412 protein-coding genes, 16 tRNA genes, 16 rRNA genes, 1 other RNA gene, 7 pseudogenes and 2 riboswitches (1 of these 454 running past the window's edge) are annotated in these 458,149 nt (G+C 44.6%); of the genes and pseudogenes, 174 read left to right on the forward strand and 278 right to left on the reverse strand.

Annotation, left to right across the window (positions count from 1 at the left end; translation table 11 throughout):
- A protein-coding gene (nadB, locus tag OCV11_RS14395; RefSeq protein WP_261893686.1) for an L-aspartate oxidase crosses the window boundary here: on the forward strand, positions 1-1,223 show its 3' portion. It extends 382 nt beyond the left edge of the window; only the last 1,223 of its 1,605 coding nucleotides appear in the window; the start codon falls outside the window, past its left edge; its stop codon occupies positions 1,221-1,223.
- Between the two features lie 420 nt (positions 1,224-1,643).
- On the opposite strand, the gene OCV11_RS14400 is transcribed toward nadB, so the two are convergent.
- A complete protein-coding gene (locus OCV11_RS14400; protein ID WP_261893687.1) occupies positions 1,644-1,904 on the reverse strand; it encodes an FAD assembly factor SdhE in 261 nt (86 codons plus the stop codon).
- Positions 1,905-2,052: 148 nt separating this feature from the next.
- Between OCV11_RS14400 and ygfZ the strand changes: the two genes are divergently transcribed.
- From ygfZ to OCV11_RS14415, 3 genes are all read left to right on the forward strand, one after another.
- Positions 2,053-3,024, forward strand: coding sequence for a tRNA-modifying protein YgfZ (gene ygfZ / locus OCV11_RS14405; protein WP_261893688.1), 972 nt, complete (start codon positions 2,053-2,055; stop codon positions 3,022-3,024).
- A complete protein-coding gene (locus tag OCV11_RS14410; protein ID WP_261893689.1) occupies positions 3,017-3,493 on the forward strand; it encodes an aminoacyl-tRNA deacylase in 477 nt (158 codons plus the stop codon). Before ygfZ ends, OCV11_RS14410 begins: the two co-directional genes overlap by 8 nt.
- Before the next feature lie 562 nt (positions 3,494-4,055).
- Positions 4,056-4,262 carry a DUF1107 domain-containing protein gene (locus tag OCV11_RS14415; RefSeq protein WP_261893690.1) on the forward strand — a complete coding sequence of 69 codons (207 nt, stop codon included), beginning with the start codon at positions 4,056-4,058 and terminating at the stop codon, positions 4,260-4,262.
- Positions 4,263-4,336: 74 nt separating this feature from the next.
- Here OCV11_RS14415 and OCV11_RS14420 read toward each other — a convergent pair whose 3' ends face one another.
- The 3 genes from OCV11_RS14420 to OCV11_RS14430 are packed head-to-tail and all read right to left on the reverse strand — an operon-like array spanning position 4,337 to position 7,352.
- Positions 4,337-5,566: an FAD-dependent 2-octaprenylphenol hydroxylase gene (locus OCV11_RS14420; RefSeq protein ID WP_261893692.1), complete on the reverse strand. Its 1,230-nt coding sequence runs from the start codon at positions 5,564-5,566 to the stop codon at positions 4,337-4,339.
- A gap of 13 nt (positions 5,567-5,579) precedes the next feature.
- Positions 5,580-6,755 carry a 2-octaprenyl-6-methoxyphenyl hydroxylase gene (gene ubiH, locus OCV11_RS14425; protein WP_261893694.1) on the reverse strand — a complete coding sequence of 392 codons (1,176 nt, stop codon included), beginning with the start codon at positions 6,753-6,755 and terminating at the stop codon, positions 5,580-5,582.
- Between the two features lie 21 nt (positions 6,756-6,776).
- Positions 6,777-7,352 (reverse strand): YecA/YgfB family protein, encoded by a 576-nt coding sequence (locus tag OCV11_RS14430; RefSeq protein ID WP_261893695.1) that lies wholly within the window; start codon positions 7,350-7,352, stop codon positions 6,777-6,779.
- Positions 7,353-7,593: 241 nt separating this feature from the next.
- Here OCV11_RS14430 and zapA point away from each other — a divergent pair, with 241 nt between their 5' ends.
- From zapA to serA, 5 genes are all read left to right on the forward strand, one after another.
- Positions 7,594-7,899 carry a cell division protein ZapA gene (gene zapA / locus OCV11_RS14435; RefSeq protein WP_261893697.1) on the forward strand — a complete coding sequence of 102 codons (306 nt, stop codon included), beginning with the start codon at positions 7,594-7,596 and terminating at the stop codon, positions 7,897-7,899.
- A gap of 16 nt (positions 7,900-7,915) precedes the next feature.
- Positions 7,916-8,099: non-coding RNA, 6S RNA (gene ssrS, locus OCV11_RS14440), on the forward strand.
- A 1-nt stretch (position 8,100) separates the two neighbouring features.
- Entirely contained in the window at positions 8,101-8,688 is a 588-nt protein-coding gene (locus OCV11_RS14445; protein ID WP_261893698.1) for a 5-formyltetrahydrofolate cyclo-ligase, read from the forward strand.
- A gap of 175 nt (positions 8,689-8,863) precedes the next feature.
- Positions 8,864-9,520 (forward strand): ribose-5-phosphate isomerase RpiA, encoded by a 657-nt coding sequence (rpiA, locus tag OCV11_RS14450; protein WP_261893699.1) that lies wholly within the window; start codon positions 8,864-8,866, stop codon positions 9,518-9,520.
- A gap of 232 nt (positions 9,521-9,752) precedes the next feature.
- Complete coding sequence (serA, locus tag OCV11_RS14455; RefSeq protein ID WP_261893700.1) at positions 9,753-10,982, forward strand: phosphoglycerate dehydrogenase; 1,230 nt, start codon at positions 9,753-9,755, stop codon at positions 10,980-10,982.
- A gap of 90 nt (positions 10,983-11,072) precedes the next feature.
- On the opposite strand, the gene ilvN is transcribed toward serA, so the two are convergent.
- From ilvN to OCV11_RS14485, 6 genes are all read right to left on the reverse strand, one after another.
- On the reverse strand, positions 11,073-11,567 hold the full coding sequence (gene ilvN / locus OCV11_RS14460) for an acetolactate synthase small subunit (RefSeq protein WP_261893701.1): 495 nt from the start codon (positions 11,565-11,567) through the stop codon (positions 11,073-11,075).
- Position 11,568: 1 nt separating this feature from the next.
- Entirely contained in the window at positions 11,569-13,290 is a 1,722-nt protein-coding gene (locus OCV11_RS14465) for an acetolactate synthase 3 large subunit (RefSeq protein WP_261893702.1), read from the reverse strand.
- Positions 13,291-13,669: 379 nt separating this feature from the next.
- Positions 13,670-15,463: an AMP-dependent synthetase/ligase gene (locus OCV11_RS14470; protein ID WP_261893704.1), complete on the reverse strand. Its 1,794-nt coding sequence runs from the start codon at positions 15,461-15,463 to the stop codon at positions 13,670-13,672.
- 173 nt (positions 15,464-15,636) lie between these two features.
- Entirely contained in the window at positions 15,637-16,605 is a 969-nt protein-coding gene (gene leuO / locus OCV11_RS14475) for a transcriptional regulator LeuO (RefSeq protein WP_261893705.1), read from the reverse strand.
- A 389-nt stretch (positions 16,606-16,994) separates the two neighbouring features.
- Positions 16,995-18,041 carry an MJ1255/VC2487 family glycosyltransferase gene (locus tag OCV11_RS14480; protein ID WP_261893706.1) on the reverse strand — a complete coding sequence of 349 codons (1,047 nt, stop codon included), beginning with the start codon at positions 18,039-18,041 and terminating at the stop codon, positions 16,995-16,997.
- On the reverse strand, positions 18,038-18,571 hold the full coding sequence (locus OCV11_RS14485) for a phosphatase PAP2 family protein (RefSeq protein ID WP_261893707.1): 534 nt from the start codon (positions 18,569-18,571) through the stop codon (positions 18,038-18,040). Before OCV11_RS14485 ends, OCV11_RS14480 begins: the two co-directional genes overlap by 4 nt.
- Positions 18,572-19,066: 495 nt before the next feature.
- On the opposite strand from OCV11_RS14485, the gene leuA reads away from it, so the two are divergent.
- The 4 genes from leuA to leuD are packed head-to-tail and all read left to right on the forward strand — an operon-like array spanning position 19,067 to position 23,844.
- Positions 19,067-20,620: a 2-isopropylmalate synthase gene (leuA, locus tag OCV11_RS14490; RefSeq protein ID WP_261893708.1), complete on the forward strand. Its 1,554-nt coding sequence runs from the start codon at positions 19,067-19,069 to the stop codon at positions 20,618-20,620.
- A 49-nt stretch (positions 20,621-20,669) separates the two neighbouring features.
- Complete coding sequence (gene leuB / locus OCV11_RS14495; RefSeq protein WP_261893710.1) at positions 20,670-21,761, forward strand: 3-isopropylmalate dehydrogenase; 1,092 nt, start codon at positions 20,670-20,672, stop codon at positions 21,759-21,761.
- 56 nt (positions 21,762-21,817) lie between these two features.
- A complete protein-coding gene (leuC, locus tag OCV11_RS14500; RefSeq protein ID WP_261893711.1) occupies positions 21,818-23,224 on the forward strand; it encodes a 3-isopropylmalate dehydratase large subunit in 1,407 nt (468 codons plus the stop codon).
- A 17-nt stretch (positions 23,225-23,241) separates the two neighbouring features.
- Positions 23,242-23,844, forward strand: coding sequence for a 3-isopropylmalate dehydratase small subunit (gene leuD / locus OCV11_RS14505; protein ID WP_261893713.1), 603 nt, complete (start codon positions 23,242-23,244; stop codon positions 23,842-23,844).
- A gap of 482 nt (positions 23,845-24,326) precedes the next feature.
- Here the strand turns inward: leuD and rrf (OCV11_RS14510) are convergent.
- The 10 genes from rrf (OCV11_RS14510) to OCV11_RS14555 all read right to left on the reverse strand — a co-directional run bounded on the left by rrf (OCV11_RS14510) (position 24,327) and on the right by OCV11_RS14555 (position 32,248).
- Positions 24,327-24,442: ribosomal RNA gene (rrf, locus tag OCV11_RS14510) — 5S ribosomal RNA — on the reverse strand.
- A gap of 43 nt (positions 24,443-24,485) precedes the next feature.
- Positions 24,486-24,561 (reverse strand) — tRNA-Thr (locus OCV11_RS14515).
- A 62-nt stretch (positions 24,562-24,623) separates the two neighbouring features.
- Positions 24,624-24,739: ribosomal RNA gene (gene rrf, locus OCV11_RS14520) — 5S ribosomal RNA — on the reverse strand.
- A gap of 86 nt (positions 24,740-24,825) precedes the next feature.
- A 23S ribosomal RNA gene (locus tag OCV11_RS14525) occupies positions 24,826-27,712 on the reverse strand.
- A gap of 342 nt (positions 27,713-28,054) precedes the next feature.
- Positions 28,055-28,130: transfer RNA gene (locus tag OCV11_RS14530), tRNA-Ala, on the reverse strand.
- Between the two features lie 25 nt (positions 28,131-28,155).
- Positions 28,156-28,232: transfer RNA gene (locus OCV11_RS14535), tRNA-Ile, on the reverse strand.
- 61 nt (positions 28,233-28,293) lie between these two features.
- Positions 28,294-29,836, reverse strand: a 16S ribosomal RNA gene (locus tag OCV11_RS14540).
- The 16S, 23S and 5S rRNA genes sit together here with 3 tRNA genes alongside, the layout of an rRNA operon.
- A gap of 461 nt (positions 29,837-30,297) precedes the next feature.
- A complete protein-coding gene (locus OCV11_RS14545) occupies positions 30,298-31,566 on the reverse strand; it encodes an HD-GYP domain-containing protein (RefSeq protein ID WP_261893714.1) in 1,269 nt (422 codons plus the stop codon).
- A 99-nt stretch (positions 31,567-31,665) separates the two neighbouring features.
- Complete coding sequence (locus OCV11_RS14550; protein ID WP_261893715.1) at positions 31,666-32,193, reverse strand: hypothetical protein; 528 nt, start codon at positions 32,191-32,193, stop codon at positions 31,666-31,668.
- Positions 32,164-32,248: transfer RNA gene (locus OCV11_RS14555), tRNA-Leu, on the reverse strand. Before OCV11_RS14555 ends, OCV11_RS14550 begins: the two co-directional genes overlap by 30 nt.
- A 329-nt stretch (positions 32,249-32,577) precedes the next feature.
- Between OCV11_RS14555 and OCV11_RS14560 the strand changes: the two genes are divergently transcribed.
- The 3 genes from OCV11_RS14560 to OCV11_RS14570 are packed head-to-tail and all read left to right on the forward strand — an operon-like array spanning position 32,578 to position 35,697.
- Complete coding sequence (locus OCV11_RS14560) at positions 32,578-33,312, forward strand: glycosyltransferase family 2 protein (protein WP_261893716.1); 735 nt, start codon at positions 32,578-32,580, stop codon at positions 33,310-33,312.
- Positions 33,309-33,983 (forward strand): TVP38/TMEM64 family protein, encoded by a 675-nt coding sequence (locus OCV11_RS14565; RefSeq protein WP_261893717.1) that lies wholly within the window; start codon positions 33,309-33,311, stop codon positions 33,981-33,983. Before OCV11_RS14560 ends, OCV11_RS14565 begins: the two co-directional genes overlap by 4 nt.
- Positions 33,976-35,697 (forward strand): ArnT family glycosyltransferase, encoded by a 1,722-nt coding sequence (locus OCV11_RS14570; protein ID WP_261893724.1) that lies wholly within the window; start codon positions 33,976-33,978, stop codon positions 35,695-35,697. Before OCV11_RS14565 ends, OCV11_RS14570 begins: the two co-directional genes overlap by 8 nt.
- Positions 35,698-35,784: 87 nt before the next feature.
- Here the strand turns inward: OCV11_RS14570 and OCV11_RS14575 are convergent, their stop codons facing one another.
- From OCV11_RS14575 to lptF, 3 genes are all read right to left on the reverse strand, one after another.
- Entirely contained in the window at positions 35,785-36,897 is a 1,113-nt protein-coding gene (locus OCV11_RS14575; RefSeq protein WP_261893725.1) for a glycerol dehydrogenase, read from the reverse strand.
- A gap of 223 nt (positions 36,898-37,120) precedes the next feature.
- A complete protein-coding gene (gene lptG, locus OCV11_RS14580; protein ID WP_261893726.1) occupies positions 37,121-38,191 on the reverse strand; it encodes an LPS export ABC transporter permease LptG in 1,071 nt (356 codons plus the stop codon).
- Between the two features lie 3 nt (positions 38,192-38,194).
- Positions 38,195-39,298 carry an LPS export ABC transporter permease LptF gene (lptF, locus tag OCV11_RS14585; RefSeq protein ID WP_261893727.1) on the reverse strand — a complete coding sequence of 368 codons (1,104 nt, stop codon included), beginning with the start codon at positions 39,296-39,298 and terminating at the stop codon, positions 38,195-38,197.
- A gap of 191 nt (positions 39,299-39,489) precedes the next feature.
- Between lptF and pepA the strand changes: the two genes are divergently transcribed.
- The 3 genes from pepA to OCV11_RS14600 all read left to right on the forward strand — a co-directional run bounded on the left by pepA (position 39,490) and on the right by OCV11_RS14600 (position 44,472).
- Entirely contained in the window at positions 39,490-40,998 is a 1,509-nt protein-coding gene (gene pepA, locus OCV11_RS14590; protein ID WP_261893728.1) for a leucyl aminopeptidase, read from the forward strand.
- A gap of 70 nt (positions 40,999-41,068) precedes the next feature.
- A complete protein-coding gene (locus OCV11_RS14595) occupies positions 41,069-41,518 on the forward strand; it encodes a DNA polymerase III subunit chi (RefSeq protein ID WP_261893729.1) in 450 nt (149 codons plus the stop codon).
- 92 nt (positions 41,519-41,610) lie between these two features.
- On the forward strand, positions 41,611-44,472 hold the full coding sequence (locus OCV11_RS14600) for a valine--tRNA ligase (protein ID WP_261893731.1): 2,862 nt from the start codon (positions 41,611-41,613) through the stop codon (positions 44,470-44,472).
- 63 nt (positions 44,473-44,535) lie between these two features.
- Here OCV11_RS14600 and OCV11_RS14605 read toward each other — a convergent pair whose 3' ends face one another.
- Both OCV11_RS14605 and rluA read right to left on the reverse strand, forming a co-directional pair.
- The gene (locus OCV11_RS14605; protein WP_261893733.1) at positions 44,536-45,498 is read right to left on the reverse strand and encodes a D-2-hydroxyacid dehydrogenase; all 963 of its coding nucleotides are present in this window, start codon (positions 45,496-45,498) and stop codon (positions 44,536-44,538) included.
- Between the two features lie 30 nt (positions 45,499-45,528).
- Positions 45,529-46,266, reverse strand: a complete 738-nt coding sequence (rluA, locus tag OCV11_RS14610) for a bifunctional tRNA pseudouridine(32) synthase/23S rRNA pseudouridine(746) synthase RluA (RefSeq protein WP_261896313.1) — start codon at positions 46,264-46,266, stop codon at positions 45,529-45,531.
- 354 nt (positions 46,267-46,620) lie between these two features.
- Between rluA and OCV11_RS14615 the strand changes: the two genes are divergently transcribed.
- Complete coding sequence (locus OCV11_RS14615; RefSeq protein ID WP_261893734.1) at positions 46,621-47,895, forward strand: Nramp family divalent metal transporter; 1,275 nt, start codon at positions 46,621-46,623, stop codon at positions 47,893-47,895.
- A gap of 63 nt (positions 47,896-47,958) precedes the next feature.
- On the opposite strand, the gene rapA is transcribed toward OCV11_RS14615, so the two are convergent.
- Complete coding sequence (rapA, locus tag OCV11_RS14620; RefSeq protein ID WP_261893736.1) at positions 47,959-50,868, reverse strand: RNA polymerase-associated protein RapA; 2,910 nt, start codon at positions 50,866-50,868, stop codon at positions 47,959-47,961.
- A 438-nt stretch (positions 50,869-51,306) separates the two neighbouring features.
- Between rapA and OCV11_RS14625 the strand changes: the two genes are divergently transcribed.
- The 5 genes from OCV11_RS14625 to OCV11_RS14645 all read left to right on the forward strand — a co-directional run bounded on the left by OCV11_RS14625 (position 51,307) and on the right by OCV11_RS14645 (position 55,985).
- Positions 51,307-52,683: a PhoH family protein gene (locus OCV11_RS14625; protein WP_261893737.1), complete on the forward strand. Its 1,377-nt coding sequence runs from the start codon at positions 51,307-51,309 to the stop codon at positions 52,681-52,683.
- Between the two features lie 120 nt (positions 52,684-52,803).
- Complete coding sequence (gene argF / locus OCV11_RS14630) at positions 52,804-53,808, forward strand: ornithine carbamoyltransferase (protein WP_261893739.1); 1,005 nt, start codon at positions 52,804-52,806, stop codon at positions 53,806-53,808.
- Between the two features lie 264 nt (positions 53,809-54,072).
- Positions 54,073-55,002 carry an aspartate carbamoyltransferase gene (pyrB, locus tag OCV11_RS14635; RefSeq protein WP_261893741.1) on the forward strand — a complete coding sequence of 310 codons (930 nt, stop codon included), beginning with the start codon at positions 54,073-54,075 and terminating at the stop codon, positions 55,000-55,002.
- Positions 55,003-55,020: 18 nt separating this feature from the next.
- Complete coding sequence (gene pyrI, locus OCV11_RS14640; protein WP_261893742.1) at positions 55,021-55,488, forward strand: aspartate carbamoyltransferase regulatory subunit; 468 nt, start codon at positions 55,021-55,023, stop codon at positions 55,486-55,488.
- 107 nt (positions 55,489-55,595) lie between these two features.
- Positions 55,596-55,985 (forward strand): RidA family protein, encoded by a 390-nt coding sequence (locus OCV11_RS14645; RefSeq protein WP_261893743.1) that lies wholly within the window; start codon positions 55,596-55,598, stop codon positions 55,983-55,985.
- 64 nt (positions 55,986-56,049) lie between these two features.
- Here OCV11_RS14645 and OCV11_RS14650 read toward each other — a convergent pair whose 3' ends face one another.
- The 8 genes from OCV11_RS14650 to mlaF all read right to left on the reverse strand — a co-directional run bounded on the left by OCV11_RS14650 (position 56,050) and on the right by mlaF (position 61,424).
- The gene (locus OCV11_RS14650) at positions 56,050-56,775 is read right to left on the reverse strand and encodes a 1-acylglycerol-3-phosphate O-acyltransferase (RefSeq protein WP_261893745.1); all 726 of its coding nucleotides are present in this window, start codon (positions 56,773-56,775) and stop codon (positions 56,050-56,052) included.
- Between the two features lie 69 nt (positions 56,776-56,844).
- The gene (gene murA / locus OCV11_RS14655; protein WP_261893746.1) at positions 56,845-58,110 is read right to left on the reverse strand and encodes a UDP-N-acetylglucosamine 1-carboxyvinyltransferase; all 1,266 of its coding nucleotides are present in this window, start codon (positions 58,108-58,110) and stop codon (positions 56,845-56,847) included.
- 9 nt (positions 58,111-58,119) lie between these two features.
- Entirely contained in the window at positions 58,120-58,374 is a 255-nt protein-coding gene (gene ibaG / locus OCV11_RS14660; RefSeq protein ID WP_261893747.1) for a BolA family iron metabolism protein IbaG, read from the reverse strand.
- Entirely contained in the window at positions 58,367-58,696 is a 330-nt protein-coding gene (locus OCV11_RS14665) for an STAS domain-containing protein (RefSeq protein ID WP_261893749.1), read from the reverse strand. Before OCV11_RS14665 ends, ibaG begins: the two co-directional genes overlap by 8 nt.
- Entirely contained in the window at positions 58,693-59,331 is a 639-nt protein-coding gene (gene mlaC / locus OCV11_RS14670; RefSeq protein ID WP_261893750.1) for a phospholipid-binding protein MlaC, read from the reverse strand. The genes OCV11_RS14665 and mlaC overlap by 4 nt, the downstream gene beginning before the upstream one ends.
- The gene (gene mlaD, locus OCV11_RS14675; RefSeq protein ID WP_261893752.1) at positions 59,331-59,837 is read right to left on the reverse strand and encodes an outer membrane lipid asymmetry maintenance protein MlaD; all 507 of its coding nucleotides are present in this window, start codon (positions 59,835-59,837) and stop codon (positions 59,331-59,333) included. Before mlaD ends, mlaC begins: the two co-directional genes overlap by 1 nt.
- A 2-nt stretch (positions 59,838-59,839) precedes the next feature.
- On the reverse strand, positions 59,840-60,631 hold the full coding sequence (gene mlaE, locus OCV11_RS14680; RefSeq protein ID WP_261893754.1) for a lipid asymmetry maintenance ABC transporter permease subunit MlaE: 792 nt from the start codon (positions 60,629-60,631) through the stop codon (positions 59,840-59,842).
- Complete coding sequence (gene mlaF, locus OCV11_RS14685; RefSeq protein ID WP_261893755.1) at positions 60,615-61,424, reverse strand: phospholipid ABC transporter ATP-binding protein MlaF; 810 nt, start codon at positions 61,422-61,424, stop codon at positions 60,615-60,617. The genes mlaE and mlaF overlap by 17 nt, the downstream gene beginning before the upstream one ends.
- Positions 61,425-61,759: 335 nt before the next feature.
- Here mlaF and OCV11_RS14690 point away from each other — a divergent pair, with 335 nt between their 5' ends.
- The 12 genes from OCV11_RS14690 (at position 61,760) to mgtE (ending at position 70,974) form a co-directional block, all read left to right on the forward strand.
- Entirely contained in the window at positions 61,760-62,725 is a 966-nt protein-coding gene (locus OCV11_RS14690; RefSeq protein ID WP_261893756.1) for a calcium/sodium antiporter, read from the forward strand.
- A gap of 13 nt (positions 62,726-62,738) precedes the next feature.
- On the forward strand, positions 62,739-63,713 hold the full coding sequence (gene kdsD / locus OCV11_RS14695; RefSeq protein ID WP_261893757.1) for an arabinose-5-phosphate isomerase KdsD: 975 nt from the start codon (positions 62,739-62,741) through the stop codon (positions 63,711-63,713).
- Positions 63,713-64,270 (forward strand): 3-deoxy-manno-octulosonate-8-phosphatase KdsC, encoded by a 558-nt coding sequence (gene kdsC / locus OCV11_RS14700; RefSeq protein WP_261893758.1) that lies wholly within the window; start codon positions 63,713-63,715, stop codon positions 64,268-64,270. Before kdsD ends, kdsC begins: the two co-directional genes overlap by 1 nt.
- The gene (gene lptC / locus OCV11_RS14705; protein WP_261893759.1) at positions 64,267-64,830 is read left to right on the forward strand and encodes an LPS export ABC transporter periplasmic protein LptC; all 564 of its coding nucleotides are present in this window, start codon (positions 64,267-64,269) and stop codon (positions 64,828-64,830) included. The genes kdsC and lptC overlap by 4 nt, the downstream gene beginning before the upstream one ends.
- Positions 64,811-65,308, forward strand: a complete 498-nt coding sequence (gene lptA / locus OCV11_RS14710; RefSeq protein WP_261893761.1) for a lipopolysaccharide transport periplasmic protein LptA — start codon at positions 64,811-64,813, stop codon at positions 65,306-65,308. The genes lptC and lptA overlap by 20 nt, the downstream gene beginning before the upstream one ends.
- 7 nt (positions 65,309-65,315) lie before the next feature.
- Positions 65,316-66,041 (forward strand): LPS export ABC transporter ATP-binding protein, encoded by a 726-nt coding sequence (gene lptB / locus OCV11_RS14715; protein WP_261893763.1) that lies wholly within the window; start codon positions 65,316-65,318, stop codon positions 66,039-66,041.
- Positions 66,042-66,087: 46 nt separating this feature from the next.
- Positions 66,088-67,563 carry an RNA polymerase factor sigma-54 gene (locus tag OCV11_RS14720; protein ID WP_261893764.1) on the forward strand — a complete coding sequence of 492 codons (1,476 nt, stop codon included), beginning with the start codon at positions 66,088-66,090 and terminating at the stop codon, positions 67,561-67,563.
- 23 nt (positions 67,564-67,586) lie between these two features.
- On the forward strand, positions 67,587-67,874 hold the full coding sequence (gene hpf, locus OCV11_RS14725; RefSeq protein ID WP_261893766.1) for a ribosome hibernation promoting factor: 288 nt from the start codon (positions 67,587-67,589) through the stop codon (positions 67,872-67,874).
- 2 nt (positions 67,875-67,876) lie between these two features.
- Positions 67,877-68,329, forward strand: coding sequence for a PTS IIA-like nitrogen regulatory protein PtsN (gene ptsN, locus OCV11_RS14730; protein ID WP_261893767.1), 453 nt, complete (start codon positions 67,877-67,879; stop codon positions 68,327-68,329).
- A gap of 14 nt (positions 68,330-68,343) precedes the next feature.
- The gene (gene rapZ, locus OCV11_RS14735; RefSeq protein WP_261893769.1) at positions 68,344-69,204 is read left to right on the forward strand and encodes an RNase adapter RapZ; all 861 of its coding nucleotides are present in this window, start codon (positions 68,344-68,346) and stop codon (positions 69,202-69,204) included.
- A gap of 15 nt (positions 69,205-69,219) precedes the next feature.
- A complete protein-coding gene (locus OCV11_RS14740; protein WP_261893770.1) occupies positions 69,220-69,498 on the forward strand; it encodes an HPr family phosphocarrier protein in 279 nt (92 codons plus the stop codon).
- 117 nt (positions 69,499-69,615) lie between these two features.
- Entirely contained in the window at positions 69,616-70,974 is a 1,359-nt protein-coding gene (gene mgtE, locus OCV11_RS14745) for a magnesium transporter (RefSeq protein ID WP_261893771.1), read from the forward strand.
- An 81-nt stretch (positions 70,975-71,055) separates the two neighbouring features.
- Here mgtE and pmbA read toward each other — a convergent pair whose 3' ends face one another.
- Entirely contained in the window at positions 71,056-72,399 is a 1,344-nt protein-coding gene (gene pmbA, locus OCV11_RS14750) for a metalloprotease PmbA (protein ID WP_261893772.1), read from the reverse strand.
- A gap of 108 nt (positions 72,400-72,507) precedes the next feature.
- Here pmbA and yjgA point away from each other — a divergent pair, with 108 nt between their 5' ends.
- Positions 72,508-73,035: a ribosome biogenesis factor YjgA gene (gene yjgA, locus OCV11_RS14755; protein ID WP_261893773.1), complete on the forward strand. Its 528-nt coding sequence runs from the start codon at positions 72,508-72,510 to the stop codon at positions 73,033-73,035.
- A 102-nt stretch (positions 73,036-73,137) separates the two neighbouring features.
- Here the strand turns inward: yjgA and thiQ are convergent, their stop codons facing one another.
- The 5 genes from thiQ to mpl all read right to left on the reverse strand — a co-directional run bounded on the left by thiQ (position 73,138) and on the right by mpl (position 78,695).
- Entirely contained in the window at positions 73,138-73,842 is a 705-nt protein-coding gene (gene thiQ, locus OCV11_RS14760; RefSeq protein ID WP_261896314.1) for a thiamine ABC transporter ATP-binding protein, read from the reverse strand.
- Positions 73,836-75,431 carry a thiamine/thiamine pyrophosphate ABC transporter permease ThiP gene (gene thiP, locus OCV11_RS14765; protein ID WP_261893774.1) on the reverse strand — a complete coding sequence of 532 codons (1,596 nt, stop codon included), beginning with the start codon at positions 75,429-75,431 and terminating at the stop codon, positions 73,836-73,838. Before thiP ends, thiQ begins: the two co-directional genes overlap by 7 nt.
- Positions 75,432-75,440: 9 nt before the next feature.
- Positions 75,441-76,433, reverse strand: coding sequence for a thiamine ABC transporter substrate binding subunit (gene thiB / locus OCV11_RS14770; RefSeq protein ID WP_373332830.1), 993 nt, complete (start codon positions 76,431-76,433; stop codon positions 75,441-75,443).
- Between the two features lie 258 nt (positions 76,434-76,691).
- Positions 76,692-77,327, reverse strand: a complete 636-nt coding sequence (locus tag OCV11_RS14775) for a flavin prenyltransferase UbiX (protein ID WP_261893777.1) — start codon at positions 77,325-77,327, stop codon at positions 76,692-76,694.
- A 3-nt stretch (positions 77,328-77,330) separates the two neighbouring features.
- Positions 77,331-78,695: a UDP-N-acetylmuramate:L-alanyl-gamma-D-glutamyl-meso-diaminopimelate ligase gene (gene mpl / locus OCV11_RS14780; protein WP_261893778.1), complete on the reverse strand. Its 1,365-nt coding sequence runs from the start codon at positions 78,693-78,695 to the stop codon at positions 77,331-77,333.
- A gap of 256 nt (positions 78,696-78,951) precedes the next feature.
- Between mpl and fbp the strand changes: the two genes are divergently transcribed.
- Positions 78,952-79,968, forward strand: coding sequence for a class 1 fructose-bisphosphatase (gene fbp, locus OCV11_RS14785; RefSeq protein WP_261893779.1), 1,017 nt, complete (start codon positions 78,952-78,954; stop codon positions 79,966-79,968).
- A 70-nt stretch (positions 79,969-80,038) separates the two neighbouring features.
- On the opposite strand, the gene OCV11_RS14790 is transcribed toward fbp, so the two are convergent.
- From OCV11_RS14790 to tamA, 4 genes are all read right to left on the reverse strand, one after another.
- The gene (locus OCV11_RS14790) at positions 80,039-80,395 is read right to left on the reverse strand and encodes a DUF2799 domain-containing protein (protein ID WP_261893780.1); all 357 of its coding nucleotides are present in this window, start codon (positions 80,393-80,395) and stop codon (positions 80,039-80,041) included.
- A 97-nt stretch (positions 80,396-80,492) separates the two neighbouring features.
- Positions 80,493-80,840 carry a gamma-glutamylcyclotransferase family protein gene (locus OCV11_RS14795; protein ID WP_261893781.1) on the reverse strand — a complete coding sequence of 116 codons (348 nt, stop codon included), beginning with the start codon at positions 80,838-80,840 and terminating at the stop codon, positions 80,493-80,495.
- Positions 80,841-80,850: 10 nt separating this feature from the next.
- Positions 80,851-84,612: an autotransporter assembly complex protein TamB gene (gene tamB, locus OCV11_RS14800; protein WP_261893782.1), complete on the reverse strand. Its 3,762-nt coding sequence runs from the start codon at positions 84,610-84,612 to the stop codon at positions 80,851-80,853.
- A complete protein-coding gene (gene tamA, locus OCV11_RS14805) occupies positions 84,609-86,324 on the reverse strand; it encodes an autotransporter assembly complex protein TamA (RefSeq protein ID WP_261893784.1) in 1,716 nt (571 codons plus the stop codon). The genes tamB and tamA overlap by 4 nt, the downstream gene beginning before the upstream one ends.
- A 172-nt stretch (positions 86,325-86,496) precedes the next feature.
- On the opposite strand from tamA, the gene msrA reads away from it, so the two are divergent.
- From msrA to OCV11_RS14840, 8 genes are all read left to right on the forward strand, one after another.
- Positions 86,497-87,135, forward strand: coding sequence for a peptide-methionine (S)-S-oxide reductase MsrA (gene msrA, locus OCV11_RS14810; protein ID WP_261893785.1), 639 nt, complete (start codon positions 86,497-86,499; stop codon positions 87,133-87,135).
- Positions 87,136-87,224: 89 nt separating this feature from the next.
- The gene (locus OCV11_RS14815) at positions 87,225-87,779 is read left to right on the forward strand and encodes a YtfJ family protein (protein ID WP_261893786.1); all 555 of its coding nucleotides are present in this window, start codon (positions 87,225-87,227) and stop codon (positions 87,777-87,779) included.
- 192 nt (positions 87,780-87,971) lie between these two features.
- Positions 87,972-88,253, forward strand: coding sequence for a DUF2607 family protein (locus tag OCV11_RS25075; RefSeq protein ID WP_373332796.1), 282 nt, complete (start codon positions 87,972-87,974; stop codon positions 88,251-88,253).
- 28 nt (positions 88,254-88,281) lie between these two features.
- Complete coding sequence (zrgA, locus tag OCV11_RS14820) at positions 88,282-88,923, forward strand: zinc uptake protein ZrgA (RefSeq protein ID WP_261893787.1); 642 nt, start codon at positions 88,282-88,284, stop codon at positions 88,921-88,923.
- Between the two features lie 50 nt (positions 88,924-88,973).
- Complete coding sequence (locus OCV11_RS14825) at positions 88,974-89,696, forward strand: ABC transporter ATP-binding protein (protein ID WP_261893788.1); 723 nt, start codon at positions 88,974-88,976, stop codon at positions 89,694-89,696.
- The gene (locus OCV11_RS14830; protein ID WP_261893789.1) at positions 89,680-90,939 is read left to right on the forward strand and encodes an ABC transporter permease; all 1,260 of its coding nucleotides are present in this window, start codon (positions 89,680-89,682) and stop codon (positions 90,937-90,939) included. Before OCV11_RS14825 ends, OCV11_RS14830 begins: the two co-directional genes overlap by 17 nt.
- A 9-nt stretch (positions 90,940-90,948) precedes the next feature.
- The gene (locus OCV11_RS14835; RefSeq protein WP_261893790.1) at positions 90,949-91,458 is read left to right on the forward strand and encodes a DUF3299 domain-containing protein; all 510 of its coding nucleotides are present in this window, start codon (positions 90,949-90,951) and stop codon (positions 91,456-91,458) included.
- A 294-nt stretch (positions 91,459-91,752) separates the two neighbouring features.
- A complete protein-coding gene (locus OCV11_RS14840; protein ID WP_261893791.1) occupies positions 91,753-92,658 on the forward strand; it encodes a TIGR03899 family protein in 906 nt (301 codons plus the stop codon).
- A 58-nt stretch (positions 92,659-92,716) separates the two neighbouring features.
- Here OCV11_RS14840 and cysC read toward each other — a convergent pair whose 3' ends face one another.
- From cysC to cobA, 5 genes are read right to left on the reverse strand one after another with little or no spacing between them, the layout of a single operon-like run.
- Positions 92,717-93,337, reverse strand: coding sequence for an adenylyl-sulfate kinase (gene cysC / locus OCV11_RS14845; protein WP_261893792.1), 621 nt, complete (start codon positions 93,335-93,337; stop codon positions 92,717-92,719).
- A 19-nt stretch (positions 93,338-93,356) separates the two neighbouring features.
- A complete protein-coding gene (locus OCV11_RS14850; RefSeq protein WP_261893793.1) occupies positions 93,357-95,081 on the reverse strand; it encodes an SLC13 family permease in 1,725 nt (574 codons plus the stop codon).
- A gap of 43 nt (positions 95,082-95,124) precedes the next feature.
- Positions 95,125-96,552 (reverse strand): sulfate adenylyltransferase subunit CysN, encoded by a 1,428-nt coding sequence (cysN, locus tag OCV11_RS14855; RefSeq protein ID WP_261893794.1) that lies wholly within the window; start codon positions 96,550-96,552, stop codon positions 95,125-95,127.
- 18 nt (positions 96,553-96,570) lie between these two features.
- A complete protein-coding gene (cysD, locus tag OCV11_RS14860) occupies positions 96,571-97,503 on the reverse strand; it encodes a sulfate adenylyltransferase subunit CysD (RefSeq protein WP_261896315.1) in 933 nt (310 codons plus the stop codon).
- A gap of 39 nt (positions 97,504-97,542) precedes the next feature.
- The gene (gene cobA / locus OCV11_RS14865; protein WP_261893795.1) at positions 97,543-98,421 is read right to left on the reverse strand and encodes a uroporphyrinogen-III C-methyltransferase; all 879 of its coding nucleotides are present in this window, start codon (positions 98,419-98,421) and stop codon (positions 97,543-97,545) included.
- A 281-nt stretch (positions 98,422-98,702) separates the two neighbouring features.
- Between cobA and cpdB the strand changes: the two genes are divergently transcribed.
- From cpdB to OCV11_RS14880, 3 genes are all read left to right on the forward strand, one after another.
- Positions 98,703-100,667 carry a 2',3'-cyclic-nucleotide 2'-phosphodiesterase gene (gene cpdB, locus OCV11_RS14870; RefSeq protein ID WP_261893797.1) on the forward strand — a complete coding sequence of 655 codons (1,965 nt, stop codon included), beginning with the start codon at positions 98,703-98,705 and terminating at the stop codon, positions 100,665-100,667.
- 70 nt (positions 100,668-100,737) lie between these two features.
- A complete protein-coding gene (locus OCV11_RS14875) occupies positions 100,738-101,259 on the forward strand; it encodes a Crp/Fnr family transcriptional regulator (protein WP_261893799.1) in 522 nt (173 codons plus the stop codon).
- 96 nt (positions 101,260-101,355) lie between these two features.
- Positions 101,356-101,826 carry a GNAT family N-acetyltransferase gene (locus OCV11_RS14880; protein WP_261893800.1) on the forward strand — a complete coding sequence of 157 codons (471 nt, stop codon included), beginning with the start codon at positions 101,356-101,358 and terminating at the stop codon, positions 101,824-101,826.
- A 36-nt stretch (positions 101,827-101,862) separates the two neighbouring features.
- On the opposite strand, the gene OCV11_RS14885 is transcribed toward OCV11_RS14880, so the two are convergent.
- On the reverse strand, positions 101,863-102,420 hold the full coding sequence (locus OCV11_RS14885) for a LysM-like peptidoglycan-binding domain-containing protein (RefSeq protein WP_261893801.1): 558 nt from the start codon (positions 102,418-102,420) through the stop codon (positions 101,863-101,865).
- Positions 102,421-102,651: 231 nt separating this feature from the next.
- On the opposite strand from OCV11_RS14885, the gene OCV11_RS14890 reads away from it, so the two are divergent.
- Positions 102,652-103,272, forward strand: a complete 621-nt coding sequence (locus OCV11_RS14890; RefSeq protein WP_261893803.1) for an FKBP-type peptidyl-prolyl cis-trans isomerase — start codon at positions 102,652-102,654, stop codon at positions 103,270-103,272.
- 232 nt (positions 103,273-103,504) lie between these two features.
- Here the strand turns inward: OCV11_RS14890 and rplQ are convergent, their stop codons facing one another.
- The 30 genes from rplQ to rnr all read right to left on the reverse strand — a co-directional run bounded on the left by rplQ (position 103,505) and on the right by rnr (position 120,762).
- On the reverse strand, positions 103,505-103,885 hold the full coding sequence (gene rplQ / locus OCV11_RS14895) for a 50S ribosomal protein L17 (protein ID WP_261893804.1): 381 nt from the start codon (positions 103,883-103,885) through the stop codon (positions 103,505-103,507).
- A gap of 26 nt (positions 103,886-103,911) precedes the next feature.
- The gene (locus OCV11_RS14900) at positions 103,912-104,904 is read right to left on the reverse strand and encodes a DNA-directed RNA polymerase subunit alpha (RefSeq protein WP_068715280.1); all 993 of its coding nucleotides are present in this window, start codon (positions 104,902-104,904) and stop codon (positions 103,912-103,914) included.
- Positions 104,905-104,928: 24 nt separating this feature from the next.
- Positions 104,929-105,549, reverse strand: a complete 621-nt coding sequence (gene rpsD / locus OCV11_RS14905; RefSeq protein ID WP_261893806.1) for a 30S ribosomal protein S4 — start codon at positions 105,547-105,549, stop codon at positions 104,929-104,931.
- A 27-nt stretch (positions 105,550-105,576) separates the two neighbouring features.
- Entirely contained in the window at positions 105,577-105,966 is a 390-nt protein-coding gene (gene rpsK / locus OCV11_RS14910) for a 30S ribosomal protein S11 (protein ID WP_001118870.1), read from the reverse strand.
- 19 nt (positions 105,967-105,985) lie between these two features.
- Positions 105,986-106,342 (reverse strand): 30S ribosomal protein S13, encoded by a 357-nt coding sequence (gene rpsM, locus OCV11_RS14915; protein WP_261893807.1) that lies wholly within the window; start codon positions 106,340-106,342, stop codon positions 105,986-105,988.
- Between the two features lie 148 nt (positions 106,343-106,490).
- A complete protein-coding gene (rpmJ, locus tag OCV11_RS14920; RefSeq protein ID WP_039969906.1) occupies positions 106,491-106,604 on the reverse strand; it encodes a 50S ribosomal protein L36 in 114 nt (37 codons plus the stop codon).
- Positions 106,605-106,644: 40 nt separating this feature from the next.
- A complete protein-coding gene (gene secY / locus OCV11_RS14925) occupies positions 106,645-107,976 on the reverse strand; it encodes a preprotein translocase subunit SecY (protein ID WP_261893808.1) in 1,332 nt (443 codons plus the stop codon).
- 20 nt (positions 107,977-107,996) lie between these two features.
- Entirely contained in the window at positions 107,997-108,431 is a 435-nt protein-coding gene (rplO, locus tag OCV11_RS14930) for a 50S ribosomal protein L15 (protein ID WP_261893809.1), read from the reverse strand.
- 5 nt (positions 108,432-108,436) lie between these two features.
- Positions 108,437-108,613 (reverse strand): 50S ribosomal protein L30, encoded by a 177-nt coding sequence (gene rpmD, locus OCV11_RS14935; RefSeq protein ID WP_068715288.1) that lies wholly within the window; start codon positions 108,611-108,613, stop codon positions 108,437-108,439.
- A gap of 7 nt (positions 108,614-108,620) precedes the next feature.
- Positions 108,621-109,124, reverse strand: coding sequence for a 30S ribosomal protein S5 (gene rpsE, locus OCV11_RS14940; RefSeq protein ID WP_005597103.1), 504 nt, complete (start codon positions 109,122-109,124; stop codon positions 108,621-108,623).
- A gap of 14 nt (positions 109,125-109,138) precedes the next feature.
- Positions 109,139-109,492 (reverse strand): 50S ribosomal protein L18, encoded by a 354-nt coding sequence (gene rplR, locus OCV11_RS14945; RefSeq protein ID WP_261893810.1) that lies wholly within the window; start codon positions 109,490-109,492, stop codon positions 109,139-109,141.
- Positions 109,493-109,501: 9 nt separating this feature from the next.
- Positions 109,502-110,035 carry a 50S ribosomal protein L6 gene (gene rplF / locus OCV11_RS14950; protein ID WP_261893811.1) on the reverse strand — a complete coding sequence of 178 codons (534 nt, stop codon included), beginning with the start codon at positions 110,033-110,035 and terminating at the stop codon, positions 109,502-109,504.
- A gap of 14 nt (positions 110,036-110,049) precedes the next feature.
- Entirely contained in the window at positions 110,050-110,442 is a 393-nt protein-coding gene (rpsH, locus tag OCV11_RS14955; protein WP_068715293.1) for a 30S ribosomal protein S8, read from the reverse strand.
- Between the two features lie 29 nt (positions 110,443-110,471).
- The gene (rpsN, locus tag OCV11_RS14960; protein ID WP_261893812.1) at positions 110,472-110,777 is read right to left on the reverse strand and encodes a 30S ribosomal protein S14; all 306 of its coding nucleotides are present in this window, start codon (positions 110,775-110,777) and stop codon (positions 110,472-110,474) included.
- 17 nt (positions 110,778-110,794) lie between these two features.
- The gene (gene rplE, locus OCV11_RS14965; protein ID WP_261893814.1) at positions 110,795-111,334 is read right to left on the reverse strand and encodes a 50S ribosomal protein L5; all 540 of its coding nucleotides are present in this window, start codon (positions 111,332-111,334) and stop codon (positions 110,795-110,797) included.
- A gap of 14 nt (positions 111,335-111,348) precedes the next feature.
- Complete coding sequence (gene rplX / locus OCV11_RS14970) at positions 111,349-111,663, reverse strand: 50S ribosomal protein L24 (RefSeq protein ID WP_261893815.1); 315 nt, start codon at positions 111,661-111,663, stop codon at positions 111,349-111,351.
- 13 nt (positions 111,664-111,676) lie between these two features.
- Entirely contained in the window at positions 111,677-112,048 is a 372-nt protein-coding gene (gene rplN / locus OCV11_RS14975; RefSeq protein WP_261893816.1) for a 50S ribosomal protein L14, read from the reverse strand.
- 163 nt (positions 112,049-112,211) lie between these two features.
- Positions 112,212-112,466, reverse strand: a complete 255-nt coding sequence (gene rpsQ, locus OCV11_RS14980) for a 30S ribosomal protein S17 (RefSeq protein ID WP_261893818.1) — start codon at positions 112,464-112,466, stop codon at positions 112,212-112,214.
- Positions 112,466-112,657, reverse strand: a complete 192-nt coding sequence (rpmC, locus tag OCV11_RS14985) for a 50S ribosomal protein L29 (RefSeq protein WP_004728606.1) — start codon at positions 112,655-112,657, stop codon at positions 112,466-112,468. Before rpmC ends, rpsQ begins: the two co-directional genes overlap by 1 nt.
- On the reverse strand, positions 112,657-113,067 hold the full coding sequence (gene rplP / locus OCV11_RS14990; protein ID WP_000941218.1) for a 50S ribosomal protein L16: 411 nt from the start codon (positions 113,065-113,067) through the stop codon (positions 112,657-112,659). The genes rpmC and rplP overlap by 1 nt, the downstream gene beginning before the upstream one ends.
- 11 nt (positions 113,068-113,078) lie before the next feature.
- Positions 113,079-113,774, reverse strand: a complete 696-nt coding sequence (gene rpsC / locus OCV11_RS14995) for a 30S ribosomal protein S3 (protein ID WP_261893819.1) — start codon at positions 113,772-113,774, stop codon at positions 113,079-113,081.
- A 19-nt stretch (positions 113,775-113,793) separates the two neighbouring features.
- The gene (gene rplV / locus OCV11_RS15000; RefSeq protein WP_261896316.1) at positions 113,794-114,126 is read right to left on the reverse strand and encodes a 50S ribosomal protein L22; all 333 of its coding nucleotides are present in this window, start codon (positions 114,124-114,126) and stop codon (positions 113,794-113,796) included.
- A gap of 10 nt (positions 114,127-114,136) precedes the next feature.
- Positions 114,137-114,415 (reverse strand): 30S ribosomal protein S19, encoded by a 279-nt coding sequence (gene rpsS / locus OCV11_RS15005; RefSeq protein ID WP_001138114.1) that lies wholly within the window; start codon positions 114,413-114,415, stop codon positions 114,137-114,139.
- 20 nt (positions 114,416-114,435) lie between these two features.
- Positions 114,436-115,260 carry a 50S ribosomal protein L2 gene (rplB, locus tag OCV11_RS15010; RefSeq protein WP_261893821.1) on the reverse strand — a complete coding sequence of 275 codons (825 nt, stop codon included), beginning with the start codon at positions 115,258-115,260 and terminating at the stop codon, positions 114,436-114,438.
- Between the two features lie 16 nt (positions 115,261-115,276).
- Positions 115,277-115,579: a 50S ribosomal protein L23 gene (gene rplW / locus OCV11_RS15015; protein ID WP_261893822.1), complete on the reverse strand. Its 303-nt coding sequence runs from the start codon at positions 115,577-115,579 to the stop codon at positions 115,277-115,279.
- On the reverse strand, positions 115,576-116,178 hold the full coding sequence (rplD, locus tag OCV11_RS15020; protein ID WP_261893823.1) for a 50S ribosomal protein L4: 603 nt from the start codon (positions 116,176-116,178) through the stop codon (positions 115,576-115,578). Before rplD ends, rplW begins: the two co-directional genes overlap by 4 nt.
- A gap of 16 nt (positions 116,179-116,194) precedes the next feature.
- Entirely contained in the window at positions 116,195-116,824 is a 630-nt protein-coding gene (rplC, locus tag OCV11_RS15025; RefSeq protein ID WP_261893824.1) for a 50S ribosomal protein L3, read from the reverse strand.
- A gap of 14 nt (positions 116,825-116,838) precedes the next feature.
- On the reverse strand, positions 116,839-117,150 hold the full coding sequence (gene rpsJ / locus OCV11_RS15030) for a 30S ribosomal protein S10 (RefSeq protein ID WP_001181007.1): 312 nt from the start codon (positions 117,148-117,150) through the stop codon (positions 116,839-116,841).
- 401 nt (positions 117,151-117,551) lie between these two features.
- Positions 117,552-118,292, reverse strand: a complete 741-nt coding sequence (rlmB, locus tag OCV11_RS15035; protein ID WP_261893826.1) for a 23S rRNA (guanosine(2251)-2'-O)-methyltransferase RlmB — start codon at positions 118,290-118,292, stop codon at positions 117,552-117,554.
- 7 nt (positions 118,293-118,299) lie between these two features.
- Positions 118,300-120,762 carry a ribonuclease R gene (rnr, locus tag OCV11_RS15040; RefSeq protein ID WP_261893828.1) on the reverse strand — a complete coding sequence of 821 codons (2,463 nt, stop codon included), beginning with the start codon at positions 120,760-120,762 and terminating at the stop codon, positions 118,300-118,302.
- 262 nt (positions 120,763-121,024) lie between these two features.
- Between rnr and OCV11_RS15045 the strand changes: the two genes are divergently transcribed.
- The 3 genes from OCV11_RS15045 (at position 121,025) to OCV11_RS15055 (ending at position 126,075) form a co-directional block, all read left to right on the forward strand.
- Positions 121,025-122,395 carry an amidohydrolase gene (locus OCV11_RS15045; protein WP_261896317.1) on the forward strand — a complete coding sequence of 457 codons (1,371 nt, stop codon included), beginning with the start codon at positions 121,025-121,027 and terminating at the stop codon, positions 122,393-122,395.
- A gap of 157 nt (positions 122,396-122,552) precedes the next feature.
- A complete protein-coding gene (locus OCV11_RS15050; protein WP_261893829.1) occupies positions 122,553-124,295 on the forward strand; it encodes an ABC transporter ATP-binding protein in 1,743 nt (580 codons plus the stop codon).
- Complete coding sequence (locus OCV11_RS15055) at positions 124,288-126,075, forward strand: ABC transporter ATP-binding protein (protein ID WP_261893831.1); 1,788 nt, start codon at positions 124,288-124,290, stop codon at positions 126,073-126,075. The genes OCV11_RS15050 and OCV11_RS15055 overlap by 8 nt, the downstream gene beginning before the upstream one ends.
- A gap of 50 nt (positions 126,076-126,125) precedes the next feature.
- On the opposite strand, the gene motX is transcribed toward OCV11_RS15055, so the two are convergent.
- The 7 genes from motX to kefG form a co-directional block, all read right to left on the reverse strand.
- Positions 126,126-126,770, reverse strand: coding sequence for a flagellar protein MotX (motX, locus tag OCV11_RS15060; protein WP_261893832.1), 645 nt, complete (start codon positions 126,768-126,770; stop codon positions 126,126-126,128).
- A 313-nt stretch (positions 126,771-127,083) separates the two neighbouring features.
- Entirely contained in the window at positions 127,084-128,382 is a 1,299-nt protein-coding gene (locus tag OCV11_RS15065; RefSeq protein ID WP_261893833.1) for an adenylosuccinate synthase, read from the reverse strand.
- Positions 128,383-128,510: 128 nt separating this feature from the next.
- A complete protein-coding gene (locus OCV11_RS15070) occupies positions 128,511-129,452 on the reverse strand; it encodes an isoaspartyl peptidase/L-asparaginase family protein (RefSeq protein WP_261893835.1) in 942 nt (313 codons plus the stop codon).
- A gap of 139 nt (positions 129,453-129,591) precedes the next feature.
- Positions 129,592-130,173: a peptidylprolyl isomerase gene (gene slyD, locus OCV11_RS15075; protein ID WP_261893836.1), complete on the reverse strand. Its 582-nt coding sequence runs from the start codon at positions 130,171-130,173 to the stop codon at positions 129,592-129,594.
- 96 nt (positions 130,174-130,269) lie between these two features.
- On the reverse strand, positions 130,270-130,470 hold the full coding sequence (locus OCV11_RS15080; protein WP_261893838.1) for a YheV family putative zinc ribbon protein: 201 nt from the start codon (positions 130,468-130,470) through the stop codon (positions 130,270-130,272).
- A gap of 8 nt (positions 130,471-130,478) precedes the next feature.
- Positions 130,479-132,284 (reverse strand): glutathione-regulated potassium-efflux system protein KefB, encoded by a 1,806-nt coding sequence (kefB, locus tag OCV11_RS15085; RefSeq protein WP_261893839.1) that lies wholly within the window; start codon positions 132,282-132,284, stop codon positions 130,479-130,481.
- 9 nt (positions 132,285-132,293) lie between these two features.
- Positions 132,294-132,854 carry a glutathione-regulated potassium-efflux system ancillary protein KefG gene (kefG, locus tag OCV11_RS15090; protein WP_261893840.1) on the reverse strand — a complete coding sequence of 187 codons (561 nt, stop codon included), beginning with the start codon at positions 132,852-132,854 and terminating at the stop codon, positions 132,294-132,296.
- A 125-nt stretch (positions 132,855-132,979) separates the two neighbouring features.
- Between kefG and OCV11_RS15095 the strand changes: the two genes are divergently transcribed.
- The 6 genes from OCV11_RS15095 (at position 132,980) to crp (ending at position 138,510) form a co-directional block, all read left to right on the forward strand.
- Positions 132,980-134,902, forward strand: coding sequence for an ABC transporter ATP-binding protein (locus OCV11_RS15095; protein WP_261893841.1), 1,923 nt, complete (start codon positions 132,980-132,982; stop codon positions 134,900-134,902).
- A complete protein-coding gene (locus OCV11_RS15100; protein WP_261893843.1) occupies positions 134,902-135,384 on the forward strand; it encodes a TIGR02444 family protein in 483 nt (160 codons plus the stop codon). Before OCV11_RS15095 ends, OCV11_RS15100 begins: the two co-directional genes overlap by 1 nt.
- Positions 135,385-135,429: 45 nt before the next feature.
- On the forward strand, positions 135,430-136,410 hold the full coding sequence (locus OCV11_RS15105; RefSeq protein ID WP_261893844.1) for a hydrolase: 981 nt from the start codon (positions 135,430-135,432) through the stop codon (positions 136,408-136,410).
- 54 nt (positions 136,411-136,464) lie between these two features.
- Positions 136,465-136,674 (forward strand): YheU family protein, encoded by a 210-nt coding sequence (locus OCV11_RS15110; protein WP_261893845.1) that lies wholly within the window; start codon positions 136,465-136,467, stop codon positions 136,672-136,674.
- A 92-nt stretch (positions 136,675-136,766) separates the two neighbouring features.
- Positions 136,767-137,636, forward strand: a complete 870-nt coding sequence (locus OCV11_RS15115; protein WP_261893847.1) for a phosphoribulokinase — start codon at positions 136,767-136,769, stop codon at positions 137,634-137,636.
- A gap of 241 nt (positions 137,637-137,877) precedes the next feature.
- Positions 137,878-138,510: a cAMP-activated global transcriptional regulator CRP gene (gene crp / locus OCV11_RS15120; RefSeq protein WP_068715351.1), complete on the forward strand. Its 633-nt coding sequence runs from the start codon at positions 137,878-137,880 to the stop codon at positions 138,508-138,510.
- A 77-nt stretch (positions 138,511-138,587) separates the two neighbouring features.
- Here the strand turns inward: crp and OCV11_RS15125 are convergent, their stop codons facing one another.
- From OCV11_RS15125 to pilM, 17 genes and pseudogenes are all read right to left on the reverse strand, one after another.
- Positions 138,588-139,376, reverse strand: coding sequence for a DUF1338 domain-containing protein (locus OCV11_RS15125; RefSeq protein ID WP_261893848.1), 789 nt, complete (start codon positions 139,374-139,376; stop codon positions 138,588-138,590).
- A gap of 74 nt (positions 139,377-139,450) precedes the next feature.
- Positions 139,451-140,908 carry a succinylglutamate-semialdehyde dehydrogenase gene (gene astD / locus OCV11_RS15130; protein WP_261893849.1) on the reverse strand — a complete coding sequence of 486 codons (1,458 nt, stop codon included), beginning with the start codon at positions 140,906-140,908 and terminating at the stop codon, positions 139,451-139,453.
- Positions 140,909-140,926: 18 nt separating this feature from the next.
- A complete protein-coding gene (gene astA, locus OCV11_RS15135) occupies positions 140,927-141,946 on the reverse strand; it encodes an arginine N-succinyltransferase (protein WP_261893850.1) in 1,020 nt (339 codons plus the stop codon).
- A gap of 99 nt (positions 141,947-142,045) precedes the next feature.
- Positions 142,046-143,257: an aspartate aminotransferase family protein gene (locus tag OCV11_RS15140; RefSeq protein WP_261893851.1), complete on the reverse strand. Its 1,212-nt coding sequence runs from the start codon at positions 143,255-143,257 to the stop codon at positions 142,046-142,048.
- Between the two features lie 404 nt (positions 143,258-143,661).
- Positions 143,662-144,240 carry an aminodeoxychorismate/anthranilate synthase component II gene (locus OCV11_RS15145; RefSeq protein ID WP_261893852.1) on the reverse strand — a complete coding sequence of 193 codons (579 nt, stop codon included), beginning with the start codon at positions 144,238-144,240 and terminating at the stop codon, positions 143,662-143,664.
- Positions 144,241-144,360: 120 nt separating this feature from the next.
- On the reverse strand, positions 144,361-145,377 hold the full coding sequence (trpS, locus tag OCV11_RS15150) for a tryptophan--tRNA ligase (RefSeq protein ID WP_261893853.1): 1,017 nt from the start codon (positions 145,375-145,377) through the stop codon (positions 144,361-144,363).
- 210 nt (positions 145,378-145,587) lie between these two features.
- Positions 145,588-146,268 (reverse strand): phosphoglycolate phosphatase, encoded by a 681-nt coding sequence (locus tag OCV11_RS15155; RefSeq protein ID WP_261893854.1) that lies wholly within the window; start codon positions 146,266-146,268, stop codon positions 145,588-145,590.
- 27 nt (positions 146,269-146,295) lie between these two features.
- Complete coding sequence (rpe, locus tag OCV11_RS15160; RefSeq protein WP_261893856.1) at positions 146,296-147,000, reverse strand: ribulose-phosphate 3-epimerase; 705 nt, start codon at positions 146,998-147,000, stop codon at positions 146,296-146,298.
- Between the two features lie 131 nt (positions 147,001-147,131).
- A complete protein-coding gene (locus tag OCV11_RS15165; protein ID WP_261893858.1) occupies positions 147,132-147,953 on the reverse strand; it encodes a Dam family site-specific DNA-(adenine-N6)-methyltransferase in 822 nt (273 codons plus the stop codon).
- 70 nt (positions 147,954-148,023) lie between these two features.
- Positions 148,024-149,535 carry an SPOR domain-containing protein gene (locus tag OCV11_RS15170; RefSeq protein WP_261893859.1) on the reverse strand — a complete coding sequence of 504 codons (1,512 nt, stop codon included), beginning with the start codon at positions 149,533-149,535 and terminating at the stop codon, positions 148,024-148,026.
- Between the two features lie 49 nt (positions 149,536-149,584).
- Positions 149,585-150,664 carry a 3-dehydroquinate synthase gene (aroB, locus tag OCV11_RS15175; RefSeq protein ID WP_261893860.1) on the reverse strand — a complete coding sequence of 360 codons (1,080 nt, stop codon included), beginning with the start codon at positions 150,662-150,664 and terminating at the stop codon, positions 149,585-149,587.
- A 26-nt stretch (positions 150,665-150,690) separates the two neighbouring features.
- On the reverse strand, positions 150,691-151,209 hold the full coding sequence (aroK, locus tag OCV11_RS15180; protein WP_261893861.1) for a shikimate kinase AroK: 519 nt from the start codon (positions 151,207-151,209) through the stop codon (positions 150,691-150,693).
- A gap of 186 nt (positions 151,210-151,395) precedes the next feature.
- Positions 151,396-152,598, reverse strand: a pseudogene (locus OCV11_RS15185) (type IV pilus secretin PilQ); the annotation flags it as partial.
- Positions 152,599-152,711: 113 nt separating this feature from the next.
- A complete protein-coding gene (locus tag OCV11_RS15190) occupies positions 152,712-153,167 on the reverse strand; it encodes a hypothetical protein (RefSeq protein ID WP_261893863.1) in 456 nt (151 codons plus the stop codon).
- A 2-nt stretch (positions 153,168-153,169) separates the two neighbouring features.
- Positions 153,170-153,724, reverse strand: coding sequence for a type 4a pilus biogenesis protein PilO (gene pilO / locus OCV11_RS15195; protein ID WP_261893864.1), 555 nt, complete (start codon positions 153,722-153,724; stop codon positions 153,170-153,172).
- Complete coding sequence (locus OCV11_RS15200; RefSeq protein ID WP_261893865.1) at positions 153,724-154,278, reverse strand: PilN domain-containing protein; 555 nt, start codon at positions 154,276-154,278, stop codon at positions 153,724-153,726. Before OCV11_RS15200 ends, pilO begins: the two co-directional genes overlap by 1 nt.
- Entirely contained in the window at positions 154,262-155,206 is a 945-nt protein-coding gene (pilM, locus tag OCV11_RS15205) for a type IV pilus assembly protein PilM (protein WP_261893867.1), read from the reverse strand. The genes OCV11_RS15200 and pilM overlap by 17 nt, the downstream gene beginning before the upstream one ends.
- A gap of 141 nt (positions 155,207-155,347) precedes the next feature.
- On the opposite strand from pilM, the gene OCV11_RS15210 reads away from it, so the two are divergent.
- Positions 155,348-157,909 carry a penicillin-binding protein 1A gene (locus OCV11_RS15210; protein ID WP_261893869.1) on the forward strand — a complete coding sequence of 854 codons (2,562 nt, stop codon included), beginning with the start codon at positions 155,348-155,350 and terminating at the stop codon, positions 157,907-157,909.
- 97 nt (positions 157,910-158,006) lie between these two features.
- On the opposite strand, the gene oxyR is transcribed toward OCV11_RS15210, so the two are convergent.
- On the reverse strand, positions 158,007-158,903 hold the full coding sequence (gene oxyR, locus OCV11_RS15215) for a DNA-binding transcriptional regulator OxyR (protein WP_261893870.1): 897 nt from the start codon (positions 158,901-158,903) through the stop codon (positions 158,007-158,009).
- Positions 158,904-159,062: 159 nt separating this feature from the next.
- On the opposite strand from oxyR, the gene OCV11_RS15220 reads away from it, so the two are divergent.
- The 3 genes from OCV11_RS15220 to OCV11_RS15230 all read left to right on the forward strand — a co-directional run bounded on the left by OCV11_RS15220 (position 159,063) and on the right by OCV11_RS15230 (position 161,830).
- The gene (locus OCV11_RS15220; protein WP_261893872.1) at positions 159,063-159,794 is read left to right on the forward strand and encodes a glutathione peroxidase; all 732 of its coding nucleotides are present in this window, start codon (positions 159,063-159,065) and stop codon (positions 159,792-159,794) included.
- Between the two features lie 129 nt (positions 159,795-159,923).
- Positions 159,924-161,381 (forward strand): dihydrolipoyl dehydrogenase, encoded by a 1,458-nt coding sequence (locus OCV11_RS15225; protein WP_261893873.1) that lies wholly within the window; start codon positions 159,924-159,926, stop codon positions 161,379-161,381.
- Positions 161,382-161,572: 191 nt separating this feature from the next.
- Complete coding sequence (locus tag OCV11_RS15230) at positions 161,573-161,830, forward strand: DUF3624 domain-containing protein (RefSeq protein WP_261893874.1); 258 nt, start codon at positions 161,573-161,575, stop codon at positions 161,828-161,830.
- A gap of 235 nt (positions 161,831-162,065) precedes the next feature.
- Here the strand turns inward: OCV11_RS15230 and argH are convergent, their stop codons facing one another.
- The 4 genes from argH to argC all read right to left on the reverse strand — a co-directional run bounded on the left by argH (position 162,066) and on the right by argC (position 167,226).
- Positions 162,066-163,940 (reverse strand): argininosuccinate lyase, encoded by a 1,875-nt coding sequence (gene argH / locus OCV11_RS15235; RefSeq protein WP_261893875.1) that lies wholly within the window; start codon positions 163,938-163,940, stop codon positions 162,066-162,068.
- A gap of 176 nt (positions 163,941-164,116) precedes the next feature.
- Complete coding sequence (locus OCV11_RS15240) at positions 164,117-165,331, reverse strand: argininosuccinate synthase (RefSeq protein ID WP_261893877.1); 1,215 nt, start codon at positions 165,329-165,331, stop codon at positions 164,117-164,119.
- Between the two features lie 72 nt (positions 165,332-165,403).
- Entirely contained in the window at positions 165,404-166,195 is a 792-nt protein-coding gene (gene argB, locus OCV11_RS15245; RefSeq protein ID WP_261893879.1) for an acetylglutamate kinase, read from the reverse strand.
- A 26-nt stretch (positions 166,196-166,221) separates the two neighbouring features.
- Positions 166,222-167,226, reverse strand: coding sequence for an N-acetyl-gamma-glutamyl-phosphate reductase (gene argC / locus OCV11_RS15250; protein ID WP_261893881.1), 1,005 nt, complete (start codon positions 167,224-167,226; stop codon positions 166,222-166,224).
- Between the two features lie 155 nt (positions 167,227-167,381).
- Here argC and argE point away from each other — a divergent pair, with 155 nt between their 5' ends.
- The 3 genes from argE (at position 167,382) to OCV11_RS15265 (ending at position 172,272) form a co-directional block, all read left to right on the forward strand.
- Complete coding sequence (gene argE, locus OCV11_RS15255; protein WP_261893883.1) at positions 167,382-168,521, forward strand: acetylornithine deacetylase; 1,140 nt, start codon at positions 167,382-167,384, stop codon at positions 168,519-168,521.
- A 238-nt stretch (positions 168,522-168,759) separates the two neighbouring features.
- Positions 168,760-171,393, forward strand: coding sequence for a phosphoenolpyruvate carboxylase (ppc, locus tag OCV11_RS15260; protein WP_261893885.1), 2,634 nt, complete (start codon positions 168,760-168,762; stop codon positions 171,391-171,393).
- Between the two features lie 339 nt (positions 171,394-171,732).
- On the forward strand, positions 171,733-172,272 hold the full coding sequence (locus OCV11_RS15265) for a PadR family transcriptional regulator (RefSeq protein ID WP_261893886.1): 540 nt from the start codon (positions 171,733-171,735) through the stop codon (positions 172,270-172,272).
- A 107-nt stretch (positions 172,273-172,379) separates the two neighbouring features.
- On the opposite strand, the gene cysE is transcribed toward OCV11_RS15265, so the two are convergent.
- The 5 genes from cysE to epmA all read right to left on the reverse strand — a co-directional run bounded on the left by cysE (position 172,380) and on the right by epmA (position 176,621).
- The gene (gene cysE / locus OCV11_RS15270) at positions 172,380-173,201 is read right to left on the reverse strand and encodes a serine O-acetyltransferase (protein WP_261893887.1); all 822 of its coding nucleotides are present in this window, start codon (positions 173,199-173,201) and stop codon (positions 172,380-172,382) included.
- Positions 173,202-173,284: 83 nt separating this feature from the next.
- Complete coding sequence (gpsA, locus tag OCV11_RS15275) at positions 173,285-174,319, reverse strand: NAD(P)H-dependent glycerol-3-phosphate dehydrogenase (RefSeq protein WP_261893888.1); 1,035 nt, start codon at positions 174,317-174,319, stop codon at positions 173,285-173,287.
- A gap of 122 nt (positions 174,320-174,441) precedes the next feature.
- Positions 174,442-174,903 carry a protein-export chaperone SecB gene (gene secB, locus OCV11_RS15280; RefSeq protein WP_261893890.1) on the reverse strand — a complete coding sequence of 154 codons (462 nt, stop codon included), beginning with the start codon at positions 174,901-174,903 and terminating at the stop codon, positions 174,442-174,444.
- A 166-nt stretch (positions 174,904-175,069) separates the two neighbouring features.
- Positions 175,070-175,507, reverse strand: coding sequence for a rhodanese-like domain-containing protein (locus OCV11_RS15285; protein WP_261893892.1), 438 nt, complete (start codon positions 175,505-175,507; stop codon positions 175,070-175,072).
- 130 nt (positions 175,508-175,637) lie between these two features.
- Positions 175,638-176,621 (reverse strand): elongation factor P--(R)-beta-lysine ligase, encoded by a 984-nt coding sequence (epmA, locus tag OCV11_RS15290; RefSeq protein ID WP_261893893.1) that lies wholly within the window; start codon positions 176,619-176,621, stop codon positions 175,638-175,640.
- A 314-nt stretch (positions 176,622-176,935) separates the two neighbouring features.
- Here epmA and frdA point away from each other — a divergent pair, with 314 nt between their 5' ends.
- The 5 genes from frdA to OCV11_RS15315 all read left to right on the forward strand — a co-directional run bounded on the left by frdA (position 176,936) and on the right by OCV11_RS15315 (position 181,843).
- Positions 176,936-178,738 carry a fumarate reductase (quinol) flavoprotein subunit gene (frdA, locus tag OCV11_RS15295; RefSeq protein WP_261893894.1) on the forward strand — a complete coding sequence of 601 codons (1,803 nt, stop codon included), beginning with the start codon at positions 176,936-176,938 and terminating at the stop codon, positions 178,736-178,738.
- Positions 178,738-179,478, forward strand: a complete 741-nt coding sequence (locus OCV11_RS15300) for a succinate dehydrogenase/fumarate reductase iron-sulfur subunit (protein ID WP_261893895.1) — start codon at positions 178,738-178,740, stop codon at positions 179,476-179,478. Before frdA ends, OCV11_RS15300 begins: the two co-directional genes overlap by 1 nt.
- A gap of 2 nt (positions 179,479-179,480) precedes the next feature.
- Entirely contained in the window at positions 179,481-179,864 is a 384-nt protein-coding gene (gene frdC / locus OCV11_RS15305; protein WP_261893896.1) for a fumarate reductase subunit FrdC, read from the forward strand.
- A gap of 10 nt (positions 179,865-179,874) precedes the next feature.
- Entirely contained in the window at positions 179,875-180,240 is a 366-nt protein-coding gene (gene frdD / locus OCV11_RS15310; protein ID WP_261893898.1) for a fumarate reductase subunit FrdD, read from the forward strand.
- A 154-nt stretch (positions 180,241-180,394) separates the two neighbouring features.
- The gene (locus OCV11_RS15315; protein ID WP_261893900.1) at positions 180,395-181,843 is read left to right on the forward strand and encodes an anion permease; all 1,449 of its coding nucleotides are present in this window, start codon (positions 180,395-180,397) and stop codon (positions 181,841-181,843) included.
- A gap of 125 nt (positions 181,844-181,968) precedes the next feature.
- On the opposite strand, the gene efp is transcribed toward OCV11_RS15315, so the two are convergent.
- Complete coding sequence (gene efp, locus OCV11_RS15320; RefSeq protein WP_261893901.1) at positions 181,969-182,535, reverse strand: elongation factor P; 567 nt, start codon at positions 182,533-182,535, stop codon at positions 181,969-181,971.
- Positions 182,536-182,568: 33 nt separating this feature from the next.
- On the opposite strand from efp, the gene epmB reads away from it, so the two are divergent.
- Both epmB and OCV11_RS15330 read left to right on the forward strand, forming a co-directional pair.
- On the forward strand, positions 182,569-183,591 hold the full coding sequence (epmB, locus tag OCV11_RS15325; protein ID WP_261893902.1) for an EF-P beta-lysylation protein EpmB: 1,023 nt from the start codon (positions 182,569-182,571) through the stop codon (positions 183,589-183,591).
- A 136-nt stretch (positions 183,592-183,727) separates the two neighbouring features.
- Complete coding sequence (locus OCV11_RS15330) at positions 183,728-184,300, forward strand: MgtC/SapB family protein (RefSeq protein WP_261893903.1); 573 nt, start codon at positions 183,728-183,730, stop codon at positions 184,298-184,300.
- A 22-nt stretch (positions 184,301-184,322) separates the two neighbouring features.
- Here OCV11_RS15330 and modF read toward each other — a convergent pair whose 3' ends face one another.
- Positions 184,323-185,774 carry a molybdate ABC transporter ATP-binding protein ModF gene (modF, locus tag OCV11_RS15335; protein ID WP_261893904.1) on the reverse strand — a complete coding sequence of 484 codons (1,452 nt, stop codon included), beginning with the start codon at positions 185,772-185,774 and terminating at the stop codon, positions 184,323-184,325.
- A 216-nt stretch (positions 185,775-185,990) separates the two neighbouring features.
- Here modF and OCV11_RS15340 point away from each other — a divergent pair, with 216 nt between their 5' ends.
- On the forward strand, positions 185,991-186,554 hold the full coding sequence (locus tag OCV11_RS15340) for an MSMEG_1061 family FMN-dependent PPOX-type flavoprotein (protein WP_261893905.1): 564 nt from the start codon (positions 185,991-185,993) through the stop codon (positions 186,552-186,554).
- Between the two features lie 137 nt (positions 186,555-186,691).
- Here the strand turns inward: OCV11_RS15340 and groL are convergent, their stop codons facing one another.
- Together groL and OCV11_RS15350 are read right to left on the reverse strand one after the other, a co-directional pair.
- A complete protein-coding gene (gene groL, locus OCV11_RS15345; protein ID WP_261893906.1) occupies positions 186,692-188,329 on the reverse strand; it encodes a chaperonin GroEL in 1,638 nt (545 codons plus the stop codon).
- A gap of 52 nt (positions 188,330-188,381) precedes the next feature.
- Complete coding sequence (locus OCV11_RS15350; RefSeq protein WP_261893907.1) at positions 188,382-188,672, reverse strand: co-chaperone GroES; 291 nt, start codon at positions 188,670-188,672, stop codon at positions 188,382-188,384.
- A gap of 290 nt (positions 188,673-188,962) precedes the next feature.
- Here OCV11_RS15350 and OCV11_RS15355 point away from each other — a divergent pair, with 290 nt between their 5' ends.
- Positions 188,963-189,586 (forward strand): helix-turn-helix transcriptional regulator, encoded by a 624-nt coding sequence (locus tag OCV11_RS15355; RefSeq protein WP_261893908.1) that lies wholly within the window; start codon positions 188,963-188,965, stop codon positions 189,584-189,586.
- 112 nt (positions 189,587-189,698) lie between these two features.
- Positions 189,699-190,037, forward strand: coding sequence for a DUF3135 domain-containing protein (locus OCV11_RS15360; RefSeq protein ID WP_261893909.1), 339 nt, complete (start codon positions 189,699-189,701; stop codon positions 190,035-190,037).
- A 107-nt stretch (positions 190,038-190,144) separates the two neighbouring features.
- Here the strand turns inward: OCV11_RS15360 and OCV11_RS15365 are convergent, their stop codons facing one another.
- A complete protein-coding gene (locus OCV11_RS15365; RefSeq protein WP_261893910.1) occupies positions 190,145-190,603 on the reverse strand; it encodes a DUF805 domain-containing protein in 459 nt (152 codons plus the stop codon).
- Positions 190,604-190,632: 29 nt separating this feature from the next.
- Positions 190,633-190,980 carry a 5-carboxymethyl-2-hydroxymuconate Delta-isomerase gene (locus OCV11_RS15370; RefSeq protein WP_261893911.1) on the reverse strand — a complete coding sequence of 116 codons (348 nt, stop codon included), beginning with the start codon at positions 190,978-190,980 and terminating at the stop codon, positions 190,633-190,635.
- A 226-nt stretch (positions 190,981-191,206) separates the two neighbouring features.
- Between OCV11_RS15370 and tpiA the strand changes: the two genes are divergently transcribed.
- Positions 191,207-191,980, forward strand: a complete 774-nt coding sequence (gene tpiA, locus OCV11_RS15375; RefSeq protein ID WP_261893912.1) for a triose-phosphate isomerase — start codon at positions 191,207-191,209, stop codon at positions 191,978-191,980.
- A 145-nt stretch (positions 191,981-192,125) separates the two neighbouring features.
- Positions 192,126-193,484, forward strand: a complete 1,359-nt coding sequence (locus OCV11_RS15380) for an MATE family efflux transporter (protein WP_261893913.1) — start codon at positions 192,126-192,128, stop codon at positions 193,482-193,484.
- Positions 193,485-193,511: 27 nt separating this feature from the next.
- On the opposite strand, the gene rraA is transcribed toward OCV11_RS15380, so the two are convergent.
- The 7 genes from rraA to priA all read right to left on the reverse strand — a co-directional run bounded on the left by rraA (position 193,512) and on the right by priA (position 201,405).
- Positions 193,512-194,039 (reverse strand): ribonuclease E activity regulator RraA, encoded by a 528-nt coding sequence (gene rraA, locus OCV11_RS15385; RefSeq protein WP_261893914.1) that lies wholly within the window; start codon positions 194,037-194,039, stop codon positions 193,512-193,514.
- Between the two features lie 74 nt (positions 194,040-194,113).
- Entirely contained in the window at positions 194,114-195,031 is a 918-nt protein-coding gene (locus OCV11_RS15390) for a 1,4-dihydroxy-2-naphthoate polyprenyltransferase (RefSeq protein WP_261893915.1), read from the reverse strand.
- Between the two features lie 105 nt (positions 195,032-195,136).
- Positions 195,137-196,468 carry an HslU--HslV peptidase ATPase subunit gene (gene hslU, locus OCV11_RS15395; RefSeq protein WP_261893916.1) on the reverse strand — a complete coding sequence of 444 codons (1,332 nt, stop codon included), beginning with the start codon at positions 196,466-196,468 and terminating at the stop codon, positions 195,137-195,139.
- 41 nt (positions 196,469-196,509) lie between these two features.
- A complete protein-coding gene (gene hslV / locus OCV11_RS15400; protein ID WP_261893917.1) occupies positions 196,510-197,076 on the reverse strand; it encodes an ATP-dependent protease subunit HslV in 567 nt (188 codons plus the stop codon).
- 142 nt (positions 197,077-197,218) lie between these two features.
- A complete protein-coding gene (locus OCV11_RS15405; RefSeq protein ID WP_261893918.1) occupies positions 197,219-197,764 on the reverse strand; it encodes an SPOR domain-containing protein in 546 nt (181 codons plus the stop codon).
- A 118-nt stretch (positions 197,765-197,882) separates the two neighbouring features.
- A complete protein-coding gene (cytR, locus tag OCV11_RS15410; RefSeq protein ID WP_261893919.1) occupies positions 197,883-198,890 on the reverse strand; it encodes a DNA-binding transcriptional regulator CytR in 1,008 nt (335 codons plus the stop codon).
- 310 nt (positions 198,891-199,200) lie between these two features.
- Positions 199,201-201,405 (reverse strand): primosomal protein N', encoded by a 2,205-nt coding sequence (gene priA / locus OCV11_RS15415; protein ID WP_261893920.1) that lies wholly within the window; start codon positions 201,403-201,405, stop codon positions 199,201-199,203.
- Positions 201,406-201,710: 305 nt separating this feature from the next.
- Between priA and rpmE the strand changes: the two genes are divergently transcribed.
- Positions 201,711-201,929, forward strand: a complete 219-nt coding sequence (rpmE, locus tag OCV11_RS15420; RefSeq protein ID WP_261893921.1) for a 50S ribosomal protein L31 — start codon at positions 201,711-201,713, stop codon at positions 201,927-201,929.
- Between the two features lie 276 nt (positions 201,930-202,205).
- Positions 202,206-203,483, forward strand: a complete 1,278-nt coding sequence (locus OCV11_RS15425; protein ID WP_261893922.1) for a malic enzyme-like NAD(P)-binding protein — start codon at positions 202,206-202,208, stop codon at positions 203,481-203,483.
- 168 nt (positions 203,484-203,651) lie between these two features.
- Here the strand turns inward: OCV11_RS15425 and metJ are convergent, their stop codons facing one another.
- Positions 203,652-203,969: a met regulon transcriptional regulator MetJ gene (gene metJ / locus OCV11_RS15430; protein ID WP_068715473.1), complete on the reverse strand. Its 318-nt coding sequence runs from the start codon at positions 203,967-203,969 to the stop codon at positions 203,652-203,654.
- A 223-nt stretch (positions 203,970-204,192) separates the two neighbouring features.
- Here metJ and OCV11_RS15435 point away from each other — a divergent pair, with 223 nt between their 5' ends.
- From OCV11_RS15435 to metF, 3 genes are all read left to right on the forward strand, one after another.
- Complete coding sequence (locus OCV11_RS15435; protein WP_261893923.1) at positions 204,193-205,359, forward strand: O-succinylhomoserine (thiol)-lyase; 1,167 nt, start codon at positions 204,193-204,195, stop codon at positions 205,357-205,359.
- Complete coding sequence (locus OCV11_RS15440) at positions 205,359-207,770, forward strand: bifunctional aspartate kinase/homoserine dehydrogenase II (RefSeq protein ID WP_261893924.1); 2,412 nt, start codon at positions 205,359-205,361, stop codon at positions 207,768-207,770. The genes OCV11_RS15435 and OCV11_RS15440 overlap by 1 nt, the downstream gene beginning before the upstream one ends.
- 289 nt (positions 207,771-208,059) lie before the next feature.
- Complete coding sequence (gene metF / locus OCV11_RS15445) at positions 208,060-208,953, forward strand: methylenetetrahydrofolate reductase (RefSeq protein WP_261893925.1); 894 nt, start codon at positions 208,060-208,062, stop codon at positions 208,951-208,953.
- A gap of 79 nt (positions 208,954-209,032) precedes the next feature.
- Here metF and zapB read toward each other — a convergent pair whose 3' ends face one another.
- Entirely contained in the window at positions 209,033-209,275 is a 243-nt protein-coding gene (gene zapB, locus OCV11_RS15450) for a cell division protein ZapB (RefSeq protein ID WP_261896318.1), read from the reverse strand.
- 319 nt (positions 209,276-209,594) lie between these two features.
- On the opposite strand from zapB, the gene glpX reads away from it, so the two are divergent.
- A complete protein-coding gene (gene glpX / locus OCV11_RS15455) occupies positions 209,595-210,602 on the forward strand; it encodes a class II fructose-bisphosphatase (RefSeq protein WP_261893926.1) in 1,008 nt (335 codons plus the stop codon).
- A gap of 57 nt (positions 210,603-210,659) precedes the next feature.
- Here glpX and pfkA read toward each other — a convergent pair whose 3' ends face one another.
- The 3 genes from pfkA to OCV11_RS15470 form a co-directional block, all read right to left on the reverse strand.
- Complete coding sequence (pfkA, locus tag OCV11_RS15460; protein ID WP_261893927.1) at positions 210,660-211,622, reverse strand: 6-phosphofructokinase; 963 nt, start codon at positions 211,620-211,622, stop codon at positions 210,660-210,662.
- 234 nt (positions 211,623-211,856) lie between these two features.
- Positions 211,857-212,774: a CDF family cation-efflux transporter FieF gene (fieF, locus tag OCV11_RS15465; RefSeq protein WP_261896319.1), complete on the reverse strand. Its 918-nt coding sequence runs from the start codon at positions 212,772-212,774 to the stop codon at positions 211,857-211,859.
- 167 nt (positions 212,775-212,941) lie between these two features.
- Entirely contained in the window at positions 212,942-213,478 is a 537-nt protein-coding gene (locus OCV11_RS15470) for a CpxP family protein (protein ID WP_261893928.1), read from the reverse strand.
- Between the two features lie 183 nt (positions 213,479-213,661).
- On the opposite strand from OCV11_RS15470, the gene OCV11_RS15475 reads away from it, so the two are divergent.
- The 4 genes from OCV11_RS15475 to trmL all read left to right on the forward strand — a co-directional run bounded on the left by OCV11_RS15475 (position 213,662) and on the right by trmL (position 217,065).
- A complete protein-coding gene (locus OCV11_RS15475) occupies positions 213,662-214,348 on the forward strand; it encodes a response regulator (protein ID WP_261893929.1) in 687 nt (228 codons plus the stop codon).
- Positions 214,348-215,736, forward strand: coding sequence for an envelope stress sensor histidine kinase CpxA (gene cpxA, locus OCV11_RS15480; RefSeq protein ID WP_261893930.1), 1,389 nt, complete (start codon positions 214,348-214,350; stop codon positions 215,734-215,736). The genes OCV11_RS15475 and cpxA overlap by 1 nt, the downstream gene beginning before the upstream one ends.
- A gap of 74 nt (positions 215,737-215,810) precedes the next feature.
- On the forward strand, positions 215,811-216,422 hold the full coding sequence (locus tag OCV11_RS15485) for a superoxide dismutase (RefSeq protein WP_261893931.1): 612 nt from the start codon (positions 215,811-215,813) through the stop codon (positions 216,420-216,422).
- A 166-nt stretch (positions 216,423-216,588) separates the two neighbouring features.
- Positions 216,589-217,065, forward strand: coding sequence for a tRNA (uridine(34)/cytosine(34)/5-carboxymethylaminomethyluridine(34)-2'-O)-methyltransferase TrmL (gene trmL, locus OCV11_RS15490; RefSeq protein ID WP_261893932.1), 477 nt, complete (start codon positions 216,589-216,591; stop codon positions 217,063-217,065).
- A 61-nt stretch (positions 217,066-217,126) separates the two neighbouring features.
- Here the strand turns inward: trmL and OCV11_RS15495 are convergent, their stop codons facing one another.
- Entirely contained in the window at positions 217,127-217,600 is a 474-nt protein-coding gene (locus OCV11_RS15495) for an FxsA family protein (RefSeq protein WP_261893933.1), read from the reverse strand.
- A gap of 201 nt (positions 217,601-217,801) precedes the next feature.
- On the opposite strand from OCV11_RS15495, the gene OCV11_RS15500 reads away from it, so the two are divergent.
- From OCV11_RS15500 to OCV11_RS15515, 4 genes are all read left to right on the forward strand, one after another.
- Positions 217,802-219,715 (forward strand): sensor domain-containing diguanylate cyclase, encoded by a 1,914-nt coding sequence (locus OCV11_RS15500; protein WP_261893934.1) that lies wholly within the window; start codon positions 217,802-217,804, stop codon positions 219,713-219,715.
- A 175-nt stretch (positions 219,716-219,890) separates the two neighbouring features.
- Positions 219,891-221,342, forward strand: coding sequence for an aspartate ammonia-lyase (gene aspA, locus OCV11_RS15505; protein ID WP_261893935.1), 1,452 nt, complete (start codon positions 219,891-219,893; stop codon positions 221,340-221,342).
- Positions 221,343-221,504: 162 nt separating this feature from the next.
- Positions 221,505-223,301 carry a protein-disulfide reductase DsbD gene (locus OCV11_RS15510; protein WP_261893936.1) on the forward strand — a complete coding sequence of 599 codons (1,797 nt, stop codon included), beginning with the start codon at positions 221,505-221,507 and terminating at the stop codon, positions 223,299-223,301.
- 153 nt (positions 223,302-223,454) lie between these two features.
- Positions 223,455-224,084 (forward strand): response regulator transcription factor, encoded by a 630-nt coding sequence (locus tag OCV11_RS15515; RefSeq protein WP_261896320.1) that lies wholly within the window; start codon positions 223,455-223,457, stop codon positions 224,082-224,084.
- Here OCV11_RS15515 and OCV11_RS15520 read toward each other — a convergent pair.
- Positions 224,081-225,850, reverse strand: a complete 1,770-nt coding sequence (locus OCV11_RS15520) for a potassium/proton antiporter (RefSeq protein ID WP_261893937.1) — start codon at positions 225,848-225,850, stop codon at positions 224,081-224,083. The genes OCV11_RS15515 and OCV11_RS15520 overlap by 4 nt on opposite strands.
- A 552-nt stretch (positions 225,851-226,402) precedes the next feature.
- Between OCV11_RS15520 and OCV11_RS15525 the strand changes: the two genes are divergently transcribed.
- Both OCV11_RS15525 and OCV11_RS15530 read left to right on the forward strand, forming a co-directional pair.
- Positions 226,403-226,669 carry a DUF4212 domain-containing protein gene (locus OCV11_RS15525; protein WP_261893938.1) on the forward strand — a complete coding sequence of 89 codons (267 nt, stop codon included), beginning with the start codon at positions 226,403-226,405 and terminating at the stop codon, positions 226,667-226,669.
- A 12-nt stretch (positions 226,670-226,681) separates the two neighbouring features.
- Complete coding sequence (locus OCV11_RS15530; RefSeq protein WP_261893939.1) at positions 226,682-228,385, forward strand: sodium:solute symporter family protein; 1,704 nt, start codon at positions 226,682-226,684, stop codon at positions 228,383-228,385.
- Positions 228,386-228,471: 86 nt separating this feature from the next.
- Here the strand turns inward: OCV11_RS15530 and OCV11_RS15535 are convergent, their stop codons facing one another.
- Positions 228,472-229,146, reverse strand: coding sequence for a 7-cyano-7-deazaguanine/7-aminomethyl-7-deazaguanine transporter (locus OCV11_RS15535; protein ID WP_261893940.1), 675 nt, complete (start codon positions 229,144-229,146; stop codon positions 228,472-228,474).
- Between the two features lie 390 nt (positions 229,147-229,536).
- Here OCV11_RS15535 and gmk point away from each other — a divergent pair, with 390 nt between their 5' ends.
- From gmk to OCV11_RS15565, 6 genes are all read left to right on the forward strand, one after another.
- Positions 229,537-230,160, forward strand: coding sequence for a guanylate kinase (gmk, locus tag OCV11_RS15540; RefSeq protein WP_261893941.1), 624 nt, complete (start codon positions 229,537-229,539; stop codon positions 230,158-230,160).
- A 113-nt stretch (positions 230,161-230,273) separates the two neighbouring features.
- Positions 230,274-230,546 (forward strand): DNA-directed RNA polymerase subunit omega, encoded by a 273-nt coding sequence (gene rpoZ, locus OCV11_RS15545; protein WP_261893942.1) that lies wholly within the window; start codon positions 230,274-230,276, stop codon positions 230,544-230,546.
- A 38-nt stretch (positions 230,547-230,584) separates the two neighbouring features.
- Positions 230,585-232,711, forward strand: coding sequence for a bifunctional GTP diphosphokinase/guanosine-3',5'-bis pyrophosphate 3'-pyrophosphohydrolase (spoT, locus tag OCV11_RS15550; protein WP_261893943.1), 2,127 nt, complete (start codon positions 230,585-230,587; stop codon positions 232,709-232,711).
- Between the two features lie 63 nt (positions 232,712-232,774).
- A complete protein-coding gene (gene trmH, locus OCV11_RS15555; protein WP_261893945.1) occupies positions 232,775-233,461 on the forward strand; it encodes a tRNA (guanosine(18)-2'-O)-methyltransferase TrmH in 687 nt (228 codons plus the stop codon).
- 152 nt (positions 233,462-233,613) lie between these two features.
- Entirely contained in the window at positions 233,614-235,692 is a 2,079-nt protein-coding gene (recG, locus tag OCV11_RS15560) for an ATP-dependent DNA helicase RecG (RefSeq protein WP_261893946.1), read from the forward strand.
- Between the two features lie 370 nt (positions 235,693-236,062).
- Positions 236,063-237,442 carry a uracil-xanthine permease family protein gene (locus OCV11_RS15565; RefSeq protein WP_261893947.1) on the forward strand — a complete coding sequence of 460 codons (1,380 nt, stop codon included), beginning with the start codon at positions 236,063-236,065 and terminating at the stop codon, positions 237,440-237,442.
- A 33-nt stretch (positions 237,443-237,475) separates the two neighbouring features.
- Here the strand turns inward: OCV11_RS15565 and envZ are convergent, their stop codons facing one another.
- The 3 genes and pseudogenes from envZ to OCV11_RS15580 all read right to left on the reverse strand — a co-directional run.
- Positions 237,476-238,795, reverse strand: coding sequence for a two-component system sensor histidine kinase EnvZ (envZ, locus tag OCV11_RS15570; protein ID WP_261896322.1), 1,320 nt, complete (start codon positions 238,793-238,795; stop codon positions 237,476-237,478).
- An 80-nt stretch (positions 238,796-238,875) separates the two neighbouring features.
- Entirely contained in the window at positions 238,876-239,595 is a 720-nt protein-coding gene (gene ompR / locus OCV11_RS15575; RefSeq protein WP_261893948.1) for an osmolarity response regulator transcription factor OmpR, read from the reverse strand.
- Positions 239,596-239,738: 143 nt separating this feature from the next.
- A pseudogene (locus OCV11_RS15580) lies at positions 239,739-240,080 on the reverse strand (GreA/GreB family elongation factor); the annotation flags it as partial.
- A 183-nt stretch (positions 240,081-240,263) separates the two neighbouring features.
- On the opposite strand from OCV11_RS15580, the gene OCV11_RS15585 reads away from it, so the two are divergent.
- Genes OCV11_RS15585 through greB form a run of 5 tightly spaced genes read left to right on the forward strand, consistent with a single transcriptional unit; the run spans position 240,264 to position 246,808 of the window.
- A complete protein-coding gene (locus OCV11_RS15585; protein ID WP_261893949.1) occupies positions 240,264-240,413 on the forward strand; it encodes a hypothetical protein in 150 nt (49 codons plus the stop codon).
- Positions 240,414-240,415: 2 nt separating this feature from the next.
- On the forward strand, positions 240,416-241,711 hold the full coding sequence (gene gmtY, locus OCV11_RS15590; protein ID WP_261893950.1) for a gamma-mobile-trio recombinase GmtY: 1,296 nt from the start codon (positions 240,416-240,418) through the stop codon (positions 241,709-241,711).
- Complete coding sequence (gene gmtZ, locus OCV11_RS15595; protein ID WP_261893951.1) at positions 241,711-245,688, forward strand: gamma-mobile-trio integrase GmtZ; 3,978 nt, start codon at positions 241,711-241,713, stop codon at positions 245,686-245,688. The genes gmtY and gmtZ overlap by 1 nt, the downstream gene beginning before the upstream one ends.
- A 1-nt stretch (position 245,689) precedes the next feature.
- The gene (gmtX, locus tag OCV11_RS15600; RefSeq protein ID WP_261893952.1) at positions 245,690-246,313 is read left to right on the forward strand and encodes a gamma-mobile-trio protein GmtX; all 624 of its coding nucleotides are present in this window, start codon (positions 245,690-245,692) and stop codon (positions 246,311-246,313) included.
- An 18-nt stretch (positions 246,314-246,331) separates the two neighbouring features.
- Complete coding sequence (greB, locus tag OCV11_RS15605) at positions 246,332-246,808, forward strand: transcription elongation factor GreB (RefSeq protein WP_261893954.1); 477 nt, start codon at positions 246,332-246,334, stop codon at positions 246,806-246,808.
- Between the two features lie 59 nt (positions 246,809-246,867).
- Here the strand turns inward: greB and OCV11_RS15610 are convergent, their stop codons facing one another.
- Positions 246,868-247,074, reverse strand: coding sequence for a helix-turn-helix domain-containing protein (locus OCV11_RS15610; RefSeq protein ID WP_261893956.1), 207 nt, complete (start codon positions 247,072-247,074; stop codon positions 246,868-246,870).
- A 92-nt stretch (positions 247,075-247,166) separates the two neighbouring features.
- Between OCV11_RS15610 and OCV11_RS15615 the strand changes: the two genes are divergently transcribed.
- From OCV11_RS15615 to OCV11_RS15635, 5 genes and pseudogenes are all read left to right on the forward strand, one after another.
- Positions 247,167-247,709: a phage tail tape measure protein gene (locus tag OCV11_RS15615; protein WP_261893957.1), complete on the forward strand. Its 543-nt coding sequence runs from the start codon at positions 247,167-247,169 to the stop codon at positions 247,707-247,709.
- Positions 247,703-248,173: pseudogene (locus OCV11_RS15620) on the forward strand (DEAD/DEAH box helicase); the annotation flags it as partial. The gene OCV11_RS15615 and the pseudogene OCV11_RS15620, both read left to right, overlap by 7 nt.
- Positions 248,174-249,438: 1,265 nt before the next feature.
- Complete coding sequence (locus OCV11_RS15625; protein WP_261893958.1) at positions 249,439-250,215, forward strand: hypothetical protein; 777 nt, start codon at positions 249,439-249,441, stop codon at positions 250,213-250,215.
- Between the two features lie 12 nt (positions 250,216-250,227).
- A complete protein-coding gene (locus tag OCV11_RS15630; RefSeq protein ID WP_261893959.1) occupies positions 250,228-250,725 on the forward strand; it encodes an ImmA/IrrE family metallo-endopeptidase in 498 nt (165 codons plus the stop codon).
- Positions 250,726-250,732: 7 nt separating this feature from the next.
- On the forward strand, positions 250,733-251,857 hold the full coding sequence (locus OCV11_RS15635; protein ID WP_261893960.1) for a beta family protein: 1,125 nt from the start codon (positions 250,733-250,735) through the stop codon (positions 251,855-251,857).
- A 24-nt stretch (positions 251,858-251,881) separates the two neighbouring features.
- Here OCV11_RS15635 and OCV11_RS15640 read toward each other — a convergent pair whose 3' ends face one another.
- Positions 251,882-252,577 (reverse strand): sce7726 family protein, encoded by a 696-nt coding sequence (locus OCV11_RS15640; RefSeq protein ID WP_261893961.1) that lies wholly within the window; start codon positions 252,575-252,577, stop codon positions 251,882-251,884.
- A gap of 392 nt (positions 252,578-252,969) precedes the next feature.
- Here OCV11_RS15640 and OCV11_RS15645 point away from each other — a divergent pair, with 392 nt between their 5' ends.
- The 6 genes from OCV11_RS15645 (at position 252,970) to OCV11_RS15670 (ending at position 257,067) form a co-directional block, all read left to right on the forward strand.
- Entirely contained in the window at positions 252,970-253,992 is a 1,023-nt protein-coding gene (locus OCV11_RS15645; RefSeq protein WP_261893962.1) for a hypothetical protein, read from the forward strand.
- Positions 253,993-253,996: 4 nt separating this feature from the next.
- Positions 253,997-254,461: a hypothetical protein gene (locus tag OCV11_RS15650; protein ID WP_261893963.1), complete on the forward strand. Its 465-nt coding sequence runs from the start codon at positions 253,997-253,999 to the stop codon at positions 254,459-254,461.
- A 421-nt stretch (positions 254,462-254,882) separates the two neighbouring features.
- A complete protein-coding gene (locus OCV11_RS15655; protein WP_261893965.1) occupies positions 254,883-255,215 on the forward strand; it encodes a hypothetical protein in 333 nt (110 codons plus the stop codon).
- Positions 255,212-255,478 (forward strand): hypothetical protein, encoded by a 267-nt coding sequence (locus OCV11_RS15660; protein ID WP_261893966.1) that lies wholly within the window; start codon positions 255,212-255,214, stop codon positions 255,476-255,478. Before OCV11_RS15655 ends, OCV11_RS15660 begins: the two co-directional genes overlap by 4 nt.
- Before the next feature lie 106 nt (positions 255,479-255,584).
- Positions 255,585-255,998 (forward strand): hypothetical protein, encoded by a 414-nt coding sequence (locus OCV11_RS15665; RefSeq protein ID WP_261893967.1) that lies wholly within the window; start codon positions 255,585-255,587, stop codon positions 255,996-255,998.
- A 127-nt stretch (positions 255,999-256,125) separates the two neighbouring features.
- The gene (locus tag OCV11_RS15670) at positions 256,126-257,067 is read left to right on the forward strand and encodes a DUF6414 family protein (RefSeq protein WP_261893968.1); all 942 of its coding nucleotides are present in this window, start codon (positions 256,126-256,128) and stop codon (positions 257,065-257,067) included.
- 275 nt (positions 257,068-257,342) lie between these two features.
- Here OCV11_RS15670 and OCV11_RS15675 read toward each other — a convergent pair.
- Positions 257,343-257,483: pseudogene (locus tag OCV11_RS15675) on the reverse strand (transcription elongation factor GreB); the annotation flags it as partial.
- Positions 257,484-257,551: 68 nt separating this feature from the next.
- Entirely contained in the window at positions 257,552-258,637 is a 1,086-nt protein-coding gene (locus OCV11_RS15680) for a GGDEF domain-containing protein (protein WP_261893969.1), read from the reverse strand.
- A 304-nt stretch (positions 258,638-258,941) separates the two neighbouring features.
- Between OCV11_RS15680 and OCV11_RS15685 the strand changes: the two genes are divergently transcribed.
- Positions 258,942-261,263 (forward strand): Tex family protein, encoded by a 2,322-nt coding sequence (locus tag OCV11_RS15685; RefSeq protein ID WP_261893970.1) that lies wholly within the window; start codon positions 258,942-258,944, stop codon positions 261,261-261,263.
- A gap of 111 nt (positions 261,264-261,374) precedes the next feature.
- On the opposite strand, the gene OCV11_RS15690 is transcribed toward OCV11_RS15685, so the two are convergent.
- On the reverse strand, positions 261,375-261,845 hold the full coding sequence (locus tag OCV11_RS15690; protein WP_261893971.1) for an ATP-dependent Lon protease: 471 nt from the start codon (positions 261,843-261,845) through the stop codon (positions 261,375-261,377).
- 136 nt (positions 261,846-261,981) lie between these two features.
- A complete protein-coding gene (gene bioH, locus OCV11_RS15695) occupies positions 261,982-262,752 on the reverse strand; it encodes a pimeloyl-ACP methyl ester esterase BioH (protein ID WP_261893972.1) in 771 nt (256 codons plus the stop codon).
- An 83-nt stretch (positions 262,753-262,835) separates the two neighbouring features.
- On the opposite strand from bioH, the gene OCV11_RS15700 reads away from it, so the two are divergent.
- From OCV11_RS15700 to cysQ, 4 genes are all read left to right on the forward strand, one after another.
- Positions 262,836-263,543, forward strand: a complete 708-nt coding sequence (locus OCV11_RS15700; protein WP_261893974.1) for a phosphoribosyltransferase family protein — start codon at positions 262,836-262,838, stop codon at positions 263,541-263,543.
- Positions 263,544-263,637: 94 nt separating this feature from the next.
- Positions 263,638-264,225 (forward strand): Fe-S biogenesis protein NfuA, encoded by a 588-nt coding sequence (nfuA, locus tag OCV11_RS15705; RefSeq protein ID WP_225250368.1) that lies wholly within the window; start codon positions 263,638-263,640, stop codon positions 264,223-264,225.
- A gap of 120 nt (positions 264,226-264,345) precedes the next feature.
- A complete protein-coding gene (nudE, locus tag OCV11_RS15710; RefSeq protein ID WP_261893975.1) occupies positions 264,346-264,927 on the forward strand; it encodes an ADP compounds hydrolase NudE in 582 nt (193 codons plus the stop codon).
- Positions 264,928-264,931: 4 nt separating this feature from the next.
- On the forward strand, positions 264,932-265,759 hold the full coding sequence (gene cysQ / locus OCV11_RS15715; RefSeq protein ID WP_261893976.1) for a 3'(2'),5'-bisphosphate nucleotidase CysQ: 828 nt from the start codon (positions 264,932-264,934) through the stop codon (positions 265,757-265,759).
- Positions 265,760-265,820: 61 nt separating this feature from the next.
- On the opposite strand, the gene OCV11_RS15720 is transcribed toward cysQ, so the two are convergent.
- From OCV11_RS15720 to gspC, 12 genes are read right to left on the reverse strand one after another with little or no spacing between them, the layout of a single operon-like run.
- Entirely contained in the window at positions 265,821-266,573 is a 753-nt protein-coding gene (locus OCV11_RS15720; RefSeq protein ID WP_261893977.1) for a type II secretion system protein N, read from the reverse strand.
- A 1-nt stretch (position 266,574) separates the two neighbouring features.
- A complete protein-coding gene (locus OCV11_RS15725; RefSeq protein ID WP_261893979.1) occupies positions 266,575-267,084 on the reverse strand; it encodes a type II secretion system protein M in 510 nt (169 codons plus the stop codon).
- 12 nt (positions 267,085-267,096) lie between these two features.
- Positions 267,097-268,311 carry a type II secretion system protein GspL gene (gene gspL / locus OCV11_RS15730; protein WP_261893981.1) on the reverse strand — a complete coding sequence of 405 codons (1,215 nt, stop codon included), beginning with the start codon at positions 268,309-268,311 and terminating at the stop codon, positions 267,097-267,099.
- Positions 268,280-269,299, reverse strand: coding sequence for a type II secretion system minor pseudopilin GspK (gene gspK, locus OCV11_RS15735; RefSeq protein WP_261893982.1), 1,020 nt, complete (start codon positions 269,297-269,299; stop codon positions 268,280-268,282). The genes gspL and gspK overlap by 32 nt, the downstream gene beginning before the upstream one ends.
- Entirely contained in the window at positions 269,286-269,945 is a 660-nt protein-coding gene (gene gspJ / locus OCV11_RS15740) for a type II secretion system minor pseudopilin GspJ (protein WP_261893983.1), read from the reverse strand. Before gspJ ends, gspK begins: the two co-directional genes overlap by 14 nt.
- Positions 269,932-270,291, reverse strand: coding sequence for a type II secretion system minor pseudopilin GspI (gspI, locus tag OCV11_RS15745; RefSeq protein ID WP_261893984.1), 360 nt, complete (start codon positions 270,289-270,291; stop codon positions 269,932-269,934). The genes gspJ and gspI overlap by 14 nt, the downstream gene beginning before the upstream one ends.
- Positions 270,288-270,866: a type II secretion system minor pseudopilin GspH gene (gspH, locus tag OCV11_RS15750; protein ID WP_261893985.1), complete on the reverse strand. Its 579-nt coding sequence runs from the start codon at positions 270,864-270,866 to the stop codon at positions 270,288-270,290. The genes gspI and gspH overlap by 4 nt, the downstream gene beginning before the upstream one ends.
- Positions 270,867-270,903: 37 nt before the next feature.
- Positions 270,904-271,350, reverse strand: coding sequence for a type II secretion system major pseudopilin GspG (gspG, locus tag OCV11_RS15755; RefSeq protein WP_261893986.1), 447 nt, complete (start codon positions 271,348-271,350; stop codon positions 270,904-270,906).
- Positions 271,351-271,391: 41 nt separating this feature from the next.
- Positions 271,392-272,615 carry a type II secretion system inner membrane protein GspF gene (gspF, locus tag OCV11_RS15760; RefSeq protein WP_261893987.1) on the reverse strand — a complete coding sequence of 408 codons (1,224 nt, stop codon included), beginning with the start codon at positions 272,613-272,615 and terminating at the stop codon, positions 271,392-271,394.
- Positions 272,615-274,126 carry a type II secretion system ATPase GspE gene (gene gspE / locus OCV11_RS15765; protein ID WP_261893988.1) on the reverse strand — a complete coding sequence of 504 codons (1,512 nt, stop codon included), beginning with the start codon at positions 274,124-274,126 and terminating at the stop codon, positions 272,615-272,617. The genes gspF and gspE overlap by 1 nt, the downstream gene beginning before the upstream one ends.
- Positions 274,123-276,153: a type II secretion system secretin GspD gene (gene gspD / locus OCV11_RS15770; RefSeq protein ID WP_261893989.1), complete on the reverse strand. Its 2,031-nt coding sequence runs from the start codon at positions 276,151-276,153 to the stop codon at positions 274,123-274,125. Before gspD ends, gspE begins: the two co-directional genes overlap by 4 nt.
- Before the next feature lie 29 nt (positions 276,154-276,182).
- Positions 276,183-277,106 (reverse strand): type II secretion system protein GspC, encoded by a 924-nt coding sequence (gene gspC / locus OCV11_RS15775; protein WP_261893990.1) that lies wholly within the window; start codon positions 277,104-277,106, stop codon positions 276,183-276,185.
- Positions 277,107-277,319: 213 nt separating this feature from the next.
- Here gspC and hslR point away from each other — a divergent pair, with 213 nt between their 5' ends.
- From hslR to OCV11_RS15795, 4 genes are all read left to right on the forward strand, one after another.
- Positions 277,320-277,706, forward strand: a complete 387-nt coding sequence (gene hslR / locus OCV11_RS15780) for a ribosome-associated heat shock protein Hsp15 (protein WP_261893991.1) — start codon at positions 277,320-277,322, stop codon at positions 277,704-277,706.
- Positions 277,707-277,727: 21 nt separating this feature from the next.
- Entirely contained in the window at positions 277,728-278,606 is an 879-nt protein-coding gene (gene hslO, locus OCV11_RS15785) for an Hsp33 family molecular chaperone HslO (protein WP_261893992.1), read from the forward strand.
- Positions 278,607-278,937: 331 nt separating this feature from the next.
- Complete coding sequence (gene pckA / locus OCV11_RS15790) at positions 278,938-280,566, forward strand: phosphoenolpyruvate carboxykinase (ATP) (protein WP_261893993.1); 1,629 nt, start codon at positions 278,938-278,940, stop codon at positions 280,564-280,566.
- A 116-nt stretch (positions 280,567-280,682) separates the two neighbouring features.
- On the forward strand, positions 280,683-282,557 hold the full coding sequence (locus tag OCV11_RS15795) for an AsmA family protein (protein WP_261893994.1): 1,875 nt from the start codon (positions 280,683-280,685) through the stop codon (positions 282,555-282,557).
- Positions 282,558-282,570: 13 nt separating this feature from the next.
- On the opposite strand, the gene OCV11_RS15800 is transcribed toward OCV11_RS15795, so the two are convergent.
- The 4 genes from OCV11_RS15800 to typA form a co-directional block, all read right to left on the reverse strand.
- Positions 282,571-283,497, reverse strand: a complete 927-nt coding sequence (locus OCV11_RS15800) for a bifunctional GNAT family N-acetyltransferase/hotdog fold thioesterase (RefSeq protein WP_261893995.1) — start codon at positions 283,495-283,497, stop codon at positions 282,571-282,573.
- Positions 283,498-283,563: 66 nt separating this feature from the next.
- Positions 283,564-283,998, reverse strand: coding sequence for a D-aminoacyl-tRNA deacylase (gene dtd / locus OCV11_RS15805; protein ID WP_261893996.1), 435 nt, complete (start codon positions 283,996-283,998; stop codon positions 283,564-283,566).
- The gene (locus OCV11_RS15810) at positions 283,970-284,881 is read right to left on the reverse strand and encodes a virulence factor BrkB family protein (protein WP_261893997.1); all 912 of its coding nucleotides are present in this window, start codon (positions 284,879-284,881) and stop codon (positions 283,970-283,972) included. Before OCV11_RS15810 ends, dtd begins: the two co-directional genes overlap by 29 nt.
- Before the next feature lie 150 nt (positions 284,882-285,031).
- A complete protein-coding gene (typA, locus tag OCV11_RS15815; RefSeq protein WP_261893998.1) occupies positions 285,032-286,861 on the reverse strand; it encodes a translational GTPase TypA in 1,830 nt (609 codons plus the stop codon).
- A 511-nt stretch (positions 286,862-287,372) separates the two neighbouring features.
- Between typA and glnA the strand changes: the two genes are divergently transcribed.
- From glnA to OCV11_RS15835, 4 genes are all read left to right on the forward strand, one after another.
- Complete coding sequence (gene glnA, locus OCV11_RS15820) at positions 287,373-288,782, forward strand: glutamate--ammonia ligase (RefSeq protein WP_261894000.1); 1,410 nt, start codon at positions 287,373-287,375, stop codon at positions 288,780-288,782.
- 359 nt (positions 288,783-289,141) lie between these two features.
- Positions 289,142-290,191, forward strand: a complete 1,050-nt coding sequence (gene glnL, locus OCV11_RS15825; RefSeq protein ID WP_261894002.1) for a nitrogen regulation protein NR(II) — start codon at positions 289,142-289,144, stop codon at positions 290,189-290,191.
- A gap of 36 nt (positions 290,192-290,227) precedes the next feature.
- On the forward strand, positions 290,228-291,631 hold the full coding sequence (glnG, locus tag OCV11_RS15830) for a nitrogen regulation protein NR(I) (RefSeq protein WP_261894003.1): 1,404 nt from the start codon (positions 290,228-290,230) through the stop codon (positions 291,629-291,631).
- A 193-nt stretch (positions 291,632-291,824) separates the two neighbouring features.
- Entirely contained in the window at positions 291,825-292,358 is a 534-nt protein-coding gene (locus tag OCV11_RS15835; protein ID WP_261896323.1) for an IS630 family transposase, read from the forward strand.
- 211 nt (positions 292,359-292,569) lie between these two features.
- On the opposite strand, the gene OCV11_RS15840 is transcribed toward OCV11_RS15835, so the two are convergent.
- The 10 genes from OCV11_RS15840 to OCV11_RS15885 form a co-directional block, all read right to left on the reverse strand.
- Positions 292,570-292,646, reverse strand: a tRNA-Asp gene (locus OCV11_RS15840).
- A 47-nt stretch (positions 292,647-292,693) separates the two neighbouring features.
- Positions 292,694-292,809 (reverse strand): 5S ribosomal RNA (rrf, locus tag OCV11_RS15845).
- Positions 292,810-292,895: 86 nt separating this feature from the next.
- Positions 292,896-295,782, reverse strand: a 23S ribosomal RNA gene (locus tag OCV11_RS15850).
- A gap of 314 nt (positions 295,783-296,096) precedes the next feature.
- Positions 296,097-297,639, reverse strand: a 16S ribosomal RNA gene (locus tag OCV11_RS15855).
- Positions 297,640-297,934: 295 nt separating this feature from the next.
- Positions 297,935-298,050: ribosomal RNA gene (rrf, locus tag OCV11_RS15860) — 5S ribosomal RNA — on the reverse strand.
- Positions 298,051-298,136: 86 nt separating this feature from the next.
- Positions 298,137-301,023: ribosomal RNA gene (locus tag OCV11_RS15865) — 23S ribosomal RNA — on the reverse strand.
- A 350-nt stretch (positions 301,024-301,373) separates the two neighbouring features.
- Positions 301,374-301,449 (reverse strand) — tRNA-Val (locus OCV11_RS15870).
- 28 nt (positions 301,450-301,477) lie between these two features.
- Positions 301,478-301,553 (reverse strand) — tRNA-Lys (locus OCV11_RS15875).
- A gap of 3 nt (positions 301,554-301,556) precedes the next feature.
- Positions 301,557-301,632 (reverse strand) — tRNA-Glu (locus tag OCV11_RS15880).
- Between the two features lie 68 nt (positions 301,633-301,700).
- A 16S ribosomal RNA gene (locus OCV11_RS15885) occupies positions 301,701-303,243 on the reverse strand.
- Positions 303,244-303,780: 537 nt separating this feature from the next.
- On the opposite strand from OCV11_RS15885, the gene OCV11_RS15890 reads away from it, so the two are divergent.
- Positions 303,781-304,233 (forward strand): RNA recognition motif domain-containing protein, encoded by a 453-nt coding sequence (locus OCV11_RS15890; RefSeq protein ID WP_261894004.1) that lies wholly within the window; start codon positions 303,781-303,783, stop codon positions 304,231-304,233.
- Here the strand turns inward: OCV11_RS15890 and murI are convergent.
- Both murI and OCV11_RS15900 read right to left on the reverse strand, forming a co-directional pair.
- The gene (gene murI, locus OCV11_RS15895; protein ID WP_261894006.1) at positions 304,199-305,017 is read right to left on the reverse strand and encodes a glutamate racemase; all 819 of its coding nucleotides are present in this window, start codon (positions 305,015-305,017) and stop codon (positions 304,199-304,201) included. The two genes, OCV11_RS15890 and murI, sit on opposite strands and share 35 nt — an antisense overlap.
- 113 nt (positions 305,018-305,130) lie before the next feature.
- Positions 305,131-306,897: a TonB-dependent receptor domain-containing protein gene (locus OCV11_RS15900; protein WP_261894007.1), complete on the reverse strand. Its 1,767-nt coding sequence runs from the start codon at positions 306,895-306,897 to the stop codon at positions 305,131-305,133.
- Between the two features lie 49 nt (positions 306,898-306,946).
- Positions 306,947-307,148: riboswitch (cobalamin riboswitch) on the reverse strand.
- A gap of 151 nt (positions 307,149-307,299) precedes the next feature.
- On the opposite strand from OCV11_RS15900, the gene trmA reads away from it, so the two are divergent.
- Positions 307,300-308,406 carry a tRNA (uridine(54)-C5)-methyltransferase TrmA gene (gene trmA / locus OCV11_RS15905; RefSeq protein WP_261894009.1) on the forward strand — a complete coding sequence of 369 codons (1,107 nt, stop codon included), beginning with the start codon at positions 307,300-307,302 and terminating at the stop codon, positions 308,404-308,406.
- Positions 308,407-308,448: 42 nt separating this feature from the next.
- Here the strand turns inward: trmA and OCV11_RS15910 are convergent, their stop codons facing one another.
- Positions 308,449-308,826 (reverse strand): YijD family membrane protein, encoded by a 378-nt coding sequence (locus OCV11_RS15910; protein WP_261894010.1) that lies wholly within the window; start codon positions 308,824-308,826, stop codon positions 308,449-308,451.
- 1 nt (position 308,827) lies between these two features.
- Positions 308,828-309,463, reverse strand: coding sequence for an HTH-type transcriptional repressor FabR (gene fabR / locus OCV11_RS15915; RefSeq protein WP_261894012.1), 636 nt, complete (start codon positions 309,461-309,463; stop codon positions 308,828-308,830).
- Positions 309,464-309,796: 333 nt separating this feature from the next.
- On the opposite strand from fabR, the gene sthA reads away from it, so the two are divergent.
- Entirely contained in the window at positions 309,797-311,197 is a 1,401-nt protein-coding gene (gene sthA, locus OCV11_RS15920; RefSeq protein ID WP_261894013.1) for a Si-specific NAD(P)(+) transhydrogenase, read from the forward strand.
- A gap of 62 nt (positions 311,198-311,259) precedes the next feature.
- Here sthA and dinF read toward each other — a convergent pair whose 3' ends face one another.
- The 4 genes from dinF to OCV11_RS15940 form a co-directional block, all read right to left on the reverse strand.
- On the reverse strand, positions 311,260-312,600 hold the full coding sequence (gene dinF / locus OCV11_RS15925; protein WP_261894015.1) for an MATE family efflux transporter DinF: 1,341 nt from the start codon (positions 312,598-312,600) through the stop codon (positions 311,260-311,262).
- Between the two features lie 63 nt (positions 312,601-312,663).
- Positions 312,664-313,482 carry a class I SAM-dependent methyltransferase gene (locus tag OCV11_RS15930; RefSeq protein WP_373332797.1) on the reverse strand — a complete coding sequence of 273 codons (819 nt, stop codon included), beginning with the start codon at positions 313,480-313,482 and terminating at the stop codon, positions 312,664-312,666.
- Positions 313,483-313,562: 80 nt separating this feature from the next.
- Entirely contained in the window at positions 313,563-314,192 is a 630-nt protein-coding gene (lexA, locus tag OCV11_RS15935; RefSeq protein ID WP_261894018.1) for a transcriptional repressor LexA, read from the reverse strand.
- Between the two features lie 90 nt (positions 314,193-314,282).
- Positions 314,283-314,645 (reverse strand): diacylglycerol kinase, encoded by a 363-nt coding sequence (locus OCV11_RS15940; protein WP_261894020.1) that lies wholly within the window; start codon positions 314,643-314,645, stop codon positions 314,283-314,285.
- A 211-nt stretch (positions 314,646-314,856) separates the two neighbouring features.
- Between OCV11_RS15940 and plsB the strand changes: the two genes are divergently transcribed.
- Complete coding sequence (gene plsB, locus OCV11_RS15945; RefSeq protein WP_261894022.1) at positions 314,857-317,286, forward strand: glycerol-3-phosphate 1-O-acyltransferase PlsB; 2,430 nt, start codon at positions 314,857-314,859, stop codon at positions 317,284-317,286.
- A 56-nt stretch (positions 317,287-317,342) separates the two neighbouring features.
- Here the strand turns inward: plsB and ubiA are convergent, their stop codons facing one another.
- A complete protein-coding gene (gene ubiA, locus OCV11_RS15950; protein WP_261894024.1) occupies positions 317,343-318,197 on the reverse strand; it encodes a 4-hydroxybenzoate octaprenyltransferase in 855 nt (284 codons plus the stop codon).
- Positions 318,197-318,736 carry a chorismate lyase gene (locus OCV11_RS15955; protein WP_261894026.1) on the reverse strand — a complete coding sequence of 180 codons (540 nt, stop codon included), beginning with the start codon at positions 318,734-318,736 and terminating at the stop codon, positions 318,197-318,199. The genes ubiA and OCV11_RS15955 overlap by 1 nt, the downstream gene beginning before the upstream one ends.
- 162 nt (positions 318,737-318,898) lie before the next feature.
- Between OCV11_RS15955 and OCV11_RS15960 the strand changes: the two genes are divergently transcribed.
- Positions 318,899-319,309, forward strand: coding sequence for a flagellar basal body-associated protein FliL (locus OCV11_RS15960; protein ID WP_261896324.1), 411 nt, complete (start codon positions 318,899-318,901; stop codon positions 319,307-319,309).
- Positions 319,310-319,333: 24 nt separating this feature from the next.
- Here OCV11_RS15960 and glpG read toward each other — a convergent pair whose 3' ends face one another.
- The 6 genes from glpG to ftsY form a co-directional block, all read right to left on the reverse strand.
- Entirely contained in the window at positions 319,334-320,176 is an 843-nt protein-coding gene (gene glpG, locus OCV11_RS15965; RefSeq protein WP_261894028.1) for a rhomboid family intramembrane serine protease GlpG, read from the reverse strand.
- 6 nt (positions 320,177-320,182) lie between these two features.
- Entirely contained in the window at positions 320,183-320,506 is a 324-nt protein-coding gene (gene glpE, locus OCV11_RS15970) for a thiosulfate sulfurtransferase GlpE (RefSeq protein ID WP_261894029.1), read from the reverse strand.
- Between the two features lie 399 nt (positions 320,507-320,905).
- Positions 320,906-321,760, reverse strand: a complete 855-nt coding sequence (rpoH, locus tag OCV11_RS15975; RefSeq protein WP_261894030.1) for an RNA polymerase sigma factor RpoH — start codon at positions 321,758-321,760, stop codon at positions 320,906-320,908.
- A gap of 167 nt (positions 321,761-321,927) precedes the next feature.
- The gene (gene ftsX, locus OCV11_RS15980) at positions 321,928-322,896 is read right to left on the reverse strand and encodes a permease-like cell division protein FtsX (protein WP_261894032.1); all 969 of its coding nucleotides are present in this window, start codon (positions 322,894-322,896) and stop codon (positions 321,928-321,930) included.
- Positions 322,886-323,560 (reverse strand): cell division ATP-binding protein FtsE, encoded by a 675-nt coding sequence (gene ftsE / locus OCV11_RS15985; RefSeq protein WP_261894033.1) that lies wholly within the window; start codon positions 323,558-323,560, stop codon positions 322,886-322,888. The genes ftsX and ftsE overlap by 11 nt, the downstream gene beginning before the upstream one ends.
- A 41-nt stretch (positions 323,561-323,601) precedes the next feature.
- On the reverse strand, positions 323,602-324,774 hold the full coding sequence (gene ftsY, locus OCV11_RS15990; RefSeq protein ID WP_261894034.1) for a signal recognition particle-docking protein FtsY: 1,173 nt from the start codon (positions 324,772-324,774) through the stop codon (positions 323,602-323,604).
- A 205-nt stretch (positions 324,775-324,979) separates the two neighbouring features.
- On the opposite strand from ftsY, the gene rsmD reads away from it, so the two are divergent.
- Positions 324,980-325,579 carry a 16S rRNA (guanine(966)-N(2))-methyltransferase RsmD gene (rsmD, locus tag OCV11_RS15995; protein ID WP_261894036.1) on the forward strand — a complete coding sequence of 200 codons (600 nt, stop codon included), beginning with the start codon at positions 324,980-324,982 and terminating at the stop codon, positions 325,577-325,579.
- On the forward strand, positions 325,576-325,842 hold the full coding sequence (locus tag OCV11_RS16000) for a DUF1145 domain-containing protein (protein WP_261894037.1): 267 nt from the start codon (positions 325,576-325,578) through the stop codon (positions 325,840-325,842). Before rsmD ends, OCV11_RS16000 begins: the two co-directional genes overlap by 4 nt.
- A gap of 39 nt (positions 325,843-325,881) precedes the next feature.
- Here the strand turns inward: OCV11_RS16000 and OCV11_RS16005 are convergent, their stop codons facing one another.
- From OCV11_RS16005 to OCV11_RS16025, 5 genes are all read right to left on the reverse strand, one after another.
- Positions 325,882-326,469, reverse strand: coding sequence for a YhgN family NAAT transporter (locus OCV11_RS16005; protein ID WP_261894038.1), 588 nt, complete (start codon positions 326,467-326,469; stop codon positions 325,882-325,884).
- Between the two features lie 77 nt (positions 326,470-326,546).
- Entirely contained in the window at positions 326,547-326,783 is a 237-nt protein-coding gene (locus tag OCV11_RS16010; protein ID WP_261894039.1) for a YecH family metal-binding protein, read from the reverse strand.
- A 98-nt stretch (positions 326,784-326,881) separates the two neighbouring features.
- On the reverse strand, positions 326,882-327,511 hold the full coding sequence (locus tag OCV11_RS16015) for a lysoplasmalogenase (protein WP_261894040.1): 630 nt from the start codon (positions 327,509-327,511) through the stop codon (positions 326,882-326,884).
- Positions 327,512-328,426: 915 nt separating this feature from the next.
- Positions 328,427-328,798, reverse strand: coding sequence for a DUF4145 domain-containing protein (locus tag OCV11_RS16020; RefSeq protein ID WP_261894041.1), 372 nt, complete (start codon positions 328,796-328,798; stop codon positions 328,427-328,429).
- 206 nt (positions 328,799-329,004) lie between these two features.
- The gene (locus OCV11_RS16025) at positions 329,005-330,036 is read right to left on the reverse strand and encodes an acyltransferase (protein WP_261894042.1); all 1,032 of its coding nucleotides are present in this window, start codon (positions 330,034-330,036) and stop codon (positions 329,005-329,007) included.
- 211 nt (positions 330,037-330,247) lie between these two features.
- On the opposite strand from OCV11_RS16025, the gene OCV11_RS16030 reads away from it, so the two are divergent.
- A complete protein-coding gene (locus tag OCV11_RS16030) occupies positions 330,248-330,718 on the forward strand; it encodes a Dps family protein (protein ID WP_261894043.1) in 471 nt (156 codons plus the stop codon).
- A gap of 63 nt (positions 330,719-330,781) precedes the next feature.
- On the opposite strand, the gene OCV11_RS16035 is transcribed toward OCV11_RS16030, so the two are convergent.
- Positions 330,782-332,008, reverse strand: a complete 1,227-nt coding sequence (locus OCV11_RS16035) for an EAL and HDOD domain-containing protein (protein ID WP_261894044.1) — start codon at positions 332,006-332,008, stop codon at positions 330,782-330,784.
- 259 nt (positions 332,009-332,267) lie between these two features.
- Here OCV11_RS16035 and OCV11_RS16040 point away from each other — a divergent pair, with 259 nt between their 5' ends.
- From OCV11_RS16040 to OCV11_RS16055, 4 genes are all read left to right on the forward strand, one after another.
- Positions 332,268-333,260: an alpha/beta fold hydrolase gene (locus tag OCV11_RS16040; protein ID WP_261894045.1), complete on the forward strand. Its 993-nt coding sequence runs from the start codon at positions 332,268-332,270 to the stop codon at positions 333,258-333,260.
- Between the two features lie 110 nt (positions 333,261-333,370).
- On the forward strand, positions 333,371-334,198 hold the full coding sequence (locus OCV11_RS16045; RefSeq protein ID WP_261894046.1) for a Cof-type HAD-IIB family hydrolase: 828 nt from the start codon (positions 333,371-333,373) through the stop codon (positions 334,196-334,198).
- A gap of 201 nt (positions 334,199-334,399) precedes the next feature.
- A complete protein-coding gene (locus tag OCV11_RS16050; protein ID WP_261894047.1) occupies positions 334,400-335,914 on the forward strand; it encodes a hypothetical protein in 1,515 nt (504 codons plus the stop codon).
- On the forward strand, positions 335,914-336,513 hold the full coding sequence (locus OCV11_RS16055) for a tRNA-uridine aminocarboxypropyltransferase (protein ID WP_261894048.1): 600 nt from the start codon (positions 335,914-335,916) through the stop codon (positions 336,511-336,513). Before OCV11_RS16050 ends, OCV11_RS16055 begins: the two co-directional genes overlap by 1 nt.
- A gap of 23 nt (positions 336,514-336,536) precedes the next feature.
- On the opposite strand, the gene OCV11_RS16060 is transcribed toward OCV11_RS16055, so the two are convergent.
- From OCV11_RS16060 to lptM, 7 genes are all read right to left on the reverse strand, one after another.
- Positions 336,537-339,029: a bifunctional diguanylate cyclase/phosphodiesterase gene (locus tag OCV11_RS16060; protein ID WP_261894049.1), complete on the reverse strand. Its 2,493-nt coding sequence runs from the start codon at positions 339,027-339,029 to the stop codon at positions 336,537-336,539.
- A gap of 74 nt (positions 339,030-339,103) precedes the next feature.
- Entirely contained in the window at positions 339,104-339,823 is a 720-nt protein-coding gene (gene yigB / locus OCV11_RS16065; RefSeq protein WP_261894050.1) for a 5-amino-6-(5-phospho-D-ribitylamino)uracil phosphatase YigB, read from the reverse strand.
- A complete protein-coding gene (gene xerC, locus OCV11_RS16070; protein ID WP_261894051.1) occupies positions 339,823-340,758 on the reverse strand; it encodes a tyrosine recombinase XerC in 936 nt (311 codons plus the stop codon). The genes yigB and xerC overlap by 1 nt, the downstream gene beginning before the upstream one ends.
- Complete coding sequence (locus OCV11_RS16075; protein ID WP_261894052.1) at positions 340,727-341,431, reverse strand: DUF484 family protein; 705 nt, start codon at positions 341,429-341,431, stop codon at positions 340,727-340,729. The genes xerC and OCV11_RS16075 overlap by 32 nt, the downstream gene beginning before the upstream one ends.
- 12 nt (positions 341,432-341,443) lie before the next feature.
- A complete protein-coding gene (gene dapF / locus OCV11_RS16080) occupies positions 341,444-342,274 on the reverse strand; it encodes a diaminopimelate epimerase (protein WP_261894053.1) in 831 nt (276 codons plus the stop codon).
- A 3-nt stretch (positions 342,275-342,277) separates the two neighbouring features.
- Positions 342,278-343,531 carry a diaminopimelate decarboxylase gene (lysA, locus tag OCV11_RS16085; protein ID WP_261894054.1) on the reverse strand — a complete coding sequence of 418 codons (1,254 nt, stop codon included), beginning with the start codon at positions 343,529-343,531 and terminating at the stop codon, positions 342,278-342,280.
- A 29-nt stretch (positions 343,532-343,560) separates the two neighbouring features.
- The gene (lptM, locus tag OCV11_RS16090; RefSeq protein ID WP_261894055.1) at positions 343,561-343,686 is read right to left on the reverse strand and encodes an LPS translocon maturation chaperone LptM; all 126 of its coding nucleotides are present in this window, start codon (positions 343,684-343,686) and stop codon (positions 343,561-343,563) included.
- Between the two features lie 75 nt (positions 343,687-343,761).
- Between lptM and cyaY the strand changes: the two genes are divergently transcribed.
- A complete protein-coding gene (gene cyaY / locus OCV11_RS16095; protein WP_261894056.1) occupies positions 343,762-344,076 on the forward strand; it encodes an iron donor protein CyaY in 315 nt (104 codons plus the stop codon).
- Positions 344,077-344,134: 58 nt separating this feature from the next.
- On the opposite strand, the gene OCV11_RS16100 is transcribed toward cyaY, so the two are convergent.
- Complete coding sequence (locus OCV11_RS16100; RefSeq protein WP_261894057.1) at positions 344,135-346,663, reverse strand: class I adenylate cyclase; 2,529 nt, start codon at positions 346,661-346,663, stop codon at positions 344,135-344,137.
- Between the two features lie 358 nt (positions 346,664-347,021).
- On the opposite strand from OCV11_RS16100, the gene hemC reads away from it, so the two are divergent.
- From hemC to OCV11_RS16120, 4 genes are read left to right on the forward strand one after another with little or no spacing between them, the layout of a single operon-like run.
- Positions 347,022-347,960 carry a hydroxymethylbilane synthase gene (hemC, locus tag OCV11_RS16105; RefSeq protein WP_261894058.1) on the forward strand — a complete coding sequence of 313 codons (939 nt, stop codon included), beginning with the start codon at positions 347,022-347,024 and terminating at the stop codon, positions 347,958-347,960.
- A gap of 2 nt (positions 347,961-347,962) precedes the next feature.
- Positions 347,963-348,694: a uroporphyrinogen-III synthase gene (locus OCV11_RS16110; protein ID WP_261894059.1), complete on the forward strand. Its 732-nt coding sequence runs from the start codon at positions 347,963-347,965 to the stop codon at positions 348,692-348,694.
- A gap of 17 nt (positions 348,695-348,711) precedes the next feature.
- Entirely contained in the window at positions 348,712-349,851 is a 1,140-nt protein-coding gene (locus OCV11_RS16115) for a uroporphyrinogen-III C-methyltransferase (protein WP_261894060.1), read from the forward strand.
- Positions 349,851-351,026, forward strand: coding sequence for a heme biosynthesis protein HemY (locus OCV11_RS16120; RefSeq protein ID WP_261894061.1), 1,176 nt, complete (start codon positions 349,851-349,853; stop codon positions 351,024-351,026). The genes OCV11_RS16115 and OCV11_RS16120 overlap by 1 nt, the downstream gene beginning before the upstream one ends.
- 62 nt (positions 351,027-351,088) lie before the next feature.
- Here OCV11_RS16120 and hemN read toward each other — a convergent pair whose 3' ends face one another.
- The 4 genes and pseudogenes from hemN to OCV11_RS16140 all read right to left on the reverse strand — a co-directional run bounded on the left by hemN (position 351,089) and on the right by OCV11_RS16140 (position 354,340).
- Positions 351,089-352,477 carry an oxygen-independent coproporphyrinogen III oxidase gene (gene hemN, locus OCV11_RS16125; protein WP_261894062.1) on the reverse strand — a complete coding sequence of 463 codons (1,389 nt, stop codon included), beginning with the start codon at positions 352,475-352,477 and terminating at the stop codon, positions 351,089-351,091.
- A 139-nt stretch (positions 352,478-352,616) separates the two neighbouring features.
- Positions 352,617-353,108 (reverse strand): DUF2489 domain-containing protein, encoded by a 492-nt coding sequence (locus tag OCV11_RS16130; protein WP_261894063.1) that lies wholly within the window; start codon positions 353,106-353,108, stop codon positions 352,617-352,619.
- 165 nt (positions 353,109-353,273) lie between these two features.
- A pseudogene (gene yihI / locus OCV11_RS16135) lies at positions 353,274-353,702 on the reverse strand (Der GTPase-activating protein YihI); the annotation flags it as partial.
- On the reverse strand, positions 353,702-354,340 hold the full coding sequence (locus OCV11_RS16140; protein WP_261894065.1) for a class I SAM-dependent methyltransferase: 639 nt from the start codon (positions 354,338-354,340) through the stop codon (positions 353,702-353,704). The gene OCV11_RS16140 and the pseudogene yihI, both read right to left, overlap by 1 nt.
- 394 nt (positions 354,341-354,734) lie before the next feature.
- Between OCV11_RS16140 and yihA the strand changes: the two genes are divergently transcribed.
- A complete protein-coding gene (yihA, locus tag OCV11_RS16145) occupies positions 354,735-355,406 on the forward strand; it encodes a ribosome biogenesis GTP-binding protein YihA/YsxC (RefSeq protein ID WP_261894066.1) in 672 nt (223 codons plus the stop codon).
- A 524-nt stretch (positions 355,407-355,930) separates the two neighbouring features.
- Here the strand turns inward: yihA and OCV11_RS25125 are convergent.
- The 3 genes from OCV11_RS25125 to hemB form a co-directional block, all read right to left on the reverse strand.
- Positions 355,931-355,978: a hypothetical protein gene (locus OCV11_RS25125; RefSeq protein ID WP_438356636.1), complete on the reverse strand. Its 48-nt coding sequence runs from the start codon at positions 355,976-355,978 to the stop codon at positions 355,931-355,933.
- 193 nt (positions 355,979-356,171) lie between these two features.
- Positions 356,172-358,964 (reverse strand): DNA polymerase I, encoded by a 2,793-nt coding sequence (gene polA / locus OCV11_RS16150; RefSeq protein WP_261894067.1) that lies wholly within the window; start codon positions 358,962-358,964, stop codon positions 356,172-356,174.
- 793 nt (positions 358,965-359,757) lie between these two features.
- Positions 359,758-360,801 (reverse strand): porphobilinogen synthase, encoded by a 1,044-nt coding sequence (gene hemB, locus OCV11_RS16155; RefSeq protein ID WP_261894068.1) that lies wholly within the window; start codon positions 360,799-360,801, stop codon positions 359,758-359,760.
- Positions 360,802-360,994: 193 nt separating this feature from the next.
- Between hemB and OCV11_RS16160 the strand changes: the two genes are divergently transcribed.
- On the forward strand, positions 360,995-361,756 hold the full coding sequence (locus tag OCV11_RS16160) for a TatD family hydrolase (RefSeq protein WP_261894069.1): 762 nt from the start codon (positions 360,995-360,997) through the stop codon (positions 361,754-361,756).
- Between the two features lie 341 nt (positions 361,757-362,097).
- Here the strand turns inward: OCV11_RS16160 and tatC are convergent, their stop codons facing one another.
- The 7 genes from tatC to rmuC all read right to left on the reverse strand — a co-directional run bounded on the left by tatC (position 362,098) and on the right by rmuC (position 368,205).
- Positions 362,098-362,859 (reverse strand): twin-arginine translocase subunit TatC, encoded by a 762-nt coding sequence (tatC, locus tag OCV11_RS16165; RefSeq protein ID WP_261894070.1) that lies wholly within the window; start codon positions 362,857-362,859, stop codon positions 362,098-362,100.
- Positions 362,860-362,920: 61 nt separating this feature from the next.
- Positions 362,921-363,307: a Sec-independent protein translocase protein TatB gene (gene tatB, locus OCV11_RS16170; protein ID WP_261894071.1), complete on the reverse strand. Its 387-nt coding sequence runs from the start codon at positions 363,305-363,307 to the stop codon at positions 362,921-362,923.
- A 3-nt stretch (positions 363,308-363,310) separates the two neighbouring features.
- Positions 363,311-363,559: a Sec-independent protein translocase subunit TatA gene (gene tatA / locus OCV11_RS16175; RefSeq protein WP_261894072.1), complete on the reverse strand. Its 249-nt coding sequence runs from the start codon at positions 363,557-363,559 to the stop codon at positions 363,311-363,313.
- 42 nt (positions 363,560-363,601) lie between these two features.
- Complete coding sequence (gene ubiB, locus OCV11_RS16180; protein ID WP_261894073.1) at positions 363,602-365,236, reverse strand: ubiquinone biosynthesis regulatory protein kinase UbiB; 1,635 nt, start codon at positions 365,234-365,236, stop codon at positions 363,602-363,604.
- On the reverse strand, positions 365,233-365,838 hold the full coding sequence (locus OCV11_RS16185; protein WP_261894074.1) for a ubiquinone biosynthesis accessory factor UbiJ: 606 nt from the start codon (positions 365,836-365,838) through the stop codon (positions 365,233-365,235). The genes ubiB and OCV11_RS16185 overlap by 4 nt, the downstream gene beginning before the upstream one ends.
- 9 nt (positions 365,839-365,847) lie before the next feature.
- The gene (gene ubiE / locus OCV11_RS16190; RefSeq protein WP_261894075.1) at positions 365,848-366,627 is read right to left on the reverse strand and encodes a bifunctional demethylmenaquinone methyltransferase/2-methoxy-6-polyprenyl-1,4-benzoquinol methylase UbiE; all 780 of its coding nucleotides are present in this window, start codon (positions 366,625-366,627) and stop codon (positions 365,848-365,850) included.
- 48 nt (positions 366,628-366,675) lie between these two features.
- A complete protein-coding gene (gene rmuC, locus OCV11_RS16195) occupies positions 366,676-368,205 on the reverse strand; it encodes a DNA recombination protein RmuC (protein ID WP_261894077.1) in 1,530 nt (509 codons plus the stop codon).
- Between the two features lie 127 nt (positions 368,206-368,332).
- Here rmuC and OCV11_RS16200 point away from each other — a divergent pair, with 127 nt between their 5' ends.
- Complete coding sequence (locus OCV11_RS16200) at positions 368,333-369,238, forward strand: DMT family transporter (RefSeq protein ID WP_261894078.1); 906 nt, start codon at positions 368,333-368,335, stop codon at positions 369,236-369,238.
- 12 nt (positions 369,239-369,250) lie between these two features.
- On the opposite strand, the gene araC is transcribed toward OCV11_RS16200, so the two are convergent.
- The 5 genes from araC to OCV11_RS16225 all read right to left on the reverse strand — a co-directional run bounded on the left by araC (position 369,251) and on the right by OCV11_RS16225 (position 374,713).
- A complete protein-coding gene (araC, locus tag OCV11_RS16205; RefSeq protein WP_261894079.1) occupies positions 369,251-370,090 on the reverse strand; it encodes an arabinose operon transcriptional regulator AraC in 840 nt (279 codons plus the stop codon).
- A gap of 66 nt (positions 370,091-370,156) precedes the next feature.
- Complete coding sequence (locus tag OCV11_RS16210; protein ID WP_261894081.1) at positions 370,157-370,672, reverse strand: hypothetical protein; 516 nt, start codon at positions 370,670-370,672, stop codon at positions 370,157-370,159.
- A gap of 72 nt (positions 370,673-370,744) precedes the next feature.
- Positions 370,745-372,247, reverse strand: a complete 1,503-nt coding sequence (gene araA / locus OCV11_RS16215; protein ID WP_261894083.1) for an L-arabinose isomerase — start codon at positions 372,245-372,247, stop codon at positions 370,745-370,747.
- A 17-nt stretch (positions 372,248-372,264) separates the two neighbouring features.
- Positions 372,265-373,017 carry an L-ribulose-5-phosphate 4-epimerase gene (locus OCV11_RS16220; RefSeq protein ID WP_315972738.1) on the reverse strand — a complete coding sequence of 251 codons (753 nt, stop codon included), beginning with the start codon at positions 373,015-373,017 and terminating at the stop codon, positions 372,265-372,267.
- On the reverse strand, positions 373,010-374,713 hold the full coding sequence (locus tag OCV11_RS16225) for a ribulokinase (protein WP_261894084.1): 1,704 nt from the start codon (positions 374,711-374,713) through the stop codon (positions 373,010-373,012). Before OCV11_RS16225 ends, OCV11_RS16220 begins: the two co-directional genes overlap by 8 nt.
- A 364-nt stretch (positions 374,714-375,077) precedes the next feature.
- On the opposite strand from OCV11_RS16225, the gene OCV11_RS16230 reads away from it, so the two are divergent.
- From OCV11_RS16230 to yjfF, 7 genes are all read left to right on the forward strand, one after another.
- Positions 375,078-376,085, forward strand: a complete 1,008-nt coding sequence (locus OCV11_RS16230; RefSeq protein WP_261894086.1) for an arabinose ABC transporter substrate-binding protein — start codon at positions 375,078-375,080, stop codon at positions 376,083-376,085.
- Positions 376,086-376,158: 73 nt separating this feature from the next.
- Positions 376,159-377,673 (forward strand): L-arabinose ABC transporter ATP-binding protein AraG, encoded by a 1,515-nt coding sequence (gene araG, locus OCV11_RS16235; RefSeq protein ID WP_261894088.1) that lies wholly within the window; start codon positions 376,159-376,161, stop codon positions 377,671-377,673.
- Positions 377,674-377,689: 16 nt separating this feature from the next.
- Positions 377,690-378,676 carry an L-arabinose ABC transporter permease AraH gene (gene araH, locus OCV11_RS16240; protein WP_315972739.1) on the forward strand — a complete coding sequence of 329 codons (987 nt, stop codon included), beginning with the start codon at positions 377,690-377,692 and terminating at the stop codon, positions 378,674-378,676.
- A gap of 285 nt (positions 378,677-378,961) precedes the next feature.
- A complete protein-coding gene (ytfQ, locus tag OCV11_RS16245; protein WP_261894090.1) occupies positions 378,962-379,924 on the forward strand; it encodes a galactofuranose ABC transporter, galactofuranose-binding protein YtfQ in 963 nt (320 codons plus the stop codon).
- Positions 379,925-380,002: 78 nt separating this feature from the next.
- Complete coding sequence (ytfR, locus tag OCV11_RS16250; RefSeq protein ID WP_261894091.1) at positions 380,003-381,499, forward strand: galactofuranose ABC transporter, ATP-binding protein YtfR; 1,497 nt, start codon at positions 380,003-380,005, stop codon at positions 381,497-381,499.
- Positions 381,500-381,507: 8 nt separating this feature from the next.
- Positions 381,508-382,536: a galactofuranose ABC transporter, ATP-binding protein YtfT gene (gene ytfT / locus OCV11_RS16255; protein ID WP_261894092.1), complete on the forward strand. Its 1,029-nt coding sequence runs from the start codon at positions 381,508-381,510 to the stop codon at positions 382,534-382,536.
- Positions 382,529-383,515 (forward strand): galactofuranose ABC transporter, permease protein YjfF, encoded by a 987-nt coding sequence (yjfF, locus tag OCV11_RS16260; RefSeq protein WP_261894094.1) that lies wholly within the window; start codon positions 382,529-382,531, stop codon positions 383,513-383,515. Before ytfT ends, yjfF begins: the two co-directional genes overlap by 8 nt.
- Before the next feature lie 50 nt (positions 383,516-383,565).
- Here yjfF and OCV11_RS16265 read toward each other — a convergent pair whose 3' ends face one another.
- Together OCV11_RS16265 and OCV11_RS16270 are read right to left on the reverse strand one after the other, a co-directional pair.
- Positions 383,566-383,967, reverse strand: a complete 402-nt coding sequence (locus OCV11_RS16265; protein ID WP_261894095.1) for a YbaN family protein — start codon at positions 383,965-383,967, stop codon at positions 383,566-383,568.
- A gap of 90 nt (positions 383,968-384,057) precedes the next feature.
- Positions 384,058-384,579 (reverse strand): gluconokinase, encoded by a 522-nt coding sequence (locus OCV11_RS16270; protein ID WP_261896327.1) that lies wholly within the window; start codon positions 384,577-384,579, stop codon positions 384,058-384,060.
- Positions 384,580-384,704: 125 nt separating this feature from the next.
- On the opposite strand from OCV11_RS16270, the gene gntU reads away from it, so the two are divergent.
- Positions 384,705-386,048 (forward strand): gluconate transporter, encoded by a 1,344-nt coding sequence (gntU, locus tag OCV11_RS16275; RefSeq protein WP_261894096.1) that lies wholly within the window; start codon positions 384,705-384,707, stop codon positions 386,046-386,048.
- A 53-nt stretch (positions 386,049-386,101) separates the two neighbouring features.
- Here the strand turns inward: gntU and gntR are convergent, their stop codons facing one another.
- The 4 genes from gntR to ftnA all read right to left on the reverse strand — a co-directional run bounded on the left by gntR (position 386,102) and on the right by ftnA (position 389,452).
- Entirely contained in the window at positions 386,102-387,103 is a 1,002-nt protein-coding gene (gene gntR, locus OCV11_RS16280; RefSeq protein ID WP_261894097.1) for a gluconate operon transcriptional repressor GntR, read from the reverse strand.
- Positions 387,104-387,231: 128 nt separating this feature from the next.
- Positions 387,232-388,419 (reverse strand): BaiN/RdsA family NAD(P)/FAD-dependent oxidoreductase, encoded by a 1,188-nt coding sequence (locus OCV11_RS16285; protein WP_261894099.1) that lies wholly within the window; start codon positions 388,417-388,419, stop codon positions 387,232-387,234.
- A 104-nt stretch (positions 388,420-388,523) separates the two neighbouring features.
- The gene (gene uspB, locus OCV11_RS16290) at positions 388,524-388,847 is read right to left on the reverse strand and encodes a universal stress protein UspB (RefSeq protein ID WP_261894100.1); all 324 of its coding nucleotides are present in this window, start codon (positions 388,845-388,847) and stop codon (positions 388,524-388,526) included.
- Positions 388,848-388,921: 74 nt separating this feature from the next.
- Positions 388,922-389,452: a non-heme ferritin gene (gene ftnA, locus OCV11_RS16295; RefSeq protein ID WP_261894101.1), complete on the reverse strand. Its 531-nt coding sequence runs from the start codon at positions 389,450-389,452 to the stop codon at positions 388,922-388,924.
- A gap of 166 nt (positions 389,453-389,618) precedes the next feature.
- Here ftnA and OCV11_RS16300 point away from each other — a divergent pair, with 166 nt between their 5' ends.
- The gene (locus OCV11_RS16300) at positions 389,619-390,044 is read left to right on the forward strand and encodes a universal stress protein (RefSeq protein ID WP_261894102.1); all 426 of its coding nucleotides are present in this window, start codon (positions 389,619-389,621) and stop codon (positions 390,042-390,044) included.
- 55 nt (positions 390,045-390,099) lie between these two features.
- On the forward strand, positions 390,100-390,981 hold the full coding sequence (locus OCV11_RS16305) for a carboxylate/amino acid/amine transporter (protein WP_261894104.1): 882 nt from the start codon (positions 390,100-390,102) through the stop codon (positions 390,979-390,981).
- A gap of 49 nt (positions 390,982-391,030) precedes the next feature.
- On the opposite strand, the gene OCV11_RS16310 is transcribed toward OCV11_RS16305, so the two are convergent.
- Both OCV11_RS16310 and OCV11_RS16315 read right to left on the reverse strand, forming a co-directional pair.
- The gene (locus tag OCV11_RS16310) at positions 391,031-391,441 is read right to left on the reverse strand and encodes a hypothetical protein (RefSeq protein WP_261894105.1); all 411 of its coding nucleotides are present in this window, start codon (positions 391,439-391,441) and stop codon (positions 391,031-391,033) included.
- Between the two features lie 42 nt (positions 391,442-391,483).
- Complete coding sequence (locus tag OCV11_RS16315; RefSeq protein WP_261894107.1) at positions 391,484-392,269, reverse strand: class I SAM-dependent methyltransferase; 786 nt, start codon at positions 392,267-392,269, stop codon at positions 391,484-391,486.
- 208 nt (positions 392,270-392,477) lie between these two features.
- Between OCV11_RS16315 and asnC the strand changes: the two genes are divergently transcribed.
- Positions 392,478-392,948 carry a transcriptional regulator AsnC gene (gene asnC / locus OCV11_RS16320; protein ID WP_261894108.1) on the forward strand — a complete coding sequence of 157 codons (471 nt, stop codon included), beginning with the start codon at positions 392,478-392,480 and terminating at the stop codon, positions 392,946-392,948.
- A 51-nt stretch (positions 392,949-392,999) separates the two neighbouring features.
- Here the strand turns inward: asnC and tsrA are convergent, their stop codons facing one another.
- The gene (gene tsrA, locus OCV11_RS16325) at positions 393,000-393,281 is read right to left on the reverse strand and encodes an H-NS-like global regulator TsrA (protein ID WP_261894109.1); all 282 of its coding nucleotides are present in this window, start codon (positions 393,279-393,281) and stop codon (positions 393,000-393,002) included.
- A gap of 108 nt (positions 393,282-393,389) precedes the next feature.
- The gene (locus OCV11_RS16330) at positions 393,390-394,661 is read right to left on the reverse strand and encodes a multidrug effflux MFS transporter (protein WP_444546120.1); all 1,272 of its coding nucleotides are present in this window, start codon (positions 394,659-394,661) and stop codon (positions 393,390-393,392) included.
- Between the two features lie 35 nt (positions 394,662-394,696).
- Between OCV11_RS16330 and OCV11_RS16335 the strand changes: the two genes are divergently transcribed.
- The 8 genes from OCV11_RS16335 (at position 394,697) to choV (ending at position 404,683) form a co-directional block, all read left to right on the forward strand.
- Positions 394,697-395,638 (forward strand): LysR substrate-binding domain-containing protein, encoded by a 942-nt coding sequence (locus OCV11_RS16335; protein ID WP_261894112.1) that lies wholly within the window; start codon positions 394,697-394,699, stop codon positions 395,636-395,638.
- A gap of 113 nt (positions 395,639-395,751) precedes the next feature.
- On the forward strand, positions 395,752-397,542 hold the full coding sequence (locus OCV11_RS16340; protein WP_261894114.1) for an aminopeptidase P family protein: 1,791 nt from the start codon (positions 395,752-395,754) through the stop codon (positions 397,540-397,542).
- A gap of 262 nt (positions 397,543-397,804) precedes the next feature.
- On the forward strand, positions 397,805-398,404 hold the full coding sequence (gene betI / locus OCV11_RS16345) for a transcriptional regulator BetI (protein WP_261894116.1): 600 nt from the start codon (positions 397,805-397,807) through the stop codon (positions 398,402-398,404).
- Between the two features lie 15 nt (positions 398,405-398,419).
- The gene (betB, locus tag OCV11_RS16350; protein ID WP_261894119.1) at positions 398,420-399,880 is read left to right on the forward strand and encodes a betaine-aldehyde dehydrogenase; all 1,461 of its coding nucleotides are present in this window, start codon (positions 398,420-398,422) and stop codon (positions 399,878-399,880) included.
- Positions 399,881-399,889: 9 nt separating this feature from the next.
- Positions 399,890-401,635: a choline dehydrogenase gene (betA, locus tag OCV11_RS16355; protein WP_261894120.1), complete on the forward strand. Its 1,746-nt coding sequence runs from the start codon at positions 399,890-399,892 to the stop codon at positions 401,633-401,635.
- Positions 401,628-402,551, forward strand: a complete 924-nt coding sequence (locus tag OCV11_RS16360; RefSeq protein WP_261894121.1) for a choline ABC transporter substrate-binding protein — start codon at positions 401,628-401,630, stop codon at positions 402,549-402,551. The genes betA and OCV11_RS16360 overlap by 8 nt, the downstream gene beginning before the upstream one ends.
- A 60-nt stretch (positions 402,552-402,611) precedes the next feature.
- The gene (gene choW / locus OCV11_RS16365) at positions 402,612-403,457 is read left to right on the forward strand and encodes a choline ABC transporter permease subunit (protein WP_261894123.1); all 846 of its coding nucleotides are present in this window, start codon (positions 402,612-402,614) and stop codon (positions 403,455-403,457) included.
- Complete coding sequence (choV, locus tag OCV11_RS16370; RefSeq protein WP_261894125.1) at positions 403,457-404,683, forward strand: choline ABC transporter ATP-binding protein; 1,227 nt, start codon at positions 403,457-403,459, stop codon at positions 404,681-404,683. The genes choW and choV overlap by 1 nt, the downstream gene beginning before the upstream one ends.
- 193 nt (positions 404,684-404,876) lie before the next feature.
- Here choV and thiH read toward each other — a convergent pair whose 3' ends face one another.
- From thiH to OCV11_RS16435, 13 genes are all read right to left on the reverse strand, one after another.
- A complete protein-coding gene (gene thiH / locus OCV11_RS16375; RefSeq protein WP_261894126.1) occupies positions 404,877-406,043 on the reverse strand; it encodes a 2-iminoacetate synthase ThiH in 1,167 nt (388 codons plus the stop codon).
- 2 nt (positions 406,044-406,045) lie between these two features.
- Positions 406,046-406,837, reverse strand: coding sequence for a thiazole synthase (locus OCV11_RS16380; protein ID WP_261894128.1), 792 nt, complete (start codon positions 406,835-406,837; stop codon positions 406,046-406,048).
- Positions 406,838-406,842: 5 nt separating this feature from the next.
- Positions 406,843-407,046 carry a sulfur carrier protein ThiS gene (gene thiS / locus OCV11_RS16385; RefSeq protein WP_261894129.1) on the reverse strand — a complete coding sequence of 68 codons (204 nt, stop codon included), beginning with the start codon at positions 407,044-407,046 and terminating at the stop codon, positions 406,843-406,845.
- Positions 407,043-407,873, reverse strand: a complete 831-nt coding sequence (locus tag OCV11_RS16390) for a HesA/MoeB/ThiF family protein (RefSeq protein WP_261894131.1) — start codon at positions 407,871-407,873, stop codon at positions 407,043-407,045. The genes thiS and OCV11_RS16390 overlap by 4 nt, the downstream gene beginning before the upstream one ends.
- On the reverse strand, positions 407,866-409,173 hold the full coding sequence (locus OCV11_RS16395; RefSeq protein ID WP_261894133.1) for a thiamine phosphate synthase: 1,308 nt from the start codon (positions 409,171-409,173) through the stop codon (positions 407,866-407,868). The genes OCV11_RS16390 and OCV11_RS16395 overlap by 8 nt, the downstream gene beginning before the upstream one ends.
- The gene (gene thiC / locus OCV11_RS16400; RefSeq protein ID WP_261894135.1) at positions 409,170-411,104 is read right to left on the reverse strand and encodes a phosphomethylpyrimidine synthase ThiC; all 1,935 of its coding nucleotides are present in this window, start codon (positions 411,102-411,104) and stop codon (positions 409,170-409,172) included. The genes OCV11_RS16395 and thiC overlap by 4 nt, the downstream gene beginning before the upstream one ends.
- Before the next feature lie 138 nt (positions 411,105-411,242).
- A riboswitch (TPP riboswitch) is annotated at positions 411,243-411,341 on the reverse strand.
- A 100-nt stretch (positions 411,342-411,441) separates the two neighbouring features.
- Positions 411,442-411,825 (reverse strand): fluoride efflux transporter CrcB, encoded by a 384-nt coding sequence (gene crcB, locus OCV11_RS16405; RefSeq protein ID WP_261894136.1) that lies wholly within the window; start codon positions 411,823-411,825, stop codon positions 411,442-411,444.
- Positions 411,826-413,212: 1,387 nt separating this feature from the next.
- Positions 413,213-414,262, reverse strand: coding sequence for a Kiwa anti-phage protein KwaB-like domain-containing protein (locus OCV11_RS16410; RefSeq protein WP_140291877.1), 1,050 nt, complete (start codon positions 414,260-414,262; stop codon positions 413,213-413,215).
- A 3-nt stretch (positions 414,263-414,265) separates the two neighbouring features.
- Positions 414,266-414,961: a hypothetical protein gene (locus OCV11_RS16415; protein WP_140291875.1), complete on the reverse strand. Its 696-nt coding sequence runs from the start codon at positions 414,959-414,961 to the stop codon at positions 414,266-414,268.
- A 312-nt stretch (positions 414,962-415,273) separates the two neighbouring features.
- Positions 415,274-418,057 carry a DNA polymerase gene (locus tag OCV11_RS16420; RefSeq protein WP_261894139.1) on the reverse strand — a complete coding sequence of 928 codons (2,784 nt, stop codon included), beginning with the start codon at positions 418,055-418,057 and terminating at the stop codon, positions 415,274-415,276.
- 301 nt (positions 418,058-418,358) lie between these two features.
- Positions 418,359-418,652, reverse strand: coding sequence for a hypothetical protein (locus OCV11_RS16425; RefSeq protein WP_261894140.1), 294 nt, complete (start codon positions 418,650-418,652; stop codon positions 418,359-418,361).
- 20 nt (positions 418,653-418,672) lie between these two features.
- On the reverse strand, positions 418,673-419,134 hold the full coding sequence (locus OCV11_RS16430) for a hypothetical protein (protein WP_202652089.1): 462 nt from the start codon (positions 419,132-419,134) through the stop codon (positions 418,673-418,675).
- Positions 419,135-419,861: 727 nt separating this feature from the next.
- Positions 419,862-420,107: a hypothetical protein gene (locus OCV11_RS16435; RefSeq protein ID WP_261894141.1), complete on the reverse strand. Its 246-nt coding sequence runs from the start codon at positions 420,105-420,107 to the stop codon at positions 419,862-419,864.
- Positions 420,108-420,376: 269 nt separating this feature from the next.
- On the opposite strand from OCV11_RS16435, the gene OCV11_RS16440 reads away from it, so the two are divergent.
- Entirely contained in the window at positions 420,377-421,258 is an 882-nt protein-coding gene (locus OCV11_RS16440) for a helix-turn-helix transcriptional regulator (protein WP_261894142.1), read from the forward strand.
- A 602-nt stretch (positions 421,259-421,860) separates the two neighbouring features.
- Here OCV11_RS16440 and OCV11_RS25080 read toward each other — a convergent pair.
- The 5 genes and pseudogenes from OCV11_RS25080 to OCV11_RS16460 form a co-directional block, all read right to left on the reverse strand.
- Positions 421,861-421,960 (reverse strand): annotated as a pseudogene (locus tag OCV11_RS25080) (DUF2787 domain-containing protein); the annotation flags it as partial.
- 17 nt (positions 421,961-421,977) lie between these two features.
- The gene (locus OCV11_RS16445) at positions 421,978-422,406 is read right to left on the reverse strand and encodes a hypothetical protein (RefSeq protein WP_258636848.1); all 429 of its coding nucleotides are present in this window, start codon (positions 422,404-422,406) and stop codon (positions 421,978-421,980) included.
- A gap of 12 nt (positions 422,407-422,418) precedes the next feature.
- Entirely contained in the window at positions 422,419-422,802 is a 384-nt protein-coding gene (locus OCV11_RS16450; protein ID WP_261894143.1) for a hypothetical protein, read from the reverse strand.
- 82 nt (positions 422,803-422,884) lie between these two features.
- Positions 422,885-424,120, reverse strand: a complete 1,236-nt coding sequence (locus tag OCV11_RS16455; RefSeq protein ID WP_261894145.1) for an integrase family protein — start codon at positions 424,118-424,120, stop codon at positions 422,885-422,887.
- A gap of 58 nt (positions 424,121-424,178) precedes the next feature.
- Positions 424,179-424,943, reverse strand: a complete 765-nt coding sequence (locus OCV11_RS16460; RefSeq protein ID WP_104975710.1) for a hypothetical protein — start codon at positions 424,941-424,943, stop codon at positions 424,179-424,181.
- Between the two features lie 364 nt (positions 424,944-425,307).
- On the opposite strand from OCV11_RS16460, the gene OCV11_RS16465 reads away from it, so the two are divergent.
- On the forward strand, positions 425,308-425,751 hold the full coding sequence (locus OCV11_RS16465; RefSeq protein ID WP_261894147.1) for a hypothetical protein: 444 nt from the start codon (positions 425,308-425,310) through the stop codon (positions 425,749-425,751).
- A gap of 313 nt (positions 425,752-426,064) precedes the next feature.
- Here the strand turns inward: OCV11_RS16465 and OCV11_RS16470 are convergent.
- From OCV11_RS16470 to OCV11_RS16500, 7 genes are all read right to left on the reverse strand, one after another.
- A tRNA-Trp gene (locus tag OCV11_RS16470) sits at positions 426,065-426,141 on the reverse strand.
- A gap of 53 nt (positions 426,142-426,194) precedes the next feature.
- A tRNA-Asp gene (locus tag OCV11_RS16475) sits at positions 426,195-426,271 on the reverse strand.
- A gap of 47 nt (positions 426,272-426,318) precedes the next feature.
- Positions 426,319-426,434: ribosomal RNA gene (gene rrf, locus OCV11_RS16480) — 5S ribosomal RNA — on the reverse strand.
- A 123-nt stretch (positions 426,435-426,557) separates the two neighbouring features.
- Positions 426,558-429,444: ribosomal RNA gene (locus tag OCV11_RS16485) — 23S ribosomal RNA — on the reverse strand.
- Positions 429,445-429,742: 298 nt separating this feature from the next.
- Positions 429,743-429,818, reverse strand: a tRNA-Ala gene (locus tag OCV11_RS16490).
- 27 nt (positions 429,819-429,845) lie between these two features.
- Positions 429,846-429,922, reverse strand: a tRNA-Ile gene (locus OCV11_RS16495).
- Positions 429,923-429,982: 60 nt separating this feature from the next.
- Positions 429,983-431,525, reverse strand: a 16S ribosomal RNA gene (locus OCV11_RS16500).
- Between the two features lie 899 nt (positions 431,526-432,424).
- Between OCV11_RS16500 and OCV11_RS16505 the strand changes: the two are divergent.
- Positions 432,425-433,090: pseudogene (locus tag OCV11_RS16505) on the forward strand (transposase).
- Positions 433,091-433,185: 95 nt separating this feature from the next.
- Here the strand turns inward: OCV11_RS16505 and rrf (OCV11_RS16510) are convergent.
- The 10 genes from rrf (OCV11_RS16510) to OCV11_RS16555 form a co-directional block, all read right to left on the reverse strand.
- Positions 433,186-433,301, reverse strand: a 5S ribosomal RNA gene (rrf, locus tag OCV11_RS16510).
- Positions 433,302-433,389: 88 nt separating this feature from the next.
- Positions 433,390-436,276: ribosomal RNA gene (locus OCV11_RS16515) — 23S ribosomal RNA — on the reverse strand.
- 298 nt (positions 436,277-436,574) lie between these two features.
- A tRNA-Ala gene (locus OCV11_RS16520) sits at positions 436,575-436,650 on the reverse strand.
- A 5-nt stretch (positions 436,651-436,655) separates the two neighbouring features.
- Positions 436,656-436,731 (reverse strand) — tRNA-Val (locus tag OCV11_RS16525).
- 28 nt (positions 436,732-436,759) lie between these two features.
- Positions 436,760-436,835: transfer RNA gene (locus tag OCV11_RS16530), tRNA-Lys, on the reverse strand.
- Between the two features lie 3 nt (positions 436,836-436,838).
- Positions 436,839-436,914: transfer RNA gene (locus tag OCV11_RS16535), tRNA-Glu, on the reverse strand.
- A 68-nt stretch (positions 436,915-436,982) separates the two neighbouring features.
- Positions 436,983-438,525 (reverse strand): 16S ribosomal RNA (locus OCV11_RS16540).
- A gap of 423 nt (positions 438,526-438,948) precedes the next feature.
- Positions 438,949-439,470 (reverse strand): menaquinone-dependent protoporphyrinogen IX dehydrogenase, encoded by a 522-nt coding sequence (gene hemG / locus OCV11_RS16545; RefSeq protein ID WP_261894148.1) that lies wholly within the window; start codon positions 439,468-439,470, stop codon positions 438,949-438,951.
- Between the two features lie 10 nt (positions 439,471-439,480).
- On the reverse strand, positions 439,481-440,938 hold the full coding sequence (locus tag OCV11_RS16550) for a TrkH family potassium uptake protein (RefSeq protein ID WP_261894149.1): 1,458 nt from the start codon (positions 440,936-440,938) through the stop codon (positions 439,481-439,483).
- 34 nt (positions 440,939-440,972) lie between these two features.
- Entirely contained in the window at positions 440,973-441,596 is a 624-nt protein-coding gene (locus tag OCV11_RS16555) for a YigZ family protein (RefSeq protein ID WP_261894151.1), read from the reverse strand.
- Between the two features lie 203 nt (positions 441,597-441,799).
- Here OCV11_RS16555 and fadB point away from each other — a divergent pair, with 203 nt between their 5' ends.
- Both fadB and fadA read left to right on the forward strand, forming a co-directional pair.
- Positions 441,800-444,007 carry a fatty acid oxidation complex subunit alpha FadB gene (fadB, locus tag OCV11_RS16560; RefSeq protein ID WP_261894152.1) on the forward strand — a complete coding sequence of 736 codons (2,208 nt, stop codon included), beginning with the start codon at positions 441,800-441,802 and terminating at the stop codon, positions 444,005-444,007.
- Positions 444,007-445,167, forward strand: coding sequence for an acetyl-CoA C-acyltransferase FadA (gene fadA, locus OCV11_RS16565; RefSeq protein ID WP_261894153.1), 1,161 nt, complete (start codon positions 444,007-444,009; stop codon positions 445,165-445,167). Before fadB ends, fadA begins: the two co-directional genes overlap by 1 nt.
- 47 nt (positions 445,168-445,214) lie before the next feature.
- On the opposite strand, the gene glmU is transcribed toward fadA, so the two are convergent.
- The 14 genes from glmU to mnmG form a co-directional block, all read right to left on the reverse strand.
- Positions 445,215-446,579 (reverse strand): bifunctional UDP-N-acetylglucosamine diphosphorylase/glucosamine-1-phosphate N-acetyltransferase GlmU, encoded by a 1,365-nt coding sequence (glmU, locus tag OCV11_RS16570; RefSeq protein WP_261894154.1) that lies wholly within the window; start codon positions 446,577-446,579, stop codon positions 445,215-445,217.
- A 155-nt stretch (positions 446,580-446,734) separates the two neighbouring features.
- Positions 446,735-447,157: a F0F1 ATP synthase subunit epsilon gene (locus OCV11_RS16575; RefSeq protein WP_261894155.1), complete on the reverse strand. Its 423-nt coding sequence runs from the start codon at positions 447,155-447,157 to the stop codon at positions 446,735-446,737.
- An 18-nt stretch (positions 447,158-447,175) separates the two neighbouring features.
- Positions 447,176-448,579: a F0F1 ATP synthase subunit beta gene (atpD, locus tag OCV11_RS16580; protein ID WP_261894156.1), complete on the reverse strand. Its 1,404-nt coding sequence runs from the start codon at positions 448,577-448,579 to the stop codon at positions 447,176-447,178.
- Positions 448,580-448,612: 33 nt separating this feature from the next.
- Positions 448,613-449,479 (reverse strand): F0F1 ATP synthase subunit gamma, encoded by an 867-nt coding sequence (atpG, locus tag OCV11_RS16585; RefSeq protein ID WP_261894157.1) that lies wholly within the window; start codon positions 449,477-449,479, stop codon positions 448,613-448,615.
- A gap of 43 nt (positions 449,480-449,522) precedes the next feature.
- Positions 449,523-451,064, reverse strand: coding sequence for a F0F1 ATP synthase subunit alpha (gene atpA / locus OCV11_RS16590; protein WP_261894158.1), 1,542 nt, complete (start codon positions 451,062-451,064; stop codon positions 449,523-449,525).
- Between the two features lie 13 nt (positions 451,065-451,077).
- Entirely contained in the window at positions 451,078-451,611 is a 534-nt protein-coding gene (gene atpH / locus OCV11_RS16595; protein WP_261894159.1) for a F0F1 ATP synthase subunit delta, read from the reverse strand.
- A 15-nt stretch (positions 451,612-451,626) separates the two neighbouring features.
- Positions 451,627-452,097 (reverse strand): F0F1 ATP synthase subunit B, encoded by a 471-nt coding sequence (gene atpF, locus OCV11_RS16600; protein ID WP_261894161.1) that lies wholly within the window; start codon positions 452,095-452,097, stop codon positions 451,627-451,629.
- 82 nt (positions 452,098-452,179) lie between these two features.
- Positions 452,180-452,434: a F0F1 ATP synthase subunit C gene (gene atpE, locus OCV11_RS16605; RefSeq protein WP_002540812.1), complete on the reverse strand. Its 255-nt coding sequence runs from the start codon at positions 452,432-452,434 to the stop codon at positions 452,180-452,182.
- 65 nt (positions 452,435-452,499) lie between these two features.
- Positions 452,500-453,330 (reverse strand): F0F1 ATP synthase subunit A, encoded by an 831-nt coding sequence (gene atpB, locus OCV11_RS16610; RefSeq protein WP_261894162.1) that lies wholly within the window; start codon positions 453,328-453,330, stop codon positions 452,500-452,502.
- A 3-nt stretch (positions 453,331-453,333) separates the two neighbouring features.
- The gene (locus OCV11_RS16615; RefSeq protein ID WP_261894163.1) at positions 453,334-453,729 is read right to left on the reverse strand and encodes a F0F1 ATP synthase subunit I; all 396 of its coding nucleotides are present in this window, start codon (positions 453,727-453,729) and stop codon (positions 453,334-453,336) included.
- Between the two features lie 190 nt (positions 453,730-453,919).
- Entirely contained in the window at positions 453,920-454,807 is an 888-nt protein-coding gene (locus OCV11_RS16620) for a ParB/RepB/Spo0J family partition protein (RefSeq protein ID WP_261894165.1), read from the reverse strand.
- 26 nt (positions 454,808-454,833) lie between these two features.
- Positions 454,834-455,607 carry a ParA family protein gene (locus OCV11_RS16625; RefSeq protein ID WP_261894166.1) on the reverse strand — a complete coding sequence of 258 codons (774 nt, stop codon included), beginning with the start codon at positions 455,605-455,607 and terminating at the stop codon, positions 454,834-454,836.
- A 14-nt stretch (positions 455,608-455,621) separates the two neighbouring features.
- Positions 455,622-456,254: a 16S rRNA (guanine(527)-N(7))-methyltransferase RsmG gene (gene rsmG / locus OCV11_RS16630; protein WP_261894167.1), complete on the reverse strand. Its 633-nt coding sequence runs from the start codon at positions 456,252-456,254 to the stop codon at positions 455,622-455,624.
- Positions 456,254-458,149 (reverse strand): tRNA uridine-5-carboxymethylaminomethyl(34) synthesis enzyme MnmG, encoded by a 1,896-nt coding sequence (mnmG, locus tag OCV11_RS16635; protein ID WP_261894168.1) that lies wholly within the window; start codon positions 458,147-458,149, stop codon positions 456,254-456,256. The genes rsmG and mnmG overlap by 1 nt, the downstream gene beginning before the upstream one ends.

Raw genomic sequence — 458,149 nt, forward strand, 5'->3', positions numbered from 1 at the left:
GCAGGATACTGCATGCAGCCGATGCCACCGGTATGGCAATGCAAACATCACTTCAAGAAAACATCAAAAATCAACCTAATATACAGATACTGGAACGGCATAATGCGCTCGATCTCATTACAGTGAACGATGAGACAAGCGCTAAAAGACGTGTCATTGGCGCTTATGTTTGGAACCGTAATGATGAACACGTTGAGACGATTCGAGCCAAATTTGTTGTCTTAGCCACTGGTGGAGCTTCCAAGGTCTATCAATACACGTCTAACCCAGATATTTCTTCTGGTGATGGCATAGCCATGGCATGGCGAGCGGGCTGCAAGGTCGCTAACCTCGAATTTAACCAGTTCCACCCTACTTGTTTGTATCATCCAGAGGCCCGTAATTTTTTACTGACGGAGGCACTGCGCGGCGAAGGTGCATATTTAAGACGCCCAGACGGTTCTCGCTTTATGCCTGATTTTGATGAGCGTGGCGAGTTAGCGCCTAGAGACATAGTGGCGAGGGCAATCGACTTTGAGATGAAACGGCTCGGTGCAGACTGTATGTATCTGGATATTACCCATAAGCCTGCAGACTTTATCATCAAACATTTCCCGACCATTTATGCACGGTTGATGGATTTGGGTATCGATATGACCAAAGAGTCCATTCCTATCGTTCCAGCGGCGCATTACACCTGTGGTGGCGTAGTCGTCGATCAGCAAGGACGTACCGATGTTGACCATCTATACGCCATAGGTGAAGTCAGTTACACAGGTCTACATGGTGCCAACCGTATGGCATCCAATTCTCTGTTGGAATGCGTCGTGTATGCCTGGTCAGCAGCTAAACATATTCTGAGTAAAAACAAATCAGTAGCTATGCCACCTACGCTTCCTAGTTGGGATGAAAGCCAAGTCACCTGCTCCGATGAAGAGGTAGTACTGCAACATAACTGGCATGAATTGAGGCTATTTATGTGGGATTACATGGGCATCGTGCGCACTGATAAACGGCTTGAACGAGCGTTGCGCCGTATCCAACTTCTCCAACAAGAGACTCACGAGTACTACAGTAACTTTCGAGTATCCAATAATTTAATTGAGCTTAGAAACTTACTGCAAGTAGCAGAGCTGATGGTTCGTTGCGCTATGCTGCGCAAAGAGAGTCGCGGTTTGCACTATACGTTAGATTACCCAGAACAATTAGAGCACAGTGGCCCAACGGTTTTAACTCCCGAATAAATCCACTTTAATACCAATTGACGTATTGAAGACCAATTAACTTAGTCGTGGGAGCCTTGTTGCTCCCGCTTTAATTGCATGACCAATTGCCGATAAGCAAACTCATCACAACTGTCTCTCCATAATAGCCATCGTCTACCGTGACCATAAAATACAATAAAGCAGCTTGAATAGATTAAGGAAAATTGATGGTAGCTTTCTCGAGAAGACGAGATGATTTCCTGCGCTTGGGTATCAATATCAACATAGCCGATTAACACTTTGGGCATAACACCAAAAACCGAATAATATCGATACAGCACAACCAATAAAGGCCAACTCAGAACAAGGGGAATATCAGAAACAACGATCCCCCATAACACCAGCTGCACGATACATTGTGATGTTATGAGGGCGAAAATGGAGATTTTAAGGGTAAGCCTAACGAGACTTGCTGAGGTTATAGGCGACAATCTTATCAACCATAGCCGCATGGTTTAGATTTTCTGAACGACCATGACGCATCACCCACTTAAACAGGTCTGGATCATCGCATTCAAGCAAAGAGACAAAACTTTGTTGCTCTATTTCACTCAGGCTATCAAAACATTCTTCAAAAAACGGCATGATGACAACGTCGAGCTCAAGCATGCCACGGCGACATGCCCATTTAATGCGAGCTTTTTCTTCTGTGGAATACATGGTTTCCCTCACTTAATCATTATTCTTTATGACGAGTTTACCAACTCATCTACGTCACAACCATTAACTAAATCAAAGAGTCTGTTCAGGCTGACAAAAAACTTCAACCAGATTACCATATAGGAAATTCGTCACTTAGGTGAATAACATGGATTGGAAAAATCAATTTTCTCCGCTCGACGTCACAACGAGCGATACATTGCCTGATTTAATGCTCTCATATTTGGGATCTTGGAGCGCTATCAATATGATAGGCCCAGACAAAAAGAGCTATCTGCAAGGGCAAGTGACTTGTAATGTGGTGACGCTGACCAATGAACAATCCACACTCGGTGCACACTGTGATGCCAAAGGTAAGGTTTGGTCGGTTTTTCGTCTATTTCATCACAATGACGGCTATGCACTATTCCAACCAGCATCCGCGATCGATGTTGAGTTAGCTGAACTGAAAAAGTATGCCATCTTCTCCAAAGTAGAGATCACTGCCAGCCAAGATGTGGCTTTAGGTGTTATGGGGAATGAGGCGCAAAATTGGGTCGATTCACTAACCGATAGTCGTGCCGATGTAAGGCCTATCACTGGTGGTAGTGCAGTCAAAATTTCTGAAAAGCGCTGGTTACTTTTAGTCAATCAAGATCAAGCTGAAATCATTATTAACGAGTTCAGCTCAAGTAAAGTCACTGAAGCGACTTGGACTCGTTTTGATATTGAAGAAGCATTACCTGTCGTCACAGCACAAGTGCAAAATGAATACATTCCACAAGCACTGAATCTACAGGCAATTGGTGGAATCTGCTTTACCAAAGGGTGTTACACCGGACAGGAAACCGTTGCTCGTGCCAAATATCGTGGCATTAACAAACGTATGATGGCTGTTGTAAAAGGTAACCTTGCTGAAGAACTGCCATCAGCAGAGCCTATCGTATTAGAGCGTTCTGTCGGTGAAAACTGGCGTACCGCTGGAGAGTTACTAACGCACTACACATTTAAAGATAACGTAGCGATAGGTCTAGTCGTTCTACCCAACGATTTGGAAGACGGCACTCAGTTACGCCTAGCAATTCAACCCGATACCCGCTGGACAATTGAACCGTTACCTTACTCTCTTGCAGATGAATAACGAACTTAATACCCCACTGATTCAATTCTTACAAACGCAGCAAGTGAGCTATCGCTTGCTGCCTCATCAACATCCCGCAACAACCATCGAAGAAGCCGCGGCGCAACGTGGCATATCACCGAAACAGATGGTGAAGTGTATCTTGCTCAGAGATATGTCGGATCGCTATGCGTTGGCTTGTACCTCGGGTGACACTCAAATCGATCCTAAAAAAGTACGTGCTGTATTGCAGTGGCGCAGAATGACCTGCGTAAACAGTATCAATGTGAAAGAAATCACTGGCTATGAAATAGGCACAGTGACGCCAATAAATCTTAAAACTGAAATGCCTATCTTATTCGATAACAGCATATTAAATCAAAATGAGATAACTATTAGCAGTGGGTCGAGAATGGCCGGTATCGCGTTAAAGACATCAGATTTATTAACACTAGTTAACCCTTTGATTAATAATATTCAAAGACCATAGAACAATTAATGTAATCCATTACAAATAAGCATGATAAAGATCACATTTTCAGATATTTTTCAATGAATACCTAATCATAATGAAAACATAAATAGTCACAATGTACTTTTTAGGATAATCTGCACTCGTTGGTTAATGTTCAGGCAACATTGTCTGACAAATTAACTGACGAAAAAGTGAATCCACTGATTTTCAGTACATCCACTTTTTGTGTAATGCATCTGTGACTATTGGCCCGCATATTTGCGGGCTTTTTTTTAGAAGTTTTACGGCAGCATTACATTTTAACTAAAACATCCACTATTCTTACGAACGTCATAAACCTTTGTTTCAATGACCCACCCAAACGTCTAAGAACAAAAATATAAATAAGTTGGCAACAATCTTGCATAGGTAACAATGTCTCCAGACGCAATAAGGAATTGTGAAAAGTGTCTATGGCAGCACATTTTGCTAATAAATAGATTTTTCACCGGAGATATATCTGCACTTGTCACACAAAAAATCACTCAGTTCAGATATGCTTACCTCGCAAATAAAAACAGAAGGACTCAGAACAGAGATGAGACTGTTTAAGCGCTATACACCAAACATGATCGCTAAGCACGTAAGTCGCCTATTTAAAGGGCGTATCTATATCTATGGCATTGGTACATTTGAGTTTGATAATGGCAAATTGATTTTGCCAGAGAAGGCTGAGCCACGGCATTTCCAGACCGTCAAAGAAGTGAACCAAGAGATCATGCGCCTACGTTGCGCTCACGCTTAAGCAGTTGAAATAAAAAGGGTTGGTATAAAACCAACCCTAGAAGTATCGTTAGTTAATCGCTCGTTAGATAACGGCTACGACTGATGCACTTGACCTGTCATTTTAGCGAGTTCTGGCAGTTCACCTTTTAGACCCAATGCACGTTTCATGATCTCATCTTTAGCACCTGGTAGATGACCTACTAATTGCATTCCGATACCACGAATCAGTTTCTTCGCAGGGTTATTTCCCTCAAACAGATCTTTAAAGCCTTGCATCGCAGCAATCATTTTTGCAGCTTCCGCTTTGCGCCACCGTTCATAATGACGAAGACTACGTTTTGCACCAATATCTTCCCCATTTTGCCACAGAGCGATCACTTCTTGTGCAAGGCTCGCAGCATCGAGCAATCCTAAGTTAACCCCTTGACCTGCTAATGGATGAATCGTATGCGCGGCATCGCCAACCAAAGCAACTCTATCGAGCACAAAATCTCGGGCATAACGCATTCTTAGAGGAAATGCTTGTCGCTCACCAACCACCTGACAAACACCCAATCGAGCATCAAATTCAGTCGTCAATGCTTGGCTAAATTTCTCATCACTCAGTTCCAACAAACGCTCGGCACGTACAGGGTCTGTAGACCAAACTATCGAGCACATATGAGGATCTGACATGGGTAAGAATGCCAAAGGTCCCATTGGGGTGAAAATTTGCCGCGCGACACCATCATGAGACTCAACAGTGCGTACATTAGCAACGATGGCACTATGTCCATAATCCCAATGAGTTAGCGGAATATCCATCTGCTTACGTACCCAAGAATTGGCCCCATCGGCAGCAACCACCAGCTTAGCGGTGATAGATTGCCCATCATTAAGGGTCAACCAGGCTTCACTCTCCCCAATGGCCATACTTTGTACAGTCTGAGGAATGTGCAAAGAAACATTCATCTGCTTCTTCACTTGCTCTAGCAGAGCCAGTTGAATCACTCGGTTTTCAACAATGTGGCCAAGGTTAGGTTGAGTCATTTGATTGGCGCTGAATTCGATGCGCGAAAAGCTATCTTGTTCCCACACTTCCATCGCCATATAAGGGGAAGCTCTGCGAGCCAAAATTCCATCCCAAGCATTGAGATTACGCAGAATCATTTCAGTAGAACGACTTAAGGCAGACACTCTAACATCGGGTAACTCGGCGAGGTTTTCATCAGGGAGACGCCCTTCGATAACTGCAATACGTAGATCGGTGTTTTTCAATGCAGCAGCCATTGCTAAACCCACCATTCCACCACCTACAATCGCAATATCCACACTTTGCATCATAATTGATTACCTTTTATCGGTTCACGATTCCCAACGTTCGTTTGAGCAATGGGGCTTTGAGCAACGCACAGTTATCCATCAATGCAAGTCCCACATTTCGTCCGACGCTAAGCGTTGGGAGATCATTTGAAAACAGGTGAACAAGTGAAGAAGTTAATCCAATCGTCATTTGACGATCATGTTCACGTCGAGTTTTATAACGCGCCAATTGTTGATAGCTCCCTAGGGCATCACCTCTAGTTAACTCTTCCGCTAAGCTGGCAACATCGCGAATGCCAAGATTAAATCCTTGTCCAGCTATGGGATGCAAGGTTTGTGCAGCATTACCCACAATAGCAAAACGATGGGATACCACTTGTGAACGAGTACGAAGCACCAATGGATATGAAGCACGCTGCCCCACTCGAATCAATTTACCTAGTCGCCAGCCAAAAGCCTGCTGCAACTGCTCAAGAAACTGTTCGTTACTGCAAGTAAGTAGTGCTTCAACTTTGTCAGGTGGCTGGCACCAAACCAACGACATTCGTTGGTCACTCATCGGTAATAAGGCAACGGGGCCGCAAGGAGTAAAGCGTTCAAATGCTCTTCCTTGATGAGGTTCGCTGATTTCCACATTCGCAATGATGGCATATTGTTCAAAATCATGCTCTTTGAGTTCTAGACCAAGCTGCTCACTGCAAGTCGATAACGCGCCATCGGCTGCAACCAACATCTTACCTTGTAACTGTTCGCCATCCGATAAAGTGACCGTAACAGACTCTTGCGAGCGTTTAACATCAGTCACGCTTAATGGGCAATACTGACTGATTTTTCCATGCTGGCTAATCTTAGTTTGGTAGATCCGGCCAACATCTGCCAATTCAATTACATATCCAAGCGCTTCTAAGTTGGCTTCTGCATGATCAATCTCTGTCATACCAAAGTGAGAACGATCAGAAACATGAATGTGTGTGATGGGGGTTGCAACTGGGCGTAAGTCGTCCCATAAGCCAAATTGCTTAAGCGTATTGACGGTACCATAAGATAGAGCAATCGCCCGAGAGTCAAAACCAGGATGAGAGATCCCTTCTTGTTGATAGGCTTCAATTACCGCAATCGACAAAGATTGCTGGCTTAACTGATTTAATGCCAATGCTAGTGTGCCACCAGCCATTGCTCCACCAGCAATAATTACATCAAATGACTTCACGCGTTTGCTCTCCTTAGCTGTTTAGTGCAACGTTGGCTTTTTTTCCTGTGTTGGTCGAACACCAAACTCAGCATGCAACGTAAGAACACACGCTTTTACGTGTTCAATCACTTGTTCGAGCAATTCAGCTTGCTCTTCCAAGTCATCATCTTCATCAATACCTAACTTGGCCATCTCTTCAAGATCTTCTAACGCTTCGCGAGCTGCAGGCGATGCTTTTTTAGTATCAGCCCCTGCCAATCCTAAACCAGAGATAAAGTGGTTAATCCACTCAGCTACGCTATCAGCCAATTCAAACACAGCATTTTCACCGGACACGTTTGGTAGGTTAATTGTCAGCTCCATGCTCAATTGGCTTAGTTGATTAAATGTTGCCTCTAACATGTTTTTTGCCTGAGTCAGCAAGAAAACAGGCCATCCCATCCCATCATTAGTGTAATCAAACAACAGAGGTTGCCATGCCGAACCTTCGAGACTTAATCCACCAGCAGCAAATCCTGTTAACAAACCATGCAGTTCTGCAGGTGTCATATCTAAGCTAGCTTTTTTGAGTTCGTTGGTCAGGTCAGCATATTCAGGAAAAATGTTATCGCTCATAAATGGGGCTCTGTTGTATTAAATAATGCCCATCCTATCACTTCAGCGATCTTGCGAAAACGTCCAAATAGTTATCCTGCACACCTTTTAATCAAATTGCCCAATAACTGAGTTTTTGCTTCGTGTTTTATGACTTAAGCGAGTGAAAAGCTTGAATCTTACAGCGGCTTTTCCTATAGTTGGCGCTCGATACCAAATAACGGTATGGTATCTTTAGTTACGCTAACAGAGTTCACTAATCATGAGTAATCAAGCGGTTGACGTTGAAATTTTAGGTAAAATCACTCGAGTCAATTGTCCCCCAGGACAAGAAGAGTCATTGATTGGTGTAGCCAAAGATCTTGATCAGCGATTGAAAGATATGGCCGAGCGTACTAAGGTAACCAATGAGGTTAAACTCCTCACCATCGCCGCGTTGAACATCTGTTATGAGCTTCACGAAGCTAAACAGCAACAAAGTGATAAAGCTAAGATGCAGGAACGTATGGAAAAGCTGACCGCATCATTAGAAGAAGCATTAAGCAAGGTCAAGCCCGGACAGCTTTAACCTAGTGCATCAAGAATTTACCCTGGAGTGTTCGTGTCGGGATTGAAGTCCCTGAGCCGATAAGCAACGAAACAGGGTTGGTACTTGGAAGCTATTGAGCAGGCTCGGCTTGTACCGAGAAGCCTACGGTTACCATTGCTAGCCCGCCTTGAACCAGCTGGTTCAAGGGTCCTAATCCCAAACGGCACTCCGGGGTTCCCTATGCCAAATCATCGTGATGAAATACGTCAGCTGATTCGCCAGCGTCGTCGACAACTCAGTCAAGATCAGCAACATCAATCCGCATTAAAGCTCGTTGAACAATGTATGCAACAAGAGCTTTTTCATGCGAGTCAGCATATTGCTCTTTATCTTTCCACCGACGGCGAACTCAATACTCAACCTCTTATCAATGCACTCTGGCAAGCAGGGAAATCCGTGTATCTCCCGGTATTGCATCCTTTTTCTAAAGGGCATCTGCTCTTTTTGCACTACCAAGCCAACACGCCTATGACGCTAAATAAGTTTGGTATTTCTGAACCGAAACTGGATCAACGCTTGATCATTCCGACAGACCAACTCGATGTCATTTGTACCCCTTTGGTTGCTTTTGATGACTCATGCCAGAGACTCGGAATGGGGGGCGGTTATTACGATCGCACTCTTGCCCCTTGGTTTCATACCCAAGTTGGCGCAACGCCCATCGGCTTAGCCCACGACTGCCAACAAGTCGATAAGATCCCAACCGAGAAATGGGACATTCCCCTGCCGATGATCATCACGCCTAGCCAACGATTTTCGGCCAGCTAACCTCTAAAAACGGTTAACTGTTTTTCACTATGTAGTTCAGTTTGGTGAAGTGATGAGAATAGCTATGCCCTACTCATTTAGACTCAAGTGCAAGGGTTCAGCTTCAAGTCATTTGGGTAACGGTATATAATCCCGCTCGTATCTGACCCCATTTAATTGCTATCAGGAGATTGGCATGACTCAAGATGAAATGAAAAAGGCCGCAGGTTGGGCTGCTTTAAAATACGTTGAAAAAGGCAGCATTGTCGGTGTTGGTACAGGTTCCACTGTTAATCACTTCATCGATGCATTGGGTTCAGTGAAAGACGATATCAAAGGTGCAGTTTCAAGCTCTATCGCATCAACTGAGAAGCTAAAAGCATTAGGCATTGAAGTTTACGATTGTAATGATGTAGCTCTGCTAGATATCTATGTTGATGGTGCTGATGAAATCAACCCACAACGTGAAATGATTAAAGGTGGCGGTGCTGCACTCACTCGCGAAAAAATTGTTGCAGCCATCGCTAAGAAATTCATCTGTATCGTGGATAGCTCTAAAGCAGTCGATGTTCTTGGCAAATTTCCATTACCAGTTGAAGTGATTCCAATGGCGCGCTCTTTTGTTGCTCGTGAATTGGTTAAGTTAGGTGGTGACCCTGTATATCGTGAAGGTGTTATTACCGATAACGGCAACGTGATTTTGGACGTGCATAATATGCACATTAGCCAAGCGAAAGACATGGAAGATAAGATCAACGGCTTGCCAGGTGTGGTAACGGTAGGTCTATTTGCCCACCGCGGTGCTGATGTGGTGATCACAGGAACACCTGAAGGTGCTCGAGTAGAAGAATAAGTTATTCTTTATATAGAATTTTATGAACGGCACTGAAAAGTGCCGTTTTTTTTAGAGCAAAAATTTATTATCTCTTATTCCGTAAATTTCTTACCCAAAGCACAAAAAGTTTGTTAATTTAGTGGGCAGAAGATGCCCAACGAAAACGTTTGCTTTTCATAACAAGACTCAATAACCTATTTGAGCTCAGGTGTATCTTAGCTTCCCCCTTCCATATTTAAGGACGAGAATAATGGCCAAAGTTTCATTGGAAAAAGACAAGATCAAGATTTTGCTACTCGAAGGTGTTCACCCATCAGCTGTTGAAGTACTTCAATACGCTGGCTATACCAACATTGAATACCACAAAGGCTCCTTACCTGAAGAAGAGCTAATCGAAGCAATCAAAGATGTGCATTTTGTCGGTCTTCGCTCGCGTACTCACCTAACAGAAAAAGTGATTAACGCTGCTGAAAAACTTGTGGCTATTGGTTGTTTCTGTATCGGTACAAACCAAGTTGATCTAGAAGCAGCCGCGGTACGCGGGATCCCTGTATTTAACGCACCATTCTCAAACACTCGTAGTGTGGCAGAATTGGTTCTAGCGGAAATGATCATTCTATTCCGTGGTGTAGCAGAGAAAAACGCTCTAGCACACCGTGGTATTTGGAAAAAAAGTGCAGACCACTCATTTGAAGCACGTGGTAAAAAATTGGGTATCATCGGTTACGGACACATCGGTACTCAACTTAGTATCCTTGCTGAAAGCCTAGGTATGTATGTTTACTTTTATGATATTGAAAATAAACTGACTCTAGGTAATGCCACTCAAGTTCACACCATGAGTGAACTGCTTAATATGTGTGATGTTGTGACTCTGCATGTTCCAGAAACACATGACACCATGAACATGATGGGTAAAGAAGAATTTGCTCGTATGAAACCGGGCTCAATCTTCATCAACGCTGCTCGTGGTACTGTTGTTGATATTCCTGCACTGTGTGATGCTCTTGAATCTGGCCATCTTGCAGGTGCGGCTGTTGACGTATTCCCAACCGAACCCGGTTCAAATACTCAACCTTTTGAATCTCCACTGATGAAATTCGATAACGTTATCTTGACTCCACACGTAGGTGGTTCGACTCAAGAAGCGCAAGAAAACATCGGTATTGAAGTTGCTGGTAAACTGGCTAAATACTCAGACAACGGCTCAACACTATCTAGTGTGAACTTCCCTGAAGTATCTCTACCAGAGCAACGTGACTGCTCACGTTTACTGCATATTCACGAAAACCGCCCAGGTATTCTGAATCAGATCAACACCATCTTCGCTCAAGAAGGGATCAACATTGCAGCTCAATACCTACAAACATCACCAAAAATTGGTTATGTAGTAGTTGATGTACAAGCAGCTCGCTCTGAAGAAGCTTTGGAAAAACTAAAACAAATCCCTGGCACTATTCGTGCTCGTATTTTGTTCTAACCACCAGCGCTTTTGTTAGATATAAAAAAACCAGCCTCGGCTGGTTTTTTATTAATTTTTTCTTAGGGTTAACTGCGGACTTTCTTAGGCTTAACTGCGTAATGCACGTTCACCACGAGAAATACCGACAATACCACTTCTCGCTACTTCAACGACTTCAGTAAATTGAGCCACAGATTTAACGAACGCATCAAGCTTGTCACTTGTACCTGCCATCTGCACTGTGTAGTGCGTTGGCGTGACATCGACAATCTGACCACGAAAAATATCTGCCATGCTCTTCACTTCTTCGCGAGCTGAACCCGTAGCCTTTAATTTCACTAACATCAGTTCGCGTTCGATATGCTCGAACTCACTGACATCTTGCACTTTGAGCACATCGATAAGCTTGTGCAGCTGTTTCTGAATTTGCTCTAACTGCATGTTGTCTGAATTAGTGGTGATGTTTAGACGAGATAAAGTTTCATCATCCGTAGGCGATACGTTTAAGCTTTCGATGTTGTAGCCGCGTTGAGAAAATAGACCAACAACACGAGACAAAGCACCAGGTTGGTTTTCCAATAGCAACGAAATAATATGTCTCATGTTAGGTTCTCTCCGTTTTGCTCAGCCACATTTTATCCATTCCTTCACCCTTGATTTGCATAGGGTAAACGTGCTCAGTTTCATCAACACTAATGTCAACAAACACTAAGCGATCTTTCATTGCGAGTGCTTTTTTCAAGCCTTCCTCTAGTTCATCTGGATGAGAAATTCTCACACCAGCGTGACCGTAGGCCTCTGCTATCGCAACAAAATTAGGAACAGAACTCATGTATGAGTTGGAGTGACGACCATGATAAATAATGTCTTGCCACTGTTTAACCATACCTAAGAATCGGTTATTTAAGTTAATGATTTTAACTGGAATATCATATTGCAGTGCTGTAGATAGCTCCTGAATATTCATCTGGATACTACCATCCCCAGTCACCACAACAACTTCTTCTTCAGGATGAGCAAACTTAACTCCCATCCCTGCTGGTAAACCAAAGCCCATCGTGCCAAGGCCACCTGAGTTAATCCACTGTCTCGGCTTAGAAAATGGATAATATAAGGCTGCAAACATCTGGTGTTGACCCACATCAGATGCAACATACGCTTTACCTTCCGTTAGACGATACAAGGTTTCAATAACTTGTTGAGGTTTAATACGCTCAGAACTTTTGTCATAGGCCAAACATTGACGCTCGCGCCAACCATTGATCTCGCTCCACCACTGACCAATCGCTTTTTGATCGTTTTGGCGCTCTTTTTCACCCAATACTTTTAGCATGGTGTCCAAGACTTTGTCGGCAGAGCCTACAATCGGTAGATCCACATGCACGTTTTTCGAGATAGAAGAAGGATCAATATCGATGTGCATGATCTTGGCATTTGGACAGTACTTTTCCAAATTATTGGTAGTGCGATCATCAAAGCGAACCCCAATACCAAAGATCAAATCAGAGTTGTGCATCGCCATGTTGGCTTCATACACACCATGCATACCAAGCATACCAAGGAAGTTGGGATGTGTGCCTGGGAAAGCACCAAGTCCCATCAACGTACTGACAACTGGCAGATTGAGTGACTCAGCCAATTTTAGGATCTGTTGATGAGCTTCAGAAATAATTGCCCCACCACCGATGTACAATACAGGGCGCTTAGCTTCAAGTAACGCACTAAGTGCTTTCTTAATTTGCCCTTTATGCCCAGCAGTCGTTGGGTTATAGGAACGCATTGTAATCGTTTCAGGGTAAGTGTAAGGCAGCTTGATTTGCGGGTTCATGACATCTTTAGGTACATCAATAACCACAGGACCAGGACGACCGGTTGATGCGATATAAAATGCTTTTTTGATGGTTTCAGGAATGTCTTCTGCTTTTTTAACGAGAAAGCTGTGCTTTACAATCGGACGCGATACACCAACGATGTCACACTCTTGGAATGCATCGTTACCAATCAAATTGGTCGCAACGTTACCAGAGATAACAATCATTGGAACCGAATCCATGTAAGCAGTCGCAATACCAGTGACAGTATTGGTTGCTCCAGGACCAGAGCAGACAAGCACGACACCTGGTTTACCTGTAGAGCGGGCATAACCATCTGCCATGTGAGTAGCAGCTTGCTCGTGACGAACTAATACGTGCTTAATTTTATCGGTTTTTTCATGAAGGGCATCATAAATATCAAGTACTGAGCCACCTGGATAACCAAAGATCTGCTCAACACCTTCTTCGATCAGAGATTGCACGATCATCTCTGCGCCGGATAACATCGCCATTTTTTCTCCTTAAACAATCACTAGTTACGAGGTCGGTCACTAGGATTGAATTACATAGTCTAGGGCTTATTCGTAGCCTAATTCGAAAACATTCCGCTTTCAGCTATGTCCCACACTTGTCATAACAAGTGGCGGGGAATCGGAGATACTTTAACCGCTAAATTGCCTGAGATCTAACGTGTTCTTGAGCACACTTTTAATAAGATATGGTAAAAATGTAAAAATAAAGATAACAACACTAGTTTATTTGTTAAAGACAGCATAATCACAAGATTATCTAGTGAAATAAGAAGAATATTTCACATAAAAAACCGCTCATATGCAACAAAAAAGGGCAACATAGTCATGCCGCCCTTCCCTTAGATACTCTCGTATTAAGTTATTCCCGATACATCTCTTCGATTTCATCTTCATACTTAGTATGGATGATTTTGCGTCGCAATTTTAACGTTGGGGTTAACTCACCGTCGTCCATCGAAAATGCTTTAGGTAGTAGCTTGAATCGCTTCACTTGCTCAAAACTTGGTAGTTCTTGCTGCAACTCATTGATACGTTTTTCAAACATCTCAACAATTTGGCTATCTTTAAGTAGCTCTAAGCGGTCATGATACTTAATGTTTAACTGTCGAGCGTAGCTTTCTAACGTGTCGTAGCAAGGAACAATTAATGCGGAGACAAATTTACGAGTATCCGCGATGACAGCAATCTGTTCGATAAAGTGATCTTTCCCTATCGTACCTTCAATCACCTGAGGAGCGATATATTTGCCGCCAGAGGTTTTCATTAATTCCTTAATGCGATCGGTAATAAAAAGATGCCCATGTTCATCTAAATAGCCTGCATCACCGGTTTTTAAATAACCTTCAGCATCGAACGCTTGCTCAGTTTCGCGCTCTAGCTTGTAGTACCCTTTCATCACCATCGGACCTTTCACGAGAATTTCATTCTCATCACCGATACGAACCTCAACACCAGGCATCAGTTGACCAATCGAATTGGGATCAAAAGTGAAGTCTTCCCAGCAAGAAACGGTTGCCGTCGTCTCAGTCATGCCGTAACCGACTTTAACGTTGATTCCTAATGAATGAAAGAAACGACCAATAGTCGGGTCTAATTTAGCACCACCACATGGCATGAGCGTTAAACGTCCACCAAGCAGATCACGTAACTTCTTCAATACCAGTTTATCGGCCCAGTGATAGCTCAGATTCAAAATAGCGGATGGAGATTTGCTTTCAGCTCGACATTGCGCTCGCTTGGCTCCCATATTCACAGCCCATGTGAACAGTATTTTTTTCATGACACTGGCGGAAGCCACTTTCTCATGTACTGCGGCAAAAATCTTTTCATAGAAGCGCGGCACAGCACACATCAAGGTTGGACGAACTTGCTGCAATGCTTCTCTAACCATTTTTACATCGTGTAAATAGCAGTTTGTTGCGCCTTTATAGAGCACGTAAAAACTCCATGCCCGTTCAAAAACATGAGATAAGGGTAAAAAGCATAGCGACACATCAGCCTGAGTAACATTCAATCGCTGATCATGACTCGACATTTGCGCTGCTAAATTGGCATGAGTCAGCATGACTCCTTTTGGCTGTCCCGTTGTTCCAGATGTATAAATTAGGGTAAACAGATCATCAACGTTAGCTTCGTTAATTCGCTTGGTCAGTTCTTCAGAATGGTCATGATTAGCGTTAGCGATAAATGATCGCCAACTCATCACATAAGGTAAGGCAGATTGCACGTCACACGTTCCCATTACCACAATCAGTTCTAAAGTCTCACACTGATTAAATAACTCAGTAGCGATACTCAACTGCTTTTCTCCAGCAACAAACAGCACACGCATATCCGCGTTATTCACGATAAAACGGGTTTGCTCAAGAGTATTGGTTGGATAAATGGGTACAGTAACTGCGCGCACTTGCAAGGTGGCAAGATCAGCGATCGTCCATTCAGGCATGTTAGACGCGAAGATGCCAACTTTGTCCTGAGTAGCAATACCAAGTTTAAGTAAAGCTAGAGAAACAAGATCAACCTCTTTGCCAAATGCCTGCCAAGAGATATCTTGCCATTGAGCATCAGCATAATATTTTAAAGCGGTACCAGTACCAGCTTGAGAAATACGTTCGCGTAATTTTTTAACAATATGAAAGTCTAATTCTGCCATCTTTTCTACCTTTAGCTTACAACTGTAAGCCTTACGAGGCCGCACAGTTTACAGGCAGAGTTCGAAAAGGCAACTGACAAACATCAAAGTTAAGCTGGCAAAGTGTAACGAAACAGCAGAAAAAAGCCCCAAATCACAAAATATGATTTGGGGCTAAATGAGGCGAAAATAATTTATTTGGTGGCGACGACTTCACCACAAATCATCATCAATTGGTCGCGCAACCAGATGTGACCTTTGTCTTTTTCACTCGATTCATGCCAGCTTAGGTAGCCATGAATTTTCACATTATCGAATGGGCAGGAAATGATCTGTAGTTGATCTTTATTCGCTGCGTTTTCTACCATCCAACGTGGAGCAATAGTCACTAATTCAGATTGTCCAACAACATAAAGTACATTGCTTAAGCTGGTTCCTTCATAGCTTGAATGGCAATCGAGTTCACGATAGGCCTGTTCAGAGAAGCTACGTTGACCATGGATTCTAGACAACTTAGCGTGCTGTTCGCGTATCAATGTTTCGCGTGAAACCGAGCCTTGAATACGTGGGTGAGTTTTTGCCGCTACAACCACTAATTCATCTTGGAAAATTTCGGTGCTTGAGAAACCCTGTTCATCAAAACGTGCATAATCGATAACAAAGTCGATCTCTTGATAACGCATGCGTTCAGCGAGCATACGGTCAAATTCTGCATCCAAATGTAATTTTACACTTGGAGCGATATCTTGAATCGACTGCATAATCTTCGGTGCAAAACGAATATCACATGGGCTGCAAATAGCCAGTTTGAATAAACGAGTTGACGTCTCTGGAGAAAATACAGAACTTGGCAATTCATTACGAATTAACTGTAACGCTTGACGAATTGGACCAAATAATTGACGAGCGCGTTGTGTCGGTTGAATACCGCGACCTTGACGCATAAACAGTTCGTCATTAAACATCACTTTCAAACGAGCAACGGCATTACTTACTGCCGGCTGAGACATTCCCAAATTGTGTGCAGCGCGAGTAATATTTTGTTCTTGCATAACGGCGTCAAAAACGGTGAGCAAGTTTAAGTCAACGCCGCGTAGAGTACTTTCCATTCGATAGCTGGCGATGGCACTCATCGCATCTTTTCTTTCTACTTTGTCTAACATACTGATCTTTGCCTCGGTATTGATTTTTTATAGTGTCTTTCGAGTGATCGTTTGGATAGTTATTCCAAACGTTTTACAGCAATAAATAAGCGGGGCTTCTAATATTTATCACTCGGATAATTTAAGCATGACAACTACTATCAACTAATTCGTACACGAATGGCAACTGGATTGATAAAAAGTCACTTATTTTTATAAGTGAACTAACACACGCCTTCATAAATCAAGTAATTAGATATTTATAAAAAAAGGTAAAAGCGTGACATTGTGCAAATTTCGAGCTAAATGGCAAACTGGCTTATTGTCCTATAGGGCAGTAAAATTCCATTCACCTAGTAAATAACAAACCACTTGTCATCTTTTGCAACCGATTTCTTACTGCATTTAGATTATAAAAATGTCGCATAACTAGGGAAAGAAACATCTTTCCAAAGCGCATGGCAAAGCTCGCTAGAGTCATTCCATTCACCTTGTAAAAGCCAATGAGCTATCTCCTTAGCAACGTCAGGATAGATAACTTTTTCAGCTGGCTGTTCAAATGCCCACTCGCGAATTGCAGTCAAATCCACCCGTTCCATCATGGAGGCTAATCCTAAACACTCCAAGGTTGCGACATTACTCATCTGTTCAAATTGACCATTCAGTGGTTTGAGTAATAGCTTTTTACCCAGAGAGAGAGCCTCTGAGGGTAATTCAAATCCACCGTTAGCGATCACTCCATTACACTGACGTAAATGCGTTTGAAAGTTCACATGAGAGAGTGATTTCACCTCAACGTTAGCCATTTCTATATCTGTGGTGACATCTGGGTGGTAACAAATGAAATGATGCTCGGGAATGGCCTGCAAAATGCTCAAAGTATTATCGAGATTTTCAAAAGGTAGGTAGACAAGAAAAAAATTGCCCATTCGTGTTTCACAATCTGTTTTGTGAATAATGGGAGGCAAAATAGGCTGATCAAAATGGTACCAATGTAAGCCGATGTAGTGCTCAGCTGGAGCAAATTTGTGCATAATTACTTTATCTAACCATGAAGCCCCTTTTAACGGCACCTCATAACGAAACGCATTTTGGTGACTGATACTGACTGAAGGCTTACCTTGTTTACGAGCAGCCCACGCAGATATTGGCTCAAAATCGTTCACAACAAGGTCGTAATCACTGAGATCAAGCTGATCAATATCTCTGAACAATTGAAAGACGTTATTCTTGGTCGCTGTATCCCGATAGTCTACTTTGCCATTCTTACTTACGAAGGTTAATCCGGATCGAGTTTGGTAGTCGCCAAACGCATCCATCGAAAAATATTTGTTTTCCTCGCGTCCAGAAAAAAGGAAGTCAACTTGAACTCCCTTATTCTTTAGTGCATTGGCCATTTCTCTTGCTCGAGCAATATGTCCATTTCCAGTACCTTGAACACCATAAAATATTTTCACAAACGACTCTCCAGCAGAATCAGCGACAACGTAGCACAACCATTTCCAAGTAAAGCACCGATCAGAACATCACTTAAAAAGTGAACACCAAGCATTATGCGGGCACTGCCGATAAGTGCAGCCCACACAAACGCCATTCCAGCAACATCGGGGTACCAATGACTCATTAATGTCGCCATAACAAAAGCAGCAGCAGTGTGCCCAGAAGGTAAACTGTAACGATCAGAAGGGGTAATAAAGGCGGGTAACAAAGGTGACAGTTCTTGTGGGCGACGACGCTGAAAGCTGTTTTTTAATACCCAGTACATGGGCAATTCGAATAAAAAGGCCAACAATCCAGTAATGACAAAACCTTTGCCGCTAACACCGTCAATCCCCCACGCTAGGCAAGCAAAAATCACATACAAATGCCCATCTCCCGTATGTGATACTGCTTTGCTTATTCGCGCTAATGGATGACTATAGCGATGCTGTAAGCAATAAAAGGAGAAGGCAAAATCCAATTTGGCTATAGGTTGAATCGCTTTCATACCCATGTTCCCTCTTGAAGTATTAAGACAAATCCCTAAGTTATCTGTTAATAAAACTAGAGGTGGCATATGACAAATGAGTGATCTTTTTTTTGAAAGCTGATGACACGTAAAGAAGAAAGGAACAAACGTAACAAATCCGTTAAAGTGTCCAATAAACTGTGGTGAATACATAGACAACAACAAAATCAATAAACCATATACTTATCATTGCGTTAATTTAGCCATGTCATTTATTTGCATAAAAAATCAACTTAATGGTTGACGTTGTCACTCGAGTGCGGTACTAATTTGTTAATTTAATTTTGTGGATGTTAGCAATGACAATTCGTTTTTCTCTTCTCCTCAACCTCCTCCTTATCGTGAAACAATCGCGCGGGTAGGCTGTGGACGAAAAACACCACAACGAAGAATTACAAAAACCCGCTTAAAGCGGGTTTTTTTATAACTAAATCCAGGAAGTAAACGATTAACACCCGACATGAGGAAGTAAACATGAGTGACCAGGTCATTATATTCGACACAACATTACGTGATGGTGAACAAGCATTATCAGCCAGTCTTACCGTAAAAGAGAAACTGCAAATTGCTTATGCACTAGAACGTCTTGGCGTTGATGTGATCGAAGCAGGTTTTCCAGTTTCTTCTCCGGGCGATTTCGAATCTGTTCAAACTATTGCAAAACACATAAAAAATAGCCGTGTCTGTGCTCTTTCTCGTGCCGTTGAGAAAGACATTGATGCCGCAGCAGAAGCATTGAAAGTCGCAGAAGCATTCCGTATCCATACGTTTATTTCCACTTCAACAGTTCATGTTCAAGACAAACTACGCAGAAGTTATGACGATGTCGTAGAAATGGGGGTACGAGCGGTAAAACATGCTCGTAACTACACCGATGACGTTGAATTTTCTTGTGAAGATGCAGGTCGCACACCAATCGACAACCTATGCCGTATGGTTGAGGCTGCGATTAATGCTGGTGCCCGCACTATCAATATCCCAGATACAGTAGGCTATACCGTACCAAGCGAATTTGGCGGCATCATCCAATCACTATTTAACCGCGTACCTAACATTGATAAAGCCATTATCTCAGTGCACTGCCACGATGACCTAGGTATGTCTGTAGCAAACTCAATTGCCGCAGTCCAAGCTGGTGCTCGCCAGATCGAAGGAACAATCAACGGGATTGGTGAACGTGCTGGTAATACAGCATTAGAAGAAATCGCGATGATTCTAAAAACTCGCCAAGAGTTGCTAGGTGGCGTGACAACCAACATTAAACATGAAGAAATCAGCCGCACGAGTAAATTGGTGAGTCAACTATGCAACATGCCAATTCAAAGCAACAAAGCGATTGTTGGTGCGAACGCATTTAGTCACTCTTCAGGCATTCACCAAGATGGCATGCTAAAGAACAAGAACACGTACGAGATCATCACACCAGAATCTATCGGTTTGAAAAATCAAGGTCTTAACTTAACCAGCCGTAGTGGTCGTGCTGCTGTTAAAAGCCATATGGAATCACTAGGATACAGCGAAAATCAGTACAATTTGGATATCTTGTACGAAAACTTCTTAAAACTGGCCGATAAGAAAGGACAAGTTTTCGATTACGATCTAGAAGCGTTGATGTACTTCTCTAATCTACGTGATGAAGATGATTTCTTTAAATTGAACTATTTAAGCGTGCAATCTGGTAGTGTAATGGCCACCACGAGCATCAAGTTGCAGTGCGGCGATGAAGAGAAATGCGAAGCTGCAGTCGGTAATGGCCCCGTAGACGCTTTATATCAATGTATCTACCGTGTCACTGGCTACGAGATCGTATTGGATAAATTCGATCTAACTGCAAAAGGTGAAGGTGAAGATGGCCTTGGTCAAGCGGATATTATTGCCAACTACAAAGGCCGTAAATACCACGGTACGGGTGTTTCAACCGATATCGTTGAAGCATCAGGACAAGCTCTATTGCATGTAATTAATAGCATTCACCGTGCAAACGAAATCGAGCAAATCAAACAGAACAAAAAAATTGCTACTGTTTAAAAATGAATAGCAAAAAATATTGAACATAATTGAGACGAATAGGATTCGCATGACAAACACAACATACAAAATTGCCGTTTTACCAGGTGATGGCATCGGACCAGAAGTAATGCAACAAGCACACAAAGTGCTAGATGCAATTGAAGCAAAATATAACGTCACTTTCGCACGTGAAGAACATGACATTGGTGGTATCGCAATAGACAACCACGGTAAACCACTACCGGATAGCACACTTGCTGCTTGTGAAGAGTCTGATGCGATTCTGTTCGGTTCTGTCGGTGGTCCAAAATGGGAACATCTGCCAGCTAATGAACAACCTGAACGTGGTGCACTTTTGCCGCTACGCAAACATTTTCAATTGTTTTGTAACCTTCGCCCAGCTCAAATCCATCAGGGATTAGAAAACTTCTCCCCTCTTCGTGCTGACATATCAGCACGCGGTTTTGACATCGTGGTTGTGCGTGAATTAACTGGTGGTATTTACTTCGGTCAACCTAAAGGCCGTGAAGGCGAAGGAGCAAATGAAAAAGCATTTGATACCGAAGTTTATCATCGCTACGAAATTGAACGTATCGCAAAAATCGCTTTTGAATCAGCTCGTTTACGTCGTAAGAAAGTATGTTCCATCGATAAAGCAAACGTTCTACAGAGCTCCATTTTATGGCGCGAAATCGTAACTCAAATTGCCAAAGACTACCCAGATGTCGAGTTATCACACATGTACATCGACAACGCGACCATGCAGCTAATCAAAGATCCTTCGCAATTTGATGTACTACTTTGCTCAAATATCTTTGGTGACATTCTGTCTGATGAATGCGCCATGATTACTGGCTCTATGGGCATGCTACCTTCAGCAAGTATGAATGAAAGTAAATTTGGTTTATACGAGCCAGCTGGCGGTAGTGCTCCAGACATTGCTGGAAAAAATATCGCTAACCCAGTAGCTCAAATCTTATCAGCAGCGCTAATGCTACGTTATAGCCTTGGTGAAGAAGCTGCAGCTCAAGATATTGAAGCTGCTGTAAGTAAAGCACTAGCTGCCGGTCAACTAACTGGCGACTTGGCAGGTAATAAACCTGCGTTATCTACTAGTGAAATGGGCGATATCATCGCTGCTTACATCTCTAACTCATAATAAGTGAGGCCAAACAATGGCCTCCTTTTGCTCTGAGAGCGGAAAGGATACAAGCAATGTCAAAAGCAAAAACCTTATACGAAAAAATTTATGATGCACATATTGCCGTAGCAGCTGAAGGTGAAAACCCGATTCTGTATATCGACCGACATTTGGTGCATGAAGTAACTTCACCTCAAGCCTTTGATGGCTTACGTGAAAAAGGACGCCCAGTCCGCCAAGTTAGCAAAACATTTGCGACCATGGACCACAACGTATCGACTACCACCAAAGATATTAATGCCTCAGGTGAAATGGCTCGAATTCAGATGGAAACGCTTTCTCAAAACTGTAAAGAGTTTGGCGTCACTCTGTTCGACATTAACCATAAATACCAAGGTATCGTTCATGTAATGGGGCCTGAGCTAGGTATTACTCTACCAGGTATGACCATTGTATGTGGTGACTCTCACACAGCGACACATGGAGCCTTCGGTTCATTAGCATTTGGTATCGGTACTTCAGAGGTTGAACATGTTTTGGCAACACAAACGCTAAAGCAAGCTCGTGCTAAAACAATGAAGATCGAAGTCAAAGGCAAAGTTGCTGCAGGTATTACGGCTAAAGATATCGTGTTAGCTATTATCGGCAAAACAACTGCTGCCGGCGGTACTGGTCACGTTGTTGAATTCTGTGGAGAAGCTATTCGCGATCTAACCATGGAAGGTCGTATGACTGTATGTAACATGGCGATTGAGCTAGGTGCTAAAGCTGGCCTTATTGCACCTGACCAAACCACTTTCGATTACATCAAAGGTCGTCGTTATGCACCATCTGAAGCAGATTGGGAAGCAGCAGTTAGCTACTGGTCATCGCTAAAAACGGATGACGGCGCAGAATTCGATTCAGTAGTAACACTAAACGCAGCGGATATTCGCCCACAAGTTACATGGGGTACAAACCCAGGCCAAGTGATGGCAGTTGACGGTATTATTCCATCTCCAGAAGACTTTACTGATCCTGTTGAAAAAGCGTCGGCAGCTAAGGCGTTAGCTTATATGGGATTAGAAGCGGGTAAAAAACTGTCTGATTACAAAGTGGATAAAGTATTTGTTGGCTCATGTACCAACTCTCGTATTGAAGATATGCGCGCTGCAGCTGTTGTAGCCAAAGGTAAAAAAGTAGCTGCACATGTACAAGCGTTGATCGTTCCAGGGTCTGAACAAGTGAAAGCTCAAGCTGAAGCAGAAGGCTTAGACAAAATCTTTATTGAAGCGGGCTTTGAATGGCGTTTACCTGGCTGCTCTATGTGTCTTGCGATGAACAACGATCGCTTAGGCCCTCAGGAGCGCTGTGCATCCACCTCTAACCGTAACTTTGAAGGTCGCCAAGGCCGTGATGGCCGTACTCACCTAGTCAGCCCAGCTATGGCTGCTGCTGCTGCAATCGCTGGACACTTTGTTGATATTCGCGAATTTCACTAAACTTAGAGGACATTGTCATGACAGGATTTAAACAACATACTGGTTTGGTTGTGCCTCTTGATGCGGCTAACGTAGATACCGATGCAATCATTCCAAAACAGTTTCTACAGAAAGTAAACCGTATCGGTTTTGGTAAACACCTTTTCCATGATTGGCGTTTCCTTGATGACGCTGGTGAGCAGCCAAATCCAGAGTTTGTATTGAATAAACCTCAGTACAAAGGTGCAAGCATTCTATTAGCACGCGAAAACTTTGGTTGTGGATCTTCACGTGAACATGCGCCTTGGGCATTAGCGGACTATGGCATCAGAGTTATGATTGCACCAAGTTTTGCCGATATCTTCTATGGTAACTCCATCAATAACCAAATGGTTCCAGTGCGCCTAACCGAAGCAGAAGTCGATGAAATTTTCCAATTCGTGCAAGCGACTGAAGGCGCTCAAGTGACCGTTAATTTGGAAACAATGACAGTCACTGCCAATGGTAAAGAGTACCACTTTGAAATCGATGCTTTCCGTCGTCACTGTTTATTAAATGGTCTAGATAACATTGGCCTAACTCTACAACATGCCGACAAAATTGCTGAATATGAGGCTAACATCCCTAGCTTCCTGCAATAAATACTATTGAATGTTTAACCTAAAGCTGCCTCTCAGGCAGCTTTTTTTATCTATAAGAAGATCTTTATCTGCCTATTCCTGTTTTTTCTGGGACACCAGAGGGAAAACATTCAGCTAGTGTGAAGTATCAAGCAAGCTAGTATCCACGTTATCTTGTTAAAAAGTATTCAACCCTAGTGATTATCCATATTCCACCCTATTCACCCGAACTGAACTCAGTAGAACAAGTATGGCGTTGGTGAAGGCAAAATGAATTGGCTAACCAATGTTTTGCTAACTATGAAGCGATTGGTGATAGTGTTTGTGGGGTGCTTGGAATCGTTTTTCAGAGGACAAAAGTAGAGTCGTATCACTCTCCTTTAGGAGTTGGATAAAATTGACCACTTAATTAATGTCATAGGTATAGATAGGGAGAGATAGGTCCAAGCTGTGATAGCTATAAACGAGAAAACCCCAGCCGGTGGCTGGGGTTTTAAAATAAAGCCTAGCGATGTCCTACTCTCACATGGGGAAACCCCACACTACCATTGGCGCTAATTTGTTTCACTTCTGAGTTCGGCATGGAATCAGGTGGGTCCAAATCGCTATGGTCGCTAAGCAAATTCTTTATTACTGAAGAATATTCAATAATATTTAATAAGTGGTGCTGATACCCAGAATCGAACTGGGGACCTCATCCTTACCAAGGATGCGCTCTACCGACTGAGCCATATCAGCACTCAAATTCTTTAATTCGATTAAAAAAGCCCGCGTAAACACGGGCTTTTTTAGAAATTAAAGCCTGGCGATGTCCTACTCTCACATGGGGAAACCCCACACTACCATCGGCGCTAATTCGTTTCACTTCTGAGTTCGGCATGGAATCAGGTGGGTCCAAATCGCTATGGTCGCCAAGCAAATTCTTTAATTTAGAAAGCTGTTTCAAGTCTCAACACAATTCAAGTGTCTTAATCGAGTCCTACAAAACCCTTTTGGTGTTGTATGGTTAAGTCTCACGGGCAATTAGTACAGGTTAGCTCAACGCCTCACAACGCTTACACACCCTGCCTATCAACGTTCTAGTCTCGAACAACCCTTTAGGACGCTTATAGCGCCAGGGAGAACTCATCTCAAGGCTCGCTTCCCGCTTAGATGCTTTCAGCGGTTATCGATTCCGAACTTAGCTACCGGGCAATGCGTCTGGCGACACAACCCGAACACCAGAGGTTCGTCCACTCCGGTCCTCTCGTACTAGGAGCAGCCCCTTTCAATTCTCCAACGCCCACGGCAGATAGGGACCGAACTGTCTCACGACGTTCTAAACCCAGCTCGCGTACCACTTTAAATGGCGAACAGCCATACCCTTGGGACCGACTTCAGCCCCAGGATGTGATGAGCCGACATCGAGGTGCCAAACACCGCCGTCGATATGAACTCTTGGGCGGTATCAGCCTGTTATCCCCGGAGTACCTTTTATCCGTTGAGCGATGGCCCTTCCATTCAGAACCACCGGATCACTATGACCTGCTTTCGCACCTGCTCGAACCGTCATTCTCGCAGTTAAGCGGGCTTATGCCATTGCACTAACCTCACGATGTCCAACCGTGATTAGCCCACCTTCGTGCTCCTCCGTTACTCTTTGGGAGGAGACCGCCCCAGTCAAACTACCCACCAGGCACTGTCCTTGTCCCAGATAATGGGACTAAGTTAGAACATCAAACATACAAGGGTGGTATTTCAAGGTCGACTCCACGAAAACTGGCGTCTTCGCTTCATAGCCTCCCACCTATCCTACACATGTAGGCTCAATGTTCAGTGCCAAGCTGTAGTAAAGGTTCACGGGGTCTTTCCGTCTAGCCGCGGGTACACTGCATCTTCACAGCGATTTCAATTTCACTGAGTCTCGGGTGGAGACAGCGTGGCCATCATTACGCCATTCGTGCAGGTCGGAACTTACCCGACAAGGAATTTCGCTACCTTAGGACCGTTATAGTTACGGCCGCCGTTTACCGGGGCTTCGATCAAGAGCTTCGCTTGCGCTAACCCCATCAATTAACCTTCCGGCACCGGGCAGGCGTCACACCGTATACGTCATCTTACGATTTTGCACAGTGCTGTGTTTTTAATAAACAGTTGCAGCCACCTGGTATCTGCGACTCTCAATAGCTCCATCCGCAAGGGACTTCACCGTCGAGAGCGTACCTTCTCCCGAAGTTACGGTACCATTTTGCCTAGTTCCTTCACCCGAGTTCTCTCAAGCGCCTTGGTATTCTCTACCCGACCACCTGTGTCGGTTTGGGGTACGATTCCTTACAATCTGAAGCTTAGAGGCTTTTCCTGGAAGCATGGCATCAATGACTTCACACCCTTGGGTGCTCGACATCGTGTCTCAGTCTTAGGTGTCCGGATTTGCCTAAACACCCAACCTACGCACTTGAACTTGGACGACCGTCGCCAAGCCCACCTAGCCTTCTCCGTCCCCCCATCGCAATTGTAAGAAGTACGGGAATATTAACCCGTTTCCCATCGACTACGCATTTCTGCCTCGCCTTAGGGGTCGACTTACCCTGCCCCGATTAACGTTGGACAGGAACCCTTGGTCTTCCGGCGTGGAGGTTTTTCACCCCCATTATCGTTACTCATGTCAGCATTCGCACTTCTGATACCTCCAGCAAGCTTTACAACTCACCTTCAACGGCTTACAGAACGCTCCCCTACCCAATACAATAAATTGCATTGCCGCAGCTTCGGTTTATAGCTTAGCCCCGTTACATCTTCCGCGCAGGCCGACTCGACTAGTGAGCTATTACGCTTTCTTTAAATGATGGCTGCTTCTAAGCCAACATCCTAGCTGTCTAAGCCTTCCCACATCGTTTCCCACTTAGCTATAATTTGGGACCTTAGCTGGCGGTCTGGGTTGTTTCCCTCTTCACGACGGACGTTAGCACCCGCCGTGTGTCTCCCGGATAGTACTTACTGGTATTCGGAGTTTGCAAAGGGTTGGTAAGTCGGGATGACCCCCTAGCCTTAACAGTGCTCTACCCCCAGTAGTATTCGTCCGAGGCGCTACCTAAATAGCTTTCGGGGAGAACCAGCTATCTCCGAGTTTGATTGGCCTTTCACCCCTAGCCACAAGTCATCCGCTAATTTTTCAACATTAGTCGGTTCGGTCCTCCAGTTGATGTTACTCAACCTTCAACCTGCCCATGGCTAGATCACTCGGTTTCGGGTCTATATCCAGAGACTGTGCGCCCAGTTAAGACTCGGTTTCCCTACGGCTCCCCTAAACGGTTAACCTTGCCACTGAATATAAGTCGCTGACCCATTATACAAAAGGTACGCAGTCACCCCACAAAGGAGGCTCCTACTGCTTGTACGTACACGGTTTCAGGTTCTATTTCACTCCCCTCACAGGGGTTCTTTTCGCCTTTCCCTCACGGTACTGGTTCACTATCGGTCAGTCAGGAGTATTTAGCCTTGGAGGATGGTCCCCCCATGTTCAGACAGGATAACACGTGTCCCGCCTTACTCGTTTTCACTTACTATGCGTTATCAGCTACGGGGCTATCACCCTGTATCGCGGCCCTTTCCAGAGCCTTCGCCTGACGCATAATAAACTTAAGGGCTAATCCAATTTCGCTCGCCGCTACTTTCGGAATCTCGGTTGATTTCTTTTCCTCGGGGTACTTAGATGTTTCAGTTCTCCCGGTTCGCTTCTTTAACCTATGTATTCAGTTAAAGATAACTGCTTATGCAGTTGGGTTTCCCCATTCGGAAATCGTAGACTCAAGTGGCTCTTACTGCCTCATCTACGCTTATCGCAAGTTAGTACGTCCTTCATCGCCTCTGACTGCCAAGGCATCCACCGTGTACGCTTAGTCACTTAACCATACAACCCAAAAAAGTTTCGAGTTGAACTATTTGTCTCCACTTTTAAAAAGTGAAATCAAAGGTTAGTCACCAAGGTTGTCTGCATTTTTATACATGTTGCAGACTCGATATTGCCGGACTCAATTTTGAATATTCACTGTAAAAGTGAATCCAAGAACACTTGAATGTGTTTTTGTTTGTCTTCTTAACGAAGACAATTGAGAACTTTACAAACAATGTTTTATTTCATTGAAATAAAACATTGTTTTGTCAGCTTTCCAAATTGTTAAAGAGCAAAGATTTTCTTTCATAAAGAAAGTAAAACCATTTTTAAGAACACTGTCGCAAATGCGCTTAAAGATGGTGGAGCTATGCGGGATCGAACCGCAGACCTCCTGCGTGCAAGGCAGGCGCTCTCCCAGCTGAGCTATAACCCCATCGGTGTTTTCCTTACGGAAATATTGGTGGGTCTGAGTGGACTTGAACCACCGACCTCTCGCTTATCAGGCGAACGCTCTAACCACCTGAGCTACAGACCCACTAGGTGCTCTATTAAACCGTATCAATCTGTGTGAACACTCATCGCAATAATCTTCGTATTAAGGAGGTGATCCAGCGCCAGGTTCCCCTAGCGCTACCTTGTTACGACTTCACCCCAGTCATGAACCACAAAGTGGCAAGCGTCCTCCCGAAGGTTAAACTACCTGCTTCTTTTGCAGCCCACTCCCATGGTGTGACGGGCGGTGTGTACAAGGCCCGGGAACGTATTCACCGTGGCATTCTGATCCACGATTACTAGCGATTCCGACTTCATGGAGTCGAGTTGCAGACTCCAATCCGGACTACGACATACTTTTTGGGATTCGCACACTTTCGCAAGTTAGCCGCCCTCTGTATATGCCATTGTAGCACGTGTGTAGCCCTACTCGTAAGGGCCATGATGACTTGACGTCGTCCCCACCTTCCTCCGGTTTATCACCGGCAGTCTCCCTGGAGTTCCCGACATTACTCGCTGGCAAACAAGGATAAGGGTTGCGCTCGTTGCGGGACTTAACCCAACATTTCACAACACGAGCTGACGACAGCCATGCAGCACCTGTCTCAGAGTTCCCGAAGGCACCAAAGCATCTCTGCTAAGTTCTCTGGATGTCAAGAGTAGGTAAGGTTCTTCGCGTTGCATCGAATTAAACCACATGCTCCACCGCTTGTGCGGGCCCCCGTCAATTCATTTGAGTTTTAATCTTGCGACCGTACTCCCCAGGCGGTCTACTTAACGCGTTAGCTCCGAAAGCCACGGCTCAAGGCCACAACCTCCAAGTAGACATCGTTTACGGCGTGGACTACCAGGGTATCTAATCCTGTTTGCTCCCCACGCTTTCGCATCTGAGTGTCAGTGTCTGTCCAGGGGGCCGCCTTCGCCACCGGTATTCCTCCAGATCTCTACGCATTTCACCGCTACACCTGGAATTCTACCCCCCTCTACAGCACTCTAGCCTGCCAGTTTCAAATGCGATTCCGAGGTTAAGCCCCGGGCTTTCACATCTGACTTAACAGACCACCTGCATGCGCTTTACGCCCAGTAATTCCGATTAACGCTCGCACCCTCCGTATTACCGCGGCTGCTGGCACGGAGTTAGCCGGTGCTTCTTCTGCAGCTAACGTCAAATGATGAGAGTATTAATCTCACCATCTTCCTCACTGCTGAAAGTACTTTACAACCCGAAGGCCTTCTTCATACACGCGGCATGGCTGCATCAGGCTTGCGCCCATTGTGCAATATTCCCCACTGCTGCCTCCCGTAGGAGTCTGGACCGTGTCTCAGTTCCAGTGTGGCTGATCATCCTCTCAGACCAGCTAGGGATCGTCGCCTTGGTGAGCCCTTACCTCACCAACTAGCTAATCCCATCTGGGCGTATCCGATAGCGAAAGGTCCGAAGATCCCCTTCTTTGCTCTTGCGAGGTTATGCGGTATTAGCCATCGTTTCCAATGGTTATCCCCCTCTATCGGGCAACTTCCCAGACATTACTCACCCGTCCGCCGCTCGCCACCCAAGGAACAAGTTCCTCTGTGCTGCCGCTCGACTTGCATGTGTTAGGCCTGCCGCCAGCGTTCAATCTGAGCCATGATCAAACTCTTCAATTAAAAGTTTTTTCGGCTCAATGAATACTGAATAAATTGACTGTGCTAAGTCCGAAGACTTAATTGGTCACTCAGTTCATTGAAACCATTGTGCTTCCTAAGAAGCTATGATTATCATCAACGAGTGCCCACACAGATTGATAGGTTTAAATTGTTAAAGAGCTTGCTTTTCAAGAACTTTTCTTTCGAAGCGGAGGTGCATTCTAGCGATTTCGTTGTCAGTGTCAAACACTTTTTTCAACTTTCTCATTCGAGCGTCTTATCCTCTTACTGATACCGCTGAAGCCTTGTGGCGTCTGCCGTGTCAGTGGGGCGCATTATAGGGAGTTATAAAATGTTGGCAAGCAGAATAATGCGTTTTTTTACTGAAAAACGTTCGTTTGAACAAACTTACAGCAACCTATTTTTTATACCCAAACAGCCCTCAGAATGGTAACAAGTTACACACAGAATCCTGTGGATAACTATTCATTACCATCAAAGAAATAGGATACTCGAGCTCTTGGATTTAGATACTCGCGAATTTTGTCCGGTAGTTTATTAGGAAGGATTGCATTCACTATCTTTATGTCTTTATCTGCCAAGTCAATAATTGGGGCTTGGTTACGTGGAACGCTGGGGTCATAGATGAGTACATTGGGGAACAGCAGATTGTTAATGTTGACTGAGATGACTAACCCGACCATCTCATTAGAAAGCTGAACGACAGTGCCTGGAGGGAACACCCCCATGAACTTAACCAGAATACTTAAGTTCTCTTGGTCATAAAGATGTTTGCAGTTTTTAAATAGATGCGACAGAGCAATGTATGGAATCTTTTGTTCACTTGGAATGTTGGGATGGCAAAGGTTATCAAATGCATTTGCTACAGCGACCACTTTCGCCAACTCATCGATAGCATCACCTTTTAACCCCTGAGGATACCCAGAACCATCATTGAGTTCATGATGCTGTTCAATCACCTTACGTGCTGTCTCGGGAAAGTCCTCTATATTACCTGCTATCTCTAAACCATATTTGGTATGCAGCTTAAGATAGTTGAGTTCCGGCTCGCTTAGCTGAGTCTGTTTACGAACAATGGCCGTCGGCACTCTTACTTTGCCCATATCATGAAAGAGTGCAGCAAACGCCAACTCTTTTATCTTTTCTGGCGCATACTCTTTTGCTCGGCCGATCATCATCGCAATAACAGCTACGTTAAGAGAGTGAAAATAGATATCTTCAAATTCACTCTTACTGTTCATGAGATGCAAAGTCACATTATCGTCGCTTAACAGTTTATCGACGACATCCTCTACTAGTTGACTCGCTTCATTTACCGCATCCATTGGTCTATTGCGAATTTTGTTCATCACTGCACGCATACGTGAAAGCGATCGTTCAAACTCTTTTTCAACGGCACTCACTCTTCTTCTATAAGTGTTGAGTTTTTCAATGCGCTTTTGCTTCTCTTGCCACAGTTTATCGACTTCTTGATCAAATTCAGATTGAGCCTCAGCTTCAGTGGAATCTGGTTGGCTATCTTGTTCACTTTTAGGAGGGAGAGGTTCAGTATCACTCTGATTAGTATTCAGGAAGACATGTTGAATACCTAAATGACGAATAAGATTGATCTGCTCTTGAGATTTAATTTTGAAGCTATTAAATAGAAAGGGGTGATCATTCCACTTCACAGGAAGTCGAATATGTAAACCAGGTTTCAGACGATCGACAGTAATCTTGATACTCGCCACTCTTTTACCCCATACCAATTTACGACAATTCTTTAAGTCTAGGATAAGGTATAAAAGTATGACTAGTGATAAAGATAACGTTTTTGTGAAATGGATGAGTTATTGATAGTAGTGCAAACCACCAGCTGAGGTTTCTTGTATATCAAAAGCAAACAAGAACCGCACCGAAGGTAACGTTATCAGCTCCCAAATTTCAGACGCAAAAAAGCCGCTAATAAATAGCGGCTTCTTCGAATTTGGTACCACTGGGCGGACTGATTGGACTGGCATTCCAGCCGCCGCACCGAAGGCAACGTTTTTAATTTGCCAAACGTCAGACGAAAAAAAGCCGCTAATAAATAGCGGCTTCTTTGAATTTGGTACCACTCGGCGGACTGATTGGACTGGCATTCCAGCCGCCGCACCGAAGGCAACGTTTTTAATTTGCCAAACGTCAGACGAAAAAAAGCCGCTAATAAATAGCGGCTTCTTTGAATTTGGTACCACTCGGCGGACTGATTGGACTGGCATTCCAGCCGCCGCACCGAAGGCAACGTTTTTAATTTCCCAAACCTCAGACGAAAAAAAGCCGCTAATAAATAGCGGCTTCTTCGAATTTGGTACCACTGGGCGGACTTGAACCGCCACGCCCGAAGGCAACGGATTTTGAATCCGTCATGTCTACCAATTCCATCACAGTGGCATTGCATCTCAAGGGATTTGCCCTTTCGATGTGACGCATTATACGTAAGAAATGCAGGCGCGCAATAGTAAATTTTTGAATTTTAAATCGTTTGCTGATATTTTCACCAAACGATCGATTTAATAGTCAAATTTGCCAACTATTAGGCAACTTTTCAGCAGAATTAGTGTTCAACATATCCTGATAACAGCTTATATTGTCGTCTTTATATTACCAGTATTACTAATTTAGCTTTTCAGTCCAACACATGAGTGCTTAGCTTTCATACTATCGTCATTGATTTAAGCATATTATGCTGCTCTGATAAGCGACAACACCGGCTTACTATTATGATAAAACTCTCTGTGGTGTTACCAGCGAAGAACGAAGAAGGTAACATCGGTCCTCTTATTGAAGAAATACATAACGCATTAAACTCTCATATCACCTTTGAGGTAGTACTCACAGATGATGGGAGTACTGATAACACTGGGAAAGAAGCTGTAGAGACAGCTGCCCGTCTCGGTTGCTCGCTCACTCTACTACATCATCCTCAAAGTTGTGGTCAAAGTACCGCGGTTCATAGTGCTGTTCGTCATGCAAAAGGTAAATGGATTGCGACTCTCGATGCTGATGGCCAGAATGATCCAGCAGACCTACTCGGTATGATTGAGAAAGCCGAAAACCTTTCTGTTGAACATTTTTGTATTGCAGGCTTTCGTAACAAACGTAAAGACACCGCATGGGTACACTTTCAATCCCGCGTAGCTAATGCTGTACGCCAATTTTTCCTCGCCGATGGAGTTCCAGACTCAGGATGTGGATTAAAAGTTTTTCCCCGCGAGACTTTTTTACTTCTTCCATACTTTGATCATATGCATCGATTCCTACCTGCCTTAATTCGCAGAATGAATGGTGAAATCATCGTTTATCCAGTCAACCATCGCGAACGTACTGTTGGGGTTTCTAAATACAACGTATGGAACCGACTCTGGGTTGGGATTGTCGATATGTTTGGTGTAATGTGGCTTCGCAAACGCACCATGTGGCCAACTATTGAAATTAGACACACAGACCAAGAATGAAACTGCTCAAGATCATCTTCTTATGTGCGTTATGTATCCTGATCTATTCAGAATCTGATAGTGATATTTGGATTCATATTGCAGATAAAAACTGGATTGCAAATTACGTTGCCAACGATGGTGTTCGTGGGTTAAGCATTCTATTGGTATTTGGTGCCGTATTTACCGCATGTGGTGGGCCCAGACAACTGATCGCATTCACATTTGGCTTCACGTTTGGTGGAGTGCTAGGCACTCTACTCTGTCTACTTAGTGCGATCACTGGTGCTATCTGCACCTATGCGCTAGCTGCTTGGATTTTTCGAGAAAGCTTAACGCGCAAATTGGGTAAGCGTTACCGTAAATTCAAAGGTTTTGTGGATACTCAACCCTTTTCCAAAGTGTTGCTACTACGTATTTTTCCTCTTGGTAGCAACCTCATCACCAACCTATTATCAGGAATCACAGGAGTTCCTGTGCTTTCTTTTATTGGTGCCTCCTTGCTTGGTTATCTGCCTCAAACCATCATTTTTGCTCTTGCAGGTTCAGGAGTAGGTTCTGCAAGTCAATGGCAGTTAATTGTCAGCATCATTCTAGGTATAGTGAGTTTGGTTCTTACCCATTACTTATATCAACGATATAAGCAATCTCTTCATTCAGAAGAACAGCTAGGGGAACATTCGAATGTTTAAGTCTCTCTCCGACCGCTTTTATAGTGACGATTACTATAAGGTACTCTCTTTATTACTTTTCTTTGCCTTTATTATTATCGCGATGGGGATTGGTTTACGTGGTCCTTGGCCAGCAGACGAACCCCGCTTTGCTGAAGCAGCAAAAGAAATGGTGGTTTCTGGGAATTGGTTTTTCCCATTGCGTGGTGGAGAACTGTATCCAGATAAACCCCCCATTTTTATGTGGGCGATCGCCATTTTCTATAGCTTAACCAACAGTATTTACTGGTCTTTTTTAATTCCCAATACCATTGCAGGTCTTGTCACTCTCGTATGTGTTTATGACATATCGGCAAAACTGTGGAGTGTAAAAGTCGCCCGCAACGCATTTTTGCTATTGATGCTCATCCCGCAGTTTGTGCTACAAGCCAAAACAGCCCAAATTGACGCGATGGTTACCTGCTGGATTACAATTGCGATGTATGGCTTTATTCGCCACTACTTCATTAAGCAGAGTTGGCTTTGGTATGGACTGAGCTGGGCATTTATGGGATTGGGTATCATCACCAAAGGTGTCGGCTTCTTACCTATCCTCTTCTTAATTCCAGCCCTCACCTATCGCATTCGTTCTGGAGAGACATCCGTTAAACGAGCGATTGGCGAGATTGTATTTGGGTTGATTTGCATGCTGCTGGTTTTATCTGCTTGGTTCTTCCCGATGTTGCATTGGGTTGATGTCAGCGGTAATCCAGATTACATGGCGTATCGAGATAACATCCTATTCAAACAAACAGCAAAGCGCTATGCAGATTCTTGGACTCATTTACAGCCTTGGTATCACTTTGTGTTACAAGTTATTCCAGGTTTTTGGTTTCCAGCATCACTTTTCCTATTCAGCCGTAGCTTCTGGAAAAACTATCACCAAGACCGTGTCATTCGCTCGCTTCTGATTTGGGTTGCTCTCGTCGTGTTTTTCTTTAGCCTAAGTCCTGGTAAACGTGGGGTCTACATACTACCTGCAGTTCCGATGCTGGTTGTCTGCTTCTCGCATTGGTTGACTCATAAAACTATGGAGCGGTGGATGAGCGTCCTCATCAAATGGGTGACTTGGGTACTTAACTTAGCCTTGTTTGTGGTTGCCATCCTACTGTTTACCCATAATAAAGGGCTGATTAAAAACCTAGGTGAAGATCCAGATGTGATTGGCTTTGCCATTTTCTTTACTGTAACCGCACTGATATGGCTCGCCATCAACATCAAAATGCATCGTTCGCAAATACTATGCAAATTTGGTGTTTTGATGTCGATAACCTGGATTCTCTATAGCTCCTGGGGATATGTTTTGCTTGATCCGGTAAGAACCCCCGCAAAAGAGGTCATGACCGAAGCGGCTGAAGCCATTGGCCCTAACGGACACTTAGCCATCGTTGACTATCGTGAACAATTTTTACTTTATTCACCCGTAGAGCTGACCCAATTTAGCTATCTTGCCGATATTGACGATCAATACCGCAACGCTTGGCTGTGGATTCAACAAGGGGAAAACCGCTTTGTGATTGGCCGCGATAATGACAATCTCGTTTGCTTCAACGCAGATAAAGCAAAATTCATTGGTAAAGCGCATCGTAGGGGCTGGTATCTCTTCGATATCAATTCCATTTTGCCAAACTGCGAACCACCAACCAAAGTTAAGCAGTATGTGATGCCGTTCGCTAAGCATGCGGTGACTGACTAGTTATTACTTCGCAGTGACTATAAAAAAAGCGCCGACCACGGCGCTTTTTTTGCGTTAGTAGAAAACTCATTTTGTATCTATGGCAAACTAAGCTTTAGCTTTATAACGGTGAGCCATATTATTAGCGGCAACCATTGCGCTATAAACTTCTTCTTCCGTAACGGCTTTAGGCATGTTGCTCATGGTATCACCTTCTGCACAGGCAATTTGAGCCACTTTACGCCATTCAGATTCAACAAACTTGGTCAGCCCCATATCTTCAAGTGTCAAAGGTAAACCAACGGTTTTCACAATCCGAATTACTTCATCGATTTCTGCTTTAGGTGCATTTTCTAACACTAGCTGAGTGAGCAAGCCAAATACCACTTTTTCACCATGCTGAGCTTTATGTAAATCAGGTACAGCTGACATACCATTGTTAACCGCGTGAGCTGCGGCCAAACCACCTGCTTCAGCGCCAACACCACTTAGGTAAATGGTCGCTTCAATAGTTTGTTCCAAAGCTGGAGTCGTGATTTTATTTTTCAACGCATCCATAGCGGCTTCAACGTTTTCACTGAGTAGTTCATAACACAGTCGTGCTAAGCCCAAACCAGTACGAGAAGGTTTTTTCAAAACAAGGTTGACACCATCACATGCATAGCAAGCTCTTGCTTCAAAATAGGTAGCCAAAGCATCACCCACACCAGCTGCGAAGAAACGTGCAGGTGCACCAGAGATAATGTCTGTATCTGCAATCACTGCATCAGGGTTTTGAGGTAGGAATAGATAATGGTCAAATTCACCATTAGATTTATAGATAACCGCTAGAGCGGTACATGGTGCATCAGTTGATGCGATAGTTGGGTAAAGAATAACAGGCAGTTTTTCTTGATAACCGACAGCTTTAGCACAGTCCAATGTTTTACCACCACCAACGCCAACGATAACATTTGCGTGGGTTTTCACTGCCAATTTTGCATTACGATCGATCTCTTCTTGAGTACATTCGTAATTAAATTTTTCAGCCGTTGCGGTCAGGTTGCTGTCTTTTTCAATGGCAGCAATCGCTTCTTCTTTGACTTTGGTAAGAATGAATTCATCACAGATGATAAACGCATTGTTGCCAAAATCTTTCACATAATCTGGAAGTTGAGCGAGCAAACCAGTACCGATAATAAATTTTTTAGGTGACGTTACTGTCCGTGGTGTTTTATTCACAACTTGCTCCTTTGTAATAGTATTAAACCACGCACATATCCTAGCAAAGTGTGCTGTGGATTCTTTGACCTCAGGCACGTTAATTACGTTAGGCGAACTAAACTCGGGATTTTTTCCTATCACAGACAAACATTGCTTGCGCCGCAACTCCATTTTGCCCAATAAAAAAGGAAGCTAGCGCTTCCTTTTAATCATCAAATAAGCTGTCTTACTTATTCATTTATTATGCTTTGCGCCCCATAAGGACTAACGCAATCGTTAGAAACACAAGACTTGGCGCTATTGCTCCAATAAATGGAGGGAAACCATACACTAAGCTTAGTGGGCCAAAAAACTCGCTCGAAATATAGAAAGTAAAGCCAGCGATCACCCCAGACAAAATACGAGCGCCCATGGTCACACTACGCAGTGGACCAAAAATAAACGACAACGCCATTAACATCATGACCGCAATAGAGAAAGGTTGAGTAATCTTACGCCAAAACGCTAGGTCATATCGCGAAGCATCTTGCTCTGAGGCTTTAAGATAATGTACATAGCTGTACAAACCACTCAGTGACAATTCTTCAGGTTTTACCGTAACAACCTGCAGTTTGTCTGGCTCTAAAGACGTTTTCCACTGATAGGTTGGCAAATTGGTTTTCTTAATCACTATGTTGTCACGCATATCGGTCAAGGTCGCGTTTTTCAATAACCAATGTTTACCTTTGATGTAATCTGCTTCTTTAGCAAACAATACTTCAGTTAACTTTTTATCATCGTTAAAACGCCACATATTAATGCCATACAGCTTATCGTCATCGATCTTAGTGATGAAAATAAAGTCACTGGCATCTTTAGCCCAAACTCCTGTTTGTACTGATAAAATATTACCGTTAGAGGTGGCAAATGCGCGCATATCTCGAGCCAATTTCTGCGCTTGTGGTGCACCCCATTCACCTAGCAAGGTGATGATGATCATCAAGGGAACAGCGGTTTTCAACACAGACAAACCGATTTGTAACTTCGAATACCCCGCAGCTTGCATCACCACTAGCTCAGAACTCGAAGCCAACATACCCAAACCGATCAGAGCGCCCAAAAGTGCCGCCATAGGGAAAAACATTTCGATATCACGAGGCACGCTCAAAATAACGAAATAGAGCGCATGCAACAAATCGTATGATCCTTTGCCCACTTTACGCAGCTGATCGACGTATTTGATGATTCCAGACAAACCAACAAAGGTCACCAAAACCAAAGTCGACGTGGCAATAATCGTTCGGCCAATATACCAATCAAGAATTTTAAACACGACTTACGCCACCTTTCTTTTTTGTCTGAGCTTATCTTTAAATCTTCTCACAGGAAGACTATCTAACGAGTTCACAATAATGGCAGCCACTAAAAGACCCGCGTTAATTGGCCACATCCCTAACGCAGCAGGAATCGCTCCATCTTCTAACGCTGACTTAGTCGCACTGATGGCTAAGAAATACGCCAAATAGATCAAAATCGCCGGCCCCATTTTGGCAAAACGACCTTGTCTTGGGTTCACCGCAGATAATGGGACAACCAACATAGTTAGTAATGGAATACACACCACTAAGGAAATACGCCACTGCAGCTCTGCCTGCGCTTTCGGATTCGAGTTTTTCATCAATTGCATGGTCGGGATGGCTTCCCAATCGCGATCTTCATGTTCAACTTCACGCTGACCAATTAAGCCTTGATATTGCTCGAAGGTGGTAATCATGTAATTCACTTGTGTGGGTACACCTTCATAACGTGTACCGTCATACATAGTGATCACTTGGCGACCATCGCTTAACTCTTTTACATCTCCTGAATTGGAGAACATAACACTGGGCAGTACCGATTCTCTTGGCGTTAACTGAGCCACAAAAACATTCGACAGTTTTTTGTTTTCGATGTCATCAATAAATACCACTGAAGATCCATCTGGAGAACGTTGAAACTGACCTTTTTGCAGCAAGTCGACACTGTTATCAGCAGAAAGCTGCTCCATCAATTGAGCCACTTTGTCTTGGCTCCATGGCGATAACCACCACGAGTTAAAGGCCGCAGCAGCTGACGTAATTAACGCCAGATACAATGCAGCCCGCACTAAAAATTTGTTGCCAATGCCGGTGGCATTCATCACGGTGATTTCGCTTTCCGCATAAAGTCGACCAAAGGTAAGCAAAATACCTATATACAAACTCAATGGCAGCATCAAAAGCCCCATTGATGGCATATTCAATCCTACGACAGATAAAATCATTCGTGCAGGAATTTCGCCATCAGAAGCATCAGCTAAAACCCGGATAAACTTCTGGCTCAGAAACACTAAAAAAAGTACAAAAAAGATGGCAAATTGACTCTTTAGTGTTTCGCGGATCAAATATCGGACAATAATCACGCTGAAATTACCTATACAAAACTTGTTTTTTTGATTGAATCACTATAATTTCTCGTTGAACCTTTTATTTTTGAAATTTTCACTATTTGTTAGCACTCAACTTTAAAAGGTAGCTCCCTTTAGGGATTCAACAAGTAAGAGTGCATTATCCAACATTTAGTTCTATTTGTCTTTAGGATGTAGGAGTACGCATGGAGTTCAGTGTTAAAAGTGGTAGCCCAGAGAAACAACGTAGCGCTTGTATCGTTGTGGGCGTATTCGAACCACGCCGCCTTTCTCCAGTGGCAGAACAACTCGATAAGATCAGCGATGGTTATATCAGCTCACTGCTTCGTCGCGGTGATCTAGAAGGTAAACCTGGGCAGATGCTACTGCTGCATCAAGTACCGGGAGTTCTGTCTGAACGCGTTTTACTCGTAGGTTGTGGTAAAGAACGCGAACTGGGTGAACGTCAGTACAAAGAAATTATTCAAAAAACCATCAGCACATTGAACGAAACAGGTTCAATGGAAGCGGTATGTTTTCTTACAGAATTGCACGTAAAAGGCCGTGATACTTATTGGAAAGTTCGTCAAGCGGTTGAAGCCACCAAAGATGGCCTTTACACGTTCGATCAATTTAAATCCGTTAAGCCAGAGACTCGCCGTCCATTACGTAAATTGGTATTCAACGTACCAACACGTCGCGAACTCAGCTTAGGTGAAAAAGCAATCGCTCATGGTCTGGCGATCGCCTCTGGTGTGAAAGCATGTAAAGACTTAGGCAACATGCCACCTAACATTGCTAACCCAGCTTATTTAGCCTCTCAAGCTCGCCGTCTTGCTGATGACTTCGACACTGTCACCACAAAAATCATTGGCGAAGAAGAGATGGAAAAATTGGGTATGTATTCATACCTCGCTGTTGGTCGTGGTTCGAAAAACGAATCCATGATGTCGGTTATCGAATACAAAGGTAACCCAGATGAAACGGCTAAACCTATCGTTCTCGTGGGCAAAGGCCTAACCTTTGACTCAGGCGGCATTTCACTCAAACCAGGCGAAGGCATGGATGAGATGAAATACGATATGTGTGGCGCAGCCTCCGTGTTTGGAGCGATGAAAGCACTGGCGCAAATGAATTTGCCAATCAATGTTATTGGTGTGCTTGCTGGTTGTGAAAACATGCCTGGCAGTAACGCTTACCGTCCAGGTGATATCCTGACTACCATGTCAGGCCAAACAGTTGAAGTGCTTAACACGGATGCTGAAGGTCGTTTGGTTCTTTGTGATGCACTGACTTACGTAGAACGCTTCGAACCAGAATGTGTTATTGATGTAGCAACCTTGACTGGCGCTTGTGTGATTGCACTTGGTCATCACATCAGCGGTGTTATGGCAAACCATAACCCACTTGCTCATGAAATTGTTAACGCGTCAGAGCAAGCAAGTGATCGCGCATGGCGACTGCCTCTTGCTGACGAATACCATGAGCAGCTTAGAAGCCCATTTGCTGATATGGCAAACATTGGTGGCCGTCCTGGTGGTGCTATTACTGCTGGTTGTTTCTTGTCGAAGTTTGCCAAGAAATACAACTGGGCACACATTGACATCGCAGGTACTGCATGGAAATCTGGAGCAGCTAAAGGATCGACGGGTCGCCCTGTCTCTTTACTTGTCCAATTCTTGCTAAACCGCAGTGGCCTAGAGACTGAAGAGTAATTTGAATAAAGGGCCGTAAGGCCCTTTTTACTTCGCACCTTATTTTCATTTGCAGTAAAGGTATCGCGTTATGCCAATGGCCACTTTCTACATTGTGAGCGAGTCATCTCCTCAAGCTGAACCCTCCGGGTTTGAACAATACGTGGTATTTTTGACACAACACTTTGCTCAGCAAGGTGCCAAGGTTTACTTACAGTGCCAAGACAAGCTCCACGCCGAACACTTTGCTGAGCTGTTTTGGCAGGTCGATGCGCACCAATTTATTGCGCATAACCTAGTGGGAGAAGGACCTAAATATGGCACTCACATTGAGATAGGAGACCAAGGAATAAAAGCGTCATATCATCGCCAATTAGCAATAAATTTGGCGGATAATCAGACAACCTTTGCGCAGAACTTCGCTGAAGTGATAGACTTCGTTCCTTGTGAAGAAAATGCGAAGCAACGAGCTCGAGAACGATATAAACTCTATCGGCAAGCAGGGTATCAACTGCAGACTATCGAGATTCAATATCCGTAACAGTTCATCCTTATAGTTAAGCTCTCTTTGCCAGAGAACTCACTTATGAAGATTGACTGAATTAACCATCAAAGTATCCATTTAAGAGCACTATGGAAAAGACATACAACCCAACATCTATCGAACAAGATCTGTATAAGACTTGGGAAGAACAAGGCTACTTTAAGCCTCACGGTGACACAACTAAGCCTGCTTACAGCATCGTGATTCCGCCACCAAACGTCACTGGTAGCCTACATATGGGTCACGCCTTCCAAGACACCATCATGGATACTCTGATCCGTTGTCAGCGTATGAAAGGCAACAACACTTTGTGGCAAGTGGGTACTGACCACGCGGGTATCGCAACCCAAATGGTGGTAGAACGTAAAATTGCTGCTGAAGAAGAAAAAACCAAACACGACTACGGTCGCGATGCTTTCATCGACAAAATTTGGGAATGGAAAGCAGAGTCAGGCGGTAACATCACTCGTCAGCTTCGTCGTCTAGGCGCATCTGTTGACTGGGATCGCGAACGCTTCACTATGGATGAAGGTTTCTCAAACGCAGTTCAAGAAGTCTTCGTACGTCTATTCAAAGAAGACCTGATCTACCGTGGTAAACGTCTAGTTAACTGGGATCCAAAACTGCACACTGCGATCTCTGACCTAGAAGTTGAAAACAAAGAATCTAAAGGCCATATGTGGCACTTCCGCTACCCACTAGCGGATGGCGTAAAAACAGCTGATGGCAAAGACTACATCGTTGTTGCAACCACTCGTCCAGAAACCATGCTTGGCGATACTGGTGTTGCAGTTAACCCAGAAGATCCACGTTACAAAGATCTGATTGGTAAAGAAATTCTTCTGCCTATCATTGATCGTCGCATTCCAATCTTGGGTGACGAACACGCAGATATGGATAAAGGTACTGGTTGTGTAAAAATCACTCCAGCACACGACTTTAACGACTACGAAGTAGGTAAACGTCACAACCTACCGATGATCAACATCTTTACTCTAGATGCGAACATTCGTAACGCTGCAGAAGTCTTCACGACTAAAGGTGAGCCAAGCGACGTTTACGCAACTGACATCCCAGAGCGTTTCCAAGGTATGGAACGTTTTGCAGCACGTAAAGCGATCGTAGCGGAATTTGAACAACTGGGTCTTCTAGTTGAAATCAAAGATCACGATTTAACTATCCCTTACGGCGACCGTGGTGGCGTAGTTATCGAACCAATGCTAACTGACCAATGGTATGTACGTACTGCAACTCTTGCAGAACCTGCAATCAAAGCGGTTGAAGATGGCGATATCCAATTCGTACCACAACAATACGAAAACATGTACTTCTCTTGGATGCGTGACATTCAAGACTGGTGTATCTCTCGTCAACTTTGGTGGGGTCACCGCATCCCTGCATGGTACGACGCAGAAGGTAATGTTTACGTAGGTCGTAGCGAAGAAGAAGTTCGTCAAGAAAACGACCTGTCAGCAGACGTTGCACTACGTCAAGACGACGACGTTCTTGATACTTGGTTCTCTTCTGCACTGTGGACTTTCGGTACTCAAGGCTGGCCAGAACAGACACCTGATCTTGCAACCTTCCACCCAACTGACGTGTTGGTAACAGGTTTCGACATCATCTTCTTCTGGGTTGCTCGTATGATCATGATGACCATGCACTTCATCAAAGATGAAGACGGCAAACCACAAGTTCCTTTCAAAACCGTTTACGTAACCGGTCTAATCCGTGATGAAAACGGCGACAAAATGTCGAAATCGAAAGGTAACGTACTTGACCCAATCGACATGATTGACGGTATCGATCTTGAGTCTCTAGTGACTAAACGTACTGGCAACATGATGCAGCCACAGTTGGCAGCGAAGATTGAGAAGAACACCCGTAAAACGTTTGAAAACGGTATCGAAGCCTACGGTACAGACGCACTACGTTTCACTCTTGCAGCAATGGCATCAACTGGTCGTGATATCAACTGGGATATGAAACGTCTAGAAGGTTACCGTAACTTCTGTAACAAACTATGGAACGCTAGCCGTTACGTACTAATGAACACAGAAGAGCAAGATTGTGGCTTTGCTGCAGGTGCTGAACTTGAGTACTCACTAGCCGACAAATGGATTGAATCTCAGTTTGAATTGGCAGCAAAAACGTTCAACGAACATATCGACAACTTCCGTCTAGATATGGCTGCGAACACGCTATACGAATTCATCTGGAACCAATTCTGTGACTGGTACCTAGAGCTAACTAAACCGGTTCTATGGAAAGGTACAGAAGCTCAGCAACGTGCTACTCGCCGTACACTGATCACTGTTCTAGAGAAAACACTTCGCCTAGCACACCCAGTGATCCCATACATCACTGAAACTATCTGGCAAAGCATCAAGCCACTAGTAGACGGTGTGTCTGGTGAAACCATCATGCTGCAAGCACTGCCTCAATTCGATGCATCTAACGTTCATCAAGATGCACTAGACGATATCGAGTGGGTGAAAGCGTTCATTACATGTATTCGTAACCTACGTGCTGAGTACGACATTAACCCTGGTAAACCACTAGAAGTGATGTTGAAAGCGGCTAATGATGTTGACGCAAACCGTCTAGAAACCTGTAAGCAAGTACTTGTTTCTCTGGCAAAACTAGAAAGCGTACGCGTCATTACTGATGGCGAAACTCTACCAGCATGTGCAACAGCACTTGTAGCGAAATCTGAACTGCTTATCCCAATGGCAGGCTTGATCGACAAAGATGCTGAACTTGACCGTCTAGCGAAAGAGATCACCAAAACTCAAGGTGAAATCAAACGTATCGAAGGCAAACTAGGTAACGAAGGTTTCGTGGCAAAAGCACCTGAAGCGGTTATCGCAAAAGAACGCGATAAGCTAGCTGGTTACCAAGACGCATTGGTGAAACTAGAAGAGCAAAAAGTGACTATCGCAGCGCTTTAATTCTCTTACTTAGAATGATAAAAGGCAGCCGAGGCTGCCTTTTTTATTCGCTAGTATTTTGTGTTACACCACGCGGTTTTGCTCTTTGCCTTGCAAAAAGGCATCGATATTATCGATAAGGATTTCAGCCAAACGGGTAATGGCGGAATCACTGCCCCATGCCACATGGGGTGTTAAAATCAAATTCGGCAAATCTGCATTAGCAATCAATGGATTACTTTTATCAGCAGGCTCTTGAGTGAACACGTCTACACCGGCCCCTGCAATCTCTCCGCTTTTCAGAGCATCCACTAACGCGGACTCTTCCACCAAGCCACCACGCCCAGCATTGATTAAAATCGCTGAGGATTTCATGAGAGCCAACTCATGCTTATCAATCAGATTGCGGGTTTGTTCACTTAAAGGGCAGTTTAGTGAAACCACATCAGCTTCAGCCAACACTTGCTCAAATGGCACATAGCCAGAACGACACTCCGTCTTACCCTTATGTTCAGCAAACAAGACGTTCATTCCCAATGCTTTTGCTACTAACGCCAATGATTGCCCCAGCACACCACCACCGATAATACCCAACGTTGAGCCAGCAATATCACCAATGGGATGAGTAAAGAAACAGAACTGATTATTGCGCTGCCACTCCCCTGCCATTATGTCTTGGTGATAACCACGCAAATTACGGCGCAAGGCAAACATCATAGCAATAACATGCTCTGGTACAGACTTAGTGGCGTAACCTTGAATATTGGCAACCGCAATTCCATGCTCACGACAGTAGTCAATATCCACATTATTAAAGCCTGTGGCAGAAACAGCGATCAATTTGAGATCAGGAAGTTGAGACAAAATAGTCTTGTCGAGTACGACCTTATTCGTAATCAGCACTTGAGCGTCTTGGCTACGAGCTAAGGTTTGATCTGGGCGAGTAAAATCATACTCGCGCCAGTTATGTTCACAAGAAATGGAAGGAACAACGATCTGTTCAGGAATCGTTGCTCGATCTAAAAAGACTACGGTGGGTTTCGCCATACTTATCTCCTTGTATGCCACCCACTGTCACTAAGGTCGGGGTAGCTTTTTATAATCCGGTAGCTTACGTTCAGGATCGAAATGCTCAAAAATCTCTTCCTTGGCTTCAGGATAAAAATCGCAAGGAACAAATACTGAACGCAGCCAGTTACTGCGTGGATGATAGAAACTCAATTCTGCAGCATGCAGTTGTAGACGATCAGAAAAGTCGATGGCCTCCTGATGAGCATAAAACTCATCGCCCACGATAGGGTGACCAATTGCTAGCATGTGAACACGCAATTGATGAGAACGTCCCGTTACCGGCAGTAGGCGCACTACTGATGTCTTTTCTTCTCTTTTCACTACTTGATAAAGCGTTTTAGATGGTTTGCCATCTTCAAAACACACTTTCTGTTTCGGGCGATTTGGCCAATCACAAATCAAAGGCAGATCAATCTCTCCCTCATCTTGCTCTGGATGTCCCCAAACACGCGCGTAATAAATCTTATGAGTTAAGCGATATTGAAACTGCTTTTTTAATGCTGCTTCCGTGTATTTGTCTTTCGCCAAAATCATCAATCCCGATGTCGACATGTCCAAACGGTGGACAACTTGCACATCAGGATAACGCTCAGCTAAACGACTCCACATGCTGTCATGGTGTTCTTCCAGACGGCCAGGGACAGACAATAACCCTGACGGCTTATTGACTGCAACAATGTAATTATCTTCGTACACCACCTCGATCCAAGGGTCAACTGGTGGATGGTACTCCGTCATCGCCATGATTATTTCGCTCTTATCACTCAAAAACGCGGCATTATATACCGAAATCACTTGCCTGGGCAGAGGCATGATTATCGCCGTTACGGACACTCTTCACTTGCTGGCTTTGAACCACTAGTGCCTTTGTTTTTCATAAACTCTTGCCTAAAAGCAGCTATTCATATTGCCTTTCATTACTCCATAAGCATAAAACACCAACAGTAAATTATTTTTAGCACGTGCGTAAATAATGATTGACACTTTTACACCTTATGATATCAATCGTAACTCTTGACAAGAAAAAGAAGCCAATAAATTGGCCATTTTTATTCATTTATCACTGCATAGCAAAGTACAACGCTGAAAGGAATTACCATGGAAAATGCCGTTCCATACTCAGAGCAAAATACACGCTCTCTTAGCCAATTAGTAAAATCATTAGGTCCAGGAATCATGATGGCGGCAGCAGCTGTCGGTGGTTCACACCTTGTGGCATCAACACAGGCTGGGGCCATTTACGGTTGGCAACTAGCTTCCCTAATACTGTTAGTTAACCTACTGAAATATCCATTTTTTCGATGCGGTGTTCAATACACGCTAGGTACTGGTGAAAGCTTAGTTGAAGGGTATTCCAAACTTGGCAGGCCTTATCTGTGGCTATTCTTTGCTCTAACCTCTATCTCGGCAGTGGTCAGTACCGCCGCTCTATTACTTTTTAGTGCTAGCCTACTTAGCTATTTCATTCCCTTTCAGTTATCAATACATGTACTGAGTGTAGTAACACTGATTACCTGTTTGGCCATTTTATTTGCTGGTCAGTACAAGGCGTTAGATGCCTTATCTAAGATCATTATGGCGCTACTCACCATCTCCACTTTATTGGCATTGGCTTTCGCTGTTTTTGGAAGTACTCCAACGCCATCCAATGCTATCAGCACAGATTCCCCTTGGACTCTCGCAGCCATTGGTTTTATCGTTGTGACCATGGGATGGATGCCTGCACCAATTGAAGTCACTAGCCTGAGCTCAATGTGGCTAAAAAGCCAAAGCAAGCACACTTCAGTCACCGCTCAATCGGCGCTATTCGATTTCAACGTGGGCTATATTGGCACTGCACTTCTCGCTGTTGTTTTCTTGGCTCTTGGTGCGTTAGTACTGCATGGAACAGGCACAAAAGTAGCGATGTCTGGCGCGGGCTTTACTGATCAGTTAATCGGCATTTACGCATCTACTATTGGGGAATGGTCTCGCTACCTGATTGCTATCATCGCTTTCTTCTGTATTTTTGGCAGTACCATTACCGTTCTTGATGGATACTGCCGAGTGATCGCTGAGTCACAACGCTTACTTAAAAATCAGTCAGAACAAAGTTCCAAAGTCTTCCTTAATTGGATGATTATTGTGTCGGTGCTCTCTTTAGGGATTATTTTCTTCTGGGCATCTGCTTTGCTACCCATGCTAAACTTTGCAATGATCATGGCATTTGTTACGACGCCTATTTATGCCTTGCTCAACTACATATTGGTGACACGAACACCTTTACCTAGTGCGCTGAAAATGGGGCCTAAACTCAAAGCTCTATCGATCGTCGGATTGATCTACCTTTTTGGTTTCCTAGCCCTATTCATTTGGTGGAAATGGTTGATGTAACCAACATTCTGCACATAAAAAAGGCTTTCCAATGGAAAGCCTTTTTTCATCTATTTCAGTTTGTTAGTTATGAGAAACTACGATAAGACGTAGAGAATCTAACTGACACTGAGCGCGACCAATAAAGTCTGTTAATTCAGAAATCTGCTCTTGCAACACTGAGATTTCCTCGTCACGAATGTTCGGGTTCACTGCTTTCAGTGCCAACATGCGTTCCAATTCACCGTTAAGTTGCTGCTCCATCTCTTGTTGCGCTTTAGCACGGATGCCTGCAATTTGCGCTTCAACAATAGGTGTTCCAGCTTCAATCAAATCATGTACTTGAGTCTGCACCGAACTCACCAATTTACTTGCCAAGTGACGGTTTACAGGGCTGAGCTGACGGTTAAATCCTTCAAATTCAACCTGAGCTGAGAGATCGTTTCCTTTACCATCAAGCAGGATACGGATTGGTGTTGGCGGTAGGAAGCGACTGATGCCACTACGTTTTGGTGCTTGCGCATCCACGACGTAAACCAGTTCAATTAACATGGTTCCTACAGGTAACGCTTTGTTTTTAAGTAGAGACACAGCAGACGTGCCCACGCCTTCACTCATTAACAAATCGATACCACCTTGGATCATTGGGTGTTCCCAAGTGATCAACTGAACATCTTCGCGTGCTAAAGCGGTGTCACGATCAAAGGTAACGGTCGAACCTTCATGACCTAAACCAGGATAACTTGCCACCATCATATGTTCTGAAGGAGTCAATACAATCGCATTGTCACCACGATCATCTTGGTTTAAACCGACTGTATCAAATAGGCTGATTGCGAAGGTAACAAGATTGGTATCACCATCGGTTGCCGCAATCTGCTGAGCTATCTCTTGCGCTTTGTCGCCGCCATTGGAATGCATTTCTAACAAGCGGTCACGACCTTGCTCCATTTGAGCTTTCAAAACTTGGTTTAATTGCTGAGATTCTTTAATGATCTCGTCCAAACCTTCTTCTGAAACGCTCGCAAGAAGCGCAATTAAGCTTTCAGCACAGCGGTCATAAATGGTACGACCGGCAGGGCATGTCTCTGCAAAAGCATTCAAACCTTCATGGAACCAACGCGCCAAAATCTCTTGCGCCGTACCTTTTAGGTAAGGAACATGGATATCAATATCTTGGGTTTGACCAATACGATCCAAACGACCAATACGTTGCTCCAGCAAATCTGGGTTGAATGGCAAATCAAACATCACCAGTTGGTTAGCAAACTGGAAGTTACGACCTTCAGAACCGATTTCACTACAGATCAGAACCTGAGCACCACCCTCTTCCTGCGCAAAATAAGCTGCGGCTTTATCGCGTTCAAGAATGGACATGCCTTCATGGAATACGGTCGCGCGAATACCTTCACGCTCACGTAGCGCTTGCTCTAATTGCAGAGCGGTACTTGCGCGCGAGGCGATCACTAGAATTTTTTCACCCCGTTTTTCTTTGATCTTGTCTAATAACCAGTTAACACGCGAGTCAAATTGCCACCAGCTTGATTCTTCCCCTTCGAATTCTTGGAAAATCTCTTCAGGGTAAAGCATCTTCATTGCGCGAGCTTCAGGACTCAGCTTGCCACCGATCATACCGGCAACACGCATTGACGTTTCATACTGAGATGGAATATCCATCGGCAGTAAATGAACGTGACGTACAGGAAATCCTTTCACACCAGCACGAGTGTTACGGAACAATACGCGACCAGTGCCATGGCGATCCATCAAGTTAGTGATCAGCTCTTGGCGCGCGGATGCTTTTTCTTCATCACTTGCCTTGCTTTCAAGCACCTTAAAGATAGGTTCAACATCTTGCTCACCTAACAGATCAGCGATGTCATTTTTCTCTTCATCAGTCAAAGGATGACCAGACAGTAAACTTGTCACCGCATTGGCGACGGGGGCGTACTTATCTTCTTCTTCAACGAAGGCTTCGTAATCATAAAAACGGTCTGAATCGAGCAAACGCAGACGAGCAAAGTGGCTTTCACGACCTAGCTGCTCAGGCGTTGCCGTGAGCAGTAACACACCCGGAGTTTGCTCAGCTAACGCTTCTACCACTTGGTATTCACGGCTCGGTTTTTCTTGGCTCCACTCGAGGTGGTGTGCTTCGTCGACAACCAGCAGATCCCAGTCAGCCTCAAGCGCCTGATCAAGGCGACGGCGACTTTTACGTAAGAAATCGAGAGAACAAAGAACAAATTGTTGGGTATCAAATGGGTTGTCTGCTTCAGCAAAGGCTTCGACACAACGCTCTTCATCAAAGATAGAGAAGTGCAAATTGAAACGACGCAGCATTTCAACTAGCCATTGATGTTGAAGCGTTTCTGGTACCACAATCAAAATGCGCTCAGCACGGCCAGATAACACTTGCTGGTGAATGATCATGCCAGCTTCAATGGTTTTACCTAAACCAACTTCATCGGCAAGCAAAACTCGAGGGGCGTGACGACGTCCTACTTCATGAGCGATGTACAATTGGTGAGGAATCAATCCTGCGCGCATACCACACAGGCCGCGCATTGGGCTCTTTTGTTGCTGAAACTGGTTTTTCAGCGCGCGATAACGCAACACAAAGTTATCCATGCGGTCGATTTGACCAGCAAACAACTTGTCTTGCGGCTTGTTAAAACGGATTTGATGGCTCAAAAAGATTTCACGTAAAGCAATACCTTGCTCTTGAGTATCCTGACGAGAACCTTGATAAGTCAGAACACCCTGTTCTTCAATGACTTCTTCAACTTTTAAAGACCAACCTTCCTGGCTATCTACTACATCTCCAACATTAAAGGCAACTCGTGTAACAGGAGCATCATGTCGTGCATACACACGATTTTCCTCTGATGCGGCAAACATCAAAGTCACTGTGCGTGCATCGAGTGCTACCACTGTACCTAAACCTAAATCGCTTTCTGTATCGCTTATCCAGCGTTGCCCCAAAGCAAAAGTCATGAATCGACTACCTCTTTAATTTGGATTGGATATAAATTTGCGTCATTGAACTACGGCTGCGAGGACTAATTATGACGTGTCCTGAACCGCTGTGCAGAAAAGGTCGATAATCTTACTCGAAGGCGTGATATAGGTCACGAGCAAACACCGAGAATTCCTGCCTTTTTTCTCCTTTTTAACGATTCGTTACTCGCTTGACATAAAACGGTAAAACAGCAGTGGCATTTCTATCATGGTTGCTATACTGATCTTGTACAAGCATGCATCTTTACTTAACAAAGTTGGCATAGAGCCTGCTTGTCAGACAGTGAAGTATCAAAATGAGTTTGCAGACCGTCGACCAGTGATCGAACGCCTGCCAAAAGCGTAAGAACACTCTAGACAAATATGCAAACTTCCTTTGCATAGCAAGCTACTCACCGTAGCAAGGAGACGCTTATGGGCGATACCGATCGCAAACTGTTTGTACTGGACACTAATATCCTGCTTCATGAACCTCAAGCCATCTACTCCTTCAAAGAACATGATGTAGTCATCCCCATGACTGTCCTAGAAGAACTTGACCGAATCAAAGACAGTAAACGCGACGTCGCCAGAGACGCACGAGTCGCCATCCGAGCACTCGAAAATATCTTCCATGATGCCACTCCAGACGAGATAACTGAGGGCATTCCATTTAGCCAAAACATCAACGCAACCGGCTCAATTTCGATACTTGCGGACTACGAACTGGTCGATACTTTCCGCGCCTTTACCGACAAGGAAGGCGATAACCGCATCCTGAACGCGGTTCTGTATTTGCAAAACAAACGCGCACCTCGCGCCGTGGTTCTCGTCACCAAAGACATCAATATGCGTTTAAGAGCCAAAGGAGCTGGCGTCTTATACGTAGAAGACTATCGCACTGACCAGTTAATTGATGATGTGCAATACCTAACCAAAGGTTTTCAATTGCGACCGGGAGCGTTTTGGGATTCAGTTGACGAAGTTGAAAGTCACACCGCCGATGGCAAAACCTTCCATACCTTAGCTCGCGAACCGTTTGAACCTACCTACCTAAACCAATACGTCATTGATGAAGACAGCGATTTTGCTGCCCGCGTAGAGCGCATTAATGGCGATAGCATCACCCTCCGAGACTTAAGTCGAGAACGAATGATGCATCGTAAAGCATGGGACGTGACACCAAAGAACATCTATCAAGCGATGGCCTTTGATGCCCTGCTTGACCCCAATATTGACCTCGTCATTCTGACAGGTGCAGCTGGTAGCGGTAAGACCTTATTGGCCATGGCGGCGGCGTTAGAATTAACGGTAGAGAAAAACATGTTCGATAAGATCATTGTGACTCGTAATACGCCAGATATTGGCGAGTCCATCGGTTTTCTACCAGGTACTGAAGAAGAGAAAATGATGCCTTGGCTCGCTGCGGTGACAGATACGCTTGAAGCACTGCATAAACATGACCACTGTACCGAAGGTTCACTCAAATACATTTGTGATAAAGCCAATATCCAGTTCAAATCGATCAACTTTATGCGTGGTCGTTCCATTCAAAATGCCTTTGTACTACTGGACGAATGCCAGAACTTAACGGCATCACAAATCAAAACCATCATTACCCGTTGTGGTGAAGGCACCAAAATCGTGTGCTCTGGTAACCTAGCGCAAATCGACTCCCACTATCTCACCCCTGTTACATCAGGGCTAACTTACATGGTGGAACGTTTTAAAAACTTCGAAGGCAGCGCCAATATTCACCTCAATGGCGTGGTACGTAGTCGCTTAGCTGAATACGCCGAAGAGAATTTATAAGCAAAAAGAGCGAGATATTATCTACATATCTCGCTTTATTTTAAAATAACTATTCACTTTTGTAGCATTTGTATGTTTAACTAGCCATATCAGTTATCGAGCTTTCATTAGGACCGAGATATGGCATTCAACTTACGTAACCGCAACTTTTTAAAACTGCTGGATTTCACCCCAAAAGAAATCCACTTTTTACTCGATCTCTCTGCTCAGTTAAAAAAAGCCAAATACACTGGCACTGAACAGAAAACCTTATTGGGTAAAAACATCGCGTTGATTTTTGAGAAATCCTCCACTCGTACTCGATGTGCATTTGAAGTAGCGGCTCACGATCAAGGTGCTCATGTCTCTTACATTGGTCCATCAGGTTCACAAATCGGCCATAAGGAATCGATGAAAGATACCGCCCGCGTACTCGGTCGTATGTACGACGGCATTCAATATCGCGGCTACGGTCAAGAGATTGTCGAAGAGTTGGGTAAATATGCAGGTGTACCCGTGTGGAACGGCTTAACTGACGAATTTCACCCAACCCAAATCCTCGCCGATTTTCTCACTATGCTTGAGCATGGTCGTGGTAAACAACTGAATGAAATCTCGTTTGCTTACCTTGGCGATGCACGCAATAACATGGGGAACTCTCTCATGGTCGGCGCAGCACAAATGGGGATGGACATCCGTCTGGTTGCACCAAAAGCATTCTGGCCAGCACCTGAGTTGGTGCAAGAGTGCCAAGAGATCGCCGTAAAAAGTGGTGCAAAAATCACTCTGACAGAAAATGTGAGTGAGGGTGTCAAAGGTTGTGATTTCCTTTATACCGATGTGTGGGTTTCCATGGGTGAAGCTCCTGAAGCTTGGGATGAGCGTGTTGCACTGATGAAACCCTATCAAGTGAATATGGATGTGATTAAAGCAACGCAAAATCCGAACGTCAAATTCATGCACTGCTTACCTGCATTTCATGATGACGAAACCGTCGTAGGTAAACAAATTGCTGAAAAATATGGCATGAAAGGTTTAGAGGTCACTGACGAAGTGTTTGAATCTGACTACTCGATTGTCTTTGATGAAGCCGAAAACCGTATGCATACAATTAAAGCGGTCATGGTGGCGACGTTAGGCCTATAATTGCTTGTGCGCCAAACAGCATAAAATCCCTAAAATCATGTGATGTAATCGCTTGCACTCACCAACTTTAGGGGTATAATGCCGAGCAATTTGTCTAAGGGGTAGCCAATGAAATTCACGCTCTCTGCACTCAGTGCACCAGTTAATTTCGGTAAGTATCATTGCTTACGTGGCATTATTTTTCCCCTTAATGATCACTAATTTTGAAGCCTCCCAGATCGGGGGGCTTTTTTATGGCTGTTAGAAAAGATAGGGATAAAGATCATGGCGAACTCGCTGTACAAAAAACACATCATCTCCATTTCTGAATTGTCACGTGCAGAGTTGGAATTGATTGTTGAAACTGCTGGCCAATTAAAAGCTCAGCCAAATCCTGACCTGATTAAGAACAAGGTTGTGGCAAGTTGTTTCTTTGAACCATCAACGCGTACTCGTTTGTCATTTGAAACAGCGATTCAGCGCATTGGTGGCAGTGTGATCGGTTTTGATAACGGTGGTAATACTTCTTTAGCGAAAAAAGGCGAAACCTTATCAGACTCAGTACAAGTTATCTCCAACTATGTTGATGCATTTGTTATGCGTCACCCTCAAGATGGTGCCGCTCGTCTAGCTTCTGAATTCTCACATGGTGTACCTGTGATTAACGCTGGTGATGGCTCAAACCAACACCCATCACAAACCTTGCTTGATCTGTTTACCATCTACGAAACCCAAGGTCGCTTAGACAACATCAATATCGCCTTTGTCGGGGATTTGAAATACGGTCGTACCGTACACTCTCTTACTCAAGCACTGTCTAAATTCAATAACATCCGCTTCTTCTTCGTTGCTCCAGATGCACTTGCGATGCCTGACTATATCTGCGAAGAACTTGATGATGCTGGTATTGAATACAGCCTGCACAGTGATATGGAAAGTGTGATTCCTGAATTGGATATTCTCTATATGACTCGCGTACAAAAAGAACGTTTCGACGAATCTGAATACGCTCACTTGAAATCAGCTTACATCTTAACGGCTGCTCACCTAGAAAATGCTCGTGAAAACATGAAAGTGTTACACCCACTTCCTCGCGTTGATGAGATCACGACTGACGTCGACAAAACACCACACGCTTACTTTTTCCAACAAGCAGGTAACGGTGTTTACGCTCGTGAAGCACTACTAGCGCTCGTTTTGAACGAGTCATTATAAGAAGAGGAGATGTGAACCATGATTAAAGAAAACAAACTGCAAGTAGAAGCAATTAAAAACGGTACAGTGATTGACCACATCCCAGCCAAAGTGGGCATTAAAGTTCTTAAACTGTTTGATATGCATAATTCAAATCAAAAAGTGACCATAGGTTTGAATCTTCCCTCTTCTGCTCTCGGTTCAAAAGATTTGCTCAAGATCGAAAACGTGTTTATCACTGAAGAGCAAGCAAGTAAATTGGCACTCTACGCACCACATGCCACAGTGAACCGCATCGAAAACTACGAAGTGGTGAAAAAGCTACCGCTTGAGTTACCACATAAAATCAACAATGTGTTCTCTTGCCCAAACAGCAACTGTATTTCTCACTCAGAACCGGTCGAAAGCAGTTTCACCATCAGTGAAAAAGGCCAAGATATTCGTTTGAAATGTAAATACTGCGAAAAAGTCTTTTCACGCGACATCGTTACTGAACGCGACGCATAAAAATTAAAGAGCCAATCACGGTAAATGTCGCGGTTGAGCTCTTTACCTTAGATGACTTTGAAGGCACACTGAATGCTTGTATTTCAGTAACTAATGGAACAGTAACAATGACTAAAGTTTTACACACGGACTCAGCTCCAGCAGCAATTGGCCCATATGTTCAAGGTGTTGATCTTGGCAACATGGTAATGACTTCAGGACAAATCCCAGTTAACCCAGCAACAGGTGAAGTACCTGCAGAGATCGCAGCTCAAGCTCGTCAATCTCTAGACAACGTAAAAGCCGTTGTCGAAGCCTCTGGCCTAAGTGTAAGCGACATTGTGAAAATGACCGTATTCGTGAAAGACCTAAATGATTTCGCGACAGTGAACGAAGTGTACGGAAAATTCTTTGATGAACACAAAGTGGCTAATTACCCAGCTCGCTCTTGTGTTGAAGTAGCTCGTCTACCAAAAGATGTTGGCATCGAAATCGAAGCGATTGCAGTACGCAAATAAGCATCTGATATTCATTAAAAAAGGGTTGCGCATGCAACCCTTTTTATCGACTAAATCTTAGTGATTAGCGTTTATTCAATTCCTGAACTTCCGCATCCAATTCTGCTAATTTATCTTTCATCAAGTCATGGCACTGAGAAGCCAACTGACGAACATTTTCTTTACCGTAACCTTCAGTGCTGATCATAGGTAAGATCTCAACAATCACATGCCCGTTATTCCAGCGGTTTAATTTAAGTTTATCGGTAGAGCTACATACGATCGGTGCAACAGGAACGCCCGCACTGATGGCAGCATGAAAAGCACCTGTTTTAAAAGGCAACAAACCACGACCACGTGAACGAGTCCCTTCAGGGAACATCCATACCGAGACTTTGCTGTTCTTAATGCTTTTAACAACCTGATCAATCGTACCTTTTGCTTTCGCTTTATTAGCACGGTCAATCAGAATATTGCCCGATAGCCAGTAAAGCTGACCAAACAGCGGCAACCATGCCAAGCTCTTCTTACCAACAGTAACCACATTCGGTGTGACTGCTTTTGATACAGTAAACATATCCCAGTTGCTTTGGTGGTTAGCAATATAGATAGCTTGACCACGTTGATAGACATCTTCCGGTACACGAAATACCAGTTTGATACCGAAAATCGGTGCCATCGCAGCGAACAAACGACCAAAGGTAAATACATGTTTTGGGTTACGAGGTGATAACAGACAGTAAGCACAACCAAAGACAAACATGACGATAGCAAATAACGCCACAACAATTACACGAACAAGTGCGATCATCGAATTCTCCAAAGGAGCTAGAATAAAAAAGCCGAAACGCTCCGTTTCGGCCAGTTAATGAGAGAGAGTTTAACTTGCTTCTCTTATACGCTCAATATTTGCGCCGAGTGCAGACAGTTTATCTTCTATCTTTTCATAGCCTCGGTCGATATGGTAGATGCGATCAACGATGGTTTCACCTTTCGCAATGCAGCCAGCAATCACCAAACTTGCCGAAGCACGTAAGTCGGTTGCCATAACTTGAGCACCACTTAAACGCTCTACATCACCACAAATAACGGTGTTACCTTCAATCTCCGCTTTTGCTCCCATACGCATCAGTTCAGGAACGTGCATAAAACGGTTTTCAAAAATGGTTTCAGTGATAACACCACTGCCTTTCGCAATCATATTCAGCAAAGTGAATTGAGCTTGCATGTCGGTAGGAAAACCTGGGTGAGGCGCAGTACGCACAGAAACCGCTTTAAGTTCACGACCTGTCATATCCAAACTGATCCAATCTGGACCTGTCTCGATTTTAGCCCCCGCTTCTTCAAGCTTCGCCAATACGGCTTCGAGTAGATGCGAGTCGGTTTTACGACACACAATCTTACCTTTAGACACAGCAGCAGCCACTAAGAACGTACCGGTTTCAATACGATCGGGAACCACGGCGTGTTTACCACCACCAAGACGTTCAACGCCTTCAATAGTAATAGTATCCGTACCCGCACCTGTAATCTTGGCACCAAGCTCATTAAGAAATGCAGCAGTATCAACGATTTCAGGCTCACGAGCCGCGTTATCCAACACGGTTTTGCCTTCAGCTAACGTGGCAGCACACATGATAGTAATGGTCGCGCCAACAGACACTTTATCCATCACAATGTGAGCACCTTGCAAACGACCGTTCACTTCTGCTTTCACATAGCCATCTTCTAGAGTAATGGTTGCGCCCAGTTGCTCTAAACCATGGATATGTAAATCAACTGGTCGCGCACCGATAGCACAGCCACCAGGTAGCGATACCTGACCTTGACCAAAACGTGCTACCAATGGACCTAAAGCCCAAATCGATGCACGCATGGTTTTCACCAAATCGTACGGCGCACAATATTGGTTAATCTGGCTAGGATCAACGTGAACAGAACCATTACGCTCTACTTTTGCGCCAAGACGTTTAAGCAGCTCCATCGTTGTATCGATGTCACGTAGATGAGGAACGTTCGCAACTTCAACAGCCTCTTCAGCCAAAATTGAGGCAAACAAAATAGGCAGTGCAGCATTTTTTGCACCGGAGATCGTCACTTCACCTTGAAGAGGTGTGGTGGAACCAATAACTCGAAACTTTTCCATTAACAAACCTTACAGCGACATCAGTTTCTTATCGCGAGCCCACTCATCCGGGGTGTATGCCTTAATGGACAGAGCGTGAATATCATTGCGCTGAATGTACTCCATTAATGGAGCGTAAATCAGTTGCTGTTTTTTCACGCGGCTCATTCCATCAAAACACATATCGACGGCAATCACTTCATAGTGACTCCCCTCGCCCTTCACGTGAATCTCCTGAAGATTGAGTGCTTGTTCTAATATCTGTTTTACTTGTGAGCTATCCACAAATCACCCCTGCTGAATTCTCGATGTGTTGAGCCATCATTTGATCAATGTTGCTCAGTTGAAACAGTGTGCGCAGTTGTTCTGGCACAGAATCCAGCATTATATGACAGTTTTGTCGTTTTGCATGCTCAATTAAGTGAATTAACATCACCATTCCTGCCGAATCGATGCGTTCAACCTCGGCTAAAGAGACGTTTAGCTTAGTCTCTTCGGGATGCCACTGGCTTAAATAACGCCACAACTCAGGAACAGTATCTCTATCAAGAGCACCGCTCAACTTAGCTTGTTGAGCGGATACGTTTTGCCATTGGGGATGACTCATTTGGACTGACTCTCAAAATGAATCGGTTGGTTAGCCAAGTCTTGTAGATCTTTCGCCACAGCAAGAATACCCTCGCGACGAATTTTTCCACTCCACTCAGACTGCTTACTCGACAGCAGGCTTACACCCTCTGCGACCATATCGTAAGCACGCCATTCACCGGTTTTTTCTTTACGTAATTTAAATTCTAAATGGATATCGGGACGTGGTGCATCCACGATATTCACTTTGACACTTGTGATGCGACGGTCTGCATCGAGATCCGTTTCTGGTGCAAACGAAAGCTGTTGATCGGTATATTGAGTCAACACTTGCGCGTAGTTTGTCACAAGATATTCACGAAACGCCTTAATAAACGCTTCAACATCTTCATGTTTTGCACCGCGTAGGTTAGGACCAAGCAGTTTCAATGCAGCATATTTATCATTCACATACGGCATCAACTCTTCTTCTACGATTTGACGTAGATATTGAGGATCCTTATGAATTTTGGGTTGCTCGTTTTTAAGGCGATTAAAGGCCTGTTCCGCAACCTGCTTCATCATACTATAAGGCTGAGTTTGATCTATTTCCTGAGAATAAACCGCCCAAGAGAGCACTAAACTCAATACGAGAACGAAGTACCGCTTAAACATTATTTCTCCTCAGTTTTACTAGTATCTTTGTCGCCTTTATCACCAACGCCATATAGGAATTGACCAATCAAATCCTCAAGCACTAAAGCCGACTTAGTATCTTCAATGCGATCGCCATTTTTCAGCATAGTCCCTTCATCTTCATAAACAAAACCAGGGACTAAACCAATGTACTGCTCGCCAATCAGACCAGAAGTCAAAATCTGTGCACTAGAAGTATCTGGGAATTGGTTGTATTGCTCATCAATTTCCAAGGTAACCAGTGGCAACATGTTTTGTTTATCTAGTGAGATAGCAGACACACGACCGATAACCACACCACCCACTTTTACTGGTGAGCGTACTTTCAAGGTGCCAATGTTATCGAACTCAGCAGTCAGAGTGTAAGTATCGTTGGATCCAATGCTTTTCACGTCAGCGACTTGAAAAATCATCACTAGGATTGCGCAAATTCCTGCCAAAACAAAACAGCCAACCCCTAATTCTAATTTTTTCGTTTGTTGCATGATTAATTCCCAAACATCAATGCAGTAAGTACAAAATCCAACCCTAAAACAGCAAGAGAAGAATGCACTACAGTTTTCGTTGTGGCTCGGCTAATCCCTTCCGAAGTAGGAATCGCGTCATAACCATTAAACAGCGCAATCCAAGTGACGGTAATCGCGAAGATCACACATTTAATTACACTGTTACCAATATCTTTACCTAATTCAACTGAAGCTTGCATAGTTGACCAGAAACTACCTTGGTCGATGCCTTTCCAGTCAACACCCACAAGTTGACCGCCCCAAATACCCACGGCCATGAAAATCATCGCGAGTACAGGAAGGGAAATCAAACCAGCATAAAAACGTGGGGCAACGACTCGTTTAAGTGGGTCCACCGCCATCATTTCTAAGCTGGAGATCTGTTCAGTCGCTTTCATCAAGCCGATTTCAGCAGTCAACGCAGAGCCCGCACGACCAGCAAACAGCAGCGCTGTTACTACCGGACCAAGCTCACGCAACAAAGAAAGCGCCACCATTTGGCCTAAACTCGCTTCTGCGCCGTAATCAACCAAAATGACGTAACCTTGTAGGCTAAGTACCATGCCAATAAACAGGCCAGAAACAACGATGATGGCAAGCGATTGGACACCAACGCTATAAAGCTGTTTGAGTAGCAAAGGAAAATGTTTAATCGGCTGAGGTCGACCGCTAAGCGCGCCAATCAGCATCAAAGTGGATCGGCCAAGTGACTCACAGACGGATAAAGCTCGCCGTCCTAGATTACTGACCCATTGCTCAATGTTCGTTAACATCAAATAAGTCCTTCTCTATCGGCTGAGCTGGGAAACGAAATGGCACTGGGCCATCGGCTTTACCCTGTAAGAATTGCTGAACACGAGGATCAGATTGCAGTGATAACTGTTTTGGTGTGCCCTGGGCAATGACTTTGCCATCAGCCAGTAAGTAAACCCAGTCAGCGATACTCATCACTTCAGGTACATCGTGAGAGACAACAACCGAAGTTAAACCTAACGCTTGATTCAAATTATGAATCAACTGCACCAACACCCCCATGGTGATTGGGTCTTGACCAACAAAAGGTTCATCGTACAAAACGAGTTCAGGGTCGAGAGCAATCGCCCGAGCTAGTGCAGCGCGGCGCGCCATCCCCCCGGACAATTCACTAGGCATCAGTGATGCTGCACCACGCAGCCCAACCGCTTCCAGTTTCAATAGTACTAGTGTGCGAATCAAAGATTCATCTAGTTGAGTATGTTCCCGAAGCGGAAAAGCAACGTTGTCAAAAACGTTAAGATCAGTAAACAAAGCACCAGATTGAAATAGCATGCTCATTTTCTTACGAGCTTGATATAGCTGGCTTCGCTTTAACGCTGGGATATTCTCGCCATCAAACCAAATTTCTCCACTTTCAGGGAGCAGTTGTCCACCGATCAAGCGCAAAAGTGTCGTCTTACCAATTCCTGAAGGTCCCATAATGGCGGTAACCTTCCCTTTAGGTACTTGTAAACTGACGTTATCAAAAATTTTGCGTCCAGAACGGGAAAAACTCAGATTTTTGATGGTGACTAAGTCATTATCAGACATGTTCGTAGTTCGCCCTTTGGCTTCCTCATCCAGAAGAATGAGCAATCATAAGCAGATTAGTGTAAAATATAAAGCGCCGTACAATTACAACAGAGATAGAAGCTTTTTTTGTCAAAAGGTTCAAAAATTATTGCACATTCTGTTGTAACAGGGCTGGTTATATGAACCATGATGACACGTTAAAATTTTCAACACCAAGCATAAATTGATCCAGCTAAGAGAATTGTCTCTTAAAATGGAACAATAAATGAGATAATCGTCTTCCCTTTTAGTGACCTAAGCGTCAAAATTACCCATTTTATGTTCCACGATTATCAACAAAGTCAGGATTATTCATGTTTGAAGCAGTTGGATTGCTCGTTATCGGTCTTATCCTACTCGTATGGAGTGCCGATAAACTAGTCTATGGGTCTGCGGCTATTGCCCGAAATTTTGGAATCTCACCACTGGTCATAGGCATGACCATTTTGGCGATGGGATCGTCCGCGCCAGAAATGATGGTCTCTGCCACTGCGGCATTGAGTGATAAAACCGATACAGCTGTCGGTAACGTCCTCGGTTCAAATATCGCTAACATTGCTTTAATTCTTGGGATTACCGCCTTAATTAAACCACTGTCAATCAGTTCTGCCGTACTGCGTCGTGAATTGCCATTGATGATCGCAGTGACCGTACTAGCAGGCTTTCTTCTACGAGATAATCATCTGGGCTTTGGCGAAGGCGTACTGCTTTTCGCTCTTTTCGGCGTTTTTATTCTTGGCATGCTGCATATCAGTCGCATGGAGAAAAAACGTGGCGATAACCTTTTAGATGAACACGAATCGGAAATTCCTGATGATGTGCCCAATCGTAACGCACTATTTTGGCTGGTATTTGGCTTAGTTCTTCTACCGGTTTCAGCAGATTTGCTGGTTGATAACGCAGTGATCATCGCGAAGTACTTCGGCATGAGTGATTTGGTTATCGGCTTAACCATTATCGCGATTGGCACTAGTCTACCTGAATTGGCTGCCTCTCTTGCCGGTGCCTTGAAAGGTGAAGATGATATGGCTGTCGGCAATATCATCGGTTCCAACGTATTTAATATTTTGGCTGTGATGGGCATTCCGGGCATCTTAAATCCATCTTATTTGAGCGAACACGCCATGAGTCGCGATTTTTGGGTGCTATTAGGTGTATCACTGCTGCTCGTGGTGATGGCATTAGGCAAATCACGTAGCATTAATCGAATTGAAGGCGCGATTCTATTTATCGTTTTTCTTGCCTATCAAAGTTATCTGTTCATGAACATGAGTGCGTAGTGGGGAGTGAACCATGTTGTCTGGCTTTAACTATCAAAAAGCAGCAAAACAAGTATTAGCCACCGAAATCGAAGGCTTACAACAATTAGACCAGTACTTTAACGACGACTTTACTCAAGCGTGTGACCTTATTTTGAATAACACCACAGGGAAAGTGATTGTAATGGGGATGGGCAAATCCGGCCATATTGGTCGTAAAATTGCTGCCACATTAGCCAGTACAGGGACTTCTGCTTTTTTTGTTCATCCAGGCGAAGCCGCTCATGGTGATCTTGGCATGATCACCTCTCAAGACATTGTATTGGCCATTTCTAACTCTGGTGAATCATCGGAAATCGTATCGCTCTTTCCGGTGATGAAACGCCTCAACATTCGCATCATTAGTATGACAGGTAAACCTGAGTCAACTATGGCAAAACTCGCTGACGTGCATCTGCAAATCAGTGTTCCCCAAGAAGCATGCCCGCTTGGTTTAGCACCGACGTCCAGCACGACTGCAACATTGGTCATGGGAGATGCCATCGCAATTGCTCTACTTCAAGCGCGCGGTTTTACTTCTGAAGATTTTGCCCTTTCTCACCCTGGCGGTGCTTTAGGACGAAAGTTGTTGCTTAAGCTGAGCGATATCATGCATTGCAAAGATGAGCTGCCAATGGTCAAACCCAGTGCTTTGATTCGTGATGCGCTGCTTGAAATCAGCCAAAAAGGTCTAGGCATGACCGCTATTGTGGATGACAAACGTAATTTAATCGGTATCTTTACCGATGGCGATTTACGTCGCATCCTCGACAAACGAATTGATATTCACACCGCATCTATTGATACGGTGATGACGAAAAACCCAACAGTTGCCTCACCCAAAATGCTTGCGGTTGAAGGCGTCAACTTGATGCAAGCCAAACGAATTAATGGTCTGATGTTAGTTGATGATGGGAAATTGGTAGGTGCATTAAACATGCATGATTTATTAAAAGCGGGAGTGATGTAATGACTCAGCAAGTAGACACATTGTACGGCTCAGTCGACGCCCGTATTTTGGAAATCGCGAAAAATATTAAATTGCTTATCTGCGATGTAGATGGCGTATTTTCCGATGGCCTTGTATACATGGGCAATAACGGTGAAGAATTAAAAACTTTCCATACTCGTGACGGTTACGGGGTGAAAAGTTTAATGAATGCAGGCATTGAGATTGCCATCATCACAGGTCGCCAATCGCAAATCGTCACAAATCGAATGAACGCTTTGGGTATAAAACTTGTCTACCAAGGACAAGATGACAAAGTAAAAGCTTATCAGGATATTTGCCAAAAATTGGCGATTGACCCGGAGCACACTGGTTATATTGGTGATGATTTAATTGATTGGCCTGTGATGGAAAAAGTGGGATTACAAGTTTGCGTAGCAGATGGACACCCTTTACTTGCGCGTCGCGCTAACTATGTTACCCAAACCAAAGGGGGTCATGGTGCAGTACGCGAAGTGTGCGATTTGATCCTCCAGGCACGAGATGAACTCGATGTGCATAAAGGCCTGAGTATATGAGTGTTTCCCGAATCATATACGTGATTCTGTTTTTTATTGCTTCTTGGTCCCTTTACTACTTAATGGACAAAGAAAACAAACCTGATATTCAAGTAGCTCCGAATACTGAGTTACCTATGTTTAGCGGCAATAACCTCAATAATGTTTCTTATAACAATTTAGGGGTGCGCAGCTACGTTATTGAATCGAGCCATTTGGAGTATTACGCCCAAAGTGGCGATACCCACTTCCAAAGTCCGATTTTGAAAGTGTATCAGGATGGAACAACCCAAGAGTGGGAAATTACCGCCGATAGAGCTGTTTTATCGAAGAAGCAAGTACTTACCTTGTACGATAACGTCACGGCAAAAAACTTGTTCAAAGATTCAGGTTTTAGCAAAATGACAACCAAACAACTCAGTATCAAGTTGGATTCCCGTGATTTTTGGGCAGATACACCAGTGGATCTATACGGTCCTCAGTTTGAAACACACGGTCAGGCGATGAAAGGTAATTTTGCTGACAACTCGGCTGTCCTTTATAAACACGTTCAAGGTAGATATGAGAATTTCACACCTTAGTCTATTGGCTTGCCTACTGGTAAGTGGACAAACATTGGCCCTATCGACAGATAGTCAGCAGCCAGTGTACATTGACTCAGATAGTCAACAACTGGATATGAAGAGCAACCGCGTAACCTTTTTGGGCGATGTAAAACTCAAACAAGGCAGCATCAATATCAATGCAGATAAGCTGATTGTGATACGTAATGAAGCTACTGGAAAAATTCAGGATATTGAAGGCTTTGGTAAATTAGCGACTTTCTCCCAGTTGACGGATGAGGGTAAGACCCTTTACGGTGAAGCAGAACAACTGTTTTACAAAATGGCCGATGATGAGCTAATCATGATCGATAAAGCCATGCTGGCACAGGATGACAGTGAGATCCGCGGTAAGAAGATCCGCTATAAGATCTCTTTGCAAAAACTGATCGCAGACAGTAATGGTGAAGGACGAGTATCTACCGTTCTACAACCTCAAACGATACAGCAGAAGTAACTAAATTATGTCGGTACTAAAAGCGGAACACCTAGCGAAAAGCTACAAAAAACGCAAAGTTGTCTCTGATGTGAGCCTTGAGGTGAAATCAGGTCAAATCGTAGGTCTGCTTGGCCCAAACGGCGCAGGAAAAACCACTTCATTTTATATGATCGTGGGTCTTGTTGCTCGTGACGATGGCAAAATCTCGATAGACGACAAGGACATAAGTGTGTTACCAATGCACAGTCGCTCGCGAATGGGGATTGGTTATTTGCCTCAGGAAGCGTCGATTTTCCGTAAGTTGTCGGTTGAAGATAACATTATGGCTGTGCTACAAACTCGTGAAGAAATGACTCGAGAGCAGCGCCAAGATAAATTGGAAGACTTGTTAGAAGAGTTTCACATCCAACACATTCGCAAAAGTGCTGGGATGGCACTGTCAGGGGGCGAACGTCGCCGAGTAGAAATTGCTCGCGCGTTAGCGGCAAACCCTCAATTCATCTTGTTGGATGAACCTTTTGCTGGCGTTGACCCGATATCGGTCATTGATATTAAAAAGATAATTGAACACCTGCGAGATCGCGGTCTTGGCGTCTTGATCACTGACCATAACGTACGCGAAACACTCGATGTGTGTGAAAAAGCGTACATAGTCAGTCAAGGACGACTGATCGCAGAAGGTACACCTCAAGAGGTGTTAAACCATGAGCAGGTTAAACAAGTTTATCTCGGTGAACAATTCCGTCTATGATTGACGGTGGTGAACCAGATAACGAATTAAGGTAGTTGGATACTGAATGAAACCTTCGTTACAGCTCAAACTAGGTCAACAATTAGCAATGACACCTCAGCTTCAACAGGCGATTCGTCTGTTGCAGCTGTCTACGCTCGATTTACAGCAAGAGATTCAAGAGGCTTTGGATTCCAACCCTCTTCTTGATGTGGAAGAGGGTCCAGACGAAGTCATAGCCCATGACGACAACAAACCAGCTGCTAGCGAACACGAAGAGAGAGAGCCGAGCGCAGAAGTCACTTCCGAGCCAGAACCTCAAGACAGTTCAGATATTTTTGAAAAATCAGAAATCAGCTCAGAACTTGAAATGGATACCACTTGGGATGACGTGTATAGCGCCAACACAGGTAGTACCGGGCTCGCTTTGGATGAAGACACCCCTGTCTACCAAGGTGAAACCACGCAAACTCTCCAAGACTACCTACTCTGGCAATTAGACTTAACCCCTTTTAGTGAGACAGACAGAACCATCGCTTACGCTCTTATCGACGCTATCGATGATTACGGTTATCTCACTCTGTCATTGGAAGAGATTCTCGAAAACTTTGAAAATGACGACATTGAGATTGAGGAAATCGAGGCGGTTCGCAAGCGCATTCAGCAATTTGATCCCCTTGGCGCCGCTTCCCTTAATCTGCAAGACTGCCTTTTGCTTCAACTAGCTACCTATCCTAGTGATACCCCATGGCTAGAAGAGGCCAAGCTACTCCTTTCTCAGTATATTGATCAACTTGGAAACCGCGATTACAAACTCATTTTAAAAGAGGCTAAACTCAAAGAAGAGGAATTGCGTGAAGCGCTTCAACTGATACAACAGTTGGATCCAAGACCCGGTAGCCGTATTGCTGAAGATCACGCGGAATATGTGATTCCAGATGTCTCAGTGTACAAAGAACACGGCAAATGGATTGTGGCCATCAATCCAGATAGCGTTCCGAAACTGAAGGTGAATCAACAGTATGCGGATCTCGTGCGCGGTAATAGCAGCGAGAGCAACTATATCCGGACCAACTTGCAAGAAGCAAAATGGTTGATCAAGAGCTTAGAAAGCCGAAATGAGACTTTACTCAAAGTTGCCAAATGCATCGTTGAACATCAGCGCGATTTCTTCGAGTATGGTGAAGAAGCCATGAAGCCAATGGTGCTAAATGACGTCGCCCTTGCAGTGGACATGCATGAATCCACTATTTCTCGAGTCACCACTCAGAAATATATGCATACGCCGCGAGGCATATTCGAATTGAAGTACTTTTTCTCTAGTCACGTTAGTACCGATAACGGTGGAGAGTGTTCATCAACTGCGATTCGCGCACTGATTAAGAAATTGGTTTCTGCTGAAAACACAGCAAAACCACTCAGTGATAGCAAAATCGCGGCCCTACTTGCTGACCAAGGAATTCAAGTCGCAAGACGGACGATAGCTAAGTACCGAGAGTCGTTGGGAATAGCTCCTTCAAGTCAGCGTAAACGCCTGCTATAAGGCCTAACCGAAAAGGAAAGTCTATGCAAATCAACATTAATGGCCACCACATTGATCTTACAGATTCAATGCAAGACTACGTAAATTCGAAATTTGATAAACTTGAACGCTTTTTTGATCAAATAAACAACGTTCAAGTGATATTACGTGTTGAAAAATTACGCCAGATCGCAGAAGCTACGCTCCATGTGAGTCAAGCTGAGCTCCATGCGACAGCGGAAAGCGATAACATGTATGCCGCTATCGACGAGCTGGTGGATAAACTCGTACGACAACTTAACAAGCATAAAGAAAAGCTAAGTAGCCATTAATCATGCAATTAAGCGAAGTGTTGACACTGGACTGCACCAAGAGTGCGGTCCAATGTTCAAGTAAAAAAAGAGCCCTTGAAATCATTAGTGAGATCGCTGCCGAGCATACTGGTCAAAATGCCACAGAGCTATTTGAAAGTATGTTGAGCAGAGAAAAGATGGGCAGTACAGGTATTGGTAACGGGATTGCTATTCCTCATGCGCGTATGCCAGAGTGTGAACAAGCTGTCGCGATATTAGTGCAATGTGAAGAACCAATCGAATTCGACGCGATTGATAATCGCCCAGTCGACTTACTTTTTGCGCTTCTCGTTCCTGAGTCACAGTGCAAAGAGCACCTCAAAACCTTGTCCTGCATGGCAGAACGTTTGAATGACAAACAGACGCTCAAACAGCTTCGTGGCGCAACCAGCGATCAAGAGCTGTACGACATCATGGTTAGCCAACCACAATAAAACAGGACACCACCATGCGTTTGATAGTGGTCAGCGGTCAATCAGGAGCCGGGAAAAGTGTCGCGTTACGCGTGCTTGAAGATTTAGGTTATTACTGTGTTGATAACCTACCGGTTAACTTGCTTAATGCGTTTATCAAATCGGTACAAGGCAGCAACCAAAACGTTGCTGTGAGTATTGATATTCGTAACTTGCCGAAAGATCCTGGCTTGATTGAGCCTGTTTTGGAGCAGCTAAAACGACACAATGAAGTGAGTGTACTGTTTCTGGATGCTTCAGCAGAGACCCTACTCAAACGCTATAGTGAAACACGTCGTCTTCATCCCCTATCGCTGTCCGACACCAAAACGTCGTTAGCCAATGCGATAGAGATCGAAAAGCAGATTCTGGGTCCGCTCAAAGAGCAGTCAGACCATGTCATTGATAGTAGCAATAAATCCATTCATGAATTGAGTGAGTTGGTGCGCACCTATGTCGAAGGTCGCGAACGTAAAAAACTCGTGATGGTGTTTCAATCATTTGGATTTAAATATGGTATTCCTAGTGATGCCGACTATGTTTTTGATGTGCGCTTTCTGCCCAATCCACATTGGGAACCCGATTTACGTCCTTTAACGGGGTTAGATGCACCGATCAAATCGTTTCTCGAAAGTTATCCAGAAGTGATTGAACTCAAACTGCAGATTCAAAAATTTATTGAATATTGGCTACCTATGCTAGAAAAAAGTAACCGCAGTTATTTGACTGTCGCAATTGGCTGTACTGGTGGGAAACACCGTTCAGTCTACATCGCGCAGCAGCTAGCGGATTATTTTGCTCAGTTAGGAAATCAAGTTCAGCTTCATCACAATACGTTAGAAAAAGAGACACCTTAAGCCAAGGAAAGCGCTATGCCACAACTGAGTCGTACCGTATTAATTCAAAATAAGCTGGGGCTACACGCTCGCGCCGCCGTAAAATTGGTGGAACTCGCACAAGCATTTGATGCAGTGTTAACGATTCAGGGGCAAGATGGTAAAGAAGCTACCGCAGATAGCGTGATTGGTCTGTTGATGCTGGAATCCGCTCAAGGTCAGCCGATTACAATTTCTGCTGAAGGCTCACAAGCTGAACAAGCACTGGAAGCCGCTTGTCATCTTATCGAAGATAAATTTGAGGAAGAAGAATAATCCTCACACCATACTGATTAAAATATTTCCTACCTCTACTAAGATAATATTAAACATAATAAAAATTTCAGTTACTATTCTCGCACTATCTCATCACCAGCGAATTAGGGGGCATCAATGGCAGAGCAAATAGAATTCGATCAAGCTCACCAAACCCTCCATGAAATCACCCAGGCGTTAGAAAACGGTCGCTTTGTGCATGTCCGCAGACAATTGCAGGACATGGAACCTGAAGATATCGCGATTCTATTAGAAGCCTCCCCGCGCAAAGCGCGTGAAGTACTTTGGCAACTGACCGACCCAGAAGATTACGGTGAAATCCTCGACGAACTGGCAGAGGATGTCAAAGATGCTCTGGTGTCAAAAATGGCGCCCGAGAAACTCGCTGAAGTTACCGAAGGTATGGATACCGATGACGTAGCTTATGTCTTGCGTAGCTTGCCAGATGACCTTTCCCGAGAAGTCCTGTCACAAATGGACAGCTCAGACCGGTTGCGTGTCGAAATGGCGCTCTCTTATCCAGAGGATACAGCCGGCGGTATCATGAATACCGACGTTATCACTATCCGCAGTGATGTAGATGTTGACGTGGTATTGCGCTATCTGCGTATGAAGGGAGAGTTGCCAGAGCTAACCGATGCACTTTATGTGGTGGATAGCTCCAATAAACTGATTGGTCATCTTTCTCTTGCAGTGCTTCTCACTACGCAACCGGACATTCCGGTCGCAGAAGTGATGGAAGATGCCGATGAAGCAATTCGTGTTGATACTAAAGATTCCGATGTCGCTAGCCTGTTTGAACGTCGTAACTGGATTTCTGCCCCGGTGGTCGATGAAAACCAAGTGCTGGTTGGTCGTATCACCATCGATGACGTGGTGGACATCATCCGTGAAGATGCCGAACACTCAATGATGAGTATGGCAGGTATGGATGATGATGAAGATACCTTTGCGCCAGTCTTTAAATCCGCCCGTAAACGCAGTATTTGGCTCGGAGCCAACGTATTAGCCGCATTAGCAGCAGCCTCTGTTTCCAACATGTTCGAATCCACTTTAGAACAGATGGCTTCCGTTGCGGTTCTGATGACCATTGTCCCTTCTATGGGCGGGGTTGCTGGTAACCAAACCGTGGCACTGGTGATTCGTGGCCTTGCACTTGGTCATATCGGTAACAGTAACAAACAAGAATTACTGTACAAAGAAGCCGCTATCGGTCTGTTGAACGGTATTCTATGGGCACTGTTAATTGGTGCGATAGTGGTGGTTTGGAAAGGCAGCTTTATGCTCGGTGGCATTATTTCCGCCGCGATGTTAACCAACTTATTTGTTGCCGGTATCGCAGGGGTAACCATTCCTATCATTCTGAAGAAGATGAATATTGACCCCGCATTAGCCGGAGGAATGGCGCTGACCACGGTAACCGATGTGGTGGGATTATCAGCCTTCTTAGGGCTCGCTACCCTGCTGATCCGTTGAATGTTATCCGTCTAGATAGACACTAAATACAAAAAGCCGAACAATCATGTTCGGCTTTCTTTTTATCTAACGAGATCGCGATTATTCACCCGCTACTTTCATCTTATCGAGCAAGATAGAACCTGTTTGAATTTGTGAGCGTGTCTCTACATCAGAGCCTACCGCTACAATCTGTTCAAACATCTGCTTCAGGTTACTTGCTACGGTAAAGCCTGATACTGGGTATTGAATCTCACCGTTTTCAACCCAGAAGCCAGCCGCGCCACGAGAGTAATCACCCGTTACGATATTCACACCTTGGCCCATAACTTCAGTCACCAACAAACCAGTGCCTAGCTCTTTAAGCATCTGTTCATAGTTTTGACCAGTCGACTTCACAAACCAGTTATGAATACCACCCGCATGACCCGTTGGCGTCATTTTCATTTTACGCGCCGCATAACTGGTTAATAGGTAAGTGGCTAAAGTACCGTCAGTGATGATCTCGAGATCTTTGGTTGCAACGCCTTCGCTATCAAACGGTGTTGAAGCCAATCCACGCAAGATGTGTGGACGTTCACTGACATTAAACCACTCCGGCAAAATACGCTTACCTAAGTGGTCAACTAAGAATGACGATTTACGATAAAGGTTACCACCGCTGATAGCCATCACTAGATGCCCCATCAAGCCCGTTGCCACATCGGCAGCAAACATGATTGGGTAGTGGCCCGTTTTTACTTTACGTGCATCAAGGCGGCTAACTGTATTTTCTGCCGCCTTTAAACCCACCACTTCAGGTGACCATAAATCATCTTTATTACGAGCAACGGTATAACTGTAATCGCGCTCCATTTCACCATTAGCACCTTCACCAATCACACAACAGCTGATGCTGTGACGGCTTGAGGCAAAACTGGCAAGCAAACCATGGCTATTACCATAGACGCGCACACCATAGTGACTGTCGTAACTGCCACCATCACTTTGTTTGATCTTATTACTGTAAGCTAAAGCGATACGCTCAGCTTCAATCGCAATTTCTGCGGCTTTATCCGGATCAGGGACATCTGGGTGGAAAAGGTCCAAATCAGGGATCTCTTTCACCATTAACTCTTTTGGCGCTGGTCCAGCGTAAGGGTCTTCAGAGGTATAGTTAGCGATATCAAGAGCGGCTTGCACTGTCTGTTGAATGGCTTTTTCACTGAGATCAGAAGTAGAAGCGCTACCCTTACGTTGACCACGATAGACAGTAATACCCAAGGCACCGTCACTATTAAATTCGACGTTTTCTACCTCACACATACGGGTAGAAACACTCAGACCTGTACTTTTTGTAATGGCGACTTCAGCGGCATCAGCACTGTGTGAAGCCATCTCTAACGCTTTTGCGACAGCGGCTTCTAGCTCGACCCGCTGCGCAGCGACTTGCTGTTTTACATCCATATTTCATCCAAACTCTAAGGCATCGTATTCCTAGGATAACAAGAATTTCGCATTCTCCCCACGATTCTTGCTAAAATAGCTGACATAAATAACTCACTAGTGAAGAAAATGGCTCGTAAAAACCAAAAAGCTCCTTGGGAAGAGGAAGAAGAGATCATCTGGGTTAGTAAAACCGAGATGAAGAACGACATGACCGTACTGCAGAAATTAGGTGAAGAGCTTGTTGAGCTTAAGCCATCTGCACTGGAAAAGTTTCCTTTACCTGAAGACCTTGCAGAAGCAATTAAAGACGCTCAACGCTTTAAGAACGAAGCTCGCCGTCGTCAGCTTCAATACATTGGTCGATTGATGCGTAATATTGATCCAGAGCCTCTTCAAGCTGCTCTAGACAAATTACGTAACAAACACTCTCAATCCACCGCAATGCTTCATAAATTGGAAGAGTTGCGTAACCGCATCGTTGATGAAGGCGATAGTGCGATTGAAACTGTATTGGAACTTTACCCAGAAGCTGACCGTCAACGTCTGCGTCTACTTGCTCGCCAAGCTCGTAAAGAAAAAGAAGGTTCTAAGCCGCCGAAAGCGTCTCGTGAAATCTTCCAATTGCTTAAAGACCTGTACTTACAAGAAAAGTAAGTCGCAAGTTTGGTTGCAATACCAACCCAAGCTCAACAAAAAGGCCAGAATTCAATTCTGGCCTTTTTCTTTGTGCGATAAGCGTTCGCCGACAAGCTTGAATTAACTCCCAGCCTGAACAAACTGCGCCAAAGGAAGATAGGCATTATCGCTACTTAGAGCATCGATACTATCCACGACTTGTACTCGTCCATGGGACATAAACGCAAAGTCCGTTGCGATAGCACGTGCATCTGAAAGATGATGCGTCACCATCAACACACTCGCTTCCCTTTCCCGTGCCAAACGTTGCACCAAAGCTAACATCTCCTCGCGCAAAATAGGATCTAGAGCGGAAAACGGCTCATCAAGCAACCAAACAGGATGAGATTGCACAAAGCAACGGGCTAAAGCGACGCGTTGTCTTTGGCCACCAGAGAGCTGCTCGGGCAAACGCTCTAAAACGTGATCTAACCCAACTTGCACCGCCGCTTGTGCCACTTGTTGCCACTGCTGATCGGTTAACTTCATGCCTGGGTGTAATCCCAAGGCGATGTTTTGCTTTACGGTTAAATGAGCAAAAAGATTATGCTCTTGAAACAGCATGGCAAACGGGCGTTGATAAGGTGCTTTGCCGTTTAATCGCTCGCCATAAAAACAAATTTCGCCAAAGTTGGGCTCAATAAATCCAGCCACCAGACTGAGCAGTGTCGATTTTCCTGACCCACTAGGCCCCATCAACGCTAGAATACTGTCCTTAGTCATGGTTAAGTCAAACTCAAACCACTCTTGCTGGTACTCATACCGTACCCCGTCGAGCACTAGCATTGGCGACTCCGACTTTTCCACTGACATAACATCTCCACTAGATAGAACACACCAACGCTAAAGAGTAACAAAGTAAATGAAACAACGGCGGCAGCATCCATCTGATAAGAGCCAAGTAGTTGATACAAATAAAGCGGTAGCGTTAAAAAATCATCACTGCCAAACAGTGCCACAGCACTTAAATCTCCTAGAGACAGCAGAAAACTTAAACTCATAGCTTGAGCTATTGGAGCTTGTAAGGCACGAAATTCAACAATGCTTAGCCGTTGCCAACCTGTCATGCCCAAGCTAGCACAGAGAAACTGATACTGCTGCTGGATCTGCAATAGCGGTTGGCTCAGGGTTTTGATCACATAAGGTAGCGCCATTAAAGCATTAACCAACATCACGACCCAGTAGGCGTGACTAAACACATCCACACGATCACGCAGTAGAAGGAACAGCCCTGTGCTAATAACCAAACCTGGAGTGACCAAGATAATCGTACCAATCAACTCAATTCCCGTAGCTTGAGCGCTGCGCTCACGTAAACGTAATGCACGGCTGGTCAAAAGAATCCCAACACCAACGACACAAGCAAGCAGGCTAGCACCAAAGGCAACGCGAACAGAAGTCCACAACGCTTGCCAATATTCACTGCGGCTCAGTACCGACCAAAGCTGGTGATTTATTCCGCTAGATACAACCATCACCAGCGGTGGAACGACGAGTAACAGTACAAAACCGAGCCAGAATCCATCCCATAGCCGCAGCGCATTGGTCATTCGTAACCCGAAATTACCCGCATTACCGGCTTGATTGCTCACGGGTATCACTCGCGAAAACGAGTGCAACCCCCAATACAGCAAAGAACAAAGAACCATTTGCCAGATAGCGAGTAACGCGCCAGTCGGCAAATCAAAGTCGTACTTGATCGCCTGATAAATCGCAAGTTCAATGGTGGTTGATTTAGGTCCACCACCGAGCGCCATAACCGTGGCAAAACTGGTAAAACAAAGCATGAAGACCAATCCAGCGATATGCGGAATTTGCTCTCGTAACCGAGGCCATTCAACCCACTTAAATTTTTGCCAATAACTCATGCCTAAATGGGCACAGAGTTTATGCTGATCTTGCGGAATACCTTGTAAATTCTGCAGCATCAAGCGACTAGCATAAGGGAGATTAAAGAACACGTGTGCCAGTAGAATACCGCCCAAGCCATAAATATTGAAAGGCAAAGCACTGTCGAATATTGAGAATAGCCAAGCTAACCAACCACTTCGTCCATAAATCGCCAGCAAACCAAACACTGCCACCAGCGAAGGCAAAACCAAGGTCATCCCAAACAGTTTGAGCAACAATCCTCGCCCCGGGAAAGTGCGGCGATAACACACATGGGCAACCGGAATCGCCAACACGATACTGATTAAGGTAGAGAGTGAAGCTTGATAAAAACTAAACCAAGTCACGTGCAGATAATAAGAGTCCTGCACTATGGTGATTAATGAGAATGCAGACGTTTGCTGCAGCAGTGAAAACACCGCTGCAGCCACAAAGCAAACAACCAAGGCCGACAGCCATAGGCCAGTTTTAGGAATGGTATTCAAGTGAAGTTCCTAGCGCGAAACCGCTTGTTGCCACTCACGAATCCACGCTTTGCGATGGGTTGCCACCGTCTGAGGGTCAATACTAAGTGCCGCCTTTGGTTTGTCGAGCGTATCGAAACCTTTGGGCAGTTCAACCTGAGTCACCGGATACATCCAGTTTGTCGTAGGAATCACTTTTTGGAAGGCATCGGTTAGCATGAACTGCAAAAACTCATCCGCCAGTTTGGCGTGCTGGGTACTTTTCACCTTAGCTGCTACTTCCACTTGCATATAGTTGCCTTCAGCAAAATGCGCTGTCGCGTAATGGTCATTGTTTTCAGCAATAAGATGATAAGCCGGAGAGGTAGTATAGGAGAGCACCATATCAGACTCGCCTTTTAAAAACATGGAGTAAGCTTCAGACCACCCTTTTGTCACTGTGACCGTTTTCTTCGCTAACTGTTGCCAAGCTTTAGGAGCGCTATCGCCATAAACCTCCTTCATCCACAGCAGTAAACCTTGCCCAGGAGTCGACGTACGTGGGTCTTGGTAGATAACTTTGAGATCAGCACGTTTTTCGACTAATTCACGTAACGATTTTGGTGGCGTTGCCAGTTTGGTTTTGTCGTAAACAAATGCAAAATAGCCATAATCATAAGGAATGAAGGTACTGTCTTGCCAACCGTTAGGCAGGGTCAATCCGCTAAGGTCAACCGATGTCGAGGCAAAGAGACCGGTTTTGTTTGCTTCTGCAATCAGGTTGTTATCTAACCCAAGTACAACATCCGCTTTGCTGTGCTGACCTTCTAAACGTAGGCGATTTAAAATCGACACACCATCTTCTAGCGGTACCCATTTCAACTCACAACCACATTGGGCTTCAAAGGCGGTTTTGATGGCAGGTCCAGGCCCCCAATCGGAAGTAAAGGAATCATAGGTATACACTGTCAGCGTTTCTGGCTGGGCCAATGCAGCAGTGGAAAAGGCAATACAACTTAAGGTAGTAAAACTTAGGGTTGAAATAATAGAGGTTTTCAAGGCTCGCTCTCCTTTAATGTGAGCGGCACAGGCTTGAGGGTGGGTGCAATCAATTCGAAGTTCGATTTTAACAACCGCACTCAATTCCTACGCCAGCATTATCTGGTTCAGGTGTTTAATCACCTAATGAGTCATCTCACTGAAGTGATTAACGGGTCCCGGATATCGTCCGATCTCAGCCTCGCGTAAACGCGTAGCCCCCCGATGAGTGCCAAGGATTGTAAAGCGAAATAAAATAATTCGCTACTGTGTTGTTTGGGAATTGTAACCCCAACGTTCCATTAATTGCTGATCGATGCCGAGATGATCTAACACTCGAGCCACCATGAAATTGATCATGTCATCAATGGTCTGCGGCTGATGATAAAAAGCGGGAGCCGCAGGCATGATAGTGACGCCCATTTGTGATAACTGGTACATGTTACCAAGATGAATGGTGGAAAATGGCGTTTCCCTTACCACTAAGAGTAACTGCCCCTTCTCTTTAATCACCACATCAGCGGCCCGTTCAATCAGGTTATCTGACATGCCATGGGCGATAGCTGCGACACTGCCAGCAGAACATGGGCATACCACCATCTGTTTGGGAGCAGCAGAGCCAGAAGCCACAGGAGAGAACCAGTCTTCTTTACCACACACCACCAACAGATCAGGATTGCAGCCTAACTTTTTAACTAATGCGCGTTGCGCAGCGTCTGGCGCCGCTGGAAGTTTTATACCATGCTCCGTCGCCAGTACGACTCGCGCCGCCGATGAAATCAAAAGATAGACTTGGTACTGAGCTTCAATCAGACACTCTAACAAGCGCATGCCATAAGGCGCACCTGAGGCTCCAGTCCAAGCGAGAGTAATACGTTTTTGCGCTACTGAATCAGCCATGAATCATGCCCTCTCTTTTGCCTGCAATGCCGCCAGTAATTTGCCATGAATACCACCGAAACCACCGTTACTCATAACCAAAATCTGATCGCCAGACTTAGCTTCTGCCGCTATCATTGACACTAACTGGTCAATATCAGCGCTCACCATAGCCGTTTGTTCACAATGGTCAGCCACTTCTTGTACCGACCATGGAATAGAATTAGGTTGGAATAAAAAGACTTCATCAGCACAATGCAGTGATTGAGCTAACGTGGCTTTGTGCACACCTAACTTCATTGTTGCTGAACGAGGTTCGAGTACCGCCAAAATACGCTTTTCCCCCACTTTATTACGCAGACCTTGAAGCGTGGTTTCAATTGCAGTTGGGTGATGAGCAAAATCATCGTAAACCGTTACACCAAATGCCTCACCTTTGCATTCCAAGCGACGCTTAGTATTCACAAAAGTAGCCAACGCCTCACAGGCTAAATCTGGCGTCACACCCACATGGCGCGCCGCGCCGATTGCCATTAGCGCATTTTGCATGTTGTGATCGCCGACCAGATCCCATTTCACCGTGCCGACGATTTCATTTTGAAACAGCACATCAAATTCGCTGGCATCAAGGCTACGTTTTTGCGCTTTCCATGCACCTTCAGCACCAGAAAACTCAGTTTCACTCCAACATCCACGACGTAAAACATCCGCTAATGCTTTATCTTCACTCGGTGCAAAGATACGACCATTACCCGGAACCGTTCGCACTAAATGGTGAAATTGGCGCTTAATCGCTTCAAGATCATCGAAAATATCAGCATGATCGAATTCAAGGTTATTCATCACCAAGGTTCTTGGATGGTAATGAACGAACTTAGAACGCTTATCGAAAAAAGCACTGTCATATTCGTCTGCTTCAACGACAAAAAACATGCTTTCGCCAAGCCTTGCAGAGATACCAAAGTTGCCAAGAACGCCGCCGACCAAAAATCCCGGCTGATATCCACAAAAATCGAGAATCCAAGTAAGCATACTTGAAGTCGTTGTTTTTCCGTGAGTCCCCGAAACGGCCAAAACCCAACGGTCATACAATAGATGTTCTTGTAGCCATTGCGGCCCCGAGGTGTAACGTAAGTTGTGGTTAAGCACATATTCTACGCACGGATTACCGCGACTCATTGCATTACCGATAACCACTAAATCTGGCTGAGGTTCAAGCTGAGACGGATCAAATCCTTCAATAATTTCAATACCCTGCGCTTCTAACATTGTACTCATCGGTGGATAAACATTGGCGTCACATCCCGTGACTTTATAGCCCATCTGACGAGCTAAGGTTGCCAATCCACCCATAAAAGTTCCACAGATGCCCAAGATATGAATATGCATAAAAATCAGCCTCACAAGCCGTATTGGTGTTTGTGCCTCAATTATCCTCATTCACTTAGTAAAAGCGAGCAATGCTTTATCAGGGAAATGTCATTTCAGAAAAAAGGATACAGATTTTGAGATCTCGGTCAGTTACTTCAGTACCCGTAAAAAGTTCTGCGCTCTAAAATCTCGCTATGCTTTGGTGTTACTAGGTTGTTAACAACCATATCAACATCAAGCTAAAGCCCCCATATAATATAAATAAGGAAAAGACATGTCTGAGTTGCGTACACTCGGGGAATTCATTGTTGAGAAACAACACGATTTTCCCCACGCAAGTGGAGAATTGTCCTCACTACTAGCGTCAATTCGATTGGCCGCCAAAATCGTTAACCGCGAGATTAATAAAGCTGGTCTAGTCGATATTACTGGTGCTACCGGTGTGGATAACATCCAAGGCGAAGAGCAACAAAAGCTGGATGCTTATGCGAATGACAAGTTCAAAGCTGCGCTGGAAGCACGAGACCAAGTGTGTGGTGTCGCTAGCGAAGAAGAAGATGAAGCAGTCGCGTTCAACAAAGAACTCAACAAAAACGCAAAATACGTGGTATTAATGGACCCTCTCGACGGGTCAACCAATATCGACGTCAACGTCTCTGTCGGTACTATCTTCTCTATTTACCGTCGCGTTTCAGAAGTGGGTACACCACCAACCCAAGAGGATTTCCTTCAACCAGGTAATAAGCAGGTAGCGGCTGGTTATGTCATTTACGGCTCGTCTACCATGTTGGTTTACACCACAGGCAATGGCGTTAATGGCTTTACCTACGACCCATCGCTGGGCACGTTCTGCCTGTCTCATGAAAATATGACGATTCCACAAGATGGCCGTATCTACTCAATTAACGAAGGTAACTATGTGCGCTTCCCACTGGGTGTGAAGAAGTACATCAAGTTCTGCCAAGAGAACGTGCCTGAAGATAATCGTCCTTACACTTCACGTTATATTGGCTCCCTTGTGGCAGACTTTCATCGTAACTTGCTAAAAGGTGGTATCTACCTTTATCCAAGAACAGAAAGCCATCCTAAAGGGAAACTGCGTTTGCTGTACGAATGCAATCCAATGGCGTTTCTGATTGAACAAGCTGGCGGTGTGGCGACAGATGGCAAACAGCGCATCATGGATATCAAACCAACCGAGCTACATCAACGTGTGCCACTTTTCATTGGTTCAACCAACATGGTGAAAACCGTGCATCGTTTTCTTGAAGAGTACCCAGACGAGGAATAATCACTCTCGTTACTCGCTTAAGAACAAAGAAAGCCAGCAAATCTGCTGGCTTTTTTGTATGGGAAAGAGGTTAGTCTAAGCTAGCTCCATCATCCCAAGAATCGCCCTGACGATATAGGTCACCAAACTGTGGGTGAGTCGAATCACAAACTCCGCGATATGGTCTGTGATGAATGCCTAATACGTAAGGGTCCTGTGCGCAGTATTGAGTAACACCAGCTAAATAGCCTGCGCTATAAGACGAGTACAATGCATCCGTCAGGGACGCATCACTTTGCTGCTGCAACTCGGTTTGTGACATCTTGACGTGACCGAGTTCACCTTGTTGGAACCCGTATCCTTGCCATGCGTCGGTGCTTGTAGTGGAAGGCGTAGGCTGTGCACTACATCCAGCTAAAAATACTGCTAACACTAACAGCTTCTTCATCAGCGTTCTCCTCTCTGAATCGCCAGATTCAGTATAGAAACTGATTCGTATATTTGTGTGGTGAATAAGTAAAATAGTGCAAACTTTAATCAAAATTTTAAACGCGCTGGCACCAATCCCCTGATTCTATTATGGTATCTAGATGATCACTTTCTTGATAAACATAAATCCAAGCACGACCAAATGTGGTCTCGATGCTTTCACGACGGTACTCCACGGGAACATCTTCTAACTCATCCAGTTTGGCGAGTGTCTCTTCATCGACCAAATAGACTTCACCGGAAATGACATTACGCCCTTCCACCAATGCAGGGTAAGGTCCTAAATCGTAAAGCGTATATTCAGGTGGTGTATCAAAATGTCCGAGCAATTGGCTATTGACCAAGTAGTGATGATTACACTCACCTTGGCGTAAGGTGCCATAAACAAAAACCAGATGTTGCATAACCTTCTCCTTAGTCAAATTCAAATTGGTATAGGATATCGACCGCACTGGTTAATCCTGATACCGCCTCTACATATAAATCCTTCATTAAACGATAGCGCACGGTAAACTCGCCGACGGAGTTAAAAATACCCACACCATATTTAACTTGCAAGCCTGGTAAGATATATCCGCTCACTGTCACTTGAGAGTCATCACCAGAACCCGCAGTATCTAGCTGTAAGTCTTGCACTCCGACAGCCTGCCCGATTTCACCAACCACTTTGCCGCTTTGCGCCAAACTCAAACCGATTAATGCTGTGGTCATCGAGTTGCCACCCGCTTCACCATCAATATCTTGACCACGCAATAGATACGACAGTGCATTCGCTTGCGGCATACTTGGATCAGAAAAGACCGTCACTTGTGGTTCATCGACTGAGCCAGTCACTTTGATACCAGCCGTTACATCATCCTCGATGTTGTCTGGATTTCGTATCGCCGTAATCGACAAATTTGGTTGATCGACCGCTCCATTCATCACAATTTTACCTTCTTGGATGATGAGGTCTTGCCCAAACGAGCGATAGGTCCCGTCAATCAAGTTAATCTCGCCGGTTACAAATGGGCCTTTATCTTTCTGTGACACGTTAAGATGCCCAGTCAAACCAGCCTGTAAACCAAAGGCTTTCAGTTTAAAGTCGTTGCCGATATCAATGGAAACTGCTGTTTCGATATCAAATGGGAAGCGATTCTCTTCAGTCACTGGCTTAAAGTGTTTATCTAAAATGATTTGGTCTTTAGAAACACTCACGGCACTTTTCGGCAGTTCTTCAACGACTACGCGTCCCCAAGGTAGCGAAATTTTACCTGAGACAGACGCCAACTTCGGCTGCATAGCCAATGATAAGTCCGGCACCACTTTGGCTTTCACCATTGGCGGCATATCGATCATGAGAGAATCAGCACCGACATGAGCGTTCACACGCCAGTCCTCTAAATCTGCCCAATTTGCATCGCCTGTCACAGCTAACACGCCCTCTTGAGTCGTGATAGAGGAGCTAAGCTGCGCCGTATAATCTTTAAATTCGATGTTCACCTTACCAGAGTTAACATCGACTGGTGAGATATCACCATGGACACCGATATTATCGACCGTGAGATGACCATTCACTTTCGGGTGCAACATATCACCACTGAAATCTAAATCGGTCGCGATATTCGAGGTTACCTTGCTGTACTCACCGAATTGATTAGCCAGAAAATCGAGATTCAGTGGCGTTAAGGTCAAATGTCCTTGCATCTCCTTCTGCGCCTGTGTCACGTCTTTGATCGCCACCTGACCGGTTAAACTGCCATTTTTAGTGAGATCGATTTGCCACTGCGCTTTTAAACTGTTCTCTTCAAGATGAGCGTTCAGTTTCGCGTTATCCCATGCCACGGTAAGAGGCGCATTCAATTGCTGCACCACCTGACCTTTGCCAAGGGTAAGGCTGACATCGACCAACGGCGCTTTATGCTCTGCCCACGTTGCGGCAACCGTCGCATCCACTGCCCCATTCAACTCAGTATCTTGCGGAAGGAACATGGCAATTTGTTGAAAATCCATCTGATGAGCAGAGAGTGCAACAGAGCCCGATTTTCCTACCGTAGTCGGCTTATCTAAACAGATGGCCGCTTTACCATCATTCCAGCAATGCGCCCCAATGCTCACCTCTTGTTTATCGGCATCGATAGCCAAAGAGGTCTTGTCATGCAATCGCCACATACCTAAGTCTGAGCCTATCGACCAATGGTCAATATTGCCTTGCCAAAGGATCGATGGTTTCAACACCAATTTTCCGTCAAACGCCACTTCGGTTTGTAGCTTAGGCTCAGGAGCTTGTACGTTAAGTTCGATACGGTGTTGATCTTCTGTGCCTTTCACCGCCACTTGTACCGACGTTACTTTATGCTGTTGGTAAACAATATTGCTGGCCTTTAGCGCCAAATCAAGTGTGGGTTTAACCAAAGGAGAAACACTTCCCTGCACATTGAGCTGGTGAATCGATAACTGTTTCTGCCACGCAATCTTCTCACCGTTAATGGCGAGATGAATATCCGGTTGCTCCGCTTTGCCACGAAATTTAAGCGTGCCTTGTAATTGACCTTGGGTATCCGGTAGAGACTTCGCCAGATCGGGAATACGTAGTTGCACATCCATATTCCACTGTTTAGCTAGGCTACCTTGAACTTCAACATGGTTGTCACCATGTGCCAACGTTAAACCTTTCGTAACAACGTCAAACTGCCCTTTTCCTTGTTCATCACCAGCACTCACTTCACCGGCTAAATGCAGTGGGTAATCTCGGATATCCCCATCAAAAGAGAGAACCGGAAGCTCAACTTTCCATCCACCAGCTGCCGTTAAATGGCCAGCAGTTTCAACATGCCCACTAAGATGACCTTCGGCTTGTGGCCAATAACGCTGCGGCTGAATGTCATCTAAATCGAGTTTCGCCTGCCAATTGGCAAGCGATTTCCAATCTGCGCTGGCTTGGCCACGGATCTGTCCGCCTAAAGCATCGACTTTAAGCTCGGAGAGCTCGATTGACGTCAAACTGCCAATACCTTGCACGCCCAAACTTATCGGCGGAATTTGTTGACCTTTCACTGCACCATCAAGAGCTAACTGATACTGATTAAGATCGCCAGAGGCCGTTAAATTGGCTTTATCCACTTGATACTGAGCATCCCCCGTCAAAGGCCATTGTGTACTCAACTGCTGCACTTTAAGTGAGAAAGGCAGTTGCGGTTCAAGTGCCTGAAGAGTGGCCTTGGCTTCTGTGGTCACCGGACCTTGCAGGCTAGCACTTACGGTAAGCTTCGCTAAGCTGCCAGAGACGTTAGCCGCTACCGATTGCCCATTGATAGGGTCCATTTTTAACTGAGAGGTTAACGCCAGATTCAGTGGGTAATTTTGATCTAACTGAATATGCCCGGTGAGATGAGCACTCCCTTGCGGCGCAACAACTGAGAGCGAAGAGATAGAAATATCATGCTGATAGGCTTCACCACTTAAATTCAGTGAGTTGACTACCATTGGGGTCGTTTGCTCGAAACGAAAATCTTGCACGCGAAAATGCGGCAGCGAAACACGCAACGGAATTTGTACGCTAGGCAGCGTTATTGCGGTTTCTGAATCGTGAGTTGACGTGCTCTTTGGCGAAGCTTCATCTGCTTTACTCAGCGCCAAACGAATCTGCTGCCAATCGGTTTGCCCTAGCTGCAGATGATTACCACGCATGGTGGCACTGGTTGATAAATGCTTCCAGCTCAGTTGAGTACCTTGCAAGTTTAGCTGGATATCATCAAGGTCTAAGCGACTGACATACAGAGGTATGGGTGTCGCAATAGCAGTGACAGCCTCAGAATCTTGCTTATCAATAGTAGTCTTTGGCTCTTGAGGATCACTGAGCGTTACCTTAAGCCCTTTCATGCCAACGTTGCGCAGGCAGACGGCAGGCTCTAACAAGCAGTGACCTTTGATACCTAACGTCAGCTTATCGGCACTGACATCCACGCCAAGAGATTTATCTTTATAGGTGACGTCCTTGAGCGAAAACTCAGGATAAAGCGCCCCTTCAGACGATCCAATTGAAAGCTGAGGCACTAGATTTTGCACCCCAATTAACAACACCTTAAGACCAGAATTGCTAAACAGTAAGCTGCCGATGAACACCGCAACCACTAAAATGAGAGCGACACAAAATACCGACGCCAAGCGAGTCCATTTCAACGCCAAATGGATCATAGTTCAGGCCCCAGAGTAAAGTGAATGCGGAATTGATCGCCCGGATCCTGTTGTAAGCCCCAAGCGAAATCAAGACGTAATGGCCCCACTGGCGAGATCCAACGGATCCCAAAGCCTGTACCGGTTTTCCAGTCTGGCAGAGTATCGAATGCATCCCCGGAATCGACAAAGACCGCGCCCCACCAATTTCCGGTGATACGATACTGGTATTCTAAACTGCCTGTGGCAATGTATTTCGCACCTGCTAATGCACCAGACGAATCGGTAGGAGAGATCGATTCATAGCCGTAACCACGAATACTGTTATCACCACCAGCGAAAAAGCGCAGAGAGGGTGAAATCCGGTCAAAGTTTTGCACTAGGTTGGCACCACCATCGAGACGGATGATACCGCGATGGTTCTCTCCATAACTGCGAATCCATGAGGTTCCAGCCAAAACCCGAAGTACCTGAGTTTCAGAGAAAAAGGACGGATCACCGTATTCAAGGGTAATGGTTTCTTTATCACCCCAAGTTAACAAGGTTCCTTTAGCGCGCGTGCGAGTTCGGGTATAAGTCACCCCAGGCAAGACGAATTGACCAATGTCGTCCAATTCACCTTGTTCATAGTTTTCAATTAGGTAGCGAGCAAAAATGGTGCGATGCCAACCATCATCCATCAGCCAGTGGCGTTCAATAGCCAAGTTGGATTCCAGGCTTTGGGTATCGCGACTGTCGACATGCTTCATCCCATAAGAAAATCGGTAGTACTGATGCAACACATCTTCTAGCGGAATTTTGTAGCCAAGGGTAATGACTTGCTCAGGCTCAGAAATAGAAAAACTGCTATCAAAACTGTGCCCCTGTTCATTCACCCACGGTTTTTTCCAAGTTAAGGTTCCCTTGATACCCACGTCGGTTGAATAACCCAAACCGGTTTCTAACTGGTTGCGAGATTGAGGAGCCAACGTCACTTTCATCGGCAATTGACGCTCAGTATCAATATGACTTAGATCCGGCTCAACCAGAACCGATGAGAACCATTCAGTATTGGAAAGTGCTTGGTTAAAACGAGCAACGTCAGAAACGTCGTATGAGTCACCTTGCTTATAAGGCTGGAGAGAAGCCACGCGATCCATCTCAATTTGGCTACCGGTAATGGTTGTTTCACCAAATTGATAGCGAATACCACTGTCAAAATGCAGGGTAACCATGGCTTCATTTAATTCAGGAGAGACACCAATCTGGTTTTGCGTAAACTTCCCGTTGAAATAGCCTTTTTTCAGAGCCAAGTTACCTAGTGCACTTTTTAAAGAATCGTACTTACCGTGATTAAGTGGCTCACCAACTTTCAAACCGCTTTGGGCGACCAACTGAATAAAATCTTTGTCGTGCTCAGCTTCACCGGTAATTTGAATGTCAACTTTGACAAGCTTAGTGACCTCTCCGGGAATGACTTGCACGATGAGCTTCTCTTCACCTTCTGGTACAGAAAAACTGATGTCAGGATGGTAATAGCCTAACGCGTTGAGCGCTTCAGTAATCTTCTGTTCGAGCTGCGATTGAAAACGCAGCTTGACGGAGTAATCGTCTGGCGAGATCGAAGACAGATAGGCTTGTACATTGCTCTCCAATGCACCATCCAAACCTTGAATATCAAGGTCAACTTTGGCGAAAGATGAAGCAGAAAACAGGATCGCGCAGATAAACGCTGGAAAAGATGTTCGTCTCATGCTTAATTAAGGGGCATCGTTGTTCAGCAGATTCTAATCATTAATAGCTGAATCATACAGCGAAACACCGATTTCGTCTGTACGAAAACGGTCAATTATCGAACCCAACTCAAAGAGCTCGTCTCGATTGGCATAGAAACCACTCCATCAGCGCACGAATAAAGGAAATAGTATGCTCGATAAACAAGTGATGATCACCGCTGAGAATGCATTGCCGGGTCGCTCAACCCCAATGACCATCGATGACACCCATTTCGTCAACCAAACTAGCATGACGGCAGCACCTAAAGAGGGGGAAGAACACATCCTCATTGGTATGGGCTGTTTCTGGGGCGTTGAGCGCCTGTTCTGGAAATTGGATGGTGTTGTATCCACCTCTGTCGGTTACGCCGGAGGCTTTACTCCAAATCCAACTTACGAAGAAGTGTGTACTGGGCAAACTGGTCACACCGAAGTGGTTCATATTATTTATGATCCAAAGAAACTATCATTTAAACAATTGCTTAATTATTTCTGGGAAAACCACAATCCAACTCAAGGCATGCGCCAAGGTAACGATTTAGGTACTCAGTATCGTTCAGCGATTTACTATTACACTGAAGCACAAAAAGTAGCAGCTCAAGAAAGCTTAGCCGCTTATCAAGCACTATTGTCTGACAGCGAATTTGACCGTATTACTACGGAAATCTTGCCGGCCAAAGAGTACTACTTTGCTGAAACTTACCACCAACAGTATCTTGCGAAAAATCCAAATGGTTACTGCGGATTAGGTGGTACAGGGATCTGCTTCCCACCAAGTCTGCAAGGCTAATTGAACTTGGCCATGAGAGCCAATCTCGTGGCCTTTGCCTACTTTTCCCGACGACTAAGGAGAGTTGTCCGACTCAATCTGGAGCTACCATGACCTATCGTCTCTCTTGCACCCTTCTCTTAGCCGCTCTCCCTTTGTTTGCCAGCGCCCACACTCTCTCCATTGGCAAACCACTTCCTCCAGTACAAGTGAATCAATTGGGAGAAATCGTGTTAAAGCAAACTAACGCGTCATTTCAAACCTGGTCAACGGAGGAAATGAAAGGCAAAGTGCATATCATTCAAGCCATTGCAGGCCGCAGTGGTGCTAAAGCGATGAACCAACCACTAATGAAAGCCATTACTCGCGCAGAGTTCGATCCCAACCAATATCAAACCACGACCATCATCAATCAAGATGACGCCATTTGGGGGACGGGATCGTTTGTGAAATCCTCAGCAATCAGTGGTAAAGAGGAATTCCCTTGGTCTTCAGTCGTGTTAGATGAGCAAGGTAAAGTTGCCCACCAATGGCAACTCAAACCAGAGAGCTCTGCAATCATAGTGCAAGATAAACAAGGTAACGTCTTGTTTGTGAAAGAAGGTGCTTTAAGTGAGCATGAGATTGAAGTGGTAATTCACTTAGTGAGTACTCACCTCGAATAACCACTCCTCCCAAACGACAATCAAACTCTTGTGCGGTTAGCACGTCTGGGATGACATAGGTATATTTAGCAACAAATTAATTCGCAAAATCAATTGTTCACTACTTGCCTCATCACACATTTGTTATACCATAACATTTCTCTAACTTGATGAATCGGGTAAAAGATGGGGCAATCTTTGCATACATGGCGAATGCATTCTCGGATCGTGTCTTGGTGCGCGCTCCTGATCATGCTATGCCTGTGTGTTGCGTTTGTTCAGCATGAAACGGATTATGACGCCGACCATCATCACCATCATGTTTGCCAGCACTATTCAAGTGCCCATAATGCCTTACCTCCCCACGTGCCTGATGTTCCAGTTTGGAGCTCGCACGCCGTTTGGCATTCATACTCGATACTGCCAGCTCTGGTAGTACAACTCGTACCAAGTATTGCGCGCGCTCCCCCTACATCACTTCTGAAACAGAACTAACATTTAATTTATTTTTCAGGAGTACAACATGTTTACTAAATCGCTTATCGCGATCACTCTGTCTAGCGCACTGACAGCAACCGCTTTCGCCCAAGAAGAATTTCGTCAACACGAAGCCCATGTTCATGGTCACGTAGAAATGAACATTGCCCAAGATGGCAACGACCTTTTAATTGAAATTGATGCCCCTGGTGTTGATGTCGTCGGTTTTGAACACGCACCTCAATCTGATGCAGATAAAGCAGCCGTAAAAAAAGCACTCGACCTGCTAAACGATCCAACTCAGCTGTTTTCTCTCTCAACTACAGCAAAATGTCACATTGAAGACGTATTGGTCAGTAATACTGTTGAAGACCATGATGAAGATGCGGATGAGCATGAACACCATCACGACGATGCTGACGAACATGAACACCACGATGACGATGAACATGAACATGAACATCACGAGGGTGACGAGCATGAGCACGAAGGTGAACACCACCATGAACACGGTGCATTCAACATTCAATACCAATTCCATTGTGATGAGATTGGCCAACTTACGCAGTTAGACAGCCATTGGTTCACTCACTTCCACAATACCAAAGAGTTGGATGTGAACTTACTCACCGATAAGCAACAAACAGCACTAGAGCTTTCTCCTGGTCACAGTACTATCTCTCTGTAATAGCATGTATGGAGTGAGTAGTTACTCACTCCTAATTTCAAGGAAGGGTAATGGATTCAGTTTCAAACTCAAGTGCAGTCATGGTGTTAGAGCATGTGACCTATCGGTGGCCAAAAGCTTCACAAGCTACTATCGACATCCCTGAGCTCATCGTAAAGTCAGGCGAGCACTTATTTATAAAAGGCCCGAGTGGTTGCGGGAAATCGACATTATTGAGTTTATTAACGGGGATTAACGTTGCGACGTCAGGTCAAGTTACCGTGCTTAATCAATCACTCAACCAGTTAAGTGGCAGTGAACGAGATCGCTTTCGTGCGGACCATATCGGATATATTTTTCAGCAGTTTAATCTACTGCCCTATCTATCTGTACTTGATAACGTGATGCTGCCGTGTCAGTTTTCATTGTTACGACGCACGAATGTCGCGGGTCAAGCCAAGCAAAAGGCAAAAGCACTGTTAGAACGTCTGCACCTCCCCCAAGAGCTACTGCATAAACCTGTTACTGAACTCAGTATTGGTCAGCAACAGCGCGTTGCCGCAGCTCGTGCGCTGATTGGTGAACCCAGCATTATCATCGCCGATGAACCCACTTCAGCCTTGGATTTTGATACTCGTACGCTCTTTATTGAACTGCTGTTAGAAGAAGCGGATCGGGTTGGCTCAACGTTAGTGTTTGTCAGTCATGACCCAACACTAGAACCTATGTTTAAGCGAAGTGTTTACTTACCTGAATTAAATAAAGCGGGAGGCAAACATGAAAGTGATCGCTAACCTAGCTTGGAAAAGCTTACTCAATCGTAAAACCACCGCACTGCTGGTAGTGCTAACCGTGGCTATTTCTGTCGTGTTGTTATTGGGGGTAGAACGAATTCGCACCCAAGCTAAAAGCAGCTTTGCTAACACCATTTCAGGCACAGACTTGATCATTGGCGCTCGCTCTGGGCAAGTTAACTTGCTGCTCTATTCGGTATTTCGCATCGGCAATGCCACTAACAATATCGACTGGAAAAGCTTTGAAGAGTTTTCTCATCACCGCGCAGTAAAATGGGCGATACCAATTTCATTGGGCGACTCCCATAAAGGGTTTCGTGTTATGGGGACTAACCAAGCTTACTTTGACCATTACCAATATGGACGTAAGCAACCACTGACTTTTGCCGCGGGTCAACCATTTCACGGGCTATTTGATACGGTCATCGGTTCCGATGTTGCTGAGCAACTCGGTTATAAAGTGGGAAGCAAAATCATCATTGCGCACGGTATCAGCGATGTTGGCTTTAGTCGCCACGATAATTTGCCTTTTACCGTAGTAGGAATCTTAGCGCCAACGGGAACTCCGGTGGATAAAACCGTCCATGTGTCACTTGGTGCTATCGAAGCGATTCATGTGGGATGGGAATCCGGAGCGCACATCGGCGCGACGCCTGATGCTCAAATCCTTGAACAGCAACAATTCCAGCCAAAGCAAATTACCGCGATGTTGGTGGGTTTGAAATCCAAAATTCAAACCTTCGCTCTCCAGAGGCAGATTAATGAATATCGCTATGAACCACTTAGCGCCATCATGCCCGGCGTTGCCTTGCATGAACTATGGGGAATGATGTCCGTTGCCGAACAAGCGTTAATGGCAGTCTCCATATTTGTGGTGATTGCTGGTTTGCTTGGCATGCTCAGTAGCCTGTTAACAAGTCTACAGGAGCGCCGCCGTGAAATGTCGATTTTGCGTGCTATGGGCGCTCGTCCACACCATGTATTTACTCTGCTCGTAAGCGAAGCCAGCGTTCTGACTCTGGTCGGAATCGTAACTGGCGTAGCGGTACTTTATGCCTTGTTGGGTGTCGCAGCACCATTAATCGAGACCCACTACGGCATCTTAATTGATTTTACCGCTCTGACTTTACATGAATGGACCTTGATTGCTTATGTGCAAATTGCAGGCATGGTGATCGGAATTATTCCGGCCATCCGTGCGTATCGCCAATCGTTAAGCGATGGCATGACCATTCGTTTATAGGAATTTATCATGAGAAAACGTTATATAACGTTAGGATTAATCTGGCTATTGAGCGCAATATCATTCGGCGCTTGGGCCAATTCAGACCCAGTAACCTTGGATTGGCTGGATTTAATTCCTCAATCGGAACGAGCTCAGTTTGACCAACAGGGAATGCCACTGTTAGATCATTCAGGCAATGCACAAGCCAATCAATCGAAGATTGGTCATGTACGACCTGAATTAAATGGCAAGCTGGTTAAAATCCCAGGATTCGTCATCCCCCTTGAAGGCGACGAAAATAAAATTACCGAGTTTCTTCTCGTTCCTTACTTTGGTGCTTGTATCCACGTTCCACCGCCACCACCCAACCAAATTATCTATGTACGTTTCCCAGAGGGAGCACCCGTACAAGAGCTATGGGATGTGATTTACGTTACGGGTAAGTTAAAAACCGAGACGATGAGCTTGGATTTGGCTGAAACCGCATATTCTCTCGAAGGGATGGCTATCTCTGCATATGAGGATGAAGAGGGCTAAAACAGACTAAGCACCTACAATGTTACTAAATTGTTATGCTATGAATGTGGATAAATAAACCAAGACAACCACATAGGCTGCCACAAGAATACCAACAGATAGGTGCTTTCTCATTCTGAGAGCTTTGACATTTTTCATTTTAACCACCTCAGACAATGAAACAATTTTAACAAATCATTATCATTTTGGATAGTGCAATTTTGTGCACTCTACTCCAGACTTTCACTAGCTCCCTCCTGCATAAACAGGTACATTTTACTCTATGGATAAAATGTCATCGTTTTTAGGGAAACCATGTCAGCACCTAAGCAACCGGTTGTGATTGAGCACGATGCCGATACCGACCATGCCAATAATCACGAAAAGAAAAGTACCTACGTTAAAGACAGTGCCAGCCGTATTTTGACTATTGCTCAGCAGCAAGGACTCGACGCGTTATTGCAGGCTGAAACGCCAAAGCATAATCCCTATGAACGAGCGCTTAAACGTGAACGCTCGCGACGTGAAGTGCGCCAAAAAAACTTAGAGCAAATCATTAAACTGGCTCATGTTTCTTGCCACGACGAAACCGCTGGTGATCCAGACCAAGATTGGCTCTATCGGTTTTTCGATATGGCGCAAGATATCCATAACTCATCCATGCAGCGTTTATGGGCACAAGTACTGAAAAGAGAAGTGACCAATCCGGGATTCACCTCAATGAAAGCGCTCAAAGTTCTGCAGGATATGACCCCCAAAGAGGCGCAGATTCTGCAACGTGCAGCGGCATTGTCATGCAGCTTTGGCAGTGACCATAGCCTAAAGTTGCTGTTTGGTCTTAAAGCGCAAAATGGCAGTTTGTTTCGTTTAGGCAAACGCGACAGCACCACAGCCATTAATATCGGCAATTTTAATCTGCCCTACTCAAGCCTATTAGTGCTCATTGAATTGGGCTTATTGCACGCGACTGAATTGGAATCAGGGGAAATAGAACTCGATCCACCATTAGCCTTAAGCTATCAAGGGAAAAATCTCTCTTTGCAGACAACGTCCAAAGGCGTGCGCCTACTCTATTATCGCTTTAGTCCGACCGGAAATGAGTTGTGTCGGCTACTGGGGAATAAACTCAACAACGCCTACTACGATCAACTGATTGCGTTATTGAGCATCAAGTTTACGGTGCAAAGTGATGCCAACTCCACGTTCCACCACACGGTATAAACCATAAAAAAACCACCAGCTCAAACTGGTGGTTTTTTATATTGATTTCACTCGATAGTTATTGACGAATAATGCCTCGTTCATTGAGTGCCGTCAGACATTGAGCGACCAATTCATCAATACTTGCATCACCTGCTGGCAGATCAATCTCAGGCGAGAGCGGCGCCTCGTACGCAGAATCGATACCAGTAAAATTGGCAATTTCCCCTGCACGCGCTTTTTTGTACAAGCCTTTAGGGTCGCGTGATTCACAGACATCAAGTGATGTGTTCACGTACACTTCAATAAATTCGCCTTCAGGCATCATGTCACGAACTTGCTGACGTTCAGCTCGGTGCGGAGAAATAAACGCAGTCAGCACAATCAGCCCCGCATCCGCCATAAGCTTCGAAAGCTCACCAATACGACGAATGTTTTCGCGACGATCTTGCTCTGAGAAACCGAGATCACTGCACAATCCATGACGAACATTATCGCCATCAAGCAAATAAGTATGATATCCCAGCTGAGCCAAACGCGTTTCTAACGCCCCGGCAATAGTTGATTTGCCAGCCCCTGACAGTCCGGTAAACCATAAAACCGCGGGCTTTTGGTGTTTCAACTCTGCTCGTAAGTGTTTATCTACCGCATGCTGATGCCACACGATGTTCTCATCTTTCACACTTGGTGCGGAGCTCATAATGTCATCCTTCTTCAGATTAAAATGGGAAAAAGACCGGAATCAGTGCAATAACCAAGGTGGAATACACCAGTGAAATCGGAATACCGATACGCACGTAATCTCGAAGTTTGTAATTCCCTACGTTATAAACCAATAAGTTAGTCTGATATCCGTAAGGAGAAATAAAGCTAGCGCTTGCGCCAAATAACACAGCCATGATGAATGGCATAGGATCAACCCCATAGCCTACCGCCATACTGTAGCCAATCGGGAACGCTAAAGCCGCAGCCGCATTATTGGTGATAAGTTCGGTAAGCACTAAAGTGATCAAGTAAGTTGCCACCATCGCCCCAAACGCTCCCCAGCCATTAAATGCGTGAATGAAAAGATCACCCATGCGCTGCGATAAGCCGGTTGAAATCATCAATTGTGCCATCGACAACGCCGATCCTACGATCACCACAATATCGATCGGGAAACGGCGGCGAACTTCGCCGATATGCAAAATGCCCGTTGCCAGTAACACGATCAAATAGATAGCTAAGCCTTTGATGATCGGTAAAACATGCAGCAACCCAGCGATGATCACTGCTAAAAATCCAGCCAGCACACACAGTGACTTTACGCTATCAAGGCGCGCACTGGTGTCGAGATCGTTAATCAGAACAAATTCACGGCTGTTCTTATCTCTTTGTTCCTCAAAGCGTTTACCAGGAACAAGAACTAACGTGTCGCCTGCCGTTAAAACGATATTACCTAAACCACCATCTAAACGTTCATGACCACGGCGAATAGCCACCACCACCGCATCAAACTTTTCACGGAAGTGACTCGACTTTAAAGTTTTATCGCAAATGCTCGCCGATGAGCCGATCACAACTTCAACAAAGTTTTGACCATTCAAAGCCTGTTGCCCAAACAGCGTTAATCCAGGAATTTCTTGTAAGGTTGAAACGCTTTCCACGTCGCCACAGAACAGCAGCCGATCATTGGCTTGCAGTACAAAATCTGGCTTAACAGAAGGAAGACTTTCTCCGTCACGAATCACTTCAGCCAAATAGAGTTTACGGAGTGCACGCAGGTTGTTCTCAGCCACGCTGCGCCCCACCAATATAGAGCTCTCTTCTACAATGGCTTCGAGAAAATAAGGCAAATCGTCTTGGGTTTGCTCATCGGTATTAGGCAGAAAATAACTCAATGGAATCATTATCAGGACACAAGCCACCATCACCGCCAAACCAATCATGGTTGGAGCAAAAAAGTTAAGCCCTGGTAGACCAGCATTTTCAACAAAGCTGTTAATAATCAAATTAGTAGACGTACCAATGAGCGTTAACGTGCCACCAAAAATCGCTGCATAAGAGAGCGGAATTAATAACTTAGATGGTGCATGTTGCTGATTGCGTTTTACCGCCCCAATCAAAGAGACGACCACAGCCGTATTGTTAGTAAACGATGATAAAAATGCCGTTGATAAACCTAATTTGGCGATAACTGTCCCTAACTGACCCTTTGAGATACTGCGACTTACCCAACTGATAAGACGCGTCTTTTCTAACGCCGCTGAAACTAACATCAAAAGAACTAACGTCACCAGTGATGAGTTAGTAAAGTTCGCAGCTAACGCAGTAACATCCATCAGACCAGAGAGGTAAGCAACAAATGCAGCACCAGCAAAAATAATGCTAGGTTTAATACGCGTCAGTAATAAGCACGCGATAATCATAATCAGAATAGCTAAAACCAGACCCTGTTCCCACATACCGCGTCCTTATGAGAGGGGAGCGGACGCTCCCCTCAGATGGTTACTTAATCAATTGACTAAGATCTTTTGCACCCCAATGAGGGAAATGCTTACGAACCAAGGCGTTTAGTTCCAACTCAAAAGCACTAAACTGACCTGCATCTACCGCTACTTTATGCAGACTTTCACGCACCATACCTGCACCAACAGTGACATTGGTTAAACGGTCAATGATGATAAAGCCACCGGTATCAGCACAATCTAAGTACTGGTCGAGTGCGACGGTTTCATTAAATGCCCATTCACAAAGACCAATGCCATTAAGCGGTAATGAACTGGCTGAGAATGTATCTAATGTATTGATATCGTACTGGTAACGTACAGATTCGATATGACCTACTGTCTTCTTACCTGCAATCTTAATGTCGTAATCACGGTTCGCTTCCAGTGGTTTATCCGTCATCCACACCACATCCGCAAGCAGGTGGTTAGTCTGAGCCACTTCGGCATTCTGATGGACAATTAAGTCACCGCGACTGATATCAATTTCGTCGGCCAATGTCAGAGTGATAGCTAATCCGGCTTGAGCACTTGGCAAGTCACCATCAAAGGTCACAATACGGGCAACGGTTGATTCTTTACCTGATGGAAGCACTTTGATCTTGTCGCCAACCGCAACTGTGCCTGACGAGATAGTGCCAGCAAAACCACGAAAATCGAGGTTAGGACGATTCACATATTGGACAGGGAAGCGGAATTCTTCATTGCCTTTTGGTTCATCGACATTCACATCTTCAAGGAGTTCAAGCAGTGTAGGACCTTCGTACCAACTCATATGGGCACTGCGATCTACAACGTTGTCCCCTTCTAATGCAGAAATCGGAATGATCTTAATATCAGTCGATCCACGGAGATGCTCTGAGAACTCAAGGTACTGTTGTTTGATCTCTTCAAAACGGTTTTGTGCATAATCGACAAGATCCATCTTATTGACCGCAACCACGAAGTGCTTGATCCCAAGAAGATTAGAGATAAATGAGTGACGACGAGTCTGATCCAAAACGCCTTTACGACCATCGATCAAAATAACAGCGACATCACACGTTGATGCACCTGTTGCCATGTTGCGAGTGTATTGCTCGTGTCCTGGGGTATCCGCAATGATGAACTTACGTTTTTTAGTTGAGAAGTAACGGTAAGCCACATCAATCGTAATGCCCTGCTCACGTTCAGCTTGTAGACCATCCACCAGCAAAGCAAGGTCAGGACGATCGCCGGTAGTCCCGACACGTTGGCTATCTGAACGCACTGCGGCAAGTTGATCTTCATAAATCTGTTTTGAGTCATGAAGCAAACGACCAATCAGTGTACTTTTACCATCATCTACGGATCCGCAGGTTAGGAAGCGCAGTAATGATTTGTGTTGGTGTTGATTGAGGTAACCTTCAATACCTAGCTCAGCAAGTTGAGCTTGAACTGCATTATTCATTCTCTATTCCTTAGATCCTTAGAAGTAACCTTGACGTTTTTTCAATTCCATCGATCCTGACTGATCGTGATCGATCGCTCGACCTTGACGTTCACTTGAGGTCGTAACCAGCATCTCTTCGATGATTTCTGGCAGAGTTTGCGCTTTCGACTCAACCGCACCAGTCAATGGGTAACAACCTAAGGTACGGAAACGAATACTCTTATGTTGTAACTCTTCACCAGGAAGTAGCTCTAAACGATCATCATCTTTCATGATGAGCATGCCATCACGCTCAACCACTGGACGAACAGCAGAGTAGTAAAGAGGAACGATTTCAATCCCTTCTAGATAGATGTATTGCCAGATATCCAGTTCGGTCCAGTTAGACAAAGGGAAAACGCGAATGCTTTCGCCTTTGTTAATTTGGCCGTTATACGTGTGCCAAAGCTCTGGACGTTGGTTCTTTGGATCCCAGGTATGGTTTTTGTCGCGGAAAGAGTAAACACGCTCTTTCGCACGCGATTTTTCTTCGTCACGACGAGCACCACCGAATGCTGCATCAAAACCGTATTTGTTGAGTGCTTGCTTAAGGCCTTGAGTCTTCATCACGTCAGTGTGTTTAGAACCGTTTTCGAATGGGCTAATGTTCATAGCCAAGCCTTCTGGGTTCTTATGCACGATCAAATCTAAGTCGTATTTCTTCGCCGTTTCATCACGAAACTTGATCATCTCTTGGAATTTCCAGTTGGTATCCACATGCAGAAGTGGAAATGGAAGCTTCCCTGGATAGAATGCTTTACGTGCTAGGTGCAACATGACAGAAGAATCTTTACCAATCGAATACATCATCACTGGATTGGAAAATTCCGCTGCCACTTCACGGATGATATGGATGCTTTCAGCCTCAAGTTTTTTCAAATGAGTTAAGCGTTGTTGATCCATCTTATTGCTTCCTTTTAGTTTGCCGATGGGCTTGGCCCTTTGACCCTTGCAATATGAGTAATGTCTTTAAGCGTATTGGAATTGAGCTTCTGTCTGAGTGTTTTGCCCGAACCACTGCAGCTTATCTGCCAGAGAAACCACCTCACCGACTACAATTAACGCTGGCGATTCTGCCTGCTTTGCTAATTGCGCCAATTGAGCGAGCTCTCCGCGATACACCTTCTGCGCAGCTTGTGTGCCGCGCTCAATGATCGCTATCGGTGTTGATGCCTTACGACCATGGTGAACCAGTTGCTCTGCTATCTCTTGTGACTTCATCAACCCCATGTAAATCACTAAGGTTTGGTTGCCACGAGCTAAGGTTGACCAATCCACGTCTTGTGACTCTAACTTGCTGTGTCCAGTCACAAATAAAGCGGATTGAGCAAAGTCTCTGTGAGTGAGTGGAATCCCAGCATAAGCCGTTGCGCCTGCTGCTGCGGTGATGCCAGGAACGACATGGAAGCGGACTCCCGCGTCGACCAAAACTTCTAGCTCTTCTCCACCGCGACCAAACATAAAGGGATCGCCACCTTTAATACGCACCACTCGATGTCCTTGTTTGGCAAAATCCACCAAGAGCTGGTTGGTTTTGTCTTGAGGAACACTATGATGACCAGCACGTTTACCAACGCACACTAAGATGACATCGTTCGGTATCAAGGACATGATCTCGTCTGATACTAGGTAGTCGTACAACACCACATCTGCCTGCTGCAAAAAGTTGAGCGCTTTTACAGTGAGCAATTCTGGGTCACCAGGTCCTGCACCCACTAATGCCACTTCGCCAGAACGTAATTGGCTTGGTGATAATCGACTTATCGCTTGGCTTAATGCCCCCGTTTCAATCGAAACTAGTCTTGGTGCCTGTTTTACTGATGAAGACACGTCTACAACGTCTGCCATCTTTGTCATCCCTTACTCAATTCATGCTGAGCATTATGCTGAGTCGAATTTATTACTTGAAATTCTATAATTTCATTTTTTATTCGAAAAATTGATAAGAGATTGGCACAGTTGAAGCATTAGAGAGGAAAAATTGACGACAAGTCATTGTTGCACAAGGGTTACAGACTAAGCATTGAGGTGCGTAACATCACAATTTGCTGTGCGCTTAACTCTTTGTTTCCGGCAAATTTGTTATGGTAATAGTGTTTTTACTCTCATAAATATGGATGGAATAGGAAATGACAGTGGCACCAAAACCTCTTTCGATTGCAGTGCTGTGTGGACTTTTGTCTCTCTCTAGTGCTGCGATGGCTGAAACTCTGAAACTTCGCATCATCGAAACCACTGATATCCATGCAAACGTAATGGATTACGATTATTACAAAGATAAACCTTCGGAAAAAATTGGCCTTGATCGTGCAGCAACTGTAGCGAAACAAGCAAAAAGTGAAGTGAAAAATGCCTTGTTTATCGATAATGGCGATCTCATTCAAGGGAGCCCGATGGGCGACTATATGGCAGCGAAAGGGATTAAACCGGGTGAAGTTCATCCTGTTTATAAAGCGATGAATACGCTTCCTTATGAAGTCGGCAATTTTGGTAACCACGAATTTAACTACGGTATCGATTTTCTAAAAGAGAGCATCAATGATGCTAAATTCCCCTACATTAATGCCAATATTTACGATGCAAAAACAGGTGAGCACTTTTTTACTCCCTATCTGATTCGCACCTACCGTTTGCAAGATACCGATGGCCATATGCAGACACTTAAAATCGGGTATATCGGATTTGCTCCACCACAAATATTGGTTTGGGATAAGAAAAATCTCGCTGGAAAAGTGGTGGTCAAAGATATTAAAGAGACCGCTGAAAAATTAGTACCAGAAATGAAGTCGCAAGGTGCGGATGTGATCGTCGCCATTCCTCACTCTGGTCTTTCTACCGATCCCTACAAAGTGGGGGCTGAAAACTCGGTTTATTATCTTTCTACCGTAAAAGGGATTGATGCGATCGCGTTTGGTCACGCGCACGCCGTATTCCCGGGTAAGGGTTTTGAACATTTACCTAATGTCGATGATGTGAAAGGGACAATTAATGGTGTGGCATCAGTGATGCCGGGTCGCTGGGGTAGCCATGTCGGTGTGATTGATCTGACCTTGTCAAAGCAACAAGGAAAATGGCAAGTAACCACAGGGCAATCCGAAGCAAGACCTATCTTTGATAGCGCAACTAGCCGTTCTCTCGCTAAAGCCGATCCCACGATTGTCAAAGCACTTGCAGCAGACCATGCCGCGACTCGCCAATTTGTTAACCAACCAATCGGTAAAGCAAATGATGTGATGTACAGCTATTTAGCACTAGTACAAGATGATCCTACCATTCAGATCGTTAACTTGGCACAAACCGATTATGTGAAACAGTTTATTCAAGGTGATCCAGATCTGGACGGTTTACCAGTACTCTCTGCCGCCGCTCCTTTTAAAGCGGGCGGGCGTAAAAATGATCCATCCAATTACACAGAAGTCGAAGCCGGTCAGCTGTCGTTTCGTAATGCAGCGGATCTTTACCTCTATCCCAATACCCTTGTTGCTTTAAAAGTCACTGGCCAACAAGTCAAAGATTGGCTCGAATGCTCGGCTGGTCAGTTTAATCAAATTGATCCCACCACCACTAAGGCGCAACCATTGATCAACTGGGATGGATTTAGAACGTATAACTTTGATGTGATTGACGGGATCAAATATCAGATCGATGTTACTCAACCTGCAAAATTTGATGGTGAATGTCAGCCATTACATCCCAATTCATCTCGAATCGTTAACCTGACCTATCAAGGTAAACCACTTAATCCGAAGCAAAATTTCATCGTCGCTACGAATAACTATCGTGCTTATGGTGAAAAATTTGCCGGTACCGGCGCTCAATACGTTGCCTTTGATGCACCAGATGAAAACCGTACCGTGGTTGCCAATTACATCTCCCGAGTCAGTAAAGAGCAAGGAGAAGTCACGCCTAGTGCAGACAATAACTGGTCATTTGCGCCAATAGTGAGCCACACTAAACTGGATATCCGCTTTGAAACATCGCCAAGTGACAAAGCTGCACAATTTATCCAACTGAAAAAACAGTATCCTATGACCAAAGTTGGACTCGATGATACTGGGTTTGCGGTCTATCGTATCGGACTACAAAAAGAGTGATCGTTCATTCTTAACCGATTAGTATGTGCCGTTACCTAATCCGTAACGGCATTTTTATGAGGATTTTCTGATGCTTGAACAGCCATTTTTTGATTACTTAACCCAGCATGGATTTTCTAAGTCTGATGCAACGTCGTTATGTGATATCGGGAAAATCATAGAGCTACCCACCAGGCACATTATTTATCATCAAGGGGAACATCCTGATTCGCTTTATTGGCTCAATTCCGGTCTATGCCATTCCAGTTATCTCACGGATGATAGACAAGAGATCACCAAAGAGCTTATCTACGAGCAGGAATGGATTATTCCATGCGAAAGCCTTGTGTTGGATGAACCGAGCGACTGTTTGGTTGAGTCATTAACGGAGGTGAGTTTAATCGAGTTACCACTGGATACGCTTTTAGCTTGGCGCCAAAGCCAACCTCAGCTCTATATTCGTTTATTTGAATTATATGCGTTGCAATACACTCAAAAGCTTCGCTTTAACTGTCTATTTAGTGCAGAGGAGCGTTGGCAGCTCTTTCAGCAACACTTTTCCCATCTGTGTGATAAAGTGCCCCATGAGCTTTTACGCCGTTACCTCAGTTAATTAACAACTGTTAAGTAACAATAGTTAAGTAACGACAGTAAACCCATACCAATACCCAGATTCGAATGGGGTATGACTGAAAGAGATGGAAACACCATGGACGCCACGAACGATACAATACAATGGCAGTGTTTAAACTTTGAACAACTGACCACCAACCAGCTTTACGACATACTCCGTTTACGAGTCGATGTGTTTATTGTCGAACAAAACTGTCCCTACCATGAATTAGATAACAAAGACCGACTCAATGGCGTTAAGCATTTATTGGCAACTCGCTCTGGAGAACTCATTGCTTACTGCCGTTTATTAGCACCGGGAGTCAGCTTTAGATCACCGAGTATTGGTCGCGTCATTACACTGGAAAGTGCTCGTGGAAATGGCTTGGGTCACCAATTACTCGAGCAAGCGATCGCGTTTGCTAGTGAATTATGGCCTCAGCAGCCAATTGAGATTGAAGCTCAGGCTCATCTACAAGGATATTACGAGAGACACGGTTTTGTTAAAGCATCAGAACCTTTTCTACTCGATAACATCCCACACATAGAAATGATAAGAGCAGCATAGAGATAAAAATAGAGAGTAAGTGCACTTGCTCTCTATTTAGTGGCTACGACCAAATGAGCCATCAGACATACGTAAGAACATCACTGACTGCCCACCTTTTTCCAACTGTAAGATGTCAAGATCGCCCTTAGTGTTCATCTTGTACCGAACTAACTGCCCTGCCTTTATTTGACTTAAAGGCTTATCACTTCCTTCGATACTCACCAATGCATTTAAATCAGCCATCGAGAGCGAATTCGCCCGAAACACTTCCGCCAATGTGTCGCCACTTTTCACTGTGTATTGGTGCCACATTTTGGATTGAGGCGTTTGGTTGGCTTCACTTAGTTGATCACTTAATCCAACGCGATTCACATTGACAGGAACCCGTTGATCTGTGGGTTGTTCTACATCGACAAACGTCGGCATGGGCACAACCAGCAGCAGCAATTCTAAGGGAATCAGAACATACAAAAGCTTACGATGTAATTTGGGTAGACCCATCCAAAGGCTTTTGGTGCTGTGCAATAGGCCACGCCAATCGACTTGGGCGGCTCGCTCTTTTACGAGTAACAAATAATCCGTATCTTGTTTCTTTTTCTTGCGACGATTCATGGTAAGTATCCACTGCTCAAACAGGTACAGTATAAAAATTCACATGCCTAGAGTATAGAGGTCGACCACAGTAAAACGTAACCTTGACAATATCTTGTATTTTTCTCAACGAGATAAAGAGGTTGGTCACACCTTAACACCTTTTCAAACGGATTTCCTGCCAGCCGTTTCATCCTTAGCGTGAACCTGCTATGCTTTCGCCTTTATCCAACTAAGACAAGAGTGACTTTTATGTCTGAAGTGAAATTTGAAACTGTAGAGCAAAAAGCAAGCTACGGTATTGGTCTACAAATGGGCCAACAACTTGCAGGTAGTGGTCTAGAAGGCCTAAACGTTGACGCCATCGCAGCAGGTATTGCTACTGCATTGGTTGGTGACATGCCAGCAATCGAAATCGATGAAATCAACAACGCACTACAAGCTCTTCACCAACGTGCTGAAGAAGCGCGTCATGAAGCAGCAAAAGTAGCTGCATCAGAAGGCGAAAGCTTCCTAAAAGACAACGCTCTTCGTTCAGAAGTAACTGTTTTGGAATCTGGCCTACAGTACGAAGTACTAACTGAAGGTACTGGTGCAATTCCTACTGCAGACAAATCTGTTCGCGTTCATTACCACGGTGAACTAGTTGACGGTACTGTATTTGATAGTTCAGTACGCCGCGGTCAACCAGCAGAATTCCCAGTAACAGGCGTAATCAAGGGTTGGGTGGAAGCACTACAACTTATGCCTGTTGGCTCTAAATGGAAATTGTACATTCCGCACAACCTAGCTTACGGTGAACGTGGCGCAGGTGCAGCAATTCCTCCATTTGCAGCGCTAGTATTCGAAGTAGAACTACTGGATATCCTATAATTCATCTTTGATAACTAATAGAAAAACGGTGCTTTTGAGCGCCGTTTTTTTCGCCTAGATTTGCCGCTGATTATTTTGAACGTCTGTTGAACGTATTTATTATCGCCCACAGAGTAGACCTAATGCGGTCAACTAGAGGTGAAATTATGCATGAACAAATTAGAGAAACAGGAAACCTACAGGCAAAAAAAAACCGAGCATAAATGCTCGGTTTTTTTATTTCTCGAACTGATTACTCAGCAGCAACTTCTGCTTCTGGGCGATCAACAAGCTCAATGTATGCCATTGGAGCTTTATCACCAGCACGGAAACCACACTTAAGAATACGAGTGTAGCCACCTTGACGTGCTGCGAAACGTGGACCTAGTTCGTTAAATAGTTTTGCTACAACTTCGTTATCACGAGTGCGAGCAAATGCTAGACGACGGTTTGCAACGCTGTCAGTCTTAGCTAGTGTAATCAAAGGCTCAACTACGCGACGTAGCTCTTTTGCTTTTGGTAAAGTTGTCTTGATAACTTCATGACGTACCAGAGAGCTAGCCATGTTGCTAAACATCGCTTTGCGATGTGAGCTGTTGCGGTTGAGTTGACGACCACTCTTACGATGGCGCATGACCTAATCCTTCTAACTAGTATCGATTAATCTTCTGCAATTGACGCTGGTGGCCAGTTTTCTAGGCGCATACCCAGAGACAAACCACGCGATGCAAGAACGTCTTTAATCTCTGTAAGAGATTTTTTACCCAAGTTTGGCGTTTTCAGAAGCTCAACTTCAGTACGTTGCACCAGATCACCGATGTAGTGAATCGCTTCTGCTTTCAGACAGTTTGCAGAGCGAACTGTTAGTTCAAGATCGTCTACAGGACGCAGTAGGATAGGATCGAATTCTGGTTTCTCTTCTTTCTCCTCAGGAACACGTACATCACGAAGATCTACGAATGCATCCAATTGTTCAGCAAGAATAGTTGCTGCACGACGGATAGCTTCCTCAGGTTCTAGAGTGCCATTCGTTTCCATATCGATAACTAGCTTGTCCAGGTCTGTACGCTGTTCAACACGCGCTGCAGCAACTGAGTAGGCAATTTTGTCTACAGGGCTGAAGGTTGCATCGACTAGCAAACGGCCGATAGGACGCTCGTCTTCTTCGGTATGGATACGGGCAGACGCCGGAACATAACCACGACCACGTTGAACTTTGATACGCATTGCGATCTCAGCGTTATCATCGGTTAGATGACAAATAACGTGCTCAGGGTTTACGATCTCTACATCACCATCATGGGTGATGTCACCTGCAACCACAGGGCCCGAGCCTGATTTGTTTAGTGTAATGAACACTTCATCTTTGCCGTCAGCAACGCGAACAGCTAAACCCTTCAGGTTCAGTAGAATCTCAAGGATATCTTCCTGAACACCTTCTTTGGTGCTGTATTCGTGAAGTACGCCTTCAATCTCCGCTTCCGTGACTGCACAGCCAGGCATAGAAGATAGAAGAATTCGGCGAAGTGCATTACCCAGAGTATGGCCGAAACCACGCTCTAACGGCTCAAGAGTTACTTTTGCGTGTGTCGCGCTGATCTGTTCGATATCAACAAGACGTGGCTTAAGAAATTCTGTTACAGAACCCTGCATTGTGTCCTCTCTTTAGTTTAAACCTTACTTAGAGTAAAGCTCGACGATCAATTGTTCGTTGATGTCAGCTGATAGATCAGAACGTTCAGGCATACGCTTGAATGTACCTTCCATCTTGCCACCATCTACTTCAATCCAAGTTGGTTTTTCGCGTTGTTCAGCAACTTCTAGAGCTGCTTTAATACGAGTCTGCTGTTTAGCTTTCTCGCGGATAGCAACAACGTCGTTAGCCGCAACTTTGAAAGAAGGAACGTTAACAACTTTACCGTTAACTAGGATAGCTTTGTGGCTAACTAGCTGACGTGCTTCTGCGCGAGTTGCGCCAAAGCCCATGCGGTAAACTACGTTATCTAGACGACCTTCTAGAAGCTGAAGTAGGTTCTCACCAGTGTTACCTTTAAGGCGAGCTGCTTCTTTGTAGTAGTTACGGAATTGCTTCTCAAGCACGCCGTACATACGACGAACTTTTTGCTTCTCACGAAGCTGAACGCCATACTCAGATAGACGACCGCGACGAGCGCCGTGTACACCTGGTGCGTTATCGATTTTACACTTGGTATCAATCGCACGAACGCCTGACTTAAGGAACAAGTCAGTACCTTCGCGGCGGCTAAGCTTAAGCTTAGGACCCAAATATCTTGCCATGATCTTTCTCCAATGTTCCTAGAAACGTTATACGCGGCGTTTCTTAGGTGGACGACAACCGTTATGAGGGATTGGTGTCGCATCAACGATGTTAGTGATACGGAAACCAGCGGCGTTCAGTGCACGAACAGTTGATTCGCGACCTGGACCAGGACCCTTAACCATAACTTCCAAGTTCTTTAGGCCGTATTCTTTAGCCATTTCAGCACAACGTTCAGCAGCAACCTGTGCAGCGAACGGTGTTGATTTACGAGAACCACGGAAACCTGAACCACCAGCAGTTGCCCATGCAAGAGCGTTACCTTGACGGTCAGTAATGGTTACGATTGTGTTGTTGAAAGATGCGTGGATATGCGCTACGCCATCAGCAACTTGTTTGCGTACGCGTTTACGTGCGCGAGTTGGTTGTTTTGCCATTGTACTCTACCCTTCCCGACTATTTCTTGATCGGCTTGCGCGGACCCTTACGAGTACGAGCGTTGGTTTTAGTACGCTGTCCACGTAGTGGTAGACTGCGACGATGACGAAGACCACGGTAACAGCCAAGGTCCATAAGACGCTTGATGTTCATGGAAACTTCACGACGTAGATCACCCTCTACAGTGTACTTAGCTACACCATCACGCAGTAGATTGATCTGCTCTTCAGTTAGTTCACTGATCTTAACATCTTCAGCAATACCGACTTCAGCTAGGATAGCTTTAGAGCGGGTTTTGCCAATACCGTAGATTGAAGTTAATGCAATTACAGCATGTTTTTGATCAGGAATGTTAATGCCTGCTATACGGGCCACTATTCACTCCTAGGTACTCTATTAAAGAATTATCCGCAGCAGAGCCCGTTGAGGATACGCTGCGGTATACTACTTCTTTTGCACGCAAAAGGTAGGCCGAGGAATATACTCGACACTACCTTCTTTTTCAAGTAAAAATTTCTGCTAATTAGCCTTGGCGCTGCTTGTGCTTAGGCTCACTGCAAATAACGCGAACGACACCGTTACGTTTGATAATTTTGCAGTTACGGCAGATTTTTTTAACGGAAGCACGAACTTTCATTGCTAAACTCCGTAAATGTAATCAGAACTGTCTGACCGGATTAACGGCCATAACCTTTCAGATTAGCCTTTTTCAACACAGACTCATATTGATGAGACATCATATGTGTCTGTACCTGTGCCATGAAGTCCATGATCACAACCACTACGATAAGCAGTGATGTACCGCCAAAGTAGAAACGTACGTTCCACGCTGACATCATGAACTGAGGGATCAGACAGATAAAGGTAATGTATAACGCGCCAGCCAATGTCAGGCGGGTCATTACTTTATCAATATATTTGGCTGTCTGTTCACCTGGGCGGATACCGGGTACGAACGCACCTGACTTCTTAAGATTATCGGCTGTTTCTCTAGGGTTGAATACCAACGCTGTGTAGAAGAAACAGAAGAAGATAATCGCTACTGCATAAAGTATATCGTAAAGAGGCTGCCCCGGGCTTAACGCCAATGAGACATCAGTTAACCAGCTAAACGCTGAGTTACCGCTCTTACCAAACCACTGTGCCAGAGTACCTGGAAACAGGATGATACTTGATGCGAAGATAGCAGGAATAACACCGGCCATATTAATTTTTAACGGCAAGTGAGTGCTTTGCGCAGCAAACACCTTACGACCTTGTTGACGCTTAGCGTAGTTAACGACGATACGGCGTTGACCACGTTCCATGAAAACAACGAAGTAAATTACTGCAAAAGCAATTACTGCAATCAATAGTAGCAGAAGTACATGCAGTTCACCTTGACGCGCTTGCTCGATAGTTTGTCCGATTGCTTTTGGCAATCCAGCAACAATACCTGCAAAAATAAGCAACGAAATACCGTTACCAATTCCTCGCTCTGTAATTTGTTCACCTAACCACATTAGGAACATGGTGCCGGTTACTAAACTTACGGTTGCAATCAGCGTAAACATGGTTTGATCGATAACGACCAGATTAGGGACCATGTTTGGTAGGCCAGTTGCGATACCAACCGCTTGGAATATTGCAAGCACAAGCGTGCCATAACGCGTATATTGGCTGATCTTACGACGCCCTGCTTCACCCTCTTTTTTGAGTTCAGCTAACGCAGGATGAACTACAGTCAACAATTGGACAACAATTGAAGCCGAAATATACGGCATGATGCCCAATGCGAGTATAGATGCACGCGAAAGTGCACCACCAGAGAACATGTTAAACATCTCAATGATGGTGCCTTTTTGCTGTTCGAACAAATCGGCGAGTACAGCAGCATCAATACCAGGGATCGGCACAAAAGAGCCTGCTCGGAATACTAAAAGTGCACCAATTACGAATAATAAGCGCGACTTTAGCTCACTTAAGCCGCTCTGAGCACTACGAAAATCTTGTCCTGGTTTCTTAGCCATCTGTACCTCAATCCTCGAGATTACGCCTCGATTTTACCGCCTGCAGCTTCGATAGCAGCTTTAGCGCCTTTAGTCACGCGTAGACCTTTAACAGTCACTGCTTTGTTGATCTCGCCAGAAAGAACAACTTTAACGTTCTCGATGTTCTTAGCAACAATGTTTGCTGCTTTTAGGCTGTTTAGATCAACTACGTCACCAGTTACTTTCGCTAGCTCAGCTAGGCGAACTTCAGATGACACTAGGCTCTTACGAGAAGTGAAACCGAATTTTGGTAGACGTTGTTTTAGAGGCATTTGACCGCCTTCAAAACCTGGACGTACTTTGCCGCCAGAACGTGACTTTTGACCTTTATGGCCACGGCCACCAGTTTTACCAAGGCCTGAACCGATACCGCGACCTAAACGCTTCTTAGAAGGTTTAGAACCAGCAGCCGGTGATAGAGTATTCAAGTGCATGCTGATTACTCCTCAACTTTAACCATGTATTGAACTTGATTGATCATACCACGTACACATGGGGTATCTTCTAGTTCAACAGTATGGCGGATACGACGAAGGCCTAGACCACGCAAAGTAGCTTTATGCTTTGGTAGGCGACCAATTGAGCTTTTAGTTTGAGTTACTTTAATAGTTGCCATGGTGTTCTTACTCCGAAATAGATTCAACAGTCAGACCACGTTTAGCAGCAACCATTTCAGGTGACTTCACACTACCCAGTGCATCGATCGTTGCACGAACGATGTTGATTGGGTTAGTAGAACCGTACGCCTTAGACAATACGTTGTGTACACCAGCAACTTCTAGTACTGCACGCATCGCACCACCTGCGATAACACCAGTACCTTCTGCAGCAGGCTGCATGTAAACTTTAGAGCCCGAATGGCGACCTTTCACTGGGTGGTGAAGTGTGCCTTCGTTTAGCGCGATAGTAGTCATGTTACGACGCGCTTTTTCCATTGCTTTTTGAATCGCAGCAGGTACTTCACGAGCTTTGCCGTAACCGAAACCTACACGACCATTACCGTCACCAACTACTGTTAGCGCGGTGAAGCTCATGATTCGACCACCTTTAACCGTTTTAGAAACACGGTTAACAGCGATTAATTTTTCTTGCAAATCATTCGCTTGAACTTGTTGTTCTTTAGCCATCTTCCAACCCTACCTTAGAATTTCAGACCAGCTTCGCGAGCAGAATCTGCTAGCGCCGCTACTCGACCGTGGTATTGGAAACCAGAACGATCAAATGCAACTGCAGTTACGCCTTTTTCAAGCGCACGCTCAGCAATAGCTTTACCTACTGCTTTTGCAGCATCGATGTTACCGGTGTATTTAACCTGCTCACGGATCGCTTTTTCTACAGTAGAAGCTGCTGCGATAACCTCAGAGCCGTTAGCTGCAATCACCTGTGCGTACACGTGACGAGGAGTACGGTGTACTACTAGGCGAGTTGCACCCAGTTCTGCAATCTTACGACGTGCACGAGTGGCACGACGGATGCGAGATGCTTTCTTATCCATAGCGTTACCTTACTTCTTCTTAGCTTCTTTAGTACGCACATTTTCATCTGCGTAACGAACACCTTTACCTTTATAAGGTTCAGGTTGACGGTAAGAACGAATATCTGCCGCAACTTGACCAACTAGTTGTTTGTCACAACCAGTAAGAATAATGTCAGTTTGAGTCGGACATTCAGCCTTAATACCTGCAGGCAGTTCATGCTCAACAGGATGCGAGAAGCCAAGAGTAAGAGCTACAGCATTGCCTTTGATAGCAGCACGGTAACCAACGCCTTTCAGAGCAAGCTTCTTAGTGAAGCCTTCTGTAACGCCTACAACCATGTTGTTAACTAGTGCACGTGCAGTACCTGCTTGTGCCCAAGCGTTAACAACACCTTCGCGTGGACCGAAAGTTAGGTGGTTTTCTTCTTGTGCGATAACAACAGCGTTGTTAAATACACGAGTAAGTTCACCTTTTGCACCTTTAATGGTGATCTCTTGGCCGTTTAATTTCACCTCTACGCCAGCTGGAATAGCGACAGGTGCTTTAGCAACACGAGACATATCTACTCCTTAAATTACGCTACGTAACAGATGATTTCACCGCCAAGACCCGCTTTACGAGCAGCGCGGTCTGACATCAGACCCTTGGAAGTGGAAACAACAGCAACACCCAAACCGCCCATCACTGATGGTAGCGAGTCTTTGTTTTTGTAGACACGCAGACCAGGACGTGAAACACGTTGGATTTGCTCAATTACTGGTTTAGCTTGGAAGTACTTAAGAGTAACTTCTAGCTCAGGTTTTGCTTCGCCTTCAACAGCGAAGTCAACGATGTAACCTTCAGCTTTAAGTAGTGCAGCAATTGCAACTTTAAGCTTTGAAGAAGGCATTTTAACAGCAACTTTGTTTGCTGCCTGACCGTTACGAATACGGGTCAGCATATCCGAAATCGGATCTTGCATGCTCATAAACTTTACTCCAAATGATTAAGTGGCAATTACCAGCTAGCCTTACGAAGTCCAGGAATCTCGCCTTTCATGCAAGCTTCACGAACTTTAATACGGCTTAGACCGAATTTACGTAGGTAACCGTGTGGGCGACCAGTTTGGTTGCAACGGTTGCGCTGACGTGATGCACTTGAATCACGTGGAAGTGATTGCAGTTTAAGAACTGCGTTCCAACGATCTTCTTCAGATGCGTTTACATCGCTGATGATAGCTTTAAGCGCTGAACGCTTTTCTGCGAACTGAGCTGCAAGCTTCGCACGTTTTACTTCACGTGCTTTCATTGATTGTTTAGCCATAACAGTAACCCGTCACCTTACTTACGGAATGGGAAGTTAAAGGCAGCCAGCAGAGCACGGCCTTCCTCATCGGTACCAGCAGTCGTAGTGATAGTAATATCAAGACCGCGTACACGATCGACTTTATCGTAGTCGATTTCCGGGAAAATGATTTGCTCGCGAACGCCCATACTGTAGTTACCACGTCCATCAAAAGATTTAGCGCTAACACCACGGAAGTCACGTACACGTGGAAGAGCGATAGAGATTAAACGCTCTAAAAATTCCCACATGCGTTCGCCACGCAAGGTTACTTTACAACCAATTGGGTAGCCTTCACGAATTTTGAAACCTGCAACAGATTTACGAGCTTTAGTAATCAATGGTTTTTGACCAGAGATTGTAGCCATATCAGATGCTGCGTTTTCTAGTAGTTTCTTATCGTTGATTGCTTCACCAACGCCCATATTGAGGGTGATTTTCTCAATTCTAGGGACTTGCATGACGCTTGTGTAGCTGAACTGTTTGGTCAGATCAGCGACTACAGACGACTTGTAGTAATCATGCAGTTTCGCCATAGTAGAACTCCAAATTACTTAATTGTTTCGCCGTTAGACTTGAAGAAACGCACTTTTTTGCCTTCTTCAAAACGGAAACCTACACGGTCCGCTTTACCAGTTGTTGCGTTGAATACCGCCACGTTAGATGCATCAATTGCTGCTTCTTGCTCAACGATACCACCTTGGGTGCCTAGAGCTGGAACAGGTTTTTGATGTTTCTTAACTAGGTTGATACCTTCAACGATAACTTTACCAGTTGTCAGAACCTTAGTTACTTTACCTTTCTTGCCTTTATCTTTACCAGCAAGAACGATTACTTCGTCGTTACGACGGATTTTAGCTGCCATTATTTGCCGCTCCTTACAGAACTTCTGGAGCCAGTGATACAATCTTCATGAATTTCGCATTACGAAGTTCACGAGTCACTGGACCAAAGATACGTGTACCGATAGGTTGCTCACTGTTGTTGTTTAACAGTACGCAAGCATTACGGTCGAAGCGAATGACAGAACCGTCTGGACGACGTACGCCTTTACGGGTGCGAACTACCACTGCCTTAAGAACATCACCTTTCTTAACTTTACCGCGTGGAATTGCTTCTTTAACGGTAACTTTGATGATGTCGCCCACTTGAGCGTAACGGCGGTGAGAGCCACCCAGAACCTTAATACACATTACGCTGCGAGCGCCTGAGTTATCAGCTGCGTCCAGCATACTTTGCATTTGGATCATGTTAGTGCTCCGCTAAATATAAAAAAACTAGACCCATCTCGGGTCGGGCTGCCTCTTTAAAAGGGACGCGAATTGTACCACCCTTTTTTTCGAAAGGGTAGTCAAAAAACAAGCGGCCCCAAAAAATTCTTGGAGCCGCTTGTCGTTTATAGAGAAAGGAAAATTAGATCTTCGCTTTTTCTAAAACTTTTACCAAAGTCCAAGACTTAGTCTTAGACAGTGGACGACACTCTTGAATCTCAACTAAGTCGCCTTGGCCACATTCGTTGTTTTCGTCGTGTGCATGTACTTTAGTGGTGCGTTTAACGAACTTACCGTAAATTGGGTGCTTTACGAAACGTTCGATAGCAACAACAACAGATTTGTCCATTTTGTTGCTAAGTACGCGACCTTGTTGGGTACGAATCTTGTCGCTCATTATGCGCCTGCCTTCTCAGTCAAAACAGTTTTCACACGTGCGATATCACGGCGGACAGCTTTCAGAGTATGAGTTTGCTGTAGTTGACCAGTTGCAGCTTGCATGCGCAAGTTGAACTGTTCTTTCAACAAATTCAAAAGCTCAGCATTTAGCTCTTCAACGCTTTTTTCGCGTAGATCAAGTGCTTTCATCACATCACCTGCTTAGTTACAAATGTAGTCTTGAATGGCAGTTTACGAGCCGCTAGGCGGAACGCTTCACGTGCCAATTCTTCAGGTACACCATCAACTTCGTACATAACCTTACCAGGTTGGATTTGGGCTACCCAGTACTCAACGTTACCTTTACCCTTACCTTGACGAACTTCAAGTGGTTTTTCTGTGATAGGTTTGTCTGGGAACACACGGATCCAGATTTTACCTTGACGCTTAATGTGACGTGTCATTGCACGACGAGCCGCTTCGATTTGACGAGCAGTTAGACGACCACGGCCAACAGCTTTTAGACCAAAGCTACCGAATGATACTTCAGTACCTTTAGCTAGACCACGGTTACGACCAGTCTGAACCTTACGGAATTTAGTACGTTTAGGTTGTAGCATCTGTCGACTCCTTACTTACGGCCTTTACGCTGCTTCTTAGGCTTATCACTCTTAGGCTCTACGGTTTCAGTTGGCATACCACCAAGGATTTCACCTTTGAAGATCCAAACTTTAACGCCGATAACGCCGTATTGAGTGTGAGCAGAAGAAGTTGCGTAATCAATGTCTGCACGTAGAGTGTGTAGAGGCACACGGCCTTCACGGTACCACTCAGTACGTGCGATTTCAGCGCCGCCAAGACGACCACTTACTTCAACTTTGATACCTTTAGCGCCTAGACGCATAGCGTTTTGTACCGCACGTTTCATTGCACGACGGAACATAACACGGCGTTCTAGTTGAGACGCGATGCTATCAGCCACTAGTTGACCATCTAGCTCAGGTTTACGTACTTCAGCGATGTTGATTTGCGCTGGTACACCTGAAATTTTAGCTACAGCTGCGCGTAGCTTCTCAACGTCTTCACCTTTCTTACCGATTACAACGCCTGGGCGAGCAGTGTGAATAGTCACACGGATGCTTTTCGCAGGACGTTCGATAACGATGCGTGATACTGACGCTTTAGACAATTCCTTAGTTAGGAATTGACGTACCTTGAAGTCGCCGTCTAGGTTGTCAGCGAAATCTTTGGTGTTAGCAAACCATGTAGCATTCCAAGGCTTAACGATGCCTAGACGAATACCATTAGGATGTACTTTCTGACCCATTGCTTACTCTCCTAGTCTCTTAGCGATCTGCGACAACCACAGTAATGTGGCTTGAACGCTTCAAGATACGATCCGCACGGCCTTTAGCACGAGGCATAATACGCTTCATGACTGGGCCCTCATCTACGAAGATTTTAGCGACACGTAGATCGTCAATGTCAGCACCTTCGTTATGTTCCGCGTTAGCGATAGCTGACTCAAGAACTTTCTTAACTAGCTCAGCAGCTTTTTTGTTGCTGAAAGTTAGTACTTCAAGAGCTTGGTCTACTTTCTTACCACGGATAAGATCTGCAACTAAGCGAGCTTTCTGAGGAGAAATGCGAGCAAAGTTATGTTTAGCAATAGCTTCCATCATCTACTCCTTATTTCTTCTTAGCTTTCTTATCCGCAGCATGACCGCGGTAAGTACGTGTAGGCGCGAATTCGCCCAGTTTGTGACCGATCATCTCGTCAGTTACGAAAACTGGAACGTGTTGACGACCATTATGGACAGCGATGGTCAAACCGATCATTGTAGGAATGATCATTGAACGACGGGACCAAGTCTTAATAGGCTTTTTGTCTCCGCTTTCCACCGCTTTCTCTACCTTCTTCAGCAAGTGTAGGTCAATGAATGGACCTTTCTTGAGAGAACGTGGCATGGCTTATCCTCTTTAATAGATTACTTATTACGACGACGTACAATGTACTTGTCAGTGCGTTTATTACTACGAGTTTTGTAACCTTTAGTTGGTACGCCCCATGGAGATACAGGGTGACGACCACCAGAAGTACGACCCTCACCACCACCGTGTGGGTGATCAACCGGGTTCATTACAACACCACGTACAGTTGGGCGAACACCGCGCCAACGGCTTGCACCAGCTTTACCTAGTTCACGCAACATGTGCTCGTGGTTGCCCACTTCACCGATTGTTGCACGACCTTCAGCAAGAACTTTACGCATTTCGCCTGAACGTAGACGGATAGTAACGTATGCGCCATCGCGAGCGATGATTTGAACGTAAGCACCAGCAGAACGTGCAATTTGAGCACCTTTGCCAGGTTTTAGTTCAACGTTGTGTACAGTTGAACCTACAGGGATGTTACGCATTGGCAAAGCGTTACCCGCTTTGATTGGTGCGTTAACACCAGACTGGATTGAATCACCAGCTTGGATGCCTTTAGGTGCAATGATGTAACGACGTTCGCCGTCTGCGTATAGTACTAGAGCGATGTTTGCGCTGCGGTTTGGATCGTATTCGATACGTTCAACTTTCGCAGGGATACCATCTTTAGTACGTTTGAAGTCAATCACACGGTAGTGTTGCTTATGACCGCCACCGATGTGACGAACAGTAATACGACCGTTGTTGTTACGACCACCGTTCTTAGAGTTTTTCTCTAGAAGAGGTGCGTAAGGCTTACCTTTGTATAGGTCAGCGTTAACGATTTTAACAACGTGACGACGACCAGCCGAAGTCGGCTTACATTTAACAATAGCCATTTTTCAACTACTCCTGTTATTCCGCGCCGCCAACGAAGTCAAGATCTTGACCGTCTTTCAAAGTAACGTACGCTTTTTTAACATCGCTACGGCGACCTTGGCGTACACCTTGACGTTTGGTCTTACCCTTAGTGATAAGAGTGTTTACAGACTTAACTTCAACTTCAAATAGCTTTTCTACAGCTGCTTTGATCTCTTTCTTAGTTGCATCAATTGCTACTTTGAAAACGATAGTGTTCGCTTTCTCTGCAGCCATAGTTGCTTTTTCAGAGATGTGCGGAGCACGTAGAACTTTTAGTAGACGCTCTTCACGGATCATGCCAGCATCTCCTCAACTTGCTTAACTGCTGATGCAGTCATTAGAACCTTGTTAAATGCGATTAGGCTTACAGGGTCGAGACCTGATGCGTCACGCACGTCAACTTTGTATAGGTTACGAGCAGCTAAGAATAGGTTCTCGTCTACTTCGCCAGTAACGATAAGAACATCGTTAAGCTCAAGTTCTTTAAGCTTAGCTACTAGCTCTTTAGTCTTTGGTGCTTCGATTGAGAAGTCTTCAACAACGATTAGACGCTCTTGACGAACTAGCTCAGAAAGAATTGCTTTCATTGCACCGCGGTACATTTTTTTGTTTACTTTTTGGCTGTGATCTTGTGGTTTCGCAGCAAAAGTAACACCACCGGTACGCCACAATGGGCTACGGATTGTACCAGCACGAGCACGGCCAGTACCTTTTTGACGCCATGGCTTAGCGCCACCGCCAGAAACTTCTGAACGTGTCTTTTGAGCACGAGTACCTTGACGAGCACCTGCTGCGTATGCAACAACTACTTGGTGTACAAGAGCTTCGTTGAACTCACGTCCGAAAGTAGTTTCGGAAACAGTTAGTGCGTTAGCACCTTTAACCATCAATTCCATTACTTACTCCTAGACGTTATGCTTTAACAGCTGGTTTGACGATCACGTTACCGCCAGTTGAACCTGGGACTGCACCTTTGATAAGAAGCAGATTGCGCTCAGCGTCAACACGTACGATCTCTAGGTTTTGAGTCGTTACACGCTCAGCACCCATGTGACCTGCCATTTTCTTGCCTTTGAACACGCGACCTGGAGTCTGACATTGACCGATAGAACCAGGAGCACGGTGAGACAAAGAGTTACCGTGAGTCATATCTTGGGTACGGAAGTTCCAACGCTTAACAGCGCCTTGGAAACCTTTACCTTTAGATGTACCAGTAACGTCTACTTTTTTAACTTCGTTGAAAAGTTCTACAGTTAGTTCAGTACCAACAGTGAACTCTTCGCCGTTTTCTAAACGGAATTCCCAAAGACCGCGACCAGCTTCTACACCAGCTTTAGCATAGTGACCAGCTTCTGGTTTAGTAACGCGGTTAGCTTTCTTAGCACCAGCAGTGATCTGGATTGCTGAGTAACCGTCTGTATCAAGTGTTTTAACTTGAGTGATACGGTTCGCTTCAACTTCCACAACTGTTACTGGGATAGAAACGCCTTCTTCAGTAAATACGCGGGTCATACCCACTTTACGTCCGACTAGACCAATCATTCTTCTAATCTCCCTTAACCTAGGCTGATTTGAACATCAACACCAGCAGCAAGATCTAGACGCATCAGTGCATCAACAGTCTTGTCAGTTGGTTCAACGATGTCGATCAGACGCTTGTGAGTACGGATTTCGTACTGGTCACGTGCATCTTTGTTTACGTGCGGAGAGATAAGAACAGTGAAACGCTCTTTACGAGTAGGTAGTGGAATAGGACCACGAACCTGTGCGCCGGTACGTTTAGCTGTTTCAACGATTTCCGCTGTTGAAGCGTCGATTAGTTTGTAATCGAATGCTTTTAGGCGGATACGGATGCGTTGGTTCTGCATGAGACAGAGCTCCAATAATTAAAAATTACACAAACAATATCGCCACTCAGACTCGCACAAGGCGAGAGAATGCCGATTGATTTATGTGAAACCGTAGTATCCTGATTGGACACATTGTCAGCTAATTAAAATCGACCTTATCGGTCAACAATTATTAACTGCGAACATAAGCAGAGTATACATTACCTAGTAATTCCTTGGAGTCACTAGCTCCTCGCCGCTCATTGGTTCACAACTGACTTAAGTCAGTGGGGCGCATTATACAGTTTGCTGAGAGACATGCAAGTGCTGTTCGAAAATTAAACCATAAACAGCTAAGCCGATGAGATGTATAAAGAGAAATTAAAGGCTTCGTTAAAACTAACGAAGCCTTTGTTTAACTTACTAGGTGAACGAATGACTTATTTCGCGATACGCTGACGCACTGCTTCAAACAGGCAAATACCCGTTGCAACCGAAACGTTCAAGCTCGATACAGACCCCGCCATTGGGATTTTAATTAAGTCATCACAAGTTTCGCGCGTGAGACGACGCATGCCATCCCCTTCTGCGCCCATGACAATCGCCAAAGGTCCAGTCAATTTACTTTGATAAATGTCGTGTGTCGCTTCGCCAGCAGTACCTACAAACCAAATCCCTTTTTCTTGCAGATCTCGCATGGTACGAGATAGGTTAGTTACGCGAATAAGAGGTACGGTTTCTGCAGCGCCACATGCCACTTTACTTACTGTAGGCGTCATCGGTGCTGATTTATCTTTTGGTACGATAACAGCAGCAACACCAGCAGCATCGGCGTTACGTAGACAAGCACCTAGGTTATGAGGGTCAGTAACACCATCAAGTACCAACAGTAGCGGTTGATCATGTTGAGCTAGAATGCCATCAATATCATGCTCGTTAAGTACTTTTGCTGGTTTAACCCGAGCAATAACACCTTGGTGATTAGCACCTTGTGCTTTGTCATCAAGTGCTTTACGACTCATTTCTTGGATGGAAATACCAATACGAGTCAGATTGTTTAATACTGGTAACAGACGGTCATCCTGACGGCCTTTCAACACATACGCTTCAATAAAGCGCGCAGGATCACGCTCAAGAACAGCGTTCACCGCGTGGATACCATAAATCAGTTCATTACTCATCGTTTACCTATTTCTTCTGTTTTTCTTTGCTCACTTTTTTACGAGCTTTATCTTTGCGAGATTTTTGCGCTTTAGTTTTGTTGCGCTTGCGAGCTGGTTTTCCTTCTTCAGGTCCTTTGCTTGGTTCAACCAAAGGAATAGCGCCCTTACTTTGCGCTGCAGGTGCTTTTTTACCAGTCGCGTTCGATTTTTTATCTCGTGCTTTAGTACGAGCTTCTTCTGCACGTTTTTTAGCAGTTTTACCTCGGCCGCGTACTTTACGACTTGTTTCGACTAATGCAAAGTCAATTTGGCGATCATCAAGATTCACCGCTTGGACTTTGACTTTCACCACATCGCCTAAGCGATAGATAGCGCCAAAAGATTCGCCGATAAGACGTTGACCTAGAGGATCAAATTGGTAGTAGTCATTATCTAGTGTAGAAATATGCACCAAACCATCGATGTGCAGTTCGGTTAAGCGAACGAAGAAACCAAAGCCAGTGACATTCGCAATCACCCCTTCAAGAATCTCACCAACGTGGTCTTGCATGTATTCACATTTCAACCAGTCAGACACTTCACGGGTCGCATCATCGGCACGACGTTCGGTCATTGAGCACTGCTCACCATAGAAGTCCATATCATCAAAGGAGTAATGATAACCACCGGTTGGAGTCCAGCGATCCTGATGCTTACCATGTTCTTTGGCGATTAAATACTTAATCGCACGATGCAACAACAAGTCAGGATAACGACGAATTGGTGAAGTAAAGTGCGCATAGCGTTTCAAGGCCAAGCCAAAGTGACCGCAGTTATCCGCACTATAAACCGCTTGCTTCATTGAACGCAGCAACATGGTCTGAATTAGCTCTTTGTCCGGACGTTCAACCACTTGTTGCATCAATAAAACGTAGTCGGTTGGAGAAGGCTCAAGCCCACCACCCAAGTTCAGACCGAGTTCGCCGAGGAAGTCACGAAAGCCCATCAGACGTTCTTCTCCAGGAGTTTCGTGAATACGATACAACGATGGCTCTTTCGCTTTTTCAACTAATGATGCTGACGCGATGTTAGCCAAGATCATACACTCTTCAATGATCTTGTGAGCATCGTTACGCACCAATGGTTCAATGCGTTCAATCTTACGATTAGCATTGAAGATAAATTTGGTTTCAACAGTTTCAAATTCAATGGCACCACGGACTTCACGAGCCTGTTTCAACACGTGATACATCTTGTACAACTCTTCTAGATGCGGCACTAATGGAGCATAACGCTCACGCAGCTCTTCATCACCATTAAGAACATCAGCAACTTTGTTATACGTCAGACGAGCATGTGAGTTCATCACTGCTTCGTAGTGCTTGTAACCTGAAAGTTTACCTGTAGACGATATGGTCATTTCACACACCATACACAAGCGATCCACTTGTGGGTTCAATGAACATAAGCCGTTAGATAATACTTCCGGTAGCATAGGAACAACTTGTGATGGGAAGTACACTGAGTTACCACGGACGATGGCTTCTTTATCTAAAGCAGAATCAGGACGCACGTAGTAGCTCACATCAGCAATGGCAACCCATAAGCGCCAGCCGCCACCTTTCTTCGCTTCACAGTAAACAGCATCGTCAAAATCGCGCGCATCTTCACCATCGATGGTCACTAGCGGCAAAGCACGCAAATCAATGCGCCCTTTCTTCGCTTCTTCAGGCACTTCTTCACTAAAATTCTTGATCTGTTTTTCCACATCATGAGGCCATTCATGTGGAATTTGATGAGTGCGAATCGCGATTTGAGTTTCCATCCCAGGAGCCATGTTTTCACCTAGAACTTCAACAACTTTCCCCATCATGCCGCGGTTGCGTGTACCACGATCAGTGATTTCGATGACCACAACGTTACCCATACGAGCGCCGCCACGCAGTTCGTTAGGGATGAGAATATCTTGATGAATACGAGAATCATCAGGCACGACGTATGAATAGCCTTGTTCAAAGAAGAAACGACCGACAATTTGTGTTTTTCTCTCTTCGAGAATACGGACCAATCTTCCCTCTTTTCTTCCTCTTTTGTCCGTACCTGCTGGCTGCACCAATACGTAATCACCGTGAATAATGGTACGCATCTGGTGATGAGGTAACAGAATATCAGCATCTTTGCCTAGACTACCTTCAGGGCGAACCCATCCGTGACCATCGCGGTGACCAATGACATATCCTTTAATTAGCTCAAGCTTTTCTGGCAACGCGTAGCATTGGCGGCGGGTGAATACCAACTGACCATCACGTTCCATCGCACGCAAACGGCGACGTAAACCTTCGTACTGGTCTTCGCCCTTGAGTTGTAATGCTTCAAACAGATCATTACGGTTCATCGGGACATTGGCTTGTTTTAGAAAATCTAAGATAAATTCCCGGCTGGGAATGGGATTTTCATAATTCTGCGATTCGCGCTCGGCAAAAGGATCGTTATTGATATTCTCTGACATTAAAAGGCCTAATTGTGATCATAAAGGGAAGAATCTGACCTAAGTATATCTAAGTCCATGACTAAGCTACAGCGAAGAGGGGAAAAAGCTTTAAGTATCGGGTAAATCTTGCGTAAAGTTCCCATTACTTTTCACCGAATTCACTTTCGTCTTGCACAATGATTGCAACTTCATGTTGCTGCTCTATGATGACTCCTCTGTATTTTTTCGCACGATAGGAAATCACCATATGCGCTTTTCACCTGCGGTACTGCTTGCCGCAATGTCGGGAATAATCTCCACCAGTTGTTGGTCTGCAGCCAATGCCGATTTAGTACTCACCAACGGCTATGTGTTGACAATGAATCAAGATAAGACCGTCTATCCACACGGCACCGTTGTGATTAAAGGAAATAAAATCATCGCGGTTGGCGATAAAAGCTTAGCAACGCAATATCAAGCCAAACAAACCATGGATGTTGATGGTGACATCATCATGCCAGGGCTCATCAATACCCATACTCACGTTTCTATGACCGTGTTTCGCTCCCTAGCCGATGATGTACCAGATCGACTGCACCGTTATATCTTTCCCCTAGAAGCCAAATTGGTTTCCCGCGATATGGTGCGAATTGGCGCTAACTTAGGTAACGTTGAGATGGTGAAAGGCGGTGTTACTACTTATGCCGACATGTATTATTTCGAAGATGAAGTGGCCAAAACCGTCGACAAAATTGGTATGCGTGCAGTCCTAGGTGAAAGCGTCATTAAATTCCCGGTCGCAGATGCAAAAAATGCCGATGAAGGCATTAACTATGCGCTGAAGTTTATTAACGAATATCGTAACCATCCTCGTATTACGCCAGCTTTTGCTCCGCATGCGCCTTATACCAATACCACTGAAACGCTGCAAAAGGTCGCTAAGCTATCCGAGCAAGAGAACGTTCCAGTTCTGATTCACTTGGCAGAAACGGACCGAGAACAGCAAGTCATCGCAGAACGCTCTAACGGCCTAAGTCCAGTGCAATATATGAAATCGATCGGTGCTCTAAATTCACATGTTGTCGCTGCTCATATGATTTTGGTCGATGACAAAGATATCGAAACAGCCAAACAAGCGGATATTGGTGTTGCCCATAACATGAGCGCAAACATCAAAGCAGCTAAAGGCGTTGCACCAGCCCTAAAAATGTATGACCAAGGGTTGCGTATTGGTTTAGGTACCGACGGGCCAATGTCTGGCAATACGTTAAGCATTATTGATGAACTGAACCAAGTCGCCAAAGTGCACAAGTTGGTCAATCACGACCGTGCTGCGATGCCACCTATCAAAGTCGTTGATATGGCGACAATGGGCGGTGCACGAGCCCTGCACATGGAAGATAAAATTGGTTCTTTGGAAATTGGAAAATTAGCAGACCTCATTGTTATTGATACTAAAGCACCCAATATGGTGCCTATGTACAATCCTTATTCTGCTCTGGTCTATTCCGCCAATTCTGCCAACGTAAAAGATTCGATTGTCGACGGCAAACTGATTATGAAAGATCGCGTCATGCTAACAGTCGATGAGGATCAAATCCGTAAAGAAGCGTTAGACTACACTGAGATCGTTAAAGACACCGTGATTAAATCCGGCGAAAAAGTGTTGTAATACCCTTTTATTCAAGCGCTTGACGTAACATCCAGGCGCTTGAATCTTCAACTCATCATCTGTCTTCATAACTTCTAGCATTTTTTGATGGCGCCGAGTGCCTAGCTGCTTTTTCAATCACAAGATAGAATAAGGGCTCATCAACGGGAAACTTTTCATGCAATTATTTTATCGTTTAGGCTGGTTCTTCCGCCGCTATTGGTACACCTACAGTTTGGCGTTACTGATGCTATTCTCTGTGGGCCTAATTAATATGGCCATTCCTTGGATCATCGGCCAATCCATCGACCAGATGCTGACGACCAAAAGCATGGAGAATGCAGAGCAATTTCTATGGCTATTAGTGATAGGCGCAATTGCTGTCTATCTATTACGTTATGGTTGGCGTCGTATGCTGTTTGGTACCTCTTATCGCCTAGGCAACCAACTTCGTGAGCAGTATTACCAACGCCTCACCAAACAAGGTCAAGCGTTTTACAGTCAGCACTCCACTGGCGATCTCATGGCTCGCGCCACCAACGATATCGATGCGGTTGAAACTGCTGCCGGTGAAGGGATTTTGTCGGGTTTCGATGGCATGCTGACCTTTATTCTCGTGCTGATCATGATGTTTGTGTTTATCGATTGGCGATTAGCAGCCCTAGCTCTGCTGCCTTTTCCTTTTATGGGTTATAGCTTCTATCGCTTATCAGGAACCATTCATCGTCAATTTAAAGACACGCTCGATAAGTTCTCTACTTTAAATGATCAAACCCAGCAGGCGATGGTTGGGATGCGGATGATCAAATCAATGGGACGAGAAACCATTGAAGTTCAGCAATTTAACGCAATTGCTGAACAAGCAGCAGAAAGTAATTATCATGTAAACCGCTCAGAAGCGAAGTTCGACCCGATCATTCAAATCAGCTTAGGCGCAGCTATGCTAATTACCTTGCTTGTTGGTGGTTGGCAAATTCATGAAGGTATGCTCACTGTTGGTCAACTCACCAGTTTTACCCTCTACCTATCAGAACTGATTTGGCCAATGTTTGCCTTTGGTTGGCTAATGAATATTTTACAGCGTGGTAATGCGGCTATTGGACGTTTACACGAGTTAATTAGCCTCCCCGACTCCATCCAAGATACGGGAACAGAGCTTCCTCAAGGATATGCAATTCACATTGATGGGCTCACATTTCATTACCCACAGAGCACTCAACCAAGCTTAAAAGAGGTTCATCTTTCGATACCAGAGCATCATGTGATGGGGATTGCTGGTGTTACCGGTTCAGGGAAAAGTACGCTGCTACAGCTACTCATGCGCTATTGGGAAACTGATAATGAGTGCATTCAACTTGGAGGTTACCCGATTAACCAGTTACGTCTAACGGAACTACGCGCTCAATTTGCTTATGTTCCCCAAGATTCGTTTTTGTTCAGTACCTCAATTTTGGAAAACATTCGCATGGGAAAATCGCACGCGAGTGATGAAGAGGTATATCAAGCTGCGCGATTAGCCGCTATTCATGATGACATTCTACAGTTCCCTGAAGGGTATCAAACCCTTGTCGGTGAGCGTGGTGTTACCCTATCTGGCGGTCAGCGACAACGTGTTGCAATAGCGCGCGCGCTGATCAGTGAAGCTCCGATTTTAATCTTGGATGACGCACTATCTGCCGTAGATGTTCAGACGGAAAAAACCATATTGCAGCACCTGCGCGAGCGCCGTTCACAAACCGTACTGATCGTCAGCCATCGTCTTTCTGCGATTGAGCATGCCGATCAGATCATCGTGCTCTCCCATGGAGCGATTAGTGAACGCGGTACTCATCAACAACTGATTCAACAAGACGGCTGGTATGCAAGAATGGCCGCCTATCAACAAATGGAACAAGCGCTGGAAGAGAACGAGCATGAGTAATTCCCCTACACCTGAAAGCAAAGTGAGCAATGCGGGTTCTTTTAAAATGCTGATGGGCTACGTGTTTGCAGATCGTCCTCGCTTAATTAAGGCATTGTTATTGGTCGTCTTTGCTACGGCACTTGATGTGATTGGCCCAATGCTAGGTAAGGTGTTCATCGACCGCTTTATCATGCCAGACCATTATCCACTGTGGCCAATTGTTGGCATAGTCGCGCTTTACGCGACCGCTATTTTGCTTGGTACTTACCTCAAGTATCAACAGACGATGAAATTTGTCGATATTGCCCTGAATGCGGTTTTAGATATTCGTAAACGTATCTTTGCGCATGTATTGCGCTTACCAATGGCCTTTTTTGATTACGCACGAACAGGGCAACTGGTCAGTCGTATCACCAACGATACTGAATCGATCAAAGACATCTACGTCCAATTTTTATCCAAGGTCCTCTCGAGCATCATTATGTTGATCGGGATCCTCACTGCGATGGCGATCTTAGATGTGCATTTGATGTTGATCGCGCTAGCGCTGATCCCAGCGATTGTCGTGATGATCTATCTCTACCAACGCTTTAGTGGTCAGATCGTGGCCGATAGTCGCCAATACCGTTCCGATATAAACGCAACGATCAGTGAATCGATTGGGGGGATGGCGGTTATCCAAGCCACCAATCAACAGCAGGCAAAACTCGCCCAATTTGACTCGGTTAATGCGGGTTACTACAAAACTCGTTTGCAAACCGTCACTATCGGCTCTTTCCTGCTGCGCCCTGCGATTAACCTGCTCAGTATCCTAGTGTTGGCCGGCGTAGTATGGTTTTTTGGCCTCAAGGTGGTTAATGGTTTTACTGAAATCGGGGTGTTGTATGCTTATCTTAACTATTTGGGTCGTTTCACCGAGCCTTTAGTGGAAATAACTCAGCGTTTCAGTCTCTATCAACAGGCGATGGTTGCGGGCGATCGCGTCTTTCAACTGTTTCAAGAGCCGACCATGGCATCGGAACATGGTACTCAGAATCGTATTGAGCAAGGCCAGCTATCTTTGCGTGATGTGAACTTCCATTACCAAGCAGATAAACCCATTCTCAAAGGGATTAATGTTGATATTGCAGCTGGGCAGTTTTTTGCCGTCGTTGGACATACAGGTAGTGGTAAAAGCACCTTGTTAAGCCTGCTGCTTAACTTCTATCAACCACAATCTGGGTCAATTACTATCGATGGTCATCAGCTCGATGAGTATCACCACGATGTGCTACGCCAAGGGGTAGGATTCATTCCGCAAGAGCCGTTTATTCTCGCTTCAACCCTATTTGATAACATTGACATGGGACGAGGTCTATCCATGGATGCGGTGCAAGATGCCGCTCGTAAAGCGCACTTACATGAAGTGATCATGGAGATGAGCGAGGGCTATCAAACCCAACTTGGTGAAGGTGGGATGCGTCTTTCCACAGGTCAAAGGCAGCAGCTGATCATCGCTCGCGCTTTAGCTGGCTCACCGAAGATCTTGTTACTTGATGAGGCGACCGCCAACGTCGATAGTGAGACAGAACAAGTGGTGCAAAAAGCGCTCAGTCAATTACAGGGAAAAGTGACGATGATTGTCGTCGCGCACCGTCTATCGACGATCCGACAAGCAGATCAAATATTGGTACTGGATAAAGGGAAGTTGATTGAACAGGGCAATCACGAGCAGCTAATGGCAATCGACCATGGCCGCTATAAAGCGATGTATCTATTACAGCAACAAGAGCAGAAGGTAGTTCAAGCTCAAGAGTAATCGGTTTTCAATACGGTGAGCTTAACTTTGGTAGCCAGAGAATACTTTGGCTACCAGTAGGTCTCTTTACGTTTGGCGCGAGCAATAATGTTTTCCGGCATGCGCTGCGCTAACCCTTCTCGTAATAAGGCAATGCGTTTGTGTTGGCGCTGATCTGCCGTAACTGAGTTATAAAGCCAGCGATAAGCATCTTCATAATCCAACGGGCTACCGTAGTCTCTTAACAATAGCTCGGCTAACTGAATGCGAGCATTGAGATCGCCCATTCCCGCCGCTTCACGTAGATAAGGAATCGCTCGTTCTCGATCCTGCTGCACAAAAGTACCATGAGCATAGTAAGAACCAATGCGCTCTAAAGCCGATGGCAACCCCTGATGAGCCGCACTTTCAATATAGTAAAGCCCCAGCTCCACATCCTGATTGACGCACACACCCCAAGTCAGCATGTCACCGTAGAGAAACTCATAAGAAGGCAAATTAACACGAGTCGCGCGCGCAACGATATCTTCCACTAACTGGCATTTATCCGCTTTGACACGTTCCAAATGTTTGTTTTGCTCAATCAGTTTAATGAGCTCAGATTCGCTGTAAATCGGCACTGGCTCTCCGACATCTGTCACCTCCTCCGCTTTAGCAAAAGACACAGATGCATGAAGAATCAATAACAGCGACGCTGCGATCGTTCGTAGCTTCATTGCTGTACTCTTATCTAACACTTAGCCGTCATTTTCTAGCATGCAATGGCACACTGGCTAAACTTGATATTTGTATCGACCATTATGCCTATCTCTTTAGGCAAAAGTTGTCGTCACGCGGCAAAACTTTGCCTCCAGATCACACTTATACGCCAGCCTGATTGGAATTAATCGCTTAGATTATGCAACTAAGCACAACAAGAATCCCAACCACATTACGTCATCAGCTATGCTATCAATGCGTTTATCTACGAAGTATAGAATAAAAAAAAGCCAGCAATCATGCTGGCTTTTTTTAAGAGAATAGACTCAATTAAGCTTCAAATGGGTGAACCTTAATGATGGTCTCACGACGGTCAGGACCAGTAGAAATAATGTCTACAGGAACGCCAGTCAGCTCTTCGATACGTTTGATGTAGTCAAGTGCAGCTTGAGGAAGTGCCTCAATTGTTTTCGCACCAAAAGTAGTTTCCGACCAACCTGGCAGAGTTTCAAAAATCGGAGTAATACCTTCGTATGCGTCAGCAGCAAGAGGAGAAACTTCTAGTACAGTACCATCAGCAAGTTGGTAACCAGTACAGATCTTCACTTCTTTAAGACCATCAAGAACGTCAAGTTTAGTTAGGCAGAAGCCTGTCACTGAGTTGATTTGTACTGCGCGGCGAAGAGCCACTGCATCGAACCAACCACAACGACGTTTACGACCAGTTGTTGCGCCAAATTCCGCACCTTTAATACCAAGGTGTTCACCGTTCTCATCGAACAGTTCAGTTGGGAATGGACCAGCACCAACACGTGTACAGTAAGCTTTCACGATACCGCAAATGTAGCCTAGGTGACGAGGACCAAAGCCTGAACCTGCAGCAACACCACCAGCGGTTGTGTTAGAAGAAGTTACGTATGGGTAAGTACCGTGGTCGATGTCTAGAAGTGTGCCTTGTGCACCTTCAAACATGATTTTGTCGCCGCGTTTACGCGCTGCGTCTAGTTCATCAGTTACGTCGATAACCATAGAAGTCAGTAGCTCAGCATAGCCTTTAGCTTGCTCAAGCACGTCTTCGTAGCTTACAGGTTCTACTTTGTAGAAGTGTTCTAGTTGGAAGTTATGGAATTCCATTACTTCTTTCAACTTAACTGCGAACTCTTCTAGGTTAGCCAAATCGCCAACACGTAGACCACGACGAGCCACTTTGTCTTCGTAAGCTGGACCGATACCACGACCAGTTGTACCGATTGCTTTCTTACCACGAGCCGCTTCACGAGCCTGATCAAGAGCTACGTGGTATGGCAGAATTAGCGGACATGCTTCAGAAATGAATAGGTTTTTACGAACAACAGCGCCACGAGATTCCAATTCATCCATTTCACGGATCAATGCGTCAGGAGACAGTACAACACCGTTACCGATAATGCATTTAACGTTTTTGTGAAGGATACCTGATGGAATTAGGTGTAGAACGGTTTTTTCACCGTCGATGACGAGTGTGTGACCAGCGTTGTGACCGCCTTGATAGCGAACCACGTATTTTGCATCTTCAGTAAGAAGATCAACAATTTTTCCTTTGCCTTCGTCACCCCATTGAGTGCCGAGGACGACTACGTTATTTCCCATTTTTCCAGTCTGATTGCTAGTTAAAAATGGATTCTAGCACTGATCGATTTTTGATGCAGTTATTTTTTAAGCAAGAAAAAATTATAAGATCAGTGCTATTGATACTTTTTGGTTATTTGAGCAAGATCTTACTCATCTGAGTAGATTTTAACGCTCAATTTACCATCGCAATCGATTGCGGCGCGATACATACCAGAACTGTTCATCGCAAAATGAATCTCACCACGCCCATCAAGCGCGATCAAACCACCTTCACCACCGATCGTTTTTAGATCCCCGTGGATGATCGTTTCACATGCAGTATGCACATCTTCTTTGAGATATTTCATACGCGCAGCGACGTCTCCAGCGACCATTTTACGAATGAAGAATTCCCCCATTCCGGTACAAGAAACCGCCACATTGCCATTTTCAGCAATCGTACCAGCCCCAATGATCGGTGAGTCGCCAATGCGGCCATATTTTTTATTGGTAATACCGCCAGTACTGGTTGCCGCCGCCAAGTTACCCTGTTGATCTAATGCAACCGCACCCACTGTTCCATGTTTGCGATCATCTGGGTATTTCGCTTCCGATAGCGCAAAACCATTTTTCTCTTTCATCGCCTGCAATTGCTCATAACGACGTTCAGTGAAAAAGTAATCTTGCTCGGTGAACTCATAGCCACGAGAAAAAGCAAACTCTTCAGCGCCCTCGCCCATTAAGAACACATGATCGCTATGCAGCATCACATCTCTTGCCAGCTCAATCGGGTTACGAATATGACGAACACCCGCAATGGCACCAGCGTTGCTATCACGACCATCCATCACCGAAGCATCCATCTCTACCATTTCTTTATTGGTCAGAACTGCGCCTTTACCTGCGTTAAACAGAGGCGAATCTTCCATTACTTTGACTGCAGCAACAACTGCGTCAACAGCAGTACCGCCTTGAGCTAAGATTTGATGACCTGCTTTGACTGATTTCTCTAAATCACTAAGGATAGCGACTTTGAGCTCTTCACTCATTTTTTCCCGCAGGATGGTTCCCGCGCCACCATGGATGGCGATGGAGAATGGTTGCGACATGTTAACTCCCAGTATTATTGTGTTTTGTATGAGTTTGTCGAAAATTTCTCCAGAGTCAACAAAAAAACGCTGACTGGTTTCCCTAGTCAGCGTTTTCTAAATTACTATTCCCTAAAGGAATTTTTAAACGTAATTTCTATTAGTGTGAGCAACCACAACCGCCGTTGCCACCGCAGCAACCTTCGTCACCGTGACCATGGTCGTGACCGTGGCCACCACAACAACCTTCGTGGTCATGGTCGTGGTGATGATCATGTGCGCCATGCACGTGGCCATGTGCCAATTCTTCTTCTGTTGCCGCACGTACAGCTACAACTTCAACATCAAACGTTAAAGTGTGGCCAGCAAGCATGTGGTTACCATCAACCACCACTTCGTCACCGTCAACTTCAGTAATTTCTACAGGGATAGGACCTTGGTCAGTATCCGCTAGAAAACGCATACCCACTTCTAGTTCGTCTACGCCTTGGAATACTTCAGCAGGAACACGTTGAACTAGGTCATCGCTGTGCTCACCGTAAGCGTCTTCTGGAGCGATAGTTGCAGTGAATTTGTCACCAGCTACTTTGCCTTCCAATTCACGCTCTAATCCAATGATTAGGTTGTCGTTACCGTGTAGGTACTCAAGAGGTGCATCTGTTGTTGATTGGTCTACAACTACGCCATCTTCAAGTTTTACTTGATAAGCCAGAGCGACTACCACGTTCTTTTCAATTTTCATAAAAGCTCCAAGGAGTGTATTGCTCTCAGATCCTCATCTGGATCCGAGCATAAAATGAGATGGCCGTTATTATGAAGATCATCGCCAGAAACACAATTACTCTGGCTTAAAAATTCCGATCATCTGTTCACTGGCTCGACCCGCTTCTTCCATCGATTTAGGTTTGCGCTGTTCAGAATAGCCACATTCGACACATTCAACCAGTTCGATATTATTTTCGATCCACCAGCGAAGTGTATCCTGTGAATGGCAGGTAGGACAACTCGCCCCGGCAATAAAGCGCTTTTTTTGTTTCACTGTTTGATTTACTCCTGATCCCAATGCTCGCGAGAATTGCGCTCATTCTCCATCTCTTGGCCAAAAATCTCTTCTAACTCTTGGCGTGCTTCTTTCGCTCGTAAAGTGAGTTTTTTATCTTCCATATGGTATGGCAAGAGCTGAGTCAGCATAGCAGTATCTAAGCGGCGAAAATGTGCTTCGGCTCGTTTTGCTTTATATGGATGCATTCCAAGAGCCACTAATGTTTTACGCCCAAGGTCGAGTGCCCCTAAAAACGTCTCTCGCGAATAGCCAGCCACTTCATGATTGATCAACTGATACGCTTCAACTCGGCTTCGCGCTCGTGCCAAGATTTTTAACTGTGGGAAATGCTGCTGACACAACTCTACAATTTTCATTACTTCATCTGGGGCATCAGTACAAATCACAATTGCTTCTGCTTTTTCAGCCCCGGCAGCACGCAGTAATTCCAAATTCGCCGCATCACCATAAAACACCTGATAGCCAAACTTCCGCAGTAAGCGGATTTGGCTGGCATCACTCTCAAGCACTGTCACATCGATTTTGTTAGCAAACATTAACCGACCAACAATTTGACCAAAGCGTCCAAAGCCAGCGATGATGACACGCGGCTCTTTATCTTCTACATCAGACGTTAAGTTATCTTCTTTGTATTGATTAAGTTCACGAGCAAACCAACGCCGTTGACCCGCTAACAGCAAAGGTGTGGTCACCATTGATAAGCTGACGATCACTAACATCAACGATACTTGATCGCCAGTCAGCAGTTGATTGGATCGCGCAGCCGTGAAAATCACGAAAGCGAACTCACCGCCTTGGCTCAAAATGGCCGCCATATTGCTACGCGCTTTCGACCCCGTTCCGACAATGCGAGCCAAGATGTAGAGAATAAGTCCTTTAAGTACCACTAACGAGACGACGGAACCTAAAATAAACCAAGGCTCGATAACCAAAAGCCCCAAATCAACAGACATGCCCACTGCGATAAAAAACAGCCCTAATAGCAATCCTTTAAACGGTTCAACGGCAATTTCCAGCTCATGACGAAATTCACTTTCTGCCAAGAGCACTCCGGCAATGAATGCCCCCAGCGCCATTGATAGACCCAAATGTTCCATCATCAACGCAATACCAATCACCAACAGCAAAGCAGCGATAGTAAAAAGCTCACGCACACCACTTAAAATGATGTAGCGAAAAATCGGGTTGAGTAGATAATGCCCCCCCACCATCAGGCCAACGATGCCAGCTAACATCCAGATGCCATCAAGCCAAGTCATCGCTGAGTTACCGGCTAACAGAGGCATCAACGCGAGAACAGGAATCACCGCAATATCTTGAAATAGCAAAACTGAAAAAGCCGTTTGCCCAGTTTCACTATGAGAGAGATCATGTTCTTCAAGTAGGCGTAGGGCAATCGCGGTCGAGGACATCGCCAGTCCAACCCCAATCACTAAGCTAGTGCGCCAATCGATACCACACAATGAAATGATGCTGGCTAACATCGACGTAGTGACAATAACTTGAGCTCCACCAAGTCCCAGTATCGGGATGCGCATTTGCCACAGCTTTTTCGGGTTGAGTTCAAGACCAATTAAAAAGAGCAGCAGTACCACACCAAACTCAGCGAAATGCAAAATGGCATCAACATCGTTAATCAGCCCAAGTCCCCATGGACCAATCGCCACCCCTGCCAATAAATAGCCAATAACCGACCCAAGCCCTGCTCGCTGAGCTAAGGGAACCGTCAATACGGCAGCAGCAAGAAACACGGCGCCACTTTGTAATAAATCACTTGTCGTTGATGCCATCGCTCATCCTTAATCCTTCAACGGGTCCTTTAGCCACAAACGGTATAACTCTGCATGTTGATAACGCTCTACGTCTGTTACGTTGCGTGCCCAGTAGAGCACCAATGGCTCAATCCAATGCATTTGGCATAATGCTGCGGTCATTTCAAACGGGCGTAACAGTTCACTCAGCGAGTAGCGGTTATACCCCAAAGGTTCGAATGCTTCTTTTCTCCCCCCTGCAGTAATCACACTGCGCCAATATTTCCCCTTCAATGCACTGGAGTCGCCAAAAGCGAAATCCTTGCCCAATACGGTATCTATCCACTCTTTTAATAAAGCGGGGCACGAATACATATACAGTGGGTGCTGAAAGACAATCACATCATGAGCAAGTAACCGTTGGTGCTCGGCATGAATATCAATAAAAAAATCGGGATACGTGGCGTAGAGATCCACCACTGTCACATGTTCTAACTCGCGAACTTTCTTAAGCAAAATACGGTTAGCGATCGACTGTTCAGGATCGGGGTGAGCGTACAAAATCAGTACTCTTGGGAGCCTATTTTCTTGAGCAAACGGCGTTGTCATCCTTGAATCCATCTCCATGATGTTATCCATTTGTTACTAGCATCATAACGCAAAATGCATAATGATCGACATTTATCCTTATTACCCCTACTATTCCTCGCGCAAACCTGAGGAAAGCAAAGTTTATGATTATCTTCTCTGACATTCAGTTACTCCGTGGCGGAAAACCACTACTTGATGGTGCATCGGCAACGATTCATCCGGGCGATAAAGTTGGCCTAGTCGGTAAAAACGGCTGTGGCAAATCAACCCTATTCGCTTTGCTGAAAGATGAACTCTCTATCGACGCTGGTTCACTGAACTTCCCATCAAACTGGGAATTGGCTTGGGTGGCACAAGAAACCCCAGCACTAGAACGCTCTGCATTAGATTATGTGATCGACGGAGATCGAGAATATCGTGAACTAGAACGCCAGCTTCTGCAGGCTGAAGCCGACGACAATGGCAACTTGGTGGCTGAACTGCACGGAAAAATTGAAACCGTAGGCGGCTACAGTATTCAGGCGCGCGCAGCAGAACTGCTTAATGGCCTCGGTTTTAGCCAAGAACAGATGCAGTGGAATCTGACTCAATTTTCCGGTGGTTGGCGTATGCGCCTTAACTTGGCTCAAGCGCTACTTTGTCGTTCAGACTTGCTGCTCCTCGACGAACCAACCAACCACTTAGACCTCGACGCGGTAATGTGGCTAGAACGTTGGTTACAAAGCTATCCAGGCACACTGGTCGTTATTTCCCACGACCGTGATTTTCTTGATCCCATCGTTGGACGCATTATCCATATCGAAAACCAAAAGATGAATGAGTACACCGGTAACTACTCCTCTTTTGAAGGCCAACGCGCGCAAAAAATGATGCAACAGCAGGCATCGTTTGAGAAACAACAGAAACAGATGGCGCACATGCAAAGCTACATCGATCGTTTCCGTTACAAAGCTTCCAAAGCGCGCCAAGCACAAAGCCGTATTAAAGCACTCGAAAAACTCGAGAAAGTATTACCAGCTCAGTTTGATAACCCATTTAGCTTTGAGTTTAGAGTGCCAGATGCGCTACCAAACCCAATTTTGATGATGGATCAAGTCAGCGCGGGTTATGGTGATCATCTGATTCTCGATAAGATCCGCCTTAACCTAGTTCCTGGCAGCCGAATCGGTTTGCTCGGGCGTAACGGTGCGGGTAAATCAACGCTGATCAAACTGCTGTCTGGTGATTTAAAACCGCAAGGTGGCGACCTAACTTATTCACAAGGTGTGAAAATTGGTTACTTTGCTCAGCATCAGTTGGAAACGCTTCATCCAGAAGAGACGCCTCTGCAACACATGATGCAAATCGCGCCAGACCAAACCGAGCAACAATTGCGTGATTACCTAGGTAGTTTTGGTTTCCAAGGTGATAAAGCCTTAGATCCTGTTGGACCTTTCTCGGGCGGTGAAAAAGCGCGTCTCGTGTTAGCTTTATTGGTATGGCAAAAACCAAACCTATTGCTGCTTGATGAACCAACCAACCACCTTGATCTCGACATGCGTCAAGCGCTGACTTTAGCACTACAAAGTTACGAAGGTGCCATGGTAATCGTCAGCCACGACCGCTACTTATTGCGCGCAACCACCGATGATCTTTACCTAGTCCATGATCACCAGGTTGCTCCTTTTGATGGTGATTTATTAGATTACTACAAGTGGTTAACTGATCATCAAAAGGCCCTACGCAAAGAAGTAGCGACCCAAAGTAATCCTAATAAGGACAACAGTAATAGCGCGGCAGCGAAAAAAGAACAGAAACGTCGTGACGCTGAATTTCGTACGTTAACGGCTCCAATACGTAAAAAGATCACTCAGTTAGAAACCAAATTGGAAAAACTCAATGCGGTTATTTCTGATGTCGAAAACCAGTTAGCTGAATCCAGTCTGTATGAAGCGGCAAATAAAGCTAAACTAACAGAACTACTTGCTCTTCAAGCCAGCAGCAAATCTCAGCTAGAAGATGTTGAAATGGAATGGATGGCAGAACAGGAAACGCTCGAAGCTATGGAACAGGAATTTAATAGTTAATGACCCAAGAGCATGCACGAACTTCACTGACATTGGAAAGATTGTGGCAATTCAGTCTGCAATACTACAGTGTGCGAGAAGTAAAAGAGGCATGCTTAAGTCTACAAAACCAGTTCCATGGTAACGTCAATTTGCTCTTACTGCTGAAATGGCTGGATGAAGAGCAATTGACTTTCACGACCGAACAATGGCCAATCGTCTCCGATTGCCTTGGACGGTCGGAAGCGTTATTGCACCAGTTTCGCGAGTTGCGCCGTAAGCTCAAAGGGCATGTAACCGATCCTTTGTATCGCGAAGCCTTGCAATTTGAGCTGCACCTAGAAAAACAGCAACAATCGGATTTGGTCGAGTGTATTACTCAGCTAACGTTAACCCCAACTCAGCAACCTGAACTTTGCCAGCGATATTGCCGACAATTGGGCGCAGATAAACTCACCGCCATTTTTGCTAAACCAGCGCACTCACAACAGAAAAATCCTTAGCCATTTTGTATCCTAGTCAACGATTCGACTAAGTTAGGAATTCGCATGTCTGACTTTTTGCCACCTTTTGGGCTAACCAATCCCCATCTTCAAACGCTACTACCCAGAGCACTGCGTCGACATCCGTTGTTTGAGCCAACTTGGCAAACATTGGATACGCCGGATGGTGATTTTCTCGATTTAGCTTGGAGTGAAACACCAGAGCAAGTGCGTAACAATGACAAACCCATTTTTGTTTTGTTTCATGGTCTAGAAGGCAGCTTTTCCAGCCCATACGCTAATGGGTTGATGCACGCATTTGCCACACAAGGTTGGAACTCGGTACTGATGCATTTTAGAGGTTGTAGTGGTCGCCCAAACCGCCTCGCTCGCGCTTATCATTCGGGTGAAACCTCCGATGCGCGCTGGGTGCTCGAGTATATTCGCCAACACTACCCTAATCGAATCGTTATTGCAGCGGGTGTCTCATTAGGCGGCAACATGCTAGTGAACTACTTAGCTGAATATGCTGACGATCCGATAGTGCAAGCAGCGACAATTATCTCTGCACCGTTAGACTTGGCATCATGCTCCGATCGTATCGAAATAGGCTTTTCCAAGGTCTATCGCGATTACTTAATGCGCTCGTTAAAAAGTAATGCGTTACTGAAAATCGAACTGCTGCACCAGCAACTGGGTATTGATGCTGAACAAATCAAGCAGCTGCGCCGTTTACGTGACTTTGATGATTTAATTACAGCTCCGCTCCATGGTTTTTCTGATGCCCAAGATTACTATCAGCGCTGTTCTGGTTTGGCTAAATTACCCCAGATTTCGGTTCCAACACTATTGCTGCAAGCCAAAGATGATCCCTTTATGACCGATAAGGTGATACCCACTTTTCCACTTCCTGCGCATGTGGAATATCGTCTGCTTGCTCATGGTGGTCATGTGGGTTTTGTCAGTGGTTCATTATTCAAACCACAATATTGGCTTGAAGAGTACTTACCAAAGCACTTTCAACATTGGGTTAGTCACGCTAATTAGACATCTATTTTTACAGACAAGAGTGGCATTACACCGCTCATGTTAGAGGTATTTATGAACATCCCTTGGCAACAAATTGCCCCAGAAACACTCGATAACTTGATTCGCGAATTTGTTCTGCGTGAAGGCACCGATTACGGTACCCACGAAGTCTCTCTCGACACTAAGGTCGAGCAGGTAAAAAAACAAATACAAGCAGGTGAAGCAATCATTGTTTACTCAGAATTACATGAAACAGTAGACATAAAACTACGCCACGCATAATTGCCAGATGAGGGAAGAAAAAACCATGCTATAGTGAATCCACTTAGGTTTGGAATTCCCTTAAACAAGGACAACAAGAGACAAGGTTTGTCATGTCAGCGAAACATCCTATTATTGCCGTTACAGGTTCTTCCGGTGCTGGAACAACGACGACATCTGAAGCGTTCCGCAAAATGTTTAACATGATGTCAGTAAGACCTGCTTGGGTTGAAGGTGATAGTTTTCACCGATTTACGCGCCCAGAAATGGACGTTGAAATTCGAAAAGCACGCGAGCAAGGTCGTCATATCAGTTATTTTGGCCCACAAGCCAATGACTTTCCCACGTTAGAAGAGTTCTTTCGTCAATACGGGAAAGATGGCACCGGCCAAATTCGCCGTTATCTCCATACGTTTGATGAAGCTGTACCTTACAACCAAATGCCAGGTACCTTTACACCTTGGCAAGATTTACCCGAAAACACCGATGTGCTGTTTTACGAAGGGTTGCATGGTGGCGTAGTCGATGGAGAGGTAAACGTGGCGCAACATGTTGATTTTTTGATCGGCATGGTACCCATCGTTAACCTTGAATGGATTCAAAAGTATGTCCGAGATACACGCGATAGAGGTCATTCTCGTGAAGCCGTGATGGATTCTATTGTTCGCTCGATGGATGATTACCTCAATTACATCACGCCACAGTTTTCTCGTACGCACATCAACTTTCAACGTGTTCCGACGGTCGACACATCCAACCCACTAAATGCGAAAGGCATTCCAAGTTTAGACGAAAGTTTTGTTGTTATACGCCTTCGCGGCATAAAAAACGTCGATTTCCCCTATCTGCTCGCTATGATAGATGGATCATTTATGTCACGGCATAACACCATTGTCGTTCCTGGCGGGAAAATGGGGTTTGCGATGGAATTGATTGTGCGTCCGATACTGCAACAACTGATAGACAGCGGCAAAATTGGTTAATTCATCACATGTAAATTTCGCTTACTTTTCATACCGTGATCATAAGCACGTTTTTGCGCAATAAAACGGCCAAACGACACGATTAAAGTCAAGAAATTCGCAGTGAAAAAGGATACTATTCTTTAACGGAAACAAGATAACTTGCAGTGAATCCAAACTCTTCTTATTCTAGTAAGCCTGAATAAGGCTTCGCTAAATTATGGATAGCGGCAAGCGTACCCTGCAGAGGAAGTGAGATATTATGGTTCTAGGTAAACCTCAAACAGACCCAACATTAGAGTGGTTTCTTTCACACTGTCATATTCACAAATACCCATCAAAAAGCACTTTGATTCATGCGGGTGAGAAGGCAGAAACGCTGTATTACATCGTAAAAGGTTCTGTTGCGGTATTAATTAAAGATGAAGAAGGCAAGGAGATGATCCTTTCCTATCTGAATCAGGGTGATTTTATCGGTGAACTTGGTCTTTTCGAAGAAGGTCAAGAACGTAGCGCCTGGGTTCGCGCGAAATCTCCATGTGAAGTAGCTGAAATTTCATTTAAGAAATTCCGTCAGCTAATTCAAGTTAACCCAGACATTCTAATGCGTCTTTCTGGTCAAATGGCACGTCGCCTACAAGTGACCAGCCAAAAAGTGGGCGATTTAGCCTTCCTTGATGTGACTGGCCGTATTGCTCAGACTCTTTTGAATCTAGCAAAACAACCTGATGCAATGACCCACCCAGATGGTATGCAAATTAAAATTACCCGTCAGGAAATTGGTCAAATCGTTGGTTGTTCACGTGAAACGGTTGGTCGTATTCTCAAGATGCTTGAAGAACAAAACCTTATTTCTGCACACGGCAAAACTATCGTCGTGTACGGCACCCGTTAATTCGTACTCACAAGCAACGAATGAGAAAAACCACCCTTGGGGTGGTTTTTTTTGTTCGCGAAACAGTAGGTAATATTTTACTGTCGGTGAGTACTTTCAAAGATTTTATCTGCTGACGCTTCAACAAACCCTTGATATAAGTTGCCGTCACTCATGACATAGCGCTTAGCAAACTCATAAAAGCCACCGGGAATCATGGCCGTGACATCATCAAAGCTCACTTCAACCTTGTCGGCCAAGGTAGAGGATTGCTCAAGCAACACCTCAGGAGAACCTTTGACCTCTCCCCCAGCTTCATTAATGGCAAAACCGTGACTGCGTAAATGCGCATTAACCTGCGTCACCTCTTCAAACGCTCTCAGTTGATTAACACTCACGGTGAAGTGATTCGCTCCATAGCCGTGCGCCGCTAACCAACCCGCGTATTCGCTTTCTGCAGCCAAAATTTGGTAATCGGTGTAAGTTAAAGACCAAGGTCTTCCTTGCCACAAAAACGATGGCACAGTGACTTGAGGAACCGAATCAAGCAATTGATGAATCAGCTTTTGTGCTGGCATACTCAGTTCACCCACTAGCAGTTCACTGATAAAGACTTTAGGTAACTTGGGATCTGGATGTTGTAAATGACGGGCATATAGCTTTTTGGCAACAAAACGATATTCGCCGCCAACTTGATAACCTTCGGCAAGAAAAGGCTGCATCAGCACCTCTAAACCGAGTTGTGGACTGCGAAACGTGCGTAAGGCAATGTGGTCATTGATTAATGGTTCGTTTTCTTGCAGCAATTGGTGAACTTTGTCCGCCGATGGACACAAACGGGTAATGTAATCTTGCCACAAATGATCAAACAGTTGGACAGCACTCATAGCTTCTCCTTATCTGTGAAATAGCGACCATCTTCCCCTAAGTTCGCCGCCACACGTAAACTGCGTTCGCGTATTCATAACTCAATACCTGGACTTAACTGCGCGGGTAATTCAGCGCACTCCCCTTCCATTGATGCCATCGGATAAGCACAATAATCCGCGGCATAATAGGCACTTGGGCGCAAATTACCGGATGCCCCCGGACCACCAAATGGTGCATCACTGCTCGCCCCCGTCAGCTGTCGATTGCGGTTAACAATGCCGGCGCGAATGTGGTCAATGAAATACTGCCACTCATCATCTTGAGTCGAAATAAGCCCCGCAGAAAGTCCAAAGCGAGTATTGTTGGCTTCCGTCACCGCCTGCTTTAAATCTTGATAACGAATCACTTGCAGTAATGGTCCGAAATACTCTTCATCAGGTAACTCTTCAATAGAGGAAACATCGATAATCCCTGGGGTCACAAACGCCGCATGAGTGTTCTTCGCCTCAAGTAAAATCTCACCGCCTAAGGTTTCAAGATGCGCCTGCGCAGCCACAATACTTTGCGCAGCATGAACAGAAATTAAGGTTCCCATAAACGGTTCGGGGTGGGCAAAAGGCTGATCGATGCGCAGTTTCTGAGTTGCTGAAACTAATCGCACCAAAAGCTCATCACCTTTATCACCAATAGGTACAAATAACCTACGAGCGCAGGTACAACGTTGCCCCGCACTGATAAATGCCGATTGAATAATCGTATAAATGGCAGCGTCTAACTCACCAAACGCTTCGGAGATCACGAGTGGATTATTGCCACCCATCTCTAGCGCCAGCATCTTTCCTGGTTGCCCTGCAAACTGACGATGCAGTAACTGCCCAGTTGCCGCGCTACCAGTGAACAGCAAACCATCAATCCCTTTAGATTGAGCTAAGGCAATGCCCGTCTCTTTTGCTCCTTGAACCAAGTTCAATACCCCATCAGGTAAGCCAGCTTTCTGCCACAGTCTTACCATCAACTCTCCGCTTAAGGGCGTTTGCTCTGAGGGTTTAAACACCACAGTATTACCTGCAAGCAAAGCGGGAATAATATGACCGTTGGGCAAATGACAAGGAAAGTTATAAGGTCCAAATACTGCCATGACACCAATAGGCCTATGACGCAGCACGACCTGATTACCATTCACCTCTTTGGCGCGCTCGCCGGTTCTCTCTTGATAAGCGCGAATCGAGATGGCGGCCTTACCTGCCATAGCAGCAGCTTCAGTACGTGTCTCCCACAGCGGCTTACCCGTTTCTTGAGCAATGGTCTGAGCAATCAGCTCACTGTTATCCTTGACGGTATCCGCAAACTTAAGCACCAATGTTTCTCGCTCAGAAAACGAAAGCGCCTTCCACGCCACCAAAGCTTCGCGCGCCGCTTGTACCGCTAACTCAACTTGAGACAAGGTGGCACCAAACCCCTGCCACAACACATCCCCTTGATAAGGACTGATGGACGCAAATGCTTCGCCTTGACCTTCAATCCACTGTCCTGCAATCCACTGAGTCATTATCTGCTCCTTCTTCCGTTATTGCGCTAGCACTCGGACGTAGTCGCCACTTTCCACCCCTAAGGCCTGAGCGACATCAGGTGCCAAAATTGCACTGTGGTTCTCCCAGCTCACCGCCGCTTTTGCCGCAGTTGCACGAAAATGTCGAAATGAGGTATTCGCGATAAGGTAATTTTGTGAACTGGTATGCTCTGCCACTTTCACTTTCAAACGCTGTGAATGTTGTACTGATTCGATATGATCGCGATCGCACTCAACAGTTGGACCCGCATCAAAGATGTCGACATAGTTACGGCAGACAAAACCTTCTTTTTCCAACAAACGTAAAGCAGGTTTCGTGTTCTCGTGAACCTGACCGATAACCGCTTGAGCTTCTTTACTTAACAAGTTGATATAAATAGGCAATTTAGGCATCAAATCGGCAATAAACCCTTTATTACCAATCCCAGTCAAATAGTCCGCCATCGTGAAATCGATGGAGAAAAAGTGCTGTTGTAGCCATTGCCAAAATGGAGAATTACCCTCTTCATCAGAGACACCACGCATCTCAGCAAAAATGGTTTTAGAAAAACGTTCAGGATGTTCTGCCAACATTAAAAAGCGACATTTAGACATCAAGCGACCATTGAGGCCTTGGCGAAATTGAGGACGTAAGAAGAGCGTGCAGATTTCGCTGCACCCGGTGTAGTTATTACCAAGAGTCAGTAGCTTAACTACGTTTTTGACTTTGAGTCGACGTGAAGAATGAACGATAGTGCTGATGTGATAAGAGTAACAAGGAACATCCCATCCGACCGCCGCTTCGATACCTGTCGTTCCAGCGATTTCTCCAGTTTCACTGTCGAAACCGACCATCAAGTAACCTTCGTCTCCCGGTTCAGTGACTTCCGGTTTGGCAAAACTGTATTCGGAATGTTGGATGCGAGTTTTTAACATTTCCTCATTAACAGGAAGCGAAGTAAACCCATAACCGGACTCCACCGCACAAATGTGGAGAGCATCATAATCGGACATTGCGATAGGGCGAACAACTAGCATCACTAATCCCTCCAGATGCTAAGGGCCCGATGTCCGGGCCCTACCTAGTCTATCGCCATGAGCGCTAACTTCTCATGCAGCGAGATGGCGATACCCAGCTCACACTAGTGTTGCAATTGCAGAATCTAGGCGAGCTAAACCTTCTGCGATATCTTGTTCTGGAATGATCAACGATGGGGTAAAACGCAATACATTTGGACCTGCTACCAGCATCATCAAGCCTGCTTGACCAGCAGCCACTAACACATCGCGTGCGCGACCTTCCCATTTCTCATTCAATGCAGCACCGATAAGCAAACCTTTACCACGTACTTCACTGAAGATATCGTATTTTTGATTAATTTTTTCTAGTCCAGCACGGAATAGCGCTTCACGTGCTTTAACCCCAGCAAGGGTTTCTGGCTGACTAATAATATTCACAGCCGCTTCAGCAACAGCACACGCTAGTGGGTTACCGCCATAAGTCGAACCATGAACACCGACTTTAAAGTGCGAGGCAATCTCGGTTGTCGTCAAAATTGCACCAATCGGGAAACCAGCACCAAGTGATTTAGCGGTACTCAGAATATCGGGAGTCACACCTAAACCTTGGTAAGCATAGAAATCACCAGTACGGCCATTACCAGTTTGTACTTCATCGAAAATCAGTAGTGCATTGTGTTTATCACACAGTTCACGAACCGTTTGTACAAACTCGTCGCTTGGAGAAACGATACCGCCCTCACCTTGCAAAGGTTCCATCATTACAGCACAAGTTTTATCGGAAATATGTGCTTTAAGTGCTTCAATATCGTTGTAAGGGATGTGAGTAATGTCAGAAGGCTTAGGGCCAAATCCATCAGAATAATGAGACTGACCACCGACAGTTACCGTAAAGAAAGTACGGCCATGGAAACCTTGTACAAAGGCGATAATTTCTGATTTTTCAGGACCAAACTTATCTACTGCGTAACGACGCGCCAATTTCAGTGCGGCTTCGTTAGCTTCTGCCCCTGAGTTTGCGAAAAACACTTTCTCAGCAAACGTGATTTCAGTGAGTTTTTTCGCTAAACGCAAGGCAGGCTCGTTAGTCATGACATTACTTAAGTGCCAAACCTTATTAGCTTGCTCAGTCAGAGCCTTAACCGCTGCAGGGTGGCAATGACCAAGACAGCTCACTGCAATACCACCAGCGAAGTCGATATACTCTTTACCTTCTTGATCCCATAGACGTGAACCTTCCCCTTTGACTGGGATAAAGTTCATAGGGCTATAACAAGGCACCATAACCTCGTCAAATAAACTGCGTTCTACTTTCTGTTCTACTGTCATTGCACATCCCCTCTCAATACACATGCTGTGCTAATGAGCAACTACTTATATATTAGTCGAGATATAAGATTTTATATTGCGATTAAGCGCCATCAGCATTGTATTAACAAAATATTAACCAATTCAATAGTGGTATATTCTGTAAGCAAATTACCATTGCATTCACCCACCACCACACATGACTATTTATGCACTAATAATAAGATTTTATGAAGCACTTTTCGATGCTTTAACAAAAATTTATTTAAATACTCATGGTTAAAGAGGTTATCAAGAGGACAGCAGAATCTATTACGAATAAAATTTCAATTCAGCAAAGAGCAGCAATAGCGCAGAAAAATTAGTCAAAAAGGTGACCCCCTTCTTATTTTCGCGCCCAATACTGCTTTGAAAGATAGGGGGTTTTAACGACGCAGAAAATTAGCAAGCAGTTCATGTCCTTGCTCAGTTTTAATCGACTCAGGATGAAACTGCACTGCATCAATCGGTAATGTACGATGTTGATAACCCATGATTTCATCAATTTCACCAGCCGCATTTTCAGTCCAAGCGGTGATTTCAAAACAATCTGGTAAAGATTCAGCCTCGACGATCAAAGAGTGATAACGAGTCACCGTCAGTGGCATATTCAAACCAACAAACACACTCTTGTTGTTGTGGCGAATCTGCGATGTTTTACCGTGCATGACTTGCTTTGCGCGTATGACGTTACCACCAAATGCTTGTGCGATGGCTTGATGACCTAAACACACTCCAAGCAACGGCAGTTTCCCGGCAAAGTGACGAATTGCCTCTAACGAGATGCCCGCCTCATTAGGTGTACAAGGCCCAGGTGAAATCACGAGATGACTTGGAGACAAAGCTTCAATCTCTTCGAGAGTAATTTCATCATTGCGAACCACTTTTACCTCAGTCCCCAATTCACAAAAATACTGGTAGAGGTTGTAAGTAAACGAGTCGTAGTTATCAATAATCAGCAGCACGATTAAATCCAGTTTATAGAGATGCGTTTTGATGGCCGCTATTTTGCAGCATAGAGAGGATAAGACAAGTAATAAAAAAACCTCAGCAAGCTGAGGTTTTTTATCGCAACTAAGCTGGGCTTATGGACGCGCCACAAAACCTACCGCTTCATACACTTTTTTCAATGTAGGCAGAGCTTGTGCTGATGCTTTTTCTGCGCCTTCACGCATGATAGCGTGCAGATAATCTAGGTCGCCACGAACTCGTTGGTATTCAGCTTGTACTGGTTCAAGCATAGCAACAATCGCTTCACCCACATCTTTCTTAAATGGGCCGTACATTTCAACGCCAGCGTATTGAGCTTCGATCTCTTCGAATGTTTTACCAGTGGCTGCCGAGTAAAGGCTCATCAAGTTTGCAATGCCCGCTTTATTTTCCACATCGTAAGCAATACGCGGTGGAGTTTCAGCGTCAGTTTGTGCTTTGTTGATTTTCTTGATGATCGATTTTGGATCTTCAAGCAATGTAATTACGTTCTTACGGTTATCATCCGATTTTGACATCTTCTTAGTCGCATCCTGCAAGCTCATCACACGAGCGTTAACCGTTGGAATATAAGGTTCAGGAATGGTGAAAATCGGATTTTCTGGGCAGTAGATGTTGTTAAAACGCATCGCGATATCGCGCGCCAACTCTAGGTGTTGCTTCTGGTCACTACCAACAGGAACTTGGTGTGCGCCATACAGCAAAATATCCGCAGCCATCAGTACAGGGTAATCATATAGACCCACGTTTACGTCGTTAGCATAACGAGCCGCTTTGTCCTTGAACTGCGTCATGCGGTTTAACTCGCCCATTTGGGTATAACAGTTGAGAAGCCATCCTAACTGAGCATGTTCCGGCACATGAGATTGAACAAATAAGGTGCTCTTCTTCGGATCGACACCAACAGCAATACATACCGCTAATGCATCTAATGTCGCCTCGTGTAGTGCTTTTGGATCTTGGCGAACCGTAATCGCATGCAAGTCCACAACACAATAATGACAATCGTAGTCATCTTGCATCTGTTGCCATTGACGTAGAGCACCCAGGTAGTTACCGATACTTAGTTCACCTGAAGGTTGAACACCACTCAATACGATGGGTTTGCTCATGAGAATGATTTCCTTGTTATATAAATAAGAAGTAAAACGGATACTGAAATAAAAAGTGAATACTTAGATAAACAGCTTGTGTATTAACTACGGTGTAGCAACGCTTACCTAAAAAATCTTATCTAACCAATAAAGCCGCGTTAGTTGAATGAAAACGCGGCTTTGCCAGTGTACTCATTGACGAGTATTTTACTAGTGCCAAAATGAATTTTAAGCGCAAATTCCCGGCACATTCAGAAGGTCACCGATATTATCGGCAACAAAGTCTGGATGAGAGTCAGAGATAGGCTCACCATGGTTATAACCATAAGTCAGGCCAAAGGAACGACAACCCGCATTTTTGGCCGCCAAAATATCGTTCTTTGAATCACCAACCATCAACATTTGCTCAGAAGAGATGTGATGTTTTTCCATCAACCACTTAAGGGCGATAGGATCTGGTTTTTTCTTCTCGAAAGCATCACCGCCTAATACATCAACGAAATATTCCGCGATACCATGCTGTTCCAAAATAGCTGGCACAAACTTTGACGGTTTATTGGTGATGATCGCGAGTGTCAGACCTTGCTGTGCTAGATGACTTAATGTCGACTTAACATTGCTGTACAGATTGCTGTTTTGATGCCCAGTTTGTGCATAGAAATCATCAAACAAGGTCCGTGCTTTTTGGCGAACGTCATCACTCAGCTCTGCAGAGATATGCAAGCTTTGACTCAATGCTCGGCCGATTAAGATGTCAGCACCATTGCCTACATAGTCACGAACTTGTGCTTCACTTACGCTTGGGTATCCCAAGGCTTGCACTGCTTGGTCCGCAGCAATAGCCAAATCAGGTACGCTATCGAGCAGCGTACCATCCAAATCAAAGGCAATCAGTTTAATTGGTGTCAACGTTCCTATCCTATTGTCGAGTGGGATTTACGAGCGTTCTGGTAAAATATCGCACTTGGACTTAGTCACCAAATCAAGCTCTGCACGCATTGCGTCAATCACAGCTTTGTAATCAGGTTGTCCAAAAATAGCGGAACCAGCAACGAACATATCGGCACCAGCTTCCGCAATTTGGCGGATGTTGTCAATTTTTACTCCGCCATCGATCTCGAGGCGAATATCATGACCACTGTGGATAATACGTTGGCGCACTGCGCGCAATTTTTCTAACGTATTGGGAATAAACGATTGTCCGCCAAAACCTGGGTTTACCGACATCAACAAAATCATATCGATTTTATCCATGATGTAATCAAGGTGGTGCAGTGGCGTGGCGGGATTTAACACCACACCAGCTTTACAGCCATTCTCTTTGATCAGTTGCAAAGTACGATCGACGTGCTCTGATGCTTCAACGTGGAAGGTAATCATGGAGGCGCCCGCTTTCGCGAAATCAGGAATAATGCGATCGACAGGTTTCACCATCAAATGCACGTCGATAGGTGCGGTAATACCGTAGTCACGCAGTGCTTTACAGATAGGTGCACCAAACGTCAAATTAGGTACGTAGTGGTTATCCATTACATCGAAGTGAATCACATCCGCTCCCGCTGCAAGAACGTTTTGAACATCCTCACCTAAACGAGCTAAATCTGCAGATAAAATGGATGGTGCGATAATAAAATCTTTCATTCCTGACCTCTTACGGTAATCAATGCAACCTGAACACTCTGTGTTCGCCATTTTACCTAAGGGGCAAGTCAGATCCTAGCACTACGCAGCCACTGCCCAAATTCTGTGATATTGGGCGTGTCACTTAGTCGCTACTTTTTCGCGTGAAATAGAGCGAGCAATTCATCGACTTTGTTACGACCAGCCCCATTACGGCTAATGGTACGCTTCACTTTCACCACATTAAGCTGTGCACCGGTATAGAGTCGGCGGGTCAACAAAGTATCGTGGTTGGAAATTAACACTGGAATACCACGTTCAAAGGCGGTGCGCTCTGCAATGACCGCCAATTTAGCTTGATCATCCAGGGTGAAACCGTTACCTGAGTAAGAGGTAAAGTTAGCCGTATTAGACAGTGGAGCGTATGGTGGATCGCAATAGACAACGCTACTCTCTTGAGCCAATTCAAAACTCTCTTCATACCCAGTACAGACGAAAGTCGCTTTCTTTGCTTTTTCAGCAAAGAAAATGAGCTCAGCTTCAGGGAAGTAAGGCTTTTTGTAAGAACCAAATGGCACATTGAAACCGCCCTTTTTGTTGTAACGACACAAGCCGTTAAAACCAAAGCGATTCATGTAGAGGAACGCTAAAGAGCGATAGAAAATATCATCCGTAGCATTAAACTGCTTACGTACGGCGAGATACGCTTCTTTGCGATTGTTTTCAGGAACGAACCAGCGCTTTGCTTCCGCAATGTAGTGCTCTGGATCGTTCTTGAGAAGATTATAGAGGTTAATCAAATCCGGATTGATATCCGCAAGCACATAGTGCTCAAAATCAGTATTGAGAAATATTGAGCCGGCGCCCACAAAAGGTTCAACTAACTCATCAGCCTCGGGAAGATGACGTTGTATGTCTTCAACAAGGCCAAATTTACCGCCAGCCCATTTTAAAAAGGCACGCTGCTTTTTCATCTACTGCTCTAATTCAATCACCACCAAATAAGGCTGCGGAATGTAACATATTTTTGGCTTAAGCTCAGGATTATTTCACCCGATCTATCTCGCGCTGTACTTGGCTTAACGATTTTGCCCAAGGACCAAGGGCTTGCAAACGCCCAGGCAGAGTTTCCACTGCATCACGAGCCAACTGAATGGTTGGGTAATTTTCATAAGTAATGATGTACCACTGCGCGCCATTACGCAAAGTTGGGTAGACATTCACTTTACCCTCTAAACGATATTGGCCAAGAAATGTCTGAACTTCAGGTAACGACTTCACGGCAGCAAGCTGTAATGTATAGCTTCTTGGTGACATTGCTTTGAGCTCTTTTTCCGCCATGGCAAATGAGCCTGTCGCAGGCACGACGGGCGTATTATCCACTTGAGCTGGAGCGGCAGTTTGCGCTTGCTGTACCACAGAATCAATGGCTGCAGTGTCTGCTGGCTTGCTGTTGTTTTCCATTAAAGCATCAACGACATTGGAATCAATCACGACGCGTTGTTGGTCATCTTCACTCTGGCCAACACCAACGGAATTCTCTTTAACATCAGGCGGAAGCGCAGCTGAATCATCAACCGAACCATCCAGTGATGGTTTAGCGCGCATGGCAGCAGTTGATCCTTTTTGCGTCATGTTCATTGCCTGAGATTGAGACGATGAATCAGAGCCTGAAGCTGAAGTAGCAGACGAGGCCGTGTTTAGAGTCGGTATAGCTGTTTGCTCTTGTTGCGGCGGAGCAATAGTATCAGCCAAAGGTGCTGCTGTTCGATTTATCGGCGTTGATTGGGATAACATCCACCAGTAACCACCGCCAATTAACAGTAATAGAACCAACACCACTAAAGTAATGTTCAGCGGTGAAGCGATAATAGAACGGATGATGATTTTCTTTTCCGTTTTTTGCTCAGACAAAGCCATGATATCTCCCGGAATGCGTTTTGCCTTTTTATAGGCTTGTCGGGTACGCCGTTCCATGGAGTCATCAATAAAACGCATCACCCGACTTTCAAATAATCGATCCGCTTCTTCCTCACTCAACGCTTCAATTTCTAAATCGATAGGCTTCAGTTCTTGCCCGTAACTGAGTCGAGTCAAAAGCGGCTCCAGACTATTGGACTGAACAAACAGCACAACGTTCACTGTCCACAGAGGATTCGCCTGACTTTCCAAAATCCACATCCACAGTTCGGAGACGATGGTTTCAGATAACAGATGGGCATCATCGATAACCACAACAATATCGCACCCAGAATCGGCGTAAAGACGAGAAAAGCTATCGGCTAATGAATCTTTGGGATTGAAGAGTGGCTCTGAGACGAGCTGAGAAAGAATGGTCGTACGGTGCTGTTCATCGTTTTGATTAGGGTGACACATGAGCAGCGCTTGGTTCTTATCATCAGCCCAACGTTCTAGGTAACGTTGAGCCAACCAAGATTTACCGGCACCTTGAACACCATAAACGTTAACGAGGTTAGAACCAAATCGCGTCAATAACTGCAATCGTTCCAACAACTCAGTTTGAGAATCTAACTCGAGTTCATGTGCCAAATTCATGTGAACACCCTTTATAAACAGTACCTTACTGATAATGAAAGGTTTAAGCTTAACGGCAAAGATTAATCGCTTGTTCGATCTTCTCTTCTGGAACGCCTTTCACAACTTCGGCAGTGCCAATGCTTGTTGGCAATACCAGTCGTAGCTCACCCGCTAACACTTTCTTGTCACGCATCATGTGTTTCATAAAATCATCAAACGACATGCTCTCTGGTGTATGTACTGGCAATTTAGCACGTTTAAACAGAGCAATGATGCGTTCGGCTTGCTGTTGAGTAATCATACCCTGCAACTGAGCAGTGCGAGCTGCCATTGCAGTGCCTGATGAAACAGCTTCACCATGGAGCCAGTTACCGTAGCCCAGTTCCGCTTCAATTGCATGACCAAAGGTGTGGCCTAAGTTAAGCAATGCACGGATGCCAGACTCTTTTTCGTCCATAGCGACCACTTCTGCTTTGATAGAACAGCAACGAGCAATCGCATACGTCAATGCTTTCACATCTAAAGCATATAAAGCATCAAGGTTTTCTTCTAACCAAACAAAGAAATCCTGATCATAAATCACACCGTATTTGATCACTTCCGCCATACCTGCCGCGAATTCACGCTCAGGCAGTGTGGCTAAACAATCAGTGTCGATCAGAACAGACTTAGGTTGGTAAAACGCACCAATCATGTTTTTGCCAAGGGGATGGTTTACTGCGGTTTTACCACCGACAGAAGAATCCACTTGAGAAAGTAAGGTGGTTGGGATTTGGATAAAATCGACACCACGTTGATAACATGCTGAGGCAAAACCGACTAAATCACCAATCACTCCCCCACCCAACGCAATCACAACCACATCGCGGCTGTAATTATGTTCGATCAGGTAGGTCATTACGGTGTTAAACGTCTCAAGACTTTTGTATTTCTCACCGTCTGGTAATTCAAGAACCGCAGATTGACAACCAATCTGGTCGAGCATGGCAGTAATTTTATCGGCATACAGAGGAGCAACCGTGACGTTGGAAATCACTAATACTTTCTGTTTAGCAGATAAAGAGAGAAGAGCCGGATCATTAAATAATCCGGCACCAATTGAGATTGGGTAACTACGTTCACCTAGGTTGACCGTAATCCGCTCCATGGTATGCACTCCTAAAGCAAGAACAATTAATGTTCTTCTAGCATTTTTACGATCTGGTTGGCTACCACTTTTGCACTTTGATCGTCTGTACGAACAGTAATATCTGCAATTTCTTCGTACAGTGGATTACGTTCTTCAGCTAGAGCTTCCAAGACTTCTCTTGGTTGATCTACCTGTAATAAAGGACGTTTTTTATCGCGGTTGGTTCGCGCCAATTGTTTTTCGATGGTCGTTTCAAGGTAGACGACAACGCCGCGAGCAGACAAACGATTACGGCTTTCACGGCTCTTAATAGAACCACCGCCAGTAGCGAGAACAATACCTTGCTGCTCGGTAAGATCGTTAATAACAGCCTCTTCGCGTTTACGGAAGCCTTCTTCACCTTCTACATCAAATACCCAAGCGATATCCGCGCCAGTGCGCTCTTCGATAACGGTATCAGAATCAACAAACTCCATATGAAGTTGTTGCGCGAGGTGTCTACCAATTGTGCTTTTGCCAGCACCCATAGGGCCAACAAGGAAAATATTGCGTTTTTCAGCCATGTTTAGCATTAATTTACAACGTTAATTCAATGACATCGCCACAAGATTCGCTGGACATAGATCAACGATAGGAATGCTTGCGGCACCTATTCCTCACAGATAATTCGTGATAAGACCCGAAATTATCTAGATCTGACTCCACTAATGCAACTTTAATTTCACTTCTAGACTGAGAATTTACCTAAGTCATTGAATGAACACTTTAGGAGTCACGAATATAAGCAGCTCATTTTTGCCACTTTGTTGGTAAGTTCTGCGAAATAATGAACCAATCCATGGTAAATCGCCTAGCAGTGGAACTTTATCAACATGATGGACGGTACTGTATTGATAAATCCCGCCTAACACCACTGTTTCCCCATCATTAACCAGCACTTGCGTGCCAATTCTTTGTGTTTGAATCGTGACAGCATCCCCTGTTCCTGAACTAACTGCATCACCGGGCCGATCTTGGGTGACATTGAGATCAAGTATCAGACGATTATCTGGAGTGATTTGTGGTGTCACTTTTAAACTTAGTACCGCTTTGCGAAATGTTACCGAGGTAGCTCCACTTGATGCAGCTTCCAAATAGGGAATTTCAGTCCCTTGCTCAATATAGGCAGGTTTCTTATTAGTTGTGACCAAACGAGGACTGGAAATAATTTCCGCCTTCGACTCACTTTGCAGCGCCGAAAGCTCCAAATCCAGCAAAGTATCAGTCCCTAACTTAGCCACTTGAAATGCGATACTACTAGCTCGAACAGATGCCGAAGGAAGACGAACATTAAGTTGCCCGATAATGTCATCGGTTTCACCACCTTGCAGACCTTCAAGTGAGCCACTTAATTTAGTTTGATTATCTTGGAATATTCCCCAACGAACCCCCAATTCATCAAGGTTACCTTGGCTCATAGTAACAATGCGCGCTTCAATCAACACTTGCTTCATGGGGACGTCCAGCGAAGCAATAAACCCTTGTAGCTCTTTTAATCCCTCGCTAGTTTCCTTAATCAATAAAGCGTTAGTACGTTTATCAATTTGCAGCGAGCCTCGCTTTGATAGCAGGCCGCTATTGCTGACCATCTCTGCAATATCATTGGCTTGCGCATAATGTATTGGCACTCGTAAATAGCTCAGCGGCTGCTTGGCTAAACGACTTTGCTGCTGCTCGAGTTCCATACCTTGCAGTTCTTCTCGCGGAGCAATCCACAACACTTCGCCCTCTTCTTTATAAGCCAGGCCTTTCATTTTGAGAATGACATGCAGTGCTTTGGACCAACTGACATTGTCTAAACTCACCGATACGTTACCAGTGACGCTATCTGACATGACCAAATTCATTTTACGTTGCTGAGCTAACAACACTAACAAACGCCGCACTTCTGCATCTTGTAACTGTAAAGAAATACGCTCATCAGCCCCCTGCGCTGCCAATGTCAATGAAGCAGTGGTTATGCCCCAAAGAGGCAAGCTGATTAAGATAAACTTGGATAAAAAATAAAATAGAACGTTAAGCTTCATCAGTCAGCCTCCTTAAATGTTAAATGAATCGATGTTGCCAAATCGGCTTCTGACGAAAGGTCAACGCCATCACGATCGATCCTTATGACCTGAAGAGATGACATAGGTAATGTATCGCCCTCTTTCACCATCAGCAGTTGATGATTCTCGATAGAGACTATGGCTAAAGGGAGCTGACTGGTCATTATCACCCCGACCAAGGCCACACCAACCGCATGGTCATGTAGAGATTCATCGGTTGGATTTAACGCGTCACTGCTGGGTGTTTGGAAGCGAGATTGAAGCGCAAATGGATTACGTGTCACAAGGTCGTCAAAGAGTATGTTATTGGGCAACTCCCATTTCGATATCGATTCTTGTTCTCTCGGTAAAGGAAATACTGCAGTCTCTTCGGCATAGCTAAAAGAACCAACACCAAGATGGATTAAGCAGACCAAAATACGCCATCGCATCATCTTCATAGTTCCTTTATCAACAAGGTACTTTGTACTTGAACAAGATTGGGATAAACACTGGCTCGCCATTGCACATCATTTAGTTGTAACGAGTGGCTCAAATTCACTAGGTGAGCATAGAAATGCCCTAACGCCGAGTAAGAGCCACTGACTTGTAAGCTCAACTGTTGCGCAGTTTGGCTTTGCGTATCGCGCTCAACCCAAGCTAACTGCTGAATCTGCACTTGATGGATTTTCGCTATCCCAGAGATCACACTCAGCCAATCTTTGCCCATCAGCAATTGTTGCTGAGCTTGGATAGGAAGCATGACTCGATCTAACTCTTGCAAAGACGATGCATTTTGCTGCCAAAGGCTTAGACTCGTTTGCAGAGCTTGCTGCTGAGTTTTCTGCTGCTCCATCTCTTTCTTAAGTTCAATGAGTTGGGCTTGCAAAGGAGCAATAAAAAAGTGATCAGCAATGCCATTAGCCAGCCCAATCAGCACACACCAGGTAAGCAACAGCTTTTGCCAAGAGAGTGAATCAAACATTCTGAATGAGAAAAAGTGCATCGGCATTACGGCTGCTCCTGCTGAGATAACGTCGTCAGGCGAAATTTCACCGTAAAACTTGATTGGCCATCATGAGAACTGGTTAACGACCCGATTTCTACATCGTGAAATTGGATAACCGCACTCAACTCTTCCACCATTACCTGCAATGATTGTGCATCCGACACTCGGCCACTTAAATTCACCCACGGTGGCTGCCAACTTAAGTCATCTAAAACAACATCCGTAGGTAGAACAGGCGGCAAAATGTTCATCAATAAGATGGGTTGATTGTTACGTTCAATTCGCTCCCTCAAGGTAACAAACTGAGCTTTTTCCAATTCAAAGCGCTGCTGCTCCGACGAAGCTATTTTCTGCTGATCATCTAGCTGCAATCGTAACTGGTGAAGAGTAGCCAACTCGCTCTCAATAACACGCTGCTGTTCATGGAATTTCTGCCAATGAATCATATGGATAGTTAAGCTAATTAGGAGCACTAGACCACCGATGATCCAAATGCTTTTTTTGCGTTGTTTGAAGCGCTGTTCGCGCCAAGGATAAAGATTAACGAGAGGATACACGCTGTTCCTCCAACCAATCTAACCCGTTGAAAGCAAGACCTAATGCACTAGAAAAAGCAGCATTAGGAATTGAGCATTTTGGGGTAGGACCTGTCAGCAACAGGTTTAAATTGATTCCCTCACAAGGTAACAAAAGAGATTGTTCCAGTTGCTGTGCGACACCAAGACTAAGAGCACCGCCACCACTTAGCCATATCCCTTCGACAGGCTCGACAGCGGCAAGTGATTGATAAAGATGTAACTGCTGACGCAATGACATCATCCAATCATCGGTAACCGTGTTAGGCACACAACTCGCTTTATCGAACACCTTACACAGAGGAGCTTCACCACCTCGGCACAAGGTGATTTGAGTCACTCCAATATCCACCAGCAACCAATTTTTGCGTTGTGTGGCGATCTGTAATTGCGACCATATCGCCAGCAAACTCTGTCCATGAGGAGAGATAAAAAAGGGGTTAATACCAGAATCTCTTAACACTGTGATGCGATGCTCAAGCAATGAATGTCGCGCCGCATACACTCGGTAGGTTGGTCCTAATTCAGTTGAGGAACCCACATTTCGCAGTAAAGCATAATCAAAAGCGAGATCATCAATGAGAAATGGGACTTGATCACACAATAAGTTAGCTAACGCGGTTTCGGGTGATTGATAGCTATCTAATTGTAATTCTTTAGTTATTACTGTCGAGTCCGGTATGGCGATAGCAACTTTACGACTAAATAGAGGTAAACCCTTTTTTAGTTCTTTGAGTTTCTTTACAATTTTCTGATAATCCAGCATGTGGTTATCAGCGAAAATATCATCGGGTACGAGTAATTCTGCGCAAGACACCACTGAATAGGTGTTGCGCCATTTAGTTAAAGTTACGGCTTTAATACTGTGATGACCAATGTCGACACCCGTTACTCGTGATGATATACCCATGCGGCTCAGCTCCGTGATTTACTCAGCACCTTATGCCTCATTGTTGACTTGAGGCGGCAATCTAATTTGCACCAGGCTGAGAGGAACACTAGAGTACAAGGGTTTGCTCAATGGCAGCCTATACTAAACAGGGATTCTCCGGTGAAGTTCATAAAGCGTTTATTTATTTTTTCACTTATTTGCATTTTTCTTGGAGTCACTACAATTTTTGGTTTCTATCTTTACGTGAAACCAGAACTACCCGATGTAGCGACACTGAAAGACGTCAAATTACAAACTCCGATGCAGGTGTACAGCCAAGATGGCAAATTAATTGCCCAATTTGGTGAGAAACGTCGCATCCCACTGCGGTTGGATCAGATGCCTAAAGAGCTGGTCGACGCCTTTATTGCCACTGAAGACTCCCGTTTCTACGAACACTACGGCTTTGACCCAATTGGTATTGCTCGTGCTGCTGTCGCGGTGCTGGTATCAGGCAGTGCAAGTCAAGGGGCAAGTACCATTACTCAACAGCTGGCGCGTAACTTCTTCCTCTCTAATGAGAAGAAAGTCATGCGCAAAGTGAAAGAGATCTTTATCGCAGTACACATCGAGCAGTTACTAACCAAAGACGAAATTCTCGAACTCTACCTCAACAAAATCTATTTGGGTTACCGCTCTTATGGTGTTGGTGCTGCAGCTCAAGTTTATTTCGGTAAAGAGGTTAAAGATCTAACCCTTGGGGAAATGGCGATGATTGCGGGCTTGCCAAAAGCACCATCAACCATGAACCCAATCTACTCGCTAAAACGTGCGACCAAACGTCGTAACGTCGTATTGGCACGTATGCTGGATGAGAAGTACATCAGCCAAGAGCAGTATGAAGAAGCCAAAGATGAGCCACTTATCGCTCAATATCATGGTGCAGAAGTCGAGCTCAATGCGCCGTATGTAGCAGAGCTAGCACGCGCTTGGATGGTACAAAAATATGGTGAAGACGTTTATACCTCAGGTATGAAGGTATACACCACCGTTGACTCCAATCTTCAAGAAGCGGCAAACCATGCTTCAGTCACCAACCTACTCGACTATGACCAACGCCACGGCTATCGTGGAACGGTCAAACAAGTTTGGAAAGAGACTGATACACCTTGGGATGCTGAAAAAATTGATGATTATCTGACGGATCAACCAACCTATGGTGACCTCTACCCCGCCATCGTGACTCAAGTGGATGATCAAACGGCAACGGTTGAGATCAAAGGTCAGGGGTCACATATCATCGCTTGGGATAATATGAACTGGGCACGCCGCTTTATCACTGACGATAAACAGGGTCCACTGCCAACCTCAGCAAAAGATATTATGCATTCCGGTGATCAAATTTGGGTACAACCAATCACCGATGGCAAAGAACAACCTGTGATTGATGAATCCAGTGAGGAAGATGCCACGTACGCTAGTAGAACCCAGTATGAGAATTGGAAACTGAGCCAAGTGCCAAACGCCAATACCGCTTTTGTTGCCATGAATCCAGAAAATGGGGCGATAAAAGCATTGGTTGGTGGTTTCAACTTCGTGCATAACAAGTTCAACCGTGCAACTCAATCGGTACGTCAGGTAGGTTCAAGTATCAAACCGTTTATCTACTCAGCTGCGATTGATAGCGGCATGACGTTAGCAACCCTGATTAACGATGCACCGATTAACCAGTGGGATGAGAGTCAAGGCACAGCATGGCGTCCGCAGAACTCACCACCAACGTATGGCGGTCCTACACGTATTCGTATTGGTTTAGCTCAGTCGAAAAACGTCATGGCTGTTCGCGTGTTGCGTGCGATTGGTTTAGATAAAACTCGCCATTACCTAACTCGTTTTGGCTTTGATCTAGATAAGTTGCCACGTTCAGAAACCATCGCTCTTGGTGCAGGAAGCTTAACGCCGGTCAAACTAGCACAAGGTTACTCGGTATTTGCTAACGGTGGTTACTATGTTGAGCACTTCTACATCGACCATATAGAAGGCCCATTTGGCAACATAGAGTATCAAGCGCATCCCAAAGTCATTTGCCGCACTGATTGTCAGCAAAATCAAGATAATAACGGTGGGTTTAACGAACAAGATGCTACTGATGTGAATGCCCCTGTTACTGAATATGCGCCACAAGTGATCTCTGAACAGAATGCGTTCATCGTTAGAGAGATGATGAACAGCAACATTTGGGGTGGTGGTGATTGGAGTCATGGTACCGGCTGGAACGGTACGGGTTGGCGTGCTCAAGTACTGCATCGTCGTGATATCGGTGGTAAAACCGGTACCACCAACGATTCAAAGGATGCTTGGTACAACGGCTTTGGTCCTGATATCGTCGCAACCGCTTGGGTCGGCTTTGATGATCATAACCGTAATCTTGGCCATACCGCACCTAACCCAAATATTGAAGATGATACGTCAGGTGCTGAAGCTGGGGCGAAAACCGCACAACCTGCTTGGATTGACTTTATGAAGCAAGCGCTTGCCAATGTCGCGCCGCAAAGTAAACAAATCCCTGATGGCATTGTCCGTGTGCGTATCGACCGAGCAACAGGTCTGCTCACCAACAAGTTAGATTACACCTCTATGTTTGAGTACTTTATTAATGGCACTCAACCAAAAGAGTACGTCACCGATGGCGTGAGTGACAACATGTACACCACCCCAACTGGTGGAGATGGCTTGTTCTAACAGATCAATTAGATCAAATGAAAAGAGGCTGATATGTTCAGCCTCTTTTTTTTCATCTCACATAAGAGAGTTACGCAACGTTAACTCATCTCTTACGTTATTTTTGCAGTTGATAAAGACGCTGCTCCATCACTTCTGCCAATTTTTCAAAGCGTTCACGCAGTGGCGAACCCGGCCGATACACCACCACTAAACGGCGTGAAGGAATCGGATTGACCGCTTTGATATAGCACACACCATCTTTTTGACGTTCTGCAGGCAACGAAAGCTGCGGCAACAAAGTAATACCGGCACCCGCTGCAACCATGTTTCTTAACGTTTCTAGGCTGGTTGCTTTAAAGCTTTCATCATCTTTTGCACCAGCAGCAAAGCAGTATCCTAAAGCTTGATCTCTTAAACAGTGACCATCACCTAAAGCCAGAACAGTTCGCCCTTTAAGCTCATGCAAATCCACTTCTTCACGATCATGCCATTCATGATCACATGGAACCGCAAGGCTCATTGGTTCTTGATAAAACTCAATCTCTTTAAAAGGTTCGGTCTCTTCAACTGAAGCAAGCACCAAGCAATCCATCTTGCCCTCTTCGAGTAAGCGAACTAACTGATGGGTCTGTGCTTCATGAAGATACAGTTCCAACTCAGGGAAATGTTCTTTCAACGTAGGCACGATGCGTGGCAGCAAATAAGGCCCTAACGTTGGAATAAAACCGATGTGCATTGGGCCACTCATCGAGCCGCCATGTTCATTGGCCATATCTTTAAACATTTTTACTTCGCTGAGAATTCGCTTAGCCTGTTCCACCAGCTTCAAACCCGCATCCGTAAACAGCACGCGCCGACTACTGCGTTCAAGCAGTACCGTGCCGAGCTCATCTTCCAATTTGCGTATCTGTCCGCTCAACGTCGGTTGACTGACAAAACACGCTTCAGCCGCTTTACGAAAATGCTTATGTTCCGCTAGTGCGACCAGATATTCAAAGTCTCGAATATTCATTTATTCGCTCCAGATAGAAGTTACCTATCAAAACCATAGCATTAAACGATTAGAACTATCAAAGTATTTCTTTTAACTTAGTCACATCAAAACGAACCAAGATGTTTATGCTCTTAATCAGAATCAACTAAACGATTTAAACCGAAAAGGAAAACCAATATGACTATCGCTAAAGAAGGCCAAGCAGTACCTCAAGTTACTTTCCCTACTCGCCAAGGCGATGCATGGGTTAACGTCACCACGGAAGAACTATTCAAAGGTAAAACAGTTATCGTATTTAGCCTACCAGGTGCATTCACTCCGACTTGTTCATCAAGCCACCTACCTCGCTATAACGAACTGTTCCCAGTATTCAAACAGCACGGCGTAGATTCTATTCTATGTGTTTCTGTGAACGATACTTTCGTGATGAACGCTTGGAAAGCTGACCAAGAAGCGAACAACATTACTTTCATTCCAGATGGTAACGGTGAATTCACTGACGGCATGGGTATGCTTGTTGACAAAAACGACCTAGGTTTTGGTAAACGTTCATGGCGTTACAGCATGCTGGTTAAAGACGGCATCGTAGAAAAAATGTTCATCGAAGCAAACGAACCAGGCGACCCGTTCAAAGTATCTGATGCAGACACTATGTTGAAATACATCGCTCCTGATTACAAAACTCAAGAGTCTATTACTGTCTTCACTAAACCAGGTTGCCCATTCTGTGCCCGCGCTAAACAAGCGCTACAAGACGCACACCTACAATACGAAGAAGTGGTACTAGGTAAAGATGCAACCACAGTGAGTCTACGCGCAGTATCTGGCCGTACGACAGTTCCTCAAGTGTTTATCGGCGGTAAACACATCGGTGGTAGCGACGAACTAGCAGCTTACCTGGCTAAATAAGCCATAGAGACTGGCTCCTTACGAGGAGCCAGACCTCAGACTCATTCACCGGGACCCAATCTCGAGGGTCCAAATCTCGTAATTCACTTGATGATTCAGTGATGACCTTGTCATCGCTAAGGACCCTTTATGCAAAAAATTCGTGTTGATGTCGCAGTCATTGGTGGCGGTACCGCTGGTTTAGGTGCTTACCGTGCAGCGAAGGCGCACACTTCTAGCGTTGTTATGATTGAAGGCGGCCCATATGGCACCACTTGTGCTCGTGTTGGTTGTATGCCATCTAAGCTACTGATTGCTGCCGCAGAAAGCGTACATCACATTCAAAAAGCTCCTGGTTTTGGTGTTCACCCTCAAGGTGAGATCGTGATTAACGGTCGTGAAGTCATGGACCGAGTGAAACGTGAACGCGACCGTTTCGTTGGTTTCGTGCTTGAAGGTGTGGATGAAATCCCTGCGGAAGACAAAATCTCAGGCTACGCAAAATTCAAAGATGATCATACCCTAATTGTGGATGATCATACGGAAATCACTGCAGATCGCATCGTCATTGCGACCGGTTCACGCCCTGCTTATCCGGGTGTTTGGAATGAATTAGGTGATCGCTTAGTCGTAAACGACGACGTATTTAACTGGGATGACCTACCAGAAGCTGTTGCCGTATTTGGTCCAGGCGTGATCGGTCTAGAACTGGGTCAGTCACTACATCGCCTTGGCGTAAAAGTGAAAGTGTTTGGCTTAGGTGGTCAAGTGGGTCCGCTTACCGATCCGGCCATCATGTCTTACGCCACCAAAGCCTTTCAAGATGAGTTTTACTTAGACCCAGATGTCAAAGTAGAAAGCATGAAACGCATCGAAGGTACAGACAAAGTTGAAATTCAATTCATCAACCATAGCGGTGAATTGGAAAAATTCGTTGTCGATTATGTACTGGCAGCCACTGGCCGTCGTCCTAATGTAGATAACTTAAATCTTGAATCAACCAGCTTAGAAGTCGATGCGCGTGGTGTACCCACCGCGGATCACTTCACATTGCAAACCTCCGTTAGCCATATTTTTATTGCCGGAGATGCAAGTAACCAGATTCCGCTACTACACGAAGCGGCAGACCAAGCGCGTATCGCGGGTGACAACGCAGGACGCTTCCCTGAACTTCGTGCAGGCCTGCGCCGCTCACCAATTTCTGCGGTGTTCTCTGATCCGCAGATTGCAATGGTTGGCGAAACGTTTAAACAGCTTTCAGCACGTTTAGGTAACTGCGGCTGCTTCGCCACTGGCGAAGTATCGTTTGAAAACCAAGGTCGTTCTCGCGTAATGCTACGTAATAAGGGCTTATTGCACGTCTATGCAGAACAAGGCACTGGCCGTTTCTTAGGTGCTGAAATGATGGGACCTAACGCAGAGCACTTAGCGCACCTGTTGGCTTGGGCTCACCAAAATCAGATGACGATTTCCCAGATGTTGGATATGCCGTTCTATCATCCGGTGATTGAAGAAGGCGTGCGTACTGCCCTACGTGACGTCAACGCAAAACTGCATCTAGGTCCAGATATTATTAAACACTGCCTAGATTGTGGTCCGGGTTGTTAAGCGAATAACCCTCCTATTCTAATAACAACAAAAGACATTCATTGCCCTGCACTGCCCGACTTCCCCAAGTCGGGCCTTTTTATTGCTTGGATCGCTCATTCATTCTCATGCCGACCCTAGCGTCAGTTCACTTCTCTTCTCGCTTATCGACGATATAATGACGACTCAATAGCATTGAAATGAGAACACCTATGGCATGCAACTCATGTGAAGAGAACTGGTTTTGGAAGAAAATTGGCCGCTGCCAACGCTGTATGGATCAGCTGACTACGCTATCGGTGGTGTGTTGGGTGATTTGGTATTTTGGTTTTCGTGATGACCCTCGTAGTGTCGGGTCGATTGCACTGCTGTTTGCTGGCTTCGCTTTTAACGCCTTGCTGTTTCTACACCTGTGGATGAAGTTTGTGATCCTGCCGTGGCGCGATCGTCAGAAACGATCCAAACATTGATCCCAGCAACTCAAAACGGATCTTTGTGCGGTTATCTCACTGAATTTCAGGCATAAAAAAAGCCTCAGAACTAGCAGTTATCCTGAGGCCCTCTTAGATTCTTCTAAGAAAAAGCAGTGGTACTTTAATAGACACTGCTTTTCTTTATAGGTTCCAAGAAAAATGATCTTTTTTTATTTTTCTTGTCTATCAATGCAAAATCATTACGTTACGTTTGTATTCAACTTGACCAATATTACGCCACGCTCGATTTTACAATCAAGTTTTCAACTAGGTTCACTTCTAATGCCACTTCATCGCAAGCATGTTGACGTGGACACTGTTCGCAATCTTTCAGCACTTTCTCTGGTAGCAAGGTTTTTGATGTCGGGATAAAGTCCTGTTTCATGAAGAATTCAGGCGTGCGAGTTAACACAAACACTTTCTTAATCGCCATCTTACGCGCTTTATTCACTAAATAATGAACAATCGCGGTACCTTGACCTTGGTTTTGCCAGCCAGCTTCAACACCTAAAGAACGAATTTCAGCCAATCCTGAGTCATACACGTAGAGCGATGCACAACCGGTGATTTCGCCATTGTGTTCAGCGACCGCAAAAGAACCAATATCACGCACGATTTCATTACGTGAGCGAGGAAGATTCTCCCCCATGTTTGCCCAGTAGGTTACCATGCCTTCCAGCGCTTCAACATCGGTCAAACGAGCAGGACGAACTTGTACAGAGGCACTATCGCGCTTTGCTAAACGCTTTTGTGCTTCTTCAACGGCGTGAGCGACTTGATGAGGCGCTACACCACCTTTTGCACTGCGTTTTTCAAGGCAAGATTCAATGGTTAGGATGGCATACACATCGTTATCGATAACCGGTGAAAACTCTTTTAACTCTTCAAGAGAAAGCTCTTCAAGTGCAGCACCTTTCGCAATCGCTCCAACTACCGCCACACCTACAATATGGTGAGCTTCACGGAAAGGAATACCTTTCGCTACTAGGTAATCAGCAAGTTCAGTTGCGTTTGCGTAGCCTTGTTTTGCAGCTTCTAGCGTACGTTTGTCGTTCACCTTAATGCCATCAAAACACAGTGACGCCATTTCCATACAATCATTCCAAGAATCCAGAGCGTCAAATAGACCTTCTTTGTCTTCTTGCATATCTTTGTTGTACGCAAGCGGTAATGCTTTCACCGTCATCATCATGCCAGCAAGAGCACCATACACACGGCCAGTCTTACCACGAATCAGCTCAAGTGCATCTGGGTTTTTCTTCTGTGGCATCAGAGATGAACCTGAAGTCACCGTATCAGACAGTTCAATAAAACCTGATTCGCCTGAGTTGTAGAAAATCATATCTTCAGCAAGACGAGACAAGTGAATCATCGAGATAGAAGCAACCGACATCAGCTCCATCACGTGGTCACGGTCAGAGACTGAATCAAGAGAGTTACGCGTCGCACGACGGAAACCCAAGTTATAAGCCAGCTTTTCACGATCGATTGGATAAGCAGTACCCGCTAGCGCACCTGAACCCAATGGACAAGTGTCTAAACGTCTGATCGCATCTTCAAGACGTGAATAGTCACGACCAAACATTTCTACGTACGCCAAACACCAGTGAGCAAATGTCACAGGCTGAGCACGTTGTAAGTGGGTGTAACCCGGCAATACTGTATCGTGATGTTCGCTCGCCACTTTCACCAATTTATTTTGCAGGCGATCGACGGTCATCAGTAGTTGACGACCTTGTTGACGACACCACAATTTAAGGTCAGTTGCGACTTGGTCGTTACGTGAACGGCCAGTATGTAATTTTTTACCCAGATCACCCACTTTGTTGATCAGTTGCTGCTCAACCCAAGAGTGAATGTCTTCTGCATCTGATGCTAAGATCTGCTCAGGATCTTCCATCACTTCCATTTTCAATTCGTTTAGAGCTAACTCTAGACGCTGCTGTTCTTCTTCAGTCAAAACATTAACTGAAACAAGTGCTTTAGACCAAGCAACAGAACCGACAATATCTTGCTCAGCCAATCGGTAATCGAAGCGCAATGAATCATTAAACTGTTTAAATCTTGTATCTGCTGCTTGGGTAAATCTTCCGCCCCATAATGCCATTGCGTTTCTCCTGCTACTTTAGTGCCTAATCACTAAGGAGGTGACTAGAATTGCTTCATTATTGCCAGTGTTTGTTATACCGAAGTAACCTTAAGAAAAGTCACTTGGGTATCTAATTTGATAAATGGGGAGCGCCCAATAGACGCTCCCTCATTGTTATCTATTCGTGTTTTGAATTACTTTTTAGCAGCATTCAAAGAACGGATACGACTTGCTAGCGAGTATAGACGGATGAAGCCGCCTGCATGGCTTTGGTCGTAAACTTCGTCTGCGCCGAAGGTTGCAAATTCTTCAGAGTACAAGCTGTTTGGTGAACGTTTTTGCGTTGCCGTTGCTTGACCTTTGTACAGTTTGATAACCACTTCACCGTTCACATCATCGGCTAGAGATTGTGCTGCTGCCATAACAGATTTGCATAGTGGAGTGAACCAACGACCATCGTACACAAGGTGAGATGCTTTGATACCCAATTCTTGACGGAATTCAAAAGACGCTTTGTCGAGAACAAGCTGTTCAACTGAACGTAGCGCTTCCATCATGATGGTGCCTCCAGGGGTTTCGTAACAACCACGAGACTTCATACCAACAAGACGGTTTTCAACGATGTCGATACGACCAACGCCGTGTTTCGCACCTTTTTCGTTAAGAACAACAAGCGCTTGGTAAGGAGACAGTTTTTTACCATCAACACCAACCACTTCGCCTTTTTCAACTTGTAGAGTCACATATTCAGGTTCGTTTGGTGCTTTTTCTGGATCAGTAGTCCATACCCAGCAGTCATCGTTTGGTGCATTCCAAGTACTTTCTAGCACGCCGCCTTCAGTAGAGATGTGCCATGCGTTTGCGTCACGAGAGTAAATTTTAGTTAGTGATGCAGCACATGGAATGTTGCGTGCAGCTAGATAATCTAGACATTGTTCACGGCTAACAAGATCCCATTCACGCCAAGGAGCGATCACTTTTAGATCTGGTGCAAGCGCAGCAAACGCGCCTTCAAAACGCACTTGGTCGTTACCTTTACCAGTACAACCGTGAGCTAGTGCGTCAGCACCCACTTTACGTGCGATTTCAACTTGAGCTTTAGCGATAACAGGGCGAGCCATTGAAGTACCTAGAAGGTATTTACCTTCGTAGTATGCGCCTGTTTTTAGAGTTGGGTAGATGTAGTCTTTAACCAATTCATCTTTTAGGTCAACGACGTAACATTCTGATGCACCAGAAGCGATTGCTTTCTCTTCGATACCAACCAATTCGTGAGCGTCTTGGCCGACATCAGCAACAAACGCAACCACTTCACAACCGTAGTTTTCTTTTAGCCATGGAATGATTACTGAGGTATCAAGACCGCCAGAATAAGCCACAACTACTTTTTTCACATCTAATTTGCTCATTATTCTATTCTCCACGTTCCTGGCTCTGCGCTTGGCGGTCAGTGCTCAGGTAATGTATCAATCTGTTCGTTATTATTGAGGTAAAAACTGGGTACCGATGCTTTCACCGGCAAATAATTTGGTTAGCTTCTCAGGGTAACGCCAGCTCGCCACTTCCACAGGACGACCGAGCTCTTGAGCCGCATCAAGCGCTGCTTTTACTTTAACGATCATGCCGTCGGTAATCACTTTTGCTTCAATCAACTCATCGGCTTTTTGTCCATCTAAGTGATGAATCAAATGGCCTTTACCATCCAAAACACCGCTAACATCAGATAGAAGAGCAAGCTCTGCATCTAATGCTTCAGCAACGGCAACCGCTGCTTGGTCAGCGTTGACGTTCATCATTTGGCCATCATTGGTTAAACCAATTGAGCTGATGATTGGTAGAGTATTGGCATTGAGCAATGCGTTGATCACGCTAGCATCACCAGCCGAAGCTTTACCTACTGCGCCTAATTCTGGGTCCAACTCTTCAACGTGGCACAAACCGCCATCCGCTAGACATAGACCAACAGCGTTTAAACCGTTTTTCAAAGCCTGACCTTGCAGCATCTTGTTTGCAGTACCAGCTAGAGCACCGGCAATGACACCGATTTGATCATAAGGAGTCACACGTAGGCCGTTTTTCTTCACTGTTGGCAGGTTGAGTTTACTCATCAACTCATCCACCAAGTAGCCGCCACCATGAACGATGACAATGCGTCGATGCGCTTGGTTTTGATAATTGGCAATAGCGCTAAACAACTTGCTGAGCGTCTCTGTACTATCCAGAGCTGCACCACCTAACTTAATCACTAATGGACTTTGTGTTGTATCCGACATGTTGAACCCTTAAACCTATCTATTGATTAGACTAATGCGGTTAGCTCATCAAAACCGTAATGGATGTTGAGACATTGCATCGCTTGAGCCGATGCGCCTTTTAATAAGTTATCAATCGCAGAAACTACGATGACGTGCTCGCCCTGCACTTTCCAACCGATATCGCAGAACGGCGTAAATTCGACATTTTGAATGCTTGGCAATGAACCATGGTATAAACGAACCGCAGGTTTATTGGCATAAGCTTGTTCAAATGCTTGTGATACTTGCTCAGCAGTCACACCACTTGCCAGTTTCATTGTTACTGTTGCAAGAATGCCACGTTTGAAATTGCCAAGGTGTGGAGTAAAAATCACATCACAACCCAAATGGTTAGCAATCTCTGGTTGGTGACGATGAGTAAACACCCCGTAAGGCTGCAAGCTCACTTCACAAAAACTGTTGGTCATAGTCGCTTTACGACCTGCACCAGATACACCACTTACGGCATTGATTACTGGCCATTGGTGAGTATCAAGCAGTTGATTCACTAGTAATGGTTTCACTGCTAATTGAGATGCCGTTGGGTAACAACCCGCAACTGCGATAAGTGGACTCGCTTTAATCGCATCACTGTTCCACTCTGCTAAACCGTAAACCGCTTTTTCAAGCCAGTTCACATGTTCGTGCTCAAAACCGTAGTAGGTTGGGTAAAACTCAGCGCTGTTGACACGAAACGCACCAGACAAATCAAATACCTGACAACCATGCTCTAAAAACACAGGAGCCAAGTCATGACTTACTTGATGAGCCGTTGCCAGAAAAACCACATCACATGACTGCGCCACTGCAGCCACATCTTCAAGTGGTTGAACCGGGAAATCCATCAGACTAGCCAGTTTACCGTGAAGCTGAGAAATAGATTTTCCAGCATCAACACTGTTGGCTGAAACATATAAACCTGATAGCGTGAGCTCTGGGTGTTTTTGCACCATGAGAGCGAGCTCTGCCCCTGTGTAACCGCTTGCACCGATGATCGTGGTTTTTAGCATCTCAATTACCCAAATTAGCCGATAAAAACCGATATTTAAAACTGCGTATTAATTATTGAAATAAAGCTTAATTCGGTTTTTTATTCATTAAAAGTGATTTAATATGTGTTTTACCTTTTCAGCGTATTTCTGTCAATAGTAGGAGCAAAGTTTCTATGCAATTACCTAGTTTCCTAGAGGTTTATGAAGGTCTTATTTCGACCTCTTCAATTAGTGCTTCCGATCCAAGTATGGACGAGGGCAACGCGCAAGTGTGTGCCAAAATGGCGACATGGCTAACCTCATTTGGCTTTAAGGTAGAGCTAGAAGAAGTGGAGCCAGGCAAGGTCAACTTGATGGCACAAAAAGGTGAAGGTGAAGGCGGCTTGCTCTTTTCTGGACATACCGACACCGTTCCTTACGATGAAGGTCGCTGGAATTTCAATCCTCACAAACTGACTCAAGCCAATAACCGTTTTTACGGTTTAGGTACCGCAGACATGAAAGGCTTCTTTGCCTTTGTGATGGAAGCTGTGAAAAAAATCGACGATTGGGATAAACAGAAGAAACCAGTGTACATTCTGGCCACCTGTGATGAAGAGACCACCATGCTCGGTGCGCGCCACTTCTCTAGCAATGCCCCATTCAAACCCGATTACTGCATCATCGGTGAACCCACCAGCTTGGTGCCGGTTTATGCACACAAAGGTCATATGGCGAATGTGGTGCGAGTCACCGGTAAATCGGGTCACTCTTCCAATCCCGCTTTTGGTATTAACGCTATCGAGATCATGCATGAAGTGCTTTACGCCATCATGAAACTACGTGATACCTTAGCCAAAACCTACCATCACCCAGGTTTTGAAATTCCTAGCCCAACATTGAACTTGGGTCATATCCATGGTGGCGATAGCGCCAACCGCATTTGTGGCTGCTGCGAGCTGCACTACGATGTACGTCCTTTGCCAGGCATGAGCCTTGATGGCCTCAATAACCTCTTAAAAGACGCATTGAAAGAAGTGGAAGCAAAATGGCCTGGACGTATCGAAGTCAAACCTTTGCATGATTCCATCCCGGGTTACGAATGTGACCACAACCATCACTTCGTTCAAGAGGTTGGTCATCTTTGCGGTAAAGAACCAGAAACCGTCAACTACTGTACTGAAGCGCCTTATCTTCAAGAAATTTGTCCAACGCTCGTAATGGGGCCAGGGTCAATTGAGCAAGCGCACCAACCAGATGAATTTCTTGCCTTTGAATTCATCGACCCAACTATCTCTATTCTGTCAAAAGCAATGTACAAGTACTGTTTTTGATTCATTGAGTACGAAGATCGTGCGTCTATAGCACGATCTTTTTACGATTAGTTTGATTTATGAAAGAAAATTTCACCGCTGACGAGATTAAGCAACACAATGTTCATTAATCTGTACGATTTTTGATACAACGCAAGCTGTGAACCTTTATTTGACGACACTATACAAACTGTAGTTAGATTGTGTAGCTAACAAAAAAACATTGGATGTAATTTTATTTCAAAGCAGGACGACGACAATGAACGAGAAATACGCTGCTCTCAAAAGCAACGTTAGCATGCTGGGACGACTATTGGGTAAAACTATCCAAGACTCAGATGGTGACGTCATTTTGAAGAAAGTGGAGACGATAAGGAAACTCTCTAAATCAGCTCGAGCGGGCAACCAAGAAGACAGACAACGTTTGATAGAGGTCATTGAAGCTCTACCAGACAATCAAATGACTCCGGTAGCCCAAGCGTTTAACCAATTTCTAAATCTCACCAACATTGCCGATCAGTATCACTCCATCTCTCGCCACTGCGACGAGTATGTGTGTGAACCAGACCCTCTTCATACTCTTTTCACCAAACTCAATGAGAACCACATCAGTAAACTTGATAGTGCTCAGGCGATCAGAGAATTGAATATCGAACTCGTGCTCACCGCCCACCCAACTGAAATCGCTCGTCGCACCATGATCAACAAATTGGTGAAAATCAACGAATGCCTTTCTGAATTGGAATTGAGCGAGCTTTCTGCAAAAGAACGAAAACGCACCGAGCTACGTCTGGAACAGTTGATCGCACAATCTTGGCACTCTGATGCCATTCGTAAACAGCGCCCTACGCCATTGGATGAGGCAAAATGGGGCTTTGCTGTTGTGGAAAACTCGCTATGGAAAGCGGTGCCAGATTTCCTTCGTGATCTCAGCGAACGTGTTGTAGAGCATTATGGTGAACCACTACCTATCGATGCTCGCCCAGTGCACTTCTCCTCTTGGATGGGGGGAGACCGTGACGGCAACCCATTTGTGACCCATACCATTACTCGTGAAGTACTGCGTCTGTCGCGTTGGAAAGCAGCCGACCTTTATCTCGCGAACATCAATGAGCTCATCAGCGAATTGTCGATGGTGAAATGTAACGATAAAGTACGTGAACTCGCTGGCCCAGAAGCTCACGAACCTTACCGTGAAATCTTAAAAGGTTTGCGTGTATTACTTCAAGAAACCAAAGATGTTCTTGATGCGAAAATGAGCGGCAAAATCTTAGCTGTCAAAGCCCCTCTTCGTAACAGCAACCAACTTTGGGATCCACTTGAAGCCATCTACAAATCACTACACGAATGTGGCATGGGTGTCATTGCTGATGGTCTACTACTTGATACATTGCGCCGCGTAAAAGCCTTTGGTGTCTATTTAGTTCAATTGGATATTCGTCAAGAAAGCACTCGTCACTCTGACGTTCTGTCTGAACTAACTCGTTATCTTGGTATCGGTGATTACGACCAATGGACAGAACAAGATAAAATTTCGTTCTTAACCAATGAATTGGCTTCAAAACGCCCTCTCTTACCATTAGATTGGAAACCATCTCCTGAAGTACAAGAAGTGATTGATACTTGCCGTATCATCGCCGCTCAACCACGTGAAGCTTTCGGTGCTTATGTCATTTCTATGGCACGAACCGCTTCTGACGTATTAGCGGTTCACCTGCTACTGCAAGAAGTGGGCTGCCCATATCGCATCGATGTTTGTCCTTTGTTTGAAACTCTCGATGACTTAAACAACGCTGAGCGAGTAATGACTCAGTTGTTAGGTATCGATTTATATCGTGGTTTCATCAACAACCATCAGATGATCATGATTGGTTATTCCGATTCAGCGAAAGATGCGGGTGGTATGGCTGCTGGTTGGGCACAGTATCACGCGATGGAATCTCTGGTTCGCGTTTGTGAAAACGTAAGCGTTAATCTGACTTTGTTCCATGGTCGCGGCGGCACTATCGGTCGTGGCGGTGCGCCAGCACATGCGGCTTTACTCTCTCAGCCACCAAAAACATTAAAAGGTGGTCTACGCGTTACTGAACAAGGGGAAATGATTCGCTTCAAACTCGGTTTACCTGAAGTTGCCGTAAACAGCTTTAACATGTACGCCAGTGCGATTCTTGAAGCGAACTTACTGCCACCTCCAGAGCCAAAACAAGAGTGGCGCGACTTAATGGAAGTGCTTTCAGAAGTGTCATGCGAAGCTTACCGTAAAGTGGTGCGTGGCCAACCTGAATTTGTTCCTTACTTCCGCCAAGCGACACCTGAGTTAGAGCTAGGTAAACTGCCTTTGGGTTCTCGTCCATCAAAACGTAATCCAAAAGGTGGCGTAGAAAGTTTACGTGCGATTCCTTGGATCTTCTCTTGGAGTCAAAACCGTCTCGTTCTTCCTGCATGGCTCGGTGCTGGTGAAGCAATTCAATATTCTATTGATAAAGGACACCAAGCTTTATTGGAAGAAATGTGTCGTGAATGGCCGTTTTTCTCAACTCGCTTAGGTATGCTAGAAATGGTTTATACCAAGTGTAATGCTGAAGTATCCAAACATTACGATGACCGTTTGGTCGATGCAGAGCTTCGCCCACTGGGTGAGATGTTACGTAAACAGTTAGAGAAAGACATTCAAGCTGTTCTTCATGTTGAAAACAATGACAACTTGATGCAAAGTGACCCATGGGGTCTTGAGTCATTCCGCCTACGTAATATCTATGTAGAACCGTTGAATATGCTGCAAGCTGAACTCTTATATCGCACCCGTAAAAGTGAGACACCTTCCCCAGAACTGGAAGAAGCTTTGATGGTTACGATAGCAGGTATAGCGGCAGGTATGCGAAATACAGGCTAACGTTCAGTATATTATTCTGTAAAAGCCCCAAAAGGTCGCGTTTGTGCGGCCTTTTATTTTGTGTAAAGTTTATTATTGAGGATAATATCAGTTTTTTCTGACTATTCTTATTGCTGTTCCACTTTATGCGTATTATTTAGATATACTACGTTTCCTTTGCGATAGACCTTTAATAATTATAAGTCGCAGTTCTAGGTGATTAACGGCTTTAAAGGTGGCAAAAATAGCACAGATTGTATCGTGCTCGAGGCTGCTTAAACTTGAATAATCGTGCCAATTAGAAGCACAACTGGAGTTTGAGCTGAACATTTAAAGTTGATTAACACTTGGATTAAACACATGTCATTACCACACGTAATCCTTACTGTTCTTAGTACACGCGATGCTACGGGATACGACATCACTAAAGAATTCTCGGCAAGCATTGGTTATTTTTGGAAAGCAAGTCACCAACAAGTTTACCGCGAGCTCAACAAAATGGGTCTACAAGGCCTAGTTACTTGTGTGCTTGAACCACAAGAAGGTAAACCTGATCGTAAAGTCTACTCCATCACTGATGCAGGCCGTAGTGCACTTGGTGAATGGTTTGATCAACCAACAGCACACCCAACCGTTCGTGATGAATTCAGCGCGAAATTGATGGCTTGTGCAGTACAACCTTCAGCACCTTTCCGCTTACAACTTTCTGGATTGATTGAAGAATCTAAAAAACTGGTTCATCACTATCAAGAAATTGAAGCTGCGTATTACTCTAATCCAGCAGACCTTGACACAACACAACGTCTAGAGCGTTTGACTCTGCGTCGTAATCTACTGGTTCGTAAAGCTTGGATTGAATGGGCACAAGAAGTGCTTACTGAGCTAGACGCAATGGCATAATTGCCAAATTATGATTATTAAAAAAGGATGATGGGAAACCATCATCCTTTTTTGTTATCTGATTTACATAGTATGTACACCGATGAGCTTGGCCATCGGCAGTAACACTAGATGCCATCACCAAACATAAACGTTTGTGAGCGACCATTAAACTGTTGGTCCATATCCAAAGAAGGTTTCGCTGATTTTGGTCGGCCAACAATTTTGGCTGGAACACCAGCCACTGTCGTGTGAGGAGGTACGTTTTGCAACACCACTGAGCATGAGCCAATTTTCGCCCCTTCACCCACTTCGATGTTACCCAAGATTTTTGCACCAGCGCCAATCATCACGCCTTCACGGATCTTAGGATGGCGATCGCCACTTTCTTTACCCGTACCACCGAGAGTCACATCCTGGAGGATAGACACATCATCTTCAACAACCGCGGTTTCACCAATTACAATACCGGTGGCGTGGTCGAGCATGATGCCACGACCAATGCGCGCAGCAGGGTGAATATCGACTTGGCAAGCAACAGAAATTTGGTTTTGGAAATAGGTCGCCAAAGCTACTCGTCCTTGTTTCCATAGCCAGTTACCTACACGATAGCCTTGTAGCGCGTGGTAACCTTTAAGGTATAAAAGAGGGATGGAATACATAGAAACCGCAGGGTCACGACTGACCGTTGCACAAATATCACAAGCCGCCGATTCAGCAATCAAACCATCAGAAGCAAACGCTTCTTCAATCACTTCACGTACTGCCATTGCTGGCATGGATGCGGTAGCTAGTCGGTTTGCCAGAATATAGCTCAGTGCCGATCGCAAACTGTCATGCTTAATAATAGTGGCATGATAAAAACTCGCCAACATAGGCTCTTGTTCTGCTTGCTCTCGGGCTTCCTTTACTATGGTCTGCCAGACTTTTGTTTGTGCACACTGCTTCATTCTGATTCACTCTGTCTTCGGCTATATGGGCGATACCGCCCTTATTATGATCCTTATTGAGATAGGTGGATGCTTAAGCTCAACTATCTTTCCGCTTTCTTGTCGCGCGCGAGAAGGTCTTGCGCGGCCATGTGAGCGTCTTTGCCTTGGTACAATACCTGATAAATTTGGTCAACGATAGGCATCTCTACGCCCATATGCTGTGCTAAAAGCCAAACTTCTTTAGTATTGCGGTACCCTTCGACCACTTGACCTATCTCTTGCTGAGCGGTCTCTACATCTTTACCCTGGCCTAGCGCCAAACCAAAACGACGGTTACGTGATTGGTTATCGGTACAAGTAAGTACTAAGTCCCCTAAACCGGCCATTCCCATAAAGGTTTCGGCTTTGGCACCAAGGGCTGCGCCCAAGCGAGACATCTCGGCTAAACCGCGGGTAATCAGTGCGGTACGTGCATTCGCTCCGAAGCCTATACCATCGGACATTCCGGCACCGATCGCAATCACATTTTTTACCGCACCGCCAAGTTGAATACCAATAAAATCATCATTGGCATACACACGAAATGTTTTACTGCAGTGAATTTTCTCTTGTAGATCTTTCACAAATTGAGCGTCAGGAGAAGCAACAGAAATAGCGGTAGGCATTCCCATCGCGAGCTCTTTAGCAAATGTAGGACCAGATAAAACCGCTAAAGAGTGGTCTTTACCCAACACGTCGAACACCACTTCTTGCAGCAGACGTCCAGTATTCGGTTCTAAACCTTTTGTCGCCCAGCAGATACGAGTATCAGGACGCAAATGCGGCTGAATATCCTTTAGCACTAGGCCAAACACATGACTTGGAATGACCAATAGGAGATCTTGGCTCGCTTGTACCGCTTTAGCTAAGTCAGACTCAATAATTAAGCTGTCAGGGAAAACAATGTTGGGAAGGAACTCATGATTAGCTCGATCCGCTTCTAGACGCGCCATATGGTCTACTTGATGGCCCCAAAGCACGACATTGGCGCCATTTCTCGCTAAAGAAATTGCCAGCGCAGTCCCGTAAGAACCCGCCCCGATGACCGTCATCGCGATCGGCTTACCGTAGGGATTATTTACTTGTGCATCTTTCATGTTATTGCCTGATAGATAAGAGAGTCTGTGATGTTATTCTAAACAAAAAAATGCACATCGCATCGGGTTTATTCGACAGCTTTGTGCATCTAAAAGGAATTGCTTAATCAAGGCAGTGACGATTACGCGTCAGCTTCTACTTGACCTTGTTGCTGCGCTTGTTGTTGAAGGTAGTTCATGAACAATGCGTCAAAGTTAACTGGCGCTAGGTTCAGTTGAGGGAAAGTACCTTTAACAACTAGGCTAGAAATTGTTTCACGTGCATATGGGAAAAGGATGTTAGGGCAGAATGCGCCTAGGCAATGAGCCAATTGACCTGCTTCCATATTTTCTGCAGTGAAGATACCTGCTTGTTGAACTTCACACAGGAATGCAGTTTCGTCTGCATTTTTCACTGTTACAGTTAAACGCAACACAACTTCAAACGTTGCTTCACCTAGCTCACGGCTTTGAGTATCTAGATCCAGTTTAACATCTGGATTCCACTCTTTTTGGAAGATTACTGGAGAGTTAGGAGCTTCAAAAGAAACGTCTTTTAGGTAAATACGTTGAATAGTGAAGTTTTGTTGTGCTTCTTCAGCCATGGTTTTGTCCTTAATACTGATGAATTGGTTTCAAAGTCTTTGGTCCTGAGACTATCGAAGAGTCGATTAAATCACTAGGTATCAATACGAATACGTGGGAAATATCACAACTCTGATCACTAACTGCTTTCTTTTTCAACAGTTACGCTCAAAACTCTACTAACGATTACTTTTTACCACGAACAAGTGGCAGATTTGCTTCATTCCAAGAAATTAAGCCGCTTTTCAGTACAAATACTTTCTCAAAGCCAGCTTTAGCTAACAATTCAGCAGATTCTTGGGCTGTTTGCCCTGTTTTACATACCACAATAATTGGGGCAGCTTTGTGACTTTCAAGGCCAGCAAAATTACCTGCTTTGATATCAGAAGGTAATACGTTGCGTGATTCAGTAATGTGTCCACGTTTGAACTCGTCTTGGCTACGCACATCAACAACGATGCCGTTTTCGCGGTTAACAAGATGAGTCACTTCTGCAGCAGAAATAGTCTTCGCAACAGATTTATAGGATTTGAAGAAATTAATGATCAACGCAACCACAAGACCGATCCAAACGATGGAAAGGATCATATGTTGTTGGAAAAACTGAATGTACTCGTTTTGCATATCCTGTGCTCTTGCAGTGGGGTTCAAAAACAGACAAGGAGTATAACGAGGTTACCTGCTCGACGCGAGCGCTTACCACACATAAACCTTGTCTATTAGCATGTTTCTGATCTCAAACTGAGATTTCAACTTATGCGCGAGGAAATGGGAAGGCGGTGACCTTATCGATATGATCCTCACCTAATGCCAACATGATTAAGCGATCAATCCCCAAAGCGACTCCAGCACAATGAGGAAGACCCGCCTCGAGTGCACCAATCAAATGGTAATCAATCGGTTGTGGCGCAAGCCCCATCTCCAGACGTTTCTCGTTATCATGTTCAAAACGCGCTAACTGCTCTGCCGGATTATCCAGCTCATGGAAGCCATTCGCCAATTCAATCCCTTTGAAGTACACCTCAAAGCGGTCAGCCACACGCGAATCTTGCGCATTGATCTTAGCTAATGCGGCTTGTGAAGCTGGGAAGTCGTAAACGAACGCTGGCACTTGTTGGCCAATTTTCGCTTCAACACCAATGCTAAAGAGCAATTGCAACAAAGTATCACGGTCCTCTTCTGGATCAGCGATATCACTTAACCCCAGTTGAGCTGCAGCCTGTTTTAGCTCTTCCATGCTGCCTTCAAGCGGACACACACCCAACACTTGCAAGAAAGCTTCTTGATAAGTCAAACGCTGCGCGGGACCACATTTTAGGACGAGCTGCAATAAGTCATCCATTTCATCCATCAACGCATGGTGATCAAAGTCGATGCGATACCACTCTAACATCGTAAATTCAGGGTTATGGTAGCGACCATTCTCCTCATTACGAAAAGCTTTGTTGATTTGAAAAATTGAACCACTGCCAGCAGCCAGTAATCTTTTCATGTGAAATTCGGGACTGGTCATCAAATGCAAAGAGCTTCCCTGCGCATAGCCTGGACCCACAAACTGAGTTTGGAATGTCTGCAGATGGACATCGGTCACGGTTGCGTGGCTCATCGCTGGGGTATCGACTTCTAGCACATCCCTCGCGTAGAAGAACAGTCGAATCGACTGTAAAAGTTGCGCTCTTTGGCGCAATTGCTCAATGGAAGCCGTCGGTTTCCAGTCTGCTTTATTGATTTGATGCATTTTTCACCGCCATTAGCCTAAATATCAGCATAAATAATATCTCGAACTCGCATTTTATCGATTTTATATGTGATCTAAATCATGTAGAACGTAAATTTAATGCACCTAATTCATCAACTGCATTAAATACCCTACAGAATCAATTTTTCATTTTATGATCTTTTTTACACTAGGCGTACCACATAAATTTTGCGTTAGTGGATGTGCCTCAGCCCTGAATTTCTCGACATCTTTCGCTGAGAGTACAACTTAAAATGGCACTGGCAACGAGAAGCTGGGCCCACAAATTACAATAATCACACTGGAGGATAACTGTGCAAACGATCACCACAGATATCGCAGTCATCGGCGCCGGCGGCGCTGGTCTTCGCACGGCAATTGCAGCAGCAGAAGCAAACCCAGATCTAGAAGTAGCTCTGATTTCAAAAGTTTATCCTATGCGTTCACACACTGTAGCTGCCGAAGGTGGCTCTGCTGCAGTGATCAAGGAAGAAGATAGCCTTGATAACCACTTTAACGACACCGTTGGCGGTGGCGACTGGTTATGTGATCAGGATGTGGTTGATTATTTCGTTTCTCACTCAACTAACGAAATGATCCAAATGGAACAATGGGGTTGTCCATGGAGCCGTAAAGAAAACGGTGAAGTGAACGTTCGCCGTTTCGGTGGTATGAAAGTTGAACGTACTTGGTTCGCTGCGGATAAAACCGGCTTCCATATGCTTCATACCCTGTTCCAAACTTCAATGAAATACCCACAAATCAAACGCTTCGACGAATACTTCGTAGTCGACCTGATCGAAAACGATGGCCAAATCCAAGGTCTAGTATGTATTCACATGTCTGAAGGCGAATTGGTTGTTATCAAAGCGAAATCTGTTGTTCTAGCAACAGGTGGTGCAGGTCGTGTTTACCACTGTAACACCAACGGCGGTATCGTTACTGGCGACGGTATGGCACTGGCTTATCGTCACGGCGTTCCTCTACGCGACATGGAATTCGTACAATACCACCCAACTGGTCTACCAGGTACTGGTATTTTGATGACTGAAGGTTGTCGTGGTGAAGGCGGTATTATCGTTAACAAAAACGGCTACCGTTACCTACAAGACTACGGTCTAGGACCAGAAACTCCAGTGGGTCACCCTAAGAACAAATACATGGAACTCGGTCCTCGTGACAAAGTTTCACAAGCGTTCTGGCATGAACAACAAAAAGGCAACACTATCAAGCACCCACTAGGTGACGTAGTAATGCTTGACCTTCGCCACCTAGGTGAAGAGTACCTACAAGAACGTCTACCATTCATCTGTGAACTTGCGAAAGCATACGTGAACGTGGATCCAGCTAAAGAGCCGATTCCAATTCGTCCAACTGTTCACTACACCATGGGTGGTATCGAAGCAGACATCAACTGTGAGACTCGCATTAAAGGTCTATACGCTGTGGGTGAATGTGCTTCTTCTGGTCTGCACGGTGCAAACCGTCTAGGTTCTAACTCTCTAGCTGAATTCGTAGTATTCGGTCGCGTAGCTGGTGAAAACGCAGTGAAACACGCTGAAGAATTCTCTGGTTGGAACGAAGAGTCAATCAAGGCTCAAGTGAAAGCTGTAGAAGATCGCATCAATACATTGCTAAGCCAAGAAGGTGATGAAAACTGGGCGGATATCCGTACCGAAATGGGTCACTCAATGGAAGCAGGTTGTGGTATCTACCGCGAAGAACACTTGATGCAAGAAACCATCGATAAACTTGCTGAGCTGAAAGAACGTTACAAACGCATCAGCATTAAAGACAAAGGCAAAGTATTCAACACTGACTTGCTTTACGCAATCGAAGTGGGTTACGGCCTAGATGTTGCTCAAGCGATGGTTCACTCTGCAATTCTACGTAAAGAGTCACGTGGTGCACACCAACGTCTAGACGAAGGTTGTACTGAACGTGATGACGTGAACTACCTAAGACACTCACTAGCATTCTTCCAAGAAGGCTCTGCACCTAGCATCGATTACAGCCCAGTAACGATTACTAAGTCTCAACCTAAAGCTCGTCTGTACGGTGACGCTGCAGAACAAGCAGCAGCGGCAGAAAAAGCAGCACAAGAGGAGCAAAAATAATGGCAGCTCAACGCATTCAAAAAGTAAAAATCCTTCGCTACGACCCAGCGACTGATACAGAACCACATCATCAAACATTTGATGTGCCATGTGATGACACCACTTCTGTGCTTGATGCTCTTGGCTACATCAAAGATCACCTAGACAAAGACCTTTCTTTCCGTTGGTCTTGCCGTATGGCGATCTGTGGCTCTTGCGGCATGATGGTTGACAATGTGCCTAAGCTAGCTTGTAAAGCGTTCCTACGTGACTATCCAAATGGTCTTACTATCGAACCTTTAGCAAACTTCCCAATTGAGAAAGACTTGATTGTTGATATGACTCCGTTCATCGAACGTCTAGAAGCAATCAAACCTTACATCATTGGTAACGATCGCAAAGTGTCTGATGGCCCTAACCTTCAAACTCCTGAAGAGATGGCTCGCTACAAACAGTTCGCTGGTTGTATCAACTGTGGTCTTTGCTACGCAGCATGTCCTCAATTCGGTTTGAACCCTGAGTTCATCGGTCCAGCTGCACTAACGCTAGCTCACCGTTACAACCTAGATACACGTGACCACGGTAAAGCAGAACGTATGAAACTGATCAACGGTGAAAACGGCGCATGGGGCTGTACTTTCGTTGGTTACTGTTCTGAAGTATGTCCTAAACACGTTGACCCAGCAGCAGCTGTTAACCAAGGCAAAGTGGAGTCTACTAAAGACTTCGTTATCGCTATGCTGAAACCTCAGGAGGCCTAAGGATGAGTAACCGTAAACCGTATGTTCGTGAAATGAAACGCACTTGGTGGCAAAGCTCTCCTTTCTACCGCTTCTACATGGTGCGTGAAGCAACTGTACTACCTTTGATTCTATTTACCCTATTCATCACTATTGGTTTGGGTGCATTAGTTAAAGGTGCTGACGCTTGGGCAAGTTGGCTACAATTTATGGCTAACCCAGTGGTTATCGCAATCAACATCGTTGCACTTGCTGGTAGCCTGTTCCACGCGTTTACTTACTTCAACATGATGCCTCAAGTTGTGCCAATCCGCGTTGGTGGCAAACTATTGGACAAGAAAATTATTGTTCTTAGCCAATGGCTGATTGTGGCTGTTATTTCTCTTATCGTTCTGTATTTCGTGTAAGGAGTTCATCATGATCAATTCTAATCCTAGACGTTCTGATGAGCCAATTTGGTGGAGTCTGTTTGGTGCAGGCGGTACTTGGTTCGCAATGATTACTCCAATTACTGTTCTTGTTCTGGGCATTCTAGCTCCGCTAGGTTTCCTTGACGCAGATGCATTGAGCTACGACCGCGTGGTGGCTTTCGCTACCAATATCATTGGTGCACTGTTCATCATCGCAAGTATTGCTCTACCAATGTGGCATGCGATGCACCGTGTTCACCACGGTATGCACGACCTTAAATTCCATACCGGAACTTTTGGTAAAGTGATTTGCTACGCGATTGCTGCACTGTTTACCATTTTGAGCATTGTATTTGTCGTAATGCTATTTTAAGTTGTCGAGCGCCGATGTGGTAAAACGCATCGGCGCTTTCTTTTACCCTATAAAAAACAAGGTGCATAAAAACATCAATTATATTAAGCACCTTTATTGATAAACATCCCTCTTGCGTTCGGTTTTTATTATTTCAAGCTGAGGTATAAGCTTAATGAGTGACAACAAATCAGGGCAATGGCTCGCGGCCAAACCCCTTCCACTATTTTCCATAGTGGCAGTATCAGCTATCGCTTGGCAGTTCGCTCCTCCTGCAGGACTTTCTGCTGCGGCATACCATAGTGCCATTGTGTTCATCGCAACGATTGCCGGTATCATCGCCAACGTAATGCCAACAGGTGCGCTAGCTATCGTTAGCTTGGCCTGCTTTGCCGTATTACGTGCAGGTGGCGAAGCAACTGGTAAAGCAGCGATCACAGATGCCATGAGCAACTTTAATAACGCGCTCATCTGGCTGGTTATTATTGCGTTCACCATTGCGCGTGCGTTTACAAAAACTGGTCTTGGCCGTCGTATCGCATTGCTACTGTTGAGCAAATTTGGTCAATCGACTCTGCGTGTCGCCTACTGCCTAGGCGTAGCGGACTTTTTGATTGCCCCTGCAACACCAAGTAACACCGCACGTTCTGCGATTGTTTCACCGATTGCGAACTCACTAGCGAAAACCATCAAAGCCGATGACCGTAAATTAGGCCAATTCCTAATTTCTTCTTCTGCTGCGATGAACGATGCATCAGCGGTGGGTTTCCAAACCGGTTTCTCTGGTAACTTGGCTTTGATTGGTATCGCGTCAAGCGTTGCTGGCGTTGAACTGAACTTTGGTAACTGGGCAATGTACCTGCTTGTACCAGCGTTTGTATTACTGTTCATCATGCCGTTCATCCTTTACAAAGTAATCAATCCAGCGACAAAAGAGACACCAGAAGCCACTCAATTTGCTAAAGACGAACTGCACAAAATGGGCAAAGTCAGCGGCATGGAATGGAAACTGATCGCCATCTTCCTTGGCTTGGTTGTGCTTTGGGTGGGTGGTCCTACTTTAGGCCTGCACGCAACGACCTCAGCATTCATTGGTCTTGCCGTGATCTTGCTGCTTGGCGTACTAAGCTGGGATGACATCAAAAGCGAGAAAGGCGCATGGGATACCCTTGTGTGGTTCGCGGTATTGATGGGCATGGCAGACAACCTGAAGAAACTCGGCTTTACTGATTGGGTTGGTCATCAGATCTCTGGTTTCCTAACTACCTACCTAGGTGGTGCAAGCCCAATGATTTTCCTTATCGCCATGATGGCTTTCTACTTGTTCCTATCTTACTTCTTCGCGTCTGCTATCGCGAAAGTAGTCGCGATTGGTCCAGTATTTATGGGAGCACTGATTTCTCTACACGTTAGTCCTATGCTAGCGGTATTGGCTATCGCTGGTATCAGTAGTATCGGTTGTAACTTGGCAACCTATAGTCACGCACGTAACCCTCTACTTATGGGCTACGGCTACCACACCGATGGTGAATGGATGCGTTACGGCCTAGTGATTGGTATCTGTGGGGCAGTAATCTTTATGGTATCAGGCATTCTATGGTGGGAAGTTCTCGGCATCATCTAATGATTCCAAGTACTCACATTAAATATAAAGGCAGCCTCGGCTGCCTTTGTTGTCTCGATGGGCTGGTATTCCAGCGCCAATAAAAAAGGAGCCATCGGCTCCTTTTTCTTTTCGAGACAGTGAAATTATTTCACACGGCTCACGTATTCTGCGCTACGAGTGTCAACTTTGATCACTTCACCGATTTGGATGAATAGAGGAACACGTACAACTGCGCCAGTAGATAGCGTTGCTGGTTTACCGCCAGTACCTTGAGTATCACCTTTCAAGCCTGGGTCAGTTTCGACAACTTCTAGCTCAACGAAGTTTTGTGGAGTGACCGCAATTGGGTTACCATTCCACAAAGTCAGCATACAAGTGTTGTTTTCTACCAACCATTTTGCATTGTCACCCACTGCTGCTGCATCAGCGGCAATTTGTTCGAATGTTTCATTGTTCATGAAGTGGTAGAATTCGCCATCGTTGTATAGGTAATCAAGGTCGATATCCATAACGTCAGCAGTGTCGACGGTATCGCCTGATTTAAAAGTCTTTTCAAGGACTTTACCACTCAGCAGTTTACGGATTTTAACACGGTTAAATGCCTGACCTTTACCTGGTTTCACATACTCGTTTTCGAGAATGGTACAAGGCTCATTATCAAGCATAATCTTGAGGCCGCCTTTAAATTCATTCGTGCTAACAGTAGCCATTATTTCCTCTTACATTGTTCGAGTTAAAAGTTAATGCCGCACATAATAACCCGAAAAATCGAATCTGTTGAGCAAAACTGGCTCAAACAGCTTGCGAATGCGATCTCCGATCCTGCTTTATTGCTAAAAAATCTCGATATTGACCCAGCACCATGGCAAGAAGGCTTTGCGGCACGTAAATTATTCCCTTTACGGGTACCTGTTAGTTTTGTTGAGCGAATGGAAAAAGGCAATCCATTTGACCCGTTATTACGCCAAGTGTTGCCTCTAACTGAAGAATTTGAGGTCCATGAAGGCTACTCGACTGACCCTCTCGATGAACAGCACAATGAGGTTCCGGGGTTACTACACAAATACAAAAATCGCGCTCTGATGATCGTCAAAGGTGGCTGTGCGGTAAACTGTCGTTACTGTTTTCGCCGTCATTTTCCTTATGAAGATAACAAAGGCTCGAAAGCAGTTTGGCAACAGAGTTTAGATTATATCGCCAGCAAACCAGAGCTTAATGAAGTCATCTTATCTGGCGGCGATCCACTGATGGCAAAAGATCAAGAACTGGCATGGCTTATTGATGGCATTGCAGCCATTGCTCATATCAAACGCGTGCGTATTCATTCTCGCTTGCCCGTCGTGCTACCAGCACGCATTACCGATGAATTATGCCAATTGCTAGCCAACACGCGCCTACAAGTGATTTTGGTCACGCATATCAACCACGCTCAAGAGATCAACCAAGAGCTTACTGAGCAACTTGCGAAACTGAAACACTCTGGAGTGACCTTGCTCAACCAAGGGGTGATGCTAAAAGGTGTGAATAATTCCGCCAGTGCACAAGTTGCCTTAAGCGAGGCTTTATTTGATGCGGGCATTCTTCCCTACTACATGCATGTACTGGATAAGGTTCAGGGCGCAGCACATTTCTTTGTCAGTGATGCGGAAGCGAAAGCAATTATGGCCGAAATGATCACTCAAGTTTCTGGCTATTTAGTTCCTAAATTGACACGAGAAATTGGCGGTCGACCAAGTAAGACACCACTGGATCTCCATCTAGAATAGTGAATCAGTAATACCTATTTGGCTTAAGAAACTTGATCGATAAACAAACCTTATCTATACCAACAAAAGATACATTAGCGTGCCGCAGCCAAAGGCGGCATACTGGCAGACTTTTCGTTTTCTAGGATTTTTTCCTATGCCTCTTCTGGATATGGTTCTTAACCTTGGACCTTTCAAATGGTCATCACTATTTTGCTGTGCTCTTAATGGACTACTCATCGGTATTGAACGCCAAACTCGCGGTAAACCTGTCGGGATTCGTACGTCGATCCTTATCATTTCAGGCACTTATTTCTTTATCGCGATGGGGGTTTCTTTATCAACCAACACCCTCGACCAAGCGCGAGTTTTAGGTCAAATCATCACCGGCGTCGGTTTCTTGGGTGCCGGGGTTATGATGACTCAAGACGGCAAAATTCATGGCGTAACATCCGCTGCAGTAATCTGGGTGCTGGCCTCTTTAGGCTTAATGATTGGTCTAGGTTATTTAGTTCAGTCAGTAGTGATAACCCTGCTCACTCTCAGCATTTTGCTTGGTGTCGACTGGGTAGAGAACTCATTCCAAAGCTTACGTCGTGGTGTCCATCAAAAATTACGTCGTAATCTTACTGAACGACGCACTATTACAGAGAATACCGAGACAACAACGGAACCCGTTGTTGAATCGACAGTGGTTGAATCGACAGAAGAGACGCAAAAGCCGCAATAGGACAATTGCGGCTCTTAATCCATTACGCTTGATAAATATTGACCTGATAGCCAGCTGTCGGGTCATCTTGCGCGACAAAATCAACAAAGTGATCAATCGCTTCAAGTGCATCTTCCTCATAGTGAGTGACATACAACAGTTGAGTGAGATGCGTTGATGCAATGCGATTTAATGCGTGATACACCAACTTGCGGTTAATAAAATCTAACCCCTGATAAGGTTCATCCAGAATCAGCAACGCAGGTTGCTTAATCAGTGCACGCCCAATCAACAACAAACGCTGGCGACCATAATCTAAGCTGCGAAATCCGGCGCGTTCTAACTCACTCATCTCCAACAGAGCCAGCCACTGTTTCGCTAGCTTAACTTCCTTCGCGCTGGGTTGTTGATACAAACCAATCGAATCGTAGAATCCTGAACAGAGTACATCTAACGCCGAACAATCAACGCGGTATTGCAAATGCAAGGCTGAAGAGACTACACCAATGTGTTTTTTGACATCCCAAATGGTTTCACCACTGCCACGCTTCATACCCAACACCGTAATGTCGTTACTGTAGCACTGAGGGTGATCGCCCATGATCAAACCGAGCAAAGTACTTTTACCACAGCCATTTGGACCACGTACTTGCCAGTGCTGCCCAGCCTCAATACTCCAATTCACCCCGGTAAAAATATTAGCATCCACATATTCAACCGAGACATCTTTCATCTCCACACGTGGATTCGGGTATTGATCAGTTTTCTGCTCCGCAGCCATTAACTCGACGAGAGCTTCACTGCGAGCTTCAGACAGTGCTTTCATCTGCTCAAGCAGTGGATGGTTTAGCCATTCATCACGGGTCATGGTTTGAGACAACGAGCTTTCATCAAACAGCGCAATATGAGTAATGAATTCGGGTAGTTCATCTTCTCGTGAGGTCACAATCACCAAGCGAATTTTCTGTGCTAATTCATTGAGTAACTCAGATAAGTGTTGGCGATGCTTAATATCAAGTCCGGTATAAGGCTCATCCAAAATCAGCATTTCAGGCTTAGTTGCTAATGCTCTGGCGAGCATCAAACGGCGCGTTTCCCCAGTGGATAGTTGGCGAAAGCCGCGCAAACGCAAGGCTTGCAGATCCGTCTTATCCAATAGCACTTCGAGCTCATCACGGTCACAACCAGCCTCAACAATCAAGGCTTCAACGGTCGTACCGTAATCAATGTGATCCATAAAGTCGGTATCTTCCTTGGCTAGCTCAATATCCAAAAGCTTTTGCTGTTCTTGTAAAGAGACGCAACCAATACGCTCAGGAGATTCGCAAATCACACCAGCTTGTGGCGCCAAATTACCTGAAAGAAGTTGAACCAAAAGAGAAGAACCATGGCTATGAGTTGAAAAAACACCCCAATGCTGATGAGGAAGAAGATGCCATTCGTCAATTTGGAGAGAAACGGAGGATGTTGTGTGAGTTAACTGCTGAATTTTCATGATACCTGTCCTTAGTAACGCTCCTTTCATACTGCATAAAAATAAATCGGATTCCCAGAGAATATTTGTATAAGAACCAACATATTTGATATAAACGAAATAAGATCGATTACCACTTTCATCTGTTAATCATTGTCACTAAATACTGTGGTTATTCGAGTGATGTAAAGACCAGCAGTGACTAAGAGTCACTCTCGCCCTAGTTAGGAAACATATATGAGCCACATTGACTCAATAGAAAAACTCGCGGAACTGTATCCAGAACCTCATCCATTAGCAGTGCAAAAAGCGATAGACCATATCGATCCTCATACCAAAACCTTTATCGAACACAGCCCTCTTTGCATTATTGCTACCCGCGATAACGAAGGTTTCTTAGATACATCACCCCGTGGCGGTGTACCTGGTTTTGTCAAAGTACTCGATGAAAACACCATCGCGTTTCCAGACAGCGCGGGCAACAACCGTATCGATAGCTTAAAGAACTTGGTTAACGATCCACACATCGGCCTGATCTTTTTGATCCCAGGAATTAAAGAAGTGGTGCGCGTAAAAGGCAGTGCGACACTACACACTGATGAAGATCTAAAAAATCTCTGCTTAGACGGGAACAAACCGGGCAAGCTTGTGGTCAAAATCAATGTCCACAAAACGTACTTTCACTGCCCGAAAGCACTGTTACTCGCCAAAGTCTGGGAAGCGGATGCCCAGATTGAGCGAGATTTCCTACCTAACATGCTACAAATCATCAAAGACCAACTGCACATGAACGATGAATAGTTCAATGTTGCCCTAGAGACTTCTCACGCTTAAACACCCATATTGAACGCAGTACCTAAGTAAGTGAATCTCCAAAAGTAAAAAGCCCCGTAGATTGCTCTACGGGGCTCAATTTTAGCGTGTCGCTAGGGGGATGATCACATCATACCGCCCATGCCACCCATACCGCCCATATCAGGCATTGATGGTGCATCTTTCTTAGGTAATTCAGTTACCATCGCTTCAGTTGTGATCATTAGACCAGCAACAGAGGCTGCAAATTGCAGTGCGCTACGAGTTACTTTAGTTGGGTCTAGGATACCCATTGCAATCATGTCGCCGTATTCGCCAGTTGCTGCGTTGTAACCGTAGTTACCTTCGCCCGCTTTCACGTTGTTAGCAACAACAGATTCTTCGTCACCAGCGTTTTTCACGATTTGACGTAGAGGTGCTTCCATTGCACGTAGTGCAACACGGATACCTACGTTTTGTTCTTCGTTATCGCCAGTTAGAGCAGTTAGTTGAGAAGCAACACGTACAAGTGCCACACCACCACCAGCAACCACACCTTCTTCAACTGCAGCGCGAGTTGCATGAAGTGCGTCTTCTACGCGGTCTTTCTTCTCTTTCATTTCAACTTCAGTTGCAGCACCAACTTTGATAACAGCTACACCGCCAGCCAGTTTAGCTACGCGTTCTTGTAGTTTTTCTTTATCGTAGTCAGATGTTGCTTCTTCGATTTGTTGACGAATTTGAGTAACACGACCTTGAATAGCTTCTTGTTGACCTGCGCCATCAATGATGGTGCTGTTTTCTTTAGTGATCGTCACGCGTTTTGCTTGACCAAGATCTTCTAGAGTTGCTTTTTCAAGCTCTAGACCGATCTCTTCAGAGATCACTGCACCACCAGTTAGGATAGCGATGTCTTGCAGCATAGCTTTACGACGGTCACCAAAACCAGGAGCTTTAACAGCAGCTACTTTCACGATACCGCGCATGTTGTTCACAACAAGAGTCGCTAGTGCTTCACCTTCTACGTCTTCAGCAATAATCAATAGAGGACGAGAAGCTTTTGCAACGGCTTCTAGTACAGGAAGCAATTCACGGATGTTAGAGATTTTCTTGTCAACCAATAGGATAAATGGACTGTCTAGATCCACTGAACCTGCTTCTTGGTTGTTGATGAAGTAAGGTGATAGGTAACCACGGTCGAATTGCATACCTTCAACAACATCTAGTTCGTCTTGAAGTGCTTGACCTTCTTCAACAGTGATAACACCGTCGCGACCTACTTTGTCCATTGCTTCAGCAATGATAGTACCTACAGTTGCATCAGAGTTTGCAGAGATAGTACCTACTTGAGCAATCGCTTTAGAATCTGAACATGGTACAGACAGTTTTTTCAGCTCTTCAACAGCAGCGATAACAGTTTTATCGATACCGCGTTTTAGGTCCATTGGGTTCATACCCGCAGCAACCGCTTTAAGACCTTCGTTTACAATCGCTTGTGCAAGAACAGTTGCGGTTGTTGTACCGTCACCAGCAGCATCGTTTGCTTGAGATGCTACTTCTTTCACCATTTGTGCGCCCATGTTTTGGAATTTGTCTTCCAATTCAATTTCGCGAGCAACAGAGACACCATCTTTAGTGATGGTTGGTGCGCCAAATGCTTTATCTAAAACTACGTTACGGCCTTTAGGGCCAAGGGTCACTTTAACCGCATCCGCTAGAACGTTCACACCTTCTAGCATTTTAACTCGAGCGTCATTGCCAAATTTTACGTCTTTAGCAGCCATTTTGTATTTCCTCTCTATAATTCGTTTTTGTTGTTCGTTTTACTTGGAGCAATTACTCAACGATTGCCAGAATGTCGTTCTCTGACAGGATAAGCACTTCTTTGCCATCGATTTTTTCTGATTTAGTGCCGTAGCCTTCACTGAAAATAACTGTATCGCCCACTTTAACATCAAGAGGCTGAACAGAACCGTTTTCTAGGATACGACCCTTACCCACAGCTAGTACGGTAGCGCGAGTAGATTTTGCTGCTGCAGAACCAGTGAGAACAATTCCACCAGCAGATTTAGATTCAACTTCTTGGCGTTCAACGATAACTCGGTCATGTAATGGACGAATATTCATCGGTCGTCTCTCCTGATTAAAAATTCCGTTATGAGATTAATGAAACGCTGATCGCTCAGCTTGTGATTGATATGTTGGGGATAATTTCCATGAACCCAAGGGGGAAGGTTAAAAAAAATGTGATGAATTTAACGAATTGGGGGTTATTTCGACCACATACCTGCTTACATTAGATTGCCCTAACAAAATAGTAAATGATTTGCTTTATTAACCTAATGCTCCATAATGAGCCTTGTAGCCCGATATTTCTCGGCAACTCATATCCCCAACTCGGTACGTAGAGGAGCAGAATGAAAACCGTTGACAGGATATTGCATACCATAAAGCGTGAAGGTGCCGTCACAGCCAAACAACTGGCTGAAGACTTAAACATCACCACTATGGGTGCGCGTCAGCATCTGCAAAGCCTCGAAGACGATGGCATTTTGGCGTTTCATGACGTTAAGGTAAAAGTTGGCCGCCCAACAAGGCATTGGTCATTAACTCAGCTAGGTCATGATCGTTTCACCGATCGTCACGGTGAACTCACTATTCAGGTCATTGAAGCCGTTGAGCATCTCTTTGGTAAAGAGGGGTTAGCGAAAGTAACCGCCGAGCGTGAAGCTCGCACCTATGCGCAATATCAGCAGGCACTGCAAGATTGCCAAACCGTCCATGAAAAACTCGAAGCGCTGGTCGCTTTACGTGAAAGCGAAGGTTATATGGCCGAGTTTGAAGCGGTTGAGAATGGCTTTGTCTTGTACGAAAACCACTGTCCTATCTGTAAAGCAGCTAAACGCTGCCCGAATCTATGTGATTCAGAACTCACCATTTTTCGTAAATTGTTAGGCCCAACGTGCCAAGTCACTCGAGAAGAACACATCATCGAGGGACAGCGACGTTGCAGCTACACGATTTCAACAGTTGCAGAATAAACGTATCACCACTGAGAAAAACGATTATTTTTTCATCACACCTCTACAAACTCGCATAAGCTTAGACTGATAGCAGTGTGGCTGTCAGAACGGTTATGTAGAGGAATATGCTATGGCAACTTATCAATGCCACCAAACTCTCCCTCCTTTCGAGGAGTTAGTAGATTTGGCTCAAAAGGATCCTGAAGCATTCGCTCAATTCAAGCGTGATATGTGTGAAGAGATGATCCAATCTGCATCAGAAAAAATGCAGCAAAGACTCTGGGCGCAACAAAGCCACATTGATTTAGTGGTGAGTAAATGCAAAAACCCCGACCATGCCAACGTCACCTTGATGAGAGAACTGAGCCAACAAATGGTGAAGTTTCGTGATGCATTAGATGGTGAGCTTGAACCGCAAGCTCCCGCCAAAGTCCTCCCCTTTGTGAGCCGTTCTGGTTCATGGAGTTAGTGTTGGGGTTTTAACCGCAGCCACCTCACTTCCATATTGATGAATAAACAGAAAAAGGAGACCTAGTCTCCTTTTTGATTTTCACTCATATTAATCGAGTAAGCCGTTCAAACGGTCGAACTGCTGCTTTTCGATACTGGTGCAGAACCAAATAGATTCTCATCTTCACTGCCTTTTAGAAAACCACATTCGATAAAGATCCACGCCCCACACACAATGCCCACTAATGACAGCACTGAGCTAAACAGTGAAGGTTCCAGCGAGACAGGATCCATCATTTTTTGGCTCATCGGAAAGGAAATACGCCCAAGTACCAAAGGGACATTGAGCAACAACCAAGCACAGCTCTTATCACGGTCGTGCCAGCGTTTCGCAGTAACTGCCAGATCGGGCACTAGGATAATCAACAAAAACACCGGTAACACAAATGCTGACCACTGTGGCACCATTCGAGTAATGGTTCCTGCCACAAACAGCATGAGAAAATAGTAACAAATATTCCATTGCCAGAAGGTTTGACGCCCTATCCTTCCGTCAAAAGAAAACAGTAACCACTTAATAGACATGACTCTCCTGCCTTGTACTACAAAGAAAGTTAATTAGTGACCTTTAAGAAACTCTCACGGTCCATATCGCGAACATTGATGGTCAAGCTACGCACCGGACCGACTTGTTCCTTTAACACCTGCATGAGTTGATTGGCCAATTCTTTCTTTTGCTCAAGAGTTCGTCCAGAAAGGAGTTCAAAAGTGATATGGATAAAATCTTGGCTATCGGCTTCTTCTCCAATCAACCAATCATGGCAACTGATCGCGCGCGATTTCACTGAACTCACCTCAAATAATCCAGACTCGATAGCGACCTGATGTAAATCTTCTAATAGCTTTTGGATATTGACTCGTTCATCTACAGAGTGGGAATACTCCATCATGAGATTGGGCATATTGACATCCTGTTTGTCTAGTTTCGTGATGCGACAACTGAATATAAGTTATAAACGCAATAAAAACCGAGAGCTTGGCGTTTATTCTGCGCACTGCAACATTTCTCCTGTCCAGTCGCAAACTTAGATCCCAGAAAGTCATGACCCTAGTCATGATCTGTCAGATTTTATCTGTTATATTCTTGGTCGTTTATTTTTTTACATTAATTAAATCGGAGATATTCCTATGCGTCGTCCTGTTGTGATGGGTAACTGGAAACTGAACGGTAGCAAAGCTATGGTTACTGAGCTACTAAATGGACTTAACGCTGCTGTAGCAGACATCGAAGGTGTTGATATCGTTGTTGCTCCACCAGCACTGTACCTAGACCAAGCTGAACGCCTAATCAAAGAAGGCGGTAACAAACTTATCCTTGGTGCACAAAACACTGACATCCACAACAGTGGTGCATTCACTGGTGACGTTTCTCCAGAGATGTTGAAAGATTTCGGTGCAACTCACATCATCATCGGTCACTCAGAACGTCGTGAATACCACGCAGAATCTGATGAATTCGTTGCTAAAAAATTCGCTTTCCTAAAAGAAAACGGCCTAACTCCAGTTCTATGTATCGGTGAAACTGAAGCTCAAAACGAAGCTGGTGAAACTGAAGCAGTATGTGCTCGTCAAATCAACGCTGTTATCAAAACTCAAGGTGTTGAAGCTCTACGTGGCGCTATCATCGCTTACGAACCAATCTGGGCAATCGGTACTGGTAAAGCAGCAACTGCTGAAGATGCACAACGCATCCACGCTTCTATCCGTGCTCTAATCGCAGCAGAAAGCGCAGAGATCGCAGAACAAGTTATCATCCAATACGGCGGTTCTGTTAAACCAGAAAACGCTGCAACTTACTTCACTCAACCAGACATCGACGGTGCTCTAGTGGGTGGTGCATCTCTACAAGCAGCTGGCTTTGCCGCTATTGCTAAAGCAGCAGCAGACGCTAAAAACGCATAATTGTGCGTGATGCTCTCGTTGAAAAGCCAGCTTCTTGCTGGCTTTTTTATATCTGCATTATCTCTGTGGTCTAACGACTTATCGGTAAAATTCAAGTATCCTAACCACCTGCTTTATCCGACCTATCCCGCGAAATAAGTGACTTATGCAAGATAAACATGGGCTGTTAACGGCTCCTATCGGCACCGTTTTACGCAATATGACCATTCCAATGACACTCGGAATGATATCGGTGTTGATGTTCAATCTTGTCGATACGTTTTTTATTTCTTTACTGGGTACACAAGCCTTAGCGGCCGTCAGTTTTACCTTCCCAGTGACCTTCGCTTTGAACTGTATCACCATGGGTATCGGTGTAGGTCTATCGACCAGCATTGGACGCTTGCTTGGTCAGGGTAAATCGACTGACGCAGCGCGTTTATCCAGTCATGGCTTACTGTTAGCTGTGATGTTAGTGTGCATAGCCTCGCTTTTAGGAGCAACCACCATCACCCCACTGTTTCAGCTTCTTGGGGCACAGCACGACCTACTACCATTGATCAAACAGTACATGTTCATCTGGTATCTTGCCGTCCCTTTGCTTGTCATCCCAATGGCTGGCAACAGCGCTATTCGAGCCACTGGTGATACCAAAACTCCCGCCAAAATCATGATTCTCTCTGGTGCTATCAATGGTGGTTTAGATCCCCTGCTCATTTTTGGTTATGGCCCCTTCCCAGAGCTTGGCATTCAAGGGGCGGCGATTGCGAGCGGTATCTCTTGGTTAGTTGCATTAATATGCACTTTCTATGTGCTATTACGACGAGATCAATTGCTCGGCAAACCTCAGTTAGCATCGATAAAAGGCGATTGGCAGCAAATCTTAAAAATTGGTACGCCTGCAGCACTCTCTACAGCAATGAATCCGATTGCTGGTGCCTTACTAATGAAGTTACTCTCTCAGCACGGCACAGCCGCGATTGCAGGCTATGGGGCCGCACAGCGAATTGAATCGATTCTTATCTTAGTCATGATGTCGCTCACTTCAGCCCTAACGCCATTTATGGCCCAAAACCTTGGGGCCAAAAATCCCCAGCGCAGCTTCGCTGGTCTATTTCTTAGCATGCGTTTTGCGGTGCTCTTTCAAATCATGATTTTCTTGATGATGGTACCGCTGAGTATTCCTTTTACTGCACTCTTCTCTCAAGACCCAGAAGTGAAAAATATTCTTTGGCATTACTTACTTATTGTCCCGATTGGCTATGGCTTTCAAGGTATGGTCATGATGTTGATTTCTGCACTCAATGCGCTGCACAAACCGAATCATGCCTTAGGATGGAGCTTTCTGCGCCTATTTCTATTTACGCTGCCAGGGGCATGGATTGGCTCAACGCAGTTTGGCGTCAACGGGATGTTTATTGGTATTGCGGCAGGCAATGTGCTTGGTGGGATCTTAAGTTATCTGTACGCGCTAAAACTGCGCCAACAGCAGTGCCTTAATATTGAAAAAGCCGCTAACGAGTAGCGGCTTTTGCTTATTTAAACTGAGTGATTACAACACTTCATCTTCGTCGAGCTCTTCATCCTCTTCTTCAAAATCCGCATTCAGCGGCTCTTGCGATAAGATGATGCCGGTGTTGTCAGCGTAAAGATAATCTTCAGGGAGGAATGTCACTCCACCGAAGTTAACTGGGATATCGACTTCACCAATGCCCTGAGTTGCCGCACCGACTGGAATAGCCGCTAGTGCTTGAATACCGATGTTCATGTCTTCCAGTTCGTCAACTTCACGAACGCAGCCATAAACTACGATACCTTCCCACTCATTTTCTTCCGCTAACGCAGCAAGTTCTGCATCAACGAGTGCACGGCGCAGTGAACCGCCTCCATCCACTAACAGTATGCGGCCTAAACCGTCCTGTTCGAGTGTTTCACGGATAAGACCGTTATCCTCAAAACATTTTACCGTCGTGATCTGCCCAGCAAATGATGCACTGCCACCAAAATTACTGAACATTGGTTCTACTACATCGACTTGATCGAGATAGATGTCACATAGCGCAGAAGTGTTGTATTCCATAGCCCTGTTCTCTTTACGAAAGCCTAACAACGAGTATATCGACTCAATAAGTCATTGCAATGACTCTATGCAAATTAACTTGTCAGAGTTTGTGCAATAACCACACCGACAAACAACAAGTTAGTAATGATAGAACATTTCACAATGACTGGCAGCATAGGCGCAATCTCTGCAGGCTGTTGCGTAGCCCATAGCTCACGACTGTGCTTAGTCACTGAAATTAAACTCAGTAGGAATGGGACACTAATCCACATTGGCTTGCCTTGAATCAGCAGATACCAAGCGAAAGCAACCACAGCCCCTGCTAAAAGGATAAAGTGATACCCTTTTGCCATGTCCTGACCAAGACGCACCGCCACGGTACGTTTGCCACATACTGCATCGTTTTCGATATCACGCATGTTATTGACGTTTAACACGGCAACAGCCAAAAGGCCGCAACCTAGTGCTGGCAAAAATAATGCGCTATCGATATGTCCGGTATGTAAAAAGTAGGTGCCGGACACGCCAAGCAAACCAAAAAAGATGAATACCGACAGATCACCCAGGCCAACATAACCATAAGGTTTGTTACCCACGGTATAAGCAATAGCAGCCGCCATAGCTAAAACGCCCAAGCCAATGAAAGCCATAATGCTTTCAAAGCTATCAAGCGCATAAAGTACGAGGACAAGGCCTGAAACAATAGTTAACACGATATTAATATAAATCGCGTTTTTCATATCTTTGAGGGTCACTTTACCCGATTGAAGCGCACGCATTGGACCAATACGCTTTTCGTTATCAGTGCCTTTCACTGCATCGCCATAATCGTTAGCCAGATTGGATAAGATCTGTAGCAAGGTCGCAGTAACCAAAGATAATAGAGCCACAGGCAGCGAGAACTGGCCTGCAGAGAACGCTAGCGCGCTACCGGTTAAGATAGAAACCAAGGCTAATGGCAAGGTTTTTGGCCGGGCTGCGTCGAGCCAAATATGCAATGAGTTATTCATGATTACGAGAGATTGATCAACATATTGCCAGTATATGCGCAATTGTGAACAGAAAAAAGCCCACCATGAATGGCGGGCTACTCTGTTTTGTTTTTGATCAATTTATCAAAGAATAAAGCGGCTTAAATCTTCATCTTCGACCAATTCACCAAGGCGAGCTTTCACATAAGCCGCATTAATTTCAAATTGCTGTCCTGATTTTTCAGTCGCTTCGAAAGAAATTTCATCCATCAAACGCTCCATCACTGTATGTAAGCGACGAGCACCGATGTTTTCGGTGGTTTCGTTCACGCGCCATGCAGCTTCAGCAATCTGTTTGATACCATCCGCAGTGAAGCTGACATCAACATTTTCTGTTTTCATCAATGCAACGTATTGCTCGGTTAAAGATGCTTTTGGCTCAGTCAAAATACGTTCAAAATCATGGCTAGTTAACGCGCCCAATTCCACACGAATTGGCAAACGACCTTGCAGCTCAGGAATCAAATCGGATGGCTTCGCCACTTGGAATGCACCTGATGTGATAAACAGAATATGGTCCGTTTTCACCATGCCGTGTTTGGTCGTGATAGTGCTACCTTCAATCAAAGGCAGTAGGTCACGTTGTACCCCTTCACGAGACACATCAGGGCCTGATGACTCTCCACGTTTACAAATCTTATCCACTTCATCGATAAACACGATACCGTGGTTTTCAACATTGAAAATCGCTTGGTCTTTTAGCTCTTCCATGTTGACCAGTTTTGCTGCTTCTTCTTCAGAAAGCGCTTTAAACGCATCTTTGATTTTAAGCTTACGTTTTTTCTTGGTGTCGCCACCAAGGTTTTGGAACAGACCTTGAAGTTGATTGGTCATCTCTTCCATACCAGGAGGAGCCATGATTTCCACCCCCATTTGAGGTGCAGCAACATCAACTTCAATCTCTTTATCGTCTAACTGGCCTTCACGCAATTTTTTACGAAATGACTGACGAGTTGAAGAGTTCGTGTCGCCTGCTTCCGCTTGACCCCACGCATCTCGTGCAGGAGGCAGTAACGCATCCAAAATACGCTCTTCAGCTAATTCTTCCGCGCGGAATTTCACTTTTTCCATCGCTTGCTGACGTGTCATTTTTACTGCCACTTCAGTTAGGTCGCGAATAATGGAATCCACTTCTTTACCAACGTAGCCCACTTCAGTGAACTTAGTCGCTTCCACTTTAATAAACGGAGCATTAGCCAGTTTAGCAAGACGGCGAGCAATTTCAGTTTTACCCACACCGGTTGGGCCAATCATCAGAATATTTTTGGGTGTAACTTCAGCTCGTAAATGTTCATCAAGCTGCATGCGACGCCAGCGGTTACGCAAAGCCAAAGCAACTGCACGTTTTGCGTTGTCTTGACCAATGATATGGCGATTGAGTTCATCGACTATTTCGCGAGGAGTCATTTCAGACATAAAACCATCCTTCAAATTCGGTTATCAGTTACTATCTTTGCTTATTCGCCTTGAGGAAGCGCTGCCACAGCTTGGCTGCTCTCAGGAATTTCTAGTTCTTCGATAGTATGGAAGTGGTTGGTGAACACACAAATATCACCCGCAATATTTAGCGCTTTTTCGCAAATAGTTCGAGCATCTAATTCGGTATTTTCTAGCATCGCAATCGCTGCTGCTTGGGCGTAGTTACCGCCAGAGCCAATCGCAATCAAATCACGTTCAGGCTGTAGTACATCGCCATTGCCCGTGATGATCAGTGATGCGGTTTCATCGGCAACAGCCAGAATCGCTTCAAGCTTACGTAACGCACGATCACTGCGCCAATCTTTCGCTAATTCGACTGCTGCTTTGGTCAGATGGCCTTGGTGCATTTGCAGTTTGCTTTCAAAACGTTCAAACAGAGTAAACGCATCAGCAGTACCACCAGCGAATCCAGCAAGAACTTTATTGTTGTACAGACGGCGAACTTTTTTAGCGTTGCCTTTCATCACTGTATTACCTAGTGATACTTGTCCGTCACCTGCAATAACAACTTTATTATTTCGACGTACAGAAACGATGGTAGTCACGTGAGGGCCTCTTATCTTTTTTCACTATGGAGATAGAGGATATATATGGATAGCGAAGCGAAAATTCAAGGGAACAAAGAGAATGCAGTTTCAAGATAGTGTCAAATCTGCATTCTCTAGGATAACAACGACCGAAAGATAACTACGGCTGATCTTTCATAATCAAGCATGGTTCGATTTTGGCGCGATACAATTTATGCTTATCTCGCTCGGCATCACGCTTAAATTTATAAGGGCCTAACACCACTCTAAACCAGCTACTGCCTTCGGTTTTGCGGATTTTGCTGTTCAAACCAAGAAAGGCAATATTCACTTTACGCTCCTGCGCTTGATGCATGGTTTTATACGCACCACACTGCATTACGTATGGAATCTTAGACACCTGCAACTCTTTAGGAACCACTTCAATCTCGCGACTAGGCAGAGTATCGACATAATCCCACTTTTCAGTTGGTGGTGGTGGTAACTTCTCTTTGGGTTGGGTGACAACGGGAGTCACGGGAACCACATTGGCTTTTTCAGTTTCTTTTGGTTTGGGACTTTGGTTTAAAAAATAGAGTCCATAGCCAAACGCTCCCACCAAAATCAGTGCGAGTAAAATTTTAAACCACGGTTTACGTTGAGAAGCTGTTTTTTTGGTCGGCTTTTTTGGACTACGACCTCGTCTTACATAATCTTTATTAGCCACAGGATTTCAGATGTTGACAATTTGCTCTACATGTTAAAGCAGTTTGACTCTTGAGAACAGACTCGCACAACAAGTAGCGCATAAAAATGCGCTACTGATTCATGCATCGAGACAAGAATTAACGTACCCGAGGTGGCGCGGCACTCTCACGAATGACCAGCTTGGTTTCTAGCAAACGCGAACCCGCTTGGACATCGTGCCCACGAAGCAACTCAAGCATCATTAGCATCGCCTGACGGCCAATTTCATAACGTGGCTGAGAGATAGTCGTCAATGGTGGATCGCTATATTCAGCAAACTGAATATCATCGAAGCCGACCACGGAAAGATCTTGTGGTACACGTAAGCCAAGACGTTTTGCTTGCTGAATTGCCCCAATCGCCATCGTGTCGTTATGACAGAAAATAGCGGTTGGTGGCTCAGGTAACGCCAACAACTGTTTGACTAACTTAGCACCTGCCGCAAAGGAGAAATCGCCAGATACGCAATACGTTGGATTCATGGTGATCCCAGCACGACGCAGCGCCTGCTGATACCCCTGATGACGGAAAGAGCACAATGCCGCACTTTCAGGACCAGAAATTTCAGCCACTCGTTTGTGCCCCATTTGTGTCAGATAATTCACCGCTTCAAAGGCAGAGGTCAAGTTATCAATGTGCACCGTTGGCAGTTCAAGCTCAGGTGCGAACTCACACGCCATTACCATAGGTGGTAGATTCTTCTGCTCTGGCTTACTCACATCAAATGGGAGATCTGTACCCAACAGCAACATGCCGTCTGCCTGCTTGGTAAAGACGAGATTGACGAATGAATTTTCCCGCTTTTTCTGCTGGCCGCTATCCCCTAACAGCACTAAGTAACCGTGCTCCATCGCAGCATCTTCGATACCGCGAATGATCTCTGTAAAATAGGGGTCACAGATATCAGGAACGATCGCAACGATCGTTTTAGACTCATTACGGCGCAGATTTCTCGCTAAAGAGTTGGGAGAATAGCCCGCTTCTAAAACCGCATCCTCAACACGCTTACGAGTGGAAGACGAGACTTTTTCTGGATTCATCAAAGCACGGGAAACCGTCGCTGTTGAGACTCCAGCAAGCTGGGCAACATCCTTCATTGTCGCCATATAAATAACCCTCTTTATCTAATCCTGGACAGTGCAAACGCACTTTTCTTATCGTTATCGTTTACCCACATCGTCCCAAGCGAGGCTAAAAATGAGGCATAGCAATATAGTAAACCTTGCTTACAATGCGAATTCATGGGCTCTAAAATCACCGCTTCGAAGCGAAGTCAGTGAACAGTTGACTCGGTAAGTCTATTCATTTAATGGTGAGTTGGTTACGCTTAGATTAACAAATTTTACATCACTAGCGTGAAACCCATCACGTTTAATTACATTTACCTCTTTAAGCCTAGCAAATAATCTTGATATTTCATGAAAGATCTTGAGGTTCAATATCCAAAGACCATCTCACTTTGCTTGAGAGGGGCAGCATACTGATAGCTGGTCGGGCACTGGTCAATAATTTTTGCATCAAAGATCGAGACTGAGCCTGAATTAATAGCTGCCAACGGAATTTTCCAGCCCGTTTTGCCAATGGCGCTGGTGTTGGTCCTAAAACCAAACATTCTTGATTAAATAATGGGTGACTTTCTAAAGTGTGACGAACTTGGCGTAAAAAGTCCTCCACCGTTTGCGATTGATTCGCTTCAGCGCGCATCAAGGTCAAGTAACTGTATGGCGGTAACATCGCTATTTTTCGCTCCGCTAATGCTGTCTGAGCAAAAGAGTTGTAATCCTTAGTGATGAGCGCTTGTAATAAACTGTGTTCTGGATGGTGAGTTTGCAAATACACTTCACCAGGTTTACTTGCTCGTCCTGCTCGCCCCGCCACTTGAATAAAGAGCTGAGCAAAACGCTCCGCGGCACGAAAATCGCTACTATACAAAGAGCCATCAACATCCAGTAGAGCCACCATAGTGACATCAGGGAAATGATGCCCCTTTGCTAACATTTGGGTGCCAATCAAAATTTGGTATTCGCCCTTTTTAATCGCCTGCAGCGCATTCTCCAGGCTGCCTTTGCGCCTTGTGCTGTCACGGTCAATACGAATCGCTTTAAATTCAGGAAAGAGTTCTGCGAGCTGTTTCTCCAACTGCTCTGTACCTACCCCAACCGTCACTAAATGTGTTGAGCCGCAGCTCTGACAATGATGAACAACCGGACGCTGAGAACCACAATGGTGGCAACGCATTTCGCTGCTGTTTTGATGATAGGTGTAATACGCATCACAGCGTTGACACTCCGCAATCCAACCACATTCATGGCACATCAATGCTGGAGAAAAACCGCGACGGTTCAAAAACAGCAACACCTGATTACCATCTTCAAGATGGCGGCGCATCTGTGCGATAAGAGCAGCGGACAAACCACTTTCCAAATATTGGCCTTTTACATCCAACACATGATTGATGGTGGGAACCGATACTCCGGCTCTTTGCGTTAATTGTAAATGGTGATATTTGCCAGTTAACGCATTATGTAAGGTTTCTAGTGCAGGCGTTGCCGACCCCAACACAATAGGAATATTCTCTTTTGCAGCACGCATCACCGCCACATCACGTGCGTGATAACGCAAACTGTCTTGCTGCTTATAGGAAGCATCGTGCTCTTCATCAACAATGATGATGCCTAAATCGGCAAACGGCGTTAATAGTGCAGAACGAGTACCAATCACAATGCCCGCCACTTTATCACGCGCACTTAACCACGCATTAAGGCGTTCAGTATCATTAAGACCAGAGTGCATTACTTCAATAGGCACATTGAAACGACGGCGAAAACGGTTGATGGTTTGGGGAGTTAAACCAATCTCCGGCACCAAAACTAAGGCTTGCTGACCCCGTTCCAATACCGGCTTAATCATATTCAAGTAGACTTCGGTCTTCCCCGACCCCGTCACTCCTTGTAGGAGATAACACGCATAACCTTGTTCACTATTGACCGTAGCAATCGCAATCGCCTGCTCTTGATTCAAGCGCGGTTTATCCACTTGCGCTTCAATCTCTTTTGGCCAAGCGAGCACTTTGGGCTGGTTTTCACGCATTTCCACCCAGCCTTTTTGCTCAAGTGCTTTCAGAGTGGTCGATGAAAAATCTTCGCTGAGTAACTGTTGATGAGAAACAGCACCATTTTCTAGACGATACATGACACGGACTTGCTGGACAGCACGTTTATCCAAACCTACCATCAGTTGGTTGCGGCCAGCTTCAGTCATTACCCATTCACGTACACTTGCAAAATCCGCATTATTACCTTTACGTAATGCACTGGGCATCGCGTTAGCTAACGTATCTCCGAGGGGATGTTGGTAAAACTGACTACACCATTGCAGTAGTGCATAGAGGTTATCTGGCCAAACCGGCTGGTTATCCAAAACCGCGAGAATTTCTTTAAGCTGTGTCAGCGGAAAATCGGATTCGCTCACCAACGCTGTCACAATACCAATCAGTTTCTGCCGCCCAAAAGGAACCGAAACACGCCCGCCAATAATAGGAAACAGGTGCGCAGGTACCAGATAATCAAATTGTTTATCTAACGGAACAGGCAGAGCAACACGGGCAATGGAAGGGCGCATAATTTATCGTCAAAAACCAAATATCAGCCCACAGTCTACTGGATGAAAGAGACAAATTCGACTCTATATCTAAGACTTCATTAGAGATTACCGATATTGAGCCACGATAGGACATTTAATCGTTTTCTATATGGTGAAATTTGCGGCAAAAGCAGTTGATCCCAGACTAATGATTCTTTATCATATCGCGCCTTACAAGATGGCGATGTCTTAAGCAACGTATCTTGTAAATTACTATTAACTATACGTGTGGTGTTCGGCAAATAGATTCGAATAGCGACACGGCCCCAAATTGAGGTTATCCCATGAAAGCTGGTATCCACCCAGAATACAAAGAAGTGACTGCTAACTGCTCTTGCGGCAACACTTTCGTTTTCAAATCTACTCTAGGTCAAGACTCTCTTCACCTAGACGTATGTGACAAATGTCACCCATTCTACACTGGTAAACAACGTATCGTTGATACCGGTGGTCGTGTTGATCGCTTCAACAAACGTTTCGGTACTCTATCAAGCAAGAAATAATTTCTGCTTTATAGTTGTACAAAAAAAGGACGCGAATGCGTCCTTTTTTATATGCATAAAAATGCACTCATACTCACTTTTTATTATCAGTCATAAGCAGAAATTATAAGAAAGTATTTTCTGTTACCCGCGCAAACCTTTGCTTTATTTTATCTGGTCTTATCAGATCAGTTTTGACAAAAAATAACCACTTTTCCCCAAGTAACTAACTATGCAGCAGCAAAATCCTGCTTTAGAATGGTCGGCTTTTCTACAATCAATAACTGAGAACAGCCCATGTCCGACGACAATAAAAAAGAACTGACAAAAGAAGAACAGTTCCGCCAGAAGGCTCTTGATTACCATGCGATCCCTACAGCAGGGAAGATTGCTATCGCTCTGACCAAGCCTGCGGATTCGGCTCAAGACTTAGCATTGGCATACAGCCCAGGTGTTGCAGAGCCAGTACGCGAAATCGCAAAAGATCCAGCAAACGCTTACAAATACACAGGTAAAGGTAACACTGTTGCCGTTATCTCTAACGGTACAGCGATTCTTGGTCTTGGTAACCTAGGCCCTCTTGCATCAAAACCTGTAATGGAAGGCAAAGCACTTCTGTTTAAACGTTTTGCTGGCATCGACTCAATCGATATCGAAGTAAAACACAATACTGTCGACGAATTCGTTAACACTGTAGCGGCAATCGCAGATACTTTCGGCGGTATCAACCTAGAAGACATCAAAGCACCTGAGTGTTTTGAAATCGAACGTCGCCTTATTGAACTTTGCGACATCCCAGTATTCCACGATGACCAACACGGTACTGCTATCGTAACTGCAGCCGGCATGCTAAACGCTATCGAACTGCAAGGTAAGAAAATTGAAGAGTGTACTATCGTCTGCCTAGGCGCTGGTGCAGCAGCATGTGCATGTATGGAACTGCTGATTCAATGTGGCGCGCAACGTGAAAACATCTATATGTTGGACCGTAATGGCGTGATCAGCACTCAACGTGACGATCTGAACGTTTACAAACAACGCTTTGCCAACAACACAGACAAACGCACTCTAACCGATGCGATTGAAGGTGCTGATCTATTCCTAGGTGTATCAGGTCCTAACCTGATGACTGAAGAGCAAATCAAACTGATGGCTGATAAGCCTGTCGTCTTTGCGTGTTCAAACCCAGATCCAGAGATCACTCCAGAGCTAGCACACAGTGCTCGTCAAGATTTGATCATGGGTACAGGCCGCAGTGACTACCCTAACCAAGTTAACAACGTATTGTGCTTCCCATTCATCTTCCGCGGTGCTTTAGACGTACGCGCTAAAGAGATCAACATCGAGATGAAACTGGCTGCAGTAGAAGCGATCCGCTCTATTGCTAAAGAAGCAGTACCTGAAGAAGTGTTGAAAGCAGCAGGTGTTGAAGAACTGAGCTTTGGCCCACACTACATCATTCCAAAACCAATGGACCCACGCCTACTACCTCGCGTAGCAAAAGCAGTGGCTCAAGCGGCTGTGGATTCAGGTGTAGCGCGCATTGCACTACCTGATGGTTACATGGATAACTAATTCTGTTATTCATCACCGCAATTAGGTGAAATATAAAAAGCCCCTGACCTCAATGGCAGGGGCTTTTTGTTTGGATCTCGTTCATGCTGAAACGGTGCGATGTAACCCAACTAGCGGTGTGAATGTGCAACCACCGCTTAACCAACGGCATTAAGTTTGCCGTGAGGATTAGTCGTCGTAAGCTTCAAACTCGATGCCCATCGCGGTCATCAGCTCTTTCGCTTCAACAGGAATATCATCTGGGCGGTCTTTACGTAGGTCTTCATCCGTTGGCAGAGGTTGACCTGTGTACGCGTGTAAAAAGGCCTCACACAGCAACTCACTGTTGGTTGCATGTCGTAAGTTATTAATTTGGCGACGAGTACGTTCATCAGTCAGTACTTTAAGTACTTTAAGAGGAATAGAAACTGTAATCTTTTTTACTAACTCACTCTTCTTGCCATGCTCTGCATAAGGGCTGATATATTCGCCGTTCCAGTCTGCCATTGCGCACCTTCGTTAAAATTATTTCGGTAAGGAATATCAAAGACCCCAATTTTAGCGGGATTTACTGCCATAAGCAAAGACATATAGACGTCTAGAAGTGTTGACGTCTTCTTTTTTGATAAGTAAAGTGTGATGTTATGCATCACTCATCAGTCCCAGAGACATTTTGTCGGGGCTACAATGGATGCCCAAAATTCAGAGTCACACAGGAAAGGAAACACTTATGACCACGCGCAAACCAGCGACCATTGCGGTTCGTACCGGTATTGAATCAGACACTCAATATCATGCTGTTGTTCCACCCATTTACCTCTCAACCAACTATGGTTTTCCTGCGTTTGGTGAAGTGCCAAAATATGACTACACCCGCTCTGGTAACCCTAACCGTAACTTGCTTGAACAAGCGCTGTCTGATCTAGAGTGTGGCGTTGGTGCAACCATTACAAACTGCGGTACATCCGCTCTGAACCTTTGGGTCTCTGCACTAATTGGTCCACAAGACCTTATTATTGCTCCTCATGACTGCTACGGTGGTACGTATCGCCTCTTCAACACTCGCTCACAAAAAGGCGATTTCAAAGTGTTGTTTGTCGATCAATCTAACGAAGCTGAGTTTGCTAAAGCACTTGCACAAAAACCAAAATTAATTTTGCTAGAAACTCCATCTAACCCATTAGTCCGCGTAGTTGATATTGCTAAGGTATGTGAACAAGCCCATGCTATTGGTGCTCTAGTTGCCGTTGATAACACATTCCTGACTCCTGTTTATCAAAAACCTCTGACTCTTGGTGCTGATTTTGTTATCCACTCAACCACCAAATACATCAATGGTCACTCAGATGTCATCGGTGGCGTAGTCATCAGTAAAGAGAAAGAACACGCTGAAAAAATTGCATGGTGGGGCAACTGTATTGGTGCGACCGGTACACCATTTGATAGCTACATGACTCTGCGTGGTCTGCGCACTCTTCCTGCACGTATGCGTCAACACGAAGAGAGCTCAAAACAGATTCTTGCTTACCTTCTAACTCAAGAATTGGTCAAAGTTGTCTACCACCCTAGCCTACCAAACCACCCAGGTCACGATATTGCGAAGAAACAGCAGTCGGGCTTTGGTTCTATGCTAAGTTTTGAGCTAAATGGCAGCTACGAACAACTTAAAGTCTTCGTGAGCTCACTACAACTGTTCTCGCTTGCCGAATCTTTAGGTGGTGTAGAAAGCCTTATCTGTCACCCTGCGACCATGACTCACCGCGCTATGGGTGAAAAAGCACTGGCTGAAGCGGGTGTTTCTCAACTGTTACTGCGCGTTTCAGTGGGTTTGGAAGATGCGGAAGACTTGATCGCCGATTTAGACCAAGCCTTTAGCAAAGCTAAGGAGATTCGTTAATGACTACACAACGCCAGTTGCATAAATTTGGTGGTAGTAGCCTGGCGAACGCTGAGTGTTATCAGCGCGTTGCTCATATATTGAAGGAATATTCCAAGGACAACGACTTAGTCGTTGTCTCTGCGGCAGGGAAAACCACAAACCGTCTGATTACCTTTGTTGATGCATTGAGTAAAGACGGCCGTGTGGCTCACGAAACATTACAGTCACTGCGTCAGTATCAAGCTGACCTTATCACCGGACTCTTAGAAGGTGAACAAGCGGATACTCTGCTCACTCAGCTTGCAGCAGAAATTAGCGATCTGGGAGAAATCGCTGCCCCTATTAGCGTCGCTCAACGAGCTGCTATTCTAGGACATGGTGAAGTGTGGTCGTCTCGCCTTCTTGCTGCCCTATTGAATCAGCATCGCATGCCTGCGATGGCGATTGATGCGCGAACTTTCCTACGCGCAGAATCAGGAACGCAACCAGAAGTCGATCGCGCAGCATCATACCCATTGTTGCAAACGGTATTGACTCAGCACGCTCAACAGCGTCTCATCATTACCGGCTTCATGGCGCAAAATAACGCGGGCGATACTGTGTTGCTCGGACGTAATGGTTCTGACTATTCAGCAACCATTATCGGTGCCCTGTCGGATGTGGCGAAAGTGACTATCTGGAGTGACGTTGCTGGGGTCTACAGCGCTGACCCACGAATCGTCTCCGATGCCTGCTTATTACCACTGCTTCGTCTCGATGAAGCCAATGAATTGGCTCGCCTTGCAGCTCCTGTGTTACACAGTCGTACATTGCAACCGGTCGCCCAGAGCACTACCGAACTGCACTTACGCTGTAGCTATCAACCAGAAGCTGGCTCAACTCGCATTGAACGTATCTTAGCTTCTGGGCGTGGGGCCAAAATCATCACCTCGCTTGATGATGTGATGCTAATTGAGCTGACTTTTTCGCAAAATCATCCATTTGATCGCATCAAAAATGAAGTGTTAGAACGTCTCAAACGCGTTCAATTGGAACCATTAGCTTTCGAAGCGCAAGCGGATCAATTCCTGTTGCGTCTGGCTTACACAAGTGAAATCGTTACTGGTGCTTTAGCTTATCTGCAAGATAGCGCTATTGAAGCTGAACTGAGACTCAAAGAGGGTTATTGCCTAGTTGCGGCGGTCGGCGCTGGGGCATCGATTAACGCCAACCATTGCTTTGGTTTCTATCAACAAATCAAAGGTGAACCCGTTGAGTTCATCTCAGAAACCGATTCAGGGTTAAGTTTGGTAGCTGTTCTACGTCAAACCGATCTCAACTCACTCGTGATAGGTCTTCATACCCAATTATTCCAAGCTCATAAGCGCATTGCTTTAGCACTTTGCGGTAAGGGCAACATTGGCTCTAGCTGGTTAAAACTGTTTGCCAAAGAGAAAGAAGAGCTAGAAAAACGCCGCGGAATGGCCTTTGAGTTAGTCGCGGTAGTGGACAGTCAAACCTATCTGTTTAATGAGCAGGGTCTTGATGCCAATACCGTACTCAAAAATTACGCCAATGAAGCTGTCGCCAATAATGGTAACGAATGGGTAAAACGTCTCAGCAATCTCGAAGATTACGATGATGTGATTATCCTTGATGTCACCGCTAGCGAAACTTTAGCACTGCAATATCTAGAGTTTGCTGAACTGGGGATGCACCTCATCTCGGCAAACAAGGTGGCAGGTTCTGCACCAAGTGAGTACTACAATCAGGTGCAAGAAGCCTTCTCGAAAATCAGTCGCCACTGGCTGTACAACGCCACGGTAGGCGCAGGCTTGCCAATTAACCACACAGTGCGTGATTTGCGTGAAAGTGGTGATGAGATCGTGGCTCTATCGGGGATTTTCTCCGGCACACTTTCTTGGCTATTCCAGCAATACGATGGCACGGTTCCGTTTAGTGAACTGGTTGACCTAGCGTGGCAACAAGGACTTACTGAACCTGACCCTCGCAATGATCTGGATGGCTCGGATGTCATGCGTAAATTGGTGATTTTGGCTCGTGAATCTGGACTCGATATTGAACCAGAAAGCGTGAAAGTTGAATCATTGGTTCCTGAAGAGTTAGCAGATCTCTCTTTGGATGACTTCCTCGATCAAAGTGACCTACTCAATAAACGTTTAGCTGAACGTCTCGCAAAAGCGCAACGCGAAGGCAAAGTACTGCGTTATGTGGCAAGACTAGAAAAAAATGGCAAAGCAACTGTAGGTGTAGAGGCGCTTGAGAAAGAGCATCCATTGGCTAACTTGCTTCCATGTGACAACATCTTCGCCATCGAGAGTAAATGGTACAAGGATAACCCATTAGTGATCCGCGGCCCTGGTGCTGGACGAGAAGTCACAGCGGGTGCGATTCAATCGGATCTAAACCGCCTGTCTAGTTTCCTCTAATCTCCTTCAAGCCTGCGTCTAACCATGCAGGCTTTTCTTTCTGCCCATTTTATCCTTTATCAATCCCCTTAACTCTGTGACCTCTGATATCTCATCACTTGCCAAGTACTGCTACATTATTTAAGGTTATTGTGACTATTTTTCATCTACCACATGAAAAACATTCATGTTTAGGCTGTTGACTTTAACAGCAATTCACCACATTATTTGGACATATAGACGTCTAAACGGCGAAACAAATTAACGAGAATAGCTTCGTATTGTGGCGACAGGTCACAGGGAGAAAATTATGGGATACACGCATGCCAGCCACATCGATGCTCTGAATCAAAACATTGCAGAGCTATCGGATAACATCAATGTTTCATTTGAGTTTTTTCCGCCAAGTAACGAAAAGATGGAAGAAACATTGTGGAACTCTGTGCATCGTTTAAAAACATTACGTCCCCAATTTGTTTCCGTTACCTATGGTGCGAACTCCGGTGAGCGTGACCGTACCCACTCGATCATTAAAGAGATCAAAGATCAAACGGGTCTCGTTGCCGCGCCACACTTAACCTGTATCGATGCAACTCGTGATGAGCTAATTCAAATCGCCGATGACTATTGGAACAACGACATTCGCAATATCGTTGCGCTGCGCGGTGATATTCCAGCAGGCGGTGGTCGCCCTGATATGTACGCATCTGATTTAGTGGAACTGCTTAAATCTCGCCATGACTTTGATATTTCAGTTGCAGCATTTCCTGAAGTCCACCCAGAAGCGAAAAGTGCTCAGGCGGATCTTTTAAATCTACGTCGCAAAGTCGATGCTGGCGCTAACCGCGCAATTACTCAGTTTTTCTTTGATGTAGAAAGTTACTTACGTTTTCGTGACCGCTGCTTATCAGCAGGCATTGATGTCGAAATCGTACCGGGAATTTTGCCAGTTTCGAACTTTAAACAAGCGTCGCGTTTTGCAGCGCAAAACAACGTCAAAGTCCCAAGCTGGATGGCAAAACAATTTGAAGGTTTGGATGATGATCCAACCACTCGCCAACTTGTTGGAGCTAGCCAAGCAATCGATATGGTCCGCATTCTTTGTCGTGAAGGCGTGAAAGATTTCCACTTCTACACGCTTAACCGTGCTGAAATGACTTATGCGCTATGTCATACCTTAGGTGTGCGCCCTAGCGTGGCCTAATTGATTGGTTGCAGAGTTGATCAATAAAAAAGCGCCAAACTTTGGCGCTTTTTTCGATCTCAATGCAGTGCGGTAGAACTTACTCTACGTCTTCCATTTTACCTAGCAGGCTACGGATGCGTTCTTGCCATGCATCGTGCTCTTTCTGCACTTGCTCTGCTTTTTGTTGCATCGCTTCGCAATTGGCTTTTAGTTCAGTGGTTTCTTGTTCAAGCTTCTGTTTATCATCTTTTAGCTCTTCCACTTCCATTTGTAGCAGTGCGATAGTGTCTACCGCAGTTTGAATTTTTGCTTCCAGTTGCTCTAGTACTTCAAAAGACATGTTGCTTACCCTTTCGTATTCGGATGGCGTGACACCGTCTGTCACCAAATTTCTCCCATTCTACTCAGCCAAACGCAGATAGACACTCTCTATATTCGAGATTTTGCATTATTCGGTTAAAAAAAAGGCGCAAATTGACACTAAGTTAACTTAGTCTGTCGCGAGTTGGTTTTTCATGGCGGTTTTTCAACCATAACAAGGATTTCCAACTCACATTTGATCGAGTGCAAAACTCTGATCGTCCAAACAGCAAACGTTTCCCTATTAATATGTTAGAATTCGCCGATAAATTGTCCGTAAATTTTGGTTTGGAGTAGACATGAAACGCGAATTGGCGATGGCTTTTTCTCGAGTCACCGAAGGTGCCGCTTTGGCAGGATATAAATGGCTTGGTCGTGGAGACAAGAACGCAGCAGATGGCGCTGCAGTGGAAGTAATGCGCACCTTGCTCAACAAAACTGAAATTGCGGGTGAGATTGTCATCGGCGAAGGTGAAATCGATGAAGCACCAATGCTTTACATCGGCGAACAAGTGGGTTGTGGCGGTGATGCTGTCGATATCGCAGTGGATCCTATCGAAGGCACTCGTATGACAGCGATGGGGCAATCGAACGCTCTTGCTGTTCTTGCTGCGGGCGAAAAAGGCAGTTTCTTAAAAGCGCCTGACATGTACATGGAAAAATTGGTAGTCGGTCCTGAAGCGAAAGGTTGTATTGATCTAAACAAACCATTGGTGGAAAACCTGAACAATGTGGCCACCGCTCTTGGTAAACCACTTTCCGAATTGGTTGTGATTACTCTCGCTAAACCTCGTCACGATAAAGTGATCGCTGAGATGCAACAGATGGGTGTACGAGTTTTTGCAGTGCCTGACGGTGACGTAGCCGCATCAATCCTAACGTGCATGCCAGACAGTGAAGTCGATATGATGTACTGCATCGGTGGAGCACCTGAAGGTGTGGTATCTGCAGCGGTGATTCGCGCACTCGATGGTGATATGCAAGGTCGCTTGCTACCTCGTCACCAAGTGAAAGGCGAAACAGAAGACAACCGCATCTGGGGCGCAAAAGAGCTAAAACGTTGTGCTGAAATGGGCGTAGAAGCGAATAAGGTTCTCCCACTGGAAGAGATGGTTCGCACTGACAACGTTATCTTCGCAGCGACTGGCATCACCAAAGGCGATCTCCTCGATGGGATTACCCGCAAAGGTAACATTGCAACCACAGAGACATTATTAATTCGTGGTCGTTGCCGTACCATTCGCCGTATCAAGTCGATTCACTATTTAGAACGTAAAGACCCTGACGTACGTGAAATCATTCTCTAGTAGACATAAAAAAGACCGCGAAATTCGCGGTCTTTACTTTTGGATTCACAAAATGGATTAAAACAACTCTTCAGCCACTTTGTAGAGATCTTTACGTACTGGACGACGCATGTTTTCAATCGCATCGATGATGTCATGGTGAACAAGTTGTTCTTTCTGAATACCAACACAACGACCACCTTGACCTTCAAGAAGAAGGTGAACGGCGTAGTTACCCATGCGAGATGCTAGGATACGGTCGAATGCCGTTGGAACACCACCACGTTGGATGTGACCAAGAACGGTTGCGCGAGTTTCACGACCCGTTGCTGCTTCGATTTCTTTAGCCAGTTTGTTAGCATCCATCATCAGTTCAGTTAGCGCGATGATAGCGTGCTTTTTACCTTTCTTGATACCGTCTTGGATATTAGAAATAAGCTGCTCTTTGTCCAAACCAGTTTCAGGAGAAATGATGTATTCACAACCACCAGCAACTGCAGCCATCAGAGTTAAGTCACCACAGTGACGCCCCATGATTTCTACGATAGAGATACGTTGGTGTGAAGAAGAAGTATCACGTAAGCGGTCGATCGCTTCGATAACAGTGTTCAGTGCAGTGTAGTAACCGATGGTGTAATCAGTGCCTGCGATATCGTTGTCGATAGTGCCAGGAAGACCGATACATGGGTAACCCATTTCAGTCAGTTTTTTAGCGCCCATGTATGAACCGTCACCGCCGATAACCACTAGCGCATCAATACCATGTTTTTTCAGGTTATCGATCGCTTTTGCACGTACAGATTCTTCTTTAAATTCTGGGAAACGAGCAGAACCTAGGAAAGTACCACCACGGTTGATCACATCAGAAACACTTGAACGATCAAGTTTTTCAATACGGTCTTCATAAAGACCTAGATAACCGTCATAGACACCATACACTTCTAGGTCTGCACCAAGAGCTGTACGAACCACGCCGCGTATCGCAGCATTCATGCCAGGTGCGTCGCCGCCGCTGGTCAAAACCCCGATCTTTTTAATCATGCTCACCCTCTATATTTTGGGAACCCATTAATTTATTTTTACGCTATGAGACAACAAGTTACCCCACAGCTAAATCTTTTTATTATTCTTGTATGTTACCTGTACTAAACAGGATTACTACCGTTATTTGCTTATTTACGGCAAGTTTTCTTAATGGTTGAGAGTATGCCACTCTCACCATCTCGTTGCGTTGATTCATGTCAGAATAGTCGTTTTCTCTTCATCAAATCACGACTAAATATCATACACACTTTGCGCTTTTTGCTTTCTTTCTGGCCCAAAAATCACCGAATAAGGATCTTGGTGAATCAACACATCTGCGCCAGGAAATGCCTTACGCAATTTGGCCTCTACAATATCAGAAAGATTGTGAGCATCAATAAGTGGCATCTTATCTTCCAGTTCAAGATGCAGTTGAATAAAGCGAATTGGACCAGACATGCGAGTACGCAATTGATGCACGCCCATGATCCCTCTTACCGACATGGCAATTTCCAAGATCCTCTTATTTTCTTCTTCGGGTAAGGAGCGATCAAGCAAGGTTTGAATCGCTTCATGAACCATACGAACGGCACTGTAGAGGATATAAATCCCGATACCAACAGCGAAAATAGCATCCGCTTGAGAAAAGCCAAGCCAGCTTAATCCCAACGCAATGGTAATCGCAACGTTCATGTAAAGGTCGGTCTGGTAGTGCAGTGAGTCAGCCGCTATCGCTTGGCTAGAGGTTCTTTTGACGACATGACGCTGGAAGGTCACCAGCATGAGGGTCACAACAATCGCAAACAAGCTCACATACACACCGAGCTCGGGAGCGTTCAGTGCTTGAGGACGGAAATAGCGGTCAATACCATTTAGAATCAAAAAGACAGCAGAACCAGAAATGAACATGGCTTGGGCTAATGCGGCAAGCGATTCGGCTTTACCATGACCAAAGGTATGCTCTTTGTCAGCAGGCTGTAATGAGTATTTAAGAACAACCAGATTCACTATCGAGGCGGCAATATCAATCATCGAATCGATCAACGATGCCAATAAACTGACTGACCCAGTTAACCACCAGATCACCAATTTCACCACCAAGAGCAAGCCAGCAACGCAAGTGGCAAGCCAAGCTGCGGTCGTAACGAGACGTTCGTATTCTTTTTTCATCATGATGTTCCAACTAACACAATGAATTAATTATACAAAACACCAGAGATTTGTTCGAATAATGTTCTGTTATTTCTGCTGTACAAAAGCTTGGCCAGCCATTTGTTGCTTCGCATAAACCATAAAATAAAAAAAGCAGCCGAAGCTGCTTTGTAAGCGAGATGAGATTATGGTTGCTCTGGCATAGGCATCTCATCACGTGGACCGTGTTCACCATCTGGACGACCTTTTGGTCCATGACCTTTCATAGGTCCTTGCATACATTGAGACATGCGATATTTTTGCAGTAACTCAAATTGGCTTTTCTGCTCAGGAGTCAAGATGGCCATCAAATCATGGCGTTGTTGCATCATTTCTACGCGACGTTGAACCTGCAAATTCACCAATTTTTGCGCCAATTGGGTCGCTTTAGCTTGGTCAAAATCTTTCGCTAGCACAATAGATTGCTCTTCTTCATGAAGTGCTTTCATCTCTTCACGCATCGCTTTATGTTCTTTCTGATGAAGCTCTTTTAGCTTCTCAGTTTGCTGTTTTGATAGATTCAGCTGTTGCAGAATGCTTTGCTCTCCATCAGGACCGCAACCACCTTGTGGTGCACGATCCCCTTTGGGCCCCTGTGGACCACCGGCTGCAAATGCACCGGAGGCTGCCATGGTCAGAGGAAGTACCACTGTGGCTAACAGAACTTTTTTTGCCATATTCATTTGCTCATCCTTCAATTCTTCAAACCTAAAAAGCTGTATGACAGCGCTCCATTTGAGAATACTGGTCTGGCAGTCAAACGACGTATAGCAGGAGTAAATCAACGTAAAGAGTGATATTCTCAGTAATTTATCGTTCCAACCCACGGTAAAATGTAATCAAGTTTTCATTCAAGTGAGATGGTTATGGCGCATATATTAGTCATTGATGACGACGTAGAATTAACAGGTTTGCTCAAAGAAGTGTTGAGTTATGAAGGCTTTATGGTTTCAGAAGCCAACGATGGCGAAGCCGGTCTAGCGGCGGTTAATGACTCAGTCGATCTTATTTTGCTCGATGTGATGATGCCACGTCTTAACGGCATGGAAACACTGAAAAAGCTGCGTGAACATTGGTCAACACCAGTGTTAATGCTGACGGCGAAAGGAGAAGAGATCGATCGCGTTATCGGCTTAGAGCTCGGTGCCGACGACTACCTGCCAAAACCATTTAGTGATCGTGAATTGCTCGCACGTATTCGTGCTATTTTGCGTCGCACTCAACCGCAGCACACACAAAAAGCTTCCGACATGCTTGAGTGTCAGGACATCCAAATTTACCCAGGCAAACAAGAAGCATACTGCCAGGGCGTACTACTTGATCTTACGACCACTGAATTTGCTCTACTGAGCCATTTTGTTCAGCATCCAGGTCAAACGCTAACAAAAGAAACCTTAAGTCTTGATGTTCTGGGTAAACATCTTGCCGCATTCGATCGCGCGATTGATATGCACGTATCGAACTTACGCAAAAAATTACCTGAACGCGATGATGGAAAATCTCGCATTAAAACCTTACGTGGACGTGGTTACCTGATGGTGTTGGAGGATTAATGACGCTGCCAAAGCTGAATAGTTTATACGGCCGTATTTTTGCTATTTTTTGGCTTACCCTAGCGATCATTGTCGTTGGTGTGGTGATTTTCCCGAATATGGATCCCCGGAAAACTCGTCACATCCCTCCTGAAATGTTCCAGCATATGATCGATTCTCGCGATATGCTGATGGGACGTTTTAGCGATATCGACGACCTCAACTGGATTTTGCATCAGTTACGAGAAAAGCCCGGCCCCAATGGACCACGTGATAAACATCGTCCTGACTTTTTTATTACTACCTTAGACGGCAATATTCTCTCTCCGAAAATTCGTCCTGAATTTAAATATCGCGCCTTGAAAAACTTCACATCCAGTGCCGAGTTTTCTGAGAAGCCGCAGCAAAAAGCCTATGGTAAGTATCAAATTGCAGGCCCCTTTCCTATCATCCTCGCTCAGCAACAGCTCCTATTGTTTGTTGGTGTTGATTTTGATGGTCCACCGCCTTTTTTGATGCAATTGTTTGATCATCCCCTACAACTGTTGTTACTGGTCATGATTGTCAGTACGCCATTTTTACTCTGGCTTGCGTGGGCATTAAGCCAGCCAGCCCAGCGTTTTGCAAAAGCAGCTGACCGAGTGGCGAAAGGTAACTTTGTGGTTGATCCCGAACTAGAAAAAGGACCATCAGAATTTCGCTCCGCAGGACATAGCTTCAACCAAATGGTTGGGGCGGTTAACTCGATGATTTCTGGTCAGCAACGTCTACTCTCTGATATTTCCCATGAGTTACGCTCTCCACTTACACGTTTACGGATGGCAACGGGTTTAGCGACCAGAAAACAGGGCGCAAGCGTGGAATTGGAACGTATCGACACAGAGGCGCAGCGTCTTGAACAGATGATCGGTGAGCTTCTAGAGCTATCGCGTATGCAAACCGATAGCCACATGAGCCGAGAAGTTCAACCACTGAGCAGCTTATGGGAAGAGTTGTTAAGCGATGCGCAATTTGAAGCCGAACAGCTGCACAAAACCTTGCGCTATGACGACATTCCGAATGTCCGTATTTCTGGCAATCCCAAATTATTAATGAGTGCCTTAGAGAACGTCGTTCGTAATGCCATTAAATATGGCAAAGATGTGGTTGATGTAGCGTTTGAGGTCAATCAACAAGAGCTATGTGTCACGGTTAAAGATAATGGTGAAGGTGTCCCCGACTCCGAGTTAGACCAAATCTTTCGTCCTTTTTATCGTGTCTCGACAGCGCGCGACCGCTCTACAGGCGGAACAGGATTGGGTTTAGCGATTACAGAAAGTGCGATTCGTCAGCACAGTGGTTCGATAAAAGCGAGTCGCAGTGAACTAGGCGGACTGCAAGTTCAGTTCACTTTACCTATCGAAGGTTAAAAACCACACAAAGATCAAGTTGATAATGAGAATGATTAGCAATAACATAATCCTACTCAAAAGGAGGATACGTTATGGCTCACACATTCCCAGAATTACCTTACGCATACGATGCACTTGAACCGTACATTGATGCTAAAACCATGGAAGTACACTACAGCAAACACCATCGTACTTATTTCGATAAATTCATTGCTGCAGTAAAAGGGACTGAATACGAAAATCAATCTATTGAAGCGATCTTCAGCCAGATCTCTTCATTAGCACCGGCCATTCGTAACAATGGTGGCGGTTACTTCAACCACATCGTTTATTGGAATTGCATGAGTCCAAACGGTGGTGGTGAACCTAAAGGGGCACTGGCTGAAGCAATCAATAAGAAATACGGCAGTTTTGCTGCATTCCAAGATGCCTTTGCTCAAGCTGCCATCAATACATTCGGTTCTGGTTTTGCTTGGCTGATTGTCAAAGAGGGTGAGATTGAAATTACGTCCACCAGCAACCAAGACAACCCATTGATGGATGTTGCTCAAGTTAAAGGTGAACCTATCCTCGCTCTGGATGTTTGGGAACACGCTTACTACATCAGCTACCAAAACCGTCGCCCAGAGTACATCAATGCTTGGTGGAATGTGGTCGATTGGGATGCGGTCGCACAAAATTATCAACACGCTATCTCTGCGTAATTGATCGATTTATGGCTACTAAGCTCAACAGTAGCCATATTCTCTTCTACCGCCTTCTTTAACTCAATCCAATACAAAAATGGACCCGTTGATTGAGTTCTGAATCCTGCACCTTGAGGTCATTTGGGTATATACTCCGTGTCCTGAATTAAGAAGGATGTGGATTATGTTTGAAATTGCGCTGTACGAACCTGAAATCGCCCCTAATACGGGTAACATTATTCGCCTATGTGCGAACTGTGGAGCGACCCTTCACTTAATCGAGCCATTAGGTTTTGATTTGGAAGAGAAGAAAGTTCGTCGTGCAGGATTGGATTACCATGACCTTACTCGCGTAACCCGCCATAAAAACTACCAAGCATTTCTTGATTTTCTTGCGACTGAACGCGAGCAATACCGTATTTTTGCCTGTACAACCAAAACCACTGGTCATCACATTGATCCTCAATATCAAGAGGGTGATATTTTGCTGTTTGGCCCTGAAACTCGCGGTTTACCAAAAGAAGTGATTGATAGCATGCCAATGGAACAACGAATTCGTATTCCAATGATGCCTGATGCTCGCAGCCTCAATTTATCCAACTCGGTCGCTATCATCGCATATGAAGTCTGGCGTCAGTTAGGTTTTAACGGCGGGTTATAAAGCGCTCTTAATTTGGTTCATTTGCAAAGCGCCATCCTCTGGATGGCGCTTTTCATTTTGATTAACGCAAACGGTGATCATCATCATTTTTGCGTTCAAACTCCCCATCAAAAGTTCTACCCTCTTGAGAGGAGTGCTCAAAAGGACCCCGTTGTGATGAGTGAAAACCACCCATGGTAGTCAGCGTCATTTTGCTCATCAAATACTGTGCGACTTTTGCTCTTGGCGCTGGGAGCAATAAAATCATCCCTGTACAGTCAGTCAAAAAGCCAGGGGTTAACAAGAGAAGTCCTGCCACAACCAAAACTACACCTTCAAATATCTGTTGAGCGGGTAATTCACCTTGCTGCAAGCGCTGTTGCACACTCAATAACGTTTGAATCCCTTGGCTGCGGACTAACGAGGCACCAACAAAAGCCGTTAATAGCACTAGTCCTATTGTGGGCCATAAACCTAACACACCACCGACCTGAATAAACAAGCTGATTTCGATAATAGGAACTGCAATAAACAGCAATAAAATGATTGGGAACACAATGCCTCCTTAGTTAACGAGTCCACCATAACGACTAACCTCTCTTGGTGCAATCTCGGTAAGGCAAGTAATAAGTGATCAGCTATCGCAATCTTTAGACTCATTGTGTGTTCTCATCATCAGACAACGAAAACAACATGGCAAAAAATAGGACGCTGGACTAGCCTTTAAATAGGATAATAATAATCAATAAATAGCATAATGAAACGTGTTAGACGCACCCTTATAAGAGCAACGTTGCTGTGGTTGGCGCTTTCCGTCATACCGCTTGCTTACTTCTTTTATTTGTCGACAACGGCACACCATTTCTTGCTCAAAGGATTAGAGCAACGTGGTGAGCAATTTTTGTCGTACGTCGATACCCAAGCAAATCGTACTACCAACCAAATCAAGCAAACGTTTGACGAATTAAGTCACTCTGAGCTGCTGTTGGATTTTGCCAAAGAGCCCAGCGCTCGATTGAAACACTATCTGATTAATCAATGGTATGTCACTTCGTATAACTCAACACTGTTTTATCAATTACGTTATCTAGATAAAGTGGGTAATGAATTGATTCGCGTTGATTATACACAGAGTAGCCCTTTCCCATTTATCGTCCCTGATAGCCAACTTCAGGCCAAAGGTCACCGTGATTATTTTCGTTATGCTCAGCAACTTAAACCTGGTGAGGAAGGACTATTTGGTATCGATTTAGAATATGAACATGAGAAGCCAGTCATTCCATATAAACCGGGATTACGCCTCATCATGCCTGTCGATAGCCCTTCTGAGCGGCTGGGTTATTTTATTGCCAATTTGGATGTATTAGCCGTCATTCGTCAAATGACACACAATACCCAAAATTTGGCGGTAGATTTCGTTGATAACGATGGCTTTTACATTATTAGTAGCGCCCCATCTAAGCTGTTTGGTGATCTGATCTTTGAAAGAGCATCGAATAATTTGCCCAGCGATAATCCGGAATTATGGAAAAAGATCAAGGAACAGCCTAATCGCCAGGGCACATTTTTCAGTAATAATGACGGGCTTTTTATCTATCAGCCCTTTGTCAATTCGCTCTTCACCAATTCAGGGACGCTGAATCTCGTTACCAGTTACCCCGGAGCATACGTCATGGCAATGTTCCATGAACGTGACAATATCATTCGCTCTGATGCGATCGTTATCTGGTTATTGCTCGGGCTCTTTTCAATCGTTTTTGCGCTGTATTGGGAAACCTATCGCCAGATAAAAATGGATCGAACCTATGCCGAATATGCCATAGAAAATGGCATGGCGATTGTGTTAACCGATCAAAACCACACTATTTTACGTGCTAACAATCAATTTGCCGATTTAGTCGGTATCTCCCCTGCGCGCTTATTAGGACAAAACCTACTCTATTTCCAACCAACAAAAGAGAAACAAGCCCTTATTACCGAAGCCTTGAGTAACACTAATGAGTGGCAAGGAGAATTTGTCCTTAAATCGCCCAATGGCGATGAAATGATATGCCAAACCATCATTAAAACTCTGTTCAACAAAATTAAACGCGTTCAATATTACGTCTACTCCTTTGCGGATATCTCTGAGCATCATAATGAAATAATGGAGCTGAAAGAAAAAAGTGAGCGCGACCCAACCACCTCACTTTGGAATAAGAAAAAGTTTGAACAGACGCTGACCTATAATTCACGGTTAAGACAGCGCTATCCCGACCAACCAAACAGTTGCTTAGCGGTACTTGATATTGATTCATTTAAGTCCATTAACGATTCTTTGGGTCACGCTGTCGGTGACGAGGTCATTCTATATGTTGCAATTCAGCTTAAGTCGTTGATGCGTGATACCGATTTTATTGCACGTATTGGTGGGGACGAATTTGCCGTCATCATTCAACACAGCAATTTAGATCACGCGGCAAAACTGATGAACCGCATTCGAGTCTCTATTGCCAGCTGGCCAAAACACAATGTCAGCATCAGTGTGGGCATCGCACAATTGACCGAAGACCCACTAGTCACCTTTAGTAATGCAGACCAAGCACTGTATCGTTCTAAACGTAAAGGCAAAAACTGCGTTTCTATTCATGGAGTTGAGAAGCTGAGCCTAGTGGAAAACCGTAATCTGTAAATCAAACTTTCCACTATTGAAAAAAGTGATCCGTCTACTTATTTTCGTCTTCCAGTTAAAGTATGATTCGCCACGGAAGTCAGGACGAACTCCCCGCAATAATTAAGAAGGGATTCTAGAGACAGAAATGGCTCTTGGTACGGATTTTATCAGCATCATTCTCAAAGGATCCTTTATGGCAACCCTAACTAGCACTCCAGAAGCGGTTAAGAAAACCGTTCGTCTTGAAGAAGACTTACTGGGTCAACGTGAAGTACCGGCAGACGCTTATTACGGTATTCACACTGTACGTGCAATTGAAAACTTCAATATTTCTAAAGTCACTATTTCCGACGTTCCAGAGTTTGTTCGCGGCATGGTAATGACCAAAAAAGCGGCAGCATTAGCAAACAAGGAATTAGGTGTACTACCTAAAGATATCGCAAATTACATTATCCAAGCGTGTGATGTGATGCTTCAAACTGGCAAATGCATGGACCAATTCCCTTCGGATGTATTCCAAGGTGGTGCAGGTACGTCAGTTAACATGAACACTAACGAAGTTATTGCCAACTTGGCACTTGAGTTAATGGGCAAAGAAAAGGGTCAATATGAATTTATTAACCCAAACGATCACGTTAACCGCAGCCAATCCACAAACTGTGCATACCCAACAGGTTTCCGTATTGCGGTATATAACAGTGTGCAAAAACTGATTGAGTCTATTGAATACCTAAAAGCCGCTTTTGACCTAAAAAGCCAAGAGTTCACAGGCATTCTAAAAATGGGTCGTACCCAGTTGCAAGATGCAGTTCCAATGACTGTAGGCCAAGAGTTCCATGCTTGGTCTGTAACAATTAACGAAGAGATCCGTGCACTGCAATACACGTCCAAATTACTGCTTGAAGTGAACTTGGGTGCAACAGCAATCGGGACTGGTTTGAACACAGCACCTGGTTACCAACAGCTTGCGGTTAAACACCTAGCAGAAGTAACTGGCCTTGAAGTGGTTCCTGCTGAAGACTTGATCGAAGCAACCTCTGACTGTGGTGCTTACGTGATGACTCACGGCGCACTAAAACGCCTAGCAGTAAAACTGTCTAAAATCTGTAATGACCTACGTCTGCTCTCTTCTGGCCCTCGTGCAGGTTTGAATGAAATCAACTTGCCAGAGCTGCAAGCGGGTTCTTCAATCATGCCAGCTAAAGTAAACCCTGTTGTTCCAGAAGTGGTTAACCAAGTGTGCTTTAAAGTACTAGGTAACGACAACACCGTTTCTTTCGCGGCAGAAGGCGGCCAATTACAGTTAAACGTAATGGAACCTGTTATCGCACAAAGTATGTTTGAGTCTATCGAACTGCTTTCTAATGCGTGTGTAAACCTACGCGACAAATGTGTTGATGGCATCACCGTTAACAAAGAAGTGTGTGAAGGTTACGTCTACAACTCTATCGGTATCGTTACTTATCTAAACCCATACATCGGTCACCACCAAGGCGACATCGTAGGTAAGATCTGTGCTGAAACAGGTAAGAGTGTACGTGAAGTGGTTCTTGAACGCGGTCTGCTGACTGCAGAAGAGCTAGATGACATCTTCTCTCCAGAGAACTTGATGCGTCCACAGTACAAAGCAAAACGCTACGAATAAGTACGATTTGTTCAAGAAAACCTCCTTCGGGAGGTTTTTTTATTGTCCTAAGATACTTATTTGACACCCATCCTCTGGACAAATGTTATTCCTTAAGTGCAACTCTTTGCGCTATGATTCATTCAACTGATTTGAAATAACCTATTGATATAGTGACCTGTCATGACAACGATTCGCCTACTCTCCTCTTGGATTATTCTACTCACCTGTTTTAATGCGTGGGGAGCGTTTGGCAACCAATCTTCATTCAGCCTCCCGACTCAACAAGAGAGTTTTGTCACTGTCGACGAGGCGTTCAATTTCAGTAGTTATCAGCAAGGAAATCAGCTGTATCTCGACTGGCAAATTAAGCCTGGCTATTACCTCTACCAAGAGCGCATGTCGATAACCGCAGATAAGGTCACACTCGGTCAATATGAGATGCCGACAGCCACTCCTCATCATGATGAATTTTTTGGTGAAGTCCATATTTACACAACACCGACTTCTCTCTCCGTACCTCTTAGCGATTACCAAGCGGGCGCCACGATCACCGTTAGCTACCAAGGTTGTGCCGAAGCGGGATTTTGCTATCCCCCTGAAACTCGTCATATTAAGATTGCGTCATTTAGTGCAGCGCCATCAGCTACAGTTTCACCCGCTGCAGCCCCTAAGATGGGCAGCAAAACGAACACTTCATCGTCCACCAGCTCATTATCTCTAGCCCAACAATTGGCTACCCACTGGTGGGCACCATTACTGTTTATTTTGTTTGGGATCGGCATGGCGTTTACCCCTTGTGTATTGCCCATGTACCCTATTTTGACCAGCTTGGTATTAGGGCAAAAATCGCTTTCACCAGGTAAAACATTGGCACTTAGCCTTATTTATGTTCAAGGCATGGCTCTGACTTATACCGTGCTTGGACTGATCGTTGCTAGTGCCGGCGTGCAGTTCCAAGCAGCACTACAACAACCTGTAGTGCTGATTACTCTGAGTGTGTTGTTCTTACTTTTAGCGGCTTCCATGTTTGGTCTGTTCACCTTACAACTTCCCAGCAGTTTACAAACCAAACTTACCCAATGGAGCAATCAACAACAAAGCGGTCATGCCCTTGGTGTGTTTGTGATGGGGGCGATTTCCGGCTTGGTTTGCTCTCCTTGCACCACAGCTCCGCTTTCTGGCGCGCTACTCTATGTTGCTCAATCAGGCGATCTAGTCACCGGAGCCATTACGCTTTACGCACTCTCAATTGGGATGGGGATTCCACTTATTCTTGCGGCAATGTTTGGACAACGCCTATTGCCTAAAGCGGGATTGTGGATGAATCACGTCAAAACCCTATTTGGTTTTATTCTACTTGCGGCCCCGATTTTTCTTCTCGAACGCATCATTCCAGAAACCTACGTTACGCTCCTTTGGTCACTACTCGGCCTAATTAGCTTTGCTTGGGTCTATCATGTATTAAGACAAGTGAATGTGGTTCGTTGGTATCACAGCTTACTTACGTTAGTTGCCATATTGGGCTGCTTCTTTTCTGCGCAAGGGCTTTGGCAGTGGTGGCAAGGAGATAACATCGCCTCGCAACAGAACTCAGTTGCAGCACAAACTCCATCCTTGCCCTTTACCGCCATTACTAACCTTGATGAGCTAAATCAGCAGCTCAGCTGGGCTAAGCAACAGGGCAAGCCAGTGATGCTCGATTTCTACGCTGATTGGTGTGTCGCTTGCAAAGAGTTTGAAAAATACTCCTTTAGCACTCCCTTAATTCGCCAACACTTAAGCAACTTTGTGTTACTGCAAATCGATGTCACCGCGAATACTCCAGACCATATTGCTGTGATGAAGAAGATGAATGTCTTGGGGCTCCCCACCATTGATTTTTGGAATGCACAAGGAGACCTGCAAAACGCTGCGCGCGTTACCGGATTTATGGAAGCGCCACAATTTAATCAGCATCTTTCTCAATTTGAGCTTTAATGTTAAGAAATGAAGTGCGACAGCCTCCACTATAATCAATCAAGCTCATAGCAAAAACCGGATAGAGTTCAGACTTTTAGCGACAGTACATTGTTGAAAGCAACAAACACGCACATACTTTAATTAACTAAATTGCTAAAAGTGTGTAACGTGATGGAGTCTAACTACACCATAATCATCGCTGATGATCATCCACTGTTTCGCAATGCCTTATTCCAATCTGTGCATATGGCTATCAGTGGTGCGAACCTACTGGAAACCGACTCTCTAAATGCTCTATTAGAGCTTTTGGAAAAAGAGCCGGACGTTGATCTGCTGCTACTTGACCTAAAAATGCCAGGTGCTAACGGCATGTCAGGCCTTATCCAATTACGCGCCGACTACCCCGATTTGCCGATCGTCGTGATTTCCGCCAGTGAAGAATCGTCAGTCGTGACCCAAGTAAAACATTATGGTGCTTTCGGGTTTATTCCAAAATCCAGCGATATGCGCACTCTGATTTCCGCCCTAAACCAAGTATTGGACGGCGAACCCTATTTTCCACAAGGATTGGTGAACGACACCATCCCGACTAATGACCTGGCTGAACGTATCGCCGCATTAACACCGCAACAATATAAAGTGCTGGGAATGCTCTCGGATGGTCTATTGAACAAGCAAATTGCTTATGAATTGAATGTGTCTGAAGCGACGATTAAGGCACATATGACCGCTATTTTCCGCAAACTTGGCGTTAAAAATCGGACTCAAGCGGTCATACTGCTTAAAGAAATGAACGATTAGTTAGTCACCACATCATCGGCAGCAACATCACTCTCTTGCTCTTCCTCTTCAGGAGGAAGACGCAAACCTACGCGAGTCACTTGCCAATCAACCACATCAGCGACAATCCACTGCAGGCCTTGCCATTCGAAATGGTCGCCAAGAACTGGCGTGGTACCCAGATGCTGCATGACCAAATCTTGCAACGTCATGTCGACATTGAACTCACCTAAGTCCAAACCATAGGTCAGTGCCACATCGTTCAGTTTGGCTTTTACATCCAAGAAGAAGTCACCGAAGAAACGGGCTAACGATGCTTTTTCTGGCGCCTCACTAAATAGGTGACTCAAGGCTTCCAAATCTTTCTCTTGAGCAAGCACACATAAGGTGTCACCTTCTTCTAACTTGGTACTACCAGAAGGGTGCATTAAAGTGTCATCACGAAATACTGCCGCAATACGCGTGCCATCTGGCATGAAAAGATTACGCAGCGGCTCACCGATACACCATTTATCCGATTTCAGTTTGTAGATGAACAGCTCCCATTCACTGGTCGGGTAAATTTCCACACCAGTGCGAGAAATTGGCTCGGGTTTTGGTGGTAGCTCCACTTTCGCTAAGCTCATCGCTTTCGTTAATGTACCGCCTTGCACAATCAGCGACACCATAACCACGAAGAAAGCTAAGTTGAAGTAGAGTTGAGAATTAGGCAATCCCGCCATCATAGGGAAAACCGCTAAGATAATCGGTACGGCACCACGTAGACCCACCCAAGAGATAAACCATTTCTCACGTGAACTAAAACTGCGAAATGGCAGCAAACCAATCCATACCGACAGAGGACGAGCTAACACGATCATACCGATTGCCAGCGCCAAGCCTGGTACCGCGATATCAAGCAGATTACTTGGCGTGACCAACATCCCTAACACCAAGAACATGCCGATTTGGCTTAGCCATGTCATACCATCAAGCACGTTGAGAATACTATGGCGACTGCGAGTTGGACGATTACCCAATAACAGGCCAACCAAATAGATAGATAAGATGCCACTGCCACCCAGAGCGTTAGACAGTGCAAACATGATAAGGCCGCCGCTAAGGGTTAAGATCGAATAAAGGCCTTCAGGTAATGAACTACGGTTGATCACCCACCATAAAATCCAGCCACCAGCCAGCCCCATAAAAGCACCGACACCAAATTGCTTAATGAAACTCAAAGCAAAAAATCCAGCACTCATATCGGCAGACGAATGCGCCAATACCGCAATGAAGGTAACCGTTAAGAATACCGCCATCGGATCGTTAGTACCGGATTCAATTTCTAGAGTCGCCCCCACCCTTTCATTGAGGCTACGCCCTTTCAATAAAGAGAAAACCGAAGCTGCATCAGTCGAGCCCACAATAGCGCCGACCAATAAACCCTGTAGTAAACTCAGGTCAAACAACCACATGGCCAATAGACCAGTGATAAAAGTCGTGATTGCAACACCAATCGTAGCGAGAGAGACAGAAGGCCAAAATGCCACGCGAAAGCTAGCAACTCGAGTTCGCATACCACCATCAAGCAAAATAATGGCAAGCGCTAAGTTACTCACAAGATAAGCAGTGGAATAGCTATCAAATTGGATACCACCTGGACCATCCTCACCCGCCAACATGCCCACAAGCAAAAACAGTAACAGGATAGGAATACCCAATTTTGAAGACACAGGGCTTAGCATGACGCTCAACGCAATCAGCAATGCACCGATTAAAAAAAAGCTATTGATGGTAATAGCGTCCACTTTCTCTCCTTCCAACTGATAATGCGGTAAAACTGGTATTTTTTTAAATAATTAAGGCTGAGCTTTATCTATGCAAGCATGTTGCACATTTGTACATCTCGACTTTAACACACTGAATGAGGCTTTAGAGATTAGATTACCCTGTTTTATCCCCACCCTTATGTCAATATTTCCCTAAGATGATCAAATTCGCATCTAATGAGATTTTTCCTCTCGTTTGAGCATGTCCGACACGAGATCTCTTTACCACGCCAAAGCCGAACACATATGCGATCAGTTTCTTTTTAAGTGTATCGTGGATTTACTAAACCGTCGGCTTATTGACCGATTCCATTTCTCATTATGCGGAAAAAGTCATTATACCTTTGGCTATGTTAACACTTAATTAACAAGATCACTGTCTCACTTTTCTCTCCAAACCCTTAGAAAGGCACTCATATTCTGCTTTGGTCCACGACTAAAGTTGCACAGATAGTGGCTTTCTTCACTGCTAACATCAATGCGTAACATTATGTTAACAACCAACTTAGGACAATACTTAAGGAGAAGGCCATGTCATTTGAGTCAAGTGAACAAGCACAAGCCTATTGGAAAGAGAACCTTACCTTGATGGGGACACTGCTTGCAGTGTGGTTTTTGGTTTCTTACGGCGCTGGCATCCTGTTTGTTGACAACCTCAACGCTATCCAGTTTGGCGGTTTCAAACTGGGCTTTTGGTTTGCTCAGCAGGGATCGATCTACACCTTTGTCGCCTTAATTTTTATCTACGTGGCCCGAATGAACGCACTAGATAAGAAGTACAACGTACACGAAGATTAAGTGGAGTTTGTTATGGATATTCAAACTTGGACATTTATTTTGGTCGGATTGACCTTTGTTCTCTATATCGGCATTGCCGTTTGGGCGCGCGCAGCTTCAACCAGTGAGTTCTATGTCGCTGGCGGTGGTGTTCATCCTGTTGCAAACGGGATGGCAACCGCAGCGGACTGGATGTCTGCAGCATCGTTCATCTCCATGGCAGGGATCATCTCCTTCATCGGCTACGATGGTGGGGTGTATTTAATGGGATGGACTGGCGGCTATGTACTTTTGGCTCTTTGCTTAGCTCCTTACCTACGTAAATTTGGTAAGTTTACTGTTCCAGACTTTATTGGTGACCGTTACTACTCCAAAACAGCCCGCATGGTGGCGGTATTCTGTGCCATCTTCATCTCCTTTACTTATGTAGCAGGACAGATGCGCGGTGTAGGCGTGGTATTTGCTCGCTTCCTTGAAGTGGACATTAACGTGGGTATTGTGATTGGTATGGCGATCGTGTTCTTCTACGCGGTCATGGGCGGCATGAAAGGCATTACCTACACTCAGGTCGCTCAATACTGCGTGTTGATCTTCGCCTTCATGGTTCCAGCCATTTTCACCTCGTTGATGATGACAGGAAACCCAATTCCTCAAATCGGTTTTGGCTCGACCTCTGTGGGTGGCGATACCTACCTACTCGATAAACTGGATGGCCTAACTCAAGAGCTCGGTTTTACCTCCTATACCGATGGCTCAAAGAGTATGGTCGATGTGTTCTTCATTACCGCAGCTCTGATGGTCGGTACGGCTGGACTACCTCACGTTATTATTCGCTTTTTTACCGTACCTAAAGTATCCGATGCTCGTGTCTCTGCCGGTTGGGCGCTCGTGTTCATCGCGATTCTATACACCACTGCACCAGCAGTAGCAGCCTTTGCTCGTGTCAACTTGATTGACTCTATCAACGGCCCTGAGATGCGCGGTGTGGTCGCAGAAGAAGCACCAACTTGGTACAGAAACTGGGAAAACACAGGTCTGGTGAAATGGGAAGATAAAAACGGCGATGGTCGTATGTTCTACTCAGGCGACAGTCGTAATGAAATGACCATCAACCGTGACATCGTGGTACTCGCATCACCAGAGATGGCTAAGTTACCGAACTGGGTTGTTGGCGTGCTGGCTGCAGGTGGTTTAGCCGCTGCACTCTCAACGGCTGCGGGTCTATTGCTGGTTATCTCAACCTCAATTTCCCACGACTTATTGAAGAAAGGCTTTAAGCCCAATATGACGGATAAGCAGGAGCTGCTTGCAGCCCGATTAGCCGCCATAGTCGCCATCGTCGGCGCAGGTTACTTAGGGATCAACCCACCCGGATTTGTGGCGCAGGTGGTCGCCTTTGCCTTCGGCTTGGCAGCGTCATCCTTCTTCCCGGCCATCATTTTGGGCATCTTCTATAAGAAGATGAACAAAGAAGGGGCAATCTGCGGGATGTTAGTGGGTATCGCTTTTACCGCGGCTTATATTATCTACTTCAAGTTCATCAACCCAGCGGCGAACGTGCCAGCTAACTGGTGGTTTGGTATCAGCCCAGAAGGGATTGGTACACTCGGTATGTGTGTGAACTTTATGGTATCGATCGTGGTGAACAAATTCACTGCCGAAGTACCAAGTGATGTACAGGATATGGTGGAATCAATCCGTTATCCAAAAGGTGCAGGTGAAGCTCACGACCATTAATGAGTTTTCGGTCACCCATAACCCAAAAGCCCAACAACCTGTTGGGCTTTACTTTTTAGGCAGCAAAAAAATGACTGTAAAAAGCCTTAACGCGCATTGGCATAAGTGGCTTTAAAGTGAGGATTAATCGTGGTCAGTTTACGAATCAGGTAATTGAGCAATACACCATAAAGCGGAACAAACAGACCTAAGCTGATGATCAGTTTAAAGCTGTAATCGACAGTCGCAATCTCTGTCCAGTGCTGCGCCATGAATGGATCTGGGCTGTGATAAAACGCCACACCAAAGAAGGCCACAGTATCTAGTGCATTACCAAATAACGTTGAAGCGGTAGGTGCAATCCACCATTGTTTCATCTGACGCAGACGGTTAAACACTTGCACATCCATTACTTGCCCTAACAAGTAAGCCATAAAGCTTGCGGCAGCAATACGTGCAACAAACAAGTTAAATTCACCCAGAGTGGCTAACCCTTGGTAGCTTCCTTGGAAGAAAACCACCGACAATAGATATGAGACCACCAACGCTGGCAACATCACCAAGAAGATGATTTTACGTGCCATCGATGCTCCGAATATACGAACCGTTAAATCGGTGGCGAGAAAGATAAACGGGAAAGTGAATGCGCCCCAAGTGGTATGAAATGAAAAGACCGTAAACGGAATCTGCACAAGGTAGTTGCTAGAAGCAATAATCAGAAGGTGGAAACCAACGAGGTAAGTTAACGCTTTGCGCTGCTGCGCGGGAGTAAAAGAATTCATCAATGTGACCTTTTTAGTTTGATTTGGGGGCGAGGGAACCCAAAATAAAATTCATGTTGTTTTGCTGCGGTTAGATTCTGCACACCAAACAGCCAGACGCGATTATACGCAGCTCTATCCCCTCTTCAATATCCGAGTACAACAGCAAACGTTTCCCAACCGATTATTTTTTATTTTCGACCTCTTTTCGTCCAAAAATCCTAAGCATAATACCCATGGTTTGAATGCGCTTTCACTTGAGAAGATCCTTAGGATCGTGATAATCTTCGCCTCCATTTTTCTGACTCTCTCTTCATTATCTGCAGTGAATCCGCAGGGTCAGTGCTATCTTTAGGGTGTAGAAATAAACCGTTTCTGCACACAATCCTAACCAGACGTGGAACCGAACAGATGGGAAAAGGCACTCTTTATATCGTTTCAGCACCGAGTGGCGCTGGTAAATCCAGTTTAATTTCAGCTTTGCTGGAACGTAACCCAACTTATGCAATGAAGGTATCGGTATCCCATACCACTCGTGGCATGCGACCGGGTGAACAAAATGGTGTTCATTACCACTTTGTACAAAAAGAGCACTTTGAAGAGCTGATCGCTAAAGGTGAATTTCTAGAATACGCTGAAGTTTTTGGCAATTACTACGGCACCTCTCGCGTTTGGATTGAAGAGACCTTGAATAAAGGCATTGATGTATTTTTGGATATTGACTGGCAAGGTGCACGTCAAATTCGCCAGCAAATGCCTCATGCGAAAAGCCTATTTATTCTGCCACCTTCTCGCGAAGAGTTGGAACGTCGCCTAACCGCACGTGGTCAAGATAGCGAAGCTGTGATTGCAAAACGCATGAACGAAGCCCAATCCGAAATTTCTCACTTCAGTGAGTACGATTACGTGATTGTGAATGATGACTTTGACGTTGCTATTATGGATTTTAAAGCCATTATTCGTGCAGAAAGATTGAAGCAAGATAAGCAAGCTGCTAAATATAGCAGTATGCTCTCTGCTCTTTTGGCGAACTGAGTCTTTTCCTCATTCACCAATAAGAATTAGACACAGCCTGTTGCTAGTATATCTGCACGTAAGGCTGTATACTTTCTCGTCATTTAATATTTTAGTTAACTATTGGAGTTCCCATGGCACGCGTAACTGTTCAAGACGCTGTTGAAAAAGTTGGCAACCGTTTCGACTTAGTTCTGATTGCGGCTCGCCGCGCTCGTCAAATGCAAACTGGCGGTAAAGATGCACTAGTGCCGGAAGAGAACGATAAGCCAACCGTTATCGCTCTACGCGAAATCGAAGACGGCCTTATCACTAAAGATGTGCTAGATGCACGTGAGCGCCAAGAGCAGCAAGAGCAAGAAGCAGCAGAATTGGCAGCGGTAAGCAGCATCGTTCACAATCGTTAATTCTGCATCGGCATTAATTAACACTCGGGCCTGAAAATTTGTATCTATTCGATAGCCTCAAGGATGTTGCCCAAGAGTATCTGACAGAGCCTCAACTAGAGGCTCTGCGTCGCTCTTATGTGGTAGCAAGAGATGCCCATGAAGGGCAAACCCGCTCAAGTGGCGAACCTTATATTATCCATCCCGTTGCGGTAGCACGCATTCTGGCTGAAATGCGTTTGGATTTAGAAACGCTTCAAGCCGCGTTGCTCCATGATGTGATAGAAGATACAGCCGTCACCAAGGAAGAGTTAGAAAAACAATTTGGTCATGCTGTTGCCGAGCTGGTAGACGGTGTGTCGAAATTGGATAAGCTGAAGTTTCGCGATCGAAAAGAAGCTCAGGCCGAAAACTTTCGTAAGATGGTGCTTGCCATGGTGCAAGACATCCGAGTCATTCTGATTAAACTATCAGACCGTACCCATAACATGCGTACCCTCGGATCCTTACGTCCGGACAAGCGTCGCCGCATTGCCCGAGAAACTCTTGAGATCTACGCACCTCTCGCCCATCGTCTGGGCATCCACAATATCAAAACTGAACTCGAAGAGTTAGGCTTTGAAGCTCTCTATCCCAACCGTTATCGCGTTCTAAAAGAAGTGGTGAAAGCCGCTCGTGGTAACCGTAAAGAGATGATTCAACGTATCCACAACGAAATTGAAGGTCGCCTGCAAGATGCTGGACTTCATGCTCGAGTGGTCGGTCGCGAAAAAAACCTCTACTCCATCTATAACAAGATGAAAACCAAAGAACAGCGTTTCCATACCATTATGGATATTTACGCGTTCCGAGTCATTGTGGATGATGCTGACACCTGTTACCGCGCCTTAGGGCAAGTACACAGCCTGTACAAACCACGTCCTGGTCGGGTCAAAGATTATATTGCGGTTCCCAAAGCGAACGGCTATCAATCCTTGCATACATCCATGGTGGGTCCTCATGGCGTTCCTGTTGAAGTACAAATTCGTACTGAAGATATGGATCAAATGGCGGACAAAGGGGTTGCAGCACATTGGTCGTATAAATCTAACGGTGAGCGCGTTGGTACTACTGCGCAAATTAAAGCTCAGCGTTGGATGCAAAGCCTGCTCGAGCTACAACAAAGCGCAGGTAACTCATTCGAATTTATTGAAAACGTAAAATCTGACCTGTTCCCAGATGAGATTTTCGTCTTCACACCTAAAGGTCGCATTGTCGAAATGCCTGTTGGGGCAACCGCTGTCGACTTTGCATATGCAGTGCATACCGATATTGGTAACTCCTGTGTAGGTGCTCGTGTTGATCGCATGCCTTACCCACTCAGCAAACCACTTAAAAATGGTCAAACCGTTGAGATCATTAGTGCACCAGGCGCAAGACCAAATGCGGCTTGGCTAAACTATGTGGTGACCTCACGCGCTCGCACTAAGATCCGTCAAGTTCTTAAAACGATGCGCCGTGAAGATTCGGTGATGTTAGGACGTCGTCTGCTCAACCATGCTTTGGGCGATTGCACCCTCAACGACATCAGCGAAGAGGTCGTCAAACAGGTTGTTAGTGATCTGAAAGTAGCTTCGGTTGATGACATGCTCGCCGCGATTGGTCTTGGCGAACTGATGAGTATCGTTATCGCGCGTCGTCTACTGGGTGATGTTGAAGGTTTTGCTTCTGCAGACAAAGAGCAGCAACCGGGCAACAACAAACGCAAAATGCCGATTCGCGGTGCGGAAGGTATCTTGCTGACGTTTGCGAACTGCTGTCACCCAATCCCAGATGATTCTATTATTGCTCACGTCTCTCCGGGTCGTGGCTTGGTAGTCCATCGTGAGACTTGTCCTAACGTCCGTGGTTATCAGAAAGAACCTGATAAATACATGGCCGTAGAATGGTCGAAGGATTACGACCAAGAGTTCATTGCAGAGCTTCGCGTTGATATTTTGAATCGACAAGGTGCACTCGCTGAACTGACTAACGTGATTTCTCAAACAGGCTCTAACATTCAAGGTCTGTCGACAGAAGAGCGTGATGGTCGCCTGTATACAGTCACCGTACTGTTGACCACGAAGGACCGTGTTCACCTCGCTGGTATTATGCGTAAAATTCGCTCTATGCACGATGCATTGAAAGTCAGACGTAGAAAATACTAACCCCGTCTCCCGTCCAGTCCCATCTCGTATGGGACTGGATGATATTTATTGGAACGCCGTTAAATGAATGCTGAACGCTACGCCCGTATTCAAGAAGTGCTCAAAGCACGTCAACCCGACCTCACCGTATGTCTTGAAGAGGTTCACAAACCCAACAATGTTTCTGCAGTGATTCGTACTGCCGATGCCACTGGCCTGCACAAGATTCATGCGGTTTGGCCAAATGAACAGATGCGCTCTCTCAACCATACCTCCGCAGGAGCTCGCAACTGGGTTGAAGTCGATACCCACGACACGATTGAAGAAGCGGTACAAACACTCAAAGCCCAAGGTATGCAGATTTTGGTCACCAACCTGTCTGATAAAGCCATCGATTTTCGTGAAGTGGATTACACCAAACCTACCGCGATTATTTTGGGTAGTGAGAAAGTAGGTATCTCCAATAAAGCCTTAGCGCTAGCAGATCACGACATCGTCATTCCTATGGTCGGCATGGTGCAGTCTTTGAATGTATCTGTTGCGGGCGCCTTGATTCTCTATGAAGCACAGCGTCAACGCCAAGCGGCAGGCATGTATGATCGAGACACGAGCTTGCTTTCACCTGAAACTATTGAACGCATCCTGTTTGAACGCGGTCATCCCGTTTTAGCCAAAGTCGCCCAGCGCAAAGGTCTTCCTTATCCAAACCTTGATGATCAAGGGGAAATTGTGGCCGATGAAGCGTGGTGGAAAGAGATGCAAAGCAAATAACTTTTTGCCGTGGTTTACACCTCGTGACGCAAGGTTGCAAAAAAGTGGGGGTGATAGCCAATCACCTCCAACTTCCCAAAAGTTTTCCTGTACAAAAACACAGCCCAGTGTTTGAATAATCGCTATCTATCTGATTAACGAAGAGCTGATTTATGTCCCAACTGCTTTCCGCCGTGCCATTGACATCACTATCTGGAGTAGGTGCCAAAGTGGCCGAGAAGCTAGAGAAGATCGGCTTAGTGACGGTGCAAGATTTACTCTTTCATCTGCCGCTGCGTTATGAAGACCGTACCCGCATTTATCCTATCATCAAGCTTCACCCCGGAATTTGGGCTGCCGTTCAAGGCAAAGTGATGTCGGTAGATACCATATTTGGCCGACGCAAAATGTTGGCCGTACGCATCAGTGACGGCAACGGCACGCTCACTTTGCGTTTTTTCAATTTTACTGCGGGAATGAAAAACAATTTTACTGAAGGGAAATTGGTTCATGCCTATGGTGAAATCAAACCGGGTAATGGCGGATTAGAGATCATCCATCCGGACTACCAGTTTTATGCCCCAGCGCAAAAGCCCGATGTAGAACCTAATTTAACGCCGGTTTACCCAACCACTGACGGTTTGCGGCAAATCACTCTGCGTAACCTGACCGATCAAGCTCTAGAGCTGCTCGATAAAGCTGCGGTTCAAGAGCTGTTACCTTCAGGGCTTTATGATCACCAGATGACGATGGGGCAAGCACTGCACATCATTCATCGTCCACCAGCTGATATTGATCTATCGCTGTTTGATCAAGGTCGCCATCCTGCGCAAATTCGACTCATCATGGAAGAATTACTCGCACAAAATCTTTCGATGCTCACGGTGCGCAGTAAAGGGCAGCAAGAGAATGCAGTGGCATTGCCTGCTGCAGATGAGCTGAAACAGCAATTGTTAGCGCAACTGCCTTTTTCTCCAACCAATGCACAAGCGCGCGTCGTGGGAGAGATTGAAATGGATCTCGCTAAACCTCACCCGATGATGCGTCTGGTTCAAGGCGATGTAGGTTCAGGTAAAACCTTAGTTGCAGCGTTGGCTGCAGTCAGGGCAATTGCTCATGGCCATCAAGTCGCCTTAATGGCACCAACCGAATTGCTCGCCGAGCAACATGCGCTTAATTTTGCAAATTGGTTTGAGTCATTAGGCATTCAAGTCGGTTGGCTGGCTGGCAAACTCAAAGGTAAAGCGAAAGAGCAAGAACTGGCGCGCATCGCCAGTGGCGAAGCACAAATGGTGGTCGGAACCCACGCCCTCTTCCAAGAGCATGTGGAATTTCACAACCTGGCCTTGGTTATTATTGATGAGCAACACCGCTTTGGTGTTCATCAACGCCTAGAACTTCGTGAAAAAGGCATTAAACAAGGTGCGGTTCCTCATCAGCTGATCATGACCGCGACACCGATTCCTCGCACTCTCGCAATGACCGCTTACGCCGATCTAGAAACATCGATTATCGACGAATTGCCACCCGGTCGAACCCCGATTCAAACGGTCGCGATTCCTGACACCAAACGCCAAGATATTATCGACCGCGTGCGTCATGCCTGCCTTACCGAGGGGAAACAAGCCTATTGGGTGTGTACCTTGATTGATGAATCGGAAGTACTTGAAGCGCAAGCCGCAGCAGACATTGCTCAAGAACTTCAAACTACACTGCCTGATGTCAAAATCGGTTTGGTGCATGGGCGTATGAAAGCTGCTGAAAAGCAGGAAGTGATGCGTGCCTTTAAAGCCAATGAGCTGCACTTGTTGGTTGCCACCACCGTTATCGAAGTTGGCGTGGATGTACCCAATGCGAGCTTAATGATCATCGAAAACCCAGAGCGTCTTGGCTTGGCTCAATTACACCAGTTACGTGGCCGCGTTGGTCGTGGTTCAGTCGCTAGCCACTGTGTATTGCTCTATCACGCACCTCTTTCTAAAACCGCCCAAAAACGTCTCGGCGTACTAAGAGAAAGTAATGATGGATTCATCATCGCTCAACGGGATCTCGAAATTCGTGGACCGGGTGAGCTACTCGGAACCAAACAAACTGGCTTAGCCGATTTCAAAATCGCTGATTTGGTGCGCGATCAACGCCTAGTTCCCGAAGTTCAGCGTATATCACGCCATATCTTCACTCATTATCCGGATAACGCTCAAGCCATTATCGATCGCTGGATGAGTAATCGCGACCGCTACTCCAACGCCTAAGCAAGAACCTCTCGTCTGTTCTGGGTGGTTTAAGCCCAGAACACGACAAATTTTCCCTAACTCAATCAAATTAAAAAGATTTTCCCGATACACTGACTAACAACGTCAGTACTGTTTATTTCTTAAACAAAATTCTCTTGTCTAATCGGTCAAGAAATTTCGGTTTCACCACTCGCAAACGTTTGCTTTTTACCCTGAACACTCTATAATCGCCCGCCTGATTTTGAGGTTTTGATCATTAAGATCAATACATCGAACACACGATCCTGAGCAGAATCTGAATAACAGCAATCACAGATAAATGCCTGCTCCACTTTTTCAGCCCATTCAGCGTCGAAAAAGCCAGATATTTGAATATTAGGAACTCATTATGACAACCAAGAACACTGCGCGTAAGTCTGATTTGGTTTACCAACTCAATGATCGCCCACCACTACCGCAAACTCTTTTCGCGGCTATTCAGCACTTATTGGCGATGTTTGTCGCAGTTATCACCCCATCACTGATCATTTGTCAGACGTTGGGAGTGCCTGCAGATCAAACCAACACCATCATCAGCATGTCGCTATTTGCTTCAGGTGTTTCTTCCTTTATTCAAATTCGTACCATTGGTCCTATCGGTTCTGGCCTACTTTCCATCCAAGGCACCAGCTTTAACTTCTTAGGTCCAATTATTGGTGCAGGTTTATCTCTAAAGGCTGGCGGTGCTGATATCCCAACGATGATGGCATCCATTTTCGGTACTATTTTGGTTGCCTCTCTCGCTGAAATTTTGCTATCACGCGTATTGGAATTCGCACAACGCATTATCACCCCACTGGTCTCTGGTATTGTGGTAACGCTGATTGGTCTGACTCTAATTCAAGTGGGTCTAGTCTCTATGGGCGGCGGTTATTCTGCGATGGCTAGCCACACATTTGGCAGCCTAGATAACATGGCCCTAGCTGGCACAGTGTTGGCGCTGATTGTTATTTTAAACCGCTCTCGTAACCCTTATATTCGCGTCTCTTCGATTGTGATTGCGATGTTGGCAGGTTATGTATTGGCCTATTTCCTAGGCATGGTTAACATGGAAAAACCACAAACTGGCTCTTGGTTTGCAATGCCAATTCCAATGCAGTTTGGCCTGCACTTTGACTGGTCTCTATTCATTCCTCTTGTATTGATTTTCTTTATTACAGCACTTGAAGCGATTGGTGATATCACTGCGACATCAGAAGTATCCGGTGAACCAGTAAAAGGCCCAATCTACATGAAACGCCTAAAAGGCGGCGTATTGGCAGATGGTTTTAACTCAGCTTTAGCGGCATTTTTTAACAGCTTCCCGAACTCAACCTTCAGCCAAAATAACGGCATTATCATGCTGACCGGCGTAGCAAGTCGCTATGTGGGTTACTTTATTTCTGGCATGTTGGTATTGCTTGGTCTATTCCCTGGTGTGGCTAGCTTTGTACAAATGATTCCAGAGCCCGTGCTTGGTGGGGCTACCATCGTGATGTTTGGTACGATTGCAGCTGCAGGTGTGCGTATTATTTCTCGCGTAGAGCTAGACCGCCGCGCGATTCTGATCATGGCGCTCTCATTCTCGATGGGGTTGGGTGTGGCACAAAAACCAGAAATTCTGCAATTCATGCCTGAATTCATTAAGAATATTTTCTCAACCGGTATTGCGGCTGGCGGTATCACTGCCATCGTGTTGAACCTGATTCTTCCTATTCATATGGATGAAGAAGAAGAGCAAGAAGCATAAGACTCGTAGAGAGCAATGTCGAACAAAGGGGCTTTATAGCCCCTTTTTTGATACCACTGGAAAACTGATTTGCACGCGTAAACCACCTTCGCTGCGGTTATTCACCGCAACAATACCGTGATGCTGACTGACAATACGTCGAACAATCGCTAAGCCCAATCCCGTCCCTTCACTACCACGAGCTTGGTCTCCACGAGTAAACGGTTCAAAGAGTTTGTTCACTTGATCCGGTGGAATCCCCGGACCATTATCTTCCACGCTCATCCATACCATGCGTCTATCCGCACTCATGCCCGATGACACTTTTACCCACCCATTACCGTAGCGACAAGCATTCACGACCAAGTTAGTCAACGCGCGTTTAATCGCAATAGGGTTACCTTTGGCTGGCTTAGCATCGGGATGCAACTGACAATCCAGCTCTTTACCTTCCATCAGGTTTTCTGCCATCACCACCTCTTCGGCAATGATGTTCATGTCTACAGCGACAAAGGTCTCAGTGTCGACTGGTTTTAGGTAATCCATGAATTGACTAATAATCTCGTTACACTCTTCGGTGTCTGAAATGATGCCTTCGGCGAGATAAGAGTCCTCTGGTGACATCATTTCCGTAGCTAAGCGGATGCGAGTCAGCGGTGTACGTAAATCATGACTGATCCCTGCCATCAACAAAGCGCGATCCTCCTCCAACGCTTGGATACCTTTGGCCATTTGGTTAAAAGCGCGAGTTACTGAGCGTATTTCCAAAGCTCCTTTCTCGGGTAATGGCTCAGGATATTCACCTTTACCAACGGCTTTAGCGGCTTTTTCCAAGGCGATCAAAGGTCGGTTTTGCAAACGAATAAATAGCCAACCGCCTAACACGATGAGAAACGCCATGATCAAACTGTTGCGAAATAGCGGAGCAAAATCATCCTCTTGCAACTCAGAAAGAGGAATACGAATCAACTGTCCTGGTAGGTTTTCAATCTTAATCCACAGCACATAACTTTCTTTGCCAAGCGCCATTCGTACATCGGTTGGAGAGCCAAGGTCTTCGCTCATCTCTTCGCTCATCAAATCGATGCTCACACCATGGCGATACTCTTTTGCCTCTGGGCTATTTTCACTATGAACCGTCACCCCTAATTGCTCCAAAACGCGCTGACGCTGCGGAGCATCTAAAGCAAGATGGTTATTCTTCACCGACACATCGAGCATGAGGTTGATTTCATGCCCAAGGATTTTATTAAACTGCTGCAAGCTGGGCATCAAAGCGTAATTGAAGACGGCATAGTAGGAATAGACTTGGCTGGCGATCAGTAACGTTAAAAACAATAAAATGGATTGAGTAAAAGAACTACGGACACGCAAACGCATAAGACACCTTTGTAGGTCGTATCTTAAAAAGAGAGTGGAGAAGAAAAAGGTGCCCTAAGGCACCTTCATTATCATTAGCTTAGCTTACCATCTGGGACAAAGACATAACCGAGTCCCCAAACCGTCTGAATATATCGCGGTTTACTTGGGTCAACTTCCAGCATTCTGCGTAGACGTGAAATTTGCACATCGATAGAACGTTCCATCGCTGAGTACTCACGACCACGGGCCATATTCATTAACTTATCACGGGATAACGGTTCACGGGCATTGAGCACTAGTGCCTTTAATACAGCAAATTCACCCGAGGTCAGTGGCATGGCTTCATTACCACGGAACATTTCTCGTGTACCTAGGTTTAAGCGAAACTCGCCGAACTCAACCACAGACTCTTCAGCACTCGGTGCTCCCGGCGCTTCAACCACTTGGCGACGCAGTACCGCTTTAATACGCGCGAGCAATTCGCGAGGGTTAAATGGTTTAGGTAGGTAATCGTCCGCGCCGACTTCTAACCCCACAATGCGATCAATCTCGTCGCCTTTTGCCGTCAACATCAGAATTGGCAATGTGTTATTGGCGTTGCGTAGACGACGACAAATAGACAAACCGTCTTCGCCCGGTAGCATTAAGTCCAACACCATGAGATGAAAGGTTTCACGGGTCAACAGACGATCCATCTGCTCACCATTTGCCACGCTACGTACCTGAAAACCTTGCTCAGAGAGATAACGTTCCAACAAAGCTCTTAGGCGTGCATCATCATCAACAACCAGAATTTTATGATTTTCTTGCATGAAAGCCCTCACCGACTATCGACTTTACCCTGTTATACTTGGCTCACAAATGTAACACTGTGATCGAGACTTCGTATAAAACAATTGTTAATGATTGTTTCCTTTGCAACAAACTTCACTTTTACAAGCCAAGCTTGGCAACCTTATCCTGCTTTTTGATACTCAATTTTGTTGATGAACCATACTTTCTTGCCTGAAGGGGTTTCGACTTCGACTTCATCATCCACTTCGCGTTTTAGCAACGCACGCGCCATCGGCGAGTCGATAGAGATATAGTTTTTTACTTCACCATAGATCTCTTCTGGTCCAACAATCCGAAAACGCTTGGTTTCCCCTTCTTCGTTTTCAATTTCGACCCACGCGCCAAAAAAGACTTTGCCATCTTGCTGTGGTGAATAATCGACCACTTGAACTTCAGGGAGAAATTTACGTAAGAAGCGTACACGGCGATCAATTTGACGTAGTAAGCGCTTATTGTATTGATATTAGTTCTACTCTTAAGACCGTACTAATAGGTGCAATACTACTTTTAAATATCTGATATAGACAGTTCTGATTTCAAAGTTCAGTCATTTGAATTAGTGAGAACCATCAACTATATACTAATAAGTATATTAAGGAATCCTTAATTTTTATGAAGGTAATGTCACTTAGTTATAGGAGTTAGTATGTCAAAATCAAAATTCTATCCTAGCTATCAAGAAGCATGTGAAGCTGCAAGAAAGTTGAAGATTAAGACGGCGAAGGAGTACAAAAATCTTTCAGGCAAGACTGATCGCGACACCAACGATTCAACGTCACCGAAATCAAGTGAGTAAGAATGGCTTATACACTTAAAAGAAGAGTTTCTTATAAGGCTAGTGCGGCGTCTTTATCACATAACCTTCCTGCCATCTTCACTAAGAGTGGCTTGCTGATTTCTCATTTGAGGTACTTATATTCTAACCGAGGTAAATCACCATCTTGGATGGAGAGAAATACCTTTGCGGTAGAGCTTCTTTTAAAGTTTATAGAGCGCCAAGTATCAAACTTCTCATCAGCTACAGAGTTGCTCAGAGCGTTTGTTGAAGCATTACAGTTTGGAACAATTCAAGATGGGCAAGACAGCTCTGGGTTGTTCTGGTCGACTCGCAGAAATGAAGACGTAAATGTTCTTCTTCACCATATTACGGATTATTGCGACTACCTCGATACAGTTTATGGAACTGACTTGCCCAAGCTAAATCCCTTAAGGAAAGCAACTCATGCAGAAGAGCGTTTGCAATGGTGTGCTTACTACAGGAGGCACAGTCGTAGCTTTCTGAATCATTTAGCTAATCCATCCCGACAGCAATTCTCAGTTGTTAGAATGATTCGAGGGCCTGAGAGGCACCTAGTCGATATCGAAGCAGTATATCGCTTTCCAGAAAACCGAATTGAAGACTTACTGCTACATGGTTTTGTTTTTCCGTCAGGAGAACCGGATTATGCTAGCCAGTTGATTGTAATGTTGATGCATTTCGGTGGGTTGAGATTGTCGGAGTGTTTTCATATATATGTCCATGATGTGCATCTAGACCAGAAATCAGGCTCAGCTCTCATATCGGTTTTTCATCCTAGTGATGGACAGTCGCCAGATGAACGTTTCTGTAAACGAAATGAATACTTGGCTACCAAATACCGACTAAATCCAAGGAATGAGTATTCGAGAAGCCATAGACTATATGCTGGCTGGAAAGGACCTTTGCTTACAAATCGCAACCTATCCTTTGATGTGATGTTTTATCCAGCTAGTAAAGCTGTTGAATTTACTCTGGTACTACAAAAGTACCTTGCGACTAAACCCTCTTCAGAATCTCCGTTCCTTTTTGTTAACTCAAAAGGAAATCCAGAGAGTAAAAAAAATTTCTATCAGAAGCATAATAGAGCCGTTCGTCGAATTGGACTAGAACCATCCAAGTCATTAGGGACAACCCCACACGCTCATCGCCATTCCTACGGCTATAGATTAAGCCAAGGAGGTTTTTCTCAGCTAGAGATTCAAAAAGCGATGCACCATAAAAGCCCTGAGAGTTGCTTGGTTTATTTGAAACCTTCTGACGATGAGGTTCGTCGTCAAATGAGAGACACTCACTAATGAAAAAGTTTTACGCAACTATAAACCAAGCAAGTAAAGCGGCGATAAGATTGGGCATTCAATCGGCACAAGAATATAAGCAGCGTTACAAAGAAGATGAGCATCTTCCCGCGAATCCAAATACGCTTTATGCCGCTGACTGGGTTGATTGGTTTAGTTTTCTGGATAAAGCGAAGCGGTCTTTATATTCGACATACGCAGAGGCCAGCGAAGCCGCGATAGGATTGGGCATTCAATCGGCGCCAGAATATCAGCAGTATTACAAAAAAGATGAGCGTCTTCCCGCGAATCCAAATACGCTTTATGCCGCTAACTGGGTTGATTGGTTTAGTTTTCTGGATAAAGCGAAGCGGTCTTTCTATTCGACATACGCAGAGGCCAGCGAAGCCGCGATAGGATTGGGCATTCAATCAGCGCCAGAATATCAGCAGTATTACAAAAAAGATGAGCGTCTTCCCGCGAGTCCAAATATGCTTTATGCCGCTGACTGGGTTGATTGGTTTAGTTTTCTGGATAAAGCGAAGCGGTCTTTATATTCGACATACGCAGAGGCCAGCGAAGCTGCGATAGGATTGGGCATTCAATCGTTCCTAGAATATAAGCAGCGTTACAAAGAAGATGAGCGTCTTCCCGCGAGTCCAAATACGCTTTATGCCGCTGACTGGGTTGATTGGTTTAGTTTTCTGGATAAAGCGAAGCGGTCTTTATATTCGACATACGCAGAGGCCAGCGAAGCTGCGATAGGATTGGGCATTCAATCGTTACTAGAATATAAGCAGCGTTACAAAGAAGATGAGCGTCTTCCCGCGAGTCCAAATCAGGTTTATGCTGCTGACTGGGTTGATTGGTTTAGTTTTCTGGATAAAGATAAGCGGTCTTTCTATTCGACATACGCAGAGGCCAGCGAAGCAGCAATAGGGCTGGGTATTCAATCGTCGCCAGAATATAAGCAGCGTTACAAAGAAGATGAATGTCTTCCCGCAAATCCAAATCAAATTTATGCCGCTGACTGGGTTGATTGGTTTAGTTTTCTGGATAAAGCGCAGCGGTCTCTCTATTCGACATACGCAGAGGCAAGCGAAGCAGCGATAGGATTGGGCATTCAATCGTCCCATGAATATAAGCAGCGTTACAAAGAAGATGAACGTCTTCCCGCAAATCCAAGTCAGGTTTATGCCGCTGACTGGGTTGATTGGATTCACTTCTTATTGCCCAGAGATATATCTAATCTAAAACAGTTCAAAACAGCATGTGCGATTCTAAGAATCAAAGACTCATCTCAATACAGAGTTACACAAAAGAACTATCCTCAATTACCCTCCAAGCCTGAAAAAAGAATACCTGACTGGAGCAATTGGTATGACGCTCTCGATATACCAAGGCTTTATGGATATGACGAACTAGCAGCTTTGGTTCAAAGCAAAGGAGTTTGCAGCCTTGCAGAGTATGCGAAACTTCGAGCTGAATCCAATGATCCTAGAATGCCAGCAAAACCAGAAGAGAATTATCAAGGAAAGGGTTGGACTAACACCTTTGACTTCTGGGGAGTTAAACGACCGTATCAAGTGAAATACTTTACTGATGAATGGTCTTTGTGGGCGGCGACGATAAAAGAGTTTCTCAAGTCTGCACGTGGCGGAGATACCAAAGCGAAAGACTTATGTGAATTTGTTCGTGAATACATTGAGCCAAATGGTTTTGAAACATCCCCGTTGGAGTTTCTCACACGTGGCTCGACAAACATTCAACCAATGCTGAATCTGTTTGAACAAGTTCCAGTGACACGAAGAAAAAAATGGGCGTTTTCAATCAATGAGTTCTTAGATTGGATTATCTCTAGTTATCTTATTTTGGAAGACACAGAGACCGGAGAAATTACTCACATCAAGGACGCCAAAAACCCATTTAGTCACATTAATTTTAATGGAGAAACTGCGCCTCAAGTTGTCAATGAAACAGATAAGATGGCTCTGCCTTATCAATATGTAAAAGCAGGGCGAGAGTGGATATTTCCATTAGACTCCGTAGAGAAAAAGCTAAATTATTGGGATTTAGCTCATTTGCATCCTTTTTCATCAGACTGGGTGCAGATCAACGATAGCTCTCTCCTAGATAAAAACGACCCTGATTGCGTTTTCAAAGTTGAAAATGGGAAAACCTATCTTTGGTTTCCAACATACTGGACCTATACGTACTCACTCATGCAACTCCCTGCAAGAGGGATGCAAATCGTCTATTGCGACTCTGGGGAGGCAGATCAAGAACTCGCCGACTTTAAGAACAATAAAGTCGTTTGGAAGAAAAATAGGACTATGTTAGCTGGCCTAACCAATCGTCAGAGCATGGTGAGTAAGTCAGGGCAAGGAGAGTTCGGTGTCCATTATACATCCAACAAAACTAAGTTTGATGGTTCAGGCTACACTATTCCCTTCATGCCCATAGAACTGGCATATTGGTTGGTAAAGCTTAGAAAGTGGCAACAGAAATATAATCCACTAAAGGAGCCAACGAAATGGCTTGATTGTGAGCGCACCAATCTAAACGAAGTTCAGCGTAAGCAAAAAGGGGCGAATTGCTTTTTATTCCGCGACTATCTAGAAAAAGAGCCAGGCACATTTAGTGGCAGACTAGCGACACGGCTTGCTGCTGCACTATATTTTTCTGCCAAGAATGATATTACAACGGCTACCTACAAAGGATTAAAATACAATCAATCGATGAAAGAATTGGAAAATAGTCAAACGATACCACTTTCACGCTTTAAATCCCCTTACACTCCACACTCAATGCGCGTCAGTTTGATCAATGCTTACGCGTATGAGTTCGGCATTCCTTTGGAAGTCATAATGAAATTGGTCGGCCATTCCAGCATCATAATGACCATCTACTATACCAAGAGCGATAAAACAGGCAGCAACTTACGAGAGAAAATGGAGTTGGGTGAAAAGGAGGCGATGAGCAAAGCAACGCAAACGCTCAAATCCTTTGTGGAACAGCAGAGAATTGAAGAAGTTAAATCACAGTTAGTAGGTTCATCTTTGGATCTACTAAGTTCACTCGACAATGCTCGCCCGGCCTCTAGCTATTTATGGAAAGACTTTGGTATCTGCCCTGTAGGAGGTGCTTTTTGTTCAGAGGGGGGCATTCCTGTAGCTACCAAAGCCAACATATATCACTCTGTACCAGCAGGTTATTTGGGTGAGCAGAACTGTTTTCAGTGTCGATTTTTTATTACCGGCCCTGCTTTTTTGGTTGGACTTACTGCCATATTCAATGAGATAAGCCTAGCCGTAAACACGCAATCTATACGTTACACTTCTCTTGAGCAGGAGATTGATAATATTGCAGAAAAGATAGATGTCATTGATCACCAACTTTACAAAATAAAAGCGGATAGCTCAGAGAAGTCTGCTCTGGAGTCTGATAGACGTAAGTTAGTTGGACAACGTATGCACTTGAACTCGGCAATTGAAACACGAGCGAAGAAGCTAGATTTGTACCTTTCAGACATGAACGCAATTCACCGACATATACATAATTGTCAAACTCTTATGCGTAACCCTAAAGAAAACACGGAGAATCACTATCAGCTTATTGTTCCGCATGAATTCACATTAGGTGTAGAGTTGGATGAAGTAAGCAATTTTCATCAACTATCAGAAGTGTGTTCGAATGCAGAGCTGTACCACAGCTGTAGCGACGACTTAGCGGTAACAAGACGCTCCCAAATGATCGACAAAATGATGGTCGAAAACGGTATTCAGCCGCAACTTTTTTTACTGTCAGAAGCAGAGCAACTCTTAGTGGGGAACCAGTTAACAGAGTTGATGCTGGCAAGGTTGAAAGGCTGGGAGAACGTCGACCGTCTTATGGATGGGAGTTTGACTTTAAAGGACCTATCGATAGATAACAATTTTGATGAAAAGACTATTCGAGAATTGTTTGAGAAGTCGAAACCACTAAAAAGGATCGGTTAGCATGTCAACAATTACTCCTGATCAAGTTCTGAATCAACTAAAAAAGAAAGCCTCACCTCGAGTACAAAACTCACTAGAGGCAGTGTTCACCATATGCAAGGAACAACAAGAACGTGGATTGAATGACTTTAGCTATTCCACGATAGCCCGCCTTGGAAAAGGGCGAGGAGTTCCTGCGGCACAAAGTATCCGAAACAAAACCGGTGAATCGTACCGAACCTTAATTGAAAGCTTCAACTCTTCAACAAAAGACCAACCAAAGCCAGCACGAAACACCTCAAAAGGTAAGATGCACGCTTGGATAGATGAATTAGAAGACCCAGTAGTTAAACTTCAAGCCAACATTCTCTATGCGCAAAAAAAAGAAGCAGAACGACTACTTAATGAAATAGTGCCAATCAACCAGGTCATTGAAGTGTTCGATAACGTCGATGTCTCTGTTGCGTCGATTAAGCTCACTGAGCTGGAAAGAAGCGCATTGGAGTACCTCATTTCTAGTGAGTTTTTACGTAGACATCAATTGGAGGTTGGAAAAAATGGCAGTATAGTTTCGAGTGATACTCAAAAGTCTTTTTTCCGTGTTGCAACCATCGATGCAATCAAAAAGGCGCTAAAAAACTTATAGATAACTTGGACTGTAGAAGTGAAAACAAAACTAATCACCAGAGAAGGTTACAACAAACTGAAAGCTGAACATGACCACTTATGGAATGAAAAACGACCTGAAATTACTAAAATTGTAACTTGGGCTGCAAGCTTAGGTGACCGCTCTGAGAATGCTGATTACACCTTCAATAAGCGTTTACTTCGCCAGATAGATAGGCGAGTCCGGTTTCTAAGAAAGTTTTTACCTGAAGTAACCGTTGTTGATTACTCTCCTCAACAAGAAGGTAAAGTGTTTTTCGGAGCCTGGGTCGAAATTGAAAATGAATCCGGTGATGTGATGAAATTTCGTATTGTTGGTCCAGAAGAAATCTATGGGGGCGCTAAAAATTATATATCTATTGATTCCCCAATGGCGCGAGCGCTCTTGAAGAAAGAAGTTGATGACGAGTTTACCGTTCAGACTCCTGATGGGGATAAAGAATGGTTTATCAACTCAATTACATACGAAAAATAAACTTGATTGGTTAATCTCGAATACAATCCAAAGTGCTGAAATAGAGCTGTTTATTGCTATTACGGCAACAAATCACGCACATCGCAACCAAGAATACTTGCCAACTGGTACGCTTTTTCCAGTGTAATATTGACCTCCCCTCTTTCTATTCGACCGACATAACTTCGGTCGATGTCTGCTGAATTAGCAAGCTTATCTTGGGATAGACCTTTGTCTTTACGCATTGCTCGTAAGTTTGCGCCGAATTTGATTGCTAAGTCTTTCATTTTTACAGGTTCTCAAAATGAAAGACTATCCTTTATTGCGGATCATATAACCACGGACTATAATCCGCATTTTGCTTTGAATTTGAACCCTTATGATGAATAAAACACTACTTAATGAATATATCTATACCCTACTCATAGAAAAGGGACTTGATGGGTTTACAGTGCCCTATTTACGGGATGAACTATTAGAAATAACAGGAGAGTTCAAAGACGTCGTAGAAGCGCGTAAATTTCTTTACCGTCATCTACTACAGTTAGAGCAAAAAGGATTGCTTCAGACCAAAGGTCAAGGACGCAAAAAAACCTATCACAAATCAGAACTGTTCAAAACGACTAAATTTAAACCTAAAAGACGAAAGTCACAAAAGATAGAAGCAGTAGAAAAAAGTCATAATAAGACTCTTAGTCTCGATGAACTCGTTTGGGAAAGACGAAAATATGAAGCTGAATTAGCGATAGCTTTAGCCGAGATTGAGGAATTTCAACTATTGTCTGAAAGGTTACCATCCCAGAAATCATCACTATTAAGACTTTCAGAAGAAACTAGAGAAAAATCTGTCAGATATCTTGCCAAGATTAATGTGCTTAATCAGGCCCTAAAGCTTAGTACTTATGTGGACATAAAATGTTAAGGCTATGGCAAAAAGATTGTGTTGAATTGGCTTTAGAAAAGTATCTCGCGGGACATTCACATTTTCAGGTTCAGGTTACTCCTGGGGCTGGGAAAACGGTAACGGCAGCAGAAATAGCCAAAAGATTGTATGACCTAGACAAAATAGACTTAGTTCTCTGTTTTTCTCCATCACTAACGATCGCTGAAGGTATCAAAAATACCTTTTCATGGCGATTGGGATGCTCTTTTACCGGATGGCTAGGTTCAATAGGTGGATCGTTTACTTATCAAAGTATGAAATACCTTAGAAAAAGCTTTTGGGAAACGATGAAAAAACACCGTGTACTGGTCGTGTTTGATGAAATTCATCACTGCTCAGGTGATGAAGTTGACAATGCCAATGTATGGGGAAAACAGATTCTGAGAAAGATTCAAGGAATTACTGCGTTTACATTGTCATTATCCGGTACGCCATGGCGGTCTGTAGTGGTCAACAAAAGATAAAAACTGATATTGGGAAGATACAGCTTAGTTGGGATAAAGAACGTTCGGAAAAACAGTCAACCATATCAGTATACTCAGCTTCTTCTGGGCAGTTGAACTTAGGGAATTTCAGAGAGCGTGTAATCGCTGCATTTCTTTAAAAAATACATATTTATATAAAATTCAACACATTATATTTTGATTGATATGCTCCATATCGGTCTTAGCCACTTTCGTTTCAGTCTGCTCTGGCTGAAACGTATTTGTTCCAAAATGAGCTAGCTAGTTAACTACCTTACTGCGATAGGTTAATTTTATTGTATTTTTTTAACCTATAGCTCCAATTAGGTTAATTGAGACAACCTATTTAGAGCCATGGGTAAATGTGCAAGCCATTAGATACCAAGTCTTTGTCGAGTAGACGACACCTGTTACCAGGTGTCGCCCCTCCAAGAACCCAGCGTGCAACTTTCACCGCACTAGGCTCAAGCCTTCACGAAGGCACCGATTGGCACCTAGCAACTTATAAAGCAGCCAGAGCAGGCTCATACCAAGAGTTACGGCATTGTTTCTTTGATTTTCTCTTAGCCAAGTTGACTTCGCCTAGCGCGAAGCTGCCCCTATTCAATTTAGAGTTAATGCTTATCACAGTCCTGATGATGTAGGTTTGACTAAATTTTTATAATAAACCAATATGCCCTTGATTGAGTATGTAAGATTGTTTTGGGTTTACTGGTTGCTCAGCAACCGTTCATATTACACATTATGTAATTAAAGCTAATGTACTTAGGCCGATAGGGGTAATAGGTGGGGGCCTGACAAGCCTCATGATGATTGTTGGCTCTGTAGCCCTTTTGTTGTTTGTGTTGCGTTACGTAAGTATTAGATTGGTTCCATCGGATCAAGACAGCATCAAGGAGGTGTCTATGGATAAAACATTAAAAGCTCGTACTCGTATTTTTTTAAGCTCGGTTTTTGAAAGTATATGGGCTACAGGAGTCGGGGTCATTGCAGGACACCTATCCGCCTAAGTACATTATTTATAACAGTGCGTATCAATTGCCCTCTGACAAACCTAAGTATTGTTGAGAATCGTACCTTGTATAGATATGAACGACTCACACATCATAGATTTAGCAATTGATTACATCTTATTGATTTGTAAAAGTGCAACAATTGGAATTGCTCAACAAGCATCCTCTCAATTCGGTAGTACATTATATGCTGAGCAACCTTATCAAATAACGGCTTAGAGTGACTGGACTTTGTCAATTAACGATAAACAACTCAAATTAGCACGAGCAGCAGCCTTTTGGGGGCTATTCATTGCAGTATTCTCTGTATCTTCAAACGCTAGCGAACCAAAGCCAGAGATAGATACCTATCAAAATAGTTCAGTATCTATCGCAGTAAGTGAATTAGCCGAGATCAAAGCAACTTTAAGTAAACAGGAAAAATCAATTAAGCAGCTAATCGATAAGCAGCAAAGCAATGAAGAAAAATATGCCCCGAAAGTTAGGGTAGAGTCACTAGAAAAGTCTTTGGGAGCAGTCACCTCAGAGAAAGCCCAACCCAAGGAAGAAACTCGATTAGAACTCCGATTGGAATCTATTGAGTCATCTCTGAATTCGATGTCAGACAAAGACGACTACTTTACTTACGCAGATATGGCAGCTGTTGCTATTACGTGCGTAGCAGTATTACTAACTATTGTTGGTTTGGTGATTGCAGGTCTTGCTTTCTGGGGGTATAGAGAGATTAAAGAGCTGACAAAAACTAGCGCATCTAAAGAAGCCCAATCTGTGGCAAAACAAACAATGGAAGAAATGATTAATGGTGTAGCAAAGAGTGAACTTGAAAAACTGATAAATGACGGAAAGTTGCAAAATACCTTGCAGGATGCTGTAGATATGATTCTGCGAAATGACCCGAACAACAGCGAGAAGAAGCGTACAGAAGAACTACTTAGTGAGTTAGATTTTGACGAGTCAGAGTTTGATGGCACTGAAAGCGATGAAAACTTCGATGGTGACAAAAGATAGAAGGTAAAACACATGACAAAGTCATTAGAGTGGAAGAGAATTACAGAAAGCCAAAGAAAAGTAATTTTGGATTCCCATGGTAGTTACCCCATTGCAGTTGGTAAGTTAGCGAAAAGCTTTGGCATAATATTAAAGAAAGCAACACTAGAAGGAAACTTAGCTGGCGAAATTAAAGAAGTAGATGGAATTGTAACGGTTCGTGTAAACAGCCATGATGTAAAGGCAAGACAACGTTATACAATAGCCCATGAAATAGCTCACTTCCTTCTCCATCGTAAGTATCTAAGTGATGGTATTCAAGATACACCCTTATACCGATCCCATTTATCAAACCAAATTGAACGCGAAGCAGATGCACTAGCTGCTGATATTCTAATGCCCATGAAAATTGTACAGGCTCTCATGGACGAGAATTCCAAAGAGTATAAAGGTGAACGACTTTATGAAGTTGTTGCCGACAGTTTAGAAGTATCGAAGATTGCATTAAAGATCAGACTTGGTGTTGAGTAAGAATCTAATGATAGATAAAGCGTATAATTACCTTCCTATACTAGCTATTAGCACAGCAGAAATGAGTGCACTTGAGAAGTTACCAGATAAAGATAAGAATCTCTTATTGCCGATATTTCCACTAAAAGGCTGGGTTAGTTCTAAAACTCTTGATAAAACAATTTCTAGAATTGGAGTGTCTATAGGGTCACGCCCATGGATTGCTGATATTGACAGCGATTTTGTCTTTAATAATAAAAAATACTTAGCTGATCCTGATAGTCAAAGACCAGTATTCAAAGAAGTGCATGAACTACTTGATCCGACAAATGGTTATGAAAACTGGGTTCATTACATTACAGAGTTAGATGATGTTGTCATCCCCACTTTACAGACCCATGATGTTGAACAAATAGGCAAACAAATTAAATCACTAACGGATTTAGCTCGTGGGTTGGTTGTACGTCTAAAAATTAAAAAAGATCCCACAGATAGAATTAACACCATTCTCAGATCCCTTATCGAAAATAAAGTTAAGGATTTACTAATTTTGCTGGATTTTGAAGATATCATGCGCAGTGATGTTCTTCAGAGCGAACAATATGGAATGTTGGTTTCTAGGCTCAGCAAGTTGCTTCCACATGCGATATTCGCAACCTCTGCATCCTCGTTTCCCTCAAGCTTTAGTGGTTCATATAGAGGTGAGTTACCGATCTACGAAAGGCAGTTACACACGGCAGTTTGTAACTTATGTGAAGGAGTTAGGGTTATTTACTCTGACCGAGGGAGTGCCAGAGCAAACAAAACTAATGGCGGTGGAGGTATTCCGCCAGCAAGAATAGATTACCCTCTTAGAAACGATTGGCGATATGTACGGAAAGAGTTTCAAGACTCCAATAATGTAACAGAACTAGAAAAGCACACTCTTTACAAAGAGGCTGCCACAGAAATTGTAGAAAGTGATTACTGGAATCCGAGTCTACGATTGTGGGGAGTGCAAATGATTGAAAAAACTGTAGAGTTTCGCGATGAGTACTGTATAACTTCTGCAAATAGAGCTACTGCTGTTAGGATTAATATTCACCTGTACCAACAACTGCATTACTTGTCTAACTTTGACGCACTTGATACTGAGGAGGATTGGGAAGACTAGTTGTAACTATGGAATTAGCTAGGACTAGCTTAGAGGCAATTCAAATAGATTCTTGTTTAAGTCTTCAAGAATGTCAGATAAATCTCGACTAGTGGGCTCTTTTGGGTTGAGAGATAAGGTTGATAAATCACTATTTTTAACTTTTCTGTGTTTCACATTGTTGAAAAACAGACTTACCCCATCAGAGTAACGACGGAAAAGTGCTTTAAATGCAGCCTCTCTCAATTTAGTTGTAGGTAGATTAGAAACAACCTTTGACAGTTCGTGCCTGCTTTTTGTCTCATAGAGCAAACCAAAGCCATTAGAAACTTTAATTAAATCAGTAACTCTCATAAGGTCTATAAAGATCGATTTATCTTTTATTTTTACCTTTTTACCTCGACGTACAACCTTCAACCTTCCCCCATTGAACTCCCATAGAGCAACAGACTCAGGTAAAAGCTCCAAGGCGTGAGCCAAGTGTTTTGTAGCTACGACCACAATGACTTTATCGAACACTTTTAGATATTCTTTTACTTGACCATTAAGGCGATTCAAAGTGTCAAATTCACTCTTAATTTCAATACCATAAATCTCATTATTCTTAATAAAAGCTAAATCAACACGTCTTGAAAAAGTGCCGTATGTAAACTCGTTAATGACCAAACTGTCAGGTGTAACCATTTGTTTTTCCAGTAAATAGTTTAAAACAAATGATTTAATGTCAATCTCTAGTCCCATTGCACTTTCAGCAACTTTATCGGTTAATTCATACGTACATGATATCACAAAGCTACTTTTTTTCTGTAGCCTTGCGCTCAAGTATTTTATTCTGTTCCTCAAGGTTTGCCATACGCTAGCTTATACGATTTTTGCGAAATAACTAAAATGACAAACGCGTTTCTGTCCACTTTCGTTTCAGCCAGCTCTGGCTGAAACGTTTTTGCCCCATTATCATGCAGAGCCGGAAGTCACTCACATATTGTTAATGTAATTATCCAATACCTGATCTTATGCAGAACGGGATTACATACCTGTCATGAAATGAAACTTAGCTAATATCATTCAGTTTTATATTGCAATGAGGTATATTAATCTAGACACTCGTATACACAGCACAAAAGGGAATACCGATGAAGCTTCGTTATTTTGGCTACTATTTGCGTGAGTTTGATTCTCAAGAAGCCTTTCTCTACAACATCAAACCGATTATTGACGCATTTGTTAGCTCAAATAACATTGAACTAAAAAACAGCTTCAAACGTGGTGATGAAAAGCTGTACTTAACCAAGATCGCAGCTCAAAAGAACCTGTACTATTTTGTGCGTACTAGCGATGATGACATCATTAAGCGAGTGAACGAGCAAGATATTACCGTTAGTGAGATCTCAGAGAATCTTGCCGCTAATGAAAAGGTCGCTTTTGCTTCATACGTGTATATCTGCACTGAACGACAGGTGATTGCTTGTGCAAGTGGGATGAGTTGCCCAAGGTTTGATGATTTAGCAGACTACATTAATGAGATGTTCAAGAAGGTTGGTCTAAATAAGTATGAAGTGACTTTGGGCGCACTAACTACGATTAGTAGCAAAAAAGACCTACTGGAAATGGAAGTAGTGAATAGCATCTATATTGATGTTGCTGCAGATAGGGATATTAGCAAATACCTATGTAAGAAACTGACTGGTTCAGAATCAGCAGGATTGGGGAACTTGCGCATTACTATAGAACCGTCTGGTTCTAACATGCGCGACGTATTCCACAATATTGTTCACAGACACGACACAACAGGTAAGAGTAACAACACTGACGGCATAGTGCAGATTGGGGCAAAAGCCAAGCATGATGAGTTTAAAGGGCAACTGATGGATCACTGGTTAGATAATGAAAATAACCTCACAGATTCCCTGAATCCGAAAGCGAAGCGTAGAAAACTACCTGACCAGATTTGTGAAAAGTTCGATGAAAACAAGCAGCTATTGCCTTTGTTTGATGCCTATGTATCAAACAATCGCCTCAAAGAGAAAAGCGTTCCTTTACTTGAGCAATATAAAGAGGTAAAACCGTTCGCCACAAAAGTTAGTAAAGTTGATATCTCAAAAGAAGCTGACAACGATGATAACGTGGTTCCTCTAGAGGATACAGAAAAGGCTTAATGTCATGACCAATACAGAGATTGCAAGCGTTAAGAAGCTGATATGGCTAACACCGTTAATTGGTGTAGCTATTGGTTTCGCATACCTTGTAATCAAGCATTATGCTGATTGGTCAGTCGGCTTTAAAGAAGTAAGAACCCTAGCAACAGTCGTTGCTGGTTTCAGTTTTACAATGATGGGGTTTCTTGCTGCGATAGCCGCATTCCTGTTCTCGCTTCAGAAGTATCGCTTTTTCAAACGTTGGATTCAGGACGGTTATTCGGAAATATTCTTTACTTTGTTCAAAGTATCATTTGTTTGTTTATTCGTTACTTTCGGGTGCAGCCTGTTTGTTTTTACGTCCCAAGCTGTAGGATTCGCCTTCAAGCTTATGATGATGTCAGTTATTAACAATATCTTGCAGCTGGGCGTTGTTACTTTGGTGATTATGGACAAAGTAGCGAAAGCCAGAGAAAGCGAATCATCATAAAGAAAAGGTCGGTTTACACCAGATTTGACCGTAGCTCCATTTGAGTATCAAACTCACGTATTTTACCTTACCCAAACTCAAGCAATCCTAAGCAAACGGCTTTTGTCCATCAACGTGTAAGCTTAATCTTAGCTGGCACGAAAATGCCCCAAAATCATCCAGAACTCAATTCCAGACCACTTTCTTAAGTCAGTTCTTGACCTATATATACTAATAGCAGACTATGAGCCTAGTTGAGCACTTATGATTATGCAGACATGTTCTGCAATTTATGAGTAGAAAGAATCATAAGACCTATAGAACAGTATGTTGCTGCTATCGCGTCTATATTTTCTGAAAATATGATAAAGACACTGTTAGATTACAGGAGATTAGCTTAAATATGGAGTGTGTCTTAAAATCGCCTAAGATTAGGTTGGCTGTGACATTATTTCTCACGATTGTGATAGGAGTTTTTTCTAGCTTATTTGCTACAGAAATAACACCAAATGGGATTGTTGAATGGAATAGAACATTTAAGACGTATTCTTTTTGGATATTGATAATATTAAGTATCATTTGGTTATGGATACATATTAATTTGATGGAGTATGATAATAGTATATTGGCTTTTTCTGATGATGAATATTGTAAGGCTTACATGAGAAAAGCTCAGCTTGAAGCATATGTATTAAATATTAAAGAAAATCCCAAAGAAGTAAATACTATGGAGTTGAATGAATTTAAATCAAAGTTGGAAGGATATAAAAAATGAGTGTTTTGGTTTCCAGTAAATTTGCCGATGAGTTACGTGGTTATAAACTAGATTCGCAAGTTTCTGAAATTTTCAGTTTATTAGAAAACATGGATTATAATAGTCCTTCGCAAATGCATAACGTAAAGATTATAGACGGTGAAAAACAGTCAATATATGTTTTAAAACATAAAAACTGGAGGGTTTTCTTTACTAAACAAGAAAATGACATTGTATTATTAAGCATCACAGATAGTAAAGTGATAAGACATTTCAATGGATAAATATAGTATTCTTGGTTTTAAGTTACTTAATTATTGCAATGTTGGTATTTATGCACCATTGAATTATACGTGATAGGGAACATCCTTGAATGGAGTAGCATTGAATATGGAAAATAAAAAAGTAAAATGGCTGATTTACACTGTTCTAGTGGGGCTGATTCCTATCCTATCAAGGATATTTGTCTGGAGTGTCACTGAGGTTGGGGTAGTCAGTTTAATAATGCCAGCAGACTTTATTGCTTTTGGTTTAATTTTACATATTTCTAATATCAATGAAATTGAACATCTAACAGATGATGAAAAATCGTGGAAAACTATTCAAAATGGAACCTCTATAGCCTTCATTGCTTTTTATAGCGTTTTATTTTCATTGATAATGATAAGTGAGAGTATTCCAAACTTGATAGACATGGGAGCAATCAAATTTTGCACTATAGGTTTATCTGTGGTCTCTTTTTTAATTAGTTTTTCTGTATTCCATAGAATTTCGAAAATTGCAGCTAATGAGGTAACAGTATAATGGTTACTACAATTATAATTGCATTAACTTTGGTTATGGTCTTTGTTGGTATTTCCACTGTTGTCTGGTCAATAATTAATACAAGAAATAAATTTTACGAAGAATACAAGGCAAGGAATAAAAATAAATGATAAAGAATTTTATATACTTAGACGAAGATAAAATGTATTCATTATCATCTCAAATATTTGAAGGGATAACTGAATATGTTTTAAATGAAAGCTCTTCAGATAATCAAGAAAGTGAGACTCAAAAAGGCCCAGTAGGAAGTGGTAAGGTTTTAGCTGATGTAATTATTTCAAGTAGTAAGGCAACTGAGAAAAAGTTTTTTCATGACTACTCATTTACATTATTTGAAAATCATCTAATGGAGCAAGGCCGGGTTTTAGATCTAACAAGTGCAACACTTTCTTTAGAAGATCTTAAAGCATCCATTACTGACTTTTCTTTTATAAAAACAAAAGCTAAGTCAACATTTAATGATGTGAATAAAATAACTGAGTTATTTTCCGAGTTTAATACGATTGGTGAAGCACTAGCACATATGGGAGCATTTTCCCGAATTAACGAACTAACTTCCGAGCTTGCATTGTTGAAGAAGCAAACACCAGATAGGAATAAAAGATCCCAACTCGAAGCTGAGTATAAGAAACTAACTAACCTCAAAGAATTAGCTAAAGCTGGCAGCCTTTATCAAGATCAAAAGTTTTTAGATAACTTAAGTTTATTAACTAAATATGGTTTTTCGGATCAATTTGAAATAACGCAACCTATCGGCGAGGCACTTTTTACTTCATGTTTAAAACGTGATTTTCTGAGGGAGAGTGAGGATATATTAGTTAAAAAATATTCTCGAAAAACTGAAAAGAAAGTTGTTATCTTCGGAATAATATCTCAAGCATTTTCAGGTAATGAAATGGAATTAGATGAAAAAGGTAAAGATTATTCAAACATGAAGGCTGCACTGTTAAACCTTGTCGATCATTTAACTAACATTGAACATTCTATTTCCGGAAAGCAAGAAAATGAAGTCGTCATTGATCCCATAGCCGTCTACTTTGAAGTGTAATGCCTATAACAACCGATCAATGTATCAGCATACTTTTCCTAACCTGACAGAAACTCTTTAATGCGATTGTTCTAAACGGTTTCTGTCCATTTCCGAGTTAAATTATGGATTTTCTGCCTGTGATCACCAAGCGATTCTGTCGTACCTTGGCCGTGGTTAATTGTGTTTTGTTTAAGTGAAAATAGTACATATGAATAGTATACATACTATTCATATGTACTGTTTAATTAGTTGATTAGGTATATTTAGTATGTTTTTTATACTTCTAAAGCCATATCTGCATTTTCAGAGCGATCTCCTAGACTGGCCGCCCAAGTCACTATTTTGGTGACTTCAGGACGCTGCTCATTCCACAGGTAATCGTGTTCTTCTTTGAGTTTATTGTAGCCCTCACGGGTGATCAGTTTGGTTTTCACTGACATCTCTCACTGCTCACTGGAAATATAGAGCGACGTTATCGCTTTTAGTCTCAATTTTCTAGTGGTTAGGTCAGGCATAACTCTTCAAAACGTGGGCTGCACACCACTTGGTTACGGCCACCGTGTTTGGCGCAGTAAAGGTTATTGTCAGCAATATCGAGCCGCTGAACAAAGGAGCTTCCCTCTTCACTGTAACAGATACCAATACTGGTCGTGATTTGGCTGCCTTCATGACAAGTCAAACGACTGATAGCACGTCGCAAACGTTCGGCAAGCTGCCATACCTGCGCTGGACGAGCATCGAGGGTAACCACCAAAAATTCTTCGCCACCCCAGCGCCCCACGACATCATGGTCAGCCGTCAGCGATTTTAACGTGTGGGCAAAGTCCACCAGCACTTGGTCACCCGCTGAATGTCCATATTGATCATTAATCCGTTTAAAGTGGTCAATATCAAGCATCAAAATAGCGTAACGGCTCGAATCGATACTCTTTTCGTCATGCACATCACGCATTGCGCGCTCAATACCTCTTCTATTCAATAGGTTAGTCAGTGGGTCAACCTGAATATAGTACTCTAGTGCGACAGCACGCGCCTGATGGCTATTGTTATCAACCCTTAATTTCAACGCCGTCCCTAGCAGCACAACATAGGCAAGATGGGCAATGCCAATATTCATCACCACCCCCATCGTGTCCTCTAAAGAATAATGAGAACGCAAAGCGATAAAGTGCCCCACGATGGTCAACACAAAAACCACTATGGTAGTGGGCACCGCTTTTTTCACTTCTAAGAACAGATAGGCAATGACGTAGTTAAGGCCAAGCCACTGAGCCGCATTAGAAAACAGCCCATTAACACCGAGATGATGCCAAATACTGGTACTGATAAGATAAGAAGAAACAACGACATAAGCCATAAAGTGCAATGACTGAGGGTTAAACCACTGGGTATAGGTCAGCAGATAAATCACACCGAAGAGCACTATGCAGATAGGATAAGCCCACGCATCAAAATGAACGATAATGCCGCTGGTTTCATCCACTGTCCAAATAGCCGCAAAACAAAATATCGCAAACATCAAGAGTCGTCTGAACAGCACTGGAGAAAGTGGTGAATAAGTCGTAATAGGCGAATCCAGATTTTCCATAGAGAGCATCTCTGGTTAAAAAAGTAGCAATCACATTTCTAGGCGGCGCATTATACTGATATTCACGATGAATAACTCCGAACTTGTTGAAATAACACTCACTTTTGTTTTGGTGTCTCATAAATACGGCGCAGCTATTCATTGTTGAGACAAATACAACCCCACTGAATGTAAAAGCTTTGCAAGAGGTGATAAATCTGAGTTATTCAACACAAATTCCCCCTCAATCCCTTTTTAACCCTAGAAAAACAGGCTAAAAAGCCCCATACATACAACTTGAATTCCCTATCAAAGAGTTACACGGATGAGCCAAGCTATCTGTAAATTGATTGCTCAAGAGCTACAAGTTCGCCCTGAGCAAGTTATTGCTGCTGTACAACTGATCGACGACGGCAACACGGTTCCTTTCATTGCTCGTTATCGTAAAGAGGTAACGGGTGGCCTAGACGACACCCAATTGCGTACTTTGGACAGCCGTCTTTCCTATCTAAGAGAGCTCGATGATCGTCGCCAAACCATTCTTAAATCCATCTCAGACCAAGGTAAGTTAACCCCTGAGCTGGAAAAAGAGATTCTAGAAACCGACAGCAAAACCCGTCTAGAAGATCTCTATTTACCTTATAAACCTAAACGTCGCACCAAAGGCCAAATAGCCATTGAAGCGGGGTTGGAACCATTAGCCGACACGTTGTGGAATAATCCACAAACCGATCCTGAGCAAGAAGCGGCTAAGTTCTTTAATACTGAGCACAATATTCTAGATACCAAGGCAGCTCTCGATGGCGCGCGCGCTATCATCATGGAGCGCATTGCTGAAGATGCAAACCTTCTGGAAACCCTACGCCAATATCTCACCCGTAATGCTGAGCTGGTTTCAAAAGTGATTCCCGGTAAAGAACAAGAAGGCGAGAAATTCAAAGATTACTTTGAGCAACGTGAGCAAATCGCCAAAGTACCCTCTCACCGTGCTTTAGCGATGCTACGTGGCCGTAATGAAGGCTTCTTAACCCTCACAATGAATGCCGATCCCGGTCAAGAAGAGTCGAGCCGCGAGTCATACTGTGAAAGCTTAATTGCCCAGCACTACAATATTCATCTCAACAACGCTCCCGCTGATAGCTGGCGCAAACAGACCATCAGTTGGGCATGGCGCATTAAAGTCGCTATGCACATGGAAACTGAACTAATGAGCGCAATGAAAGAACGCGCCGAGATCGAAGCCATTGATGTGTTTGCCACCAACCTAAAAGATCTTTTGATGGCAGCACCTGCTGGTCCGAAAGCCACGCTGGGGCTTGACCCAGGTCTGCGTACGGGTTGTAAGGTCGCAGTGGTTGATGCCACTGGTAAAGTGCTGGCGACCGACACCATTTACCCTCATGCACCACACAAGAAATATGACCAAGCGATGCAATCTGTAGCGAAATTGATCAAACAGTTTGATGTGGATTTGATTGCCATTGGTAATGGTACAGCTTCTCGCGAAACCGATGCCTTTGCGGCTGACCTTATCAAGCGTGCTGGTCTGAAAATTCAGAAAGTCACCGTGAGTGAAGCAGGCGCTTCCGTTTACTCCGCTTCCGAGTTGGCTGCGAAAGAATTTCCTAATATGGATGTGTCGCTGCGTGGCGCAGTTTCGATTGCTCGTCGTCTGCAAGACCCTCTAGCTGAGCTGGTAAAAATTGATCCTAAATCGATTGGAGTGGGCCAATACCAACACGATGTAAGTCAATCTTTGCTCTCTAAACGCCTTGATGCGGTCGTGGAAGACTGTGTAAACGCCGTGGGTGTTGACTTAAATACCGCCTCTCCAGCGCTATTAACACGCGTTGCGGGGCTTTCTACTACTCTGGCGCAAAACATTGTCGATTACCGCGATGAAAATGGTCGCTTCCAATCTCGTGCAGAATTGAAAAAAGTGGCACGTTTGGGGCCAAAAGCATTTGAACAGTGTGCTGGTTTCCTACGCATTATGGACGGTAAAAACCCGCTTGATGCCTCCGCAGTTCACCCTGAAGCTTATCCAGTAGTGAAGAACATTGCCGAGAAGAACCACAAAGAGCTACAAACTCTGATTGGTAATAGCGATTTTCTGCGCCAATTACGCGCTGTTGATTACACCGATGAGCACTTTGGTGTGCCAACCGTGACAGACATCATCAAAGAGTTGGACAAACCGGGTCGTGACCCTCGCCCAGAGTTCAAAACCGCCACGTTCGCTGATGGCGTGACTGAGATGAAAGACCTCGAAGTGGGAATGATCTTGGAAGGTGTGGTTTCAAACGTGGCAAACTTTGGTGCCTTTGTCGATATCGGCGTTCACCAAGATGGTCTAGTGCATATTTCAGCTCTGACCGATCGCTTCATCTCTGACCCACGTGAAGTGGTCAAAGCGGGCGATATCGTCAAAGTAAAAGTGATGGAAGTGGATGTGCAGCGTAAACGTATTGGCCTATCCATGCGCCTAACCGATGAGCCGGGACAAGATAATCGAGCATCAAGTCAAACTCGCTCAACAGCGCCTAAATCATCTGAGCAGCGTCAGAATAAACGCCACGACAACCATAGCGACAATGGTGCAATGAGCGGTGCTTTCGCCGCTGCCTTTGCTAAAGCCAAGCGCTAACCGTTCAAGTTTAGATAAAGCAAACCAATTGCTCGATAAAAAAAGCCCCACGCATCGACGTGGGGTTTTGTTTGCTAATCTAAGAAAAGAGCGTGGCAGATACCCTTTTCACTACAAGACAGCAATCACTTCTGATGGCGTATTCGGTGCCACAGCATGACCGTAATGGAATTTAATCACGGTTCGCCTTCGAGCCATTTTGCCTTCAGTAATCACCGCATCAATGATCCGTCTTGGCAAACGAAACCGCATCGCATAGCCCTTACCCTGGCTTTCACTGTAAGAAGAGAGGGCCAACAGACCAAACAATCTATCCAGTTCACTCTTTGGTTCCTCGTGATGAGAAGCCAGAGTCTCAGACTCTTCAGCTGTTTCATAACTCGGATGCTCCGAAGGATCCCAAGATGGACGTCGTCTACGTTTCTCATCCTCTTTTATCTTACGTTCAGCGTTGGCTTTTGCTAACTCTTCAGGAGGCAATACAGGCTCTCTGACCCGATTATCTCTTGCCACCTGCTCCGTCTGCACATTCACTGATGGGGCGATAAGTGGCACGTTGACATTGGTCGGTGACACAATCATAGCTGATACCTCCTCAGCATCGCCCTACTCTTCGGAGTCACCTCCTATTGAGTTAGTTTATATATCGACCAATGAATAAAAAAGATGAGTCATTAGAAGGAAATAATTTAGGCGTTCTTAATACTGATTATGTGTATTAATACTGATGCACAAAGTCGATCAGACGATCGCAGAATGGCTCCAGTTCTGTCATAAAAGGCGCATGAGAAGAGTGCATGAATACCGTTTTATGACTGCGCGGATAGAGCACATCCAACTCGTCAGCCACTTTAACCGGCACTAACCCATCTAAGCGACCATACATACGAAGGAACGGTTGTTTAACCTGTTTTAAGGGTTCACGAACATCAACATCAGCAAGAATCTTTAGTCCAGCTAGCAAAGCTTCTTGATTAGGCTCAGGCCTGGTCAGTACCGATTTTTTCAACAGTTTCACATCTTGACGTGCTGACGGGCTGCCCATCGCTTGCAAAGCCATAAAACGATCCACCGTGCCATGAAAATCTTGCATCAGTTGCTCGGTAAAGTTATCGAGTACTTGGGGCTGAATACCTCGCCAAGGACGCTCGGCGGCAAATTTAGGAGAAGAAGCGACCGTTACTAACTGGCTCACATAGTCAGGGTGATGAATAGCAATATGAGAAGCAACTAAACCACCTAATGACCAACCAACCCACACGGCATTTTTGGGGGCTTGCTGCAAAACCGCTAACGCTATGCTCTCCAAATCAAAAGCCGGTGCGTTGGCACTCAAACCATACCCAGGTAAATCCACCACGTGCACGCGAACATAACGACTTAATACTTCTGCAGTTTGTTGCCATACAGCACCGTTCATTCCCCAACCATGCAGCAATACTACATCCTGTCCTGTCCCTGACACCTGCCAGTACAACTCTGTGCTCATTCGCAAATTCTCCTACTTTTTTCCACCTCATCCAGCTCACAAGATACGCATAATCGAGGCATTTCTGTTGACTGGTCACCGCTATGGTATCGAATTGGCTACAAAAAACCATCCGCTCACTCTCTCCCGCGCAGTGCCATTTGTGCCGCTTGCCTTTAGCTGCCACCGATCAACACTACTTTTGCCAAGCATGCTTAATGCAATTCCCTGTGATTCCTCGTTGCAAACGGTGTGGGCTGGTGACCACAAAACCGGTAGAACAATGCGGCCGCTGCCTGAAAAAGCCGCCTATCTGGCACTCATTATCCTGCATTGGTGATTATCACTACCCATTAAGCCAGCTTACTCACCAATTCAAATATCAGCGCGCGTTTTGGTTAGCGCCACCACTTTCTCAATTACTCACGCAACACATTGGTGAACCTGCCCCCGTGATTACTGCGGTACCACTCCATTGGCGTCGTTATCTTTGGCGCGGTTTTAATCAGAGCGATCTACTTGCTCGACAATTGAGTCAACAGATGAATTGTGAATATTGGCCTTTTCTATTTCACCGCACACGAGCCACACCACATCAACAAGGACTGTCGCGCCATCAAAGGCTCACCAACTTAAAAGGGGCTTTCTATCTGCATTCTCTCCCTTATCCGGTTGAGCATGTTGCTATTGTTGATGATGTCGTGACCACAGGCAGCACAGTGAAACAATTGTGTCGCTTATTACTTGATGTTGGCGTGCAAAGAGTGGATATTTACTGCCTATGTCGCACTCCTGAACCAACCGATTCTTGATCGGAAACAAGCCTTATTTAAAAAGGACTGGATCATACGGAAGACAGGAGTAAAATGTGCTCTAATAGCCTACAAAATTACTCAGGTATTCGTCGTGTCAAATTCAATTACTATTACAGAATCCGCCCAATCACACTTTGCAAAACTGCTTGGGCAGCAGCCTGAAGGTACTAACATCCGCGTATTCGTAGTTAACCCAGGAACTCAAAACGCAGAATGTGGTGTTTCTTACTGCCCACCAGAAGCAGTAGAAGCGACCGATACTGAAGTACCATTTACAGGTTTTTCCGCTTATGTTGATGAACTTAGTCTTCCATTTTTAGAAGATGCCGTTATTGATTTCGTCACTGACAAAATGGGTTCTCAGCTAACGCTAAAAGCACCTAACGCAAAAATGCGCAAAGTGTCTGACGATGCACCACTGATTGAGCGTCTTGAGTATGTTATTCAAACTCAAGTAAACCCTCAGCTCGCAGGTCACGGTGGTCACATTCAACTTGTTGATATTACTGACGACGGCGTTGCGCTTATCACCTTTGGCGGTGGCTGTAACGGCTGTTCAATGGTTGATGTGACGCTAAAAGATGGTATCGAAAAGCAGCTGCTTGCTGAATTTGCTGGTGAGCTCACTGCGGTGAAAGATTCCACCGAACACGATCGTGGTGATCACTCATTCTACTAAGAATGATTTGAAAAAAAGCTGATGCCTTGCATCAGCTTTTTTGTTTTGCGCCACCAACAAAATTTTCAAATGTCCTTGTTTTCTCATATAGTAAAAACAAACGATATTAGGAGCCGAAGCATGCCACCAAAACCAGTACCCGAGATCTTGGCTAAACAGACTGTTGCCAAATCACGTTTATTTTCTATCGAGTCGCTGGATCTGCGTTTTTCTAATGGTGTTGAACGCACCTATGAACGTATGGCACCTTCGGGACGCAATGCCGTGATGATGGTTCCGATCACCGCTCAAGGGGATATTCTGTTAGTTCGCGAATACGCAGCTGGCACAGAAAATTACGAACTTGGTTTTCCCAAAGGGTTAATCGACCCCGGAGAGACACCGATGGAAGCCGCCAACCGAGAGCTCAAAGAAGAGATCGGCTTTGGCGCTGACCGCCTCACTCCGCTAAAAGAAGTGATTTTGGCACCATCTTATTTTTCTAGCAGAATGACTTTATTCATCGCTCAAGATCTCTATCCAGAGCAACTTGAAGGGGATGAACCTGAACCACTTGAGTTACTCCGCTGGCCATTAGCTCAAGCTGAAGAGCTTCTGACTCATCTCGATTTTTGTGAGGCTCGCAGTATCACAGCCTTAATGCTAACGCTACGTCACTTAAAACTCATTGGTGAAGCTAGCGATTCAATGCCAAAGGACTAAACACATGCCAACAGCAAAAGATTTATCTCATCTCATCCCTGACGTTATCTCGATTGCACGTGCGGCTGGGCAGTTGATTCTCGATATCTATGAGAACAAGTCTTATGAAGCGTATACCAAAGCAGATCACACACCAGTGACCAGCGCCGACTTCGCTGCACACAAATTGGTCACCGAGCGCCTAAAAGAGCTAACGCCCGATATTCCAGTGCTGTCAGAAGAAGCCGCTAATATTGACCTTGAAACTCGTGAAAAATGGGAACGCTATTGGTTGGTCGACCCGCTCGATGGCACTCAAGAATTCATCGCTCGTAGCGGCGATTTTGCGACCATTATCGCCTTAGTAGAACATAACCGTCCGGTCATGGGGGTCGTATACGGCCCAGTCTCTGGCGTGACTTACTACGCTTATTCAGGTAAAGGCGCGTGGAAAATTCCCGACATGAACGACAGCATTCGCATCAACACTCACAAACACGAATTGCCACATCCTTCTATCGCTATTGCCATTAGTCGTCGCCAAGATATCAACCGTATCACCAGTCAACTCAGCGATGCTTGGAACTATGAATTGGTCCCACTGGGATCAGCTGCGCTAAAAGCCTGCTTAGTGGCCGAAGGTGCTGTCGATTGTTATCTGCGTTTAGGACCAACCGGAGAATGGGATACCGCCGCGACGCAATGTATCGTCCAAGAAGCCGGTGGCAACATTCTCAGCACCCTATTAAACCCGCTTTCTTATAACGAACGGGACACCCTTGAGAACCCGAATTTCATTGTGTTAGGGGATCCTAACTTGCCTTGGAATGAGATTTTGCAAGTCGCCGAATAATCGGGACCACACTCGAAACGGCAGGAAAAGCAAAAGGGACGCGAGCGTCCCTTTCCTATGATTAAAATCGGCCTTGTTGTTGGAAATGATAGCGTCCCTGACCATCAGGATTGGGCAAATGCTTTAACAAATCGCCTAACTCTTTGGGAAACTGGCTTCCAGGTTTAAACCATGCCTGAGCTTGGTAACGACGATTAGCCTCCACCGTCGCTGAAAACTCACTGCTTACCTCTTGGTTGCCCTGATTGCCTTTCACGTCGATACGACTATCTTTACACGTAACATCGGCAATCACTTGACCTAGATTGACTGCTCCGACAGGGCTACTCACCGCCCCCTTAGTCCAAGCTAGTGTGCCTTTTGCTTCAGAGCACCATGGCGCCGCATAATGATAGTCACGCAGGGTCAATTCAATTTGTCCCGTTAAATCGACTGGTTGACGGATATAACTCGTTACCTGAGCAGCAGGCAGAGAGACCAACAGGCTCTTAGCAAAAACGCCGCCAAAGCCAATTCCAACCACACCACGACCACGGACATTCATTTCACTGCCCTGACCAAAGCGTGTTGAGACTGCTACTTTCCCAGTAAACAAAGACGCTAAGTGCATGTCCCAGTTCACGCTGCCGAGATCGTAACTTAACCATCGTACTTGTTCTGCTTGACCATGCCATACCGTGCCAGATACCCCATCAATTTTTAATTGGCGAGGCAATGGCAGGTGATTCAATGTCACGGTTGCTGGAAGATGGGCAATGACACTCACCACAAAAACAGCGATGAGAAGAGTGACCAATGCAATTGTCTTACGCACCTCAAATACCTCGTTTAATTTGGAGACGTTTTACTTCAACAACACCCGGCTGCTTTGCTTGATCGATATCGAGGAACTGCACTGAGATCCCCTGATTTTCCTGCAAAAAAGCGATCCAGTTCAGCAGTTGATTAAATGGCAAAGGCTGCACCCATACCTGCATCGAGTCGTCATTACGTGGTTGCACACGAATCAAATCGATATTGAAATCGCGTGTTGAAGTGGCAATCACTTGGTTGAGAGGTTGTTGTATCTGGCTTTTACCACCTTGCTTGCGTAAGGCGGTAATTTGATCCGCTTTATGGGAAACCCAACCTAACAATTGTTTTTCCGTGTGAATTCGCATTTGAGCTTGGTTTGCTCGCTCTTGAAGCGGCTGCCAAATTCCCCAATAAAATCCACCAATGACTAGGCACACTGCGCCAATCATCACTAAACGCTGCTCACGTTGAGTGATACTTCCCCACCACTGTTTTGCTTGAGCCAATATAGGATCGAATCGTTTTTTCATCGTCTACTTGTCCTATTTCGCATGCAAGACAAACGAGCCTAACACGGCATCGCCATCTTTACTGAGTTGGCCTTGCTGAACTTGGTAATGCTCTTCCAACTTCACGCGAGCCTGTTCAAAACTCTGAAAATCATTGCTACTTGCTTCAATCCGCAATTCACCTTTGTCACCATCAAATTTAATGCTTTTGATGTGCATCTCTTTCACACCACCAAGGGTGTCCGGTAATGACTGCAGCCAAGTCAATATGCCCTCTTCATTACCAGCGCCTGAGAGCAATCTCACTTCGCCTTCCATTTGGCGTTTCAAGTAGCTCACTGTTGGAATCTTACGTTTATCAGGGAAAATAGACCGGAAAATACGCTCACTTTCTGCATGGTATGCCTGTGCCTGATCTTCAAAACGGTACGCCATAAACGTGCTGTGCAATAGAGTAATCACCATCAGCAGGACGGCAGCGAAAGCAGGTAAACGCCAAACATGCCAGTGCTTACCCCAAGATGACTTGGTTTTAAACGAACCAGTCAACAGCGACATCCGGCTCTCTACTGCACCTTGAGCCAATAGCTTCATGACCATATCAGAAGGTTTTACCTCCCACGGCTGGTCGCTATCTAAAGGCAGTTTAGGTAAGTCAGTGTAAGCAGTTAGCGCCAATGGTGAATGATCTTCTTTCACCCATTCAGAATCGACCATCACGGGTAACCACGATTCATCAATGGTCACACCTTCCCACTCACCTTTACGAATGAGCCATTGATGACCCAATTGCGCAGCAGTCAGCGGAGTATCCGCTTGAGGTAAAGCCAAAACATCAGGCATGACTCGTTTTACGGTAATGCCTACTTCATGGAATGCGGCCAAACAATCACGTAGCCACTGAGCTTCAACACCAGCAACATAAGCGATGCCATTAAGTTTGCCCAAGATAGCAAAATGCAGATCATCGACATCCTGCGCCACATCGTCTTCCACCAAATAAGGTAGCATGCTCTCAAACTGTCGATTGCCACCGGGGGGAACCGCCACTTGAGTCAACACCAGATCGCTCGCCGACAAGAGCACGAGCGTTGTCCGCTGCGCTGCATATTCAGTCAGATCGTGAAGTTCACTCCAATCAGCGAGTTGCCCACTAGCAATAACATCTTGCTGATCTGTCGACCAGACTAACCATAAAATGGGTGATTCTTTTTGACTACTCAGCCGAACGGTCAGAAATTCGCTCACTGATTCCTCCATAGCGACGGCGAATAACCGTAGCGTTATCTTTGTCTTTACTGTAAATCAAGCTGCGCACCCGCAGGCGAGAATCATTAACGACCACTTGTGCATCTAATTCAAAGTACTGGCTATCTACCGCTAAGAATCCTTCGGCTTTACTCCGTACCGTACTGTTGATCGCGGCAATTTGCGGCTCGGCCTCAAAATCAGAGACACTCGACCAACCCTTTTTAGGTCGGCTGCTAATCACCGCTTTCGCGTTTTCCAAACTTAAGTTCGGACTGTACATTGCCACCAGCAACAAAGCTTGGTTCTCGCTGATGGTATTAACGTTTAACTGCCAATCCGATGTTGGCAAAGCACAAACCAATGGCATTAACTGCTGCATGGTCTGCCCACTCACTTGCTGTACCGCCCGTAATTCACTCGGTACTGCCATCATGCCATTTGGAGGTAAATACGCAGGAGAAAGAGAATCATAATAACTGTCCTCTACCCCATACGTTGTGCTGACGGTATCGTTACTATCCACAAACTCCCACGTGGAGTCTGCGATAATTTCAGCGGTAGCACCATCCACATTGACACTCTGAAGCAGGTTCTCAAAAAACTGTTTTACAAACGGAGTAGAACTTCCTGTTGAAGCTTCCAACCCATTAAATGCATTCAAATTAAAGCAAGCTTGTTTATCAATGATGCTGCCTGTCAGTTCACCATAATCAAGAGGTAACTTGCGATTTTGCTGAGCCCAAGGTTGACTTAAGTTCACCGTGTCGCTGTCTTGTTTATGACTCTCTTTAATCAACGCAAGGGCTAAATTTTCCACCCCAACACTGTACCAATACGCTTGTTGGTAATTAATTTGATGCGAAGCTCGCTGGAAACGAATAAACATCCGCTCCGACATAGACGCTGCCAACGACACCATAATGGCCAAAATCAGCAGTACCACAATGAGAGCCACACCTTGCTGTGAGCTTCTATTCACTCTCATTGGAATCTCCAGATGACGTCTTTTTCTTGTCATCACTGCCAGCGACGAGATAAATACGCTTAATATCGCCGTAATCTTGTAATTTGAGGGTAACTTCTACCGCTTTCGGCAAAGCGTCTGTTTCATCCCACTCATCACTCCACTTACCATCAAAGTAGAAACGCATTGACCAGCTATCCACACCGGTGAGCAGTGGCATCACCACTGGCGGTTCATTCAGAGTGGTGTCGGGGTATTGCCACCATAACCGCTCTAACACATGTTCCTTAAGTCGGTAGCCAACTTTGGTTAAATTACCGCGTGGAAATTGTTGCTGTGGATTAGGCCAACCTAGACGAACAAACATCACCCCTTGGCTATCAGAATCCAATAGATAATTTTGCCACTGTAAGTAGCCTTCGTTTGCCTCTTTGCCATTGGTACGAAACTGCCTCGCGGCAATTTGCCGAAAATCAGAGTCCATCATGACAATCGCGCGCTGCATTTCATTCAAACGCTTTGAACGCTCTAGAGAAATATCGTTACTGCGCTGAACTTGATTCAATACTTGATAAGCCGCGATGCTCATACTGGCAAATATCGCCATGGCAACCAACACTTCAATCAGGGTGAAACCCGCGTGTGAACGCCTTCTAGCTGCCGACATAACTACGCACCGTAATTAAAGGGCTGGCCTTTTTCTCTTTGGAGACCATGACATCAAATGCTTTCAACGTCCCCGAAGAGGTGTTCACTGGTTTTATCTGCCAATACCAATCTCGCCCAGCCATCGACTCTTTCCCTTCTTTGGCTGCCAACAGCTTAGGTGCCAGCATCACTTTGGCCATTTGGTTATCCGCAACCATAGAGGCAAACATCTTTTCTTCTAAATAATTCATGGTGTTAATGTGCTGACTTACCGCGCGCATCACACTAACGGCTGCAGTCGCAAAAATGGCTAAGGCTACCAACACCTCTAATAATGTGAAGCCAGCAGCTGATCGTTTTTTCATTTGGCCGCTCCTGGTTCAACTAGACGGATATCGCCATTGTCTTGTGCAACGACTTGCCAAGCCTCTTGTGAGCTTTGCTCTGGCAAGGCAAAACTCAATGTGAATGGCGTGGTTTCGCCACTCGACAAAATAAAAATCTGTGGTGGTAAATCTTTCTTTTTCTTCTCTTGCGCAAACATATTGTCATCAAACAACGAGTCATCAGAGAACAAACGATCATCGTCTTTCTGCCAAGCGCTACCACCCGCTTGGAAAGTCACGTTAAGGCGAGGATCGAGCACGATTTGCGCTTTAAACTGCAAACGTTGTACAGGTTGCCACCCCTTTTCGGTGAGCTGCATAAAGTGCAACTGCGGCGGTGACTGTTTTTCATCGACGCGTAACCCATAATCCGTTCCAGATAACACCGCTTCTTCATTCAGTAACTGCAATTTTTCAAAAGCAGAACGAGCCGTTTGTTCGGCTAAATGATTTTTACTGGTGGGTATTGTTGAAATAACAGCGGCAGAACTCAGCGCTAACAGCACCAGCACCAGCATAATTTCAATTAGGGTGAAACCACGAATAGACTTCATAGGGATACGAGGGGCGAGCGTTGCTCGCCCTTGAATATTATTGAAAATCTTGAATATTCCAGTTACCGATGTCGGAGTTAATTCCTTCACCGCCTTCTTGACCATCCGCACCAAGCGTAAACACATCAATCGTGCCTTTATCACCAGGGCTTAGGTATTGGTAATCGTTACCCCAAGGATCTTTTGGTAGACGTTTAATGTAGCCACCATCACGGTAGTTACGTGGCTCAGGACTGCTCGGTTTTTTCACTAATGCATCTAAACCTTGGTCAGTGGTTGGGTAAACGCTGTTATCCAACTTGTACATATCTAACGCGTTTTCTAACGCTACGATATCGGTGATTGCTTTTTGTTGATCGGCTTTTTCTTTGTTACCTAACAAGTTAGGCACAACAACACTGGCCAAGATACCCAAAATAACGACCACAACCATTACTTCAAGCAAGGTGAAGCCGGACTGCTTAGCCGCTGTACGTTTTTTCATATAGACTCCATAAAGCACAAGTCTTGATTATCCAAGCTTGTTTACTGACTAACTAAATTGTTCATTTCCAAAATTGGCATTAAGGTCGCCATAACGATAAACAGCACCAACCCCGCCATAAGAGCGATAAGTGCTGGCGTAAAAATACCAAGAGCAATGTTCACAGCTGATTCAAAGTTGGTGTCTTGGTTATCTGCCGCACGAGTCAGCATCGACTCCAATTCACCACTTTGTTCTCCACTCGCGATCATATGTAACATCATTGGCGGAAAAAGTTTGGTCTGTTCTAGCGACTTCCTTAAGCTGGCCCCTTCACGGACACTTTCTGCGGCCACTAACACTTTTTGCTTCACATATTGGTTGCTCATAACATCGACAGCAACACGCATCCCATCAAGAATGGGAATGGCACTTGAAGTACAAATTGACAAGGTGCGAGCAAAACGTGAGGTATTTAAGCCCCGCGCAATTTTGCCAAATATCGGCATAAAGATGACTTTTTCATCCCACTTCAACCGCATCTGTGGATTGCGTAATAAGCGACGTACCACAGCAATCATAATCAAAATCGCACACAGCAGCTGAATGCCCCAGTGCTGAATAAAATCACTCGAAGCCAGCAGAAATTCTGTCGATTCAGGCAAACGTTGACCCATTTGCACAAACTGCCCAACGATTTTAGGCACCACGGCAGCCAACAAAAAAGCCACAATCGCAACGGCAAACACCACCAGCACTATCGGGTAGATCATCGCTTGCAGCAATTTGGAACGCAGCTTTTGTCGATTTTCCGCGTAGTCCGCAAGACGTTCTAATACCGCATCAAGATGACCTGATTTTTCCCCAGCAGCGACCATCGAACGAAATAGCTCATCAAAGACATAAGGGTAATCACCTAAGCTATCTGACAGGGTATAACCTTCAGTCACCTTAGAACGTACCGCCGCCATCATCGAACGAATACGCGGTTTTTCTGACTGTTCAGATACCGCTCTTAAACACTCTTCCAGTGGCATACCCGATTGCACTAAGGTCGACAGTTGTCGGGTGATCAATGCCAAATCTGGGGTGCTAATTCCTCGTTGAAAAGTAAACGCACCACCAGCAGAAGAGTGCGATTTTTTCCCTTGGTTTTCGATAACTTCAACCGGGATTAATCCTTGCTCTTTTAAACGAGCACGCACTTGCCGAGCGTTATCGCCTTCAATAACACCCTTTTTCTGTTTGCCTTTACTATCGAGAGCCTTATAGTCAAACGCTGCCATTAGGACTCCCGAGTCACACGCATGACTTCTTCAAGCGAGGTAATGCCTTGCCGAACTTTGTCTAAACCATCTTGACGGATACTTGGTGTATGAGATCGAACCGCATGTTCTATCTCTTGCTCTCCGGCCTCACCATGAATCAACGCCTGCACGTGGTCATCAATCATCAACAGCTCATGGATACCGGTACGACCTTGATAACCTTTATGGTTACACTGATCACACCCGTGTGGGCGATAAAGAACGAGATCATCGCTAGGCGTCAAATCAAACAGTTTTTTCTGTTCATCATTGGCTTGATAAGCTTCTCGACAATGAGGACACAAAGTACGAACCAAGCGCTGAGCCAGTACACCGAGAAGAGATGAAGAGATTAGGAAAGGCTCAATCCCCATGTCACGCAGACGGGTAATCGCACCTACAGCAGTATTGGTGTGTAAGGTCGACATAACCAAGTGACCGGTCAATGACGCTTGCACCGCAATTTGCGCGGTTTCCAAGTCACGAATTTCCCCGACCATGACCACGTCAGGGTCTTGACGCAAAATGGCACGTAGACCACGCGCAAACGTCATATCGACTTTCGGGTTAACTTGGGTTTGCCCAATGCCTTCAATATCAAATTCAATGGGGTCTTCAACGGTAAGAATGTTGCGCTCAATATTGTTGAGTTCCTGTAAGCCAGCATACAAGGTGGTGGATTTACCAGAACCGGTTGGGCCAGTCACTAGGATGATACCGTGCGGACGCGAGATAAGATGCTGAAAACGCTTATGGACCTGATCTTTCATACCCAAACTAAAGAGATCTAGCTGAGTCGCATTTTTATCCAGTAAACGCAATACCACACGTTCGCCATGTGACGACGGCATGGTTGAAACACGCACATCCACCGCTCGACCACCGATACGCAGTGAGATACGACCATCTTGTGGTACCCGTTTTTCAGCGATATCGAGTTTTGCCATGACTTTAACGCGCGAAACCAGCAGCGGTGCCAATTTACGACTAGGCTCTAACACCTCACGTAACACACCATCGACACGAAAACGAATCGACAACACTTTCTCAAAGGTTTCGATATGTACGTCCGAAGCGCCTTCTTTGATGGCTTCGCCTAGCATTGCATTGATCAGTTTGATGATAGGAGCATCGTCTTCTGACTCGAGCAAATCTTCATTTTGAGGTAACTCTTCCGCCAAGGAGAAAAAGTCATCACTGTCGACACCAATGTCTTGCATCAACTGGCGCGCCTCCGAGGAGTCGCGCTGATAAACCACAGTTAATTTGCTTTCAAATTCCGACTCAGATACCGCTTTAAGTGGAAATGAGGTTTTCGCTACGCGCTTAACCTCTACTAAAGCTTCAATCGAGATCGGTGGAACATAACAGAGTTCACACTGAGTAAATTCTCGATTCCATTCGAGAACCACTTTAAAGCGATTAGCAAAGCTGAACGGCAATCGGCGTAAGGTCGGTTGCACGACTTCTTCCGATAGAATATCACTCATTGCTTCTCTTCCATTTGATCGATAAAGGCTTGGATTTCAGCAGCATGACGACGCTCATCACCAAATTTTGGTAATACAGGAATCGTCTGGTCTTCCATTAACTTCAGGCCTTTTTCAGATTTGTACAGCTGCTCAGCACGAATGTAGTTGTACTTGCGCTGAGTAATACCATCAGCCGTTACACCATTGCGAATAATGGTGGGCTTGATAAATACCATCAGGTTGCGTTTTTCTTTTTCGGTGCTGTTAGAGCGGAACAACTGACCAATGATCGGAATATCACCTAACCATGGCACTTTGGATTCACTTTCTGCAGTACGGTCATCAATCAAACCGCCGAGTACCAGCATTTGACCATCACGCACCATCACAGAAGTATTGAGCTGGCGTTTAGCAAAGCGCACGTCGACCGCTCCACTTGCGCCTAGCACGCTAGAAACTTCTTGCTCAATGTGCAACTGAACAGAATCACCTTCGTTGATCTGAGGGATCACTTTCAACTTGATACCCACTTCTTTACGGTCAACCGTTTGGAATGGATTACTGTTATCAGAGCCGGTGGTAGAACCGGTAATAACTGGCACCTCTTCACCAACGACAACCGAGGCTTCACCGTTATCCATGACGGTAATACTTGGTGAAGACAGAATATTCGTATCTGACGTATTTGATACTGCGGTAATTAACGATTCCCAGTCACCCATCATGATGCTCACTGCAGCACCTGTCGTGCTTGATAAGGTATCGGCCAGGTCTGAGTAGTCACCTGATTCCGTAGTATCGTAAGAGTGACGAACACCGCTGTTATCGTAGTAATAACTGGTGCTGGTTTGATCTTTTGCTTCTTCACGACCAATCATCACACTACTAATGGAAGTACCGCTGTTACCGTATTGAATAACCGAACCACTTTCTAGGGAGCCCCATTGCACACCCAAGCTCATACCAGCAGTTTCAGACATTTCAACAATTAGCGCTTCAATCAGCACCTGCGCGCGGCGAATATCCAGTTGCTTAATAATGTCGAGCAGTGATTTCATCACATCTTGCGGCGCACTGATCACCAATGAGTTGGTCTCTTTGTGAGCCGAGATAATCACGTCACTGCGTTGCGAACCAGAAGAGGCTTTATCGCCGCTGCCTTTTTTACTTTTCAACATGCTATCGGAGACACCCTTTAGCACATCCACTAAATCTTCCGCTTTCGCATATTTAAGGTAAACCACACGGTTATTACCTTGCACTGCCATCTCAACGTCCATCTTCTCGATCAGAGAACGCATACGAGCGCGAACTTTCGGATCGCCCGAAATCAAAATGGAGTTGGTGCGTTCATCAGCAACGAATTTAGGTTGAAGAAATTCGGGGGTGTTCTTAGCATCGTTACTTTTGCTCAACGCTTCAACGATACGAACCATTTCTGAAGCGGAAGCATTTTTCAGTTCTACCACTTCAACGTCTTTATCGCCGGCTTGGTCAACACGGTGAACAATATCCGCGAGACGATTAACCACAGCAGCACGACCTGTCAGCAAGATAATGTTGGCAGGATCATAATGAACAACGTTGCCTGCGCCCGCGTTATCAATGAGTTGGCGTAACAGAGGAGAGAGTTCGCGCACTGATACGTTCTTCACCGACACCACTTGTGTGATCACTTCATCGCCAGCAGCTCGGTCATTATCGCCAAGAACGGGAATAGCAGCCGTTTTCGCATCTTTCGATTTGACTACTTTCAATACACCATTATCCATTGGGACAACAGCAAACCCATATACCTGCAACACGTTTAAGAAAAAGCTGTAATACTGCTTCTCATCCAAGGTATCGTAGCTGCGCACATCAATTTTGCCGCGAACCGCTGGGTCAACAATGATGGTTTTCTCCAGATTACGACCAACAATGTTGATAAATTCTTGAATATCCGTGCCCTTAAAGCTGGCACTGAATTCATTCGCCCATGCCGTAGGCGTCAACATGGTCGCGGCGGCAATAAGCCATGTGCTCTTCTTAAGCCAATGCTTCACTGATTACTCCTAGACTTGATGCATCAGATTTACAGACCAAACTGGATATCTTCTAATTGATCATCCCGCTCTACTGTTAAATTAATTTCTTGTGTATCGGACAAAGCACCTAGCACTTTGGTCAGGGCGTCCGCATCCTTTAAATCCACACCATTGATCGAAACAGCAACATCGCCGTCTTTCAAACCTACGGAGTCAAACAATGCTCGATCTGAGCCAGCAGAAAGGCGATAACCTTTAATGTCATCACCTTCTTTCACTATGCTCAATCGGACATATTTCAATAACGCTTTAGGATCGTTTTGTATCTCTTGATGAATCTTAGCCAACTTATCTTGTGGATCAGGAGACTCATCATTGACCTCTTCATTGGCAACTGGTTCCACTCGAAGAGGTTCAGGATTATCCAGTGCAGGTTTAGAGTAGTCGACACCATCCAACATGAGCGTCTCGTCTCGGCCTTCATTGTCGAGAATCACTCGATCCACCAGCACCGCTTTGAGCTTCACTCGAGTGCCTTGAATCACTTCGTTGATACCATAAGTATCTTGAGCACCACGATTTGCAATGACGGCCAAACTCAGAGAGGGATCAGAACTTGCGACCACACCCGCCAAAGTCAAATTAAGTCGAGTCTTAGGAGCATCCACTTTCACGGAATTATTGACATCAGCTTGTTGATTCGGAACGTAATGACCAAATAAGTCTGCCTGTTTTAGCGAATCAATATCAATATTCGATTCGTTTTTGCTCACAACAACGTGAGCCGCAGCCCAAGTTGGAACTGCTTTGGCTTCATTAGGAATTAACCATATGATTTCCCCTAAAATCCAAGCAGTTGCCACCAATATTAAGGTCGTTAATGTTTGACTCGTTGGCGATTGCCAAGGCCGGGTTTTAAACCACGCAGCCACTCCGTTAAAATGAGTCAAAAAATGCCAATTTAAATCCATCCGCTCCACAGTTAAGAGAGTCCTTATTTAGAGAGTTGATAAGCAGGAACCTTTAAATTCAAGATATTAATAAAGCGCGTAAATATAACACAGGGTCATGACATAATCATGTTGCCCGATAAATTATGTACAGCGCTTGAAAATAGACTATCCCGACTCCATTGTTATCACTAATACAAGTAACAAAACAAATATTAGAGGTATTTTGCCGACATGAGTTCCAATTCTGAGGCAGTTAGACTCGATAAATGGCTTTGGGCTGCTCGTTTCTACAAAACACGCTCTATCGCCCGGAATATGGTCGATGGCGGTAAAGTTCACTATAATGGGCAACGCAGCAAGCCAAGTAAAGTGGTCGAATTAGGCGCAACAATTACCCTAAGATTAGGGTATGAAGAAAAAACCGTCATAATCGAACAAATTTCAGAGCAGCGTCGTGGCGCGCCAGAAGCGCAGGCAATGTATCAAGAAACCGTTGAAAGCATTGAAAAACGCGAAAAAAACGCCTTAGCGCGTAAACTGCACGCGGTAAGCCCAAGTCCAGATCGTCGCCCGGATAAAAAACAACGACGCGACATCATTAAATTTAAACATCAATAATAGAGAGCCGGAGTTTCCTCAATGGCAAACAACATGCTAAATCGCTACCTTTTTGCAGATCTATCAGTACGTGGCGAGCTGGTACAACTGGATGAAACCTACCAGCAAATGATCACCGGTAAGGACTACCCAGCACCTGTTCAACGTCTCATCGGTGAGTTGGCGATTGCCACTGCATTGTTGACTGCCACTTTGAAATTCGAAGGGTCAATCACATTGCAACTGCAAGGCGATGGTCCAGTCTCTCTAGCGGTTATCAATGGTAATAATGAGCACAAAATACGTGGTGTAGCTCGTGTAAACGCTGACATTGACGCTGATGCGACTCTGCATGACATGATGGGTAAAGGCCATCTAGTGATTACCATTGAACCTAAACAAGGTGAACGCTACCAAGGCATCGTTGGTCTTGAAGGTGATACTCTAGCAGACGTTATCGAAAGTTACTTTGAGCGTTCTGAACAGTTGAAAACTCGCCTTTGGATTCGCACTGGTGAATATGAAGGTAAAGCTCATGCTGCTGGTATGTTGCTACAAACCGTTCCAGACGGCACAGGCTCACCAGACGACTTCGAGCATCTAGAGCAACTTACCGACACCATCAAAAACGATGAATTGTTCTCTCTAGAAGCAAATGACGTGTTGTATCGCTTATACAACCAAGAAACAGTTCAGCTATTTGAAGCAAAACCTGTGACATTCCAATGCGGTTGTTCTCGTGAACGTAGCGCTGCAGCGATCATCACTGTCGATCGTGCAGAAATTGAATCCATTTTGGAAGAAGAAGGTCAAGTTGCTCTACACTGTGATTACTGTGGTACAACTTATGCTTTTGATGCAAAAGAAGTTGCTGAGCTTTACGTCCAAGCCAATCAACAACAGGGTAACAATCTGCATTAATTTGCGTTACTTACCAAGCACATCTTAACAACGATTAAAGCTGGTCAAAGACCGGCTTTTTTTGTGATCAATACGCAATAATCAGCATAAAATTCCAAATCAAAATTCCTACTTAATTTTTACAGATTATTAATAACTTAGGTCTGGTGCAATCCTTTACATACAGGATAGAATGGACGACCTTTAGGCTAGATGGGCTTCGCGGACAAATTGGAGCTTGTTCAAATTTTGAACATACTCCCTGTTTTACTCTTCACCCGTTGCTAGCATGTATATAAACAACAACTATTAATTAATAAAAAAACCCTACAAAATCCTAAAAGGAGCACCTATGACCATTATGGAACATACAAAGGCTGCGAGCTTAGATCTGACCCAATATGGCATTACCGGTGTAACCGAAGTGTTACGAAATCCGAGCTATCAAGTGCTATTCGATGAAGAGACTAGACCAGACCTACAAGGTTATGAGAAAGGTATCGTCACCGAACTTGGCGCTGTTGCGGTAGATACGGGGATCTTCACAGGCCGCTCACCAAAAGATAAGTTCATCGTCGAAGACAACACCACACGTGATACTTTGTGGTGGACATCTGCTCAAGCGAAAAACGACAACAAGCCTATTTCACAAGCTGTATGGAATGACTTGAAAAAGTTGGTCGCTAAACAGCTATCAAGCAAACGCTTGTTTGTAGTCGATGGCTACTGTGGTGCAAACGCAGACACTCGTCTTTGCGTTCGCTTTATCACAGAGGTAGCCTGGCAAGCACACTTCGTTAAAAACATGTTCATTCGCCCAACCGACAGTGAACTGGTTAACTTTGAACCAGACTTCGTCGTCATGAATGGCGCTAAATGCACCAATGACAAGTGGCAAGAGCAAGGTCTTAATTCAGAAAACTTCACCGTATTTAACCTCACCGAAAAAATGCAATTGATTGGTGGTACTTGGTACGGCGGCGAAATGAAAAAAGGCATGTTCGCAATGATGAACTACTTCCTGCCATTAAAGGGAATCGCATCAATGCACTGCTCAGCCAATATGGGCAAAGCAGGCGATGTTGCTGTTTTCTTCGGCTTGTCAGGAACAGGGAAAACCACACTTTCTACCGACCCTAAACGTGCGCTCATCGGCGATGATGAACACGGCTGGGATGACGATGGCGTATTTAACTTTGAAGGTGGCTGCTACGCAAAAACCATCAAGTTATCAAAAGAAGCGGAACCTGATATCTATAACGCTATCCGCCGTGATGCCCTATTGGAAAACGTTACCGTTCGCAATGATGGCTCTGTGGATTTTGATGACGGTTCTAAAACAGAGAACACTCGCGTTTCTTACCCAATTTACCATATCGATAACATCGTTAAACCGGTATCTAAGGGTGGCCACGCAACGAAAGTGATCTTCTTGTCAGCGGATGCATTTGGGGTATTGCCACCAGTGTCTAAGTTGACCCCAGAACAGACTAAGTACCATTTCCTCTCTGGTTTTACTGCAAAACTAGCAGGGACTGAACGTGGTATTACCGAACCAACACCAACCTTCTCTGCTTGTTTTGGTGCTGCATTCTTAACGCTTCACCCAACTCAATATGCTGAAGTGTTGGTAAAACGAATGGAAGCCGCTGGAGCACAAGCTTACTTGGTGAATACTGGCTGGAACGGTTCGGGTAAACGTATTTCTATCAAAGATACTCGTGCGATTATCGATGCGATTTTGGACGGTTCAATTGAAGATGCAGAAACCCAGCAAATTCCGATTTTCAATTTGGAAGTGCCTAAAGCTCTACACGATGTGAACCCAGAGATCCTCGACCCTCGTGAAACTTATGTTGACCCACTACAATGGGAAAGCAAAGCGATAGATTTGGCGCAGCGTTTTATCAATAACTTTGCTAAATACACTGATAACCAGGAAGGTAAGTCTTTGGTTGCCGCAGGGCCACAACTAGACTAACGAAATTCGTCTAACAAAAGCCCCGAAATTCGGGGCTTTTTTCATCCATTTTAGTTGAACAAAATACCAATTTGCTCCACTCTGTTATCTCGTTTATTTAGGGCATCAATTGGATCATGAAAAAGCTGTTCTTCGTTTTTTTTTCATTTTTAATCATAGCGTTGGCAGTTTGCGCCACTCTATTTGGTTTGATGAATACTCGCCTCGCCACTCCAATTGCTAGCTGGCTTATCTCTCAATGGTCCCCTAACGAAATTGAATTTAGCCAAGTAGAGTATGACTTTCCGTATCATATAAAGCTGCAGCAACCTAAATGGCAAACAGGTTCAGAGATTCTGGGCTTTCACCAAGTCGATATTTGGTTAAACAGCCAAATATACCAAGATGGTAAATGGCTCATTGACAGCGTGCTCTTTGATGGTGGCGAACTCAATCAGCTTCCGGAATTGAATCAACTCACATCCCATATTCAGCTCCACCAGCTGGCACTACATAACATTACGATTAACCAAGATGATTACCAGATTGCCGGGCTGAGCCTGCAAGTAAAAAATCCTACATGGACACATGATGGACAAGAGCTTCCTTATGGTGAAATTCAACTTGCCGCACAGGAATGGCATTGGCAGGGAGAAGAAGCGACCAATTTGCTCATTGATGCCAATTACCAACCCCAGGATTCAACGATTTATGGTATGACACTGAACTGGCGTGGCGGCCAAATTTCCGGACAAGCCGAGCAATATCCGCAAGGTTGGTCACTCGTCAATGTCACGGTAAACCATCTAACATTGCCCGAGAGTATTACGCAGCAATTAGACTATAAATGGCAGTCTTTACCGTTTGTTATCCACCATATTAACAGTCTAGATTTGCTTAATAGCAACATTACTTGGCAAGGCATTCAGTTAATCAATGCTGACTTATCTCTGGAAAATACCGATTTAGATGGGCTGATCCCATCGCAAGGTACGCTCTCTCTGCACGCGGATACAGCACAATGGTTGGGGGTTCAGTGGGTTGACCCAAACACAACACTCGCCTTTGCTAACCATCATCTTATCATTCAAGATTTCACATCCAGTGTACTGCAAGGCAATATCCAATTGGCTGGTCAATGGACTGACGAAGGACTCCATTTAACCTCGTTAACTGCACAAGGGCTAAAATGGTTCGGTGACAAAGCAAGCGACCTAGAACAAATTCCAGTCATCCCAGATTGGGATAATTTGCAAATCGACTCGCTTTCTCTCGATAACATTCAACTGATCCAAACTGCCCAAAAACCTTTCTGGCAGCTTTCTGGTTTAAATATTGAAGGTCAGAACACACAACTACTTAAATCTGGGCATATTGGGCTCTGGAGTGGCTCTCTGAGGCTTTCAGCCAATAGTGCAAGCCTAGGAGACACAATTACCAGCCAAAGCTTGCTGGAGATGCACAGTGAACAAGGCGTTTGGCAGCTAAGTCGTGCATTTTTGCCTTTCCAACAGGGCTACCTGGATGCGACCGCGCAATGGGATTTTGGTCAGGGAAGTGGCCCATGGCAACTGAAAGCCCATGGAGACGGTGTTCCTGTCGATTTAATCAATCAGTACCTAAACATACCTTTTCAAGTCAGTGCACTGGCAGAAGCCGATATTGATTTATCCGGCTTGGGAGGTAATGCTTTGGTGCTCATGCACACATTAACTGGCAAAGCTGCTGTTAGTCTGCGCCAAGGTATTGCAACATTGAAGTACGATAACACCACAGTAATACAACCCTTCGGTGTGGATAATATCCAAATGCGGGCCGATCGAGGCAGAATCACCATTCCTGAAATCAGCTTAACGGGAGCAGGACTAAAAGCCTCGTTATTCGGCGACGTTGATCTGGTTGCACCAGATGCAGGACAGCTCCTACTCAAAACCGAGCAAGGCTGCCAAAACGTCAATTTTGATTTATTGCGCGATAAAACGCTGGTCAGTGAATGCCCAGCAACTAAATAAAAAAATGCCTCACTCAGTGAGGCATTTTTTCTAATGTTTCTTTGTAGTTAGGCATCAACATATAAGTGCCGATAAACTCTACAGAGTCTTCTCCATCACTCGATATTGTCACTTTCACTACGATTCGAGCTCTTCGTCCAGAAGCTAATCTATCTAAATCGCCACTAATACTGTCCATCGATGTAGAAGCGACAGGACTAGAAAAAATAGGCTTACGGTAACGAATATGGCTATCGACTAAAACAATGTCGCCTTTTAAACCACGCTCACGCATCAAAAGCCAAGCCATACCCCAACCTGTTAATGTCGCCATGGTGAATGCCGAGCCAGCAAACATTGTATTGTGTGGATTCAAATTGGGATTTAATGGTGCACTGCACTGGAATTGATACCCAGTGTATTCAAGGATTTTTATCCCCATCTTTTCACTGATTGGAATATTCTCTTCCCAGCGCTGTTGTAACTCTGCACACCACTCAGGCTTACGCATGACGTTCGCCATAGCATCAAGCGGTTTCACCATTTGTAGATGTCGAACTGGACCACGTTCATCAGTTAGCTCGCCGCGACGCTCAAATCCATTTTTTTCATAAAAGTTTATGGCATCTTCGCGGGCGTTACACACCAAGCGTTTAGCCCCTTCTTGACGAGCTAACGACTCTAACGCCACCAGCAACAAAGACCCCATTCCTTTACCTCGACGGCTAGCCTTTACCGCCATATAACGCAATTGACCTTCGCAATCCGGAGTGATGTAAAGACGACCGATAGCAATAGGTCGACCGCGACCATCCACAATCATGCGATGATGGCTCATCGAATCATATTCGTCTTTTTCCGAACCCAAAGGCATACGCCAAGGCTCTCTAAGCATCTGCCAACGAAAGTAAAAGTACTTGCTTAATTGGTTATCATTATTAGGGGTAATGAGTTTAAACATAGCAATCTCGATTAACTATCCTTTGAATGAATTCCTTGTTGAGAAGAAATTACCACAACTCTATTTCTATACCTGCAGCCAAAAGGTTACTGGACCATCGTTAATCAGTGAGACTTTCATATCTGCCGCAAACTGACCTCGCTGCGTAGGAAGTTCATCTTCGCAGAGATCGGCAAAATAATCATAAAGTCGACGAGCATCGTCAGGATGAGCGCCACGCGAGAATCCTGCTCGCGTCCCTTTTTTCGTGTCAGCTGGGAGAGTAAATTGAGAAACCACCAACACGCTGCCACCCACATCTTTGACGCTCAGGTTCATCTTACCCTGTTCGTCTTCAAAAACTCGATAAGTCGTAACACGTTCCATCAAACGCTTAGCTTTCGCTTCATCGTCTTCTTTTTCAACCCCAAGTAATACTAGAAGTCCTTTATCAATCGCACCGACAATATTTCCGTCAACACGTACTGCCGCTTCACTCACTCGTTGAATCAATGCTATCACTTATTTTTCCTTTCTCTATTACAGCCGTCATATCCTCATGAGCCATCAAGTCCTCTCCCCAAAATTCTTTTTCTCCTAGAGCCGCTGTGATTTCTGCACCAACTAAGACGATTAGCCAACACAAATAAACCCAGACGAAAAGAATCGGAATTGCCGCTAGAGCGCCATAAATCAATTGGTAAGACGGGAACTGGGTAATGTACACAGCAAACCCTTTCTTGCTTAATTCAAACAAGATAGCTGCTGAAATTGCCCCAACGATAGCATGATGAAACCGGACTTTCTTATTCGGTACAAGTAGATACAGTACCATGAATGCCAAGAAAGAAAGAATAATAGGAAGCCAGCGAAGAAAAAAGTTAAATGCACCGGTTAACGTCTCATTTTCTATAATCTTCAGCGACATGATGTAAGAGCTAAGCGCAATGCTTGCACCAATAAGGATCGGCCCTAGCGTTAAAAACATCCAATACATCGAAAAAGAGAACACCATGCGGCGTTTTTTTCTAACCCGCCAAATAAAATTTAAATTTTTATCAACGTTAGAAATCAGCATGATTGCAGCAACAAACAAAAATAAGCTGCCAACAATGGTCATCTTGCCTGTATTGCTGACAAACTGTTTTAAAGCGTGGCTAACCGCATCTCCAGCCGCAGGGACAAAGTGCGTAATGACAAAGTCTTGAATGACTTCACCCACATCAGAAAAAACAGTAAATGAAGAGAGGATTGAGAGCAAAACGGTGAGCATTGGTACAATCGAAATGAGCGTGATATACGCCAAATAGCCAGCACTCACATTAATGCGGTCATGTCCCATTCGCGCCATAAGGTATCGAAGATAGCGCAAAGAGTAAGTAAAGAAAGGATGTGCGGTTATCATAACAAGTGCAAATTGGTCAGTTTTCTATGTTGTTCATTCTAATCGAATATGCCAAATAATGCAGAGTCTGAGCAAAGTGAATGATATTTCCCTACCAATAATCAAAAAAAAACCTCCGACAATGCGGAGGTTTTCACTAGCGATACAGGATTATTGACCGCTACGGTATGCACGTTTACGATCGTTTTCAGTTAAGAAACGTTTACGTAGACGGATGCTTTCAGGAGTTACTTCTACCAATTCATCATCATCGATAAACTCAAGAGCTTGCTCTAGAGTGAATTTGATTGCTGGAGTAAGAACCTGTGCTTCATCAGTACCAGATGCGCGAACGTTAGTTAGCTGTTTACCTTTCAAACAGTTAACTGTTAGGTCGTTCGAACGGCTGTGGATACCCACTAGCTGACCTTCATACACTTCGTCACCGTGCTCAGTAAATAGACGACCACGATCTTGAAGGTTGAACAGTGCGTAAGTCAGAGCTTTACCAGTTGCGTTAGAGATCAATACACCATTTTGACGTTGACCAATGTTACCGCCTTTGTGTGCAGCATAGTGATCAAATGTATGGTATAGAAGACCTGAACCAGAAGTCAGTGTCATGAACTCTGTTTGGAAGCCGATCAAACCACGAGAAGGCATAACGAAGTCTAGACGTACACGACCTTTACCATCTGGAGACATGTTTTTCAGTTCACCTTTACGTAAACCAATTTTCTCCATCACACCGCCTTGGTGTTCTTCAAGAACGTCGATAGTTACCGTTTCAAACGGTTCCATTAATTGGCCATCAACCGTTTTCAGAATAACTTCAGGACGAGATACAGCAAGCTCGAAGCCTTCACGACGCATGTTTTCAATCAGGATAGAAAGGTGAAGTTCACCACGGCCTGATACGCGGAAACGGTCTGGGTCGTCAGTTTGTTGCACACGTAGTGCTACGTTATGAACCAATTCTTTTTCTAGACGTTCTAGGATGTTACGTGAAGTAACAAACTTACCTTCTTTACCAGCAAACGGAGAAGTGTTTACTTGGAAAGTCATGGTTACAGTTGGTTCGTCAACAGATAGTGGTGGCAATGCTTCAACATTGTTCACATCACAAATGGTGTCAGAGATTTTTAGCTCGCCAAGACCAGTGATTGCAACGATGTCACCAGCAGTTGCTAGTTCGTCTTCAAAACGTTGTAGACCTAGGTAACCTAGAACTGTACCAACTTTACCGTTACGTTTTTTGCCATCAGCAGAGATAACAGTTACTTGTTGGTTTGGGCGTACTGTACCGCGAGTTACACGGCCAACACCGATAACGCCAACGTATGAACTGTAGTCTAGCTGAGAAATTTGCATTTGTAGGCCACCGTTAGGGTCTACATCTGGTGCGTTAACTACGTCAACGATAGTTTGGAACAATGGTTCCATGTTTTCGCCAGTAACGCCTTCTTCAGTGCTTGCCCAACCGTTCAATGCAGATGCATAAACTACTTTGAAGTCTAGCTGTTCGTCAGTTGCACCTAGGTTATCAAATAGGTCAAATACTTGGTCCATAACCCAGTCAGGACGAGCACCAGGACGGTCAATTTTGTTGATAACAACAATAGGTTTCAAACCGTGAGCGAACGCTTTTTGCGTTACGAAACGAGTTTGTGGCATTGGACCGTCAACAGCGTCAACAATCAGCAGAACTGAGTCAACCATAGACATGATACGTTCAACTTCGCCGCCGAAGTCTGCGTGTCCAGGGGTGTCAACGATGTTAATACGGTAATCGTGCCAGTTAATCGCTGTGTTTTTAGCGAGAATAGTAATGCCACGCTCTTTTTCGATGTCATTCGAGTCCATGACACGCTCTTCAACTTCACCGCGAGACTCTAATGTGCCGGACTGTTGTAGTAGCTTGTCAACAAGGGTGGTTTTACCGTGGTCAACGTGGGCGATGATCGCGATGTTTCTTAGTTTTTCAATTTGTGGAGTAGCCATGGATTTTGCTTCACTTGATTTCACAAATGACCTATTGCGACACAATGGCGCAATCGAGGTCAGAGCTTGGTTAAAAAAACGGCCATAATGTACCAGATTTTAGCGAAAAACCCAGAAATATGTGATCTAATACGACCATTTTTCTTATTTAAGCCTCTATTCTCCTCTTCTTCAATTTGATTTAAAACAAAAACCGTATTCTTCGAGAAAATTCTCGATTGACACGGATAGAAGAAATAGGCTGAATATTAATCCAATTGGTTAAATTTGGTGCACACATTAAACCCTGAGCACTAATTTGGTGCAATTGGTGATCATTTTAGTGCAACTTGTAGCACCAAAACGAGTCAATGCAATAGCAAACCATTGAAATACAAGGACTTAACTTTCTGGCACGAATCTCGCTATTGTTTAAGCAACATCATTATGAAATGGGTACAGCAATTCTCTCATGCTGCTTTCATATAGATTCGTGCCCCAATCGCTATCTTAACACTGGAGGTTATCCAAGATGTCAGTAGAAAATGTTCTATCGCTGATCCAAGAAAACGAAGTAAAGTTTGTTGACTTACGCTTCACCGATACAAAAGGTAAAGAGCAACACGTATCAATCCCAGCTCACCAAGTCGACGCAGACTTCTTCGAAGACGGTAAGATGTTCGATGGTTCTTCAGTTGCTGGCTGGAAAGGTATTAACGAATCAGACATGGTTATGATGCCTGATGCATCTACAGCTGTGCTTGACCCATTCACAGAAGACGCAACTCTTAACATTCGTTGTGACATTCTAGAACCTGCAACTATGCAAGGTTATGACCGCGACCCTCGTTCTATCGCTAAACGCGCTGAAGAGTACATGCGTTCAACTGGTATCGCTGATACAGTTCTAGTTGGTCCAGAACCAGAATTCTTCCTATTCGATGACGTTCGTTTCTCTTCTGATATTTCAGGTTCTTTCTACAAAATTGATGATATCGAAGCTTCATGGAACACTGGCACTGAATACGAAGATGGCAACAAAGGCCACCGTCCAGGTGTTAAAGGCGGTTACTTCCCAGTAGCTCCTGTTGACTCATCACAAGACATTCGTTCTGCTATGTGTCTAATCATGGAAGAAATGGGTCTAGTTGTTGAAGCTCACCACCACGAAGTAGCAACTGCAGGTCAAAACGAAATCGCAACTCGTTTTAACACTATGACTGCAAAAGCTGATGAAATCCAAATCTACAAATACGTTGTTCACAACGTTGCTCACGCATTTGGCAAAACAGCGACTTTCATGCCTAAACCACTCGTTGGCGATAACGGTTCAGGTATGCACGTTCACCAATCTCTAGCTAAAGATGGCGTGAACCTATTTGCTGGTGACAAATACGGCGGTCTTTCTGAAACTGCGCTGTTCTACATCGGTGGTGTTATCAAACACGCTCGTGCAATCAACGCATTTGCAAACCCAGCAACTAACTCATACAAACGTCTAGTTCCTGGATTCGAAGCTCCAGTTATGCTTGCATACTCTGCACGTAACCGTTCTGCTTCTATCCGTATTCCAGTGGTTCCAAGCCCTAAAGCTCGTCGTATCGAAGTTCGCTTCCCAGACCCAGCAGCTAACCCATACTTGGCATTCGCAGCTCTTCTAATGGCTGGTCTTGACGGTATCAAGAACAAGATCCACCCAGGGGATGCAATGGATAAAGACTTGTATGATCTACCAGCTGAAGAAGCAGCAGAGATTCCAAAAGTTGCAGAAACTCTAGACGTTGCTCTGAAAGCACTAGATGAAGACCGTGAGTTCCTAACAGCTGGCGGCGTATTCTCTGATGACTTCATCAACTCTTACATCTCATTGAAATCTCATGATGTAACTCGTCTAGCAATGACAACTTCACCTGTAGAATTCGAACTATACTACTCAGTATAATTTGACTGTCATTTAGACATACAGAGACAAAAGGCCTGCGCAAGCAGGTCTTTTTTATTATCGTGGTGCAATAAAATAGGTAAAGCACCAAAAGTGAACAAATCCCATTCTCTAGTACTGATCATTCTCTTTACATAAAAGCGCAATAGACTAATTAACGGCAAGGTTATTGCATTATTAGTTATCGTTGTGGTGCATCTGCTCATTAAGCAGAGAGAAAAAGCCCATTTAGTGCGCAACGACTCACAAAACCGAGTCATTATGCGATTCGCTAGACATTTTTCAGAACCACGACAGATGCTACAATGCACAATATTAGTGCATTGCATCATTTGGGAACATAGGTAAAGGAAAACACCGTGGACGCTGAACTAAGTCAAACCATTATAAATAATATTGTGACAGCCACTTTGATGCTCGATGAGTCTCTATGTGTTCGCTATGCCAACCCATCTGCTGAACAACTTTTTTCACAGAGTGCAAAACGCATTATTAACCAACCTATATCAAAGCTCATCCAACATGCCTCGATGGATCTGGCACTGTTGTCACAACCGCTGCAAAGTGGCCAAAGTATTACTGATAGCGATGTTACCTTTGTCGTCGATGGCAAGCCATTGATGTTAGAGGTAACTGTTAGCCCCCTTTCGTGGAAAAAGGAGCTAATGTTATTAGTGGAAATGAGAAAAATCGGCCAACAACGCCGCCTGACTCAAGAGCTTAATCAACACGCTCAACAGCAAGCAGCCAAGTTATTGGTGCGTGGTCTAGCTCATGAGATTAAGAATCCTCTCGGAGGCCTACGTGGAGCCGCTCAATTGCTTGAGAGAATGCTTCCCGACCAAAGTCTGACTGAGTATACCCAAATCATTATCGAGCAAGCTGATAGGCTTAGAGCGCTGGTCGATCGCCTGTTGGGCCCTCAGAAACCAGGGAAAAAGAAATCAGGTAACCTGCATCAAATATTGGAGAAGGTTCGCCAATTAGTTGAGCTTGAAGCAAATGCTGATTTAGTTATCGAACGAGATTACGACCCAAGCTTACCTGACATCTTGATGGATACTGATCAAATTGAACAAGCATTACTCAATATTGTTAGCAATGCTGCGCAGATCCTAGCGCATCAATCTCATGGCATCATTACTCTGCGCACAAGAACTGTGCATCAAGCGAATATCCACGGTCAACGACATAAACTCGTCGCTAGGATTGAAATTACCGATAACGGCCCAGGAATTCCCACTGAGTTGCAAGACACACTGTTTTATCCAATGGTCAGCGGTAGAGATGGCGGTTCGGGATTAGGGCTGTCGATCTCACAAAATCTTATTGATCAGCACAATGGGAAAATTGATGTTGAAAGCTGGCCTGGAAGAACCACATTTACCATTTATCTGCCCATCCAGTGAACGCTCGATGATCAAATTGATATTAAGGAATAAATTATGAGTAAAGGATACGTATGGGTTGTTGATGACGATAGCTCGATTCGTTGGGTTATGGAAAAAACTCTCTCTTCTGCGAATATCAAATGTGAAACGTTCTCTGATGCTGAAAGTGTTCTAATGGCCTTAGAGCGCGAAACTCCTGACGTTTTAGTATCCGACATCCGTATGCCAGGGATTGACGGTTTAGAATTATTAAATCAAGTACATGCAAGATCCCCAGAGTTACCGATCATTATCATGACGGCACACTCCGATCTCGATGCCGCTGTAAATGCCTATCAACAGGGTGCGTTTGAGTATTTGCCTAAACCATTTGATGTCGACGAAACATTAACATTAGTCGAACGCGCTATTGCCCATGGTCAAGAACAGCGTAAAGAGCACTCTCACCATTTAGCTCATACCGATGATGCCCCGGAAATCATCGGTGAAGCACCAGCAATGCAAGAAGTGTTTCGTGCAATAGGTCGTCTTTCTCGCTCTTCAATTTCAGTACTCATCAATGGTGAATCAGGTACTGGTAAAGAGTTAGTCGCACATGCTCTGCATCGTCATAGTCCTCGAGCACAAAAGCCATTTATCGCTTTAAACATGGCTGCTATTCCTAAGGATTTGATTGAATCCGAGCTCTTTGGCCATGAAAAAGGAGCATTTACTGGAGCGAGTAATGTTCGCCAAGGTCGTTTTGAACAAGCTAACGGCGGTACTCTATTTCTCGATGAAATTGGTGACATGCCATTAGACATCCAAACGCGCTTGCTACGTGTATTAGCCGATGGGCAGTTTTACCGTGTGGGTGGTCATTCGGCGATAAAAGTAGATGTTCGTATCGTTGCTGCGACACACCAAAATTTGGAAAAACTAGTTCATCAAGGTAAATTCCGTGAAGACTTATTTCACCGTTTGAACGTCATTCGAATTCAGATTCCAGCATTACGTGAACGTCGTCAGGATATAGAGAAGTTGACCAAACACTTCCTTGCCATGGCCGCAGATGAGCTGGGTGTTGAAATGAAGACTCTTCATCCTAAAACGCTTGAGATCTTAACTCGCTTAGATTGGCCAGGTAACGTTCGCCAGTTGGAGAACATGTGCCGTTGGCTGACTGTGATGGCAACAGGTTCTGAAGTATTACCTAACGATCTACCTTCAGAGCTTCTGGCTGAGAAGAAAAACGTAGACTTTGATGGCGATAATTCTTGGCAAAAACAACTTGAAGCTTGGGCAAAAAATGCATTGGCTTCAGGCGAAACTGATATCCTGTCTTATGCTCTACCAGAGTTTGAACGCATTCTACTGGAAGCAGCCTTAAACCATACTAATGGGCATAAACAAGATGCCGCGAAAGTCTTGGGCTGGGGTCGCAACACATTAACCAGAAAGCTCAAAGAACTCTACTAACCAATATGCCGGCGAGATCAAGTGAGAACGTCGGCAATTTTCCTATCTCCAGCCTAACTCTATTTGTGATGTGCTCATTAACATGGGCTTTTCATGAATAACCCCCACTCAAAACACCCCAAACAATCTCAGCAAGCACAAGACGATTTTAAAAAATTCAAATTCCGAAACGATCCTTAAGATCCCAGGACATATACCTCTAGAGTGTGTCGATGCCTGGTTTCAGGACGAAGCAAGATCTGGACAACAAAACACGACAACCCTCTTATGGACTGAACGAGGAACACGCCCAAGGGCGGTGAAGCAACAGCAATTTGAGTATGTTTACCTGTTTGGCTCGGTCTGCCCTACTAAAGGCATAGGTGAAGCAATGCTCGTCCCTTGGGTCAATAAAGACATCATGATAGAGCATTTAGAACAAATATCGGCAATCACAGAAAAAGGACGTCACGCCATCGTGGTGATGGATGGGGCTGGGTGGCATACAGACGGTATTGCGGAGGAATTTAATAACATCAGCGTCACCAAACTACCACCCTATTCACCAGAGCTGAATCCAATAGAACAAGTATGGAGTTGGTTGAGACAACATTATTCAGCCAAACAATCGTTTATTGATTACGAAGATATTGTCACCAAAGTCTGCGATGCATGGAATAGTTTTTTAGATTGCTCCCAAAGAGTCACAAAGATGTGCGAGAGAAGATGGATAAACCTGACCAGTTAATTTTCCAGATTGGTATTAGTTTTCCAGATTGGTATCAGGAAACAAAGTCTGGAGTTGTGAATATTGGAAACACTCTATCAAAGAAACGCTAGCTAGAAGCAATTCAAAGCTACAAGCTACAACGATGAAAAGAAGAAGAGAAATCTGTGGATATTGCTAAAACCGAAAGCAAAAAAGCCTCAGTCTTTCGACTGAGGCTTTTTCTAATTAGTGGCGGAACGGACGGGACTCGAACCCGCGACCCTCGGCGTGACAGGCCGATATTCTAACCAACTGAACTACCGCTCCGCTGTATTCTTATTAACAAGATTGCTATCTCGCTAATGCAATTTAAAGCCTGGCGATGTCCTACTCTCACATGGGGAAACCCCACACTACCATCGGCGCTAATTCGTTTCACTTCTGAGTTCGGCATGGAATCAGGTGGGTCCAAATCGCTATGGTCGCCAAGCAAATTCTTTAATTTAGAAAGCTGTTTCAAGTCTCAACACAATTCAAGTGTCTTAATCGAGTCCTACAAAACCCTTTTGGTGTTGTATGGTTAAGTCTCACGGGCAATTAGTACAGGTTAGCTCAACGCCTCACAACGCTTACACACCCTGCCTATCAACGTTCTAGTCTCGAACAACCCTTTAGGACGCTTATAGCGCCAGGGAGAACTCATCTCAAGGCTCGCTTCCCGCTTAGATGCTTTCAGCGGTTATCGATTCCGAACTTAGCTACCGGGCAATGCGTCTGGCGACACAACCCGAACACCAGAGGTTCGTCCACTCCGGTCCTCTCGTACTAGGAGCAGCCCCTTTCAATTCTCCAACGCCCACGGCAGATAGGGACCGAACTGTCTCACGACGTTCTAAACCCAGCTCGCGTACCACTTTAAATGGCGAACAGCCATACCCTTGGGACCGACTTCAGCCCCAGGATGTGATGAGCCGACATCGAGGTGCCAAACACCGCCGTCGATATGAACTCTTGGGCGGTATCAGCCTGTTATCCCCGGAGTACCTTTTATCCGTTGAGCGATGGCCCTTCCATTCAGAACCACCGGATCACTATGACCTGCTTTCGCACCTGCTCGAACCGTCATTCTCGCAGTTAAGCGGGCTTATGCCATTGCACTAACCTCACGATGTCCAACCGTGATTAGCCCACCTTCGTGCTCCTCCGTTACTCTTTGGGAGGAGACCGCCCCAGTCAAACTACCCACCAGGCACTGTCCTTGTCCCAGATAATGGGACTAAGTTAGAACATCAAACATACAAGGGTGGTATTTCAAGGTCGACTCCACGAAAACTGGCGTCTTCGCTTCATAGCCTCCCACCTATCCTACACATGTAGGCTCAATGTTCAGTGCCAAGCTGTAGTAAAGGTTCACGGGGTCTTTCCGTCTAGCCGCGGGTACACTGCATCTTCACAGCGATTTCAATTTCACTGAGTCTCGGGTGGAGACAGCGTGGCCATCATTACGCCATTCGTGCAGGTCGGAACTTACCCGACAAGGAATTTCGCTACCTTAGGACCGTTATAGTTACGGCCGCCGTTTACCGGGGCTTCGATCAAGAGCTTCGCTTGCGCTAACCCCATCAATTAACCTTCCGGCACCGGGCAGGCGTCACACCGTATACGTCATCTTACGATTTTGCACAGTGCTGTGTTTTTAATAAACAGTTGCAGCCACCTGGTATCTGCGACTCTCAATAGCTCCATCCGCAAGGGACTTCACCGTCGAGAGCGTACCTTCTCCCGAAGTTACGGTACCATTTTGCCTAGTTCCTTCACCCGAGTTCTCTCAAGCGCCTTGGTATTCTCTACCCGACCACCTGTGTCGGTTTGGGGTACGATTCCTTACAATCTGAAGCTTAGAGGCTTTTCCTGGAAGCATGGCATCAATGACTTCACACCCTTGGGTGCTCGACATCGTGTCTCAGTCTTAGGTGTCCGGATTTGCCTAAACACCCAACCTACGCACTTGAACTTGGACGACCGTCGCCAAGCCCACCTAGCCTTCTCCGTCCCCCCATCGCAATTGTAAGAAGTACGGGAATATTAACCCGTTTCCCATCGACTACGCATTTCTGCCTCGCCTTAGGGGTCGACTTACCCTGCCCCGATTAACGTTGGACAGGAACCCTTGGTCTTCCGGCGTGGAGGTTTTTCACCCCCATTATCGTTACTCATGTCAGCATTCGCACTTCTGATACCTCCAGCAAGCTTTACAACTCACCTTCAACGGCTTACAGAACGCTCCCCTACCCAATACAATAAATTGCATTGCCGCAGCTTCGGTTTATAGCTTAGCCCCGTTACATCTTCCGCGCAGGCCGACTCGACTAGTGAGCTATTACGCTTTCTTTAAATGATGGCTGCTTCTAAGCCAACATCCTAGCTGTCTAAGCCTTCCCACATCGTTTCCCACTTAGCTATAATTTGGGACCTTAGCTGGCGGTCTGGGTTGTTTCCCTCTTCACGACGGACGTTAGCACCCGCCGTGTGTCTCCCGGATAGTACTTACTGGTATTCGGAGTTTGCAAAGGGTTGGTAAGTCGGGATGACCCCCTAGCCTTAACAGTGCTCTACCCCCAGTAGTATTCGTCCGAGGCGCTACCTAAATAGCTTTCGGGGAGAACCAGCTATCTCCGAGTTTGATTGGCCTTTCACCCCTAGCCACAAGTCATCCGCTAATTTTTCAACATTAGTCGGTTCGGTCCTCCAGTTGATGTTACTCAACCTTCAACCTGCCCATGGCTAGATCACTCGGTTTCGGGTCTATATCCAGAGACTGTGCGCCCAGTTAAGACTCGGTTTCCCTACGGCTCCCCTAAACGGTTAACCTTGCCACTGAATATAAGTCGCTGACCCATTATACAAAAGGTACGCAGTCACCCCACAAAGGAGGCTCCTACTGCTTGTACGTACACGGTTTCAGGTTCTATTTCACTCCCCTCACAGGGGTTCTTTTCGCCTTTCCCTCACGGTACTGGTTCACTATCGGTCAGTCAGGAGTATTTAGCCTTGGAGGATGGTCCCCCCATGTTCAGACAGGATAACACGTGTCCCGCCTTACTCGTTTTCACTTACTGTGCGTTATCAGCTACGGGGCTATCACCCTGTATCGCGGCCCTTTCCAGAGCCTTCGCCTGACGCATAATAAGCTTAAGGGCTAATCCAATTTCGCTCGCCGCTACTTTCGGAATCTCGGTTGATTTCTTTTCCTCGGGGTACTTAGATGTTTCAGTTCTCCCGGTTCGCTTCTTTAACCTATGTATTCAGTTAAAGATAACTGCTTATGCAGTTGGGTTTCCCCATTCGGAAATCGTAGACTCAAGTGGCTCTTACTGCCTCATCTACGCTTATCGCAAGTTAGTACGTCCTTCATCGCCTCTGACTGCCAAGGCATCCACCGTGTACGCTTAGTCACTTAACCATACAACCCAAAAAAGTTTCGAGTTGATGAACAAGTCACCAAGGTTTGTCTGCATTTTTATACATGTTGCAGACTCGATATTGCCGGACTCAATTTTGAATATTTACTTAAAAAGTAAATCCAAGAACACTTGAATGTGTTTTTGTTTGTCTTCTTAACGAAGACAATTGAGAACTTTACAAACAATCTTCTATTTCAATGAAATAAAACATTGTTTTGTCAGCTTTCCAAATTGTTAAAGAGCAATAATAGCTCGAAGCTTACGCTTCAAAACCATCAATCTGTGTGAACACTCATCGCAATAATCTTCGTATTAAGGAGGTGATCCAGCGCCAGGTTCCCCTAGCGCTACCTTGTTACGACTTCACCCCAGTCATGAACCACAAAGTGGCAAGCGTCCTCCCGAAGGTTAAACTACCTGCTTCTTTTGCAGCCCACTCCCATGGTGTGACGGGCGGTGTGTACAAGGCCCGGGAACGTATTCACCGTGGCATTCTGATCCACGATTACTAGCGATTCCGACTTCATGGAGTCGAGTTGCAGACTCCAATCCGGACTACGACATACTTTTTGGGATTCGCACACTTTCGCAAGTTAGCCGCCCTCTGTATATGCCATTGTAGCACGTGTGTAGCCCTACTCGTAAGGGCCATGATGACTTGACGTCGTCCCCACCTTCCTCCGGTTTATCACCGGCAGTCTCCCTGGAGTTCCCGACATTACTCGCTGGCAAACAAGGATAAGGGTTGCGCTCGTTGCGGGACTTAACCCAACATTTCACAACACGAGCTGACGACAGCCATGCAGCACCTGTCTCAGAGTTCCCGAAGGCACTAAAGCATCTCTGCTAAATTCTCTGGATGTCAAGAGTAGGTAAGGTTCTTCGCGTTGCATCGAATTAAACCACATGCTCCACCGCTTGTGCGGGCCCCCGTCAATTCATTTGAGTTTTAATCTTGCGACCGTACTCCCCAGGCGGTCTACTTAACGCGTTAGCTCCGAAAGCCACGGCTCAAGGCCACAACCTCCAAGTAGACATCGTTTACGGCGTGGACTACCAGGGTATCTAATCCTGTTTGCTCCCCACGCTTTCGCATCTGAGTGTCAGTGTCTGTCCAGGGGGCCGCCTTCGCCACCGGTATTCCTCCAGATCTCTACGCATTTCACCGCTACACCTGGAATTCTACCCCCCTCTACAGCACTCTAGCCTGCCAGTTTCAAATGCGATTCCGAGGTTAAGCCCCGGGCTTTCACATCTGACTTAACAGACCACCTGCATGCGCTTTACGCCCAGTAATTCCGATTAACGCTCGCACCCTCCGTATTACCGCGGCTGCTGGCACGGAGTTAGCCGGTGCTTCTTCTGCAGCTAACGTCAAATGATGAGAGTATTAATCTCACCATCTTCCTCACTGCTGAAAGTACTTTACAACCCGAAGGCCTTCTTCATACACGCGGCATGGCTGCATCAGGCTTGCGCCCATTGTGCAATATTCCCCACTGCTGCCTCCCGTAGGAGTCTGGACCGTGTCTCAGTTCCAGTGTGGCTGATCATCCTCTCAGACCAGCTAGGGATCGTCGCCTTGGTGAGCCCTTACCTCACCAACTAGCTAATCCCATCTGGGCGTATCCGATAGCGAAAGGTCCGAAGATCCCCTTCTTTGCTCTTGCGAGGTTATGCGGTATTAGCCATCGTTTCCAATGGTTATCCCCCTCTATCGGGCAACTTCCCAGACATTACTCACCCGTCCGCCGCTCGCCACCCAAGGAACAAGTTCCTCTGTGCTGCCGCTCGACTTGCATGTGTTAGGCCTGCCGCCAGCGTTCAATCTGAGCCATGATCAAACTCTTCAATTAAAAGTTTTTTCGGCTCAATGAATACTGAATAAATTGACTGTGCTAAGTCCGAAGACTTAATTGGTCACTCAGTTCATTGAAACCATTGTGCTTCCTAAGAAGCTATGATTATCATCAACGAGTGCCCACACAGATTGATAGGTTTAAATTGTTAAAGAGCTTTGCTTTCAGTGCCTTAGCACTTAGGCAGGACGCGTATCTTACGCTACCCACTTTGAAAGTCAACATAAAATTCTAATTAACTTAAAACTTTATGGTGACTTGCTTGATGTTTCATCAAGCAAGCGAGATTAAAGCCTGGCGATGTCCTACTCTCACATGGGGAAACCCCACACTACCATCGGCGCTAATTCGTTTCACTTCTGAGTTCGGCATGGAATCAGGTGGGTCCAAATCGCTATGGTCGCCAAGCAAATTCTTTAATTTAGAAAGCTGTTTCAAGTCTCAACACAATTCAAGTGTCTTAATCGAGTCCTACAAAACCCTTTTGGTGTTGTATGGTTAAGTCTCACGGGCAATTAGTACAGGTTAGCTCAACGCCTCACAACGCTTACACACCCTGCCTATCAACGTTCTAGTCTCGAACAACCCTTTAGGACGCTTATAGCGCCAGGGAGAACTCATCTCAAGGCTCGCTTCCCGCTTAGATGCTTTCAGCGGTTATCGATTCCGAACTTAGCTACCGGGCAATGCGTCTGGCGACACAACCCGAACACCAGAGGTTCGTCCACTCCGGTCCTCTCGTACTAGGAGCAGCCCCTTTCAATTCTCCAACGCCCACGGCAGATAGGGACCGAACTGTCTCACGACGTTCTAAACCCAGCTCGCGTACCACTTTAAATGGCGAACAGCCATACCCTTGGGACCGACTTCAGCCCCAGGATGTGATGAGCCGACATCGAGGTGCCAAACACCGCCGTCGATATGAACTCTTGGGCGGTATCAGCCTGTTATCCCCGGAGTACCTTTTATCCGTTGAGCGATGGCCCTTCCATTCAGAACCACCGGATCACTATGACCTGCTTTCGCACCTGCTCGAACCGTCATTCTCGCAGTTAAGCGGGCTTATGCCATTGCACTAACCTCACGATGTCCAACCGTGATTAGCCCACCTTCGTGCTCCTCCGTTACTCTTTGGGAGGAGACCGCCCCAGTCAAACTACCCACCAGGCACTGTCCTTGTCCCAGATAATGGGACTAAGTTAGAACATCAAACATACAAGGGTGGTATTTCAAGGTCGACTCCACGAAAACTGGCGTCTTCGCTTCATAGCCTCCCACCTATCCTACACATGTAGGCTCAATGTTCAGTGCCAAGCTGTAGTAAAGGTTCACGGGGTCTTTCCGTCTAGCCGCGGGTACACTGCATCTTCACAGCGATTTCAATTTCACTGAGTCTCGGGTGGAGACAGCGTGGCCATCATTACGCCATTCGTGCAGGTCGGAACTTACCCGACAAGGAATTTCGCTACCTTAGGACCGTTATAGTTACGGCCGCCGTTTACCGGGGCTTCGATCAAGAGCTTCGCTTGCGCTAACCCCATCAATTAACCTTCCGGCACCGGGCAGGCGTCACACCGTATACGTCATCTTACGATTTTGCACAGTGCTGTGTTTTTAATAAACAGTTGCAGCCACCTGGTATCTGCGACTCTCAATAGCTCCATCCGCAAGGGACTTCACCGTCGAGAGCGTACCTTCTCCCGAAGTTACGGTACCATTTTGCCTAGTTCCTTCACCCGAGTTCTCTCAAGCGCCTTGGTATTCTCTACCCGACCACCTGTGTCGGTTTGGGGTACGATTCCTTACAATCTGAAGCTTAGAGGCTTTTCCTGGAAGCATGGCATCAATGACTTCACACCCTTGGGTGCTCGACATCGTGTCTCAGTCTTAGGTGTCCGGATTTGCCTAAACACCCAACCTACGCACTTGAACTTGGACGACCGTCGCCAAGCCCACCTAGCCTTCTCCGTCCCCCCATCGCAATTGTAAGAAGTACGGGAATATTAACCCGTTTCCCATCGACTACGCATTTCTGCCTCGCCTTAGGGGTCGACTTACCCTGCCCCGATTAACGTTGGACAGGAACCCTTGGTCTTCCGGCGTGGAGGTTTTTCACCCCCATTATCGTTACTCATGTCAGCATTCGCACTTCTGATACCTCCAGCAAGCTTTACAACTCACCTTCAACGGCTTACAGAACGCTCCCCTACCCAATACAATAAATTGCATTGCCGCAGCTTCGGTTTATAGCTTAGCCCCGTTACATCTTCCGCGCAGGCCGACTCGACTAGTGAGCTATTACGCTTTCTTTAAATGATGGCTGCTTCTAAGCCAACATCCTAGCTGTCTAAGCCTTCCCACATCGTTTCCCACTTAGCTATAATTTGGGACCTTAGCTGGCGGTCTGGGTTGTTTCCCTCTTCACGACGGACGTTAGCACCCGCCGTGTGTCTCCCGGATAGTACTTACTGGTATTCGGAGTTTGCAAAGGGTTGGTAAGTCGGGATGACCCCCTAGCCTTAACAGTGCTCTACCCCCAGTAGTATTCGTCCGAGGCGCTACCTAAATAGCTTTCGGGGAGAACCAGCTATCTCCGAGTTTGATTGGCCTTTCACCCCTAGCCACAAGTCATCCGCTAATTTTTCAACATTAGTCGGTTCGGTCCTCCAGTTGATGTTACTCAACCTTCAACCTGCCCATGGCTAGATCACTCGGTTTCGGGTCTATATCCAGAGACTGTGCGCCCAGTTAAGACTCGGTTTCCCTACGGCTCCCCTAAACGGTTAACCTTGCCACTGAATATAAGTCGCTGACCCATTATACAAAAGGTACGCAGTCACCCCACAAAGGAGGCTCCTACTGCTTGTACGTACACGGTTTCAGGTTCTATTTCACTCCCCTCACAGGGGTTCTTTTCGCCTTTCCCTCACGGTACTGGTTCACTATCGGTCAGTCAGGAGTATTTAGCCTTGGAGGATGGTCCCCCCATGTTCAGACAGGATAACACGTGTCCCGCCTTACTCGTTTTCACTTACTGTGCGTTATCAGCTACGGGGCTATCACCCTGTATCGCGGCCCTTTCCAGAGCCTTCGCCTGACGCATAATAAGCTTAAGGGCTAATCCAATTTCGCTCGCCGCTACTTTCGGAATCTCGGTTGATTTCTTTTCCTCGGGGTACTTAGATGTTTCAGTTCTCCCGGTTCGCTTCTTTAACCTATGTATTCAGTTAAAGATAACTGCTTATGCAGTTGGGTTTCCCCATTCGGAAATCGTAGACTCAAGTGGCTCTTACTGCCTCATCTACGCTTATCGCAAGTTAGTACGTCCTTCATCGCCTCTGACTGCCAAGGCATCCACCGTGTACGCTTAGTCACTTAACCATACAACCCAAAAAAGTTTCGAGTTGATGAACAAGTCACCAAGGTTTGTCTGCATTTTTATACATGTTGCAGACTCGATATTGCCGGACTCAATTTTGAATATTCACTGTAAAAGTGAATCCAAGAACACTTGAATGTGTTTTTGTTTGTCTTCTTTAAGAAGACAATTGAGAACTTTACAAACAATCTTCTATTTCAATGAAATAAAACATTGTTTTGTCAGCTTTCCAAATTGTTAAAGAGCAAAGTACATTTTCAGCACTTTCTAAAGATTTTCGGCGGTCAAAAATCCGAACCAGGCTCTTTTTACCGAACTGGTTTGGAATTGATTTCCAAAAATATTTAGAGAGTGGTGGGCGATACCGGGTTCGAACCAGTGACCCCCTGCTTGTAAGGCAGGTGCTCTCCCAACTGAGCTAATCGCCCACATTATTTGATTTCCTGTGGAAGGAAATGGTGGGTCGTACAGGATTTGAACCTGTGACCAATTGATTAAAAGTCAACTGCTCTACCAACTGAGCTAACGACCCACGTGGTATCCCGTAGGGGAGTCGAACCCCTGTTACCGCCGTGAAAGGGCGGTGTCCTAGGCCTCTAGACGAACGGGACACTAAGATACTCTTTGCTTTCTAAACCGTATCAATCTGTGTGAACACTCATCGCAATAATCTTCGTATTAAGGAGGTGATCCAGCGCCAGGTTCCCCTAGCGCTACCTTGTTACGACTTCACCCCAGTCATGAACCACAAAGTGGCAAGCGTCCTCCCGAAGGTTAAACTACCTGCTTCTTTTGCAGCCCACTCCCATGGTGTGACGGGCGGTGTGTACAAGGCCCGGGAACGTATTCACCGTGGCATTCTGATCCACGATTACTAGCGATTCCGACTTCATGGAGTCGAGTTGCAGACTCCAATCCGGACTACGACATACTTTTTGGGATTCGCACACTTTCGCAAGTTAGCCGCCCTCTGTATATGCCATTGTAGCACGTGTGTAGCCCTACTCGTAAGGGCCATGATGACTTGACGTCGTCCCCACCTTCCTCCGGTTTATCACCGGCAGTCTCCCTGGAGTTCCCGACATTACTCGCTGGCAAACAAGGATAAGGGTTGCGCTCGTTGCGGGACTTAACCCAACATTTCACAACACGAGCTGACGACAGCCATGCAGCACCTGTCTCAGAGTTCCCGAAGGCACCAAAGCATCTCTGCTAAGTTCTCTGGATGTCAAGAGTAGGTAAGGTTCTTCGCGTTGCATCGAATTAAACCACATGCTCCACCGCTTGTGCGGGCCCCCGTCAATTCATTTGAGTTTTAATCTTGCGACCGTACTCCCCAGGCGGTCTACTTAACGCGTTAGCTCCGAAAGCCACGGCTCAAGGCCACAACCTCCAAGTAGACATCGTTTACGGCGTGGACTACCAGGGTATCTAATCCTGTTTGCTCCCCACGCTTTCGCATCTGAGTGTCAGTGTCTGTCCAGGGGGCCGCCTTCGCCACCGGTATTCCTCCAGATCTCTACGCATTTCACCGCTACACCTGGAATTCTACCCCCCTCTACAGCACTCTAGCCTGCCAGTTTCAAATGCGATTCCGAGGTTAAGCCCCGGGCTTTCACATCTGACTTAACAGACCACCTGCATGCGCTTTACGCCCAGTAATTCCGATTAACGCTCGCACCCTCCGTATTACCGCGGCTGCTGGCACGGAGTTAGCCGGTGCTTCTTCTGCAGCTAACGTCAAATGATGAGAGTATTAATCTCACCATCTTCCTCACTGCTGAAAGTACTTTACAACCCGAAGGCCTTCTTCATACACGCGGCATGGCTGCATCAGGCTTGCGCCCATTGTGCAATATTCCCCACTGCTGCCTCCCGTAGGAGTCTGGACCGTGTCTCAGTTCCAGTGTGGCTGATCATCCTCTCAGACCAGCTAGGGATCGTCGCCTTGGTGAGCCCTTACCTCACCAACTAGCTAATCCCATCTGGGCGTATCCGATAGCGAAAGGTCCGAAGATCCCCTTCTTTGCTCTTGCGAGGTTATGCGGTATTAGCCATCGTTTCCAATGGTTATCCCCCTCTATCGGGCAACTTCCCAGACATTACTCACCCGTCCGCCGCTCGCCACCCAAGGAACAAGTTCCTTTGTGCTGCCGCTCGACTTGCATGTGTTAGGCCTGCCGCCAGCGTTCAATCTGAGCCATGATCAAACTCTTCAATTAAAAGTTTTTTCGGCTCAATGAATACTGAATAAATTGACTGTGCTAAGACCGAAGTCTTAATTGGTCACTCAGTTCATTGAAACCATGTTGCTTCCTAAGAAGCTATGATTATCATCAACGAGTGCCCACACAGATTGATAGGTTTAAATTGTTAAAGAGCTTCTAGCTTTTCAGACTCACATTCGTCGTAGCTAGGGGTGCGTATGATACGCTTTAATTTTTATGAGTCAAGAACTTTTTTCAAACTTCTTTTCTCATCACCTTTCTTACTTTCGTAAGTCACGTCGTTAATTGCTTACTCCGTGTCGGTGAGGCGGCATTATAGGGAGCTAAAGATTTATGACAAGTGTTTTTTTTAAAATAAATTTCGTTCGCCTAAAAAGGCATCAAATCACGTTTTATCGAATAAAATATCAACATTTGAGGGGGGTCACAGCAATTGGTTGGAAAAAAACCAAGCATATACGTAAGATTCATGTGTCTATTTTGTTAATGATGTACACGCCTCTTACATTTATCAGATAAGTAGCATTCGATATGAACTCTAAAAAATCTCTTTTAGTAACTGTTGTATTTGCTTTGTTAGGTGCGGTTCTGTTTAGTCAGATGGAAACGCATGCTGCAGTGAGCTTCTTGATTGGTGTTATCGTTACCTTTTTTATTTGCAATTTTTTATCCAGCAGCAACGATGATGTTCAAGCAAACACAACTCTCGGCACAACGACTCTTTATGTGGGGAACTTACCTTATAAAGCGAACGAATCAAACGTACGTGATCTGTTCGCTGAGCATGGCGAAGTTTTCGCCGTACGGTTAATGAAGGACAAGCGCACTGGCAAACGCCGAGGGTTTGGCTTCGTTGTGATGTCATCTTTAACTGCAGAACAAGCAATTGAAGAATTAAATGAAGCGGATTATATGCAGCGGACTTTAAAAGTACGTGTAGCTAATGATCCTAAACATCCAAATGAAGAGGATATGTCTGAATAGGTGAGAAACCTAATAAAGACAATCTTTCATTAAGCGCACCTTCCTTCCAAGGTGGTGCGCTACTCAGTATTTTGTTTAGTGGTTGGTAAAGGCTGCTTGTATGGGGAATGCCTTCATTCTGAAACAGTAGTGATTCGACTCTTCTTGCGATAGCCTCTCCAGAGTCCACCAGCGTAACATTGCTTCCCAATACAGTTTGTATTTCATCTTTAATCAAAGGGAAGTGTGTACAGCCAAGTACAGCCACATCAATTAAACCAATCAAGGGTTGCAATATTTCACTCAGTTCTTGTAGGTCTATTGCCTGCCCACGCAGTTTTTCTTCAGCCATATCGACTAGGCGAGTTGAACCTAACAATTCCACTTTTTTATCTTGAGAAAAGTGTTGGATTAAATCATGAGTATATTGTCTAGTGACTGTCGCTGGGGTAGCGATCAAACCCACTGCAACATTAGCAAGTAACGATGCTGGTTTTATTGCTGGTACAACACCAACGACAGGAATAGTCAATTGCGCTCGCAATCTAGGTAGCACGATGGTACTTGCGGTATTACATGCAATCACAACCAAATCGATCTGTTCTTTTTTCACCAAATCCGTAACGAACAACTCCACCCTATCGATTAATACATCTTGGGATAACTCCCCATAGGGATAAGCTTCATTGTCAAAGAAATAGATAACATCCAGTTGGGGTAAGCGTTTTTGGATCTGCTGGTAAACAGATAGCCCACCTACTCCAGAGTCAAAAATAAGAATCTTGTGTCGATTGGTATTAGTCACAGGTTATTGGCTCAATCATTAAATCCGCGTTGATCATACTCTCTCTTTCCCTCATCGCAATGGTCAAGCAGAGATAAAAAAACCGCCAAAAGGCGGTTTTCTCATTAAGCATTTTAGAACTGGTAGCTAACCGTTGCGTAATACTTACGATCGGGAGTTTCATACCCTTTAGCTGTTTGGTATTCCTTATCAAACAAATTACCAATTTTGCCAGAAAGGGTTACGCCATTAATAAAATGGTATGCAGTAGAAATGTCGACAAGTGAATAAGCACCCAATTTATCGTCATTGCTTGAATCATCATAGCGTTTACCTTGGAATAGGTAATCCACGTTGAATGACCATTGCTCCAACTGGTAAATTACGTTCCACTTAGCACCGTGTTTCGCACGACGAGCTAATTCTTTACCCGTGTCTTTATCTTCCGCATCGGTAAAATCGTAAGAAACCTTATGCTCTAGTGGTCCAGTAGCAAAAGAGCTCCCTACTTCAACGCCATTGATGGTGACTTCACCATAGTTCTGTAATGGAGATGAGCCAATCATGTCAGTCAGCTCATTACGATAAACATTCAGACTGACATCGGCGATATCGTAGTTTGCCGTCATACCAACTTCATAGTTAGTTGATTTCTCGGGTTTGATATCTGGATTGCCGTAATTTGGATAATAGAGCTGGTTAAAGGTTGGGGCTTTAAATGCAGTACCAACGTTAGCCGTGACACGATAAATACTATTAACCTTATACCCTGCCCCCAACTGCCACGTCGTATTTTGACCGTAACGTTGGTTATCATCGCTGCGAACCGCTGCTTCGACATCGTACTTTTCTAGCTGATAAAGTGAATTTAAGTACACACCTAGGTTAGAGCGAGAACCTTCATCATAAGCAACAGACGATTGAGAAACGTCATCTTTATACCAGTTAATACCGCCACCGAGGGATAGAGCCTCCGTTAGAGCATATTGGTTATCAAAGGAAAATTCATGACGATTAGTCTGATAGCGCCCCTTTGACGATGATGAGAAACTATCGGACTTGTCTTGGTTAGTGCTTGCTGTTAAGCGAGATTGCCAATCTGAATCACGATAATTTAGGCGAGTAACAATGTTATATAAGGTTTCGTCACCACGGTTATAATAACCATCGTATTCCACGTTACCTTTTTCCGTCATTACCAATAAACCAGCATCCCAGTTATCATTCACTTGATAATGCACATTGGTCGTCGCACTTTTAGCACGATAGCCATCTCTATCTGGTTCAGAAGTTTTTACTGAATATCCATCAGTATCAACCCCTGACAACCCAAGAGACATATGAAGCTTCTTACTCACATTACCTGATGTGAGTAATTGACCAGAGTAGTAGTTATCACTACCAGCAGTTGCTGTCACTTTATGCTCTGAACCAGTAGTTGCGGTGATAATGTTAATCACACCACCAATGGCATCAGAACCATACAATGCTGCTCGACTACCACGTAAAAACTCTATCCGTTCCACACCAACTAACGGGATAGCAGAAATAGCTGCCGTGCCAGATGTCGCACTACCAAAACGTACTCCATCAATTAGAACGAGAACATGATTCGAATTGGTACCACGCACAAATAAACTCTGGCTTTGTCCATAACCGCCATTAGTGGCAACTTGCACGCCAGGTAGGGTTCTTAGGACTTCCAGTAGATTATTAGCTTGGATACGTTCGATGTCTTGTCGAGTAACCACTTCGACAGGAACCGTTGTTGATTTTACTGTTTGAGCAAATCGGTTCGCAGTGACGACCACTGTTTCATCCGATTGAGTTTGTTGAGCAAGAGAGACAGGTGCATACGACACAGATGACACCACTGCCATTGCGAGAAGAGACTTTTTCATTACTTTTTCCTAGATCGCGTTAAAGTCACTGAGTCTGGGCTATATGCCTCTTTTATCTCAGCTGTTGGCAGGTATTCGGACTTAAGAGCTGTTATCCTACTTACTCGACTTCCCACAAAAAGCAGTGTCATCAAATGAGCTTTCGTTCTCTATTACCGCTGCGCGTCAGTTCCGGAGTTACACCAGATTCCCTTTTAAGTAATAAATAGCCGTCTAGGCATCTAAATTACACCAACTTATCTGCGATACTATGGAGCTATTCTAATATTGTCTAGAAAAGATTTATTAGATTATTCTTTTTTACATAATTGGATGAATAAGAGTGGGACAAAACTGGACATGAGCCTGGTATTGAATAAAATCTGCGCTCTGAAATAACGCACACCATAAAAAGGTAATGTAATGGCGACTCTTGATGTCAACCCTAACCGCTACTCTGAACAGTTAGCAGAAAAAGTCTCTCGTCTGAATGAGATGTTTGCTCCGTATAACGTACCCGAGTTAGAAGTATTCGAGTCTCCAAGTCAGTTTTATCGTATGCGTGCTGAGTTTCGTGTATGGCATGAAGGTGAAGACCTTTACTACATCATGTTCAACCAAGAAACTCGTGAAAAGTACCGCGTTGATCAATTTCCTGCAGCAAGCGAACTGATCAATCAACTGATGCCACGCCTGGTCGAAGAGTTGAAGAAAGAAGATGTATTGCGTCGTAAGCTCTTCCAAGTCGACTTTCTATCTACTTTAAGCGGTGAAATTCTTGTTTCTCTGCTGTATCACCGTCAATTGGAACAAGATTGGATTGATTTGGCGAAAGCACTAAAGCAAACACTCACTGACGAGGGTTACAACGTTAACCTGATCGGTCGTGCGCGTAAGATGAAGATTGTTTTGGATCGCGATTACGTAGTAGAAAAATTGCACGTAAATGGTCAGCCATACATCTATCAACAAGTAGAAAATAGCTTTACTCAGCCTAATGGCTCAGTGGCACAGAAAATGTTGGAATGGGCCGTTGATTGTACTCAGGGTAGCCAAGGTGACTTACTTGAACTGTACTGCGGTAATGGTAACTTCTCATTAGCACTTGCACAAAACTTTGACCGAGTATTAGCGACAGAGTTGGCCAAACCTTCTGTTGATTCAGCCCAGTACAATATTGCTGCGAACAAGATTGATAATGTGCAGATCATCCGAATGTCCGCAGAAGAGTTTACCCAAGCAATGGAAGGAAAACGCGAATTTCGTCGTCTAGCAGATAATGGTATTGATCTAAAAAGCTACAACTGCAATACCATTTTTGTCGATCCTCCACGCTCTGGCATGGATATCGACACGTGCAAAATGGTCCAAGGTTACGAACGCATTATGTATATTTCATGTAACCCAGAAACACTTAAAGAAAACCTAGAAGTACTGAGTGAGACACATAAAGTCACTCGCTTCGCTCTATTTGATCAGTTCCCATATACCCACCATATGGAAGCCGGTGTCTTCTTGGAAAGAAAGTAGTTTCTTCCATTTCATAAAAAAACGAGCCAGCGGCTCGTTTTTTTATTTGTTCTCTTTGCGTGACAGAAACCCGAGCTTCTTACCAATCCATAACACCAACACCAGCAGAATAATCAGAGAAAAGAAGTTAGACCCTGCCTCTGGATACTGAGCCTTCAGAAATGCCGAATGGCCGAATGCACCGACAAAAAAACATGCCAGTCCGACTAGAGGGACATCCTCTGCGATAGGATGACGTAAATATTCTTGATAAAGAGCTTGTAGCGTTAATACTAGAGCAATCAACGGAAAGATAGAGAACGAAACCTCGCTCATTGTAAGCCAAGATAAAATGGCATCCCCACACATCCCCGCAATAAGCGCTAGGACCAGCGTTTTTCTTTCCGAACCTGGATTGGATTTGTCATTTTGCGCCGACATTTTATTCATCCTTTACTAAATTGTGTTCACGTTCTTTGCGATACCAATGTGCCCCTTTGGCAATCATTCGTAACTGCTTAATTAAGCGAATAGCCAATTCTTCTCGCTCTTGGCGATTGAGATCTAACGCCTCAGCTCCGGAAGAAAACACCAAAGTAACCGATGCTTCTGCCTGTGTTTCAGCCTCAGAACGATGCATCCCCATAGCAACAAGATATTCAGCCAACTCAGCAGAGAAATGCTGAATTTCTCTGGCAACTGCTGCACGAAACTCAGAAGAGGTGCCAGAGCGTTCACGAAGTAATAAACGAAATACGTTAGGGCTATTAGAGATAAACTCCATGAAAGTTTCAACCGATGTTCGAATGACACTGCCCTCTTTCACAATCCGTTGACGAGCTTGGCGCATAAGTTGACGCAATAGCAAGCCGCCTTCGTCCACCATGGTCAGGCCCAATTCGTCCATATCTTTAAAGTGACGATAAAATGAGGTAGGTGCTATACCAGCTTCCCGAGCAACTTCTCGAAGACTTAGGTTCGAGAAACTTCTTTCGGCGCTCAATTGACTAAATGCCGCGTCAATAAGCGAACGACGAGTCTTTTCTTTTTGCTGGGCGCGGATTCCTGTGGATTTCATAGGGAATCATTTCTCGATTAAGGAAACTATGAACCATACTATAACCTGATTACGCGCATTGTCTAAGTAACAAAATAAGTTGCCTGATTCGGTAAACGCTTGATCTACCCATTGAGACAACTCGCTGTTATTTAACATCAAATTTTGATGATGGCAGATAAATCACCTGCAGAGTGACTATTAGCAACTTAGATGAAAGTAAACTAAACACATTCCCGTTTAAAAAAATAACAGCGTGATCCTGACCACTGTGTTACGTCCGTTCAGTTTTCATACGTTTCAAGTGGGTTAATATAAAGAAACAACAATGTAAACAAAAAGAAAGGATTTCCAATGACACCCAACAACCATTTTGACGTGATCGTTATCGGCAGTGGTCCCGGTGGCGAAGGTGCTGCCATGGGCCTAGCTAAGGCAGGTAAAAACGTTGCAATAATAGAAAAAGAAAACAGCGTTGGCGGCGGGTGTACTCACTGGGGAACCATTCCATCAAAAGCACTGCGTCATGCCGTCAGCCGTTTTATCGAATTCAATAACAACCCTCTTTTTTGTAAAAACCGAACCAGCCTTCACGCTTCCTTTTCCGATATTCTGGGTCACGCTAAAAGTGTCATAGATAAGCAAACTCGCTTAAGACAAGGCTTTTATGATCGTAACGATTGCACCCTACTCTTTGGTGCTGCCAAGTTTGTCGATGCACATACCGTAGCCGTGCAAGACAAAGAAGGGGGGATTGAACACTATTCTGCTGATAAATTCGTTATCGCGACAGGCTCTCGTCCTTATCGACCGAAAGATGTCGACTTCAATCACCCACGAGTATATGACAGTGACTCCATTCTCAGCCTCAATCACGATCCTAAACATATCATTATTTATGGTGCAGGGGTCATTGGTTGTGAGTACGCATCGATATTTAGGGGCTTAGGCGTTAAAACCGACTTAATTAATACTCGCGACCGTTTACTTTCTTTTCTGGACAACGAGATTTCAGATGCGCTGTCTTACCACTTCTGGAATAGCGGCATCATCATCCGTAACGATGAAACTTACCAGTCGGTTGAGGCCAAAGACGATGGGGTTATCTTGCACCTGAAATCAGGCAAGAAAATGAAAGCCGACTGTCTTTTGTTCGCTAACGGCCGAACAGGTAATACTGAACAGTTAAATTTGACTGCGGTAGGACTAGAAGCAGACCCTCGAGGGCAGTTACAGGTTAATCAGAATTACCAAACGGAAGCTGAACACATTTATGCCGTGGGAGACGTGATCGGTTATCCAAGTCTTGCTAGTGCAGCCTACGACCAAGGACGATTTGTTGCTCAAGCAATTGCCTTCGGCCAAGCTTCTAGCCAACTGATTGAAGACATTCCAACAGGAATTTACACCATTCCAGAAATCAGCTCTGTTGGACGTACTGAACAAGAACTGACAGCGGCAAAAATACCGTATGAAGTAGGACGCTCATCTTTTAAACATCTTGCTCGAGCACAAATTTCTGGTAAGGATGTCGGCAGTCTAAAAATCCTGTTTCATCGAGATACCAAGCAAATACTTGGCATCCACTGTTTCGGTGAACGCGCTGCAGAAATTATCCATATCGGCCAAGCCATCATGGAGCAAAAAGGCGAAGCTAATACCATCGAATATTTTGTTAACACGACCTTCAACTATCCAACCATGGCTGAAGCTTATCGTGTTGCTGCATTAAATGGTCTGAACCGACTTTTCTAATGCTATCAACGAAAGAACCCGCCACTTTGTTAGGCGGGTTCTCTATTTACCAAAGTTGAAAGTTACAAGAAAAATCGTTGCTGACGCCATTGCACAGTCATCACCACCGCGAGAGTTAACCCCCTCATGGCTAAAAAGCTAAGCATTGCTAACCACAATCCATGATTTCCCCAATCTCGAGTAAAAAATAAGGTCATAAAGAAAGTTAGCGCTGCGACAAACATACTGTTGCGCATCTCTTTTCCCTTCGTCGCACCAATAAAGATTCCATCTAGTAGAAAACACCACATACTGATGAGAGGCATAGCCACCAGCCAAGGCAAATAATTCATGGCACGCTGATGTACTGCGGGAATGTCGGTAATCAAACCAACCAAGTAATCCCCTGTGAAGCCAAATACCAGGGTTAAGCACAAGCAAATCACCAAGCTCCAAAATGCCGTTCCAATCATCGCTTCTTTCAATTTTTCAGAGCTTTTAGCCCCGACCGCTTTGCCAACCATCGCTTCCATTGCATAAGCAAATCCATCCATACCGTAGGAGATGAACATCAGGAAACTCATTAACACGGCATTGGCGGCAACAGTTTGGTCACCCATCGCCGCTCCCCTAAATGTCATGAAACTAAAGACCAGCTGCAAACAAAGAGTACGAAGAAAAATGTCGCGATTTAACTTGATAAAACGTCCCAGCCCATGACTGACCTGCTGCCACAAAGCGTTAGGTATTGGTAAGTGGTTTTTTCGCCAATAACGAACCACACACCATAATGCAAACACCGTCCCTACATAGTCAGAAATCACGGAGGCAAGTGCAGCCCCTTCTACTTTCCAATCCCAAACGACAACAAACAAAAGATCCAGCAGAATATTGACGACATTGGTGATGATCACCATCCACATCGGAGCTTTGGCATTTTGGGTTCCCAATAACCAGCCCAATAACACGTAGTTAGCTAGCGCTGCTGGAGCACTCCAAGCCCGAATTGTGAAATATTCAAAGCCGTACTGCTTTACTTCAATACTCGCTTGGCTCCAATGAAATACGGCTTGAGCAACCAAACGATGTACCAGCAAAAAGCCTGCCGCCAATACTAAAGACATTACCAGCCCTTGAATTAGGACTCTTACGAGTTGCTCTGAATCTTTACTACCGACAGCTTGAGCAGTTAATCCGGTCGTCGACATCCGCAGAAAGCCTAATAACCATAAGGTAACACTGATCATGGTGCTGCCCAGAGCTACACCACCTAAATACCAAGCATGCTCTAAGTGACCGATCACAGCAGCATCGATTAATCCTAATAAAGGGACGGTAATGTTGGATAACACCATCGGGATGGCAAGCCAGAAAACTTGCTTATGAATGGTTCGATTAGTCAGAGTTTGGAGAATAAATTGCACACTTTGCCCTCTTTGTTGTTAAGCAAAGTGTATCTAAGTAAACAGGATTAGACTATTACGTTATCACCAACGTAATGTCGTAACGACAGGAGTTAAACGATACTTGTAATTAGAAAGCTTGCTAAGCCATCGCTGCCATAACTTCCATCTTGGACAATAGCGATCAAACGGAGAAAGCACAGACACACTGGTAAGCCAAGGCAAACAATTAAACATGGCATCTTTGGCACTTGAAAAACCATGTTGATATTCTCCAGAACCCATTTTTTGCCCAAGCTGAGTGGCACTCTTATCGCCAGCGAGCACGATACAAGCAACCGCACTCGAAAAATGCAGCCCTAAAGCATGAACAAAGTCCGCTACTTCATTGGCGTTGCAATCTAGGAGCGCATGCTCACATACGATCATGACAGGGGCATATTCAGGGACAGGAAGAGATTCAAACCAATTAAGCTGAGTCACGCTTCCACAGACATTATGGTAACGTTCACTGCGGTGGAAAAGCTTTTGCCGCCACAGTAGTGTTTCACTGACATCTAACTCAATCCAGTGACAGCGGCCATTATCAATACGATAAAAACGGGTATCAAGACCAGCCCCCACATTGACGATCCATCCATCAGGATGAGCATCAAGGAAACAACGAACTTGTTGATCACACAATTGAGTTAATGTGGCATGAAGTAACTGCTTCTGGTTAATATCACCAATTAAGCATTCGGGAGCAAGCTGACAACGCAAACATGCAGTAGCGGCAATCGGATCATAGATTAAACCGTTATCAGCCAAGCTTTCTCTACTACGTAACCACAGAGGTTGAACGAGATTGGTTGGGATCTGATAACGTTTTTTGGATGAATTGGAATCAGCAGACATTATCATCTTCCTTATGAAGTCACATGAAGATGATAATGAATATCAATTAGATTGGCAAGTTAATGAGAATAGATCTCAGATGAAAGTCACATCCAATCGGTATTGCGGATAATACCAACGGCAATACCTTCAATGGTAAGTTGCTGACAGGTAAGATCAACTTCAATCGGTGCAAAGTCATCATTTTCAGCATGCAGCAACACTTTTGAACCTTGACGCTCTAAGCGTTTAACCGTGACATCATCTTCGACACGAGCAACCACAACCTGACCATTACGCACATCTTGAGTTTTATGCACCGCCAACAAATCGCCATCCATGATCCCAATATTCTTCATACTTTCGCCATGGACACGAAGTAGGAAATCAGCATTAGGTCTAAACATATTCGGATCAACTTGGTAATGAGCTTCAACATGCTCTTGTGCCAAGATAGGTTCGCCGGCAGCCACTCGACCAATCAACGGCAACCCAATGTCATCAGGTGCATCATTAGCTGCAGATTCCAAAAGAATACGGATGCCGCGAGACGCTCCGGGAACAATTTCAATGGCTTGCTTTCTTGCTAAAGCTTTCAAATGTTCTTCAGCAGCATTCGCAGAACGGAAGCCCAATTCACGAGCAATTTCAGCACGTGTCGGTGGCATTCCTGTTTCATCGATTTTGCTTTTGATCAGATCAAAAACTTCTTGTTGGCGTGGCGTTAACGGCTTCATAATTCACCTGTCTGTTTATACAGTTGCCTGTGAGTATATCCAGTATTTGGCGAAATGAAAAGCCAATTGGTTACTTTTTAATTGATCGGCTTAAAAGAACACAATATCAATCCAAATGTATCCGGCGATCAGCATGGCAATAAACACCGCTGCAGATCCCATATCCTTCGCTCTTCCTGCCAGTTCGCTGTATTCACTGCTGATTCGATCGACCACCGCTTCAATCGCGCTATTCAGTAGCTCAACTAACATCACAAGGAAAATTGAACAGATCAGCAGAATACGTTCAATCTGAGTCACATCCAACCAACAAGCTAATGGAATCAAAATACACGCGAGAATAACCTCTTCACGAAATGCCGCCTCATTTTTAAATGCGGCCACCACTCCTTGATAGGAATACTTACCTGCTTTAATAATACGCTTGAATCCTTGGGGATTTTTCTTGTACACAAATGACTCCATAAAACGCAAAACAATAACAACATTTCACTGCATATTGACGTTGATAATTGCCAATTAAGTTAACAGGTTTGACCAGTTCTGCTATTCTTGCTACCACAAAAACCGTCAAATTCGCGCATATTATGATGTTCGCAGCTATATAAGCAAGACTCTGATATGCATAAAGAATAATAGCATTTTCTTGAGGCTCAGAACTTTTATGTCTTCTGGACACACCTTAACTCGTTCACTATTGGCATTTCCGTTAAAAGCATTGGTGAAAGGCACAGTTATACCATCGAAACCTATCGATGACTTGGGTATCAATATTACCAAACCCATCGTCTATGCCCTACCATTTCGTTCTAACGTTGATCTGCTAACCCTGCAACGATATGCGTTGTCGCTCGGTTTACCTGATCCGCTAGAACCTCTTGAAATCAATGGTCATACTTTCAGACGTTATGTCTATATTTCCTCTCGACCAGGTGTATTCAAAAAACATAGTCATATTCCAAGTAATTCGATCCAACAGTTCTCTGCGCTGCTAAAAGAGCATCAAAACGACAGTGAGTTGGATGTCCAAGTGTTACCGACCACGGTACTTTGGGGACGTAAACCTGGCAAGGAAGGACAACATAAGCCGTATCTGCAAGCCTATAACGTGATGCAAAAAGGCTATGTTGTCATGAGCGCTGGTCGTGACTGTCTAGTCAGATTTAGCCCTGTTGTATCCATGCGAGCTATGGCCGACACTCATGGCACAGACACAGCGATCGCCCATAAATTGGCTCGAGTCGCTAGAATCCATTTCTCCCGCCAAAAACTGGCGGCATCAGGTCCTAACCTTCCAGAACGATATCGCCTATTTGAACGCTTGATGAACTCACCTGCGATCGTCAAAGCGATTGATGATGAAGCGAAAAGTAAAAACATCTCCTTAGACAAAGCTCGTGCGGAAGCTCTGAAAATTCTCGATGAGATAGCAGCTGATTTCTCCTATTCGCTTGTGAAAAAAGGCGACAAACTCTTAGGGTGGCTTTGGAATCGTATTTACCAGGGTCTCAACATTAATAATGCAGCCACCGTACGACGACTTGCACAAGATGGGCATGAAATTGTTTATGTCCCTTGCCATCGTAGCCACATGGACTATTTGCTGCTTTCCTATGTTCTTTTCCATGAAGGCATGGTTCCACCACATATTGCTGCTGGTATTAATCTTAACTTTTTCCCTGCAGGCCCACTGTTTCGTCGTGGCGGTGCGTTCTTTATTCGTCGCAGCTTTAAAGGTAATAAACTCTACTCGTCGATTTTCCGTGAATACTTGGCCGAGCTTTTTGCTAAAGGCTATTCAGTAGAATACTTTAGTGAGGGAGGCCGCTCCCGCACAGGTCGTCTACTTCCAGCGAAAACAGGTATGTTGGCGATGACGATACAAGCTATGTTACGTGGTTTAAATCGCCCAGTTACCTTGGTTCCCGTCTATATCGGATACGAACACGTGATGGAAGTGGGTAGTTATGCCAAAGAGTTGAAAGGCAGTCGTAAGGAAAAAGAGAATGCGGGCTTAGTCATTCGTACTATTCGCAAATTACGTAATTTCGGCCAAGGCTATGTCAACTTTGGTGAACCAATTACGCTCAATCACTTCTTGAATGAGACATGTCCAGATTGGGCACAATCTATCGACCCACTTGGAGCAAGTAAGCCACAATGGATGACTCCGGTTGTCAACGAGCTTGCCGATAAAATGATGACGCATATTAATAGTGCCGCCGCCGCGAATGCGATGACTCTGTGTGCAACTGCCCTACTTGCATCTCGCCAACGAGCGTTATCTCGGGATAATTTGATCAAGCAGATTGAGTGTTACCTTGAGCTATTACGCCAAGTGCCTTACTCCTCAACCTGCACTATCGCTCAAGGTAGTGCAACAGAGTTAGTCGATCACGCCTTGTCACTTAACAAGTTTGTCGTCGAAACAGACAACATCGGAGACATCATCTCTTTGGATCGCAAACAATCGATCCTGATGACCTACTACCGTAATAACATTATCCATTTACTGGTACTACCTTCGCTGATTGCTCAAGTGGTTATTCGTTATCAATCTCTACCAAAACAAGCCGTGATTGACGCAGTACAACGTATTTACCCGTTCTTAAAACAGGAACTGTTTATTGCCCACGACAGCACAGCAATTCCAGGTTTGGTTGAAAAATATCTTCTGGAGCTTGAGCGACAAAACCTGATCACGATTGAAGCAGAAAGCGTCAATCTCAATCAAAGTCATACTCAAGTCTTGATGCTGCTTGGTCGTACGATTTCAGAAACTCTGCAACGTTATGCGATTACATTAAACTTGCTCGCAACCTATCCAGAATTGAGCAAAGCCAATTTGGAGAGTCATAGCCAAGAGGTTGCTCAGCGATTAGGTCGATTGCATGGAATTAACGCCCCTGAATTCTTTGATAAAGGCGTATTTGCTTCGTTGTTTGTGACGTTAAAACAGCAAGGTTATATCGATAGCGATGGTAATTGTCAGCTCGAACAGAGCCAACAATTTGCTAAAGAGCTCTATCAACTGCTTTACCCAGAGGTGCAGTTAACCATTCAAGAAAGCATTTACCAAGTTGAACTTAACTGATTCATTCAAAAGCAAAAGGCATCTCAATCGAGATGCCTTTTTAGTGGCCAAATACATTACAGGAACGAGATCAATAAACCTACTGCTATCGCCATGCCCACGTAATTGTTATTGAGAAAAGCGGTGAAACAGAGCTCTCTGTTACGATGGCGAATCAAGTGTTGCTGATAAACAAACAAGCCTCCAGCCACCAATAAAATCCAGTAGTAGATAACCCCCAACTGCAACTCCCAACCGAGCATAATCAGCATCACTAAGGTTACCAGTTGCAACACACCGATAATCAGTTTGTCGAATCGACCAAACAAAATAGCGGTTGATTTGATACCAATTTTTAAATCATCGTCTCGGTCGACCATCGCATATTGAGTGTCATAAGCGATAGTCCACAATACGTTGATAACAAAAACAAACCACGCTAATGCAGGCAGCTCGCCCGATTGAGCCGCGAATGCCATTGGAATTGACCAACTAAACGCTAAGCCTAAAAATAACTGTGGCAGATTGGTATAACGTTTCATGAAAGGATAGATAAACGCCAGAATGATGCCAAAAAACGACAGCTGAATCGTCAGAGAATTCATGGTCAAAACCAGAATAAACGAGAGCAAAGAGAGACCCAAAAATAGAGCGACAGCTTCTTTCGAAGTGACTATCCCAGATGGTAAAGGACGATTACGGGTACGTTTTACGAATCCATCCACTTTTCGATCAGCGAAATCGTTAATCACACACCCAGCAGAGCGCATCGAAAATACACCGATGATAAATACCACCAACACCTTCCAATCTGGAATACCCTTTGCTGCTAGAATCAATGCCCAGATTGTTGGCCACAATAACAACAAAGAACCTATTGGACGATCCATGCGCATCAACTGCCAATACGCGCGAGCCTTAACCAAGGACATCAGATTCTCTCCTTTGAATACACTGGGGACTGAGGCAAAAATATTTCTGCCACCAACATAGGTTTATGATTCATCCATAACCGCGAACGCCTTGCCAACAAGCGCCCATGAGCTGTGATTACCCACCCAACTTGTAGCGCGTCACGATGCACATTATCAGCACTGAAGACAGTAAGTCCAAGTGGCCTGTCTCCCTGCTTAGAGAGATCATGCTGTGGATCACGAATTGTGCTCTCTGGAATCAAAGTTCGGCCAATTACCCAAGGGGTATCATCTCCTTGAAGAACCACTTCTCTTAACCAACACGTCTCAGGTAGCAGCAACGATTGTTCATCCTCGGATAAACATTCTTGTGCAATAGGTTGATTATTTAACACATTCACTTTAAGTTGTTGACAATACTGAGCTAACAGGCGAGACAAAGAGCCTTGTTCCAGAACAGTTTGCACGTGAATACCCTCCGGGAAAGAAAAACTTTCAGGTTCCTCCCAGAGTGTTGAGCGTATTGCAGATAGATAGAGCGAAGTTGACTGATTCATACTAATATTTCTATATGACGGGTTTTCCGCCATATGGCAAAGTTAGATAATGCCAAAGCATTACAATACGTTGCCTATTTTAACGGATTGATAGTAACGCTTATTGTAACAAGACTCGAGCCTTTCGAATATCGCCAACCGACTAAAGAAAAGACGCCCATTATGTTAAAACGTTTGCTAACCGGAAGTTTATTAGCCATCACTCTGGTTGTTCCTTTTTCCTCGATGGCAGAGCCAGAACCGACAGCACCTAAGTTAGCCTACTTTACTTTAGAGCCAGATCTCACGACCAACTTTTACACCAAGGGTAAAAAGCTTGGCTATATCCAAGTGAGAATTGACATCATGGTCGCTAGCGATGCTGACCTACCTATCGTAGAGAGACATCAACCACTCATTAGAGATGCCGTTGTGGAATTGCTCGGGGAACAGAGCGAAGACACGATTAAATCACTCGCTGGTCGAGAAGACTTGCGTAAAACATTGGTTGAGAAGTTAAACAACATTCTCCTGCCAGAAACCGGTCGAAAAATTATCGCCGATCTACTATTTACTAAGTACATGTACCAGTAAATCCGCTTTCCCTCTCTCATGTTGTTAAACATCAGAGGGGGATTTCAAACGCCACGCATCACCTAGCCCAAGTACCACGCCTGCAGCTAACCCTGCTAAATGGGCCGTATTCGCAATCGCCATAAACGGCTGAACAAAACCTAAAACCAACCAAATCAACATAAAACCGATAACGGAATTAGGTAAACTTAAACCTCTATGGGGCGCTTTCCAGTTCATCATCCAGATGTAACCTAATAGCGCATACACCACGCCAGATAAACCACCAAAGTTGGCGCCATCAACCCAATATTGCGCAGCACCAGAAACCGCAGCCGACACAACAAACAGTTTCGCAAGCGTCACACTGCCGATACGTTTCTCAATATTCCCACCAAGGTCCCACCACCATAATAAGTTAAAAGCGATATGCATAACTGAAAAATGCAACAACGCATGACTCACCCAACGCCATAATTGCCATTGTTGATCGGCATAAGCTGGGAAATGGAGCTCCTGAAAAATAGCACGACCCAAGCCAAACTGTTGCAGTAGAAAAATAGCAATAGCAACAACCATGACAAGTAGAGTCAACGGCCCAGCACGGCTTTTGATCATGCCAAGCAAGCTTGGTGAACGATAAGAAAATTTAGGCGTGTGATCGTGAGTGATCGTCCAAGATGCTTCCTGATATTTAGGATCATTTGGATGATGGAGAAAGTGCTCAAGTTCTAACAGCACTTCCTCTTGAACTGATGGTTCCGTTAACCATAACGAAAACTGACCTTCCCCTTCAGAAAAGAGCTGAATCTGAATGTGGCGCGTCGCCATATAGTCAATAAATGCTTGGGCCATACGCGGATTATTTAGAGTGATCAGTTTTATCATGGATTACTACATGCTCTGTTCAACGGGTAAATTTGCTCGGTGCCACGCTTCAAAACCACCATCAACACTATAGACCTGCTCAAACCCTTGATTCACCAGATATTGAGCTGCACCTTGGCTACTGTTGCCATGATAACACATGACCAAAACGGGTTGATCAAACTCCGTGCTTTCCATAAAAGCATGCAGTGTTTCATTGGTTAAGTGAAATGCTGTTTTCGCGTGTGCCACTTGATATGACTGAGGATCGCGGATATCCACTAACACGGCTTCTTTCGTCTCAATTAAGCTTTGCGCATTCGCAACATCAATATGTATAAACTGGTCCATGAGCTGACTCTCAATATTAGAATTTTTTGATGGAACACATTGTAACCTATCCAGTCATCAACAAGTACACTGGCATAGTAAGGTTATCCCCTCATTAAGACTTTAGTCGAGATTGTGGATAAATCTGTGGATTGCGTTGATAAAGTGTCTATTTGATTTTCGATCCACAACATCTTGTAATGATCCTTATTTTGTTGTGTGTAAAACAAAACATATCCCCAAATCCAAAATGCCGTTAATCCCTTTATTTACCCTGTTTGATGACAGCTCGTAAATAAATTTATCACAGACTTATCCACAGATTTGACACGATATTTTGATCACATTTTGTGATCGGAAATAAAAAAAGGCTGAGATCAATGATCTCAGCCTTTTTCGTTTTTGGTCTGCTTGGCGGCATTAAAATTCGCCTACAGCTTCCTTCAATTTCTTCATGGCGTTCTTTTCAAGCTGGCGAATACGCTCAGCAGAAACACCATAGGCATCAGCCAAATCTTGCAATGTTGCTTTTTGGTCATCCAACCAACGTGAACGCACAATATGCTGACTACGTTCATCTAGCGTTGCGAGTGCTGCCGTTAGACGTTGTGTGGTGTGATCTTCCCAGTTCTGGGCTTCAAGATTATCCGCAAGATCGGAGTTCTTATCTTCTAGATACAACACAGGTGCTGTGTAAGACGAATTTTCGTCATCATCAGCAGACATCTCAAAAGTGGCATCTTGAGCAGCGAGTCGAGATTCCATCTCACGCACTTCTGATGGTTCTACACCGAGCTCTTTCGCTACTGTTTCTACTTCACCGTTATTGAACCAACCCAAACGTTTTTTCGATTTACGTAGGTTGAAGAACAATTTACGTTGAGCTTTGGTTGTCGCAATTTTCACAATACGCCAGTTACGTAGTACGTATTCGTGAATTTCAGCTTTGATCCAGTGCACAGCAAATGAAACCAGTCTCACCCCAATCTCTGGGTTAAAACGTTTTACTGCTTTCATTAGGCCGATGTTACCTTCCTGAACCAAATCTGCCATAGGCAAACCATAACCAGAGTAACCTCGAGCCACATGAACAACGAATCGAAGATGAGAAAGGATCAACCCTTTCGCTGCCTCAATATCACCTTTGTAATGTAACCGCTCTGCAAGCGACCGCTCTTCCTCTGCAGTTAGCATTGGGTAGCTATTCACTGAACGAATATAGCTATCTAAGCTATCTTGCGTTACTAGAGCCATTGGATACGTTTGGTTAGTCATTCAATCCCTCATCAATTTCTGATCTGGAGCCACTATAACCCGATTATGCTGAACCCAAAATGAATAGAGTTCAAGCGCAATCGGTTATTATGCATAAACAATTATAATAAACAAGTCAAGACTTGTTAACATATTGTCTGAACATCAATTACTAAGACTCAAAATGATTAAACAGGTTCAATCTCTTTTAGATGACGATTTGCCGAAACTTTCGCTGCCACACAACCGATAAACGTACCGAGCATCAAAAGTAATAGCGACTCATCCCAACCTAAACCGAGCAAGCGGAAGTGACTATCGTACAGACGAGCCAAATCCTCGACTGCGCTATTAAGTAGTAATGTAATGATCGCCGTCATCAACCAAGCGACAATCGAACCCAAGAAACCGAACCACATCCCTGAGTAAACGTAAGGACGCAGGATAAAGCCATCTGTGGCACCAATCAGCTTCATGGTTTGAATTTCATTTTTGTTTGATTGGACATTGAACCTCAATGTATTTCCTACAATCAGAAATACCGATGCCAACATCAATACAGACAAGCTGATCACCAAAATGCTCGCCAAATTGCGAATCGCATCTAAGCGAGATAACCAATCTTCATCCAGTCTAACGTCAGTAACGTTCTCCTGTTTTTGAATATCTGTCGCGATCGCTTTAATTTGCTGTTTTTGTTCAACACTCGGCGTAATCATCAGCACCGCTGGTAATGAATTAGCATCCAATAAACTGATGGCTTGCTCAAAGCCCGCGTTCGAACTGAGATCCTTAAGTCCCTGCTCTGAAGAAATGTACTCAACTTTCGCCACATCATTACGACGCTCCAAATCATCCTTTAACAGCATGATGCGAGCTTCGGGCGTACCTTCCGCTAAGTACACACTGATTTGTGAAGAGCTAGCAACTTGATGGGAGACAGAAGCGATATTTTTACTGATAAGGTAAAAACAACTTGGCAAAGTGAGTGCCATTGATATCACGGCCAAAGTTAATAAATTCCCCAGTGGGCGTTTCCACAACTGGTGAAATGACTCTTTAGCTTGTTTGATCTGAACTTTAAAGTAACCATCTGTCTTCATCCTTTTTCCAGGATTCGACTTAGGCTCCTTTCTTGGTTTCAGCTTATTGGCCATAATCTTGTACCTCACTCAAAAAGCCTTGGTTTAACTCAAGGTGTCGATATTGAGGACGAGTGTTAACCAAATTGATGTTATGCGTAGCGAGGAGAATCGTTACTCCTGCACGATTGAACTCTTCAAACAATCGCAAAATACGATTCGACAGTTCAGGATCAAGGTTACCGGTAGGCTCATCAGCCAACAGCAAGGTAGGTCGATTTACGACGGCACGAGCAATACCGACTCGCTGCTGCTCACCACCCGATAGTTGGCTAGGTAAGCAGCGAGCCTTATCCAATAACCCTGTCTTATCCAGGGCAGCAGAAACACGTCGTTTAATTTCTGCTTCACTTGCCGATTCAATTCGCATTGGCAAAGCCACGTTTTCGAAAACGGTGCGATCCATCAAAAGACGATGATCTTGAAAAACGATACCAATATTACGCCGTAAAAAAGGAATATCCCGATTTGGAATACGAGTGATGTCATGATTATTGAAGCTTATTTTACCGTCAGTTGGGCGCTCAATAGCACAAATCAATTTGAGTAGCGTACTTTTACCAGCCCCAGAATGGCCACCTAAAAAGGCCATTTCACCACGGCGTAAATGGAAATCTACTTTTTGTAATGCTTGCCGCCCACCCCTATAGGCTTTACTCACTTGTTGAAATCTAATCACACATTATTCCTCATAGGCCTGCGTCAGGAATTCCTATTCAATTATTCGTCTCGGCTAAATAGCGCATCGATAAACTGTTGGGTTTCAAAAGGTCGAAGATCATCAATCCCTTCACCGACACCAATGTAACGGATTGGAATCTGGAACTGATCGGCTAACGCAAAAATAACGCCGCCTTTAGCCGTACCATCCAATTTGGTTAACGTAATTCCCGTTAGTGGCGCAGCTTCGGTAAACAACTTGGCTTGGCTAATCGCATTTTGACCAGTACCGGCATCTAACGTCAGCATGATCTCATGCGGAGCGCTATCGTCGATTTTCTTCATTACGCGCACAATCTTACGCAGCTCTTCCATAAGGTTGCTCTTGTTTTGCAAGCGACCTGCGGTATCGGCAATCACCACGTCGTAACCGCGTGCTTTTGCCGCTTCGATAGCATCGTAAATGACAGAAGCGCTGTCTGCGCCAGTATGTTGAGCAATAACAGGAACGTTGTTACGTTGCCCCCAAACTTGCAGCTGTTCTACCGCAGCAGCGCGGAAAGTATCGCCTGCCGCTAACATCACTTTCTTACCATCCGCTTGGAACTGCTTAGCAAGCTTACCAATGGTGGTCGTTTTACCTACGCCATTTACACCTACCATCAAAATGACATAAGGAGTTTTGGCTTGGTCGATTACCAGCGGCTGTTCAACCTTAGCAAGAATTTCAGCCATCTCTTCTTTAAGCAGGCCATATAAAGCTTCACCGTCACGCAACTCTTGACGCGATGCTTTCTCTGTCAGGCTATTAATGATTTTTGTGGTGGTATCCATACCCACATCAGCAATCAATAACTGCTCTTCTAGTTCTTCGAAGAGATCATCATCAATTTTTTTGCCTTTAAATAGGCCAAAGAAGCCAGCACCAATATTGGCTTTAGTACGACTCAAACTGCGCTTTAGGCGTGCAAAAAAGCTTTCCGTCGGCTTTTCTTGCTCTTTGAGTTGAACTTGAGGCTCTTCTATTTCTTCAATAGTTTCAACGGATTCGGCATTCAACTCTTCAGTTGACTCTAATACCTCTTGGGAAACCTCAGTTAATGGCTCCTCGACAAGAGACTCCTCAATAGCTTCTGGTGCGTTTTGTTCTACTTCGGTCGACTGCGGTTGTTTAGATTCATCATCGCCAAAGCCGAGCCACGACAGTAAGCCACGCTTCTTTTTTTCGGTCATCAGGGAATATCCTAGATTTGCTTAACTAACTATGACTCTTTTCCTAGAGAATTATCCCCCTAAAGAAAAGAAATAATGACAAAGCAGTGAAAACTTTTACGTTCACTTGGTACACTTTGCCATAATTTTTAATTCATTTGCCCATTACCAGCCAAATTACTGGCAGGGTGGCTATAGTAACACTTAATTAGCGGTCAAAAAATCTATGGCAAGACGTCCTCAACAAAAACCAGTAGCGAAAGCGGCAACCCCAGGCCAAGTTAGAATAATCAGTGGGTTATGGCGAGGTAGAAAACTTCCTGTGCACGACGCACAAGGCCTACGTCCAACAACCGATCGAGTTAAAGAAACTTTATTTAACTGGTTAGCAATGGAAATCCCAGCGGCACGTTGCCTTGATGTTTTTGCAGGTTCTGGTGGTTTGGGATTTGAATCTGCTTCTCGCCAAGCAAAACATGTCACTATGTTGGAGATGAACCCTCAAGCTTACCAACAGTTAAAGAAAAATGTGGCAGCACTGAAAGCAGAGAATATTGAAGTTCATAATACCGATGCATTGCAGTTTTTAGCGAAAGCTGGCGAACCTTACGATATCGTTTTTATCGATCCACCATTTCGCCAAGGATTATTAGATGCCACCATTGAGCGTTTAGAACAAAATGGCTGGCTAAGTAGCAACGCATTCATCTATATCGAATGCGAGAAAGAGTTAGCGATGCCTACTTTACCAAACCACTGGGAATTACATCGTGAAAAAGTGGCAGGACAAGTCTGTTATCGCCTTTTTGCAAGGAATCAGGAATGAAAGCACTCATCATAGCTGCAAAAATTTGCATCGGATTAGTTTGGTTAGTTCTATTATTGAATATCGTTATGCCGTTTCCTGGCAAGGCAGCGATTGCGCTATACATCATGGCCGTTTTTCTATTTATGATGCATGGCCTACAAATGCTTATTTTTATCGGTGCCTTTGGTGATAAGGTCAAAACCTCTGGCTGGGAAAAATGGTCGATCTTATTATTTGGCATCTTTGCTTTACTCGATATTCGTCGTAAGCACATGATGTAAAAAAACCGCCGAAAGGCGGTTTTTTCATAGTGAATCGACTTACATCCCCATATAACTTTTCACACCATCGAGGAACATTTGGGTTGAGATCATCACTAAGAGCAATCCCATTAAACGTTCAACCGCTTTAAGTCCTCGCTCACCCAATATTTTATGGAAGAAGCGATAAAACATTAAAACACCCGAAGTGCCAATCCAAGCTAATAACACCGACATCGACAGTTCAAACATTCGTGTTGGATACTGACTTGATAACAGCAACAGCGCAGCGATCACCGAAGGCCCAGCAATCATAGGAATCGCCATTGGAACAATAAAGGGTTCTTCACCGGCCGCTAATCCGGTAATACTGCCCGCACTAGGAAAGATCATTTTTATCGCAATGATAAAGAGGATAACCCCTCCAGAAATACTTAACGTTTCTGGTTGAACATGCAAAAAGCCCAAAATGGATTTTCCGGCGAAAAGAAACAACATCAAAATAACTAAAGCCGCCAAAAGCTCTCTTATCAGAATTGTTCGTTGTCGTTTTTTATCAAAGTGCTTAAGAATTGATAGAACCACTGGCAAATTACCCAATGGGTCCATAATGAGAAACAGCATAGTTGCCGCTGATATAATTTCCATAATGCCTCAATACTGCGTACAGTTTGACGCAGTATAGCAATGGAAAATGAAGAATTCGATTAAGTAGATAAACCGAATTAATGCTGACAAATTTTCTCTTTGTTCAAAGACCAAATACCGTCATTAACTAACACCTTGTGATGCTCTTGGAGAAAAGTGAATAGCGCATCGACGGACAGATCTTGTAATTTACAGGTATGAAATACCACATCATCACCAAACTCTTGTGCAATCCAGTCGCGAAGCCCTGCTTCATCCATCGGATTAACATCAAGTTGATTAAGCACTTTGTGAGCATGTACGTTGCGGGTCATAGTTTATCCTCATCTGAGAGACTCTGCATTTGAGTCTCTCTAACTTAGTTATGTAAGGATAAATTATGCAAAAATGACAGGCGTTGCTTTGATGTAACTCAGTTAAGCGTCAGAACGGCTTGAACAACTAAACATTGCGCTAGGAAGTAAAAGCCTGAAATAAAGTACTCCCCACCTTTAATCTCCTGACGACGTTCATGAATGGCCAACATCAGCCATGAAACAATAAAGCAAATTGCCCCAAGAAAGCCACATAGTGAAGCTGACGTCCCCATTTTTAACCATGCCTCTCCTGCTGCCCATGCCATTTGCAACAGTACAAGCCCCATAATCATGACAGGGAAAATGAGCTTATCGAGTTGAGGTAGTAACAGAAAAAAAGCCACGATACCGGTCGCGATCAGCAAAGCTGGCATCCACCAGACAATCGTTCCAGATAATTGCAACCAAAAGGCTTTACTAACGAGGAGTTGAGCGACTAAAAATGAGCAGAAGCTGACTTTGGAGTAAGGTCGAAAAAAATGCAGTCCATCAGCAGCGATTGACACCAATAAACTAGCCAAAATCCACTGACCAGATGCAGACAAACCAGAGGAGTGAGTGAGCAATAATACGCACAGCAACCCCAACGCTATCGTTTTAAAAATAAGACTTTGTTTTTTATCGTTATTCTTGAATGAATAGATACTCACGTATCCAGATAATGCAACAGAAATCCAGCTCCACATGCCTATTGCCTCTTCACTTCGATGTCGCCAGTGTAGAGATGCAAACGCGTAAGTCCAGCAAAGAAGAAAAAAACTTCGATCTAGGTTACTAACCTGCCTAATTCGCATTTTTTTAAAAGCAATCGAACATCTCACTATTAGTGCGCCAACACTCCACAAAACAGAACATTAGCAATAAAACCTCATACAGATAAACAAAATCACTATAAAAACAAAGAAATAAACGCAAATTGAGACCTAAAAAACCAAACAAATCATAATCAAATAAAAACAAAAATACCTTAACAAACAAAAACTTAATAATATTAAAAATATAGAAACCGTTTGCTTTACCTTTTAAACAAAAAATCCATCTTAAACAAACAAAATAACAAGATAAATTTGAAAAATAATTATACAAATGCGAATCGATATCATCTAAACAAGATAAAGTACGTAAAAGTCGAATTTTAACTTCACACTGGCACAACCTTAGCACTAAGGTCTAAAAGCATAAGAAACAGAATAGTGACAATAAACAACCAAACAAATTAATACCTATAAATCATAAAGTTATATTAATTTTTCCTTGAAAAACTCACACAAACTCACTTTATGTACAGGGCAAAACTACCAGTAAACTTGCCGCATAAGTCGCATTTTTGGCATGTTACTGTAGTAATTCTTACGTAATCTTTACCTGACCGCTTGATCGGATGGATAAAGTGATGCTATTCTTCTATTCATATTATGAACAGTAAATAAGGAGCGGTGTTATGATTTCTTCATCTCAAAAACAGGGATTAGTCATGATTGCAGTGATCATTGGCCTGATGACACTGCCTATGATGTACTGACCATCTGTTTTACAAATAAAAAAGGACGCTTTGCGTCCTTTTTTATTGCCAAATTTTTAATAATTCCCAGCCATATCTGTTACCAGCGCACATGCTGATTCAACAAATCCCAGTGGGCGTAATAAAAAGCCAAAGCGATTAACGTCATGATCGTCATCAAGGACAGAGCAATACGCCAAACAAAACGTCCACTTCGAGGTGTTAACTCTTTTTCACATTCTTTACAGGCTAAAAAAAAGTTATCGGATTTATCCAAGTGTGCATTCGGCGTCTGATTCAACTCTTGACTCACCTGAGCAATAAAATGCAATTGGTCAGTTATCCGGTTGGGTAAGCGTTCCTGACAACTATCTACTAGCTGTTCTAACCCTTCACCTTGAGCGTGATACTGCTTACGCAACAAGGCCTCAAGCTTATGTATTCGTCGAACGATGTGTTCAATATCAGACATATTTCCTCCTCGCGACCTCGCCCATATACGCTCTCACTAGCGCACAAGTATGAGAAAGAGATTTCCGTTCTCTCTATTCGAAGTGTAGATAAAGTTTCTCACTTTGGGGTGTGACCTGATGCTCAAAGATGAAGTGTATTAAGATTATGAACGGAGAGGCACTGGAAATTTGATGCCTCTCCTACTCTTTTAAGGTAACAACTAGTTTAAGGTAACAACCAGCGCGTTTTGCTTGAGCGAGAGAAAAACCAACTTACCGCTAACGCGCAAGAACCACTCACGATTATCCACAATGGAATCACCCATGCTGGATGTCCTTGATGCCAACCGTAAGCTTTCATAGGCCATAAAAAGATAGGATGTAATAGATAAATACCCAAGCTGTGTTTGCTAATAAAACAGACCCATTGCTTGGCACGTCCTGACAACTTAGGTGCGAACGCTCGTCCTAAAATAAAGATCATACTGGCCGCAAGCACAACATTAAGCGTTTTATAGGATAACCATCGCCCGACAGAATAGTGACCTTTCACTGCGCTCAAATCGACGACGCTGTGAATCGTGAGATAAATTGAACTGCAACCTAGTAAAACGGCAATAGCCACAGTAAAACGGTTAATAGAGACCTTTTTGAACAACAGGTATCCCAAAGGTAGATAACCAGTGTAGAGCCAGATTTCCGAACTCCATGGACCATCAACGTGCAATAAGAACAGTGTTGTCGTGAGTAACCACAAACCAACAAAGAGCGACCATACCTTGAGCTCCTGATGATCTTCTATGTTGTTGTTAAGCCATTGCAAGAACGGGATAACGAAATAGAGTGGGATAAAGTAATAGAAGAAACCTAGATGATAATAGGTAGCATGATGAGGGCTATTACTTAGGGTTTCCATAGCGATATCTTGATGAAAACCTTGGGCATCTAAGCCAGATAACCCAGCGTAGAACAGCGACCACACGATAAATGGCACCACCACTTTACCCAAGCGGCGCTGAACATAATGACCAAATTCAAACGGTCGACGATCACTTAATAATAATGCCCCCGAGATTAGAATAAAAACCGGCACCGCCCAACGAGTTGCACCATTAACCGAAACGGCAGTCAGCCAATGGCCATCAGGGATGACTCCCATTTGATCTCGATAAGGTGCGAGGACATGAATCGCAATCACTGCCACAGCGGCGACACAGCGCAATAAATCAAAAAACAGAACGCGGTTTTCTTTTTCCATTCCTTATCTCTCTAAAACATATCATGCCACTACTATAGTGTCCGTCTGGGTTTTCTGTGTAAGACGGTAGTCAGTGGCAAGTTAACAATCCTTGTTCATAGTTACAGCCTATCAGAATAATAAATAAACTCCATTTTTCTTTAACAGCACAAATCCTTATTCTTACCTCAACAAAGAAATCAACAGTAATACTATTTAAAGAGGTGAGCGTATGAACATGAATTTAATTGGATTAGATAAAGAACAGAGTCAACAATTAGCGCAATCACTGAACCATTTGTTGGCTAATTACCAAGTGTTTTACATGAATACCCGTGGTTATCACTGGAATATCAAGGGTAAAAAATTCTTCGAACTGCATGCTAAATTTGAAGAGATATACACCGATCTGCAAACCAAAATTGATGAGATAGCAGAACGTATCTTGACCCTAGGCGCACAACCGCTGCATAGCTTTAGTAGCTACATAGAGAATGCAGAAATCCAAGAGCACACCAACGTCACCGATGGTCAAAACACCATGCAAGGCTTAGTGAATGGATTTGGCCATTTGATCAGTCATCAACGTAAAGTGCTAGAACTAGCAACTCAAGCAGACGATGAAGGTACTTCATCACAAATGAGTGATTACATCCGTGAACAAGAAAAGCTGGTTTGGATGTTAAATGCTTGGTTGCAGTAATCGGCCCATAGAAACAACAAAAGCCCAGTACTGGGCTTTTATTTTTATATCATCAGATAAGCGTTAGATAAGGCGATGGATATCTTGGCTCCAACGCAATGCTTCTGTCAGTTCATAAGTCACGGTATCTACCTTCACGCCCATGCGCATGCAGATGGACGAGAGCTGTTGCCAATCACCTTGCTCATAACACTCTTCAATATCAAGTAATGCTCCCACTTTCCCCGAGCGATTAATCAACGCATCTTTAATGTCGTCGGTCAGTGGTAATTCTTCTATCAGCTCAGCCAAAGGGGCATCAAGTAACGCATCAAGTACAGAGAACAAACCAATCAGGAATGCGTGGTCTTGATGCTGTTGAAAAGGACGATAGCGTGACATCAAATGACAGAACTGCGCGCGCTGTAACGCTAAGCTATACAACTCTTTCGGCTTGTGTATTGAAACATAGGAAGCAACAGCCAAGGAGACGAAGATACGCAACCTATCTTGACCAAGATAGACCAGAGCTTGTCTAAAAGAGGAAATCGGCACCGCTAAACGGTCCGACATCGAATTCACAAAACGTAGTAGCTTATAAGATAACGCGACATCTTGAGATACGATCTCTTCAATACGTTTGAAATTGACTTCGTCACGACACACCTCTTTAAAAAGGCGCATAGTAATTACCTGCTCAGGGCTGATATAGCGCTGAGAGACCATCTCTGGTTTGCTAAAAAAGTACCCTTGGAAAAATTTGAATCCCGCACTTCTTGCTTGTTCAAACTCTTCTTTGGTTTCCACTCTTTCAGCTAAGAATTTACGCTTACTTCCGTTAGCAAGACGCTTGCGCACAAATTCGCACGCTTTATCCATTCCCATCAAGCGCACGTCCAATTTCACAATATGGACGAAAGGAAGAAAACGCTCCCAATCTGCCGAATAGATAAAGTCATCTAGAGCTAGCAAGTAGCCTTTGAGGTACAACTCTCGCATGGCTTCCCACAGTTCATCGGTCGGCTTACAGGTTTCCAACACTTCAATGACGATTTGATCTTTAGGTAACGTAAGAGGAAGACGACGAATTAAGCTGTTGTAAGGGAAATTAATAAAGCAACGTGAACGAGCGATGGCAGGATTACGCCCTATTGACAGGAAATTTTCAGCGATCAGGCGATAAGTCGCTCGATCTGAGTCTACGTGTTCAGGAAATGCATTTGTTTCGCCATCCCGAAAGAGCAATTCATACCCGAGAGTATGCCTTTTCGCATTCAATATGGGCTGGCGTGCAACATACGTTGTGTACATGTAACCTCAGATAACTTGGATGAATGATCGCGGAAAACAAAAGCAGAGACAACCCAGATAGGTCGAACAACTATTGACTAGACTCTATAGTAACGGTTGCGACTCATACCTCCAAGGGGGTAAAAGGAAACTTTTACATAATTTGAGACAGATTATTATTTATCCAAGTTAAAATGTGATGATGAATTGACATGTCAATTGCAATTATCCCCCAGTTGCTTATGCTTGAAGCCTCAGCGGTATTTATTTAGGTTCATCTATGTCCACCTCTCAAACACCATACTTATTGACTCAAGAAAACCAATTCTTAACTCGTATGCAAAACGAAGTGGCCGAACTTTGGCAGAAGCGAAATGATGGCTTCTATCGAGCATTTGATAAAACCAAAATCTACTGGTGCAGCCTAACTCACCCTGATCATACGAAAGCCATTATTATGGTGAATGGTCGGATTGAGTCGACATGGAAATACCAAGAGTTGTTCTTCGACCTCTATCAAAATGGTTACGACATCTATTCTTTTGACCATAGAGGACAAGGCCGTTCTCAGCGGCTGATCGATAACCCAGAAATGGGCTATGTGGGAGAGTTCAATGATTACATCTCCGATTTAGCAGCCTTAATTGAACTGTTTGATTTAGAGAAATATCAGCATCGATTTCTACTGGGTCACTCAATGGGTGGGGCAATCGCTACGCGCTATGTACAAATGAACCCACAGCATCCATTCCATGCTTTAGCGCTTACCGCTCCAATGTTTGGAGTGAATATTCCTTGGCAGTTACGTCCGATAGCCATACCACTAACCCAGATTTTGACGGCTACGTCAGTAATCCCCAAATACGCCCCAGGTTTTACAGGTTATTACCCAAAACCATTCGAGATTAACCCACTCACCCATAGCCAAGTTCGCTATCAATGGTTTAGAGATCTCTATGAACTGCATCCTGAGTTAAAACTCGGAGGGCCAAGTACTCGCTGGGTATGGCAAGGATTGATGGCCGCGAAGCAATGTCTCCAGTTGACTAGACAAATCAAGCTACCGACATTGGTTGTACAAGCTGAAGCCGACACCATTGTTGATAATAAAGCTCAAACACGATTTATTACTAAGTTAGCTAAAACCAATCCTAATTGTCGTATCCAATTGATAAATGGCGCTAAACATGAATTAATGTTTGAAAGCGATGAATACCGTAATCCTGTACTGACCAGTATCCTTGACCATTTTCAGCAAGTCGGAACAAAGTAATAGAGGAAAGCACTTCCAATTGATTTTGCCCTCTTTTCTTACTGCTTTTTGCAGTACACTGTTGCGTGTCTTTATCTGCCGTTAGCAATGACATGAGCCAAGAGGGTTATATGACCACTGATAGTAAACCGACACCGTACAAAATTGTTGCCTCCGACCTAGACGGAACCTTACTCGCACCAAACCACCAACTTAGCAGCCAAACCAAAAGCACACTGAAAACCCTCCACGATAAAGGCTTCACTTTTGTTTTTGCTACTGGCCGTCACCATGTAGACGTTGCTGGTATTCGTGAAATCGCTGGCATTCCTGCCTATATGATTACGGCTAATGGTGCTCGTGTTCACAATCAGCAAGATGAACTCATGCTGAGCAAAAATGTTCCCGAAGAACTGGTACAAGAGATCGTCGATGTGCTAAAGGACGACCCAACCATTTTTGTGCACATCTACCGTCATAACGAATGGTACTTAAGTCATGAAGATCGTGAATTAGCTGAGTATCACAACGAATCGGGTTTCACTTTTATTCCTTTCGATACCAATCACGCTCCTAAAGATGGCGTGGCAAAAGTGTTCTTTACCAGTCGTTTAAAAGACCACGAACACTTAGCAGAATACGAAGCCAAATTACGCGATCTTTTCCAAGACAAATTGAGCATTGCCTTCTCTTCACCATGGTGTTTAGAAGTGATGGGACCTAATGTGTCAAAAGGCGATGCACTAAAAGCTGTAGCAGAATCAATGGGACTAGGTTTAGAACACTGTATCGCATTTGGTGATGGCATGAATGACCTAGAAATGTTGACCATGGCGGGTAAAGGCTTAGTTATGGGCACCGCCCATCCGAAAGTTTTACAAGCTCTACCAACCATTGAACGGATTGGTAGCAGTGCCGACGACGCAGTCGCTCATTATCTAGAAGAACACCTACTATAAACCTTATTGCAGGGAGCAAGCTTTTTGTTCCCTGTGTTTTCCCCTCTTTTTCTCCTCTACTTGCATCGTAATTGCGAAGTAGTTTCCAACAAACCCTCTTTTCTGTCCGGTGTTTGTCAATAGCATCGTTAGCCCGTTGTCGCCCAAATAAGCTATGCCATAATAGTTCCACTAGCTTGCTGTGATGAGGAAAGAGATAACATGAAATTGTTAAGACCCACTGTCTTTGGTTTAGGCAGTATGATGCTGGCCGCTTGTACCTCTTTATCCCAAACTCCCAATCCCTCTTCAACGGCTAGTTTAGATAAACCCGATTCTATCCAACCACAAATGTTTATGTTGCGTGGTGATGTGACCATTGGCGCGCAAACCCAAACGCTAACCCCTTGTGGCAGTCAACAGCAATTCGAATTACAGATTCCTGCTAATCTCAAAACCGATGCAGAACGAGTTGCCATCGCACCTTATGAACCTATGTATGCCGAAGTGCTAGGTTACCTTATTCCACCTAGCCAAACAGGTTACAACGGCGATTACGCGGGTAAGTTTGTCGTGACCCAAATAAATACCTTAAATGGTAAAGAAAAGGATCGTTGTCACCTTTACCCACTGCCAACCCGAGCATTTGGCACTGAACCTACTTCTTGGTCAGCGCAATTTACCGATAAAGGCGTGGTGTTTGCTCCTGCGGTAGGCACACAACAAACCCTACCCATTGATGGTGGGCAACTGTCAGGCCAACAGAGAACCTATCAGCTCAAAGGCGGTTCTGTTCAGCTCAAAGCAGCATCTTGTATTAACAAAACCGCTAGTGCCCTCTATGGATGGCAAGCGCAGCTGACCATTGGTGATCAGCAGTATCAAGGCTGTGCGGTACTAGGGAATACCGATACGAGCCTTAATTGGAGTGGTATCTATTACGCGAGCTCAACCACCAATAGTGGTTTTAGTGTCAGTATGCAGCTTGGTCAGGATCACACGGCGATTACTCGCTACAGTTACACCAACGGCGCTCCTGATGTGGTGGAAAAAGGCTATTGGCAACCACTCAATTCGGATCAAATCCAAGTAGTCATGACACGCCACCAGCAACAATACTTAGTCACTGAACGAATTTTTACTCGGAGTGGCGAACAGCTTAAAGCTACTGAAGAGAAAGTCGGAACGACTGTCTATCCGATTGCCTCTGGCGGATTGGTTTTATTTAAAGACTTTCATGAGTCTGCCAAACAAAACTCGGCAAAACCAACCAATGGTGATCAGTTCAATTCTACTGACGAATATGATGAGAACGTCGATCAAGCCGTGCGTGGTTATCTGGCTCAACATCACCAGCCTTATGAAGGAAGCCACTATCGTTGGCTTACCTACGATTTGAATGGCGATGATAATCCAGAACTGTTAGTGCAAATGGATTGGTGTCATCAAGCCGATTGCACCTTGTTGATCTTCAAAAATGTGCAGCATCAATGGCAATTTAATAGCCGCCTTAAATCAGCAACCCCGCTCTATTTGGATACATTGTCGACAAATGGCTGGCACGATCTCATTATTGCCAAGCAAAACTTAGCCTCTGCAGATAAACTACATCGCTTACACTATGTCGATGGTCACTACTCAGAGCTAGGAGAAAAGATGAACCAACTCTCTACACAACACGCCACTGTACTATTTGCCGATGGTATATCACCACAGCAACAAGGTATCGCGTTGTAATGGCTTGTTCGCGTTGTGGCCTAACTCATCAGTGTATTTGTCAGCAAATTCCCGATCTGAGCAGCAGTCAGTTGTTGCTCTCATTGCTAATGCATCCAGAAGAAATCTCACGGGAAACCAATACAGGACGCTGGCTCATCGAAGCCCTACCTCACTGTCAGGCGTTTACTTGGCAAAGAACGCAACAAAATACGGATCTATTAGCGCGAGTGGCAAAGAAAAATGTCTCTTCGTTTCTGGTATTTCCTGATGAGCACAGCGTGACAGAAACTCAAGCAATCGCCCAATGCGAAGCTCAGGGAACCACGCCACATTTCATTATTCTTGATGGTACTTGGCAGGAAGCACGAAAAATGCGCCGTAAAAGTGCTTGGTTAGAGACATTACCCACCGTTACTTTGTCTACCTCAGGCATGACTTCGCAATATCAACTGCGTCGTAATCAGGAAAGTGGGCATCTATGTACTTTGGAGGTTGCCAACGTATTAATGGCCGCCATTGGCGAAAAACAAGCGGCCGATCAAATGGAGCAGTTTTTCCTCCACTATATGGACGTTTATAAAGCAGACAAAAGTGGACACGCTTGGAAAAATAAGTAGTACCGACGAATTTAACTTATCGTTCAAATCAGTGGTGCTGGCTCTGCGAGATAAAAACCTTGTAAATAATCGACGCCAATCCCTTCACAAACTTGGCATACCTCTTGGTTATGAACAAATTCAGCCACGGTTTTTGCATCAAGTACATGGCACAATTTCACTAACTGCTCGGTAATTTTTCTCTGCTTCGCATCGGTATCTAAATGCTTAATCAAGCTGCCATCCAGTTTGATGATCTGCGGTTCAAGCTTCACAATTTCATCGATATTCGAATAACCAGAGCCGAAATCATCCACAATAATTTTAGCTCCCAGGCGCCGAAAATGGTTACATACTTCCGCCATCCGCCCGTAATCTTTAATTTGTTCCGACTCCAATACTTCTAAACCGATCCGTGAAGGCCGATTCAAACGTTTAATCATCTCTTCAATCAGGATCAATGTACTGTCACTGATTAAGTCTTGCGGCGATAAGTTAATCGAAAACGAATCGTCCCGATCTTGCATATATTCACCAATACGAGTGATCAGCTGGTGACTTAAACGCGTGTAAAGATGGGTTCCGGCAATAACAGGAAGAAAACGTCCTGGCAGAATGATCTTTCCTTTGTCTTCCAATCGGACCAAGCACTCTTGCGAGGTTTTTTGGCGAGAATGGGCGGCAAAGATGGGTTGGCTATACACCAACACATTGTTGTCCATCACCGCTCGACTAACACAAGAGAGCCATTTCAACTGTTCACGACGAACTTTGTCTTGTCCAAGTAGCGTCTTAGCGTTACAGAAGTGCTCATTATTTTTATAGGCATAACGGCGCGCTTCAATCGAACGCAATAACAATTCATCGCCATCTTGAACGGGGAAATCACGTCGACTGACTAACCCGGCACACATAGAGACCGAAAGATAATCCAGCTCCGGAAGTCCATAAGGTTCAAAGTTGACATGCTCAAGCTCATCAACAAACTCACCAAACAGCTTATGGATTTTGCGTTCTTTAAAATCTGAAGCAAAAATGGCTGCCCACTCACCCACACCGATCGCATAGAGATGACATTTCGCACTGATGTGTTGATTAATATGCAGTTGAAAGTGAACACTTAAATCGACCAACAGTTTGTCACCGACCTTATAACCATACTTTTCATTAATCTGGCTAAAGTTAGTCACTTTTATCGTCAATAGATGTTCATCTAACTGAATATTGTGCAAATGCTCTTGCAAGACAGCGCGGTTAGGTAATCCCGTACGTGCATCAATTCGATAACTTGCGGTCAGTAAAGACGCCTGACGTTGCACCTTCTGTTCCAAATTGCGATTCAGTACATCGACATCATCAAAGGCGTTACGAATCAAACTAAACAATGGCGCTGTCACCCCCTTGGAGGAAGCATAGCGAGTTGGTGTTTCCTGCACTGAGTGCTCACCTTCGCGTAAAGCCACATACGTCATACTGTGGTGCATGACTCGTTGCTTACTGCCATCGTGCCAAAACTCGCCCATGCAGTAACAGCCACAAATATCAGAGACTTCCTGTAATGGCAGTAACTCATGGTTATGCTCAATAAACTGCAAGCGAGTAATACAGTTATAGACAAAAATTTTATCCGGCTTTTGCTCTCGCAAATAATGAGCGCCACTACGTACTTGATCTAACGTCAATGAAGGATGATCGAAACAAAAACGCACCTCATCGCCAATCATTAAAGGAGAATTAAACTCTATCGCGCCATCCGCAAATCGCTGTGGAATATAAACTTGCTGATCTTCTTTGCCCTCTTTTACCAGCGGAAAGCTTTTCAGCAACTGGCAATCGAGCAATTCGCCATGACTTAAATAATGGCGATAAACCTCTTCAATCGGCCGATTATCCAAACCATAGACTGACGATTTATCTGCTTTAGTAACTCGGAACGCGCGACCAATGGGGTTCCATTGCTTATATCCTCCCACACGACATAGCAATTGATCCGCATGCACAGCAACAGCGACCATGGCATTTTGATAGCATTGAGTGCCATAAATTACCCACTGGCCCTGCTCTGTTGCTACAGAGGTTCCACCTGTGATGGGCACTGGATGTGGATATTGGTTGAACACTGAAAAACGCTCACTTCCACCAACATTCATACGATCTGCGAAACAGAAAATCACCTGTGACGCTGGGGATAAATTCAAGCGGTTCATCATTTGATAACCATCTTGGACCTCATCTTGTCCATATTCGACCACCGCACTGGTGAGCTTAGCCTTATCAAACTGACTAATAGCGACCAGGGTTTGATTATCGAATATGTCCCCATGACGAATCACTTGGGTAGTACTCATACCAATCAAATGAGCTTGTGGAATCGCTTTTAGCAGCAACTCCGCCATTTCTTGCACGAGTGAACATGACTGGTTGGAGAAAAGTTGAATAAGCACCTGCTCTGAATGGATATCAGGGTGCGAATCTAAGAATTTCTTCAACTCTTTATGGGAAGAGTCTGGCTGTAAAACAAATGAGGTGGTGTACATCCTGTTCAAAGACCCCCAGCAATGCAGTTGATCAAAGCGACATTGCTCATAAGTATAGTTAATTCGTCAGATTTTTATGTTACCAAATCGCATAGCTGCTCAAGACGATCTATTTCAACATGAGGCAGCAAATGTAATCGATTGCTTTGCATGATAGTCATCTCGCGATCATTATACCAACATGCTTGAAAGCCACTATTTATTGCACCTAACACATCCGTAATAGGATGGTCTCCAATGTGCAAAATGGAACTGCGCGGTAAATCTAAATAACGTGACGCTTTATCAAATAAATCCGCATCGGGTTTGGATAAACCATCCGGTCCCGCCCGGAAGACTTGTTGAAAATAGGATTCAATGCCAATTTTCTTGGCACTAACATTACCATTAGTAATGGCAACTAACGGGATCTTCTGGGACAACAGAGAAAGGACACGGTGAGTTTCTTGCGGTACATCGATCAAATTACGTAAATGATCGACTTCAACCATCGCATCGCTCGCTGCCGAATCAGCCGCAGATACACTATATCCCAAATCAATAAGCCCTTGTTTGATCTGAGTAAAACGCCACAAAGAAACATCATGACGTAAATAATCATTTTGGTACAGCAGCTTCATCTTTAATTCATACCACTGCCGTGCATCATACTTTGCAGTGACCGGATGATTCTGATGTAACCAGAGCGTAATTTGTTCATCCAAATGCCGAATAACCGGTCGGTTATCGTAAAGCGTGTCATCTAAATCAAATGTCATCGCTTTAATCGGTAACAGGTTGCGGTAAATTAGCATCAGGACTCCTTCGGTTTTTTATGGGCGCGCGGATGCGCCTGATCATACGCTTGTGCTAAGTGTTGAAAATCAAGGTGGGTATAGATCTGGGTAGTCGAGATATTCTCGTGCCCCAATAACTCTTGAACGGCACGTAAGTTATTCGTTGATTCCAGCATATGGGTTGCAAATGAGTGCCGTAATTTGTGCGGGCTGATATGACTAGCTACTGCCTGTTTTTGCCCCCATTCAGACATCCGTTTTTGTACGTTGCGATGCGAAATACGAACGCCCAATTTGGACACAAACAATGCTGGTTCATCATTTTTAGCAAAGTCAGAACGCAGCTTTAACCACTTAGCTACCCACTCTTTGGCTTGCCCAGAAAAAGGGGCGACGCGTTCTTTGTCACCTTTACCGATAACACGAATTTCACCAGCGCCAAAATTCACATCTCGAACATTAATGGCCACCAATTCAGCTAATCGCAGCCCTGCGCCATACATCAACTCCATCATAGCGCGATCGCGAATAGACAGTGGGTCGTCAGCATTAACTTCTAATAACTGTGAAACTTCATCAACATCGAGGTTTTTTGGCAGTGGACGCTTCTTGCGCGGCGCAGAAACGCCCTTAGCAGGATTCGCTGACAACTCTCCACGCAAAATGAGGAAATCAAAGAAACTACGTAAAGAAGAGAGACGTGTTGCCAAACTGCTGGCTTTCATCCCATCACGCATGCCTTTACTGGCTAATTGACGAACCCAAGCCGCATCGACCTGCTGCCACTGGCGCAATCCCATTTGGCATAGGTGTTCGCCCATCGTTTCCAACTGCTGCTTATAGTTACGCTGGGTATGCAGACTTAAGCCTTTTTCACTACGTAGAAACTCGTAAAAACGGTCTAGCGGTGACTGTAAACTGCTAGGCAGAGGGTTGACTGATTCGTTCTTCATCGGAATGGTGCCATGGTAATGTATCAATCGTATGCGCTAATACTAGCGCTAGATGACGTAAAAATAGCGTATCCATACAAGGTTGGTAGTGACCGCCATCATCACTGGCGAAAGCTAGAATGCCTAAAGGGTGTTGTTTTACTAACGGTAACACGACATACGAACCAAGCTCAGGGGCACTTTCGTCATCACCGAATAACAGGTGGCGATCGGCTTTTCTTAAACGCCCAAGATAGGCATCCTTTCCATTGAAGTGATTGATAGCAAAACGTTGCCAATGCTCTCGGCTAATCGCGTACTCACTATCCAAAGGATCTAACAAGCGGATAAACGCCGTCAAACCGAGCTGACGAGCCATTTGCTGCACTGCAGCAAATGCCTCGACAAGAGATTCACTGTGCAATAACTTATCTTGCAAGTCCATGAACTCATGGAATGTTTTATCATTGCTCGCCGCCAAAGACATCAAGGTAGTGATCTCTTCTTCTAGCTCTTCAATTCTCTGCCGTTGCCTAGCAAGTTGAATATGAACGAGAGACACAGACCCCATCTGCTGATGAGGTAGTGACAAACGATCGACCAACTCGGGGCGTTCTACAAAAAAGTCAGGATGATCACGTAAATAATCTTCAACAATTTGCGCGGTTAACGCATCTGCTTCAGGGTGTGACAAAACAGTTCCTCATTAACAAGAAAGTTGGCCATCGTATACATGGACAGCAGGTCCTGTCATAAAGAGAGGTTTGCCCGGTCCTTTCCAATTAATGACAAGTGTACCACCTGGCAGATGCACTTGAACTTCTTCGTTTAAAGTACCTTGCATAATACCAGTGGCCACAGCTGCACACGCACCAGTGCCACACGCTTGAGTTTCACCTGCACCACGTTCATAAACGCGCAAGTTAATTTCATCGCGGCTAATCAGCTCCATAAAACCCGCATTCACACGTTCAGGGAAACGTTCATGGGATTCAAGCAAAGGACCAAGATGTTCTACATCTGCCGTTTTAACGCTATCGACCACCGTAACAACATGAGGATTACCCATGCTTACCGCACCACAGAATAGGGTTTGATCGGCTACGCGCATGATATAGGTTTTTTCCATTTGTTTAGCACGAAACGGAATCTTACTCGGCTCAAACTCAGGAACACCCATATTAACGGTAATTTGGTCATCACTTTCCACATCCAGCAGAATCTTACCTTTCTTGGTACTAACGTTAATGCTGAATTTATTGGTTAACCCTTTCATGCGCACGAAGCTCGCAAAACAGCGAGCGCCGTTACCACACTGCTCAACTTCACTGCCATCAGCATTAAAAATGCGATAGTGGAAATCGGTTTCTGGGTCATAGGGAGCTTCAACCATCAACAACTGATCGAAACCCACACCTGTATGTCGATCCGCCAAACGGCGGATCAACTCAGGAGAAAAAAATACGTTTTGAGTGATGCAATCCACCACCATGAAATCATTACCCAAACCGTGCATTTTGGAAAAATGGAAATGCATCTCTTACTCCGGCAAGATACTTTCTAATGCCCACAAACTGGCAAGTTCTTCACGTTGACGAACTACATAGGTTTTATCGCCATCGACCATAATTTCAGCCGCGCGAGTACGTGTATTGTAGTTAGACGACATCACAAATCCATAAGCACCAGCAGAACGCACGGCAAGCAAGTCACCCGCTTCCAAAATCAGCGAACGGTCTTTACCTAGGAAGTCACCGGTTTCACAAATCGGTCCAACCAAATCGTAAGTTTTCGCTTCACCTTCGCGAGGTACAACAGGAATGATGTCTTGCCATGCTTGATAAAGTACTGGACGAATAAGGTCATTCATCGCTGCATCAATAATGGCAAAGTTTTTGTGCTCAGTATGTTTGAGGAACTCAACTTTGGTCAGCAAAATGCCTGCATTCGCAGCAATAGCACGACCAGGTTCAAAAATCAGTTCTAGATCTTGATGTTTAGTCAGACGTGAAAGTAAAGCTTTCGCATATTCAGACGGCTGAGGAGGCAACTCATCACGGTAGATAACCCCAAGGCCACCACCAACATCAAGGTGTTTAATCTGGATACCTTGTTCAACAAGATTATCAATCAGAGCCAGCAAGCGGTCAGTCGCATCAATAAAAGGTTCAATCGCAGTCAGCTGCGAACCGATATGACAGTCGATACCTTTTACTTCTAGATGAGGAAGTGTGCTCGCCAATTTGTACACTTGTGGTGCACGATCAAAGGCGATACCAAATTTATTATCACGCAAACCAGTCGAAATATAAGGGTGCGTTTTGGCATCTACATCTGGGTTGATACGCAGAGACACAGGTGCAATTACATCCATTTCAGATGCAACTTTATTCAATCGCTCTAATTCTGGTTCTGACTCAACGTTAAAGCATTTAATCTTCAGTTCAAGGGCACGTTTGATCTCTGCTTCCGTTTTACCGACGCCAGAAAAAACGATTTTCGCTGGATCACCACCAGCCGCAATAACACGTTCTAGCTCACCACCAGAAACAATATCAAAGCCTGAACCCAAACGAGCTAAGGTATTCAAAACCCCAATATTTGAATTGGCTTTTACTGCATAACAAACCAAGTGCGGATGATCACCAACCGATTTATCAAACGCATGCCAATGGCGCTCTAGCGTTGCTCGTGAGTAGACGTAAAGTGGTGTGCCATATTGCTCAGCCAATTGAACCAGTGGAACATTCTCTGCCCAAAGTTGGCCATCATCCTGATAATTAAAGTAATCCAAGATTTTTTCCTTTTCTATTTGTACTGAATTTACTGTGTTTGCGTCGTTTGTGAATCTTGCTGAGCATCATTGGGCATATACAAAGGGCCCGTTTGGCCGCAACCCACTAGCGTCAGTGCAGATAACAAAAACAGTGTGGTGATGGTCTTTTTCATTTTGCAATTCGTGATTATTTAATCAATGCCCCCTATAATCGCACCACAGTCAGGAAAAGCAATAGGATAGACAAGATGAATGAAACTGAATTTCATCAACTCGTAGACATTCAACTTCAAGCTGTTGAAGAAATGATAGATGACTCAGAAGCAGATATCGATTACGAAACTGTCGGTAATGTAATGACATTGGATTTTGAAGACCGCAGCCAAGTGATTATTAACCGTCAAGAACCAATGAAAGAAATCTGGTTAGCATCAAGATCGGGGGGGTTCCACTTCCGTTACGACGGCTCACAATGGTTGTGCACCAAAACGGGTGTTGAGTTCATCACCATGGTGAAAGAAGAGTGTGAAAAGCACGCCAGTGAAGAAATTAACTGGGCATAAAAAGCAAAAAAGAGCATCTCGATGCTCTTTTTTACTTTTGAATAATGACCATTAGACGTTAGGCGTTCACAGCCTTGATGGGTTTGGAATACACCACCGAATCATTGCGGTAAGGAACCACATAGCTATCGCCCTCTACGGGATGAACGATTTGATAGTACTGTGGCAAATTGAAGTTAATAAACTTAGACGCCAAGTTATTCTCATCTTGAATTGATGTATAGAAACCGTTGACCAAAGCGATCATCTCATCTTTTTCACCGCTGAACTGGTGATACACTTCAACTCGATTGACTTCATCTAACACATAGATGTTGAAGCCCTTATCGGTATCTTCAAAGAAGAACTGCACCAAACCTTCACTCGCAAAACCATCCACTACATCAGGTAACTGGTAGTCATGCTCTTTATCCAGCATCAATAGTGGTGAACCGCTCAGCTTGTTACTGGAAATACTGCGATAGAAATCGACTGAATTTTCTAGTTTCTGCACGGAAACGCCGCGGCGTTCAAAAAACAGACCATACATTTGACGACCAATTCGTAACGCTTTAAAACGACGACGCTTTTCTTGCTCCATCGGTTTCAAACGCAAATCGATGCATTCCGCCAGCAATTGGTACACCATGTTACGCATGACACCACGGAAGTTTTTGCTGTAACAGAAAACGTCAACAGACTCTGGAGGCAGTGCGTCTTGGTGCATTTTACCAAGTACGGTTTTAAGCGCTTCAATCATCGCTGTTTCCCCTTGGAAATGCAGCGTACGAACTTCCTGCCATGAGTTACGGTAAACCAAATCAACACTGCCAATCAGGCTGTACTGTTCTTCACCAAAGCTAAGAATATCCACATTCTTAAGATCAACTTTTAACGTCTTCCCCTGCAATTTTGCAGTAGGGTCTTTTTCAAAGTTGATGAACATCGCCAGCTGGCTTATCTCACAAGGGCTCGCTAGAGCTTGCATGGTTGGACGACGTTTATGCAGCGAAAACGTGTTTCGCAAGTCACTCACCATTTGATAGAACTTGTCGATATCCAAGAAAGCATCACGAATCACCGCATGTAATCGCGTCGATTCCGTAATCAAACCGTTAAAAAAAGCCCATGCCACCAATTTACTCAAGTATTCGTTATGCTCAAGGTAATGCTGGCCAATCATACGTTGGGGTTTTAGCGGTTGTTTATACAGATACCAACCCGGTTTATTGGTTCGTCCGGCAAGGACTTCGATAAATGACAAATCGGGTTCGTGTAAATCAGGGGAGATTTGCGGATTGAGCAAAGTGACTTTGCCCGGTAACACTTCGAAAGCCGCATAAAGCTTACGCGCAAGGATAGAAATATCCTGCGGACTGATAGCAGACGTAATGTCATTGCGGCGCGCAAACTGGATCAAGTTACGATAGCTTTGCATCAACGCATCAAGCAGCGCATGGTGCATAATCTTAACTTGTTCAACTTTCCAGTGACGACGATTATCTAACTCACGAATCAACGCAGGCGACCATTGCCACATCTGCGTCAGCTCTTGCAGAGCTTCTCTACGCCATGGCACAGAACCGACACCAGGCTCACGCGACAATTTTTCGTGCGTTTTTAAATAGAAGCAACGTCTAACGAGTTCTAAACGGGATTCATCACCGATGCGTTCCAGATAACGAGTCACTTTTTCCAGCATTAAGTAATACGCATCCATCCCATAGAGATCAGGCTCATGGGTAAAGAAGCGTCGTTTCGTATCAACACTTAATAGCTGTGTATGCGGGTACTCCCACGAATACGCTTCAAGCAAAATCGCTTTTAATACTGATTTGTATGGCGAGTCGATACTCTTATACAACTGCCACAAATTAGCACCAAAGTACTCTTGTGCTGGAATGCCATTCAACTTACCAAAGTCGATCCATTCATCTCTTTGGATATAGCCGTTTTGACTTAACTCATTAACGTATTGGTCGTAGCACTCTTCCATTTCTGGAGGAACGATTTGCCATAAAAGACGCTTGCCCGCTAAGCGCATTGCCGAACGGTAAAATTCATCTAACAGCAAAAGGTGTTGTGAAGAGCCGCAATTTTCCCCTGTCATCGCATCCGATTGATTATGGCGAAAACGCTCTTCATCCATGATAAAGAAGTTCGCTTCAACACCTTGCCCTTTGGCCCACTCGGTTATGAGTAAACATTTGTTGCCGAGATTTTCTCTGGCTTCACAACGCATAGTAGAGGAAACACAAACCCAAATATCCAAATCACTGGAAGTACTTTGCCCAATAGAAGAGGTACTTCCCATGGTGTACAAAGCAAGGATATCAGGCACTTCTGCGTTAATCAGAGGTTTAGAGGCGGTGAGATGAAGATCAGAGACAAACTGCTCTTGAACGTCATTAAAATGGAAGTTTTGGATACCAAAAGGGACTTGCTCATCATAATACCCGGGAATTTGCGGGTGATTAAAATGCAGCAGCATTGGGATCAGATGAAAAACACGCTGACTTTGCAAATTCATAAGCGCCAGCGCACGCTCGGTGCGTTGCTGGTTTAGCTTGTCTGCTCGTTTAATTAAAGTCGCTGTGTAAGACCGCAAGGTAACATCCTGATTGATACACCAAACAAGGCATCTTTGTTCAGATATTGAACAATTGAGCCAATAAAACGTGATCAATTTAACACTTTAATCAATCACGGTAAAGCTATCTTGAACGAAGTTGGCCCAAAGTTCCATAGTCAAACAGAGACTTGCCGATTCGGTTGACCTAATTGGGCTCACGACGCTTGTGGAATAATCATAGTGCATATTTTAAACGAGATACAAATCACACTATTTTGTTTACTGAAAATAAATGAAGCGCCGCTAGGCAGTCTTGTGCATCTAATAGTAAGAATTTCCCCTCTGAAATGTTAGGATGAACTTAATTTTCACAGTCGGTTTCAATGGACAAGTCATGACTCGAACTACCCCAATACGTATTGCAACGCGTAAAAGCCCTCTTGCTTTGTGGCAAGCAAACTATGTAAAAGAAGCTTTAGAAGAAGCGCATCCAGGTCTTGCTGTTGAGCTGGTTACTATGGTGACTCGTGGTGATGTCATCCTTGATACTCCTCTAGCGAAGGTGGGTGGTAAGGGGCTGTTCGTTAAGGAACTCGAAGTCGCAATGCTTGAAGGTCGTGCCGATCTTGCCGTTCACTCTATGAAAGATGTGCCAGTGGAATTTCCAGAAGGTCTGGGCTTAGTGACCATCTGTGAACGTGAAGACCCTCGCGATGCGTTTGTTTCCAATACTTACCAAAGCATTGATGAACTGCCACAAGGTGCCGTTGTTGGTACTTGCAGCCTCCGTCGCCAATGCCAGATTAAAGAAGCGCGCCCAGATCTTATTATCAAAGAATTGCGTGGTAATGTTGGTACTCGTTTAAGCAAATTAGATGCGGGTGAATATGACGCCATTATCCTTGCCGCAGCCGGTCTAAAGCGTTTAGAGCTTTCTAAACGTATTCGCAGTTACATTGAACCCGAGCAATCCTTACCTGCTGTTGGTCAAGGTGCTGTAGGTATTGAATGTCGTCTCGATGACAGTGAATTATTAGCGCTTCTAGAACCACTTAACCACCGTGACACCGCAGATCGCGTTAAGTGCGAACGAGCAATGAACATTACCTTAGAAGGTGGATGCCAAGTGCCTATCGGCAGTTATTCAGTGTTAGAAAATGACCAGCTTTGGCTCCGCGCTTTAGTAGGCGAACCGGATGGTTCACAAATGATTCGTGGTGATATTCGCGGTTCGCGTGATGATGCTGAGCAATTAGGCATTACCCTTGCTAAACAATTGCTTGAAAACGGTGCGGCGGAGATTTTGACGAAACTCTACTCAGAGCACGAATAATCATGCCAGTGGTGTTGGTAACTCGCCCAGAACAAGCAGGAGTTGAGCTGTGTCAGCAGCTCAACCAGCTTGGAGTGACAACCATTTATCATCCGCTGCTCGACATCATTCCGGGTTCAGAATTAAAGGACCTTGCGACGACCTTACAACAACACGATTTGGTCATCGCTGTGAGTCAGCATGCCGTTGAACAAAGTCACCTCTATTTGCAAGCCCACCAGCAAAGCTGGCCAACAACCTGTCGCTATGTCGCTATTGGTCAAAAAACTGCTCAGAGTCTAAGCAAAGTCACGGGACAAACGGTAAACTACCCCAGCGTTAGTGATAGTGAACACTTTCTTGCTCTCGATGAATTTCGGTCGATTACCCAATCTAAAGTCGTCATTTTGCGTGGTAATGGTGGGCGTGAATTGATTTACGATACCCTGACGCATTTGGGTGCCAAGGTCAGCTATAAAGAGGTCTATCGGCGTGTAGAGCGCCCTTTTGACGCTCAAGCATGTCTCGCACAGTGGCAAAAAGCCCAAGTCGACACCATGATTGTGACCAGTAGCCAACAGTTAACTTATTTTGTAAGCCAATTTGGCTCGCAACTATCAGAATGGATCAAACAGTTACACCTTTTGGTTCCCAGTGATAGAACCGCCCAAGAAGCTCGGCTTATGGGCTTTATTGATGTAATCGCGACTGGCAGCGCGAGTAATTCAGCTTTAGTGGCAGCTCTGCAGCCCTAACCGACAGGACTCTAGCAATGACAACAAACAACAATTCGCAAACTGAATCTGAACACGACAGTCTTACTACCTCTATTCCTGAATCGTCACCGACCGCATCCCGCCAAGATGTGCCTTCTCCATCGAATAAAGATAAAAAGGCTATTCGCCTAGGTGCTGTTGCTATCGCACTCTCTATCGTGCTCAGCGGATCATTGGCGCTTTACAGTCAATATCAGCAACGTCAATACCAAACCGAGTTGACCCAATTGCACACGCAGTTACTTTCTACTCAACAGCGACTGCAGCAGCAAATGGAACAAAATACAGCACAATTGGATAGCACGGCGAAGACACTGACTAGCCAAACAGAAACACAGTTGAACCAGCAACAAAAAAGTATTGAGAGTCTGCAGTTAGCGATCGCCGATGTGAAAGGCCGTCGTCCAAATGACTGGTTACTCGCCGAAGCGGATTACTTAGTTAAAATGGCTGGTCGTAAACTCTATTTGGAACATGACCCAGAAACCGCGACTCAACTGATGGAGAGTGCCGATCAACGTATTGCGGCATTGAACGATCCAAGCCTAACCCCATTGCGTCAGGCGATGTCGAGCGACATCACAACGCTTAAATCAATTCCCTTAATTGATCGCGATGGTTTAGTGCTGCGGTTAATTAGCCTAGAACAACAGATCGATCAATTACCATTAGCTAACGCAATCTTGCCAGAAGCACAGCAAGAAACCCAAGAAGTGGTGTCGCAAGACATTAACGATTGGCAGCATAACTTGATGACATCGCTAAAAGATTTCGCGTCCAACTTTATTACCTTCCGTAGTCGCGATGGTAACGTCATTCCTTTGTTATCACCAAAGCAAGATTTCTATCTGCGTGAAAACCTCAAAGCGAAACTCGAAACCGCCATTCGTGCGGTTTACGATCGCCAAACCGAGATTTACACCAGCTCGCTTACTACAGCAGAGAAATGGTCTGGCTCCTTCTTCAACCCGGATGACAAAGGCGTAAAAAGCTTTCGTAGTACAATAAATGAGTTAGCCAAACAGCAAATCAATGTCACTTACCCAGTGAAGCTTGTCTCTCAAGCGACATTATCAGATCTGATTCGTGAGCGTTTACGCCGCGAAGTCACCTCAATGACTGGGGAGGAAAACTGATGATAAAAGCGATACTGCTCTTTATTATCCTCGGTGCCGGTCTATTCGTTGGTACTGAGTATTCTGGCCAACAAGGATATGTGCTTATTTCTATCGCTAACAAAACGTTAGAGATGAGTGTAACCACATTAGTGATCATGTTCATCGCGCTACTCGCCGTTATCTTTGTGCTTGAATACTTGGTGAAAAAAACCTTAAGTGCCAGCTTTAATACCCTCAACTGGTTTAGCGTACGCAAAATGCGTCGTTCGCGTCGCTTCACCAATGAAGGGATTATTAAACTGCTCGAAGGGGATTTTAAACAGGCTGAGAAAAAGGTTATCCGCTGGGCAAAACACCACGATAAACCCCTACTTTGCTATTTGATTGCCGCTGAAGCCGCAGAAAGCGCTGGCGACAGTGACAAACGCGATCACTATCTGAATTTGGCCAGTGAACAAGATGATGCGACACTCGCGGTTGAATTGACTCGTGCCAGAATGTGGGTGAAAGAGAACGAATGGAAGAAAGCGTTGGCGACCTTACAATCCCTGCAGCCTTCCTATCCTAACAACCCGATTTTGCTCTCACTACTCAAGCAGATCTATCTAGCGTTAGAAGAGTGGCAACCATTGATTGAGCTGCTACCTAAGCTTCTAAAATACAGTCAACTCTCTGCACTAGAAGAGCAGCAACTGACCATTAAGGCTTATCAGGGTATGCTGGCACACACGGCAGGCCGTCAGCGTAGTGATGATTTGCTGGAGTATTGGGATAGCATGCCACGCAAGGCGAAGAAAGAACCTGCTTTAGTGGCAAGTCTTGCTCAGCAACTCATGGCAATCCATCAAGACGCTGCAGCGTATAACTTCATTAGCAAGCAACTAAAAGCCACACCATCTAGTGAGCTGTACGCATTGCTCCCAGAGCTGCCAAGTGACTACCACGCTTCGCTGCAAGCCATGCTGCTAAAAATAGTCGACAAGTCCCCTAATAACGCTGAAGCACATAGCTCTTTAGGACGTTTGTATTTACAACAGCAACACTGGTCGAAAGCTCAACACCACTTTGAACAAGCCCTGTCACTACGTTCAAGTGTGTCGGATTACGCCCTGCTGGCTCAAGCGTTAGATAAGCAAAACATGACACAAGCAGCCCACGACGTTACCCAAAAAGCATTGTCGTTACTGCCCTAAATTTTAATCACAAAAAAACCAGCGTAAGCTGGTTTTTTTTATTTTCAAACAATACGTTAGTTCTAAATAACACGAGAGAATTGTTGCTGACGCGCTCTGACTCGCAAATATTTATCGAAACACATACAGATATTACGGATCAGCAAGCGACCACGCGGTGTAACCTCAATATAACGCTCATCAACAGTGACTAACTGATCATCGATAAAGGTTTGTAATAGTGCTAAATCTTGCTTGAAGTAATCATGGAAACGCAATCCAAAACGAGATTCGATGCTCTGCTTGTCAAGTTTAAAGTTACAAATCAATTGTTTGATTACTTCACGACGCAGCAAATCATCCCCATCCAGAGATACCCCTTTCCAGAGCGCGTGACGCATTTCATCCACTTGCGCATAGTACTTTTTCAACTCTTTCTGGTTCTGGGCGTAAGCATCACCAATCATAGAAATAGCAGAAACCCCAAAGCCCACTAAATCGCAGTTACCTTGCGTTGTGTAACCTTGGAAGTTGCGGTGCAACTTACCTTCACGTTGAGCAACTGCCAATTCGTCATCTGGCAAAGCAAAGTGATCCATACCAATGAACTGATAACCAGCGCCAGTTAGCATCTCGATCGTTTGCTGCAAAATCGCCATTTTCTCTTCGGCTTTCGGCAGGTCTTCATCTTTAATTTTACGTTGAGCCGCAAAAATATTAGGCATGTGTGCGTAGTTAAAGACCGACACGCGTCCCGGACGAATATCCAGAATACGCTGCAATGTTTTAGCGAAGCTTTCCGCGGTCTGTTTAGGTAATCCGTACACCAAATCTAGGTTAGTTGAACGAAATCCTAGCTGTTTTGCACGCTCGACCAAATCAACAATAAACTGCTCATCCTGTTCGCGATTGATTAGCTTCTGCACTTCTTTGTTGAAGTCTTGCACACCAATACTGATGCGATTAAAACCTTCATGTTGCAGATGGTCTAAGATGGTCAACTCAATCTCACGAGGATCGATTTCGATACTGATTTCAGCATCAGCATCAAAGTCAAACTCCTCATGCAGTAGCGCCATAACTCGTGTAATTTGCACTGGTGTTAAGAAAGTCGGAGTGCCGCCACCAAAATGCAACTGAGTGACACGACGACCTTGCAACAAAGAAGCGCGTTGGCGAATCTCTAGTTCAAGAATATCAAGATACTCATCCGCTTTATCAACATGGCGCGTAACGATTTTGTTGCAACCGCAGTAATAGCAAAGTTTATGGCAAAACGGGATGTGCACATACAGCGACAACGGTCGCTCAGGATATTCGGTGCACGCCATGTCGTATTCAGCAATAGTGAACGCTTCATGAAACTCTAGCGCCGTCGGATAAGAGGTGTAACGGGGGCCAGAATAGTTGTACTTGTCTAAAATGGCTTGATCCCAAACGATCTGTTGACTCGACACGACTGACAACGACATGATAATTCTTTCCGCTAAATAACCAGTGAAAAAATATTTTGCCACACGACGCGGATACGTCGGGTGGCAAATTAGATAAATGATGAGTTAATGTTCGAATTTGTTAGCTTGATCACTAACCAAGGCAGGTCTGTATAACCTAAATCATCTGAATGGCGATTTGGTTATTCAGAGGAGCAATACGCTTTTGTAAACCTTTAAGTTCATCGACGATGGCGTCAGACAAACGGGCTTCCGCTTTCATTCTTGCCAAGTTTTGTTCCATGCGCTCACGTTTAGGCAGCGCATTACGAGCATCACCACGAGCCATATCTTTTACAATATGGTACAGCTCTGAAAGGGCTGGAAACTCCTGCTCAAAGTGCTCAACACGCTGCTCACCTTGGACATAGTCCATGATGTTGTAAATGCGAATGCTCGCTTCAGAAACATCACATTGCCCCTGAATCACCGCCAAGCAGAGAATATTCACGCTATCAAAGATGTTGGCATTACGCTTTTCAATGGCTAACGCCCGATGCTGAGCTTGAAGTACTTTCTGCTTTTTCAATTGCAGCAGAAGGTAACCCGCGTAGGTGGCTAGGCCAATAATTACCAAAGCGCCAGCGATAGCTAATAGGGTTACATTCATCTTCTCACCTTAGTCTTTATATTCATCCAAATCAGTGTCTTCAAATTGCGCAAGCAACTCTTCATCACTGTATGAACGACGTGATTTCGCTTTTGAAGTAGGAACAACAACAGGTTCGTCGTCGAACTCTTCCTCTTCATCATCGTCTTCAAGTACTTCATCGTACAAGCCAAGCTGCTTCATCAACACTTCAATACGATCAAGTTTTTCATCAACGTATTTTTGTAGGCCCGCACCCAATTTTTCGCCATTGTCGATACGATCGAGCAATACGTTCAATTGTGCATCGTTCTCTAGCATCTCTAGCTCTTGCTCTGCAGAAACACGGCGCTCTTGTTTGCTTGGTTTTTTCTTCGCTTCAACAACAAGAGGAATCAGCTTCTTACTACCAACACGTGGATCTTTCGCATGTGCTGAGGTTTTTGTTGCGTGTTCTTGAGCAACAGAATGACGGCTACCAGACTTTAAGCCTTTGTGTTTTTTCTGTTTCTTGCGTAGGCGGCCTTCAACATCAGCTTCACTACGGTTACGAACGACGATGACATCAGCAGCACCATTGCTACCAGGTTTTCTGGATTTTTTTGAGCGACTCATTACTGGGGTTTCCTCAGTAAAATTACATCATTGCCTATAAATTCAAGTTCGAGCTTATCCCGCTCGGCTAGGAACTGGAACGTTTCGCGACTAAAGAACACCACATGGGTTAAATCGCTCTTATAGTGCCATCCAGCAAACGCCTCTACGTTTTTGACCATCTTGGTCATCAGACCAATCCAGCCTCCCGGCTTAACTAAATTCAACCATTGCTGCCACACAGTGTGAGGGTCATGCAGATGCTCAATCACTTCTGTCGCAGTCATAAAATCATACGTTACATTCAAAGCGTCTTTATCAGGATGGAAAAAAATGTCGTACAACGCAACCTGATGCCCAGCTTCTTCCAACATTAACGACAATGTTGGCCCAGGACCGCAACCAAAATCCAACCCATTAGATTGAGGGGCTAAACGCTCAACCATCGGATCACATACACGGGAAAGAAATCGGCGATATCCTGCATCGGCAGGATCATTTTCATGTAAATCGTAAAATGCTTTTTCCCGTTCAGAGCTTAATCGCTGCTCGGGAACCACAAAGACCAGCTGGCACTGTGGACACTGAAGATAGGAGCGAACTTTATCTTCAAAGTATGCTTGTGTCTCTTCATGATGACATAAAGGGCAAGTATGCATAGCTGACCTCCTTTCATGGGATGCGCAACATACCAGAAATCCCCTATATAGTGGAGAGCTTACGAACAAATTTCCCCCACTTTTTTCAAAAATCGACAAAAACAGGCCAACTCGCAGTGCCTAAATCTGATTTGTCTTTTATCACTTGTTGATAGTTATCTTTTCTATGGGAGAATTTTCCCCACCTAACCTAATGAAATAACGACCAAAGAACAAAAATTGGCAGGTAAAACTCTTCCCAATGACTATCGGAAGCAAAACTCACTACAACAGATAGGAGTCATCAAACGACTCTCATGTTATAATGCGCGATTCTCTGCTGACGGTCGCTTGTGACCAGTAGCAAACTACACTGAATTAGAAAGACCCAAATCGTCGAGATGGAGTAAACAGAGTGAGCGTTAAAATTCATTATCAAAACACGCATTTCATTACGAGTGCCCCAGACATTCGCCATCTTCCGATGGATGTGGGTATCGAAATTGCGTTTGCTGGACGTTCTAACGCAGGTAAATCAAGCTCTCTTAACCGCTTGACCAATCAAAAGAGCCTAGCAAAAACCAGTAAAACACCGGGTCGTACTCAGCTAATTAACTTATTTAAAGTTGCTGAAGGCTGCCATATCGTCGACTTGCCTGGATACGGTTTCGCCCAAGTACCACTTGAGATGAAGAAAAAGTGGCAAAAATCGCTAGGTGAATACCTGCAAAAACGCGAAAACTTAAAAGGCCTTGTGGTTCTAATGGACATCCGCCATCCAATGAAAGATCTCGATCAGCAATTGGTGGTGTGGGCTGTAGAATGTGGCATTCCAGTTCAAGTACTGCTGACTAAGGCAGACAAACTAAAAAGCGGCGCTCGCAAAGCACAAGTTCTGCAAGTACGTAAAGATGCAGAAGCGTTTGGTGGCGATGTTAAAGTGGATGCGTTCTCATCACTGAGTGGTATCGGTGTGGATATCCTCCGTGCTCGCCTCGATGAATGGTATGCCCCAATGGTTGAACAACTTGCATTGGCCGAGAACAGTGACGATAACCAAGTTGAATTTATTGGCGACGAAGAGTAATTCTTCTCTCTCACTTTCTAGCCCTGCATCTCTGCGGGGCTTTTTATTGTCTTCAGAAAAGAAAAATCCCCACCGAAGTGGGGAAAAAGGGAGAGAATTTAGAGTTATTGAAATAGATACCTTGTAAGCATTCTCTAATACATCACAAAATTCAATATCCCTTCCGCACCAGAACAATGCAACACACCTGCGACAATCCGAACACAACATAATGTTTTTTAATGAATTAATCTCAGTTCGCATCATTTTAATGCAACTTGGTTTGCATTAATAAATAACCAAAGTGTGAATGAAGCTTTATTACAGAATTGAATAATTCAGTCAGATTATTACTCAAGCAAAAGTCGATTAAAAAACAACCAGATAAATCTGTTTTTATGCCTATGTGTAATAAACAAGAAGCGTGAAATAACGAAATGATAAATGGATATTGAAAGGAAGAAATGGGCCTGGAAGCCAGATAAATATTGGAATAGCGTACAATAAAAAACGCCCCAGTCAAAAGTGTGACTGGGGCGGCTGAATCAGCCTAATCCAATAACGTGAAACAAAAGGTCTGAAAGATAGAACATCTTACCTCTGTACCCTACGGAAGTTAATGTACAACATTTGGTCAGAAATGAAAATACTTTTTGTAAGTTTTTTTCATGATAGTTTTGTTAAACAACATGAGTACCTATTTAACGCTTTGTTTTTTAAACGTACAAAAAAGCCAGCGAATGTGCGCTGGCTCATAATATTTAGGGTCTTTGTTTACGATTTAATCTAGTGAGCTTGTTCCCAGTTGTCACCATGGCCAACTTCCGCCACAAGTGGCACGTTGAGATCCGCTGCAGATTCCATCAATTCCTGTACTTTACTTTCAATTTCGGACAAAGCTTCCTCTTTGACTTCGAAAACCAGTTCATCGTGTACTTGCATTAGCAATTTCACACGACCATCACCTTCTTTCTCAATCCACTCATCCACCAAGAGCATCGCCTTTTTAATGATGTCAGCGGCTGTGCCTTGCATTGGAGCGTTGATTGCAGCACGCTCTGCCGCTTTACGACGCATACCATTACGCGATTGGATTTCCGGTAGATGTAGGCGGCGGCCGTAGATGGTTTCAACATACCCTTTTTCCGCGGCGCGGCTGCGGGTGTCTTCCATATACTGCATTACACCTGGGTAACGCTCGAAATAAGTATCCATATAATGCTGAGCTTCACCACGAGGAATACCCAGTTGTTTCGCTAGACCAAACGCACTCATGCCATAAATCAGACCAAAGTTAACCGCTTTAGCGCGACGACGCTGTTCGCTGGTAACATGGTCAATCGTGGTACCCAAGATTTCTGCAGCTGTCGCGGCGTGAATATCTTTACCTTGTTGGAATGCTTCCAATAACGCTTTGTCGCCTGAAAGATGCGCCATAATACGCAACTCAATTTGCGAGTAGTCGACAGCCATGATTTTCCAACCATGTGGAGCCACGAACGCTTGGCGAATACGGCGACCTTCTTCGTTACGAATAGGAATATTCTGTAAGTTAGGATCGGTTGACGATAAACGCCCTGTTGCTGTAACCGCTTGATGATAGGAAGTGTGCACACGTCCAGTCGTTGGGTTAATCATCTTCGGCAGTTTATCGGTGTAAGTCGATTTCAGCTTAGCTAAACCACGATATTCCAAAATCACCGCTGGTAATGGGTAATCTAATGCGAGCTCTTGCAACACTTCTTCATTGGTTGAAGGGGTACCAGAAGGCGTCTTTTTCACTACTGGTAGCTGCATTTTTTCAAACAAAATGGTTTGCAATTGCTTTGGTGAGCTTAAGTTAAACTTCTCACCAGCCACTTCATAAGCTTTAAGTTCTAGCTCGTCTAAGCGTTGCGCCAGCTCTTGTGATTGTGCTCCTAGCAGCATGTCATCGATAAGTACGCCAGTGCGCTCAATTCGCGACAGAACCGGTACCAATGGAACTTCGATCTCACGATACACTTTTTGCAGATCCGGTTCATTTTCCATAAGCGCTTGCAGGTGATGATGTAAACGTAACGTCACATCCGCATCTTCCGCGGCATAAGGCGCTGCTTCATCAAGATCAATTTGATTAAAGGTCACCTGCGATTTGCCTTTACCTGCGATCTGCTCAAACGAAATGCAGCTATGCTGCAAGAAACGTAGTGCCAGGCTATCCATATCATGTTTGCCACCCACGCTGTTGTATACGTAAGAAGCTAACATAGTGTCATGCTTGATACCTTGCATGTGAATGTCATAACGCGCCAACACGCTAGCATCGTACTTCAAGTTTTGCCCAATTTTGCCCTGCTCTGGGTTTTCTAAGAGTGGCTTTAATTGTGCGAGAACCCAATCACGCGACAGTTGTTCTGGAGCGCCAAGATAATCGTGCGCGACAGGAACGTAAGCGGCTTCCCCTTCCTTGATAGCAAAAGAGAGACCGACAAGATTCGCCACCATGTAATCAAGGCTATCGGTTTCAGTATCAAAGGCAAATTCATCTGCGGCTTTTAACTTGTCCAGCCAAACTTGAAAATCCGCTTCAGTTAGTACTGTTTGATATTGGCTACGATCGATTTTGGCTGCCGCAGAAACCGCTGGCGCTGCCTTTTCTGGAGCGTTGTAACGTCCTGCAGCCGATTTATCATCCGCTTCAACGGTACCATCACCACCTTCTAACAACTCAGACAGCCACGATTTAAATGCCATTTTGCCGTACATTTCAATCAGCTCATCTTTCGCTGGAGTCTCTTTTACAAGATTCTCAGGAGTAAACGGCATATCGACGTCCAACTTAATCGTCGCTAGTTTGTAAGACAAATAGGCATTATCTCGGTTTTCTTCCAGCTTATTCGCCATGGTTTTGGAGCCACGGAAACCAAGAGCCGCAATTTTGTCCAAATTCTGATAAAGATCATCCAGACCGCCAATGCCTTGTAAAAGTGCAGTTGCTGTCTTTTCACCCACACCCGGAACACCAGGAATGTTATCGACTTTATCACCCATCAAGGCTAAATAATCGATGATCAACTCAGGTGGGACGCCAAACTTATCAATCACACCTTCACGATCCATCACTACGTTAGTCATGGTATTGATCAGCGTAACGTTCTCGTCGACCAGCTGAGCCATATCTTTATCACCAGTACTGATCAATACCGGTATGCCGGCTTTAGAAGCTTGGCTCGCTAATGTTCCGATCACATCATCCGCTTCCACACCCTCTTCGCAGATCAGTGGCAAACCAAGTGCTCGGATAATTTTATGTAACGGCTCAATCTGACAGCGTAATTCATCAGGCATAGATGGGCGGTTCGCTTTGTATTCTGGATACATATCATCACGAAACGTTTTCCCTTTTGCATCGAAGACAACCGCAATCCGGTCAGATGCAAATTGGCGCATCATACTGCGAACCATGTTTACGACACCGTAAACCGCATTGGTTGGAATCTCACCATTACTCATGGTGCCGGGATAGGCATGAAACGCACGATATAAGTAAGAAGAACCATCGATAAGAATGAGTGGGTTATCAGGAATGCTGGCCATAATCTATTTGCTGTCCAATTGAGATAATCTGTTAGTCGTTAAGGATGCCACGACTGTCGATTCGTTTCTACGTTAGGACATATTAGAGTACGAATATTCCGTTGTTCAATTATTCCACGATCCCGCCATCTCTTGTGGATAACTCTGTTCATATATTTTATCCACCGGTTATCAAACGCCAATAAACAGAGATGTGATAAAAAATAACTATATGAATTATAATAATTTTTTAATTGATCGATCTTTTTATTCCCGATCGATCATCAATTTGCATTTGTGGACAAGATTATGGCGAAACTTTTCTAAGCTCTGGGATCATGATCGGATCTTATTGCAGAAACTTTCAGCAATTCTCTCAAATAAAGAGATGAAAAAGGCACGACGGGATAAATAGGTAGGAAAAATAGGAAGAGCTGAAATAAAAAAAGCGACATCATAAGATGTCGCCTAGCGATACAGGTTGAAGCCAATTTAGAACCAGCCCCACCATAAAGCCTAAATTACACTGGAAGCAATGTGAGCAATGTCGTGTCAAAAAGAACTCTTGCACTTCTTTCTCGCTTACCGCTTAAGACCAATACAGTTCGTAATTGGTAACCGTTTAAGAAAGAGCGTCATTCCCTAAGACATGGTTAATAATAATTATTCTCATTTAATAGTCAATATTTAAATGAGAAAAAATCTCATTTATTTTTTTATCGTGCGACAAAAGAGATCTAGATCTCAATTCAGCAGCCAATAAAAAAGGGTTAACTCAAGTTAACCCTTTCCGAACCATTTACTGCTTATTACTTTATTTTTTACGTAAATACTGTGCTTTTTCAGCATGTTCTTCAGCGAGCCATTCTGCTACATCTTTTGCAAAATAGGTCAAAATCCCATCGGCACCTGCGCGTTTAAAACAAATCAACGATTCCAACACCGTTTCTTTCTCTTTTAACCAACCGTTCATGATGGCCGCTTTGTGCATCGCATACTCACCAGACACTTGGTAAGCAAACGTCGGTACTTGCAACTCAGTTTTCACACGACGAACTACGTCCAAATATGGCATACCTGGTTTCACCATCACCATATCTGCCCCTTCATTGATGTCCATTGCTACTTCATGCAAGGCTTCATCACTGTTAGCCGGATCCATCTGGTAGTTTTTCTTATCTGCCCCTTTTAGGTTGCCTGCCGAACCAACTGCATCACGGAAAGGACCATAGTAGCAAGAAGCGTATTTCGCAGAATAAGCCATGATTTGAGTATAAATATGACCCGCTTCTTCTAGCGCTTCGCGAATTTTACCAATTCGTCCATCCATCATATCGGATGGAGCAACAACATCCGCGCCCGCTGCAGCATGAGACAGCGCTTGTTTGATCAGTACTTCAGTGGTTTCTTCATTAAGTACATAACCCGTCTCATCGATGATGCCATCCTGACCATGAGTCGTGTAAGGGTCAAGAGCAACGTCAGTGATAACCCCCATTTGAGGAACATGTGCTTTAAGCTCACGCACGGCACGTTGTACCAAACCTTCAGGGTTGTAAGCTTCTGCCGCATCCAGTGATTTGCCATCTTGATTCACTACAGGGAACAGCGCCAACGCTGGCACACCTAAGTTTGCCAAATATTGAGCTTCTTCAATGAGTAAATCGATAGAAAGACGTTCAATACCAGGCATAGAATCTACTTTCTCACGGCGACCAGTCCCCATCAGTACAAAGACTGGGTAGATTAAATCGCCTACTGATAATGTGTTTTCAGCGACTAAACGACGACTAAAATCGTGTTTACGAATGCGGCGTAGACGACGACCTGGGAATTGACCTTGAATGGATACGGACACTTTACTCTCCTTATTTTTGGCATCGCCTGTACTTACGAACGCAGGCAATGGTTGAGCTATCTTGGGAAGTGCTGGCGAAATGATATCACTCTCGAATATCAGCGCTAGGTCTAGGGGAAAATAATTCCCTCCATGATTGTCCGGGCTCATTGACGTATACTAGCCACGCCCATAGTAACTTTGAGATGAGACCATGATTGATACTCACGCCCACATTTATGCGACTGAATTTGATGCTGACCGAGATGAGGTCGTCAAGCGCGCTCTAGAGCAAGGAGTAGAACAAATTCTGCTACCGAATATCAATTTGGAATCCATCGAGCCGATGCTCGCAACCGAAGCGGCCTACCCTAACGTCTGTCGTTCGATGATGGGATTACACCCTACCGACGTTAACGCCGATTTTGAAACCACATTAGCCACCATGTACGGCTGGTTTGATCGCCATCCTTTTATTGCCGTGGGTGAAATTGGTATCGATTTATACTGGGACAAAACATTTAAGCACGAACAAGAAATCGCTTTCATTACCCAACTGCGTTGGGCTAAAGAAAAACAGCTGCCAGTGGTCATTCATACTCGTGATTCGATGGAAGAGACCATTACCCTATTGGCCAAAGAGCAAGATGGTACGCTTCAGGGCGTGTTCCACTGTTTTGGTGGATCGGTCGAAGAAGCACAGCGTATCAATGAGCTTGGTTTCCATTTAGGTTTAGGTGGCGTATCAACCTTTAAAAATGGTGGAATGGATAAAGTGATTCCACACCTAGATATGAATTACGTAATTTTGGAGACAGATTGCCCTTACCTGGCACCCGTGCCTCATCGTGGTAAACGCAATGAGCCGGCTTACACCAAATTGGTACTAGAACGAATTGCAGACCTCACCATGTCAAATGTTTGTCAGGTCGACAAAATCACGACGAATAATGCTAAGGAATTGTTTAGGTTATAGTTACAGTTCTATAGATAAATTCCGATAAAAATTACTGTGAACTAGATCATATTATTGACGATATATAACATATACCATTCTCGGTATTATTATCAAAAAAATATATACGTCATGGCTAATCAAACAACTCTAGACAGTGCTCAGCACCGAACCAAGTGTGATCATAAAAATCACCTCCAACGACAACATCGTTCCCTGTGGCAAAAGTTAACAGGTATCAAAGAGGTGTATATCTGCCGCCAATGTGGCGAGAAGGTGATCGTCAAATAGGCTTACCTATTCTCAGTTCTTCTGAGTAAATGACTTAAAAAAGAAGCGACCTATTGGTCGCTTCTTCATTTTTATTCCTGCGTATCCGCATCATCATCTGCTGTTTCAGATCGCTCATAGAATTTCGCGAAGAACATCCCTACTTCAAACAGGATACACATAGGCACCGCAAGTAGGGTCTGAGAAATCATATCGGGTGGCGTTAGCAACATACCTACGACAAACGCGCCAACAATGATGTAAGGGCGTTTTTCTTTAAGGCTCTTAACATCTGTCGCTCCGGTCCAACAAAGCAAGATAATCGCTACGGGTACTTCGAATGCGATACCAAACGCCATAAAGAGCGCCAATACAAAATCAAGATAGCTGGTGATATCGGTCATGTACTCCACACCGCCTAAAGAGATGGCAGTGAAAAACCCAAATACCAGTGGGAATACAACGAAATACGCAAATGACACGCCGATGTAAAACAATACCGAGCTTGAAATAAGCAATGGAAAAATTAAGCGCCGCTCATGCTTATACAGGCCTGGTGCTACGAACGCCCATACTTGATAAAGGATATAGGGTACCGAAAGGAATACCGCTGCGATTAACGTTAATTTAAGCGGTGTGAAGAATGGCGATGCAACATCCGTTGCGATCATGCTCGCGCCATGAGGTAATTTATCGACCAATGGCTTAGAGACAAATTCGTAAATGTTGCTTGAGAAATACACCAAAGCCAAAAAGACAACGATCACCGCAGCAATGCTTCGTAAAATACGATCACGAAGCTCAAGTAGATGAGCAATCAGCGGTTGGCTTTGCTCTTGTTCAGCTGATGACATTAAAACCCCATGGTTAGCGGATCAAAAAGAGTTACCTCCACGGTAACTCTTTATCTAGAAATTAGTCGGCTTTATTGGTCACTTTTTCAGAGGTAGAAGATTGGGATTGCACTTTAATCTCCTCTGATTGAGATGACTTTTCCGGCTGTGCTTCTGTTGCAAAAGGGTGCTGTACTTCTTGAGCGACTTTTTTCAGCTCATCAACACTCTTTTGTACGTCGGGAGAAAGATCTTTCATCCCCATTTTTTCAGCTTTACGTAGGTTCTCTTGTAACTCTTGAATCTTTAACTCTTGAGACAATTCATCCTTAACGTTATTCGCCATACTCTTCGCTGCCGCAATAAATTTTGCGACAGAGCGAATGGCATGAGGTAAACGTTCAGGACCGAGAACAACCAGAGCAACAACGGAGATTAATACCAGTTCCCAAAAACCGATATCAAACACGATTTAGGCCTGCTCTTTGTCTTTTTTAACGTCAGCAGTCGTCTTTTGCGCACTGTTCTGCTGTTCAATGTTTTTGGTTTCAAAATCAGCGTCTTTATTCGCAGCAGAGTTTTCTTCATCTGCCATTGCCTTTTTGAAGCCCTTTACTGCACTACCTAAATCAGTGCCAATTCCACGTAGTTTCTTTGTACCAAAGAGCAAAACGACGATGACAGCAATAATAAGAAGTTGCCAAATACTGATTCCACCCATTTTCAATACCTCGGGTTATTAATGAACTGGTTAACATCGAGTTTAGCGGCGATAAGTGCGCCAGCTTAACAACCAAAATAGGACACCGGCAATACCGCTGCCAAGTGAGACCTGCTCTAAATGACTGGTGAACAATATCGCTGAACAGACGACTAATGTGGCACCAATGCCAAATAAAAACTTACCTGTGGCATGCTGCCGTTTACTGTCACGATACCCTTGATAAAGCTGATCCATTCTCTGGTTCAAGACCTTACCTTGCTTGAGGCTATCATAAAGTAACTCTGGTAGCTCAGGTAATTTTTCCACCCAATACGGAGCCCGCTCTTTAAACGCATGCCAAACCGCGTGCGGTCCAATTTGCTGCTTCATCCACTGTTCAAGGAATGGCTTAGCCGTATCCCACAAATCAAGTTGTGGGTATAACTGACGTCCCAAGCCTTCCACATAGAGCAACGTTTTCTGCAGCAAGACCAACTGCGGCTGCACTTCCATATTGAAGCGACGCGCCGTATTAAATAAGTTTAGCAACACATGCCCAAACGAGATTTCACATAATGGCTTGGCGAAAATCGGTTCACACACAATACGAATCGCGACTTCAAACTCATCGACGTTGGTATCGTAAGGAACCCAGCCAGAATCCACATGCAATTGCGCCACTTTGCGGTAATCACGATTGAAAAACGCCAGGAAGTTTTCTGCTAAATAGCGCTTATCTTCGTTATTGAGTGTGCCCACGATTCCGCAGTCTAAACCAATCCATTGAGGGTTCTCGGGATGGGTTGGATTAACAAAAACGTTCCCCGGATGCATGTCTGCATGGAAGAAACTATCACGAAATACTTGCGTAAAAAAGACACTTACACCGCGCTCTGCAAGGAGCTTCATATCTGTACCATTAGCTACAAGTGCTTCGATATCAGATACTTGAATACCATAGATACGTTCCGATACCATTAAGCTTTCATTACTGAAATCTGACAGTACTTGTGGAACATAGAGTTCTTCGCTGTTTTCGAAATTTCGGCGTAGCTGAATAGCATTAGCGGCCTCTCGGCGCAGGTCCAATTCACCAATTAATGTTTTTTCGTATTCGCGTACTACTTCAACTGGTTTTAAACGACGAGCTTCAGGCACAGACTTAGCCACAATGCGCGCTAAGCGATACATGAGCTTCAAATCCGCATCAATGACAGGGCGAATATCAGGACGAATCACTTTCAGTACCACTTCTTGCTGCGTCTCTTTTACGCGCGCAGTGTGTACTTGGGCAATCGAAGCAGAAGCGAGCGGCTTAATATCGAAATCATCAAACCAGTTTTCGACAGGACCACCGAGTTCTTCTTCAATTCTTTGTTTCGCTAGTTGTCCATCAAACGGCGACACTTTATCTTGCAATAAAGCGAGCTGATCTGCGATATGAGGAGGAAAGAGATCACGACGAGTTGACATCATCTGACCGAACTTGATCCACACCGGACCAAGCTCTTGTAGAGCCAGTCTCAGACGTTCACCAAGCGGTTTCTCTGGGTACTTATTACGAATCCAAAACAGAGTTTTACGCGCCAATAATGGCGCTTTGGTCAATTGATGATGAGGAAGCAGTTCATCAATACCGTATTCGAGTTGCACTTTAATGATGCGGTAAAGACGTTTGATTTCCGAAGGGGTCATACTCTTTCCAATAGTTTCTGTAGCTGTGCATCCAATCGAGCAGCTTGGCTTTTTACTTCATCCACTTGATCGCAAAAATCCGCGATTTCCAAGGGAGCTGGAGCGATTCGCCACTCTTCAGTCAGCACTTGTCCAAAGTGACTTTGATGACGTGACCAACGTTCATGGAGAAAGCCCGTCACCTCTTTAACACCTTGTACAACGGTATGCGCAACTACATCACCAGTCACGCGAGACAGCCATTCTTCCACATTGGGCTTACTGTCTGTCATTAACTGAGCGAATTTTTGAGCCAGTTGGATATCTCCTTCCAGCACTAACTTATCCTGTTTAATCAAACGAGTAATATTCGATTGTTCACGCAGCTCAGATAATACCGCTAAGTGCAATGAAAGATAACAATCCGGCTGACCTTCATAATGAGCCAACACATCCACCTGCTGACTAAAGACAAAGGTTAATGTTTTATTGAGCTCTTTAAGATGCAACTGGATGACTCGTCCTTTTAAACGAGCCAAACGACGCACTAAATCAGGATTATCTTGAATCAGCGTATTTAAAGTTGTCTCGATGACCGCAGTCACCAGAGGTTCAAACGGCATAATACGACCTTAGAATTTATAACCACGGTGAAGCGCAACAATGCCACCGGTCAGGTTGAAATATTGAGCCTGTTCAAAACCAGCCTCTTCCATCATCCCTTTCAGTGTTTCTTGGTCTGGGTGCATACGAATCGATTCTGCTAAGTAGCGGTAACTTTCGGCGTCGCCAGCAATCAATTGGCCCATACGAGGCAAGATATGGAAAGAGTAGGAATCGTAAATTTTTGACAGTGGCTCAATGATCGGTTTTGAAAACTCCAGAATCAACAAACGGCCACCTGGCTTAAGCACGCGAAACATTGAGCGAATCGCTTTGTCTTTGTCGGTTACGTTACGCAGACAGAAACTGATAGTAATACAGTCGAAGTAGTTATCAGGGAATGGCAACTCTTCCGCGTTTGCTTGCACGTAATGCACATTACCCACAATGCCATGATCGCGCAGTTTATCGCGGCCCACATTCAGCATAGAGTTGTTGATATCAGCCAAAACGACATGACCTTCTTCTCCCACAATGCGAGAGAACTTAGCCGTTAAGTCACCAGTACCGCCACCAAGATCGAGGATACGTTGACCAGGGCGCGCACCAGCACAGTCAATAGTGAAACGCTTCCATAAGCGGTGAATACCACCTGACATCAAGTCATTCATAATGTCGTATTTTGTGGCTACTGAGGTGAAAACCTGAGCGACTTTGCCTGCTTTTTCTGATTTTTTAACGGTCTTAAAACCAAAGTGTGTGGTTTCTTGAGCTTCTTCTGTATTCGATTGTACGCTGATATCCGTCATTCTCTATCCTCTTAGGCCACGCCTAACTACCAAACTGCGACTGGGGGATTAGTTTACTTTATCCGCCGCCTCATGTCTTTCCGGCAACGAATTTTCCTCATGAAGTCCTTGTTGAGCTCGTTCAATTAACTCATGACTGATCGAACGTTTAATCTCAACCCCCAGCTGTTTAAAACTTTCTGCCTGACGAATCGCATTACCACGCCCCGTCACTAATTTATTCATGGCACCCTGATAGCTCTGGTTCGCTTTATCCAGCGATGAGCCCAAAGTGTCCATATCTTCTACGAACAAACGCAGCTTATCGTACAACTTACTTGCGCGATCAGCGATAATTTGTGCATTTTGATTTTGCCTATCATTGCGCCATAAGTTATCTATGGTGCGCAGCGCTACCAATAAGGTCGTTGGACTCACGATAATGATGTTTTGCTCCATCGCATCGCGAATCAAACTAGGATCAGCCTGTATCGCAACTTGGAACGCCGGTTCTACCGGAACAAACATCAACACATAATCCAAGGATTGAATCCCTTTCAGTTGTTGATAATCCTTTTGTCCCAGGCCTTTGATATGGTTACGTAACGCTAATAAATGGTCGCGCAGAGCCAGTTCTCGATCGTGGTCATTCTCAGCATGGAAATAACGCTCATATGCAATCAGCGCCATTTTTGAGTCAATCACTACTTGCTTGTCGTTAGGCAAGTAGACAATCACATCCGGCTGATAGCGTTTACCGGCCTCATTTTGCAAGCTCACTTGAGTTTGATACTCGTGCCCTTCACGCAGTCCCGATTCGGCCAGAACTCGAGCCAATACTACCTCACCCCAGTTACCTTGCTGCTTGTTGTCACCTTTCAAAGCTTGAGTCAGGTTAAGCGCTTCCTGGGCCATCTGCTCATTCAGACGCTGTAGATTTTTCAGTTCATGAACCAGCGTATGACGCTCTTTCGCTTCTGAGTTAAAGCTGTCGTTCACTTGCTTTTTAAATCCTTCCAGCTGTTCGCGGAGCGGGTTCAAAATCGCCGATAGGCTTTGCTGGTTTTGCTGATCCACTTTTGCAGTTTTGGCTTCAAAAAGCTGATTGGCCAAATGCTCAAATTGCTGTTTTAGACGCTCTTCTGCACGTTCCAACAACGCCAGCTTTTCTTGACTCGATTCTTGTTGCTGCTGATGACGAGCCTCTTGCTCATGCAATTGCACTTCAAGCTGAGCTTTTTGTTCACGCACGCGGTTAAGTTCATCGGCGTATTGCTGACGCTCTTGCTTCACTGCTTCGAAGTAGCGCAATTTTTCCAAAGCCGCCATCACCTTACCATGGGATTGCTTAAGCTCATATTCGGCTTTGTCTCTTAATCCATCTAATTGTTCTAACTCATCCTGAGTCGAAGCCAGCGAGGCTTTGAGCTGCTCAATTTGCTGCTCATGCCACTGATTTTGATAACTTAATTGTTGCTCTAAAAGCTGCGACTTGGTCTGCAGTTTTTGCTTGACCCACCACCCGGCAGCGCCACCCGCAATCACTGCGCTTGATAAGCCTGTGAACAAGATGCCTTGATTCTCGATTATCCATTGCATAGCTAGCGCGTACTCAGTTGTATTGTTTACTGAAAATGGTATTTCGATACTGGATAAATGTCCAGTTTGTCGCACGATTATTCACCCGTTAGACTAGGCTTTCCCTCCATTTTTGGATTATCACTCAATGAACGAACGCCGTGCGTTAGGCTTAGGACTGTCTGCTGTATTGCTTTGGTCAACGGTTGCAACTGCCTTTAAACTGACATTATCTCAATTCACGCCGATCCAGATGCTGACCATGGCCAGTATTGTCTCGGCAGTCGTACTGCTCATTCTCTGTGTGGTGATGGGGAAATGGCGCAATATTGGTAATACCTTTCTCTCTAATCCGGGATACTACTTGCTACTTGGGTTGATTAACCCGTTGGCGTATTACCTCATTTTGTTCAAAGCCTACTCTTTGCTTCCCGCGTCTCAGGCGCAAGCGATTAACTACAGCTGGGCGATTACCTTAACCTTGATGGCTGCGGTATTCTTGGGGCAGAAGATTCGCAAGCAAGACTGGATTGCCTGTGTGTTGAGTTACTTCGGCGTGGTGGTGATCGCCACCCAAGGCAACTTGCTTAATCTCCATTTTGAAAGTCCGACAGGGGTTATTTTGGCGCTGGTATCGACTTTGCTCTGGGCTGGCTATTGGATTCTCAATACCAAAAACAAAGCCGATCCGATCATCAGCGTGTTACTTGGCTTCTTAGTTGCGATTCCCTTCGCGATTGGGTTGTGCTTTTACGAAGGTTCGGACTGGCAGCACATCACTTGGTCTGGTTGGGCAGCCGTGACCTATGTGGGCTTATTTGAGATGGGGATTACCTTTGTGCTGTGGCTCAGCGCATTGAAAAACACCAATAATACGGCGCGCATCAGTAACTTGATTTTTGCTTCACCGTTTATTTCATTGATTTTGCTTTCCACCATTATTGGCGAGCAAATTCATCCTTCGACTTTAATCGGTCTACTGCTGATTATTAGCGGCTTGGTCGTACAACAGATCAAAACTCGTAAATCCGATAAAACGGTGACACAAAACTAGCGGTTATCGTGGCTAGGTAATTTGCTCACGATACAACTTAGGACTCACGCCCGCTTTACGCTTAAACACGCGAGAGAAGTAAAGCGGGTCTGAGTAACCCACTATCCTACCTATATGATTAACCGAATAGTGAGTAGTTACTAACAACTGCTTTGCTCGGCTGATTCGCTGATCATCTCGCCATTGAGTAATGGTCATTTTCATCTCATCACGGAACAAATGCCCCAAGCGAGACGGAGATAGACAGGCATGATCCGCCACATCTTCCAGAGTGAAATCTTGATTGAGATTTTGCGTCATATAGTTCATCGCTTCGATCACCCGAGGGTCGAGCGGCTTAGTGACGATATCGGGTTGCACGGTTTTACACCGAATGAGCAACTGCTCCAGTAGGTTAATCGCCAAATCATTACGATATGGCAAATCCGACTTTGCAGTATATTCAATATCAATAAAAAGCTCTTCTAGAGGTTGAGTGACCGATGGAGGCAAATCACGCGTCACATACACTCCACGCACTTCTGTCTGCCAAGTTAACCAGTCATTCCAAAATGCCCGCGGGCGAAAATAAACCCAACGATGGAACCATGACGCACAGTCTGGGCTACGTTGATAGAAGTGGGCAGCACTCGGCGGGAAAAGCAGCAAATCCCCTGCTTTGACATGAAAAGCCTGATCACCAGAAAATATGGTTCCCTCACCCTTACTGGTGATATTGATGATGTACCCTTTCATCCCGTTAGGACGATCGATAGTGAAATCGAGTTCGTCCCCTTCGATGATGGGGGTTAAACCAGCGACAAGGTGCGCATCAAAGTTATACCCGGGTTTCAAAGGATCAGAATTCTGCATACTCAAGGCTTCATGAATGTTTCGCAACATTATATTTTAGACATCAATTAATTACGATTTTATAGCTCACATTTTGTCTAACACAATCCACTGAGTAGCAGAAAATGCTTCGCGAAATTGGTCCGTTACAGCAGGTTGAATCAAGCTATGACTGGGTAATCCGTGACGGCGACGATGCCAATGATGAGTTAAATCAGGAACAGTTCGAGTTTGCGGAGGTTCGGTTGCTGCCATTGTTTCAATGACATGATGGATGTCCAACCGAGTGGGAATGCTATTGCGCGCTAGGTATTCGACTACCAGCGCATCATCATGAAAATAGTAATTCATGTTGATCGACAACTTATCAACATGGCTCATCTGACACCACTGCTCTAAGCGATCGGATCGATGGCGAAACTTCCACTGAACATCTTGAAAAGGCAAAGGTACGCCATTGTTTTCAATGACTAATTGGCCTTCGAAAACCAGCTCATCACCATATTGAATCCGAAACCGACCCGGCTCTTGCCGATTAACAAGCAGTTGCCACTGTTGATTTTTCACTATGTAGCAGCGATCAGGAGGAGAAGTTTCACTCACCAATGTGTTACCTCAGAAACGTGATGACCTAAAATTGCTCCCTTTCCCTTTGGGAAAGGGAGCAAGAGACCATTAGATACCAGAAGCTAAACGGTAGTACAGGCTGTTAGCACGCAATTCATTTTTGAAGCGGCGAATTTCAGTCTGTTGATCAATAACGACCATTTCCATTCCAAGGATATCTGCATAATCACCCAGCGTATCCAAAGAGAGCGCTTGTGTATAAACCGTGTGGTGCGCACCACCAGCATGAATCCAAGCAGCAGCTGCGGTTTGCAAATTAGGTTCTGGTTCCCACAACGCGTGAGCCACTGGCAATTTTGGTAGATCGGCAGGTGGTTCAACGGCGTTGACTTTGCTCACTATCATACGGAATCTGTTGCCTAAATCGACGACAGAGACCGCATTTGCAGGACCTGTTTGGCCAGAGAACAGTAAACGAGGCACTTCACAGCGAACACCGATGGTGTGAGTATGAATTTCCAAACGTGGTTTCGCAGCTGCAATTGAAGGACAAACTTCCAACATATGCGCACCCAAGATTTGGTCACGAGCACCGAAATGGTAGGTGTAATCTTCCATGAAAGAAGTACCACCAGGTAGACCTTTCGCCATGGTTTTCATAATGTGAGTCATGGCTGAGGTTTTCCAGTCACCTTCACCGCCGTAACCGTAACCTTTAGACATCAAACGCTGAGTCGCTAAACCTGGTAGGCTGTCGATACCGGTTAAGTTTTCAAAGGTATTAGTAAAGGCTTTTGCACCTACCGCAGTCAAAAAGCTTTCCATACCTGCTTCTAGACGCGCTTCTTTTTGCATGATTTTGAGCAGATCGCTGTCGTGCAACAATTTAGGATCCATGACGTAAGTGGAAGCATACTCATCCAATAGACGGGACACATCGGCATCAGAAACGGCATTAACGGCTTCAGTCAGTTCGCCTAGACCGTAAGCATTCACTTCATAACCAAACTGAATCTGCGCAGAAACCTTGTTACCTTCCGTTACCGCTACTTGGCGCATGTTGTCACCAAAGCGTGCCACTTTCAGATCATGACCAGCTTGAATACCAACAGCTGCACGACACCATTGGTCAATTTCGCTATGAACTTGTGGATTTTGCCAGTGACCTACCACCACTTTACGATCCAAACCTAAACGAGTACCGATGAAGCCGAATTCACGGTCACCGTGCGCACTTTGGTTAAGGTTCATAAAGTCCATGTCGATGCTGTCCCAAGGCAGTTCAGCATTGAATTGGGTATGTAGGTGTAAGAAAGGTTTGTTGAGTTGAGACAAACCTGCAATCCACATTTTGGCTGGAGAGAAAGTGTGCATCCACAAAATCAAACCCAAACAGTCTGGGTCATTATTTGCAGCGCGGCATACACCGAGAATTTCGTCAGGGGTTTTTACGATGCCTTTTTCAACGATCGGCACAGAAATGGTTTCAGAGCTGTTCAAGCCATTCACAATCGCAGCACTATCTTGGCCTACCTGGCGAATCACTTCTGGTCCATAAAGGTGTTGAGAGCCAGTAACAAACCAGACTTGTTTATCATTAAATACTTTCATAACTTTCCCTTCACTTCTTATTTCTTATTGGATGAGGACTGTCCGTAATAGGCATTGGCACCGTGTTTACGCAGGTAATGCTTATCGAGCAGGGCTTGATTGATGTGATCAACTTGGGCATTGATTTGCAGGGTCTGGAGCGCCATGTCTGCCACGACTTCCATCACGACCGCATTGTGTACTGCCTGCGCGGCATCTTTACCCCAGCTAAAAGGTCCATGTTCTTTCACTATGATTCCGGGAATCGCTACAGGGTCATTGTCACCAATGGTTTCCACGATCACTTTCCCGGTGTTGTATTCGTAGTTGTTTTGAATTTCTTGGTCGCTTAGAGCGCGAGTACAAGGGATATTTCCGTAAAAATAATCCGCATGAGTCGTGCCCAGCGCAGGAATAGGTTTTCCTGCCTGCGCCCATGAAGTGGCATGATTAGAGTGCGTATGCACCACGCCACCAATTTCAGGATAAGCGCGATACAAGACTAAGTGAGTGGCAGTATCCGATGATGGGTTTAAATTACCTTCCACCACATTGCCTTCCAAATCAACAACCACCATGTTTTCGGCAGATAACTCGCTGTAAGCAACGCCACTAGGTTTAATCACCACCAACCCTGACTCTCTATCGATCGCTGAGACGTTACCCCAGGTAAAAGTCACGAGATGGTGACGTTCAAGATCCATATTGGCTTGCCACACTTTATGGCGAAGCTGGCGGATGCGCTCAAACTGAGCGCTACGGGGATTATTTAGCACTGCATGTTCAGCCATGATGACGCTCCTTGGATAGATGAAACTCTTCAATCTGTTCGATGTGATGACCCAACTCTCGATAGGCAGAGTAACGTTGTGTTCTACGTGGTTGTGTCGCCAAATTCGGTTGGTAAATTTGGCAAATAGGGCTGGCCATCACTTGCTGTGCGGTTTGACTATCGGCATGCACGCCAGCAGCTACAGCGGCAAAAATGGCAGCACCCAAAGCGCAGCATTGTTCAGAACGAACAATCGCAATATCTCGACCAATAACGTCGGCACACATCTGCATCACGAATGGGGATTTTTGTGAAATACCGCCAATTGCAATCACACGTTCAACCGCCATACCTTGGTCAACAAAGCAATCCACAATCGCTTTTGCACCATGAGCCGTTGATTCCACTAGCGCAGAAAACAGAGCAGGTGCACTTGAACCTAAGTTAAGTTCAGTGATGGCACCTTTGAGACGTTGGTTAGCGTAAGGTGTACGGCGACCGTTATGCCAATCCATCGCAAGAGGAGATGTGGCGTGCACATCGTATTGTTGTGCGGCCTCAGAAAGCATAGGAATCAACTGATTTTCCAAGTCTTTCAAAGCTTGTGCATGCTGAGGGTTGTTCTCGCCTAATTGCTGCATAGGCCACAACAACACGTTTTTAAACCAAGCGTAAATATCACCGAAAGCCGATTGACCTGCTTCCAGAGCGGTGAGATTAGGTAACGCACTGCCCTTAACCTGCCCGCAAATACCATGAATGGTTTTATCACCCACTTGGTCGTGTTCCACCATCAAAATATCGCAGGTGGAAGTACCAATCACTTTCACCAAATCGTGAGCGCCTGCGCCTGCGCCAACAGCGCCCATATGGCAGTCAAATTCACCAATAGCGACGGCGATGCCTTCTGGTAAACCAAAGCGCTGTGCCCATTCTGCGGATAAGCGCCCAGCTTCTTGGTCTGCGGTATAGACTCGGTCAAACATACGTTCGCGCATGCCACTTAAGGTTGGCGAAATCGCTGTTAGAAATTGTTCATCCGGTAAGCCGCCCCAGCTGTCATGCCACATCGCCTTATGACCAGCCGCGCAGATACCACGACGGAAATGATCAGGATGCTGGTTGCCACTGATCAGTGCTGGAATCCAGTCACACAATTCAACCCAGCTATAAGCCTGTTTGGCTACATCACTGTCTTGTTCACTTACCCAAGCAGCCTTAGCCCAAAACCATTCCGAAGAATAAATACCGCCGATGTAGCGAGTGTAATCAGGGAACTCACCACCATGAGCCAATTCATTAATTCGCTCAGCTTTTTCCACAGAGGTATGGTCCTTCCACAACACAAACATCGCATTAGGGTTATGTTCAAATTCTGGAAGAAGCGCCAGTACATTCCCCTCTTTGTCTATTGGCGCAGGAGTAGAGCCTGTGGTATCGACGCCGATCCCCACAACGGACTGAGCAATGTCAGCTGGAACTTGTGCGAGCGCCTCTTGGACCGCACTGGTCATTGCCTCAATGTAATCTTTCGGGTGATGGCGAAATTGTGAATATTCAGGATTGCTATATAAGCCTTTCATCCAGCGAGGGTAATAGGTCACACCGGATGATACTTCGTCTCCGTTTGTCGCATTAACAAGCAGGGCACGTACAGAATCTGAACCAAAATCAAGACCGATAACGTGAGCTTGATGTGAAGTGAACTTGTCCATGACAGCTCCATCTATGGTTGGAATTGCTATTTGTTATAACCGTGCGATGACGGATCAACCATGAATCAAGCTGCTACAAGTATGGATAAAAACGCCACAACGTAAATTCCGTGCGTTAGGTTAAAAAATTAGCCCTCTGTAGCATATTGAGCCATATCACAAAAAATTTCGGTTAAATTCTCCAAACATGTTCCATTCGTGCACGAACCGGTATGGATTGAGATCCATGTCATAGTCATGTGAGCTAAATGAATGGACAAATCCGCTACTTTTCTTTGCTGTGATTTTTATCACTTCCGCCGTGCCACAACAGTGCAAATAATAACCAGCGAAAACCCTACAAACATCAGCGGATGAAATAACAATGAAACTAAAAACCCTACTCACAGTTGCAGCATTGTCAGGATTGACTCTGCTCAGCGCCTCTGCCAGTGCCTTTTCCCTATTTGGTTCTGACGATGACACCCTCAAACTCGGCTACTTGGTCAAACAACCTGAAGAACCTTGGTTCCAAACGGAATGGTCATTTGCCGAAAAAGCCGGTAAAGACAAAGGATTTGAAGTCATCAAGATGGCGGTTCCCGATGGCGAAAAAACCCTAAATGCTATCGACACTCTTGCAGCAAGCGGAGCGAAAGGCTTTGTTATCTGCACCCCAGACCCAAAATTGGGACCTGCGATTATGGCGAAAGCAAAAAGCTATGATCTCAAAGTGATTACGGTCGATGACCAATTCCTTAATGCCCAAGGTCAACCGATGACCAATGTGCCGCTAGTCATGATGGCAGCAAGTCAGATTGGTTATCGCCAAGGACAAGAACTGATTAAAGAAATGCAACACCGTGGTTGGGATCAAGCCACTACAGGTGTGATGGCGATTACAGCCGATGAATTGGACACAGCTCGTCGTCGTGTTGATGGCGCAATTAAAGCTATTGAAGAGTCTGGCTTCCCAGTGGCTCAAGTGCATCGAGTTCCTACCAAAACCAACGACATTCCTGGAGCATTGGATGCGGCAAACTCCCTTCTAGTTCAATACCCAACCGTTAAACAATGGTTAGTCGTTGGCATGAATGACAACACTGTTTTAGGTGGTGTACGCGCAACTGAAGGCCAAGGCTTCACTGCTAAAAACGTCATTGGTATCGGTATTAATGGCGTAGATGCCGTGAATGAATTGGCAAAATCAAAAGCAACTGGCTTCTACGGCTCACTGCTTCCTAGCCCAGACGTACACGGATATAAAAGTATCGAATCTCTCTATGAGTGGGTCAAAGACGGCGTTCAACCGAAGAAATTCGTTGAAGTGACTGACGTGGTACTGATCACTCGCGATAACTACAAAGCGGAATTGGCGAAAAAAGGTCTGTAAGCAAAAGGGACACAGGTGACCAAAAGCTTGTGTCCCCTCCGATTAAGCAAAGTGAGCACAAGGAGAGACGGTGATGAACACAGCCCCCTCATACCTCGAATTTAGCCATATTTCTAAACATTTTGCTGGTGTCAAAGCGCTGACTGACATCAGTTTTAGAGCCAACAAAGGCAGTATTCATGCCTTGATGGGTGAAAACGGCGCAGGTAAATCGACCCTATTAAAAACCTTAAGTGGTTTACATCAACCGACGGAAGGTGAACTGATCATTGATGGTCAGCCGCATCAATTTGTGAATGCCCAAGATGCACTTTCCCAAGGCATTGCCATTATTTATCAGGAGCTTAATCTGGTTCCAGAACTGAGCGTGGCAGAAAACATCTTTCTTGGTCAACTGCCTACCAAACAAGGTCGCGTTGATGTTGAAACCCTCAATCGCAACGCCCGAATTCAATTGGAACGCTTAGGGGAGCACTTTGACCCCTCTTTGCCGCTCAAAGAGTTTTCGATTGGTCAGTGGCAAATGGTTGAAATCGCCAAAGCACTGAGTCGTAACGCACAAATCATCGCCTTTGACGAACCCACCAGTAGCCTTTCCCAGCGCGAGATCCAAAACCTCTTCAAAGTGATTCGCGAACTGCGTGATTCCGGCAAGATCATTTTGTACGTGTCGCACCGCATGGAAGAGATTTTTGAACTGTGCGATGCCATCACCATTTTTAAAGATGGCACTTTGGTGCAAACCTTTGATGACCTCTCACTCTTAACTCATGAACGCTTAGTGGAGTTGATGGTGGGACGTGAAATCAATGATATCTACCATTATCGTTCTCGCCCACTCGGCGAAAGTGGTTTACGCCTCGAAAAATTTACCGGCCCAGGAATTAGCGCTCCGATCTCATTTGATATTCGCCAAAGTGAGATTCTCGGCCTATTTGGTCTGGTAGGTGCAGGTCGTACAGAGCTGACAAGACTGATTTTTGGCGCTGAAAAAGCCACCTCTGGTCAGCTCTATCTGCATGATACTCCTCTCCAAATCAACCGTCCGGTTGATGCCATTCGCGCGGGCATTACTTTATGCCCAGAAGACCGTAAAGCAGACGGTATTGTTCCGATTCTTTCTGTCGCTGAAAACACCAATATCAGTGCTCGTCCGTGGCATTTGAAATTGAAAAGCCTGATCGATTTTTCTTGGGAAGGCAAAAATGCAGCGGCGCAAAAAAAGGCGCTCAACATCAAAGCCGCCTCTTTAGAGCAACGTCTTGGCGAACTTTCTGGTGGCAATCAACAGAAAGTGATTTTGGGTCGTTGGTTATCTACCGCAATGAGCGTGATTTTGCTTGATGAACCCACCCGCGGTATCGATGTTGGCGCGAAATCAGAGATTTATGAACTGATTTTCAAGCTAGCTGAAAACGGCGTCACCGTGTTGGTGGTATCGAGTGATTTACCTGAAGTCCTTGGCATTTCCGATCGCATTTTGGTCATGAAAGATGGTGCGGTAACAGGTGAACTACAACGCAATGAATTCAAAGAACAAACTGCTCTTCGACTAGCCATGCTCGGCGAAGAAGCCACTGCGGCTTAACGAAAGGAATTAGATTATGTCTCTATCAAGTTCAACCAAAATGGCTCAGCCGGAGCCAAAAGAACGCCATCTCAATCTGGCCCATATTTGGGATAAATTCGGCATGCTCATTGTGTTTGCTGGCCTATTTATTCTTTGTTGTCTGTTTGTTCCCTACTTTGCCACCTTTGTGAATATGAAAGGTTTAGGACTGGCTATTTCAATGAGTGGCATGGTTGCTTGTGCCATGTTGTTCTGCCTCGCTTGTGGGGATTTGGACCTTTCCGTAGCATCGGTGATCGCTTGCTCTGGCGTCGTGACCGCAGTAGCGATTAACGCCACCAGCAGTGTTGTACTCGGTGTCGGTGCGGGTTTGTTGTCTGGTGTTGCCTTCGGTTTACTTAATGGCTTTGTGATTGCCAAACTGCAAATCAACGCGCTGATCACGACACTGGCGACCATGCAGATTGCTCGTGGTTTGGGTTACATCATCTCTGACGGTAAAGCAGTTGGTATCACTGAAGAAGGCTTCTTCACGCTGGGTAACTCTTCATTCATTGGAATTCCTACACCAATTTGGCTCACCATCGTCACCTTTGCCATTTTCGCGTTTCTGCTTAATCGCACTGTTTATGGACGCAATACTTTGGCCATTGGCGGTAACGAAGAAGCAGCACGTTTAGCTGGGGTCAATGTGGTCAAAACCAAGCTACTGATTTTTACTATTTCCGGATTTATATCAGCTCTGGCTGGTGTCATCTTGGCAGCGCGTATGACCAGTGGCCAACCCATGACATCGGTGGGCTTTGAACTGGTGGTTATCTCTGCTTGTGTCCTTGGCGGGGTTTCACTAAAAGGCGGTATTGGTAAAGTCTCGTATGTGATTGCCGGGGTACTGATTCTAGGTACAGTAGAAAATGCCATGAACCTACTAAACATGTCTCCATTTGCGCAATATGTCGTTCGCGGCGCCATCTTATTGGCAGCAGTAATATTTGACCGTTATAAACAAAAAAATCGCTAAATATTATTTAATTAATTCAAGCCCCTGTTATTAAATAGGGGCTTTTTATTTACTAAGCAAAATAAAATAACCATCGTGCATCTCTATTTTTTAAACTTATTTTTTGTGAACACAATGTTATTTTTGTTGCTATTAAAATGGATAAAATTGCTACAAAAAATATTCTGTGATTAATATCCAAGCCACTATTTCCTATCAAACATACTCTTATCTTCGTAATAAAAATAATACATGTACACCTTTTTATCCGTGAAACAAATAGTCAAATAAGATAGGTACATCAATATGTTAAAGAAACTCTCACTCGCTGTTGCGATCAGCTCTTTATTGATGTCTGGTTCGCTGATGGCCAATACCCTCACTGTCGGATTTTCTCAAATCGGTTCTGAATCTGGTTGGCGCGCTGCTGAAACCTCAGTGGCAAAAACCGAAGCTGCCAAACGAGGAATCGACCTGAAAATTTCCGATGCTCAACAAAAACAAGAAAACCAAATCAAAGCCGTGCGCTCTTTCATTGCTCAAGGCGTTGATGCCATTTTCATTGCTCCAGTGGTACAGACTGGTTGGGAACCCGTGTTAGAAGAAGCGAAAGATTACGGCATTCCGGTCTTCTTGCTTGACCGCACAGTCTCTGTCGATGATGACTCGCTCTACATGACCTCCGTCGCTGCAGATGATGTGTTGGAAGGCGAAGTTGCAGGTAACTGGTTAATCAATGCAGTTAAAGATCGTCAAAACTGTAACGTGGTAGAACTGCAAGGTACGGTCGGTTCTAGTGTGGCTATCGAACGTAAGCAAGGCTTTGACAAGACGATCAAACAAGCGAAAAACATCCAAATTACTCGTACTCAATCTGGCGAATTTACCCGCAGTAAAGGTAAAGAAGTTATGGAAAGTTTTATTAAAGCAGAAAATAACGGCAAAAGTATTTGTGCGGTTTTCTCCCATAATGACGATATGGCAATTGGTGCAATTCAAGCAATTAAAGAAGCCGGATTACAACCAGGTAAAGATATTTTAATTGTCTCTATCGATGCGGTTCCCGATATATTTAGAGCCATGCTAAAAGGTGAAACCAATGCGACCGTTGAATTGACACCGAATATGGCAGGCCCAGCACTTGATGCGTTAATGGCATTTAAAGATAAAGGAGTTGTTCCACCGAAAAAAATCGTGACTAAGTCTACTCTGTTCTTACCTCAAGATGCCGCTAACGAGTTAAAAATTAAACAAAACTTAGGTTATTAATTTATTTCGTTATTCGCTTTTAGTCGTCACCGCCTCATGCTGCTTCTGCCAGCATGAGGCGCAGATGGAGTGTTCGTCATGTCCAATCAAGATTTGGTGCTTGATGCCAAACGAATCTGTAAATATTTCCCTGGCGTCAAAGCCCTGCAGAATGTCGATTTTTCTCTGCGTAAAGGTGAAATCATGGCCTTACTCGGGGAAAATGGCGCAGGTAAATCCACGTTAGTGAAAACTCTCACTGGGGTTTATGAAAAAGACTCGGGAGAAATTCTTCTCGATGGTCATTCAATCTCGCCACAAAATACCGCAGAGGCCCAACGCCTTGGTATCGGTACTGTATATCAAGAAGTTAACTTACTACCGAACATGTCGGTGATGGATAACCTCTTCATCGGTCACGAACCGAAACGCTTTGGTTTTGTCGATCGCAAAACTATGGCAATCAAAGCCAAACAAATCGTGCAAAGTTACGGACTGAACATTGATGTCAGCCTACCGCTCAATCAATTTTCGGTTGCGATTCAGCAGGTCGTCGCAATTGCACGCGCGATCTCTATGTCAGCCAAAATTCTGATTCTTGATGAACCGACCGCAAGCCTTGATGGTAATGAAGTCAACATGCTGTTCGACATCATGCGTCAATTGAAGACGCAGGGAGTCAGCTTAATTTTCATTACGCACTTTCTTGAACAAGTGTATCAAGTGAGCGATCGAATCACCGTCTTACGTAATGGACAGTTAGTAGGCACAAGGGAAACTGCCGAGTTGCCGCAAATTGAATTAGTCAAAATGATGCTAGGGCGCGAACTGGAAGAAGGCGCACTGAAACGCGCCGGAAAAACCACTTGGCATGACAAACCGGTGATTCAACTCTCCAACTTTGGCAAAAAGGGAACCATTGAGCCTTTTACACTGGATGTCCACGCTGGCGAAATCGTTGGGCTAGCGGGCTTACTCGGTTCTGGGCGCACAGAAACGGCTCAAGTTATTTTCGGTATCGAACCTCATGATAGCGGAACATGCCGCTTACAAAACAAAGTGGTTTCCATTCACTCTGCTCGGCAAGCTTCTCATTTAGGGCTGGGTTACTGCCCTGAAGATCGCAAAACCGACGGCATTATTGGAGCAGCATCAGTAAGGGAAAACATCATCTTAGCGCTACAAGCACAACGCGGATGGTTTCGCCCCTTATCTCGTAAAGAGCAAGAGAAGGTATCAGATCGCTTTATTCAACAACTCGCGATTAAAACCCCAAACATCGAGCAACCAGTCGAATTTCTCTCTGGGGGTAATCAACAGAAAGTATTGCTTGCTCGTTGGCTACTAACCAAACCGAAGTTCCTTATTCTTGATGAACCTACTCGTGGTATCGATGTGGGTGCCCATGCGGAAATTATTCGCCTGATTGAAAGCTTATGTGCTGATGGTTTGGCGTTACTGGTTATCTCTTCGGAACTTGAAGAACTGGTGGGTTATGCCGATCGAGTGATCGTATTACGTGACCGTAAACAGGTGGCTGAAATTCCGACAGACCAGTTATCAGTGCCTGCCATTATGCAAGCCATTGCAATGTGAGGTGGATTATGAGTATTTTGACACCCTCAACCCTATCTAAATCAGGTCATAAATCGGTGTTCCATCTACCAAAAGGAACACCACAAATTGCCGCATTACTGTTATTACTGGTGGTAAATAGCCTGATTGCAGATAACTTTTTCTCCATCCATATCCAAGATGGCAGGCTATTTGGCAGCTTGATCGATATTTTAAATCGTGGGGCTCCAGTCGCTTTGCTCACCATTGGTATGACGCTAGTCATCGCCACCGGTGGTATCGACTTATCTGTTGGGGCCGTCATGGCGATCAGCGGTGCGGTTATGGCCAGTATGGCACACCAAGGTTATGACCCATCAGCCATTCTCCTGTGTGGCATCATTGCTGGTGCGCTATGCGGTTTATGGAATGGCTTCCTGGTCGCAATTTTTAAGATTCAGCCTATCGTCGCCACACTAATTTTGATGGTCGCTGGACGAGGAATTGCCCAACTTATCACTCAAGGGCAAATCATCACCTTTACCAACAGCACATTAGCTTGGTTTGGCAGTGGTACCTTATTCTACTTCCCTACACCAGTATGGTTAATGCTGATTGCTGCATTCGCTATCTGGGCACTCACCAAGAAGACGGCTCTCGGGCTCTTTATCGAATCGGTTGGGATTAATATCAAGGCAGCTAAAAACGCGGGCTTAAATACCCCAGCAATCGTGATGTCGGTGTATGTGGTCAGTGGCGTGATGTCGGCGATTGCAGGGATTGTTGTGGCGGCAGATATTCAAGGTGCGGATGCAAACAACGCGGGGCTGTATTTGGAAATGGATGCCATCCTTGCCGTTGTGATTGGCGGCACCTCGTTGATGGGCGGGCGTTTTAACCTCTTCCTTGCCCTGATCGGGGCGTACATCATTCAAAGTATCAACACCGGTATTCTCTTGTCTGGCTATCAACCGCAATGGAACCAAATCGTTAAAGCGGTTGTGGTGCTGATTGTCTTGGTTTTGCAATCCCCTGCCGTGATTCGTGCCATTAAAGGGAGGATGAAACATCATGATTAAACGTCATTTCCCATTATTCATAACCATCTGCGTTTTCTTGCTTGGCTATTTTTTCTGTGCCTTGCAATTTCCCGCATTTACTAGCACTCGAGTGATCTGCAACATCCTGACCGACAATGCTTTCTTGGGTATTCTGGCTGTCGGCATGACCTTCGTGATTTTGTCTGGTGGTATCGACTTGTCCGTCGGGTCAGTGATTGCCTTTACCGGCGTGTTGATGGCGACGTTGATTAGCCATGGCATTCATCCTTATGCAGCCATGCTGTTTGCATTGGTGCTGGGCGCTCTCTTTGGTGCCTTTATGGGATGGATTATCGACACGTTGAAAATTCCGGCTTTCATCGTCACCTTGGCTGGGATGTTTTTCTTACGCGGCACCAGTTTTCTGATTTCAGAACAATCTATCCCAATCAATCACCCAGCCTATCGAGAACTTTCGCGTACCGTTTGGCACATTTGGGGAGGGGGACGCTTGAGTTTATTGGCCGTTATCATGCTAGTGGTTGTGGTTTTAGGGATTGTTTTAGCTCAGAAAACTCGCTTTGGGAATAACGTGTATGCGATTGGTGGCAACGCCACTTCCGCCTCATTAATGGGTGTTCCTGTGCGGATGACAACTATAGGGATTTATACCCTATCGACTCTGCTCGCCACCTTAGCTGGGATTGTTTTTTCCATCTACACCTCGGCCGGTTATCCGCTGGCAACCGTAGGGGTAGAGCTAGATGCAATTGCTGCAGTGGTCATTGGCGGTACATTGCTATCTGGTGGTGTGGGGACGGTGTTTGGCTCGCTATTTGGCGTACTGATTCAAGGTTTGATTCAAACCTACATTACCTTTGATGGCACATTAAGTTCTTGGTGGACCAAGATCATCGTTGGCATTTTGCTGTTCAGCTTTATCGGTATGCAGCGCTTACTGATGATCATCACGGAAAGGCGCAAGGTCGTACATAAAATAGAAACGGTCACCACATAAACTTCCGTTGTTCTAAAATGACAAACCCCAGTACTAAACTGGGGTTTGCTTTATTCCGCCTCTGATGAAGAGACTGAGGATGGTGAAGCGGAAGGACGAATTTCAGGCCGACGCCAAATAATCACCGTTGCAATCAACATACCTGCGGTGGCCACGATCATGACCCACAATGCGACATGATGAACCCATAAGATCAAAAAACAAATCGACATAGAAATCGCGGAAATAATTTTGTTCTTACGCGAGATCACTCGCCCATTTTGCCAATTTTCAATCATGTCGCGAAAATAAGGTCGCGACATAATGAATCGATAAATGGTTGGTGAACCTTTCGCTGCCGCCCAAGCACTGAGAATCACAAACTCAGTTGCCGGCAATCCAGGCAGCAACACACCAGCAAACGCCAGTAATAAACTCAGTACGGCAATACACTTATAAACCCAAAGCTTCATGTAAAGCCTCGTCTAATTTCAATATGCTACCAAGTATAGATGACGTTAACCGCACCTGTGTCAGGCGTCGTGATAGAGAAGCAGCCTGCTTTATTCGGCGTTTTGAATTGCAGCAACGCAGCGTTGCACTACTTCATCAAAAGTACCATCAATGCTAACGCGAATAACGTCGCTTTCTTCTGCCATTGGCATCTCTAAGGTATCAAACTGGCTTTTCAGTAATTCAATTGGCATGAAATGGTCAGCACGATCCAACATGCGTTGTTTCACTAGGTCAAATTCGCCGTGAAGATGAATAAAGGTTAAGCGGCTATTACCCTGACGGATTTGGTCGCGGTATTTCTTTTTCAGTGCAGAGCACACAATCACGCCGGACTCTTTTTTCATTTCGATACTAAATACCGCATCGTTAATGCGTTCCAACCACGGAGCACGATCATCATCATTGAGTGGATGGCCCGATTTCATTTTGAGAATGTTGGCTTTGGGATGTAAGTCATCGCCATCAATGAACTTTGCGTTCAGTTCACGAGCAACGGCGGCGCCAATGGATGACTTGCCACAACTAGAAACGCCCATAAACAGATAGCTGTTACCTTTTTTCTCTATCATCACTTTGTTGACCTCAATCTCATTTCCAAGCTTTGTTGGTTTTCATCCTACCACGTTACCCGTAACATGTTACGGGTAACCTACAAAAATGTGAACAAACTAACACTCCAACAAAAGGTACTTTTATGTCTGATCTTTCATTGATCCTGACGGCAATAGGCTCAATTGCGCTGCTTCTGTTCTTAGTCATGAAGGTGAGACTTCATGCGGTAGTGTCATTGATCCTCGTGTCGATGATCGCAGGTCTTTTTTCTGGAATGAACCCTGCTGATATCGCCAACACCATTCAAAAAGGGATGGGCGGTACTCTTGGTTTCGTTGCCGTCGTCGTTGCTCTTGGCGCCATGTTTGGACGCGTCATGGAAGAGACTGGTGCACTTGACCAAATCGCACATACCCTGCTCAACAAATTCGGCACCAATAAAGCACACTGGGCAATGACCCTAACCGGCTTTATTTGTGCTCTGCCCCTCTTCTTTGACGTTGCTGTTGTACTGTTAATTGGCATCGCCTTCGCCGTAGTGCGTAAAGGCGGCGGTAGCGTGGTTAAAATCGGGATTGCGCTATTAGCAGGTATCGCTACCTGCCAAGCGTTCTTAATCCCAGCACCAGGGCCAATTCTAGTCGCTTCACAATTGAATGCTGACTTTGGCTACATGATTGTGATTGGTCTGCTGGCGTCCATTCCTGCGATGATTCTGGGTGGCCCTATCTTTGGTAGCATGATCGCGAAAAAAGTTCATGTTGAGCTACCAGCGCATGAACAGCATGACAATATGCAACGTGAAGGTTCAGTGATCCCGTCATTTTTACTTTCAATCAGCATCGTGATTTTCCCACTGTTACTGATCGGTCTAAAAACCATCGTATCGCGTTTTATTGACCCACAATCGTCACTACACAACTGGCTAGCACTGATTGGTCACCCATTCACTGCGATTCTGCTTGCATGTCTATTAGCTTTCTATGCATTGGGTATCAAACGCAATATTCCACGCGAACGCATTATGGAAATCTGTGGTAGTGCACTACAGCCAGCGGGCGTGATTATCTTGGTGACAGGTGCGGGCGGCGTATTTAAACAAGTTCTGATCGATTCAGGTGTTGGGGCAGCTCTTGGTAATACCTTGGCTGGTTCAGGATTACCCATCGTGATTCTAGCGTTCATTTTGGCTGCTGCTGTGCGTGTTATTCAAGGTTCAGCGACGGTTGCGATGCTAACTGCCTGTGGCTTAATCACCCCTATGTTGGCACCGTTAAACTTGGATGGGGCTCAAATGGCAGCGATCACTATCGCTATCGGTGGTGGTGCGATTGTGTTCTCGCACGTGAATGATTCAGGATTCTGGTTAGCAAACCGTTATCTGGGTTTAAGTGAGAAGCAGACGTTGCAAACTTGGACCGTCATGGAAACCATCATTGGTACCACTGGTGGTGTCGTTGCGATGTTAGTGTCCATCTTCCTTTAATCGATAGTCGGCTCCACAACGAACCGCACTCTGAATTTTTCGGGTGCGGTTTTTTATTGCAAGCTCTCGCCTACATCGATTTCATAACCCAAATTGATGATAGATTTTTCCACTACTTTGCCTTGGAGACGCTCTAAAAGCTCAGTAGCTGAAATGCGACCAATTTGCTCACGCGGGGTAATCACACTGGCTAGCTTAGGGGTCATGGATTGGCCGATATCATGGCCATGAAAACCTGCTACGCCAATATCTTGCGGAACCCGAATACCTTGGCGCTGACATTCAAAAATGACACCAGCCGCTAAGTCATCGTTAGTACAAAAGAAGCTATCCAAATCAGGGTAACGCTGCATGCTATCTCTTAATAATTTCGCACCAAGAGAAAACGAAGAAGCCTCATCAGTGGTAACGACCGCAGTGGATAAGCCAGCTTGCTCCATCGCTGCCGCGTAGCCTTGCATTTTCAATTTGGTGCGAACGTCCATTCGAGCGCCAAGATAAACAATGCGTCGATGACCACGAGCTATCATGGTTTGCACCATTTCGTATGCCGCTTGAGTGTTATCAAACCCAACACATTGCTGGATTGATGGTGAAGCAATGTCCATCATTTCAATGACAGGGATACCCGCTGTCTCAATCATCCTCACAGTACGAGGCGTGTGATAACTCTCTGAGAGCAAGAGTCCATCAATGTTGTAAGAGAGTAACGAAGCAACCCTCGCTTCTTCAACCTCTGGGCGATAACCATAGTGAGCGAACATGGTTTGATAACCATATTTCCCTGTGACTTTCTCGATGCCACGAATCACTTCAGCAAAAACTTGGTTAGTTAAAGAAGGAACCAATACGCCGATCGCCCGACTTTTGGCTTGTGCCAAAATCTCTGGTGCTCGATTGGGAATGTACCCACAGGTTTCGAGTGCCGAGGCAATTTTCTCGCGGGTTTTATCTGAAACCAGTAACGGATCTTTGAGATAACGACTCACCGTCATCTTGGTTACCCCTACCAGATCAGCAACATCCTGCAACGTAGGCCGGCGTTTTTTTGTCATAAATAGTTATCTTCCAAGTTGATGATGATTTTCCTTTTCGAAAATCTATAACATCATGAATTACAAGATGTTAAGCAGCATCACTGAATCTTATAATAGATTGCCTAATTCAACCAGTCGCAATGGGATTAAACCCATTGGCCAGCCACATAGCCACTCGACCACGCCCACTGGAAGTTGTATCCACCAAGCCAACCCGTCACATCCATTACTTCGCCAACGAAAAAGAGCCCTTTAACTTGACTGCATTCCATCGTTTTAGAGGAAATAACCTGAGTATCCACACCGCCTAATGTTACCTCGGCAGTGCGATAACCTTCTGTTCCGTTAGGTAAGATTGTCCACGCTTGCAATTGCTCCACCACTTGTTCAAGTTGCTTACCTTGATACTGCTTCAGTGGCTTATCAAAAATGACTTTACGCTCAATCAGCACTTCCACTAAGCGTTTAGGCAATACTCGCGCCAGAGTGTTTTTTAGGCTCTGATTTGGATGCTGTTGCAAGGTTTCTGTTAACAGCCCCATTAAATCTGTCTCTGGTACTAGATTGATGGTGATCGCCTCACCAGGAGTCCAGTAAGAAGAGATCTGCAACACGGCAGGACCAGATAGACCACGATGGGTAAACAGCAGCGCTTCTTTGAAGGTTTTACCCGATTTAGATTCGATAATGGTCGGAATAGCAATGCCCGATAGTTCAGCGAAATCTTCTTTATCTTCTTTGTGCAAAGTAAAGGGGACTAAGCCTGCAGTGGTTGTGACTACAGGTAGTCCAAAGCTTTCGGCCACCTTGTAACCAAAAGGTGTGGCACCTAATTTAGGCATGGATAAACCGCCCGTTGCGATCACTAAAGACTCACACGTAATCTCGCCTTTATTGGTTGCTAGGTGAAAGCCGGTCTCAGTTTTCTTGATCTGTTCAATCTCAACTTGATACTGCTGCTCAATCGTCGCTTGCTCACACTCTGCTAATAGCATATTGACGATATCTTTAGCGGAATCTAAACAAAACAGCTGCCCGTGATCGCGCTCTTCAAACTCAATACCATATTTGCTTACCATTGAGATGAAATCCCAGTTGGTATATTGCGATAAGGCGGATTTCACAAAGTGTGGATTGCGGCACAAGTAGTTTTCAGCCGAGACATCGTAGTTGGTGAAGTTACAGCGACCACCACCAGAAATAAGGATCTTACGACCGGGTTTTTTGGCGTTGTCGATGACCAATACTCGGCGACCACGCTTGCCCGCTTGAGCTGCGCACATTAATCCCGCCGCACCGGCACCTACGATGACTACATCGACCTGTTTACTCATGCTTTAAAACTCTTGATTGAAATAAAAAAGGATGTGCTGGGCACATCCTTCGATTACGTGAGGCGGTATTTTAGCGGCAAAGCCAACGCTTGCCAATTAGCTGTTTACAGAATAATCGCCGCAGCGGTTGTGACGACCAACAACGTGATACAGAGAATAAAGAGCTCTCGCACTCGATCGCACTTCATCATAAACAGCTCATCATGGTGATGATGGTATTCTTTGCTCTTAATATAGTGGTAGAGACGCACTTGCTTCGCCCAGTTACCCTGGGTAGAAAAAAATCCCCTACCGTCCACTTGCTGGTACAACAGTGGATGAGCGTCTCTCATGATATACAGCAAAGAACGCAATGCGCTGAAATATCTGGCCAAATTAATTAAGGTTACTATCAGTAACGCAAAAAGAATGGTATCACCATTAATCATCTTTTCCTCCCCACATCTTTGTATCAGACACCGAAAGGAAAAGACGATCGCTAACTATTGTCTTTTACTTCTTACTACTCAGCAGAGGTATCTGATGCAGAAGATGAACTACCCACTTTTGCCAATTCCGCTAAATCTTTGTCGATAAAGAAGAGGGCTTTTCCGTCTTCACCAACAAGCTCCAGCTTGTCTAATATCCCTTTAAACAGTTTCTCTTCCTCATGTTGCTCAGCGACATACCATTGAAGAAAACTGAATGTTGAGTAGTCTTGAGATGTGAACGCCACATGAGCCAACTTATTAATATTTTGTGTAATCATTTGCTCATGTTCATACGTTTCGCGGAACACTTCACCAAGGCTCGCGTACGTATGTTTAGGCGCAGCGATCGCACCAAGGATTGGCAATGCGCCTGTTTCACTTACGTAAGTAAATAAACGGTGCATATGCTGCATTTCTTCTGCTGCATGTTGACGCAAAAATTGCGCCGCGCCTTCAAATCCCTTGTCTTCACACCAAGCACTCATTTGTAAGTATAGATTGGATGAAAAAAATTCTAGGTTAATTTGATCATTCAATTGATCAATCATTGCTTGTGCCAACATAGATAGCTCCTAACTCTCTGTTTCTATTTATAACAATCACTATAACACGATCATTGCGATAAGTGCGTCAGGTATTACGGCGTGCTACGGATATGAGATCATTACTGCAAAAATCCCGAGCTCGCAGTGTTAATCTACAACTAGTCACCTAAAAGGAGATAGCATTATGAGTTATCAACACATCTTAGTTGCCGTCGATCTTTCTGAAGATAGCAAAGTATTAGTCGACAAAGCGGTGGCGTTCGCAAGACCATTAAACGCTCGATTGTCTTTCATACATATTGATGTGAATTATGCAGAGCTTTACACCGGTCTCATCGATATCAATCTGGCAGAGACACAGCATAACTCTATGGAAGCCTCACTAAACCAACTCCAAGAGTTGGCAAAATATGCTGGCTATCCCATTAATCATACGCTGGTAGGCAGTGGTGATTTGAGTAATGAAATCTGCGATACGATTGCAGAGTTTAATATTGACCTTGTTGTCTGTGGTCATCACCAAGACTTTTGGAGCAAGATTCTTTCCTCAACCAAACAGCTCATGAATTGCACACCTGTCGACCTTTTGGTTGTGCCATTTGTTGACTGACGTTCAAAGGAAATTTCGATAAACTTGGTTACTTTCTCTTTTCTACTGAGTAACCATGTTTTATCTATCTGCTGTAACCCTGCTATGGGCATTCTCTTTCAGCCTGATCGGTGTGTATCTCTCTGGTCAGGTTGATTCTTGGTTTGCGGTACTGATGCGTATTGCTCTCGCCAGTCTCGTCTTTCTGCCATTTCTCAAATTCAAAAACATATCAGGCAAGCTGATCATAAAATTAATGGCGATTGGCGGTATCCAACTCGGATTAATGTATTGTTTTTATTACCAATCCTTCCTGCTACTGACGGTTCCCGAAGTCTTACTGTTTACCGTATTTACTCCCATCTATGTCACCTTGATTTATGACTTACTCAAAGGGAGATTCTCGCCTTGGTATTTGGTGACCGCCATTATCGCGGTGGCAGGTGCGACCATTATTAAGTTCTCCGGCATTAACCAAAACTTCGTTTTAGGATTTCTCGTGGTGCAAGGAGCTAACCTTTGCTTCGCCATTGGCCAAGTCGGCTACAAATTCGTTATGGAAAAAGAAGCAACCCACATTCCGCAGAGGACGGTATTTGGGTACTTCTATCTCGGTGCGTTAGTGGTTGCAGCCATTGCGTTTGCTCTCATGGGTAACCTCAACAAACTGCCAACAACCACGACGCAATGGGGTATCTTAATTTATCTCGGCGTTATCGCCTCAGGACTCGGTTACTTTGTGTGGAATAAGGGAGCTTGCTTGGTCAATGCTGGCGCACTGGCGATCATGAATAATGCGTTAGTTCCTGCGGGACTTATCGTTAATATTCTAATTTGGAATCGAGACGTAGATTACCCTCGCCTCATCATTGGTGGCATCGTCATTCTGCTTTCATTGTGGCTAAATGAAACTTGGATAAAACGCCTTGCGCAAAAAAGTTACGCACGTTCAAACTGATAGATATAGAAGTAAAAAGCCGCTTGATAGCGGCTTTTTTAAAATCAAATTAATGCATCGGCAATGGTTCTTGCTGAACAACACCCACACTGCTTTTCGCCGTTAACTGACTGAATTTATGAGTTAGCTGAGTTTGTTTACGTACTAGCTTTTGCTGCTTTTTGTACACTTTGGCCAATTTCTTTTGCAGCTTCTTCTGTTGTTTAAGCGCTTTTTTCGCCTTTTTTAAACCCACCTTCAGTGGCATCTCATCCGTAATAAAATCCAACCCCAATATTGGTGCACTATGGGATTTCTCTTTACTACGTTCAATCTTCTGTGGCTTACATAAATTACCTTTCTCTTTCGAAGACCGGGCACAGGAGCGACAGACATAGTTTGGTGCTTCCACTAAGCGATAGATTTCACCAAGTGAACTTGCAATATCGCGGCGATTCATTTTACAAAAACGGGTTGTCATAGTGACTCGATTTTCCTTGTCGCTTAGTAATTCACATCAATACTAGTCTTCTTTCATAGAAGACAACACATACACATCGAAACGATTCTTCTTCGTCTCAATCGCCATGGTCGGTTTGTGTTGATTCAACCATTCTGCGTAATCTGGACGCTTTACAACCACACGTTTTGTCGCGAGAGCTAGAGCGGGCTCTAACAGACCATCCGCATCATTATCGGCACCAACCAGTGATTGAAAGACTCGCATCTCTTTTTTCACTAAGGCAGATTTCTTTTTGCCTTCTGGATGTGGATACATAGGATCAAGATAGACCACATCTGGACGAGCAAAATTCGGGTCTTGAGCTAGTTGGTGTAATGCATCGTGACTTGATGCATGGATTAAATTTACCCGCTCTTGCACCCAAGCACCGATCTCAGGGTCTTGCTTAGCTCTTTGTAAGCCATCATCCAGCAAAGCGGCAACAACCGGATGACGTTCCACCAGCTGCACTTTACAGCCCAACGAAGCCAGTACGAAAGCATCTCGACCAAGACCAGCTGTACCATCCAATACGGTGGGCATTGCCCCTTTATTTAAGCCAGCAGCTTTAGCAATCGCCTGTCCTTTACCACCACCAAACTTACGACGGTGCGCAACGGCCCCAGTGACCCAATCGACATAGATAGCGCCAAGCTTAGGCTCATCCAATTTGCGTAACTCAAGTCGCTCATCAGTCAGCACTAAAGCAAAAAGACTCTCGCTAGAATGTTCAAGCTTCCAGCGTGTCGCCAAAAGGTCTAATTCACCTTGACGCTCAGGTGCTTCAGCAATCAATTGTATCTGCAAAAAATGGACTCCAAACTCGGGGCTAATAACGGCGCAATTTTAGCGGATTTTGTTAGGAATACCTACACTTCGCAAAGAAAGTTCAAAACCCAGCCTATACTGACACGCAACATCAAGAAAATGAGAATAAAAACGCTAATTGATATTACTCTTTTCTAGGAGATGTTAAGATACTGAAACCGGTTGTTGTTCGAGATGAGAAATGGATATGACGAGCCCTGTAGCTACGATAAAACTTGATGATTTGGACAGAGCTATTCTGAAAATCTTAATGGATGACGCTCGAACACCTTACGCTGAAATGGCCAAACAATTTAACGTCAGCCCTGCCACGATCCACGTACGTATCGAGAAAATGAAATCTTCCGATATTATTCAAGGTACAGAAGTCGTAGTGAACACCAAAAAACTCGGCTATGACGTTTGCTGTTTTATTGGTATCAACCTCAATGCGGCTCGTGATTACCATTCTGCGTTGGCAAAACTCAACGCCTTAGATGAAGTGGTAGAAGCCTACTACACCACCGGTGCCTATAATATCTTCGTAAAATTAATGTGTCGTTCAATTGAAGAACTGCAACATGTACTTATTGATAAGTTGCAAGCAATCGATGAAGTGCAATCAACAGAAACATTAATTTCATTGCAGAATCCAATTAATCGGAATGTGAATCCGTAAAAAAGCCCCAATAAATATTCGGGGCCAATAATTCACATTTAATTAATAATATTATCTATTTAGATATTTTAATAACTCTTCAGCTGATATGCCTTGTTGTGCAAGTTCTTTTGCCAAAATATCAACTTGTTCATTTTTACGTGAATCAATCACTTGTTGAAATTGATAAACCAGATCACGTAACACGCTAATAGGTACTTGTTTTGCCGCACTGCGAATACGTTCACTACTTTGGTTGCCCAATTCACTAAGTAGTTTGCCAAACATAACCTTTTCTGGAGACTCGTCTAGTTGTTCCCAAATTCGAGCCATTTCATAGGTTGTAAGAGACATTGATTATGATTCCAAAGTATTAATTAAGAGGAGTGTTAAAAGCGTTAGGATTAACGCTTTCAACCAATTCAAGAAATAATCAGGAGAGGTAATTTACCTAACCTTGCTTTAAGGCTCAAGCACCCATTGATGCCATTTTCGACCTACATCAGAGAATAGTACTAATAACGCAGGAACGACAAGCCACATTTGTATTGCAATTAGCCAATAAGGTGTCATTTCTAACTTCTGCACTAATGCAACTACCAGCCCAGAACCGCTCATTTGAAATAAGCCCAATAATGCAGCAGCGGTACCCGCTTTATCACCAAATGGTGCTAGCGCCTTCCCTGCAGCTGAACCAAGAATCCAAGCGAATCCAACAGAGGAAATAAAAATAGGCAGCATAAAACGCCATGCAGCTTGTTCTGTGGACAAAACAACCATGACAGTTCCGGCAATACCGAGTAAAAGAATACCTGCAATAATTGATCGATGAGTACCCAATTTATCCATCACTTTGGGGGCACTTAAACATGCGACAATATTAATAACCGCATTAATGCCAAACCAAAAGGTAAATTGATCCATCGACAGTCCGAGACGCTGCATTAGAACCAATGGAGCAGAAGTGACGTACGCCAAAATAACTCCCATCGACAACATACACAAGCCCGCATGAAATAAAAATGACGGATTTTTTACGACATCCCAATAACGACTTAACTGAAACGTTGGCATTTTCTCTTGGCTTGGGTTCGTTTCTTTCATACTAAACCAGAGTAAAGTGCCGCAAATCAGCGCAAATATCACCATAAACGAGAAATTTGCGCGCCAAGAAAAATGTTGTGTCAGCCAACTGCCCAAAATAGGAGCCAAAGCAGGAATAAAACAGATTGCGCCATTAAGGTAGCTGATCATTTTGCCACTTTTCTCTGGACCAAACAGGTCACGTACACAAGCGAAAGCCGCTACCGACGTAGCACATGCACCTAAGCCTTGTAGTAATCGTCCGACGAGCATCCATTCCATTGTCTCTGCTTGCCAACAAAGAAACGCACTTGCGGTGTAAATCGCAATGCCCACCAGCGCAACCGTACGGCGTCCATATTTATCCGCTAATGGCCCAGCAAATAGCTGCCCTAACCCCATCGCAAACAAAAAGCCAGTAATCGTTAGTTTGGCAAGTTCATGTTCCACGTGAAACGTCTTAGCAATCATAGGTAAAGCGGGCAAATAGATATCGATCGCTAGAGGACTAAATAGAACTAACAGCGTCAAAAGAACCATTTGGAAGCGTGACGGAGAAGCAGAGACCATCAATAAAACTCCTTGTTGAACCAGAAAGAAAGGAAATGCTGGCGCATCATAGAGCAATGATGTTATGAATAACAATGGTATGTAATCATTCCTATTATTCCAGTTTGGAAAATCATATGAAGGTAGAAAAGCTCGCCCGTATCGACCTCAATTTATTGGTCTGCCTTAAAGTTCTCACTGAAGAACTCAATGTCACTCGTGCAGCTAACCGACTGTTTCTCAGCCAATCGGCAGTCAGTAAATCACTTGCTAAATTGCGCGAGCAATTTGACGACCCTTTATTTATCCGCACGTCACATGGATTGAAAGCCACACCTAAGACGCTATTTTTGAAACCCAAACTCGATGCACTCACTCATCAATTGGATCTTATTTCTCAACCTATCGAATTCAATCCAACCCACAGTGAATACCATTTCCAAATTGCAGCAGTTGAGAGCATCTATCCCCTATTGCTTCCTCACTTTTTGCCAACGCTGTTTCAATTGGGACCAAAGCTAAATATCAGCACTCATGCTTGGAATAACGACACGCTAAAAAAACTGCAATTAGGTGAATTGGACCTAGGTATCGTCGGCCGTGATGTGGATATCAATGATTCGCGCATCACTATGCCATTACCCTCAGACATCACGAGCGAAGAGATTTGTCGAGATAATCAAATGTGTTTAGTAAGGCAAGATCATCCAGTATTACAAGGTGATTGGAGTTTAGATACCTATCTCTCCTTGCGACATGTGCAAGTGAGATACGATGGTAATGACCGATGGCTGCTTGATTACCGTTTAGCTGATATAGGAAGAGAGCGAGATATCGCTATCACAGTACCCGATCACAATAGTGCTGCAACTCTTTGTACTTATACCGATTTTATTTTTACTGCACCCAGTCACTTTGCCCATGAGATGGTAAAACAACGCAATTTGATTGCGTTACCTCTCCCGTTAGAATTTCCCCCCATGGCATACACACTGTTGTGGAGTAAAGAACGAAATAGCGACCAAGCGTTAACTTGGTTACGCGAACTGATTAAGACCAAAACAGCGCATTTACAGTAGTCGTCCGGTTGCTAATTGCACCCTAAGGGCAAAAAGAGTAGCTTAGGCTTTCACGTCCAAAATTACACAAGCTCAAAGTCAAATAAAAGGACTGTTGTTAAAGGATATTACAGATGCAACCATTTACATCTCAACGTGTCGAAGCTCTCCGTAGCTGGATGGCACAACATCAACTCGATGCCATGATCATCCCTCATGAAGACGAATATCTCGGCGAATATGTTCCAGAACATAACGAACGTCTACACTGGTTAACTGGATTTACAGGTTCAGCAGGTGCGGCGGTCGTAAGCCAAGATAAAGCGGCAATTTTTGTTGATGGCCGTTACACAGTGCAAGTACGCAAACAAGTACCCGCAGAGATATTCGAATACCGTCATCTCGTTGAACAGCCTTATTTAACCTGGCTAACAGAGCAATTGCCTACCGGTAGCAAAGTAGGTTTCGATCCAAGAATGCACCGAGCCAACTGGTTAACCGCTGCACAAGCAAAACTTGCAGGTGACATCGAACTTGTAGCGGTAGAAAGTAACCCTGTTGATGAGTTATGGCATGATCGACCAGCAGCGGTTGTTTCTCCTATGCGCTTGATGGGCAATGAATTAGTTGGTGAAAGTAGCCTAACTAAACGTCAAAAAATTGCGAAAATTCTCCAAAGCAAGAAAGCCGATAGCGTTATCTTGACTGAACTGGACTCTATTTGTTGGTTACTGAATATTCGTGGCCTCGATGTTTCTCGCCTGCCTGTACTACTTTCACACGCTATTTTGCACAATACTGGTGATGTGGACTTTTTCCTCGATCCAGCTCGTTTAGCAGAAGGCTTTTTCGCCCATGTTGGCGAAGGTGTTCGCGTGCATCACCCAGACGAATTAGCACAACAACTTGCCGCACTTACAGGTAAACGCGTTATCGTTGATCCAGCCACCAGCAATGCTTGGTTTACTCTCACTCTACAAAACGTAGGTGCAGAATTGGTTGCAGACTCAGACCCATGCCTAACTCCTAAAGCAGCAAAAAATGCCACTGAAATTTCTGGTATGAAAGCATGTCACGTGCGTGATGGTGCAGCGATGGTGAACTTCCTAGCTTGGTTAGATAGCGAAGTTGCAGCGGGGCACGACCTAAACGAAGCACAAGTGTCTGACCGCCTACAAGCGTTTCGCGAACAAGACCCGACCTTAGCAGACTTAAGCTTTGATACTATTTCTGCAGCGGCAAGCAACGCAGCGATGTGTCACTACAATCACATTAACCAGCCGGAACCAGGCAAACTAGAGATCAACACGCTCTACCTAGTCGACTCAGGCGGTCAATACATCGATGGCACAACGGATATCACTCGTACGATCGCTATCGGTGAAGTCAGCCAAGAGATGAAGCAACAATATACCTTAGTACTGAAAGGTCATATTGCACTGGCTAAAGCTCGTTTTCCGAAAGGCACCTGTGGCCATCAACTGGACATCTTAGCTCGTCAATATTTATGGGCTAATGGTTATGATTATGATCACGGAACAGGTCATGGCGTCGGTCACTTCTTAAGTGTTCATGAAGGTCCTCAGCGTATCGGTAAAGCAGTGAATAATTTCCCTCTTCAACCTGGTATGGTGTTATCAAATGAGCCTGGTTACTACCGTGCCGATGGGTTTGGCATTCGTATCGAGAACCTAGAACTTGTGGTTGATATTGAAACCGAAGGCGATTTCGATGTACTTGGCTTTGAAGCGCTTACTCGTTGCCCTATCGACAAGCGTGCTATTGATACGAACCTTTTAACCAAACCAGAGTTGCATTGGTTAAACGAGTACCATGAAAGCGTATGGAATGATGTGAGTCCTCTCGTTTCTGACGATGTAAAACAATGGCTACGTAATGCGACAACCCCTATTCACCACGACTAATTAATAACCCCTCTGAATCCCTTATTGTTACGAACAATAAGGGATTTTTTTTACCTAAGTAAGCCTAAAATCCCACCTCTAATCAAATCCAGACAAAATAAATTTATTTTTATTAATTTTTAACCTTAAAAAACAATTGCTTAATATAAAAATCAGGTACAAACACATACCAGATCGCAAAACTTTAGTTTGAGATCTAAACATTATATGCGTAACATTAAAGTTAATTAATCGTTCAATAAAATTAACTGAGGGGTAACAAATGCCTAAGGTCGGAATGCCAGACATACGCAAACCTCAACTTGTTAATGCAACAATGACCGTGATAGAACGCGTTGGATTGCAATCCGCCAGCATCGCTTTGATCAGTGAAGAAGCTGGTGTATCAACCGGAATCATTAACCATTATTTCGGTGGTAAACATGGATTACTCGAAGAAACAATGCGTTCTATCTTACGAGCCCATGGAAAAACCGTAACTAACGCCCTGAGCTCATTACCCGCTTCAGCTCATAAGCAGCGCATTTTGGCTATCGTTGCAGCTAATTTTGAGGGACAGCAAGCGAACAACAAGGTCGCAAAAACTTGGCTCGCCTTTTGGTCTTACTCTATGCATGACAACCAATTGCAACGTCTGCAACGGGTTAATGAACAACGTCTGTTATCTCACCTATTAATTGAACTCAAAGCATTATTCAGCAACTCACAGGCGCATCATATTGCCCAAGCAATAGCTGCTCTCATTGATGGGTTATGGCTAAGAGCTGCCTTAAACCCTGACGGACTATCTGCGCAGCAAAGCCAGTTGATTATCAAACACTATCTCGAAACCCAACTTCAAGCGCTACATACACAGCATTAAACCAAAAGGCTTTTTATGGAAATCGCATCTCTTTACATTCATGGTAAGGCGCGCAGAGCCTCATCCAATGAAACCTTTACGACGTATAACCCAGCCAACGGCAAACCTTTAGCGGTGTTAGGTCAAGCCAATGAGCAAGATGTTCAAGACGCTATTGATTCGGCCAAGCAAGGCTTCCAAGTTTGGTCAAAAATGACAGCAACAGAGCGTAGCCGCATTTTGTTAAAAGCGGTCGCCTTACTGCGAGAACGTAATGACGAATTGGCCGCTCTAGAAGTGCAAGACACTGGGAAACCCATACAAGAAGCGATCTGTGTTGATATCGCAACCGGAGCTGATGTCATTGAATACTTTGCCGGGCTTGCACCTGCACAAGAAGGCAGCCAACAACCATTATCAGAGAACCAGTTTTTTTATACTCGCAAAGAACCGCTAGGGATTTGTGCAGGTATTGGCGCCTGGAACTACCCAATTCAGATTGCGATGTGGAAGTCAGCGCCCGCTCTGGCCGCTGGCAACGCAATGATCTTTAAACCCTCTGAAGAAACACCTCTCACGGCCTTAAAACTCGCCGAAATATTCACAGAAGCTGGTGTTCCAAACGGTGTGTTTAACGTTGTTCAGGGTGATGGACGAGTTGGTCAAATGCTGACTGCTCACCCAGAGATTGCCAAAGTATCCTTCACTGGAGAAGTCGGCACAGGTAAGAAAGTGATGAGCGCCAGCGCTCAAACGCTGAAATCTGTGACTATGGAACTCGGTGGCAAATCTCCGTTGATCATCTTTGACGATGCCAATGTGACTCAAGCTGTATCAGCCGCAATGATGGCCAACTTCTATACCCAAGGTGAAGTGTGTACCAACGGCACGCGAGTCTTTGTGCATGAGAAGATCTATGACCAATTTGTCGATCAACTTAAATCCCGCACAGAGAAACTGATCATTGGTGATCCGATGAATATGGACACTCAAGTTGGTGCCTTGATTTCAACATCTCACATGAAAAAGGTGCTCGAATTCATCGAGAACGGTAAAAAAAGTGGCGCGACACTTTTAACTGGGGGTTATCAAGTGACCCAAGATGGTTTGGATAAAGGTAACTTTGTCGCTCCTACCATTTTTACTGACTGCGATGATCAGATGGATTTCGTGAAGCATGAAATCTTTGGCCCTGTTATGGCTGTGCTGAAATTTTCTGATGAAGACGAAGCTATCTCACGCGCTAACAATACACAGTATGGCCTTGCGGCCGGTGTTTTTACCCAAAATCTATCGCGCGCTCACCGTGTGATCCACCAGCTACAAGCTGGCATTTGCTGGATTAACACTTGGGGAGACTCTCCAGCCCAAATGCCTGTCGGCGGCTACAAGCTTTCTGGTATTGGCCGAGAGAACGGCGTGGAAACTCTTGATCACTATACCCAAACCAAAAGCGTTCTTGTTGAGCTCAATGAGTTTGTCGGACCGTACGCATAAGGAGTCACTATGAAGCAGCATTACGATTACATAATTATTGGTGCCGGCTCCGCAGGCTGCGTATTGGCCGAACGGTTAACCGAATCTGGTGAACACTCCGTACTACTGCTTGAAGCAGGTGGCAGTGACAAAAGCATTTTCATTCAGATGCCTACCGCACTTTCCTATCCAATGAATACCCCTAAATATGCTTGGCAATTTGAGTCTCTTGCGGAAGAAGGTCTTGATGGTCGCCAGCTACACTGTCCTCGCGGCAAAGTGCTAGGCGGCAGTTCATCCATTAATGGCATGGTCTATGTTCGAGGTCATGCGTGTGACTTTGACGAATGGCATGAACAAGGCGCAACAAATTGGGATTATGCCCATTGCCTACCCTACTTTAAACGTGCTGAAAGCTGGATGGATGGCGAAGATGAATACCGTGGAGGCAATGGACCAGTAGCCACTTGCAATGGTAATGACATGCATCTTAACCCGCTTTATCAGGCGTTTATTGAAGCAGGGAAAGACGCAGGCTATCCAAAGACGCAAGACTATAACGGCTATCAGCAGGAAGGCTTTGGCCCTATGCATATGACGGTTGATAACGGAGTTCGCGCGTCAACCTCAAACGCTTATCTGCGTCGAGCCATGAAACGCCCTAACCTCACTTTAATGAGTCATGTGCTTACTCGCAAAATATTACTCAAAGATAAACAAGCTATTGGCGTTGAGTTTGAACAAAATGGCGCAATTCTCAATGCCTTTGCCAACCAAGAAGTGATCTCTAGCGCCGGTTCTGTCGGCTCGGTACAGCTGCTACAACTTTCAGGAATTGGACCGAAAGACGTACTCAGTAAAGCCGGTGTTGAACTGCTGCATGAACTTCCTGGCGTAGGTGAGAACTTACAAGATCACCTTGAGGTCTATTTTCAATATCGCTGTAAGCAACCGATTACTCTTAACAGTAAGTTAGGGCTTATCAGCAAAGGGGTTATTGGCACGAAATGGCTACTTACTCGCAAAGGATTGGGTGCAACCAATCACTTTGAGTCTTGTGCATTTATTCGCTCTCGCGCTGGATTGAAATGGCCAAACATTCAGTATCACTTCTTACCAGCAGCAATGAGATACGACGGACAAGCCGCATTCGATGGACACGGTTTTCAAGTGCACGTGGGTCCTAACAAACCGTTTAGCCGAGGTAAAATAGCGATTACCTCTGCTGACCCTAAAGCAAAACCAGCGATCAAATTTAATTATCTGCAACATGAGCAAGATATCCAAGATTGGCGCGACTGCATTCGCCTTACTCGCGAAATTCTCGCGCAGCCAGCATTAGATAATTACCGTGGCGACGAAATCCAACCAGGATTTAATATCACCACAGACGAAGACATTGATCACTGGGTTAAAGCGAATGTTGAGAGCGCTTATCACCCATCCTGTTCATGCAAGATGGGGAGCGATAACGACCCGATGGCAGTACTTGATGCTGAGTGCCGTGTGCGCGGAATTGAGGGCTTAAGAGTGGTCGACTCCTCCATCTTCCCAACCATTCCCAACGGTAACCTCAATGCTCCTACCATCATGGTGGCTGAGCGAGCGGCAGACTTAATACTCGGTCGACAACTGTTACCTAAAAGCGAAGCCCCCGTTTGGATTGCGCCAAACTGGCAAGAACAACAGCGCTCAACGGCTCCCGAACGAGATCAAATAAATACAACGAAATCGTCAGTAATTCATTCAAAAGAAAAGGAACTTCAACATGCGTAAAGTCATTACTTTCACCACAGCAGCATTACTTTCACTGAATGCATACGCCAATAGCTGTAGCTCGGTAAGCTTTGCCGATGTAGGTTGGACGGATATTACGTCCACAACCTCTGTTACTTCACAGATCTTAAAAGGCTTAGGTTATCAAACACGAACCGAGTTGCTTTCGGTCCCTGTAACCTACTCATCGATGGCAAGTGGTGACATCGACGTCTTCTTAGGTAACTGGATGCCAACGATGGAAGGTGATATTGCTAAGTATCGTGACTCGGGCAAAGTCGATGTATTACAAGCCAACTTGGTTGGCGCAAAATACACCTTAGCGGTTCCTAAATATGTTTACGATGCTGGCGTACATTCCTTTGCGGACCTCGCCAAATACGCGGACAAGTTCCATAACCGCATCTACGGCATTGAACCAGGAAACGACGGCAACCGTCTGATTCAATCAATGATTGATAAGAATGCGTTCGATCTCAAAGATTTCTCATTGGTGGAATCAAGTGAAGCAGGCATGGTGTCTCAAGTTGATCGTGCGGTTCGTCGCCATCAATGGATCGCCTTCTTGGGTTGGGCACCTCACCCTATGAACAGCAAATTTGATATGAAATATCTCAGCGGTGGTGATGATTACTTTGGCCCTAATTTCGGAGGTGCCAAGGTCTTTACCAACGTTCGTGATGGATTCGTTAAACAGTGCCCAAATGTTGGCAAGCTCGTCTCCAATCTCAAATTTAATCTGAATATGGAAAATCACTTGATGGACCGTATTCTCAATCAAAATCAGAAACCTGAAGTTGCAGCTAAGCAATGGCTAAAAGCTAACGAACAATACCTGGATAAGTGGTTGGCGGGAGTCAAAACCATTGATGGCAAACCGGGTAAATCTGCAGTTATTGCTTATCTAAACAAGTAACTTTTTCTTCATAAGGTGGCGTGTTTTCACTCCACCTTAAGCAACAAAAAAGGAATTATTGTGAATATGTTTACCGATTACAAACTTCCTCTTGGTCATTGGATGGAGAGCTTTGTCGATTGGCTGACTATCCATGCATCAGGCTTCTTCGACACCATCTCTATCACACTAGAAACAGCGATCATGTTTATGGTGGATATCTTTAAAGCACTGCCACCAGCAGCACCTATCTTGCTGACAGCAGCCATTGCTTGGTGGCTACATCGTCGAATTTCTCTGGTGATCTTTGTTATTGCTGCTCTGCTCCTCATTTTAAATTTGGGCTATTGGCAGGAAATGCTCGAGACCTTCGTCATGGTGTTCTCAGCGACCTTCATTTGTATCGTTGTTGGTGTCCCTCTGGGAATTATGGCTGCTCATCGCCCTTGGCTGTATACCTTGATGCGCCCGATTCTCGATTTAATGCAAACCGTACCCACCTTCGTTTACCTCATCCCTACTTTGGTTTTGTTTGGTTTAGGTGTGGTTCCTGGGCTTATATCCACCATCATTTTTGCTATTGCTGCGCCAATCCGTTTAACGTATCTCGGCGTGAATAAAGTACCAGAAGAGCTTGTTGAGGCGGGTAAAGCGTTCGGTGCAAGCAAAATGAAATTACTCTTTAAAGTAGAGCTTCCAGCTGCGATGCCAAGCATTATGACCGGTGTAAGCCAGTGTATTATGTTATCTCTATCCATGGTTGTGGTTGCTGCGTTAGTCGGTGCTGATGGCTTAGGAAAACCCGTAGTTCGGGCACTCAATACCGTGAATATTTCTCAAGGTTTTGAAGCAGGCTTAGCCATTGTACTTGTCGCCATCATTCTCGACCGCTTGTGTAAAGCGCCAAACAACAAGGAGGTACAGTAATGAATGCCATCAGTATTGAAAATTTGGATGTGGTATTTGGTACTCATAACGAATCAGCGTTAGCGCTTTTGGATCAAGGAAAAAGTCGCCAAGAGATCATTGATGAAACAGGCCTTGTTGTTGGCGTCAATAACGTATCTCTTGATGTAAAACAGGGAGAGATTTGTGTTCTGATGGGACTGTCGGGCTCTGGCAAATCAAGTTTGCTTAGAGCGATTAACGGGCTCAATTCTATTAGCCGTGGCTCTCTGAAAGTACAAGATGGCGATCAAGTTGTCGACTTAGCTCAATGTAATGAAACAACGCTACGTCACCTGCGCACCGAGCGCATTTCCATGGTATTTCAGAAGTTCGCTCTTATGCCTTGGTTATCCGTATTAGATAACGTGGCGTTTGGTTTGGAAATGCAGGGGGTTGCCAAAAAAGAACGTCGACGTAGAGCTCAAGAAAAATTGGATATGGTTGGACTTGGTGAATGGGGAGAACAGTTCCCTCATGAGCTTTCCGGAGGCATGCAGCAACGCGTTGGATTAGCGAGAGCTTTCGCTATGGACAGCGACATCTTACTTATGGATGAGCCATTCTCAGCTCTTGATCCTCTCATTAGAACCCAACTTCAAGATGAATTATTAGATTTGCAGAAGAAGCTGAACAAAACCATCGTGTTTGTTAGCCACGACCTCGACGAGGCATTAAAGATTGGATCGCGCATAGCAATTATGGAATCGGGTAAGTTAATTCAATACAGTAAGCCTGAGCGTATAGTTCTCAATCCCAAAACCCAATATGTCCGAGACTTTGTTGCTCATACGAATCCTCTTAATGTGCTGCGTGGGCGCTCCTTGCTTAATTCAGATAATGAGTTAATTCAAAAAAATCAGCGTTGGCAAATTGCTGAAGATGACAATCTCTGGTTAGAAAAACATGACGAAGAATGGTTGATTGCTGGGCGTAGTGATTACCAAATCGTTGAGTGGGACGCAAAACAAGATCATAACGAACTCGACTCACATTCTATCGTGCTCGCCCCTTCAGAAATTGACATGCGTGATGCGATAGAAATTCGTTACCACACTAGCAATCCTATCGTATTGATGGAAGCTGGTGAGCCGATTGGTGTTCTCAACGATCATGATTTTTACCATGCACTATTAGGCAAATACAATGAGCCACAAGAAGCAGACATCACAGGTCAAGATACACAGCGAAGTGTTGAAGCTGCGTAAACTCCCCGGCGCCAATTACTCTACTACGAGTAACATTGAGGTATTCGTTAGGCGGTAATAAAACAGGGCGAAGAAGTGGTTCGCCCTGTTTATTCTTCTTACTCATTTATTCTAGCTAATCCATTTATCAGGAAATCTTTATCCCTTTCAAAATGGGCTTTGCGATAGCTAGCTTTCGCACAACACTGCCAAATTATGTTCCACGTGAAACACTATTTTGAGAAAACGCAATCGACCAGTCATGCCATACTGCTTCAATACCCTGCGCCTTGAGCATCTCATGAACCTCAGTCGTCGAACGTTCATCACTGATTTCAAATTGAACCAACTCTGTATCAGGGTGCAAATATCCTCCCGGTTGAGTACTCGACTCTGCAGACAATGAAGTAATCCCAAACTTTACTAATTGATTGCGTAATTCAGCTGGCTCTCTAGTCGACAATGATAACTCAACCTCTGGGAAACATAGTCGATAAGCACAAACAAGTTGAATCAATTGATTATCGCTAATTAGGCTTTTAGGTTGGACTCCTCCAGCACAAGGACGCAAACGTGGGAAAGATACAGAGTATCTAGAACGCCAGTAACGCTTTTGCAAATACGTGAGGTGATGCGCAGTAAAAAGCGAGTCAATTCTCCACTCATTTAAACCAAGCAACGCCCCAATACCAATCTTGTCCATACCAGCTCGCCCCAACCTATCTGGGGTATCGAGCCGATAGTGAAAATCAGTCTTTTTACCTCTTAAATGATGTTCGCCATAGACACCAGGATGATACGTTTCTTGGTATACCAAAACAGAATCCACACCAAGAGACTTAAGCTCTACATATTGCTCTGCATCGAGTGGTTGAACTTCCATTGCAACATATGAGAAATAGCGTTTAGCTAAAGGAATCATTTGCCTAAAATAGGTCATCCCCACCTTGGTTTCTTGCTCTCCTGTCACCAATAAAATGCTGTCATACCCTTTTGCTTTGATCGCCTGCAGTTCCGATTCCACTTCCGCTGCATTCAATGTCTTTCTCTTAATGCGATTACTCATCGAGAAGCCGCAATAGGTACAATCATTTGAACATAGATTCGATAGATAAAGTGGTATATACATTCCTATCGTTCGACCAAAGCGCTGTTGGGTCAGCTGGGTCGACATTTTCTTCATGACTGAGATAGACGCCTCTGCTGCAGGAGAGATCAAAGTCATAAAATCCTCAAGCTGGAGTCGCTTGCCCATTACACTTTTTTCTAACGCTCGTTGTACTTCTATAGGCGTTTTTGAGTAGAGTTTGAGGCGGATACTCTCCCAGTCGAGCTCCTCAAATTGTTCCAAATAGTTATTGTCCAGATAGTGATAAGCCACGATTAAACCTCCGGAACAAATAAGACATCATCAAGAAATCCTATTAGAGGACTTGTCGCTGATGCATGTAAAGCAACACTACCTAGACCGCTCTCAAATGCCAACCGACCAGCCATAACCGCTAAACGAAAAGCCTCTGCCATAGCGATAGGATTACTTGCCGAAGCTATCGCAGTATTCACCAAAACAGCATCAGCTCCCATCTCCAATAGATAACTCGCATCGGAAGGTCTGCCAATTCCAGCATCAACAACCACCGGAACATTGGCCTGCTCGATAATGATGCGTAGAAATTCCTTAGCGACAACACCTTGATTACTTCCAATAGGCGAAGCCAGTGGCATAACTGCGGAACATCCAACTTCTTCAAGTCGCTTACACAAAACAGGGTCACAGTGGCAATATGGCAAAACGATAAAGCCTTGCTTTACTAACTCATCTGCGGCAGCTAATGTCTCCACCCCATCGGGCATCAAATAGCGACTATCAGGATGAATCTCTAACTTCACCCAATCAGTTCCAAATAGCTCACGAGCCAGTTGAGCAGCGAAAATGGCTTCTTTGGCATTTCTAGCACCTGAGGTATTGGGTAGTAGTTTTATCCCTGAATTAGTTAACGCGGAATAAAGCGTTTGTCCCGAGTCATGTTGATTTGCATCCACTCGCTTAAGCGCTACAGTAACCAGTTCAGAACCACTAGCTTTTAACGAATCCAGCATTATGTCACTACTCGAAAATTTGCCGGTACCAGTAAAAAGTCTTGATGAGAAATTTGTATCTGCAATTTTGAACATGATGATTATCCTCCTGCTACTGCATTAAAAGTAACAACAACATCGCCATCTTTTAGCTGCATTTTGTTCCACTGAGATTTGGGAATTACGCACTGGTTAAGTGCTAGCGCAATACCAGCTCCCTTGATATCAAGTTGGATTAATACGTCACTTAGCGATGTTTCACATGAAACATCCAATGCAAATCCGTTAAAGATTATTTGACTCATAAGTAACGTGCCCCGCTCTCATTTTTATCTTTATCAATGAAAAGCGAGACTGGACACTCTTCTTCAATTTCTCTGTCTTTGCATAATGGACAATCAGGATCTCGATTAACGGAGTAAATTGACCACTCACCACTCCTGCCATCGAAGCGATAAAGTACGGAAGATTGGAAACCAAAATTCTCCTCAGCCAAATAATTGATGCAAGCGAGAGATTGATAGCAGCTAACAACCCCAGCCACAGGCCCCAAGATGCCCATTGAGGTACATCTATTTTCAAAAATTTGGGTATCGGTAGGATACAGACAGGAATAACATGGACATCCTACATGATAGTTCCAAATAGAAAACTGCCCATCCCAACCGGCAGCTGCACCAGAAATAAGAGGGACTTTACTTCGACCGCAGCAGTAGTTTACTTGCTGACGTGTCGTCATATTGTCACTGCAATCGAGTACAACATCGGCAAGAGTGACTTCCAACATCAATTGTTCATCGGTCATTCGCCTTCTTACCACCCTGACCCGACAATCACTATTTCTCTGATCAATTGCTTTTTTAAGAGCATCAACTTTGCTGACACCTAAATCATCGAAACGGTAAGCGACCTGTCTGGGTAAATTACTCAGCTCGACTATGTCATCATCGACAAGAACTAAATGCCCCACACCAGAAGCAGACAAATAAAGAGCAGCAGCGTTACCTAACCCACCACAGCCAATAATGAGAACTGAGCGATCCAATAGTTTGGTTTGAACTTCTTCACTCCAGGTATCAAGGCAAATCTGCTTTTGATAACGTAAAAATTGTTGATCACTAAGATTAGGCATGTTCTCCCTCCCGGTTCTTTAGCGACTCAAACTCACGAACAACGAATGGAAGGTTGGGTTGATCTGAACTAACCGCACGAACTACTGCGATGCTATCAACACCAGTGAGGTAAACCTCTCTTGCATTACTAAGTTGAATACCGCCAATCGCGACAGTCGGAATCCTATCCAGACCTAAGGACTGAGATAGTTCCTCAATAAACTTCTGGTAAAGCGCTAATTTATATAATCCTTGAGGGCGCGAAGGCATACTTTTAGTCGTGGTAGCAAATACATGACCTAAAGCGATATAGCTAGGATAACTACGGTAGACCCGTAGTATTTCAAAATAACCGTGGGTTGATAGACCTAATCGAATATTTGCCCGCTGTAATAATGCAATACTCTCTTGTGAAATATCATCCTGACCAAGATGGACGCCATAAGCTTTATGCTTTAAAGCTAACTGCCAATAGTCATTGATGTACACAGCTGCCTGATAGCTTTTGCCAAGTTGAACAGCATGCTCTATTTCCTTTTCACGCAAATGCTCTTCTGCATTCTTCATCCGTAGTTGAACGGTTTTCACCCCCAACTTCAGTAACTGTTCTAACCATAGGTTATTATCGACAACCGGATATAAACCAATTGCAGATGAAGTAGTTGAAGGGAATGGTACGGAGCTAGAGAATTGCTCCTTGCAAAAAGGAGCACCGGATTCGTCGAACGTCCAATCTACAGGACATGCGAAATCTTGTGATTTTTGAGGCCACAGTGTTTCACGTGAAACAGATCCAAGTGAACGAGCTAAAAGCAGACTGTCTTCGATTGTGAACTCGAGTGCGAGCAAAACAACAAACCAACTAAAGTGAGTGGTTACATCAATTGGCAAACGCTCGAACTGAATTGCCTTGCCAGCCGATATCAGATAATCCATTCCATCAGGATTCGTTGTTATCAACAGTTCATTTTTTGGATGAGTAGACGTGTTAATTCTGTTGCTTTGTCTTTGCAGAGCGGAACGTTGCAACGATGAATCATAAACATAATTGAGATAAACAACCGATTCAAATTCGTGAACGAAGGGAAACTCATTTGGTGATTTGGTGATAAAACTTGTATCGATGTAGATAACACTCAAATCGGGAAAATGAAGGGAGAGAAACGGCTGTTTAACCGTTTCAAATGTCATGGCTAGTTTGTCAGAGCAAACACCATTTTGCTTCGCACAGGAAAGATGCTGGTCTATCTGTTCACTGAAATCAGCAACCGCGAAATCAGAACATGGCCAATGTTCGGGGATATGAATCTTTATCATCATTCATCCTCCCCGACGACAGGCTCCAGATATAACTCAGAACCAGCATCAACAAAACGTTGAGCCATCAGGTTCATTCCATCGCTAGCATTGAGAACATCTATCGAATTGGTCTCTACTGATTTTTTTTTGGGTAGCCCAGCTGCGTATTCACGCACTTCTTGTGAAATCTTCATTGAGCAAAACTTGGGGCCACACATAGAACAAAAATGAGCAATCTTCCCTGACTCTTGCGGAAGAGTCTCATCATGTAGTGCTCTTGCTGTATCAGGATCAAGTGATAGGTTAAATTGGTCTTCCCAACGGAATTCAAAACGGGCCTTTGATAATGCGTTATCTCGTAGTTGTGCTCCAGGATGCCCCTTAGCTAAATCAGCAGCATGTGCAGCAAGTTTGTAAGTAATTAGTCCCGTTTTCACATCTTCTTTATTCGGCAAGCCGAGATGTTCTTTAGGTGTGACATAACAAAGCATCGCACAACCAAACCAGCCTATCATCGCAGCACCAATCCCAGAGGTAATATGGTCGTAACCAGGAGCAATATCGGTAGTAAGTGGGCCTAATGTATAGAATGGGGCTTCATAGCAGTGCTCGAGCTGCTCTTCCATGTTCTTCTTAATCATGTGCATAGGCACATGTCCTGGGCCTTCAATCATCACTTGAACATCATATTTCCAAGCTATTTGAGTGAGCTCTCCTAACGTGTGTAGCTCAGCAAATTGAGCTTCATCGTTGGCATCCGCTATAGAACCAGGACGTAATCCGTCACCTAAAGAGAGAGCAACATCATATTGAGCACAGATCTCGCATATCTCCTTGAAATGGGTATACAAGAAGTTTTCTTGATGATGAGCAAGGCACCATTTAGCGATAATAGAGCCGCCTCGTGAAACGATACCGGTGACTCGTTTTGCCGTCATGGGAATGTATCGAAGCAACAAGCCGCAATGGATAGTAAAGTAATCTACTCCTTGCTCAGCTTGTTCGATTAACGTATCTCGCATGACTTCCCACGATAGATTTTCCGCTATTCCATTAACCTTTTCTAAAGCCTGATACATTGGAACTGTGCCAATTGGAACGGGGCTATTACGCAGTATCCACTCTCGAGTCTCATGAATATTACGGCCAGTAGAAAGATCCATCACGGTATCAGCCCCCCAACGCGTTGCCCAAACTAGCTTCTCAACTTCTTCCTCAATAGATGAAGAAACCGATGAATTGCCAATATTGGCATTCACTTTCACCATGAAATTTCGACCAATAATCATCGGTTCTGACTCTGGGTGGTTAATATTGGCAGGTATAATTGCTCGCCCTTCTGCTACTTCACGACGAACAAATTCTCCAGAGATCAATTCTGGGATTTGAGCACCAAAACGCTCACCTGAATGCTGTTGCTCCAATTCCGGCTCTGAAACTTGTAAACGACGCTGATTTTCTCGAATAGCAATGAATTCCATTTCAGGCGTAATTAGCCCTTGTCGAGCATAGTGTAACTGTGTGACTACTTTGCCTTGTTTTGCCTTACGAATTGTCGGTAAGTGAGGGAAACGAACCGAATCCAACGTGGTGTCTTCCAATCTTTCCGCGGTATAACAAGAAGCCGTTTGATCCAATTCATAAGTATCTTGCCGTTCAGCAATCCACGTGGAACGTATCGTTTCGATACCAGAAAAAATATCTATAAGAGCATTTACGTCAGTATATGGACCGGATGTATCGTAAACATAGAGAGGTTCATTAGCACGAAACTTCGGGTTTTCTTTAGTACCGCCGATAAGAGAATCTGAAAGAAAAATTTTACGAAATGGGACCTGTAAATCTGGACGAGAACCAGAAACGTAGGCCTTAGATGAGTTGGGTAATGGGGATGTCGTTAAGGATTCAATAAACGATTTGGCGCTTAATCTAGCATTTTTTCTATTCGACATAGCATTTTCCTTGGATAGTAATTTAGGGATAAATGCTTGACGGGTGTGTACAACAAGAGTGATTAACAGATGCTAATCGAGAGATAGGACAAAGCGAACAAACCCCAAACATGGGTATGTAGATGGTAAGAGCTTTGAGAAATGTCTTCTCTTGTTCCCTTCGCAGGTTCTAACCTGATCAGGTTCAACGGATCCCGAATAAACGGTCTCAGCCTTATGGCACTCCGACAAGTGAGAAAGATTATAAGTAACGCTTAAAAATTAACAAACATCTTTATTTATTTAACATGAAAAATGAGAGAAAGCTTTCAATTTGACACTTAGAGCTCTGCTTCTTTTAAGAGCGTAGTAGCCACTGATATCCAACATAAGCAGCCGATATACTAAACAATACGTTCAATACAACGTTGAATCCCATCTTAACGAATGCCCCCTGCTCCATCATCAAAACGTTATCCATAGAAAACGTTGAAAAGGTAGTCAACGCACCTAGAAAACCTAAACCAATAATTTGGCGCCATGGGTATGGTGCAAGCCACTCATTTTGAAAACAAGCCATCAGTACACCCATGATAAAGGAACCTATGATGTTAACGGATAATGTTCCATACGGAAAAGCTCGGCCGAAGACCATGACAGTCCACTCAGAAACCAAGTAGCGAGAGCAAGCACCAAATGCCCCACCGATAGCGATAAACAGTAAAGTAGATAATTGACTCATGATAAAACCTCGAAACATTTGCTTACCATTGTAAGCAAAAAACCACCAAGTCTAAGCATTTTCTATTCGACCACGGCTTTTATTTTCAGCCACTTCGCCTTTAGCACTCTGAAACAAATAAAACGTTACAGGAGTCACTTAGATCTCTATAAAATGAAAGGAATGACAAGATAAGATGATCAAATCTCTAAGAGATACATAGAGCTGAAGTAAACTAAAAGATGCTTAGTCCTAGTCTTCAAAACTAACTTCAGGCAACTTAAACCGTCAACTCTTTGATGATAACTCATGTAATGACCACTAGTCTGATGTAAATAAGATAGAACGACTAGCACACCTATCTCGTCCAAGAGTATTCAAACTAAATAGATAGGATTTGAATCAGTAAACATTTATTTGTTCATCTCTCTTGGATAAATTGCTTTTAATCTAAATCAACTGCTAGAAGTTAACATCAAGACGAAAAATGAATAGTCCCACCAGAAAGTAAATACAGAGCATATTTTCGCAAGCAATCAACATGGATCACGTAATCGGCTATCGATGAGAAAGCTGTTTGTTGTCAATATTCATCCTAACTATACTCAGCGCTTTTTGTGGTTGTATAGCTCATCACAACATAAAAGATGAAATATATAATATATAGGAAGGGAACGGGGAAAGCTGTACAGAGGAGTTCTGATAGGTATTTCGGGGGTGGCAAATATCGGGAAGTATCTACTTTCATAACGCTAGATAGCAAAAAGCCTCAACCGAAGTTGAGGCTTTTCATATCCCGTAAGGGAAATATGGCAGGGGTGGACTGGGCCGGCACTCCGGAGATTCGACGGTTCTGGCACTCCAGCTCACAACGCTGATTTTTCTAAACCAAAAAATAAAAAGCCTTAGCATTACTGCTAAGGCTTTAGATTATGGCAGGGGTGGAGAGATTCGAACTCCCAACACGCGGATTTGGAATAAATAATTTCGCTGCATTAAAGACATAACCAATCGCACTAGTCAGTTATGTTGGCATCAACCATATGGGAAATTTCGCAAGCTAATAGCTACAACCTATCACCACCAAAAATCACTTCACATTTTCAGCCAACCAATTCCATTCATCATCAGTCAACCAACCAGAATACTCATCAACACGAGAAACTATAAGCTTGTCAGTATTGTCAAGATGAGGGGATAGCTTATCACGTATTTGAATAGCGTTATTCGTCGTAGATATCAGCCAAGTAGAATCCATAATATGGTACCACTTAGAAAAACTTTTAAGTATTTCATGTACCTTAGAATACTTCTGACCAGGTTGGTTAAGGTCATAACTCACACAATATACTGACATATTAGTAGCCTCCATTTGTAAATTGAAATCCGTTTAATACAAATTAATAGCTTAAGCTTCAATCCAACCTGAGATATCTCGAATATATCGCTCATCGCTAGCACTTTTAACAATAGTATGAGAGATAAATCTCACAAATTGGCTAAGAGATTCTGCACTACCATCAAACAAAAAACTTCCTTCGGAATCAAACTTCATTTTCCATTTTAGGTCATCAGGCATACTCTTATTAGCTATATCTTGTTGATCTTTAAGTGATGTCCACTGCTTGTACTGACCAGCACTTATAGATTTTATCAAGTGGCTTTTCTCTCGAACACCCATATTATGCACATGTTGGCTGAGCTTATCCTTTTCTCTTTCCGTAATAACATTATCAGCAACCAACGTTTCTAGGCCCTTTTTAACATTTCTATTTTGAGCTTCATTAAAATTAGCTGTATTTTCAAAGCTTCTAAAATCACGAATAAATACAGAAAGCGCACCATCATCATCAACTATAAAGAAGTCATATTCTGGGTTTATTCGATATCTTGTTTCTGCAACAATATACGCTTCATTATTTACTCTGCGCCAACTTTTGACTTTCTCATCAATGGCTGTTTTTCCAACTTCTGTCGTGCGCTGAACAGAATAGAGATGACATTTGCTATCATTAAACGACATTTTCACTACACCTAAATTTGAAATAGACGTATCTATTTTTCTTTTAGGGTTGTTTTCAGCTATCTGTAATTCTTTTAGGAGTTTATTTATCTGTATTTTAAGTGAAACATTTACATCTTCCTCTAGGTCAATGAATCCCCAAACATCATCATGAACTCGTACTTTACCATCATCCTCAAGAGCATTAACTAAACTCTTCATGCTTCTTATATTAGTTGTCACAAGACTTTTAAGATACTCTGCTGAATCAATCTTGTCATTCTTTAGTATAAAATTGATAGCATCTCCAAATTTTGTGCCACGAGATGTATGATGTAATATATATTGGCGCATCGTATCCTTATCATAATCAGCATAAAAGATGGCATCGTATAATACTTTAGCACGCTCAAGTAGTGACGGAGTGGATTCAATTCCTTTATTTAAAACATTCATACATCACCTGATAATAGAGATCTTGTTGTACAGTATAATATTCATCTTGCTTGGTTCATCTGTTTTATAAACAAATGAATCAACGACTTTTCTTGTAGTCAGAACTAAACATTCTTCCACGCTATCACAATCGCTATCAAGTTGAATAAAAGCCTTAGTAAATATAATACCTTTAATCTGAATCAAAGAATTATAAGACCAAATAGGAGAATAAAAAGATAATAGAATAGTGGATAACATGGCGAACCCACTGGAGGCAGTGTAAAGAACAGTAATTATAGTAATTAAGCCACTACATTTTAATATAAATTCATTATCATGATATCTAAACTTAAAAACATTAACTTTTCTTGCCTCGCCAACATTAACATTTCTTGATATTTTATATTTAATTAAATAAACCAAAATAAAAGTAGCAAAGACAGATAGTAAAAGCATCACTATTACAACTAAAAAGTAGGTATTATTTAAAAGCAAAGAATAGAATTTTTTATCAAAGCTTACACTCCATGTATTAATATCAATTAATGAGTTAAATTGAAAATTTATGATCGACCAAAAATCAAAATCCGGTTTCTCGTTTTGACGAAAGTCATATGCAGATTTTATTTCCAATCCAGACAAGCAACTCCAAAGAACAAAACTTGCACTTAATGATGATAACATTTTTGCAATTATTGGAATTTCGTTGAAGTTCAAAGTCTTCCATCCCTCACTAATGTGACACTGTTTCCATTCTCTATCATACTAACCTCAACTATCCTCATCAATGTTTAATAGCATTTAGTTTCTTATAGTTTGCTTGCTATGTGATTTTAATTTCAAACCCTGATAGTAGCAGTCGTAGAGTGCGTGATTACTTCAGCAAGATTGCTACTCTACTACCTTCGGCTAATCCACCAGCACACTGCAGATAAACAACAGCAATCGTTCCACTACATTGCTACCACTGGTTCTGAAATAGAAAGCCAGATCCCTTTCGGAATCTGGCTTAGAGAGTGTTTCGTGATACTACGCAGCGAGTTTTTCAGTATGGTCAAGGTTGTATTCTTCAAGCATCAATACCGCTTCATCAACCTCGTCAGGGTGAAACACCAAGGTCAAATCCGCAGTCGGATACTCACGAACAAACCAAGACAACAGTGGTAGCATACGGGTCGTAATCGGTAACGAGGCTTCCAGTAGCTTACGTCCCTTCGAGTTCGCCAAGTCTTGCTTGGTGATACCTTTGATACCATTTGCTTCAAACATAGCAACCATTTGATCGTAATGACCACGAGGAGCACGCATAGGAGCCTCTGGTAGCCCCCATTTACCCTGAGTGATAGCGCGTAACATCTGAACCTTAAAAATGCCCTCTGAGCCATCCTCAAGGTATTTCACACCGGTACCCTTTAGGAAACGACGAACCTTGTAGAAGTCCATCCAATTGTCCCAATCTTCCATCGTTTTTAAGCAGTTGTTTACGCGCCACTCGTCGAAGTACGTACGAGCATCTAAACCTTCATCAACGGTATTCCATGGAACAGTATCGAACGATAGATGCTCTACCATTTCACCGCTAGCGGGATGACGAACTTTCACCATACGGGGGTTTACGGGACGACGTTTAAAATCCCAGTCGAGATTTAAACGTTGCTCGGTATGGATATCGACTAAGTCCATCTCTTTAAGCCACATATCACGCGCTGATGCCAAGTGTTTACGCGCAACTTTCTCACCCGGATAGCGATCTAAAAACTTTTTAACCATCCATGTGTTCTCGTCTTCACCTTTAGGTGGCTTTACGCCAGCTTTCGCACATACGGGCTTTGTATCACCTAGTTCTGCTGTTAATTGCCCGCGAGTTTTCATCGAAATAACCTGCTTCGCATGGTGCTTTAACTGCATCATTCCTTCGCCACTTACTTCGGTACAGATTTGCTGGAATCGTTGAGCTAATGGACCATCTAAGCATTGCTCTAATTGCTCTTCTGTGGCTTTGCAAAGCCAGCCGTCTGTTGTGGCTGAAATTATCTTAATGTCATCACCGTAACGTTCATTGAGCTTACGTATAACTTCTAACATGGTTGCGCGAACAAAACCCGTCGCATGTGCCGCATAGTGTGCATTAGTCACTGGTGAATAAGGTATTTTGCTACTTAGACCTGTAGCTAAATCGAAACCTGATTTATCTCGCAACCCTTGCCCAACTTTACCGTAAAGAGTGTTACCAATGAGCTTCCAAAGCTTCTCGTACAGCTCATTACCCTCTTCTTTATACTTAGCTCGTTGCTTACGAATCGTCTTGGTAAATTCTTTAAACTTAGATGTAGAGCCTTTCTTCCACGGTATTACCTGACCATGAAGAATTTCAATTTCTACACCAGCATCATGAGCTAATTGAAGTTCCGGCGCTGTTACGTATGTTTCACCTTCAAGTGGATAGTAGATCCCTCGAAGTGAAGTGCGGCAAGGCAAAAGTCCAAAATTTTCCTTGTCATCATGCTTGAAGCGAACATAAGCAAAGCCCATCTTATGACCGAGATAATCTTCAATATCCTTTGACTCAAACGAATTCAAATAGTCGGCTTCGAGAATATCGACGAGAGCCGTAGTGTAAGCTCCGGAAAGGTCGAAATCGTTGTAATCACCGACCTCTGTGGGGCCAAAGTACGCGCCAAAATTAGCTCCACCATAAAAACTTTTCACAGCTAGTGCGTCGGTATACTCACGGCTCACCGTCTTAGCCAGTTCAACGGAATTGCGAATAGAATTACTTTTAGCATGGTAGTACTGACTCTTGCGTTTTTCGTATCCTAAGAACTGATGCATCTCAGTCGCACCACCGCATGAATCACGAAACAACGACACACCGAGATTGCCTAATGTCGAAGGCAGGCTATTCAGCTCCAGACCGATATCTTTACGAAGATCAACCAACGCAAACTTCTGCATTCGCAACCCATATTCCAAGGCAATATCAGCATCACGAATAGCATATCGATTGAACAAGCTAGTATCCTTACAGTACAGGTCGTCCATTCGCTCTATCATGTTGTCTGGTAGCGTCATCTTAGGAAAACCACACTGCAATCCGAGCTCCTCAAGTGATGCCTTACTACTCAGCAAAAAGGTATCTACGAAGCGCACTTTGGTTTCGAAAGCATTGTTCGATGCAGAGTAGAACTTGGTGTTTTCTATTTTGTATTTACTGCGACCAATGGAGTCCAGATCGATACCATAAGCACCACGACCCGATGTGACAGTACCTTGCACCGTTGTCAGTGAATTCTTATGGTTCTTGTTGTTTGTACCAATGTTCCAAAACTCCTCGAATGAAGCGATGTCGGCACGAAGGAAATGCGCATAGATAAAGGTATGCTCAGGCCATTCATCGATGAAACCGCGCGCTTTAGTTTTTATCAGCAACTCTTGGATGAACTTGTCGAAGCTGCTCTTATAACCTTTCTTGGTAAGCTGTTTACGCTTATCCATTTCATCGTCCTTCGACAGCCCTTGATCACGACACTGTTTGATCAGTTTCGCCATGTCAGTATGTTTCACGCCACTAAACGACTTATCACCAATGCGGACACTGTAGGAGTAACAAAGAATATCGTTCTTCTCTGTCTCATTGTTAAAGACCCACTCAGAGTCTATCGATATGTGGATGGCTTTACCCTTGCCACGCATTGCAGCCCACGGAGCAGATTTAACCCCCTCTAAGTATTGATTAATACGTTCATCGACTTCCTTTTTAGCTTCCTCACGCCCTCGCAGCTCGGCTTCGAATTTGCTAACTTGATCATCCAAAAGCAATGACTTTGTATCGAAGAATGTAGATTGAAAGAAGTCTTCTAACTCACGCTCGGTTTCCCGCATCAATTGATAAGTTGTTTTTGGGGCTGTTTCTAATGTTTTCATCTTTATTTACCCATTCGTTAAGAATAAAAAAGACGAAGTACATCCATTACCGGGCATACTTCGTCGGTTATCGGATATAGAAAGATTGGTAATAAAGAGGTGCTCTAGGGAGACTAGTTTAGAAAAGACTGGTATAGAATGGTGCGCACGTAGGCTTGGCTTGCTAGACCGTATTGCAGCGAAGTAGAACTTACTTATTGACGTAGGTAAAGGCAGCTCGAATCACTGGAAGGATGTCTTTCTGGTATCCGAATCCGGTTTTCTTCTCGCCATTCTTATCGTAGATCTTACCTAGACGATGCTTAATACTGTTTTTCAGATATTTTCGGTCGCCTAATTCATAGTCACGGGTATCGATTACACGCTCCGTTAGTTGAATAAAATAGTCAGCATTACCGTTGTAGCGAACAGGTTCATTTGTCTTCACTGCATCGATAAAATCAGCTTCAAGTCGAGTTAAGTTTTTCATTACTTCAGTATTCATAGCTTACACCTTGGTTGTGTTTAGTTAGTTGATAGAATTTTATTTAGATCTGGTTGTACAAACTTACCAGCTTCAAAGGACACCAGCGCATCATGCAATGCATCAGCAACCTTCTCACGGGCTTCTAATTGGGAGATAGGCAGGAAGCTCAATATCGCATCACCCTCACCACGAATCAGAATGCCTTTATGATCTCGACCATTACAGATCTCGACCGCCTCGATAGTAGAACAGCGAACGTGATTACCTTTGCCTAAATTAATAAAACTGTCCGACTCAATCACCTCATCAATGCAAGCGTCAGCATCGGAGACCGTCTTACCCTCTTGATCTGAAAGCTTTGCGTAGGAAATTTGTCGTCCTTTACCGTCTAGAAGGATGCATAAGTCTTCAAGTCGAATAATCGAAGCAATTAACTTCATTGCTAAGGTATTGCCATCAAGGGTTTGGATGAACCCTTTATCGGTCTTCTTGCGTGTCATTTTGTTCGCCTTTTATGTAGTTACTTTTAAAGACGGCACAAAGTCGAAATATCGAAAATGTACCGTTAATATAGTGTTCTAAAGTTCAAGGCAAACTTGATAATAGGTAAAGGCTTTCGATATAGGTGTCTAAGCGTATGACATCGATTGAAAGGCTTACTCAAGCCGAAAAGACAATATCGAAAAAGGCCAAATTAAGATGCCAGTGAATCATCACTACAAAGATAGATATACGAACCTCAGCAACGCTTGTCGCATTGCACAACGAGTTCTGATATTTAGTAGGAGATCCCCACCACAACAGGTCTCCCGTGGTGCTCTAAAGACCAAATAACCGATGTATTCGTTTAAAAAAAGAGAGTCCCCCCTCCTTTTGCAAGGCTTAATCAGCCTTTCCCAAAACCCCACCTAGGATCCCACCGACTAACGCTCCAATCGGTATTGATGCGGGGTGCGGAATTCGAGAAGCAACAATTATCCCGATAGCACATCCTTTCTTTGCTCCGCTCACACTGAGTTCTATATCGATTTTTGTATCTTGGTCTCGGTTCGGGTAGTGAACATGAATTGCCTTACTCTGCATTGGATTCCCTTAATAAATGATAAAGGGCGACAACGTGATTAACGCTGCCGCCCTTGTTGATGTTGCATTGCTCTGTTCTAACCGAGAGTCCCCACTTTCAAATCAGAAGCTAGAGCAATACAACAAACCTGTTTTTCGAAATGATTACTTAGCGGTCTTGGGCTGGCATTTCGCAGCATCCATGACTTTGCCATTCATGGTTCCACAGGCATCGGCATACCACTCAATACGAGGGCCAGACTGAGAGTAAACTTGTTTACCTGCTTTCCCATTCCAGGATTTTTCTATCTTCGAAATGTCAGCCGGATTACCGCCAAATGTGCCGCCAGCGAATGATGATGTGGTAGCGAATAGACACGATAGACCTAGTAGGATGATTGATTTTTTCATTGTGTTGTTTCCTTGAGAATACGTCATGACGCCATCGGTAAAGGCACCGAAAGCGAGAATGGTTAATAGTTTAAAGAGGGTGTTCGACAGGTTGTGTCGAGACGAGTGAATCAATTTCACTCAGGTTATACATGCCTTGTCAGACATACGCTGTGGCGACCAATAAAAGCGATAGCAATATCAGTAACCTTATGAAGTTTCGCTAGAAATAATCAGTGTTTCTGAAAGCCCGACACACCCTGACGAGGGGTCTATCTACAATGCGTAGCATGAAAGAACACGACACCCTAGCGAAAAGACTTGGTATTATTTTGACCCGTTTGAATACGGGAGAACGGCTATATCTGGAAGAATTGAGGCGAGAGTTCGGTGTGAGTGAAAGAACCCTGCAGCGTGATTTCAATGAGCGTTTAAATTACCTCCCTATTCAACGCGAAGGTGCGTGTTACTTTCTTGACCCAAAGGTTCTGGGTAGGCAGACCAACCACGAAATATCAACGTTACTCGCCAACATGGGACTCGATACACTGTTTTCGGGTAAGCACTACCTAAGTAACGGTGTGCTCAACAACAAATCGACGCCGCCGTTTCTATTCAAGAACCCGCACATCGAAGACATTAGTGATTACTCCAACATGTTCGAGAAACTTATCGAATCGGTCCAGAGGCGAAATGTAATCAGCTTTACCTGCGAAGGCAAAACTTACGATAGGTTTTACCCCTACCGCTTGTTGAATGAGCGTGGGTTGTGGCACGTGGCTGGAACTCAGAGAAACCGCCTAGAGTCACTCAGAATCGTGAAAATTCGTGATTTAATCCGCTACGAAGATAAATATTCTCCCGACCCTAGCGTTGAACAGAGGCTTACTGACCGAGGATATGAGGGGGAGTTACTCAATCCCGTTGAGGTTCTTATGCAGATGAGCAGTAAAGTGACCGACGCATTCTTGAATGAAAGTAATACCGGCGACTTCCAAGTATTGAAAGAACTGGATTCGGGCAGCCTGCTTATCAGCCACCAAACCAAGAACATTCCTCGTTTATTACGCCAGCTCAAAGCGTGGCTTCCTCATGCCGAAGTACTCTCACCTGACTGGGTACGTTACTTGTTAAAGCAAGAGTTACAAACCTATCTGGACTCAACCAAGTAGAAAGCTAGAGCACTGATTGACGGTAAACAGGGCCTTCTTGATGGTGGCACTCTGTGCTGTCCAATTACCGCGACATAATGTTGTTTCACTGGGCCACTACAGCCCTCCCTCACCAAGAACTTACCACTATGTGTTGATTTTTGAGTAACCGATGTAGGGTATGAAGAGTGACTGATTTAGCAGAATCACAAACCGATACCAAGCAAGGTAAAACTCAAAACGATGCTATTTTTAAGCTAACGCTAATAAACTAATAAATAACTCCGGCAGGAGGTTGCTATTAAAGGGGTTACAGGTTTATCAGACCACACACCCTCTAGTGTCAACCGATCCAATTAAGCGACCAACCAATTGACTTTACTTTCAGACTGTCCAACCCAATTTACTCCCATTGCAACTGAAGCAATGGGAGTTTTCTATCAGTCCATAAACGTTCCAACATGGTGCAACGGATGTACAATCCTTGAGTTAGGTTTATCAATTAAGCGCCAATACCCCATTACTCATCCACCCACTTAAACTGATGAACAGGACAAAACCGTAGAGCACTTTTCCCTTACGCGCTCCGGTCAAGTTCCTGTTCATCACAACACTAATAAGCGCTATGCATCTTCTGTCATTACCTTAATTTCATCGAAGCAGTCCATCGATAGATACGACAGAAAATTACTCTCCCCACATCAAGTAGAACTCAGTGACACTCGGCTATATATGAGAGATTAATCAGGGTTAGAGGCTAATGCTCGAAGCTCAGTTTTCACCACTTCATAGCGCTCAGACACCTGATGTAAGAACACATTATCGGGTACAGGATCAAGGATAGAGATAGTTCGCAGGATAGAAGCTAAGAACCCGCACGAATTGCTGCTTCCACCTGTTATTACTGGTTTCAATGCTGCTGACTTGAGTGTTTTACCTATTTGATCATCGAGCAGTGTAAAGATAGCTTCAAGACGGACCCAACTGTTCGAAAACAATCCTGACGACGAGTTTTTAGAAACACGTATATAGAACTCCTGATCATCCTCTTTATAGGCAATCTGGTACTCAAGGAAGCTCTCAGATTTAGGACTAAGCTTTGGACTCTGCCCTTCTTTAACAATGGTGAATAGATCAACTTCGTTCTCAGTTACAGGTTCTTGGCTCATACAAATCCCCCCTTATTCAGCCAGTTCAATTAACGTTTTAATCGCTTGAGTAGCGTTACTCGTAGAACCCACCACAAAACTTCCACTGCCATCGTCAGCATGGACACAGCACGCAAAGACATAGGGTTCAGTCTCGTCTGGTAGCAAAATGACAAACTCAGGGTTTTCTAACGCATATGACAGAATGACTTCCGTATCTTCATCAACGTCAACTAAGTCTTGATCGGTATCATTTCGCTCAATCAAAATCAGACACGTAGAAACTTCCTCCCAAAATTTCTCAGCCTCATCACGGTCACCAGACCAAGGAAGCAATAGTTGTTGCATCAATTGCTCTTTAATCGGTAAGGGCAACTCCAACCGTTCAGCATCAGTAAGGCTTTTCACAACTTTCATTGAATTTCTCCATCTAAATTCCAGATACGAAAAAGCCCCTGAATAGTGCTAACTATTCGGGGGCTATCTATTTCATTTAATATTAGTTTTCAGATGACTTAGGTTCGGGTAGCGCTATATTATCACTGGCTCTCTCAACCATATCAGACAAAGCATTCGCTCCACGTTCTAGTGCTGTCTTATCAAAATGCCGGTAAAGTAAGGTACTCGACATAGCAGCGTGGTTTAAAACACGCTGAACCGACGTAACATCCATCCCAGAGTTCAGTAGATTACTCGCTACCGAATGCCTCGCAGTATGGAAAACAACCCCCTCAGGGTCGATACCAGCACGATCAAGTATCAACCTCAAAGCTTTACGTGGCGGTGATATATGTGTCCCATCTCGACTACCGGGAAACACATGTGGATTCCCCGGTTTCTTTATGTCCTGAAGCTCAGAAAGTAACTCCAACATCAGTGGCGATAAATAGACTAAATGGGGTTTCTTATTTTTGGTCGTTTTGATGAAAAGTGTACGATTATCAAAATCAACGTCACTCCATTGCCTCTCCATTAACTCAGATATTCTACAACCTGTTAACCACAATAGCGCAATCAGATTCCCTTTCACTTTACAGTAATAAGTTCGAGCAACCTTTATCAGTAAAGCAGTTTCCTCAACATTTAAGAATCGCTCACGGGCACCATTCTCAGGCAGTAAGCTAACCTTAGTTGCATGATTAGGCAGATCAAAAACCTTAGATGATAGTGAGCAAAATCCCTTAACAAGTGCAATAACCCTGTTATTCGTGGCTACAGAATACGGTTTACCATTATAGGTTTCAGTGGCGAGGTGGGATTGAAGCTTCATGATGGCATGAGCAGAAAGTCTATCCATGGGAATTTTGTAGATGGGCTTACATCGCAAGAACCGTGTTTCATCATCACGCCATGACCTCTTACGATTTTTCGCCCAAGGTAGATATGTTTCGTGGAAGAAAGTGTACACATCTGGCATCACAATAGCAGAGCGGGAATCACGTTCTAGCTTCGGATCAATACCATCAGCAATTTGTACTTTTAGCTTTCGTGCTTTGGTTCTGGCATCGTTTACATCCAAATCTGGCCAGCGTCCTAAAGCGATACTCGTTTTCTTTCTAGTTACCGGGCTGACATAACGTAGAAGGTACCGTTTGTTTCCCGTCCTGCCGACAAGTACCTTTAGACCAATGATCTGTTCATCAGACCATTCAATATCATTAGCTTTATTTGTCGATGGGGGAATCGGGAGCGCTTTAATAGCAGACGGGGTAAAGTTAATAGTTCGGTTGGTCACATGAAGACTCCTATGTGGTTAACATTAGAATCTTCATATATGTCAGTAAGATAGATTGTTACTGGTCAAAAGTATCTTCACTATCTTCACTCGAAAAGTGTTCAATAAGAAACTGCACTGGCTTACTCAGGACCTTATGTACTTTCATAGCCTTAGCTGTAAAAGCGTCGATTTTGTCAATCAACACACCTAATTTTTGAAGAACCTCAGCATTACTATGTTCCTCATTTTTCAGCTCAGACTGGTTAGCGAAGACCATTCCTATAGTTGATTGGAGAGATTGTTTTAAACCTTTAGCACCTTTAATCCTATACATAGCGAGAGCAGTACGTAAACGCTCAATTTCTTCTAAGAGCGTCAATCGCAAAATATCGTTTACAGAACTACTGATCGTTGCTTCAAACAAATCGTCAATCATCTTTTTAATCAGTTCAAGCTCCTCACTATCAATACTTTCCTCTTGATAAGAGTTCTTTAATAGCTCTGAGCAAAACTGCAACCTAGTCATTGCACCATCATTAAGATGCTTTTTAGGTCCTTGCCACGAGACGTCTAAATTTAATGGAAATATTGCTTTTTCAATCTGCGGAAATGAAGATAAATACAGGGGTGCATTCACATCAGAAATCATATTTACAAGCGATTTAACTTCCTCCCCAAGACTGTACAAAGCTACGACATGACTTATAACTAGTGAATCATTTTTTTCATCGACGTCAAATACCTTCGCCCAAACACTCCTAACCTTAGAGTTATCACCTTGCCCCTTAGCCTTCATCAAAAGGGCGTAATATCTACCCGCTGGATTATTTTCATCTACCAAAGCTAAATCTCCATTCAATATGCCGGCAACAACTAATAAAGTTTATCTCGTCATTCAATCTTATCGTATTGGGAAAGGTCACAACTCACTGAAATATCTGGAATCAAATTCTAAATCTCAGATACTGTCTTTAGCAATGTATATTGCCGTCATTCTTGTGTCGGTTAGTGTTGTAATCCCATCCTTAACCATCACCACAGCAATAATAAACGAAAACTGGCAACGCTATAGCATTGCTACAACAAGGACTGAAATTTATCTCAGAGAACGCTATAGCATTGAGTTAAGGTACATTAACGATTACGACGGTTAACATGTCAAAGTTGATACTACTAGAAAATGTTATTGAACTAAGGAGAAAGATATGGGGATTTCAGATTTAGAAAAACTAAAGAAACTGAGTTGGTATATCACCGTTCCTTTGTTGGTATTTGCATGGGTAATGCAGGATAAAGCTTACTTAGATCCTACATTTTTCACTTTCTTTGGGGGGTTAAACGTCATCGGGACGTATTTCACAAAGATAGTTGTAGCTTTGTTTGTTGTTTTTATAGTTTGGATAGAGTTGGTATCCCGAATGGGAAATGCAGACAAAGTATTTACCCTTCTGTTCGCGACGTTCATCCTAACGATTGCTGGTGTAGGTGTGGGGTTAAACTTGCTCAATCCAACTGGAACACAGCCCCCTTTCAATATCTATTGGTTCATTGCACTTGGATCAATTGCTTTCAATCTATACGAAATGCTAGAAGCTAACATCAAAGCCGAAGAAAAACTTAGAAACGCCCCTGAAACGTCTGTGCAGTAATTGCGGAGTATCTTTTACGAAAGTACCGGATATGGACCATACCGTTGTCGAATTTCTATGAAAGGTGTTTGTTGGCAATATTCACCCTAGGTACACGCAAGCGCTATTTGTGGCTGTATAGCTCACCACGAGGTTGAAGCTGAAAAGACAGGATATGAACCGGAAGGAAACTTGGAAAGCTGTATGGAGCGATTCTGATGAGGATTTTCGGGTGGGTATGGGGTAGAGATCCGAAAGCCTTTATTTTTCATAAGGCCAGAAACAAAAAAGTCTCAGCCAAAGCTGAGACTTTTCATATCCCGTAAGGGAAATATGGCAGGGGTGGAGAGATTCGAACTCCCAACACGCGGATTTGGAATCCGCTGCTCTGCCAATTGGAGCTACACCCCTAAAACTTTCAGATACTAAAAAACCCCAGTCTGGGACTAAGGTTCTAAAGTAAGTGGCGGAACGGACGGGACTCGAACCCGCGACCCTCGGCGTGACAGGCCGATATTCTAACCAACTGAACTACCGCTCCGCTGTATTCTTATTAACAAGATATCCATCTCGCTAATGCAATTTAAAGCCTGGCGATGTCCTACTCTCACATGGGGAAACCCCACACTACCATCGGCGCTAATTCGTTTCACTTCTGAGTTCGGCATGGAATCAGGTGGGTCCAAATCGCTATGGTCGCCAAGCAAATTCTGTTTTATTTTCACTTTTTTAAAAGTGAAGACAAAAAATCTGGAAAGCTGTTTTTAATAAAGTTCAAACACAATCAAATGTCTTTATTGAGTCCTACAAAACCCTTTTGGTGTTGTATGGTTAAGTCTCACGGGCAATTAGTACAGGTTAGCTCAACGCCTCACAACGCTTACACACCCTGCCTATCAACGTTCTAGTCTCGAACAACCCTTTAGGACGCTTATAGCGCCAGGGAGAACTCATCTCAAGGCTCGCTTCCCGCTTAGATGCTTTCAGCGGTTATCGATTCCGAACTTAGCTACCGGGCAATGCGTCTGGCGACACAACCCGAACACCAGAGGTTCGTCCACTCCGGTCCTCTCGTACTAGGAGCAGCCCCTTTCAATTCTCCAACGCCCACGGCAGATAGGGACCGAACTGTCTCACGACGTTCTAAACCCAGCTCGCGTACCACTTTAAATGGCGAACAGCCATACCCTTGGGACCGACTTCAGCCCCAGGATGTGATGAGCCGACATCGAGGTGCCAAACACCGCCGTCGATATGAACTCTTGGGCGGTATCAGCCTGTTATCCCCGGAGTACCTTTTATCCGTTGAGCGATGGCCCTTCCATTCAGAACCACCGGATCACTATGACCTGCTTTCGCACCTGCTCGAACCGTCATTCTCGCAGTTAAGCGGGCTTATGCCATTGCACTAACCTCACGATGTCCAACCGTGATTAGCCCACCTTCGTGCTCCTCCGTTACTCTTTGGGAGGAGACCGCCCCAGTCAAACTACCCACCAGGCACTGTCCTTGTCCCAGATAATGGGACTAAGTTAGAACATCAAACATACAAGGGTGGTATTTCAAGGTCGACTCCACGAAAACTGGCGTCTTCGCTTCATAGCCTCCCACCTATCCTACACATGTAGGCTCAATGTTCAGTGCCAAGCTGTAGTAAAGGTTCACGGGGTCTTTCCGTCTAGCCGCGGGTACACTGCATCTTCACAGCGATTTCAATTTCACTGAGTCTCGGGTGGAGACAGCGTGGCCATCATTACGCCATTCGTGCAGGTCGGAACTTACCCGACAAGGAATTTCGCTACCTTAGGACCGTTATAGTTACGGCCGCCGTTTACCGGGGCTTCGATCAAGAGCTTCGCTTGCGCTAACCCCATCAATTAACCTTCCGGCACCGGGCAGGCGTCACACCGTATACGTCATCTTACGATTTTGCACAGTGCTGTGTTTTTAATAAACAGTTGCAGCCACCTGGTATCTGCGACTCTCAATAGCTCCATCCGCAAGGGACTTCACCGTCGAGAGCGTACCTTCTCCCGAAGTTACGGTACCATTTTGCCTAGTTCCTTCACCCGAGTTCTCTCAAGCGCCTTGGTATTCTCTACCCGACCACCTGTGTCGGTTTGGGGTACGATTCCTTACAATCTGAAGCTTAGAGGCTTTTCCTGGAAGCATGGCATCAATGACTTCACACCCTTAGGTGCTCGACATCGTGTCTCAGTCTTAGGTGTCCGGATTTGCCTAAACACCCAACCTACGCACTTGAACTTGGACGACCGTCGCCAAGCCCACCTAGCCTTCTCCGTCCCCCCATCGCAATTGTAAGAAGTACGGGAATATTAACCCGTTTCCCATCGACTACGCATTTCTGCCTCGCCTTAGGGGTCGACTTACCCTGCCCCGATTAACGTTGGACAGGAACCCTTGGTCTTCCGGCGTGGAGGTTTTTCACCCCCATTATCGTTACTCATGTCAGCATTCGCACTTCTGATACCTCCAGCAAGCTTTACAACTCACCTTCAACGGCTTACAGAACGCTCCCCTACCCAATACAATAAATTGCATTGCCGCAGCTTCGGTTTATAGCTTAGCCCCGTTACATCTTCCGCGCAGGCCGACTCGACTAGTGAGCTATTACGCTTTCTTTAAATGATGGCTGCTTCTAAGCCAACATCCTAGCTGTCTAAGCCTTCCCACATCGTTTCCCACTTAGCTATAATTTGGGACCTTAGCTGGCGGTCTGGGTTGTTTCCCTCTTCACGACGGACGTTAGCACCCGCCGTGTGTCTCCCGGATAGTACTTACTGGTATTCGGAGTTTGCAAAGGGTTGGTAAGTCGGGATGACCCCCTAGCCTTAACAGTGCTCTACCCCCAGTAGTATTCGTCCGAGGCGCTACCTAAATAGCTTTCGGGGAGAACCAGCTATCTCCGAGTTTGATTGGCCTTTCACCCCTAGCCACAAGTCATCCGCTAATTTTTCAACATTAGTCGGTTCGGTCCTCCAGTTGATGTTACTCAACCTTCAACCTGCCCATGGCTAGATCACTCGGTTTCGGGTCTATATCCAGAGACTGTGCGCCCAGTTAAGACTCGGTTTCCCTACGGCTCCCCTAAACGGTTAACCTTGCCACTGAATATAAGTCGCTGACCCATTATACAAAAGGTACGCAGTCACCCCACAAAGGAGGCTCCTACTGCTTGTACGTACACGGTTTCAGGTTCTATTTCACTCCCCTCACAGGGGTTCTTTTCGCCTTTCCCTCACGGTACTGGTTCACTATCGGTCAGTCAGGAGTATTTAGCCTTGGAGGATGGTCCCCCCATGTTCAGACAGGATAACACGTGTCCCGCCTTACTCGTTTTCACTTACTGTGCGTTATCAGCTACGGGGCTATCACCCTGTATCGCGGCCCTTTCCAGAGCCTTCGCCTGACGCATAATAAGCTTAAGGGCTAATCCAATTTCGCTCGCCGCTACTTTCGGAATCTCGGTTGATTTCTTTTCCTCGGGGTACTTAGATGTTTCAGTTCTCCCGGTTCGCTTCTTTAACCTATGTATTCAGTTAAAGATAACTGCTTATGCAGTTGGGTTTCCCCATTCGGAAATCGTAGACTCAAGTGGCTCTTACTGCCTCATCTACGCTTATCGCAAGTTAGTACGTCCTTCATCGCCTCTGACTGCCAAGGCATCCACCGTGTACGCTTAGTCACTTAACCATACAACCCAAAAAAGTTTCGAGTTGATGAACAAGTCACCAAGGTTTGTCTGCATTTTTATACATGTTGCAGACTCGATATTGCCGGACTCAATTTTGAATATTTACTTAAAAAGTAAATCCAAGAACACTTGAATGTGTTTTTGTTTGTCTTCTTAACGAAGACAATTGAGAACTTTACAAACAATCTTCTATTTCAATGAAATAAAACATTGTTTTGTCAGCTTTCCAAATTGTTAAAGAGCAAAGATTTCTTTCGAAACCATTTTTAAGAACACTATCGCTAATGCGCTTAAAGATGGTGGAGCTATGCGGGATCGAACCGCAGACCTCCTGCGTGCAAGGCAGGCGCTCTCCCAGCTGAGCTATAGCCCCATCTAGTTGTTTCTTCCAAAGAAGAATTGGTGGGTCTGAGTGGACTCGAACCACCGACCTCTCGCTTATCAGGCGAACGCTCTAACCACCTGAGCTACAGACCCACTAGGTGCTCTATAAACCGTATCAATCTGTGTGAACACTCATCGCAATAATCTTCGTATTAAGGAGGTGATCCAGCGCCAGGTTCCCCTAGCGCTACCTTGTTACGACTTCACCCCAGTCATGAACCACAAAGTGGCAAGCGTCCCCCCGAAGGTTAAACTACCTGCTTCTTTTGCAGCCCACTCCCATGGTGTGACGGGCGGTGTGTACAAGGCCCGGGAACGTATTCACCGTGGCATTCTGATCCACGATTACTAGCGATTCCGACTTCATGGAGTCGAGTTGCAGACTCCAATCCGGACTACGACGCACTTTTTGGGATTCGCTCACTTTCGCAAGTTGGCTGCCCTCTGTATGCGCCATTGTAGCACGTGTGTAGCCCTACTCGTAAGGGCCATGATGACTTGACGTCGTCCCCACCTTCCTCCGGTTTATCACCGGCAGTCTCCCTGGAGTTCCCACCATTACGTGCTGGCAAACAAGGATAAGGGTTGCGCTCGTTGCGGGACTTAACCCAACATTTCACAACACGAGCTGACGACAGCCATGCAGCACCTGTCTCAGAGTTCCCGAAGGCACTAAAGCATCTCTGCTAAATTCTCTGGATGTCAAGAGTAGGTAAGGTTCTTCGCGTTGCATCGAATTAAACCACATGCTCCACCGCTTGTGCGGGCCCCCGTCAATTCATTTGAGTTTTAATCTTGCGACCGTACTCCCCAGGCGGTCTACTTAACGCGTTAGCTCCGAAAGCCACGGCTCAAGGCCACAACCTCCAAGTAGACATCGTTTACGGCGTGGACTACCAGGGTATCTAATCCTGTTTGCTCCCCACGCTTTCGCATCTGAGTGTCAGTGTCTGTCCAGGGGGCCGCCTTCGCCACCGGTATTCCTCCAGATCTCTACGCATTTCACCGCTACACCTGGAATTCTACCCCCCTCTACAGCACTCTAGCCTGCCAGTTTCAAATGCGATTCCGAGGTTAAGCCCCGGGCTTTCACATCTGACTTAACAGACCACCTGCATGCGCTTTACGCCCAGTAATTCCGATTAACGCTCGCACCCTCCGTATTACCGCGGCTGCTGGCACGGAGTTAGCCGGTGCTTCTTCTGCAGCTAACGTCAAATGATGAGAGTATTAATCTCACCATCTTCCTCACTGCTGAAAGTACTTTACAACCCGAAGGCCTTCTTCATACACGCGGCATGGCTGCATCAGGCTTGCGCCCATTGTGCAATATTCCCCACTGCTGCCTCCCGTAGGAGTCTGGACCGTGTCTCAGTTCCAGTGTGGCTGATCATCCTCTCAGACCAGCTAGGGATCGTCGCCTTGGTGAGCCCTTACCTCACCAACTAGCTAATCCCATCTGGGCGTATCCGATAGCGAAAGGTCCGAAGATCCCCTTCTTTGCTCTTGCGAGGTTATGCGGTATTAGCCATCGTTTCCAATGGTTATCCCCCTCTATCGGGCAACTTCCCAGACATTACTCACCCGTCCGCCGCTCGCCACCCAAGGAACAAGTTCCTCTGTGCTGCCGCTCGACTTGCATGTGTTAGGCCTGCCGCCAGCGTTCAATCTGAGCCATGATCAAACTCTTCAATTAAAAGTTTTTTCGGCTCAATGAATACTGAATAAATTGACTGTGCTAAGACCGAAGTCTTAATTGGTCACTCAGTTCATTGAAACCATTGTGCTTCCTAAGAAGCTATGATTATCATCAACGAGTGCCCACACAGATTGATAGGTTTAAATTGTTAAAGAGCTTGCTTTTCAAGAACTTTTCTTTCGAAGCGGAGGTGCATTCTAGCGATTTCGTTGTCAGTGTCAAACACTTTTTTCAACTTTCTCATTCGAGCGTCTTATCCTCTTACTGATACCGCTGAAGCCTTGTGGCGTCTGCCGTGTCAGTGGGGCGCATTATAGGGAGTTATAAAATGTTGGCAAGCAGAATCATGCGTTTTTTTACTAAAAATGACGCGTTCGCACAAACAAACACCAAAGAGCGCATAATAGCAACAATAGTATCGGTAATTGACTATCAAACAATCTGATAAATGTTAGTAGATAAAGTACCTATAAAAGCGTATTAGTCTGTATATCCGAAAATTCTTGTCAAAAAGTAGAACTATAAGGGTATAAATTTTTCCCTTCGATAAAAATTAAATCACGCTTCTATTTTAATAACTTCATAGAAAACTAAACTAATGATTACATTGCAGATGACTAGGTCTGATGATTAGATAGGTTTTGGCACATATTATCATTCGATATCGTATCCAACGTCTCTTATCTTTCTCGTGAAGAGAAACTCTTGTTTATCCCCTAACAATTGCACCAAGCCAAAACAACTTAAAGAAATTCCAGATAAAGCGATTATAAATGTTCCTTGGCATATCAGATTTGCTGTGTAGTCCTAAAAATCAACTCAACACGATGATTTGGGATTTAAGCACCAGGGGAACTTGGAGCGACTATCTCGCCAGTCAGTAAAAATCCATTCAAATGAAAATGAGATTACTGCCCTTGCTCATTTCAAATGACGGACATTATCTTACCCAAATTGCCAAGTTTCTTAAGGTAAGTCGTACCAACGTGAATAAATGGGTTCATACCTTTCTCGAAGAAGGTCTAGAAGGACTGCAAGCACAAGACGATTTTAAAAAATTCAATTCGAAACAATCCTTAAGCTCCCAGGACATCTGTCTCTAGAGTGTGTCAATGTCTGGTTTCAGGACGAAGCAATATTTGGACAACAAAATACGACAACCCGCTTATGGGCTGAAAAAGGAACTCGCCCAAGAGCGGTGAAGCGATGGTCGTCCCTTGGGTCAATAAAGACATCATGATAGAGCATTTAAAACAAATATCGGCAGTCACAGAGAAAGGAGGTCACGCCATTGTGGTGATGGACGGGGCTGGGTGGCATACAGAAGGTATTCGGAGGAATTTAATAACGTCAGCGTCATCAAACTACCACCCTATTCACCAGAGCTGAATCCAATAGAACAAGTATGGAGTTGGTTAAGACAACATTATCTAGCCAACCAATCGTTTATTGATTACGAGGATATTGTCACCAAAGTCTGCGATGCATTGAATAGTTTTTTAGATTGTTCCCAAAGAGTCAAAAAGATGTGCTTGAGAAGATGGATAGACCTGACCAGTTAGTTTTCCAGATTGGTATGATCTTCGCGAATTTTTGAAAAATATGAAGTGTCTAGAAAGCAAAAAACCCAGCCGAAGCTGGGTTTCTTAAAATTAAAGCCTGGCGATGTCCTACTCTCACATGGGGAAACCCCACACTACCATCGGCGCTAATTCGTTTCACTTCTGAGTTCGGCATGGAATCAGGTGGGTCCAAATCGCTATGGTCGCCAAGCAAATTCTTTAATTTAGAAAGCTGTTTTCAAAGTCTCAACACAATTCAAGTGTCTTAATCGAGTCCTACAAAACCCTTTTGGTGTTGTATGGTTAAGTCTCACGGGCAATTAGTACAGGTTAGCTCAACGCCTCACAACGCTTACACACCCTGCCTATCAACGTTCTAGTCTCGAACAACCCTTTAGGACGCTTATAGCGCCAGGGAGAACTCATCTCAAGGCTCGCTTCCCGCTTAGATGCTTTCAGCGGTTATCGATTCCGAACTTAGCTACCGGGCAATGCGTCTGGCGACACAACCCGAACACCAGAGGTTCGTCCACTCCGGTCCTCTCGTACTAGGAGCAGCCCCTTTCAATTCTCCAACGCCCACGGCAGATAGGGACCGAACTGTCTCACGACGTTCTAAACCCAGCTCGCGTACCACTTTAAATGGCGAACAGCCATACCCTTGGGACCGACTTCAGCCCCAGGATGTGATGAGCCGACATCGAGGTGCCAAACACCGCCGTCGATATGAACTCTTGGGCGGTATCAGCCTGTTATCCCCGGAGTACCTTTTATCCGTTGAGCGATGGCCCTTCCATTCAGAACCACCGGATCACTATGACCTGCTTTCGCACCTGCTCGAACCGTCATTCTCGCAGTTAAGCGGGCTTATGCCATTGCACTAACCTCACGATGTCCAACCGTGATTAGCCCACCTTCGTGCTCCTCCGTTACTCTTTGGGAGGAGACCGCCCCAGTCAAACTACCCACCAGGCACTGTCCTTGTCCCAGATAATGGGACTAAGTTAGAACATCAAACATACAAGGGTGGTATTTCAAGGTCGACTCCACGAAAACTGGCGTCTTCGCTTCATAGCCTCCCACCTATCCTACACATGTAGGCTCAATGTTCAGTGCCAAGCTGTAGTAAAGGTTCACGGGGTCTTTCCGTCTAGCCGCGGGTACACTGCATCTTCACAGCGATTTCAATTTCACTGAGTCTCGGGTGGAGACAGCGTGGCCATCATTACGCCATTCGTGCAGGTCGGAACTTACCCGACAAGGAATTTCGCTACCTTAGGACCGTTATAGTTACGGCCGCCGTTTACCGGGGCTTCGATCAAGAGCTTCGCTTGCGCTAACCCCATCAATTAACCTTCCGGCACCGGGCAGGCGTCACACCGTATACGTCATCTTACGATTTTGCACAGTGCTGTGTTTTTAATAAACAGTTGCAGCCACCTGGTATCTGCGACTCTCAATAGCTCCATCCGCAAGGGACTTCACCGTCGAGAGCGTACCTTCTCCCGAAGTTACGGTACCATTTTGCCTAGTTCCTTCACCCGAGTTCTCTCAAGCGCCTTGGTATTCTCTACCCGACCACCTGTGTCGGTTTGGGGTACGATTCCTTACAATCTGAAGCTTAGAGGCTTTTCCTGGAAGCATGGCATCAATGACTTCACACCCTTAGGTGCTCGACATCGTGTCTCAGTCTTAGGTGTCCGGATTTGCCTAAACACCCAACCTACGCACTTGAACTTGGACGACCGTCGCCAAGCCCACCTAGCCTTCTCCGTCCCCCCATCGCAATTGTAAGAAGTACGGGAATATTAACCCGTTTCCCATCGACTACGCATTTCTGCCTCGCCTTAGGGGTCGACTTACCCTGCCCCGATTAACGTTGGACAGGAACCCTTGGTCTTCCGGCGTGGAGGTTTTTCACCCCCATTATCGTTACTCATGTCAGCATTCGCACTTCTGATACCTCCAGCAAGCTTTACAACTCACCTTCAACGGCTTACAGAACGCTCCCCTACCCAATACAATAAATTGCATTGCCGCAGCTTCGGTTTATAGCTTAGCCCCGTTACATCTTCCGCGCAGGCCGACTCGACTAGTGAGCTATTACGCTTTCTTTAAATGATGGCTGCTTCTAAGCCAACATCCTAGCTGTCTAAGCCTTCCCACATCGTTTCCCACTTAGCTATAATTTGGGACCTTAGCTGGCGGTCTGGGTTGTTTCCCTCTTCACGACGGACGTTAGCACCCGCCGTGTGTCTCCCGGATAGTACTTACTGGTATTCGGAGTTTGCAAAGGGTTGGTAAGTCGGGATGACCCCCTAGCCTTAACAGTGCTCTACCCCCAGTAGTATTCGTCCGAGGCGCTACCTAAATAGCTTTCGGGGAGAACCAGCTATCTCCGAGTTTGATTGGCCTTTCACCCCTAGCCACAAGTCATCCGCTAATTTTTCAACATTAGTCGGTTCGGTCCTCCAGTTGATGTTACTCAACCTTCAACCTGCCCATGGCTAGATCACTCGGTTTCGGGTCTATATCCAGAGACTGTGCGCCCAGTTAAGACTCGGTTTCCCTACGGCTCCCCTAAACGGTTAACCTTGCCACTGAATATAAGTCGCTGACCCATTATACAAAAGGTACGCAGTCACCCCACAAAGGAGGCTCCTACTGCTTGTACGTACACGGTTTCAGGTTCTATTTCACTCCCCTCACAGGGGTTCTTTTCGCCTTTCCCTCACGGTACTGGTTCACTATCGGTCAGTCAGGAGTATTTAGCCTTGGAGGATGGTCCCCCCATGTTCAGACAGGATAACACGTGTCCCGCCTTACTCGTTTTCACTTACTGTGCGTTATCAGCTACGGGGCTATCACCCTGTATCGCGGCCCTTTCCAGAGCCTTCGCCTGACGCATAATAAGCTTAAGGGCTAATCCAATTTCGCTCGCCGCTACTTTCGGAATCTCGGTTGATTTCTTTTCCTCGGGGTACTTAGATGTTTCAGTTCTCCCGGTTCGCTTCTTTAACCTATGTATTCAGTTAAAGATAACTGCTTATGCAGTTGGGTTTCCCCATTCGGAAATCGTAGACTCAAGTGGCTCTTACTGCCTCATCTACGCTTATCGCAAGTTAGTACGTCCTTCATCGCCTCTGACTGCCAAGGCATCCACCGTGTACGCTTAGTCACTTAACCATACAACCCAAAAAAGTTTCGAGTTGATGAACAAGTCACCAAGGTTTGTCTGCATTTTTATACATGTTGCAGACTCGATATTGCCGGACTCAATTTTGAATATTTACTTAAAAAGTAAATCCAAGAACACTTGAATGTGTTTTTGTTTGTCTTCTTAACGAAGACAATTGAGAACTTTACAAACAATCTTCTATTTCAATGAAATAAAACATTGTTTTGTCAGCTTTCCAAATTGTTAAAGAGCAAAGATTTCTTTCGAAACCATTTTTAAGAACACTATCGCTAATGCGCTTAAAGATGGTGGAGCTATGCGGGATCGAACCGCAGACCTCCTGCGTGCAAGGCAGGCGCTCTCCCAGCTGAGCTATAACCCCAAAAGTGGTGGGCGATACCGGGTTCGAACCAGTGACCCCCTGCTTGTAAGGCAGGTGCTCTCCCAACTGAGCTAATCGCCCACATTATTTGATTTCCTGTGGAAGGAAATGGTGGGTCGTACAGGATTTGAACCTGTGACCAATTGATTAAAAGTCAACTGCTCTACCAACTGAGCTAACGACCCACGTGGTATCCCGTAGGGGAGTCGAACCCCTGTTACCGCCGTGAAAGGGCGGTGTCCTAGGCCTCTAGACGAACGGGACACTAAGATACTCTTTGCTTTCTAAACCGTATCAATCTGTGTGAACACTCATCGCAATAATCTTCGTATTAAGGAGGTGATCCAGCGCCAGGTTCCCCTAGCGCTACCTTGTTACGACTTCACCCCAGTCATGAACCACAAAGTGGCAAGCGTCCCCCCGAAGGTTAAACTACCTGCTTCTTTTGCAGCCCACTCCCATGGTGTGACGGGCGGTGTGTACAAGGCCCGGGAACGTATTCACCGTGGCATTCTGATCCACGATTACTAGCGATTCCGACTTCATGGAGTCGAGTTGCAGACTCCAATCCGGACTACGACGCACTTTTTGGGATTCGCTCACTTTCGCAAGTTGGCTGCCCTCTGTATGCGCCATTGTAGCACGTGTGTAGCCCTACTCGTAAGGGCCATGATGACTTGACGTCGTCCCCACCTTCCTCCGGTTTATCACCGGCAGTCTCCCTGGAGTTCCCACCATTACGTGCTGGCAAACAAGGATAAGGGTTGCGCTCGTTGCGGGACTTAACCCAACATTTCACAACACGAGCTGACGACAGCCATGCAGCACCTGTCTCAGAGTTCCCGAAGGCACTAAAGCATCTCTGCTAAATTCTCTGGATGTCAAGAGTAGGTAAGGTTCTTCGCGTTGCATCGAATTAAACCACATGCTCCACCGCTTGTGCGGGCCCCCGTCAATTCATTTGAGTTTTAATCTTGCGACCGTACTCCCCAGGCGGTCTACTTAACGCGTTAGCTCCGAAAGCCACGGCTCAAGGCCACAACCTCCAAGTAGACATCGTTTACGGCGTGGACTACCAGGGTATCTAATCCTGTTTGCTCCCCACGCTTTCGCATCTGAGTGTCAGTGTCTGTCCAGGGGGCCGCCTTCGCCACCGGTATTCCTCCAGATCTCTACGCATTTCACCGCTACACCTGGAATTCTACCCCCCTCTACAGCACTCTAGCCTGCCAGTTTCAAATGCGATTCCGAGGTTAAGCCCCGGGCTTTCACATCTGACTTAACAGACCACCTGCATGCGCTTTACGCCCAGTAATTCCGATTAACGCTCGCACCCTCCGTATTACCGCGGCTGCTGGCACGGAGTTAGCCGGTGCTTCTTCTGCAGCTAACGTCAAATGATGAGAGTATTAATCTCACCATCTTCCTCACTGCTGAAAGTACTTTACAACCCGAAGGCCTTCTTCATACACGCGGCATGGCTGCATCAGGCTTGCGCCCATTGTGCAATATTCCCCACTGCTGCCTCCCGTAGGAGTCTGGACCGTGTCTCAGTTCCAGTGTGGCTGATCATCCTCTCAGACCAGCTAGGGATCGTCGCCTTGGTGAGCCCTTACCTCACCAACTAGCTAATCCCATCTGGGCGTATCCGATAGCGAAAGGTCCGAAGATCCCCTTCTTTGCTCTTGCGAGGTTATGCGGTATTAGCCATCGTTTCCAATGGTTATCCCCCTCTATCGGGCAACTTCCCAGACATTACTCACCCGTCCGCCGCTCGCCACCCAAGGAACAAGTTCCTCTGTGCTGCCGCTCGACTTGCATGTGTTAGGCCTGCCGCCAGCGTTCAATCTGAGCCATGATCAAACTCTTCAATTAAAAGTTTTTTCGGCTCAATGAATACTGAATAAATTGACTGTGCTAAGACCGAAGTCTTAATTGGTCACTCAGTTCATTGAAACCATTGTGCTTCCTAAGAAGCTATGATTATCATCAACGAGTGCCCACACAGATTGATAGGTTTAAATTGTTAAAGAGCTTGCTTTTCAAGAACTTTTCTTTCGAAGCGGAGGTGCATTCTAGCGATTTCGTTGTCAGTGTCAAACACTTTTTTCAACTTTCTCATTCGAGCGTCTTATCCTCTTACTGATACCGCTGAAGCCTTGTGGCGTCTGCCGTGTCAGTGGGGCGCATTATAGGAGCGTCATAAAAAATGGCAACTCTTTTTTTCGCATTTTTTTATTTTTTTTCGTGAATGAGTGAAAAGCCATCGGATCGGTTAAAAAGCCACTAAATTAGCTACTAATTTTTAAACTTCTGAGCAAATTGACTGACTTTTTTCCAATTTGTATATTCCACTTCTTTACTCGTATCCGTTTCACCACCAGTCATCTTCATGATCAGCTGAATCATCTTTTTATCAAACCAACTATAACGAGGATAAAGTAGAGCTCCAGCAAAGACACCAATCAAACTTGGTTGCCACTTTGACTTTTTCAAGAAGGTTCGTATATAGGCACTACCCTCTGGCGTATCTTTTCCTTGTTCTTCTTTGCGAGCTGTTAGATTTACACAGAAAAATGCGGCATTTTTCTGTGTGAGTAAGTCAGCATGGCGATCGATAAACTGATAGAGCTTTTTGTTTAGATGCCCATAACGAATCGAAGCTCCAACAAGTATCTTTTCATATTGTCTAAGCTCAATTTGAGGATCTGTGTGTAAATCGATGAAATCAGCATTAGTGCTATCCAGCTCTGATGCGATTTTATGAATGATTTTTTCTGTTTGCCCTTCTCGGGTTGAATATAAATAGAGTGTTTTCAACGTAAAACCCTTAGCTACGCCAGAACGTCGGCGTAAACAAAATCAACAAAGTAAAAATCTCTAAGCGGCCGAATATCATTGAGATAATAAGAATCCATTTAGCCGTGTCATTAACGTTTGCAAAATGTACAGACACTTCCCCCAGCCCAGGACCGAGATTGTTTAGAGTAGCAGCAACCGCCGAAAAGGCGCTTAACTCTTCCATTCCTGTAGCAATTAAAGCCAGCATACAAATAACAAACACAAGTGCGTAGGTCGCAAAGAATCCCCAAACTGCATCAACTACGCGCTGCGGAAGTGCTACTCCACCGAGTTTAATTGGATATAGCGCTCTTGGATGTATGAGCCGTTTGATTTCCCGAGAGCCCTGTAAAGTAAGCAGCAATATTCGAATCACCTTCATCCCGCCGCCAGTTGATCCAGCACACCCCCCAATAAAAGAAGAGAACAATAACAGCACCGGAAGAAAGAGTGGCCAATCTGCAAATCCTGTTGTGGTAAATCCCGCAGTTGTTGATATGGATACAGTTTGAAACAAGGCTTGATTCATCATGTCATAAAAAGAGTCATACGGCTTGTGACCAACCAAAATGGCAAAACACACTACAAACAGAATGAGTTGAATCAACAGAAATGCACGAAACTCTCGGTCACGCCAATAAAACTTCAAATTAACAGATCCATTCGCAAAAGCGGCATAATGCAATGTGAAGTTACAGGCTGAAATCAGCAGAAAGAGCACAGTAATGAGATTAATCACATGGCTGTGAAAATAGCCAATACTGGCATCATGGGTAGAAAAGCCACCAATCGCGATAGTTGAGAAGCTATGGCATATTGCATCGAATAATGTCATTCCAGCTAACCAGTAAGCCCCTGCACAAGCTATCGTTAAGCTTAAATAGATGTACCACAATGCCTTTGCCGTTTCAGCGATTCTTGGAGTTACCTTATTGTCCTTTACCGGACCTGGTATTTCAGCCCGATAAAGCTGCATACCCCCGATACCTAACACGGGCAAAATGGCGACAGCTAAAACGATGATCCCCATACCGCCAAACCATTGCAAAAATTGACGATAAAACAAGATAGCTTTAGGTAAAGAATCGAGTCCCACTATTACGGTAGCTCCCGTAGTAGTCAAAGCGGAGAAAGACTCAAAAAATGCGTTAGTAACGGATATATGAGGATGCTCAGATAACCAAAACGGCATTGCCCCTGCACTACCGATAACGGTCCAGAAAAGAACCACAATCAAAAAACCATCACGGGCCTTTAACTCTTGTCGATAGTGACGATGAGGGAACCAAGCTGCGATACCGATAAATAGCAGAGTAAAAAATGTTGAAACAAAGGGAACCCCGGCCCCGTCTCGATAGATTAGAGCAACCAATGCAGGAGCCAGCATAGAAACGCTGAACAAAGCGAGAAGCAGTCCGACAATTCGGATAATTGAGCGAAATTGCATTGCTAGACAATAACCAAGCTAAGCTTGTGGATTCCTATGTGTTATCAGTGCGAGAGACAATGACCTTTGCACCACTTTTATTGATGATGGTCTGAGTAAAGGCCTCAACCTGTAAGCATTCAAGTTCGATAATAAAAGCTACGTTTTCACTATAGTCAGCTTCTACTTCAATTGCTTGGAACTGAACCATAATCGATTGAGTTAATGGTACTAAAGCGTAGTCTAGCGTTAGGTGTAATGTTGTGGTGATTTTTTTCTCAATTGTTTGAAGCAGCTTTAGAGCTTGTTGCACTCCACCACCATACGCTTTTACCAATCCACCAGTACCTAACTGAATGCCACCATAATATCGCGTAACAACCGCTGTAATTTCACCGACATTTGACCCAGTCAACTGCGCCAAAATGGGTTTGCCGGCCGTTCCTGACGGCTCACCGTCATCACTAAATCCCCATTTCATAGAATCTTGCGGCCTTCCTGCAACAAACCCCCAGCAATTATGGCGGGCATCTGAATGTTTCTGCTTTATCGAATCAACGAAAGCCTTTGCCAACTCAATAGATGGCGTATGCGCAAGATAAGTAATAAAGGTGCTTTTTTTGATCTCTTCTTCAAACTGAACAGCAGCAGAGGGAATGAGGTAAGGCTGAATATTCATAACACTCGCAAATCGTATGTTGAACTCATTAAAGACGAGACAGTTTAGCACGAGCAGTAATCCGAATGACAAATCGCAAATGTTAAAAAAATGTTTAATTTTATATTGATAAAGTACTCACTCACATACAAACTGAATTAACTACTTAGTCCTAATCGCTATCAATTTAACTTCATTTTTATGGTCTGATGCGGAGAGCAACTATGATCTACCAATCCAGTACCCTTTTCTTACAAGAACGAGCACATCGTATTGTTGAACTGTGCTTCTCTACTGCTGGCTCCGTCAATAAGCTTGATCTAGAAACACTACAACATCTCGACCAAGCTCTTGATACACTTTACCAATATGAAGATTTGGCAGGGCTCATTCTCACTACAGACAAAGCATCGTTTATTGTTGGTGCGGACATTACCCAATTTCTAACACTATTTACCCGTCCCAAAGAAGAACTCACACAATGGATAACATTTGCAAATAACCTCTTTAACCGTTTAGAAGATCTTTCGGTACCAACCGTTTCAGCTCTAACCGGACATGTTCTCGGTGGAGGATGTGAGTGTGTGCTTGCTACCGATTTTCGAATTGCAAGCACGACCACCAGCATTGGGTTACCCGAAACCAAACTCGGTATCATTCCTGGATTTGGTGGAACAGTCAGACTTCCAAGGCTAATTGGTGCGGATTCAGCAATGGAAGCCATTACCAAAGGTAAAACCTACACGGCAGAACAAGCATTAAAAATCGGTTTAATTGATGCCATTGTTGAACAAGACGTATTGCTCAATAGCGCTCTAGATACATTACAATCAGCCATCCAAGGTAAGCTTGACTGGAAAACAAGAAGATCAAATAAAACCCAGCCGTTAACGCTTCCGCAAATTGAGCAACAGCTGTGCTTCCAAGTCGCTCAATCCATAGTTAAAAATCTTTCAGGTAAGCATTATCCCGCCCCATTAGCAGCCGTAAACACAATAAGCGAAGCGGCTATGATGGATAGAAAAAAAGCCTTAGATGTCGAAAGAAAGCACTTCATTGAGTTGGCACAATCACAACAAGCCCATGCTTTAATTGGTTTGTTCTTAAATGACCAACAACTTAAATCGTCAGCCAAACACGTCGGCCAACCCTCAATAGATTCTCTCTCATCACTTGGCGTTATCGGGGCTGGAATTATGGGTGGAGGAATCGCCTACCAAGCTGCGGCGAAAAATATCCATGTGGTCGTTAAAGATATTCAACAATCCGCTTTAGACCTCGGCTTATCTGAAGCCGCCAATTTACTGAATAAGCAACTCGAAAAAGGGAAAATAGATCCTCAAGAACAAGCTCGAGTTCTCAATAGAATTAGGCCAACTCTTCACTATGCAGAGCTAGAATCCATCCCCATGGTAATAGAAGCTGTCGTAGAAAACCCTAAAGTGAAAGGCTCGGTACTTACCGAAATAGAACAAGTGGTATCCGAAAACACCATTATCGCTTCGAATACGTCCACCATTCCTATCAATCTATTAGCTCAATCATTAACGAAACCAGAACGGTTTTGTGGCATGCATTTCTTTAATCCAGTTCATCGCATGCCTTTGGTGGAAATTATTCGAGGGGAACAAACATCTGAAGAGACTATTGCTCAAGTTGTATCTCTTTCACTAAAAATGGGCAAATCACCAGTTGTCGTCAATGACTGCCCGGGGTTCTTTGTTAATCGGGTCTTATTCCCCTACCTCACTGCTTTTCGATTATTAGTTCAAGATGGCGCAGACTTCACTCGCATAGATCAAGTGATGGAGCAACAATTTGGGTGGCCAATGGGGCCTGCTTATCTGTTAGATATCGTTGGACTCGATACGGTTCATCATGCACAGCAAGTCATGGATAGCAGCTACCCTGAACGCGCGACATCTGTAACGAATGATATTGTTAATGAGCTATATAACGCGGGAAAATTCGGGCAAAAGAGCCACAGCGGCTTCTACGATTATGCGGAACAAAACAAAAAACAGAGAGTAGTAAGTAAGCAAACACTCACCTTGCTTGAAAGAATGAATCTACCATCAACGCTTGATAGTACCGATGAGGCGTTGATGGACCGAATGATGATACCTATGATCAATGAAGTTTTACTCTGTTTAGAACAAGGCATTATTGCCTCTGCTGCAGAGGCGGATATGGCACTCGTGTATGGATTAGGATTTCCTGCTTTTCGTGGTGGTGTATGCCGCTACCTAGATCAAATGGGTATGCAGACCTATTTCAGTAAACTGGAACGATTTCAACATCTGGGTCCAATATATAAAGCCCCTCCTTTACTGTTTGAAATGATAAACAGCAACAAAACCTTCTATTCTCGTCAGTATCAAAGTGGTCTGCCTGATAGCCCAGTGGACACCCATCACAAAGGAGCAAAATAATGAGACGAGTAGTCGTTATTGATTGCCTTCGAACCCCCATGGCTCGTTCTAAGCACGGATCCTTTCGCCACCAGCGCGCCGAAGATCTTTCTGCACACTTAATGCACAAGATCCTGACAAAATACCCACAGCTTGATCCCAATTTGATCGAAGATATCTACTGGGGGTGTGTGCAACAAACATTAGAACAAGGATTTAATGTTGCGAGAAATTCAGCATTACTCGCAGGATTGCCCACTTCAATTGGAGCTGTCACTGTTAATCGGCTTTGCGGTTCATCGATGCAAGCCGTTCATGATGCAGCGCGCGCCATCATGGTTGGGGACGCTGATATTTGTTTAGCCGGTGGAGTTGAACATATGGGTCATATTCCTATGACTCATGGTATCGATATTCATCCTCAACTCAGCAAATACGCCGCAAAGGCATCAGGAATGATGGGCATTACAGCTGAGGCATTGGCACAAACCTATCAAATTACAAGGGAAGAACAAGACAGCTTTGCTTATCAATCCCATACCAAAGCAAGTCATGCGGCCAAAACAGGTCTGTTTCAACGGGAAATCTGCCCAACAATAGGCCACGCTGACGATGGTTCACTGAGATTAATTGATGAAGATGAAGTGATACGCCATAACCCTTCATTAGAAGCATTGGGGAACCTCACGCCAGCATTTGACCCATTACACGGAACAGTAACCGCTGGAAGTTCCTCCGCAATAGCAGATGGTGCAGCGACATTACTCTTGGCGTACGAAGCAACCGCCTTAGAACTTGGTTTACCAATTCGAGCTTATATACGCTCAATGGCAATCGCGGGATGCGATCCTGCCCAAATGGGATTAGGGCCCGTTCCAGCCACCTATAAAGCATTGAGTAGAGCTCGACTTTCCTTAGACAAGATCCAATGTATCGAACTTAACGAAGCATTTGCGGCTCAATCACTCGCTTGCATAAAAGAGCTCAAACTGACGAAGAGAATGTCAGATGTTAATCCCCATGGTGGAGCCATCGCATTAGGTCATCCCCTCGGATGCTCTGGCGCAAGGATTTGTACCACGCTGATTAATACTATGGAACATCAGTCATTGAGATACGGTCTTGCCACCATGTGCATTGGTTTTGGCCAAGGTATTGCCACCATTTTTGAAAGACCATAAAAAAGAGCCGCAATAGCGGCTCTTTACTCTTAGGAAGACTGGTCGTGTTATTTTTTCTTGGTAGGACGAACCCAACCAGAAATGCGGCGCTCTTTAGCGCGAGTAATCACTAACTCACCTTCATTGTTGATATCTTTAGTGACAGTAGTTCCTGCACCAATGGTCACACCATTAGCAACATTTACAGGAGCCACCAGCTGAGTGTCAGAGCCAACAAAGACATCATCACCTATGATGGTCTTATGTTTATTCGCGCCATCATAGTTACATGTAATGACACCAGCACCAAGGTTAACACGTTGACCAATTTCTGCGTCACCAACATAAGTGAGGTGGTTGGCTTTTGAGCCTTCACCTAAACGAGCATTTTTCACTTCAACAAAGTTACCTACGTGTGAATCATTACGTAGATCAGCTCCTGGACGAAGACGAGAGAATGGACCAACTGAACAGTTTTCACCAACAGTCGCATTTTCAATCACGCTGTATGGGCGAACAACCGTGTTATCATCAATTTCACAGTCAGTTAGTACACAACCAGCACCGATAACCACATTATCACCAAGAGTCACTTTACCTTCGATGATCACGTTGACATCGATCTCGACATCTTTACCGCACTGCAACTCACCGCGCAAATCAAAACGAGATGGGTCGCGTAGCATTACGCCTTGAACTAGCAATTTATTCGATTGATCAAGTTGATATGCACGCTCTAAACGCGCAAGTTGAACGCGATCATTAACGCCTTCAACTTCAATAGGATTAACTGGATGTACCGCTTGAATAATACGACCATCTGCGTGAGCAGCAGCAATGACATCAGTTAAGTAGTACTCACCTTGAGCGTTATTATTTTTTAGCCCAGATAACCAACGTTGCAGATCTCCCCCCGTAGCAACCATCACACCAGTGTTGATCTCACGAATGGCTTTTTGCTCTTCACTCGCATCTTTCTGCTCAACAATAGCAACAACAGAGTCCTTCTCACGAACAATACGTCCATAACCTGTTGGGTTATCCATTACTACTGTAAGTAAAGCAATACCACCTTCAGGTTGAGCTTCAAGCAAGCTTTCTAACGTTTCTTCAGAGATAAGAGGAACGTCTCCATACAGAATCAACACTTTCTCATCTTGTTCAAAATAAGGAGCAGCTTGATTTACCGCATGACCGGTACCCAATTGTTCAGCTTGTAACACCCAGTTTACTGACTCATCAGCCAGTGTTTTCTGCATCAGTTCACCACCATGACCGTAAACCAGATGAATATTGTCTACACCAATACCACCACATGTATCGATCACATGTTTAACCATCGGTTTGCCAGCCAAAGTATGAAGAACTTTCGGTAAGGCAGAGTGCATCCGTGTGCCCTTACCTGCGGCAAGAATTACTGCGCTGAATTTCATGAGTTACCTATGACGTTTTTTAAATAGAGAATGGCAGACATTCTAACGACTGATTGATGAAGAGTTAATTTTTTGTCGTCAATTTTCATTAAAAAATAAAACAAAAAGGCGACTCGAAAGTCGCCTTTTAGATACCAAACGCTATTAATCAAAAATTAACGACGTTTTTTGGTCAGTTCGATTACTCGTAGCTGAGCCATGGCTTTAGCCAGTTCACTGGCCGCTTGAGCGAAGTCCATGTCTCCATGCTGATTTTGGATATGTTCCTCAGCACGTTGTTTGGCTTCTTCCGCCTTCGCTGCATCAAGGTCTTCACCACGAATTGCAGTATCAGCAAGTACAGTAGCTATACCAGGCTGAACTTCTACAATACCACCAGAAACATAAATGATTTCTTCGTGGCCGTGGAGTTTAACAATGCGCACCATACCAGGCTTGATAGCGGTCAGCAGCGGTGTGTGGCCATGGAAAATACCAAGCTCACCCTCGCTACCGGTCACCTGAAATGTTTCAACTAGACCAGAGAAGATTTTCTTCTCTGCACTAACAACATCCAGATGAAAGGTTATTGCTGCCATAACGCCTCCTAATTAGCCTTACATTTTCTTCGCTTTAGCTACAGCATCTTCGATCGTGCCGCAGTACATGAAGGCTTGCTCAGGGATATCATCGTAATCACCATTTAGCAGACCTTTAAAGCCACTTAGAGTGTCTTTAAGTGATACGTAAATACCAGGGTCGCCAGTGAAAACTTCCGCTACGTGATATGGTTGAGTCAAGAAACGTTCAATCTTACGAGCACGTGCTACCACTTGCTTGTCGTCTTCTGACAATTCATCCATACCAAGAATCGCGATGATATCTTTCAGCTCTTTATAACGTTGCAGTGTCTGTTGAACGCCACGAGCGATGTCGTAGTGTTCTTGACCAACAACCAATGGGTCCAACTGACGAGAAGTTGAATCCAATGGGTCGATTGCTGGGTACAGACCCATAGATGCGATGTTACGGTTAAGTACCACTGTTGCATCCAAGTGAGCAAACGTTGTTGCTGGTGATGGGTCAGTCAAGTCATCCGCAGGTACGTATACCGCTTGAACAGATGTGATAGAACCCGTCTTAGTCGATGTAATACGTTCTTGAAGAACACCCATCTCTTCAGCCAGTGTAGGTTGGTAACCTACAGCAGAAGGCATACGACCTAGCAGTGCAGATACTTCTGTCCCTGCCAAGGTGTAACGGTAGATGTTATCGATGAACAGTAGTACGTCACGACCTTCATCACGGAAACGCTCAGCCATAGTCAAGCCAGTAAGCGCAACACGAAGACGGTTGCCTGGTGGCTCGTTCATCTGACCGTAAACCATCGCAACCTTAGATTCTTCAGGTTTTTCAAGGTTTACAACGCCAGCTTCCTGCATTTCGTGGTAGAAGTCGTTACCCTCACGAGTACGTTCACCAACACCAGCAAATACAGATAGACCTGAGTGTTTCAGTGCGATGTTGTTGATAAGTTCCATCATGTTAACGGTCTTACCTACACCAGCACCACCAAACAGACCGATTTTACCACCCTTAGCGAATGGACAAATCAAGTCGATAACTTTTACACCCGTCTCTAGAAGTTCAGTCGCATTTGACTGCTCTTCATAGCTAGGTGCAGCACGGTGAATTGAGTACTTGTGTTCAGCACTGATTTCACCACGTTCATCAATCGCGTCACCAAGAACGTTCATGATACGACCAAGGGTTTTTGTACCCACTGGCACTGAAATAGGAGCGCCAGTATTTACTACTGTCATTCCGCGACGTAAACCATCCGAGCTACCCATTACGATAGCGCGAATTACGCCACCGCCAAGTTGCTGTTGCACTTCAAGAACAAGACGTCCTGTTGCTTCAACAACGTTAAGAGCATCGTAAACACTAGGTACTTCGCTCTGTGGGAACTCCACGTCGACTACTGCGCCGATGATCTGTACGATCTTACCTGTAGCCATCGTTAATCCTCTAAACTGTTAATTTACCTAAGCTTAAACCGCAGCTGCACCACCAACGATTTCTGAAAGTTCCTGAGTAATAGCCGCTTGACGCGCCTTGTTATACACCAGTTCCAATTCATCAATCAGGTTAGATGCGTTATCTGTTGCAGCTTTCATCGCAACCATTCGGGCAGCTTGTTCACAAGCAAGGTTTTCCACCACACCCTGATAAACTTGAGATTCTACGTAACGCAGTAGTAGCGCATCGAGTAGAGGTTTTGGCTCTGGCTCGTATAGATAATCCCAAGAATGATCGCGCTGCATATCTTCGCTGTCTGATTTAGGCAGAGGCAGCAATTGATCGATCTTTGGTTGTTGCACCATAGTGTTAACGAATTCGTTAAACACTACGTACAGGCGATCCAATTCACCGTTGTCATATTTTTTCAGCATCACACCGACAGAACCGATTAGGCTCTCTAGGCTTGGTGAGTCACCAAGACCAGAAATCTGAGCCGATACTTTAGCGCCTGTGTGATTAAAGAATGCTGTTGCTTTAGTACCAATAATGGCTAAATCAATCTCAGCACCTTTTGCTTTCCACTCTTTCATGTCAAGTAGGGCTTTTTTGAACAAGTTAATGTTCAAACCACCACATAGACCACGATCAGTAGAAACAATAATATAACCAACTCGCTTCGCTTCACGCTCTTCTAGGTACGGATGACGGTACTCTAGATTTGCATTAGCGACATGACCGATCACTTTACGCATCGTTTGCGCATATGGACGGGAAGCCTGCATCGCTTCTTGCGAACGACGCATTTTTGAAGCGGCTACCATTTCCATTGCTTTCGTAATTTTCTGAGTGCTTTTAACACTACCGATTTTACTACGTATCTCTTTTGCGCCGGCCATCGTTACTCTCCATTAGTTGGTGGCATTTACGCCACCGACTGAATTACCAAGATTGGGTTGCTTTGAACTCTTCAACAAGTTTGTTCAACTTGTCTTCGATATCGTTGTTGTAAGCGCCAGTCTTGTCGATTTCTGCTGCTAATTCAGCATATTGAGCACGAGAGAACGATAGTAATGCGGCTTCAAAATCTAGAACTTTGTTCAGTTCAACATCCGCCAAGTAACCACGTTCAGCAGCAAAAATAACAATCCCTTGGTCAAAGATAGACATTGGGGCGTATTGTTTCTGCTTCATCAGTTCAGTTACTTTCTGACCGTGGTTCAACTGTTTCTTAGTCGCTGCATCAAGATCTGATGAGAACTGAGCAAACGCAGCTAATTCACGGTAAGCAGCTAGAGCTGTACGGATACCACCGGACAATTTCTTGATGATCTTAGTCTGAGCAGCACCACCTACACGAGATACAGAAATACCTGGGTCAACAGCTGGGCGAACACCCGCGTTGAACAGTTCTGTTTGTAGGAAGATCTGACCATCAGTGATCGAAATTACGTTCGTAGGTACGAATGCCGATACGTCACCAGCTTGAGTTTCAATAATTGGCAACGCTGTCAAAGAACCTGTTTTGCCTTTCACTTCACCGTTAGTAAAACGTTCAACGTAGTCCGCGTTAACGCGAGCTGCACGTTCTAGAAGACGAGAGTGGAGGTAGAATACGTCACCAGGGAACGCTTCACGGCCTGGTGGGCGACGTAGTAGCAGAGAAATTTGACGGTATGCTACGGCTTGTTTAGATAAGTCATCGTATACAATCAGTGCATCTTCGCCGCGATCACGGAAGTATTCACCCATTGCACAACCAGCATATGGTGCTAGGTATTGCAATGCAGCAGATTCAGATGCAGACGCTACAACCACGATAGTGTTTTGTAGTGCGCCGTGCTCTTCCAATTTACGAACAACGTTTGCAATTGTTGATGCTTTCTGACCGATAGCAACGTAAATAGAATAGATTCCAGAATCTTTTTGGTTGATGATCGCATCGATCGCCATCGCTGTTTTACCAGTTTGACGGTCACCGATGATCAACTCACGTTGACCACGACCGATTGGAATCATCGAGTCTACCGATTTGTAACCAGTTTGAACTGGTTGATCAACCGATTGACGATCGATAACGCCAGGTGCGATCACTTCTACTGGAGAAGTCAATGTTGCATTGATTGGTCCTTTACCATCGATAGGTTCACCCAGAGTGTTAACCACACGACCAAGTAGTTCAGGACCTACTGGTACTTCAAGAATACGACCAGTACCAGTTACTTTTGTGCCTTCCTTAAGGTCAGCATATGGGCCCATTACAACCGCACCAACCGAGTCACGCTCGAGGTTAAGTGCTAGTGCATAACGGCCACCCGGTAATTCAATCATTTCACCCTGCATCACGTCCGCTAGGCCGTGAATACGGATAATACCATCGCTTACCGAAACGATAGTACCTTCGTTGCGAGCTTCACTAACAACGTTGAATTTCTCAATACGTTGTTTAATTAGATCGCTAATTTCCGTGGAATTAAGTTGCATGCTCCAATCCCCATCAAGACTGCAATGCATCGCTCAGGCGGTTCAAACGACCACGCGCTGAGTTATCGATGACTAGGTCTCCGGCTCGAATTACAACCCCAGCAAGTAGGGTCTCATCTATACTGCAATTCAGCAGGACTTTGCGTTCGAGACGCTGCTCTAGTTTGTTGATAATGTCTGTTTTTTGCTGATCAGAAAGTTCGGTTGCAGAAATCACTGCCACATCGACTTTCTTCTCATGCTCTTTTTTCAAAGCATGGAATTCAGCACAAACATCAGGAATAGCGCGTAAGCGACCATTCTCAGCCATAACCCGAACGAGGTTCTGGCCATGTTCATCAAACTGTTCGCCACAAACACCGATAAAAATCTCTGCCAATTTCTCGGCAGACAGAGAACTGGTAATCAGTTCATGAATTTGCTCGTTGTTTGCAACTTCAGCAGCGAATACCAACATTTCGGACCATTGATCCAATTGTTGATTCTCAACCGCAAAATCAAATGCTGCTTTAGCATAGGGGCGTGCAATAGTAGTCAAATCAGACATTAAGCGCCCCCTGCGTTAAAGTTTTGCAGTTATGTTGTCGAGAATATCTTTGTGCGCATCTTTATCGATTGAACGCTCTAGGATTTTCTCTGCACCAGCAATAGCCAGAATTGCAACTTGTTTGCGCAGTTCATCGCGTGCACGGTTGCGTTCAGCTTCAATCTCAGCATCTGCTTGAGTCAGGATCTTCTGGCGTTCAACCAGAGCCTGTTCACGAGCTTCATCCAAAATTTGAGCTTTACGCTTGTTAGCTTGCTCGATGACCTCAGTTGCTGTGCGCTTCGCTTCTTTCAATTGTTCGGAAGCGTTAACTTGTGCTAGATCCAAGTCTTTTTTTGCACGCTCAGCGGCTTGAAGACCATCGGCGATTTTTTGCTGACGTTCTTCAATCGCTTTAATGATTGGTGGCCACACGTATTTCATGCAGAACCAAACAAATAGAGCAAATGCGATAGCTTGACCTAACAGAGTTGCGTTCATATTCACAACAGCTACCCCCTATATGGACAGACTTGTGTTAATTAATCCAAGACAAAACTCCTGCGAGTTTTGTCACTGAAATCGAGAATTAACCTAGTTGACCAACAAATGGGTTAGCGAAAGTGAATAGAAGTGCGATAACGATACCGATCATTGGAACCGCATCGAGCAGACCTGCGATGATGAACATCTTAACTTGCAGCATAGGAGCCATTTCAGGTTGGCGAGCTGCGCCTTCGAGGAATTTACCGCCTAGAAGAGCGAAACCAATCGCTGTACCTAGAGAAGCAAGACCGACGATAATACCCACGGCGATTGCAGAAAAGCTCAGTAAAGTTTCCATTACTATCTCCAATAATAATTGTTGGCTAAAGTGCCCAATAAAAGCTTAAAAATCAGAATAAAAAATCAATGATCTTGGTCTTCGTGAGCCATAGATAGATAGACGATAGTCAACATCATGAACACGAATGCCTGAATCAAAATTACCAGAATATGGAAAATAGCCCACGGTAGTGAACCCATCCATTGTAACCACCAAGGTAGCATTGCCGCGATTAGAATGAATACAACCTCACCCGCGAACATGTTACCGAATAGACGCATACCTAGTGAAAGAGGTTTTGCCAGTAGCGACACCACTTCAATAAGCAGGTTAAACGGAATCATGATTGGGTGATTGAATGGATGTAAAGCCAATTCTTTCACGAACCCACCTAGACCCTTCACTTTGATGCTGTAGAAAATCATCAGAGCGAAAACGCCTAGAGCCATAGCCATGGTGATATTCACATCAGCCGACGGAACTACCTTCAAATAAGGAACTCCAAGCCAATGTTGTGCTGGATAAGGCAAGAAATCGATTGGAACTAAGTCCATGATATTCATTAGCAATACCCAACAAAAGATAGTCAGTGCCAGCGGTGCTATAAGCGGATTGCGGCCATGAAAGGTGTCTTTGACGTTCTGATCGACAAATTCCACCAAAATTTCCACAAAACACTGTAGCTTGCCTGGTACACCTACTGTTGCCTTCTTCGCAACTGAACGGAAAATCCAAAGGAAAACCAATCCAGTAAACAAAGAAAAAAACAGGCTATCGATATGAACGTTCCAGAAACTCGTTTCACTAATATGCCAGCCCAAATCAAAGTGCTCAGAAATACGAGCCAATGATAGGTTTGACAAATGGTGATCGATATAACCGGAAGGTGTAAGCGCTTCACCTGGCGCAGCCATAACTCATCCTATTTTTTTGTTGTTAATAAATAGTACTGGCGCACAGATATTGATACCCAGAGCCAGTAAATAGGCCAGTTTCAGAGGAACAAGTTCCACCTGGACATACATGTAAGCCGCAGAAAAGAGTGCAATGGTAATGAGGATTTTCAATGCTTCGCCTGTGTAGAAGGACGCGGTGATGCGTTTTGCAGCCCGAGCCCCACCAAACATAAAAGCACATAGCGCGAATACAGCATTAGCGATGACAAAAATGCCCCCGCCTATTAGCGCAGAAAGTCCCCATTCAGCATTAACCACAACAGCCATTCCTGTTGCCAAAATAATAACCGCGAAGAACTGGATCAATAACAATTGCTTTGCGAGCTCTCGTCCTGGTCTAGCTATCGCAGCTACCATGTATTCTTACCTCACATAATCGTCGCAGACTCAACAACACAAAGTCTGAGACCATGCTAAAAAAATTTTATACATCCGCCATGAAGTTTGGCAATGCAAATACCACAAAAAGTTACAGTTTTGCTTACAACTCGACAACTTTTTAGCTGGAAAGTTGTTTTTTACAATTGATTTAAATCAATTATCTCATTTAGCGTTCTAGCTTGGCAATCACTTGTTCTAATTTGTGAGGTTCATCAAGACTTATTGTCAATTTAGCCTTTCCACTCGCTGATCGAACAATAGAAACTTTTGCCCCTAACTTTTCGCTAAGATTCTGTGATATTTGTTGAATTTCTAGGTCTTCTACCACGTTTTTCTCGTCAGATACCCCAGATAAGCACTTTTTAACAAGTTGCTCAGTTTGACGCACTGTAAGTTGTTTTTTGGCTACACGCCCTGCAATTTCGACTTGGCGCTCGCCTTCAAGCATCAATAATGCTCGTGCATGACCCATTTCTAACTGTTTTGTTTCAACAAAACGTTTAACTTGATCATCTAATTGATTCAAACGCAGTAAATTACTGACAGTTGTGCGTGATTTACCTATCACATCAGCAACTTGTTGGTGGGTTAACTTAAACTCATCTTGTAGGCGCTCTAGCGCCTGAGCTTCCTCAATAGCGTTGAGGTCTTCTCGTTGAATATTTTCAATCAACGCCATAGCGACAGCTGCTCTATCGTCTACGCGTTTAATAATACAAGGAACCTGTTTTAAGCCAGCATGACGAGCAGCTCGCCAACGGCGCTCACCAGCAATAATCTCATAGCCGCCAGTCGCTAACGGACGAACGACGATAGGCTGAATAATTCCTTGTGATTGGATTGAAGCTGATAACTCTTCAAGAGCTTCAGGAGACATGTCTTTACGTGGTTGATAAACACCTGGTTTTAAGCTTGTGATAGCAAGGTCAGTAAGATCTGCATCAGAGGACATTGCCTGACTATTGGACGCAACTTGTTGCTTTTCACGAGCCATAGAGCTGGTTGCTAACAAGGCATCCAGCCCTTTTCCTAAACCGCGTTTAGACGTGGACATGTAGATGAATTCCTTAAGTTAAATCATTATGCGGGAACTTCTTCGCGACGAAGCATCTCGCCAGCGAGCGCCAAATACGCTTTCGCGCCAGCTGAATACTTGTCATAGTACATGGCTGGTTTGCCATGACTAGGAGCCTCCGCTAAACGTACGTTTCGAGGAATCACTGTACGGTACACTTTATCACCAAAGTGTTTTTTCAGTTGATCGGAAACTTCGTTAGCTAGGCGATTACGAGGATCATACATGGTTCTTAGTAGACCCTCGATCTTTAGATTCTCATTCACAACTGCAGCAAGTTTACTGATGGTATCCATCAATGCGGTTAAGCCCTCAAGAGCAAAATACTCGCATTGCATAGGAACCAAAACCGAATCTGCAGCTGCCATGGCATTGATGGTCAGTAAGTTCAATGCTGGTGGGCAATCGATAAAGATGTAATCGTAGTTATCACGCACTGATGCTAATGCATTCTTCAGGCGCACTTCACGAGCAAACACTTCCATTAGCTTGATTTCTGCGGCAGTCACATCACCGTTCGCCGCAATCAAATCATAATTGCCCGAGGTTTTACGACATACCACATCTTCAAATGGAGCATCTTCAACCAAAAGCTCGTAAGCTGTTGCGTCAACCTGATATTTGTCGACACCGCTGGCCATGGTTGCGTTTCCTTGCGGATCCAAATCTACGACTAAAATTTTACGTTTAGTCGCAGCCATAGATGCAGCCAAGTTAATACACGTTGTTGTTTTACCAACACCACCCTTCTGGTTGGCGATTGCTACGATTTTACCCACGGTGTGCCTCGTTGTTATCCCTTGCGCGATAAGATTACAAGATGACGCTCACCTTCCAACTCAGGAACTTCCAAAGATTTGACACAGTTCACAGAACACCAGTCAGGTAACTGATCGATTTCGTCTTGAGCAACATGACCTTTCAAAGCCAAGAACAGCCCATTTTCCTGTTTTGGTAGATGGTGACACCAAGTCACCATATCTACCATAGAGGCAAACGCTCGGCTCAACACAGCATCAAAACCGTTACCCGCTTCATATTCTTCAACTCGACTTTGAACTGGAGTCACATTGGTGATCTTCAGTTCATGGATAACTTGTTTGATAAACCGAATACGTTTACCCAAGCTATCTAGTAGCACAAATTCTTTGTCTGGATTCATGATGGCAAGTGGAATACCTGGTAAACCAGGGCCAGTGCCGACATCAATGAATCGATTCCCCTCGAGAGAAGGACTCACCACGATACTATCGAGGATATGTTTCACCAACATCTCCATCGGATCTCGTACTGAGGTCAAATTGTACGCTTTATTCCATTTATTGAGGAGCTCAACATAACCAACCAATTGCTCACGTTGACGCTCAGAAACATCCAATGAAGTCTGAGCAATCAAGCTATCTAGTTTGACTCGCAACTGGGTCATTACGCTGCTTCCCCTTTCTTAAGCATACCGTTCTTTTTCAGGTGTACCAGTAAGATAGAGATTGCCGCAGGAGTAATTCCTGAAATACGTGATGCAACACCAATACTTTCTGGTTTTGCCGCATTAAGTTTCAGAACCACTTCGTTAGATAAGCCTTTTACTTGCTTATAATCCAAATCAAGAGGCAACTTAGTATTTTCATGACGCAATGATTTTTCAATTTCATCTTGCTGACGTGAAATGTAGCCTTCGTATTTCACTTGGATCTCTACTTGCTCTGCAGCTTGTACATCTTCCATTGCTGGTGCAAAAGCATCAAAAGATGTCAGCATTTCGTAGTTCATTTCTGGACGACGTAATAAATCTTCACCACTTGCTTCACGAGTCATTGGAGTCTTAAGCAGTGAGTTTAGTGAGTCGATACCTTGTGTATTCGGATTCACCCAAATGGATTTCAAACGTTGGCGTTCGAGTTCCATATTTTCTAATTTTTGGTTGAAACGAACCCAACGCTCTTCACTAATCAAACCAAATTCATGAGCTTGAGCAGTCAAACGAAGATCAGCGTTATCTTCACGAAGTAACAAACGGTATTCCGCACGTGAAGTAAACATACGGTACGGTTCTTTCGTGCCAAGAGTAGAAAGATCGTCGATCAATACGCCCATGTAGGCTTGATCACGACGAGGACTCCAGCCTTCTTTTTCTTGGCTAAATAGGCTTGCGTTCAAACCAGCCATCAAGCCCTGTGCAGCAGCCTCTTCGTAACCCGTTGTACCATTGATTTGACCTGCAAAGAACAGACCTTTGATGTACTTAGTTTCATAGGTATGTTTCAAATCACGAGGATCAAAGAAATCGTATTCAATCGCGTAACCTGGACGAACGATGTGGGCATTCTCAAAACCTTTCATCGAACGAACGATCTGGACTTGAACATCAAACGGTAAGCTGGTGGAGATACCATTTGGATACAATTCAGTGGTATTTAAACCTTCTGGTTCAATGAAAATCTGGTGACTGTTTTTATCAGCAAAACGCATCACTTTATCTTCGATTGAAGGACAGTAACGCGGACCAATACCTTCAATGACCCCAGCGTACATTGGACTGCGATCTAAGTTAGCGCGAATTACATCATGCGTTTTTTCATTAGTATGAGTAATGAAACATGGAATTTGACGTGGATGTTGTTCACGACGTCCCATGAAAGACATGACTGGTGCAGGGTTATCGCCGTGTTGTTGTTCAAGCACAGAAAAATCGACACTGTTGCCATCAATACGTGGTGGTGTGCCTGTTTTCAGACGATCAACACGGAAAGGCAATTCGCGTAGACGATGAGCTAATGCGATCGATGGTGGATCCCCAGCGCGACCACCAGCATAGTTTTCTAAACCAATATGGATCTTACCACCAAGGAAAGTACCTACGGTTAATACCACAGCTTTAGCGTGGAATTTAAGACCCATTTTCGTTACAACGCCGCGTACTTGATCGTTTTCGACAATCAGATCGTCGGCTGGTTGCTGGAACAGAGTTAAATTAGAAGTATTTTCCAACGTATTGCGAACATACGCTTTATACAGAGCACGGTCAGCTTGTGCACGAGTTGCACGAACCGCTGGACCTTTAGACGCGTTAAGCGTTCTAAATTGAATACCTGCGTGATCAATGGCTTCAGCCATTAAACCACCCATAGCATCGACTTCTTTTACCAAATGACCTTTACCAATCCCACCAATTGCAGGGTTGCATGACATTTGTCCTAAAGTATCAATGTTATGTGTAAGCAGAAGAGTTTTTTGGCCAGTACGAGCGGCGGCTAAAGCGGCTTCCGTTCCTGCGTGACCGCCACCAACCACAATGACGTCAAATGTTTCGTGATAAAGCAT

Origin of the sequence: Vibrio porteresiae DSM 19223 (assembly GCF_024347055.1) — a bacterium.
Classification (GTDB): Bacteria; Pseudomonadota; Gammaproteobacteria; order Enterobacterales; family Vibrionaceae; genus Vibrio; species Vibrio porteresiae.

Bases quoted from the DNA above. Each gene is read 5' to 3' on its own strand.
- OCV11_RS14615 (WP_261893734.1), top strand. From the start codon at position 46,621: ATGGAAAATGCCGTTCCATACTCAGAGCAAAATACACGCTCTCTTAGC.
- OCV11_RS16340 (WP_261894114.1), top strand. From the start codon at position 395,752: ATGCAACCATTTACATCTCAACGTGTCGAAGCTCTCCGTAGCTGGATG.
- OCV11_RS14835 (WP_261893790.1), top strand. From the start codon at position 90,949: ATGAGAAAACGTTATATAACGTTAGGATTAATCTGGCTATTGAGCGCA.
- atpA (WP_261894158.1), bottom strand. From the start codon at position 451,064: ATGCAACTTAATTCCACGGAAATTAGCGATCTAATTAAACAACGTATT.
- leuA (WP_261893708.1), top strand. From the start codon at position 19,067: ATGAGTGACCAGGTCATTATATTCGACACAACATTACGTGATGGTGAA.
- OCV11_RS15635 (WP_261893960.1), top strand. From the start codon at position 250,733: ATGATAGATAAAGCGTATAATTACCTTCCTATACTAGCTATTAGCACA.
- ftsY (WP_261894034.1), bottom strand. From the start codon at position 324,774: ATGACCGAAAAAAAGAAGCGTGGCTTACTGTCGTGGCTCGGCTTTGGC.
- OCV11_RS16430 (WP_202652089.1), bottom strand. From the start codon at position 419,134: ATGACACGCAAGAAGACCGATAAAGGGTTCATCCAAACCCTTGATGGC.
- OCV11_RS14850 (WP_261893793.1), bottom strand. From the start codon at position 95,081: ATGTGGGAACAGGGTCTGGTTTTAGCTATTCTGATTATGATTATCGCG.
- OCV11_RS14485 (WP_261893707.1), bottom strand. From the start codon at position 18,571: ATGAAAGCGATTCAACCTATAGCCAAATTGGATTTTGCCTTCTCCTTT.
- OCV11_RS14560 (WP_261893716.1), top strand. From the start codon at position 32,578: ATGATAAAACTCTCTGTGGTGTTACCAGCGAAGAACGAAGAAGGTAAC.
- trpS (WP_261893853.1), bottom strand. From the start codon at position 145,377: ATGAGCAAACCCATCGTATTGAGTGGTGTTCAACCTTCAGGTGAACTA.
- cysC (WP_261893792.1), bottom strand. From the start codon at position 93,337: ATGAGCTCCGCACCAAGTGTGAAAGATGAGAACATCGTGTGGCATCAG.
- frdD (WP_261893898.1), top strand. From the start codon at position 179,875: ATGATCAATTCTAATCCTAGACGTTCTGATGAGCCAATTTGGTGGAGT.
- OCV11_RS16410 (WP_140291877.1), bottom strand. From the start codon at position 414,262: ATGAATGTTTTAAATAAAGGAATTGAATCCACTCCGTCACTACTTGAG.
- crp (WP_068715351.1), top strand. From the start codon at position 137,878: ATGGTTCTAGGTAAACCTCAAACAGACCCAACATTAGAGTGGTTTCTT.
- ytfT (WP_261894092.1), top strand. From the start codon at position 381,508: ATGAGTATTTTGACACCCTCAACCCTATCTAAATCAGGTCATAAATCG.
- rpmE (WP_261893921.1), top strand. From the start codon at position 201,711: ATGAAAGCTGGTATCCACCCAGAATACAAAGAAGTGACTGCTAACTGC.
- OCV11_RS15045 (WP_261896317.1), top strand. From the start codon at position 121,025: ATGTCGGGAATAATCTCCACCAGTTGTTGGTCTGCAGCCAATGCCGAT.
- OCV11_RS16575 (WP_261894155.1), bottom strand. From the start codon at position 447,157: ATGGCAGCAATAACCTTTCATCTGGATGTTGTTAGTGCAGAGAAGAAA.
- cysE (WP_261893887.1), bottom strand. From the start codon at position 173,201: ATGAAGCAGTGTGCACAAACAAAAGTCTGGCAGACCATAGTAAAGGAA.
- epmB (WP_261893902.1), top strand. From the start codon at position 182,569: ATGCCGCACATAATAACCCGAAAAATCGAATCTGTTGAGCAAAACTGG.
- mgtE (WP_261893771.1), top strand. From the start codon at position 69,616: ATGGCAGAGCAAATAGAATTCGATCAAGCTCACCAAACCCTCCATGAA.
- OCV11_RS16115 (WP_261894060.1), top strand. From the start codon at position 348,712: ATGACAACAAACAACAATTCGCAAACTGAATCTGAACACGACAGTCTT.
- OCV11_RS16230 (WP_261894086.1), top strand. From the start codon at position 375,078: ATGAAACTAAAAACCCTACTCACAGTTGCAGCATTGTCAGGATTGACT.
- plsB (WP_261894022.1), top strand. From the start codon at position 314,857: ATGTCTTCTGGACACACCTTAACTCGTTCACTATTGGCATTTCCGTTA.
- betI (WP_261894116.1), top strand. From the start codon at position 397,805: ATGCCTAAGGTCGGAATGCCAGACATACGCAAACCTCAACTTGTTAAT.
- gntU (WP_261894096.1), top strand. From the start codon at position 384,705: ATGTCTGATCTTTCATTGATCCTGACGGCAATAGGCTCAATTGCGCTG.
- OCV11_RS15690 (WP_261893971.1), bottom strand. From the start codon at position 261,845: ATGATTGTGTCACCGACCAATGTCAACGTGCCACTTATCGCCCCATCA.
- OCV11_RS14415 (WP_261893690.1), top strand. From the start codon at position 4,056: ATGAGACTGTTTAAGCGCTATACACCAAACATGATCGCTAAGCACGTA.
- nudE (WP_261893975.1), top strand. From the start codon at position 264,346: ATGCCACCAAAACCAGTACCCGAGATCTTGGCTAAACAGACTGTTGCC.
- OCV11_RS15525 (WP_261893938.1), top strand. From the start codon at position 226,403: ATGTCATTTGAGTCAAGTGAACAAGCACAAGCCTATTGGAAAGAGAAC.
- OCV11_RS14400 (WP_261893687.1), bottom strand. From the start codon at position 1,904: ATGTATTCCACAGAAGAAAAAGCTCGCATTAAATGGGCATGTCGCCGT.
- gpsA (WP_261893888.1), bottom strand. From the start codon at position 174,319: ATGAAAGATGCACAAGTAAATAATCCCTACGGTAAGCCGATCGCGATG.
- OCV11_RS14605 (WP_261893733.1), bottom strand. From the start codon at position 45,498: ATGGCGAAACCCACCGTAGTCTTTTTAGATCGAGCAACGATTCCTGAA.
- mlaC (WP_261893750.1), bottom strand. From the start codon at position 59,331: ATGTTTAAGCGGTACTTCGTTCTCGTATTGAGTTTAGTGCTCTCTTGG.
- gspH (WP_261893985.1), bottom strand. From the start codon at position 270,866: ATGAAGTCTATTCGTGGTTTCACCCTAATTGAAATTATGCTGGTGCTG.
- ubiB (WP_261894073.1), bottom strand. From the start codon at position 365,236: ATGACCCCTTCGGAAATCAAACGTCTTTACCGCATCATTAAAGTGCAA.
- atpE (WP_002540812.1), bottom strand. From the start codon at position 452,434: ATGGAAACTTTACTGAGCTTTTCTGCAATCGCCGTGGGTATTATCGTC.
- asnC (WP_261894108.1), top strand. From the start codon at position 392,478: ATGACGAGCCCTGTAGCTACGATAAAACTTGATGATTTGGACAGAGCT.
- kdsC (WP_261893758.1), top strand. From the start codon at position 63,713: ATGACTCAGCAAGTAGACACATTGTACGGCTCAGTCGACGCCCGTATT.
- OCV11_RS14420 (WP_261893692.1), bottom strand. From the start codon at position 5,566: ATGATGCAAAGTGTGGATATTGCGATTGTAGGTGGTGGAATGGTGGGT.
- OCV11_RS16020 (WP_261894041.1), bottom strand. From the start codon at position 328,798: ATGTCTGATATTGAACACATCGTTCGACGAATACATAAGCTTGAGGCC.
- OCV11_RS16140 (WP_261894065.1), bottom strand. From the start codon at position 354,340: ATGCATACTTGCCCTTTATGTCATCATGAAGAGACACAAGCATACTTT.
- OCV11_RS15190 (WP_261893863.1), bottom strand. From the start codon at position 153,167: ATGATGCGATGGCGTATTTTGGTCTGCTTAATCCATCTTGGTGTTGGT.
- rplO (WP_261893809.1), bottom strand. From the start codon at position 108,431: ATGCACTTGAATACTCTATCACCGGCTGCTGGTTCTAAACCTTCTAAG.
- OCV11_RS15390 (WP_261893915.1), bottom strand. From the start codon at position 195,031: ATGAATAACTCATTGCATATTTGGCTCGACGCAGCCCGGCCAAAAACC.
- pmbA (WP_261893772.1), bottom strand. From the start codon at position 72,399: ATGGATGTAAAACAGCAAGTCGCTGCGCAGCGGGTCGAGCTAGAAGCC.
- OCV11_RS16555 (WP_261894151.1), bottom strand. From the start codon at position 441,596: ATGAATATTCAGCCTTACCTCATTCCCTCTGCTGCTGTTCAGTTTGAA.
- OCV11_RS16015 (WP_261894040.1), bottom strand. From the start codon at position 327,511: ATGTGGAGCTGGATTTCTGTTGCATTATCTGGATACGTGAGTATCTAT.
- OCV11_RS15700 (WP_261893974.1), top strand. From the start codon at position 262,836: ATGGTATCGAATTGGCTACAAAAAACCATCCGCTCACTCTCTCCCGCG.
- OCV11_RS15125 (WP_261893848.1), bottom strand. From the start codon at position 139,376: ATGAGTGCTGTCCAACTGTTTGATCATTTGTGGCAAGATTACATTACC.
- lptB (WP_261893763.1), top strand. From the start codon at position 65,316: ATGTCGGTACTAAAAGCGGAACACCTAGCGAAAAGCTACAAAAAACGC.
- OCV11_RS16005 (WP_261894038.1), bottom strand. From the start codon at position 326,469: ATGGAAATTATATCAGCGGCAACTATGCTGTTTCTCATTATGGACCCA.
- lptA (WP_261893761.1), top strand. From the start codon at position 64,811: ATGAGAATTTCACACCTTAGTCTATTGGCTTGCCTACTGGTAAGTGGA.
- lptM (WP_261894055.1), bottom strand. From the start codon at position 343,686: ATGAAAAAGACCATCACCACACTGTTTTTGTTATCTGCACTGACGCTA.
- sthA (WP_261894013.1), top strand. From the start codon at position 309,797: ATGACACCCAACAACCATTTTGACGTGATCGTTATCGGCAGTGGTCCC.
- OCV11_RS16435 (WP_261894141.1), bottom strand. From the start codon at position 420,107: ATGAAAAAATCAATCATCCTACTAGGTCTATCGTGTCTATTCGCTACC.
- OCV11_RS14430 (WP_261893695.1), bottom strand. From the start codon at position 7,352: ATGAGCGATAACATTTTTCCTGAATATGCTGACCTGACCAACGAACTC.
- OCV11_RS14775 (WP_261893777.1), bottom strand. From the start codon at position 77,327: ATGGCTGATTCAGTAGCGCAAAAACGTATTACTCTCGCTTGGACTGGA.
- OCV11_RS15585 (WP_261893949.1), top strand. From the start codon at position 240,264: ATGTCAAAATCAAAATTCTATCCTAGCTATCAAGAAGCATGTGAAGCT.
- OCV11_RS16225 (WP_261894084.1), bottom strand. From the start codon at position 374,713: ATGGACAAGTTCACTTCACATCAAGCTCACGTTATCGGTCTTGATTTT.
- araC (WP_261894079.1), bottom strand. From the start codon at position 370,090: ATGCAGAATTCTGATCCTTTGAAACCCGGGTATAACTTTGATGCGCAC.
- pilO (WP_261893864.1), bottom strand. From the start codon at position 153,724: ATGCCGATGCACTTTTTCTCATTCAGAATGTTTGATTCACTCTCTTGG.
- OCV11_RS16040 (WP_261894045.1), top strand. From the start codon at position 332,268: ATGTCCACCTCTCAAACACCATACTTATTGACTCAAGAAAACCAATTC.
- yjgA (WP_261893773.1), top strand. From the start codon at position 72,508: ATGGCTCGTAAAAACCAAAAAGCTCCTTGGGAAGAGGAAGAAGAGATC.
- OCV11_RS14600 (WP_261893731.1), top strand. From the start codon at position 41,611: ATGGAAAAGACATACAACCCAACATCTATCGAACAAGATCTGTATAAG.
- modF (WP_261893904.1), bottom strand. From the start codon at position 185,774: ATGAAAATTCAGCAGTTAACTCACACAACATCCTCCGTTTCTCTCCAA.
- OCV11_RS14880 (WP_261893800.1), top strand. From the start codon at position 101,356: ATGGACGCCACGAACGATACAATACAATGGCAGTGTTTAAACTTTGAA.
- OCV11_RS16055 (WP_261894048.1), top strand. From the start codon at position 335,914: ATGGCTTGTTCGCGTTGTGGCCTAACTCATCAGTGTATTTGTCAGCAA.
- OCV11_RS15680 (WP_261893969.1), bottom strand. From the start codon at position 258,637: ATGGAAAATCTGGATTCGCCTATTACGACTTATTCACCACTTTCTCCA.
- OCV11_RS16265 (WP_261894095.1), bottom strand. From the start codon at position 383,967: ATGAAGCTTTGGGTTTATAAGTGTATTGCCGTACTGAGTTTATTACTG.
- OCV11_RS16285 (WP_261894099.1), bottom strand. From the start codon at position 388,419: ATGAGTAAACAGGTCGATGTAGTCATCGTAGGTGCCGGTGCGGCGGGA.
- rlmB (WP_261893826.1), bottom strand. From the start codon at position 118,292: ATGAGTAATGAACTGATTTATGGTATCCACGCGGTGAACGCTGTTCTT.
- pyrB (WP_261893741.1), top strand. From the start codon at position 54,073: ATGGCGAACTCGCTGTACAAAAAACACATCATCTCCATTTCTGAATTG.
- OCV11_RS16220 (WP_315972738.1), bottom strand. From the start codon at position 373,017: ATGGCTGAACATGCAGTGCTAAATAATCCCCGTAGCGCTCAGTTTGAG.
- OCV11_RS15340 (WP_261893905.1), top strand. From the start codon at position 185,991: ATGAGCCACATTGACTCAATAGAAAAACTCGCGGAACTGTATCCAGAA.
- hemC (WP_261894058.1), top strand. From the start codon at position 347,022: ATGACTCGAACTACCCCAATACGTATTGCAACGCGTAAAAGCCCTCTT.
- OCV11_RS15500 (WP_261893934.1), top strand. From the start codon at position 217,802: ATGAAACGTGTTAGACGCACCCTTATAAGAGCAACGTTGCTGTGGTTG.
- OCV11_RS14740 (WP_261893770.1), top strand. From the start codon at position 69,220: ATGCCACAACTGAGTCGTACCGTATTAATTCAAAATAAGCTGGGGCTA.
- gspE (WP_261893988.1), bottom strand. From the start codon at position 274,126: ATGAGTGATATTCTATCGGAAGAAGTCGTGCAACCGACCTTACGCCGA.
- slyD (WP_261893836.1), bottom strand. From the start codon at position 130,173: ATGAAAATTGAAAAGAACGTGGTAGTCGCTCTGGCTTATCAAGTAAAA.
- trmL (WP_261893932.1), top strand. From the start codon at position 216,589: ATGTTTGAAATTGCGCTGTACGAACCTGAAATCGCCCCTAATACGGGT.
- OCV11_RS15165 (WP_261893858.1), bottom strand. From the start codon at position 147,953: ATGAAAAAGCAGCGTGCCTTTTTAAAATGGGCTGGCGGTAAATTTGGC.
- groL (WP_261893906.1), bottom strand. From the start codon at position 188,329: ATGGCTGCTAAAGACGTAAAATTTGGCAATGACGCTCGAGTTAAAATG.
- rplQ (WP_261893804.1), bottom strand. From the start codon at position 103,885: ATGCGCCATCGTAAGAGTGGTCGTCAACTCAACCGCAACAGCTCACAT.
- rplD (WP_261893823.1), bottom strand. From the start codon at position 116,178: ATGGAATTGATGGTTAAAGGTGCTAACGCACTAACTGTTTCCGAAACT.
- OCV11_RS14720 (WP_261893764.1), top strand. From the start codon at position 66,088: ATGAAACCTTCGTTACAGCTCAAACTAGGTCAACAATTAGCAATGACA.
- OCV11_RS15810 (WP_261893997.1), bottom strand. From the start codon at position 284,881: ATGATAACCGCACATCCTTTCTTTACTTACTCTTTGCGCTATCTTCGA.
- gspF (WP_261893987.1), bottom strand. From the start codon at position 272,615: ATGGCAGCGTTTGACTATAAGGCTCTCGATAGTAAAGGCAAACAGAAA.
- OCV11_RS15240 (WP_261893877.1), bottom strand. From the start codon at position 165,331: ATGAGCAAATTAGATGTGAAAAAAGTAGTTGTGGCTTATTCTGGCGGT.
- rapA (WP_261893736.1), bottom strand. From the start codon at position 50,868: ATGACTTTTGCTTTGGGGCAACGCTGGATAAGCGATACAGAAAGCGAT.
- zapA (WP_261893697.1), top strand. From the start codon at position 7,594: ATGAGTAATCAAGCGGTTGACGTTGAAATTTTAGGTAAAATCACTCGA.
- rpsH (WP_068715293.1), bottom strand. From the start codon at position 110,442: ATGAGCATGCAAGATCCGATTTCGGATATGCTGACCCGTATTCGTAAC.
- OCV11_RS16465 (WP_261894147.1), top strand. From the start codon at position 425,308: ATGGGGATTTCAGATTTAGAAAAACTAAAGAAACTGAGTTGGTATATC.
- OCV11_RS16120 (WP_261894061.1), top strand. From the start codon at position 349,851: ATGATAAAAGCGATACTGCTCTTTATTATCCTCGGTGCCGGTCTATTC.
- araA (WP_261894083.1), bottom strand. From the start codon at position 372,247: ATGAAAGTATTTAATGATAAACAAGTCTGGTTTGTTACTGGCTCTCAA.
- yigB (WP_261894050.1), bottom strand. From the start codon at position 339,823: ATGCTAATTTACCGCAACCTGTTACCGATTAAAGCGATGACATTTGAT.
- OCV11_RS14790 (WP_261893780.1), bottom strand. From the start codon at position 80,395: ATGAAGAAGCTGTTAGTGTTAGCAGTATTTTTAGCTGGATGTAGTGCA.
- gmtY (WP_261893950.1), top strand. From the start codon at position 240,416: ATGGCTTATACACTTAAAAGAAGAGTTTCTTATAAGGCTAGTGCGGCG.
- OCV11_RS15265 (WP_261893886.1), top strand. From the start codon at position 171,733: ATGTCATTACCACACGTAATCCTTACTGTTCTTAGTACACGCGATGCT.
- metF (WP_261893925.1), top strand. From the start codon at position 208,060: ATGGGATACACGCATGCCAGCCACATCGATGCTCTGAATCAAAACATT.
- aroK (WP_261893861.1), bottom strand. From the start codon at position 151,209: ATGGCTGAAAAACGCAATATTTTCCTTGTTGGCCCTATGGGTGCTGGC.
- lptC (WP_261893759.1), top strand. From the start codon at position 64,267: ATGAGTGTTTCCCGAATCATATACGTGATTCTGTTTTTTATTGCTTCT.
- OCV11_RS15425 (WP_261893922.1), top strand. From the start codon at position 202,206: ATGTCCGACGACAATAAAAAAGAACTGACAAAAGAAGAACAGTTCCGC.
- OCV11_RS15660 (WP_261893966.1), top strand. From the start codon at position 255,212: ATGAGTGTTTTGGTTTCCAGTAAATTTGCCGATGAGTTACGTGGTTAT.
- rsmG (WP_261894167.1), bottom strand. From the start codon at position 456,254: ATGACCCAGTTGCGAGTCAAACTAGATAGCTTGATTGCTCAGACTTCA.
- OCV11_RS15440 (WP_261893924.1), top strand. From the start codon at position 205,359: ATGACTACACAACGCCAGTTGCATAAATTTGGTGGTAGTAGCCTGGCG.
- OCV11_RS16550 (WP_261894149.1), bottom strand. From the start codon at position 440,938: ATGCAATTTCGCTCAATTATCCGAATTGTCGGACTGCTTCTCGCTTTG.
- rpsJ (WP_001181007.1), bottom strand. From the start codon at position 117,150: ATGCAGAACCAACGCATCCGTATCCGCCTAAAAGCATTCGATTACAAA.
- OCV11_RS16360 (WP_261894121.1), top strand. From the start codon at position 401,628: ATGCGTAAAGTCATTACTTTCACCACAGCAGCATTACTTTCACTGAAT.
- ilvN (WP_261893701.1), bottom strand. From the start codon at position 11,567: ATGAGACATATTATTTCGTTGCTATTGGAAAACCAACCTGGTGCTTTG.
- OCV11_RS16035 (WP_261894044.1), bottom strand. From the start codon at position 332,008: ATGTACACAACGTATGTTGCACGCCAGCCCATATTGAATGCGAAAAGG.
- cpxA (WP_261893930.1), top strand. From the start codon at position 214,348: ATGACGCTGCCAAAGCTGAATAGTTTATACGGCCGTATTTTTGCTATT.
- OCV11_RS16000 (WP_261894037.1), top strand. From the start codon at position 325,576: ATGAAAGCACTCATCATAGCTGCAAAAATTTGCATCGGATTAGTTTGG.
- glpE (WP_261894029.1), bottom strand. From the start codon at position 320,506: ATGGACCAGTTTATACATATTGATGTTGCGAATGCGCAAAGCTTAATT.
- kefG (WP_261893840.1), bottom strand. From the start codon at position 132,854: ATGACAACGCCGTTTGCTCAAGAAAATAGGCTCCCAAGAGTACTGATT.
- cobA (WP_261893795.1), bottom strand. From the start codon at position 98,421: ATGGCAGACGTTGTAGACGTGTCTTCATCAGTAAAACAGGCACCAAGA.
- OCV11_RS16045 (WP_261894046.1), top strand. From the start codon at position 333,371: ATGACCACTGATAGTAAACCGACACCGTACAAAATTGTTGCCTCCGAC.
- rmuC (WP_261894077.1), bottom strand. From the start codon at position 368,205: ATGCAATGGATAATCGAGAATCAAGGCATCTTGTTCACAGGCTTATCA.
- OCV11_RS15910 (WP_261894010.1), bottom strand. From the start codon at position 308,826: ATGTCGGCGCAAAATGACAAATCCAATCCAGGTTCGGAAAGAAAAACG.
- OCV11_RS16060 (WP_261894049.1), bottom strand. From the start codon at position 339,029: ATGTACACCACCTCATTTGTTTTACAGCCAGACTCTTCCCATAAAGAG.
- OCV11_RS15665 (WP_261893967.1), top strand. From the start codon at position 255,585: ATGGAAAATAAAAAAGTAAAATGGCTGATTTACACTGTTCTAGTGGGG.
- typA (WP_261893998.1), bottom strand. From the start codon at position 286,861: ATGGCTACTCCACAAATTGAAAAACTAAGAAACATCGCGATCATCGCC.
- astA (WP_261893850.1), bottom strand. From the start codon at position 141,946: ATGCTAGTTGTTCGCCCTATCGCAATGTCCGATTATGATGCTCTCCAC.
- aspA (WP_261893935.1), top strand. From the start codon at position 219,891: ATGGCAACCCTAACTAGCACTCCAGAAGCGGTTAAGAAAACCGTTCGT.
- rpsN (WP_261893812.1), bottom strand. From the start codon at position 110,777: ATGGCTAAACAATCAATGAAAGCACGTGAAGTAAAACGTGCGAAGCTT.
- rpe (WP_261893856.1), bottom strand. From the start codon at position 147,000: ATGAAAGATTTTATTATCGCACCATCCATTTTATCTGCAGATTTAGCT.
- glpX (WP_261893926.1), top strand. From the start codon at position 209,595: ATGAAACGCGAATTGGCGATGGCTTTTTCTCGAGTCACCGAAGGTGCC.
- rpmJ (WP_039969906.1), bottom strand. From the start codon at position 106,604: ATGAAAGTTCGTGCTTCCGTTAAAAAAATCTGCCGTAACTGCAAAATT.
- OCV11_RS15100 (WP_261893843.1), top strand. From the start codon at position 134,902: ATGACCCAAGAGCATGCACGAACTTCACTGACATTGGAAAGATTGTGG.
- thiQ (WP_261896314.1), bottom strand. From the start codon at position 73,842: ATGCTAGTGCTCGACGGGGTACGGTATGAGTACCAGCAAGAGTGGTTT.
- aroB (WP_261893860.1), bottom strand. From the start codon at position 150,664: ATGGAGCGGATTACGGTCAACCTAGGTGAACGTAGTTACCCAATCTCA.
- OCV11_RS14465 (WP_261893702.1), bottom strand. From the start codon at position 13,290: ATGGCGATGTTATCCGGCGCAGAGATGATCGTGCAATCTCTGATCGAA.
- OCV11_RS15530 (WP_261893939.1), top strand. From the start codon at position 226,682: ATGGATATTCAAACTTGGACATTTATTTTGGTCGGATTGACCTTTGTT.
- OCV11_RS16050 (WP_261894047.1), top strand. From the start codon at position 334,400: ATGAAATTGTTAAGACCCACTGTCTTTGGTTTAGGCAGTATGATGCTG.
- leuB (WP_261893710.1), top strand. From the start codon at position 20,670: ATGACAAACACAACATACAAAATTGCCGTTTTACCAGGTGATGGCATC.
- OCV11_RS16010 (WP_261894039.1), bottom strand. From the start codon at position 326,783: ATGACCCGCAACGTACATGCTCACAAAGTGCTTAATCAACTTGATGTT.
- mnmG (WP_261894168.1), bottom strand. From the start codon at position 458,149: ATGCTTTATCACGAAACATTTGACGTCATTGTGGTTGGTGGCGGTCAC.
- OCV11_RS14650 (WP_261893745.1), bottom strand. From the start codon at position 56,775: ATGATCGCACTTGTTCGTGTAATTGTTGTGGCGTTATTTGCTATCGTC.
- ubiA (WP_261894024.1), bottom strand. From the start codon at position 318,197: ATGTCCTTGGTTAAGGCTCGCGCGTATTGGCAGTTGATGCGCATGGAT.
- mlaD (WP_261893752.1), bottom strand. From the start codon at position 59,837: ATGCAACAAACGAAAAAATTAGAATTAGGGGTTGGCTGTTTTGTTTTG.
- OCV11_RS14900 (WP_068715280.1), bottom strand. From the start codon at position 104,904: ATGCAGGGTTCTGTAACAGAATTTCTTAAGCCACGTCTTGTTGATATC.
- rraA (WP_261893914.1), bottom strand. From the start codon at position 194,039: ATGGAATACAACACTTCTGCGCTATGTGACATCTATCTCGATCAAGTC.
- OCV11_RS15365 (WP_261893910.1), bottom strand. From the start codon at position 190,603: ATGTCTATTAAGTGGTTACTGTTTTCTTTTGACGGAAGGATAGGGCGT.
- oxyR (WP_261893870.1), bottom strand. From the start codon at position 158,903: ATGAATATTCGAGACTTTGAATATCTGGTCGCACTAGCGGAACATAAG.
- glnA (WP_261894000.1), top strand. From the start codon at position 287,373: ATGTCAGTAGAAAATGTTCTATCGCTGATCCAAGAAAACGAAGTAAAG.
- OCV11_RS14840 (WP_261893791.1), top strand. From the start codon at position 91,753: ATGTCAGCACCTAAGCAACCGGTTGTGATTGAGCACGATGCCGATACC.
- ytfR (WP_261894091.1), top strand. From the start codon at position 380,003: ATGTCCAATCAAGATTTGGTGCTTGATGCCAAACGAATCTGTAAATAT.
- rplN (WP_261893816.1), bottom strand. From the start codon at position 112,048: ATGATCCAAATGCAAAGTATGCTGGACGCAGCTGATAACTCAGGCGCT.
- OCV11_RS14625 (WP_261893737.1), top strand. From the start codon at position 51,307: ATGGGCGATACCGATCGCAAACTGTTTGTACTGGACACTAATATCCTG.
- rpsQ (WP_261893818.1), bottom strand. From the start codon at position 112,466: ATGAGCGACAAGATTCGTACCCAACAAGGTCGCGTACTTAGCAACAAA.
- OCV11_RS14470 (WP_261893704.1), bottom strand. From the start codon at position 15,463: ATGGCAGAATTAGACTTTCATATTGTTAAAAAATTACGCGAACGTATT.
- polA (WP_261894067.1), bottom strand. From the start codon at position 358,964: ATGGCCAGCATTCCTGATAACCCACTCATTCTTATCGATGGTTCTTCT.
- thiS (WP_261894129.1), bottom strand. From the start codon at position 407,046: ATGAGTCAAATAATCTTTAACGGATTTGCATTGGATGTTTCATGTGAA.
- priA (WP_261893920.1), bottom strand. From the start codon at position 201,405: ATGCGCCCTTCCATTGCCCGTGTTGCTCTGCCTGTTCCGTTAGATAAA.
- cpdB (WP_261893797.1), top strand. From the start codon at position 98,703: ATGACAGTGGCACCAAAACCTCTTTCGATTGCAGTGCTGTGTGGACTT.
- OCV11_RS16390 (WP_261894131.1), bottom strand. From the start codon at position 407,873: ATGCCTAATCTTAGTGATCAACAATTTTTACGTTATCAAAAGCAGATT.
- OCV11_RS15055 (WP_261893831.1), top strand. From the start codon at position 124,288: ATGAGTAATTCCCCTACACCTGAAAGCAAAGTGAGCAATGCGGGTTCT.
- dapF (WP_261894053.1), bottom strand. From the start codon at position 342,274: ATGCATTTCCATTTTTCCAAAATGCACGGTTTGGGTAATGATTTCATG.
- OCV11_RS15140 (WP_261893851.1), bottom strand. From the start codon at position 143,257: ATGACAGTAGAACAGAAAGTAGAACGCAGTTTATTTGACGAGGTTATG.
- OCV11_RS15960 (WP_261896324.1), top strand. From the start codon at position 318,899: ATGTTAAAACGTTTGCTAACCGGAAGTTTATTAGCCATCACTCTGGTT.
- recG (WP_261893946.1), top strand. From the start codon at position 233,614: ATGTCCCAACTGCTTTCCGCCGTGCCATTGACATCACTATCTGGAGTA.
- OCV11_RS15800 (WP_261893995.1), bottom strand. From the start codon at position 283,497: ATGTTTAAACTCATTACCCCTAATAATGATAACCAATTAAGCAAGTAC.
- rplE (WP_261893814.1), bottom strand. From the start codon at position 111,334: ATGGCGAAACTGCATGATTACTACAAGTCGTCTGTAGTCGCTGATCTG.
- betB (WP_261894119.1), top strand. From the start codon at position 398,420: ATGGAAATCGCATCTCTTTACATTCATGGTAAGGCGCGCAGAGCCTCA.
- efp (WP_261893901.1), bottom strand. From the start codon at position 182,535: ATGGCTACTGTTAGCACGAATGAATTTAAAGGCGGCCTCAAGATTATG.
- OCV11_RS14665 (WP_261893749.1), bottom strand. From the start codon at position 58,696: ATGAGTCATCCCCAATGGCAAAACGTATCCGCTCAACAAGCTAAGTTG.
- OCV11_RS15565 (WP_261893947.1), top strand. From the start codon at position 236,063: ATGACAACCAAGAACACTGCGCGTAAGTCTGATTTGGTTTACCAACTC.
- frdC (WP_261893896.1), top strand. From the start codon at position 179,481: ATGAGTAACCGTAAACCGTATGTTCGTGAAATGAAACGCACTTGGTGG.
- rpsK (WP_001118870.1), bottom strand. From the start codon at position 105,966: ATGGCAAAACAACCAACTCGCGCACGTAAACGCGTACGCAAACAAGTT.
- zapB (WP_261896318.1), bottom strand. From the start codon at position 209,275: ATGTCTTTTGAAGTACTAGAGCAACTGGAAGCAAAAATTCAAACTGCG.
- mlaF (WP_261893755.1), bottom strand. From the start codon at position 61,424: ATGTCTGATAATGACTTAGTCACCATCAAAAATCTGAGTTTTTCCCGT.
- OCV11_RS15725 (WP_261893979.1), bottom strand. From the start codon at position 267,084: ATGAAAAAACGATTCGATCCTATATTGGCTCAAGCAAAACAGTGGTGG.
- crcB (WP_261894136.1), bottom strand. From the start codon at position 411,825: ATGAGTCAATTATCTACTTTACTGTTTATCGCTATCGGTGGGGCATTT.
- OCV11_RS16620 (WP_261894165.1), bottom strand. From the start codon at position 454,807: ATGTCCACGTCTAAACGCGGTTTAGGAAAAGGGCTGGATGCCTTGTTA.
- fbp (WP_261893779.1), top strand. From the start codon at position 78,952: ATGTCTGAGTTGCGTACACTCGGGGAATTCATTGTTGAGAAACAACAC.
- leuO (WP_261893705.1), bottom strand. From the start codon at position 16,605: ATGTTAGACAAAGTAGAAAGAAAAGATGCGATGAGTGCCATCGCCAGC.
- ppc (WP_261893885.1), top strand. From the start codon at position 168,760: ATGAACGAGAAATACGCTGCTCTCAAAAGCAACGTTAGCATGCTGGGA.
- OCV11_RS15115 (WP_261893847.1), top strand. From the start codon at position 136,767: ATGTCAGCGAAACATCCTATTATTGCCGTTACAGGTTCTTCCGGTGCT.
- OCV11_RS14645 (WP_261893743.1), top strand. From the start codon at position 55,596: ATGACTAAAGTTTTACACACGGACTCAGCTCCAGCAGCAATTGGCCCA.
- gmk (WP_261893941.1), top strand. From the start codon at position 229,537: ATGGGAAAAGGCACTCTTTATATCGTTTCAGCACCGAGTGGCGCTGGT.
- rpmC (WP_004728606.1), bottom strand. From the start codon at position 112,657: ATGAAAGCACTTGATCTACGCGAAAAAAGCGTTGAAGAGCTAAATGCT.
- argB (WP_261893879.1), bottom strand. From the start codon at position 166,195: ATGTCGGATACAACACAAAGTCCATTAGTGATTAAGTTAGGTGGTGCA.
- rpsC (WP_261893819.1), bottom strand. From the start codon at position 113,774: ATGGGTCAGAAAGTACATCCTAATGGTATTCGTCTAGGCATCGTTAAG.
- kefB (WP_261893839.1), bottom strand. From the start codon at position 132,284: ATGGCATCAACGACAAGTGATTTATTACAAAGTGGCGCCGTGTTTCTT.
- OCV11_RS15065 (WP_261893833.1), bottom strand. From the start codon at position 128,382: ATGGGAAATAACGTAGTCGTCCTCGGCACTCAATGGGGTGACGAAGGC.
- rpiA (WP_261893699.1), top strand. From the start codon at position 8,864: ATGACTCAAGATGAAATGAAAAAGGCCGCAGGTTGGGCTGCTTTAAAA.
- lexA (WP_261894018.1), bottom strand. From the start codon at position 314,192: ATGAAGCCGTTAACGCCACGCCAACAAGAAGTTTTTGATCTGATCAAA.
- rplB (WP_261893821.1), bottom strand. From the start codon at position 115,260: ATGGCTATTGTTAAATGTAAGCCGACTTCGGCTGGTCGTCGTCACGTT.
- rpmD (WP_068715288.1), bottom strand. From the start codon at position 108,613: ATGGCAACTATTAAAGTAACTCAAACTAAAAGCTCAATTGGTCGCCTA.
- hslU (WP_261893916.1), bottom strand. From the start codon at position 196,468: ATGTCTGAAATGACTCCTCGCGAAATAGTCGATGAACTCAATCGCCAT.
- rpsS (WP_001138114.1), bottom strand. From the start codon at position 114,415: ATGCCACGTTCTCTCAAGAAAGGTCCATTCATTGACCTACACTTGCTG.
- atpB (WP_261894162.1), bottom strand. From the start codon at position 453,330: ATGGCTGCGCCAGGTGAAGCGCTTACACCTTCCGGTTATATCGATCAC.
- OCV11_RS16335 (WP_261894112.1), top strand. From the start codon at position 394,697: ATGAAGGTAGAAAAGCTCGCCCGTATCGACCTCAATTTATTGGTCTGC.
- OCV11_RS15300 (WP_261893895.1), top strand. From the start codon at position 178,738: ATGGCAGCTCAACGCATTCAAAAAGTAAAAATCCTTCGCTACGACCCA.
- OCV11_RS16310 (WP_261894105.1), bottom strand. From the start codon at position 391,441: ATGACAACCCGTTTTTGTAAAATGAATCGCCGCGATATTGCAAGTTCA.
- tpiA (WP_261893912.1), top strand. From the start codon at position 191,207: ATGCGTCGTCCTGTTGTGATGGGTAACTGGAAACTGAACGGTAGCAAA.
- OCV11_RS15685 (WP_261893970.1), top strand. From the start codon at position 258,942: ATGAGCCAAGCTATCTGTAAATTGATTGCTCAAGAGCTACAAGTTCGC.
- rplX (WP_261893815.1), bottom strand. From the start codon at position 111,663: ATGGCAGCTAAAATCCGTCGTAACGACGAAGTAATCGTTCTTGCTGGT.
- OCV11_RS15955 (WP_261894026.1), bottom strand. From the start codon at position 318,736: ATGAATCAGTCAACTTCGCTCTATCTATCTGCAATACGCTCAACACTC.
- araH (WP_315972739.1), top strand. From the start codon at position 377,690: ATGTCTCTATCAAGTTCAACCAAAATGGCTCAGCCGGAGCCAAAAGAA.
- argH (WP_261893875.1), bottom strand. From the start codon at position 163,940: ATGGCATTATGGGGCGGAAGATTTACCCAAGCAGCAGATACAAGATTT.
- thiC (WP_261894135.1), bottom strand. From the start codon at position 411,104: ATGTCGAATAGAAAAAATGCTAGATTAAGCGCCAAATCGTTTATTGAA.
- kdsD (WP_261893757.1), top strand. From the start codon at position 62,739: ATGTTGTCTGGCTTTAACTATCAAAAAGCAGCAAAACAAGTATTAGCC.
- fabR (WP_261894012.1), bottom strand. From the start codon at position 309,463: ATGAAATCCACAGGAATCCGCGCCCAGCAAAAAGAAAAGACTCGTCGT.
- OCV11_RS14890 (WP_261893803.1), top strand. From the start codon at position 102,652: ATGTCTGAAGTGAAATTTGAAACTGTAGAGCAAAAAGCAAGCTACGGT.
- argC (WP_261893881.1), bottom strand. From the start codon at position 167,226: ATGCTAAAAACCACGATCATCGGTGCAAGCGGTTACACAGGGGCAGAG.
- pckA (WP_261893993.1), top strand. From the start codon at position 278,938: ATGACCATTATGGAACATACAAAGGCTGCGAGCTTAGATCTGACCCAA.
- tsrA (WP_261894109.1), bottom strand. From the start codon at position 393,281: ATGTCTCTTACAACCTATGAAATGGCTCGAATTTGGGAACAACTAGAC.
- OCV11_RS16110 (WP_261894059.1), top strand. From the start codon at position 347,963: ATGCCAGTGGTGTTGGTAACTCGCCCAGAACAAGCAGGAGTTGAGCTG.
- rluA (WP_261896313.1), bottom strand. From the start codon at position 46,266: ATGGCGATGACGGAGTACCATCCACCAGTTGACCCTTGGATCGAGGTG.
- rplV (WP_261896316.1), bottom strand. From the start codon at position 114,126: ATGGAAGCTATTGCTAAACATAACTTTGCTCGCATTTCTCCTCAGAAA.
- rplW (WP_261893822.1), bottom strand. From the start codon at position 115,579: ATGATCCGTGAAGAGCGTCTACTAAAAGTTCTACGTGCTCCGCACATC.
- trmA (WP_261894009.1), top strand. From the start codon at position 307,300: ATGGCGACTCTTGATGTCAACCCTAACCGCTACTCTGAACAGTTAGCA.
- motX (WP_261893832.1), bottom strand. From the start codon at position 126,770: ATGAAGCTACGAACGATCGCAGCGTCGCTGTTATTGATTCTTCATGCA.
- OCV11_RS14815 (WP_261893786.1), top strand. From the start codon at position 87,225: ATGACCTATCGTCTCTCTTGCACCCTTCTCTTAGCCGCTCTCCCTTTG.
- serA (WP_261893700.1), top strand. From the start codon at position 9,753: ATGGCCAAAGTTTCATTGGAAAAAGACAAGATCAAGATTTTGCTACTC.
- gspC (WP_261893990.1), bottom strand. From the start codon at position 277,106: ATGGATTTAAATTGGCATTTTTTGACTCATTTTAACGGAGTGGCTGCG.
- OCV11_RS25075 (WP_373332796.1), top strand. From the start codon at position 87,972: ATGCATTCTCGGATCGTGTCTTGGTGCGCGCTCCTGATCATGCTATGC.
- zrgA (WP_261893787.1), top strand. From the start codon at position 88,282: ATGTTTACTAAATCGCTTATCGCGATCACTCTGTCTAGCGCACTGACA.
- OCV11_RS14690 (WP_261893756.1), top strand. From the start codon at position 61,760: ATGTTTGAAGCAGTTGGATTGCTCGTTATCGGTCTTATCCTACTCGTA.
- fieF (WP_261896319.1), bottom strand. From the start codon at position 212,774: ATGAAAAAAGAATACGAACGTCTCGTTACGACCGCAGCTTGGCTTGCC.
- yjfF (WP_261894094.1), top strand. From the start codon at position 382,529: ATGATTAAACGTCATTTCCCATTATTCATAACCATCTGCGTTTTCTTG.
- OCV11_RS16395 (WP_261894133.1), bottom strand. From the start codon at position 409,173: ATGATGATAAAGATTCATATCCCCGAACATTGGCCATGTTCTGATTTC.
- argE (WP_261893883.1), top strand. From the start codon at position 167,382: ATGCAATTACCTAGTTTCCTAGAGGTTTATGAAGGTCTTATTTCGACC.
- OCV11_RS15360 (WP_261893909.1), top strand. From the start codon at position 189,699: ATGGCAACTTATCAATGCCACCAAACTCTCCCTCCTTTCGAGGAGTTA.
- ftsX (WP_261894032.1), bottom strand. From the start codon at position 322,896: ATGGCCAATAAGCTGAAACCAAGAAAGGAGCCTAAGTCGAATCCTGGA.
- OCV11_RS14825 (WP_261893788.1), top strand. From the start codon at position 88,974: ATGGATTCAGTTTCAAACTCAAGTGCAGTCATGGTGTTAGAGCATGTG.
- OCV11_RS15355 (WP_261893908.1), top strand. From the start codon at position 188,963: ATGAAAACCGTTGACAGGATATTGCATACCATAAAGCGTGAAGGTGCC.
- OCV11_RS16305 (WP_261894104.1), top strand. From the start codon at position 390,100: ATGTTTTATCTATCTGCTGTAACCCTGCTATGGGCATTCTCTTTCAGC.
- OCV11_RS15220 (WP_261893872.1), top strand. From the start codon at position 159,063: ATGACTATCGCTAAAGAAGGCCAAGCAGTACCTCAAGTTACTTTCCCT.
- OCV11_RS16380 (WP_261894128.1), bottom strand. From the start codon at position 406,837: ATGTTCAAAATTGCAGATACAAATTTCTCATCAAGACTTTTTACTGGT.
- secB (WP_261893890.1), bottom strand. From the start codon at position 174,903: ATGGCTGAAGAAGCACAACAAAACTTCACTATTCAACGTATTTACCTA.
- msrA (WP_261893785.1), top strand. From the start codon at position 86,497: ATGCTCGATAAACAAGTGATGATCACCGCTGAGAATGCATTGCCGGGT.
- gspG (WP_261893986.1), bottom strand. From the start codon at position 271,350: ATGAAAAAACGTACAGCGGCTAAGCAGTCCGGCTTCACCTTGCTTGAA.
- OCV11_RS14445 (WP_261893698.1), top strand. From the start codon at position 8,101: ATGCCAAATCATCGTGATGAAATACGTCAGCTGATTCGCCAGCGTCGT.
- OCV11_RS16160 (WP_261894069.1), top strand. From the start codon at position 360,995: ATGATTGATACTCACGCCCACATTTATGCGACTGAATTTGATGCTGAC.
- OCV11_RS15105 (WP_261893844.1), top strand. From the start codon at position 135,430: ATGTCTGACTTTTTGCCACCTTTTGGGCTAACCAATCCCCATCTTCAA.
- ytfQ (WP_261894090.1), top strand. From the start codon at position 378,962: ATGTTAAAGAAACTCTCACTCGCTGTTGCGATCAGCTCTTTATTGATG.
- OCV11_RS14570 (WP_261893724.1), top strand. From the start codon at position 33,976: ATGTTTAAGTCTCTCTCCGACCGCTTTTATAGTGACGATTACTATAAG.
- leuD (WP_261893713.1), top strand. From the start codon at position 23,242: ATGACAGGATTTAAACAACATACTGGTTTGGTTGTGCCTCTTGATGCG.
- OCV11_RS14410 (WP_261893689.1), top strand. From the start codon at position 3,017: ATGAATAACGAACTTAATACCCCACTGATTCAATTCTTACAAACGCAG.
- atpG (WP_261894157.1), bottom strand. From the start codon at position 449,479: ATGGCCGGCGCAAAAGAGATACGTAGTAAAATCGGTAGTGTTAAAAGC.
- OCV11_RS15640 (WP_261893961.1), bottom strand. From the start codon at position 252,577: ATGGGACTAGAGATTGACATTAAATCATTTGTTTTAAACTATTTACTG.
- rnr (WP_261893828.1), bottom strand. From the start codon at position 120,762: ATGTCAGAGAATATCAATAACGATCCTTTTGCCGAGCGCGAATCGCAG.
- rsmD (WP_261894036.1), top strand. From the start codon at position 324,980: ATGGCAAGACGTCCTCAACAAAAACCAGTAGCGAAAGCGGCAACCCCA.
- xerC (WP_261894051.1), bottom strand. From the start codon at position 340,758: ATGAAGAACGAATCAGTCAACCCTCTGCCTAGCAGTTTACAGTCACCG.
- OCV11_RS15230 (WP_261893874.1), top strand. From the start codon at position 161,573: ATGGCATGCAACTCATGTGAAGAGAACTGGTTTTGGAAGAAAATTGGC.
- glnG (WP_261894003.1), top strand. From the start codon at position 290,228: ATGAGTAAAGGATACGTATGGGTTGTTGATGACGATAGCTCGATTCGT.
- OCV11_RS15095 (WP_261893841.1), top strand. From the start codon at position 132,980: ATGATTATCTTCTCTGACATTCAGTTACTCCGTGGCGGAAAACCACTA.
- ftnA (WP_261894101.1), bottom strand. From the start codon at position 389,452: ATGTTGGCACAAGCAATGATTGATCAATTGAATGATCAAATTAACCTA.
- OCV11_RS15350 (WP_261893907.1), bottom strand. From the start codon at position 188,672: ATGAATATTCGTCCATTACATGACCGAGTTATCGTTGAACGCCAAGAA.
- OCV11_RS16130 (WP_261894063.1), bottom strand. From the start codon at position 353,108: ATGAATGTAACCCTATTAGCTATCGCTGGCGCTTTGGTAATTATTGGC.
- OCV11_RS16300 (WP_261894102.1), top strand. From the start codon at position 389,619: ATGAGTTATCAACACATCTTAGTTGCCGTCGATCTTTCTGAAGATAGC.
- fadA (WP_261894153.1), top strand. From the start codon at position 444,007: ATGAGACGAGTAGTCGTTATTGATTGCCTTCGAACCCCCATGGCTCGT.
- OCV11_RS16615 (WP_261894163.1), bottom strand. From the start codon at position 453,729: ATGGTAGCTGCGATAGCTAGACCAGGACGAGAGCTCGCAAAGCAATTG.
- gmtX (WP_261893952.1), top strand. From the start codon at position 245,690: ATGTCAACAATTACTCCTGATCAAGTTCTGAATCAACTAAAAAAGAAA.
- uspB (WP_261894100.1), bottom strand. From the start codon at position 388,847: ATGATTAATGGTGATACCATTCTTTTTGCGTTACTGATAGTAACCTTA.
- OCV11_RS16030 (WP_261894043.1), top strand. From the start codon at position 330,248: ATGAACATGAATTTAATTGGATTAGATAAAGAACAGAGTCAACAATTA.
- ompR (WP_261893948.1), bottom strand. From the start codon at position 239,595: ATGCAAGAAAATCATAAAATTCTGGTTGTTGATGATGATGCACGCCTA.
- cyaY (WP_261894056.1), top strand. From the start codon at position 343,762: ATGAATGAAACTGAATTTCATCAACTCGTAGACATTCAACTTCAAGCT.
- trmH (WP_261893945.1), top strand. From the start codon at position 232,775: ATGAATGCTGAACGCTACGCCCGTATTCAAGAAGTGCTCAAAGCACGT.
- OCV11_RS15630 (WP_261893959.1), top strand. From the start codon at position 250,228: ATGACAAAGTCATTAGAGTGGAAGAGAATTACAGAAAGCCAAAGAAAA.
- OCV11_RS15930 (WP_373332797.1), bottom strand. From the start codon at position 313,482: ATGATAATGTCTGCTGATTCCAATTCATCCAAAAAACGTTATCAGATC.
- mpl (WP_261893778.1), bottom strand. From the start codon at position 78,695: ATGCATATTCATATCTTGGGCATCTGTGGAACTTTTATGGGTGGATTG.
- OCV11_RS15170 (WP_261893859.1), bottom strand. From the start codon at position 149,535: ATGAATTTGGCACATGAACTCGAGTTAGATTCTCAAACTGAGTTGTTG.
- OCV11_RS15485 (WP_261893931.1), top strand. From the start codon at position 215,811: ATGGCTCACACATTCCCAGAATTACCTTACGCATACGATGCACTTGAA.
- OCV11_RS15515 (WP_261896320.1), top strand. From the start codon at position 223,455: ATGGAGTCTAACTACACCATAATCATCGCTGATGATCATCCACTGTTT.
- OCV11_RS15370 (WP_261893911.1), bottom strand. From the start codon at position 190,980: ATGCCCAATCTCATGATGGAGTATTCCCACTCTGTAGATGAACGAGTC.
- tamB (WP_261893782.1), bottom strand. From the start codon at position 84,612: ATGATCCATTTGGCGTTGAAATGGACTCGCTTGGCGTCGGTATTTTGT.
- hpf (WP_261893766.1), top strand. From the start codon at position 67,587: ATGCAAATCAACATTAATGGCCACCACATTGATCTTACAGATTCAATG.
- OCV11_RS14565 (WP_261893717.1), top strand. From the start codon at position 33,309: ATGAAACTGCTCAAGATCATCTTCTTATGTGCGTTATGTATCCTGATC.
- OCV11_RS15475 (WP_261893929.1), top strand. From the start codon at position 213,662: ATGGCGCATATATTAGTCATTGATGACGACGTAGAATTAACAGGTTTG.
- betA (WP_261894120.1), top strand. From the start codon at position 399,890: ATGAAGCAGCATTACGATTACATAATTATTGGTGCCGGCTCCGCAGGC.
- astD (WP_261893849.1), bottom strand. From the start codon at position 140,908: ATGACTCAGTGGATTGCAGGACAGTGGATTGAAGGTCAAGGCGAAGCA.
- atpD (WP_261894156.1), bottom strand. From the start codon at position 448,579: ATGGCTACAGGTAAGATCGTACAGATCATCGGCGCAGTAGTCGACGTG.
- OCV11_RS15650 (WP_261893963.1), top strand. From the start codon at position 253,997: ATGACCAATACAGAGATTGCAAGCGTTAAGAAGCTGATATGGCTAACA.
- mlaE (WP_261893754.1), bottom strand. From the start codon at position 60,631: ATGTTAACGAACATTGAGCAATGGGTCAGTAATCTAGGACGGCGAGCT.
- OCV11_RS16440 (WP_261894142.1), top strand. From the start codon at position 420,377: ATGAAAGAACACGACACCCTAGCGAAAAGACTTGGTATTATTTTGACC.
- OCV11_RS16200 (WP_261894078.1), top strand. From the start codon at position 368,333: ATGAACGAACGCCGTGCGTTAGGCTTAGGACTGTCTGCTGTATTGCTT.
- tamA (WP_261893784.1), bottom strand. From the start codon at position 86,324: ATGAGACGAACATCTTTTCCAGCGTTTATCTGCGCGATCCTGTTTTCT.
- OCV11_RS15380 (WP_261893913.1), top strand. From the start codon at position 192,126: ATGCAAGATAAACATGGGCTGTTAACGGCTCCTATCGGCACCGTTTTA.
- hemN (WP_261894062.1), bottom strand. From the start codon at position 352,477: ATGTCGTTGTCAGTCGTGTCGAGTCAACAGATCGTTTGGGATCAAGCC.
- pepA (WP_261893728.1), top strand. From the start codon at position 39,490: ATGGAGTTCAGTGTTAAAAGTGGTAGCCCAGAGAAACAACGTAGCGCT.
- secY (WP_261893808.1), bottom strand. From the start codon at position 107,976: ATGGCTAAGAAACCAGGACAAGATTTTCGTAGTGCTCAGAGCGGCTTA.
- rpoZ (WP_261893942.1), top strand. From the start codon at position 230,274: ATGGCACGCGTAACTGTTCAAGACGCTGTTGAAAAAGTTGGCAACCGT.
- tatA (WP_261894072.1), bottom strand. From the start codon at position 363,559: ATGGGTGGAATCAGTATTTGGCAACTTCTTATTATTGCTGTCATCGTC.
- ygfZ (WP_261893688.1), top strand. From the start codon at position 2,053: ATGGATTGGAAAAATCAATTTTCTCCGCTCGACGTCACAACGAGCGAT.
- OCV11_RS15510 (WP_261893936.1), top strand. From the start codon at position 221,505: ATGACAACGATTCGCCTACTCTCCTCTTGGATTATTCTACTCACCTGT.
- OCV11_RS16425 (WP_261894140.1), bottom strand. From the start codon at position 418,652: ATGAATACTGAAGTAATGAAAAACTTAACTCGACTTGAAGCTGATTTT.
- atpH (WP_261894159.1), bottom strand. From the start codon at position 451,611: ATGTCTGATTTGACTACTATTGCACGCCCCTATGCTAAAGCAGCATTT.
- murA (WP_261893746.1), bottom strand. From the start codon at position 58,110: ATGGAAAAGTTTCGAGTTATTGGTTCCACCACACCTCTTCAAGGTGAA.
- OCV11_RS15050 (WP_261893829.1), top strand. From the start codon at position 122,553: ATGCAATTATTTTATCGTTTAGGCTGGTTCTTCCGCCGCTATTGGTAC.
- OCV11_RS15070 (WP_261893835.1), bottom strand. From the start codon at position 129,452: ATGTCGCAACCATTCTCCATCGCCATCCATGGTGGCGCGGGAACCATC.
- OCV11_RS15285 (WP_261893892.1), bottom strand. From the start codon at position 175,507: ATGCAAAACGAGTACATTCAGTTTTTCCAACAACATATGATCCTTTCC.
- OCV11_RS14875 (WP_261893799.1), top strand. From the start codon at position 100,738: ATGCTTGAACAGCCATTTTTTGATTACTTAACCCAGCATGGATTTTCT.
- OCV11_RS16450 (WP_261894143.1), bottom strand. From the start codon at position 422,802: ATGAAAGTTGTGAAAAGCCTTACTGATGCTGAACGGTTGGAGTTGCCC.
- glpG (WP_261894028.1), bottom strand. From the start codon at position 320,176: ATGATAAAACTGATCACTCTAAATAATCCGCGTATGGCCCAAGCATTT.
- OCV11_RS15890 (WP_261894004.1), top strand. From the start codon at position 303,781: ATGAACTCTAAAAAATCTCTTTTAGTAACTGTTGTATTTGCTTTGTTA.
- rplF (WP_261893811.1), bottom strand. From the start codon at position 110,035: ATGTCTCGTGTTGCTAAAGCACCTGTCGCTATTCCAGCTGGCGTAGAG.
- araG (WP_261894088.1), top strand. From the start codon at position 376,159: ATGAACACAGCCCCCTCATACCTCGAATTTAGCCATATTTCTAAACAT.
- OCV11_RS14830 (WP_261893789.1), top strand. From the start codon at position 89,680: ATGAAAGTGATCGCTAACCTAGCTTGGAAAAGCTTACTCAATCGTAAA.
- hslO (WP_261893992.1), top strand. From the start codon at position 277,728: ATGGCAAACAACATGCTAAATCGCTACCTTTTTGCAGATCTATCAGTA.
- OCV11_RS15470 (WP_261893928.1), bottom strand. From the start codon at position 213,478: ATGAATATGGCAAAAAAAGTTCTGTTAGCCACAGTGGTACTTCCTCTG.
- OCV11_RS16025 (WP_261894042.1), bottom strand. From the start codon at position 330,036: ATGGAAAAAGAAAACCGCGTTCTGTTTTTTGATTTATTGCGCTGTGTC.
- epmA (WP_261893893.1), bottom strand. From the start codon at position 176,621: ATGCATCAAATCAATAAAGCAGACTGGAAACCGACGGCTTCCATTGAG.
- gspI (WP_261893984.1), bottom strand. From the start codon at position 270,291: ATGAAAAAACGATCAGCTGCTGGCTTCACATTATTAGAGGTGTTGGTA.
- OCV11_RS15225 (WP_261893873.1), top strand. From the start codon at position 159,924: ATGCAAAAAATTCGTGTTGATGTCGCAGTCATTGGTGGCGGTACCGCT.
- cytR (WP_261893919.1), bottom strand. From the start codon at position 198,890: ATGGCGACAATGAAGGATGTTGCCCAGCTTGCTGGAGTCTCAACAGCG.
- OCV11_RS15110 (WP_261893845.1), top strand. From the start codon at position 136,465: ATGAACATCCCTTGGCAACAAATTGCCCCAGAAACACTCGATAACTTG.
- gspK (WP_261893982.1), bottom strand. From the start codon at position 269,299: ATGAGAGTGAATAGAAGCTCACAGCAAGGTGTGGCTCTCATTGTGGTA.
- cysN (WP_261893794.1), bottom strand. From the start codon at position 96,552: ATGAATAATGCAGTTCAAGCTCAACTTGCTGAGCTAGGTATTGAAGGT.
- pyrI (WP_261893742.1), top strand. From the start codon at position 55,021: ATGATTAAAGAAAACAAACTGCAAGTAGAAGCAATTAAAAACGGTACA.
- argF (WP_261893739.1), top strand. From the start codon at position 52,804: ATGGCATTCAACTTACGTAACCGCAACTTTTTAAAACTGCTGGATTTC.
- choV (WP_261894125.1), top strand. From the start codon at position 403,457: ATGAATGCCATCAGTATTGAAAATTTGGATGTGGTATTTGGTACTCAT.
- pilM (WP_261893867.1), bottom strand. From the start codon at position 155,206: ATGGGTATATCATCACGAGTAACGGGTGTCGACATTGGTCATCACAGT.
- OCV11_RS15795 (WP_261893994.1), top strand. From the start codon at position 280,683: ATGAAAAAGCTGTTCTTCGTTTTTTTTTCATTTTTAATCATAGCGTTG.
- glmU (WP_261894154.1), bottom strand. From the start codon at position 446,579: ATGAAATTCAGCGCAGTAATTCTTGCCGCAGGTAAGGGCACACGGATG.
- rplR (WP_261893810.1), bottom strand. From the start codon at position 109,492: ATGGATAAGAAAGCATCTCGCATCCGTCGTGCCACTCGTGCACGTCGT.
- hslR (WP_261893991.1), top strand. From the start codon at position 277,320: ATGAGTTCCAATTCTGAGGCAGTTAGACTCGATAAATGGCTTTGGGCT.
- OCV11_RS16185 (WP_261894074.1), bottom strand. From the start codon at position 365,838: ATGCCGTTTGAACCTCTGGTGACTGCGGTCATCGAGACAACTTTAAAT.
- rapZ (WP_261893769.1), top strand. From the start codon at position 68,344: ATGCGTTTGATAGTGGTCAGCGGTCAATCAGGAGCCGGGAAAAGTGTC.
- OCV11_RS14795 (WP_261893781.1), bottom strand. From the start codon at position 80,840: ATGCAACATCTGGTTTTTGTTTATGGCACCTTACGCCAAGGTGAGTGT.
- bioH (WP_261893972.1), bottom strand. From the start codon at position 262,752: ATGAGCACAGAGTTGTACTGGCAGGTGTCAGGGACAGGACAGGATGTA.
- gntR (WP_261894097.1), bottom strand. From the start codon at position 387,103: ATGACAAAAAAACGCCGGCCTACGTTGCAGGATGTTGCTGATCTGGTA.
- ptsN (WP_261893767.1), top strand. From the start codon at position 67,877: ATGCAATTAAGCGAAGTGTTGACACTGGACTGCACCAAGAGTGCGGTC.
- OCV11_RS16445 (WP_258636848.1), bottom strand. From the start codon at position 422,406: ATGAGCCAAGAACCTGTAACTGAGAACGAAGTTGATCTATTCACCATT.
- metJ (WP_068715473.1), bottom strand. From the start codon at position 203,969: ATGGCAGACTGGAACGGCGAATATATCAGCCCTTATGCAGAGCATGGC.
- pfkA (WP_261893927.1), bottom strand. From the start codon at position 211,622: ATGATTAAAAAGATCGGGGTTTTGACCAGCGGCGGCGACGCACCTGGC.
- ubiE (WP_261894075.1), bottom strand. From the start codon at position 366,627: ATGACGGATATCAGCGTACAATCGAATACAGAAGAAGCTCAAGAAACC.
- rplP (WP_000941218.1), bottom strand. From the start codon at position 113,067: ATGCTACAACCTAAACGTACTAAATTCCGTAAGGTTCAGACTGGTCGT.
- OCV11_RS15615 (WP_261893957.1), top strand. From the start codon at position 247,167: ATGATGAATAAAACACTACTTAATGAATATATCTATACCCTACTCATA.
- OCV11_RS15645 (WP_261893962.1), top strand. From the start codon at position 252,970: ATGAAGCTTCGTTATTTTGGCTACTATTTGCGTGAGTTTGATTCTCAA.
- tatC (WP_261894070.1), bottom strand. From the start codon at position 362,859: ATGTCATCAGCTGAACAAGAGCAAAGCCAACCGCTGATTGCTCATCTA.
- OCV11_RS15535 (WP_261893940.1), bottom strand. From the start codon at position 229,146: ATGAATTCTTTTACTCCCGCGCAGCAGCGCAAAGCGTTAACTTACCTC.
- rpsE (WP_005597103.1), bottom strand. From the start codon at position 109,124: ATGGCTAAAGAACAACAAGTTCAAGCGAATGATTTGCAAGAAAAATTA.
- rpsD (WP_261893806.1), bottom strand. From the start codon at position 105,549: ATGGCAAGATATTTGGGTCCTAAGCTTAAGCTTAGCCGCCGCGAAGGT.
- fadB (WP_261894152.1), top strand. From the start codon at position 441,800: ATGATCTACCAATCCAGTACCCTTTTCTTACAAGAACGAGCACATCGT.
- OCV11_RS14595 (WP_261893729.1), top strand. From the start codon at position 41,069: ATGCCAATGGCCACTTTCTACATTGTGAGCGAGTCATCTCCTCAAGCT.
- rplC (WP_261893824.1), bottom strand. From the start codon at position 116,824: ATGATTGGTCTAGTCGGACGTAAAGTGGGTATGACCCGCGTATTTACT.
- leuC (WP_261893711.1), top strand. From the start codon at position 21,818: ATGTCAAAAGCAAAAACCTTATACGAAAAAATTTATGATGCACATATT.
- OCV11_RS15900 (WP_261894007.1), bottom strand. From the start codon at position 306,897: ATGAAAAAGTCTCTTCTCGCAATGGCAGTGGTGTCATCTGTGTCGTAT.
- gspJ (WP_261893983.1), bottom strand. From the start codon at position 269,945: ATGTCGGCAGCTAGAAGGCGTTCACACGCGGGTTTCACCCTGATTGAA.
- OCV11_RS15610 (WP_261893956.1), bottom strand. From the start codon at position 247,074: ATGAAAGACTTAGCAATCAAATTCGGCGCAAACTTACGAGCAATGCGT.
- cysQ (WP_261893976.1), top strand. From the start codon at position 264,932: ATGCCAACAGCAAAAGATTTATCTCATCTCATCCCTGACGTTATCTCG.
- OCV11_RS14885 (WP_261893801.1), bottom strand. From the start codon at position 102,420: ATGAATCGTCGCAAGAAAAAGAAACAAGATACGGATTATTTGTTACTC.
- gmtZ (WP_261893951.1), top strand. From the start codon at position 241,711: ATGAAAAAGTTTTACGCAACTATAAACCAAGCAAGTAAAGCGGCGATA.
- OCV11_RS15670 (WP_261893968.1), top strand. From the start codon at position 256,126: ATGATAAAGAATTTTATATACTTAGACGAAGATAAAATGTATTCATTA.
- OCV11_RS16270 (WP_261896327.1), bottom strand. From the start codon at position 384,579: ATGATAGAGAAAAAAGGTAACAGCTATCTGTTTATGGGCGTTTCTAGT.
- OCV11_RS15315 (WP_261893900.1), top strand. From the start codon at position 180,395: ATGAGTGACAACAAATCAGGGCAATGGCTCGCGGCCAAACCCCTTCCA.
- OCV11_RS15330 (WP_261893903.1), top strand. From the start codon at position 183,728: ATGCCTCTTCTGGATATGGTTCTTAACCTTGGACCTTTCAAATGGTCA.
- rpoH (WP_261894030.1), bottom strand. From the start codon at position 321,760: ATGACTAACCAAACGTATCCAATGGCTCTAGTAACGCAAGATAGCTTA.
- OCV11_RS15435 (WP_261893923.1), top strand. From the start codon at position 204,193: ATGACCACGCGCAAACCAGCGACCATTGCGGTTCGTACCGGTATTGAA.